The following is a 329,656-nucleotide window of genomic DNA, read 5'->3' on the forward strand; positions in this document are numbered from 1 at the left end:
TGTCGCGAGCCGGGGCCACCTCCTGGACGACTTCCCGGGGCTCGGCCTCAAGGCGTACCTGAGCCGGGAACGCGGGGAGGCGTCGCCGGTCAACCAGTACGCCCCGCTGTACCTGTGGACGGCCCCCGAGGGTATGAACACCTTCCTGCGGGGTCCCGGATTCCAGGGAATCGTCGACGACTTCGGGCGCCCGGAGGTCCAGCACTGGTCGGGGCTCTCCTACCGGGAGGGCCCGGCGGCGGGCGCGGTCCCCCGTACGGCGCTCCGCCGCCGTGTCCGGATCGCGGACACGGTACGGCCGGGCGAGGCGGTGGACGCGGCGCTGGCGGAGCACCGCGCGCAGGCCGCCATGCCGGGGGCGGTCGCCACGGCGCTGGCCCTCGACCCGCGGCACTGGGAGCTGCTCCACCTCGCGCTCTGGGAGCACGAGCCCCCCGAGTCGATGCCCGGCGACCGCTACGACGTCCTGCGTCTGTCGGCACCGGAGCGCGAGGGGCTGGGTCGGGTCGCGGCGGACGCCGGGGTCTGATCAGGCCAGAGCGGCCAGCGGGTCGTCGAGCACGGGCTGCCAGGCCAGTTCGGCGGCACCCACCAGGCTGTTGTGGGCCAGGGTGCAGGACAGGATCGGCACGCTGCCGCTGCGGCCCCACAGGCTCCGGTCGGCCACCACCGCCCGGAGGCGTTCGGGATCGGCCTCCAGGAGGTCGCGGTGCAGGCCGCCGAGGACGATGCGGTCCGGGTTGAGGATGTTGACCAGGCCCGCCAGGCCGAGGCCGAGGCGGTCGATCAGTTCCTCGGCGGCGGCCCGGACACAGGGGTCGCCGTACTCCGTGCGCAGGAGGTCGCCTGCCTGCTTGAGGAGCGACTCCTCGGGGCCGGGGGCCCTGCGCGCCGAGGTGAGGAAGGCGAGCGGGTCGGTCTCCACGTCCAGGCAGCCGCGTCCACCGCAGTGGCAGGGGCGCCCCTCCGGGTTCACCGTGAGGTGTCCCACTTCCAGGGCGAGCCCCGAACTCCCGGTGTGCAGGCGGCCGTCGAGGACGAGGGCGCCGCCCACACCCCGATGGCCGGTGGCCACGCAGAGCAGGTGCTGGGCGCCGCGGCCCGCACCGTGCCGGTGCTCGGCGAGGGCCGCGAGGTTGACGTCGTTGCCGGTGAACGCCGGGCCGGTGATACCGGCCGCGCGCACGCGGGCGGAGAAGATCTCCCGGACGGGGGCCCCCGCCGGCCAGGCGAGGTGCATCGGGTTGAGGGCGGTGCCCTCCGGTTCGGCGACCGCGGAGGGGACGGCCAGGCCCGCGCCCACGCAGCGCAGTCCGCTGTCACGCAGCAGCAGGGCGCCCGCCTCGACCACCTCGCCGAGCACCTGGGCGGGGTCGGCCATGACGGTCACGCAGCCGGGCGCGGTGGCGACGATCCTGCCCCCGAGTCCCACGAGCGCGGCACGGAAGCCGTCGGAGTGCACCTGGGCGGCAAGGACGACGGGGCCGCCGTCCCGGACGGACAGCCGGTGCGAGGGGCGGCCCTGCGAGCCGGCCGCGGAGCGGGGGCTGGAGTCGACCCTGATCAGACCGAGCGCTTCCAGCTCCGCGGCCACGGCACCCGCGGTGGCACGGGTGACCCCGAGTTCGGAGGTCAGGACGGCACGGGTGGGTGCCCGGCCGGTGTGCACCAGCTCCAGGGCGGGCCCGAGCGCACTGCGGCCCCTCTCCAGCTTCGTCCGCGTAGTGGTCGGCTTGCCGTTCATGGGGGCGAGTCTCCCATGATCCGGAGCCGCCGCCGACGCTCCGGCGCCCCGTACCGTTCACCGGCCGGTCACGGGCGCCGATGGGCTCGCGTACGTCGCGGGAGCCACCCTACGCCCATTTTGTGCCGCCGCTGAACAAAACGGAACCTCCCCTGGGCGGGTGGCGTACACGTGAGCGATTTGAGTAGCCGTACTCAGGCACGAGCGGCTCCCCCGGCGCACTCTGGAGGTCTCGATCCGACCTCCGGGAGCTGGACATGACCGACCTGACGAAGAACGCGCGACTGCGGACCCTGGCCCGGCTGACCTTCGGCAACGCGGCCTCCCGCGTCTATCTCGGCCTCGTCGTGGCAGTCGCGGTGTTCGTCGCCGTCGACGCCCTGTTCGTGGCGCACGACGATGCCTCGTTCGCCGGTGTCTGGCTGTTCTTCCTGGCCGCGCCCACCGTGTTCGTCTTCTTCGTGGGCAGCTCACTGGCGGGTGCGGAGACGGCCGGCCCCGCCTGGTTCGTCTACCTCGGCCTGATCGTGTCGGTGCTCGTGCAGGCCTGTGCGCTGGGCTGGTTCTCGCGGCTGCTGCGCGGCGCCGGACGCGGTCGCTCGACCCGCCCCCAGGGCGCTTGACGCGCCCGGCGGAATCCCGTCCGCGGAGATCCGGGGCACGCGCACGCCGCGGAGGGCCGCGCACTGCCGGGCCGTACCGCCCCCCTCGCAGGGCAGCCGCTCGCTCGGTCACCGGTGCGCCACCGATCCTTGCTGTCACCCAACACCCCTGCGACACTTCGGACATGGGGCGACGTACGCAGGCGGAACGGGACGCGATGACCGTCGAGATCGGTTATGCCGTCGTGAGCGGTGCCCTGGTGGCCGTGGCCACGTTCTCCGGCATCCTTCTTCCCGCACTGTTCCTCGATCTGCCCGATGCCGGCGAACGCCTCCTGGCCACGGCAGGGACGGTGCTCGGCGCGCTGGCATGCGTGGTGCGGGTGGTCCATGTGCTGTGGCGCTTCCCGCACGCCGGGGAAGGCCGGCGCCTGCCGGGCGGCCGGGTGGGCCGTACGGGCCGTGACGCGTAGGCCGTGGTGACGAGCCGAGCCGCAGCACCGCCCGGGCGTCACGTGGTCCGGGGGTGCGCCGAACACACCCTGCGCGAAAGCCAGGTCGCCTGACGAGGCCGGCGCGACCGGAAGCCCGGGCACCCGCCTCGGCCGGCCGACGAGGTCGGTCCGGCCACAGAAATTTCGTCTCGCACAATCGTCATGGTGATGGTTGCGATTGAGCAAGTCACCGGCGCCTCCAGCGGCATCGGCCTGGCGATCGCCCGCCGTTTCGCCGCCGAAGGCGCGACCGTCCACCTGACCCTCTACCTGGCCGGTGGCCACAGCACTTTCACCACCGGTGCGGAACTGCTCGCCGACGGGGCCGCCATACCACTCTGACCCGCCGGTTCGTACGGCGATGTCAGTTGTGTGGTTGAGGTGGGGCAGGACTGCCGGTGGAGGTTGTGTCGGCGGTTACTTCCCTGCGGGCTTTCCGGTGCGGGCCCAAGGGCTGTCCCGCACTTCCCCGTGGATCGGCGCGCGGCGTCGGATGCGTGCATCGCTAGGAGGAGCGTCCGCATATCGGATGTATGCGGACGTTCCGACAACGCGGCAAGGTGCCGCAGCTGTCGTCGCGCGCCCGCCGGAAGTCGCGGGACGACTCTTGGACAAGATCAGGCGCCGCCGGGGTCGCTCGGTGTCGCTTCGCCGAGCATGGCGAGGGTCAGCACGTTGCCGGAGATGCCCCAGCCGCCGTCCGCGACCTCTTCGACCAGAACCATGGTGGTGTTGCGGGCGCGCTCGCCGTAGATCTCGACATACAGCTCGGTGGTGCGGGTGACGATCTCCTCCTTCTGCTTCGGGGTGAGGGTCTTCTCGGGGACCTTGAAGTTCGCGAAAGGCATGGCTGGTTGTTCCTTCTCTCAGTGGGGAGTTGCAGGGGAAGAACTGTCTGCGGTGAGCGGCTGTCCGGTCCGAGGCGGCGGAAGAAGTCGGCGCGGAGGCGGTCGGCAACCGCGGAGACGACTTCGCGGCGAGGGCCGGAGCGCACGCACGGGCAGTACCCCGATGCCGCTGGAGTTCCGGGTGTCGAGGACGACACGCCCTGTTTCGTCGTTCCTCATGACGGGGCCTTCCGTTGATCGGCCGGGGGTTGCGGGCGGGTCAGATGATTCCGCCGTTGGCGCGGATGACCTGTCCGTTGATCCAGTGGCCGGCCGGGGAGGCCAGGAACGCGACGACCTCGGCGATGTCGGCCGGGGTACCGAGGCGCTCCAGCGGGGACTGGGCGGCCAGGCGGGCGATGGTCTCCTCGTCCTTGCCGTCCAGGAACAAGGCGGTGGCCGTGGGGCCGGGCGCGACGGTGTTGGCGGTGACGTCCCGGCCCCGCAGCTCCCGGGCCAGGATGAGCGTCAGCGCCTCGACCGCGCCCTTACTGGCGGCGTACGCGCCGTAGCCCGGGAAGGCCAGCCCCACCACGGAGGTGGAGAATGTCACGATCGCGCCGCCGGGGCGCACACGACGGGCGGCCTGCTGGACGACGACGAACGTGCCGCGGATATTGGTGCGGTGCAGGTCGTCCAGGACGGCCAGGTCCAGCTCGGCGATCGGAGCCAGGTGCATCCGCCCGGCCGCGTGCACGACGACGTCGACGCCGCCGAACTCGCCTTCGGCAGCGTCGAACAAGGCCGTGACTGCCTGTTCGTCGGCGACGTCCGCGCGCACTGCGATCGCCAGGCCACCGTCGGCGACGACTTCTCTCGCGGCGGCTTCGGCCTCGTCCCGGTTACCGGCATAGCCGACCACGACGGCGTACCCGTCGGCGGCCAGCCGACCGACGGTCCGGTGGCCGATGCCGCGGGAGCCGCCGGTGACGATCGCGACGCGGGGTGAGGCGGAGCGCCGGGCCGAGGCAGCGGTCCCGTCGCGGGAAGTGGGGTCGGGCATAGGTGGCTCCTGCTGTGGATGGGGTCGGGCCGCGGCCTCGCCGTTGCCCTGCTGTGTCCTCCACGATGGGCCGGTACCCCGTCCGCAGCCAGGGCTGCGTGCACCCGGGGGATGCCACCCCCTGGCTGCGCTGCGGCGTATGAGCGACCATGAAGGGGTGAACCTTCCAGAGCTCGGTGCCTTCCTCAGGACACGCCGCGACCGCATCCGACCCGCCGAGGTCGGTCTGCCCCACGGCCCGCGCCGGCGCGTTCCCGGGCTGCGCCGCGAGGAAGTCGCGCAGCTGGCAGGGCTGTCGGCCGACTACTACACCGAACTGGAACGCGGTAGCGCAAGGAACGGCGTGCAGCCCTCGACCCAGACCCTGGCCGCCCTCGCCCGCGCCCTGCGCCTGAACGGCGACGAGCGCGACCACCTGTTCCACCTGGCCGAACGGCCGGTCCCCCCGCCGGTACACGGACCATCGGCACACGTGCAGCCCGCGCTTCTCGGGCTCCTGGACCGGCTCTCCAACACCCCCGCGCGCGTCATCACCGACCTGCACGAAACCCTGGTGGAAAACGACCTGGCCCGGGCCCTGCTCGGCAGGTCCCCGGCACACCGCGGCCCGGGGGCGAGCTTCGTGTACCGCTGGTTCACCGACCCGCAGGCACGCGAGATCTACCCGCCCGAGGACCACCCGCACCACTCCCGGGTGTTCGTGTCCGACCTCCAGGCGGCGGCCGCCCGGCACGGCCGGGACGCGGAGGCCACGAAGATGGTCGCCGCGCTACGCCGCCGCAGCCAGGAGTTCGCAGCCCTCTGGGACACCCACGACGTCGCAGTGCGCCGCATGGACCACAAGAGGATCGTCCACCCCATGCTCGGTGTCATCGAACTCGACTGCTACAACCTCCTCAGCGAGGACGGACGCCAACGCCTGCTGTGGTTCACCGCCCCGCCCGGCAGCCCGGGAGCCGAGCAACTGGAACTACTGTCCGTCATAGGGACCCAGGAGCTGAGCGTCACGGAGGGCATGGCACCGGAGAAGCGCTGACCCCGCCGCAGAGGGGGAAGAAATCCGACGCGAGGGCGGCGGGCATGATCAGCGTGGTGAAACTGCCCTGGTCCGCGGAACGCACGATGACAGGGCGATCATCCACGGCGGAGATCTCCAGCAGGACGTCGGGCCCGGCACCGGCCTCCAGCGCGGGGCCCAGAACGGCGGGGTCGACACCGATCCGCCGGGGCAGGTCGTCGTGGCAGACCGCCGGCAGGGTGACGGCGCCGGAGTGATCGGCCCCGAGCACCACGGTGACGTCGGCCAGCGGCAGTCCCGCTTCTCGCAGACCCCGCAGGAGCGCGGCACGGGTTTCCTGAGCAGGACTGCAGAAGCGGTACCCCGTCGCCCCGTCCACCCAGGCCGGCCGCAGAACGCGGCAGTCGTCGTAGAAGGGCAGGGCGCTCGGGGCGAGCCCGACCCGCCGCCCGAAGGCGCTGATGCTCAGCAGATCAGTGGTGCCTTCCATGGCCCCGATTGCCGGCCTTCATCCCACATGAAGGTCAACCAGCTCTCGCCGGGTGCCGCGCCACCGACCGGTACGGAGCTCCCTCGGCGTCAACCGCCGAAGGGCTCGAGAGCCGACCACCGGGTCGCCGCCTCCTGTCCCCACGCCTCCGGTCGCGATCCGTTGCGCCGCCCTCCGCATCCGGCGCCCCGGTCCCGGACCGGGCGGGCTCGGACGGGTCCGCCCGGGGTCGGGACGCGGTATGGCCTCAGCGGTCCAGAGCGGACAAGGCCCGCTGCGCCAGCGGATGCGTCCGGACGAGTTCGGCCAGCGACGTGGTTCCCCGGGTGATCCCGGCGAACGCCTTCCACGCGGGGCGGAAGCCGGTCAGCACCGCGTGCAGCACTCCGGGGCGCCGCTCGAACAGCTTGAGCATGCGGCGGCCGACGCCCATCTCGACACCCAGCCCCGCCTTGATCGCGAAGGCGTAGTTGAGTGCCTGGCGCCGGGCGTCGACGGCATCGTGCGCTTCCGCGATCCGTACCGCCCACTCGCCCGCGAGCCGGCCGGACCGCAGGGCGAAGGAGATGCCTTCCCTGGTCCACGGTTCCAGGAGTCCGGCCGCGTCGCCGCAGACGACCACCCGGCCGCGGGAGAGCGGCGAGTCCTCGCTGCGGCAGCGTGTCAGATGTCCGGAGGAGATGGTCGGTTCGAAACCGGCGAGGCCCAGCCGGCCGATGAAGTCCTCCAGATAGCGCTTGGTACCTGCACCGTCGCCGCGGGCCGCGATCACTCCGACGGTCAGTGTGTCCCCCTTGGGGAAGACCCAGCCGTAACTCCCGGGAATGGGGCCCCAGTCGATCAGCACCCGCCCCGCCCAGTCCTCGGCGACCGTAGCGGGGACCGGGATCTCGGCCTCGAGGCCGAGATCCACCTGGTCGAGCTTCACCCCGACATGGGCTCCTATGCGGCCGGCGCTGCCGTCCGCACCCACGACCGCCCGGGCGAGGACCGTCTCACCGCCGGCCAGTACCACGGCTACCGTGCGCCGGTCCGGAACGGCGGGACCGTGCTGCTCCACCCGCGTCACCGACACGCCGGTGCGCAGTTCGGCACCCGCCTTCTGCGCCTGCTCCACCAGGCCGGCATCGAACTCCGGCCGGTTGATCAGCCCGAAGAGCATGCGCTTGGACCTGCGGGTCCGGGACAGCTTCCCGTTCAACGAGAACGTCACTGCGTGGATCCGGTCCTTCAGGGGAAGTTCGAACCCCGGGGGCAGGGAGTCCCGGGAGAATCCGATGATCCCGCCGCCGCACGTCTTGTACCGGGGCAGCTCCGCCTTCTCCAGCAGCAGCACCCGACGGCCTGCGACGGCTGCCGCGTACGCCGCGGAAGCTCCGGCCGGACCCGCGCCGACCACGACGACGTCCCACACCGACAACTCCTGCGGTACCGACGACGTCTCTTCCGGCTCACGTCCGGCGTCTGCGTTCTCGCTGCTCACGATGTGCTTCTGCTCCCGATCCCGACCAGTGGCCCCAACTGCTCACGGCATCCTACGGCGCGCGGCCCCCCGGCCTCGCTGTGGGAGTATCAGCCATGATTTCGTCGTACATGCGACGCCGCACCCCCGGTGTCGCCGCCGGACGCGCACACGGCGCGCCGCAGACCTGACGTCGCACCCACGAGGAGCGTGCCCATGACCGCCCGTCCGATGACCGAGACCGTTGCCTCGCTGATGCCCTGCGCGAAGACGGAACTGGCCGAACTGGTGGCCTTCCGGTCGGTGGCGGACCCCGCGCAGTTCCCGAAGAGCGAGTGCGAGGCGGCGGCCGACTGGGTCGCCGACGCACTGCGCGCCGAGGACTTCCAGGACGTCGCCCTGCTCGACACCCCCGACGGCACCCGGTCGGTGTACGGCCGGCTGCCCGGCCCGGCAGGCGCGCCGACGGTCCTGCTGTACGCGCACTACGACGTGCAGCCGCCGCTGGACGAGTCGGCCTGGATCTCCCCGCCCTTCAAGCTGACCGAGCGCGACGGCCGCTGGTTCGGCCGGGGGGCCGCGGACTGCAAGGGCGGCTTCATCATGCACCTGCTCGCGCTGCGCGCCCTCAAGGCGAACGGCGGCGTCCCCGTCACGGTCAAGGTGATCGTGGAAGGGTCCGAGGAGCAGGGGACCGGTGGTCTCGAACAGTACGCGCAGGCGCACCCGGAGCTGCTCGCCGCCGACACCGTCGTCATCGGTGACACCGGCAACTTCCGGGTCGGCCTGCCCACCGTCACGTCCACGCTGCGGGGCATGACCATGCTGCGCGTACGGCTGGACACCCTCGAAGGCAACCTGCACTCCGGGCAGTTCGGCGGAGCCGCCCCGGACGCGCTGGCCGCGATGATCCAGCTGCTGTCGACGCTGCGCGCGGCGGACGGCACAACGACGGTCGACGGGCTGCCCTCGGACGCGGTGTGGGACGGACTGCAGTACCCGGAGGGCGAGTTCCGCCAGGACGCCAAGGTGCTGGACGGGGTGGAGCTGATCGGCACGGGTACGGTCGCGGACCGCATCTGGGCACGCCCCGCGGTGACCGTCATCGGTATCGACTGTCCCCCGGTGGTCGGCGCCACGCCGTCGCTGCAGGCGAGCGCGCAGGCACAGGTCAGTCTGCGGGTGCCGCCGGGTCAGGACGCGGCCGAGGCGACCGGACTGCTGATCGCCCACCTCGAGTCCCACGCACCGTGGGGTGCCCGGGTCTCGATCGAACAGGTCGGTCAGGGACAGCCGTTCCGCGCCGACGTCGGCAGCCCCGCGTACACGGCGATGGCGGACGCCATGCGGGTCGCCTACCCGGGTGAGGAGATGCAGGTCTCCGGCATGGGCGGCTCGATCCCCCTGTGCAACACCCTCGCGGAGCTGTACCCGGACGCCGAGATCCTCCTGATAGGGCTCAGCGAGCCGGAGGCGCAGATCCACGCGGTGAACGAGAGCGTGTCGCCCGAGGAGCTGGAACGGCTGTCGGTCGCGGAGGCGCTGTTCCTCCGGAACTACGCGGAGTCCAAGAAGGCTTGAGGACGGCGAGCGGGACCGGCCGCGCCGACACCGCCCACCCACCGCACGCACCACGGCGACGCCGCCCGGAGCACGTGCTCCGGGCGGCGTCGGGCCTGTACCCCGTCCCACGGCATGACCTGACGCGCAGGCAGACCCGACGCGGAGGCACGACCCCACCCGGACGCACGTCCTGAGGAGCAGCCGCGACCGCCGCACGGTGACCGGAACCTGTCACCGTTGACCGCGGAGCGACCGGGACCTGCCACCGTCGACCGCGTGGCGACCGGAACCTGCCATCGCCGGCACGTTGACCGCGACCTGCCACCACCCGTCGGGTCATGGCCGGAAGCTGCCACCGGCGGGCCGGCCGCCCACCGGTACCCCCGCCTCCAGGTTCAGCACGGCGGACCGTTCCCGGGCCCGCAGGGCCCAGCGCAGCCGCTCGTAGTGGGTGGGCGGCAGCAGGGAGGCCGCCTCCTCCTCGGTCACGAACCGCCAGCCGCGCAGCTCCGCGCCGGGCAGCAGCAGCCGGGAGGCGACCTCGCCGTGCAGCAGCCCGCCGTCGAAAAGGAAGCGCAACCCGCCGTACCCGGGCGGTTTCGGGGCCTCCCAGTCGACCACCAGGAGCTTGGGTGCCGTCCCGAGGTGGAGGCCGAGTTCCTCGGCGACCTCCCTCATCCCGGCCTGGGCCGGCGCCTCCCCGGGCTCCACCACCCCACCGGGGAACTCCCAGCCGGGCTTGTAGGTCGGGTCGACCAGCAGGACACGGTCCTGTTCGTCGAAGAGCAGGACGCCGGAGGCGACGGTCTCCGCCCGCGGTTCGGGCGTCTGGACTATCCCGCACTCCCTGGCCTCACCCGTACGCAGCGCCTCCGCGATGCGTACGGCCGTCGCGCGCGGGGTGAGCGTGCTGGTGTCGATCAGGTGGGCGTCCTCCGTGATCCAGTCGAGCGCCGCCCGGTAGTACCCGATGTGTTCGTACGCCCCCTGCCGTGTCCGCTCGCTCTGCTCCGGATCGTCCGCGAACTCCTCGCGGTCGGCCATCCGTCCTCGCAGGATCGTTTCCTCGGGTGCAAGCAGCACGTGACGCACCGGAATGCGGCGGGAGGCGAGCCCTCCGAAGATCTCGTCGCGATACTCCTGTCTCAGCAGCGTCATGGGCACCACGAGAACCCCCGGCAGTTCGGCCAGCAGGGCGGCGGCCGTGTCCACCACCAGACGCCGCCAGATCGGGAGGTCCTGGAAGTCGGTCACCTCGGCAAGCTTCTTCCGAGGCAGTAGGTGGTGCAGTGACCCTCCGATCAGTTCGGGGTCGTAGAAGGTGCTGTTCGGGATCAGATCGATCAGTTCGTACGCGGCACTGGTCTTTCCCGCGCCGGCCGCACCGTTGATCCAGACGATCACGGGTCCCCCTCATCCGTAGCCCCCTGTGGCTTGCCCGCAACACCCCTCTGCGGAAACCCCACCGGAGCGATGCCGTTGTGCACCCGGACGCCGCGACGGCCGCCGGGGGCGTCCAACTGTACGAGTCCGGACAGCCGTCCGGCCGTGACGGGCACCGCCCGCAAGCCGTTCGAGCGGACAGGCGCGGGGCCCGGGGAGGAGGCCGGCCCGGCGTGGTGCGCGGTGCTGCGGCAGCCCCGCAGGCAGGACACCGGCCGGACCCGGCGCGACGCCGAGGCGCGGGCGCGAGGCTACTGCGCGGCCACAGGCCGCCCGGCGCCGACGGCCCCCAGGGGGACCGCCGCGGCGGCGGCCGCCGCGCCCACCAGGCCCGCGTCGGTCCCCATGACCGCGGGTGCCACCGTGAGGCCCTGGACGAAGGAAAGCGTGGCGTACTCACGCAGGAACCGCCGCAGCGGCGCGAACAGCACGTCCGCCGCCCCGGCCACTCCCCCGCCGATCACCGCGATGTCGATCTCGACCAGGGTGGCGGTCGCGGCGATGCCGGCCGCGAGCGCCCGGGCGGCCCGCTCGTACGAGGCGATGGCGACCGGGTCGCCGGCCCGGGCGGCGGCGGCCACGGCCGCTGCCGTCGCATCACCGTCCCGGCCGGGGAGCCAGCCGTTCTCCAGCGCCCGCCGGGCGATGTTCGGGCCGCTGGCGAGACGTTCGAGGCAGCCGCGTGCGCCGCACGGGCAGAGGTCACCGTCCAGGTCGACGCTGATGTGGCCGATGTGCCCGGCGTTACCCGTGGGGCCGGGGTGGAGCCTGCCGCCGAGGACGAGTCCGCCGCCGACCCCCGTGGAGACCACCATGCACAGCGCGTTGTCGTATCCGCGGGCGGCACCCAGCCAGTGCTCGGCAGCCGTCACCGCGACCCCGTCGCCGACCAGGACGACGGGCAGCCCGCCGGTCGCCCTGGCGACCCTCTCCACCAGCGGGAAGTCCCGCCAGCCCGGAACGTTCACCGGGCTGACCGTGCCCGCCGACGCGTCCACCGGCCCGGCGCTGCCGATGCCGACCCTGCCCGCCCTGTGCCACAGCGGGGACGCCATGAGTTCGGCCAGGACCTCGTCCACCGCCCCCATCACCGCCTCCGCATCCTCCTGGGCGGGCGTCGGCCGCCGCGCCCGTACGAGGAGTGCTCCGCCACCGTCCACCAACGCTCCGGCGATCTTGGTGCCGCCGATGTCGAGCGCGGCGACGAGGTCGGTATGCATCGGTGTCGTCTCTCCGGAGGGGTGAGGGCGCCGGGCCTGCGGCTTCCGTCAATGGGTCCGCTCAGTCTCCCCGGATATGACAACGTTGTCCAGGGCCTATGCTCGACGCCACAGCCTCCGGCCCCCCGCAGCCCCATCGAAACCGCCCGCACCGAAACCGCCCGCATCCGACGACAGGACAGCGCACCGTGGCCATGACCGCCCGCCATTCCGAGTCACGCTACGGCAACAGGCCGACCATGAAGGACGTGGCGGCCCGTGCCGGAGTCGGCCTCAAGACGGTCTCCCGGGTGGTGAACGGCGAACCCGGGGTCACCCCCGACACCGAACGCCGCGTGCAGGAGGCGATCGAGGCGCTCGGCTTCCGGCGCAACGACAGCGCCCGCGTGCTGCGCAAAGGCCGTACCGCTTCGATCGGGCTCGTGCTGGAGGATCTCGCGGACCCCTTCTACGGGCCCCTGAGCCGGGCGGTGGAGGAGGTGGCGCGGGCCCACGGCGCCCTGCTGATCAACGGGTCCAGCGCGGAGGACCCGGAGCGCGAGCAGGAGCTCGTACTCGCGCTCTGCGCCCGCCGCGTGGACGGTCTCATCGTGATCCCGGCGGGCGACGACCACCGCTATCTGGAGCCCGAGATGAAGGCGGGCATCGCCACGGTGTTCGTCGACCGCCCGGCAGGCCGGGTCGATGCCGACATGGTGCTCTCGGACAGCTTCGGCGGCGCGCGCCAGGGCGTGGCCCACCTGGTGGCCCACGGCCACCGCAGGATCGGTTTCATCGGCGACCAGCCGCGCATCCACACCGCCAAGGAGCGGCTGCGCGGCTACCACACGGCGATGACCGACGCCGGCATCACGGTCGAGGACTCCTGGGTCTCCCTCGGATCCACCGACCCCGCACGGGTCAGGGCGGCCACCGAGGCCATGCTGCGGGGCCCGGAGCCGGTCACGGCGCTCTTCGCCGGCAACAACCGTGTGACCGTCACCGTCGTGCGCGTCCTCGCCGAGTGCGACCGCAGGATCGCCCTGGTGGGCTTCGACGACATCGAACTGGCCGACCTGCTCGGCATCACGGTGATCTCGCAGGACGCCGCCGCGGTCGGCCGCACAGCGGCGGAGCACCTCTTCCGCCGTCTGGACGGGGCCGACCACGCCCCGGCGAGGGTGGAGCTCCCGACCCGGCTCGTCCCCCGGGGCTCGGGCGAGCTGCCGCCGGCCTCCTGAGGCCCTGCGCAGGGATCCGGAAGGCCCGGCACGGCCCGGTGGCCTACGGGGCCCCCGGTGGCCTACGGGGCCGTCACCGTCAGTCCGCCACGGCGGGGCGAGGCGAAGGCGTCCAGGTCCGAGCGGGTCAGGCCGGTCAGCTCCGCGACCTCGGCGGTGTCCAGGGCGCCGCAGTCGATGCCGCGCAGCAGGTAGCCGCTCAGCGCCTTCGCGGTCGCGGGCTCGTCCATCACGTCGCCGCCCGCCTTGGCGACGTAGGCGGCGAGACGGGACGCGGCCGCACCCAGGCCCTCGCGGTAGAAGGTGTAGACGGCCGCGTAACGGGTGGGCAGGTGGCCGGGGTGCATGTCCCAGCCCTGGTAGTAGGCGCGCGCCAGGGCCCGGCGGGTGAGCCCGTAGTGCAGGCGCCAGGCGTCGTGGACCTGCTCGGCGGGGCCGACGGGCAGCACGTTGGTGGACCCGTCGCAGACGCGCACGCCCGTGCCCGCCGCGGCGACCTGCATGACCGCCTTGGCATGGTCGGCGGCGGGGTGGTCGCTCGCCTGGTAGGCGGGGCTGACGCCGACACAGGCGCTGTAGTCGAATGTGCCGTAGTGCAGGCCGGTGGCGCGGCCCTCGGCGGCGTCGATCATGCGGGCGACGGCCGCGGTGCCGTCGGCGGCGAGGATGGACTGGCTCGTCTCGATCTGGATCTCGAACCCGAGCCGTCCGGCCGGCAGGCCGTGGGTCTCCTCGAAGGCCTCGAGCAGCCGGACGAAGGCGGCGACCTGTTCCGGGTAGGTCACCTTGGGCAGCGTCAGCACGAGCCCGTCGGGGAGGCCGCCGGCCCGCACGAGGCCGGTGAGGAAGACGTCCGTGGTGCGGATCCCGCGGTCGCGGACGGCGGCTTCCATGCACTTCGTCCGGATGCCCGTGTACGGCGCGGCGGTCCCGTCGGCGTACGCCTCGGCGACGAGCCGGGCCGTCCGGGCGGCCGCCTCGTCCTCCTCGGCGTCCGGCCGCGGCCCGTAGCCGTCCTCGAAGTCGATGCGCAGGTCCTCCACGGGCTCGCGCTCCAGCTTGGCGCGTACGCGGTCGTGGACGGGTTCCGCGAGCTCCTGGGGGATGCCGAGGATCCGGGCGAGCGCGGCGGCGTCCGGGGCGTGCTCGTCGAGCGCCTCCAGCGCCCGGTCGCCCCAGGAGCGGACGGTGGTGGCGGAGAAGGCGTCGGCGGGGACGTAGACGGTGTGCACGGGCTGGCGGGTGCCGGGGTCGCCCGGGTAGCGCCGGGCCAGTTCTGCGTCGACCGCCGTGAGGGAGGCGCTGATTCGCTCACCGACCGCACCGGCGAGGCTCGTCGCCACCTTCTCCTGCTGACCCATGACCGCACCCTCCACGCTCAGGACTTCCGCTTCCCGGAATTGTTCATCCGCATAGTGAAGTTATAAGCCCTCGGGCCCTGCGTCAATGGTGATCGGAAACGGCCCGGGGCCGCGCGGTGCGAACACCACGCGGCCCCGGGCCGCCCTGCCGGCACAGCTCCCGCGCGATCAGCCCTTGCGGGCCTTGACCTCGTCGGTCAGCTGCGGGACGACCTGGAACAGGTCGCCGACGACGCCGTAGTCGACGAGGTCGAAGATGGGTGCCTCGGCGTCCTTGTTGATCGCGACGATCGTCTTCGAGGTCTGCATGCCGGCCCGGTGCTGGATCGCGCCGGAGATGCCGGAGGCGATGTACAGCTGCGGCGAGACCGACTTACCGGTCTGGCCGACCTGGTTGGTGTGCGGGTACCAGCCGGCGTCGACCGCGGCACGGGAGGCGCCGACAGCCGCGCCGAGGGAGTCCGCCAGCGCCTCGATGATCGCGAAGTTCTCGGCGCCGTTGACGCCGCGGCCCCCGGAGACGACGATCGCGGCCTCGGTCAGCTCCGGACGGCCGGTCGACTCGCGCGGCGTGCGGGAGAGGACCTTCGTACCGGTGGCCTGCTCGGAGAACGAGACCGTGAGGGCCTCGACGGTGCCCGCGGCCGGGGCGGCCTCCACGGCGGCCGAGTTCGGCTTGACCGTGATGACCGGGGTGCCCTTGGAGACACGGGACTTGGTGGTGTAGGAGGCGGCGAACGCGGACTGCGTCGCGACCGGGCCCTCGGCGCCGGCCTCCAGGTCCACGGCGTCGGTGATGATGCCCGAGCCGATGCGCAGCGCGAGGCGGGCGGCGATCTCCTTGGCCTCCGCGGAGGAGGGCAGCAGCACGGCGGCGGGCGACACGGCGTCGTAGGCGGCCTGGAGCGCGTCCACCTTGGGTACGACGAGGTAGTCGGCGAACTCCGGGGCGTCGGCGGTGAGGACCTTGACGGCGCCGTGCTCGGCGAGCGCGGCGGCGGTGTCGCCGGCCCCGTTGCCGAGGGCGACGGCGACGGGCTCGCCGATACGGCGGGCGAGCGTCAGCAGTTCCAGGGTGGGCTTGCGGACGGCACCGTCCACGTGGTCGACATAGACGAGTACTTCAGCCATGGGACTTCAATCTCCTGCGTGCGAGGGAGTGCGGGGCGGCGGTGGGAACGGGCGGGGCTCAGATGAACTTCTGGCCCGCGAGGAACTCGGCCAGCTGCTTGCCGCCCTCGCCCTCGTCCTTGACGATCGTGCCCGCGGTGCGGGCCGGGCGCTCGGCCGCGGAGTCGACCGCGGTCCACGAGCCGCCGAGACCGACCTCGTCCGCCTCGATCTCCAGGTCCTCGAGGTCCAGCGACTCCACCGGCTTCTTCTTGGCCGCCATGATGCCCTTGAAGGACGGGTAGCGGGCCTCGCCCGACTGGTCGGTCACGGAGACCACGGCCGGGAGAGAGGCCTCGAGCTGCTCGCTCGCGGCGTCGCCGTCGCGGCGGCCCTTGACCGTGCCGTCCTGGACGGAGACCTCGGACAGGAGCGTGACCTGCGGGACGCCGAGGCGCTCCGCGAGCAGCGCCGGAAGGACACCCATGGTGCCGTCCGTCGATGCCATGCCGCAGATGACCAGGTCGTAACCGGTCTTCTCGACGGCCTTGGCCAGCACCAGGGAGGTGCCGATGACGTCGGTGCCGTGCAGGTCGTCGTCCTCGACGTGGACGGCCTTGTCGGCGCCCATCGACAGCGCCTTGCGCAGGGCGTCCTTGGCGTCCTCCGGACCCACCGTCAACACGGTGACCTCCGCGTCGTCCGCCTCGTCGGCGATCTGCAGCGCCTGCTCGACCGCGTACTCGTCGAGCTCCGACAGCAGACCGTCGACGTCGTCACGGTCCAGCGTCAGGTCATCGGCGAAGTGCCGGTCGCCGGTGGCGTCGGGTACGTACTTCACACAGACAACGATCCTCAAGCTCACGCCGGCTCTCCTACTGCATCGTCATTTCTGGGCTGCCTTGTTGCACGCAGCATAGGCGCCTTGTGGGGCGGTTTCCGGCCGGGTCGACCGGGCTCCGAAGGAAATATTACTCGCCAGTACATCCAGAGCGTTCCCCATGAGCAAGCGCGTGGAACTGTGACCTTGCCAACGCGGACCGCCCCCGCGCCACCTGCGTGCCCTCAGTCTCGCAGAGCCGTGAAACGGCCCTGGTGGTAGACCAGCGGCCGACCGCCGCCCGACGGGTCCCCGTGCACCACCTCGGCGATCACGATGCGGTGATCCCCGGCCGGGACACGGGCCACCACGCGGCAGACCAGCCACGCCACCACGCCACCCAGCAAGGGCACGCCCTCGGGCCCGCGGCGCCACTCGGTGGACGGCCCGAAGCGGTCGGCGCCGCTTCGCGCGAAGGTGGCGGCGAGCTCCGGCTGGTCCTCCCCGAGCAGGTGTACGCCGATGTGCTCGGCCTCCGCCACGACCGGCCAGCTGGAGGAGGAGGTACCCACGCCGAAGGAGACGAGGGGCGGCTCGGCGGCGACGGAGGTGAGCGAGGTGGCCGTGAAACCGACCGGGCGTTCCCCGGCCGCGGTGATCACGGCGACCCCGGCGGCGTGCTGCCGGAAGACGGAGCGCAGGAGCTCGGGCGAGGCCGTTCGAGGGGAGTCGAGATCGGGCGAGGCCGTCATCGGCGGGTCCTTCTGGGAGGGGGCGTGCGGGGCCGCGGGTTCGTCAGGCACCCGGACAGCGCGCACTGGCGTGGCGCACGAGATCGACATGCACCCGGCCGAAGAGAAGCAGTTCAGGCGGCATAGCGTCAGGCTGACGATGAGTGGTGTGTGCAGTCAAGTGCGTACGGTCATGTGGGAGATGTGTCACGGCCCCTCACATCGCCCCTCACATCGCCGCTCCCAGCGCCGCGACGACATCGGCCGTACGCGGCTGACCGGCGGCCCGTCGCACGATGCGCCCGGCCGCGTCGAGGACGAGGACGGTGGGAGTCCGGCTGATCCGGAGGCTGCGGACGAGCGCGAGGTGGGCCTCGGCGTCGATCTCGATGTGGGCGACCCCGTCGACCATCGCGGCCACCTCCGTGAGGACGCGCCGGGTGGCGCCGCAGGGCCTGCAGAAGGCACTCGAGAACTGCACGAGAGTGGCCCGCTCCCCCAGCGGCGCCCCGAGTTGCGCGGCGTCCAGGGTGCCGCCGATCGTCCGCCCGTCCATACCCGTCTCCTCCTCCGAGCTCCGCGCAAAGGGTCAGCACCGGACTTCCGCGTTACATTCCCGGAGGTTTCACGTGACGAGAATCTCTCGCTCCAGGGCCTTCGGGGCTGGCCACGGCGTCGCACATGGGGCACCATCGCCACAATGCCGAAAACCTACGGCTGCGTAACTTCCGCCGGGAGAACCCTCCCCAGGCATTGAAGAAGGGTCTTCATCCAGATGGCAGAACTCGTCTATCGGCCGGTCATCGGCGCCGCTCGCACGCTGTTCAAGGCGCTCGACCTGAAGATCGACACTCAGGGTTCGGAGCACATCCCGAAGACCGGCGGTGCGGTACTGGTCAGCAACCACATCAGCTATCTGGACTTCATCTTCACCGGGCTCGGCGCGCTGCCGCAGAAGCGGCTCGTCCGCTTCATGGCCAAGGAGTCGGTCTTCCGGCACAGGATCTCCGGCCCGCTGATGCGCGGTATGAAGCACATCCCCGTCGACCGCGACCAGGGCGAGGACGCCTACGCGCACGCCCTCGCCTCGCTGCGCTCCGGGGAGATCGTCGGGGTGTTCCCCGAGGCGACCATCTCCCAGTCGTTCACGCTGAAGAGCTTCAAGTCGGGGGCCGCCCGGCTGGCGCAGGAGGCCGGCGTGCCGCTGATCCCGATGGCGCTGTGGGGCACCCAGCGTCTGTGGACCAAGGGCCGGCCGCGTAACTTCCGGCGCAGCCACACGCCGATCACCATCCGCGTCGGCGAACCCCTGGAGGCACCCGCCGACCAGTACGCCGGCGCCATCACCCGCCGGCTGCGCGAGCGGGTGCAGGAACTGCTCGAGGCGGCCCAGCGGGCGTATCCGGTACGCCCGAAGGACGCGAGCGACACCTGGTGGGTGCCGGCGCACCTCGGTGGTACGGCTCCGACGCCCGCCGAGGCCCGCGAGCGCGGCTGACCGGCCGGCGGGGCCGTGGTGGACACACCGCGGCCCCGCACAAGGCACAGCACGGCGCAGCGGCCGGCCGGAGGATCCGGTCGGCCGCTGCCTCGTGAGGGTGCGGAAGGCCCCGTCAGCGGGCCATCTCCTCCTTGAGCGCCAGGACGAAGGCGTCGACGTCTTCCTCACGGGTGTCGAAGGCGCACATCCAGCGCACGTCACCGGCCTTCTCGTCCCAGAAGTAGAACCGGAAGCGCTTCTGCAGCCGCTCGGTCACCTCGTGCGGGAGCCGGGCGAAGACCGCGTTGGCCTGGACGGGGTGCAGGATCTCCACGCCGTCCACGGCGCGCACCCCCTCGGCGAGCCGCTGTGCCATGGCGTTGGCGTGCCGGGCGTTGCGCAGCCAGAGGTCGCGCGCGAGGAGTGCCTCGAGCTGGACGGAGACGAAGCGCATCTTCGAGGCCAGCTGCATCGACATCTTGCGCAGGTGCTTCATCGCCCGGACGGCCTCCGGCCGCAGGACCACGACGGCCTCGCCGAACAGCGCGCCGTTCTTCGTACCGCCGAAGCTGAGCACGTCCACGCCGACCGTGTTGGTGAACGTGCGCATCGGCACGTCCAGCGACGCGGCCGCGTTGGCTATCCGGGCACCGTCCAGGTGGACCTTCATGCCCCGTTCGTGGGCGTGGTCGCAGATCGCCCGGATCTCGCCGGGGGTGTAGACGGTGCCGAGCTCGGTGTTCTGTGTGAGGGACACGACCTGCGGCATAGCCCGGTGCTCGTCGTCCCAGCCGTACGCCTGGCGGTCGATGAGTTCCGGCGTCAGCTTGCCGTCGGGGGTCGGGACGGTGAGCAGCTTCAGCCCGCCCATCCGCTCCGGGGCGCCGCCCTCGTCCACGTTGATGTGGGCGGACTCCGCGCAGATCACCGCACCCCAGCGGTCGGTGAGCGCCTGGAGGGCGAGGACGTTGGCGCCCGTGCCGTTGAAGACGGGGAACGCTTCGGCGGTGGGGCCGAAGTGGCTGTGGATGACCCGTTGGAGGTGTCCTGTGTAGTCGTCCTCGCCGTAGGCGACCTGGTGGCCGCCGTTGGCGAGGGCGAGAGCCGCGAGGATCTCCGGGTGCGCGCCCGCGTAGTTGTCGCTCGCGAACCCGCGTACCTGCGGATCGTGGTGCCGACGCGCGTCGGTCCTCAGGGTTGCGGGGTCAGCCACAGGCGCTTTCCGTTCACTTCTCCGGCGGGCTTGTCCCAGACGCCGGCGATGGCCTCGGCCAGCTCCTCGACGTCGGTGAAGCCCGCGAACTTCGCATGCGGGCGCTCGGCGCGCATCGCGTCGTGCACCAGTGCCTTGACCACCAGGATCGCAGCAGCCGCCGCGGGGCCGTCGTCGCCCCCCGCCTTGCGGAAGGCGTCGCCCAGGGCGAGGGTCCAGGCCTCCGCCGCGGCCTTGGACGCCGCGTAGGCCGCGTTGCCGGCGGTGGGGCTGCTCGCCCCGGCGGCGCTGATGAGCACGTACCTGCCGCGGTCGCTGCGCTGGAGCGGTTCCTGGAAGGCGAGGGTGGTGGACTGGACGGTCCGGATCAGCAGCTTCTCCAGGAAGTCCCAGTCGGCGAGGCTGGTCTCCGCGAAGCTCTTGCTGCCGCGCCATCCGCCGACGAGGTGGACCAGGCCGTCGATCCGGCCGAACTCCTTCTCGGTCTTGACGGCCCACTCCCGGGCGGCGCCCGGATCGAGCAGGTCCACGGTGTCGCCGGTGACGGTCGCTCCGCCGTGGGCGTAGCGCGCGGCGTCCACCGCCTCGGCGAGCCGTTCGGGGTTGGCGTCGGAGGCGACCACGGTCGCCCCCGCCTCGGCCAGCCGCAGGAGGGTGGCCCGGCCCGCCGGCCCGGCCGCTCCGGCCACCGCGATCACCGCACCCTCGAGCCCGCCGTCCCTGTCGCCCATGCCTGTCGCGTTCATGGCCACCGCCTCCTCAGAACCTGCGTTCACGCGGCTGCCCGCCCGGCGTCCGTCGCGGTGATGCCCTTGGTGGAGGCGATCACGTGCTTGAGTTTCTTGGCGAGCGCCTCATAGAACATGCTCAGGGGAAACTCGTCGGGAAGCACGTCGTCGACGAGCCTGCGCGGCGGTTGTGTCACGTCCAGGGCGTCGGGGCCCTTGGCCCAGCGCGATCCGGGGTGCGGGGAGAGATACGTCGCGACCAGGTCGTAGGCGGCGAACCAGTGCACCAGCTTGGGGCGGTCGATGCCGTCGCGGTAGAGCTTCTCGATCTCACCGCAGAGCTGGTTGGTGACCTGCGGGGCGCGGGCCCAGTCGATCTTCAGCGTGTTGTCGGTCCAGCGGACCACGTCGTGCTTGTGGAGGTAGGCGAAGAGGAGCTGACCGCCGAGGCCGTCGTAGTTGCGTACGCGCTCGCCGGTGACGGGGAAACGGAACATCCGGTCGAACAGCACCGCGAACTGCACGTCACGACCCTGGCCGAACCCGTCGGCCTCCAGCTTCACGGCCTCCTTGAAGGCGGTGAGGTCGCAGCGCAGTTCTTCCAGGCCGTACATCCAGAACGGCTGGCGCTGCTTGATCATGAAGGGGTCGAACGGCAGGTCACCGTGGCTGTGGGTGCGGTCGTGGACCATGTCCCAGAGGACGAAGGCCTGCTCGCAGCGCTTCTGGTCGCCGATCATCTCCCGGATGTCGTCCGGGAGTTCAAGGCCCAGGAGGTCGACGGCGGCCTCGGTCACCCGGCGGAAGCGGGCAGCCTCGCGGTCGCAGAAGATGCCGCCCCAGCTGAAGCGCTCCGGGGCCTCGCGCACGGCGATGGTCTCGGGGAAGAGGACCGCGGAGTTGGTGTCGTAGCCCGAAGTGAAGTCCTCGAAGGTGATGCCGCAGAAGAGCGGGTTGTCGTAGCGCGTGGCCTCGAGGTCGGCGAGCCACTCGGGCCACACCATCCGCAGCACGACCGCTTCGAGGTTGCGGTCGGGGTTGCCGTTCTGCGTGTACATCGCGAACACGACCAGGTGCTGGAGGCCGTCGGCACGGTTCCTGGCCGGCTGGAAGGCGAGCAGGGAGTCGAGGAAGTCCGGTACGCCGAAGCCGTCCGCGGCCCAGCGGCGGAGGTCACCGACGAGCGCGCGGTGGTAGTCGGTGTCGTGCGGGAGCAGCGGGGAGAGCTCCTCGATCGCTCCGGTCACGCGCGCCAGAGTGGCCACGGCCGTGTCCCGGGAGGGGGCGCCGTCGGCGGAGAAGTCGATGGAGCCGTCCTTCGACTGCCAGGGGCGCAGCTCTTCCACGGCACTCTTGAGCGCGGACCAGGCCGGGTGCTCGACGACCCGCTGGGCAGCAGCTATCGCGCCGGATACTGGAGCTTGCTCAAGAATTTCCGTCATAACACTTCCTTCACGGGAGAACCTCGCGTCGGACAACCCTATCCACGGGCCGTCTCTTCGGACAAGTGGAGGGCTGAAAATTATCCTGCCACTCTTCTTTGTCACCGCGTTTTTTCCTGCCACACATGAGCTGGACAACTTCTTCCGTCGGGAGCGCGGGAGATCCGGCGTCCTGGACACGGGAACTGGTTCCCTGGGGGCAGGAGCTGCGGACGAAGCACGGACGATGACGGAAGCGGGAGTGCCTTGACTTTTCTCACCATCGGCCATCGCGGCGTGATGGGCGTCGCGCCGGAGAACACACTGCGCTCGTTCACGTACGCGGAGCAGGCCGGCATGGACGCCGTCGAGCTGGATCTGCACCTGAGCAAGGACGGCGCGCTCACCGTCATGCACGACGCCGCCGTGGACCGCACGACGGACGGCACGGGACCGATCGCCGGGAAGACCCTGGACGAGCTGCGCCGGCTCGACGCGGGCCAGGGCGAGCGGGTGCCCGTCTTCGAGGAGGTGCTGGACGCGATCGGCCTGCCCCTGCAGGCCGAGATCAAGGACGTGGCTGCGGCCCGCGCACTGGCCGAGGTGATGCTGCGGCGGAAGCTGGCCGGCCGGGTGGAGGTGTCCTCGTTCCACGACGAGGCGGTGGCCGAGATCGCCCAGCTGGTCCCGGGGGTGCGGACGGTCCTCATCGCGAGCCGCTGGGGCGGTGACGTGGTGGAACGGGCGGAGGCGGTGGGCGCGGCGACGCTCGCCCTGAACATCCGGCGCCTGACGCTGGAGGTCGTCGAGGAGGCGCACGCGCGGGGTCTGAAGGTGATCGGCTGGGTCGTGAACACGCCGGACCACCTGAGGCTGGCGAAGGCGCTCGGCCTGGACGGCGCGACGACGGACTACCCGGAGATCCGGCGCGCCGGCCGTTTCACCGCCTGAGGGCCGCTACAGCTCCTTGACCAGCAGCTCGAGGGCGAGATCTTCGCGCCGGGGGATGCCGAAGCGCTCGTCGCCGTACGGGAAGGGGGTCAGCTCTCCCGTACGGCGGTAGCCCCGGCGCTCGTACCAGGCGATCAGTTCCTCGCGGACGGTGATCACCGTCATGTGCATCTCGCGCACGCCCCAGCTCGCGCGGGCGGCGCGCTCCGCCTCGGCGATGATCACCTTGCCGAGGCCGGCGCCCTGCAGTTCCGGCTTGACGGCGAACATACCGAAGTAGGCGGCCGTGCCGCGGTGCTCCAGCTGGCAGCAGGCGACCGGCTCGCCGTCCAGCTCGGCCAGGAGCATCCGTCCGGCAGGGGCCGCGACCACCTCGCGCACCCCCTGCGCGTCGGTGCGCTGCCCGTCGAGGAGGTCCGCCTCCGTGGTCCAGCCGGCGCGGCTGGCGTCCCCCCGGTAGGCGGATTCGACGAGCCGCACCAGGGCGGGTACGTCGTCCTCGGTCGCGTCGCGGAAGGTCAGCTGCGCCTGGTCAGGGGCCTGTGCGGTGTCCATGGTGGCGTTCTCCGGTCGTGTGCTGCCGACAAGTGCCGTCCGAGCCTAACGGCCCTGCGGGCGGGCACCGGCCCGGCCGTGACCACCCCCCGCAGGCCGGGTCGCGCTCCCCCAGTACCCCAATGCGCCCCGGTAGGACGGCTCCCGGCGGGGCATCGATGGGGCGACACCGGCGTCATTCGCTCCAGGGGGGTGCACCGTGCACGGACCGGCGCTGTCCGGCGGGCTGCTGATGGTGTTGTGCGGGATCACGGGCACGTACTGCCTGCTGCGGACCCGCAGCGGCACGAAGGGGGAACGCAGGACGGCGCGCGCCGAGGCGCTGATGGGGTTCGGGATGGCCCTCATGGCGGTGCCGGCGGCGCTGCTCACTCTCCCGGAGTGGATGTGGGCGGTGTACGCGCTGGTGTTCGCCGGCGCGGCTGCGCGCGCGCTCGTGGCCGCCCGGCGCAGCGCCCACCACCTGCACCACCTGGTGGGTTCGCTGGCCATGGTCTACATGGCCCTCGCGATGGCCCCCGGGGCGGCCGGGGGCGGGCACGGCGGCCACCTCGCGCACGCCGCCACGACGGGTGCCGCCGGGGCGGCGGGAGGCGTGCCCCTGCTGACGGGCGCCCTGCTGGCCTACTACGCGCTGTACGTACTGCGCTCCGCGGGCCGGCTGATGCCGGCGGCCGCCACGGCGAGCGGCGCGGGCGGAAGCGGTGCGGTCGGTTTCGCCCCGGGCGCGCGGCCCGAGTTCACCTCGGCGTGCAGACTGACGATGGGCATAGCCATGTTCGCCATGCTGCTCACCATGTGAGACGACGGCCACGGCAAACCGTGGCGTACGTCACTTGCCACGCGAGGCCGTACCCCTGGTACCGCATCGCTCATAGGCTGACACCCATGTGGGTCTCCTGCACGTTGCTGCTGCTCGGCGCACTGGCTGCCGTCGTGGCCCCGAGCCTGATGGCGCGGGCCCGGTGGCCGGAGCGCGAGCCTGTGGTGGCCCTGTGGGTCTGGCAGTGCGTGGTGGCCGGGGTCCTGCTGTCGTTCGCGCTCGCGATGACGTTCAGCGCGGCCGCCGCCTGGCAGGCGGTGCGCGGGCACGTGTTCGCACCCGCCCCGCACGCCGTGGTCGAGGCCTACGCGCTCGGCGCGTACGGGCCGTGGTCGGCGGTCATCGCGGTCCTGCTGGCACTCGGCGGGCTGTGGACCGCCGCCATGCTCGTGCGGGAGGTCCACCGGGCCCGGCTGCGCCGCAGGCGGCGGCGCACGGAACTGCTGGTGCGTTCCCCGCTGATGCCCGGCGAGGAGCCGGACGGCGGCGGCCGTCTCGTGGTGCTGGAGGGACGGCGTCCCGATGCCTGGTGGCTGCCCGGTACGGCGCCCCGGCTGGTCGTCACCACCGCGGCACTCGGGCGGCTGAAGGGCCGTCAGCTCGACGCGGTGCTCGCGCACGAGCAGGGCCACGCGCAGGCCCGCCATGACTGGCTGCTGCACTGCTCGGCCGCGCTCGCGACCGGCTTCCCGCAGGTCCCGGTGTTCGCCGCGTTCCGCGACGAGATGCACCGCCTCGTCGAACTGGCTGCGGACGACGTGGCCTCACGGCGCTTCGGCCGGCTCACGACCGCGCTCGCCCTGGTCGGACTCAACGAGGACCGAGGGGTGTTCGGTCCCTGTCCTCCGCCGGACACGCAGGTACCGCTCCGGGTGAACCGGCTGCTCGCCCCGGTGGAACGGCTCACCGCGGGGCGCCGGCTGCGGCTGACGGCCGCCGCCGCGCTGGTACCGGTCGTGCCGCTGCTGGTGGCGGTCGTGCCGGGACTCCGCGCCCTCGGATAGCCGGATCCGGGGGTCGTCCGCGAGGATCGCTCCCATGCACTCCCCTACCCTCTCCCCGCCGCGCGCCTCACACCGCACCTCACTCCTGCTGGGCGCGGGCGTCGTCTGCGCCCTTCTCTCCGCAGCCCTGACCGCTCTCGTCGCGGTGCGATGGCCGCCGCTGATGTCCCTGGACGGCACCGTGGCCAGGTCGCTGCACCGCGGAGCCGTGACGGAGCCGGGGCTGGTCCACCTCAACCGGGTCCTGACGGACTGGGTATGGGATCCCTGGACGATGCGCGTCCTGACCGCCGTGGTGGTGATCGCCCTGTGGTGGCGCGGGGCGCCTCGGCTCGCCGGATGGGTGGCGGCGACCAGCCTTCTGGCGACCGTCCTGCAGCAGGCGCTGAAGTCCGCGGTGGGGCGGGAGCGTCCGCAGTGGCCGGATCCTGTGGACTCGGCGCATTACGCCGCCTTCCCGTCGGGCCACGCCATGACGGCGATGGTGACCTGCGGGCTGCTGCTGTGGCTGCTGCGTCTGTACGGCGCCGCACCGCTGCTGTGGCGGACGGCTGTCGTGGTGGCCGTCGTCTCCGTGCTGGGTGTGGCCTTCACCCGCCTCTACCTGGGGGTGCACTGGCTGTCCGATGTGGTGGGCGGGCTGCTGCTGGGCGGAGCCGTGACGGCCCTCTGCGCTGCCGCGTACGGAGCGCGCCGGGTGGCCGGTGACGAGGAGGGCGGCGTTGTGGAGCCGCCCGCTCGACGGCGGTGACGACCGCCGTGCGGACGGCGGGGCGGCGGCGCTGGGCTGTGACGTGCGCTACGTGGACCACCTGCCCGTGGCGGAACGCCCGGACGGGCTCCGGGCCCTCGGACTGGTGTAGCGCGCCGGAAACCACCCACGCCGTGCCGCGGCCAGCACCCGCCGTGAAAATTTCCGGGAGACGGTGTGAGGGATATCCCTGCGCTCACGGGGGTGAAGTGCCGGACCCGGGCCCTAACCTGGGTGACATGTCCCCGAATCCGAACACGTCCGTCTCCGTGCGTCCCGTCTCCGTGGTCAACGAGGAGATCCGCGCCCTGTGGCAGCGTTCGGGCGGACTGTTGTCCCGGGAGGACGAGAAGGAGTACCAGCGCCTGCTGGCGGAGTGGGCGGCTGCGGCGGGTACGAGCGTGCGGCCGGCCGCCTGACGCCGTGGGCGGGTCCGCCGCGCCGGGCGGGGACAGGGGTGGGCGCCCCCGCGCTGATTCCGGCGATCCCCCGCGTCGCCGGAATCAGGGGTACAGCATGTCGCCGCGCGGGTCGTCGGTCAATGAATTAACGGCTCCGCTCGCTACGACCGCGGCGGAGCCGCGACCCGCCGGGCGGAAGCCGCCCGGCGGGTCGCGTGCGTTCTCTCCGGCCGGATGGTGCGGCCGGGGTCAGCGGTCGAAGTAGTCCGGCTGCGTCTGCACGTTGAGCTCCGGAAGCCGCACCTTCTCGGCCGGGTCCGTCCGCCGGTCGTCGAGCTTCAGGACGTCGAAGCCCTTGGCGATGTCGTTGGAGTAGATGTAGCCGTTGTAGTAGTACGCCGACCAGGGGCCGGCCGTCGTGACCGCGTCCGTCGAGACCGGACCGCGCTCGAAGTACGCGATCTCCTTCGGCGTCGAGGAGTCGGTGAAGTCCCACACCGACACCCCGCCCTGGTACCAGGCCTGGACCATCAGGTCCTTGCCCTTCACCGGGATGATCGACCCGTTGTGCGCGACGCAGACCTCGGTGTCGGCCTGCGGGCGGTCGATCTTGAAGTAGCTCCGGAAGACCAGCTTGCGGTGGTCGCCCCGGCCGGTGATGTCGTAGATGCCGTCGGCCCCGCGGTGGGGACCGACCTCGTCGTTGCAGGTGGCCGCGCCGCCGCCGCCGAGCTCATCGGTGAAGACGACCTTGTCGGCCTTCTGGTTGAAGGTCGCGGAGTGCCAGAAGGCGAAGTTCACGTTGTCCTGCACCCGGTCGATGATCTTCGGGTTCTCCGGGTCCTCGATGGAGAACAGCAGACCGTCGCCCATGCACGCCCCGGCAGCCAGGTCCTTCGACGGCAGCACGGTGATGTCGTGGCACCCGGTGGTCTTGGAGACGCCGGGGTTGGTCGGCGCGCCCGGGTTGCCGCCGTCCGGGAAGAGCACCGGGAAGTTCACGATCCGGGACTTCTCGGGGGCGCTGCGCGGCACCTTGATGACGGAGATCCCGTCGTGCGGCGGCTGGCAGTCGGGGAACGCCTCGTTGGGCGAGTACGAGGAGACGTACACGTACACGTTCTTGCGCTCGGGCACGATCGTGTGGGTGTGCGACCCGCACGCGGTCTCGACGGCGGCGACGTACTTCGGGTTGCGCTTGTCGCTGATGTCGAAGACCTTCATGCCCTCCCAGGAGGACTTCTCCGTGGCGGGCTGTGTCGTGCTCGCACACGAGTTGTCGCTGCGCGAGGAGTCGGTCGACAGGAAGAGCAGGTTCCCGGAGACCGAGATGTCGTTCTGCGATCCGGGGCAGAGGACCTGTGCGACCGTCCTCGGGCTCCTGGGGTCGCTGATGTCGAAGATGCGGAAGCCGTCGTAGTTGCCGGCGTAGGCGTACTTCCCCTGGAAGGCCAGGTCAGTGTTGAGCCCCCGCAGCGCGTCCTTGGGGACGTTGGCGAGGTGCTCGATGTTGTCGCTGTGGACGATCTCGTCCACGCCGGGTATCTCGCCGCTCTCGATGGCGGCCCGGGCTTCGGCCTGCTGGCTCACGGAAACACCGCTGCGCGTGGTGGCGGTGTCGCCGGGGTCGGGCGTCGCGGCCGCGGGTCCGGCCGTCAGCAGAGTGGCGATGAGCCCGGCCGCGGCTGCCGCCACACCCAGACGTCTGCGCCGCACGCTGGTGGTGTGCAACGAGGTCACTGCGTCCTCCCTTGTATCCGTTCGTAGGCGAACGGTTCCTGGACTCCGGCAGTATCGTCCCTCTCATGTACACACCAACAGATGGCAACAGAGACGTAATGAAAGTTTTTGATCAACGGCCCGTGGAAGGTGTTAGGACGGTTTCCCACACACCCATGTGGCACTGGAGGTCGCCGTGTTGATGCCCCGTCGGACCACGCGCATGCGCGCAACCGCTCTGGCGACGACGCTCGTCGCCGCCGTACTGGCCTTGGGCGCCTGCGACGACGGAGGCTCCGAGGACGGGGCGAAGGCCGGGCCGGACAAGGGCCTCACGGTGGTGGCCCCCGGGAGGCCGGGCGAGCCGGCCCGGACACTGTCGGCCGCGGACGCGGCGAAGGCCGCGGGGGACGACACCCCCAACTCCGCCGACTTCCGCTACGCCCGGATGATGATCGCGCATCACGAGCAGGCACTCGTGCTCACCGCTCTCGTCCCCGGCCGGGCGGCCTCGCCCTCCGTCGAACGGCTCGCGGAGCGCATCTCGGCAGGCCAGAAGCCGGAGATCGGTGCCATGGAGGGGTGGCTGAAGAACAACGGCGGCGAGGGCCGTGCGGAGACCCACGACCACTCCGCGATGCCGGGTATGGCGACCGAGGCGCAGCTCGACCGTCTGCGTGCGGCGCGGGGCAAGGCGTTCGACCAGCTGTTCCTGGAACTGATGATCACCCACCACCAGGGGGCGGTCACCATGGCGGCCGAGGCGCTCGCGGACGGCAACAACGTCCTGGTCGAGGAGATGGCCAACGACGTGATGGCCCAGCAGACGGTGGAGATCGACCGGATGCGCGGACTGATGGCCTGACGGTCCGCGCGCCCCTGCCTCGTTGTGCCGGCCGGTGCCATGCTGGAGGCATCCTGCGGGAAGAGGTGCGCCGTGCTCCGTGTCGCCGTCGTCGGTTCGGGCCCCAGCGGGGTCTACACGGCCCAGGCCCTTGTGCAGCAGTCGCGGGTACCGGACGTGCGGGTGCACGTGCTGGACAGGCTGCCCGCCCCGTACGGTCTGGTCCGTTACGGGGTGGCGCCCGACCACGAGAAGATCAAGTCACTCCAGAGCAGCCTGCGGGCCGTTCTGGAGGACGAGCGGATCACCTTCGCCGGCCATGTCGAGGTGGGCGGCGAAACCGGTCCGTCACCCGCCCGGCTCAAGGAGCTCTACCACGCGGTGGTCTACTGCGTCGGCGCGTCGGCCGACCGGCCGCTCGGCGTGCCGGGCGAGGAGCTGCCCGGCAGCCTTTCGGCCACCGACTTCGTCTCCTGGTACAGCGCCCACCCGGACGCGGCGGTCGACGCCTTCGCGCTCCGGGCACGCGCGGCCGTGGTCCTGGGGGTCGGTAACGTCGCGGTCGACGTGGCCCGGATCCTGGCCCGGGGCGCTGCCGAGCTGCGCTCCACCGACGTACCGCGTGCCGTGCTGGAGGCCCTGGAGGCGAGCCAGCTTCGCGAGGTGCACATCGTGGGCAGGCGGGGCCCCTCGCAGGCCAGGTTCACCACCAAGGAGCTCCGCGAACTCGGCGCGCTGCCGGGCGCCCGGACGGTCGTGGACGGCGCCGAACTGGCCCTGGACCCGGTCTGGTCGGCCCTCGCGGGCGGCCCGGGAGCAGCGCCGCCGCCCGCGGTCGTCCGGCGCAATCTGGAGGTGCTGCACGGCTGGTCGGCGCGGGGGGCGCCGGAACGGGAGCGCACCGTCCGGCTGCGGTTCTTCCTGCGGCCGGTGGAGCTGCTGGAGAGGGGCGGGCGGGTCGCCGGCGTACGGTTCGCGCGTACCGCTCCCGACGGCGCGGGCGGCATCCGGGACACCGGCGACTTCGAGGACATCGAGGCGGGGCTCGTCCTGCGGGCGGTGGGGTACCGGGGGACGCCGCTGGCCGGGCTGCCCTTCGACCCGGTACGCGGGACGGTGCCGCACGTGGGTGGCCGGGTCCTCAGGGACGGGGTGGCCTCGCCCGGCGAGTACGTCGCGGGGTGGATCAAGCGGGGTCCTACGGGCGTCATCGGCTCGAACAGGCCCTGCGCCAAGGAGACCGTCGCCTCGCTGGTCGACGACGCGCCGCTGCTGGCCGCCAGGGAGGTGCCGGCCGATCCGCTGGGCGCGCTGCGCGCGCAGGGGTTGCGGCCGGTGGAGTGGGACGGCTGGCTGTCGATCGAACGCGCCGAGGCCGCGCTCGGGCACTCGCTCGGCCGCGGCCGGGTGAAGATCGCGGACTGGCCTGGGCTGCTGGGCGCGGCCCGGGGCGGGAACCGGCCGTGACGCAGCGGGAGGGCTCCAGGCGCCGGCTCCCCGCCGACGGGCGGGGCCTGACGCCTGCCGCTGACCGGTCGCAGGGCGTGTTCCGAAACGAGCGTCATCCGACCGGAGGGCGGGCCGGCCTGCGCCCGGTGCGGGCGATCGCACGGCGGAGTGCCGCCCCGGTACACCAGGTGCCGGGACGACCCCGGCAACGCGGCGAGGGCCCGGAGCCGTCGTCGCGCGCCGCGGGACGGATCTCAGCCCTGGAGGCCCGACGTTTCGGGGGCGTCTGCCCGCGCGCCCGCTTCCAGGCGCTTCGCCTGCAGGTCGGCCGCGCCGAGGACACTGTCCAGGAGGCCGGGGAAGAGGGCGTCCAGGTCGTCCGTGCGCAGGCCGCTCAGCTTGGCCGTGCCGCGGTAGAACTGCTGGATGACCCCGCTCTCGCGCAGCACCCGGAAGTGGTGCGTGCTGGTGGACTTGGACACCGGGAGGTCGAAGCGGGAGCAGGCCAGCTCGGCGGCGTCGTGGGCCAGCTGGCGCACGATGCGCAGCCGTATCGGATCGGAGAGCGCGTGGAGCACACCTTCGACGCGGATCTCCTCGCGCGAGGGGTGGGCGAGCGCACGGCCGGCGTTCGACGTCACAGTGGCTCCAGTTCGTCCAGGGACACCCATTGTACGAGAGCTGTCGTAGTTGTTTCACTGTTCTACTGCCGGGTGGCCACGACGAGGCGGGCGCGGGGGCTGCCGTCGGGCCTGCTTCCCAGCTCCTCCAGCGGGAGCAGCCGTACCGCGAACCCGGCGCGCTCGAGATCGTCCTTCACCTCGGTGAGCGGGAAGGTGCGGTAGTACATGACGAACCGGGGGCGCCACAGCGCGTTGCGCACCCGCATGGCCGCGTCGAAGCCGAGCAGCGACCAGTACGCCCACGAGCCCACCTCGGGCGGCGCTCCGACCGGGAAGGCGAACGTGCCGCCCGGCCGCAGCGAGGCACGCACCTGTGCGAAGAGGCCGGGGCGCTCCCCCGGCAGGAAGTGCCCGAAAGCCCCGAAGCTCAGGGCCAGATCGAAGACGGGGGCGAAGGGCAGCGCCCGCGCGTCGGCCCGCACCCAGTCGACCGCGGGGCCCCCGGCCCCGGTCCGCGCCGACCGCGCCACGGCGAGCATGCCCGCACTGAAGTCGACGCCGGTGACACGCTCCCTGCATAGCCCGCGCAGGACCCCCACCCCCGCTCCGGTGCCGCAGCACACGTCCAGGCCGCGGTCGAACGGCCCGAGCGGACGCACCGCCCGGCCGACCGCTTCGAGCACCCTGTCGGGGGTCCGGTAGGGCGACCCGTCGAACTTCGGGGCGAGCAGGTCGTACCCGCGCATCGTCGAGGACAGCGCCTGCACGGCCAGTTCGCGGAAGGTGGGGCCCTGTGGAGTGGACATCGGACCCCAGGCTACCCGCGCGGCCGCCTGTCAGACGGCGTAGCCGTACTGTTCGGGCGCCCGCACGTCGCCTCCGAGCGCACGCGCCGCGCTGCGGGCGAAGTAGGGGTCTCGCAGCAGTTCCCTGCCGAGCAGGACGGCGTCCGCGCTGCCGTCGGCGAGGATCTTCTCGGCCTGGACGGGGTCGGTGATGAGCCCGACCGCGGCCACCGGGAGGCCCGTCTCCGCGCGCACCCGGGCGGCGAACGGCACCTGGTAGCCCGGCTCCACGGGGATCCGCGCCCTGGGGGCGAGCCCTCCGGTCGAGACGTCCAGCAGGTCGATGCCGTGGGCGCGCAGTTCACGGGCGAGGCGGACCGTGTCGTCGGCGGTCCATCCCTCACGCTCGTCGTCCGCGTTCTCGGTCAGCCAGTCGGTGGCGGAGATGCGGAAGAACAGCGGGAGTTCCTCGGGCCACACGGCCCGTACGGCGTCCACGACCTCCAGGGCGAAGCGGACGCGGTTCTCGAACGAGCCGCCGTAGGCGTCCGTGCGGTGGTTGCTGTGCGGGGAGAGGAACTGGCCGATGAGGTAGCCGTGGGCGCCGTGGATCTCCGCGACCTTGAAACCGGCCGCGAGCGCCCGGCGGGCGGCGTCGGCGAAGTGGCCGACGATCTCCTGGATACCGTCGACGGTCAGCTCGGCGGGCACGAGGTGGCCCTCGTCGTACGGGAGGGGGCTCGGGGCGACCGGCTGCCAGCCCTCGCCTCCCTGGGTTCCGGCCTGGAGGGGGCCGCCACCGCGCCAGGGGCGGTCGGTCGAGGCCTTGCGGCCGGCGTGGGCGAGCTGGATGCCGGGGACGGTGCCCTGCCGGGCGAGGAAGTCGGTGATACGGCGGAAGGCTTCCGTCTGCCGGTCGTTCCAGATCCCCAGGTCGGCGGGGCTGATCCTGCCCTCGGGGCTCACCGCGGTCGCCTCGACGAGTACGAGGCCGGTTCCGCCCGCCCCGCGGGCGGCGTAGTGCGTGAAGTGCCAGTCGTTGGCCACGCCGGCCTCCGGCCCGGACGTCTCCGCGCTGTACTGGCACATGGGCGCCATCCAGACGCGGTTGGGCACGGACAGCGAGCGCAGGGCATAGGGCTCGAAGAGTGAACTCACGGGGGTCTCCGCTTCCTCGGGGTGCGACGGCGGGCAGGGTGGGTCGTCCGGACACGCCGGACCACCACGTCGTACGAGATTCACCGTACTACGAGATTCACCGTACTACGAGAATTACCGTACTACGGCGACTCTCGAATTACGAAGTCTCTCGTACGAACCCGACGCGTCGGCCGCCCCGCCTCAGCCTCCCCCGGGGCGCCCCCGCCGGCGCAGACGGATCCCTGTGTCCCCCGCGTACAGCTGACTCCAGCTGCGCCCGCCGCCGGAGCTCCAGGTCACCTGGACGTTCGCCCCGTCCGTCCGGACGGCTTCCACCCTCATGAAGCGGTCCGCGTCCCGCACGTCGCCGCGTTCCAGGTCACGCGCCTGGACCATGACGGGCTCCGCCGTCCCGGCGCTCTCCGCCTCGGCGGCCGCCCGGAGGAGCGCGGCGGCCAGTTCCCTGGCCGCCGCCGGCGAGCAGGACCAGGCGGCACGGACCGACGGGCCCTCGGCCCGGATGCCGACCCCGGGCGCCCCCTCCGCCGGCGCGGGGACCACCTCCAGCGTCCCGCCGCGCCCCTCGGTGTCCTGGAATCCGATGCCCATCCCGCGCCTCCTCATGCCCCACTGTCCCGCTCCGGCCCGGCCGAGCCGGAGGCCCTCCGGCGGGCCCAGATGGCTGGGCCTGACGCCGCCGGTGTCCGCCACGGGGGTACTGCGGGGCCCCCGTGAGGTCGGCCCTCCAGAATTTCAGCACAGGGATCCCCGGGCGGCCGACGCGGTGCACCGTGGCGGTCCGGCTCAGGTCGCAGGGGCACATCGCGGGAGCCCTCCGGCGTACGACAGGGCGGACGCGGCGGCCTTCGAAACTTTCGGCAACCTCCCCGCACTCACAACGGGGTCCGGAGCGGGGCGGGCAGGGGCCGATCCGCCTCCTGCCTGCCGTCCGCTACGCCGGCCGTTCCCCCTCGGCGGGCGCCGGCTCCAGGGAGACCGCGCAGACCATGTGGCGCCGGTGGTCCACGGCCCGCTCGGGTCCGGTGAGCCGAAGCCGCACCGTGTGCCGGACGTCTGCGGGGGCGCTGGAGGACGCGAAGCGCAGTTCCAGCTCCCCCGGCTCGACGATCCGGTGTCCGCCGACCCCGGTGAACGACACCAGGTCGGCGTGGAACCGGAAGCGCACCCGGCGGGCCTCCCCCGCGGCGAGCGGCACGCGTGCGTAGCCGATGAGCCGTGACTCCGGGCGCGTGGTCTGGGCGACGGGGTCGTGGACGTAGAGCTGGACCACCTCGGCGCCGTCCCGGTCGCCGGTGTTGCGGACCGTCAGTTCCAGGTCGGTGGCGCCGTCCGTGGGCAGCTCCGCAGGAACTTCCGGGCCCGGCTCCCAGGTGAAGGAGGTGTACGAGAGCCCGTGGCCGAAGGGGTGGAGCGGCGTGGGGTCGAGGCTGCTGACCCCGTTGACCAGGCCCAGCGGCGGCTGCAGGTAGGTCCACGGCTGCCCGCCCGGACCGTCGGGGACGCCGATGGGCAGCCGCCCCGAGGGGTTGACCCGCCCCGAGAGGACCCCCGCCAGCGCGGAGCCGCCCTCCTCCCCCGGGAAGAACGCCTGCACACAGCCGGCCAGCCGGTCCGCCCGGCCGCCGAGTGCGTACGTACGTCCCGTCAGCAGCACCAGGACGACGGGGGTGCCCGTCGCGAGCAGCGCGTCGAGCAGCCCGGCCTGGAGACCGGGCAGGGCCAGGTCCGCCGCGTCGCAGCCCTCGCCGGAGGTGCCGCGGCCGAACAGCCCGGCCCGGTCGCCGAGTACGGCGACACAGACGTCGGCTCCGGACGCGAGCGCGGCGGCGGCCTCGATTCCGGAGGCGTCCGGGCCGTCGACGTCGCAGCCCTGCGCGTAGTCGACGCGGGCGCCCGGGAACTCCTCGCGGAGCGCCTCCAGCAGGGTCGGCACGGCGATGCCCATCGGGGACCCGGGGTGCTGGACGCCGACGTGGCTCGGGAAGGAGTAGCAGCCGAGCATCGCCAGCGGGTCGTCGGCGCGCGGTCCGACGACCGCGATCCGGCCGGTGCCCCTCAGCGGCAGCGCCCCCTCCGGATTGGCCAGCAGGACGCAGGACCGCTCGGCGAGCAGCCGGGCCAGAGCACGGTTCCGGGGCGGGTCGAGGTCCACGGCTCCCCGCGCCTCCTCCGGATCCACGCCCTCCAGGACGGCCGGACGGACGGTGAGGTCCGGGTCGAGCAGGCCGAGTTCGCACTTCTGGAGCAGGACGCGGTACAGGGCGCGGTCCACCAGCTCCTCGGGGACGGTTCCCTCGCGTACGGCGGCGACCAGCGCGTCACCGTAGCTGCGCACGGTGGGCAGTTCCACGTCGACACCGGCCGTGAGGGCCAGCCGGGCCGCGTCCGGCCGGTCGGACGCGATCCTGTGCAGGGTCTCCAGGAAGCCGATGCCGAAGTAGTCGGCGACCACCGTTCCGGTGAATCCCCAGGTGTCCCTGAGGAGTCCGGTGAGCAGGGCCGGGTCGGCGGCCACCGGGACCCCGTCGATCTCGGCGTACGAGTGCATCACCGAACGGGCGCCGCCCTCGCGGACCGCCATCTCGAACGGCGGCAGGATGACGTCGGCCATCTCCCGGCCGCCGGCCCTGACCGGGGCGAGGTTGCGCGCGCCGGCCGAGGCGGAGTACCCGGCGAAGTGCTTGAGCGTGGCGACGATTCCGGAGGACTCCAGGCCCCGGACGTACGCCGTGGCGATGGTCGCGACCAGGTAGGGGTCCTCGCCGATGGTCTCCTCGACGCGGCCCCAGCGCAGGTCGCGTACGACGTCCAGGACGGGGGCGAGCCCCTGGTGGACGCCGACCGACCGCATGTCCTCGCCGATCCGCCGCGCCATCTCGGCGACCAGCTCCGGGTCCCAGGCCGCGCCCCAGGCGAGCGGGACGGGGTAGGCGGTGGCCCCCCAGGCGGTGAATCCGGCCAGGCACTCCTCGTGGGCGACCGCGGGGATGCCGAACCGCCCCGCCGCGACGATCCTGGCCTGGGCCCTGGCCAGCGCGACGGCGCCGACGCCCGGGTCCACCGGGGCGGTGCCGAACGGCCGGGTGAGCTGGCCGAGTCCGCGGGTGGTGAGCTCCTCGAAGTCGACCGGGTCGACCATGTCGTTCTGGTGCGGTGCGACTCCGTCACCGTCGGCGTCGGCGCCCACCCAGATGCCGTACAGCTGGGCGGCCTTCTCCTCGAGGGTCATCCGGGCGGCCAGGTCGGCCACGCGTGCCCCGGGACTCAGCGAAGGGTCGCGCCACGGACCGTCGACGGCGGGCACCGGTCCGGCTTCACGGGCGTGCGGGGCAGGGGGGATTGCCATGGCGGCAGGGGTTCCTCTCATGAGTGCGGTGGTCCGGGGCGGCAGGGGTGTCCTATTTGCCGCCCACCCCCATCAGTCCGTCGACGAGCGCCCGCCGGGCCACGAGGTACACGGCGAAGACGGGTACGACGGAGAGGACGATCGCCGCGAGGACCGCGGGGATGTTCACTCCGAACTGGGTCATGAAGGTGAACAGCCCCAGTGTCAGGACGCGGTTCTCCTCCGACTGCGTGAGGATCAGGGGGAACAGGAAGCCGTTCCAGGCCTGAAGGGCGGAGAAGATCGCCACGGTGCTGATGCCGCCTTTGGAGAGCGGGACCGCCAGCTGCCAGAGCATCCGCCCGGGCGAGGCGCCGTCCAGCGCCATCGCCTCGTACATCTCCTCGGAGACGTCGCGCATGGTGCCGCTGAGCACCAGGACGGCGACGGGCATCGCGAAGGCGGCGGTGGGCAGGATGACCGCCCACAGGCTGTCGTAGAGCCCCATCTTGCCGATGAGCAGGTACAGGGGAACGATCACCGCCTGCGCCGGGATGGCCACACCGAGCAGGAAGGTCCGGAAGGCGAGCGACGAGAGGCGGCTGCGGGTGCGGACGGCCACGTACGCCACCGGGACGGACAGGGCGAGGACGAGGACGACCGTGGCCACCGCGACGATCGCGGTGTTGCCGAGCAGCGGGAGGAATCCGCTGTCCAGCACGGTGGTGTAGTTGTCGAGCGTCGGGTCCGTCGGGAACGCCAGCGGATCGCCGTTCAGCGCTTCGTCCTGGTGCATCAGGGACGAGGAGAGCAGCGTGTAGAGCGGTACGAGGACGACGACGAGCCAGATCAGCGAGCCGATGCCGGCCACCGGGTTGCCCGTCCTGCGCCGGGGGCGGGGCACGCTCCTCATGCGCCGCGGAACGGACGAGGTACGCCGCGGTGCGGCGGGGCGGGTGTCGATGGACATCTCGTCACATACCTTCCCGGGTGGACCGCATGGATCCGAAGCCGCTGAAGCGGACCAGGAGCAGCGACAGACCGGTGGCCACGATGACGAGTGCGGTCGCGATGGCCGCCGCGTAGCCGAGGTCGTAGGTCTGGAAGCCGGTCCGGTACATCAGGTAGGGCAGGATCGTGGTGTCCGTGCCGGGACCGCCCTTGGTCATGATGAGCACGGTGTCGAAGTAGGTCAGCGAGCCGACGATCATCAGCACCGACGAGGTCGTCATGGTGTGGCGGAGCTGGGGCAGCGTGATGTGGAAGAACTGCCGGACCATGCCCGCGCCGTCGATGGACGCCGCCTGGTAGAGGACTTCGGGGATCTGCCGGGCGCCGCCCTGGTAGATCAGCGTGTGGAAGGGCATGAACTGCCAGCCGCCCACGAACGCCACGACGAGCAGGGCTCCGGTGGAGGAGCCCATGATGTTCGGGTCGACGCCGATCCAGGGGCCGATTTCCTCGATGACACCGAAGTTGGGGTCCAGCAGGGCGTGGAAGAGCATGGCGATCGCGGTGGTGGACAGCAGCAGCGGGACGAAGAAGACCGCCGACAGCACGGCCCGGCTCCGCTGACGGCCCGCCGCCCAGACGCCCAGCAGGAGGGCGACCGGGGTCTGGAAGGCCCAGCTGATCGTCGTGAGCAGGAGGGTCAGCCAGGCGGCCTGGCCGAATTCGGAGTCCTCGAACAGCCGGGTCCAGTTGTCGAGACCCGTCAGGGCCGGGGAGTCGAGCCCGTCCCAGGTGGTGAAGGAGAGGTAGACGGCGATCGCCAGGGGGACGATCGCGAAGAGGGCGAAGAACAGGATGCCGGGCACGGCCCAGCCGACCGGCGGGCGGCCGACGTTGCCGACGGCCGCCTTCCTGTCTCCGCGGCGCTCGGCATGCGGAGTCTGGACTGACATGGCTACTTGGCGGCCTTCATCGCTGCGACGAACTGCTCGGGCGTGCTCCTGCCCGCGAACAGCTTGCTGATCTCGGTGAGCAGGGGGGTGGCGTACCGGGACTCCAGCGCCTGGTCCCACGAGAGGGTGAAGTCCGGGGCCTTCTGGACCATCTCGTACTGGTCGTGCGCGAAGGCGGGGTTGGGCGAGGCACTCAGCATCGAGGCGGCGTCGGAGGTGGTGGGGATGTCACCGTTGTCGACGAGCGCCTTGGAGTAACTCTCGGACGCCATCGCCTTCAGGAACGCGACGGCGGCGTCCTTGTGCTTCGTGCGGGCGTTGACGGACCAGTAGTTGGTGGGGTTGCCCACCACGTTCGCCGGGTCGCCGACGCCGCCGGCCACAGTCGGGAAGGCGGTCCAGCCGAGGTCCTTCCTGGCGAACTCGGGGGCCTTGCCCAGTTGGGTGGAGTACTCCCACGAGCCCATGAGGTGCATCGCGGCCTTGCCCTTGTTCAGCAGGGTCGGGGCTCCGCCGTTGCCGTAGTCGACCGAGTGGAAGTTCTTGCCGAAGGCGCCGTCGTCGATCAGCTTCTTGACCGTCCGGGCCGTCGTGAGCACCGCGGGGTCGCCCCAGCCGTCGGTGTCACCATTCTGGATCTTCCGGAAGACCTCGGGTCCGCCGATGCGGTCCAGCAGGTACTCCATCCACATCAGCTCGGGCCACTTGTCGGCGCCGCCGAGCGCGAAGGGGGTGATACCCGCGTCCTTGAAGGTGGTGACGGCCTTCTGCAGGTCCTCCCAGGTCTTGGGGGGCTCGATCTTGTGCTCGGCGAAAAGGGCCTTGTTGTAGAAGAGCATCACGGGCTGCATGCCGCGCATCGGCACCCCGTAGATCTTTCCGTCGAGGCCGCCCGCGGTCATGACCGACGGCAGGAAGCCGTCCTTGAGGGTCGGGTCGTCCTTGACCGTCGAGGTCAGGTCCACGAGGTCGTCGGAGTCGACGTACGGCTTGATGGAGCCGCCGCCCCAGTTGAAGAAGATGTCCGGGGCACTGGGCGATCCCATGGCGCTGCGCAGCTTGTTCACGTAGTCGGTGCCGGGGACCGACACCAGCTTCACCTTGACGTCGGACGTCTTGTTGAACGTGTCCACCGCGGCCTGCTGCACCGTGACCGCGTCGTCGCCGTAGACGTAAGCGGTGAGGGTGCCGTCGTCCGATCCACCGGCCCCGGAGCCGCAGCCCGCCAGGAGCGCGGCCATGGCCATCGCGGCGCCCGCCGCGGCACCTCTCGTCGTACGTGTGCCCTGCCTGAAAATACCCGACCGCATGACCGCACCTCTATCGAATGTTTCGGTTTTCCCCTCGAATGTTGCCGGAACCGTACGGTCGTGTTGCGGGGCCGTCAAGAGGGCAGGAGCAAGGATTTACGATCCTTCGCACGCACCTGTGTGAGGCGGCGGGAAGCTACGATTCACGCATGAGCCCTGCAAAGGTCCAGCCCCAACCGGAGAAGGTGTCCGTCGGCGAGACGTCGGAGAGCACTGCCACGCTGGCAGAGATCGCTCGAGCGGCCGGAGTTTCGGCTCCGACAGTTTCGAAGGTGCTGAACGGGCGTGCCGACGTCGCCCCGGGCACGCGTGCGAAGGTGGAGGAGCTGCTGCTGCGGCACGGCTACCGCCGCAGGCGCGGTGCCTCCCAGCAGTCCCAGCTGATCGACCTGGTCTTCCACGAGTTGGACAGCGCCTGGGCGATGGAGGTCGTCCGGGGTGTCGAGAACGTCGCCCGGGAGGAGGGCCTCAGCCTGGTGCTCTCGGAGAGTGCCGGCCGGCTCACGCCGGGGCAGACCTGGGTGGACGGCGTCCTGGCGCGCCGCCCCGCCGGGGTCATCCTGGTGCTGTCGGACCTCGACGCGGCCCAGCGCGCCCAGTTGAACAGCCGTTCCATCCCGTTCGTCGTGGTCGATCCGGCGGGTGACCCGGGCGACGACATCCCCTCGGTCGGAGCGGCCAACTGGCAGGGCGGCCTGGCCGCCACCCGCCATCTGACAGGTCTGGGCCACCGGCGGATCGGCATCATCGGCGGACCCGCGCGGATGATGTGCAGCCGCGCCCGGCTCGACGGCTACCGCGCCGCCCTGGAGACCTCGGGCGTGCCGATGGACCCCGAGCTCGTCCGGGAGGGCGAGTTCCACCACGAGGACGGGTACACGGCGGGTCTGGAGCTGCTGCGCCTGCCTCAGCCGCCCACCGCGATCTTCGCGGGGAACGACCTCCAGGCGCTGGGCGTGTACGAGGCCGCGCGTGAGCTGGGGCTGCGGATCCCGGAGGACCTCAGCGTCGTCGGGTTCGACGACCTGCCACTGACCCGCTGGATCGGTCCGCCGCTCACGACGGTGCGCCAGCCGCTCATCGAGATGGCGGAGACGGCCGCGCGCCTGGTCCTCGACCTCGGCAGGGGGCGGCAGCCCGCGACGACCCGGGTCGACCTGGCGACGAGCCTCGTGGTCCGCAGCAGCACGGCACCCCCGGCGCGCTGAACGCTCCGTGCGGTCCGGCGTGCGCGGGGCCGCGCGGTGGACGGCACTCGGTGGAGCGCTCGCGGGCTCCGCGCGGGCGCGGGCTCCGCGCGGGCGCGGGCTCCGACGACGCGCCGGTGGAGGCGACGGCGGGAGGGTCCGGCAACGGCGCCTCGCCGGCTCCGACGAACGCTCCGCGTGGGCGCACGGACGCTGACGGCACGCCAGTAGGGGGGACAGCGCTGACGCCTGACCGGGTGTTCGGTGACCGGTGACCGGTGACGGTCGTACACCCGGCCGGCGGGCAGAGGGCGGCTCGCCGGCCGGCGGCCTGCCGGGTGCGGTCGGCCCCCGGAGCGGCGGCCCCCGCCGTCGCGCACGGCGCGAAGCCGCTGCGCGTTCACCGCCGACGCGCCATGACCTCAGCCTCCGCCGCCGTGACCTGGGCGTATGCCGTAGCTGCGGACCCTTGTCAGTGGTCGGGTGCAGACTGACCCGTATCCGGCACAACGGCGTTTCGGGAGGCTGTGTCATGACCGACGTACTGCTCACCGTAGGCACCCGCAAAGGGCTCTTCATCGGCCGTAGACGCGGCGGCACATGGGAGTTCGGTGAGCCGCACTTCAACGCGCAGGCGATCTACTCGATCGCGATCGACACCCGCGGACCGTCACCCCGGTTGCTGGCCGGCGGCGACAGCGCCCACTGGGGCCCGTCGGTCTTCCACTCCGACGACCTGGGCGCGACCTGGGTCGAGCCGGAACGACCGGCCGTGAAGTTCCCGCAGTTCACCGAGACTTCCCTGGAGCGTGTCTGGCAGCTGCAGCCCGCCGGGCCCGAAGCCCCGGGGGTCGTGTACGCGGGCACCGAACCCGCCGCGCTCTTCCGCTCCGAGGACGGCGGTGAGTCCTTCGAGCTGGTCCGGTCCCTGTGGGAGCACCCGACGAGGTCCCGGTGGGTGCCCGGCGGGGGCGGCGAGGGCCTGCACACCATTCTGACCGACCCACGCGACGCGGGGGCGGTGACGGTCGCGGTCTCCACGGCGGGGGTGTTCCGCACCAAGGACGGCGGCGAGCGGTGGACACCCGCCAACAAGGGGGTCTCGGCGGTGTTCCTGCCCGACCCGGATCCGGAGTTCGGCCAGTGTGTGCACAAGGTGACCCGGGACGCCGCCGACCCCGACCGGCTCTACCTGCAGAACCACTGGGGCGTCTTCCGCAGCGACGACTCCGGGGACAGCTGGACCGACATCGGCGCGGGCCTGCCCTCCGACTTCGGCTTCGCGGCCGCGGCCCACCCGCACCGCGCGGACACGTTCTACGTCTTCCCGATCAACGCCGACGCGGACAGGGTCCCGGCCGGCCGCCGCTGCAGGATCTTCCGCACACAGGACGCCGGAGAGACCTGGGAACCGCTCACCCGCGGCCTCCCGGAGGGCGACCACTACGGCACGGTGCTGCGGGACGCGCTGTGCACGGACGACGCCGACCCGGCCGGCGTCTACTTCGGCAATCGCAACGGCGAGGTGTACGCGAGCGCGGACGACGGCGACACCTGGCAGCAGCTCGCCTCGCATCTGCCCGACGTCCTGTGCGTGCGGGCGGTGGTGCTCCGCTGACCGGCAGGTGACCGGTGTGGTCGTCACACCGGTGGAGCACCAGTAGAGTGCGCCCCGTGGCAGCACGACCGTTGAAAGAAATCGTCGAGCCGGGGTGGGCGCAAGCCCTTGAGCCCGTGGCCGAACGCGTCGCCGGCATGGGCGAGTTCCTGCGCACGGAGATCGCCGCGGGGCGCACCTACCTGCCCGCGGGGCCGAACGTCCTCCGGGCGTTCCAGCAGCCGTTCGAGGAGGTGCGCGTCCTGATCGTCGGGCAGGACCCCTACCCGACTCCGGGGCACGCGATCGGCCTGAGCTTCGCGGTGGCACCCGAGGTCCGCCCACTGCCGGGAAGCCTGGAGAACATCTTCCGGGAGCTCCAGGCGGATCTGGGAGTCCCCAGGCCCTCCAACGGCGATCTGACACCCTGGACCCGGCAGGGGGTACTCCTGCTCAACAGGGCCCTGACCACGGCGCCCAGGCGACCGGCGGCGCACCGGGGCAAGGGCTGGGAGGAGGTCACCGAGCAGGCCATCAAGGCGCTGGTGGCCCGTGGCACTCCGCTGGTGTCGATCCTGTGGGGGCGCGACGCCCGCAATCTGCGCCCGGTCCTCGGCGACTACCCGGCGATCGAGTCCTCGCACCCCTCCCCCATGTCCGCGGACCGCGGCTTCTTCGGCTCGCGGCCGTTCAGCCGGACCAACGAACTTCTGGAGCGCCAGGGGGCGCAGCCGGTCGACTGGCAGTTGCCGTGACCCCGGCGGGTCCGTTCGTCCTCGGGGTCGACTCGGGCGGATCCGGACTACGGGTGGCACTCGGCACGGTGGAGACCGGGCATCCGGTGTCCACCGCCGCCTGTGCCGAGCCGGTACGGACGGGACCGGGCGGCATCGATGCGGATCACCTGCTGGGTCAACTCCTGCCCGTGACACGGAAACTGATGGATCGAGCCGGTCCGGGTGCGACGGTCGCCGCCGCGGTGGTGGGAGCCGCCGGAATGGCGACGCTCGGAGATCAGCTGCGCGCGCGGCTGCCCGGCGCGCTCGCCGAGGCTCTGGGTGTACGCCGGGTGGCCCTGGCGGCCGACGCGGTGACCGCGTACGCGGGTGCGCTGGGGCAGCGGCCGGGGGCGGTCGTCGCGGCCGGCACCGGCATGATCGCGCTCGGCACCGACCTCACCGTGTGGCGCAGGGCCGACGGCTGGGGTCATCTGCTGGGGGACAGCGGGGGCGGAGCCTGGATCGGCCGCGCCGGACTGGAGGCGGCGATGCGCGCCCACGACGGCCGGAGCGGCGGGTCCCCGGCGCTGCTGGCCCGCCTCGAAGCGGTGTTCGGATCGGCGTCCGGCCTTCCCGGCCTGCTCTACCCGCGTACCGACCGGCCCGCGCTGCTCGCCTCCTTCGCTCCCGAGGTCGCGGCGTGCGCCGCGGTCGACGACGTGGCCGCCGGGATCCTCCGCAAGGCCGCCGCGCATATCGCCGAAGCGGCCGCGGCGGCGTGCCCCGGAGCCGGGGACCTCGGTGCCACCGGAAGCGGGGTGTGCGAAGTCGCGCTGACCGGCGGGCTGTTCCGGATGGGCGAGCCGCTCCTGGGGCCGGTGCGCGACGAGTTGGCGCACCAGGTTCCGCAGGCACGGGTGGTGCCCGCGGCGGGCGATCCGCTGCACGGCTCACTGGACATCGCCCGGGCCCTCGCCGGCTCGGCGCTACGGCTGCCGGCCCATCCGACCCTGCTCCGTGTACCCGGGGTAGCATAAGGGTCTCGATCGGCTATGCGTCCGGACAGAGCAGGGCAGTTGCCCGGTATGCCGCCCAACAGGCATAAACGGACAGATAACGCCTGACCGCCCCCTCCCCGAAACGGGCTGCGGGCAAAGCCAGTAGCATGCGACGCCATGAGCACCCCCACTGGGCCCGCTTCCGGCCTGCCTGTACGAATGCCGCGACCTCGCCAGTCCGGACGGCACCGCCGCCCGGAGCCCGTGGTCGCACCCGAGGGCGCTGCCGCGCTCGTCCTCGCCGTTCCCGGTACCCCCTCCTCGGCCACGCGCGGCCTCGCCGAGGAAGTCATCAGCATCGCCCGCTCCGAGCTGCCCGGTCTGAACGCCCGCATCGGTTTCCTCGACGGTGACGACGCCGAGTATCCCGCGCTCGCCTCCGTACTCGCCGACGCCGCCGCCGAGCGCACCGCGCGCTACGAGCAGGCCGTCGCCGCGGGCCGTGAGGTCGCCGAGCCCGAAGGCCCGTCCGCCGTCGTCGTTCCTCTGCTGGCGGGGCCGGACAGCGCCCTGCTCCGGCGCATACGGCAGGCGGTCATGGACAGCGGCACGCAGGCCGAGCTGACCGATGTGCTCGGACCGCACCCGCTGCTCGCCGAGGCGCTGCACGTGCGCCTCTCGGAGGCCGGGCTGGCGCGCGCCGACCGCGCCAGGCTGTTCACCGTGGCGACCGCGGCCGACGGCATCGTGCTCGCCACGGTCGGCGGCGAGGAGGCCGTGCGGGCCGCCGGTATCACCGGCATGCTGCTGGCCGCCCGCCTCGCCGTCCCGGTGATGGCCGCCGCCCTGGACGTGGACGGCTCGGTGGCCTCGATCGCCGAGCAGCTGCGGGGCTCCGGTTCCGCGCAGCTCGCGCTCGCACCGTATCTGGTGGGCCCGGAGATCGACGCCGAGCTGCTGGAAGACGCGGCGAAGGAGGTCGGCTGCGCGACCGCCGAGCCGCTCGGCGCGTACCCGGCCATCGGCAAGCTCGTGCTCTCGTTGTACGCGACGACGCTCGGCATCACGCCGGCGACGCCGCAGGGAGCGGTCCACGCGCACTGATCGGCGTCCGCCCGCACCCGCGAGGCGGCACGGACCGGCACTCCGGTCCGTGCCGCCTCGCGCGTCTCCGGGGCGGGCCGGCTCGTACGGCGCGGCAATGCCCCGCGGGCCGCGGCCCGCCTGCGGGGAGGGTGCCCGGTGCAGGCGTCAGGGGTAGCAGGGACATCAGTGGTGTCAGGCGGCGGACGTCCTGGGCATCGGGTCCCTCGGGCGGAAGGCGCAGACTCTCGCGTCAGGCGCTCAGCGGGTCACGCGCCGGCCCTGAGGTCTCGGGCCTCAGGGCCTCAGGGCCTCAGGGCCTCAGGGCCTCAGGGCCTCAGGGCCTCAGGGCCTCAGGCGAAGACGACGCAGGAAGCCGCCGGGACGTCCAGAGATCCCGCATGCGCCGGAATCCCGGTCTCGGCGTCGAGGGCGAACCAGCTGACGTTGCCGGAGTGCTCGTTGGCGACGTACAGCCACTGCCCGCCGGGGTCGAGGGTGAGGTCCCGGGGCCAGTGCCCGCCGCAGCCCACGGCCGCGGCCAGGACCGGCTTCTCGGCCGTCTCGTCGAGCGTGAGGACGGAGATGCTGTCGTGGCCGCGGTTGGCGGTCCACAGGAACCGTCCGTCGTGCGACACGACCACTTCGGAGGGGTACGTGCGCGTTCCACCCACCCTGCCCGCGTCCGCCACGTCGTAGGGCAGCACCGACACCTCACCGACCGGGTCGAGCCGCCCTCCGGCACCGTCCCAGCGGCACACGGTCAGGGTCGGTTCGAGTTCGTTCAGGACGTAGACGTGTCCCCCGGACGGGTGAAATGCCAGGTGGCGTGGCCCCGTGCCGGGACGCAGAGCCGTCTCGGTGTGCAGCCGCAGCCGCCCTGTGCCGGGGTCGAGGGCGCAGACGCGGACGGAGTCCGTGCCGAGGTCGACACTGACCAGCCACCGGCCCGAGGGGTCGGCAAGCACCTGGTGTGCGTGCGGCCCGTCCTGGCGGTCCGCGTCCGGTCCGCCCCCCTCGTGCCGCAGTACGGAGGCGGCGGGCCCGAGGGAACCGTCGGCCCTCACGGGCAGGACGGTGACGCTGCCGGAGCCGTAGTTGGCGGTGACGAGGTGACCCGCGGCAAGACAGAGGTGCGTGGGGCTGCTGCCGTCCACGGGTCGCGCGGCGCCGAGAAGCCGGGGAGCGTCGTCGCCCCTCACGTCGAGCGCTGCCGCGCCGCCGTCGGGCTGCTCGCTGACCGCGTACAGCACCGCGCTACCCGTTCCGGGGGCGTGGCCCGCCACGAGGAAGGACGGGTCCGCGACGGCGTCCGTGCTCGCGAGCACGGTGAGCGCTCCGGTGTCCCGGTCGACGGCGACGGCGGTGACCCCGAGCCCGCCCGCCGAGGTGAACGACCCTATGTATGCCCGCCCGGCGTTACTGCCGTCCATCGCGCTACCCCTCTTCACGTCCGTCGCGATCTCCCCTTCCGACCGTAGCAGGCAGCGATTTCTGGTACGGACCAATGCCGCGAGTGGGCAGGAAGGCAGGAGGGGAAGCCGGGCGGTCAGGCACCGATCAGCGGGGCGCGCGGACAGCTGTGCAGGGGGGCGGCGAGTTCCGCGAGCGCCCTTTCGAGGCTGTGCAGGTGAGCGAGCGCGGGCTGTACGAGCCCGTGTTCCGGAACCGGAACGGGGGCGGACGGCAGCAAGCCGGCGGCGGAGGCCGGCGCACCGGCGCGGTGCGGTCCGCGCTCCGCCGCGGTCAGCGCTTCCACCGAAGCCTCGACACGCCAGCAGGCCGCGGCGAGACGGGCGTCGTGGGACGCCTCGGGGTCCGCCGCGACGGACGCCAGACCGCGGATCTCGTGGGCGCAGACGTCGAGCAGATCGAGCACCTGCCGGGCCCGTGCCTTACGGGCGCGCAGCGGGCTCAGGGGATGCACCAGCGGGCCGAGCGACAGCCGTACCCGGCCGAGGAGCGCCTCCAGTTCGGCGACACGGGGGGCGGGGTCGGCGGTCGCGGAACCCGCCAGCCGGGCGGCGGCCTCCTCGGTGCAGGCGTGTACACAGCGCAGGGCACGCTGGATCCACGCGTCCGTGGTGGCATGCGTGGTGACCGGCAGGACGAGGAGTACCGCCACCATCGCGCCGAGCGCTCCGACCCCGGTCTCCACCAGGCGCAGCGTGAGCAACGCCGGGTCCAGCACGCCGAGCAGCCCGTAGAGCGCACCCGCCATCACCGTCACCGAGAACATCATCCACGTGTACGAGACGGCCGCCGAGTAGAAGATCCCGAAGACGCCGACCGCCACCAGGACGGCGGTGGGTACGGCGGCCCCGTGCAGGGGTACGACGACGAGCAGGCCGACCGGGATGCCGATCAGTGTCCCGAGCACCCGGCGGAAGCCGCGCACGAGCGTCTCGCCGCGCGATGTCGTGTTCACGAACACCCACCAGGTGGCGCCCACGGCCCAGTACCAGCGTTCGTCGGAGAGGACCTGGCCCACCAGGAGCGCGAGGGCCCCGCCCACGGTCGCCTGGACCGCCTGGCGCGTGGTGGCCCGGGTCAGGCCCCGGCCCGCCACCGGATACGGCACGGCGGCCGTGGGCCGCCGCCGCTCGTAGCACCACAGGCCGAAGCGGACGGCCGACGAGGCGAGCAGGGAGAGCAGCACGGCCGCGTACAGCTCGGGGAGCTGGCCGGGAAGGGTGTGCAGGAACTGCGTGACGAAGAAGGCCATGAACGCGAACACGCCGAGCGCATGCCCGCGGGGCCCCCATCGCCGGGCGTAGACGCCGGCCCCCATGACCGCGAGAAAGGCCAGGTCGCGCGCCACCGGCAGGTCGTGCAGCACGGCCGCGAGGGCGAGCACGGGGAGTCCGGCGGCGGGGAGCAGAGCCGTGGTGACCGCCTGCCCGCGCACCGTGGTGTCGGTGACCGTGAAGAGGGCCAGCAGCGCCGCGATGCCCCCGGTCACGGCTCCGACGAGTGAGTGGCCGGCCAGACCGCACACGACGACGGCCAGCCCGATGCCGAGGACGGCTCGGACACCGCCGCGCAGGCGCAGTCGGCCCGGGTCCGGAGCCACGAACACCCTCTTCAGCACAGCTTCCCGCCCCTTCGCATGAAAAAGGGCGCCACGGAATCCGCAGCGCCATCGACGGGACCATCACACCACGGTTTCGACCGGTGGCTCAACACGCGACCGAAGCACTGTGCCATCGGCACACTGATGCCCGGTATTCCCGCACCACGGGTCGGCCAATGGCCGAGCGTGCGGCCGACGTCGGCCGCGGGCGTGCTGTCAGCCGCTACGGCCGGGAGGCCCGAACGCGGGTGAGCCGGCCACGGGGCCAGGGGACGGGTCAGCTCCGCCGGCGTCCACCGAGAGGGTCCTGGGCCGGATCAGCTCCCGTCACCGGCCCGGCCCGGACCGGGTCCGGGCCCCGACCACACGGCCGCGCCGGATCAGCTCCGCCACCAGTCGTCGAGCGGGCTGACCGGGACGGCCCGCTTGTGCCGGGTCGCGCGGTGGACCGACTCCACCCGCGCCGCCAGGTCCGGCGCGACGTCGGTGCCTTCCAGGTAGTCGTCGATCTCGGCGTACGTCAGGCCCAGCGCGACCTCGTCGGGCAGCGCGGGCCGGTCATCCTCGAGGTCGGCGGTCGGCACCTTCTCCCAGGTACTGGCCGGCGCACCCAGCTCCCGCAGCAGAGCCGCGCCCTGCCCCTTGGTCAGTCCGGTCAGCGGGGTCACGTCGGCACCGCCGTCGCCGTACTTCGTGAAGAAGCCGGTGACCGCCTCGGCCGCGTGGTCGGTGCCCACGACGAGCAGGCCGAGCTGCCCGGCGATCGAGTACTGGATCACCATGCGCTCGCGGGCCTTGATGTTGCCGCGTACGAAGTCCCGCAGTGTGGGTTCGCTGCCCAGCAGCTCCCGCAGGCCGAGGGCCGACTCCGCGGCGACGGCGTCCGAGCTCGGCTTGACGTTCACCTCGATCGACCGGTCCGGCCGGATGAAATCGAGCGCGATCTGCGCGTCGTGCTCGTCGGCCTGCACGCCGTACGGCAGCCGCACGGCGACGAAGGTGGCCTCGTGCCCCTCGGCCCGTAGTTCCTCACCCGCGAGCTGGCACAGTCGGCCGGCCAGCGTGCTGTCCTGGCCGCCGCTGATCCCGAGCACGAAGCCCGTGGCGGGGGTCGACCGCAGGTAGTCCTTGAGAAAGTCGACCCGTTCCCGGATCTCCACCTTGGGGACGATGGTCGCCTTGACGCCGAGTTCGGCGAGGATCTGCTCCCGTAGGTTCACCATCCGCCCACTGTACTGACGGGCAGCACCCGGGGGCGGACGCGGGTACCCGGCCGGGACCGGGGCCGGGGCCGCGTCGGCGGGACGGCGGCGGGCACGGCGGGCCGGACCGCTGGGTACAGTCGGGCGTCGGATCACCGAGCCAGGAGGAGAGCAGCCGGACATGGCGGTGGACGCCCTCGACACCCGCATCCTGCGCCTGCTCATCGAGCAGCCGCGCACCAGCGTGCGCGAGTACGCGCGCATCCTGGGCGTGGCCCGCGGCACCCTGCAGGCCCGTCTGGACCGACTCGAACGGGACCGGGTGATCACCGGCACCGGACCCTCCCTCTCCCCCGCCGCGCTCGGCCATCCGGTGCTCGCCTTCGTGCACCTGGAGGTGACCCAGGGGCACCTGGACGAGGTCGGCGAGGCCCTCGCGGGCGTCCCCGAGATCATCGAGGCGTTCTCCACCACCGGCGGGGGCGATCTGCTGACGCGGGTCGTGGCCCGGGACAACGGCCACCTGGAGGACGTGATCCAGCAGCTGATCCAGCTCCCTGGTGTGGTGCGGACGCGGACCGAGGTGGCCCTGCGCGAGCGGGTCGCGCACCGCGTCCTGCCGCTGGTCGAAGCGGTGGGGCGGACGGCGCGCGAACCGGGCTGACCGGCGTCCGGCATGCTGCTGACCATGAATGGTCCTCATGCTTCGGCCCCGTGCGTCCTCTTCGACCTCGACGCGACCCTCGTCGACAGCGAGCCGAACTACTACGAGGCGGGGCGCAGGCTCCTCGCCCGCTACGGCGTGGAGGACTTCAGCTGGGAGAACCACTCCCGTTTCATCGGGGTCGGCACGCGCGAGACGCTCACCGTCCTGCGCGCGGAGTACGGGATCGAGGCGTCGGTCGACGAGCTCCTGGCCGCCAAGAACGCCCTCTACCTGGAGCTCGCCGGAGCCTGCACCGAGGTCTTCCCCGAGATGCGCGTGCTCGTGGAGCGTCTTCACGGCGCCGGGGTCGCGATGGCGGTGGCGTCGGGTTCGTCGCGGGCCGCGATCGAGGCCACGCTCGCGGTCACCGGGCTGGACGCCTACGTCCCGGTGTACGTGTCCGCCGAGGAGGTGGCCCGCGGCAAGCCCGCGCCCGACGTGTTCCTGGAGGCCGCCCGGCGGCTCGGCGCGGAACCTTCCGCCTGTGTGGTGGTCGAGGACGCCGCACCGGGTGTGGAAGCGGCGCACGCGGCGGGCATGCGCTGTATCGCGGTCCCCTACCTCCGGTCCACCGCGGACGAGGCGGTGTTCAGGTCCGCGGAACTCCTCTTCCGGGGCGGGCAGGCCGAGTTCGAGGCGACCGCCGTACTCGACTGGCTCACGGCCGGCTGATTCCGGCCGCGGCACGGGCCTCCGGCCCGGAGAATGGCCGGAACCTGAAGGACGGCGGCCGACCGGGCGAGGAATGGTCCCCGGGCCGGATATCCTGATCATGCCGCGTGCCCCACGCACCGAACCGAGCCCACGAGGCCGACCGGGTGACCACCGCGGCAGTCGGAGCGGGCCACAGTTCGAGATTGGTGTGCACAGGTGCTGGTAGCTGGACGGTACCGGTTGATATCCCCCATCGGCCGTGGCGGTATGGGCGAGGTGTGGCGCGCCACGGACGAAGTGCTGGGCCGGGCCGTGGCCGTGAAGCTGCTGCTGGGCGATCACGCCGACGCCTCGTCGACCGCGCGGTTCCGCCTGGAGGCGCAGACCGCCGCGCGGCTCAGCCATCCTCACCTGGTCGCCGTGTTCGACTTCGGCTCCTGGGAGGACCGCTTCTTCCTGGTGATGGAGCTGGTCGAGGGCAGGAGCCTCGGGGACCTGCTGGAGGCCGAGGACCGGATCCGGCCGGAACAGGTGGCCCGGATCGCCGGGGAGGCCGCGGCCGGTCTGGCCGCAGCACACCGGCAGGGCATCGTCCACCGTGACATCAAGCCGGGCAACCTGATGCTGGACGCCGAAGGGTCCGTGAAGATCGGGGACTTCGGCATAGCCCAGTTCGTGGACGATCCCTCGACGGCGCTGACCACAGCCGGCCACATCGTCGGCACCAGTCTGTACCTGGCTCCGGAGCGGGCCCTCGGGCGTACCGCCGACTCGGCGTCGGACATGTACTCCCTGGGCTGTGTCATCTACCAACTGCTCGTGGGGGATCCGCCGTTCCGCTCGGACACGGCGACGGCGACGCTCTACCAGCACGTGGACACTCCCCCGGTGCCCGTCAGGCAGCGGGGGGTCGACATCTCCCCCGCCTTCGATTCGTATCTGCTGGGACTGCTGGCCAAGCAGCCCGAGGACCGGCCGAGTGCGCAGCAGGTCTCCGACTGGTTCCGTACGGACGCCTGGCGCGGTCGCCCCGAGCCGCTGCCGCACCACGTCCCCGCCGCTCCGCCCCTCGCGGCTCCCCCGGCGGCGGCTGTCGCACCGCCCGCTCAGGCCGCCCCGACGTACCGGCTGCCCCAGGCCACCGGCCGAAGACGGGCGGCTCCCGCCCCCCGGGCTGCCCGGTCGGCGACCACGACCCGGATGAGCACCGGCGAGGCCATCCGCCGCCGCCCCCGTGTGGCGAGCGCCGTCGCGGGGACGATCGCCTTCGTGGCAGCCGTCTATCTGGGGACTGTCCTGTTCTCACCGGACTCCGGTGCGGCGGACACCCCGGATCCCGCCGTCTCCCCGACCGCGGGATCCGAAGCGCCGGCGCCCGGCGCCCCGGCCGGCCCCACCGGGGAAAGCCCCCGGCAGGGCGGCGAGGGGAACAACTCCGGGGACGAGGACGGCGAGGACTGAGCCCGCCGGACTCACCAGCGGGAGTGGACCTCCGCGCGGATCCGGCGGTCGTACAGCTCACGCACCGCGTCCAGGGTGCTCTGCGGCAGGGGTGGGAGCGAGGCAGCCGCCGCGTTGGCGCGGGCCTGCTCCGGTGAACGCGCACCGGGGATGACGCTCGTGACGCCCGGCTGCTGGATGATCCAGCGCAAGGCGGTCTGTGCGGGTGTGGCGCCCTCGGGCGCGAACGCGGCGAACTCCCCCGCCGCCGCCAAGCCGGTCGCGTAGTCGATGCCGGAGAAGGTCTCGCCCTGGTCGAACGCCTCGCCGTGGCGGTTGTACGTGCGGTGGTCCTCGGGAGCGAAGACCGTGTCCGCCGTGTACTTCCCCGACAGCAGCCCGGAGGCGAGCGGCACCCGCGCGATGATGCCGACGCCGGCCTCCACGGCGGCCGGGAGCACCTCGTCGAGCGGCTTGAGGCGGAACGGGTTGAGGATGATCTGGACGCTGGCCACCCCGGGCCTCGCGATGGCCTTCAGCGCCTCCGCGCACGTCTCGACACTCACCGCGTAGGCGGCGGTCCGCTGCTCGGCGACGAGCGTGTCGAGGGCGTCGTAGACCGCGTCCGAGGAGTAGACGCTCGTGGGCGGGCAGTGCAGCTGTACGAGATCCAGCGTGTCGACGCCGAGGTTGGCACGGGAACGGTCGTTCCACTTACGGAAGTTGTCGAGTACGAAGTTCTCCGGGACCTGGTCGGCGCGCCGGCCCATCTTCGTGGCCACGAAGACGTCCGCGTCCGGGCGGTCCTTGAGGTAGCGGCCGATGAGCTGTTCGCTGCGCCCGTCGCCGTAGACGTCCGCGGTGTCGAAGAAGGTGACCCCCGACTCGACGGCGGCGTCCAGGACGGCGAAGGCGTCGGCCTCCGCCACCTCTCCCCAGTCCCCGCCGAGCTGCCAGGTGCCCTGTCCTACGACCGATACGTCACGGCCGGTCCTGCCGAGTGTGCGCTGCTCCATGCGGATCATGCTACGTCCGCGGGGGGACTTGCTGACGGTCGCCGGGGACCCCACGCACCGCGGACGGACCTTCGGCGCCGCCTCCTGCAGCGGTACACGGACTGACCGGCGGTCGTGCGCGCCCCGTGGCGTGCGGCGCGGCCGGGGCCGTGGGGTGCGGGCTGTGCCGGTGCGCCGTGCGGTACGGGGCCGGCGGCGGCACAGTGGAGGTAACGGACTGTGCGGGACCCGCGCGGCCCCGAGGAGCGGGCGCGGGGCACGCACCGTCCGACCGCTTCCCGTCGGAAGGACACGGTCGTGGACACCGAAGGCACACGGCGTTTCGTGGTGCAGATCCATGACGCCCGACGCATGCATTTCGACTTCCGGCTCGAGGTCGACGGCGTACTCAGGTCGTGGGCCGTTCCGCGCGGGCCGTCGGACAACCCCCGGGACAAACGGCTGGCCGTCCCGACGGAGGACCATCCGCTGGAGTACGGCACGTTCGAGGGCGTCATCCCGCAGGAGGAACAGGGCAGCGGCACCGTCATCGTCTGGGACCAGGGCACGTACGAGTCGCTCAGCCACGACCCCTCCGGTACGCCCGTCCCGCTCAGCGAGGCGCTGGAGCGCGGGCACGCCACCTTCCGGCTCGCCGGGACCAAGCTGCACGGCGAGTTCGCCCTCACCCGCTTCCACGTGGGCGAGGAGGGCGGCACCGAGGGCCCGGAGGCGTGGCTGCTGATCAAGGCGAACGACCGGCAGGCCGTCCACGACCGGCCGGGCACGCCCGATCCGTACCACGCCCGCTCGGCCCGCACCGGCCGGACCCTGCACCAGGTCGCCGCCGCGGAGCGGGCGAGCGCCCGCTGAGCGCTCAGGGCGCGGCCCCGCCCGCCGTCGCACGCGGTGAGCCGCTCCCGTAACCGGGCCCGAGGACCGGCCCGCGATGCCCGGCGGCGCGACGGCACTCCGCCGGGCGCGCCGCCGTTGCGGTGAAGGGGGCCCGGCGCCGCCCGTACGGATCCGAGGGGAGCGGACGCCGGGGGGTGTCAGGACTTCTTGGCGGAGTTCAGGTGGGCGAACACCACGACGTTGTCCTTGTAGTCCTTCGCCTTCTTGTCGTACTCACCGCCGCAGGTGATCAGTCGCAGCTGGGCGGTGCCGTTGTCGGCGTACACACGGTCGTTGGGGAAGTCGGTCTTGCTGAACGTCTCGACCGAGTCCACCGTGAAGGTGGCTACGACGCCGTCCTTCCGGGTGATGTCCACCGTGCTGCCCGCTTTCAAGGTCCTGAGCAGCAGGAACACGGCCGGACCCGTCTTCGTGTCGACGTGACCGGCCACCACCGAGGTGCCGCGCTCACCCGGGGTGGCCCCGTCCTCGAACCAGCCGACCAGATTGCTGTCGTCCGCGGGCGGCGCGTCCAGCTGTCCGGTCGGGCCGATGGCCAGCGGTGTGAAGGGCGCGTCGACCGCGATCTCCTGGATCGAGATGCGTGCGGGTTCCGACCTGGGCAGCCCGGAGACCGCAGCGGAGGCGGAGGCGGAGGCGGAGGCGGAGGCGGAGGCGGAGGGAACGGGCGCCGGGGTGGCAGGAGCTGTGACGGCCGGGGCGGGGGCGGCGGGCGGGACTCCCGCGGAGGCGTCGAAGGAGTTGTAGACGAGGAGGAAGCCCAGCCCCACCGCCACAACGGGCCACAGCAGGGAACGGCCGAGGGCAGGGGAGGCGGAATCCGGTTCGGACGGCTGCTGGGCGGCCATACGGGTGCTGCCTTTCGCATACGTGGTACGAGGGGAAGGGCGGGGTCAGCGTGGGTGCTGCCCGGCCGGAGGAGGAAATCGGCGCGGCCACCGCCCGGGAAAGGACGGCGGCCACGACAGCGTTCTCAGCGGTGCGGGGGTCTGTCAGACCGCCGCGGCACCCGAGGCGTTGCGACGGCGCAGCCGGTACGCGGCGGCACCGATGCCACCGAGCATCAGGACCGAACCGGCGGCCAGGCTGCTGCCGGACAGAGCCATGGCTCCACCGCCGGTGTGCATGCCGCCCTGGGGCTTCTCGTGCTTCCAGGTCTCCGACTTCTCGCGGCCGTCACTGCCGGCCTCGGAGCCCTCTTCCTTGTCCTTCTGCCAGTCGTCGGCCGAGACGCCGGCCAGCGCACCGCCACCGGCGTGCATGCCGCCCTCGGGCTTGTCGTGCTTCCAGGTCTCCGACTTCTCGCGGCCTTCGTCGCTACCGGCCTCGGAACCCTTCTCCTTCTCCTTCTCCTCCCCCTTGTCCATCTCCTTGTCCTTCTGCCAGTCGTCGGCCGAGACGCCGGCCAGCGCACCGCCACCGGTGTGCATACCGCCCTCGGGCTTGTCGTGCTTCCACGAGTCCGGCTTCTCACGGCCGTCGTCGCTGCTGGAGGAGGAGCCGCTGTCCTTGTCCCAGCCATCGGCCGCGGTCACGGCGTACGAGGCGGGGACGGAGACCGCGAGGACCGCCGTGACGGCGGCCGATGCGAACAGGGTGCGGGCAGAGCGCATGGATACACAGTCCTTTCGCCATCCCCGCTCAGGCCGGCCGGTTGCCGGCCCATCGGATCGCGGGGGTGACGTGATCCACCGTCAGCCGAAATCCGGAGGCGCACCACTCGGGAACCCCGCATTCGAGCGACGGAGTGGGCTCAACGTGTGACGGGGAGCCAGATGTCACCCGTTGGAGGGCACGCCACGCCGGTAGGGGGTTTGGGTCACAAATGATCACCGGTGTAGGGGACCGCGGCGGGCCGGGGCGGCAGTCCGGGGCGCCTCGGTCCTGGTCTCTTCCGGTGCACTGCCTACCGCCTGTCCTGGACGGCCGGCGTCTCGACGTCCGTCACGCCGGGAGGCCCGGGGGGACCGGCCGGGTGGGGTGGCGGGCCGTCGGTGACGGCCGGCCGGTGGCGTCGGCGTCCCTGGACTAGGGTGAAGCGGAGCGCTCCATGGGGGACTTCGGCCGCCCGGCAGCTCCCGTGGACACCTCGGCGTTCTTCACTGGGGGCCCCGACGGGTCCACCGGTGCCGCCCGGGCCACGGACAGCGTGCCGACCATGCCGGTGCGGGCGGGACGAGAACCGGCCTCCTCCCGCCGTACGGTCGGGCGCGCTCGCGTACGTCGGCCACGGGCGGACGTAAGCGGCCCGGCAAGGCGGGCCGCCACTTCGTGAACAGATTGCCGCGCAGTCCCGCACCGGTCACCGAGGAGTGTGAGCCGACAGGGCGGCTACCGACGTCGTGCCGTCAGTTCTTGTGGCCAACAGCCCTTGTTTCATCGGCCCGCACCTCATCTCTTGACGCGTCCCCAACAAGGGTGGAGTATCTCGCTCAGCCGGAGGAGAGAGCGCTCTCCAGGCTGTGCGCGTCGTGTACTCGCCCCACGACTCAGGAGACCCCCATGCACGCACCCCCCACACTCCGCACCCCCCTGGCGGCACCGAGCAGAAGGCGCGGCGGCGTGTTCGCCGCCGTCGCCGGCCTCGTCCTCTCGCTCCTCGCCTTCGTCCCGCAGGTCCCCGCGAACGCGGCGCCGGCACTGCTCTCCCAGGGCAGGACCGTCACCTCCTCCAGCCAGGAGAACGGCGGGACCCCGGCCGCCTCCGCGGTCGACGGTGACAACGGGACCCGCTGGTCGAGCGCCTTCGCCGACCCACAGTGGATCAAGGTCGACCTGGGCTCCGCCGCCTCGGTGAGCCAGATCGTGCTGCGCTGGGAGGCCGCCTACGCGACCGGTTACCGGATCGAGTTCTCGTCCGACAACAGCACGTGGAGCACGGCCTACTCCACCACGACGGGTCCGGGCGGCACGGAGACCCTCACCCTCTCGGGCACCGCCCGCTACGTCCGGCTGACCGGCACCACCCGTGCCACCGCGTACGGGTACTCCCTCTGGGAGTTCCAGGTGTTCGGCACGGCCGGCGGCGGGGTGGACCCGCAGATCCCCGGTGGCGGCGATCTCGGGCCCAACGTCCTGGTGTTCGACCCCTCGACACCCGACATCCAGGGCAAGGTCGACGAGATCTTCAAACGGCAGGAGTCGGCCCAGTTCGGCACCGGACGCTACGCCCTGATGTTCAAGCCGGGGACGTACGACAACATCAACGCCCAGATCGGCTTCTACACCTCGATCGCGGGTCTCGGGCTGAAGCCCGACGACACCACCTTCAACGGTGACGTGACCGTGGACGCCGGCTGGTTCAACGGCAACGCCACGCAGAACTTCTGGCGTTCGGCCGAGAACCTCGCCCTCAACCCGGTCAACGGCACCGATCGCTGGGCCGTCTCCCAGGCCGCCCCCTTCCGCCGGATGCACGTCAAAGGCGGGCTCAACCTCGCACCCGCCGGCTACGGCTGGGCCAGCGGCGGCTACATCGCCGACAGCAAGATCGACGGCCAGGTCGGCCCCTACTCCCAGCAGCAGTGGTACACCCGTGACAGCTCCATCGGCGGCTGGGGCAACGGAGTGTGGAACATGACCTTCTCCGGGGTCGAGGGCGCTCCTGCCCAGAGCTTCCCCGAGCCCCCGTACACCACGCTGGACAGCACCCCGGTCTCACGCGAGAAACCGTTCCTCTATCTGGACGGCAACGACTACAAGGTCTTCGTCCCGGCCAAGCGCACCAACGCACGCGGTGTCTCGTGGAACGGCACGCCGCAGGGCGAGTCCATCCCGCTGAACCAGTTCTACGTGGTCAAGCCGGGCGCCACCGCCCGGACCATCAACGCGGCGGTACGTCAAGGGCTGCACCTGCTCTTCACCCCGGGCATCTACCACGTGGACGAGCCCATCGAGATCAACCGCGCGAACACCGTCGCCCTCGGCCTCGGCCTGGCGACGATCATCCCGGACAATGGGGTGACCGCCGTGAGGGTCGGTGACGTCGACGGCGTGAGACTGGCCGGCCTGCTGATCGACGCGGGTACGCAGAACTCCCAGGTGCTCGTCGAGGTGGGACCCGAGGGCGCCTCGGCCGACCACGCGGCCAACCCGACCACCGTCCAGGACGTCTTCGTCCGGATCGGCGGCGCGGGCGCCGGCAAGGCCACCACCGGGATGGTGGTCAACAGCGACGACACCGTCGTCGACCACACCTGGCTCTGGCGCGCCGACCACGGCGACGGCGTCGGCTGGGAGACCAACCGTTCCGACTACGGTCTCCGGGTGAACGGTGACGACGTCCTGGCCACCGGCCTGTTCGTCGAGCACTTCAACAAGTACGACGTCCAGTGGTACGGCGAGCGGGGGAAGACCGTCTTCTTCCAGAACGAGAAGGCGTACGACGCACCCGACCAGGCCGCCATCCAGAACGGGGACATCAAGGGGTACGCCGCCTACAAGGTCGGCGACTCCGTCACCACCCACGAGGGCTGGGGCATGGGCAGCTACTGCTACTTCAACGTGAACCCGACGATCCGTCAGCACCACGGCTTCCAGGCGCCGGTGAGACCCGGCGTGAGATTCCACGACCTGCTGGTGGTGTCGCTGGGCGGGCAGGGCCAGTACGAACACGTCATCAACGACACCGGGGCCCCCACCTCCGGGACGTCGACCGTCCCGTCCCAGGTGGTGTCCTTTCCCTGAGGCGGGGTGAGAGGCGCCGCGTGCGGTGCGACGCGGGGCCCGGCAGCGGCTGCCGGGCCCCGCGTCACGTCCGGGGGGTCCGCCCCCGCAGCCGCCCCACGTCACCTCCGGGGGCCCGCCCCCCGGCGCCCCCGCGAGCAGGGGCGTGCTGTCGCTTCCGGTCAGGGGACGTGACGGTGCGGGGCGAGCGGAGCTCTCCCCCCGCACCGGTCCGCGCGTCAGGTGACCGTGCAGGTCCTGCCGCCGAGCGTGAACGCGTCCGGTTCGGCGTTCCGGCCCGTCCAGGTGCCTGAGAACCCGAAGCCGACCGAGGCACCGGCCGCCACCTTCCCGTTCCACCCGGTGTCGACCGCCGTCACGCGGGCGCCGTCCTGACGGTGGGTCGCGTTCCACATCTGCGTGACCTTCTGCCCGTCCGCGAAGGACCAGCCCACCTGCCAGCCGTCGTACGGCGCACCACCGGTGTTGGTGACCTTCACATCGGCCTGGAAGCCGCCCGGCCACTGGTGGGTGACCGTGTACGACACCGAGCAGACGGCGCCCGCGGGAGGCTCCTCGGTACCGGGGTCCGTGCCGCCGCCGTCGGTTCCGGAGGACTCCCCGACCTGGATGCCGCGCCCGTTGGTGGAGACGTACACCCGTCCGTACACCCGCGGGTCGCCGGTGATCGCAGCTCCGGTCCAACCCCACTGGTGCGCGTCGTCATTGATCCGCGTCCAGTGCGCGCCCGTGTCCGTCGACCGGTAGATGCCGCGCACCCCGCCGATCTTCGCGCTGACGAAGACCGTCGGGTAGGAGGCACCGGAGGCGGCCTTGCCGAAGCCCACGCTGTCGGCCTGCTCCACGCCCGGAAGCTCGGTGAAGCTCGTCCCGGAGTCGGTGGAGCGCCACAGCCCGTACGAGCCCGTAGCCGTTCCGCCCGCGAGCCAGAGGTCGCCCTCGGCTCCCGGCAGCGCCTTGAAACGGACGTTGCCCTCGGCGGGCAGTCCGCTCGCCCGGGGTGTGAAGGTGGCGCCGCCGTCGGACGACACGTAGAGGGTGCCGGCCTTGAACCCGTAGAACTTCTTCGGGTTCTTCCGGTCCGACTCGACGACCGCGCCGGCGGGAATCCCGGTGGACGGGGTCCAGGAGGTGCCGTACCCGGTGGTGCGGTGGACGCCCGCGCCCTCCGGACTCCACACGAACCCGCTGCCGTCCGCCGCGGCGGCGACCGTGCCTCCGCCGGTGACCCCGGAGGGCTCGGAGCCCTGGAACCAGGTGGCCCCGTTGTCGGTGGAGAAGCCGATGTGCGGGGCGGCGTCGGCGTTGCCGACGCGTACGACCGTGTCCGGGGACGACTCCGCGAAGTCGAGGCTGGTGGTCGTGTCGAGGGTGGGGGAGGTGAACATCATGCGGGGCACGGCGTCGAGGTCCGTGTGCCGGAAGCCCCCGATGTCACCGAGCGCGCTCAGCAGGGGCGCCCCGGAGGGCGGGCTCGCCAGGTCGTTGACCGCCGTCTCCTCCAGCCCCTTCACCATGGGAGTGAGGGAGAACCGGCCGCCGGAGTCCCACGAGGTGAGGTTCTCGGTGCCGTAGACCGTCGCGCCGGTGCCGTACATCATCCGGTCGGAGTCGAACGGGTCGATCTCCAGCGACTCCGTCATCCAGCCCAGCTTGGGCGCGGTCTCGGGCGGCGCCGGGCTGGCACCCCAGCTGAGCCAGGGCACGGACGAGATGTCCTGGGTGTAGCGGTTCGAGCGGTCGGGGTAGCTGGTGTAGTCCCAGGCCCGCGTCCAGGTCGCGCCGCTGTCCGTGGACCGGAATATCTGCGTGTCGGGCCACCATGCGCTGTACGCCGTGGCCATCAGGGTGCCGGGTTTCTGCCGGTCCACGGAGAGACCGCTGAAGCCGTAGTACGTGTCGGCCTCCGCGGCCGGGCTGACGTCCGTCCACCGGCCGGTCGCCGTGTCGTAGCGCCAGACGCGGCCCTTGGATCCGTCGTACGGGCCGCCCGTGTCACTCGTCGTCAGGTACAGGTAGCCCGTGCCCGGGTCGAGCACCCCCTTGTGCGCGAGGTATCCGGTCGGCTGGCCGGCGATCCGCGACCAGGTGCCGCCGCCGTCCGTGGAGCGGTAGACGGTGTTGTCCTTGTCGGCGACACCGACGTAGATGTCCTGGGTGGCGTTGCCGGCACTGCCCGAGCGCTCGTCGAAGGTCACCCAGACGATGCCCTGGTTGTCGCTGCCGTATCCGCTGGTGTCGGAGGGGTCCTGGACGTAGTTCCCCGGGTTCGGGAAGGCCTTCACCTGGGACCAGGTGACGCCCGCGTCGGTGGAGCGCCACAGCCCGTTGCCGCTGGGCGCGCCCAGGTAGAGCACGGAGTTCTTGTGGGGATCGACCGCCAGCCGCTCGCCCATGCCACGCCCCGGCATGTTGCCGCCGAGCTTGAAGGGGAGCGTGGTGGCCTTCCAGGAGGCCCCGCGGTCCACGGAGCGCAGGACGGCGCCGTTCTTCGGGTCCCAGCTGTTGGTGTACGTGCCGACGGCCGCGTACACGTTGTCGGGATCTGCGGTGTCGGAGGCGAGACTGACGACTCCTGACCAGCCCCACCGGTCCCAGTCCACCCAGTCCAGCAGCGGCTTCCACTGTCTGCCGGCCTGGTCCCAGCGGTAGGCGCCGCCGATGTCGGTGCGGGCGTAGGCGAGGTTCTTCTCGGACCGGCTGAAGACGATGCCCGGTACGAAGCCGCCGCCGTCGATCCGTGCGTTCTTCCAGGTGTAGGTGTCCGCCGCGATGGACACATCGGATGCTTCGGTCACGGCGGGGACCTCAGCGGGCCGAGCCGCCGCCGGGGTACCTGTGATCGACAACCCTGCGGTCAGGGCGAGGGCCGCCCCGAGGGCGGCGAAGGTTCTTGCGCTGGGGCGCACGGGAACGTCCTCTCCGGAATGGACCGCCGCACGGCGGCGGTACGGGCGTGACAGAGTGGGAGCGCTCCCAGAAGCACCCCGATCGTAGCGCCGCGCCCGCCCCGAGAGAAGGGCGAGGCAGACGTTTCATCGGATGTATGGGGCTCCGCGCCCCCGCTCCGCGACTCGTGCGCCCTGGAGGCGACGGGCCGCCCCACACGGAGCGGCCGGGTCACGATTCCCTCACATGCCGGGAGGCGGCGTGTCGGCCGTAAAACGGAGAAGAGGACGAACTCCACGCATTTCCCGGCACCCACAAAAGCCGCACACAATTGCCGCACACGAACGGTGCAGGCGTTGATTCCTTTCGACTACCGCACGCCGGAGAAGAACTCTGTTCACCTTTTCGCCCACCCGGTGACGCGGTCCACCGCCTTTCCGTCACCCCGGACCCGCCCGCACGCGCACCACCGTCCGGAGAGGGGAAACCTGCACACCGCGTGCGCACCCCGGTCACGCACCTGACACGAAACACCAGGTCCATGCCGGTCTCCAGCCGCTTGCCCGGGTGTGCCCCCGTGACGGCGAAGCCGGTCCGCGACGGATCCGAAGGTATCCGGTGAAACTCGTGAAGGAATGGGTGCCGGAAAATGAACATGTCTGCACGCGCGATTATTCGAGCACGCCGATCGCCTTCCATTCCCTCTCACCCGATTAGCCGTTCGACGCATCGGCATGCTTTGATCCTGGCCCATACGGAAGCCCGGCCACGGGTTCCCGTCGGTAAGCATTTTCCCTACGAAGGGCAGTTTCCTCATGAACCTCACCCCCCAGGTCGAGACCCGCGAGATCTCCGACAACGACCTGGACAACGTGTCCGGCGGCCTCGTCGGCACCGTGGTCGGCAACGTCACCGCCACGGCCGACTCCATCGCCCCGGTCTCGGGCCTCGTCGGCTCCGCCACCGGTCTGGTCGAGTCGACCACCGGCGTGAACACGGGCGCGGTCACCGGCCTGGCCACCGGCCTCGTCGCCGGTCTCTGAGACGGCCGTACCCGCCGAGCCCCGGAACCCGTCGGTTCCGGGGCTCGGTGCCGACCGCTGACAGGTGAGGAAAGAGCCGTGCAGTTCCGCCAACAGGCGCTGACCAAGCTGCAGTCGCCCGAACAGCTCGACCTTCCGGTGCGCTTCGCCCGCCCGCAGGGCCTGCTCGTGCTGGGGGTCACCATGGCCGTCATGGCCGCCGCCTGTTTCTGGGCGGTCACCGGGTCCCTCTCCACCACGGTCGGCGCCCCCGGCATCCTCACCCATGCCCGGGGCAGCTACCTCCTGCAGAGTCCGGTGTCCGGTCAGATCACCGAGGTGCTCGCCGAGGAGGGCGAGACGCTGCCGGCCGACGCCCCCCTCCTCAAGGTCCGTACGCAGCAGGGTGAGCGCACCGTCCGCACGATCGACCGGGGCCGGCTCACCACGGTGACGGCCACGATCGGCGCGGTGGTGACCACCGGTGCCGACGTGGCGAGCGTGGAACGGGTCGACGGCGCCGGCGACCCCCTGGTCGTCATGCTGTACGTACCGGGCGCCAGCGCCTCCGGGATCCGGGCCGGCGCTCCGGTGGACATCACCGTCCAGTCCGTACCGGCCCAGCAGTACGGCGTGCTGCGCGGGCACGTGGCCGCCGTCGGCAGGACGGCCCGGACGCAGCAGCAGATCACCCGCTTCCTCGGCGACGCCCAGCTCGGCGAGGAGTTCTCACGGCACGGCAGGCCGATGGCCGTCCAGGTACGGCTCGAACCCTCGGACACCACGGAGTCCGGCTACCGGTGGTCCTCGGCACAGGGCCCGCCGTTCGCGCTCGGCTCCATGACCCCCGCCACCGGCTCGGTCCACCTGGCCGACCAGCGCCCGATCGATTGGCTGCTTCCGTGACCGCCCCCCACCCCTCCCCCCGGGCTCAGCAGCTGCCCCCCGCCGTCCGCGGCAGACACCGGCCCGCGAGCGCGCCGCCGGGCGGACGGCGGCCGAGGTCCGCCCGGAAGCCCGCCCAGAGGAAGACCGTCCGCACACCCACCGTCCTGCAGATGGAGGCGCTGGAGTGCGGCGCGGCCTCGCTGGCCATGGTCCTGGCCCACTACGGCCGGCATGTGCCGCTGGAGGAGCTGCGCATCGCCTGCGGCGTCTCCCGCGACGGCTCACGGGCCAGCAACGTGCTGAAGGCAGCACGGAGTTACGGTCTGCGGGCCAAGGGCATGCAGATGGAGCCCACCGCACTCGCCGAGGTCCGGGCCCCGGCCATCCTCTTCTGGGAGTTCAACCACTACGTCGTGTACGAGGGGACGGGGCGCCGTCTCGGACGGCGGGGTGTGTACGTCAACGACCCCGACAAGGGCCGCCGTTTCGTGCCCGCCGAGGATTTCGACACGAGTTTCACCGGTGTCGTACTCGTCCTCGAACCCGGCGAGGGGTTCCGGCGCGGCGGCCGGAAGCCCGGTGTCATGAGCGCGCTGCCCGCCCGGTTGCGCGGCACCTCGGGCACGATGCTGGCCGCTCTGCTCGCCAGCCTGCTGCTCGTCGGGGTCGGCGCGGCGCTCCCGGCCCTGAGCCGTACGTACATCGACATGTTCCTGATCGGGGAGCAGACCTCCCTGCTGGGGGTGCTGTTCGCCGCGATGGGCACGATGGTCGCGCTCACCCTCGTCCTGACATGGCTGCAGCAGGCGAACCTGCTGCGCGGGCGCGTCATCTCGTCCACGCTGAGCAGCGCCCGGTTCTTCCGCCACCTGCTGCGGCTGCCGGTCACCTTCTTCGCCCAGCGCAGCCCCGCCGACCTCGTGCAGCGGCTGCAGTCGAACGACGCGGTGGCCGAGACACTGGCCCGGGACCTCACCGCGGCCGGTGTGGACGGGATCGTCGTCCTGCTCTACGCGTTCCTGCTGTGGACCTACGATCCGCAGCTGACCGTCATCGGCGTGGGGATCGCGCTGCTCAACGTGGTGGCGATGCGCGTCGTCGTACGCCTGCGGGCCACCGGCACGCAGAAGTTGCGGGCCGACAGCGCCCGGCTGACCAACACCGCGTACACCGGCCTGCAGCTGATCGAGACGATGAAGGCGACCGGCGGGGAGAACGGGTACTTCCGCCGCTGGGCCGGCCAGCACGCCACCACGCTGGAGGAGCAGCAGCGCCTCGGGGTGCCGAGCGCGTGGCTGGGCGTCGTCGCCCCGGCCCTGGCGACGCTCAACAGCGCGCTGATCCTGTGGATCGGCGGGCTGCGCGCGGTCGAGGGGCACCTCTCGATCGGTCTGCTCGTCGCCTTCCAGGCACTGGTGACCCGCTTCACCGCTCCGGTCACCCGGCTCAACGCGGTGGCGGGCCGGGTCCAGGACTTCGCGGCCGACGTGGCCCGTCTGAAGGACGTGGAGAACTTCCCGGTCGACGCCCTGTACTCACGCAGGGAGCCCGCCGCGAGCACCCGCCGTCTGACGGGTCATGTGACGCTGGAGGACATCACCTTCGGCTACAGCCCGCTCGACGAGCCGCTGCTGACCGGCTTCTCGCTGTCCGTCGGACCGGGGCAGCAGGTGGCGCTCGTCGGCGGCTCGGGCAGCGGCAAGTCGACGGTGTCCCGGCTGATATCGGGGCTCTACAGCCCGTGGGAGGGCACGATCCGCATCGACGGGCAGCGTCTGGAGGACATACCCCGGGGCGCCCTCGCCGCTTCCCTCTCCTTCGTGGACCAGGACGTCTTCCTGTTCGAGGGAACGGTTCGCGACAACGTCGCGCTGTGGGACCCCTCGGTCCCCGACGAGGCCGTCGTCACCGCGCTGGAGGACGCCGCCCTGTACGACGTCGTCGCCCGTCGCCCGGGCGGGATCCACGGCCGGGTTGAGCAGGACGGCCGCAACTTCTCCGGCGGGCAGCGCCAGCGCCTGGAGATAGCCCGGGCCCTGGTGCGCCGCCCGAGCGTCCTGGTCCTGGACGAGGTCACCAGCGCCCTGGACGCGGAGACCGAGCTGATCATCATCGACAACCTCCGGCGGCGCGGCTGCGCCTGTGTCGTGATCGCCCACCGGCTGAGCACAGTCCGTGACAGCGACGAGATCGTGGTCCTGGACCACGGATCGGTCGTGGAGCGCGGGCGGCACGAGGAGCTGGTGGCCGCGGGCGGCTCGTACGCCGAACTGGTCAGGGAGCACTAGGTGACTTCCGTACACCACCACCTCGACGGCACCGGCGCCCCGGCGCACGACCCGGTCGTCGCGGCGCTGGGAGCGCTGGGGGCACCGGTCGACTGCGCGGAGCTGCGCAGCCTGTCACTCGAGGGGCCCCAGGTGCTGTGGCTCGTAGTGGGCGGTGGACTCGACCTCTTCGCCGTCGATGCGGCGGCTCAGGGCCACTGGCACTTCCTCGGCCGTCTGGAGCCGGGCTCCCTGGTGCTGGGCCCGGTGGCGGGGCCGCGGCACACGCTGGTCGGGCGGCCGTTGCGGGAGTGCGGGCTGCGGCGCATCCCGTTGCGGGAGCTGTACCGCCCCGGCACACCGGATCACGTGTACGGCAGTGCTCACGACGGCGCTCAGGGCCTCGGCGAGGCCGCGCCGAGCCCGTTGGAGTACGCCTTCTCGCTCGGTGTCGGCCGGGGCCGGCAGGTGCTCTTCGAAGCCCCGCTGGACGGCCGGACCGCCCTGGACGGAACGGTCGGGGACGACGAGGACGCCCTCTGGCAGCCGGTACCGCCCGGCAGTGTGGGGTACGGCGCCGCGTTCGACGCCGAGGCCGCCGGTGACCTGCTGGTCGACGGCGCGATGTGGCAGGGGATGGTCGACCAGCAGTACCGCCTGCTGTCGGCGCTGGACCGCTGGATCGAGCAGGCCGAGCGTGCCCATGAGGACCGTACGGCGGCCGGCATGAAGGCGGGCGAGGCCGTCCGCAGGGAGGCCGATCAGGCCCTGCTGACGTCGATCGGCCGGTCCGGGAGGAACCCCTCGCGCACGGTGGGGGCGACGGACGACGCCGTGTACGCGGCCTGCCGGCTGGTGGCCCGGGAGTCGGGCATCACGCTCGCCGGGGGCGCGGCCGGCGGCGGGGTGGGCGAGCGTACGGACCCGGTCGAGCGGATCGCGGTCGCCGCACGGATCCGGAGCCGCCCGGTCCGCCTCGACGGGCGCTGGTGGCGGGAGAACTCCGGGCCGCTGGTCGGCCACCGGGCTGCCTCGGGTGCGCCGGTCGCCCTGCTGTGGCGGCGCGGCGGGTACGACGCGGTGAACCCGCTGACGGGCCGTCGCGCGCGGGTCGACGCCGCCGCGGCACGGGAGCTGGAGGAGCGTGCCGTCATGTTCTACCGGCCGCTTCCGGAGCGGCCCCTCGGTCGTTGGCAGTTGCTGCGCTTCGGTCTGCGCGGCACGCGGGGCGACCTGCGCAATCTGCTGCTGGCGGGCCTGGTGACGGTCGTGCTCGGTTCCCTGGTGCCGCTCGCGACGGGCCGGGTACTCGGCGTGTACGTACCCCGAGCGCAGAACTCCCTCATCGTGCAGGTCTCGCTGGCCGTGATCGTCACCGGGGTGGTCTCGGCGGCCTTCACGCTCCTGCAGAACCTGACCCTTCTGCGCCTGGAGGGCCGCATCGAGAGCACGCTCCAGCCCGCGGTGTGGGACCGGCTGCTGGGGCTGCCGGCGACGTTCTTCGCCGAGCGCTCCACCGGCGAACTGGCGAGCGCGGCCATGGGGGTCAGCGCGATCCGCCGGGTGCTGTCGGGCATCGGCCCGGTGGCGGTGCAGGCGGGCACGCTGGGGGCGGTGAACCTGGCCCTGCTGCTCTGGTTCAGCGTGCCGCTCGCGCTCACCGCCGTCGCGATGCTGGTCGTCATCGCGGGGGTGTTCCTCACCATGGGGATGTGGGAGCTGCGCTGGCAGCGCCGGCTGGTCGAGCTCGGCAACAAGCTGAACAACCAGGCGTTCCAGACGCTGCGCGGCCTGCCCAAGCTGCGGGTGGCCGCGGCGGAGAGCTTCGCGTACGGGGCGTGGGCGGAGCGGTTCGCCGAGAGCCGCGAGCTGCAGAAGCGGGCGGGCCGGATCAAGAATCTGACGGCGGTCCTGAACGCGGCCTATCTCCCGCTGTGTTCACTGGTCATGTTCGTCCTTCTCGCGGGTCCGGCGCGCGGGTCGATGTCCGCCGGTGAGTTCCTGACCTTCAACACGGCGGTGACCATGCTGCTGACGGCGGTCACGCAGCTCACGGGGGCGTTCGTGTCCGCCGCGTCCGTGCTGCCGATGTTCGAGCAGATCGAGCCGGTGCTGAACGAGCCGCCCGAGGTCCGGGACTCCGGTACGCGGCCCGGGGCGCTGTCGGGGGCGATCGAGGCGCGGGGCCTCTCCTTCCGTTACACCGACGACGGCCCCCTGGTGCTCGACGACGTGTCGCTGAGCGTGCGGCCGGGCGAGTTCGTCGCGGTCGTGGGCCCCAGCGGCTGCGGCAAGTCCACGCTGCTGAGGCTGCTCATCGGCTTCGGCGAACCGGTCACGGGCAGCGTGCTGTACGACGGCCAGGACCTGGCGGCGCTGGACCGGGCGGCGGTGCGCCGCCAGTGCGGGGTCGTCCTGCAGAACGCGCAGCCGCTGTCCGGTTCGATCCTGGACTGCATCTGCGGCGCCGAGGTCTTCAGCCAGGAAGAGGCCTGGGAGGCCGCCGCGATGGCGGGTCTGTCCGAGGACATCAAGCGGATGCCGATGGGGATGCACACGATGATCTCCGGGGGCGGCGCGATCTCCGGGGGGCAGCGCCAGCGTCTGATGATCGCCCAGGCTCTGGTCCGCCGCCCCCGGATCCTCTTCTTCGACGAGGCCACCAGCGCGCTCGACAACGAGACCCAGCGCACGGTGATGGAGAGCACCCGGTCCCTGCGGGCCACCCGGGTGGTGATCGCCCACCGGCTGTCCACGGTGCTGGACGCGGACCGTGTGGTCGTCATGTCGCAGGGGCGCGTGGTCCAGCAGGGGCCGCCCGCCGAACTGCTGGCGGACACGGGCGGGCGGCTCCACGAACTGGTGCGGCGGCAGATGCGCTGAGCCTCAGCCGGAGGTGCGGCGCCGGCCGCCGGGCACGGGGGCGGCGGCCGCGTCGCCGATGCTGCCGCGGGCGGCCGCGGCGACGGCGTCCGGGGTGAAGCCGAACTCCTCGTACAGCCGCTGGTAGTCGGCGGACTCGCCGTAGTGCTCGAGGCTCACGATCCGGCCGGCGTCGCCGACCACCTCGCGCCAGCCCTGGCCGACGGCGGCCTCGACACTCACGCGGGCGCGTACGGCCGGCGGCAGCACCTCGTCCTGGTAGGCGCTGGGCTGCGCGGAGAACCACTCGCGACTGGGCATCGAGACCACGCGGACGCGCAGGCCCTCCGTGGCGAGGAGGGCGCGCGCCTCGAGGGCGATGTGCACCTCGGAGCCCGTGGCCACCAGGATGACGTCGGGGGCTCCGTCCCCGGGTTCCTTCGCGAGGACGTAGGCGCCGCGTGCCGCTCCCTCCGCCGGGGCGAGGGTTCCGTCGCCGCGGTCGAGCACGGGCAGGTTCTGCCGGGTCAGCACCAGGCCGGCGGGCCGGTCCGGGTGTTCCAGGACCGTCCGCCAGCAGACCGTGGTCTCGTTGGCGTCGGCCGGGCGTACGACGTCGAGTCCCGGGATCGCGCGCAGGGCCGCGAGGTGCTCCACCGGCTGGTGCGTCGGGCCGTCCTCCCCCAGGCCGATCGAGTCGTGGGTCCACACGTAGGTGGCGGGGAGCTTCATCAGGGCGGCGAGGCGGACCGCCGGCCTCATGTAGTCGCTGAACGTCAGGAACGTACCGCCGTAGGGACGGGTCAGGCTCTGCAGGGCGATGCCGTTGAGTACGGCGCCCATCGCGTGTTCCCGGATGCCGAAGTGCAGGGTCCGCCCGTAGGGGCCGCCCGCGAACTCCTCGGTCTGCCGGTCGGCGGGGACGAAGGACGGCTCGCCCTCCATCGTGGTGTTGTTGCTGCCGGCCAGGTCCGCGGAGCCGCCCCAGAGCTCGGGCAGGACCGGCGCGAGCGCGGTGAGCACGAGACCCGACGCCTTGCGGGTGGCCATGCCCTTGGGGTCGGCCGGGAAGACCGGCAGCGCGTCGGTCCAGCCCGGGGGCAGCTTCTGCTCCCGCAGGCGGTCGAGCAGTGCGGCCCGGTCCGGGTTCGCGGTCCTCCACTCCTGGTAGCCGGAATCCCAGAGCGTGTGCGCCTGCCTGCCCCGATCCCCGACCGCCCGGGCGTGGGCGAGGACCTCGTCCTCGATCGCGAAGCGGACCTCGGGGTCGAAGCCCAGGAGGCGCTTGGTGGCGGCGACCTCGTCGTCGCCCAGCGCGGAGCCGTGGGCCTTGCCGCTGTTCCGCTTCGTGGGGGCGGGCCAGCCGATGATGGTACGGAGCATGATCAGCGACGGCCGGTCCCGCTCCTCCTGCGCCGCCTCGATCGCGGCCAGCAGCGCGTCCACGTCCTCGACGTAGTCACCCGTGCGCGTCCAGTCCACCGTCTGCACGTGCCAGCCGTAGGCGGCGTAACGGGCGGGGACGTCCTCGCTGAAGGAGATGTCGGTGTCGTCCTCGATCGAGATGTGGTTCGAGTCGTAGAAGGCGATGAGGTTGCCCAGCCGCTGGTGCCCGGCGAGCGAGGAGGCCTCGGAGGCGACTCCCTCCATCATGTCGCCGTCCGACGCGACCACGTACACGTGGTGGTCGAAGGGGCTGGCGCCGGGGGCGGCGTCCGGATCGAGCAGTCCTCGTTCCCTGCGGGCCGCCATCGCCATGCCGACGGCCGCGCCCATTCCCTGGCCCAGCGGACCGGTGGTGATCTCGACGCCCCGGGTGTGCCGGTACTCGGGGTGCCCGGGGGTCGCCGATCCCCAGGTGCGAAGTGCCTGGAGGTCCTTCATCTCCAGGCCGTAGCCGGCCAGGTACAGCTGGATGTACAGCGTGAGGCTGGTGTGGCCGCAGGAGAGGACGAAGCGGTCCCTGCCGAGCCACTGGTCGTCGGCCGGGTCGTGCCGCATGACCTGCTGGAACAGCAGGTAGGCGAGCGGTGCCAGGCTCATCGCCGTGCCGGGGTGCCCGTTGCCCGTCTTCTGGACGGCGTCCGCGGCCAGAACCCGGACGGTGTCCACCGCCCGCAGGTCCACCTCGCTCCACCCCGCCCGTGCGGCCACCGGCCGGGCGAGGCCGGGGTCGCGCGAGGCTGTGCTGCCGGAAGAGGATCGCTCGGGCGCCATGGTGTTCGTCTCCCTCGGGATGTCGCTTCTCGGTACGACGGTGCCGGCCGGTGCGGCTCGCCACCCTCGCATCCTCGGTTCCCGCCTCGCCCTCCGCACCCGGAACGGGCCCGGCGGGGCGGGGCCCGTCGCCCGCCGGGGGCGCCGGATGACGCCGCGGCGGGGCCCGCCAACCCGTCGCCTACCCCGCGTACGGCCCGCCAAGGCCCTGAGTCCGGCGCGGCGCCCCGGGGTGTCAGGCCGGCACCGGGGCGAAGGGCGCGTAGTCGCCGTTCCCCGAGGGCACGACCGTGTACGTGGCCTCCGGCAGTTCGTTCCACAGCCCCGGGAGGTCGCCCACGGGCTCGGAGACCACCATGCGGGTGTCGTCGGACAGCTCGCGCATGAGCGCCAGATTCGGGTGCAGCGTGCGCACGCTGTCCACCCGGCTGCTGTAGAAGAGCGAGCGCGACCTGCCCTGGCTCGAGTACCGGAAGGCCCACAGCCGCCGGCCGTCCGCCACGGCGATCGTCATCTGGAGCGGGTTCTCGATGCCGTGGTCCCGGCCCAGTCCTTCCACGAACCCGGCCATGCGCGCCACGGCACCGGGGACGTCCTGGTCCAGGCCGAACGTCAGGGCCAGGTAGAACATCACCTCGGAGTCGGTCGACCCCTCGATGGAGGAGAAGAGGGCCGGATCGACCGCCAGGCACATCTCCCGGCGGAGCCGGTCGAAGTCCTGCACCGCCCCGTTGTGCATCCACATCCACCGTCCGCGCCGGAACGGATGGCAGTTGGACTGCTGCACGGCGGTCCCCGTCGACGCCCGCACATGGGCGAAGAAGAGGGGGGACCGGACGTACCCGGCGATCTCCCGGAGATTGCGGTTGTTCCACGCGGGGCCGGTGTCGCGTACGACCGCCGGGGCGGCGCGACCCGATCCCGGTTCGTACCAGCCGATACCGAAGCCGTCGCCGTTCGTCGTCTCGACGCCCAGCTTCGCGTGCAGGCTCTGGTCGATCACCGAGTGCGCCGGCTTGTAGAGAACGTCGTCCAGCAGGACGGGCGAACCCGCGTAGGCGAGCCATCGGCACATGACGGTCTCCCTTCCTCCGCCCCACCCGGCCGGGCGGCCCTGCGTCCCTCCGCCCGGTTGCCCCCGCTACCAGCGAACCAGGGCTGTGCCCGGGCGGCAAACCAGCACGACCCGCGTGGAGCGCCGGATCGCCCCCCGCCGTACCGCCCGGTCATTTCTGGGTGCGCTGGACGCAGTCCGCGATCACCGCTGCCGGATCCCCGGTGCGCCGCAGCAGCTCCCGCTGCCGACGTGCTCCGTTACCGGTCCGCATGAGGCGGCTCACCCCCTCGCGGGCGAGCGGCAGATCGCCCATGTCCTCGAGTGCGTCGCGCACGTGGTCCAGCAGTGCCTCCAGCGAGCCTTCGGCGGGGCCGGGCCTCATGGTGCGGGGGTGGATCAGGGTGTCGTCCAGGCCGGAGCGGCCCGCTCTCCACGACGCCAGGCGCAGCAGCCCCGCGCCGACCGGCCGGGGCGGCACGCCCTCCCGCCACTCCCGCGCGGCCGTCTCCACGAGACCCCGCACCAGGAGGGCCAGCAGTACGGTGGTCGACGCGTCCAGGCACACGTCCGCGACCCGCACCTCGACCGTCGGGTGGTTGTGCGAGAGCCGGGCGTCGAAGTAGACCATGCCCCGGTCGCGTACGACACCTGTGTCGATCATGGCGGCCACGTGGTCGTGGTACCGCTGCGCCGACCCGAACACCTCCGTGGGGCCGGCCGACGGCCACCGCCCCCAGACCCGGCTCCGGTAGCTCCGGTAGCCCGTGTCGATCCCCTGCCAGAAAGGGGAGTTGGCGCTCATGGCGAGCAGGGGGGCCAGCCACGGCCTGATCCGGTCGACGACGGCCACTCCCTCCTCGTCGGACTCCACGGACACATGCACATGGCACCCGCATGTCAGCTGTTCCAGCGCCGTGAGCCCGAACTCCCGCTGCATCCAGTGGTACCGCTCGTCCGCGCTGATGGCCGGGCTGACCGGCAGCGGGGAGGTCGCGAGCGCGGCCACGGAGGCGCCCAGCCTGCCCGCGTGCTCCGCGGACTCCCTGCGTCTGCTCCTGATCTCCGCCTCGAGCGCGCCCATGTCGGACTGCGGGCGGGTGGCGAACTCCATTTGCTGGCTCTGCAGTTCCTTCTGGAAGATGTCGTCGTCCGCCCCCGCCCGGTCGGCCATGGCGAGCACCGCGGCCGACATCGCACACGGCTCGAAGGTGTCCGTGTCCACCAGCAGGAGTTCCTCCTCGACACCGACGTAACGCACCGGAGCACCGCCTCTCCCAGGCCGCCGACCCGAGGGACACCCGTCGCCCGGCCGGTGCGGCAGGGCAGGGGCCTCACGCGCGGCAGTCCCTCTCATTGTCCTCGTCGTCTTTCCGGACCGCCTCCTGCCCGCCCGCGGGCGGGACACCCCTGTCCTCTTCCACGGGGGTTCAACGGCCGCCGTGCCGCGACCCCGGGAAGAGCTCAGCGGTCGGCGGGGCGCGACACGGTGAAGAGTCCGCCTTCCGGGTCGCGGATGACGTATCCGCCGCCGGGTACACAGGCCCCGGGGGCGGCGGGTGCGGCCGTCCCGCCCGCGTCGACCGCGGCGGCCGCGGCCCGTTCGGTGTCGGCGACGTCGAAGTGGACCACCCACCGGGGCCGGGTCCTCGGGTCGGGGTCCTGCTCGACGGCGCCACCGTGCAGGAGGGCCACGGGCCGGCCCCACGCCCTGACGACGACCCGTTCCTCCTCGTAGAGGACCTCGACGCCGCCCCCGGTGTCCGCGTCGGACCAGGAGAAGACCTCGCCGTAGAAGATGGCCGCCTCGAACACGTCCCTGGTCCGGAGTTCGAGCCGGGGTGGAGCGCTGCCCTCACCCACCGCCCACGCCGGTGTGGGGCCCTCCCAGAAGCCGAACACGGCGCCGTCGCGGTCCGAGGCGAGCGCCGCGCGTCCGCCGCCCTTGCGCAGCGGCCCGACGGCGACCGTGGCCCCGCGCTCGCGCACCAGGGCGGCGGTCAGGTCCGCGTCCCTGACGGCGAAGTACGGGGTCCAGACGGTGACCGGGTCCCAGTCCTGGGCGTGGACGCCGAGCCCGGCAACCGGCCGGCCGTCGACGAGGGCCGTGGAGTAGCCCTCGCCCAGCGTGCTGTGCCGGAAGCTCCACCCGAGGACGGAGGCGTAGAAGGCTTCCGCGCCCGCGAGGTCGCGCACCATCAGGTGCATCCAGCACGGGGCGCCCTGGACCGGCAGGGCGTACTCCTCGACCGACATCGGCATCCGCTCCTCAGCGTGCGTGGCGTGCGCCGGGCGGCCGCCGGCCGGTGACACGTCAGCGAACGTACCTGCCGTGACGCTCCCGGCGGCGCGAGCGCGTGGTCGTGTCGGCGGGCCGCGTACGGCGGGGCGGGACCCCGCCGTACGCGCCGTAGGCCGCCGGGCGGGGCCGTTAGGCCGTGTCGATCGCGGGTACCCATCAGCGGTCGTGCGACCGGGCACGGCGTGGAGACGGACGGGGATGCGGCGTGAGCCGGTTCGGCCCCGTTTCGGCGGGTACCCCTAGCAGCAGGTTCCCGGCGTACGCGGGAACCCAGGCGTCGGAGAGTTGGGAACACAGCTCCTGACGCCGCCCCCGCTGCTCTCGGTGGCGCGTACGCGGGCGGTGCCCGTACCGGGCACCACCGCCCCTCTCGGAGAGCGGGCCGCCGGCGGTTCCGTTTAGGCGTCCGCACAGGGGAAACGCGTTCGTTCGGGCCGGTACCGGCCCCACGTCACGAAACCCGCGGAGCCCGGACATCCGGGACGCGGACCGGACGAGGCGAGGAGCACGACATGCCTGCGGGATCCAGTCCGAAGCGCGAGCGGCAGTACGAGCACATCAAGGAGAGCCAGGAGGAGCGGGGCGCCTCCGAGAGCCGGGCGAAGGAGATCGCGGCCAGGACCGTGAACAAGGAACGCGCGAGGTCCGGTGAGTCGAAGTCCGCGAGCAGCACCTCCACCCGGGACCGGAAGTCCGCCCCGCAGCGCGGTGGGGAGCGTTCCCACCAGGGCGCGCAGGGACCCACCCGGGATCAGCTCTACGCCGAGGCGAAGAAGAAGAACATCGACGGCCGGTCCTCCATGAACAAGGACGAACTGCGCCGGGCGCTCGGTCGCTGAGCGGCCGTGCCCGCGGCGCGCGGCAGGAACGGGAAGGGGAGCGAGCCATGTCCGAAGAGGCACGCGGCGACGACGTCTACCAGCCACCCAACGACGGTGTGCAGAACCGGCCGAGCGACGAGCTCGACATGGAGAACGCACTGGGCGAACGCGACCTGGACGACCAGATGGAGGAGGGCTACTCGCCTCCCGAGCGGCCGCTGGGGGTGGACAAGTACGGCACCACCGGCGCGGAGGAGCGCGAGGGCGAATCGCTCGATCAGCGCCTCGCCCAGGAGGTCGAGGAGCCGCGTCCGCCCGAGGGCGACGGCATCGGCGACCTCGCGCAGGGAGAGGGTGAGCCGCAGGAGGACATCGCCGGTGACGTGCGGGCGGGCAGGCTGACCGCCTCCGACGACACGGGGCGGCACACCGATGTGTTCGCCGAGGACGTGGGCGTCGACGGCGGGGCCGCGTCGGCCGAGGAAGCCGCCGTGCACATCGCCGACGAGGAGGACGAGAGCCTCTGAGGGGCACGGCACCGCGCCGCCCGGGGCAGCCGGCGGCACGCGGGGCGGGAGCCCGGGGAGGACGCTCCCCCCGGGGCCCGCGTCCCTGCACGGAGCCGTCGGCGCACGACCGCCGGCGCACAGAGAGGAAAGCGGGAGGACATGGCACGGGCTGCACTCTTCGACGTGGACGGCACTCTCGCCGACACCAACCATCTGCACGTGGTCACCTGGTGGGAGGCGTTCCGGCAGGCGGGTCACACCGTGCCGATGCCGGCGATCCACCGGGCGGTCGGCCTCGGCTCCGGGGACCTGATCGAGCGGCTGCTCGGTGAGGACCGCGACCGGGACCAGGACGCGGCCCTGAGCGCCGCCCACAAGACCCTCTACGGCACCTACTTCGACCGGCTCCCCGCCTTCACGGGCGCCGGCGACCTGCTGCGGGAGCTCGCCGGACGGGGCTGGCGCGTCGTACTCGTCACCTCCGCGAGCGGCGGCGAGCTCGACGCGCTGAGGTCGGCCGTCGACGCCGACAGCGCCATCCTGGACACCGCCAGCTCGGACGACGTGGCCGAGGGCAAACCGGCTCCGGAGCCGGTCCGGCACGCACTGGAGCTGGCGGAGGTGGACGCGGCGGACGCGGTGTTCGTGGGCGACACCGTGTGGGACATGCGTACGGCGGTCCGGGCGGGTGTCGGCGCCGTGGCGCTGCTCTCGGGCGGCATCCCACGGGCGGACCTGGAGGGCGCGGGCGCGCACACGGTGTACGAGGACGCGGCGGACCTGCTCGCGCACCTGGACGACAGCCCCTTCGGGGCGGCCTGACCAGGCATGGGACCCGTGAAGTCGCCCCCCACGTGTGGCCTGGTTTTGGTCCGGTATGGTGGTGTTTGTGCTTCGGACAGGAGGTACGCCCGTGGGAGTTCGACTCCGGGCGGGATCCGTCCGATTCGATGCGCTCCCACGGTGACCGGCATTCGCACCGCCGAGGGAGTGAGCACCATGGCCGAGTCGTCCCCCGCAGCACCGCGTCCGCACGCCGACAGTCCGTCGACCGACACCGCGTTCCGGCGGCTGCGCACGCTGCCGGACGGGGGGGAGCGGGACGAGCTGAGGCGCGAGACGATCTGTGCCTGGCTTCCGATGGCCCACCGCCTGGCGTCCCGCTTCCGCAACCGCGGTGAATCCATGGACGACCTGCGCCAGGTGGCGGCGATGGGCCTCGTCAAGGCCGTCGACCGCTACGACCCCTTCCGCGGCAAGGCCTTCGAGACGTACGCCGTCCCCACCGTGACCGGCGAGCTCAAGCGGCACTTCCGCGACCACACCTGGGACGTGCACGTGCCCCGGCGGGTCCAGGACCTGCGCAACCGCGTGCGTGTGGCCCGCCGCGACCTCTCCCAGTCCCTCGAGGGACGCGCGCCCACCTGCGCGGAGATCGCGGCCGAGACCGGTCTCCGTGAGGAGGACGTGCTGCTGGGCCTGGAGGCCCTGGAGAGCTACAGCACGCTGTCCCTCGACGCCGAAATGCCCGGAACGGACGACGGTTACTCGCTCGGTGACACGCTCGGCCACTGCGACCCGGCCCTCGACGTCGCCGTGGACCGCGAAGCCGTCAAGCCGGGTCTGCGCCGGCTGCCCGAGCGCGAACGGACCATCCTGTACCTGCGCTACTTCCGGGACATGACGCAGGTCAGCATCGCGGAGGCACTGGGCATCTCGCAGATGCACGTCTCCCGTCTGCTCAGCCAGTGCTGCGAACAGCTGCGCACCCAGACGCTCCAGGGGGTGCGGTGACGCCCTTCGCCGGACCGGCAGCCGTCCTGGCCGCAACCTGCTCTCCTGAGGAGCCCGCCGCCCCCTCCCCCCGCTGTTCGCCCACGACCCCGCACCCGCGGTGAGGCTGCGTACCGGCTCTCCGGTGCGGGGAGTCACCAGGCCCGACCGGTACCAGGTGGTGCAGGCGCTGAAGGCCGCCGGGGCGGCGGCCCTCGCCTGGGCGCTGACGGGCTGGTGGCTGAAGGCTCCCATGGCGCTCATGGCACCATGGGCGGCGGTGGCTCTGGTGCAGGGCACCGTCTACCGGTCGGTGCGGACGGCCGTCGAACTGGTCGTCATGATCGCTTCCGGGACTCTGCTCGCCGCCGGAGCGGCCGCGCTGACCGGGGACACGATGCTCGCGATGGTCATCGTGCTCCCGGTGACCGTCCTCCTCGGCACCTGCGCCCCGGTGGGCCAGCAAGGGCTGTACGCGCCCACCACCGCGCTGTTCGTGCTCGCCTACGGCTCGTACTCGCTGTTCGCCGTCGGGCACCGCCTGCTGGAGACGGCGGTGGGAGCCGTGGTGGGGATCGGCGTCAACGCGCTCGTCCTGCCGCCCGTCCACTCCGTACAGGTCCACCGGCTGGCGTGCGCGCTGCCCCGCGCGTGCGCGGATCTCCTGCGGGACATGGCCGAGGGAACCGACGACTACGACGAGGCCCGGGCCAACGACTGGTACGAGGGAGCGCTCACCCTCTACGGAGACCTGGCCGAACTGCGCACCGCCCGCGGATGGGCTTCGGAGAGTGTCCGGCTCAACCCGGGGCTCCGCTTCCGGCGCGGCGTCCGGCCGACGCCGCCGGAGACGTGGGACTCGGTCTGGACACGGGTCAGCGACCGGCTCCTGACCCTGACCCTCACCCTCCTGGAGACGGCGTCCGACCGGCGCCGCCTTCCCCGGCCGCCCGGACGCACCCTGAGCGAACTCGGCGTCCTGCTGACGGCCGCCGCCGAGGTCTGCGAGGTCGACCGGACGGTCATGGAGCGCGGTGCCGACGGGGAACTCGCGCGGCGGCGCGGCGAGCACCTGGCGCGGGCGCACGAGGCCCACACCGCCATGCACGCCACCCTGTCCGGCGCGGAGCCCGAGGTCACGGCGTCGGTCGGCAGCCTGCTGGCCGACACCCAGGCCCTGCTCGACGACCTGGCACCCGCCGACGAGCCGGGCGGTGCCGACGCCCCGGACCCCAAGAGAGTGAGCCGATGACGCAGCAGCGCCTCGCGGAGACCCTGGACGCCCTCCTCGTCCCCCGGAGTCCGGCCGGCCGGGTGCTGGTCACCGGCTGGTTCAGCTTCCGGGACGGGGAGGTCACCGCCGGGGACGCGCTCGCCCAGCGTGCCGTGTCGCAGGCGCTCGGCCGGCTCGGCATCGCGCACGACACCGCGTGGAGCCCCGTCTTCGAACCCGGCGGGCTCACCCTCGACGCGGCCCGCCCCGAGGACTACGGAGACCTGCTGTTCGTGTGCGGGCCCGTGCACGGCGAGCAGATCACCGCGCTGCACCGGCGGTACGCCGGGTGCAGGCGGCTGGCCGTCGGGGTGAGTGTGGTGGACCCGGACGGTCCGGCGGCGCGGGGCTTCCACCGGATCGTGGCACGTGACGGCGCCGGCACCGCGGGCCTGCCGGATCTGGCGGCCTCCGCCCCGGTCCGGCCCGCGCCGCCCGTGGCCGGGATCGCCCTGACGTACGGCCAGGGCGAGTACGGCGCCCGGCGCGGCCACGACGAGGTCGCCGGCGTCCTGCTGCCCTGGCTGTCCGGCAAGGACTGCGCACGGGTCGACGCGGACACCCGGCTGGCCCGCGACGACCCGCGTCTGTGCAGGACCGCGGACCAGTACATGGCACTGGTCGCCAGGCTCGACGTGGTGGTCACCGACCGGCTGCACGGCATGGTGCTGGCGCTGCGCGCGGGGGTTCCCGCGCTGGTCGTGGATCCGGTGTGGGGCGGGGCCAAGGTGTCGGCGCAGGCCGGCGTCCTCGACTGGCCGGCCCTGCTCCCCTGCGAGGACCTGTCGGTACCGGCACTCGACCGGTGGTGGTCCTGGTGTCTCTCGCCGGCCGGGGGGATGACCGCGGTCCGGCGCAGGGAACGGCTGCTCGGCGGCGGCTCCCGGTGAAGGCCGGCCCCGCAGCGCGGGACGGTGATGTTTGTCGTCCGGCCACGGTGGTACCCGGTCCCGGACCTGTGCGTGCCGCGCCGGACCGTCTCGCGGCGAAGGAGGAACCGATGAGCGAGGACAGCCGTCCCGTCGCCCCTGTCGCGCTGGTGACCGGGGCGGATTCCGGTATCGGACGGGCCGTGGCCGTGAGACTGGCGCAGCACGGCATGGACGTCGGCATCACCTGGCACACGGACCGGGAGGGGGCCGAGGCCACGGCCGCCGAGGTCCGGGAGGCGGGCGGCCGCGCAGCGACGGCGCCGATGGACCTCACCGCGCTGACGGAGGCCGCGGAGGCCGTGGAGACACTCGCCGACGAACTGGGCCGCGTCGACGTCCTGGTCAACTGCGCGGGCACGGGGACGTCGACACCCTTCCTCGACCTGGAGCTCGCGACCGTACGCGAGGTGCTCGACGTCGACCTGGTGGGGCCGTTCCTCTGCTCCCAGCGGGCGGCCCGCCGGATGATCGGGCAGGGCAGTGGCGGCCGCATCGTCAACATCACGTCCGTCCACGAGCACCAGCCCCGGGTCGGGGCCGCCCCGTACTGTGCCGCCAAGGGCGGTCTGGGGCTGCTGACCCAGGTCATGGCCCTGGAACTGGCCGAGTACGGCATCACGGTGAACTCGGTGGCTCCGGGCGAGATCGCCACGCCCATGACGGGGCAGGAGGACACCGACGTGATGAGCGCCGACCGGCCCGGCATCCCGCTGGGCCGCCCGGGGGACGCCCGCGAGGTCGCCGCGGTCGTCGCCTTCCTGGCGGGGCCCGACGCCTCGTACACGACAGGCGCGTCCTGGGTCGTGGACGGCGGCATGCTCCGCATGGGGCCGCAGGCCGGTTCCCATCTGCGCTCCGGCGACTGGCGCCGCCCCTGAGGCGGTGCCCGTCCCACACATTCACTGACCGCGCGTGTACCTGTCCGGGAGGATCCATGGCTGTCCGGCATCACCTCATCGACCGTCCGCCGTCAGCCCTGTGGGCGGTTCTGGAGGACGAGAACCAGTACGGAAGATGGGTCGTGGGGACCAGTGGCTCGCGCCCGGCGGAGGGCCGGTGGCCCGAACTCGGCTCGTCGATCTCCTACACCCTGCACCTGGGCCCCAAGGAGATCAACGGGCGCACCACCGTCCGGCGCATCGAGCGGCCGGGCGCGCTGGAACTGGAGGCGGAGAGCGGCAGCCTGGGGACGGCCCGCATCGCCTTCGACATCAGGCCCTGGGGGCAGGACAGGACGCTCGTGATCCTCGACGAGCATCCGCTGAGCGGCTTCGGGGGAATCCTGCACAACGCGGTCCTGGACGGTCTCCTCCAGATCCGGCACCGCTCCATGCTGGCGCGGCTCGCCCGGGTGGTCGAGAGGGCGGCGGACGAACGGGACGCCGCCGCGCACGGCACGTCCTGACCTCCCCGGACGACCCCGGCCGGGGTCGTCCGGCTCCTGATGTCTCCCCCGGCGAAGGGCAACACGATGGTCGACGCAGTGGTGATCGGAAGCGGCCCCAACGGCCTGGTCGCGGCCAACCTGCTCGCCGACGCCGGCTGGTCCGTGGAGGTCCTGGAGGCCGAGGACACCCCGGGCGGCGCGGTACGCAGCGACACGGGGGTCCATCCCGGTTACGTGAACGACCTGTTCAGCTCGTTCTATCCGCTGGCCGCCGCCTCACCGATCCTCTCCGGACTGGATCTGGGCAGCCACGGTCTGCGCTGGAGCCACGCCCCGCACGTACTGGCGCACCCGCTGCTCGACGGCAGCTGCGCCGTGCTGGACCGCGACCGGGCGGTGACGGCGGCGGGGCTCGAAGAGTTCGCCCCCGGGGACGGGGGAAGCTGGCTGGACCTGTGCCACATCTGGGACCGGCTCGGCGACGATGTCGTCCACGCCCTGTTCTCCCCGTTCCCGCCTGTCCGGGCGGGGGCGGTGCTGGCGGCGCGGCTACGGGCGGCGGGCGGCCTCAGGCTGGCCCGCAGCCTGATCCTGCCGGTGCGGCGGTTCGGCGAGGAGGAGTTCGCGGGCGAGGGCGGCCGGCTCCTGCTGGCGGGCAACGCGCTGCACGCGGACCTGGCCCCCGAGGCGGCCGGGAGCGGTGGGTTCGGCTGGCTGATGGCCATGCTGGGCCAGTCCTTCGGCTTCCCCGTTCCGGCGGGCGGCGCCGGTGCGCTCACCGCGGCCCTCGTCCAACGGCTCCGCTCACGCGGCGGCGCCGTGCGGTGCGGGCAGCGGGTGACCGAGGTCGTGGTGCGCCGGGGGCGTGCCGAAGGCGTCCGTACGGCGGCCCGGGAGGCGATCCCCGCGGCCAAGGCCGTCCTGGCCGACGTGTCGGCACCCAGCCTGTACGGCGACCTGGTCTCCCCGCAGCATCTGCCGCCCCGGCTGCTGGACGATCTGCGCCGGTTCCAGTGGGACTTCGCCACGTTCAAGGTCGACTGGGCGCTGGACGGGCCGGTGCCGTGGACGAGCCCGCGGGCCGCCTCGGCGGGCACCGTGCACATCGCCGAGGGGGTCGACGAGCTGACCCGGTTCGCGTCGCAGATCGCCCGCGGGCTCGTACCCGACCGGCCCTTCCTGCTGATGGGCCAGATGACGACCGCCGACGCGACCCGTTCGCCGGCCGGTACGGAATCGGCGTGGGCCTACACCCACGTGCCGCACCGGGTGAAGGCGGACGCCGGGCCGGACGGTCTGTCGGGGCGGTGGGACCCGGCGGAGGAGCGGGCGATGGCGGACCGGGTGGAGGAGCAGGTCGAGCGGTACGCCCCCGGGTTCCGCGCGCTCGTCCGCGCGCGGCGGATCCTGTCCCCGACGGCGCTCCAGGCCGCCGACGGCAATCTGCACAACGGGGCGATCAACGGGGGCACCGCGGGTATGCACCAGCAGTTGGTCTTCCGGCCGGTGCCGGGCACGGGCCGGCCCGAGACGCCGGTCAAGGGCCTGTATCTGGCCTCCGCCTCGGCGCATCCGGGCGGTGGTGTGCACGGTGCCCCGGGCGCCAACGCGGCGCGGGCCGCGCTCCGTGCCACGCGGACCACCACCGCCGTACTGAGCTCGGCCCAGCGGCTGCTCGCGCGCCGCGGCAGGACCGGCGAGACCGGGACAGGCTGAACCGGGCGGGCCCCCGGACGCCGCACACGGGCCCGCCCCCGAGGGACCCACGGATTCGACACATGGTCCGGTAGGTCCAGGACGCCGCCGTAGCCGCCGGCCGCCTCGGTCCCTCCTGTTCACCCGACCCAGGCCGATTGCTTCGCCGCCACGGGGGAACCCGTGACGGCACGTCTTCAGCCGCCCGCACCTGCCGGGCACCGGGGAAGGAAGTACGGACACATGAGCGACGCCGAACAGCCGCAGGACCCCACGCGCCGGCATCCCCGGCCTGATTTCCCTCAGCAGGACCAGGAGCATCCGGGGTGGACGGGCCCGATGGATCCGCCACCGGACCACGGTGAGGAGTCGTACACGGGTCATGGGATCCTGCTCGACCGGAAGGCCGTCATCACGGGAGGCGACTCGGGCATCGGCCGCGCGGTGGCCCTCGCCTTCGGGCGGGAGGGCGCGGACGTCCTGCTGACCTACCTGCCGTCCGAGGAGAAGGAGGCGCGGGAGACCGCACGGCTGGTCGAACAGTCGGGCCGCAAGGCGGTCACGGTGCCGTGCGACATCCGCGAGGAGGAGCAGTGCCGGGCGCTCGTCGAGCGGGCCGTGTCGGAGTTCGGCCGCATCGACGTCCTGGTGAACAACGCGGCGTACCAGATGTCGCAGCCCGACGGCATCGCCGCCATCTCGACCGCCCAGTTCGACCGTGTGGTGCGGACCAACCTCTACGGGATGTTCTGGCTGTGCAAGACGGCCCTGCCCCACATTCCGGCCGGTGGATCCATCATCAACACCACGTCGGTCCAGGCGTACAAGCCCAGTCCGCACCTGCTGGACTACGCCATGACGAAGGGGGCGATCGTCACCTTCACCCAGGGCCTCGCGCAGATGCTCGCCTCCGACGGTATCCGCGTCAACGCGGTGGCCCCGGGCCCCGTGTGGACCCCGCTCATCCCCGCGACCATGCCGGACACCACGGAGTTCGGGAAGCAGAGCCCCCTGGGGCGTCCGGCGCAGCCCGCCGAGATGGCACCGGCCTACGTCTTCCTCGCCTCGTCGAACGCGACCTTCATCACCGGCGAGATCATGAACGCGACCGGTGGTACGCCGCTGCCCTGACCGCGTGAGCTGTCCCGCAGCGCCCCCACCTTGCGGCCCGCGCCCACCGTCGACGTACCCGGCCCCGACGAGCTGCGCCCGGAGCAGGTGTGTCTGCCCCGGGACGCGTACTTCTCCGCGACCGAGGACGTACCGGCCGAGAAGGCCGTGGGCCGGGTGGCCGCCGAGATGATGACTCCGGGGATTCCCGCCGTCCTGCCCGGTGAACGGATCACCGAGCCGCTGCTGCGCTATCTGCGCTCGGGCCTCGAAGCCGGTACGAACGTCCCCGACCCGGCCGATCCCACGCTGGGCACCGTCCGCGTCTGCGCCGACGGGGAAGGCCCCTGAAGGGCCTGCGGCCGCCCTGGGACGTGCACGATCCCCCGGAACAGGGCCACTGAAGATGAAACAGACGAACGGAAGGATCCGACGTGCCCGTCGCCACCTATTCTCTCGTCGCCCTCGACTGCCCCGACCCCCAGGTGCTCGCGGAGTTCTACCGGGCCGTGCTCGGAGGCGAGATCGAGAAGTACAGCGACAACTGGTACACGCTCGACGTGCCGGGCGGTGCCCGCATCGCCTTCCAGAGGGCGGTCGGCCACACGCCGCCGGAGTGGCCCCGCGGTGACCGCAATTCCCAGCAGGCCCACCTGGACTTCGACGTGGTGGACCTCGACCGGTCCGAGGAGCGGGTACTAGCTCTCGGGGCGACACCGCTGGACCTCGACGACCGCGGCGGTGAACGCGGCTTCCGGGTGTACGCGGACCCGGCCGGGCACCCGTTCTGCCTCTGCCGGGAGCAGTGACGGACCGGGGCCGGCGGCGACGCCGGCCCCCGACCGGACATCCTGCCGGTCCGGGTCACTCGGGCGGCCGGGCGTTGCCGGGGTGGCAAAGGCAGGAGGCGACCACCACCAGGGGCCATACGGACTGAAAGGCCGTCAGGAGCCGTTCGACGACCCCGATGGCACCGTTCCGGCTCATCTCGACCAGGAACCAGGCCGCGCCGACGCCTATCAGCGCGGTCACCATCACCGACACCACCGGGCGCAGCCCCCAGGGCGCGGCTGCGCCACGGTCGGCGGCCAGGACCGGCCACACCGCGAGAAGGGTGAAGCCGACCACGACGACCGACCCGTGGTGGAGGGACCCCCCGCTGCTCGGCACCGGGAGCAGGGCCACCCCCAGGGCTGCCACTCCCCCGCCGCCGAGCGCCGCCCGGCCCGCGGACGCGGCCGCCCGAAGTCCCCAGGCGGTGAGCAGATGGCAGACGCCCAGGGCGATGAAGGCCCCGTTCATCACCCAGGAGCCGGCGGCGCCGTGGGCCGCGAGCACGCTGATCGTCTGCGTGACGGGATCGTAGGCGGGCCCCTCCAGGAGCGCCGCGATCGTCCAGCCCGCGACCAACAGGACGGGCGCGCATACCGACGAAAGCAGGGCCCACTTGGGAACGGGTCGCATCCGCCCACCGTAGAGCGCCCGCTCGTTCCTCCCCCGCGCACACGCCAGGCGGGGAAGCCCGATCGGGCGGGCGCCGGACGCGTCCCGATCCGATCGGCTGCCGAGCCGGCGGAGGTCGGGCAGGGCGGGCCCACCGGACCCCGTCCGGCTCAGTCCGTGGTCGCGGGCGCCCTCCCGGCCGGGTCGTCCAGCGGCTCGTAGTCGAACCAGTCGAAGTGGACGGTGCCGGTGGAGGCGTACATCCCGATGACCCGGCCGGTGAAGCCGCCGGCGACCTCGGTGGACAGGTACCGGCCGTCGAGCCGTGCGAGTTCGGCGAAGGTGCCGTCGGGTTCCTCGACACCGAGGACGAGGGTGTCAGGACCGCTCCGCGCGTCGGCCGGGACCGGGGTGGCGGTCACCTCCACCCGAAGGACCTGGGGACCCGCGGGGAGCGGCCGCGTCGCCACGACGGTACGCAGGGGGCCGATGCGGGCGATCACACGGACCTCGCCGGACGCCACCTCGATGTCGTAGTGGTGGCTCTCGTCGAGGCGTACGGCCAGACCGCCGGTGCCGTCCGCCGGGTCGATCAGGGTGCGGGCCCGGCACGCCAGGTGCTGCTGACGGCGCCCGACGAACGTCACGTCGGTGGCGTCGGGCGAGGCGCCCCGGGCCCGGAGGGTCAGCCGGCCGGGGCGCTCGCCGGTGGTGCAGGCGTCGGCCTGACGGTCCCTCGGGGAGATCCAGTGCGGGGCGAGTCCGGGCAGGTCGAAGTCGTCCCTGGCGGGGGCGGGGACCGCCGGGACGAGAGGCCACGGGGGCGCGGGCATGGCGGGTGCCACCTCGCCGACGACCGGCCAGTCGTCGACCCAGCTCACCGGGGCCAGGAAGGTCTCCCTGCCGAGTACGTGCCAGCCGGGGGTGCCGCCGAGCGGCCGTACCCCGAGCAGGACCATCCACCACGACCCGTCGGGGCCCTGCACCAGGTCTCCGTGGCCGGTGTTCTGGATCGGCAGGTCGGTGCCGCGGTGGGTGAGGACCGGGTTGTCCGGGCAGGGCTCGAACGGGCCGTCGGGGGTGCGGCCCCGGGCGATCGAGACGCCGTGGCACCGCTCGGTCCCGCCCTCGGCGATCAGCAGGTACCAGTAGGCGCCGATCCGGTACAGGTGCGGCGCCTCCGGCGCCTTGGCGCCCGGGGTGCCTGACCAGATGCGGCGCGGTGGCCCGAAGGTCTCCCCGGTGTACGGGTCGATGCGGATCTGCTGGACGCCCGCGGTGGTGCACCAGCAGGTGCCGTCCTCGTCCCAGGCGAGATCCGGGTCGATGCCCTTGACTCCGGGCAGCCGGACCGGTTCGGACCAGGGGCCGGCCGGGTCCTCGGTGTGGAAGAGCAGGTTGCCGCCGTCACTCACGTTCGTGGTGATCAGCCAGAACCGGCCTTCGTGGTGGCGCAGGGTGGGAGCGTAGATCCCCTTGGAGGAGGCCGTCTCCCGTGGCAGGCGCAGTTGCGACGGCCGGTCCAGGGCGTTGCCTATCTGGGTCCAGTGCACCAGGTCACGGCTGTGGAAGAGGGGAACGCCGGGAAAATACTCGAAGCTGGAGCAGGCGAGGTAGTAGTCCTCCCCCACGCGGCAGACACTGGGGTCGGGGTGGAACCCGGGGATCACGGGGTTGGTGACGGTGCTACCCGTCTCGGGCACGCTCGACACACTGAATCCTTTCATCGATCCGGCCACGCCGTGCCACGTCCATCACGGGTGGGGGTGCCTCGGACCGTCCTGGGAGAACTGCGACCTCTCGAGCCTCACAGAAGAACCCGCCCCGCGTCTACGGAGGTCTCACATCGCGGCTGGTCACACCCGCACGGAGGCCGCCCGCGCCGCCTGCCCCTTCCCGGGCCCGGCCCCCGCGAGCACCCGGCACCCTGGCGGTGACCGCCTGCCGGCCCGGACCTCCCTGCCCCAGCGGCGGAAACTGGTCGTGGACCTGATGCGGGACCGATCCCCCCGCACAACCGTCATGCTCGCGGTGGACATCACCGGGCCGGATGGGCCGGCGGGGGACGGATCACGGTGACCACCGTCGTCGAGGAGAAGGGCCAGGGGCTCGGAAGGACCGGCCCCGCTCTCCTGGACGCCCCGGACGCCCCGGAGTTCGTACCGCCGGCCCCTGCGGGCGGACCACGCCGTCGTGGACCGCGAAGGTCCGCGCCCGGCCACCCCGGTCGAGCTCGACCGGAGGTTACGGTCGGCGTCGTTCCTGTTTGTATCCACCGGACATAAGGAATCCAACGCCATGAGCCAAGCGACCATCACCCGTTTCTCGGTCTATCCCGTCGCCGGCCGCGACTGCATGGAACTGAACCTCTCCGGCGCGCACGGCCCCTTCTTCACCCGTAACATCCTCGTTCTCAACGACTCCGAGGGGCGTACGGGGCTCGGAGAGGTACCCGGCGGAGAAAAGATCACGCAGACACTGCGGGACGCCGAGTCCCTGGTCATCGGCGCGAAGGTGGGCGACTACAAGCGCGTCCTGCGCGAGATCGGCAACCGGTTCGCCGACCGCGACTCCGGCGGGCGAGGCACCCAGACGTTCGACCTGCGGACTACCGTGCACGCGGTCACGGCCGTCGAGTCGGCCCTGCTCGACCTGCTCGGCCAGCACCTCGGCGTACCGGTCGCGGCCCTGCTCGGGGACGGTCAGCAGCGGGACTCCGTACGGGTGCTGGGCTACCTCTTCTACGTCGGCGATCCCGACCGCACCGACCTGGAGTACGTCCGCGAGCCCGGTGCGGACGTCGACTGGTACCGCATCCGGCACGAGGAGGCCCTCACCCCGGAGGCGATCGTCCACCAGGCGGAGGCGGCCTACGACCTGTACGGCTTCCGGGACTTCAAGTTGAAGGGCGGAGTGCTGGCGGGCGCGGAGGAGGTCCAGGCCGTACGGGCGCTCAAGGACCGCTTCCCCGAGGCCCGGATCACCCTGGACCCGAACGGCGCCTGGTCCCTGCGCGAGGCCGTGGACCTGTGTGCGCCGCTGGTGGGCACGCTCGCCTACGCCGAGGACCCGTGCGGGGCGGAGGACGGGTACTCGGGGCGGGAGATCCTCGCCGAGTTCCGCCGCGCCACGGGGCTGCCGGTGGCGACCAACATGATCGCCACCGACTGGCGGCAGCTGACCCACGCCCTGGCCCTGCAGTCGGTCTCCGTTCCGCTGGCCGACCCGCACTTCTGGACCATGCAGGGCTCCGTCCGAGTGGCCCAGTTGTGCAACGCGATGGGGTTGACCTGGGGTTGCCACTCCAACAACCACTTCGACATCTCGCTCGCCATGGTCACGCACTGCGGTGCCGCAGCCCCAGGCGAGTACAACGCCCTGGACACGCACTGGATCTGGCAGGAGGGCCTGGAACGGCTCACCGTCACCCCGCCCCGGATCGTCGACGGCGAGATCGCCGTGCCCGACTCCCCCGGCCTGGGTGTCCAGATCGACATGGACCGTCTCCTGGCGGCGCACGAGCTCTACAGGAAGGAGGCTCTGGGTGCGCGGGACGACGCGGTCGGCATGAGGTACCTCGTGCCGGGGTGGACCTTCGACGCCAAGCGCCCCTGCCTGGTGCGCTGAGCCGCGGTCGCGGGGGACCCGGAAGGGCTGCGCGGCGTCCCGGCCGGTGCCGGCGGCGGCACCACCTCGATGAGGCCCTCGGATGACCACCGCGCCCGGGCAGTCGTGCGGGGGGCGGCACGTGTGCCGCCCCCCGATGCGCCGCGCGCTTCCTCAGCTCTGCGGACGGCTGCCGTGGTTCGCGCCGTTCTTACGACGGGCCCTCTTCTTGCGGCGTCGCTTCGAAGACATGGAAAACCCCTATCTGTGGCTCGTACGCGTCATCTGCCGGATGCATGGCCGGAGATCACCGAGCCCTTACCCCACGCGGCGCCACCACACACGCGATCTGCGTCCTCTTTTATGGCCACATACAGCCATACTCGACAGCGGACCAGTCCGCTCGTGCTCCCCGCACCCGAAGACGGCAGGACCCGCTGCGGAGCTCCGTACGGTCGGCTTCCCCGCCTCGCCGACGCCCTCCGGCCGCGGCGGTCGATGACCGGACGAAGCTGGGATGAGGACCGAGCCCGGGAGGAAGACGAGGCCTGGGGGTCCCCCGCCGGCGACCACGACGCGTCCGGTGACGGCAAGTGCCTCGGGATGCGTTCCGACGGGACCGTCTGCCTCCGGAGCCGGGGCGGACCCCGGCTGGAGCACCGGGACGAACGGCGGCGGAGCAATCCGGGGGCGAGCCGGCAGGAGCCGGGCCGGAACGAGGCACCGGCCGTGGCTGGAACGCTCCCGCACTCGGACAAACATCATGCGGCCGCGATCATCGTATCGAGTTAATGTCGACGGCTTTCCTTGGTCCACGGGGCGAAGCGGCCCTTACTGTCCCTAGTGATCCGGACGGGTTCCCGATCACTTACCCCTTTCGCTCCTGCTGCCCGGTGACGCCCGTGCGCGCCTCACCGCCCTGACCGAGGAGAGCCTGCCCGATGACTGTTGACTCGAGCCCGGAAGCGCGCCGGGAGCTGCCCCGGCAGTCCAGCCTGGGCACGGCGGCCGCCCGTAATCTCGCCACGACGTCCAAGTCCGCCCCTCAGATGCAGGAGATCACCTCTCGCTGGCTGCTGCGCATGCTCCCCTGGGTGGAGACCCAGGGCGGTGCCTACCGGGTGAACCGTCGCCTGTCCTACACCGTCGGCGACGGGACCGTCGAGTTCGTCCAGGACGGCGCCGAGGTGCGGGTGATCCCCCGTGAGCTGGGGGAACTGGCCCTGCTGCGGGGCTTCGACGACGTGGAGGTACTGAACGCCCTCGCCGATCGGTGCGTGCAGCGCGACTTCCGCGCCGGCGAGACACTGGTCGAGCGCGGGGCGCCCGCCGACAAGCTGCATCTGATCGCCCACGGCCGCATCAGCCGGACGGCCGTCGGCCGGTACGGCGAGGAGGTCGCTCTGGACGTGCTTGCCGACGGCGACCGGTTCGGGGAGAACGCCCTGCTGGACGAGGACGCCCGGTGGAAGCAGACCGCGACCGCCCAGACCCCGGGCACGCTGCTCACCCTGTCCCGGCCCGACTTCGCGGCACTGCTGTCCACAGCGCCGGGCCTCCGCGCCCATGTCGAAGAGTTCGTGTCGCTCTCCCGCCGACGGCGGAACCATCGCGGCGAGGCGGAGATCGCCATGTCGGCCGGTCACGTCGGCGAGCACGAACTGCCCGGCTCGTTCGTCGACTACGAGCGGGAACCACGTGAGTACGAACTCTCGGTCGCCCAGACCGTTCTGCGGATCCACACGAGGGTCGCCGACCTCTACAACGGGCCGATGAACCAGACCGAGGAGCAGCTCAGGCTCACTGTCGAGGCGTTGCGTGAGCGCCAGGAGCACGAGCTGATCAACAACCGGGAGTTCGGCCTGCTCCACAACGCCGACTTCAAGCAGCGCATCCAGACGCACTCCGGCCCTCCGACCCCGGACGACATGGACGAGCTGCTCTGCCGGCGCCGCGGCACCGCGTTCTTTCTCGCGCACCCCCGGACGATCGCGGCGATCGGGCGGGAGTGGAACTCCCGCGGGATCTACCCGGACCACGTCGATCTCGGCGGCCAGGGGGTTCCGGCCTGGCGAGGGGTGCCGATCCTCCCCTGCAACAAGATCCCCGTCACGCCGGAGAGGACCAGCTCGATCCTCGCCATGCGCACCGGCGAGGAGAACCAGGGAGTCGTCGGCCTTCACCGGACCGGGCTGCCGGACGAGTACGAACCCGGTCTGTCGGTCCGCTTCATGAGCGTCGACGAGAAGGCGGTCATCTCGTACCTCGTCAGCACCTACTACTCCGCCGCCATCCTCGTCCCGGACGCGGTCGGCGTACTGGAGAACGTGCAGATCGCCCGCCGGCCCCAGTAGCCGGTCAGCCCGCGAGGTGCGGTGCGACAACCCCGTACCACCCGGGGTGGTCGCGTATGCCCCCGGATGCTTCGCGACAGCCGCCCACCCAGCAAGGAGCCATGGATGCCCGTGTCTGAGCCGCCACCTCCGCGGCCGAGTCCTCCGGAGGCCACCGCCCACGTCGGGGAGCGTGTACCCGCCGTTGCGGCGGCCAGCGCCTTCGCTGCCGGTGCCGCCCCCGGCGGCCCGCCCTCCTCGCCCTTCCTCCCGGGACCGCCCGTGATGCCCGCACCCGCCTGGCGGTCCCTCGACGCCCCGGCGGTGGAGGCGCCGGCACCGAGCGCCGGCCTGGCACGGATCCTGCGTGGCCCCAACGGCCTGGGCACGACGGGCCTGCGTCCGGCCCTGCGGCAGGAGCCGCCGGCGCCTCCGGGTGCTCCGGCCGGCACGGCGGAAGGCACACCTGTCCCGGGGCTCTACCACCACCCGGTGCCCGAGCCTGACCCGGTGCGGGTCGAGGAGGTCGGCCGAAGGATCAAGGCCTGGGCGCTGGAGGAGGTCGACCTGTATCCCGAGGACTGGGAGGAGGAGTTCGACGGCTTCTCCGTGGGCCGCTACATGGTCGGCTGCCATCCGGACGCGCCCAGCATCGACCATCTGATGCTCGCCACCCGCCTGATGGTGGCCGAGAACGCGGTGGACGACTGCTACTGCGAGGACCACGGCGGGTCGCCCGTCGGCCTCGGCGAGCGCCTGCTGCTGGCCCACACCGCCCTCGATCCCCTGCACACGACGCGGGAGTACCAGCCGCAGTGGCAGAAGTCGCTCCACGCGGACGCGCCCCGACGGGCCTACCGCTCCGCGATGGAGTACTTCGTCCGGGTGGCCAGCCCCTCCCAGGCGGACCGGTTGCGGCACGACATGGCCCGGCTGCACATGGGGTACCTCGCCGAAGCGGCCTGGGCGCAGCAGGACCACGTCCCCGAGGTGTGGGAGTACCTGGCGATGCGCCAGTTCAACAACTTCCGCCCCTGCCCGACCATCACGGACACCGTCGGCGGCTACGAACTGCCGGCGGACCTGCACGCCCAGGCCGCCGTTCAGAGGGTCATCGCCCTCGCGGGAAACGCGACGACGATCGTGAACGACCTGTACTCCTACACCAAGGAACTCGACGCTCCGGGCCGGCATCTGAACCTGCCCGTCGTGATCGCCGAGCGTGAGGGCCTCTCCGCCCGGGACGCCTATCTGAAGTCGGTCGAGGTCCACAACGACCTCATGCGCGACTTCGAGACCGAGGCGTCGGCCCTGGCCGCGGCCTGCCCCGCCCCACCCGTGCAGCGCTTCCTGCGGGGTGTGGCCGCGTGGGTCGACGGCAACCACGCCTGGCACCGGTCCAACACCTATCGCTACAGCCTGCCCGACTTCTGGTAAGAGAATGGACTCTTCTGTGACCGACACCGAACTCACCGCCGCCCCCGCCTCCGTGCTCATCCCCCGCCCGGCGACGCCCTACCAGGCGGACATCGCCCGCTACTGGGACGGGGAGGCCAGGCCCGTGAACCTGCGTCTCGGCGATGTCGACGGCCTCTACCACCACCACTACGGCATCGGGGAGGTGGACCACGCCGCACTCGGCGGCACGGACGACCGTGTGAGCGAGCAGAAGCTGATCGCCGAGCTGCACCGACTGGAGTCGGCCCAGGCCGAGTTCCTCCTGGGGCATCTCGGTGACATCGGGCGCGACGACACCCTGGTGGACGCCGGCTGCGGCCGGGGTGGCTCGATGGTGATGGCGCACCAGCGCTTCGGATGCAAGGTGGAGGGAGTCACCCTGTCGGCCAAGCAGGCCGACTTCGCCAACGACCGTGCCCGCCGACTCGGCCTCCAGGACCACGTCCGGGCCCGGGTCTGCAACATGCTGGCCACGCCGCTCGGTACCGGGTCGGCCGCGGGCTCGTGGAACAACGAGTCGAGCATGTACGTCGACCTGCACGACCTCTTCGCCGAACACTCCCGCATCCTCGCGGTCGGGGGCCGCTACGTGACCATCACCGGCTGCTGGAACCCGCGGTACGGCCAGCCTTCGAAGTGGGTCTCGCAGATCAACGCGCACTTCGAGTGCAACATCCACTCGCGCCGGGAGTACCTGCGCGCCATGGCCGACAACCGCCTCGTACCGCAGGCCGTCGTCGACCTCACCCCCGACACGCTGCCCTACTGGGAGCTGCGGGCCACGTCCTCGCTGGTCACGGGGATCGAGGACGCGTTCATCAACGCGTACAAGGACGGGTCCTTCCAGTACGTCCTGATCGCGGCGGACCGCGTCTGACCTTCCGCCGTCCGTGCGCCGTGAGGTGGGGCGCGTGGCACACACGGTGCCGGCCGGTGGACCACGTACGCGTCCACCGGCCGGCACCAGGGCCGTCGGGCCGCGGCGACGCGTCGCGAACGATCAGTTCTCCCGCAGCCGTACCTCCGCACGTCCCGCGGTGATCCGGGTCTCGAAGGACGGCTGCGGTGCGGTGGCGGGACCCTGGACGTTCCAGCCGTCGGACAGGCGGAAGACGCTGCCGTGCCAGGGGCAGCGCACACACCCGTCGACGACCTCGCCCTCCGACAGCGGGCCGCCCTGGTGGCTGCAGGTGTCGGCGAGCACGTGTACCTGCTCGCCGCTCTCCCGTACCACGACCACGGGGAGGGAACCGACGTTCCGGCGCACGGCCGCGCCGACGGGGAGGTCCGCCACGGGGCCGATCTCGTGCCACCCGGGCTCCACCAGGTCGGGCACCGCTTCGGCGTGGTTGGCCCCCGACGCCTGCCGGTAGGCGAGGTGGCCACCGATCGCGCCGCCGACACCCACCGCCGACAGCCCCGCGAGTCCCAGGGCCTTGCCGAGTCCTGCTCGCCCGCGCACACGTGCGGCGAGTGAGGCGGCGTACAGGGCGACTCCCGTGATGTTCGCCGCCGCGTGCACGAGCCCCGGCCGCTGCTGCCGGGGCTTCAGCTCCGCCCAGTCGACCCAGCCCGCCACGGCTGCCGGGCCGGCCGTCGCGAGACCGACTCCGATCAGCGCGCCGGACGCCCGTCGCTGCCCGGGCAGGAGGTCCAGTACCGCGGAGGAGAGCCAGGCGCCCACCGGGAGCTGCACCATCAGCGGATGCACCGGGTGCCCCAGCCACCGGCCGTGCAACCCGTCCCGCAAGGGGCCGAGCGGCAGCGACTGGACTGTGCCCCGGACGGCGTCGATGACACCGTCGAGAGCGGTGGAGTGCTCCAGGCGGTCCATGGCCCGCAGCACTCTTCCGGGTCCCAGGCGCGACGGGAATCGGCGCCTCGCCGCTCGAAGCGGCGTGGCGTCCGGGGCGGGTCGGCCGAGTTCAGACATGTCACTCATGGGTGGCGGATATCCGATCGATAGAACGGGAAACGGCTTTGCGCGTGGCTTCTGTCCGCTGCCTGCGGGAACCGCATCTGTTCCACGCGTCTCCGGCACTCACCCCATGGTCCGGCGTCTTTCACGCCCGCGGCGCAACGACTCCCCGGGCACGACAGCCCGCGCCCGGCCGGCGCCACGCCCCTCCTCCGGACGAGATACGCGTCCCCATGTTTGAAAGTCCCGGCAGGGCGCAGACGGTCTTTGACACCGTTCTTATACGACCAGGTAGGAGAGGCATCATGGGCATCATTGCTTGGATCATCATCGGTTTGCTCGCGGGCCTCATCGCCAAGGCGCTGATGCCGGGCAAGGACCCGGGCGGCATCATCATCACGATGCTCATCGGCATCGCGGGCGGTCTGCTCGGCGGCTGGCTCGGCAAGGTCATTTTCGGCGTCGACTCGATCGACGGCTTCTTCGACCTCTCGACCTGGATCGCCGCCATCGTCGGCTCGCTCATCCTCCTTGTGCTGTACCGCGTCATCACGGGCAACCGCCGTCACGCCTGACCCGTACGCCCCAGCACGGAACGGCTCCGCCTCCCCTCGGCGGAGCCGTTCCGTGCTTCTCGCGTGCCGCGTCACCTCGGTGCGCGGCTGCGCCGTGCGGGCCGTCCCACTGTTCCGTTCCCGGGGACGTGCGGGCCGCCGGAACACGGGGGCCACCGCCGCGTTGTTCGCGCGAGACCGCCGTGGTGCTCGCGTGGGCCTCCTCCTCCCCTCGCGGGCGTTCCTCCGCAGCCCCCGCGCCCTGCGCCCTCCAGCGCCCGTCGCACGCGTCCCAGGGGCGGGGGACGTTCCCGCGGGCCGGAGCAGCGAGGAAGCGCCTTCCTCTGCACGCCCTCAGGGTTTCGGGCAGAGAGGGCGAGAAGCCGGGCCGGGCGGCACGTCGTCACGCCACCGCTCGGCGGTGAAGGCGCCCTTCGACCCTCTGCAGAGCGACCGCACCGGGTCAACCGTCGCTTCGACGTTCCACAGCCGGGCCGTGTCGTCCTTGTCCCAACTGATCACAGTTCTGCCGTCGGGCTCGAAGGCCAGGCCGGAGACCCCGGCGTCGTGCCCGTCGAGCGGATCGCCGATCTGACGCCGGGTGGCGACGTCCCAGAGCCTGACCGTGTGGTCCATGCTGCCGGACGCGAGCACGCGCCCGTCGGGGCTGAACACCACGGTGCTCACCCCGCTGCGATGGCCGGCCAGCGGATCCCCGATCTGCTGTCGTGTTGCCGTGTCCCACAGCCGGATGGTGGTGTCGCGGCTCGCGGTCGCGAGGGTCCTGCCGTCCCGGCTGAACGCCACGGACGTGATCTGCGCGGTGTGACCGGCCGGGGTTTCACCGATACGACGCTGTGTGGCAACGTCCCAGAGCACTACGGTGTCGTCCGCCGTACTGGTCGCAAGGGTACGGCCGTCGGGGCTGAACGCGACGTTCACAGACGCGACGTCGAGTGCTGTGCCGGTGCGGCGACGTGCCGTGAGATCCCATAGGTGTACCGAGCCCGGCTCGGCGACGGCGAGCGCCTTGCCGTCGGGGCTGAAAGCGAGCGCGAGGACGTCGCCGGTGTGGAGCAGTGGCTTGCCGAGGGGACGGCGGGCGGCGACGTCCCAGAGTCGTATCCGCCCGTTCGCGGCGATGGCGAGTACGGAACTGTCCGGACTGAAGGAAACGCTGTATATCAGCGCGTTCTCACCATGGGCCAGCGGGTCGCCGGTCCGGCGGTCTCCGGCGACGTCCCAGAAGCGCACGGTGTCATCGAAGTTCACGACAGCGAGGGTCCGGCCGTCCGGGCTGAGCGTCGTGCCCATGTGGTCACCGATGGCGATCGGTGACCCGACCTGCCGTTGGGTGCGGACGTCCCAGAGACGCACGGTGGTGTCGGCACTCGAACTGGCCAGGACCGAACCGTCCGGGCTGAAAGCGACGTCCCGTACCTCACCGGTGTGGCCGAGGAACGGCGCACCCACCGGGCTGCCTCGCAGCACGTCCCAGAGCTGCACGGTGCCGTCGGCGTGCCCGGCGGCGAGCACCGCGCCGTCAGGACTGAACGCCACCGACGCGACCCCGCTGGAGGCGGCCGCGAACGGCTTGCCGACCGGGGTGCGGTCGGCGACCTTCCAGAGCTGTACGCCGTCGCTGGACGTGGAGGCGAGAGTCCTCCCGTCAGGGCTGAAGACCACCGACGACGTGCCCCCGGTGGAAGCGGGAGCGAACGGTTTCCCGATCGGAGTGCGGTGGGCGGTGTCCCAGAGCTGTACACCGTCGCTGGACGCGGAGGCGAAAATCCTGCCGTCAGGGCTGAAACCCACTGCCGTGTCGTGGGCGCCGCCGCCGGCGAGTTCGCCGATCTGGCGGCGGGTCGCCACGTCCCATACCCGTAAGGACCCGGGGTCGCCGGTGGCTGCGACGAGCGTGGTGCCGTCAGGACTGTAGGCGAGCGAGCTGATCATCCCGGCCCGGGGGGTGAGCGGTGCACCGATCTGTGTGCGGCGGGCGACGTTCCAGAGCCGGACGGTGCCGTCGAAACTCGCGCTCGCCAGCGTCCTGCCACCCGGGCCGAAGGCCACCGCCGTCACGCCTCTGTTGTGCCCGAGGAGGGGCTGCCCCGCCGTCCGCTGTTCCGCCGTGTTCCAGATCCGCACGACACCGTCGCCACCGCCGGAAGCGACCGTCCTGCCGTCAGGACCGAAAGCCACCGAGCGCACGGGCCAGGTGTGGGGAAGCAGGCCGGATCCGGGATTGACCGCGGCGTTGAGCACCGCGAGGCGAGTGTCCGGAGAGGGGTCGATACGCCATGCCGCCAGCGCCTTCACCCGGGAGCCGAACGGGTCCCGGGTCCCGAGTTGGGAACTCTCGGTGATCAGTTGTTGCGCGACAGCGTGATCACGCTGGCGATCGGCTTCGGCACGCGCGAGCACCGCGATCACCGACACCGTGCTCGCGATCAGGAACAGCAGGCCCAGAACGGCCGCGATGATCTTGGCTGTCCGCAGGTTCCGTCTGGTGTCGCGGAGACCTTCCGACCTGAGCTCGTCCTCGGAAAGGCCGCGGACGACGGACGCGATGCCGATCGCGACGGCGTCGACGGCGGGCGAGGCACCCTTGCCGTCCGCGTCGAGGCAGCGAAGGTCCACGGTCTTCCAGACCGGTTGCTGATCGAATGTCCCTGACAACGCGGCGGGCAGCGCCGTGGACAGTTCCGGATCCCAGTCGCCCCGCCGCTCGTCCCACACGAGCTGTCCGGCGGTGACGACGAGCAGGATGGTCTGTGCCGCCTTGTGGTGCAGCCACCACGTGATCTCCCGGTCGACCCATGCGGAGGCCCTCGACTCCGGCGAGGCGAGGACCACGAGCCAGTCGGAGCGGGCAAGACCGGCTTCGATCTTGCCCCAGAGCTGCGGCCCGATCGACACGCCGCTGTCGTCGAGGAATACCTTGATGCGCGGCGGCTTGTACCAGGGGCGGGACTGCGTCTCGATCACACGCCGCAGATGCGGCAGCCATGACCGGTCGCGGTCACCGCTGTAGGAGAGGAAGACGCCGTACCCGAGTTCGGTTCTGACGCGTCTGCGGTTGACCAGGAGGAACCGCAGCCTTGCGAACGCCATGGGAAGCCTCCCCACCCGGCGCGGACGCGTCGTCCGCATCATTCGGCCTGCAGGTAGTCGCGTCCGTTCCACCGCAAGGTCATCTTCGCGATGACGCCTTCGACGCAACTCGGCACACACGTGTTCTCCGAACTGATGATGGTGTATCGGCCGTCTTCGCCGGGACCGGCGAGCCGTGCGTTGTAATAGGCGAATCTCCCGCCCACGTAGTGAGTTGTCGTGTCGCTCCAGCCGACGTCCTTGAATCCGTCCGTGTCGGGGACGAGGACCAGTACTCCGTCGTAGCGCCCGGGATTGTAGATCACGAAGGTGTTCTCGGTGGCATCGGTCGCGGGCTGGGCGAAGTGCAGGGAGTCCTCGTAGATGTCCACGTCGGTGGTCGCCAGCGTGCGACCGCTGCCGGTGAGGGCCGCGACGCACCCGGGGGCCTCAGCGGAGGACGACCGCCGGACCAGGTAGACGCGGACCGCCCCCAGATGGGGATGCCGGATGTCCCGGTGATCGAGCACCTTGCCGGTACACCGCGCGGCAGCCGGCGGGCTCGCCGGAAACGAAGCGGGCGAAGGCGCCGCCCGTTCTGTGCCGCCTCCTCCGTCGCACCCGCCGGCCACCACCATCGCCAGAGCGGAGACCAGCAGCGCCGTACGAGCCACCGCCGATCCGGCGAGGCGCCAGAAGGACTGTCGACGCGCGCACACGGTTTGTCGGGGAAACATGGCATTCCTCCTGTGGTGAGTGGGCCCGTGGATCGGGTCACCGAGCAGATGCGCGGCAGGAAGCTCTCGTGCAGGGCGCTCACGTACGCGCGCCCCCGCCCGGGGAGCGAGCGGAGCTCCGATGACGGGAGAAGGGCTGACGCACCGTCACGACGTGATGCGGGGGTCGCCGGGTGTCAGCTGGCGACCGACCTGGGTCCACACGGTGGTGGCGTCGCCGCCGGGACAGCAGTGCGCGTCCCCGGTGCGGTAGAACTTCTCCCGCACGGTGATCCGGCCCGGTGCGAACTCCACACCCACGAGGGCGGTGCCGTAGGACGAACTCTTCTGCTGCGGGGTGATCGTGCCGACGACGGCGAGATTCCCGCCCGCGTGACCGAACACCGCGTAACCGACGGCGATCCCCTGGTTCTGGGTGCGCCCACCGTCGTCGCATGCGAGGTAGATGGCAGCCTCGTCGCGTGTGTCGCCGACGGAGTCGCCGTAGTACGCGCTCCGCCCGCGCATGACGCGCACCGGCCCCCACGTCCGGGACGTGGCCGTGGCCTCGCCCGCGGCGTCGAGTCGGACGAGTCCGGGCACGTCGCAGAAGGCGCCCGGGACGGGGACGTGGGCCCAGTCCGTGTCGCGCAGGTCCGCCGGTGCGGGTCCGATGACCGCCGGGCCCGTCATCGACGTGATCGTGGGGGACGGGACGGGCGCCGGGTCGGCCGGCGCCCGGGACGCACGCTCGACGGGCGGCGCCGGACGGGGCGAGTCGCACGCACCGGTCATCAGGACCAGAGCCAGCAGCGCGGGGAGTGTGGCGATACGGTGCAGGCCGGTTGGCACGATGTCCTCCTGTCTCGTGCGCCTCAGGCGCAGGGGGGGTCGTAGGGCCGATCGGGGAGGTACTGGGACCACTGGTCGGGGGTGATCCGGGGAGACTCCGCACACAGCCGCTGGAGGATGGCCTTCCGGTCGACCGTCCACAGCCGCGTGCCCAGCTCACCGGCGGCCGCGAGGAGACGTCCGTCAGGGCTGAAGCCCAGAGTCGCGAAGGGGTAGAGGCCACCGCCGCTGAGGGAGGTCACCTCCAGCGGGTGGCCGGGGTCGGCGATGTCCCAGAGGCGGATGAGTCCCTCCACACCCGCGGTGGCGGCGAGCGTGCCACCGGGGTGAACGGCGAGGCCCCTGATGGCGTCGGAATGCCGGTCGGAGGTCCCCTTGAGCTTCGGTCGCCCGGGGCGCGAGACGTCCCACGTGGCCAGGGCTCCCGAGCCGTCGCCGACGAGCAAGGTGCGCCCGTGCGGGCTGAAGGCCAGGGCGGTGGCCTTTCCCCTCCCCGTTCCGATGGTCCCCGAGGGCTGGGGGCGGGTGCCCGGTGCGACCTGCCAGAGCTGAACAGTGCCCTTGCCGGTTCGTGCGGCGAGCAGGGCGCCGTCCGGGCTGAAGGCGAGTGCCTGGTCTTCGGTGACGACTCCGTCGAGTGTGCCGAGTACCTTGTGCCGCCTCCGCTCACTGACGTCCCACAGCCGCACCGGGCGTCCGAACTCACCTCCTGCGGCCAGCAAGGGAAGGGCGGGGTTGACGCTGATGCTCTGGGTGCCGCCCGGGCGACCCACCTCAGGGGTCAGGCGGCGCGGATGCGCCGCATCGGCCATGTCCCAGGCCGCCATCGGCAGGCCGGTGAACAAAGTACGGCCTTCCGGGCCGAAAGCCGCGGCCTGTCCCTGGGAGTCGTACGTCTCGACGGTGGACATGAGACGTGGTGCCTCCTCACCGCCCACCTTCCACACCGTGGTGGGCTCACCCCCGGTGGCCAGTAACACGCTGTCGGGGCTGAAGGAGGGCGGGAAGGTTCCATGGGTCGGGAGGGTGGTGAGTACGGAGGACCGTTCACTGCCCGCCACGGCCCACAGACGGACCGTGGTGTCTTCGGGCCCGCTGTCGTCAATCCCCCGTGGGGTTCCGGCGGCAGAGGCCAGGGTCTGCCCGTCCGGGCTGAAGGCGAGGCCGCCTACGGTCGATGTGTGGCCGGTCAGCCGGGCACCGGAACGTGGCCGGAGCGGATCGGCGACATCCCACAGTTCGACCGAACCGTCGCTGTGACCGGTGGCCAGTGTGTGCCCGTCCGGGGAGAAGCACACCGTGTCGACTCCGTCACGGCTCCGGGTGAAGAGTTCCGGCCGCGGGGAAGGCCGGGAGGGATCCGCGATGTCCCACACCCGCACCCGGTTGTCTCCGCCGCCGGCGGCCAGCATCCGGCCGTTCGGGCTGAACGCCACGTTGTTCGCCAGGCTGAAGTACACGTGGGCCGGTGCGTCGACTGTCGAGAGGTGGCTCAGCCGAGCGGTCCCGGAAAGGCGCCACACCTTCAGGCTCGCCTCTTCGGGCTCGTCCGTGACGATCAGATCGCCCTGAGGACTTACCGCCACCGCGGCATCCGGAAGCTCTCCGACAGGGCTCGGATGCGCCGGTTCCCGAAGGTCGAAGACGGCGCCACCCGTCTCCGCGATCACGATCAGCCTTCCGTCCGTGGTGAACACCAGGGCCTCCGTCGAACCGGACCCGGTGTCTGCCACCGACAGAAGCGCGGGGCGTCCACCGGCCCGCACATCCAGCAGCTGCACTGTTCCGCCGGGGCTCCGGGTGGCCAGCAATCGTCCGTCGGGGCTGAAGGCCACCGCGTCGGCAGGGCTGTCCAGGGCGAGAGTGGCAGAGAGGCGCAAGGGATCCGGCAGGAACAACCGGAGGCTTTCGTCGGTCACTGCCAGCAGCCCCTGGCTGCTGTACGCGGAGGCGCGCACGGACCCGCGTCCCCGGATGAGTCGGGGCAGGGAGGAGCTTTCGACGAGCGCCCCCACGGCTTCGGCTGTGGGGGCGAGCCGATAGGCCTGGACCAGCAGTTGGCTCGCGAGTCCGGGCTGGGCGTCCCGGATCGACGACGCTTCCGCGACGAGTTGCCGGGACTGGGCCAGGAGGGTCTGCGCGCGTGCGCTGTTGCGCTGGCTGTTGGCCGTGATCCCGCCGGCCACGGCGATGAGCAGCAGCAGGGCGAGTACGCCGACGGTCGCCTTGACCCAGCGGATGGTGCGGCGGTGCTGGCGCACGTGGTCACCGATGAGCTCGTCCTTGGACCTGCCGGTGAGTGGGGCGATGAACTCCGCCACGCATTCGAGCAGCCGGGGATCCGCCGAACTGGTCTGATCCGAGCTGCGTAACCAGCGCAGGTCCACCCAGCGGGGCTCCTCGGCGAACGCCCCGGCTGTCTCCTCCCGGGGGAGGGCGTCGGTCCGTGACCAGTCGAACGACGCCCGGGCGCCGTCCCAGGCGAGCGTGCCGTCCGTCAGGGCGATGAGCACGGTGTCCGCCGACCGGTGGGTGAGCCACCAGCGGATCTCCTTCCGCACCCAGGGGGACGCGGCGGCGGGCGGGCTGGCCATCACCACCAGCCACCGGGACCGGGAGAGCCCGCGTTCGATCTCGCTCCACAGATGGGGGCTGGCCGCCAGGTTGGTCTCGTCCCGGAACAGCTTCAGGTTGCGCGGCCGGTACCAGGGCCGGTCGAAGGACTGCAGCTGGTTGTGGAAGGCCTTCGCGATGTCCTTGTCCCAGGCGTGGCTGTACGAGATGAACGCGTCGTAGTCGGGCTGCCCACTCACCCCGGTCCCCATGACGCGGTGGTCAGCGCCGTGTCTGCGCGCTGCCTGCCGCGCGCCCGGCGCCGCCGTCGCGCCCGTCGTCGGGGGTGCGGGGGGCGGGGACGGCTCCGATCAGCGTCTCGGCCTCCCGCACCCCGGCCAGGCGGGCGAAGCCGACGGCGTAGTCGTGGATCTCGCGTTGCACCTCCCGCAGGGCGGCGCGGCAGGCGGCGTTCTCCGGCCAGTCGGATTCCTGGCTGTCGGGCCGGCCCCTCTCGAATTCCTGGAGGCGCGGGTGCCACTGGGACAGGAACGGCCTGAGCGCCTGGTTGAGCATGGTGATCGCCAGGTACTCCACCGTCTGTCCTCCCGGGATCGCGGCGGAGGGGCGGCTGGCCTTGAGCGTCTCGCGCGTCGTGGCGAAGAGCCCGTACATCGACGTGAGCGCCTCCCGGACCACACCCTGGTCACTGGCGAGCGGCTGGGTGGACACCCGCGTCACGGTCTCGACGAACATCTGCCAGGCCACCTGACGGGAGTCGTTGTTGACGGCGAAGGTCAGCTCGCTCAACTGCGGGACCGTGACCTTCACTTCGGTGAGGCGAGCGGTGCGCTGGTACCAGTGGACGACGAGCACCGCTGCCGCGCCCGCGACGCCACCCGTGATGGCGAACAGGCTGCGGCTCGTCACCTGGGTGAGACTGAAGACCGCCAGTCCCGTGAGCGTGCCGACGACCATCGCACCCAGCAGCCGCAGCGCCATGCCGTTCACGATCCTGCGGCCCTGGATCCGCCCGCCGCCGGGCCGCACCGCCTGTGCGCTCATCCGCTCCCCCACCAGTCTCCCGGTCCACCGTGTGACACGCCTCCCGGCCGGTCCGCCGGTCCCCACGAACATAGCGTCATCGGCCCGGACTCGGAGGCAGAACGGGCTTACCGGCCCGGGAGTTGATCTCCCCTGCGGCGGCGCCCTCGGGAGAGGGGGAGGCGCGGGGCAACGTGAGGCCCGGAGTACGAACCGGCCCTCGGTCCGGGAAGGTCTACGTGGGCTACCTCGGTCCGCACCGGCGCACACCACCGCCCCTCCGAGGTCTCCAGCACCTGTACCGGCCCGTCCAGGCACGCGTGCCCGGGACCGTTCTCCTCAGCGCGGGACGAGGTCCTCGGGCAGGAGCAGCCGCAGGTCGTCCAGGCTGGGCACCGCGACGTCGTTCAGCCGTCCCGCCTGCCGGGTCATCATCTGCTCCAGCGTCTGCCGGGCCAGGCGGGCGTTGCCGAACGTCTCCCCCCTGGGGAGGGACGCGAAGTGGGCCCGCAGTGCGTCGGCCGTGCCGGGTGCGCACTCGTAGCCGTTGTCGGCCGCGTGCAGGGAGACGATCGTGACCAGTTCGTCCGAGGAGTAGTCGGGGAACTCGATGCGCCGCGGGAAGCGTGATTCGAGACCCGGGTTGGAGCCCAGGAACCGGTTCATCTCCGCGGTGTAGCCCGCGGCGATCACCACCACCTCGTCGCGGTGGTCCTCCATCAGCTTCAGCAGCGTGTCGACGGCCTCCTGCCCGTAGTCCGCCGAGCCGGGGCCCGAGCGTGGCGTCAGGGTGTAGGCCTCGTCGATGAACAACACCCCGCCCAGGGCCCGCTGGAACGCCTCGCGGGTCAACTGCGCGGTGTGTCCGACGTAGCGGCCCACCAGGTCCGCGCGGGAGACCTCGACGAGTTGGCCGCGCGGCAGTACGCCGAGGGAGGCCAGCAGTTCGCCGTAGAGCCGGGCCACGGTGGTCTTGCCGGTGCCGGGCGGGCCGGCGAAGACCATGTGGTTGCTGATCCGGGGCGCGGGCAGGCCGGCCGCCTTCCTCCGGCGCGCGGCGGCGAGCAGGCTGACGAGGTCGCTCACCTCACGCTTGACCGACGCGAGGCCCACCAGGGACTCCAGTCTGAGCAGCGGGTCGTCGTCCTGGCCGTCCGCCGGCGCGCCGGCGGACGGCTCGCCCACGTCGTCCGCGGTGAGCACGGCCAGCTGCCGCTCGCCGGCCTCCGGCAGGGCGGCCAGCCGGGACGCCTGCCGGTCCACCATCTCCTCGAAGACCTTGCGGGCGGTACGCCCGTTGCCGAAGCCGGCGTCGCGGGGAATCTGCTCGAAGCGGGTGAGCAGCGCGGTCCGTGCGGCCGGGTCCAGCTCGTAGCGGTGGCCCGTGCACATCCGCTCCACGATCGTGACCAGTTCCTCCGAGGTGTAGTCGGCGAACTCGACACTGCGGGTGAAACGCGAGGCGAGACCCGGATTGGACGCCAGGAAGTCCGTCATCTCCTTGGGATAACCGGCCGCCACCACCACCACGTCCTCGCGGTGGTCCTCCATCAGCTTGACCAGGGTGTCGATCGCCTCGCGCCCGAAGTCGGCGCCGTTGCCGCCGCTGTCGGAGAGCAGGGTGTACGCCTCGTCGACGAACAGCACGCCGCCCAGCGCCCGGGTGAAGGCCTCGGTGGTCTTGATGGCCGTCCCGCCGATGATCTGGGCCACCAGGTCCGCGCGCGACACCTCCACCAGGTGCCCGGAGCGCAGCACGCCGAGCGAGGCGAGGATGGAGCCGTACAGCCGGGCGACGGTCGTCTTGCCGGTTCCGGGTGGGCCCGCGAAGACCAGGTGACGGCTCATCGGCGGAGCGGGCATTCCGATGCTCGCCCTGCGCTGGGCCATGCGGTTGAGGTTGATCAGCGTCAGTACCTGCTGTTTGACCTCGTCGAGGCCGATCAGTGACTCGAGTTCGGCCACCGGGCCCGTACCGGAGCGGGGGTCGGCCGCCGCCGGGGGCGCTCCGCCGGGCAGCCGCCCCTCGCCCGCCGCCTTCGCCTCCTCGGCGGTACCCCAGGCGTCCGGGGCGCCGTTGTCCGCGCTGACCAGCCCCTGGACGGCGAGCCGGTCGCCGGGCACCGTCTGGCGCACTCCACTGCCCCGGTTGGCGCGGACGGTGCAGTCGGCCAGCGACACGGCGTCGCCGCCCTCCACCCGTATGCCGTCGGCGCCGGAAGCCGTCACCTCGCAGCCGCTGAGGGAGGCGCGGGCGCCCGCGGCCACCAGTACGCCGCACTCGGTGGCGCCGGTCAGCACGGCGCGTACGGCCGCCAGGTCGCCCTCGGCCTCGATGTGGATCCCCGCCTTGCCGGACTCCTCCACCTCGGTGTCCCGCAGAGTGAGCGTGCCGAGCGCCCCGACGTGGATTCCGGATCCGGCGGAGGAGCGCAGGCGGCTCTTGCCCAGGAACACGTTGCCGTGGCCCGAGACATGGACCGCCGAGCCACCCGACCGCTCGACGACGCACTCCTCCAGCCGTCCCCTGCCGTCCTTGACGACCTCCACGCCGTGCGCTCCCGCCCCGGTGACCGCAGCGCGCAGCAGCAGGGGATTGGCGCCGCTGCGGATGAGGATTCCGGACCCGCCGCTGTCGCACACCTCGAGGCGGTCGAACTCGGCGGACGAGTCCTCGTCGAGCAGCACGCCTGTCTCCTTCGCGTCCTGGACGACGGTGTCCGTCAGCGTCGGCGAGGAGAAACCGGTGATGCGTACGGCGGCTTCCCCGGCGGTGGCGAACGCGCACCCCTCGAACGTGCCGCGGCTGCGCTCGGCCACCAACAGGCCGTGCCCGCCCGTCCGTTCCGTGGTGCACCGTGTCAGCGTCGGCGAACTGCCGCCGCCGAGGACGAACCCGTGACCGGTGGTGTCGCTCACGGCGACGTCCTCCAGGACGACCGGTCCGGTGCTGTTCACGAACACGCCGACGGCGGCCTTGCGGACGGTGCCGCGCACCATTCTCACCGAGCTCTCCTCCTCGACGGCGACGCCCGGCTTGCCGGTCGCCGATATGGCGCACTCCTCCAGGAGGACGTGCGCCTGCCCGTTGGTGAGGACGCCGTTGCCCTGGGTGTCCCTGAGCCGGCTGGAGCGTGCGGTGATCCTGCCGCGTTCGCCGGCCACCACGGCGGATGTGCCGAGGTGTTCGACGACGCACTTCTCGAGGAAGCTCTCGGCCGTCGAGGTGGACACCACACCGGCGCCCGCCGGGTTGCTGATCCGGCACTGCCGCAGCACCAGCGCTCCGCCCTCCCGCGCGAAGAGCGCCGCCCAGGACGCGCCGTGGATGTCGCAACGGTCCATCGCGAGCTCGCCGCGCGGCGCGTCGACCACGGGCAGTTCGTCGTCGTGCCCGCGCAGCACGAGGTCCCTGACCATCACCGCGTCCCCGGTGAGCGTCAGCGCCGTCCCGCGCCGGGGCGCCAGTTCGACCGTTCCCGTGCCCTCGGAGGCGATCAGGGTGATCGCCGCCGAGATCGTCAGACGCTCCTCGTACCGTCCCGGGGCGATACTGACGACCGCTCCGGCGCGGGCCCGCGCCACGGCCTCCCCGACGGTGCGATGGTCGCCCGTCCCGTCGGCGGCGACGATGAGCATCTGGCGTGACACGTTCTGACCTCCCGGACCCCCTGCGCCGTGGGTACGGGGCGGAGACGCGCGACATGTGGGCGAGGGGAAACTACTGGGCTCATCATGCCTGTTGCCGCAGGTCGCCCGCCATGGTGGTCGTGGTGTTCCGGCACCGTCGGCGTCCGGCCGTCAGGGGCCGGGGGCCGGTGCCGGCGGCCCGGTGGCGTCGATAGCATCGGCGCATGCGATCTTCGAGGTCCCCGGTGTCCTTCGCCCTCGGACCGGCGGTACTGGCCGCCCTGCTCCTGATACCCGGCGCCGCGGCCCCCGCGGGGGCCGCGGGCGGCACGGACAGCCCCTCGTTGCCGGGGATGCGTGCCACGGTCGCCGACGGCCGCCCGTGCACTGCGGCGTCCGCCAAGAAGTCGGCCCGGGTTCCCTGGGCGCAGAGCTTCCTGGGGATCGAGAGGGCCTGGGAGCTCACCCGGGGTGCGGGGGTGAAGGTCGCCGTCGTCAGCACCGGTGCGGATCTGCGCCGGGTGCCGGCGCTGGAGGGGCGGGTCGCCGGTGGTCCGGACACGGTGGCCGGCGGCACGGTGCGGGACGACTGCGTGGGATACGGCACGTTCCTCGCCGGGATCGTCGCGGGCAGGCAGCAGCAGGGGCTGCGCGCGGCCGGGGTCGCCCCGGAGGCCGAGGTCATCGCGGTCCGGGCCACCGACCGGCAGGGCGCGACCACACCCGAGGCGCTGGCCGAGGGTATCCGGGCGGCCACCGCGTCGGGGGCACGGATCATCCACGCGGCCCTGGCCGTCCCCTCCGCGCCGCAGCCCTTGAAGGACGCCGTACTCGCCGCGCAGAAGGCCGGTGCGCTCGTGGTGGCGCCCGCCTCGGCGCGCGAGTGGGAGGGCGGGACGGGCGCGGCGCAGGCGGAGAACGGGCCCGCCTACCCGGCGGCGCTGCCCGGAGTCCTCGCCGTCTCCTCGGTGGGGCCGGGCGGTGAGCCGGAAGTGCCGGGCACGGAGAAGGGGCGGCGCTCACAGCCGGCGCTCGGCGCTCCCGGGGTGTCGGTGACGGGGCCGGGGCCGGGCGGCGGCGGGCAGTTCACCGGCCGCGGCGACGCGGTGGCCGGCGCCTTCGTGGCCGGTACGGCGGCCCTGGTCCTCTCCTACCACCCGCGGCTGACGGCCGAGCAGGTCGCGCACCGGCTGGAGGCCACCGCCTACGGGGCCGTGGGCGACACGCCGGACCCCGGGGTGGGGCGGGGGATCGTCGATCCGGTGCGGGCACTCTCCGCCGTACTTCCCGAGGAACGCGCGCAGGCCCCGTCCGGGACGCGCGGGGCCTCGGCCCCGGCCGTGCCGCCGCTCGACCCGCCGAAGGCACGTGACCAGGCGCTGGCGGTGGCGGGCGGGGCGGTCGGGGTCACCCTGCTCGTCGCCTTCCTCGCGTTCGTGCTGCCCCGGGGGCGCCGCCGGGGATGGCGGGCCGGGCGGGCGGCCGCGGAGGTGGGGTGATCTCCCTGCCGTGACCGCGGGCCAGGGCGCATGCGCGTTGACCCGTCGCATGCGCGTCCGGTGCCCCTGGCCCGCTCCCCCGGTTGCCCCGACGACTCTCGCCGCGGACACCTGCGACGTGCGGCCGGTGGCCGGGAGCGGGCGTCGCGGTCCTTCCCACCGGGGCCGCGCGCGGCGCGCGGAGGCCGAGCCGGGGAAGCCGCCGGGCCGCGCGCGGACCGGTCATGACGCGGTCCGCGCTCAGCCGCCCCCGCCCGGCGGGTCCGGGCGGGGGCGGCTGAGCGGGGCGGCTGAGCGGGGCGGCTGAGCGGGGCGGCTGGGCGGCTGAGCGGGGCCGGGGGCAGGCGCCCCGGCCACCCGCGCCTACGCGTCGCCCGCCGGTTCGGACAGCAGCGGGGTCTGCACCTGCACCACACCCCGGCGCGTGATCAGCTGCGCCCGTCCGGGCGGGAGTTGCTTGGGCTTGGTGTCATTGAACAGGTACCCCTCCGAGGGCGGGCAGGAGAGCAGCGCGGCGGGCGTGTTGACCTCGATCAGCCAGCGCAGCAGCGAGTCGTTCATCGCGCGGGCCGCGCCGTTGGCGCTGCGGGCCACGATCAGGTGCAGACCGATCTCCGCGCCTTGGGCGAGGTAGTCGAGCAGCGGCCCGAAATGGTTGCTCATGGTGCCGCTGGACACCATGTCGTAGTCGTCCACGACGAGGAAGACCCGCGGGCCGCTCCACCAGTCCCGCCGCTTCAGCCGGGCGGGCGAGATGTCGGCGCCGGGCAGACGTTCCTTCATGGCCCGGGCGACGCCGTCCACCGCCTGCTTGAGCAGGTCGACGGAGACCGCGTACCCCAGCCGGTGCGACTCGGGGACGCTCTCCAGCAGTCCGCGGCGGTAGTCGATCAGCAGGATCCGCGCCTCGGCGGGGGTGTAGCGGTCGGTGATCGCCCGGCAGACCGTGCGCAGCAGGTTGGTCTTCCCGGTCTCCGCGTCGCCCACCACGACCAGGTGCGCGGTCTGGGCGAAGTCGTGCCACAGGACGTCGAGGTGGTTCCCCTCCAGGCCCAGCGGCAGGCGCAGATCGCCGTCCGGGCCGACCTCGGCGTCGGGGAGCTCGGCGGGCTCCAGGACCGAGGGCAGGGTACGGACCGCGGGCGCGGGCGGGCCCTGCCAGTGCGCGGTCACCCGCGCCACCGCGTCGGCGACACCCGCCGCGAGGTCCGCCGCGCTCTCCCCGCCGTCCAGCCGGGGCAGGGCGGTGAGGAAGTGGTGCTTGGTCTCGGTCATGCCGCGGCCCGGCGACTTGGGGATGGTCGCGGCGGACCGCATGTTGATCATGGAGTCCATGCTGTCGCCGAGCCGCAGCTCGAAGCGGGTGCCGAGCTGGTCCCGCAGCGCGGTGGGGATCTCCGACCAGCGGCTCGCCGCCAGGATGAGGTGCACCCCGTAGTTGAGGCCCCGCGCCGCCAGCGCCGTGAAGGTGTCCATGAGGTCCATGAAGTCCTGGCGGATCGTGCCCCAGCCGTCGACGACGAGGAACACGTCGCCGTACGGTTCGTCCGCCAGCTCACCGGCGGTCCGGCGGGCGCGCAGCGTCGCCATGGAGTCGATGCCCAGCTCGGCGAACTGCTTCTCGCGCCTGGCCACCAGCGACTGCACCTCGGCCAGGGTGCGTTGCACCCGCTCCAGGTCCAGCCGGCCCGTCACCCCGCCCACGTGCGGCAGGCCGCGGAGTGCGCCGAGCGAGCCGCCGCCGAAGTCCAGGCAGTAGAACTGGACTTCACGGGGGGTGTGGGTGAGCGCCAGCGACATGATGAGGTCGCGTACGAGGGTGGACTTGCCGCTCTGCGGGCCGCCGGCGATGCCGACGTGCCCGCCCGCGCCGGACAACTCGGCGATCAGGGGTTCGCGGGTCTGGTCGAAGGGCCGGTCGATGACGCCCACGGGAACCGTCAGCGTGCCGTGCAGACCGGGGTCGAGGGTGGTGAGGCCCCGCTCGGCGTGCGGCGCCACGCCCATCAGCAGGACGTCCAGCGGGAGCGGGCTGTCCAGCGGCGGCAGCCAGACCTGGTGCGCGGGCCTGCCGCCCTCCCGCATGCGGGTCACGGCCAGCGCGAGCAGGGTCTCCTCGCTCGCCTCCTCCGCCACCGGCTGCGGCTCCGGGTCGGGCGCGGGGAGCCGGGGCGCGGTCCACTCCGTGCGGTAGGGGACGACCTGGCCGGCGACGGCCGACGGGCCGACCCTGCGGACGCCCTGGTACGGACCGGAGACGTAGGCCGCCTTGAAGCGGACCAGGGTCCCGGTGTCCTTCTTCAGAATGGCGCTGCCGGGTACCGAGGGCAGTTGGTAGGCGTCCGGCACACCGAGAACGCCGCGGCTCTCCATCGAGGAGAACGTGCGCAGGGCGATCCGGTACGACAGGTGGGACTCCAGCTGGGTCATCCGGCCTTCGTCCAGCCGCTGCGAGGCGAGCAGCAGGTGTACGCCGAGGCTGCGGCCCAGCCGCCCCACCATCACGAACAGATCCATGAAGTCGCGGTGTGCGGAGAGCAGTTCGCTGAACTCGTCGACCACCACGAAGAGCGTCGGCAGCGGTTCCAGATCGGCCCCCGCCGCCCGCGCCGTCTCGTACTCGTACGCCGACGTGTAGTTCCCCGCACCGCGCAGCAGCTCCTGGCGGCGCATCAGTTCGCCGTGCAGGGCGTCCTGCATGCGGTCCACGAGGGAGGACTCGTCGGCGAGGTTGGTGATCACGGCGGAGGTGTGCGGCAGGTCCTCCAGGCCGAGGAACGTGGCGCCACCCTTGAAGTCGACCAGGACGAAGTTCAGCTTCTCCGAGGTGTGGGTGAGCGCGAGCGCCAGGACCAGGGTCCGCAGCAACTCGGACTTGCCGGAACCGGTCGCGCCGATCAGCACGCCGTGCGGGCCCATGCCGCCCTGGGCGGCCTCCTTGATGTCCAGTTCGACCGGGGTGCCGTCGCCGGTGAGACCCAGCGGCACCCGGAGCCTGGCGCGCTCGCTGCGTTCGGCGCGCACGGCGTCGAGATCGACGGTGTGCAGGTCGGGCAGGCCGAGCAGGGTGGTCAGCTGCACGTCCGTGGTGAGCGCCTCGCCGTTGTCCGTGGTGCCGCCCATCCGGTAGGGGGACATCAGGGTGGCCAGGGCCTTGGCCCGCCGGGGACCCAGCGCGTCGGGCCTGCCGAGCACGGACGTGGTCTCCTTGCCCGACCGGTCGGTGCCGACCAGTTCCAGGCGCCGCTCGGTGATCCGCAGGCGCAGGGTGTGGCGGGACGGGCGCCAGGGCAGGGAGCCGGACACGTCCAGCGTCACCGTGTTGCGGTAGCCGTCGGTGGCCAGCCGGGAGTCGGTGGGTGTCCGGGCGCTGTCCAGAACCACGAGACAGTAGGGCTCCTCGGCGCTGGGAACGGCGTCCGTCTCGAACGCGGGCCGCCCGGTCAGTTCGTCACCGAGCAGTGTCTCCAGGCCGAGGACCGAGTCGGTGACCAGCCGCACGGGCCCGCCACCGTCGACGTCCGTCGGATGCTGGTTGTGCGGCAGCCACTTCACCCACTCCCAGGCGTCCCGGCGGTCATGGTCCGCCAGCACGACGATCCACAGGTCCTGGGGCGCGTGGAACACGCTCAGCTGGGCCAGCACGGCGCGCACCATCGCCCGTGCGGCCTCCTCGTCGGCGGACCGGAGCAGGACGCGCGCGTAGGTCCGCAGATAGAGCGCGACCGGCTGGTCGGGCACGGTGCCGTACGCCTTGATGAAGCGCCGCAGGGCGTGCGCGGACAGCGGTTCCAGGTCCTCCACCGGCTTGGTGCTCAGCGGTGACAGCTTCGTCCCCAACTGCTGCTCCCCCACCGCGATCCGCACCTCGGCGTAGTCCGCGTGCGCCGCCCGCCGCTCCCACAGCCTGGCCGTGGGCACCAGGCTCCACAGCGACGCCGGGTCCGGGTGCGACCACGCCTGCGCCTCCCGCTGCTGGTTGATCACCTTGCGTATGCGCCGGCGGCTGATCGACAGGTACCGCATGTAGTCGCGCCGCTCTCCGAGCAGTGCCCGCTTGCGGTCCCCGGACGCCCGGACGATCTGCGAGACCAGCATGCCGACGGCCGACAGTGCCATCAGACCGATGGCGACGTACATCATGGGGCCGCCGCCACTGCCGGGCCGCAGGAAGATGAGCACCATGCCGAGCGAGCTGAGCGCCATCGGCATGTACGTGATCATGTTGCCCATGGCGCTCTGCGTCTCCGGCACCGTGGGCGGCTCCTGGAGGCTCAGTTCGCCATGAGGCATCTCGGGTCCAAGACGCCGGGGAGGCCTCTTGAAGAGCACCACGCTCAAAGGGGATCGCCTTCCTGAGGGTGCCGGCGGTTGCCGTGACGCGTCTTTCGGATGACAGGACGCGAAACGCCGGCGGTACGGCCGACGGTGCGGGAGTGCAGGCCGGGCGGTGGACGGAACGGGTCAGTCGATCTTGACCGAACCCCGCAACGTACAGACTGCACGCACAAGTTAATGTGATCAATCTGACCGCGTCGACCACTGTCCTGGAAGGCGATGAAACGCGCTTGACCGACATATCCGCGGCACCTCTGTGCCGCCTCACGGTGCTGACGCCCGACCGCTCCGTCGAACTCGCCGTGCCGTCCGACATCGTGCTCGCCGATCTGCTGCCGACCCTCGTCGACCACGGGGGCACCGACCTCTACGAGCGTGGGGCGCAGTCGGGCGGCTGGGTGCTCCAGCGCCTCGGGCAGGAACCCCTCGACGACGAGAACACCCTCGGCGAACTCGGCCTGCGCGACGGTGAGACGGTCCATCTGCGCCTGCGGGGGGACGCCCTCCCGGAGATCCACTACGACGACCTCGTCGACGGGCTCTCCAGCCGGCTGCGCGAACGCCCCGACTCCTGGAAGCCGGTGTGGTCGCACCACCTCATGACCGCGCTCGCCCTGAGCACCCTCGCCGTCGGCCTGCTGCTCCTGCTGCTGCCCGGCCCCGCCGGGATCAGGGCGGTCTGCGCGGCGGCGACCGCGGCACTCCTGCTGGCCGGCGCGGCGGCGGCCTCGCGCGCGGTCGGCGACGTCGGCGCGGGGGCCGCGCTCGGCGCGACGGCCGTCCCCTACCTGGCGCTGGCCGGCTCCCTGGTGCCCCAGGGAGCCGCACCCGACGTGGAGCTGGGTGCCCGGCTGCTCGCGGGCTGCTGTGCGGCGGCCGGCGCCGCCGTGCTCGCGCTGGCCGCCGTGGGTGCGTGCGCCCCGCTGTTCCTGGCCGCCGCCCTGGCGGCGGTCCTCGGAGCGATCGGCGGAGCCCTGGTACTCGGCGGCGTCCCGGCCACAGGTGCGGCCGCCCCGCTGATCCTGGCGGTGGTCCTGCTGGGGCACTTCCTGCCGTCCCTGGCGTTCCGGCTGTCCGGACTGAAGGTGCCGCTGCTGCCCACCAACGCGGGCCAGCTCCAGGAGGGCATCGATCCCACCCCGGACGAGCGGATCGCCACCCGGGGCGCCGTCGCCGACGGCTACCTCACGGGCCTCTACGGCGCCACCGGGCTGGTGGCGGCGGGCTGTCTCACGGTGCTGGCGTTCGAGGCGTCCTGGGCGCCGCTCACGCTGGCCGCGGTCCTGTGCGCGCTGCTGTTCACGCACGCACGGGCGATCGGCGGCGCCTGGCAGCGGCTGGCCGTCCTCCTGCCCGCCGCCTACGGTTCCGTGCTCCTGACGGTGCAGTGGGTCCTGCGGACCGACGACGGGTCCCGGCCGCTGGTGCTCGCCGCCCTGCTGGCCGCCGGGGCCGTGCTCGCCGTCACGGGCTGGACACTTCCCGGACGGCGCCTGGTGCCCTACTGGGGGCGCGCGGTCGACCTGCTCCATCTGCTCTTCGCCGTCGTCCTCGTACCGCTGGCCCTGATCGTCGCCGGTCTCTACCAGTACCTGCGGGGCCTCAACAGCTGACCCGCTCTCCGGCGGCCGCCGCCGGACTGCGGACGGATCCCGGCGTCCGGCGGCCCGAGGCCCTGGCACCCCGGGTCTCGCGCGCCGGGCCGACGCCCGGTCGGAAAGGCAAGGAATGCAGTCCAGGCGGGACCAGGTCCACGCGCACATGTTCGTCATGAGCCGGCTGTCACTGGGGATGCTCCGGGACGACCCGGACGCGCCCGAGTCCGCACACCGGCGGACCACGAAGGGGTTCGTGATCGGTCTCGTCGTCGCCGCCCTGGCGGCGCTCGTCGTCGCCGTGTACGGGCTGGTCGTGCCCGGCGGCTCGAACGCGTGGAAGGCCACCGGAACGCTGGTGCTCGACGAACGCTCGGGCGCCCGCTACCTCACGCTCGACGGAGTCCTCCACCCGGTCCTCAACGAGACCTCGGCCAGACTGCTGGCCGGTGACCGGATGAAGGTGGTGAGCGTCGAGCCCGCCTCCATCAAGGACGCCCCGCGCGGCGCGACCCTGGGCATCGTCGGTGCTCCGGACCCCCTGCCCCAGGCGAGCGCGCTGAGCCGCGACGCCTGGTCGGTGTGCGCCACCCGGCCCGACGCCGGCGCGGATCCACTCCTCACCCTGGCCGTCGGCCTGACCGCCGAGGGCAGGCCCGTCACCTCGGACGGCGCCACCCTGGTCCGTACCGTCCAGGGCGGCACCACCTACCTCCTGTGGCACGGCACCCGGATGCGGGTGGACACCGCGAACTACGCGGTGCAGTCGCTGGGGTACGACCAGGACGGGGCCCACCCGGTCCCGGACGCGTTCCTCAACGCGCTGCCGCCGGGCCCGGATCTGGCGGTTCCGGACGTGGCCGGACGCGGCAAGGCGGGCCCCTCGCTGGCTGGCCGGCCGTCACGGATCGGGCAGCTCTTCGAGGGCTCCGGCGGCCACTACGTGCTGACGGAGCGCGGGCTGACGGAGGTCACCGCGCTGGAGGAGGCGCTGCTGAAGGGCGATCCGCGCACCCAGCGGATCGCGTACGCCGGAGAAGCCGTCGCCCTGCGGAAGATCGGCCCCGACGACCTGGCGCGCCACCGGGACCCGAAGGCGGTCCGGTTCGTGGGGGCCGGAGGGGGGACGGTCCCGACCGGCCTCCCCCGGCCCGACGCGGTCGGTCCGGACGAGGGCGTGTGCGCGGTCATCGGCACCGCGGACGGCAGGCCGACGGTCTCGGTCGTCCTGCCCCGCGCGGACGGGGTGGGGGGCCGGGCGGTGTCCAACCAGCCCGGGATCACCGCGGGTCCGGGGACGGCCGACCTGTTCGCGGCACGACCGGAGGGCGGTGCGCTCGTCACGGCACTCTCCTCGGCGGGCACCGGCACGGCCTACTACCTGGTCACCGGGTCGGGTGCCAAGTACCCCGTGCCGGGCGGTGAGAAGGGCCTCCAGCGGCTCGGGTACCGGGCGGACCAGTCCGTGCCCGTACCGTCGGGCGTGCTCGGCATGCTCGCGTCGGGACCCGCCCTGGACGACACGCTCCTGCTGACGCGGGGACTCGTGGACGCGTCGGAGAACGACACGCCCTGATATCCGACTGACGCCGCTCTCCGCGCAATTGAGGTTTCCCTGAGGATCGGGCGGCCGGGACGCAGTGCGTTCTCCGACATTTCCGCAGCTCACGCCCGCAGCGCAGATGAACACTCAGATCAGCGGGGCACTTTGCTGCCAAGAACCCCTGCGCCGTATAACCTGATGATCCGTCGACTGCCGGAGGTCGGGATTCCCGGCGTGGTCGGCCCGCCGTGCACCCGTGGTGCCACCGTGTTCCCGCAGTGTCCAGGAGGACCCCCATGTCTGATGTCTCCGGTTTCAACGTCAACTCGGCCGACGGGCTGTCCAACGACGAAACAGCGATGCTCGAGACGCTGAAGACGCTGGACCAGCATCTGCGCGACATGGACGACGCGGGCCGCAAGGTCAGGACCATCCAGGGCCAGGTGCGGGGTGCCTACCAGGCCGTCTCCTCGGAGACGCACGCGGCGGGTATCGACGAGTGGCTCAGGGCACACGCCCGGGTGATGGAACGCACCCAGTTCTTCCGCGAGGGCACCGCGATGGCCAACCGGCTCCTCACGGACGCCGAGCACGAGGCGAACAGCTACGCCGCCGGTATCGCCGGAGTGATCAACCCCGGGTGACCTTCCCCGGCTCTCTCACCGCTTTCCTTCACCGGCTCTCCCATCGCCTTCCTTCTCCCGCTCTCTTAACCGCCTCACGAGGAGTTCCTTCATGTCCGTCAAGATCAGCCACCAAGGGGTCCTGGACGCCATCAAGAACATGGACGCGGCCCAGCAGGAGATGAAGGAGGCGCTCGCCTGGATGGAGAAGAACTTCGGCGCGCTGCGCGACACCCTCAGCGGTCAGACCCGTGCCTCCTGGGAGGACTTCCAGGCGGAGCTCGGCCGGATCAAGTTGCAGCTCGACGAGCAGTACGGGGTCGCCCGGACGACCCTCCAGCGGATGCACGCCCGGCAGATCGACGGTGACCTCGACGGTGGCCGCGGGCTGAGCAATCTCCAGGGCAGCTGACCCGACCGCCGGAATCGACGTGTGAGGTGTGAGCATGGCTGGTGAAGTGAACCCGGGCGACATCTTCCAGTCGACCGAGGGCGTCTATCTCAGGTACGCGAACCAGGAGATCCCCACGTTCCGTCGTGACCTCACGGTCAAGCCGGAGTATGTGAGCCTGGGATCGAAGCTTCCTCTCGGCCTCGGAAACCCCGAGAAGTGCCCGCAGGCGAAGGCGCTCGAGGGTCAGATGGAGACGTACCGCGCCGGCATGCGTACCCGGTACGAAACGGCGCTCACCTTCATGAACAACTTCTCGGCCAGTCTGCGGGACGTGGAGACCAAGCACAGGGATGCCGAGGACGACTCCACGGGCATGGGTGGTGCCCTCGCCGACGAGTTCTCCGAGATCCTGACCCCGAAGGGAAAGTGACACCATGGCCGAGGTGCCTCCCGGGATGCCGGCCAGGTGGGAGGACATCCTCGCCATGTTTCACGACGGCACCACCAAGCTTCCGGACCGGAACCTGGTGGCGGGCGAGGGGTCCAAGCGGTGGATCACCAAAGAGGTGAACGGCGCCTGGTTCGACGGTACTCCGAGCCTGAAGGCGGTGGAGTGGGGGCTGGACGGATACTACGCCTTCGCCTTTCCCACCCGGCCGAAGGAACAATGGCTGATGTTCGGGTTCGGCTACGACTGGACCAATTTCGGCAATGAAGCGGGTGCGCTGGTGGAGTTCACCGGAGCGACCGATCCGATTCTCGGATCGGTCACGTCCGGGACGAACAAGGACGCCAATCCCCTGTCGTCGAAGAAGGCGTCCGAGGTCCTCAACACCATGGACGTCTGGACGGGCGGATGGGCGGCCACGTTCAACGAATGGGCCGAGAAGGTGGGCGACGGCACGGAGGAACTGCAGGGAGAGTCCGCCGCCCTCTTCCAAGCCGCTCTTCAGGCGGTGAAGCGTTCACTCCAGGAGACCCAGTCCTTCTACCTGGGTGGTGCGATCAAGGACGATCTCCAAGCGGTGAGCGATCAACTCACGACCACCGTCGGAATACTGAAGAAGAACTTCTGGGAATGGTTCGAGAAGCGGGAAACCGTGGGCACGGGCATCGAGAAGCGAGAACCCGGTCCCATCTCCATGGCCTACACCCACCTGCGTGCGGAGTTCCTGAAGGCCATGGCCGCCCAGAACCCGATGTCGGACCACGATCCGACTGTCAGCGGGCCTGACTGGGCCGGCATCGAGCACCGCGCGAAGGCGAGCTGGCTCGCGGCCGTCCAGTCCGAACTCGACGAGAAGTCCTCCCAGACGATGCTCGACCTGGCGACGGTCTACGACAAGACGAGCATGAAGCTCTCCGACGCGAACTCGATCGTGAAGCCCACGTTCACCATCTCGCTGACGCCCGAGGAGCAGAACACCTTCTACGGCTCCGCGGGTGCGGGCGGTGACGGTGGCACGGGCGGCGCCGACGACATCCTCAACAAGTTCAAGGAGATGTTCGGCAACGGCGCCGGCGGAGACGGTGCGGGCGGTGACGGGGGCGGAATCGGCGGGGACGGTACCGGCGGCAAGGACGGCGGCGATCTCGGCCTCGGAGCCCCGCCTCCGGTCACCGGGCCGAGCGGCGGCACGTCCGGCACCGGTCTCCCGAACACCAAGAACCTCCGCCTCGGCCCGAATCCGGTCACCGGCCCCCAGGGCGGCACCTCGGGCACCACCAATCCCCTGGGCGGTGGCGGGCCCCTGACGCTACCGTCCGGATCGCGCATCGACCCCAAGACCGGCGCCGTGACCGACTCCAAGGGCAAACCGGTCCTCGGCGCGGACGGCAGGCCCCTGGTCGTGCCGCCCGGCTCCACCATCGGCTCCGGGGGGAAGATCATCCCGCCCGCGACCGGTGGCCCGAAGCCGCCGACTCTTCCGAGCGGCTCCACCTCGGGGGACCTGACGCGGGGCTTCAGGGTCGACGCCGAGGGCAACGTCATCGTCCCCAAGGGCACCAAGGTGGATGCCCAGGGAAACCTGATCGGCGCGGACGGCAAGCCACTGACCAACGCGTACGGCGGGAAGCTCACCGTTCCGCCCGGCTCCCGGATCAACGCCGACGGAACCATCAGCGATCCACAGGGCAAGCACATCACCGAGAGCAGCAACAACCTCAAGACCCGCGCTCCCAAGACGCTCGACGAGCTGCTGAACGGTCAGCGCCGCCCGCCGACGTCGGGCGGTGACCTCTTCGGCGGCTCGAAGGGGGAATCCGGGAATCTCCGCAAGATGATCGACAGCAACGGCAACCCGGTCCGCGAGCCGACCTCCGTGGTGTCCGGACTCAGCGACCGCGCCCGTGCCGCCCTGCGCCTGTCCGCGCTGCCCCCGGGCGCCCCTCCGACGCAGGGCACCGTGTCCACCCAGTCGCTCGGCGCCCTCGGGCGGGGCGGTGCGGGGGGCGGAGCGGGAACCGGCACGCCCTTCATGCCACCCATGGGTATGGGCGGCGGCGCCCCGGGGAGCCCGGGAGGCAACGGCGGCGACCGGCAGCGCACCGTATGGCTCTCGGAGGACGAAGAGGTGTGGGGCACCGAGGCCGGCGCCGGGACGGGTGTGATCGGGCGATGAGTGCCGCAGAGGCGGAAGCGGGCCGAACACCCGCCGGAGGCAAGAATTCCGCCATGCCCCCGGTGCCGGACGACATCCGCGCGGCCGCGCGCACCGCGCCCGGGCACTGGTTCGGCACGGTGGACCCCGCCTGGAGCGGAGAAGGCGAACCGCCGCTGTGGGCGGTGATCGGGCAGTGGCGCTCCGACGCCGACGGCGAGATCGCCGAATGGCAGCGGAACGAGAAGTACCGGCCCTCCCCCGGCATGCTCGGCTGGCCGGAACCGACCGACGACGTGGACGCAGCCATGCAGCTCGCGGCGACCGGCTACGGCCCGGTCGAGGGCGTCGCCCTGGCCGTGGTCACGGCCGAACTGGCCGTGCTCACGGCTCCGGACGGGGGCGCGGTCAGCGTCTGCACGCCGGACGGCGATCCGGTGGTGCCGGTGTTCACCGCGCCCGCCCACCTGAAGCGGGCGGGCGCGCTCGCCCATCGGGTCCTGCCCGTCTCCGAGGCGTTCGCGCTCGTCCCCGAAGGCCAGGACCTCTACCTCAACCCGACGGGGCCCGTCGCTCTGCGATTGTCCGCGGACGACCTGTCCCGCGCGGTCGACGTGCTGGAAGCGGCGGCCGAACGCAAGGAGGAGCAGGACTGATGGTGTCGTTCCAGGAACAGCTCGCGGAGGCCATGGCCGGCCTCGCGGAACAGACGAAGAAGATCCAGCAGGTCCAGGAGGAGCTGGCCAGGGCGTCCGCCTCGGCGACCTCCAAGGACCGGATGGTGACCGCCTCGGTCAACGCGCACGGTGAGGTCCTCTCGTTCAAATTCCACACCGAGGGCTACCGCACGATGCCGCCGGCCCAGTTGGCCGAGGTACTGAAGACCACGGTCAACGCGGCCCGCACGGACATGAGTTCCAAGGTCAGCGGCACGGTCCGGCCGTTGATGGGCAGCCAGGAGGAGCTTGCACGCGGCATGTTCGGCGGTGGCGAGCTGGACGACCTGCTCGCTCCACTGCGCGCGATGCAGCCCGAGGGGCTGACGGAGACGGTGCTGGGCGGCGGGCGCAAGCCGTCCGCGAACCGTGGCGAGGAGGACGAGTTCTATGGCTGACGGAACCCTGAGCGTTCCCGGGGACCTTCCGCGACGGTTCACCCAGTTCGGTGCCATCGCGAGGATCGTCGGTGAACTCGGCGTCCTCAACGACAACATCAATGCCGAGAACCTGACGGCGGGCGGCCGGGACGACGTGTACGCGAAGGAGTACCACAAGTTCGTCCTCGCGACGGGCAAGGGCCTCACCTACGGCCTCGAAGGTCTCTCCGATCTGCTCGAGATGGTCGGCATCAGCGGCAACAACGCCTCGATCATCCTGAACGACGCCGAGGACGACGCCAACCACATCGCCGCCGGCTGAGCCGGCCGAACTCCGAAGACGCGGCACCACACGATGGCGATTGAGGTTTCCGAGGGGTGGGCGACCCTCCTCAAGACTCTGACCGGCATGCCCTTCCCGCAGGCGAACGAGGACACCCTGCGGGTGGTCAGCGACGAGTATCGCCAGATGGCCGAGAAGTTCCGCGAGGTCGAGGAGCTTCTGCGGCAGGTCGTCGGCCGCGTCGACGAGGACTTCGAGGGCGAGACCGCGACGCGTTTCGTCGCGTACGCCCGGCAGTTCGTCGAGAGGACGAACGGCAACGAGAGCATCCTCGAGCGAGCCTACGAGGACGCCCTCAAGCTGTCGAAGAACGCCCACACGACCGCCGCCGACATCGAGTACACCAAGTGGATGATCTTCGGCCAGCTCGCCCTGCTGGTCGTGCAGATAGCCCTGGCCCAGGCCCTGATGCCGGTGACGGCCGGGCTGTCCGAGATCTGGGCCGCCGCCGCGATCGCCGCGTTCCGCTCCATGGCGTTGCTCATCCTCAAGTTCCTGCTGGCCCAGATCATCATGCAGACCGTCACCGGCCTCGTCGGCGGCCTGCTGCTCGACTCCATCCTCCAGCTCACCCAGATGGGCCGCGGCGACCGTACGGAATGGAACAAGGACTTCACCGCGGACGCCGCGAAGTTCGCCGCCATCGGCGGTGCGCTCGGCGGGCCGTTCGCCCTGCTGGGCGGAGGGCTCGGCAAGCTGCTCGGCAACCTGGGCGGCAAGGGACTGGGCAAGATCCTCGGCAATGACGCGGCGAACGTGCTGGGCAAGGGGCTGGCGGGCGGCGGCAAGGGCGCGGGCGGTGCCGCGGGCGGTGCGGGCAAGGCCGCGGGCGGTGCGGGCAAGGCCGCGGGCGGTCTCGGCAAGGGCGCGGGGGGCGCGGGGGCGGGTGCCGCAGGCAAGGGCGCGGGGGGCGCGGGGGCGGGTGCCGCAGGCAAGGGCGCGGCCGGTGCGGGCGCGGGTGGTCTCGGCAAGGGCGCCGGTGGTGCAGGCGCGGGCGGCCTCGGCAAGGGAGCCGGTGGCGCGGGCGCCGGTGCCGGAAAGGGCGCCGGGAGCGCCGGGGCCGGCGCCGGCAAGGGAGCCGGCGGCGCGGGCGCCGGTGCCGGCAAGGGAGCCGGCGGCGCCGGGGCGGGCGCGGGCAAGGGCGCGGGCGACGGCGCGGCGGGAGCCGGCGGAAGGGGCGGAGCGGGGGCCGCGGGCCAGACGATCTCGGAGGAGTCCGCCCGCAAGCTCGGCGAGCGGCTGGGCAACATCATGGGCCGGACCAACGAATCCCTGAACCACCTGGGGGCGGACGGCGCGAGGGGGGCGGCAGCGGGCGCGGTCGGCCGGGAGGTCGTCAAGGACTTCGCAAACGCCTTCGAGAAGAACCTCGGGGACTCCCTCGGCAACGAGACCGCCCGGAATCTGGGCCGCGAGTACGGCGAGGCGCTGGTCAAGGGCTGGGGCGGCAAGGCCGACTGGCAGGGGCTGACCCACTCGCTGGACGACGCGCTCAAGCCGTACGTGAAGGACCTGGGCGAAAGCGGGGTACGTGCGCTCTCCCACGACCTGCCCGGCTCGTTCGTCCAGACCATCAGCAAGAACATCGAAGGAAACATCGGCTTCCGGATCGGCAGCTTCGTCGGCGAGATCGCCGGTGAATCGAGCCACGCCGTGGTCACCGAGGGCATGTACAACCTCCTCTTCGGTCCCGAGCACAAGTTCACGGTCAGCGGCTGGACGGCGGCCGCGGGCGCGGCGGGCGGTGTGATGGGCCGGGGGGTGGCCCATGGCTTCCAGTCCCTGCACCATGCGGTACAGGGTCCGCCGGCCGCTCCGCCGCCGCGCCCTCCGGTCTTCTCGTCCGACTCGCCGACCCCACCGTCCACGACCTCACCGTCCGCGACGCCGCGGCCGAGCACCGAGTCGAGCGCGACGGTACGGGACGGCTCCGGGACGAGGAGCGACGCGGACAACCGCACGCTCACCGATTCGGCCTCGGAGTCCGGTTCGGACAGCGCGTCGCCCACGCGGAGCGGCGAGGACAGCGCCTCGGACGGCGACAGCCTGTCCTACCTGGACGTGGACGGCCTCTCGGACAGCCGGACGCTGTACTCGGGCGACGACGACGGGAGCGGCGCACCGTACGGCCTGTCCGAGGCGCCCGCTCACTCCTTCGCCACCAGTTCGAACGACGCGGACTTCAGGAACAGCGCGCCCGAAGGCACCTTCAGGGACCACACGAACGAGACCACCAGCTCGAACGACACCCACATCCCTCGCGCCACCGATCCCGCGAACGACTCCGGCGACTCGTCCGCCGACTCCCGCACGCCCGAGCCGCCCGTACCGCCGGACTCGGTGCCCGAGCTGGACCTCCTGCTGAACGGCCTCCCGGACGTACCCGGGACGCCGCCCTCCCAGGACCAGGCGCACGACGGAAACGTGACACCGGACCACACGGACGCGCACGCGCTTCTGGACAGCCTCCCGGACGCACCGGGCACCACGCTCGGCACGGTTCTGTCACCGGAGGCGGAGCGGCTCCTGGCGGACTTGCCCGACGCACCGCGGAACGACCTTCCGCAGCCGTCCGACGACGGCTCAGCTGCGACGTCGTCCAACCGGTCCGGCGACTCCGGGACGGGAAGCCGGACCGCTGACGAAGTCGACCGGCTCAAGGAGCGCCTGGACCGGCTCAAGGAGCGGCAGACCCCCGACCCCTCGGCCTCCGACCTGGCGGCACGACTGGAAAAGCTGCGCGAGGGCGGCTCCGACGAGCTCGGCCGCCCCGCACGGGTGGACGAACTCCGTGAGCAGTACCGCGCGGCCCTGGAGGAGGAGGGCGCCGACGGACCGGATCCCGACGGGACGACGACGGGCCCCGAAGGCGCCGGCACGCTCCCGTACAACGTTGCGGGCGGCATCGCGGCCCCGCCGCGCCCCGTACCGGCCCTTTCCACGGCGCCGGGGGCCGGCGCCTCCCCCGGCGGATCGCGTCATCAGACACCCCCAGGCCCGTCCCCGGACGGGTTCGACGCGCTGTTCCCCGAGGTCCCGCAGAACGGACCCGGTGCCCAGCCCTTCGCGGGGGACGAGCCGGACCTCGTGTTCCCGGACGTTCCCGAGGCCCCGCCCGGCACCGAGTCCCCGGCCGGGAGCCGGGCGGAGACGGAGCGGACCGGAGGCGACAGCGACGGGACGGAGCCGGCCACGGATGGCTCACCGCATCCTGTCCGTACGGAGTCGCAGGACGAACTGCCCTTCCGCGACGGCTTCGACGTCCACGACGACGGCGATGCGCTGATCACGCAGCTCGACGCACTGGGCGGTCTCAGCGACGACCCGGTGACCCGGCTGGAGCAACTGCCGGCCGCGCCCGAGGGCCTGACCCCCTCCGAGCAGCGCAGGCTGATGAGGGACGTGGAGCGGGAGACCGGCTCCCTGCTGGCGGATGCGCGGCGGGTGGGCGTCGACAGGGAGACCCGGCAGCGGCTGAGCGAGCGCATCCGGGAGGACGCCCGGGCGGGCAGGTACGCCGATGCCGCCGGCGGCCTGCGGGAACTCGGTGACCTCGTCGCCGAGCACGGTCTCGGTGAACGCCTCCAGCAGTTCCGCCGTCATATGGACGGCGGATACGAGGCGCGGGCCGCGCAGTTGGGCATGCGCCGTACGGAGTGGCTGCGCCACGCCCTCGACATCGAGCAGTCGGCCCTGAGAGGCGATCCGCGTCGCACGACCCAGTTGCTGGACGAGTTCGAGAACCGGCTCGGCACCCTCGGTTCCGAGCTGGGCGCCCGCGTCGGCAACACCCCGGAGGCGATCGAGAAGCGATTGGCCGACAGCCGGCGGGCCGACGCCGAAGAAGCGGGCATGGACCGCGAGCGGTTCCTCGCCTGGGAGGGCCGTCGGGAGCAGGCGGCGACCCCCGACGAACTTCGCAGGGTGCAGGCCGACTACGACGCCGAACTGGAGACCTCGCGGCGGCTCACGACCCTGCGGGATCTCGGCGCGTCCGAGAGGGAGCTGGCCGCCTGGAAGAGCCGGTTCGAAGGACCGGAGCGGGGCAGCGACCTCGACGCGCAGTACGAACGTCGTACGGTCGCCCTCGCTAGGGAAGCCGAGATGGCGTCCTTCCAGGCACGGCTGGACGCCCTGGGTGAGGGCGGCCACCAGCAGGAGTCCCCGCAACCGCCGCCCCCGCCGCAGGACGGTCCCGGCGGCGACGGCGGCGACGGCGCCCCCGCCCGGGACCTGGCCGGGGACTCCCGGGCGGAGAGCGACCGGATCCTGGAGGAGCGGCTCGACCGGCTGCGCGAGGGTACGGACGACCCCGGGATGTCGCGCGAGGAGCGGCAGCAGTGGGCGGAGCGGCATGCGAACGCCGAGGACGACACGGCGAGGCAGGCCGTCGAGCGGGAGCAGTTCGACCGGATGGCGCAGCTGGAGCGTGACCGGCGGCTGAGGGACATCGCGGACGGCGGTCCCGAAGGGGCGCGGCGCAGCCCCGAGCGCAGTGCCGCGTGGCGGGACAGGCTGGCCGAGGCGGCGGACGACCCGCAGGCCGTCGACCGGATCCTCGACGGCTACGACGCGGAGACGGCGGAGCTGAGGCGTGAGGGGCAGGAGCGCCTGGAGCAGGAACTGCGTGCTCCGGACCGCCTGCGGGACCTCGACCGGCGTATCGACCGCTCGCTCGACAAGCTGCCCGGAGAGATACGGGAACAGGCCGCCCACGACGCCCGCACGCTGGTGGAACGTCTGCGGAGCCTGGCCGCCCCCGGCGACGGGCCGGCTGCGCCCACGGTGGACGACGCCGTGCTGGAGAAGGGCACGGACGGCCAGGACACGGAGCTGGCAGACGCGCCGGGCCCCTCGGGGGCCGGACCGTCGGCGACCGTACGCAATCCGGCCCCCCGGGGAGACGTCGACGAGGGGCCCGGAAGCCCGGGGAAGTCCCCGCGGCCGGGCGGCTCCGAACAGGACCGGCGCGTTCCGGCCGTGCCGGGCGAGCAGCTGATGGAAGCTCAGCGGCAGCGGGGTGACGCGTCGGAGTCCGGGGAGTCGGACGGTGACAGCCTTCGCTCGCGGGAGCGGGACGACCTGCCGTCGCCGGACACCCGTCGGATACGTACGCAGACCGAGGACGACGCGCGGTCCCTCACCGACACGCGAACCGCTTCGGCCTCCGAAGCGGCCGACGACGTTTCCCTCACCTCCGATGACACCTCCGGGCTCCAGGCCGACGACATGCCGGGCCCGAAGGCTGACGACACCTCCGGGCTCACTGCCGACGACACGGCCGATCACGAGGGCGCTCGTGATGCCGACCGCGATGCCGATGCCGACCGTGAGGGAGGGGAGCCGTCCGGTAAGACCTCGGACAACGACGACGCCGGTTCCGTGGCCTCCGTCCCCAAGGACTCCGAAAAGCCGGTGAAGAAGAACGAGGAGCCGTCCGGCGGCCCCGGCGGTGACGGCTCCCCACCAGCCGGCTCGTCGGGCGCGCAGCAGCCCTCGGCCCGCGACAGGGCCCTGAACGCCCTCTCGGCGGACGAGTACGAGCAGCGCATGTACCGGGCACGCCGCGACCGTCCGGACCTGACGACCGAGGAGGTCCTCCGCGACGAGGTGTTCCGCCGGATCGAGAACCCGGGCGTGAAGGTGGAGACGGTGGCGTTCGCCGCTCCGCAGCTGAGCGACGGCGTGGGTCCGCTCCCACCGGAGCGGGCCGGTGAGTTCGTCACGTTCGACGACAACGCGATGCTGCCGAAGTCGATGAAGGGCCACGGACACGGGCGGATCACCATTCGGGGTGTCGACCTGCTGGCTGATTCCGTCGCCAGGGAATGGCAGCTGCGCCCGGACGGGCTCGACGAGCTGAAGCGCGTACTCGTCCAGAGTCCGCACACGCTGCTCAGCCCCCGGACCTTCGTCCTGCCGACCGTGGACGGTGGCCACCGGGAGATCTCCCTCTCCGTGGAGAGCTACGGGAACTGGCGGCGCCATGCCGAGCCGTCGGCGCTGGCCGCCGTGGACGACGTGGACGGGTCCGCACCGGCCAAGGACGGAAACGAGAACGAGGACGCTTCGCCTTCGACCGCGTCGAAGGCGAAGGATCCGCAGACGGAGGGCTCCAGGACCGACGCCTCCAAGACCGACACGGTCAAGACGGACGAGTCGAAGACCGCCGAGTCGAAGACCGCCGAGGCCAAGGCCGCCGACGCCCCCGTCAAGATCGAGACCGAACTCCGCACCCGTCCCGGAGCGACGGAGACCAAGTCCCTCGGCACCTCCCGCGCCTTCGGAGTGGCGATCCCGCTCGGCCCCTCCGCCGGGACCATCGGCGCGCTCGGATCGGTGTCCCTCGGCGTGCGGCGCATGGAGGCCGGCTACACGTACACCCAGGAGAGCCGCGCCCAGAGCAGTGTGACCGCGGTCGGCAAGGACGGCAGCCACCTGCATGTGAGCGACCTGCACATCGTCGTCGAGTCCTCGCGCGTCTGGGACAGGAAGGGCCACGAGCAGCCCGCGAACCAGCAGCACGCCGCCGGCCGGCCGCAGGCCGGCACCGCCGAGCAGAGGCGCTACCGCATCCGGGACGGAGTCACCTGGCGGGTCCCGGACAGCGTCACCGACCCGGCGATTCCGGACCGGCTGCCCACCGCCTTCGCGTTCGCGCCCGGCGCCCGTCCGCACCTGCTCGCGCCGTTGAGCGTCACCACGGAGACCAGGTTGCTGGACTGGGCCCTCAGGAACTTTCCCGAGGCGGCCCCCGGCAGCTTCCTCCGTCACCAACTGGGCGATCTGTTCGGCGAGGAGAGCCTGCGCACCATGATCGCGCAGAGCTCCGGGGAGACGGTGGTCAGCGCCCCGCTCTTCGCCGGTCTGGGCAACCGGTCACTGGGTTCTGTCGAGCTCCGGCTGACCCCGGTCGATGCCACGCTGCGCCAGGCGTCCGACACGACCGAGGTCAAGAAGGCCGACGCGCAGCGCTCCACGGCCACCACGGAGAAGAAGAACACCCAGGGCGCCGCGATCGGGATCGCCGCCGGCCCCCAGGTCGCGCTGCTCCAGCCCGCGGGCGCCCTGAACCTCCAGGTCGCGGCATCGGCCGGCCTGACGACCCAGCGTGCGGAGAGCAGCTACAGCGGTAACACGGCCGAGTCCATGCGGACGCTCAACAGCCGTGGTCACTCGGGGCTCTACGACGTCCGCTTCCGGCTGGAGCTGCGCAGGCAGGACGGCGTATGGGAATCGCCCGTGCCGACCGAGCGGGCCGGCCAGGCCGACCGGAACGACCCGCACGAGGACGGTGTCTTCCTCACCGCCGCTGTGCAGTTGCCGCGGGCCGACGCCCGCAGACTGGCCGGCTGGGACGACGGCACCGCGCCCGTACCGGACGCCGAGGCGCCCCCCGCGCCCGCGTACCTGTCACCGTCGAACCCGGCGACGTTCGGCCTGCACGCGGTCCTGGACCTCACGCCCACCCACGACCCGCAGACGGCCCCACCCCGGTCGTCCCTGACGGACCACCTGGCCGACCGCGTCCAGACCGGCCTGCACCGCGCCTACCCCGACCTGGTCCTTCCGCCCCGGCCGGACACCACCGCGGTCAACGGCGACCGCGACGGCGGCAGCGACCGGAAGTACAACACCGCGGTCCGCAACACCCATCTGCTGCGCCAGGCGCTCTCCCGTACGGTGCTGGAGGGCTCGCTCGACCGTCTGACGAGCACCGGACTGCGCGTCCAGCTGGAGCAGCTCGACTCCGTCACCAAGCGGTACGTCGTCATCACCGTGCGCGCCGAGGCGACGGACCGCCGGTTCATGGGCACCCACCACGACCTGGGTCTGGCCAACAACGTCCTGTCGACCCGCCGCGCGGACAGCGCGACCACCCGTACGCACGGCTGGTCGGTCGGCATCGACGTGGGACTGACCGGGATCGAGCGCTTGGGCGGCACCGGCAGCCTCGGCTACCGGTACGGCAGGCAGACCGCCTACGGCATGACGTACGGTCCGACGCTGACGCCGGACGGCGGCATCACCAGTTCCGGGTCGCAGCACCTGTGGTCGTACGACCTGGCCTTCACGGCGGAAGCCACCAGTTTCACCCGGCCGCGCCAGATCGCCCGGACCATGACCGGCGAGCTGCTCGGAACCCGGTGGTTCGTGAAGCAGGCCGCCGGGAGCGTCGATCTCCTGGCCCCCGGACAGATCGACGGCCGGGCCGCCCAGACCCCCGTCACCGGCCGCGTCATCCTCGCCGTACCCGCGTCGCTGTCCGTCCCGTCCGTCCTGCCGATCAACCGGCCGGAGACCGTCCGGGCACCCGCGCCCGTGGCGATGAGCCGGGCCATGGCCGAACTGCTCTCCTCCGGGAAACCCGTCTCCACGGGCGACTGGACGCCCCACGCGCTCTTCGACGGCCTGCACTCCGTGCAGAGCGTCACCTCGCCCGAGGTGGTGCTGCACCACCTCAAGGAGCTGCTCGCCTCCGTCTCCGGCAACTCCTGGATCTACGGAACCGACGGGACCCCCGCCTCCGGCGCTCTGGCAGAGGCGTTCGCAGTCGGCCGCAACGAAGCGGACTTCAGTGACGCGGCGCAGACGGGCAAGCACGTCAGCGACCTGTTCGGGCGGACGGCCGTCACCGACATCACCGCGTCGGTCAGCGCCTGGCCCCAGGTGCGCGGGACGCGCGTGCTCGCCGTGGTCGACTCCAGCGACCTGGCCCTCTCCCACATCGGCTCGGGAACGAGCGGGGCGGGACACTCGGTCGCCCACGTCCGCAGTCACACCGTCTCGTCCGTGCTCGCCTTCCGGGCCAAGCACACCGACGCGTTCCAGACCGCCGGCACCTACGGTCTCACCGCGTCGCCGTACCAGCGCACCAGCACCGCGACCACGGCCGAGACCTTCTCGGCGAACCCGGCCCACACGGTGCAGTACACCGGACCGATGGTCCTGGTCAGCGCCGACGTGGCCTGGCACCTCGCGGCCCGCTCCCAGCCGTCCGGTCTGCTCCAGGCGCCCATGGAACGGATGCGTGGACGACCGCCCCAGGGCCGGATCGTGGAGATCCCGGACGGCCTGCTCGTCTGGATGCCGCTCGCCGAGGCGAGGAAGGCCGGTCTCTTCGACGACGGTCTCACCGCTCCCCCGTCCACGCAGCTCTACACCGCGGTCGATGCGGCCACTCATGCCACGCTCACGGTCGGCCGCATCGATATGGCGCCGGCGATCAGCGAATTCACGGAACACCTGCTGGAAACCCTGCCCGAACACAAGAGCTGGCTCGGCCCCACGAGTCTGCTGGCCGACCAGCTCGGCGGCCTGGCACGGCAGATGACCACCTTGTCGCCGTCCGGCATACGCGCTCTCCAGACGGGCATGGAGAACGGCGGCACCTCCCTGCGTCTGGCCCGGAACAAGATCGGACCGGCCAAGGACGCCAGTCTCACGGTGACCCTGGAAAGGACCGGCTTCACCCCCGGTGCGCTGCGCCACGACGTGAAGCCCACGATCACCCGGCCCACGTCCACGGGCGAGACCGTCACGGAGAAGCTGGCGCGCGGGTACGAGGCCGGTTACCGGCTCGGCGAGACGCCCACCGTCCGGGACCAACCGGGTCTCCGGAACGGCGGCTTCACCCTCGACGACCGGGTCGGGTCCACCCGTTCGTCCTCCCTGGCACACGCGGTCACCGACGCGGTCAGCGCCCAAGTGGCCTTCGAGGGACCGGTGGTGACCGGGCGGACGACGTTCAACGTCACCTTCACCCTTGAGCTGCCCAAGGGGAGAGTGGTGCGTCAGACGTACGCCGTCGGCGACGCCGAGGTGGTACTGCCCCTGAGTCTCGCCCGACCCCGGACCACCGCGCCGCAGACGGCCGGACCCCGGACCAGCGAACTGCGGACCATCGAAACCCGGACGGCCGAAATCCGGACCACCGAGTCCCGGACCACCGAACCGTCGGCGACAGGCACCCCCGCGGAAGCCGCACGCCCGATGCTGCTTCCCCCGGACCAGCAGCAGGCCGTGGCGCTGCGGGAGCGCAACACGGCGGGCAGGAAGCTGTTCGCCACCGGTCCGGAGAGCGTCGTCGTCACCACGGTCGGCGGCATCACCGTCCTCCGGGACGCCGCGGCGTACGCCGTCGACGTCGCCGTCAAGGGGCGGGGCCCCGCGAGCGACGCCGCGACGGCCATGCCCACGGACGGCAGTGGCCGTTATGTGCGCAGGACGGTGCTGACGCGGCCCGGCACCGCAGCCGGTGAAGCCCTCAAGGGGGGCATCAGCACCGACGTGCTGAGCGCCTACCTGCCGCAGATGGTCCGCGACAGCCTGACCGTCACGCTGCACGACACCACGTCGACGATCGGCGGGTCGGACGCGATCCTGAGGATCTCCGCGGACGTCGATCTGTCCCGGGCCCGTCTGCTGGCGGTGGACCCGCAGGCAGGGCTCGGCGGCAGTCGGCGGACCATGGACAACGACACGTTCACGGGTGACACCACCGATGCGCACATGCCGGGGATCACCACGGGACCGGGCTTCCAGACGCAGCCCATGGTCCAGACCACGGCCGCCGTTCCGGGCTGGGCGGACTCCGACGCGGCGGGCGGTGCCGCCGACCGCCGGACCTCCGCGCTCACCACGCTCAAGCCCTTCGCCGGCGGCGCCGTACTCGTCCAGGCACCCCTGCACGTACTCCAGACGGCGAAGGCATCGGACCGCCTCGCGGACCTTCCGGTCGTCCCGTCGGCGCTCAGGCCGGGGTCCCGACCGCCGGTCACCGTCGAGCACACGGTGCAGGACGGGGTGACGATGTGGGTGTCGTTCGACGTCGCCCGGGAGCACGGGCTGCTGCCCCCCGAGGTCGAGGCCGCCGCGGGCACCGTCAAGGAACAGACCAAGAAGTTCGCCGAGGCCGCCAAGAAGGCGGAGACGGCCGAGCGGCGTCTGCGCGCACTCGACAGCGAGGCCGCCTCCCTCCGCACCGAGCTCCAGCGCCTCCTGGAGACACCGGTGCCCACCGGCTCGGACGTCGTCACGGACGTGGCCACGGCGCGGGAGCGGCTCGCCACGGCCCGCTCCCGGTACGCCGAAGCCCAGCAGGACCTCGTCAACCGTCGCCGCGACCTCGCGACCGTCGAACAGCACCTCGCCGGTGCGTCCGAGGCCGCCTGGAAGGCGGTCGAGCACTACACGATCACCGGCACCCGCTCCTCCGACGCGCCGCCGGTCGCGTGGAGCGAGCCGACCGCGCCCGCAGCCGCCGAACAGGCTCCCGTCACGGTCGCCGGCTACCCACCGCTCGCCGAGGCCCTCGAAGGCACGGTGCCCCACGCGGGCCCGTCGACCGCCGGCCCCGCCGGACCGCCGCACCTCGTCGCACGGGACGACGTCCTCGCCCGTACGGAGTTCTGGCTCGACGACGCCGGACCGCTGTCCGACACGGACGCCGTACGCCAGGAGCTGATCAAGGCGGCGGGCTGGGCGCAGCGTCTGCGGGCGGCGGACGCCGCATACCGGTCGTCGCTGGAGGCCGTGCAGGACGCCCGGGCCACCATGGAGGCCGCCCGACTGCAGGAGGCCAGGGCCCGGAAGACACCGGACCGGGAGGGGGCCGCGGGGCGGTTCGACGCGGTCGACGCCGAGCTGGGGAAGGCGCGGTCGGAGTACGACCGGGCGGTCGCACAGCTGACGGCCGACTACCGCGAACTCGCTCTGGTGCAGCCGAACTTCGCATCGGTGGACGCGTCCACGCGCCAGGTGCTGGCGCCGCGGACCGAACAAGACGCCCCCCGCGTCCTCACTCCCTGGCACCCCGCGCCGGAACCCGAGGGCTACGTCCGTCCGGGCGACGCGACGTCCGCCCCCGACCCGTACGTCGCCCAGGGCAAGGACGCCGCGGGCCGGCCGGTCGCCCTGAAGGCACCGGACGGCCGCGTCCTCCACCTCGTGGAGCCGCCCTCCACCGGACCCGCGCACCTCGACCTCGGTACGAGCTTCCACCGGTCGCTCCTCGACGCGGTCGAGCGCGCCCATCCGGGGCTCCTCGCCGAGCTGGGGCTCCACGCACAGGGCAGAGGCCTTTCCGCCGCCGACGTGCAGCACTTGAGGGGACGTCTCGCCGACCGTCTGACGGCCGACCGCGACGAACTCGCCGCGTTCCTGGCCATCGATCCGCAGGAGCGGTTCACCGCTCAGGAACTGGCCGAGGCGGGTATCGCGCTCGACGCGGCGCAAGCCGCCGAACACGTCGACTCGCGCGGTCGCCTCCCGGACACGGTGGCCGCCGGGCTGACCCCCGACCAGCGCGTCGAGTTGGCCCGTACGACACTGCTGCGGTCCGGCGACGGGCAGATAGGCGACCGCAAGGACGCCGGCTGGAACCACTCCGCGGGTGACCTGGCGGCGCTGCTGGCGGCCCGGGTGCTCGGGGTCCCGGTGACCGTGGTCCTGTCGGACCTGAATCACCTGACGTTCGGCGCTCCCGGAACGGACCCGGGAGGCGACACCCGGTCCGGCGTGGTCCTGCACGTGGCGGACGACCTGTACCGGCCCGCCGTGCCTCTCGCGGCCGACGACCTGCTGCTCAACGCCGACTCGGAGATCACTCAGCAACCGGCCGGCCCGGCTTCGTCCCGGAGCACCGCGACCGCGCCGGCCGGCGATGCCCCTGCCGGTCCGGTCCACTACGTGGGCGCCGGTCTCGGTCCGTCGGCCGTGGTCCCCAGGGAACTCAATTTCGTCTGGCTGGGCGGCGAACTGACCGACGGCGCCCGCGCCAACCTCCGGACGTGGGCGGCCAAGGCGGAAGAAGCACAGTGGAAGCTGACGATCTGGGCGGATGAGGGCGGCCGGCGCACCAACAAGGAGTTCCTCAAGGGCCTGGCCGATTCCGGCACCGTTCGTCAAGGCCGGGTCGAGGACCTGTTCAAGAAGGACAAGACCCCCGGCGGGGAGAAGCTGCCCTCCAAGGTGTCCAAGCTGTACGAGGCCGCGCGCAAGCAGAACAGCTTCGCGATGGCCTCCGACGTCGCCAGGTACGCCCTCCTCCACAAGCACGGCGGGGTGTATCTCGATGTGGACCTGGGCCCCGGAGAGGTCGTACTGCGCCCCGAGGGCGTCACGATGCCCAGGGGCGACGACACCCTGCCGATGTTCGGTCCCATGCTCCGCGATCCCCACAGCGTCCGGAGGCTGCTCGGACTCGCGGAGAACGCACCCGTGACCGCGGACCACATCCACCAGGCCGCCGACGTCGCCTACCGGGAAGGCCGCTTCGGGAACCAGTTCATCGTCACCCACGCCCGGAGCCGCTTCATGAGACAGGTTCTGGACAATCTGCCGGACGTCAACAACAAGGACGCCTACGCCAGGGGTGTCCTTGAGCTGGCCATGAAGTCGAAGAACGTGGGCGCCAGTACCGGGCCGATCTTCCTCCTGCGGCAGTTCAACGAGCACGTCAAGTCCCTTGACACCACACAGTCCCCCAGCGCCAGGTTCGGGCCGCCGGCCGAGTTCCGTGTCCGGGCAGCCGAGTGGACGGACTGGACCCGTCTGGACTGGCTGACCGACGAGAGCGAGAACCAGGAGGCCCCCCGGAGCGCGTCCGCGCCCACCCGGAACAAGACGCTGGCCAAGCGCCTCAGCGACACCGTCAGGTCGATCAAGGGCTCCGTACGCTGGGGCAGCGGCAGGTCCGGTTCGGACACCGCACCGCTGCCGAACGACGGAACCCTGCTGAGCGGCCTCGACCCCGCACCGGAGCGGCTCGAGCGGGGCAGCGGGACGTCGAGGGACGAGCTCGTCGGCAAGGACGGCCGGAAGGCCTCCTTCGAGCAGGCGCGCCAGAGCCTTCGGACGATCCGGGACGCCGCGGGCGAGGTCATCGGATACGCCTCGCACAGTGACCGGGACTGGGCTCCGCGCAAGGACTTCTACGCGCACTACCGCGCCGACGAGACGTCCTTCAAGGCCTACCGGACGACGGACGCCGGCACGTTCGTCCCCGTGGCCGAGGACCAGGCATCGCCTCGCACGGTTCCGTGGCACACCGGCACGGACACCCCGGCCGGGCAGCGGACACCCCGCCCGGTCTTCTTCGACGCGCACGGGTCGCAGGACGGCGTCAAGCTCCACATCGGCGAGGGTCTTCCGCTCGAGGTCGACGGCGCCCAGTTCGCGCGTTTCATGGAAACCCTGGCGGCCCCCGACCGGCCTCCGGCTCCGGTGGTGCTGGTGGCCTGTGACACCGCGAACGTCCGCTCCACCGACGGTGGAAGCGTCCTGCGGGACGCGGCACGGGCGGTACCCGGACGCCGCTGGTACGCCCCCGATGTCGCGGTCGGCCACGTGGGACCGCGGGCCGGAGCCGCCGCGGGCGGGGCAACCGGGGTGCTGGCCCTCCTCCAGGACCGCACGACCGGGCGCCAGGGCCGGTGGGTGACCGCCGGCGGGCCCACCGGACCGGAGACCCCGCTCACCCGGCCGGGAGGACGGACCGGCGAGATCGCCGACGGTGGGGCGGGCCTCCTGGGCGGTCCGCGCCTGCGCCACGACGCGCACGAGCTGTTGCCGAACTTCCCGCCTGCGGACACGTCGTCCGCCGCATCCGTCGGTCTGAGCCTGGGCGGCGGCACGGGCGAGCCGCGGGCGATCCCCAAGGAACTGAACTTCATCTGGCTGGGCGGAGAGATGACGTCCGCCGCCCGCGCGAATCTTCGGAGCTGGGCGGCCAAGGCCGAAGAGGCCGGCTGGAACATGCGGATCTGGACGGATGAGGGCAGCGGCACCGCCAACCGGCAGTTCCTGGACGGCCTCGCCGCGAGCGGCCCGGTGACGAATCGGCCGGTCACGTCCCTGTTCGAGAAGACGTGGACGAACCCGCTGTCCAACGACGTGCTGTCGAGGGCCCGGCGCCTGTACACGTCGGGCCAGGAGCACCGGAGCTTCGCGATGGCCTCGGACGCCGCACGGTACGCCCTCCTCTACAAGCAGGGTGGGGTGTACCTCGATGTGGACCTGGCACCTGGGGAGTTCGTCCTGCCGGCCGAAGGCGTTCAGATGCCGACGGGCGACAACCTCCCCATGTTCGGGCCCGGTCTGCGCGACGAGACCAGTGTGTTCGGACGGTCGGCCCGCGGTGAGGCACCGGATCCGGAGCAGGTACTCACCCCCGAGGTCATCCGCGCGGCGGCCGTGGACCGTTACCGGCGGGGCGAGTACGGCAATCAGCTGATCGCGGCCCATCAGCACAACCCGTTCCTGAAGCATCTGTTGCGGAACCTGGTCGACATGAAGGCCCTGACGCCCCTGGAGCGGGGGGCGAAGGAAGGGGAGATCAAGGCTCGGAACGTGGCAGGCATCTCGGGGCCCGGTTTCATCGACGCACAGATGAACGAGTACAACCGGCTGTGGGAGAGGGAGCATCCTGCCGAGAAGAAGGAGCAGCTGAGGGGAGCGGACCGGTTCAGGCCCTCGGACGCGGCCAGGGACGTCTGGATCGACCTCACCTGGGTGACGTCGGAGAGCGCCAACCAGGAGACCGCGTCGCTGACCGATGCGCGTGAACCGGCACCGGAGCCGGTCCCGCGTTCCGCCACGGTGCGGGAGAAGTTGAGGAGGTTCACCGGCACGTTCAGGAGCGGTCACGGGGACGGCGACGGCACCGGTTCGTTCTCCGGGTCCCAGGGGTTCCTCTCCAACAGCCGTACCGTGTCCTCGGCCGGCGACGGCTTCGAACTGGCGCCCTCGACCGGCCCCCTGTTCCCGCCCGCGCCCGGCAACCTGACGCCGGACGCCGTGCTCACGGGCACGGACGGACGTCAGGTCTCCTTCGGCCAGCTCTACGAAGGCCTCGAGGTGATCCGTGACATCGACGGCCGGTCGCTGGGCTACGCGTCGCACACCGCGCAGGACTGGGCCCCCCGGAAGGACTTCTACGCCGCGTACCGCTCGGACGAGGCCCTGTTCGCGCACTACCGGCCCACGGAGGAAGGGGGGGTCGTACTCGACACCGGCAGCGGCACGGAGTCACCGGCCGGCAAGGTGCCCTGGCAGGCCGGCGCATCCGCGCGGGATGCGAAGGAGCCGGTCAGGCCGCTGTTCTTCGACGCGCACGGCACCGAGAACGGCATCGAACTCCATGTGGTGGGCAAGGAGCCGCTGGTCGTCGACGGTGCCCGGTTCGCGCGTTTCATGGAGACGCTCAGGGACCCGGCGCAGCCCCCGGCTCCGGTCGTACTGGTCGCGTGCGAGACGGCGAAGATCCGGAGTGGCGACGGCGGGAGCGTGGCGACGGACGCGGCCCGTGCCCTACCCGGACGTCTCTGGTACGCGCCCGACACCGAGGTCGGCCACGCCGGACCGACGCACGACTCCGACGGCGTCACGGGGGTGCTGGGTCTGCTCGCGGATCCCGTCGCACAGCGCCGCGGTGCGTGGGTCGTGGCCGGAGAGTCACTCGAGACCGGTCCGGCTTTCGTCCCCGCCCCGCGGGAGGAGCCGGTGCCGCCCACCCCCACGTTCTCGGACCTGATCTTCCACACCCTCAACGCCGCCCCGCGGGAGACCGTCGACCTCGGCACCGTCCTCCACGACCACCCCCTCACCGCCCCAGGCGAGAACCCCGCAGTCCAGCGCGACCACCGCTCCACCGCCGGCCCGGCTCCTGACCGCTCGCTCACGTCACGTGCACCCGGTAACCCCGCCGACGCTCCGACGACGACAACGCCGGCCTCGCGAACGGCCGGTGGCCGCAGGGACAGCGAGATCATCGACAGTTGGCGGGCTCTGTCGACGGTGCCGCGGGCGCGGCGATCCAACGCTCTGCAGCGCATCGATACGGCTGTCCACGAGTGGGCGACCGGTGGCCGGGAGCTGCCTGGTGCCCATGACGCCAACCAGCGTCAGCTGGATGCCATCCTCGATGCCGTGGAAGCGTGGAGGGCAGGCAAGAAGGGCCCCAGCGACCGCGACGGGGCGGTCGACCGCCTGACCGCACACGTCCGGTCCGAGTTGGACGATCTGCACCAGCGCATTGCCGAGCGGGCGCACCAGGGACAACTTCTCGACCGGTACGCCCGTATCCATCCTGAGGTGAGCGACTTCGCGGGCCGACGGTTGCCGGATCGGGTCGATCCGGCGAACAACCCCGCGCACGACATCTTCACCGGCGAGCGCACCCACCACGGCGCTCTGTCGGACGATGCGCTCGATGCCGCCGATGAGCTCTCGCGCCAGCAGTTGGCGGCCAAGCGGGATCAGGCGGCGGCTGGTGGGGTGACCGTCGACGCGGGTGTGTCCGCGCAACGCGTACGGGAGTTGATGGACAGCACCCGCAACGACTTGACCGGCTCCACGCTCTACCCGGAACTCACCTCCTATCTCGACCGGGCCGACCAGGCCGAGGCACTCGACACCGGCTCCCACCTCGGGAAGCTGACGCCCGTGGTCGAGGATGTCCACGGCACGCAGGTCACCGTCCACGGGGACCCTACGGACAGCCTCCGCGACGCTCGGATCGACAACTTCCGCAAGGCCGTCATCACGGTGCAGGAGGCCGGCTTCCACGTTCCCGATGTCGAACTGCACCTGCCCAAGTACGGCCGGTTCCTGGAAGTCCACGACGACCTTGTCGCCGAGCGGAGCGGGGGCCGGCTACAGCGCGCCGAGTACCTCGCACCCAACGCGGTGATCGCCTCGCCCGATGTCGTCGGCAATCCGTTGACCAACAAGCTCGCCGGCGATCGGTACCGCTACCTCTCGACCGAGCTCGACCCCTCCGGCGTCGGCACGATGGTGCATGAACTGGGCCACTTCCTGCACTACGTCAACGCCCGTGCCCAGTACCACGATCTGGCCTTCACGCAGTTCGCCGGCCGCAGCGGGCGGGGCGCCGACGCCGTACCCCATCAGGCTCTCGCCCTCGGGGTGAGCGCCTACGCCGCCGGCAACCCCCGCGAGTTCGTGGCGGAGGTCTTCACCGGGCTGGTGTACGGGAAGCCGTTCCCGCCCGAGGTCATGCGGATGTACCACGGGCTCGGGGGTCCCGTACCCACTCCACGGACGGATGCCAGGTCTCCTTCGGCCGGCTCTGCGGAGGCCTCCAGGTGATGCGTGACACCGACGGCCGGACGCTGGGCCACGCGTCACCGGCGCGGATCCGCAGTGACGACGGCCGGAGCGTGCCGATGGACTGGCACATGCCCTACCCGGACGTCTCCGTTGCGCACCCGACACCGAGGTCGGCCACGCCGCACCCGTCGAACGGCTACGACGGTGCCACGGGTGTGCCGGGTCTGCTCGCGGCCCCCGTCGCACAGCACCGCGGTGCGTGGATCGTGGCCTGGGAGCCACCCAGAGGTCATCGACACCATCGACATGCTCGATACCCTGCGGGCCAGGAAGTTGTCGCGCCCGGCGTCCTCGGGGCCGAACCCCCCGCTCCAGGCGCTCAATGTCCACCTGCGTGATGCGTTCGTGTTGCTGAAGCACGTACGCGGCGGTTTCCCACGGTTCCGGCGCCAGGGAAGGCGCGTGCACGACGCCACGGACTGGCTGGCAGCCGAGCCCGAGAACCAGGGTCGTAGAAGGATGTGACAGTCTGTCACATTGCCTGGCAGGGGCGGGTACCGAGTGCTCTCATCAGCAAGCAAGAGAATGAAGGGAATCAATGACAGGGAAAGAGGGGCGACCTGTGAAGCGAGAGCGGTCCAGCGAGGAGAGTGAGTCCGGCAACGGCCGGAGCGGGGCCTCGGGCGGAACGGCTCCGGACAGTTCGCAGGGTGCGGTTCCGGGGAGCATCGGCGCCCCGTCGGCGCCTGGTCCCCGTACGGAGACCGAGGGCGGGGACGCCGCGGTCGGCGGTGGCACGGTCGGCGGCCTCGCGCGGACGCCGACCTCGTCGGCGTCCGGTCCGGAGGAGACCGGGGAGTCGGAGGCCCAGGCACCGGTGGTGGCGCACGTGGCCGGGATCTCCATCGGCAGGACCCCGTCTGGGCGGGAGGGGCATCCGGGCGGTGAGGAAGCGGCGGTCTCCCCCGAGGCGGCGGCGCCGGTGGCAGGTACGGCCTCGGCTGCCACCACCACAGTTGCCGTTGCCCCTGCCGGTGCGGCGGGCGTCGGTCCCACGGCCTCGGTGGGCGGCGGCGCGGAGGGCACCGCCGGGACGAGTACGTCCCCGTCGGCCGCGTCCGAGGAGACGGCTTCCGCGGAGGCGGGTCGCACAGCTACGGCTTCCGCGGGTACGGCTCCTGCGACTCCGGCTTCCGCAGAGGCCGTCGCGGAGGGGGCAGCCGACACCTCGACGTCCGGTGCCACCTCGGCCGCCACGACCACCGTGGCATCGTCCACCCCTCCCGGCAGTGCCTCGGCCACGGATGGCGGCGCTCCGGAGCGCCCCGGCCGGGTGTCGCGCCCGATGGTGGTGGCGGCGGCTTTCGCCGGTGCGCTGCTTCTCGGTGCGCCGTTCGTCGTGGCGGGCGCCCAGAAGGACGAGGCCGAGCCCCAGCGCAGGGAAGCGGCGGCGGCGTGGAAGGAGGCGGACCAGGACGGTGGTTACGTGCCGGGCACCGACCCCGATTCTCCCCAGGGCGTACCGGCCGCCGACGGCGACAAGCCGGGCGGCACGCCGGCCCGGGGTGAGAAGGGCCCCGTCAACCACGTACGCGCGGACGTCGGCGACGGGCCGGCGCCCGCGGACGCGAAGGACGGGCGGAAGCCCGCGAACGGGTCGGCGAAGGCGGGGACCAAGGACGGCAAGGGCGCCGAGGGGACCGGCAGCAGCACGGAGAAGGGCGATGCCGTCGCCAGGACCCCGGTGGGCACGGACCCGACCGCCCCCGCCGCGACCCCGTCGGCCGGCACGGTGCCCAAGTCGACGACCACCGTGGTGTACAGCGGGGTGTCCGGACCCGACTGCCCCACGCAGCGTTTCCAGAGGTCGGCCTACTACAGCGACGGCGACGAGGGCTGGGGCACCCACAGCGGCGGCTTCGGCGGCTACGGCTGTGCGGGGAAGTACCTGTCCATGCCCATGTCCGGCTCTTCCTCCAAGGACTCGGACGGATCGGCTACCTGGCTGTTCGACCTGCCCGACAGCGCGCGCAAATGCAGCATCTCCGTTCACGTGCCGGGGAGTTCCAACGTCGTACGGGTCGGCGGGCACCCCAGCTACTACACCGTGTACGACCGCTTTCTGCCCAGGACCAGCAACCTGGTCGGCTCCTACTACGTCGACCAGCAGAAGCGGCGCGGCACGTGGTACAACGTGCCGGGCACCTTCCCCGTCGACGCCAAGAAGCTCTCCGTGCGTCTGCACGACCGGGGCCAGGACGGTGACAACGAGCACCACGCGATCTCCGCGCTGAAGGTGACCTGCACCGGCTGAGCATCCGGCACGGACACCGCGGCGGGACCGGTGAGGAGGCGAAGCCTGCTCTCCTCCACCGGTCTCCCCCAGCGGCTCCCCCCGCCGCGCTGACGGGCGGCGGGGGGACCGGCGCCGGCTCGGCGGTGATCACACCACCCAGCACACCGGTGGCATCACCCGGCACTCCGGTGGCACCGGCCACCAGGACACGGGAGCCGCTCAGTTCCACGCTTCACCCCCGGGGCACGGACCGGGGCACGGACAGGGGTACGGACAACGAGTTCATACGGTCGTCACTGCTTCGCGACCAGGGCCGTTCGTAGAGGGGGGCCGGACACCACTCCCGCCCAGCCGTCATCTCTGCGACCCCAGGTCGGCCCTCACCTCGCGCGCGGCGCGCGCGCCCGAGGCCAGGGCGCCCTGCACGGAGCCGGTCGCCCGGTGGTCCCCGCACACGTATCTGCCCGGGCGGAAGCGGGTGGTGCGGCTCAGCGGCCAGGGAGGGAGCATCGCCGGCAGCGCACCCTCGACCGTGCGGGCGGCGACCTGCTGCCAGGCGCTCGTGTCGGTGCCGTACAGCTCGGCCAGACGCCGGAGCACCGCCTGCGCCCTGCCGGGGAGGTCGGTTCCCAGTACGGAGGTGGAGATCAGCGCGGTTCCGTCGGGCGCGTAGGTGGGTGCGACCTGGCTGAGTACGCAGGTGTTCAGGATCGCTCCGGTGCTGTCCACCATCAGGATCGGTTCCGCCCTCGGTGTGCGGTCCGTGGCGTGGTAGTAGGTGGTGACGGTGCGGGTGTCCGGCACCGTCAGGCCCGGCAGCAGGCGGGCGGCGTTCGCCGGGTCCGTCGCCACCACGACGGTCCGGGCCGGCACCTCGCTCCCGTCCCCCAGCAGCACACCGTCTTCGGTGACCTCGGCGACGGGCGCGCCGAGCCGCAGGACGCCCTCGGGCAGGCCGTCGGCGAGCTGGGCGGGTACGGCGCCGATGCCCTGGGCCGGCAGACACAGGGACCCTCTGGCCATGCTCCGCCAGACGAAGTGGAAGAAGCGTGCGGAGGTCTCCAGCCGGTCCTCCAGGAAGACGCCGGAGAGGAACGGCCGCAGGATGCCGGCGATCGCGGCGTCCGACACTCCCGCCCGCTTCAGGGCCGCTGCCGTGGAGCCGTCCCTGCGCCGTCTGACGGCGGAAGCGGGCAGCGCGGCGTCCCGCACGGTGAGTGCCGCCAGCGCGGCCAGGTCGCGCGCCGAGAGGACACGCCCCGGCAGCAGGGCCCCTGCCGCACCGGGCTCCCTCGTCGGGTCGGCGAGGCGGACCGGTCCGTGCGGCGTGTGGGCGACGACGCCCGCGATGAACGGTCGCAGTCGCAGGCGCCTCAGATCCATGCGCTGCTTCACCTGCGGATAGGAGGTGTTGAACACCTGGAACCCGCGGTCCAGCAGGAATCCGTCCCGCCGGTCCGTGCGCATGCGCCCGCCCACGCCGTCGGACGCCTCCAGCACGGTCACCCGCCATCCGGTACGGCACAGGTCCAGCGCGCACGCCAGGCCGGACAGGCCCGCGCCGACGACGATCGTGTCCAGTTGCCGGTGATGTTCCCTGCTCATGTTCCGCCCTCGATCGACGCGTACCCGTGGCACCCGGAGGCCGAGCCGTCCGACCGGCCCCTCAGCCTCCGCCAGTACCCTGCATCCGCCGGCACACCCCGAGCCGGGACGTGGCGCGAACGTGGCAATCGCCCCGCGACGAACGACGCGGCCGCGACCACCGGTCCAGCGGACCACGTCCCCCGGCCGATGCCCAGGCGCCACGACCGGTGCCGTCGGACGACAACACGTCGAGAGGACGCCGACGGCTCAGGAGCCGCGACAGCCCGGCGGGTTCCGCCGCACGCGCCGCCACCGCCTGCCCCGCCGAACGCGAGAAGCTCTCGGCGCTCCGCAAGAAGTACGCGGCGCGCAGCACACCGGCCGCGAAGAGCGCCAAGCAGGCAAAGGCGACACCAGCTGGGCGTGCTGGCGGGAAAGAGCCCACCCCGCGTAAGTCCACGGCCAAGAACGCCGTACAGAAGCCGAAACCCGCGCCCATTCGCGACTTCGGTGACCGTTTCATCGACCGTGTGGCCCTCGGTTACGCCCCTGCGGGCAAGATGAAAGGTCCCTGAGCACGGCGAAGGCGTGCCGCGTGCCGCTTCCGCAGACGGCACGCTCTCAAGCCGCTCAGCACTCCGCCGCGAACCGTACGAACTGTCCCCAGCCTTCGCGGTCCACCGCGAAAGGAGGACGGGTCACGTCGTTCGAGTCCCTTACGTGCACGGCCTGTTCGGCGACCGCGACCTCCACGCAGTGGCATCGCACCGTCCACTCTCCGTGCCCGTACGCTGACTCCGCGTACGGGGTGCAGCTCTCGCCCCCGGGCGCGTCCTGCCGCCACTCCGGCGCCATGAACCACGCACTGCCCCAAGTGGACCGCTCCCCCCGCACCTTCTCCCAGCTCCTGTCGTCCACACGACGCGGCGCCCGGCTGGCCAGACTGCTCGTCGCGTGACCGAGCTACGCACCTGGGGCGCCCCGCACAGATGGGAGGACGCGTGCAAGCTCACGTCACACAGGCACTCGACAGCTGGTACGGGGCGTGGAAGCTCCACGAACAGACCGCGCAGGGCGCCTTCCCGGGCCGTGGGCACGAGATTCGACAAGCGCGCCTACATCTTCCACGGCACCGTCACGCTCGCCTCGATCAGACTCTGGCTCCGCCCATGACCCGGACACAGCCTAATGTGCGGCGTTCAGTTTCGCCCGCTGGTCCTGTGTGAGGTCGAGGTCCGCCGCCGCCAGGCTCTCCTCCAGTTGAGCCACCGAGGACGCTCCCACCAGGGGGATGACCGGGATCTCGCCACCGATCAGCCAGGCGAGGACGACCTGGTTTTCCGTGGCTCCCGTCTCCGCCGCGATCTCGGCCAGGGCGGCGAGGCGCGTGGCCGTTCCCGCGTTCTGGTAGCCGGGGTCCAGAGGCTTGCCCGTACGGCCGTAACTGCCGTTCAGGAGCGGGGAGTAAGCGACCAGGGAGAGGGACGGGTCCTCGCGGAGATAGCTGAGGTGGTCGCCGGAGGTGACCCCCAGGTCGCCGTCGGGAGAGCGGAGTGTGGGCTCGTCGGTGCGATGGCGGAGGTAGCTGTGGTGGTACTGCAGAACCTCGTAGCCGGGCAGACCCGCGGCTGCCGAGAGGGACCGGGCGCGCTCCAGGCGCCAGACACGATAGTTGCTCGCACCCAGCAGGCCCACCGTGCCGTCGGCGACGACGGCGGCGAAACCGTCCACCGTCTCCTGGAGGGGGACGCGGGGATCCTCGATGTGCGCGTAGAGCAGGTCCAGCTTGTCCGTGCCGAGGTTCTCACGGCTGCGTTCGGCCGACTCGCGGATCGTCTTCGCAGTGAGGCTCTCGACGTCCTTCGTCAAGGTCGAGGTGGGGTGGTTGGGGCGGCCGCCGAGCTTGGTGGCGATCGTGATCTCGTCGCCGACGCCCCGACTGCGCCGCCAGCGTCCCAGGAGCTGCTCGCTCTCGCCGCCCTGAGTGCCGTTGACCCAGAACGCGTAGTTGTTGGCGGTGTCGATGAAGGTACCGCCGGCTTCGACGTACCGGTCGAGGATCGCGTACGAGGTCGCCTCGTCGGTGGTGGTGCCGAACCGCATGGCTCCGAGGCTCAGGACGCTTACCTTGCGGCGGTTGTCCGGATTCTGGCCGATGGTGCGATAGCGCATGCTGGGGCCTTCCGAAGGGGGTGCCTGGGGCTTCGGTGGCGATCCTGCCTGCTGGAGTGCTCTCGAAGTCAAGGGGCGCCAAGGTCAACCCCCCTCGGACCAGGGAGTGGGTCATCAGGTGCCAGACCGCCACGACCGCGCGTGATCCGCCGGACAGGAGCCTAGAGTCGCGGCACCACGGTGCCGGTCTCGACGAGCGGCTCCCAGAAGGCGCATCTGTGGCGGGCGGGGAAGTCCTTGTTCGTCCCGATGCCGGCGGGAGTGAGTTCCTGTACGTACGGGGCTCGCGCTGTGAAGGGCCGCCAGCGGGGTGTGTGAGGAGCGTTAGGGTTTCCGGTCATCGCGAAGTGCGTCCAGTAGCCGACCATCGTGTCCGACAGGGCCTGCTGAGCGGGGGTGAAACCTGGGCGCTTCCCGGGCTCCCCGATGACATGCTGGAAGACGTAGGCCAGCTCGGTGCCGTGCGTGGCGCCGAGGTCGGTCTCGTTGCCCGGGGGTGGGAAGCCGGCCGGTCTGGGGTCGTCGAACTCGTAGGGATACACGGTCCCGGCGGCGGCGAACATCCCGTAACTGGAGTAGGACGGACAGGAAAACACCGCGTCCCCCAGGGCGGTGCCGAGTGCCCACAGTGGTGAGCGGTAGGCGGACAGTGGGTACTGTGCCTTGATGCGTGCTGCTGCCTCGGGGCCGAAGTGCGCGGTGATGGCGCCGGGATAGTCCCGGGGTCGCAGTCCTTGTGGGTAATCGAGGGCGATGAAGTAGTTTCCTTCGTCGTGGTTCGTGCCCATCAGGACAGGCACATGGTTGTAGGCGTCGGCAACGAGGGCATCGCGGACGCGCCGCGGATAGATGGTCCCCTGGTAGGCCGGCAACCAGCTGCGGCCCTCTTGCTCTCGGACGATCTTCTGCACCGGTTTCGTGCGTAGGCAGCGTGCGGCCGTCGCGGCATCGGTGCAGTGGAGCTTGGTGGCGAACGACGTGCCTGCCTGGTCCGCCTGGGCCTGGGTCGGCGAGGCGAGCAGGCAGCCGCTTTCAGCGATGGCACGCTGGAACAGGCCCCGGGCGGTGGGTGATGCGATGTGCATGCAGACGCTGGAGCCTCCCGCTGATTCACCGAAGATCGTCACCTTGTGACGGTCGCCACCGAATGCGCTGATGTTGGCCTGGACCCACCGCAGGGCGGCTTGCTGATCCATCAGGCCGTACGCACCCGAGGTGTGGTCGGCTGCTTCTGTGGCCAACGACGGCAGGGCGAGGAAACCCAGAGCCCCCAGACGGTAGTTGATCGTCACAACGACGACGCCCTTGGCTGCCAGAACGCTCGGGTCGTAGTCGCCGCCGGAGCCGTACATGAACGAGCCACCGTGGATCCACACCATCACGGGCCGGGGTCCGGCGGGGCGGTCCGCGGGGGCGTAGACGTTGAGGAAGAGGCAGTCCTCTTTGGTGGTCGTTCCCTTGTCGAGGGTTTGCGGGCACTTCGGGCCGGACTGGGTCGCGGCCCGCGTCCCGCTCCACGCCTCAGCCGGCTGCGGCGGACGCCACCGCAGCCGCCCCACAGGCGGGGCCGCGTAGCGGATGCCCAGGAACTGCGACACCCCGCTCCGCTCCATGCCTCGCAGCCGGCCCTGAGCGACCGAGACCTCAGGGGCGGAGGAAGAGGCGGAGGAAGACGCGGGGGCGACCGGCACCGAGGTGAGGGCGACGAGAACGGACACCACGACCGTCGCGCCTGCGCGCAGCAGCGTCCAGCCGCCCGATCTCCGTCTGGTCAGGCGCCGAAGGCGCCACCCTTGCGCCCCGGTGTCCGCATGCTCCGTTGGACCTGTCATCTCTCATTCCTTCCGCTGATCGGCGCATATCGCGGTAAACATCCCGCACGGTTGCGCCTCTCGACGACCGCCATACGGGGCAACGACATCACCCGCCGACCGCACCTGCCGCGACTACCGCTGTGGACCGAACGGCCTTACAGGGAAAGCCTGTTCGCCCACGATCGCGGGGAAGCCGTGGTAGTTCGCATGCCGCAGAGTCGGCGGTCCGGGCTTCCGGGCGAAACGGCGGCAGCGGTTCGCCGATCACTTAGCCGGCCGAACTCCGTCACCTCGCCCCGGCTGCCGGGCTCCACGGCCGCCACGTCAATCGCATCGTCACGCCCTCACGACCACAAGGTTCAACTGCACGGACTGCCGTTGAACTACGCATCTCTCCCATATCGTGACGCGAAGGGGGGCGGGTTCGGACGTGAAGGGAAACACCTGTGGCATACCGCAGAACGTTCACCGCAGCGCTTCCGGCGTTGGCAGCAGCCCTCGCGCTCGGGGCAACGACAGTGAGCCCAACTGGGGCGGCAGCCGACCAGGGGCGTGACTCCCCGCCTGCCGTCGCTCTGCGGCTGATCGGTGTGAACGACTTCCACGGTCATCTACAACCACCCCGAGGCGATGACGCGATCGTCTCGCTGCACGGCGGCGGTTCGGTCACCGCCGGTGGCGGCGCCTACCTGGCCGCGCATGTCAAGCAACTGCGTCGCCAGGCCCCCGCGTCCCTGGTGGTCGGGACCGGAGATCTGATCGGCGTCTCTCCGCCGGAGTCGGCGCTCTTCCATGACGAACCCACCATCGATCTGATGAACGGCCTGGGGATGGCCGCCTCCACCACGGGCAATCACGAGTTCGAACACGGCTACGAGGAGCTGGAGCGCCTCCAGCACGGCGGCTGCCACCCACAGACGGGCTGCCAGTTCGACCACCCCTATCGAGGGGCACGCTTCCCCTACCTGGGAGCGAACGTCACCCTGGCGCACACCGGCCGCAACGCCCTCCCGCCGTACTGGATCCGCCGGGTGAACGGTGTCCCCGTAGGCTTCATCGGCACACCCCTGCAGGGCGTACCCGAAACACTCGAACCCGGCGTGACCGCGGGCTTGCGGTTCGGCAACGAGGTCGAGGCGGCAGACCGGTACGCCGACCTGCTGGACCGTATGGGCATCAAGACCATCGTCCTGCTGCTGCACCAAGGCGACGTCAACACCACACCCAACGGTCCTGACACCTGCGATGTCGCCGCCGGCGGCGCAGGCCGTGCAATCGCCGAAGGGGTCACCTCGAAGATCGACGTCATCTTCAGCGCCCATACCCACGCGCAGTACGTCTGCTGGCTGAACGACCCCGCCGGCCATCGGCGGCCGTTCGTCCAAGGACGCTCCTACGGACGTGAACTGTCCGTGGTGGACCTGCGGATCGATCCTGCCACCAGGGAGGTCATCCGTGGCCGGACCCAGGCGTTCAACCGGATCGTCACCCGCGACGTCCCACCCGACGCGGCCGCCCAAGCCTTGGTGGACCGGGCGGTGCGACTGGCTACCGCGATCACCGGCAGGCGGGCAGAACAGGTCCCCCGGAGCATCGACCACAACGGTCGTTCAGCGGCCGAGCCCACCCCCGAACGCTGAACCCCGAGTGCCAAGATGCGAGTGCCGAGATGCGGGTGCCGAGATTCGGGATTCGAGTGCCGGAAGGCGCCGACTCACTCGTTCGTGTGTACATCGAGAGGGCCGGGCCCGGCGCTCGAGCTTCGGGATCCGGGTGCCGGGATCCGGACTCCGGGATCCGAGCGCTCTCTGATAACCGGTAGGTAGAAGAAGGGGGTTGGGAAACCTCCCCACCCTCCCCACCCCGCCACGGCCAGCAAGTATGACTAAATGTGATCAGCTTGCAACGCGACGTCATGACTGCTTACGGTGCCCCCAACGAAACGACCCCGACATGGTGCGCGAACACCGGCCGGGGTCTCACCCCAAGATCGAAATGAGCGATCTCGTGGCTACCGAGAACCTTAGCCCTGCCCTGCGCGCCCCCGCACCCTCCCACCCGTACCCGAAGTCCCCCCGCGGCTACGGCAAACGCTCCGCACCGGACCAACGCCCAGCGCGTGCAGACGACTTCGCGCTGCTGCCCGAACGTGAGCGCCACATCGCGGGGTACGTCGACCACCTCCCCGACGGCGCGGCCATGGACATCAAAACACTGGCCAAGCACCTCCCGCTCTACGGTCAGATGGCCGTCGGCAGCGCCCTCAGGGCCCTGACCGTCGCCGGTCACCTGCGGCGCGCGCAGTGCCGGACCGGTGAGGGCGAGAGCCGCTGGGTCACTCTCACGTACTGGTCCCGCACCGCCCGGGACAACGAGTGGTGGGACGCCTTCGCAGCGGCCGAGAACACCCGGGTAGTCGCCCAGGAAGCAGCAGAGCTCCCGACCGGGCCGCCGCCTCCGTGGGCCCCGACCGGCACTCCCGCCGAACAGGAGGTCGCCGGGTCGCCGGCCCCGCAGCTCGCCGCTCCCGAAGTCACCGAGGCACCCCCCACGCAGGCCACCGAAGCACCCCCCGCCACGCCCCCCGGGCCCGCCCCACGCACGGCCCCGCAACCGGCCCCGCAGCCGACCCCCGCCCACGCCCCGTCCGTGCCGCGACAGCGCACCACCCCGGAGCCGGTCACAGGCAGCCACCTCTCCCCCGCCTACCTCGCCCTGGCCCGACTCGGCCTCACCGACCCCCGCCTGGCCCTCTCCGCCACCGGCTGCGCCGCCCTGGAGAACCTGGCCACCGCCTGGCTGGACCGGGGCGTCAGCACGGACTACCTCACCCACGCCCTCACCACCGGCCTCCCCACCCAGGTCGACTCCCCCGTCGGCTTCGTACGCCGCCGCCTCCGCGACAAGCTCCCCCCGCACCTCCCCGCCACCCCGAAACCGGCCACGCCGGACGCTCCCGCACGCCGCCTGCTCGTGGAATGCACCGACTGCGGCAGGCCCGGCCCCTCCGAAACACTCCCCGACGGCCTCTGCCGCCCCTGCCGCACCCCGGCACCCGAAAGCGCCCCCGCAGACCCTGTGGGCCCCGAGGACCCTCCCGCCGAACGCGACATCCACGCCCTGGTCGGCAACCTCCGCAACCTGATGCGGACTCCGTAAACCGGCCCCCACATTCCCATGTCGGCGGAATCCGTCACGCTCGTCCAAGGGCGCGCCCCTGCGAACTGCTCACGGCTCCGCACATCGCCCCGGCCGGACGGGGCGGCCCGAACGGAACGATCACCATGTCCCCCAAGGCCGCGAAACTACTCGGCCTGAAGCGCGCCTGCCGGGACCTCGAAGACGAGCGTGAGCCCGTCCTGCTCTTCCCCCTGCTCGCCGACGCGCGTGAATCCGAAGCCCGCGATGGTGGCCAAGGAAGCGCTGTTGTCGGATCCGATACGGGCCCGCACGGTCCTGACACCGGGTTCGGCGGCGGCCCTGGCGAGCAGCGCCGTCAGTATGGCGCGGGCATAGCCCTGGCGGCGGAACCCGGGCACGACGGTGTAGCCGACCTCGACCATGCCGGCCTCGTCCGGCGGCCCGTGGAACCCGGCGTCGCCGACGACGGCCCCGTCCGGCTCGGATACCACGGCCCGCGTGATCCAGGGCGCGGCAGAGGGGTCCTCGGCGAGCTGGTCAGCGCGATAGCCGAAGATCCAGCGGGCCCGGTCGCCGACGAAGTGTTCGTCAAGGTCGACCCCGGCCTCGGCACTGCCGCCGGCGAGGTCACCGTCGGCAAGGGCTCGCAGCGCCCGTGCGTTGAGCTCGACGAAGCGGACACGTTTGGGGAGGGAGGTGGGGACTGATTCGATGTTCATCGCGGCGATGGTCGCCCAGCGCCCGAGAGCTGTCCACCGTTTTGCGGCCTCGGCCCACATCGCGAGCGTCCCGGTCGGGCCGCGACATGAGACGGTCCGTACGGACGCCGCAATACTGGTCAGGAGCGCCGGTCACCTACCGGTTGGCCGCCCGGTTTCGACGGAGAGCGGGCGGTACCCCGTCGAACGGGCGATCCGGCTTCTTGGCCGAGGACCGGCGTCACAGGGCAAACGGCCGATATGCCCATGCCTGGTCAACCACTTCCTCGGCCGACAGCTCCCGCTCCGGCGGCCAGTCACGGCCCGCACGAACCCGCAGCGGTACCCAAAGTCCGGGGGTCCGCCCGACGTGGTGGATCGACGGCGCGGCGCCCCCCCTTACCAGTCTCCGTACCGCGCGCGCCCTGGTCACCCCCGGCGTCACCACGACGGGGGTGCGTGCAAGACGTCGTCAGGGGGACTCGAGCAGTCCGGACGGCGCCGGTCGTTGACCGGACGCGCCCGTTCCGGATTCCCGCTCGCTCCTCCGGCTGTCGGCGGCTCAGCTGCCGGCAGCCGCGTTGAGCAGATCGAGGGCGCTGTGCTGGCAGCCGTTGCCACTCACGGTGAACCGTCCGGCCCAATGGGGCCCGTACTGGTCGAGGGAGTTGCGGTCCTGGGCGTAGGCGGTGCCGGCCTGGCGATCGAGGTAGGCCGAGTACGGGTGGTCGCCGAGTGCCTTGTTCAGGATGCCGAGGCCCCTGGCGTAGGCACCCTTGAAGGAGTCGCCGTCGGAGGTGCAGCCGGTGCCGTCGGGTTCGTACGGCTCGCGCAGGGTGCCGCCGGGGTTGAGATAGGTGGAGGAGGTGGATGCGTCGGCGAGGGTGCGTGCGCTGTCCAGAAGGCGGTTGTCGCCCGTGGCACGGTGCAGTTCGGCAAGGCCGGCGAGGATCACTCCCTGGTTGTAGGTCCAGGTGACGTCGCCGTTGTTCGCACAGGCGCCGGTCAGTCCGTCGTTGATCAGGTTGCCCGAGTTGATCATCCCGCTGTTCTTGAACCAGGCCCACTCGTCGTTGGCTCGCCGCAGATAGGTGGTGTCACCAGAGATCCTGTTGTGCAAGGCCGCGTTCAGATGCAGGTAGAGCTCGTTGGTGATCGCGTTCTTGTACGGTTTGTCGGTCGCCCACTGCACTCCGCCGCCGCACGCCGAGGACCAGTAGGCGTGCATGTGGTCGGCGTCGACACGGGCGGTGTCCAAGTACCGCCGCTCGCCCGTGAGATCGTAGGCGGCCACCCACGCCAGGCCCCACCAGCCGGTGTCGTCCAAGTAGCTGTTGGTGAAGTCGCCGCCCTCGGCGCCGCGGAGTTTGTCGTAGGTGTTGGAGATGGCGTACGTGTAGCTCGGCATGCCGCTGACCCGGATGTTGTCGATCAGCGAGCTCAGCGCGGTGGCCGAGGTCCACCAACTGTCGGCGAACCGGCCGGTGGCCTTGTTGTAGCCCATCATCAGCGCGGTCGCCGCCGCGGTGCTCCTGCTCCAGGCGTTCCAGTTCACGCGCGCCCAGCCGGTGCAGGCGATCTCCGCCCGGTCGCCCGCCTTGCCGCAGGCCCGCAGGGCACCGATGCCCGCGTTCGCCCAGTCGTCGACGTTGTACATCTGACTGCGCCAGCCGGCGGCTCCCTGCGGGATCTTGGTGGAGCCGAGTTTGCTGCCCGAGGACCATGTCCTGCCGCCGTCGAAGGAGCGGTCGAGCCATACCTCGTCGCCGGGGCTTCCGTTGGCGATCGACGCCCACCCCATCACGTCGTTGTCGGAGAGGTGCAGACCGATCGTGCGGGAGTGGATCGACGCGGTCACGGGGCTGCGGTCTCCCGTGGCGTACTGCGGGTCCCGGGCGTCACAGTACTTGTTGCATATCGAGCCACCGGCTGCTTCCGCGGAGGTGGGTGCGAGCGGCGCCGCGAGGCAGGCGAGCAGGAGGGGCGCGATCACTGCCCGGCGTGGACGGGGGAGGCGGAGGCGCATGAGGGGCTTCCTTCTGTGAAAAACGCGAAAACGCGACAGTGCGCATTCAAGCAATAGACGCGCGCATGTCAAGCGTCGGGAAGATGTCACGGTCCGCTGTCGCCGAGGTCGGCCGGGCAATCAATCCGGTGTGCGCGCATCGGGCGGAGGCGGAGTCGACCGCCCGAGCGAGGCCAGGAAGTCGTCGAGCATCGCGGTCTGTACCTCGACGGGGAACCGGCCAGGGTCGAAGAGCGCCTGGACGACCAGCCCATGTGTGAACGCGACTGCCGCCGCAGCCAGTTGCTCGGCGTCGGCAGCCGCATCGCCCAACTGTCCCAGCCGGCCCGCCGCTTCGACATGCGGCCGGACCACCCCCCGCAACCGCTCGTAGCGCCCGGCCTGCTCGCGGGCCAGCCCCTCGTCGGCAAGCGCGAGGTCCCACGAGCTGACCCAGATGCGGTTGCGGGCGGTGTCGTCCGGCGTCAGCGGCAGGATGTCCTGCAGCACGGCGCGCACCGACGGCAGCCCCTCGGCAGGCCGCGCGCGGCGCGGGCGTTCCGCGGTCCGTACCTCCAGCAGGTCCAGCGCGTGCGCGATCAGAGCCCGCTTGGTCGGGAAGTAGTGCATGAGCATCCCCGTCGAGCCGTTCATCGCGGCGGCGACGGCTCGCAGGGTCAGCCCGCCGAACCCCTTGTCGGCGAGCACGGCCCACACCGCCTCGGAAACATCCTTGCGGCGGGCTTCACGGTCTCCGGGTGCGGGTGGCGGCATGCTGCTAGCTTACGTACCGAACGCTCGTTACGTACCCCGCATCATCGAACCGAGGTGACCGTGTTCATCCTCCCGCTCCGCGAGAACGCCCAGCTCCGCCCCCTGGAGCCCGCGCACGCACAAGAGTTCCTCGACCACATCGACCGGGCCCGCCCGAACGTCGACCCCTGGATCCCCTGGGCGACCTTCAGCACCGACCTCGTCTCCGCCACGGCCACCCTCCAGCGCTACGCCGACAGGCAGGCCACCGACACGGGCCGGATCTACGGGGTCTGGCGCGACGGCACCCTGGTCGGCGGCGTGATGTTCACACGCTTCGACACGGCGTCGGGGAACTGCGAGATCGGCTGCTGGTCGGAGGAAGCGGGCCAGGGCCTGGGCCTGATGAGCCAGGCGTGCCGGGAACTGATCGACTGGGCGTTCGGGGAGCGCGGGATGAGCCGCGTCGAATGGTGGGTCTCCTCGGCCAACACCCGGAGCATCGAAGCGGCCCGGCGCCTCGGGCTGACCCGGGAGGGGGTGCTGCGGCGGCACACCGAATACCGGGGCGAGCGACTCGACATAGAGATCTGGTCGGTGCTCTCCGACGAGTGGCCGCCCGCATCCGGCAGCACCGCGCCGGCCGACAAGGCCGAACTCGACCGCCTGATGTCGGCCTTCCTCGGCGCGTTCGACAACACGAACGGCTCCCGCCCCGAAGTCGATGTGATCCGCCAGGTGTTCATCCCTCAGGGAATGATCATCAACAACACCCGCACGGGCCCCGTGGTCCACGACCTCGACGCGTTCATCGAGCCCCGGGCGAAGATGCTCACCGATGGGACGCTGACGGAGTTCTCCGAGTGGGAGGTCTCCGAGCGGACGGAGATCTTCGAGTCGATCGCGCACCGCACCAGCGAATACCGCAAGTCCGGCTTCCACAACGGCGAGCGGTTCGAGGGCGCGGGCCGCAAGACGACCCAGTTCGTACGGACGCCCGCCGGATGGCGGATGGCTGCGCTGACCTGGGAGGACGATGAGCTTCGTCGGTGAGGCGGTTCAGACGGAGCCGGTCACGCCGGGCCTCGACGGGCCGGCCCGCCCACCACCGTGAGCAGGTCCACGACGAAGATCAGCGTCGAACCCGCCGGGATCGACGGAGAGGGCGACTGCTTGCCGTAAGCGAGACGTGGGGGAACGATGATCTCGCGTCGGCCGCCGGCCTTCATCCCCCTCACGCCCCGGTCCCACCCCTTGATGACCCTGCCGCCACCCACGGCGAACTTGAACGGCTCGCCCCGCTCCCAGGAGGAGTCGAACTCCCTACCGGACGCGAACGTGACCCCCACATAGTGAACCTGGACGACCCTGCCCGGCAACGCCTCGGGTCCGTCCCCGACCACGAGGTCCCGGATCGTCAGCTCGGTGGGCGCCTCACCCTCCGGAACAACAATTGCGGGCTTGGTCAGTTCGCTCATCACGGTCCCCTCGCTCGCCGCCGGAGTCCCTCGCACGGGCCGACCGGACACATGGACATTCCATGCGGCAGGCAATCACGCTACCTGCAGACATACGCGACTGCAGCAGGGTGGCGGGGCATCTGGCCTGCCTCGCCGTCAGGTGGGCCCCATATAGGGAGCACTGTCCACGCTGTGTCCCGGGGAGTTCCGGCGTGGCGCGGAAACAGGTGGCTGCCGACTTCGGGATCCATCCGGCCTCGGTGACGAAGCAACCGCGCTGCACGGACACTTCGTCGACGAAGGGGCCGCATCGCGCGGACACCGAGAACAACACCGGCGACAACGCCGGCCGAGTCGGTCGAGCTGCGCGAGGCCGGAACGGTGTCCGAGGTGACCGACGCCGTCGAGGAGGTGTCCCGGGAGGCGCAGGCGGCGCGTGCCTCCCTGCTGCTCGGGTTCCTCGGCCACGGCTTCCGCCCCGAGGGGGGGTCCTCTTTCCGATCAGCTCCACACCGCCGCGCCCGGTCCCCAGACGGCCTTCGACCTGCCCGGCGAGGTCGGCCGGATGACACAGCGGTACGGGGGCGTGCCGGACCTGGCTCTCGTGGTCCACGGCTCCGAGGTGAATCCCGACTCACGTCGGTCACCAACTCGCTGAGCTGGAGGAACAAGCAGCGCAAGATCTCGTAGTCGCCCGAGCCGCCGCCCTCGCTGCCGTCCGCGAACGGTGGGGCGACCTCGGTCAGGCGTCGGTGCCCGTTGGACGGTGGGCCGGATGCCGGGGTGGGCGAGCATACGAAGGGCCCCGGCGCTTGCGCGCCGAGGCCCTGAGGAGAGGGGTGCGCCGATCCGGAACGGCGCACCGCAGGCTGGGTTCCGGCGGTCCGCCGTCCCTCTCTACACGAGCGTCATCGCGTAGATTTCGACGCGGGAGTCGTCCGGCAGCGAGACCGAACGGACCGTCTTGCCCCCGTCGAGCTCGGCGGCCGTACCGAAGAGCCGAACGGACGGTCCGTCGACACCGCTGCCCCGCTTGATGCGGTGCGGCATGTCGAGGACGACCGTGCCGCCGTCCGGCACGGAGCCCGCCCAGTCGCCGAACGCCACCGGTACCTCCGTGCTGCTGCCGTCCGTGTAGTGCACGGTCAGTGTGGTGGTCACAGGACCGTTGTGCGCCGAGCCGACCAGCCGCAGCGCGCTGTGCTGTCCGGCGGGCAGCAGGAGGGCCTGCCCGTGTGCTTCGAGGAAGTTGTTCGCCGTGCCGGTGGGATCCGGCGCGTCGTACGTCACCCCGTCCCACGTGACCGGCCCCGCCTTGGGCAGCAGGTCGCCGTCATAGCTCCAGCCGTGCCCGTCGAAGTCGCCCTCGTCGGATTTCGCCACCGTGGCCGTGCCGTCGTGGCCGAGGTCCGCGCGCAGGTCCACCGCGCACTGCCCGTTCGCCTCACTCGCGCAAATCGTGGCGGCTCCCACCACGACGGTGGCCTTACGGGTGACCGAGTTCGCCCCTCGGCCCGCGACCTTCACCTCCACCGGGTAGGACCCGGCCGCGACGCCCGGCGGCACGGTGATGTCGAGCGACACCCTCTTCTGCACCGGGAGGTGACCGGAATCGATCACCAGCGGTGAACGCTGTGCCGTCGTGGCCTTCCAGCCGCTGGGCACCTTCGCCGTGACCGATACGTTCAGCTTTCCTGGTGCCTGCCCGAGGACGTCCAGCGTGAACGTCGCGATCTGTGCGGCGTCACCCGTGGGGACGACCGCCGAGGCGGGACGCAGCGACGCGTCGACGTGCTTGCGGCTGTCGGGGGACGCCTGGTTGACGGAGGGCGGCTGGGCGCCCTTGCCCGTACCCCAGGAGGAGGGGGAGGTCCCGAGCCGGTGGGCAAGGGTTCCGCCGTGCGCGAGCTTGTTCCAGCTCAGCCAGGTCTGGGGTACGTCCCGGCCGTTCAGGGCCACGCTCTGCACGTACCGCTTCGTGTCGCTCGCTCCGGGTGCCTCGATCGTCAGCGTGCCGCCCTGACCCTTGGTGCCGGACGCCTTGGGGTAGCTGCCGATCCGGACGGTCGCCGACTCGAACTGCGGGCTGGACACGGCCAGGAAGTCGCCGCCGCTCATCGTCGGGTAGAGGCCGAGGGAGGAGAAGACGTACCAGGCCGACATGGTGCCCAGGTCGTCGTTGCCCGTCATCCCGTCCGGCCCGTTGGTGAACAGCGTCATCGCCGCACGCACCACGGTCGCGGTCTTCGCCGGTGCGCCGACCCAGTTGTACATGTACGGGGCGTGCAGGTCCGGCTCGTTGTTCGGGTTGTACGTCGGCTTGCCGTAGTAGTCGTACGGCTGCGAGATCCAGTCGTTCCGAGCGGTGCCCGCCGGGTCGGTGAGCAGTTTGTCGTGGACGAAGAAGGAGTCAAGCCGCTTCTCGGTGGCGCTCCGGCCGCCCATCAGGCTGACGAGACCGGCCGGGTCCTGCGGTACCAGCCACTGGTACTGGTACGCGCCGCCCTCATGGAACTGGTGCGCCGCCTCGACCGGGTCGTACGGCGTGAGCCAGGTGCCGTCGGCCGTCCGCGGCCGGAACTGCTGGATCGAGGAGTCCCACAGGTTCCGGTACCACTGCCCGCGCGCGGCGAACATCCGGGCATCCGACGTGTGTCCGAGCCGGTCGGCCATCAACGCGAGCGACGCATCGGCGGCGGAGTACTCCATCGTCGCCGACGCCGGGTGCTTGCAGTCGTTGTCGCCGCCCTTGTCCGCGCAGTCCTTGCCGAGCTCAAGTCCTGACGGGATGTAGCCGCGCTCGGTGTAGTGGTCAGATCCCGAGCGTCCGTTGTACGGCGAGTCGGCGGGCGGGGTACTGGTCGCGTTCTTCTTCAGCAACGCGTAGGTCTCCGCCTCGTGCCCGGCGAGCAGACCCTTCGACCAGGCCTCCACGAGGAAGGGCGTGACCGGGTCACCGGTCATGATGTTGGTCTCGCTGTTGGCGAGCGCCCAGCGGGGCAGCCAGCCACCGTCCCGGCCGGCCGCGACGACCGACAGCGCGACGTCCCGGGCGACCTTCGGCTCCAGCATCTGCAGAAGCTGGTTCTGCGGCCGGTAGGTGTCCCAGAGCGAGAAGTTCTGGTACGGCGTGTAGTCCTTCGCCGTGTGCGTCTTGTTGTCGAACCCCTGGTACCTGCCGTCGACATCACCGGCGAGGTTCGGGTGCAACTGGCTGTGGTACAGCGCGGTGTAGAAGGCCTTCTGCCGGTCCGCCGCGCCTCCGCCGACCCGGATGGAATCCAGCTGCTTCTTCCAGGTGTCCTGCAACGCCTTGCGCGTGCCGTCGAAGTCGAAGGACTCCTCGGTCTCCGCGGCCAGGTTCTTACGGGCGCCCTCCACACCGGTGTAGGACAGCCCCACCTTGAGGACGGCGTCCCGGTCGGTGGTCGCGTCGAAGGTCACCCAGGCGCCCTTCCGGCCGCCTCCCTCCGCGTCGCGGGTGCCGGGCTCGGGGTCTGCGCCGTCCCACGTGCCGTAGGCCTTGAAGGGCCGGTCGAAGGTGGCGCTGAAGTACACCGTGTGCTCGTCGTGCCCGGCGCAGAAGCCCCCGGCGTGCACCCGGCCCTCGATGGTGCGGTCACCGACGACGTGCACCTCGGAGTCCAGCACGGACTGGTTGGCCTTGCCCGTGTTGAACAGGACGTTGGCCGACCCGGTGGAGGGGAAGGTGTAGCGCTGCCACCCGGTGCGCTCGGTGGCGGTGAGTTCCGCGTCGATGCCGTACTTCTTCAGCCCCACCCGGTAATAACCGGGACCGGCCTGCTCGTCGTCGTGGCTGTACGGGGAGCGATAGGCGTTCGGGTCCACGGAGTCGACCGCGCCGGTGGTCGGCATGATGGGCAGCTCGCCCATGACGCCGCAGCCGACGCCGGACAGGTGCGTCTGGCTGAAGCCGTAGATCGAGTCCTGCTTGTAGTCGTAGCCGCCCTGGCCGTCGGTGTCCGGACTGACCTGGACCATGCCGAACGGCGCGCTCGCCCCGGGGAACGTGTTGCCGAAGTTCTGGGTTCCCACGAAGGGATTGACCAGATCGATCGGTTCCGCCTCCGAGGCGGCGGCGGGCCGGGCGATGCCGACCACTCCACCGCTCACGAGTACGGCGGCCATCAGACCGGCTGTTATACCGGAAGCACGGGGACGGAACGGTCTGAAAGCAAACCGCATGGGGCATTTCCCTTCAAGTCCTGACACGACTGACAACGTTGTCACTCTGTTCGATGGCACCGTAACCCCCGACCGGCCCGGATGTCACCGGTCGCGCGGGGGCAACTTGCCCTGCCACCACCCGTCGACGCGTGCCGCCTGGAGCGCAGGACCGGGCCGGGTTTCTGCGCGCAGGAATGGCAGCGTGAAGTCGTGGACCTGAGCCGGCCTCTTCGAGTCGGCCGACAACCGCTGCTGCCTACGAGGCTGACGCCCGCTCGCTTCCCGGAGGGCAGTCCATACTCGCGGGGCGAGTTGAGAACCTGACCTTCATCGGCCGACAGCATCGGACGTGTCACTGGTGTTACGCGGCAATCCCTCATGACGCCTGCCTGTCACGCGCATCCGACTTCCGGACCGGGTCATCTCTCGCGGCTCAAGCACGATCCCTTCCCCGCACATGGACGCATCTTCGGTGTCCGCTCGCACGACGTCGAGTCGAGGTCGGTCCGATCAGCGCCGCTGATGGACCGATTGACGAATGGCCACCTGACGATCACCGGCTGGGACCGTTCACCGTCGGCCGTCATCGGTCCAACGCCGGGACGGCGCCCACACCTCTGCCCCGGCCTGCCCTCGTTGCACCCGAGATTGCCGCTACGGACTTCACAGATCTTCATGCTGTTGACGACGTAAACGTACTACACCTAACCTCCGCGAGAGCCGGAGGTGTACACTCCCTGCAAGACATATCCGTCCTTGCACATGACGGGTGGAACGGGGGAGGGCACGTGGGCCTGGGTACGGTTGACGGACGGTTCCGGATCACGGGGGTCGTGGGACGCGGGAACATGGGTGAGGTGCACCGGGCGGAGGACCTGCGTGCCGCCCCGGACTCCCCGCACCGCGAGGTCGCCGTCAAGACCGTGCTGCGCGGCCGGACCGGGGTCGCCGTCGACACCTCCGGGTCCGGCAAGGAGATCGACCGTTTCCGCCGCGAGGTGCGGATCATGCGCATGCTCTCCCAGGGACACCCGAACCTCACCCTGCTGATCGACGGCGGCGTGGACGGGACGCAGGGCGGCAGCGGTCTGCCCTACCTGGCCATGGAGTTGCTGGACGGTCATCCGCTCGCCGACCTCATCGACGAGGAGCCCCAGCTTCCGGTCTCCTGGGCCGCCGCCGTCGGAGCCCAGATCGCCGCGGCTCTCACCGCCGCGCACACGGCCGGGGTCGTCCACCGCGACCTGAAGCCGGCCAATGTGATGCTGACCGGTGACGGCACCCTCAAGGTCCTCGACTTCGGCATGGGCTCGATCGTCGACGATCCCGACCAGACGCGGCTGACCAGTACGGGCGTCAGCGTCGGCACGGCCCGCTACATGGCCCCGGAGCAGTTCCGGGCCGAACCCGTCTCCGCTCTCGCCGACCTCTACGCGCTCGGCTGCATCCTGTACGAACTGCTCATCGGGCGGCCGCCGTTCTCCGCCAGGACGCCCTTCGAGCTTTCCGAGCAGCATCAGCACGAAGCGCCGCCGCAGCTGACCCTGGTGCGCCCGGACCTCCCCGCCGAGCTGGTCAGGCTCGTCGGCCGCCTGCTGGAGAAGGACGCCGACCTGCGGCCCGAGAACGCCGCCCAGGTCCACGACGCCCTGGTCCCGCTCGCGCTCGCGCCGGACGACACCGCTGACCTGCTGGCCCCGCACTGGCGGGTGATGGACCCGGTGGCGCGGCTGCGTTCCCTGCTCCCCGAGCGCACCCCTGCCGCGCCCGCGCCCGTGCCGCGCAGGGAGCCGCGCCTGCCCGAGACGATGGACGTCTTCGGCATCCACGCCGATCTGATCAAGGAGTACGAGGACTTCACCAAGAGTGCGACGGTGATCCGGGACGCCCGGATCGAAGGCTTCGTCGAGGACGACCTGGCGGCGAAGTCGCAGTGGCCGGACCCGTGGCTGTCGCTGAATCCCTTCTTCGCCGACGGCGGCCAGGTCACCGACCTCGTGCGGGACGGCGTGCTGCACCCCAGGTGCGCGGAGATCTTCCAGGCGGGCAAGAAGGAGAACGCGCGGCGCCCCGACGGCCGTCCGCTGACCTTCCACCTCCATCAGCGGCAGGCGATCGAGGCCGCGCAGGCGGGCGACTCCTACGTCCTGACCACCGGCACCGGTTCCGGCAAGTCCCTGGCGTACATCGTCCCGATCGTGGACCGTGTCCTGAAGGAACGTCAGGCGGCCGGGCCCGGCGGGGGCGGGCGGGTCCGCGCCATTGTGGTCTACCCGATGAACGCCCTGGCCAACTCGCAGCTCGGCGAGCTGGAGAAGTACCTGCGCCACGGTTTCGGGGCGGGGGGCGAGCCGGTCACCTTCGCCCGTTATACCGGGCAGGAGTCCGACGAACAGCGTCGGGAGCTGCGCAGGAACCCTCCGGACATCCTGCTGACGAACTACGTGATGCTGGAGCTGATGCTGACCCGGCCGGACGACAGGTCCAGCCTGATCCGCATGGCCGAGGGGCTGCAGTTCCTCGTCTTCGACGAGTTGCACACCTACCGCGGCAGGCAGGGCGCGGACGTGGCGTTCCTGATCCGCCGGGTCCGCGAAGCCTGCCGGGCCTCGGCGACCCTGCAGTGCATCGGCACCTCGGCGACCATGTCCACCGAGGGGTCCTGGGAGGACCAGCGGCGCGAGGTGGCCAGGGTCGCCGGCCGGCTGTTCGGTACGACGGTCCTGCCGAAGCGGGTCATCGGCGAGACCCTCGTCCGGGCGACCGAGGAGGCCACGGCGGACGTGCCCGCCGAGCGGCTGCGGGTTCCGGCGGCACCCCGCTCGTACGACGCGCTGACGAAGGACTCGCTGGCCCGCTGGGTGGAGTCCCGGTTCGGTCTGGAGCGCGAGGAGGGCACGGGGAGGTACCGCCGGTGTGCCCCGGGCACCCTGGAGACGGCGGCCGGCGAGCTGGCCGACGCCTCGGGTGTGGCCGAGGAGAGCGTGCGCGAGGCGATCCGCACCACCCTGGAGGCCGGTGCGCAGGCGAAGCACCCGGTGACGGAAAGGCCGTTGTTCGCCTTCCGGCTGCACCAGTTCCTCTCCAAGGGCGACACCGTCTACACGACGCTGGAGGATCCGCTCACCCGCCCCCTCACCCGCACCTACCAGCTGGAGCAGCCCGGCAGCGCCGGCAAGCCGCTGTTCCCGCTGGCGTTCTGCCGCGAGTGCGGTCAGGAGTACCTGACCGTCTGGCGCTCCGAGGAGAGCGGCGCGTTCCGGTACGAGCCGCGCCGGGACACCTCCGCCTCCGGGGGCCGCGACGGCGAGGGTTATCTGTACCTGGGCGTGCCCGGGGAGGACTACGAGTGGCCCGCCGATGCGCAGAAGGCCGTGGACGACAGGCGGTTACCCGAGTCGTGGCTCGAACGGGACGCGCAGGGCGTGACCGTCCTCAAGAAGTCCTACCGCCCCCGGGTGCCCAAGCGCGTCGTCGTGGACGCCTTCGGGAACGAGTCGGACGAGGGTCTGGTGGCGGCGTTCGTCCCGGCGCCGTTCCTGTTCTGCGTGCACTGCCAGGTCTCCTACGAGCAGACCCGCGGCCGGGACTTCGCCAAGCTCGCCACCCTCGACCAGGAGGGGCGTTCCTCGGCGACCTCCCTGATCTCCGCGTCGATCGTGAAGTCCCTGCGGGCGGTGCCGGAGGAGAGCCTGGGCAAGGAGGCGCGCAAGCTCCTCACCTTCGTCGACAACCGGCAGGACGCGTCGCTCCAGGCCGGGCACTTCAACGACTTCGCGCAGGTGACCCAGTTGCGCGGTGCCCTGCACCAGGCCGCGGTCCGGGCCGGCGAGGAGGGGCTGCGCCATGACGACCTCGCCGAGGCCGTGACGAAGGTGATGGGTCTGTCGTCCCGCGAGTACGCGGCGAACACGAAGCACTCCAGGCTGGCGCCCTCGATGGAGAGCCGTGCGGCGAAGGCCTTCCGTGACGTCGTGGGGTACCGGCTCTACCGCGACCTGGAGCGCGGCTGGCGCATCACGATGCCGAATCTGGAGCAGACGGGGCTGCTGCGCATCGACTACGAGGACCTGGGCTGGATCGCCGCCGAGCCGGACCGCTGGGAGTCCGTCCACGCCGTGCTGCGCGACGCGGACCCCGCGCTGCGTGAGGAGATCGCCCGGACGCTGCTGGACTTCATGCGGCGCGCCCTCGCCATCGACGTGCGGTATTTCCGCGACGACTTCGACACGTTGCAGCGGGCGAGCGAGGAGCGCCTCGCTGGTCCGTGGGTGCTGAGCGAGAGCGACCGCCCCACCGTGGGTACCGCCTATCCGTACGGCTCGCGGCCGGGTATGGAGCGTTCCGCGCTGTTCCTGTCGGCCCGCGGCAAGTTCGGCAAGTACCTGCGGCGGAATCTGCCCGAGCTGCGCGACCTCCCCCCGGAGGACGTCCAGGGCATCATCGAGGACCTGTTGAGGGTGCTGCGCGAGGCGGAGTTGGTGCGCGAGGTGGAGGCGGCCCCGGAGCACGCCGGACCGGCCTACCGGCGCCGGGCGGCCGAGAAGCGCATGGGGTACCGGGTGTCGGCCGCCGCCCTGATCTGGCGGGCCGGGAGCGGCGAGCGGGGCGCGATCGACCCGCTGGCCCGCACGTACAACCGTGGTGAGGGGCCGCGGGTCAACCCGTTCTTCCGTGACCTGTACCGGACGGCGGCGGCCGAGCTGGCGGGCCTGTTCGCCCGGGAGCACACCGCGCAGGTGACGCCGGAGGACCGGCTGGAGCGCGAGCGGGAGTTCCGCTCCGCCGAACTGCCCCTGCTGTACTGTTCGCCGACGATGGAGCTGGGCGTGGACATCTCCTCGCTCAACGCGGTGATGATGCGCAACGTCCCGCCGACCCCGGCGAACTACGCGCAGCGCTCGGGCCGGGCGGGCCGTTCCGGCCAGCCCGCACTCGTGACCACGTACTGCGCCACGGGCAACAGCCACGACCAGTACTACTTCCGCCGCTCCCAGGACATGGTGTCCGGGCAGGTGGCCCCGCCGCGTCTGGACCTCGCCAACGAGGACCTGGTCCGCTCCCATCTGCAGGGCATCTGGCTGGCGGAGACCGGGATGAAGCTCGGCAGGGCGATCCCGGACGTCGTCGACGTCGCCTACGACCCGGACGGCGGCGACCGCCCCGATCCGCACATGCCGCTGGCGCTCCTCCCCCACATCCACGACCTGTCCCTCGACGAGGACGCCCGCCGGCGCGCGATCGCGACCGCCCGGACCGTACTGGCCCCGCTCATCGGGGACTTCGAGGCGACCACGTGGTGGTACGACGAGTGGATCGAGGACCGGATCGAGCGGGCCCCGCAGGAGTTCGACGCGTCCTTCGACCGGTGGCGGGAGCTGTTCCGGGCGGCGGTCATGGACCAGTACGAGCAGAACAAGCGGGTCGTCGACCACACCCTGACACCCGGTGAGCAGGGCCGGGCCCGGACCCGCCGGCGCGAGGCGGAGACCCAGACGAACCTGCTGCTGAACCGTTCGTCCGACAGCAAGTCGGTGATGAGCGACTTCAACCCGTACCGCTATCTGGCCTCCGAGGGATTCCTGCCGGGTTACAGCTTCCCGCGGCTCCCGCTGGCCGCGTACATCCCGCGGTCCGGCAACCGCCGCAACGCCGACGGCGACTACCTGCAGCGTCCCCGGTTCCTCGCGATCCGGGAGTTCGGCCCCGGGGCGCTCATCTACCACGAGGGGGCCCGCTACCAGGTCACCCGGGTGCAGCTGCCGCCGGACGCCTCGGGTGACCTGGCGACGGCGGAGGCGAGGCGCTGTGACGGCTGCGGCTACCACTACGCCGTCAAGGTCGGCGCGGACGTCTGCACGATGTGCCACGAGCAGCTGACGGGCAAGCGCACCGGCCTGCTCCACCTGCACACCGTGTACACGACGCCGCGTGAGCGGATCTCCTCCGACGAGGAGGAGCGCCGCCGGGCGGGTTTCCGCCTGGAGACGTCGTACGCGTTCCAGGACCACGGCGTCCGCAAGGGGCGTCTCACCTCCCATGTCTCCGACCGCGAAGGCGCTCCGGTCCTCGACCTGGACTACGGGGACTCCGCGACCGTCCGCATCACCAACCTGGGCCGGGTCCGCGACAAGGAGGGCGAGCCGGACGGCTACTGGCTCGACCTCGGCGACGGCCGCTGGCTCAACGACCGGGCCGCGGCGGACGCCATCGAGGGCACCGGCATGCCGGTGGTCGACGAGGACGGCAACGAGAAGCGCCGCAAGCGGCGTGTCCTGCCCTATGTGGAGGACCGCCGCAACATCCTCGTCGTCACCCTGGACGAGCCGCAGCCCGAGCCGGTGGCCCTGTCGTTCCTGTACGCGCTGGAGCGGGGCATCGAGGCGGCGTTCGAGCTGGAGGACTCCGAGCTGACCGCGGAGCTGCTGCCTCCGGACGACGGCCCGCGCCGCCACCTTCTGTTCACGGAGGCGGCCGAGGGTGGCGCCGGTGTGCTGCGCCGGATCCAGCACGACAAGGAGGCCCTCGCCAAGGCGGCCCGGACCGCCCTGGAGATCTGCCACTTCGACCCGGAGACCGGCGAGGACGAGGGCGGACCGTCGGACGACGAGAAGTGCGCCCGCGGCTGCTACGCCTGCCTGCTGTCCTACGCGAACCAGACGCATCACCGCAGGCTGAGCCGGCACAGCGCCCGGCCGCTGCTGGAGCGGCTGGCCGGCGCCCGCACCGAGCGGGAGGACCGGGGCGAGTCCCGCAGCGAACTCTTCCGCAGGCTGGCCCCGGCGGCGGACGGCGGAAGCACCGCCCAGGAAAGCACCCCCGCGGCGCACGACGTGAAGCCCTCTCATACGAGTGCCGAGGTGCCCTCGCCGACCGTGCTGGAGGCGGATCTGGCGACCCTGGTCGCGCGGGGCGACCTCCTCGGCTGGCTCAGGGCGAAGGGCTACCGGCTGCCGGACGAGGTCAAGGTCCTCGTCCCGGAGGCGGCGGCGTGCCCCGACCTCGTCTTCCGCCTGGACGGGGCCAGCCTCGCCGTGTTCGTCGACGTCCCCGGTCAACCGGCCGACGCGGCCCGCGATCTGGAGGCCGGCTACCGGCTCGAGGACCGTGGCTGGGACGTGGTGCGCTTCCCCACGGACGCGGACTGGGACGCCATAACCGACTACAACGCCGCCTACTTCCACCTCCGTTGACCGCCCCCACCCCGCCTCGATCACTAGGAACCGATACCTCTCATGAGCCTCACGTACACAGCCGGCTCGCTGGTCGCCGCCCGCGGCCGCGAATGGGTGGTGCTGCCCGAGAGCGCCGCCGACATGCTGGTGCTGCGCCCCCTGGGCGGGAGCGAGGACGACATCGCGGCCGTCTTCCCCTCCTTCGAGGAGGTGCGCCCGGCCGAGTTCGCGGCGCCGAGCCCGGCAGACCTGGGCGACCAGCGTGCCGCCGGTCTGCTGCGCACGGCGCTGCGCATCGGCTTCCGGTCGGGTGCGGGACCGTTCCGCTCCCTGGCGTCGATCGCCGTGGAACCCCGGGCCTACCAGCTCGTCCCCCTGCTGATGGCGTTACGCCAGCGCACCGTGCGGCTGCTGATCTCGGACGACGTCGGCATCGGCAAGACGATCGAGGCGGGGCTGATCGCCAAGGAACTGCTCGCGCAGGGCGAGGCCTCCGGGCTTGCGGTGCTGTGCGCCCCGGCGCTGGCCGAGCAGTGGCAGGGCGAGCTGCGGGGGAAGTTCGGCATCGACGCCGAACTGGTCCTGGCCTCCACGGTGTCGCGGCTGGAGCGCGGCCTCGAGCTGGGTCAGTCCCTCTTCGACAAACACGCGTTCACGATCATCTCGACGGACTTCATCAAGTCGACCCGGCACCGTGAGGACTTCGTACGCCACTGCCCCGACCTGGTGATCGTCGACGAGGCGCACTCGTGCGTGGCCGCCGACGACGCCGCGCAGGGCGGTGGGCCGTCCTCCGCCACGAACCAGCTCCGCTACGAGCTGCTGCGGAAGGTCTCCGCCGACGCCGGGCGTCATCTGCTCCTGCTCACGGCGACCCCGCACTCCGGCAAGGAGTCCGCCTTCCGCAACCTGCTGGGTCTCGTACGGCCCGAGCTGGCGACCCTGGACCTGGAGTCCCCGGCGGGGCGGGCGAAGCTCGCCGAGCACTTCGTGGCCCGTAAGCGCGCCGACGTCCGCGACTACCTCACCAAGGAGGACGGTCTCGCCGACGACTCGCTGGCCGAGCGGACCGCGTTCCCCTCGGACCGCTGGACGAAGGACGAGCCGTACAAGCTGGCACCGGCCTACCGGGCGCTGCTGGACGACGCCATCGCCTACGCGCGTGACCGTGTCGCGGAGGCCGGGGAGCAGGGCAGGCGTGAGGCCCGGATCGCCTGGTGGTCGGTGATCGCGCTGCTGCGCTCGATGGTGTCCTCGCCGGCCGCCGCCGCGCAGACGCTGAAGACCCGCTCCGAGTCCGCCGTCGCCCGCACCGCGCACGAGGCGGACCTGCTGGGTGCCTCGGTGGCCGCCGACTCCGCGGACAACGACCGGCTGGAGGGCATGGACGTCGCGCCGGGTGCCGCCGAGTCGGAGGACGCGGGCGCCCGGTTGCTCGAACTCGCCGAGAAGGCATCGAAGTTGGTGGGGCCCGCCGAGGACGCGAAGCTGAAGGCGCTCACCCGGCACCTGAAGGGCCTGATCGCGGACGGCTACCACCCGATCGTCTTCTGCCGCTACATCCCCACCGCCACCTACCTCGCCGATCAGCTCGACGGCAAGCTCGGCAAGAAGACGAAGATCGCCGCCGTCACCGGCACCCTCTCCCCGCAGCAGCGCCTGGAGCGCATCGAGCAGCTCGCCGCGGAGGCGGGCGAGGACGGCGACCCGGCCGCCCGCCGGGTGCTGATCGCGACGGACTGCCTGTCCGAGGGCGTCAACCTCCAGCACCACTTCGACGCCGTCGTCCACTACGACCTGGCGTGGAACCCGACCCGGCACGACCAGCGGGAGGGCCGCGTCGACCGGTACGGCCAGAAGCGCGACCAGGTCCGTGTCATCACCATGTACGGCGAGGACAACGGCATAGACGGCAAGGTCCTGGAGGTGCTGTTCAGGAAGCACCGGCAGATAAAGAAGGACCTGGGCATCTCCGTCTCCGTCCCCGACGAGACCGCGTCCGGAGTCACCGACGCGGTGGTGGAGTGGCTGCTGCTGCACGGCCGGCAGGGCAGCCAGGAGAGCCTCTTCGACCTGGCGGACGGCCACCAGGAGTCCTTCGACCGCATCGAGCGCGAGTGGACCTCGGCCGCCGAACGGGAGAAGACCTCCCAGTCCAAGTACGCCCAGCGCGCGATCCACCCGGAGGAGGTGGCCCGCGAGGTCGCCGCCGTCCGGGCCGCTCTCGGCGGGGCGGAGGAGGTCCGCGGTTTCGCCCTGGAGGCCCTGCGGGACCTGGACGCGCTGGTCCGCGACCCTCGGGACGGCAGTGGCGACTTCACCGCCCAGGCCGGCGGCACCCCGGCGGGCCTGCGGGACGCGCTCGCCGCGACCCTGGGCAACCGGCTCGTCGAGGAGAACCGCGAGATCCCGTTCCGCACCTCGCCGGCGATCGCCCGCGGTGAGGCCGCCCTGGTCCGCACCGACCCGGCGATCGGTGCCGTCGCCTCGTACGTCCTGGACTCGGCGCTCGACGTGAAGGCGACCGGACCCCGACCGGCGCGCCGCTGCGGTGTCGTCACCACGGACGCGGTCACCCTCCGCACCACGCTCCTCCTGGTCCGCTACCGCTTCCACCTCACCCTGCCGTCCCGCAGCGGGGATCGGCAGGTGGTCGCCGAGGACGCCCGGCTGCTGGCCTACGAGGGGATGCCGTCGCGCGCCCGCTGGCTGGACGACGACGCGGCCGCCGCCCTGCTCGCAGCCCGCGCCGTCGCGAACACCCACGAGCACGCGGCGCGCAACGCCATCACCCGTGCCCTGGACGGCCTGCCGGACCTCGCCGCGCACCTCACGGAGTACGGCACGCGTCTGGCCGCCGAGCTCGACGCCTCGCACCGCCGGGTCCGCAAGGCCGGCGACGAGATCGTCCGCGGCCTGAAGGTCGTCCCGCAGGAACCCGCCGACGTCCTCGGCGTGTACGTCTACGTGCCGCCCGCCGCCCCCGTCTCGCCCGCCTCTACCGTGTCCGGAGCCGAAGCCTGATGTCCGCCGCCACCCGCACCGCCCTGGCCTTCACCGCCGTCACCACGGTCGGCGGCCTGCTCCCCGCCGACATGCTGCTGCGCATCGCCGAGGCCCGGAACCTGCCGGGCACGAAGTCCGCCGACTACGGCCTGCCCGCCTCGGTCCCCGTGCGCGACGAGGCCGAGCGCGCCTGGGAGTACCTCAAGCCGCTCTGGCGCGACCTGCGCGCCGCCCTGCCCGCCGACCCGAAGACCGGTGCACCGGCAGCCGACCCGACCGGCCGGGCCGACACCGACTGGCTCGCCCAGCTCTTCCGCAAGCTGGACTTCGGCGCGCTCGCGGAGGTCGGCGCGCCGGGCATCCCGGCCGACTCCGACCCCGGCAAGCACTTCCCGGTCTCCCACCGCCACGGCCCGGCCCTCGTCCACCGAATACCCTGGAACCAGGAGCTCGACAAGCGCCTGACCTCCGGCCAGATACCCCCGCAGTCCATGCTCCAGGACTGCCTCAACCGCACCGAGGCCCACCTGTGGGCCGTCCTCACCAACGGCCGCCGACTGCGCCTGCTGCGCGACTCGTCGTCCTTCGCCACCGCCGCGTACGTCGAGTTCGACCTGGAAGCCATCTTCGACGGCGAGCTGTTCAGCGAGTTCGTGTTGCTGTACTGCGTGCTGCACGCGTCCCGGTTATCAGTGGCGGAGGGTACGGCCCCTTCGGGGGGCTGGCTGGAGAAGTGGCGCGCCGAGGCCGTCAGCTCCGGCGCCCGCGCCCTGGACCAGCTGCGCAAGGGCGTACAGAACGCCCTCACCGCCCTCGGTACCGGCTTCCTGCGCCACCCGGACAACACCCGGCTGCGCGAGGACACCGACCCCAAGGCACTGCGGGACGCCCTGCTGCGCCTGGTCTACCGCCTGCTGTTCGTCTTCGTCGCCGAGGACCGCGGGGCCCTCCTCGACCCGGAGGCCGACGAGCGCCAGCGGAAGGCGTACGACCGCTTCTTCTCCTCTGCCCGGCTGCGTGAGCGCGCCCGCCGCCGCCAGGGCACCGCCCACGGCGACCAGTACGAGGCGCTGCGCATCGTCCTCGACGCCCTCGGCAAGGAGGGCGGACGCCCCGAACTGGGCCTGCCCGGCCTCGGTGGCCTGTTCTCCCCGAAGGAGGCAGATGCCCCGCTGGACGGCCTGAAGCTGTCCAACGAGTCGCTGCTCACCGCGATCCGCCACCTCGCCCAGATGCGTGACCCGGGCGCCCGCCGCTGGCGCCCCATCGACTACCGCCACCTGGACGCCGAGGAACTGGGCTCGGTCTACGAATCGCTGCTGGAGCTGGAACCCAAGCACTCCGCCACGGACCGCACCTTCGAACTGATCGAGGTGGCCGGCAACAGCCGCAAGACGACGGGCAGTTACTACACCCCGTCCTCGCTCATCGAGTGCCTGCTCGACACGACGCTCGACCCGGTGATTGACGACGCGGTCAAGCGCGGCGAACAGCGCGCCACGGAGGCCGGCTACCCCGACCCGACCGACGACATCGTCGACGAGCTGCTGTCCCTGACCGTTTGCGACCCGGCTTGTGGGTCCGGGCACTTCCTGGTCGCGTCGGCACGCCGTATCGCCAAGCGCGTGGCATCGGTGCGCGAGCGCAACCCCGAGCCGACGGTCGACGCGGTGCGGCACGCGCTGCACCAGGTCGTCGCCCGCTGCGTCTACGGCGTGGACCTCAACCCGATGGCCGTGGAGCTGGCCAAGGTCTCGCTCTGGCTGGAGGCGATGGAACCGGGCAAGGCGCTGGGGTTTCTGGACGCGCATGTGAAACACGGCAACGGCCTGATCGGGGCAACGCCGAAACTGCTGGCTGACGGCATCCCGGACGACGCGTTCAAGCCGATCGAGGGCGACGACAAGAAGTACGCGGCTGGTCTGGTCAAGCGGAACAAGATCCAGCGGGGCGGCCAGGACGAGCTGCTCTTCGACACAGAGACGCTGCCGGGCAACGACCGTTACGCCGCAGAACTCGCCAGGATCACCACGGCCCCGTCCGACCTCCTGGAGCAGGTTCGGGCGCAGGAGTCCGCCTACCGCGCCCACACCCGGTCGGCCACCTACGTCCACGACCTCCACGCCGCCGACGCGTGGTGCGCCGCCTTCTTCTGGCCGAAGCGCGAGGGCGCTCCCGAGGCACCGACGGACCAGGTGTTCCGCACGTTGCGGAGCCGTGATCAGTCCGCAATTCCGGACACCACCCACGCCGAGATCCGGGAGCTGCGGGAGCAGTACCGCTTCTTCCACTGGCACCTGGAGTTCCCCGAGGTGTTCGCGGTCCCGGAGTCGGGCGCCGGTGTCCAGCCGGGGACGGGGTGGGCCGGCGGGTTCGACGCGGTGGTGGGGAACCCGCCGTGGGAGCGCGTCAAGCTCCAGGAGTTGGAGTTCTTTGCGCAACGCGACCCACGGATCGCGGAAGCCAAGACTGCTGCCGTCCGCAAACGCCTCATCGCTAGTCTGCGCAACGATCCCGACGGCACCCACCTCTACACCAGATTCGAAGCCGCCAAACGCCGCGCTGAAGGTGAGAGCCACTTCCTCCGCCTCAGCAATCGCTTCCCGCTAACAGGGCGCGGCGACATCAACACGTACGCGGTCTTCGCGGAGACGGATCGCGCTCTGACAGGACCGCGTGGGCGGACGGGTGTGATCGTCCCGACCGGGGTCGCGACCGACGCGACGACGCAGTTCTTCTTCAAAGACCTAGTCGAACACAATTCATTGGCTGCACTTTTCGACTTCGAGAACGCAGCACCTCTCTTCCCTGGCGTCCACCGATCATTCAAGTTCTGCGTGCTTTCCTTGACTGGCCCTGAAATCCCCGGACAAGATGCCAGGTTCGGCTTCTTTCTGCATGACCCGAAAGAGCTGACTGACCCCGAGAAGACTTTCCCCCTCAAGCCGGAAGAGATCATTCTCCTAAACCCCAACACCGGAACTTGCCCGGTCTTTCGCAGTAGCCGCGACGCCGAAATCGCGCTGGGAATCCACCGCCGCTTACCGGTCCTGATCGACGAGAGCAAGACCACGGGCGGTAACCCCTGGGGCATCACGTTCATGTCTATGTTCCACATGTCGAACGACTCCCATCTGTTTCGCCCTAACGCACAGAACGGTGAGAGCCTCGACGATCTCTTCAAGGACGGCTGGCGCCTCGAAGGCAACGTTCTGGTCCGTGGCAAGGAGCGCCTCCTTCCACTATACGAAGCGAAAATGCTGCATCACTACAACCACCGATGGGCCACCTACGTCGAAGACGGCTCCGTTCGAGACTTCAGCCTCGCAGAAAAAAAGGACGCCACCAGTGCTCCCCTGCCCCGCTATTGGGTGCCGGAAATCGACACCCCTACTGGAACATTTGATAAGAACGACCAGGAGATCAAGGAAGCGGGTGTCACCTCCCGCCTGGCGGGCAAAGGCTGGGACCGTAAGTGGCTATTGGGTTGGCGCGACATCTGCCGTGCAACCGACGAGCGGACTGCCATCTCCTTCATCTTCCCCCGGTCTGGGGTCGGCAACAAAATCCCCATCATGACGTCGTACCTAGATACGGCGGCTCTTGGATCACTCATCGCCTGCCAGTCCTCGTTCGCCCATGACTTCTCCAGTCGGCAAAAGGTCGGCGGAATCACGATGAACTTCTTCATCTGGCAGCAGTTGCCGGTGGTCGCGCCCAGCGCCATCGAACCGCACGGTCCGTTCATCACTCCCCGCATCCTCGAACTCGTCTACACTTCAAAGGACATGACTCCCTTCGCCCGCGACATCGGCGACACACGGGGCCCATTCCGCTGGGAAGATGACCGTCGCGTTGTAATCCGTGCCGAGCTCGACGCTCTTTTCTTCCATCTCTATGGCATCAACCGCGATGATGTGGCATATATCCTCGATACGTTCCCCATCGTGAAGCGCAAGGATGAGAAGAAGTACGGCGAGTATCACACCAAGAACCTGATCCTCGCCGAATACGACCGCATGGCCGCCGCCGGTCTGACCATGGATAACCCGCTCACCGAGGGCGAGTCCGGCACCTACCGCTCCACCCTCACCCCGCCCCCCGGCCAGGGCCCCCGCCACGACTGAACCGCTCCCGGGTGGCCGCACCTGCGGTCACCCAGGGGCGCCCCTCGCTCATCCAAGGAACCAACGCACGTGGTACGTCGAAGCCAAAGCAGCAACCCTCGTTCGGTCTTCGTCCTGACCTCGGGTGCGGACTGGGGCACCCGTGCCGCAGTGCAGCGGCGGAGCAGCGGTGCCGAGTCCCCCATACCCGGCCTCGGGGAACATCGGTACAGCCGTTGGCGCTGAGAACGATCATGGCTCCTTCGGTGCGAGGATGTTGACGCGGTTCTCGTACTCGCGGCGGGCCTTGCGCTGGGCCGGGACCGCGGGAATGCCGTGGCCCCCGTCGAGCGGCTGGCAGCGGGCGAGGAGCCCGAGGTGCACGGCGGGGACGGCGCTGACGCGCAGGGTGTAGCCCTGGCCGCGTCGTACGGTCGCCCCCTGGTCGAGCGCGGCGCGCTCGGCGGGCTCCAGCTCGGTGGTGCGGAGGTAGTCGGCGATCTTGCCCGGCATGTCGAGGGTGACCGGCAGCTCCGGGGCGAGCGCGTCTTCCTCGATGGCGGTGTGGTCGGGCATGAGGTCGGCGACGGCGGTGCGGATGGCGCCGCGGCTGACGCCGTGGTCGCGGGCGAGGGCGGCGATGGAGTGGCCTTTTAGGTACGCGGTGCGGACGTCGGCGGTCTGCGCGGCCGCCACGGCGGGGCGGCGTCCGCCCTTGCTGCCCTTGGTCTCGGCGGCGCGCAGCCCGTCGTAGGTCAGCTCGCGCTGGAGGTCGCGCTGGAGTTCGCCGGCGGCGGCGAGGGTCTGCACCATGAACTTCACGGTGGACAGGAGCTCGCCGGTGCGCGGGTGGCGGGCGGTGAGGTCCATGGCGGAGAACGCGCCGTCGTGGATGCGCAGGGCGAGACGGTCGCGGTGGAGGACGTCGAGCACGTCGAGGATGTGCCGGGTGCCGCGGACGAGGCGGAACATCTCGGAGATGTGCACGGTGTCGCCCGGCCGCGCGTAGGTGAGCAGTTCGCGGAACTTCGGCCGCTGGAGGGGATGGAGGCGGCTGGAGGTACCCGGCTCCTCCTCGAACGGGATCGGGTCCTCGATCCCGGCCTCGTCCAGCACGAGGTTCTGCCGGGCCGTCGAATGCCGGTCGGTCGAGACCCGCTTGTAGACCAGGTTCGCCACCGAGGGCCCCTTCCGTACGGAGGACCGGACCCTATCTGTCGTCAAACCCTGTCAGCAATCACCATCGGATCTGATTGGATTCGAGCCGTCGCGAACCCCCGGATTGCACGGGTTCATTGGGCGCCCGCCGCACCTGTCGTCAAACGTTCGTTTGACGACAGACAGAGATGGTCCGGTCTGGACACCCTGTCCCCGCCCAGGACTACGCGGGGACAGGGGGCAGGTGGACGGTCATGATCAGATGGCAGGTCTCGGTGCCCGCGCCGCGGTAGGTGTGGGGGGCATCAGCGTCGAACGTGGCGGTCTGCCCCGCCTCGACGATGTGGTCGGTTCCGTTGACGACGAGCACCATCTGCCCGGCGGTGACGTTGACGGTCTCCACGACGCCGGCCTGGTGGGGGTGGCTGGGGTATTCCTCGCCGGGTTCCAGCGTCCAGCGCCAGACCTCGGTGGCTGCCGGGCCGCTGGTGGTCAGCATGAGCCGGGCTTCGCTGCCGCGCTCGCCCTTCCACAGGGGCATGACGGTGGCGGCGCTCACCACCCGGACGCGTTCCTCGGACCGCCCCTCCATCAGGGCGGAAACGGAGGCGCCCAGGGTGTCGGCGAGGCGGACCAGGGTGGCGAAGTTGGGATTGCCCTGGGCCTTCTCCAGAGCGACCAGGGCGCCCTTGCTGACCTTGGCGCGGCGGCCGAGTTCGTCCAGGGACAGTCCGGCGCGGGTACGGGCCGCGCGGACGTTGTGCGCGAGCGTCCGCAGTGCCGCTTCGGTCTCGGCCATCGCTGTCATCCCTCCATGCAGGTGGATCACTGCACTGCACCACGCGGTCGTTCGGTTGACGACAATCGGTCGGTGCGTTGTACGGTGTAGTCGTTCCATTGATAGTAAGGGATGTACCCGTGATCGCTCTGCTGTTGGCCCTGGGCAGTTCCCTGGCCTACGGATGCGCCGACTTCCTTGGCGGCCTCGGTGCCCGCAAGGCCCACGTCCTGCGCACCGTGATGATCGCCGCGCCGGCCTCGCTCACCGTCGAGCTGCTGCTGTGGCCTTTCCTCGGCGCCTCCTTCGCCCCGGCCACCCTCGCGTGGGGCGCCGCCTCCGGTGTCGCGTCAGCCGCCGCCTTCGCCCTGCTCTACCGCACGCTCGCGATCGGCCCGATGAACGTGCTCTCACCCGTGACCGCGCTCATCTCGGCGATGCTGCCGGTCGGTGTCGGACTGCTGCAGGGCGAGCACCTGGGCCTGGCCGGGCTGATCGGCCTGCCGCTGGCGCTGGCAGCGGTGGTGCTGGTCAGCGCCGGACACGGCGCGGGCACCATGCGCCCCTCGCGCACCGCGCTACTACTGGCCTTCGGCGCCGGGGCCGCCATCGCCCTGCAGCTGATCTTCCTGCACCAGGCACCCTCCGACAGCGGGGTGGGCCCGCTGATTGTCGGCCGGGCTGTGTCTTCCGCGGTCACGCTGGCCGCGGCCGGGCTGATGATCCGGAGGCTGGGCTCGGAGAAGCCCGCCTACACGATGTCGGCGGCGGCAGGCGTGCTGGACTCGGTGGCCAACCTGCTGTTCCTGCTCGCGGCCCGCAGCGGCGACCTGGCCGTCGTCGCCGTGATCACCGCCCTGTACCCGGCCGGCACTGTCCTGCTCGCCCGCACCGTGCTCGCCGAGCGGATTCATCGCACCCAGCTCATCGGCCTGGGCACCGCCGCCGTCGCCGTCAGCCTTCTCGCTCTCACCTGACCCCCGCTCCCCGTCCGGAAGGACCCCCCGTATGTTCATCCAGCCCTGGGACGCCGCCCTGGACGACACCGAGTGGCAGAACTGGATCGCCGACGGCCACGACTTCGGCCTCCTGAGCGTCAACGGCCTGCCCGGGCAGGCGCCGATCGTCGTGCCCACCCACTTCACCGTCGGCGGCCAGACCCTGTTGGTCCACCTCGCCCGCCCCAACCCCGTCTGGGAGACGATCGAGGCCGACCCGAACGTCACCTTCACCGTCACCAGCGACTACGCCTTCATCCCCGGCCCCTGGCGCGCCAAGCCGGGTACCCCACCCACCGACGGCGTCCCCACCAGCTACTACGCCGCCGTCCAGTTCACCTGCCAGGCCACCATCGTCGACGACCCGGCGGCCAAGGCCGAACTGCTGCGCCAACAGATGGCGCACTTCCAGTTCGACGGCGACCACGCCCCCATCGACCCCGACCAGCCGCCCTACGGGCGAATGCTGCCCGGCATCCGCGGCCTGCGCCTGGACGTCACCGAGGTCCGTGCGAAGTTCAAGTACGACGACCACAAACCCGTCGAGCAGCGCGCCGACACCGCCCGGCGGCTCACCGAGCGCAGCCAGGGTCTGGACGTGCCCACCGCCCACCAGCAGACACGCCGCCTGGACCGCATCGGCCCCTGGAAAGCGTGACTCCGACTCACCCCGCACTCCCGAAACGGACCCCCTGTGACCACCTTCCGCATCAGTCCCGCCGTCGCCGACGCTTTCGCCGACACTCTCATCGCCGTCGTCACCGCCACCGGTCTACGTGGCCACGAACCGTGGCCGGCCACCGCGACCGCCCTGGAAGATCTGGAGCGGCAGCTCGCGGACGGTACCTGGGCCCCCGCCGGCGAGGCCGATCCGCGTATCGAGGCGTGGCATACCGCCTACCGCTCCTTCGGCACCAACCCCCGCCGCATCCGCCCCAGCGTCGACGCGCTGGGCCGCCGCATGGCCAAGAAGGGCACCCTGCCGCGGATCAACCCGGCCGTCGACTCCTACAACGCGGTCTCCGTCCGCCACGGCCTGCCCGCCGGCGCCTTCAATCTCGACCATGTCACCGGCGACATCGAGATCCGCTACGCCGACGGCACCGAGACCTTCACCCCGCTCGGCGAGCCCGACACCGTCGAGAACCCCAAGCCCGGCGAGATCATCTACGCCGACACCACCAACGTCCTCACCCGCCACTGGAACCACCGCGATGCCCACCGCACCCGTGTCACCGAAGACTCCACCCACGTCGCCTTCGTCCTGGAAACCCTCCATAACGCCCGCGACGGACACCTCCTCAAGACCGCCGCTGGCGAACTGCAGGAGCTGCTGACCGAGCACGCCGCTGGAAGCACCGTCCACTACCTCAGCCCCGCACACCCGCAGGTCAGCACCTGAATCACGCTCCTGCGTACCCGGCCGCAACACGGCGGTGGCACACGAACTGACTGCCCCGGCCGGGCTGCCGACGCTCACTCCTGGCCGACATCGTCTTCGTCCAGCTCGGGCGCGTCCGGGTCGCGCAGCGGGCGCAGAGCGCCGGCGGCGGGGGTGGAGGCGGTGAAGCTGTAGCGGCCCAGCAGGTTCAGGTTGCGGTGCTTGAGCGGGGACAGGCGGGCGATGTCCTCCTCGCGGATCTCGTGGCCCTCGGCCCGGAGCTGGGCGACGGCGGCGTCGATGTAGCGCGTCGTCCACAGCACAATGGCATTGAGGGCCAGGCCGAGGGCGCCGAGCTGATCCTCCATCCCGTCGCGGTACGCCTGGTGGATGGTGCCGCGCTTGCCGTGGCACACGTCCCTCGCCAGCTTGTGGCGGGACTCCTGCACGGTGAGCTGGCGGTTCATCTGACGGCGGTAGGTGTCGTCCACCGGGTCGACCACCCGCAGCAGGTGCTCGGTCTTCGCGATCCGCCCGTACTCCGCGAACGCCGTCCCCAGCGGAGTCGGGCGCCCCTCGCGCCCGAACATCCGCAGCAGGTCGTAGGCGCGGACCTGGTTGGTGACCAGGGACCCGGCGACCTTCAGCATGTCCGGCCAGTGCGTGATCACCTTGTTCAGGTTCACGTGGTTGCGGGCCAGGTCCTCCACCGCCCCGTAGGTGCCGGTCTCGACGCCGGGCATCGTGGCCCGCCAGAACCGCTGGTCGTCCAGGTCGCGGAACCGGGGTGAGAAGTTGTAGCCGAGGATCTTGAACAGGCCGAACACCATGTCGGAGTACGAGGCGTTATCGGTCGCCACCATCTCCGGCTTCACCCCGCCGTCCAGGTTCAGCAGCGCGTCCAGGATGTGCAGGGAGTCGCGGGGGGTGCCGGGGACGACCATCTGCCCGATACCCGCGACCTGGTCGTTGACGGCGTTGAGCCAGGTGATGCCGCGTTTGAACCCGAAGTACTTCGGCGACGGCGCCGCGCTGATCGTGCGTACGGGCACGACGAACCGCAGTCCGTCGACCGAGGCGAGCAAGCCGCTGCCCCAGAACTTCACGATGGTCACCTTGGCCTGGGCGGCGATGAGCCGCGCGTTCGCCGCGGCGATGGTCTCGGCGCGCAGGTAGTACTGGTCGACGTGCACGAGCCGGGCCCGGGTCAGGGCCTCGTAGCCGGGGTTCACCACCGGGGTCAGGCCGATGTTGCACGCCTCGGATACCAGCAGCGCGACCATCGAGGTGGGCATGTCCTTCATCCGGGTGGTGCCGTCCCCGAGGTGCACGAAGGCGTCGAGGTACCCGGTCCAGGAGTGGACTTCGAACAGGAGGTCCGGCAGGTCGATCTTCGGAAGCATCTTCTCGACCCGCTTGCGCAGCCAGGTCAGGGACTTCGGCTCGCCGAGCGCGCCGAGCTTGTCGACGTGCAGCTTCACCCGCCCGTCGTCCTGCACTTCGACGGAGACCTTCGCCGTCGGCCCCGCCTCCTCCAGGCGCTCGGCGAGCTGCTTCCACCCGGCATCCAGGCCCCGTACCAGCTCCGCCAGGTGCTCCTCGACGGGCATGTCCAGGCTCAGGGCCGCCAGGACGTCCTCGCACACCGCGTCCCACTCGGGGCCCTCCAGCAGGCGGGCCCGCGGGTTGGACCAGCGGTGCGAGGGCGAGGCGAACACGTCGCGGTTGTTCAGGGCCCGGTGCAGCTGTTCCAGCACGCACACCACGTACGCGTCCCGGTCCACCGCGCCCTGCGGCAGGTCGGGGCTGGCGTACACCGCCTTGCGCCACGCCGGAGGCACGAGCTTGTCGTCCACCTCGCGCGGCAGCAGCGGCTTGACGCCCGTCTTCCGCCGCGCCAGCACCGGCAGGCTACGAACCCCGGCCAGGACCCGCTTGCCGGCGCTCGCCGCGTCCAGCGCCTTCGACTCGCCCAGGAGCGACAGGAACGGGCGCACCGTGGCGTACCGGGTCGCGAGCGCGGCCCGCATCGCGACCTCGGCCGAGCCTTCGTCCTCGGGCACCAGCGAGACCACCGCGGCCGCCGCGGTCATCACGGCGGCGCGCGGGGCGACTTCCTCCAGCGCCGCCCACAGCGCGGCCACGTCCACGTCCGTGCCGTGTTCCTCGACCAGCTCCAGCTCCTCGAACAGCACCTTCGCCGCCCGCGCGAGGGTCCGCGACGCCTTCTCCAGATGAGGGAGCGTGGACAGGCGTTCCTTCTCCGTCTTCCGCTTCGCCGTGCTCAGCAGGCGGGTGGCCATGAGGACCTGGAACAGGTCCAGGGCCTCGTCGATGGCCTTCGCCTCCAGGTGCCGCATCACCGCGGTGAGCATCGCCGTACGCTTCGGCTCCGCTGCCCGCTCCAGCAGCGCCGCCTTCGATCCCAGCGCGTACCGGGCCAGCGCCGCCATCCGGTTCGGCGGGATCTGCGACAGCTTCAGCCGCCCGAGCTGGAAGGCGCCGATCTCGTCCACCCGCTCCAGTGCGCGGGCGAACGCCGTGCCCGTCGTCCGCGTCGGCGGCCGGCGCAGCCGCTCCAGCTCCGAGAACCGGGAGCCCGGCGGCGTCGTCAGCGTCGCCACCAGGTCCCCGGGCAACGCCGCATCCGCGCGGCGGGCGGCCCCCGCGACGGTGGCGTGCAGCCGCTTGTCCGCAACCTTGCGGACCTCCGACACCTGCCGGGCCAGCACGCTCACCCCGGGCAGCAGCACGCGGTTGCGGCGCAGCCAGCCCACCGCGTGGTCGAACAGCGCCTTCGGCCCCTCGGCGTGCGTCCACGCCCGCCCGTGCAGGAACGTACGGAACCGCCGCGACCACTCCGGGTCCTCGTACTCGTGGTACTCGTAAGCATCCCGAATCTCCCACGCGTGCTCGTACGCCGTCTTCGGCCGCTCGGTGTACCGCTTCACCACCGACGGGTCCTCAATGCCGAGCTGCGCGGCCAGGTGCTCGACCACGGGCCACGGGGCGTTGAGCGGATCGTCCGGGAGGAACCGGCCGATGTAGCGCACCGTGCACATCTGGAGCGCGAAGCCGAGCTGGTGGTGCGTCGAGCGCCGCAGCGCGATCAGATCCCGGTCGACGTCATCCAGGAAGAAGAACCGCTCCAGCTCAGGCCGGGTCGGCTCCTCGGCGAACTCCCCGTACGCCTCGGCCTGCTCATCAGTCAAAAACTCCACCGGCACGAAGCGGACCGTAGCCAGCACCGGCACCCGCCCGGCGATCTTTCCGCGAACCCCAGCGGAGCCCCCAGCCCGTGTGCTAACCGACATGATCATTCTCAGCGCCAACGACTGTACCGATGTTCCCCGAGGCCGATACCCAAGCGGCAGCCCGCGAAGATCAAGGCGTTGCAGCAGACCATCGGGGTGGCCGGCTCGGCCATCAAAAGGAAGCGCTGGCACGAGGCGCGCTACGCGCTCAGCCGGGCCCGGGCGCTCACGAACGCCCTCCCTACCAACGTGGCCGTCCAGGAACGCGAGAAGCTCTCGGCGCTCCGCAAAAAGTACGCAGCACGCAACACGCCGGCCGCGAAGAGCGCAAAGCAGGCAAAGGCGACACCAGCTGGGCGTGCAGGCGGCAAAAAGCCCACCCCGAAGAAGTCCACGGCGAAGAACGCCGTACAGAAGCCGAAACCCGCGCCCGTGCGCGACCTCGGTGACCGTTTCATCGACCGTGCGGCCCTCGGTTACGCCCCCGCGGGCAAGACAAAAGGTCCCTGAGCACGGCGAAGGCGTGCCGCCTGCCACTTCCGCAGAGGGCACGCCATCAAGTCGCTCAGCACTCCGACGCGAACCGCACGAACTGTCCCCAGCCTTCGCGGTCCACCACGAACGCAGGACGGGTCATATCCTTGGAGTCCCGCACGTGCACGGCCTGTTCGGCGACCGCGACCTCCACACAGCTGTCACCCTGGGTGCCGCTGTAGCTGGACTTGAACCAGGCGAGTTCCGTAGTACCGCTGCTCATCGCTCTCCTCGAAGTCGCTCCAGCAGGTCCCGGGATTCCTTGGGATTGAGGGCCTGCGAGCGCAGTGTGTCATAGCGTCGACAGAGCAGGCTCACCTCTTTCGGGTCGGAGATCAGCCGCCCGTTCTGCTGCCCTTCGGAGTATCCGAGTCGCCGCCCCTCCGAGGTTTCCACCAGTTGGACAGGTCCATCCAAGCACCCGTGGAACGGCAACTCCAGCGGCACCACCTGCAACGTCACGTTGCGCGGTGCGGTGAGCTCCAGCACGTGGTCCAGCATGTTCGCCTGCACCTGCGCTCCCCCGAGGCACCGCCGGAAGACCGACTCCTCCACGATGAAACTGAACGGCACGGTCGGCCGTTCCCGCAACATCGCCTGACGCTCCATCCGCGCGGTGAGCTGGGCCTGCGTCTGCTCCTCGATCAGCAACGGGATGCTGTTGTCGAACACCGCTCGCGCATACGCCTCCGACTGCAACAGCCCCGGCACCAGCCGGCACTCGTACGTGCACAGGCTCACCGCCTCCCGCTCCAGCCGTGCCCACCGCCGGAACCACGCCGCGAGCCCCACCTCGCCCCGTGTGAGATGCCGGGCGGCCTTGCGCAGTGCACCGGTGTTCCCGGTCGCCTCCTCCGCGTGCTCCACGAACACCTCGTCCGCCATCCGGCGCCCCAACTCCACCGACTCCACGGTGTGTTTGGAGTACCGGACCCGCTCGCCGAACTCGGTCCGGCTGAGCCCCGCGTGTTCGCGTAGCGCCTGGACCACCGCGCCGAACGTACGCATGCTGTCGGACGGATGCGGCTCCCGCTCCCAGTCCCCCGCCGGAACCGCCTGCGTGCCGACGCACCCGGCCGCCTCCCCCACACCGCTGTCCATCCGCGCCTGCCTCTCTCCGCACCGCACCGAGACGGCTCCTGACACCGCCCCGAGCTCACCACTCAGCGTGACGGACCCGGCATCGTACTGTCCACTCTTCGTGCCCGTACGCTGACTCCGCGTACGGGGTGCGACTCTCGCCCCCACGCGCATCCGACCGCCACTCTGACGCCATGAACCACGTACTGCCCCAGGTCGCCAGCCCCTCCCGCACCTTCAGCCAGCTCCTGTCGTCCACGCGACGCGGCGCCCGGCTCGCCCGCCTGCTCGCCGGGACCGAGCTACGCACCTGGGGCGCCCCGCAGGACCTCACGGAGCGTGCCGAGCTCGTGGTCGCGGAGCTCGCGGCCAACGCCGTCCTCCACGGCCTCGTACCGGGTCGCTGCTTCCGGTTGACCCTCGCCTACGACCCGGCGGCCGGCCGCCTCCGCGTCGAAGTGACCGACGCCCGCGGAGAGGTGTACCCGCAGCCCCCTCCGGCGGACACCGAACCCGAGGCGCTGCACTCCGGCGGCCGGGGCCTGCTGCTCGTCGCCGCCCTCACCGACCGCTGGGACTGCGTGCCCCACCCACCCGGCGGCAAGACCGTCCGCGCCGAACTGTCGACGCCTTGACCAACGCGTGGACCGTGCCTGGCGGGAAGGGGCCCGGAGTCGTCGGCCGTTCTCCTCGTGCATCCGCGCCCCCGTCATCGTTTTCGCGGTCCTGCAACAGGGCGGCCGGGCAGCCGGGGCCCAGAACACCTCCCTGAGGACGTCCACCCCGCATTCGTGGGCGTCGAAGGTGACGACGGTCGCTGGACGGACCCCACGTGAACGGCTTCGCTCGGCCCCCTCGTTCCGGGGGCCGGGCGAGGCAGCTCGTACGGCGGTTCTGGCCCCGGTCCCGTGTCCGCCGGTGTCCCGCGGCACCGGACCGTGGTCCTCCGCCGCGCGGGCCGGTATCTGTGCTGCTCCGTGGAAGTTCGTGGAGGGGTGTTCAGATGGCCACTGTCGGACGAAACCTCCTGGCCTACCGCCAACTCCTTCCCGGGGTGGACCTCGTCCTCCCCCTGGGGAGGGAGGCGGATGGTCCGCCCGGACGATGCCGGGCCCGTCCTGCTACGGGCATCGTGGTCCGCATGGCCACCACCACTCAGCACATCTCCTACCGGGACGCCAACTCCTGGTGGGGTATGGCAGGTTCCTACGGCGCCGCCGCCTGGGGTCTGGCGTTCGCCCTGGTCCACCTGTACTGGCTGCTCGGCGGCCGGACCGGCCTCCCGGCCGGGCTGTCGCTGGGCGACAACCTGCCGCTGCTGATCATCGACGTGGTCGCCATCCCGCTCTCCCTGGTCGCCACCGCCCTGGCGCTGGCCCTGATCCGGCCGTGGGGCGTCCTGATCCCGCGTCGGCTGCTGCGGACGACGGCCTGGGGCACCACCGCCCTGATGGTGGTGCACGCCCTGCCCTCGGTGGTGGACTGGACCGCCCTCGCGGTCGGCGCCCGGACGGCCGACGAACTGACCGACCTTGAGCGCTTCGCCACCTTCCTGTACGAGCCGTGGTTCTTGGCGGGCGGTGTGCTGTTCGGCCTGGCGGCCCTCGGCACTCGGGCGCGGCGCTGATGCTGCTCCGTGGACGTTCGTGGAGGGGTGTTGCTCAGGCAGCTTTGAGTGGGATGTCGTCGTAGGTCCAGCGGTAGGGCTTGGCGGTCTTGTTGTGCCCGATGACGTAGGTCTCGAGCTTGTCGATCAGGTCGTCGCGGCTGGCGAAGTCGCCGTGCCACTACCTCAGCGGACTGGCTCTGATCAACACCCCTCCACAAACTTCCGTGGAGCAGCGATCCACGATCACGCGATGTTCGGGCGGGGCCAGAGCCGAGAGCATCTCGCGGTAGTCAGGAAACGGGTCATCGACGGTCGCCAGAACCCGGGACGCCGGCGTACCGCGTGCTCGGGTCCCGTCCGATCCGGCCTGGACGGTGACTTGGTGAACTCGCGCTGCCCATGACCCGAAGTCGATCAGGTCGGTCGCGTGCACCATCAGGCGGCAGGGGCCTCCATCGAGCGCCGTCGGCCGCAGGACACGCGTCGACAGACGACAGCGATCGGTGGCCACCAGACTGACCTCGCCGTCATCGATCTCGATCGGGGAGGGCGGGCCAGCTTCGGCAGGAGCCCCGCCGCACCTCGGCACGCGGCACGGACGTCTTACGGGGCAGGCGGCCCGGAGGACGGCGTCTCGCCGGACGCACGGGGGAGCATGGGGCCCGCGTCTCCCCCGGCAATTCCCGACCTGGACCCGGCACCCGAACGCCGAGCGCCGGGTGCCGAGATTCGGGATTCGAGTGCCGGGATGCGCCGACTCACTCGTTCGTGTGTACATCCGGAGCGCCGGGCCCGGCGCTCGAGCGTCGAGATTCGGGTGCCGGGATCCGGACTCCGGGATCCGAGCGCTCTCTGATAACCGGTAGGTAGAAGAAGGGGGTTGGGAAAACCTCCCCACCCTCCCCACCCCGCCACGGCCAGCCAGTATGACTAAATGTGATCAGCTTGCAACGTGACGTCATGACTGCTTACGGTGCCCCCAACGAAACGACCCCGACACGGTGCGCTAACACCGGCCGGGGTCTCACCCCAAGATCGAAGGAACCGATCTCGTGGCTGCCAAGAACCTTAGCCCTGCCCTGCGCACCCCCGCACCCTCCCACCCGTACCCGAAGTCCCCCCGCGGCTACGGCAAACGCTCCGCACCGGACCAACGCCCACCGCGTGCAGACGACTTCGCGCTGCTGCCCGAGCGTGAGCGCCACATCGCGGGGTACGTCGACCACCTCCCCGACGGCGCGGCCATGGACATCAAAACACTGGCCAAACATCTTCCGCTCTACGGTCAGATGGCCGTCGGCAGCGCCCTCAGGGCCCTGACCGTCGCCGGTCACCTGCGGCGCGCACAGTGCCGGACCGGTGAAGGCGAAAGCCGTTGGGTCACCCTCACGTACTGGTCCCGCACCGCCCGGGACAACGAATGGTGGGACGCCTTCGCGGCAGCCGAAAACACCCGGGTAGTCGCCCAGGAAGCAGCAGCACTACCGGCCGGGCCGCCACCCCCGTGGGCCCCGCTCGACACTCCCGCCGAACAGCAGGTCGCCGCAGGGACACCAGCCCCGCAGATCGCCGCCCCCGAAACCCCCGAGGCACCCCCCGTCACACAGGCCACCGAAGCACCCCCCGCCACGCCCCCCAGGCTCGCCCCACGCACGGCCCCGCAACCGGACCCGCAGCCCACCCCCGCCCACGCCCCGTCCGTGCCGCGACAGCGCACCCCGGAGCCGGTCACAGGCAGCCACCCCTCCCCCGCCTACCTCACCCTGGCCCGACTCGGCCTCACCGACCCCCGCCTGGCCCTCTCCGCCACCGACTGCGCCGCCCTGGAGAACCTGGCCGCCGCCTGGCTGGACCGGGGCGTCAGCACGGACTACCTCACCCACGTCCTCACCACCGGCCTCCCCACCCAGGTCGACTCCCCCGTCGGCTTCGTACGCCGCCGCCTCCGCGACAAGCTCCCGCCGCACCTCCCCGCCACCCCGACACCGGCCTCGCCGGACGCTCCCGCACGCCGCCTGCTCGTGGAATGCACCGACTGCGGCAGGCCCGGCCCCTCCGAAACGCTCCCCGACGGCCTCTGCCGCCCCTGCCGCACCCCGGCACCCGAAAGCGCCCCCGCAGACCCTGTGGGCCCCGAGGACCCTCCCGCCGAACGCGACATCCACGCCCTGGTCGGCAACCTCCGCAACCTGATGCGGACTCCGTAAACCGGCCCCCACATTCCCATGTCGGCGGAATCCGTCACGCTCGTCCAAGGGCGCGCCCCTGCGAACTGCCCAAGGCTCTGCACATCGCCTCGACCGGACGGGTCTTCCGGCCCTGACAGAAGAACGGCCGTACGGACGCCGCGATACGGCCGCGCCTGGCGGAGAGGGGCACGGACTCGTCAGGCGTTCTCGTCGTGGATCCGCACCCCCAGGTCCTCCGCCCACTCCAGCGCCCACGCCTTGAGCTCTTCGATCTGCCGGGCGGTAAGCCCGTACGCGGCGTAGTCCTCGTCCTCGTACCAGTCCGCACCGGTGAGCCGGTCACGGAGGTCACCCAGGTCGAACTCGTCATGGGCGCGACGGCGACCGAGGGTCTCCAGGTCGGCGGTCGACCGGTGGCGGGAGGCGGCCTGGACGTCGATGAGGTCGCGGACGGTGCCCCGGTCGGCGAGAGCGCGGACCTTGGTGCCGATCACGTCGTCGAGGGAGAGGACGAGGCCATAGGGAGTCTGGGCAGGCGGGGCCCAGAAAGCCTCCTTGAGGACGTCCACCTCGCATTCCTCGCCGGTGGCCGGGTCGATGACGAGGAACCGGCCGCTGAGCGGGTCGGTCTGGACATGCGTGGCCCGCCAGCCGCGCGCGGTGAGGCCTGCCGTGAGGGCGGCGACGATCTCGTCCATCGGGGCGGGGTTCTCGGTGGCGACATCGAGATCACGGCTGAAGCGTTCGACCAGGCCGTGGGCCTGCACGGCGTATCCGCCGGTGAGGACCAGAGGGTAGGGAGAGCCGAGGTCGAGGATGTCGGCGAGAAGACGCTCGTGGAGCGGCGTGAGCTTCACGCGGCGGTCGCGTCGACCGGAGCGGTGCGGGGCAGCTCGGGGAAAGCGTCCTCCCAGACCTCACGGATATAAGGGCTGACCAGGCGACGCAGAACGGGCCACTGCTCGGCCAGCAGCCGGTGATGGAGGAGGGCCGCCACGTCCTCGCACAGACCCTCGGCGAGGACGGTCCGGTAAAGCGTCATGCGGGACTTCGGGCGGTCCAGGCTGTAGCTCGTCCGCCCGGACCAGGCAATATGGAGTGGCAGGTCGACGGTGCCCTCGACGGGGCCGGCGAGTTCCCGCAGGTGCTCGGGCAGCCGACTCCGGTAGCGGTCCCGCAGTACCTCGGCGCGGGAGGCGGTGTTCGTCGCATCCATGCATCCAGTATCGCCGACAGAAGGCGGCGGCGTGGCGCACGCGACCTCACAGTGCCGCGCCCCAGGTCCTCCGCCCACGCCGTGAGCTCTTCGGCCTGCCGGGAGGTGAGCCCGTACGCGGCGGCCGGCAGGAGCACGAACCCTGGTGCCCACCACGTCGTCGAGGGACAGGACGGGGCCGTAGGACGTCTGGGCGGGCGGGGCCCAGAACGCCTCCTCGAGAACGTCCACCCCGCATTCCTGGGCGTCGAAGGCGACGACGGTCGCTGAACAGACCCCCGCATGGACCGCCTCACTCGGCCCCCGCCCCGAGGGGCCGAGCGAGGCAGCTCGTACGGCGGTCCTGGGTGGACGGTGACGTTGAGCGCGGTGACGGTACCGCCGTGGGTACCGGTGGTCGAGCCGGTGCGCTTGACGGACTGAACGTCGGCGCGCTCCACCGCCCGGCAGACCTGGGAGTTCGGAGGCACTGTACGTCCCGGCGGGCGCCGCGGCGGCGGCCTGCGGTAGGGCGAGGGCGCACGAGCGGATGGCGACAGCCGTCACGGAGCAGCCGCCGCCCCGCCGGGTCCAGGTCCCGGACCTGGCGGGGCGGAGAGCGTCACACGCCGGGTATGTCCCGGGCAGCGAATGCCTGGCGGACCGCGTCGGCCTCATGGGCCCCGTACATGTCCTGGGCGGTAGCGATCGTCTTCAGCGCCGCGTCCTCGAAGCTGGTGTCCGGCGCGAAGCCGAACTGGGCGTTGACGATGATCCGGTCCGCGGTGCGCGCCCCCAGTGCCGTGCGGATGTCGAAGAGGGCGCGGGACCAGATCTCCCCGTCCGCGTGTACCTCACCCACCTTGTCCGCGTAGGTCTTGTCACCATCCACCCTGCGCAGACAGTGCGGCAGACCGGACGTGTAGCTGACGGAGTCCCAGTCGCCGACGCAGGCGAGATCGGTGTGGCGCGGCCAGCCGTACTTCGCGTCGGCGTGGTCGCCCACGGAGACCGCCAGGTAGTCACCGAACGCCTCCCCGATGGAGCCGGCCTCCTCGGACGTGCCGAAGCCGGGGACCTGGGCGTTGTGCACGGCGTGACCGTACTCGTGGACTATGACCTCGGCGTCCTCGGCGTCGTCAACACCGCCCTTGCCGAAGCGGATCTCGGCCTTCTTGTCGGTGAAGAAGGAGTTGTCCGCGCCCCACTGGTTGATGCGTACCGGCTGCTGCCGCGCGTTGGCGGCGGGCAGTTCGGTGCCGAAACCGAGGCTCTGCAGATACTCCTGCGACTCGTTGACCCAGAAGTAGGCCATGACCTGCTCGAACTGGTCGCTGTGGCGGTCGTAGACGTACGCACCGTCGACCGGGCGCGCCGCTGAGCCGGTCTCCGACCGGATGGTCACCCAGGTGCCGCTGAGGGAGCCGCTGCCGTCGAGGTTGCGCAGCGCCGCAGTGGTGTAGGCCGACGCCGGCACGGCGGTGGCCGCGTCCTTGTCGTCGGTCAGGCCCTGGTCACCGGTGGCCTGAACCGGGTTGACCATGAAGACCCGGGCCGAGGGGTCCTGTGCGGCCGAGGCGGGAATCTGCGGTCCGAGAACGGCGGCCGCCGCCAGGACGCCGATCGAGGCCTTGAACAGCCGGCGGTTGATGGGGTGGGGCATCGTTCCTCCAGAACCCGGGGGGGAGTGGCGTCGCGCCGCGGCAGTCTCCCCCATCCACATCCTGTTTGACCAGTGCGTGCCGGTGGGCCTTCGCCCGACGCTCGCGGGGCCGGTCCGTACGGGAAAGCGGTCACCACGCCGGCGCGCCGCCTCAGTTCACCGTCCTCTCCGGCGCTTTGTCGATGACCCTGACGGGGACCACCTCACTCGGACGTATCCGAAACCGGACAGTTGTCATCGAAGGTGGGTGACCGCTAGGTTTTCTCACCGAAGGTTGAGTGATCGTTTACGGCTGTCTGCCCGCGAAGATGGTGGGGGAACCGGTACGCGCGTACGGCGACCCCCTGCTCAGCGCCCGTGATGGGAGACTCTGATGGGCTCGTTCGATGTGCCGTTGGATGACGAACGCACCCAGCTCGATGCGTTCGTCACGGAGTATCGGAGCGCCCTCGAGGTAACCCTCGACGGCCTCACCGAGGAGCAGGCCCGCCGTCGGCTCGTCCCGTCGGCGACAACATTGCTCGGACTGCTCAAGCACGTCACGTGGATGCAGCGGGTGTGGTTCGAGGAGTGCGTCGGCGGCACGTCCCGTCGGGAGCTCGGCTTGGTTCTGAGCCCGGACGAGTCCTTCCGGCTCGCCGACGACGACACCGTCGCCTCCGTCACGGCGGCCCACCGGGAGGCCTGCGCTACGGCCCGGGCGGTGGTCGCCAACCTGCCGCTGGACACCGTCGTGACCGGCCACCGTGCCGGCCCACGCACGTTGCGCTGGGTGTACTTGCAAGTCCTGCGCGAGCTGGCCCACCACTGCGGGCACGCCGACATCCTGCGCGAGCAGCTGCTAGCCGGCGACTGAATCCGCTGACAGCCCAGCGGGCCCCGGCAGGACGAGGTCCGGCTTTGTTCACGCGTTCCAGGAACGTCTGTTGCTCAGCGCGGGGATCGCCCGGTTCCACGTGAGAGTGATGTCGTCGAGTTTCGGTTCTGGCCCAACTTCTGTGAAGCATCCGCGCTCCGTGACTATGGGCCGCGACCGGCTGGGCCCGGTCCTCCAGCGGCACACTCCACGGCCGGCCCTTGCGGACCGGCGTCCGCACCCTGGCCCGATTGCCCCCATCGAGTACGAAGCCATCATGACCCCACCCGCAGCCCTGGCTGCATAACCCCGACGACCTGCCCCACGTCCTGGCAGTCCCTTCTTCACACGTCCACCTGGGCAGGGTGGCTCCTCGCCCTTGTGTCTGCCTGCGCTCCCTGGCCGGCCCTGACGTGGGTCCTCAAGCGCGTCCAACTTAGTTAGAAGACGCCGCCGTACTGGGACTCGGCAAGGGCGGCGGCGCGCTGGTCGCGGAAGTTCGTCACATAGGCGTCGTGCATCTCGGGACCGGCGTACTTCAAGAGCGTCTCGTCGTTGGCGGTGAGCGCCAGGCCGGTGTAGGTGTGACTGCCCGTGAAGACCAGCTTCTGATCCTTCACGCCCTTGTACGAGCCCTCGATCAGCAGGTACTTGGTGTGGGTGGTCGTGCCGGAGACCTCGGGCGCGGCGGGGTTCGCCGTCCCGTCGTTCTCCAGGCGGTGGAGGGAGATCTTTCCCTTCTCGGTTGACCGCGTCAGCCAGTACGCCGTCTCCCGGTGCGTGCCGGTGGCCGAGTAGTCGGACAGCTTGCCGTAGACGATGTCGATGTAACAGCCCGCGTCGGCGAGCCTCCACAGCTTCTCTGCTACGGCCGGGCGCGAGATGTGTCCGTTGGCGATGCGGATGACGGTGCGGCCGTCTGAGGTGCCGTGGCCCGGGGTGTTCCCGTGACAGACCGGTGCGGCGGTTCCGTCGGCGTTCGGCACCGGGGTCTCGACCATGCTGAGGATGTTCTCGACGACGTCGGTCGAGGAGCGCGGGAAGAAGTAACCCTTGGCCTGCCCGGCCTCCACGTCGATCGCCAGGTCGCTCACCGCCTTCGACCCGTCCGGCTGAGCCTGCGCGGCCGCCATCAGGTCGAAGTAGCGAACGTAGCCGGTGTGCAGGGCGGCGTTGTCGGTCACGGTCATCGCGTCGTTCCAGCCGGACTCCCGGTCCCACGTGGTGAGGTTGCCGGAGGACTGCACCACTATGTTCTCGACCACCGCGCCTGTGGTGGGCGAACCGCTGCCGGTGGATCGGGAGAACAGGAAGAACTTGTTGTGGTTCACGCCGCCCGTCCCTGCGGCCAGGCACGGACGGCCCGCCGCGCACACCCGGAACCACGACGTCTGATCGGGCGCGGCCAGCACCGCGAAGGCGGCCTGGAGCTTGTCCCGGACCACCCTCCCCGACGTGCCCATCCACTCCGCAGCGACGCTGGTGTCATCAACGATGACCTGCACGTTGACGTTCCGCTGGTGCGCCTTCACGAGCTGGTCGGCGAGCCAGGACGACCCGAACGCGTACAGGGATATGCGAATGGTCGATCCGGCGGGGGCGCCGTTCACGAGGCGGCCGAGGTGGCTGAGGATCGCGCCCTGTTCGGCGGTCGTGCCGCTCGGCCTGTTGAAGATGACGCCGGTCTTGACGAGCGTCTCGTCCTGCGCGGTGGCGGCAGGCGCACCGATCACGAGAAGGCCCACGGCGAGGAGGGTGGCGAGGAGTCTGTTTCTGATCACGCACGTCACCGTACTGCGGGGTGCGCGGACATCGCCGCCAAGTTCGCGGGGTATCGCGGCGCGCAGGGACGGCGTGACCTCGTGGGGCCACGCCCTCGGTTCCGGTGTCGCCGGAGGGGAGGCCGACGGCGTCCGCGACGCCTGGGGCGTGAACGAAGTCGTCGGTTGCCCGCTCGGGCGGGTCCAGGTGGCGGGAGGCGGCCTGGACGTCGATGAGGACGCGGACGGTCCCCCGGACGGCGAGAGCACGGACCTTGGTGCCGATCACGTCGTCGAGGGAGAGGACGGGGCCATAGGGAGTCTGTGCAGGCGGGGCCCAGAAGGCCTCCTTGAGGACGTCCACCTCGCATTCCTCGCCCGTGGCCGGGTCGATGACGAGGAACCGGCCGCTGAGCGGGTCGGTCTGGACATCCGTGGCCCGCCAGCCGCGCGCGGCGAGGCCTGCCGTGAGGGCGGCGACGATCTCGCCCATCGGGGCGGGGTTCTCGGTGGCGACATCGAGATCACGGCTGAAGCGTTCGACCAGGCCGTGGGCCTGCACGGCGTATCCGCCGGTAAGGACCAGAGGATAGGGAGAGCCGAGGTCGAGGATGCCGGCGAGAAGACGCTCGTGGAGCGGCGTGAGCTTCACGCGGCGGTCGCGTCGACCGGAGCGGTGCGGGGCAGCTCGGGGAAAGCATCCTCCCAGACCTCACGGATATAAGGGCTGACCAGGCGACGCAGAACGGGCCACTGCTCGGCCAGCAGCCGATGATGGAGGAGGGCCGCCACGTCCTCGTACAGACCCTCGGCGAGGACGGTCCGGTAAAGCGTCATGCGGGACTTCGGGCGGTCCAGGCTGTAGCTCGTCTGCCCGGACCAGGCAATATGGAGTGGCAGGTCGACGGTGCCCTCGACGGGGCCTGCCAGCTCCCGCAGGTGCTCGGGCAGCCGGCCGGTAGCGGTCCCGCAGTACCTCGGCGCGGTGTTCGTCGCATCCACACATCCAGTGTCGCCGACAGTAGGCGGCGGCGTGGCGCACGCGACCTCACCGTGCTCCTGCCTTCGTGCGGTTCAGCCCACGGCGCAGGAGCTGCAGAGGGCCGATCCGAGCAGGCGACCGGTTCTGGCATCGGGACGAGCGGTGGGGGCCGAGCCGCTGCGGAGTCGGCGCGGCGGCGGTAGGGGTCGTCGAGCCCGCGAGCACATGACACATCGCGGGCAGTAGCGGCGAAACCGGTTCCGGCGGACGGCCTCGTACGTCCGCCTCCGCGTCGGAGGCTCGCGGCCGTCATCCCTGCTGCCGAACGGTGTGGTGGGCTCGCTGTTCGGTGTGTCACCGGGTGGCCTGAACCAATGAGTTCAGATCAACGGCAGGCTACGATCCACCTCAACGCAGTCGGCCGGTCTCAGGAACCCATCCCTTGCGGTGGGCCCTCCGGTCCGGGGCACCTCGGTGGTGATCACATCGGGTGCTGGGGATCGGGCCCTGTGCTTGCACAGGGTGGCGGAGGGATACAGCGGACCGCCCGTGGCGTTGCGGTGGAACGACTCAAGGTGAGGCCCGCCGACTGCGTCTCACAGGGAGGGACGAGGCGGTTCGGTGACGATGGCAGACAACTTCCTGCACCTTGACCCTGCGCAGTTCCTCAAGGCGGTGGTCAGCGGCTCGATCTTCCCGTACACCGAGCACCGGATCCCCAAACACAGCGGCGGGATACGGACGTTGCACGCTCCGGTCCCACGGTTGTCCGAGTTGCAGCAGGGAATCCTGGCCCGTCTGGGGACTCTTCCGGCCGGGTTCCAGCCTCACCCCGCAGCATTCGCCTACCGAGGTGGCCGCTCGGTCGTGGACTGTGCCGCCATCCATCTGCGTGCCCACACCGTGATCCGCCTGGACATCGCCGACTTCTTCGGGAGCATCCGGGAACGGCATGTCCACGCCGCACTGAAGGACGCCTGGGCTCGCCCGACGGAGCGGGAGTACCGCATCGATCTTGTGGAGGCCGGTGACGGCTGCCGGAAGGTCGGCCTGCGTCGTGTCGGCCGCACCCTGAGCACGTACACCACCGCCCGGCTGGTCACCGTGTCTCCGCCCGGGCCGAGCCGGACGTGGACGAACCGTGGCACCGGGCGTCGCAGTGTGTACCTGGAGGCCACGGGGCAGAATTTCACCGTCAGCCGGCCCGACTTGCTCTACAAGGACACCCGCGAGGGGTTCCTGCCGCAGGGCGCTCCTACCAGCGGATACCTGTCGAACATCGTCATGCGGGACGTCGACGCCGCGATCACGCACCTGGCAGAGTCCCTGGGGCTGCGCTACACGCGCTACAGCGACGACATGTACTTCTCCAGTCGGCGGCTCGTTCGCCACGAGAAGGCTGACCGCCTCGTGAGCGGCGTGAAGAAGGCACTGACTCCGCTGGGCATGAGACTCAACACGAAGAAGACCTACGTGGCCCGTCCCGGTGCACGCCGCAGCGTGCTGGGCATCCTCGTCGACGGCCCCACTCCTCGCCTGACGCGCGAGTACAAGCGCCGCATCACCAAACATGTGCGAGGGGCCGCGTCGTTCGGTATCGAGCAGCACAGCCGTCACCAGGAGTTCAAGGGCCTGGCCGAGCTGGACGCCCACGTGACCGGACTGCTGTCGTTCGCGCACATGGTCGAGCCCGGCTGGGCCGAGGAACAACTCGCGGACTGGAAGCGGCTGCGCGAGATCCCACTCGAGCACGAAGAACCGACGAGCGCGCAGCACGGGCTCGATTGGTACTGGGACGAAGAGGTCGAGGTCTCGCAGTCAGACCTGGCCAAGGCCTCGATCGACGACCTCGTCCGCGGCGCCCAGCGCTATCGCTCGTCCGCGGACTACCTGCAGATGCTCGAGTTCGTGGGCCGGTTCAAGCGGTACGCCCCGTTCAACGCGATGGTGGTCCACATCCAGAAGCCCGGGGCCCGCCATGTCCTGTCCTCCTCGGAATGGATGTCGAAGTACCGGCGCGTGCTCAAGCCCGGTGCCCAGCCGCTGCTGATCTTCCAGCCGCGCGGGCCCTACATGCTCGTGTACGACGTCGGGGACACCGAAGCCCTGCCCGGGGCTCAGCCTTTGCCCAGGACGATCACCGCCCCCGCGTCGGTGTCCTCTCGGGTCGGCGAGAAGAAGCTCGTCGAGGTCTGGCACCACACCGGGACGAACCTCGCACCCCTGGGAATCCGGCTCACCCTGGTCAATGACGGGGCCTCCTCCTGCGGGCGTGCGTATCGCAGCAGGTCCGGCGGGTTCGTCGAGCGTTCTGGCAGCAGGCCCGGGGATCGACCGGAGAGGTACCCGACGCTGTTCGAGATCGAGGTCAACCGGAACCTGCCTCTGCTGGACCGGTACGCCACCCTTGCCCACGAACTCGGCCACCTGTTGTGCGGGCACCTCGGTGCGGGCCCCGGGGGCTCCTGGCCCGACCGGAAGTCGCGGCCCTTCTCCGGTGAGGAACGCCTCACGGCCCATGCCCGCAATGAGGTCGAGGCCGAGTCCATCGCCTACATGGTCCTCAAGCGGCTGGACCCGGATGTCCAGATGGGCGACTACATCATCGGACACCTCGGCCTCGACCAGCAGGTTCCGGAGAGCGTTGCCCTCAACCTCACGTTCAAGGCCGCCGGCCTGATCATCGAGATGGGCGGAAGGCGCCTCTCTGCTACCAAGCTCCAGAAGCCCAAGAAATGATCTGGGCGCCCGCCCTGGACGGGTCAGTCCAATAGGCGCTCGGCGCGGTCCGGAACGCCACGGATGTGCCGGCCGTCGGCGACCATCCCGAGGAGGAGACGGTGCCCCTCCGCATGATGGATGAGCCCGGACACGGCGGCCTCGCGCATGAGGGTGACGGTGTTCTTGACGGGAATCCCGCGCGCCGCGGCGTACTCGCCCGCGTCGCGGTCGTCCGTGATCCAGACGGCCCCGGCGAACTCCTTCCTCGTCTGGATCAGGGCGAGGGTCTCGGCTTCGCCCAGATGACGCAGGGGCTCGCTCGGAATGCCACCGAAGACCGCTCGTCGCAGTCGGTCCGCGAGAATGATCTCAGCCTGGGTGCACAGTTCGATCGGCTCCCCCAGCCAGCCCTCGACGGGGAGTTGGCCGAGGTCGCGGACGTAGGCGGCGGAGCGGCGGGCCTCCTCCGCCACCGCTTCGGTCCAGCGGCCACACCCGCCGAGCACCTTGCGGAGGAGATCCAGACGGCTCACGGCACCGAAGTTGCAGAGAACCGTGTTGTCGGGGAACAGGCTGACGCGGCTGGAGTGGTCCGGGGGGTTGGTCATGGCTGGAATACCGGGTCGCCCTTCTCATCCTCCGGCAGCGCCCGCGGGGCGCGCGACGGCTCGAGTATGGCTCTCAGGTCATCGACAGTGCAGTCCAGATAGGCGGCCAGAGGGCGGAGGGTCGTCTCGCCGGCCTCGTACGCGGCGTGCAGTTCTGCCATCGGGACGAGTGGCGGGCGCGCCACGGCGGATTCGGCGCGGTGGCGGTAGTGGTCGTCGAGCCGCCCCGCGAGGACGTGGCAGATCTCGGTGGTGAAGCCACGGAACCTGTCCCGGCGGGCCGTGTCGAGGAGTCCGATGCGGTGGAGTCGCGCGGCCAGCGCGCTCGGCGAGACCTTGAAGGCGACGACCAGCTCGCTGAGTTCGGCGTCCGTGGGAGCGTTCCGGTCGGTGACCGTGCGTTCCCAGACAGCTCGCACTTCGGGTTCGGGCATCAGGAAGTGGGCGGCGAAGACATTGGCCCTCACTTCGGTGTAGTCCTTCTGCCTGCCGGGTTCCGGTACCGCGTCGGCTCGCAGGTCCTGGGCGTCCCGGGCGAGGAGGTGTCCCACCTCATGGGCCAGGGTGAAGCGCGCCCGGGTCCATTCCTGGGTGGTTGCGAGCAGAACGATGCGGAAGTCGTCGGACTGCCACGTCGCGCCGGAGAGGGCAGCCTGGGTGGGGAGGTCGACGAGCGCCACGTCGATTCCGCAGTGGTCCGCGAGGAGGCGGGTGAGGGCCGGGAGATCCATACCGGCGAGAGCCCCCGCGCCTCGCCGCGCGAGATGGTCCGTGAAGTCGGACGCGAGGCGTTCCCCTTGGTCGACGTACCGCTCAAGTTCAGGGCGGGGCTGAGGCAGGTCGGGGATCGTGCGGGGCCGGCCGAGCAGGTCCAGCACGTCGTAGGCGTTCTGGAACCGGCAGGCGATGGCCTCGACCTCGGCCCACCGGGACCCTTCGGCCACCGCACCGACGGAACGGGCGGCAGAGCGGGGGCGCACCGGCTCGCGTCCACCGAGCAGGTAGTCCACCGTCGTGCCGGTGGCCTCCGCGATGCGGGCGAGATCCAGGGAGCTGAAGCGACGCACGCCGCTGAGCGACTTGGAGAGCTTGTCCGGGGAGAGGCCGACCCGCTCGGCGAACGCGGTCTGGGAGAGGGAGGCTGCGTCCATGACTCCACGTACACGGTCGATCACAGTCTCGGTCATTTCCTCACCGTATCGACGTGTTGCGAAAATCGCAACATGTGCGCTGTCCTCTGCGCCCTCTCGTCCGACTTACGGCCCCGCCCCATAGGCACCTGACCGGTGCAGTACCCGTGGGCACGCCCTGCTCACCTGTTCAGGCACCGGGCCAATTAGACGGAGGCTCCCCGAAGATGGTGCGTGCGGACTTGATCGTCACTCGTCCTACGAGATGGTTGCCACCGGCGCCGAGCGCGGCGCCGATACCGAGTGGCACCTGTTTGCTGAGCACCAGGACCCCCTGTTTGGTCCCGTATTTGGTGATGAACCGCGGACCCAGCACCTTGTTGACCCGATTGATCGCGCTCATGGGGATCGCATCGACGATGCGCCGTGCCCAATGGAGGCCTGTGCGCCCGATCATTTTGTCTAGAGCCGTGATCGCTCTATCGCCGAGAAGGACCGTCAGGACCAGGAGCCTGCGTCGCTCGATGTCCTCGGGATGCGTGCCATGAACCTCGGCCAGCGACAGCGTGTAGAGCACGGACGCTTCGGTGAAGAGCAGGACATCGGCCAGAGCTGTCGGAATCCCGGTGCCGGGCACGATCCCTGCCGCGCCGGATGCCCCTCCTGACACTGTGACGCTGAAAAGGTAGTGGCGATCCAACCGCCGGATCAGATCGAGCGGGGTGTCGTCGGGGTGGGATCGCCGCAAACCAGCGACGTGCCTCTCCGCCAGCGGCTGCTGGACGACCAACGCCTTGTCGAAGGTCTGCTGGATAAGCCCCTTGGTGCCATCGGTCCTACTCATCGGGGTTGTGGTCCTCTCGCTTTGTGCGCGCGTAAGCCCTGGCGTCGAGATATCGTGCCGTCATCCCGTCCGCACCCACCCCTCCAGCCCCTCCAGGTGCCGCGGCAACCTGCTGCCCTGCCAGCCCAGCACCAGCCGCTGACGCGCGCGGGTCATCATGACGTAGTAGGCCATGCGCAGGGTCGCCGCCGTGGGGTCGGTGGCGGAGTCGGACTCCGCGTCGGCGATGACGACGGTGTCGAAGTCGAGGCCCTTGACGCTGGCGCGGTGGACGACGACCACGCCGGGGCGGGCGAGGTCGAGGTCGCGGTAGCGGCCGGCGGTGGCCGCCGAGCTGTAGAGCTGGGGTTCGTGGGCGAGGCCGGAGCGTTCCAGGCGTCGCATGAGGTCGGCCGCCGTGCGCGAGGAGTTGACAATGACGCCGATGCGGTCCGCCGGGTGCCGCGCCGCTGTGGTTGCGATGTCGTCCGCGAGGTCCTTGGCGCCGGAGTAATGGCGGAACACGGGCAGGACACCGCTGCGGAAGGGCATGGGGGAAGCGCTGCCGCCGGTGCGGAAGTGGTCGGCGAGGGACGCGATCTCGCGGGTGTTGCGGTGGTTGCCGGAGACCTCGGCGCGCCCCGTCGCGCGACCGAGGGCGTCGGTGATCTCGGTGAGGGTGGAGTTGGTGTCGGTGAGGCGCTGGCACTCGTCGGCGAAGACCGTCACCGATGCGGCTGAGAGGCGGACGAGCCGGTAGAAGCCCGGAGACAGGTCCTGGCCCTCGTCGACGACGAGGTGGGGCGTGGCCGCCTCGTTCTCGCCGAGGGAGGCGGCGGCCTGGTGGGTGAGGGCCGTCCAGTCGAACCAGCCGTCCTGGGTGCGCGGTGCGGCGTACCCGAAGTGCTTCAGGACCCAGGCATGAACGGTGGATGCCTTCACCGGGGCGCCCGGGATCGTGAGGCCCTGGAGGGTGTCGCGCAGGAGCTGGCGCAGCAGGTTGGAGCGCGACAGAAGCACGGTGGGGCGGCCGGTGAGGGCGAGGTGGACGGCGCGGTGCGCGGCGAGCAGGCTCTTGCCGCTGCCGGGCGGGCCGCTGACGACGTGGTTGCCCGTCAACGGCAAGGCGTCCAGGCAGTCGCGCTGGGCCTGCGTGAGGTCGGGATGGAGGACGGGGGTGTTCGTGGTGGTCATGGGTGTCATCCCTGAACGATGGCGGCGGCGTACTCGCGGCTCGCGGTGAGGACGTCGGTGAAGTAGCCGGGGACGCGGGCGGAGCCGACGACCAGGGCACGGTCGAGAAGAGTGTTGCCGGTCTGGCAGCTCGTCTCGGGCAGCAGGGTGCAGGCGTGGCAGGCGGCCCGGTTGAGGTTGCCGAAGCCCTGGCCGGTGTGCTCGGCGCACAGCGGGTCGGCGGAGCACCAGGCGGCGGCCTCCAGCATGCGGATGAGCGTCTCGGCGAAGTGCGGTGCCTCGCCCTGCCGGACGAGGCCGCCGAGTGTGCCCTCCGCGTCACCGGCGGCCGTGTAGATCAGCAGTCCGTGCTGACCGTGCTCGGGGCGGCCGTAGACGCGCTCGCGCAGGCTGGCCGTGGTATAGCCGGAGTCGAAGGAGAGCTGGCGGATGAGGAGGTGGGCGACCGTGTGCAGGAGGAGGAAGCGGGGGGAGAGTTCGCCACCGGCGGTCTCGGCGAGCTGGTCGCCGCGGAACGACGCGTCCAGGTCGGCACGGATGGCGTGGACGTGGGCCCGGACGCGGGGGTCGCTCTCCCACGTGGTCAGGCGCTTGTCGTCGAGGGTGAGGACGATGCCCTCGCCGTAGACCTCGGTGGCCGGCAGCCAGCGCAGGCGTCCGCTGGTGTCGGCGGGCACGAGCGTGCCTCCCGGGGAGTGGCGGCGGAACCCGGTCAGCGCCCGCACCTCACGGAGCCGGTCGGCGAGGACGACGCCGCCGATGTGCTCGTCGAGGGCGGCCCAGGGCTCCTCCGTCTCCCCGTCGAGGCCGAGGCCGCCGCGGCGGACCGCGAAATCGCCCGTGGGCTCGGGAAGCAGGGCGGCGTCGAAGGCGTTCCACTCGTCGCGGCTGAGGTCGGTCTTCCGTGCGTCCGGGCCGGCTGCGGGAGGGGTGGGCGCGGGAGCGCCCGTGGCCTCCGCGACGAGCTGGTCGATGAGGCTGTCGGGTGCCTCGGTGTCCTCCTTGATCAGCCTGCGGAACGTGTCGGCCCGGGACTGATCGGGGGCGTCGAGCAGGAGCGGCCAGCAGCCATGGCCGCGGACGGCCTCGGCCGCGTCCTGCTCCGCGCGCGGGGGTTCGGCGGACTGCGGGATGTCGAGGGCCGAGTACACGGCCGGGTAGTAGACGTTGCCGGCGGTGCGCTGCACGATGTGGACCTGCTGCCCGCAGGTGGCGTTCTCGTCCCGGCGCTGCCAGGGGTTGCGGCCCGGGCAGTGGCCTCCCTGGGGTCCGAGGACGTCGAGCAGGTCCCGCTCGGCGCCGCACGGCTTGCCGTCCTGCCGTGTCGCTCCGCAGCGCACCGAGAGCGCTTCGAGTCCGGAGGCGCGGTCGGCGACGCGGAAGCTGAGCCGGCGTGCCTTCCACGGGTGCTTCTTATCCGGGCAGGAGTCGCGCAGTTCGGGTGCGAGGCGGGAGTGGGCCCAGTACCACCAGTCGACGTCGTCGAGGTGCCCGTCGGCGCAGATGCGGACAAACCGCATCGGCGTGAGGCGGGGCGCGGCAGCGCAGGACGCGCACACGGGCGGCTCGCCGTGCTTCTCCATCTCGCGCAGGAAGCGGACCATGCTCCGGCAGGCGCCGCAGAAGAGCCAGCCGGGGAAGCGGACGTGGGGAACACCGGGGCGGTCGGCCTGGTCGTAACGGTCGTTGAGGGTGTGGGGCGCGGCGTAGAAGCCCTTGACGCCGAGACGGGCGGCGAGCCGGTCGGAGGGGACGGACGTCTTGAGGTCCGGCCACCTCTCGATGCCTGCGGCGACGAAGGACTCGCCCTGCACGTCGAGCACGGCGCCGACACCGAACGGCAGCACGGTCTGTGCCTGGCGGACCCGGAGTTTGCGCTTCACTTCCCTGCTCCCGTCACGGTGATCTGGCACTCGCGGTCCACGCTGCGCATGGAGTTGAGGGTCTCCCACAGGCCGTAGCGCTGCTCGAAGGTCTTGAGGAGGTTGTGCTGGCCCTTGCCCTGGCTGCGGTAGTAGAGGTCCTTACCCTCGGCGGCAGCCGTCCGGGCCTGCCGGTACCAGTCGTCGAGGAGGTAGCCGAGCTCCGCCCGGACGTCTGCGCGTACGGCGTTGGCGCGTACGGCGTCGGCGCGCGTGGCACCGCGCTCGGCGGCCGCCGCGCGCTCGGCGAGGGCGTCGGCGATCCGCTCGGCTTCGTCCCGGTGGCCGGTGATCCGGCCGGCCTGGTTCTCCGCGGCCAGGCCGAGCCGGTGGCGGACCAGGACGACGAGTGCGGCATGCAGGGCGCGGCGGCGGGCCGGCGGGGACCAGGGGGTGACGCTGGCGGGTTCGACATAGCGGTACAGGGCCCGGTGGTAGTCGATGAAGGTCTCGTAGTGGGACCGGTCCCGCGGGCGGGTGGCGTTGAAGTAGGTGACGACCAGACCCGGCACGCGGTGGCGGCCGACGCGGCTGGTGGCCTGGATGTACTCGGCGGTGGTCTTGGGCTGGCCCTGCATGAGCATGTAGGCGAGCCGCTTCACGTCGACACCGACGGAGAGCATGTTGGTGCACGGCAGGAAGGCGACCGACAGGGGGTCCTCCCAGGGCTTCTCCAGACGGTCGAGGAGGACGGGCTGCTCGGCACGCTTCAGGTTGCTCGTCAGTTCCTGTACGTCGCCCAGCACACGGACGCCGGTACCCTCGTCGAGGCCTCGGAGCTGGGCGGGGATGTCGTCACCGGCCGCGGTGACGGTACGGCCGAGTTCCCGCAGGCTGTGGTGGTAGGCGACGAGCGTCCAGTAGGAGTCGCGGTGCTCCTCGGGAAGCTGGTGGACGCCCTGGAGCATGGCAGCCGTGGTGGCGACGGCGCCTCGGCCCGCGGTGTGGCCCTGGGCCATGACACCGAGGTAGAGGCGTCCGGGGCGACCGCTGTCGGGGACGGCGAAGAAGCTGTCGCGGGCGTCGGGACCGGACGGCGGGAACAGCTGGACGTCCTGGTGGTGGAGCGCGCGTACCTGTTCGGCCGAGCGGCGGATGGTGGCCGTGGCGGCGACGATCTTCGGCGGACGGCCGTCCGGGCCGGTGCACAGCTCCAGGACGGCCGCCTCGTAGAGGCCGACCGTGGTGCCGAGGGGTCCGGTGAGCAGATGCAGCTCGTCCTGGATGATCAGGGACGGGGGCGGGTTGCCGGTGCCCGCGCCGAAGAGACGGCCGGAGTCGGGCTCCCAGGCCAGCCGGGCGAACTTGTCGACGGTGCCGAGGACGAAGGTGGGCGGGTTCTCGTAGAGGTGCTGGTCGACCACGGCGACCGGCAGGACGTCGTGGAAGCAGCACTCGTCCCGGGGACAGTAGAAGGCGAACTCGTCCTTCTCGGCGTGGACTCCGTAGTCGGACCGGACGCTGGACCGGTTCGCCGGCAAGATGCGCGTACCGCACCACGGGCAGCGGTCGAGGATGAAGACGTCCTCGGGGTGGGTGGCCTCGCGCTGCTGGTCGAAGGCGTCCTTGGCTGCCTGGAACTTGTTGGGGGTGGTCGTCTCGCCGACCCACAGGCCGATGGTGACCGGCTCGCTCCCGAGACCGAGTCCGGGTTCGCCGCGCCGCAGGTGTTCCAGTGCGCAGATCGTGGTGGCGGCGCGCTGGAACTGCTGGGTGGTGAGCAGACTCAGGGTGTAGCGACTGACGACGGCGGTGCCGCCGCCCTCGCCGCGAATCCGGCGCAGGGCGATCGTGAAGGCGGCCAGGAGCAGGTACGCCTCCGTCTTGCCGCCGCCGGTGGGGAACCAGATCAGGTCGGTGGTCCCGCGGTCGCGGTGGCCGGGGTCGGCGACACCGTCGAGGGCGAGGAGGAAGAAGGCGAGCTGGAAGGGGCGCCAGGTGGCGTCGGGGTCGACGGGCGGGTCGAGAGCCACGGCCTCGGAGCGCTGGCGCCGCCGGCCGGCCTGGTCGGAGGCGGAATGCCGCATCTGCAGCAGCATGACCCGCTGGGCGACGCGGAAGGCGGCGAGCAGTTCGGGGCGGTCGGGGTCGCACAGGGTGCGCACGCCCGCTTCGATGCGGGAGACCGCCTGGCGGACGCGGTCCAGGATGCGCTCGGCCGCCTCCCGTCCCCAGGGGGGTACCTCGACGGAGCGCTGACCGACGTACCAGGCATGGTAGGCGGCGGCGAACTCGGCTAGCTCCTCCCGGAGTTGATCTCGGTCGACGGTCGGGTCGACCAGGTGGGAGAGAATGAGCACGGGGGCGTCGAGCGGACCGCCGGCGCGGAAGGCGGGCACTTCGGCGCGCGGCAGGATCTCGCAGGCGAGTAGTTCGACCCGGTCTTCCTCGCCGCGTTCCTCACGTACGGCGCAGCCGTGGCCGACGGCATGGGTGACGACGTGGCGGTACTGCAGGCGCAGTTCGCGCTCCTCGGGGTCACGGCTGGCGAGCCGGACGCTGGGGTAGGGCAGCACGGGAGCTCCGGCGGGGCGGACGGTGAGCCCGCACTGGAACAGCATGTCGTCCCAGCTCGGCGCCTTGCCGCCGGAACCGTCGTGGTGCTTCTCGTTGATCAGGGCGACGGTGATCAGCATGCCGTCGCCGTAGGAGCGACGGGTCACCTGGATCTTCGCCCGGCTCTCGAGGACGGACACCTCGCTCCGGTCGGGGCCGATCGTGTGCGTCTCGGGCGGGAGCGGGACGCGCTGCCAACGGCGCCCGCGCCCGAACTCGTTGCGTCGCGTCTCGTAGCGGGCGGCGGTACAGCTCACCTCGATGTGGACCGCCTTGGTGTAGAAGCTGAGGCCGAGGGAGGCGGGCAGCCAGCTGTTGGTCTCCGGCACGGGATCGGCGGCCGGGTTCGCGTCGGGGGCGTCCTCCTCGGCGGCGGGCGCCTCGGGCTCGTCGGCCGCGAGGGCGAGCTGCCGCTGGAGGTCCGCCTGTTGCGGGTAGAGCGTGCCCATCAGGTACTGCCGGTCGGGCGGCGCGTCGAGCACCTCGTCGTCGTCGCCGACGGGGCCGACGAGTTGACGGGTGAGGTAGTCGACCAGCTCCTGGCGCGGGTCCATGTGCGGGTTCCTTCGGATCGGGTGGAATACAGCCGGTTCGTCGGACGCGGCCGGTTCAGAAGTGGGAGGGGGCCATTCCGTGACGAATCAGCTGGCCGAGGAGCTTGGCCTTGGCCTTCGGCTCGATCTGACGGATGCGCTCGCGGGTTACGCCGTAGATGGCCCCGATGTGTTCCAGCGTGTCCGGCTCGTCGCCGTCGAGCCCTGTGCGCCGGACGACGACGTGCCGGTCCCTGTCGGGCAGGTGTTCCAGGACGTGCCGCAGACGCCCCTGGAACTCCTTGCGGAGCAGCACCGTGGGAGGGCCGGGCAACCGGCTCGGCCCGATGATCAGGTCACCGAGCGAGATGTCGTCACCGATGACGCGGTCCAGGGAGTCGGTGGGCCGGCTGATCCTGCGCACGTCCTCCACTTCGGCGAAGGTGAGGCCGGTCGCGTAGGCGACGTTGTCGACGGTCCGGGGCCGGCCCTCGCTCAGCAGCTTGCGCTCGGCAACGGCCACCTTGCTGACGCGCTCGTGCATGTACACAGGCAGCCGGATCATGGTGCCCTCGTCGGCGATGCCGCGCGAAATGGCCTGCTTGATCCACGATGTCGCGTAGGTGGACATCTTGTAGCCCCTGGTGGCGTCGAACCTGCGGACCGCGCGCATTAGTCCGAGAGTTCCGTGCTGGACGAGGTCCTCTAGGTCCAGTCCACGCCCTTGACAGCCCTGTGCGATCTTCCACACGAGCCGCTGGTTGTGCAGGACGAAGCACTCGTACGCCCGCCACCGCTCGCTGTCGCGCGAGAGTCCCGCGATCTCCTCCTTCGGAACATCGCGGCCGAGGCGGTCGGTTCCGCCGCGGAGAAGCGCGGCGAGGCCGACCTCCTCGTCCGCCCTAAGAACCACCTTGCCCGCGTTCCGCCGCCACCGGTCCTCCTCCATTACGGCCCGTGCCGCACGGACGGCCCCCGAAAGCGACTCGTCCTTGGCGGAAACAGCGGAGCAGGTGGACTTCTTGGTGCTCGGCGCCGGAACGGACGCCAACTCCTTCGATCCGGCCCTTCCTGGTGTCACGGCCCTGGCCGGTGCGCCGAGCGGCCGAGGGCGAGTGACGGGCAAGCCGGCGGTCAGCTCACGCGCATCGGCAGGACCCAGCCCAAGGAGCCGCACCACACCGTCGTGGGCGAGCTTGCTGACCGTGCCGTCGGCCTCCGCGTAGCGGGCCAGCATCCGCCTGGCCTGAGCCAGGCGTTTCGCCGCCTCGGAGGGGACGAACTCGGTTGCAGGTGCGGCAGGATGCAGCACGTCATCCCCACCCTCGGCCTGTGCGGAACCTGCGACGGGTATGACGGCAGGTCGCGCGGGGGACGTCCGACGCGCGGAGCGGCGCGGGGTCTTCACATGAATGCCCAGCGCCTCGAGCCCCTTGCAGAGCCTCCGTTGCTGCTCATCGGTCGTGAGACCGAGTCGGTCTGCTTCCATGGCGAAGGCACGTCGGCTGACCATGCCCGCAGGCGAGGCACAGCTCCTCAGCCGCTCGATGACAGAGGGCAACTTCTCCTCGATTGTGCGACGTTCGGCCTCAGCCGTCGAATTTCCGTTCACAGCGCCCCCACTCGTGCGACTGAGCACCAGTTCCGTTCGGAAAGCCGATCGGATGCATCCACACCGTAGTCAGATACGTTTACATCGTCAACGGATAGATCACTTGTGATCACTTATGACTATCAATCAATTGACAACGTCAACAGGTAAGCTGTGCGAAGCCGCGCTCCTACGTCGAACCGGAAGGTCACCCATGCCGCAGCACGACCGCCTGCCCGGGACGCCCGAGTTCCGCATCAAGCTGCCCAAGGACGGCGGTGAGGCGCACGGACATCTGCTCACCGAGTTCGGCGGCAACGGCACGCACAAGTTCGTCCTGCAGAAGGGTTCGTCAGTGGCCGCCGAAGCGTGGCCCGGGCTGGGCGACCACGCACGCCGCTTCCGTGCGGAGCTGCGCGAGAGCGAGGCGCTGGCCGACGTCCCTGTGGATCCCGAGCGGCCGCAGCAGTCTCGGCCGTGGGTGGCGACCCGGGACATCACGTGCAACTCCTCCTCGGCCGCCGCCGCGCTGGTGTACGGCTACGACGCCTCCGGCCCCGAGTCCTGGCGGACCGTCGAGGGCCACCCGCTCGCCGACTACCTGTCCACCGGCTGGCGCGCCCCGCGCAAGGCATGGCTGGTGCGGGGCTCCAACGTCTCGGGGCACAACCTGGTCCGACAGCTGTGGCTGGAGGAGGGGGCCGTCTCACTCGCGGGCGCGCACCTGCCACCCTTGGAGGAGAGCGAACCGACGAAGAGCGCACTGCGCCGCTTCGTCGAGGAGGGGTACGAGGGCGCGGCCTCGTACAGCCAGAAGCGGGGCCTCGTCGACGAGTTGCACGCCTTTCTCACCCAGATGCGCGTCGGTGACACGGTGGCCACCATCGGCGACGGCCGGCTTCACATCGGACGGATCACCGGGGAGGCCGTACAGACCGCGTCCCCGGGTGGCCTCTCCGATCTGCGGCGTTCCGTCGCCTGGCAGACGGACAGCCACCCGTACGACGAACTGCCGGAGGCAGTGCAGCAGAAGCTGTCCGTCCAGCATGACGTGGTCGATCTCACCGGCGTCATGGAAGCGCTCGAGGTGCTCACCGGGAACACCGGCCCCTCCGGCCCCCCAGGAACCGACGATCCCGCCGGACAGTCCGCCGCGGGGCGGCCGGCGCAGCGGGAGCTGTCCCTGCCCGACGTCACCGAGTCCCTCGCGGCCGACCTCCTCGTCCATGACCGGGCCTGGCTGGAAGAGGTGCGCGAGCTCCTGACGGACGACAGGCAGTTGGTCTTCTACGGCCCGCCGGGCACGGGCAAGACCTACCTGGCGATGAAGCTGGCCGAGTACTTCGGCGGCGGCCCCGAGCAGGTCAAGATCGTGCAGTTCCATCCGTCGTACTCCTACGAGGACTTCTTCGAGGGGTTCCGGCCCGTGGAGGACGCCGAGACGCGCGAGGTGGCCTTCCGGCTGACCGCGGGCCCCCTCCGGGAGCTCGCCGATCTCGCCTCCCGCGAGGGCAATCGGCACGTCCCGCACTTCCTGATCATCGACGAGATCAACCGTGCCAATCTCGCGAAGGTCTTCGGGGAGCTCTACTTCCTCCTGGAGTACCGGACGAAGTCCGTCCGGCTCACCTACTCCGGGGACGACTTCGCGCTGCCTCCCAACCTCTTCGTGATCGGCACCATGAACACCGCCGACCGGTCGATCGCGTTGGTGGACGCGGCGATGCGGCGTCGTTTCGCGTTCGTGGAGCTTTCCCCCCGCGCCGAGCCGACCGCCGGGCTGCTCGCGCGCTGGCTGAAGCGTGAGGGCAGGGAGACGGAACCCGCTCACCTGCTCGACGCTCTCAACGCCCGTATCGACGACGCCGACTTCGCCATCGGCCCCTCGTACCTGATGAAGCCGGGCGTGTACCGCGACGGCGGCCTCGAACGCACCTGGCGCACGAAGATCCTCCCGCTGCTCGAGGAACACCACTACGGAGAGGGTCTCGATGTCGCCCTTCGCTACGGTCTTTCCTCGCTGCGCGAGCAGCGACCATGACCGTGGGCGATGTGACGCTCCACGAGTACGGGCCCGCGGTCTCCACCCCCATGAACGTCGAAGCCGGGCTGGCCCTGGCGCGCTCCGGCATCCTGCAGAGCGCGGCCCCGGACCCCGGCAGGGAGGGTCACTGGGTGCTGCGGGCGGGCAGCCGGGTCGGCGCCGTACGCATGCCCGGCGGCCAGGTCGTACGGATCGTGCCCAAGACCCCTGTGCGCCGGCTGTTCTTCCTCCTCGGCTTCAGTCTCGATCCGGTACGCGCCTGGCGCGACAGCCGGGAGGGAACCATAGACACCGGCGAACACGACGACATCGTCCCCGCCCTCGCGCACGCCGTGGAGCGGCAGATCGACGCGGCGCTGCGACGGGGGGTCCTCCAGGGCTACCGGGAAGTCGAGGAATCCGCACTGGTCGTACGCGGGCGACTGCGCGAGGCCGAGCAGATCCGGCGGCACTTCGGCCGTACCCCGCCCGTGGAGATCGCCTACGACGCGTATACCGCCGACACCGCCGAGAACCGCATCCTGCGCGCAGCCGCCGAGCGGTTGCTGCGGCTGCCGGGGGTACCTGGGCCGGTCCGACGACGCCTCGCCCATCAGCGCGTGCGCCTCGCCGACGCCCGGTCACTGATACGGGGACAGCAGCTGCCGCGTTGGCAGCCGTCGCGTCTGAACTCCCGCTACCAGCCCGCGCTTCGGCTCGCCGAGGCCGTCCTGCGCGGTACCTCCCCGGAACACCGGCCGGCCGGTGACGAACCGCTCAGCGTGGACGGCTTCCTGCTCGACATGAACAAACTGTTCGAGGATTTCGTCACGGTCGCTCTGCGCGAGGCCTTCCGGGAGCACGGTGTGACCGCGTACCTCCAGGATTCTCACCACCTGGATACCGCGGGTCTTGTGCGCATACGCCCCGACCTCGTCGTACGCACCGGTGACGGCCGCAGGCCGCTCGCCGTCATCGACGCCAAGTACAAGGTGGAAACGGCCAACGGGCTCCACAACGCCGACCTGTACCAGGCGCTCGCCTACGCCACGGTGCTCGGTCTGCGCGAGGCTCACCTCGTGTACGCGGCGGGACGGCAAGAGCGCTGCCACGAGGTACGTGGATCGGCTGCCGGGCAGGACGGGCACGGAGTGCGGCTGTACCAGCACACCCTCGACCTCTCCGGGGAACCAGGACAGATCCTCTCGACCCTGCGGGACATCGCCGGAAGGTCAGCCGGAACCACCCCGTATCCGTGATCATGAAAAACCGTCAGGCAGGAAGGAATCTCATGCCGCGTCTCGCCTTCGCCCAGAGCTTCTGGGACGGCTACGACAAGTTGGAGAAGCCGGTTCGAGCAGGTGTCCGCAAAGCCATGGAGAAGTTCCAGACCCTGAGTGCCGCCGAACTCACCGCGGACAAGGGCCTGCACCTGGAGTCCGTCGGGAGCGCCCGCGATCCGCGGATGCGCACCATCCGCATCACCGACTTCTGGCGGGGCGTCGTCCTCGCCCCCGACGACGGCAGTGACATGTTCCTGCTGGTCAACGTCCTGCCGCACGACGACGCCTACACCTGGGCGGCGAAGCGCCTGTACAGCGCCAATACCGCGACCAGAGCCCTGGAGGTACGCGACGCGGTCGCGCTGGACGAGCTGACCCCCTTGTACGAGACGGCCGCACGCAACGCTCCCGAACTGCTGCTCGCGGGTGTCTCCGACGGCACTCTGCGCAGACTTGGCATCGACGACCAGGTGCTGCGCGCCGCTCGTTCCCTCGTGGACAAGGCCCAGCTCGACGCTTTCGCCACGCTTTTGCCGGAGGATCAGCTGGAGGTGCTGCAATACCTCGCCGAGGGGTTCGGGCCGGAAGAGGTCTACCGGGACGTCGTCGCCGTCCGCCGGCCCGCCGACGCGCCCGCGGAGCCGGTCGAGGACCTGGCCACCGTGATCGCCAACACTCCTGCGCGCATCCGCCTGGTCACCAGCCCGGACGAGCTGGAGGAGATGCTGGAGAAGCCGTTCGACGCCTGGCGCGTCTTCCTCCACCCCTCCCAGCGCCGCGTGGCCTACCGCACCTCGTACGGGGGTCCCGTCCAGGTCACCGGAGGGCCGGGGACAGGCAAGACCGTCGCCGCCCTGCACCGGGTGAAGCACCTGCTCAGCCGCCGTGAGGACAGCCGTGTCCTGCTCACCACGTACACGAACGCGCTCGCCGCCGGATTGCGCCAGATGCTCGGACTTCTGCTCGACGAGGACGAAGAACTCCTGAGGCGGGTGGACGTGACGACGGTCGACGCCTACGCGAACGGTGTCGTGCGCGCGAAGTCCGGCACCGTACCCAGGCCGGTCGGGGACCGGGAACAACGTCAGCTGTGGGAGAAGGCCGTCAAGCAGCTCGATCTGCCCTTCACCGCCCAGTTCCTGGCGCAGGAGTACCGGCACGTCGTACTCGGCCAGGATCTCCGCGATCTCGACTCCTACCTCGGCGCGAGCCGTCGTGGCCGGGGCACCGGCCTCGGCCACGCGCGGCGCCGGGAGGTGTGGAGCGGTGTGGAACGGTTCGAACAGCTTCTGCGTGACCGCGGTGAGACCACACACCCGCGGGTCTGCGTCCGCGCGGCGGAACTCCTGTCCGGCGATCCTGCTCCGTACGCCCATGTCGTCGTGGACGAGGCCCAGGATCTGCACCCCAGTCAGTGGCGTGTGCTGCGTGCCGCCGTCTCTCCCGGCCCGGACGACCTGTTCGTCACCGGTGACCCTCACCAGCGGATCTACGACTCCCGGGTATCGCTCGGTTCCCTGGGCATAGTCACGGTCGGCCGCAGCTTCCGGCTGCGTGTCAACTACCGTTCCACGGAGGAGATTCTCTCCTGGTCGGCACGGCTCCTCACGCCCGTCACCATCGGAGCACTCGAGGGCGAGGGGACGGACTCGCTGGCCGGGTACCGGTCCCTGCTGCACGGGCGCCGCCCCCAGGTGCAGGGGTACACGACGCGGCAGGAGGAGACCGAGGGCTTGGTGGACCACGTCCGTGCACTACTCGACGAAGGCCTCGCACCGCACGAGATCGGAGTGTGTGCTCGCTTCAACCTCTCCCTGGACGCGGCCGAGAAGAAGCTGACCGGCGCCGGCATCCCGGTGCTACGGGTCAAGGGTCAGACCGCGCAGAAGGCCGAGGGAGTACGGCTGGCGACCATGCACGCGATGAAGGGGCTGGAATTCCGGGCGGTGTCCGTTCTCGCCGTCGACGAGGGCGCCGTCCCTTTCGCTCGTGAGATCACCCCACGCGAGGTGGATCCCTTGCAGCACGAGGCAGACGTGCTCCGCGAACGCTGTCTCCTCTTCGTCGCCTGTACGCGTGCCCGCGAAACCTTGAGCGTGACGTGGAACGGAGCTCCGAGCCCGTTCCTGGCCGGCACCGCCTGACCGGTCACCCCGGCCGCGGGTAACAGCGGGCCGCCCCGGCTGGGGCCGGCCTGCTGTTGTTCTCACTCCTCCGGCGCCAGGGCTCCCGTGGCGAGGCCGTCGCGGGCGACTTCGGCGAGCTGTCGACTCAGCTCGTCCACCCTGCGCATGCCTTCCTCGAACACGGACAGAGCCCGGAAGGCAGAACCGTACCGACGCTGGTCGTCGATGCCCATACGAGGGATGCGTGAACCCTTGCCATCGAGGCGGTAGGACCCGCTGGCACTCGTGGACCGGCGGGTATTGAAGGAACTGCGCAGGAATCCCTGCAGATAGTCCGTGTCCAGCTGTTCGCTGGCCGATACGGGCTCCGGACCGTCGTACGAGACGAGTCCGGCGCGGGCGAGCTCCGCGACGCTGGTCGAGGCGGCGTCCAGTGAGCCCGGTCCACCGCCCGGCGCCAGCTCGGGCAGGAGAGCGGCGAGTCGGCGGATCTGGTCCGTCAGCTCCTCGCGCAGCGTGGCGTACTCCTCGGGGTAGTCGCGGTGCCGGGCCCTCAGATGGCTGCCGGGGGTCAGGTCGACGGTGTCGTCGAGGAGCTCGATCAGAGGCACGTCGGCGATCTGGTCGGGACGTGGGTCCACATCCCCGTCCGGGCTGTTGTCGGTCAGGTCAACCATGCGCACGGCCCGGATCATCTCCGCGCTCCCCGTGCTCTCAGGACGCTGCAGGCACCACAGATGTACGGGCATGGCGTGGGAGGTCGCTGTCCCGGGCGGTAGAGCGACCACTTGGCGCAGGATCCCCCGGCGTACGAGCTCCGCCCGGATACGGCGGCCTGCCTTGCGGTAGGCGACCGAGGCGGGCATGACCATGAGGACCTGGCCGCCGGCATCGGTATGCGCATAGGCGTGTTGGAGCCACGCCAGTTCTCCTTCGGCCTTGGAGGGAGTACCGAGTTCCCATCGCGAGTCGAGCAGCAGTTCCTCTCGCCCCCACTCGGTCACACCGGTCGGCGGGTCGCAGACGACCAGGTCCGCCTTGAGGTCTGGCCATCCGTCCTCACGCAGGGAATCACCCGCCACGATGCGCACGTCCGGGCGGTCCAGGAGGTCGGCGCGAAGCTGCGCGAAGCGGGCGCTGTCAGCATCGATCTCCTGGCCGCGACAAGGCGCGCCCGCTTCCGCGGCGACGGACAGGAGCAGCACCCCGATTCCACAAGCGGGATCGAAGACCGTAGCGGCCGCCGGCAGTTCGGGAGCGAAGTGGCACACAGCCCGCACCACGCGCTCGGAGGTCACCTGGTCCGACCCGGCACGCCGAGCCGAGTCCATGAAGCGCTCGGTCAGTCCGTTGACGAGGTCGACGGGTGCTTCAGCTCGCGCAAGCGTCCGTACACGGGCCGAGACATCGTCCGGCAATCCCGCCGCCTGCTCTCCGGCAAGCATCCCTGCCACCTCGGCCAGACCCGCGACCATCTGCTCGCCGTACGCGGCTCTCATGGCCTGCCATAGCTCGACCTCGGGTGATACCTCCTGGCCTTTGCGCTGCTTGTCCAGCCACGCCTGGACTTCGGCGAGCGCGTAGAGCGGACTGTTCGCGGCGCCGCCCGCCTGCGCGGGGAAGTCGTCATAGCGCCGACGCCAATTGGACACGGCAGCCCGAGTGACACCGGCCAACCGAGCGATCTCGGAACCAGTGACCAGGGGGCCGACCAGTGAAGCGGCGTTGTCCTTCATAGACCTCACCGTACACGGGACGCAAGCCGCCTTCCAGGATAGAGCATGTTGACAGCATAAACACTGCACCTTGCGCTCGGCGGGTACCGCATACACCACACGTCGGCCGCCTGGGGCGGCAGCCGATCATGAGGGTGCCGGCCTCCGCTGACCAACACCGGCGCACACTCACGTCGAGCTGAACCGCCGGTACACACCGGCCTGTCGTGGCACGACGACATGCGTTGAGACATGCAGCAACGTAGTCGCCCCAGACAGAGCCATGTTGAGGCTCCACCGACCTCACCATCCGCTGCTGCATCAGGCCCACGCCCGGGCTAGGTCCGATCACGGCGCAGCGGTCGGAAGTCCCATTGCAGTCTCTGTTCCACGTCCACAACAGGCGCGTAGCCGTCCAGGGGCTGGTCGGTCTCAAGGGAGGTGGCGACTGCATCCATGAGCACCGGCAGGGAGGTCCACATCTCGTGTGCCCCAAACGTAACGCCTTCCGTGGCCTCGACTTCGTGGATGCGCCCGCGGTTGATCCCGGGACGGTTGTCCAGCACGAGGCCCCCTCCTCCGAGATCCCGCCCGACGGGGATCAACTGCGGATGTCCATACAGGACGGAGCTGCCAATCTTCATGAAGTCGTACTCCGTCTCGTCTCCTTCCTCATCCGCCGTACGTTTGTCGTAGTAGGGGGCACGGAATTGCCAGTCGACCGCCACCCCGCGTGTGCTCAGCAGGCTGTAGAACCCTGGCAGCAGCACGTGCCAGCGGTCGAGGAGACCATCGTGTCGCGACAGCGACATCACCAAGGGCTCCGGGAGTGGCTGGCCGATGACCCGTTCGGTTGCGGCGATGTCCGCCGGATCCGCGGGCGGCGCCAGCGCAGCGTAGGTCGACGGAGCATTCCGGGCCAGCCAGTTCTCGATGCGCGTCCACGACGCACTGATCGGTGCGGTCATGGCACGGCATCCTGTCACCTGATGCCGACAACCTCCCGGGAACAGCCGGACGGTTCGACACCACCCCCAACCGTCGGCCGGAGTCAACACATAGCCATCACCGATCCGGGCGGCGTCTCACTCGGTGCGGCCGGACATCGCTCCTGCAGTGACGGCAGATGCAGCCCTACCCGAGGAACGACAGCCGCACCTGCCGCTCCGCATTATCGACATTCGTGTCCACCAGGCATACCGACTGCCACGTCCCGAGTTCGAGTCGCCCGCCGATCACCGGCAGCGTGGCGTGCGGGGGTACGAGGGCGGGAAGCACGTGGTCGCGACCGTGGCCCGGGGTGCCGTGGCGGTGGCGCCAGCGGCCGTCGGCCGGAAGCAGGGTCTGCAGGGTGGACAGGAGGTCCTCGTCGCTGCCGGCTCCGGTCTCCAGGACGGCGATGCCGGCCGTGGCGTGGGGCACGAAGACGTTGAGCAGGCCGTCCCGGCCGTGGGCCGCGTCCGCGAGGAAGCGTGCGCAATCGGCGGTGAGGTCGGTGACGGTCTCGGTCCGTCCGGTGGTGATGTCCAGGATGTGGGTGGCGAAGGATTCAGGCATGGCCCCATTCTGACGCCGGTGGTGCGGATGGCACCGTCGGGAAGATCCAGGACCCACCCAGAGTTGGTAGAAGCGTGAACGATTCTGGGGTGCGCGAGCTGGATGTGGCCGTGATCGGCGCGGGGCAGGCGGGCCTGTCCGCCGCCTACCATCTGCGGCGCGCGGGTTTCGCGCCGGACCGGGACTTCGTCGTCTTCGACCACGCCCCCGGGCCCGGGGGTGCCTGGCAGTTCCGCTGGCCCTCGCTGACTTACGGCAAGGTGCACGGCATGCACTCTCTGCCCGGCATGGAGCTCACGGGCGCCGACGACGGCCGGCCGTCCTCCGAGGTGATCGGTGCCTACTTCGACGCGTACGAGAGCCGCTTCGGTCTGCGTGTGCACCGGCCGGTGGAGGTGAGCGCCGTGCGCGAGAGTGAGGGTGGCCGGTTGCTCGTCGAAACGTCCGAGGGTGGGTACGCGACGCGAGCGCTGATCAACGCGACGGGCACCTGGGACCGGCCGTTCTGGCCGCGTTACCCGGGCCAGGAGACGTTCCGCGGGCGGCAGTTGCACACCGCCGGCTACCCAGGCCCGGCGGAGTTCGCCGGGCTGCGGGTGATCGTCGTCGGCGGTGGCGCCTCCGGGACCCAGCACCTGATGGAGATCGCCGAGGTGGCAGCGGCCACGCACTGGGTGACGCGACGGCCGCCCGTGTTCCGCGAGGGGCCCTTCGGCGAGGTGGAGGGGCGGGCCGCCGTGGCCATGGTGGAGGAGCGCGTACGGCGCGGTCTCCCGCCGCAGAGCGTGGTGAGTGTGACCGGGCTGCCGCTGAACGACGCCATCCGGCGCGCACGCGCGGAGGGGGTGCTCGAGCGGCTTCCCATGTTCGACCGGATCACGCCCAGCGGCGTGGCCTGGGCCGACGGCCGCACCGTCGAGGCCGATGTGATCCTGTGGGCCACCGGCTTCCGTGCCGCCGTCGATCACCTGACTCCCCTGCGGCTTCGGGAGCCGGGCGGGGGCATACGGGTCGAGGACACCCAGGCCGTGCGGGACCCCCGCGTCCATCTGGTCGGCTACGGCCCGTCCGCCAGCACGATCGGCGCCAACCGGGCCGGGCGGGCGGCGGTCCGCTCGATCACGCGGCTGCTGGACCGTGTCCCGGCCTGATATCGGGGCGCATCCGTGCGGCCCCGGCCCTGGGCCGGAACAGACGGACGCGGGATCGTGTGTTCGCGCGAACGCGTGATCGTTCTGCGTTTCGTCGCCGCTGCGCATCACGGAGATGACATCTGCACCCTTGAGCAGTGCTCTCAGGAGCGGCGAACACGCCGTACGGCGAGGGTCGGCCACCTGCGGAGGCCCGCCGAGGCCAGGTCGGATCGGGTCACGTGGCCGTCGGGGTCAGACGGCTGTCGCGGCGGATGAGAGCGGCGTACCGACCGTCCTGCCGGAGCAGTTCCTCGTGCGTACCGCGCTCGGCCGCGCGGCCGCCGTCCAGGACGACGATCTGGTCCGCGTCCCGGACGGTCGAGAGGCGGTGGGCGATGGTGAGAGTGGTGCGGCCCTTCGACAGGGCGTCGATCGCCTGCTGCACGGCGTGCTCCGTACGGGTGTCGAGGGCGCTGGTCGCCTCGTCGAGGATGAGCACGGGCGGGTCCCTGAGAATCGTGCGGGCGATCGCGAGGCGCTGCTTCTCGCCGCCGGAGAAGCGGTAGCCCCGCTCGCCGACGAGGGTGTCGTAGCCGTCGGGCAGGGAGGCGATGTGGTCGTGGATCTGCGCCGTACGAGCTGCGGCCTCGATCTCCTCCTCCGTGGCGTCCGGCTTGGCGAAGCGGAGGTTCTCGGCGACCGAGGCGTGGAAGAGGTACGTCTCCTGGGAGACGACGCCGACAGCCCGGGCGAGGGTGTCGAAGTCGAGGTCCCGCACATCGACGCCGTCGATGGTGACCCTGCCGCCCGTCACGTCGTACAGGCGCGGCACCAGATAGCTGAGCGTGGATTTACCCGAACCGGTCGGTCCGACGACGGCCAGGCTCGTGCCGGCGGGCACCGTCACGTCGATGCCGCTCAGGGTCGGGCCGCTCTTCTCGTCGTAGCTGAAGGTGACGTCCTCGAAGGCTACCTCCCCGCGGATCTTCTCCAGCCGGACGGGCTTCGCGGGCTCGGTGATGTCCACTTCCAGATCGAGATACTCGAAGATCCGCTGGAACAGGGCCAGGGACGTCTGCATCTGTACGCCGGTGGAGAGCAGGCTCACCGCGGGCCGGAACAAGCCCTGCTGGAGCGAGACGAAGGCGACCAGGGTGCCGAGGGAGACCGCGGTGGCCCCCGCCTGGAGCGTGAGCCCGGCAGCCCAGTAGATGACGGCGGGCATGGCGGCCATCACGATGCCGATCGTCGACATCCGCCAGCGTCCGGCCATGTTGGAGCGCACTTCCAGGTCGACCAGGCGCTCCGACTCCTCGGCGAATCCCTGGGTGAGCGAGTCCGAGCGGCCCATGGTGCGGCCCAGCAGGATGCCGCTGACGGACAGCGACTCGGTGACCGTGGCCGCCATGGCGGCCATCTGCTTCTGGCGCTGCGTGGTGATCTTCTTACGCTCCCGCCCGACCCGGCGGCTGATCCAGACGAAGACCGGCAGCAGCAGCAGTGAGACCACTGTGAGACGCCAGTCGAGCGCCAGCATGGCGACGACGGTGGCGATGACCGCGGTGAGGTTGGAGACCAGGGAGGTCGCGGTGGAGGTGACCGTCGCCTGCATACCGCCGATGTCGTTGGCGATGCGTGACTGGACCTCGCCCGTGCGGGTCCGGGTGAAGAAGGCGAGCGGCATCCGCTGCAGCTGGGTGTAGACGGCGGTGCGCAGATCGTGCATGACGCGCTGGCCGACCGTCGTGGAGATCAGGGTCTGCAGGACGCCGAAGACGCTGTTCATCACGGCAGTGAGGATCATGCCGAGGGCGAGCAGGGTGAGCAGCCCCGTACGACCCTGGGGGATGGCGGTGTCCAGGATCTCGCGGAGCAGGAACGGGGAGGCGACCGACACCAGCGACGAGGCGCCGACCAGCAGCCCTACCACCGCGAGTCTGCCTCGATAGGGATGGAAGAGGCGGAAGATACGGCCGAGCTCGGCGGGCGGCTGCCGTACGCCTCCGTCGGGAGGTGTCCACAGAGGTTCGTCGGGTTTCATGGGCTCCTTCGACGGCGGGAGGCCGGCAGGCACGGGACCCCGGCGGCGGATGAAAGGTGACTTTGAGAGCTTAGCTCATTGTTACCTCTACTCACAATGAACCGGGTCCTGATATTGTTCCCGCATGGACTCCCCCGACTCCGACGGCCTCCTGGCCGAACAGCTGCTTCGGCTCACGCGCAGGCTCCAGCGCATCCAGAGCCGCCAGCTGGAGCCGATAGGCATCACGCCTGCGCAGTTTCGCCTGCTGCGCACGGTCGCGCACTACGACGGCCCGCCGCGGATGGCCGACCTGGCCGCGCGGCTGGACGTGGTGCCGAGGGCGGTGACGAGCCTGGTGGACGGCCTGGAGGCGAGCGGGCGGGTGCGGCGTGTTCCCGATCCGACCAACCGACGGGTGGTCCGTATCGAGATGACCGAGGAGGGGCGGGCCGTGCTCCGCTCGCTGCGCGACGCGCGCAAGGCGGCTGCGGAGGAGATCCTGGCGCCCCTGACAGCCGATCAGCGAGAAGTGCTGAGCGGCCTGATGACCGCTCTCGTCAACGGGATGCCCGAGCGCCGCCGCTGCTGAGGTTGCCGATCGGGCCGACGCACCGTCCAGCATCCGGGCCGAGGGCCACCCTGGCTGACTGGCGTGGCCGGCTGCTCACTGACTGGCGTGACCGGCTGCTGACTGCTGACTGCTGACTGCTGGCTCATACCCCCGCGCCGACCGCAGCCCATGCGCAGCCATGCCGCACGGTGCCGCCTCCGCAGCCCGGCTCGACGCGTCCCTGCCGCCTCACTGCCCCTTGCCTCTCGGCTCATCGCCTGTTGCGCGCTGACTCGATATCCGCTGTCCGTCTGCCCCTTGCCCGTTTGCCGGTTGCCCTTGGAGCACGGTCCGTCGGCCGGGCCTCCACCTCCGTCCTTCGAAAAGTCCATGGTTTGGGCGCGAGAGTCCAATCGCATCCCTTGCACACCAGCAGTCCCGCCGTCCAAGGTCCTTACCGAGGTTCGGGAACCCGCCACGCGCGCGCGGGTTCCGGACCGTACGCGCACCGTCGGATCCCCCTTTCTGGAGGCTCGATGAATGACGACGCTTCACAGGCCCAGGACCGCAGCCACGCCCCGGACGAGAACCACCGGACACCGGACACCGCCTCGCTGAGCCGTCGTTCGGTGCTTCGCACCACGGCTGGAGCGGCCGGAGCGGCCGGAATCGCCGGAACCGGTCTCGGTCTCGGCGGACTCGGAAGCGGTACGGCGTCGGCGGCGGACCGCCGCCCGGCCGACGCTGTACCGCCCACCCCTGACTCCGCCCACGCCCCGGCCCGCCAGGGCGCGACGATGGCCGGGGTGCCCTTCGACCGGCGCTCCACCGTTCGGGTCGGCATCGTCGGACTCGGCAATCGCGGCGGCAGCATGATCGATCTGTTCCTCGCCGTCCCCGGCGTCCGGGTCGTCGCCGTCTGTGACCCCGTGAAGGCCAAGGCGGAGCGGGCGGCCGCGAAGGTGACGGCGGCCGGGCAGCCGACGCCGGCCGTGTACACCAAGGGCGAGGACGACTACGAGAACCTCTGCGAGCGCGGGGACGTCGACTTCGTCTACGTGGCAACGCCCTGGGACTTCCACTTCGAGATGGCGAAGACCGCCCTGCTCAACGGCAAGCACGTGGGCGTCGAGTGTCCGATCGCTCTGCGGCTCGACCAGCTCTGGGAGCTGGTCGACCTTTCGGAACGGACGCGGCGGCACTGCATGCAGTTGGAGAACTGCTGCTACGGCCGGAACGAGATGCGGGTGCTGCGCATGGCCCACGCGGGTCTCTTCGGCGACCTGCTGCACGGCGCCGGCGCGTACAACCACGATCTGCGCGGCCTGATGTTCGATCCCGACTATTACGAAGGCCCCTGGCGGCGGTTGTGGCACACCCGGCTGCGCGGGGATCTGTACCCCAACCACGGGTTCGGGCCGGTAGCCAATTACATGGACGTCAACCGGGGTGACCGCGCGGTGAGCATCACCAGCGTCGGCTCCCCCTCCCTCGGCCTCGCCGAGTACCGCGAGAAGCACATGCCGGCCGGCGACCCGAGCTGGAAGGAGACCTATATCGAGAGCGACCGGACGATCAGCCTCGTCCAGACCGCCAAGGGCCGGGTGATCCGCCTCGAACACGACGTGTCGACGCCTCACCCGTACTCACGCATCAACAGTCTCGGCGGTACGAAGGGCGTGTTCGAGGACTACCCGGCGCGGATCTACCTCGAGCCCGATCACACGAACGACCAGTGGGCGGACTTCTCCGCGTACGCGGACTGGGACCACTGGCTGTGGAAGGAGCACGCCAACCCGCCGGGAGGTCACGGCGGAATGGACTACATGCTGGTCTTCCGGCTGATGCAGTGCCTACGCCTCGGGCTCGTGCCCGACTTCGACGTGTACGACGCGGCCACCTGGACCGCGCCGGTGCCGCTGAGCCACCTCTCCATCAAGGCCAAGGGCGCTCCGCAGCCGATCCCGGACTTCACCCGCGGCGAGTGGAAGAAGGCCCGCTCGGGCATGGACTCCGTCAAGCCCGCGGAGTAGGGCCGTACGGGCCCCACCCACGGCACCGCCGGTCGCCGTAGAACAATTCCGCGTCACCGCCTCCGTGGAGCCCTCCCCCGTCGGCTCCACGGAGGCGGCGGAGACACGACGACGGCCGTTCACAGGATCGGCGGGACCACGGAGGACGTCGTCGGCTGCATGAAGGACGTCGGCTGCGAGCGGAACGCCGGCCGCACGAAGGACATCGACTGCGAGCGGAACGCCGGCCACACGGGACCCTCGGCCTCCACGGATCGGCGGTGTCAGTCCCGTCCGCCACCGAGCCCCCCTCGCACCCAGGCGCGATTAATCGGTTGCCCCGGACGGGTGCGGGACGCGAACCTTGCACGGTTTGCTCCCCTGTTCCACGAGGCCCGCCACGGGCCTCCGCCCTTCCGATCCTTTGGACGTCATGCAGATTCGCGATCTTCCGTACTCGGATCCCGGCGACCCCGATGTCCGTTCAGGCCCACGCTTCCTCCTCTGGCTCGGGCGCGGTCAGCTCACCGGCCAGCTCAAGTCACTCTCCTGGGGACTGCTGCACCAGTGCTCGATCGCCGGCCTGCCGCTGGCCGTCGGCCTCGCGGTGCAGGCCGTCATCGAACGCTCCGGCCGGGGCCTCGCCCTCGCCGGGGCGCTCATCGTGCTCCTGGGCATCCTCATCGCGGTCGGCGACACGATGCTCCACCGCACGGCGGTCACCAACTGGATCACCGCCGCTGCGCGCGTCCAGCAGCTGCTGGCCCGCAAGACCGCCGAACTCGGGTCGGCACTGACCCGGCGGGTCGCGGCGGGCGAGGTCGTCGCCGTCTCCACGGGCGATGTCGAGAAGATCGGCTGGTTCGTCGAGGCACTGTCACGTTTCGTGGCCGCCGCCACCGCGCTCGTCCTGATCTGCGTCGGGCTCGTCCTCTACCTGCCTTCGCTCGGGGTGCTGGTGGCCATCGCCGTACCCCTCCTCGCCCTGGCCGTCCTGCCGCTGCTCCCCCGGGCCACCCACCGTGCCGACCTGCAGCGCGAGAAGGCGGGCCGGGCCACCGAACTCGCGTCCGACACGGTCGCCGGGCTGCGGGTGCTGCGCGGAATCGGCGGCGAGGAACTGTTCCTGGGCCGCTACCGGCGTGCCTCCCAGGAGGTACGCGAGGCAGCCGTGCGCAGCGCGCGGATGTGGGCGCTCATCTCGGCCGTCCAGGTCTTCCTTCCCGGCGTCCTGCTGATCTCACTGGTCTGGTACGGGGCGACCCTGGCCCGCGACGGCCGCATCGAGGTGGGCCAGCTGGTCACCGTGTACAGCGCGGCGACCCTGATGCTCTTCCCCCTGCGGCACTTCGAGGAGATCGCCATGGCGTACTCCTTCTCCCGGCCCTCCGCGCAGCGCGCGGTCCGGGTGCTGTCGCTGCGGCGCAGCGCCCGGCCCTCGACGATGGATGCCGCGGCGCCCGAGGGTGATCTTTACGACCCGGTGACCGGACTGATGGCTCCTCGGGGCCTGTTCACCGCAGTGGTCTGCGGTGACCCGGACGAGGCGGGCCGGCTGGCCGAACGTCTCGGCGGGCATGCCGACACAGGGGGCACGTCCTCCAGCAAGGCCGAGGACGCGGCACACACCGGCCCTGAGGAAACCTCCGGCGCCGAGGCCGGGGACGCGCCACGGCCGGTCCCGTCGGTCCTGCTCGGCGGCGTACCGCTGGACGAGTTGCCGCTCGCCTCCGCGCGGGCCGCGGTGCTGGTCCAGGACAAGGACCCGGTGCTGCTCTCCGGCACGCTGCAGGAGCTGCTCGACGTACCGTGCTCCGGGGCGGTCACCGCCGAGGACGCGCTGGCCGCCGCCCGGTGCGGGGACGTGCTCGGCGCGCTGGCCCAGGCGTCCGTCGACACGGACGGCGACCCCATGCGCACCCGGATCACCGAACGCGGCCGGTCCTTGTCCGGCGGCCAGCGCCAGCGGCTCGCGCTGGCCCGTTCCCTGGTCACCGACCCTGAGGTGCTGGTCCTGGACGAGCCGACGTCGGCCGTCGACTCGCACACGGAGGCCCAGGTCGCCGTGGGCATCAAGCAGCTGCGCACGGGCCGCACGACGGTGGCGTTCGCCTCGTCCCCGCTGCTGCTGGACTGCGCCGACCGGGTGGTGCTGGTCCACGACAGCACGGTCGTGGCGGTCGGAACCCACCGCGCACTGCTGCGGGAGGAGCCGCGCTACCGGGCGGTCGTGACCCGTGAGACGGATGACGAGAGGGCGGCTCCGGCCGCGTCCGAGGATCTCGCCGGGATCGACGCGCCGCGGTCGGCCGAGGCGATCGAGGAAATCGAGGAGAGGGCATGATCGGCGTCGCACGCCCCGAGTACGACCCTGCCGCGCCGCAGTCGGCGACGACCCTGCCGGTGGGCACACCGACGACCGTACGGACGTACGTCCGCTCTCTGCTGCGGCGTCACCGGAAGCCGTTCACGGTGCTCATCTCCGTCAACGCCATCGCGGTGATCGCCTCGATCACCGGTCCGTACCTGCTGGGCGGCCTGGTGGAGGACCTGTCGAACGGGGTCACCGACCTCCACCTGGAACGGACCGCGGCGGTGTTCGCGGTGGCGCTGGTCGTGCAGACCGTGTTCACGCGGACCATGCGGTTGCGGGGGGCGATGCTCGGCGAGGAGATGCTGGCCGATCTGCGCGAGGACTTCCTCGTGCGGTCGGTGGGGCTGCCGCCGGGTGTTCTGGAACGGGCGGGTACGGGAGACCTGCTGTCAAGGATCACGACGGACATCGACCGGCTGGCCAACGCGATGCGTGAGGCCGTGCCGCAACTGGCGATCGGCGTGGTGTGGGTCGGGCTGCTGCTCGGCGCGCTCACGGTCACGGCCCCGCCCCTCGCCCTGGCGGTGCTGATCGCCCTGCCCGTGCTGATCATCGGCTGCCGCTGGTACTTCCGGCGGGCTCCGTCCGCGTACCGCTCGGAGGCCGCCGGGTACGCGGCGGTGGCTGCGGTGCTGGCCGAGACCGTGGACGCCGGGCGGACGGTGGAGGCGCACCGGCTGGGTGCCCGCAGGATCGCGCTCTCGGACCGCAGGGTCAGGGAGTGGACGGCCTGGGAGCGGTACACCTTGTTCCTGCGCTCTGTGCTCTTCCCCGTCATCAACGCCACCTATGTGACGATTCTCGGCGCGGTGCTGCTGATCGGCGGCTGGTTCGTGATGGAGGGCTGGCTGACCGTCGGGCAGCTGACGACGGGCGCGCTGCTGGCGCAGATGATGGTCGACCCGATCGGCCTGATCCTGCGCTGGTACGACGAGCTGCAGGTGGCCCAGGTGTCGCTGGCCAGGCTCGTCGGCGTGCGGGAGATCGAGCCGGACGCGGGCGACGACCTGGTGGGCCCCGAGGGCAGGCGGGTACGGGCGGACGACGTGCGCTTCGGCTACCGCGCCGGCGTGGACGTCCTGCACGAGGTGTCGCTGGACGTCGCCCCCGGTACGCGCCTGGCGCTGGTCGGCCCGTCGGGCGCGGGCAAGTCCACCCTGGGACGGCTGCTGGCCGGGATCTACGCCCCCCGTACGGGTGAGGTCACGCTGGGCGGGGCCGAGCTGTCCCGGATGACGGCGGAGCGGGTACGGACCCACGTGGCCCTGGTCAACCAGGAGCACCACGTGTTCGTCGGTTCGCTCCGGGACAATCTGCTGCTGGCCCGTACGGGCGCCGGGGACGCCGAGCTGTGGGCGTCCCTCGCGGCGGTCGACGCCGAGGGCTGGGCCAGGGCCCTCCAGGACGGCCTGGACACGGAGGTCGGTTCGGGCGGCCAGGTGCTCACCCCGGCGCAGGCACAGCAGATCGCGCTGGCCCGGCTGGTCCTGGCGGATCCTCACACGCTGGTCCTCGACGAGGCCACCTCGCTGCTCGACCCGCGGGCGGCCCGGCATCTGGAGCGCTCGCTGGCCCGGGTGCTCGACGGTCGCACGGTGATCGCCATCGCGCACCGGCTGCACACGGCGCACGACGCGGACGTGATCGCGGTCGTCGAGGACGGCAGGATCAGTGAGCTGGGCAGCCACGACGCGCTGGTGTCGGCGGACGGCGCGTACGCGGCCCTCTGGCGGTCCTGGCACGGATGAGCGCCCCGCACCGGCCCGGTGGAGACCGCCCGGGCCGGTGCGGGGACCGGGCACCGCCGCCGTACAAGAGGCGAAGTCCCCGCCCTCCGGTGAGGATGAGGAGTGACTGGCCCCGGATCCGGGGCAGGCGAGCGATGACCGCGTAAGCCCGAGAAGGGACGCACACCGTGGCACGACCCAGGATTCTCGTTGTCGGCGCCGGCTTTGCCGGGATCGAGTGCGTGCGCCGGCTGGAACGCAGTCTCGCCCCCGGCGAGGCGGACATCACGCTCGTCACACCGTTCTCGTACCAGCTGTACCTGCCGCTGCTCCCGCAGGTGGCCTCCGGGGTCCTGACCCCGCAGTCGGTCGCCGTCTCCCTGCGCCGGAGCCGTCGTCACCGCACCCGGATCGTGCCGGGCGGGGCCATCGGGGTGGACACCAAGGCGAAGGTCTGCGTCATCCGCAAGATCACCGACGAGATCGTGAACGAGCCGTACGACTACCTCGTGCTGGCCGCCGGCAGCGTCACGCGGACGTTCGACATCCCCGGTCTCGTGGACAACGCCCGCGGCATGAAGACGCTGGCCGAGGCGGCCTACATCCGCGATCACGTCATCTCCCAGCTCGACCTGGCGGACGCCAGTCACGACGAGGCCGAACGGGCCTCGCGGCTCCAGTTCGTCGTGGTCGGCGGTGGTTACGCGGGCACCGAGACGGCCGCGTGTCTGCAGCGGCTCACCACGAGCGCCGTCCGGCACTACCCGCGGCTGGATCCGAAGCTGATCAAGTGGCACCTGATCGACATCGCGCCCAAGCTCATGCCCGAGCTCGGCGACAAGCTCGGGCTCAGCGCCCTGGAGATCCTGCGCAGGCGCGGCATCGAGGTGTCGCTGGGGGTCTCGGTCGCCGAGGCGGGGCCCGACAAGGTGACCTTCACGGACGGCCGGGTGCTGCCCTGCCGCACGCTGATCTGGACCGCGGGGGTGGCGGCCAGTCCGCTCGTCGCCACGCTCGACGCCGAGACGGTGCGCGGCCGGCTGGCGGTGACACCCGAGATGTCGCTGCCCGGCGCGGACGGCGTGTTCGCGCTCGGCGACGCGGCGGCGGTCCCGGACCTGGCCAAGGGTGACGGAGCGATCTGCCCGCCCACCGCGCAGCACGCCATGCGCCAGGGGCGCGCGCTGGCCGGCAACATCATCGCCTCCCTGCGCGGCACGACGCTGCAGCCCTACGTCCACAAGGATCTCGGTCTCGTGGTGGACCTCGGCGGCAAGGACGCCGTCTCCAAGCCGCTGGGCATCGAGCTGAAGGGTCTGCCCGCGCAGGCCGTGGCGCGCGGCTACCACTGGTCGGCGCTCCGGACCAACGTGGCCAAGACCCGGGTGCTGACCAACTGGATGCTCAACGCGATCGCCGGGGACGACTTCGTGCGGACGGGCTTCCAGGCCCGCCAGCCCGCGACCCTGCGGGACTTCGAGTACACGGACGCCTACCTCACCGCGGAACAGATCCACGCGCGTACGGCGTCGGCGGGCGGGCACGGCTGAGCCGGCCGTTCGGCCCACGGTCCCTGCCCCGGCTCCGGCCCCTGCCCCCGGGCGGGGGCCGCCGTCATGTCTGACGTGACAGCACGGTCTCGACCGTGTCCGCCTCCTGCGGCGGCTTGTCCTCGCGGTAGCCCAGCACCCGGGCGAAGCGCAGGGTGACTCCCGCCGGGTAGCGGGTGGAGCGCTGCAGCCCGTCGTAGGCGATCTCCACGACGAGTTCCGGACGCACGGTCACCACGTGCCCGTCGTCGCCGGTGGACAGTTCCTGGAGCCGTTCGGTCTGCCAGGCGAGCAGGGTGTCCGTCAGCCCCTTGAAGGTCTTGCCGAGCATCACGAACGTGCCGTCCTCCTGCCGTGCCCCCAGGTGCAGGTTGGACAGCTTCCCCGTGCGCCTGCCGTGGCCCCACTCGGCGGCGAGCACCACCAGGTCCAGGGTGTGTACGGGTTTCACCTTCAGCCAGGACGCGCCGCGCCGGCCGGCGCTGTACGGCGCGGCCTCTCCCTTGACCACCACGCCCTCGTGTCCCCGCGCCAGGGTCTCCTCGAAGAACGCCACGGCGGCCTCACGTGCCGCACCGTCCGAGGGGTCCGCCACGGTGACGCGCCGTACCCGCATCGGCGCGGGCACCAGCGCCGCCAGTTCGGCGTGCCGCTCGGAGGCGGGGAGGTCCAGGAGCTCGCGTCCGTCCACGGCGAGTACGTCGAAGAAGACGGGGCTGACGGGGACCGCCGCGGCGGCGGTGGCCACGTCCCGGCGGGAGCCCACCCGCGAGGCGGTCTCCTGGAACGGGCGGGGCCTGCCGTCGTCGTCGAGGGCGAGGGCCTCGCCGTCCAGGACGAAGCTTCCGGCGCGGAAACCGGCGGCCGCGGTGACCAGTTCGGGCAGCCGGTCGGTGATGTCGTCGAGGGTGCGGGTGTAGACGCGCACCGTGGGGCCGTCCCGGTGCACCTGCACCCGGATGCCGTCCAGTTTCTCCTCGACGGCGCAGGGTCCCAGCTTGTCGATGGCCTCGGTGACCGAGCGTGCCGTGTGCGCCAGCATCGGCAGGACCGGCCGGCCTACGGTGAGCCGGAAGGCGGCGAGCGCTTCCGGGCCGTCCGCGAGCAGCGCCCGGGCGACGGCCTGCAACGAGCCGCCCAGCATGACGGCACGCCGCACGTCGGCGGGGGGCGCCCCGGTGGCGGCGGCCAGGGCGTCGATCGCCACGGCGTCCAGCGCTCCCTGGCGTACCTCGCCGGTGAGCAGGCTCCGGAGGAAGTGCTGTTCCTCCGCGGTGGCGGCCGCGAGGAGCCGCTGCAGGCGGTCCTTGCGTGCGGCCTGGGAGCCCGGGCCGGTGAGCGCCCCGATCGCCGACAGTTCCGCGTCGGTCCCGGCCACGGTCAGCGAGGGTGTGTCCGCGGGTGCCACCGGATCGCCCAGGGCGCTCCACCCGATGCCGAGCCGCCCCTGCGGGAGGCGTCCGGCGAGGTAGGGGATGACGATCGGGACGTCGTCGGGCCCGGCCTCCCGGAAGAGTCCGGCCAGCAGGCCGGTCTTCCGGGTCCGTGCCGACGCCGCGGCGACCTCCAGGGACACGTGGGCGAGCCGGGCGAGCAGCATGGGTTCATGGTGCTACACCGCGGCCGGTCGTGGCTGGGGGCACACCGTCCGGCGGAGACCGTGCGGCGGTCAGATGAGGTTGAGGGCCGCGGCCCCGCCCACTCCCCCGAGCACCATGAAGGCGGGCGTCAGCACCTTGAGCTCCACCCAGCTCCCCGCCCGGAAGCGCATGGCCTTCGGGGGACCGACCGGGTACCAGCGCTTGCGGCCCAGCGGGATGGGCCACAGGATCGGGCAGCCTGAGACGGTCAGTGCGTCTCCGATGTCGTGGACGAGGGCGCCCAGGACGATCGGGAGCCCGAGCCAGAGGTACTCCTGGCCGGGCGCGTCGAACAGCCAGCCCGAACCGTTGCCCGGCTGGTCGAGCACTCCCGCGAGGATCCATGCGCTGGTGGCGCCCAGCAGCCACACGAGGACGTCGCTGGAGACCCTGGCCGCCCGCCACAGCAGTCCCTCGACGGCGAGCACCAGGTGGACGAAGAGGATGCCCAGGACCGCCCACCGGCCGCCGAGGACGGCGGCGGCGGAGGCTCCGCCGCCTATCAGCACGGCCCACAGCCAGGTGTGGGTGAGGGTGCGGTGGCCGCCGTTCCTGCGTGGGTCGCCGGGCCCCCGCGTCGCCTTGTAGACGGCGTACGAGAGCTTGTCGACGATCTCGCACATGGTCTTGGAGACCGGTCCGAAGGCCCGCGAGATGGTGGCGGACTTGTGGTCGAGGTCCGGGGCGAGTGCGGCGCCCGCGCAGATCAGCGCCCCCACGGCGAGGACGGGCCAGGGCATGGTGTGGCCCGCGGCGGCGGCCGCGGCGCCCACGCCCAGCCAGGCTGCCGCCCCTGACAGTGAGTGTGCCGGTCCCATCATGGCTGTTCCCGCCCCCATCGTGATCCGGCCCGTGCGCGGCCGGGCCGCCACTGCCTTGGCAGGGCGGCCGAGTTGAGTGGGCAGCGTATCGTCCGTGATCATCGCGTCGTCCTCCGGTTCTCCCATCCGGACACCGGGCAGGCAAGATGGGGGTGTGACCCTTATCGATCAGCTGCCCCCGACCGCCGACCCGGACGCCCTCTTCGAGGCCTTCTCGTCATGGACCGAATCGCAGGGCATCACCCTCTACCCGGCTCAGGAGGAGGCGCTGATCGAGGTGGTCTCCGGCGCGAACCTGATCCTCTCCACCCCCACCGGCTCCGGAAAGAGCCTGGTGGCCGCGGGTGCCCATTTCACGGCGCTGGCCCAGGACAAGGTGACGTTCTACACCGCTCCGATCAAGGCGCTGGTCTCGGAGAAGTTCTTCGACCTCTGCAAGCTCTTCGGCACGGAGAACGTCGGCATGCTGACCGGTGACGCCTCGGTCAACGCCGACGCGCCGGTCATCTGCTGTACGGCGGAGGTGCTCGCCTCCATCGCGCTGCGGGACGGCAGGTACGCCGACATCGGCCAGGTGGTGATGGACGAGTTCCACTTCTACGCGGAGCCGGACCGGGGCTGGGCCTGGCAGATCCCGCTGCTGGAGCTCCCGCAGGCGCAGTTCGTGCTCATGTCGGCGACGCTCGGCGACGTCTCGATGTTCGAGGAGGACCTGACCCGCCGCACCGGGCGGCCGACCTCCGTGGTGCGTTCGGCGACGCGGCCGGTGCCGCTGAGCTACGAGTACCGGCTGACCCCGATCACGGAGACGCTGACGGAGCTGCTGGACACCCGGCAGGCACCCGTCTACATCGTGCACTTCACCCAGGCCGCGGCCGTGGAGCGGGCGCAGTCGCTGATGAGCATCAACATGTGCACGAAGGAGGAGAAGGAGAAGATCGCCGACCTGATCGGCAGTTTCCGCTTCACCACCAAGTTCGGCCAGAACCTCTCCCGCTTCGTGCGCCACGGGATCGGCGTGCACCACGCCGGGATGCTCCCCAAGTACCGCCGGCTCGTCGAGAAGCTGGCGCAGGCGGGCCTGCTGAAGGTGATCTGCGGTACGGACACCCTGGGCGTCGGCGTCAACGTGCCGATCCGGACGGTGCTGTTCACCGCCCTCACCAAGTACGACGGCACCCGGGTGCGCACGCTGCGGGCGCGGGAGTTCCATCAGATCGCCGGCCGCGCGGGCCGGGCGGGGTTCGACACGGCAGGGTTCGTCGTCGCGCAGGCGCCGGAGCACGTCATCGAGAACGAGAAGGCCGTCAAGAAGGCGGGCGACGACCCCAAGAAGAAGCGCAAGGTGGTCCGCAAGAAGGCCCCCGAGGGCTTCGTCGCGTGGTCGGAGACCACTTTCGACAAGTTGATCCAGTCCGAGCCGGAGCCGCTGACCTCGCGCTTCCGGGTCACGCACACGATGCTGCTCTCGGTGATCGCCCGCCCGGGAAACGCCTTCGACGCGATGCGGCACCTGCTGGAGGACAACCACGAACCGCGCAAGGCGCAGCTGAGGCACATCCGGCGGGCCATCGCCATCTACCGGTCGCTGCTGGACGGCGGTGTGGTGGAGCAGCTCGCCACGCCGGACGCCGAGGGCCGGATCGTACGGCTCACCGTCGATCTCCAGCAGGACTTCGCGCTCAACCAGCCGCTGTCCACGTTCGCGCTGGCCGCGTTCGACCTGCTGGACGCCGAATCCCCCTCGTACGCCCTGGACATGGTCTCCGTGGTCGAGTCGACCCTCGACGACCCGCGGCAGATCCTCGCCGCCCAGCAGAACAAGGCGCGGGGTGAGGCCGTCGGGCAGATGAAGGCCGACGGCGTCGAGTACGAGGAGCGGATGGAACGGCTCCAGGAGGTCACGTACCCCAAGCCGCTGAGCGAGCTGCTGTGGCACGCGTACGACGTGTACCGCACCAGCCACCCGTGGGTGAACGACCACCCGGTGTCGCCGAAGTCGGTCATCCGGGACATGTACGAACGGGCCATGACCTTCACGGAGTTCACCTCGAACTACGAGCTGGCCCGTACCGAGGGGATCGTGCTGCGCTATCTGGCGAGCGCGTACAAGGCCCTCGAGCACACCATTCCGGACGACCTGAAGTCGGAGGACCTGGAGGACCTGATCGCCTGGCTCGGCGAGATGGTGCGCCAGGTGGACTCCAGTCTGCTCGACGAGTGGGAGCAGCTGGCCAACCCGGAGGTGGAGACCGCCGAGCAGGCGCAGGAGCGGGCGGACGAGGTCAAGCCCGTCACGGCCAACGCCCGTGCCTTCCGGGTCCTGGTGCGCAACGCGATGTTCCGCCGGGTGGAGCTGGCCGCGCTGGACCGGGTTCGCGACCTGGGCGAGCTGGACGCCGATTCCGGCTGGGACGAGGACGCCTGGGGCGAGGCGATGGACGGCTACTGGGACGCGCACGACGACCTCGGCACCGGGCCGGACGCGCGCGGCCCGAAACTGCTGAAGATCGACGAGGACCCGGAGCACGGTCTGTGGCGGGTGTGGCAGGCCTTCGCCGACCCGGCCGGGGACCACGACTGGGGTATCCGGGCGGAGGTCGATCTGGCGGCCTCCGACGAGGAGGGGCGGGCGGTCGTCCGGGTCACGGCCGTGGGTCAGCTGTGACCGCCCACCGACCCGGGGAAGAAGTGGAGACACACCGGATGACGAGCCCCGCCGAGCGCCTGGTCGACCTCCTCGACCTGGAACGGATCGAGGTCAACATCTTCCGCGGCCGGAGCCCGGAGGAGTCCCTGCAGCGGGTCTTCGGAGGGCAGGTCGCGGGACAGGCGCTGGTCGCGGCCGGTCGCACGACCGACGGCGACCGCCCCGTCCACTCGCTGCACGCCTACTTCCTGCGGCCCGGCCGCCCGGGCGTGCCGATCGTCTACGACGTCGAGCGGGTGCGGGACGGCCGGTCGTTCACCACCCGCCGGGTGACGGCCGTGCAGCAGGGCCGGACGATCTTCACTCTCACGGCGTCGTTCCACCGGCCGGAGGAGGCGGGTTTCGAGCACCAGTTGCCGCCCGCCCGTACGGTCCCCGGACCCGAGGAGCTGCCGAAGGTCGCCGACGAGGTGCGCGAGCACCTGGGCGCGCTGCCGGAGGCCCTGGAGCGGATGGCCCGGCGGCAGCCCTTCGACATCCGCTACGTCGACCGGCTGCGCTGGACGCGGGAGGAGACCAGGGACGCGGATCCGCGCAGCGCGGTGTGGATGCGCGCGGTCGGGCCGCTCGGGGACGACCCGCTGGTGCACACCTGTGCGCTGACGTACGCGAGCGACATGACGCTGCTGGACGCCGTCCGGATCCCGGTGGAGCCGCTGTGGGGGCCGCGCGGCTTCGACATGGCGTCGCTGGACCATGCGATGTGGTTCCACCGGCCGTTCCGGGCCGACGAGTGGTTCCTGTACGACCAGGAGTCGCCGATCGCCACGGGTGGCCGGGGGCTGGCCCGGGGCCGGATCTACGACCGCGAGGGGCGGTTGCTGGTGTCCGTGGTGCAGGAGGGGCTGTTCCGGCGGCTCGACGGCGCGTAGGGCCCCGGCCCGGGTCAGGTGCCCGGGAGCGGGTCCTGCTCCACCTCGTGCCGGCGGGTGCGGATGTCCGGTCCGGCGGGGTGCAGTTTGGCGTCGCAGGCGGGCCCGAGGCCGGTTCGCCGGGATTCCGCGCCGGTGAGGGGGCGCCCGCACAGGGCGCAGCGCACCGGCCGGCGAGGGGCGGCCGGGCGTAGCTCGGGCGGTGGCTCGGGGAAGAGCCCGGGCAGGGGCGGGGACGACTCCATCCGCGGATCCTCTCAGCCTCCCGGGTGCCCGCCGCACGCGGACCCGGCGCCCCTCCCCAGCGGGTACATCACAGACAGAACACCACATCGTGGTATCACCGTGGGGAGCCTGCGGAACGCCGTGTTCCGGCGGGGCCGGACACCGAGGAGACCATGAGCATGTCGGCCGATCCGGGAGCGCCGGGCACGCAGCCGCCGGATCCCCTCACGGTGGTACGCAGCCGGAGCTACGCGGCTCTCCTGGTCATGGTGGCGGTGCTCGGCGCCCCCATCTCGGCCGCCGCCTTCGGTTTCCTCGCCCTCGTCCACGAGCTCCAGACACTGACCTACGGCGATCTGCCCCGTGCGCTCGGATTCCACGGCACGCCGTCCTGGTGGCCGGTGCCACTGCTCGTCGCGGCCGGACTGCTGACGGGCCTGGCCGTCCGGCATCTCCCGGGCACCGGCGGGCACAGGCCGGCCGAGGGCATGGCGGTGAAGGCCGGGCCTCCCACCCCTGCGGAGCTCCCCGGCATCGCGCTCGCCGCGCTGGCCTCTCTGGGGCTGGGCGCGGTGCTGGGCCCGGAGGCGCCGCTCATCGCCCTGGGGGGTGGGCTCGCCGTGTACGCCGTACGTCTGGTCAGGCCCGGAATCGATCCCGGCGCGGGCGCCATCGTGGCGGCCTCCGGAAGCTTCGCCGCCGTCAGCGCCCTGCTGGGCTCGCCGCTCCTCGGCGCGTTCCTGCTGATGGAGGCCTCCGGCCTGGCCGGGATGACGCTCGGCCTGGTCCTCGTCCCCGGGCTGCTGGCCGCCGGCATCGGCTCGCTCATCTTCGTCGGCCTGGGTGCGTGGACGGGGCTGGGAACGTACTCCCTGACCCTGCCCCACGTACCGCACGCCGGTCCGCCCACCGTCGCCGAGTTCGGCTGGGCCGTCGCCCTCGGGCTCGCCGCGGCCTTCGTCGGCGCGGGGGTGCGGCGGTTGTCGCTGTCCCTGCAGAAGCGGGCCGGGCAGCGGGTGGTGACGGCGGGCATGGCGGCGGGTGCGGTCGTCGGTGTTCTCGCGCTCCTGTACGCCGAGAGCACGGGTGAGAGCCCGTCGCAGGTCCTGTACTCCGGCCAGGAGGCCTTGGGCGGTCTCGTCGCCCCGGGCGCCGGGTACTCGGCGGGCACACTCGTGCTTCTCCTCGTGTGCAAGGCTCTCGCGTTCTGCGCGTCGCTGAGCGCCCTGAGGGGCGGCCCCGTCTTTCCCGCGATGTTCGTCGGAGCGGCCGGCGGCCTGGCCCTCTCCCATCTGCCCGGCCTCGACGTGACCGCCGGTTTCGCGATGGGCATCGGTGCCATGTCCGTGGCGATGCTGAGACTTCCGATGACCTCGGTGCTGCTGGCCACGCTCCTCCTGGGAGGCGAGGGCATCACCGTCATGCCGCTGGTGATCGTCTCCGTCGTGGTGGCGTACGTCTCGACGCTCAGACTGGACCGGCCCCCGGCGGAGGCTCACGCCTCCTCCCCGGGGTGACCTGGACCGACCTCTCAGCCGAGACGTGCGCTGCCCCGGGCCCTGAGCCGGTCCGTCACCCTGATGATTGTCCTGCCATGACATCGCCCTGCCGCGCCCTCACCGGCCGTGCACACGAAAGGCCCGCTCCATGACCGAGATCGTCCCTGTCTCCGGCCCCGAACTGGTCACCTACGCAGATGAGTTGGCGGCCCTGCTGATCGAGACCGTCGAGGAAGGCTCCTCGGTGGGATTCCTCGCGCCGCTCGACCGGGCCACCGCCGCCACGTGGTGGCGGGCGCGTGCCGCCTCGGTGGAGGCGGGACGGCACCAGGTGTGGATCGCCCGGGACGGCGGACAGGTGGTCGGCACGATCGGGCTGGTCAAGCCCGCCCTGCCGAACGCCCGCCACCGGGCCGAGGTCGCCAAGCTGATGGTGCGCCCCGCGGCCCGCGGGCACGGCATCGGCCGGAGCCTGCTCACGGCCGCCGAGCGGTCGGCGGCCGAGGAGGGGCTGACCCTGCTGATCCTGGACACCGAGACGGGGAGCCCGGCCGAGAAGCTCTACCGCTCGGCGGGGTGGACGGAATGCGGTTCCGTCCCGGAGTACGCGGGCGACCCGGCGGGTGTCCTCAGGTCGACCACGTTCTACTACAAGGCCGTCGGTCCCGTGGCGCCCGAGCCGTCACAATGAACAGCGACGCCACGCCTACGAGGAGGACCTCCATGTCCCTGCACGACATCCCGCTCCGCACCCTCACCGGTGAGCCGACCACCCTGGGCGCCTACGAGGGTTCCGCGGTGCTGGTGGTCAACGTGGCCTCCCGGTGCGGCCTCACCCCGCAGTACGCGGGTCTGGAGCGGCTGCAGAAGGAGTACGGGGACCGCGGCTTCACCGTGCTCGGGGTGCCCTGCAACCAGTTCGCGGGCCAGGAGCCCGGCACCGCCGAGGACATCCGGACCTTCTGCTCGACGACGTACGGGGTCAGCTTCCCGCTCCTGGAGAAGACCGACGTCAACGGCGAGGACCGGCACCCGCTGTACGCGGAGCTGACGAAGATCGCCGACGCGGAGGGCGCGGCGGGCGACGTCCAGTGGAACTTCGAGAAGTTCCTGATCTCCCCGGCCGGCGAGCCGGTCGCCCGGATCCGCCCGCGGACCGAGCCGGAGGCTCCCGAGGTCCTCGCGGCCATCGAGGCACACCTCCCGCAGCAGTGACGGGCGCGAAGGGCCGGACCGGCATCCGGTCCGGCCCTTCGCGCGCCCGTGGGGCTGCCTCCGCCCTCAGCGGATCGGCATCCCCGACAGGGTGCGGGCGATCACCAGACGCTGGATCTCGCTCGTGCCTTCGAAGATGGTGTAGATCGCCGCGTCCCGGTGCATGCGCTCCACGGGGTACTCCCGGGTGTAGCCGTTGCCGCCGAGGATCTGCACGGCCTGGGCGGTGACGGACTTCGCCGTCTCGCTGGCGTAGAGCTTCGACATCGACCCCTCCGCCGCGGTGAACGGCTTGCCGGCGCTCGCCATCCAGGAGGCGCGCCACACCAGCAGCCGGGCTGCGTCGATCTGCGTGCGCATGTCGGCCAGCTGGAAGGCGATCCCCTGGTTGTCGATGATGGGGCGGCCGAACTGGGTCCTGGTCCTCGCGTAGTCGAGGGCGACCTCGTAGGCGGCGCGGGCGGTCCCTACGGCCATCGCGCCGACGGCCGGGCGGGAGGCCTCGAACGTCGCCATCGCCGCGTTCTTGACGCGCTCGCCGCCGGCCGCGGCGCGCTCGCGGGCACGGGCCAGGCGCTCGTCGAGCTTCTCCTTGCCGCCCAGCAGGCAGTGGCCGGGGACCCGGACGTCCTCGAGGACGACTTCGGCGGTGTGGGACGCGCGGATGCCGTGCTTCTTGAACTTCTGCCCCTGGGAGAGGCCCGGCGTGGCCGGCGGGACGATGAAGGAGGCGTGCCCCTTGGTCCCCAGCTCCGGGTCGACGACCGCGACGACGACGTGCACGTTGGCGATGCCGCCGTTGGTCGCCCAGGTCTTGGTGCCGTTCAGGACCCACTCGTCCTTGGCGGCGTCGTACACCGCACGGGTGCGCATGGAGCCGACGTCCGAGCCCGCGTCCGGTTCGGAGGAGCAGAAGGCGGCGACCTTCACGTCCTCGGCGTCGCCGTACATCTGCGGGATCCAGGTGCCGATCTGCTCCTCGGTCCCGTTGGCGAGGACGCCGACGGCGGCCAGACCCGTACCGACGATGGACAGGGCGATGCCGGCGTCGCCCCAGAAGAGCTCCTCCATGGCCATGGGGATGCCGAGCCCCGTAGGGTCGAAGAACTGCTGGGCGTAGAAGTCGAGGGAGTAGATGCCCACCTTGGCCGCCTCCTGGATGACGGGCCAGGGCGTTTCCTCACGCTCGTCCCACTCCGAGGCGGCCGGGCGGATCACGTCGGCGGCGAAGCCGTGAAGCCAGTCGCGGACCTGCTTCTGGTCATCGTTGAGCTCGAGCGTGAACTCGGCCATGTTCCCTCCATGCACTTCGGATCAACCGTGCGTTACTGACGGTAACACCAGTCTGTTACCAGCAAGTAGACACTGTCAACCGGCCAGCCGCCGATCCGCGCACCGGCGGGCGGGGTGTTAGGTTTCCCGGGCGTCAGGAGCGATCGCGGGACAGCCGGGGCGGGAGACACACCATGGAGACCACACGAGGGGCGGAACGGCAGCGGACGGCGGCCGAACGGCGGCGCCGGGAACTGCTCGAGGCCGCGGACCGCGTGGTGCTCAGGGACGGCCCGCAGGCGTCGATGAACGCGATCGCCGCAGAGGCCGGGATCACCAAACCCATCCTCTACCGCCACTTCGGCGACAAGGGCGGCCTCTACCGCGCGCTCGCCGAGCGCCACACCGACGCCCTGCTCAGCGCCCTGCGAGCCGCGCTCGACGCCCCCGCGGAGCGGCGCGAACGCGTCGAGGCCACGCTGGACACCTACCTCGCCGCGATCGAGGCCCGTCCCCAGGTCTACCGCTTCCTGATGCACCCCTCGGACGACGCGGCCCCCTCCACCGAGCAGGGCTTCGACGTCGGCCGGCACTCCGCTCCCCTGCTGCGCCGCCTCGGCGAGGAACTCGGCAAGGTGATCGCCGAACGGGTCGACCTCGGCCCGGACAGCGAGCGGATGGCCCGCATCTGGGGCCACGGCATCGTCGGCATGATGCACGCGGCCGGCGACTGGTGGCTGGGCGACCGCCCGTGCACGCGCGAGGAGTTGGTGCGCAGTCTCGCCGACCTCCTCTGGGGCAGGCTGGCCGGGGCGGGCGATCTGCCGGGCGGTCCGGGTTTCTGAGGCGGGGCGGGCCTCAGCCGGTACGCGCCCACGGCGCCCGCCGGGCCGCGCGCAGCGCCCTGGAGCGGCGCAGCCCGGTCAGCCGGTCCGTGTAGACCCGGCCGTCGAGGTGGTCGCACTCGTGCTGGAGGCAGCGGGCGAACCACCCCGTACCCGTGACCCGCACGGGCTCCCCCGTCACGGACCTGCCCTCGACCACGGCGCGGTCGAAGCGCGGGGTACCCGCTTCGAGGCCCGGGAGTGAGAGGCATCCCTCCGGGCCGCGTACGGTGATCCCGTCCGCCTCGACGAGGACCGGGTTGACCACGTGGCCCAGATGCCTCACCTCGTCGTCGTCCGGGCAGTCGTAGACGAACACCTTGAGCGGCACGCCGATCTGGTTGGCGGCGAGCCCCACGCCCTGGGCGGCGTACATGGTGGCGAACATGTCCTCCACCAGCTGGACGAGCGCGGGGCCGAAGTCGGTGACGTCCTCGCACGGACTGTGGAGCACCGGGTCCCCGAGCACGCTCACGGCGTGCACGAGTCCGGAACTGCCGGGGATCGGGCGGTTTCGCATGGGCAGAAGCGTACGTTCCACGTGACCTCCACGTTCCGCCCGGTGCCGCGGTGCGGCCGTCGGCCCGGACATCGATAGGCTGGGCGCGGACCGATGCAAGGAGGATCTAGGACGATGGCAGGCAACACGGAGCCGTTGTCGCCGCGGGCCAAGCTCGCCGTGACGGCGGGCAAGGCCGCGGCGGCGGTGTCGCGCGCTGCGGGGCGCGGCAGCGGATCGGTGATCGGCGGCCGGGTGGCGCTCAAGCTCGACCCCGACCTGCTGGGGCGGCTGGCGCAGCACTTGGACGTGATCCTCGTGTCCGCGACGAACGGGAAGACGACCACCACGCGGTTGATCGCCGAGGCGCTCCGCGCCGCCGGCCCCGTCGTGTCGAACGCCCTCGGCGCCAACATGCCGGCGGGGATCACCTCCGCGCTGGCGGGCGGCTCGGACGCGAAGTACGGCGTGATAGAGGTGGACGAGAAGTACCTCGCCGGGGTGGCCCGGGACACCACACCCAAGGTGATCGCGCTGCTCAACTTGTCCCGCGACCAGCTGGACCGGGCGGCCGAGACGCGGATGCTGGCCGAGCAGTGGCGTGAGGGCCTCTCCGGCTCGAAGGCCGTGATCGTGGCCAACGCGGACGACCCGCTGATCGTCTGGGCCGCTTCCTCCTCGCCCAACGTGGTGTGGGTCGCGGCGGGACAGGCGTGGAAGGACGACGCCTGGTCGTGCCCGTCGTGCGGCGGCGTGATGCAGCGCCCGGGTGACGACTGGTTCTGCGGCGAGTGCGGTTTCCGCCGCCCCGCGCCGAGTTGGGCGCTCAACGGCGACTACGTCCTGGACCCGCACGGTTCGGCGTGGCCGATCCACCTGCAGCTCCCGGGCCGGGCCAACAAGGCCAACGCGACCAGTTCGGCTGCCGTGGCCGCCGTCTTCGGCGTACCGCCGCAGGTCGCCCTGGAGCGCATGTACCAGGTGCAGGCGGTCGCGGGCCGCTACGACGTGGTCTCCTTCCTCGGCCGCGAGCTGAGGCTGCTGCTGGCGAAGAACCCGGCGGGCTGGCTGGAGACGTTCTCCCTCATCGATCCGCCGCCGACCCCGGTGATCCTGTCGGTGAACGCCCGCGGCGCGGACGGCACGGACACCTCGTGGCTGTGGGACGTCGACTACACCCAGCTGTACGGCCACCCGATCTTCGTACTGGGTGACCGCAAGCTGGACCTGGCGGTCCGGCTCGAGGTGGCCGGACTCGACTTCCGCGTCTGCGAGACCCTGGACGAGGCCGTCCAGATGGCCCCGCCCGGCCGCATCGAGGTCATCGCCAACTACACCGCCTTCCAGGATCTGCGCCGTCGTGTCGGCAACTGACCCCCGCGCGGGCCACCCCCGGAGAGGACGAAGCATGAGCAACAACGGCCTGCGGCTGGTGTGGGTCTATCCCGACCTCCTCAGCACCTACGGCGACCAGGGCAACGCCCTGGTGGTGGAGCGCCGGGCACGGCAGCGCGGTCTCGACGTGGCGCGCGTGGACGTGCGCAGCGACCAGCCGATCCCGACGTCGGGCGACATCTACCTGATCGGCGGCGGCGAGGACCGGCCGCAGCGGCTGGCCGCGGAGCGACTGCGCCGCGACGGCGGGCTGAGCAGGGCCGCGTCCAACGGCGCGATCATCTTCTCGGTCTGCGCGGGCTACCAGATCCTCGGCCACGAGTTCATCAACGACCTCGGCGAGCGGGAGGCCGGCCTCGGCCTGCTCGACGTGGTCTCCACGCGCGGCGAGGGCGCGCGCTGCGTCGGGGACGTGCTCGGCGACATCGACCCGAACCTCGGGCTCCCGCCGCTGACCGGATTCGAGAACCACCAGGGCGTCACCCACCTGGGTCCGACCGCCAGGCCCTTCGCCCGCACACGGATCGGCCGGGGCAACGGGACGGGCGACGGTACCGAGGGCGCGTACAACGACACGGTGTTCGGCACGTACATGCACGGTCCCGTGCTGGCGCGCAATCCGTTGATCGCGGACCACCTGCTGAAGCTGGCGCTCGACGTGAACGCGCTGCCGCCGACCGACGACCGGTGGTACGAGGCCCTGCGCGCCGAGCGGATCGCCTCGGCGACGCAGCCCGCCTGAGGTCGCCCGCACCGGCGCGGCCACCCACGGGGTGGCTCCGCCGGTGCCGGCCGTCCACGCCCGGGAGGTTTCGTGGACGGCCGCGGGGCGTCCAGCAGTCGGACGGTGGGTTCGGTCCCGCCACCTTGCGCCGGTAGGGTGGCGGGGATCCAACCGGACGACGTGGTCCGGTCGTCGGCCCACGTTGCAAAGGTTCCCCGGGCAATGCGAATTGGTGTGCTCACCTCCGGCGGCGACTGCCCCGGCCTCAACGCCGTCATCCGCTCCGTCGTGCACCGCGCGGTGGTCGACCACGGCGACGAGGTCATCGGCTTCCACGACGGCTGGAAGGGCCTCCTCGAGTGCGACTACCGCAAGCTCGACCTCGACGCGGTCGGCGGCATCCTCGCCCGGGGCGGCACGATTCTCGGCTCCTCCCGGGTCCAGCCCGCTCATCTGCGTGACGGGGTGGAGCGGGCCCGCGGCCACGTCGCCGACCTCGGCCTCGACGCGATCATCCCCATCGGCGGCGAGGGCACGCTGAAGGCGGCCAATCTGCTCTCCGAGGCGGGGCTGCCCATAGTCGGCGTGCCCAAGACCATCGACAACGACATCGCCTCCACCGATGTGACGTTCGGCTTCGACACGGCCGTCGGGGTGGCGACCGACGCGCTCGACCGGCTGAAGACGACCGCCGAGTCGCACCAGCGGGTGCTGATCGTCGAGGTCATGGGGCGTCACACGGGCTGGATCGCCCTGCACTCGGGCATGGCGGCGGGCGCGCACGCCATCGTCGTCCCCGAGCGGCCCTTCGACATCGACGAGCTGACCTCGCTCGTGGGTCGGCGGTTCTCGGACGGCAAGAAGTTCGCGATCGTCGTCGTCGCGGAGGGCGCCAAGCCGCGGGAGGGCTCCATGGAGTTCGACCAGGGCAAGACGGACATCTACGGCCACGAGCGCTTCGCCGGAGTGGCGACCCAGCTCTCCGGTGAGCTGGAGCACCGCCTCGGCAAGGAGGCCCGCCCGGTGATCCTCGGACACGTGCAGCGTGGCGGGACCCCGACCGCGTACGACCGGGTCCTCGCCACCCGGTTCGGCTGGCACGCGGTGGAGGCGGCGCACCGCGGCGAGTTCGGCATGATGACGGCGCTGCGCGGCACGGACATCACGATGGTCCCGCTCGCCGTGGCGGTGGAGACCCTGAAGACGGTTCCGGCCGAACGTTACGCCGAGGCGGAGTGCGTGCTCTGACGGACACGAGGTCCTACGAACCGCCCCCGGCCGCATCAGCGGCCGGGGGCGGTTCTACTCTGGACCGGACAACCGGCACGAAACGGGGACGTCCCCAGCGGGAGTGAACAGATGGATCACAGCGGGCACGGCATGAACATGGACCTGCCGCCGTTCACGCTGGGACGTGGGCTCGAATTCTCCGCGGACCCCTTCTTCCTGATCGGCTGCGTGGCCGCGCTGGCCCTGTACGGCTACGGAGTACTGCGTCTGCGCAGGCGGGGCGACGCGTGGCCGGTCAACCGGCTGGTGTTCTTCGTCATCGGCGTGCTGTCCATCGCCCTGGTGATGTGCACCGGCCTCAACGACTACGGCATGCTCATGTTCAGCGTCCACATGGTGCAGCACATGATCATCAGCATGGTGTCGCCGATCCTGCTGCTCCTGGGCGCCCCGGTGACGCTGGCGCTGCGGGCGCTTCCGGTGGCGGGGAGGGGCCGCACCGGTCCGCGCGAACTGCTGCTCAAGCTGCTCCACAGCCGCTACATGAAGATCATCACCCATCCGGTGTTCACGATCCCGCTCTTCATCGCGAGCCTGTACGGCCTCTACTTCACTCCGCTGTTCGACTTCCTGATGGGCTCGAAGACCGGTCACGTCGTGATGATGGTGCACTTCCTCGCGGTCGGCCTGGTGTTCTTCTGGCCGATCATGGGCGTCGACCCCGGACCGCACCGCCCCGGCTACGTGATGCGGATGCTGGAACTCTTCGCCGGTATGCCGTTCCACGCGTTCTTCGGAATCGCGCTGATGATGGCGAGCCAGCCGATGGTGAAGGCGTACGAGAATCCGCCGGCCTCCCTCGGGATCGACGCGCTGGGCGATCAGTCCGCGGCGGGGGGCATCGCCTGGGCCTTCAGCGAGATCCCGTCCGTGCTGGTGCTGATCGCCCTGGTCTTCCAGTGGTACCGCTCCGAGCAGCGGACGGCCAAGCGTTCCGACCGTGCCGCGGACCGGGACGGCGACCAGGAGCTGCACGCGTACAACGCGTATCTGGCCTCCCTGCAGGCCCGGCAGTAGCGGTGGAGGTGCCCGCCGGGTGACCATGGCTCCGACGGCCGTGCGGCCGGTGAGGAGCGTGCGCTCATGCCTGGATCCACGAAGACCATGGGAGTGCTCACCGTGGGAACGCTCGTCGCGGTGACGGCGTACACGGTGGCTCTGGGGAGCAACGGCTGGCTCTGGTTCGGCTGGGTGGTGCTGGGGCTGGCCACCGTGGGGATGCTCGCCACCCGCGACGTCTGACCCCGGTGGATGGGTGCCCACCCGCCGTGGCCGGCCGGGCCGGTGGACGGCCTGACGGCCCGGTCGAGGTCCGGAACAGCCCCGGGGCCCTCTGAGGGTGGCGGTCCGGTCGTTCCTGCGCTTCCGGAGTGGAAGGCGGCGCGTTCTCCGTGCATCGTGGAACGGGAGGCCGGGTACTTCGCCGACCTGGCCCGGCTCCGCGGCGCACCGGCGAGGTCCGGCACCGGGCGCGGGACGACACGTTTCGGCCGTGATCCGCGTGAGCCGTCCATCTGAGGGGGAGCTGCGCCCGGCATCACGGGGCGTTGCCGGTTCAGGGTCGCGTCCCTGAGCGTCTGCGCAGGATGACGACGAGGTCCACGGCGGCGATCACGGCGAACAGGCCGCAGAGCCCTGCGAGCACCGCGAGCGGTGTGGGGCCGGGCGAGTCGTTCGCTCCGGACGACGCGGCCCAGAAGGCGAGCAGCACCGTGAGGGCGATGAACAGCGCCACTCCCCCGAGGGACAGGACGAGGCGCAGGCCGAGGGCGCTGCGCGCGGTGAGCGGCTCCGTTCCCGACCTGCCTCGGGCGGGGCCGGGGGGCGGTGAGGGCTGGGGCACGGTTCCTCCTCGGGGTCATGGGTCGGCGAGGCGGTCGGTCCGGGCGTCGCGTCCGGCCACTGCGCCGTCGGGGCGTGGCTCCGGCCTGCGTGCGCCGCTCGGGGCCGCAGATCAGCTCCTCGCCTGCCGGGTCTTCGACCGGTTCGCCTTGCGCAGCGCTTCGAGCAGTTCGGGCTTGGACATCCGGGACCGCCCTTCGACTCCGAGCCGCTTGGCCACGTCGTACAGATGCTGCTTGGAAGCCGCCTCGTCGACGCCTTCGCCGCTCCGTCCGCCCTGCCGGCGCGGCCGGGCCGACCGGGGATCGGAGGGGCCTTTGCGCCGGTTCTCCTTGCGTTCCCAGTGGTCGCCGACCTTCTCGTACGTGTGCTTGAGCGCGCCGTAGGCCACGCGGTGCGAGCGCTCGCCCTCGCCGTACTGCTCGACGGCGGAATCGTGGGCTTTGATCCACGTGCGCCGGGCGTCCGGCGAGGACCGCTCCAGGGTCGACGGCAGTTCCTGCTTTCCTGGCACCGAAGCCGCCTCTTCCTCCTGCGTGCGTCACGATCGCGCCCGTACAGGCCCTCCTTGACGCGTGCCCAGAAAATCGGGTTCAAGTCGAAATCAACCCATAATTCGCTTTCGCTGGTCGCTCCGGTCCGTTTCTCCGGTCCGTCGCCGGGCACTCGCAACCTGCCGGGTCGTTGCCGCACAGGCGGGCCCGGTCAGGGAAGGGGGGAGGCTGCGCGTCGGAAGTTTCCCTCGGCGGTGTCCAGCCCGGGAAGGCTGGACAGAAGGGCGAGGCGCATCGCACCCCCGGGTGACCGCGAGACGAGGGTCGGCACCGGAGGAGGCGTCGAGGGGCGGCCTCGTGGCATCTGCCGCCGGTCGAGGGGGGCGCGCGCGGGGGTGTGCCTGCCGGGCCGTCTTCTTCCGAGATCACGACCGACCTGGTAGGAACGCAGTCCTGGAGCCGATCAGGCAGACCGAGGAGCCGCCCGTGTTCTACTACGTGCTCAAGTACGTCCTGCTGGGCCCCCTGCTGCGGCTGCTGTTCCGGCCACGCATCGAAGGGATCGAACACATCCCTGAGGACGGGGCGGCCATCGTCGCGGGTAATCACCTGTCGTTCTCCGACCACTTCCTGATGCCTGCGATCATCAGGCGCCGGATCACCTTTCTCGCCAAGGCCGAGTACTTCACCGGCCCGGGCATCAAGGGGCGGCTCACTGCGGCGTTCTTCCACAGCATCGGCCAGATCCCCGTGGACCGGTCGGGCAAGGAAGCCGGCAAGGCCGCGATCCGTGAAGGGCTGGGCGTGCTGAGCAGGGGTGAGCTGCTCGGCATCTACCCGGAGGGCACCCGTTCCCCCGACGGGCGGCTGTACAAGGGAAAGGTCGGGGTCGCGGTCATGGCGATCACGGCAGGGGTCCCGGTCATTCCCTGTGCGATGGTCGGAACGTTCGAGATCCAGCCGCCGGGCCAGACCGTGCCCCGGATCAAGCGGGTCACCATCCGTTTCGGGAAGCCGCTGGACTTCTCCCGCTTCGCCGGCCTCGAGGACCAGAAGGCAGCGATCCGGGCGGTCACGGACGAGATCATGTACGCCATCCTGGGCCTGTCCGAACAGGAGTACGTCGATGAGTACGCGGTCAAGGTGAAGGCGTCGCAGACCGCCGAGCAGCCCAGGAAGTTCCCGCGCCGGCCACGCTGAGCGGGGAATCTGCTCTCGGCCGATCACCCTGGCCCGCGAGGGCGCGGGCGCCGTAGCGTCCTCGTCATGAGCAGAGGACGAGCGTTCGTGCTGGGCGCCACCGGGCAGATCGGGCGGGCCGCAGTGCGTGCCCTGGTGCAGGACGGGTGGGAGGTGACGGCGGCCTCGCGTGGGGGCCGGCGCGACAGCGCCTGGGGCCCGGAGGTGCGCGACGCGGTGTTCGACCGTGAGGAGGACGGCGCGTTCTCCGCCGCCTTGGGTGAGGGCTGTGACGTGCTGGTCGACATGATCGCCTTCGGCGAGGAGCACGCCACCCAGCTGACGGATCTCTCGGACCGGATCGGTTCGGCGGTCGTCATATCCAGCGGCGCTGTGTACGCGGACGAGCATGGCCGCAGCTTCGACACGCAGGACGAGCCCGACGGGTTCCCGCGCTACCCGGAGCCGATCCCGGAGAGCTGTCCGACGGTCGCGCCCGGCCCGGCGACCTACGGCACCCGCAAGATCGCGTTGGAGCGGGCGCTCATGGCAGCCGCCGGCCGGCTGCCTGTGACCGTCCTTCGTGCCGGTGCGGTCCACGGCCCGCACTGCCGTACCCCTCGTGAGCTGTACTTCGTCAAGCGGGTGCTGGACGGCCGTCGTCGCCGGGTGCTCGCCCACGGCGGAAGGAGCCGGTTCGGCCCGGCGCATGTCTCCAACATCGCCGAGATGGTGCGGCTCGCGGCTCAGCGTCCGGGTCCACGGGTCCTGAACGCCGCGGATCCCTACGCCCCGACCGTCGCCGAGATAGGCGAGGCCGTCGACGCGGTCATGGGGTGGCGGACCGAGACGGTGCTGATGGAGGCGGCTGCCCCGCAGCCGGCACTGGGCCGCACCCCCTGGAGCGCGGAGCATCCGGTCGTCTACGACATGACGGCCGCCGGGCGGGAGCTGGGATACGTACCGGTGACGGGCTACGCCGAGTCGCTGCCGGCTACCGTCGAGTGGCTCACCGAACGGCTGCGGCGGAACGCCGGTGACTGGCGCGCCGCGTTTCCCTCGATGGCCGCGGCGTACGACCCGCACGGAGACCTCTTCGACTACGCGGCGGAGGACGCCTGGCTGGCGAGCGGTGAGGCCGGACGGAGCCGAGGAGGGCGGGGAAACGGGGCCGGGGAGATGGGGGCCAGAGAGATGAAGGGTACGGGGAGCGACAGCCGGTCGGGGAACCGGACATGAGCGACCGGCAGGGGACCGCGCCGGGCCGCCGGCGGGTCGGCCCGTGTCGAGCACCGGGAAGGGCGGCCGGACCGAAGTCCGGCCGCCCCCTGGATACCGGTGCCCGTTACGGCTTCGGCGTGGCGTGCGGGGTGCACGTCACGTCGTGCGGGTCGGTCTTCCCGGTGAGCAGGTAGGTGTCCACCCGCTCGTTGATGCAGGGGTTGACCAGGCCGGTGACGCCGTGGGAGCCGGCGCCCTCCTCGGTGATGAGGCGGGAGCCCGCGAAGCGCTTGTGCAGCTCGACGGCGCCCTCGTACGGAGTGGCGGCGTCACGGGTGGACTGCACGATCAGCACCGGCGGCAGGCCCTTGCCGGTGCGGACGTCCAGCGGGGTCTGCTGCTTGGCCGACCAGGTCGCACAAGGGAGGTTCATCCAGGCGTTGGCCCAGGTCATGAACGGGTTGTCCTGGTGCAGCCGGGTGTTGTCGCGGTCCCACTTCTGCCAGCTGGTGGGCCACTTGGCGTCCGCGCACTCCACCGCCGTGTACACGGCGTTGCCGTTCTCCGAGGACGCGTTGCCCGCGGTGTCCGACAGGTCGGGTGCCGCCGCGTCGACCAGCGCCTGGGTGTCGCCACCCAGATAGGCGCTCCACGTCCGGGCGGTGCGTGCCCAGGCGGAGTCGTAGTACGGCGCGCTCTGGAAGAAGCCGATGAGTTCGGCGGGTCCGACGACGCCACCGATCGGGTTCTTCTTGGCGGCCGCGCGCAGCGTCAGCCACGCCTGCTCGACCTTCTCCGGGGTGTCGCCGATGTGGTACGTGGCGTCGTTCTTGGCGACCCACGCCTTCCAGTCGTCCCAGCGGGTCTGGAAGGCGATGTCCTGGTTGAGGTTGGCCTGGTACCAGATGTTGTCCTTCGCGGGGTTGACCACGCTGTCGACGACCATGCGACGTACGTGGCCCGGGAAGAGCGTTCCGTAGACCGCGCCCAGGTAGGTGCCGTAGGAGACGCCCAGGAAGTTGAGCTTCTCCTCACCGAGTGCGGCGCGGATGACGTCCAGGTCGCGGGCGGTGTTGGGGGTCGTCATGTGCGGCAGCATCTCGCCGCTGCGCTCGGCGCAGCCGTCCGCGTACTCGGCCGCGAGCTTGCGCTGCGCGCGCTTGTCGGCCTCGCTGTCGGGGACCGGGTCCGCCTTCGGCGCCTTCACGAACTCCTGCGGGTCCATGCAGGAGATCGGTGCCGAGTGGCCCACACCGCGGGGGTCGAAGCCGACGAAGTCGTATGCCTGGGCGGCGTTCACCCACAGCGGGCTCTTGTTGAGGATGCGCTTCGGGAACGCCATGCCCGAACCGCCGGGGCCTCCGGGGTTGTAGAGGAGCGCGCCCTGGTGTTCGGCCTTCGTGCCCGTACTGACGTGACGGTCGACGGCGAGCTTGATCTGCTTGCCGTTCGGCTTCGCGTAGTCGAGCGGCACGGTGACCCAACCGCACTGGATGGGCGCCGAGATCGCCCAGTCCGCCGGGCAGGCCGCCCAGTCGATGCCGGCCTTCTCCGCCCGGTCCGCGGCGAGCTGGACGCCACGCGCCTCCGGGTTGCCGTGGTGACGGCCGTCGGCGTTGGCCGCCGGTGCGGCTATCGCGCCCGCTATGAGCGTGCCCGCGATCAGAGTGCCGGCCGAGCCGAGCACTGCTGTGCGTCTCAAGTGGAACCTCCCCCTACGTGATGCGCCGCTCGTAGCGGCACAGTCGTTCGTGTGTCCAGCGGATCCTTTCGCCTGTGGGGTTGCTGAGAACAGGGCGTACACGTGTTTCTTTACCGAACCAATAACCGGTGCTCCGGGTCCCGCTGAGCGGACCGGGGCATGGCCGGTGGATCGAAATCGGGCGATTCACGGCATCCCGCGTCCTCGCGTCCCGAATGCCGCGTCCCGGATACCGCGTCCCGGATACCGCGCGCCGGCCCGTACCGCACGACGGCCCCGGCCCCGAGGCGGCTCCGCCTCTGCGGGACGTGGCCGCAGTACGGTGCCGCCCCCGTTCCGTCGTACGCGGCCTGCGCCGGCCGCAGATCGGCACACTGCCGGACGACGACGCGACGCTGCGCTCCGCCGAGCGCAACGGCCTCGTACGCGAAGGCGCGCCGCACTCGCCGGCCTGGGTGGTGGGCGCATTCCTGGATGGGTTGCCGCTCGGACTCCTCGCCCAGGACCGGAAGCCGGCTCCGGGGGTCGGGCTGCCGCCGGGGCGGACCGGCTCCGTGCGGCCGAGGGTCCGGTCAGGCTCCGTGCGACAGCCCGTTCAGTGCCTCGTCCAGGATGCCTCGCAGGAGCCGGGCGTCTGCGGCAAGTGCCGTCACGAGCACGGCCGGCCCTGCCAGCGGGGTGAGCACGGCGGCGGGACCGAGGAGTCTCGGCGCCGCCGGAGCACCCTCGAACAAGGGGTCGACAACGAGCAGTTGGCCGACGGCCCGGTGACCGCCGAGCACTGCCGCACCGTCCCAGCCACCGGGCGCGGCCGGTCCGTACGCCACCTGCTGGTCCAGCAGCGGCCGGCCGGCGAGACGGACAGTCAGCCGGGTGGAGAGACTGCCCGTCCGTTCACCGTGCCGGCCGAGAATCTGCTCTTCCCGCAGCACCAGGCGTGCACCGGCGGCGAGTTCGACCTGCGTAACCATGTCCAGTTCGCTGCCGCGGGCGGAGACGAGCTGTTCGGGAAGCCAGCGCAGCACCGCCCCCTCCCCCACGCTCAGCCTGATGGCGTACGACGCGGGGCCCGCGTCCGGCCCCGCGCCCGGCAGTGCCACGGTCGCCGCGGCGGAGTCCACCGACAGCCGCGCCCCGGCTTCGGCCCGCGTCTCGATGGCGAGCCGGTCGCCGCCGAGGGGTGCGCTCATGGCGCCGACCACCGTGACGCGTGCGTAGCCGGCCTCCGGGGATCTGGTGCGGCGCACGGCGAGTGGCCCGTCGCTCTCCAGTACGGGCAGCAGGGTGGAGCCGCGGCCGTCGGTGACCGCCGTGATCCGTGCGGTGGCGCTGACGCTCATGCGGCCCAGGCGGCCAGTTGCGCCCGCACCCAGCCGGCCACGGGCGCGACGCCGTCCTCGCCGGTGAGGGAGGTGAACAGGACCGGGAGGTCGCCGCGCTGGGCGGCGGCGTCGAGGGCCATCCGCTCCAGGTCGGAGCCGACGTAGGGGGCGAGGTCGGTCTTGTTGATGACGAGGAGGTCGGCGGTGGTGACGCCGGGTCCGCCCTTGCGCGGGATGTCGTCGCCGCCCGCCACGTCGATCACGAAGATCTGGGCGTCGACGAGCCCTTTGGAGAAGGTGGCCGTCAGGTTGTCGCCCCCGGATTCGACGAGGATCAGATCGAGCGGCCCCACGGAGTCCTCGAGGTCCTCGACGGCTTCGAGGTTCGCGGAGATGTCGTCCCGGATGGCGGTGTGAGGGCAGGCGCCGGTCTCCACGGCCTGGATGCGCTCGGGGGGCAGCACCGCGTTGCGGAGCAGGAAGGCGGCGTCCTCCTGGGTGTAGATGTCGTTGGTGACCACGGCGATGGACAGCCGGTCGCGCAGGACACGGCAAAGGGCGGCGACGGTCGCGGTCTTCCCGGAACCCACGGGCCCCCCGAGGCCGATGCGCAGGGCGCGACGGGTTCCGTCGGGGCGCACGGCGTCGGCGCTGAGAGCCGCGGGTCCGTCATGGGCGTGGTCGAGGTGCATGGGTGCGGCTCCTGTGAGGATCGGGAATCGGGAATCGGTGGCGTCAGGACGCGAACAGCCGGAGGGGCCAGGCCGCGTGCGCCTCCGCGGTGATGTCGAGGAGCGGTGCGGAGGCGGCGGGCAGGGCGTCGATGCCTTCCCTCGCGGCCGCGGCGGCCTGTTCGGCGACCCGATCGAGCGCGGGCGCGAGGCGGGCGAGGACTGCGGTGGCCTCGAAGGGGTCCAGGGAGAGCAGCCGGACCACCGCGGTGGCGGGTCCGCTGACGGTCTCGTACGCGACGCAGTGTGCGGCGTCCTCCGGACCGAGGCCCGCCGTGCGTGCGGTGAGGCCGAGGACGACGGGCTGGTGCGCGCCGCGCGGGCGGGCCGCGGCGAGTGCGTCCAGCTCGGGGCCGGGCCAGGTCGCCCGCGCCGCCCGCATGAGCTGGCGGCCGAGCTTGCGTCCCACGGACCGCAGCGCGGGCGAGGGGGTCCGGGCGTCGGCTGCCTCGTCGAGGGCGAGCGGGTCGAGCCCGTGGGCCGCCGCGGCGGCGAGCGCCGCGGCGGTGAGGCCGGTGGTGTGCAGCCGGCCCAGGCAGAAGTCCGCCAGGCTCCGGGCGTCACGGATGTGGCCCGCCTTGACGGCAGGCTCGGCCCCTCCGGAGTGGGCGTGGCCTCCGGCCGGGAAGCGGCCGTCGGCAAGGACGAGGAGTGCGGCGCGTGTCGTCATGAGGTGCCGTCCGCCGCTCAGAAGAGGAAGTAACGCTGGGCCATCGGGAGTTCGGCGGCCGGTGCGGGCTCGACCCGTTCCCCGTCGATGGTGACGGCGAAACTGTCGGGTTCCACGTGGACCTGGGGCAGAGCGTCGTTCTCCCGCATGTCCGCCTTGGTGATTCCGCGCGTACTGGTGATCGGGACGAACCGCTTGCCGAGGCCCAGCCGTTCCGGCAGCCCGTCCGCCAGCGCCGCTTCGGCGACGAAGTTGACGGAGTTGGCGGCGGGCGCCCGGCCGACGGCGCCGAACATCGGGCGCGGCAGGACCGGCTGGGGGGTGGGAATGGAGGCGTTGGCGTCTCCCATCTGCGCGTAGGCGATCTGGCCGCCCTTGATCACAGTCCGGGGCTTGACGCCGAAGAACGCCGGGTCCCACAGGACGAGGTCGGCGAGCTTGCCTGTCTCGACCGAGCCGATCTCCCGGTCGAGTCCCTGGGCGACGGCCGGGTTGATCGTGTATTTGGCGACATAGCGACGTGCGCGGTGGTTGTCGGCGGGACCGTCACCGGGCAGGGAGCCGCGTCGCCGTTTCATCACGTGGGCCGTCTGCCAGGTCCGCAGGACCACTTCACCGATGCGTCCCATCGCCTGGGAGTCCGAGGAGATGATCGAGATGGCGCCGAGGTCGTGGAGGATGTCCTCGGCCGCGATGGTCGAGGGCCGGATCCGGGACTCGGCGAAGGCGAGGTCCTCCGGTACCGCCGGGTTGAGGTGGTGGCAGACCATCAGCATGTCGAGGTGTTCCTCGATGGTGTTGACGGTGTGCGGACGCGTGGGGTTGGTGGAGCTGGGCAGGACGTACGGCTCCGACACCACGGTGATGATGTCGGGGGCGTGCCCGCCTCCCGCACCTTCGGTGTGGTACGAGTGGATGGTGCGCCCGGCGATGGCGGCCAGCGTGTCGGCGACGAAGCCGGCCTCGTTGAGCGTGTCCGTGTGGATGGCGAGCTGGGCTCCGGTCTCCTCGCACACGCGCAGACAGGCGTCGATGACGGCGGGGGTCGCGCCCCAGTCCTCGTGGATCTTGAATCCCAGTGCTCCGGCCCGTAGTTGGGAGTGCATGGCCTCGCGGGACATGGTGTTGCCCTTGCCGAGCAGGCCGATGTTGACGGGGTACTCCTCCAGTGCCTCGAACATCCGGGCGAGGTGCCAGGGTCCTGGGGTGACGGTGGTCGCCTTGCTGCCCTCCGCGGGCCCGGTTCCACCCCCGACGAGTGTCGTGATGCCGGCGGAGAGCGCCTGGTCGATCAGGGTCGGCGAGATGAAGTGGACGTGCGCGTCGATGGCCCCCGCCGTGACGAACATGCCGTTGCCCGCGATGATCTCCGTCTCGGGGCCGATGACGAGGTCGGGGTGGACGCCGTCCATCGTGTCCGGGTTGCCGGCCTTGCCGATGCCGGTGATCCGACCGCCTCGGATGCCGATGTCGGCCTTGACGACACCCCAGTGGTCGATGATGACGGCGCCGGTGACCACGGTGTCGGGCGCGCCCTCGGCGCGGGTGGTGCGCGCCTGGCCCATCGACTCCCGGATCACCTTCCCGCCGCCGAACACGGCTTCGTCACCGGCCAGTCCGGGCCCCCCGGAGCGGTCCTCCTCGATCTCGACGACGAGATCGGTGTCGGCGAGCCGGATGCGGTCGCCGGTGGTGGGGCCGAACAGGTCGGCGTATACGGCACGGCTGAGTTCAGGCATCGAGAGGACCTCCGGTGTCGCCGCGCAGCCCGGGAACGACGCGCAGACCTGCGAGCGGGACGAGCTCGACGTCGACCGGGATGCCGGGCTCGAAGCGCACGGCGGTCCCCGCCGCGATATGGAGACGCAGCCCGCGGGCAGCGGGACGGTCGAACTCCAGACCCGGGTTGGTCTCGGCGAAGTGGTAGTGCGAGCCGACCTGGACGGGGCGGTCCGCGACGTTGAGGACGGTGAGGCGGGTGACGGGGCGCCCCTCGTTGAGCGGCACGGTGCCGTCCGCGTAGAGGATCTCTCCGGGAATCATCGGTGTGCTCCCGTCAGACGATCGGTTCATGGACGGTGACGAGCTTGGTGCCGTCCGGGAAGGTGGCCTCCACCTGGACGTCGTGGATCATCTCCGGGATGCCGTCCATGACGTCCTCCCGGGTGAGCACCTTCCTTCCCGAGGCCATCAGTTCGGCGACGGTCCGGCCGTCACGCGCACCCTCCAGGAGGTGTGAGGTGATCAGGGCGACCGCCTCGGGATGGTTCAGCCGCAGCCCGCGCGCCCTGCGCTTTCCGGCGACATCGGCCGCCACGTGGATGAGCAGGCGTTCCTGTTCGTGCGGAGTCAGTTGCACGCTTCCACCTCTTCGTCTTCCGCCCGGTACCGGCTCCGGGCGCAGCGGGACCCTATCCACCTTCAACACTTTGTTGAAGGTGGAAGAGGGCCTCGCGGCCAGGTATTGCACGTTAGGGCGGAAGTTTTTCCGGCGCGTTAACTGATCTTTTGCCGACCCATGTACATCAGGGGCGCCGAGCGCGGCCCGGGCGCGGCAGGCCCGGCCCGCCGCGCCCCACCTCCCGCGCCCGGCGAATCCGGCTCGGCGAGGACCCCCCGGGCGACGCCCCACCGGGGACGCTCCCGTACCGGCCCGCGCCGAAGGTGAATGCGATGGCTGCGTCTCTGGGTGTGGTCGGCCGGATCGGCCGGACCGATCCGGCGCGCTGCGGCGATACCTGCGGAGCGCCCCGGTCGCCGCGGGCGCCGGCCCCGCGCCGTTCCCCTGCGGGACGCGCCGGCGATCACGCACGAGAGGAGCGAGACGCAGATCCACGCGGAGACACCGGTCCGCCCCTGCGCAGGCTGGTCGGGGACCGGCGCGCCAGGTGGGTCACCATGCCGCCGACCGCTACGAGTTGAGCTCCCGGTCGCCCGACTGCCGCATCCTCTCCGCTTCTCGGCGCACGCGCCGCGACACGCCCGGCGGGCCGAGGAATCTTCCTCCCTCGTTCGGCTCAGACAGCCCCCCTCAGGAGGGACAGTTCAACTTGCGCATCGCGTGGGGACGCTGAGCGGAACACCCTGTTCCGCCGCTGGTACGCGGCTGGTGCGGCAGGACCTCCGGGGAGCGGCGTCAGCCCCGCCCACCCGAACGGGCCAGCCGTGACGACTCTCACATAACGCCTTTTCAGTTCGGAAAACAGACACCGCGTGAGTAAAGATCCGTGGGACGACAAGCCCCCGCCACCGCGGCGGGGCGGTCCGGGCGGACGCCGAGTCCTGCCGCCGTCCGGACGCCTGGTCGACAGGAGTGGATCGGCAGGAGTGGAGGACCCGAGCACAACGGGCCGCCCGGACACCCGTTCCGGACAGCCCTCGGGGTGAAGCCGCCGAGCGCGGCCGGGCAACTTCGCCAGCCCGAACCCGACAGGTCATCCTTCACAGGCGGCTGACGAAGGGTTGCGCATGACTGCGCAGGTTCATGTCCCGTCTCTGTTCGCCCGGGTCGGTACGGCCTCGGTTCTCACACTCGCGGTCGGCACCACGATGCTGGCGCCCGGCATCGTCGACGACGCCGAAGCCGCGACCAACTCGACGAAGGCGCTGAAGGTCGCCGCCTCGAAGAAGGGGGCGCCCTACCGGTGGGGCGCCACGGGCCCCCACCGGTTCGACTGCTCGGGCCTCACGCTCTACGCCTTCAAGAAGGCGGGCAAGAAACTCCCCCGCACGGCCCAGCAGCAGTACAACACCACGCGCCACATCACCAGGTCGCAGCGGCAACGCGGCGACCTGGTCTTCTTCCATGCGGGCCGCAGCGTGTACCACGTGGGCATCTACGCCGGCGGAGGCAGGATCTGGCACTCCCCGAAGACCGGGGCGGTGGTCAGACTGGAGAAGATCTGGTCGAAGAGCGTCTGGTACGGAAGGGTCCGCTGACGTCCGTACACCTGTACGCACGTCCTCTGTTCGCCCGTGTGCTGATACGCGCCTCCGGGGTGCACGCGTACACCGCACCCGTGTACGCGTGCACACTCCAACGGCCGTCGCGGACCGTCGCGCACCCGGCCGCGCCGTGGCCGGGTCAGTGCAGCAGGGGCGCGGCGACCAGTACGAGCCCCAGCGCGGTGAGCGCCGCACCGACGCTGGTCAGCGCGGGGCTCGGCGTGGCGGTGGTGCCGGAGATGGTCGCGGCGATGTCTTCGGCACCTCTGGCCGTACGGCGACTGGAACACGCGGAGTTCCGCCGGACGATCTCCGTGGCGCACCGGGGAGAGCGGAACACCGCCGCGGCGGCCACGCTGAGGGCTCTGCTGCGCAGCGGTTTCGGACGGGCCGCCGCTCACTGAGGCCCTGCCGGGTCCGCCCCGCCCGCCCGGACGCCGCGGTCTGGTTTCCGGTCAGGTAAAGGTCAGGGCAGGGCAGGGCCTGCGCGGGTACGGCCCAGGGAGGGGTGATCGAGACCGTCTTGCCGCCGTCCCGGATCGGGCTGACGCCGATCCGCGCCCTCCCGGCCGCTCACAGGCACGACAACGGCCCTCTACGCTTCGGAGCGCTCCGCCCGAGGGGGCCGCTGCTCCACGCACCGTGGGCGGAGGCCGTGGAGCGCGGGGCCGACGGCTCCAGGGGCATGAGGGCCGGCTGCGCCACGTGACCCAGGTCGCTCAACTCCCGTACCCGGGTGCGTCATTACCGCCCTACGCGGTCGGCAGCCGCCTCCAGCCCCTCATCGGGCCTCAGCCGTTCGGCATCTCCTCTTCTCCGCCTTCACCGGTGACCGGAGAGGGCGCCGTGCCCACCACCGTCGCCACGGCGCTCTCGATCTGCTCGGGTGTCAGGTCCGCCCGCGCCGTCAGCCGCAGGCGGGAGACTCCGTCCGGGACCGACGGAGGGCGGAAACACCCCACCGCGAGGCCGGCCGCCCGGCAGTCGGCCGCCCAGCGCACCGCCGCGTGGGCGGACGGTGCGCGGACGGACACGACGGCGGCGTCGGGGCGGACGGCGGTCAGCCCGGCCGCGGTCAGCCGTCCGTGCAGTTCGGCGGCGACGGCGCGCGCCCTGCCCGCGCGCTCAGGCTCGCGGCGAAGGAGCGCCAGGCCGCCCAGCGCCGCGCCGACGGCCGCGGGGGCGAGGCCGGTGTCGAAGATGAACGTACGGGCGGTGTTGACCAGGTGGTCGATGACCCGGGCCGGTCCCAGGACGGCTCCGCCCTGACTGCCGAGGGACTTGGAGAGGGTGAGCGTGACGACGATGCCCTCACCCCCGGCGAGACCGGCGGCTGCGAGCGCTCCCCGGCCGCCTTCGCCCAGCACGCCCAGGCCGTGCGCGTCGTCCACGAGCAGGGCCGCACCCTCTTCCCGGCACACCTCGGCGAGCCTGCCCAGCGGGGCGGCGTCGCCGTCCACCGAGAACACCGAGTCGGTCACGGCCAGTGCCCGCCCGCGATGCGCCCGGAGTGCCTTGCCCACCGCCTCCGGATCCGCGTGGGGCACGACTTCGGTGTCGGCGCGGGAGAGCCGGCAGCCATCGACGATCGAGGCGTGGTTCCGCGCGTCCGACACGATCAGCGAGCCGTGCCGCCCGAGCGCCGTGAGGGCGGCGAGATTGGCCGCGTACCCGGAGGACAGCACCAGGGCGGCCTCGAAACCGCAGAACTCCGCCAGCGCGCGTTCGAGTTCGGCGTGCAGGGCGGTGGACCCCGTGACGAGCCGCGAGCCGGTGGCGCCCCCACCCCACGTCCGGGCCGCCTCCGCGGCTCCCTCGGTGACCGAGGGATGGCGGGACAGTCCGAGGTAGTCGTTGCTCGCAAGATCCAGCAGAGCGGGTACGGCGGGCCGGGGACGCAGGGTCCGGAGGAGTCCGGCGTCCGCGCGGCGGCGCGCCTCGTCGTCGATCCAGGCGAACGGGGCGTAGGACATGGGGCGGTCCCTTTTGTAGGCAGCTCACAGACCCTAGCGGGGTGCGCAGCGGGTCAGGGTGTGGCAATACACACACCCTCCGCCACCTCTCCTGTCCGGTTCCTCCTTGGCCGATGCCGGTGCCGTGCGTCAGGATCAGGGCCATGGACCTCCTGAACACGCTGGTGGACAAGGGACTGCGGCGCGAACTGCCGACCCGTGACGAAGCGCTCGCCGTGCTGGCGACCTCTGACGACGACCTGCTCGATGTGGTGGCCGCGGCCGGAAAGGTGCGCCGCCAGTGGTTCGGCCGGCGCGTGAAGCTGAACTACCTGGTAAACCTCAAGTCCGGGCTCTGCCCGGAGGACTGTTCGTACTGCTCGCAGCGGCTGGGCTCCAAGGCCGACATCCTCAAGTACACCTGGCTGAAGCCGGAGGAGGCGACGAAGGCCGCCACCGCGGGTGTGGCCGGCGGAGCCAAGCGGGTGTGCCTGGTGGCGAGCGGGCGCGGGCCGACCGACCGGGACGTCGACAGGGTGTCCCGGACCATCGAGGCCATCAAGGAGCAGCACGAGGACGTCGAGGTGTGCGCCTGCCTCGGCCTGCTCTCCCAGGGCCAGGCCGACCGCCTGAAGTCCGCGGGCGCCGACGCGTACAACCACAACCTCAACACCTCGGAGGGGACGTACGGGGAGATCACGACCACCCACACGTACGCCGACCGGGTGGACACGGTGCATCAGGCCCAGGCCGCCGGACTGTCCGCGTGCTCCGGCCTGATCGCGGGGATGGGTGAGAGCGACGCCGACCTGGTGGACGTCGTCCTCTCGCTGCGTGCACTCGACCCCGACTCGGTTCCGGTGAACTTCCTGATTCCGATGGAGGGGACCCCGCTCGCCGAGGAGTGGCACCTCACACCGCAGCGGTGCCTGCGCATCCTGGCCATGGTGCGGTTCGTCTGCCCGGACGTCGAGGTGCGGCTCGCGGGCGGGCGCGAGGTGCACCTGCGCTCGATGCAGCCGCTCGCCCTGAACCTGGTGAACTCGATCTTCCTGGGCGACTACCTGACCAGCGAGGGCCAGTCGGGGCAGACCGACCTCGACATGATCACCGACGCGGGGTTCGAGGTCGAGGGAGCGGACACGACGACGCTGCCCGGGCACCGCGCGCAGGCAGGCGGGGCCTGCGGTTCCCGCGAGGGCGGTTGCGCCCCGTGCGGGGACGCGCCGGTCTCCGCCACAAAGGACGGCGCCCGGGCACCGGAGGCGGCCGGGGCCCCGTCGGCGGCTCGCACGGACCTCGTATCGGTACGCCGGCGCGGTGCGGGGACGGACCTCGCGCCCAATGCCTGATTCCCTCGCGCCGGCGGAACTGCGTGCGCTGGACCGGGCCCACGTCTGGCACCCCTACGGCCCGATGCCCGGCCGGCAGGAGCCGCTGGTCGTGGAGTCCGCCTCGGGGGTACGGCTGCGCCTCGCCGAACCCGCCCACGGACAGCACGAGTTGGTGGACGGCATGTCGTCCTGGTGGTCGGCGGTGCACGGCTACAACCACCCGGTGCTCAACGAGGCGGCGCGGAGCCAGCTGGACCGGATGAGCCATGTGATGTTCGGCGGGCTCACGCACGAGCCCGCCGTCCGGCTGGCGGCCCGGCTGGTGGAGATCACTCCCGAGCCGCTCCGGCACGTCTTCCTCGCCGACTCGGGATCGGTCTCGGTCGAGGTCGCGGTGAAGATGTGCCTGCAGTACTGGCGCTCGGCCGGGCGTCCGGGCAAGCACCGGCTGCTGACCTGGCGGGGCGGATACCACGGGGACACCTGGCAGCCCATGTCGGTGTGTGATCCCGAGGGCGGGATGCACGAGTTGTGGGCGGGTGCGCTCCCCCGCCAGGTCTTCGCGGACGCCCCGCCGGACGGCTTCGACGCGGAGCCCGACGAGGCGTACGCGCGCCACCTGAGAGAACTCGTCGCGGACCACGCCGACGAACTGGCCGCGGTGATCGTGGAACCGGTGGTGCAGGGTGCCGGCGGAATGCGGTTCCATTCGCCCGCCTATCTGCGGGTGCTGAGGGAGGCGTGCGACGCGAACGACGTCCTGCTGGTGTTCGACGAGATCGCGACGGGATTCGGCCGTACGGGGCAGCTGTTCGCGGCCGGTCACGCAGGGGTGTCCCCCGATGTCATGTGTGTGGGCAAGGCGCTGACCGGCGGCTACCTGACACTGGCGGCAACCCTGTGCACGTCCCGTGTGGCGGAGGGCATTTCCAGCGGGGAGGTGCCGGTGCTGGCGCACGGGCCCACGTTCATGGGCAATCCGCTGGCCACGGCGGTGGCCTGCGCGTCCGTGGACCTGCTGCTCGGCCAGGACTGGGAGCAGGAGGTGAAGCGGATCGGCACCGGGCTCCGGAAGGGGCTCGCCGAAGCCACCGCCGTGCCCGGTGTGCGGGACGTGCGGGTGCTGGGCGCCATCGGCGTCGTACAGCTCGGGCACGAGGTGGACGTGGAGGCCGCGACGCGAGCCGCGGTACGCGAAGGGGTGTGGCTGCGGCCGTTCCGCGACCTCGTGTACACGATGCCGCCGTACGTGACGGGTGACGACGACGTGGCACGGATCTGCCGGGCCGTGTGCGCGGCGGCGAGGGAAGGGTGAGATGACGATTCTGGTGGTGTCCGGCACGGGCACCGAGATCGGCAAGACGATCGTGACGGCGGCGGTGGCCGCGGCCTTCCGGGACCGGCGGGTGGCGGTGCTCAAGCCCGCCCAGACCGGCCTGGCACCCGGGGAGCCGGGTGACGCGGCCGAGGTGGCCAGGCTGGCCGGCGGTCACGTGACGGCCGTCGAACTGGCCCGGTTCCCCGACCCGTTGGCCCCCGGGACGGCCGCCCGCCGGGCCGGGCTCGCCCCCGTCCGCCCGTACGAGGTCGCCGAAGCGGCGCAGAAGCTCGCTGCGGACCACGAGCTGGTCCTGGTCGAAGGCGCGGGCGGGCTGCTCGTACGCTTCGACGGCGAGGGCTCCACGCTCGCCGACGCCGCCCGGCTGATGGCCTCCCCCGTTCTCGTCGTCGCGCCCGCCGGTCTGGGGACGCTCAACGCCACGGCGCTGACGACGGAGGCCCTTCGCACGCGCGGCCTCGTATGCACCGGCGTGGTGGTGGGCAGCATGCCCGCCGAACCGGACCTGGCCGCCCGGTGCAACATCGACGACCTGCCGGTGGCGGCGGGCGCCCCGCTGCTGGGCGTGGTTCCGGCCGGGGCCGGTGCACTGGCCCCCGCCGACTTCCGCACTCGGGCGGCGCGGTGGCTGGCACCGGAGCTCGGTGGGAACCGGCGGGAACCGGCACGTCCGGCGAGCGGCTGAGCGGCTCCGCGCGGGGGAGAATCAAGGGAGCCGTACCTTGCCCTCCCAAGGAGGTTCGTCATGCGTCCGCGCAGCACGGGAGTCCCGCAGGACGCGGTGCACCACCCGGTCTTCTCGCGGTTCTACGCCCGGATGAGCGTGACCGCCGACCTCAGGGGCGGGATCGCCGCCTATCGCGAGGAACTCCTGTCCGGGCTTTCCGGCTGGGTCATCGAGATCGGCGCGGGCAACGGCCTCAACTTCGCGCACTATCCGGGATCCGTCTCCGAGGTCGTCGCGATCGAGCCCGAGCGCCGTCTGCGGCGGCTGGCGGTCGTCGCGGGGCTGCGTGCCGAGGTGCCCGTCGACGTGGTGCCGGGGACGGCCGAGGCCCTACCGGTCAAGAGCGAAGCGTTCGACGCGGCCGTCGCCTCGCTGGTCCTGTGCACCGTGCGAGACCTGCCACGGGCACTCGCGGAGATCAGGCGCGTGCTGAGACCGGGCGGCGAGCTGCGCTTCTTCGAGCACACACTCGCTCCCGGACGGGCGCTGGCCGCGGCTCAGCGGGTGGCCGACCGTACTGTGTGGCCGCTGCTCTTCGGGGGCTGCCACACGGCTCGGGACTCGGTCGGGGCGATCGGGGCGGCCGGTTTCGAGCCGGTGGCCTACCGCCGGCTGCGGATTCCGGAGAAGGGCGTGCGACTGCCGACCACGCCGTGCGTGCTCGGCGTGGCGCACCGGCCGTTCACGGACTGAGCCTTTCGTGAGCCGGGTACCCGGTGGCGTGGTGGACGTCGACTCCGTGGCGTCGTGTGCGGCGCCGCCCGGGCCTCACGCACGGCGGCGCGGTGGCTTCACGCCGACAGGCGGCGGGGCGTGCCCTTCCCGCTCCCTGCTCCCCCGCTGGAGGGGGCGGAGAGCACGGCCGGTCCCTCCCCGGCGCCCCCGGCACGGCGCGGCGCGTCGGCGACGGCCCGCACGTCGGCCTCGCCCTCCCGGCGCGCTCCACAGCGGGCGATTCACCGCTCGCGTACCGGCGGCTCGGTGCGGCCCTCCCGTTGCTGAGAGCATGGGTGCGGGGTGCCGCGGGGGAACCGTCCGGCACGTCACCCATTTTGCCGATCCTTTACTATGGGTCGCCAACCGTCCATTCCGTTGAAAGGTGTGAGCGTCCGCCCATGGGCGAGCCTCCCAGTAGTCGATACAGCCGACGTCGAGCAAACCTCCGCACCCTGTCCGATCATGGGACGGAGGTGAACCGATGACCGAAGTGCTCCTGCTCCTGGTGGCGGTGCTGCTCTCCCTCGCCTGCGGTGCCTTCGTAGCGGCGGAATTCTCTCTGACCACGGTGGAGCGCGGCGATCTCGAACGGGCCGTCGAGAGGGGAGAGCGGGGTGCGGCGGGCGCGCTCAAGGCCGTACGCAGCCTCACCTTCCAGCTCTCCGGCGCGCAGCTCGGCATCACCGTCACCAACCTGGTGGTCGGCATGCTCTCCGAACCGTCCATCGCCAAGCTGATCCGGGGACCGGTGGAAGCGACCGGACTGTCGCCCGGGGCGTCCTCGTCGCTGGCACTCGTGATCGGCACCGCGCTGTCCACCGTGGTCCTGATGGTGGTCGGCGAGCTGGTCCCGAAGAACTGGGCCATTTCGTCGCCGCTGGCCGTGGCCAAGACGGTCGCCACCCCGCAGCGCGTCTTCACGGCGGTCTTCCGGCCGTTCATCAGCCACCTCAACAACACCGCCAACCGGATCGTGCGCCGCTTCGGCCTCGAACCGGCCGAGGAGCTCGCCTCCGCGCGCAGTCCGCAGGAGCTGGTGGCCCTGGCACGCCACTCCGCGAAGGAGGGAGCGCTGGAGGCCGACACGGCCGAGCTGTTCGTGCGCACCCTCAACCTCTCCGAGCTGACGGCGGAGAACGTCATGACGCCGCGGGTCCAGGTCACCGCCCTCGACGTCCAGGCCACCGCCGAGGACGTGGCGAACGCCACACGCGCCACGGGTCTCTCACGCTTCCCCGTGTACCGGGGCAATCTGGACTCGGTCGTCGGGGTGGCCCACATCAAGGACGTCCTGGCCGTTCCTGCCGAGCAGCGGCCCCGCAAGCGGATCGCCGACATGCTGCGCGAGCCCCTGCTCGTACCGGAGACCCTCACCGTGGACCGGTTGCTGGACCGGTTGTCCGGCAAGACGGCCATGGCCGTCGTCATCGACGAGTACGGCGGCACGGCAGGCGTCGTGACCTTGGAGGACATCGTGGAGGAGGTCGTCGGCGAGGTGCGCGACGAGCACGATCCGCACGAGACGCCCGACCTGGCACCCGCCGGCGAGGACGCGGACGGGCGCACCCTCTGGTCCGCAGACGGCGCGGCCCGCACCGACCAGCTCCGGACCATCGGACTGCGGGTGCCGGACGGGCCCTACGAGACACTGGCGGGCCTCCTGGCCACGCGAGTCGGCCGCATCCCGGTGGTCGGCGACACCGTCGAGCTGACCGGCTGGCGGATCGACGTGGTGGACGCTTCCGGCCACCGCGCCGCCCGGGCCCTGCTGCATGCGCCGCTGCCCGGTACCGACGAGCCGACGGAGGACGAACGATGACTGCCGTCCAGCTCTTCATCGGCCTGCTGACACTGGTCGTCAACGCCTTCTTCGTCGGCGCCGAGTTCGCCCTGATCTCCGTACGGCGCAGCCAGATCGAACCGGAGGCCGAGGCCGGGAACCGGCGGGCGCGGAGCGTGATCTGGGGGCTCGAGCACGTCTCGGCCCTCCTCGCCGCCGCGCAGCTGGGTATCACGCTCTGCACCCTGGTCCTGGGTATCGTCGCCGAACCCGCCATCGCCCATCTGCTGGAACCCGTCTTCGACGTGGTGGGCGTCCCGGACGGGCTGGTGCACCCGATCTCGTTCGTCATCGCGCTGTCCGTGGCGACGTACCTGCACATGCTGCTGGGCGAGATGGTGCCGAAGAACGTCGCACTGGCCGAGCCGGCCCGTACCGCCCTGCTCCTCGGGCCGCCCCTGGTGACCCTGGCGCGGGCGCTGCGGCCGGTGATCTTCACGATCAACGCCTTCGCCAACGCCCTGCTCAAACTCCTGAGGGTCGAGACCAAGGACGAGGTGTCCGCGACCTTCTCGGACGACGAGCTGGCGCGGCTCGTCCAGGACGCGGGGGACGCCGGACTGGTCGACGACCGCTCGGCGGAGCGGCTGCGTCACGCGCTCGAACTGGGCCGCCGCCCGGTTCAGGACGTGTCGCTGCCCGTCGACCGGGTGCTGTACACGAGGGTCGGGACGACACCGGAGGAACTGGAACGGCTCTCCTCCGAGTCGGGATTCTCGCGCTTCCCCGTCATGGACAGCGAACAGCGGATCATCGGGTATCTGCACGTGAAGGACGCTCTGGACGCCGCGCCGCGCGATGTCCCGTTCCCCGTGTCGGCGCTGCGGCCGATCGCCCGGGTACGGGCGACGACCCCGCTCGACGACGTCCTCACCGCGCTCCGCCGGAGCCGTACGCATCTGGCGGCGGTGCTGGACGAGGACGGCCGGCTGGCCGGCATGGTGACGATGGAGGACGTACTGCGTGAGCTGGTGGGCAGGGCCCAGGCGCGCTGACGCCGGCGTCCGGTGACAAGCAGGAAGGGGGCGCGGCTGCGGCCGCGCCCCCTTCCTGCTGCGCGGCGCTACGGCTACGGGCTACGGCCGGTTCCACGGCCGGGCCGGCGTCTCTCCTTTTGCCCTCGCGTCCGTATCACCGGTCCCCCGCCGGCCTCCGCACAGGCCGTTCCCCGGGAGCCGGCCGCGCGCTTCCGACCGCGCCTCCGGCTGTGGGCCCCCGCTCACGACGCCCGGGTGACGGCACGGTCCCGCGGTACGATCGCATCGCCATGGAACTGAATGCCCATTACACCAGTCTCGTCGCCGTCGGCGACTCCTTCACCGAGGGCATGTCGGACCTGCTGCCCGACGGCTCGTACCGCGGATGGGCCGACGTCCTCGCCGCCCGGCTCGCGGCCCGCGCTCCGGGGTTCAGGTACGCCAACCTCGCCGTACGCGGCAAGCTCATCGGCCAGATCGTCGAGGAGCAGGTACCGGTCGCTGCGGCACTGCGGCCGGATGTGATCACCCTCGTCGGAGGGCTCAACGACACCCTGCGGCCGAAGTGCGACATGGGTATGGTCCGTGGCCGGCTGGAGGAGGCGGTGGAGCGCCTCGCACCGGCGTGCAAGGTGCTGGTGCTCATGCGCAGTCCCGGGCGCAACGGTCCGGTGATGGAACGCTTCCGCCCGCGCATGGAAGAGCTGTTCGCCCTGGTCGACGACCTGGCAGCGCGCCACGGCGCGCTCGTCACCGACCTGTACGGTGCTCCGTCGCTCGGTGATCCCCGGATGTGGGACGTCGACCGGTTGCACCTCACGGCCGAGGGGCACCGCAGGGTCGCCGAAGCGGTCTGGCAGACCCTCGGTCTCCCGGCGGAGAGCGACTGGAAGACCCCGATGCCGGTGTCACCGCCGGCCCGCTGGACCCGCCGGCGGGTCGACGACGTGCGGTTCGCCCGGCAGCATCTGATGCCGTGGATCGGCCGCCGGCTCACCGGACGGTCGTCCGGGGACGGGCGGGCCGGCGCCCATTTCGACGCGGGGCTCGGACAGGGCTTCTGGGTCACCCCCGGGGACGGCGCGGCCCCCGGCCCGGTCACGGGCTGGCGGCGGCTGGACGGCTGACCGGCTTCTCCGGCCCGTTCCAGTGCGGGGGTACGGTTGCGCGGGACACGGCGGCGGCCCCTGCGGTCGGCACCCCTTCGTAGGAAAGCACAGACCGGCCCGCGGCTCCGGCCTGCAGAAACCGCCAGTAGAATCCGGACACGTGACTGCTGTGTCTGCGAAGCCTCGCATCCCCAATGTCCTGGCCGGCCGCTATGCCTCCACGGAGCTGGCCGTCCTCTGGTCCCCCGAGCAGAAGGTGAAGCTGGAACGTCAGCTCTGGCTGGCGGTGCTGCGCGCTCAGAAGGACCTCGGGATCGAGGTCCCTGACGCGGCGCCGGCCGACTACGAGCGAGTGATCGACCAGGTCGACCTGGCCTCGATCGCCGAGCGCGAGAAGATCACCCGCCACGACGTGAAGGCGCGGATCGAGGAGTTCAACGCCCTCGCCGGCCATGAGCAGGTCCACAAGGGCATGACGTCCCGGGACCTCACCGAGAACGTCGAGCAGCTGCAGATCCGGCTCTCGCTGGAGCTGATGCGCGACCGCACGGTCGCCGTCCTGGCCCGTCTCGGCAAGCTGGCGGCCGAACACCGGGAGCTGGTCATCGCGGGGCGCTCCCACAACGTCGCCGCTCAGGCGACGACGCTGGGCAAGCGCTTCGCGACCGCCGCCGACGAACTTCTCGTGGCGTACGGACGGCTGGAAGACCTGCTGGGCAGGTACCCGCTGCGCGGCATCAAGGGGCCCGTGGGCACTGCCCAGGACATGCTGGACCTGCTGGGTGGCGACGCCGACAAGCTCGCGGACCTGGAACAGCGGATCGCGGGACACCTCGGCTTCGCGCACGCCTTCACCTCCGTCGGCCAGGTCTACCCGCGGTCACTCGACTACGACGTGGTGACCGCGTTGGTGCAGCTGGCCGCGGCCCCCTCCTCGGTGGCCAAGACCATTCGGCTGATGGCCGGACACGAGCTGGTGACCGAGGGCTTCAAGCCGGGTCAGGTCGGTTCGTCCGCCATGCCGCACAAGATGAACACCCGCTCCTGTGAGCGCGTCAACGGGCTCATGGTGATCCTCCGCGGTTACGCCTCGATGACCGGTGAGCTCGCGGGCGATCAGTGGAACGAGGGCGATGTGTCCTGTTCCGTGGTGCGCCGGGTGGCCCTGCCGGACGCCTTCTTCGCGTTCGACGGTCTCCTGGAGACCTTCCTCACCGTGCTGGACGAGTTCGGAGCGTTCCCCGCCGTCGTGACGCGGGAACTGGACCGCTACCTGCCGTTCCTGGCCACGACCAAGGTGCTGATGGGTGCGGTACGGGCGGGAGTCGGCCGCGAGGTCGCCCACGAGGCCATCAAGGAGAACGCGGTGGCTTCGGCCCTGGCCATGCGCGAGCAGGGGGCCGAGCGCAACGAACTGCTGGACAAGCTGGCCGCCGACGACCGCATTCCGCTGGACCGCGGGCAGCTCGACGCCCTGATGGCCGACAAGCTCTCCTTCACGGGTGCGGCAGGGGACCAGGTCACCGCCCTGGTCTCCCGGATCGAGGAGATCATCGAGCAGCACCCGCAGGCCGCGGGCTACGCTCCCGGTTCCATCCTCTGACGGCCGTCCGCGCCTACCGCCGGATGACTCCTGAGGAGCTTCTCGCCGCCCGCGACCACGTCGTACCCGACGTGGTCGCGGGCGGTCTGCACGTGCTGTTCTGCGGAATCAACCCGAGCCTCATGTCGGCCGCCACGGGTCACCACTTCGCTCACCCGGGCAATCGGTTCTGGCCGGTGCTGCATCAGTCGGGCTTCACTCCCAGGCTGCTGAAGCCGTCGGAACAGGGGGAACTGCCGCACTACGGGCTGGGCATCACCAACGTGGTAGCCCGGGCCACCGCCCGGGCGGACGAGCTGAGCGTCGAGGAGTTCCTCGAGGGCGGGAAGCTGCTCTCGGCCACAGTGAGAGAGTTGACTCCGCGGTGGCTGGCCGTCGTCGGCGTCACCGCCTACCGCACCGCCTTCGGGGAGCGCACAGCGCGTATCGGCCCGCAGGAGCGGCTCATCGGTGGAGCGCGCGTCTGGGCACTGCCCAACCCCAGTGGCCTCAACGCCCGCTGGACCGTGAGGACGATGGCGGAGGAGTACGCCCGCCTGCGGGCATCCGCCATGCCCGGACCCGACGGTACGCCGCTCCCCGAAGCCGGACGCCCCGACTCCTGATCCACAGGCCCCTCCCCGGGGGCACCTGGAGAGCCGGCCGGCTCGGTGCCGCGCTCGGAGCAGCCCGGGACAGTACCGCTCGGGCGTTTTATCATGTGATTGGGCCACATGAGTGGTGCGGACAGTGAGTCACCTCCGACAACGGAGGAGGGAACATGGCCGCAGGCGAAGAGGACGCGACCGACCGGCCCCGGCGTCCGGGTGGCAAGACCACCGCGAAAAAGACGAGCGGCGGGCGGGCCAGCGGCAGTGGTAGCGGCAGCGCGGAAACGAAGCGCTCGGCACGCAGTGGTTCGGCCGCTCAAGCCATGCGGCACGCGGCCGAGCAGCTGAGAGAACTCCTGGGCCGTGCGCCCGAGGGCGTGTCGGCGGTCAGGCCCACCGAGGACGGCTGGCAGGCGGATCTGGAGGTCGTCGAGCTGGAGCGCGTCCCCAGCACCACGAGCGTCATGGCGAGCTACCGGGTGACGCTGGACAAGGTGGGCGACATCGTGTCGTACGAACGCACCCGCCGGTACACCCGGGGACAGACCGACCGACGCGGCTGAGCCCGGCCATACCGGGACCGGGATCGGTCACTGAAGGGAGGCACCATGACTGTGGTGCCGCAAGGCGGAGGAGCAGTCTCGACCGGCGGAGGAGGGTCCGGAAACCTTTACGACGTCCTCGATCTGATTCTTGACCGCGGCTTGGTGATCGACGTCTTCGTGCGTGTGTCCTTGGTGGGCATCGAGATCCTCAAGATCGACGCCCGTGTCGTCGTGGCGAGTGTGGACACCTACCTGCGTTTCGCCGAGGCGTGCAACCGCCTCGACCTGGAGGAGGGCCGCAAGGCACCCTCACAGCTCACCGACCTGGTCGGGGAGGTGACCGAGAGCGGGTCCCAGGGCAAGGCCAAGGGGGCGCTCAGCGGGGCGGCCGAGGCACTGACCGATGCGGTCACCGGAGGCCGGGACGGCGACGAGGAAGCCGAGGAGAGGCGGGAACGGCCGAAGCGCCGGCCTGCCACGCGGCGCCGGAAGGAGTGAGCCATGGCCGTATACGTCTACAGCATCGTCGCCAGGGCGCATCCCCAGAAACTGGACGGTATGACCGGAGTCGGGGACCCGCCCACCACGCTCCGCGCGGTGCACTCGGAAGAACTGTCCGCTGTCGTCAGTGACGCCCCGGAGGGACTACGGCCCAAACGCCGGGATCTCGGGGCCCACCAGGCGGTGCAGGAAAGCCTGATGGCCGACGGCACGATTCTCCCGTTGCAGTTCGGCTTCACCACCACGGACGACGACGCCGTCAGAGCGGTGCTGGACGAGCGTACCGAGGAGTTCCTCGAACGCCTGCGGGCGCTCGACGGATGCGTCGAGTACAACGTGAAGGCCGCTCACGAGGAGAACGCCCTCCTGCGTCAGATCCTCCAGGATTCCGAGGAGGCGAGAAGGCTCAACGAGGAGATCAGGAACGGCCGGGGCGGCCCGGAAGCACCGCTTGCGCTCGGAGAACTCGTCTCTCGCGAAGTGCGGGTGCGGCAGGAGCGGATGGCCGACGCGGTCGCGGAGCCCCTCACGGAGTTCGCGCAGGAACAGCACGCGTCGCAGCCTTCGGGGGACGACTTCCTGAACATCTCCTTCCTGGTGGACCGGGAGGAGCAGGAGGCCTTCCTCGCGGCTGAACGCGGTCTGGCCAAGCGATTGGGACCGGACTTCGACCTTCGGCTGTACGGACCGCTTGCCCCGTACAGCTTCGTCTAGGAGACCCCATGGGACTGCTGACCCAGCTCGCCACCCTTCCGTTGGCCCCCGTGCGCGGAGCGGCTTGGGTCGTCGAGCACGTCGTCGAGGCGGCGGAGAACGAGTACTACGACCCCGGTCCCGTCCAGCGGGAGCTCGCCGAGCTCGAACGGCGGCTGCTGGCCGGAGAGATCGACGAGGACACCTTCGACCGGCGGGAAGACGAACTGCTGGACCGGCTGGACGAGATAAGGGCCCACGCCCAGGGCGTCGACATGTGACCGCGTTCCCGCCGGTGCGGCGGGCACGGGGTCAAGCCCTCCCGCAGTACGGCGGGAGACCAGGGAATCGAGGTGCAGTGGCCGTGACCGAACCCGTCGCCAGGAGGATGGGAGACCTTCCGTCCCGGGGCACCCCGTACGGACAGGGCTCCTCGGCCAATCTCGCGGACATATTGGAGCGGGTCCTGGACAAGGGCATCGTCATCGCGGGCGACATCCAGATCAATCTCCTGGACATCGAACTTCTGACCATCAAACTGCGCCTGCTGGTCGCGTCCGTGGACAAGGCGAAGGAGATGGGCATCGACTGGTGGGAACATGACCCCTCGCTGTCCTCCCGCGCCAACGACGGTTACCGCTCACTCGCCGACGAGAACAAGCGGCTGCGGGCCGAGGTCGAGGCGCTACGGGAAGGCGACGAAGCGCTGACGGCCGGGGACGAGGAGAGCGACGTCGCGGCTCCCCCCAGGACCTCACCTGCCCGTCGGAGCGCCCCCCGCGGTAAGAAGCGGGACAAGTCATGACCGGCTCCCTCACCTATACGTATGCCGTCGCGCGTGACGACGGATCGCTGGGGAAGGCCGTGTCCGAACTCGTCGGGGTGGCGGGGGCCACAGTCGATCTGGTGCGGGCGGAGGCCTGTGACGACCTGGTGGCCGCAGTGAGCCAGGTTCCCGAGCAGGACTTCGACGAGGCCGTGCTGCGAGTGCGCCTGGAGGACCTCGACTGGCTCGAGTCCACTGCCCGCGCCCACCACCGGGTGGTTGATGCCCTCGCCGCCCGCACCACCGTCCTGCCACTGCGTCTGGTGACCATGTACCGCGACGACGAGCGGGTGCGAGCCATGCTCCGGACCCGCTGCGGCGCGTTCACCGCCCGGCTCGAAGACCTGGCCGCGCAGGTCGAGTGGGGGGTCAAGATCTACGTCGAGGAGCCCGCGGCCGATGCCCCGGCCGACCCGGACCCAGGTGCGGGTCTGAGCCCGGGGCGTGCCTATCTCAGTCACCGCAGAGCGCAGCGACACGCTCGCGAAGACGCCTACCGGCACGCCGATGAGGCAGCCGGGCGCGTCGAGTCCGCCGCCAGCGCCTACGCGGTCGACCGCGTCCGGCACCGGGCACAGCAGGGCGGGCTGGCCTCCGAGCAGGGGGAGAACCTCGTCAACGACGCATACCTCGTCCCGCTGAGGCACGCCGAGGACTTCCGCGCCGACGTCGCACAGGCGGCGAACGGACTTCCTGGAGTGCGCGTCGAGGTCACCGGGCCGTGGGCCCCCTACTCCTTCGCCGCCCCCGCCGCCCCCGAACCGCCAGGGAGGTCAGTGTCGTGATACCGCCGGACAGGACGCCGACCGAGACGGAGGGCCCGCTCCCGGAACGGCAGGTGGCGCTGATCGACCTACTGGACCGGCTGCTCACCGGAGGCGTCGTGCTGACCGGCGACATCGTGCTGTCGATCGCCGATGTCGACCTCGTCCGTATCTCCCTCCGTGCGTTGATCGTCTCCATCAGCGAACGGAATCCCTCCCCGTGGCAGGCAACTTCAGTGTCGGCAGGAGACGACCATGACAGATGAGGAACACCCGCCCGCCAACCGTCTGGACGAAGTCGCCGAAGCCGCCGCCCGCGCCTTCCGGCTCTTGCCGGCCCCGCCCCAGGGCAGCAACGGGCCCCAGCCACCGGCCCATCGGATCAACACCGACCCCGACACGGTGGAACGGGATCTGATCAAGCTCGTCCTCACCCTCGTGGAACTGCTGCGACAGCTCATGGAACGCCAGGCCCTGCAGAGGGTCGACGCCGGGGACCTCACAGAGGAACAGGAGGAGCGTCTGGGAGCCGCACTGATGATCCTTCATGACCGCATGATCGAGCTCTGCACTCGCTACGACCTTTCCATGCGGGACCTGAACCTGGATCTCGGTCCGCTCGGAACTCTACTGCCGCCTTCGGACTGACCTGGGGGCCGGTGAGCGAAAGCGGCCCGTAGCGAAAGCGGCCACCCTCCCGACGCGTTTCACAACGGCATCGCCGCTCGGCCGGAGGGGTGGGCTCATGGCGGATCGATCTCTGTCACCAGGACGCTCAGCTCACAGCCCGGCCCTTCAACCTGCTCGTAGAGGACTACAGCCACCCACCGGTCCTCCACCCGCCATAGCTGGAGATACTCACCGCTCGCCACAGGACCGACCCAGGGCTCAGTTATCACCTCGCCCGCCATCATCCGTTCCTGCGCGCTCCACAGGCTGACAACCTGGGGTGGTCCCCAGCGCAGAGAGAGCAGGGTGAGAAGGGCGTCATGTGTGGCCAGGCACTGCGCCCGACGCACGACCTGTTCCGCTTCGTCGACGTCTCCTTGGTCGACGCCCTCGCGTTCTTCGCCCCATGGCTTGTCCTCCCCGTACAAGTAGGCTGTGTGGAAGCCCGGCCCACTGACTCCCGAACCCGATGCGACCCGCCCCGCGGGGAATTCCCTGGCGCGCATTCCGTCGATAAGACGCAGGTGGTGTGCGGTCGTCATACCGTCAGTAAACCTGCCTGCACTGACACATGACCTCGCAGGCCTCGCTCAGGCCTGCGGACACGTCGGAACAGTCGTCACCGCCTGCCGGGGCTCCGCCCTGCCCGCTCCGGTGTCGGCCCGGTCCGAGGGCAGTACTCCGGTGGCGGACACCGACTGCCGCCGGCCCCATGCCCCTCGCGTCAGGCGTCCCTGCGCCTCACCGAACACCCGCCCGCGAGCAGGGCGAGGCCGGCCCAAACAGCGGTGACCGCGAGACCCGTCCACGGCCCCAGGCTGCCCTCCGGGTGCTGGTGAAGGACCAACTGCCCGGCTTGGTCAGGCAGATAGCGAACGGCTCCGCCCAGGACGTCACCCACCACGAAGGAAGCAATGAGAACGAGTGGGATGAGCAGGCTCAGGACCGCGACCGCGCTACGCAGCAGTGCCGCCAGCCCTGCCGCGAGCAGGGCCATCAGGGCCAGATAGATGCCCCCGCCGAACGCGGCACGCAGTGCGCCTGCCTCGCCGAGGCCGATCGCACGAGGGCCCATGAACGCCTGCCCGACCAGAAACGTGGCGAAGCTGGTGACCAGTCCCACGGCAAGGGCCAGTCCGCCGATCACGGATATCTTTGCGATGTAGAAGAGGCTGCGGCGTGGAACCGCCGCGAGCGATATGCGCAGGGCGCCGTTCAGGAAATCGGACGACACGGCGGTCGCTCCGAAGCTGATGGCGGCGATCTGGCCGAAGTTCAGCGCGTAGAACGCGGAGAAGAGCAATTCGGCATCCGGGCTGTCCCTCTCTCCCTTTCCGATCGTCGCGGACGTCAGCACGGTGATGACCAGTGTGGCGGCGAAGACCGCTATCAGGGATCCGGCGACGGACCGCACCGTTGTGACCTTGATCCATTCGGACCGCAGGACCGCAGTGAACGACATGGTCATGTGGTCAGGCCCCCTGAATGCCGCTCGAGGGACAGGCAGCGGTGAATTCTGCTTCATTCGCCGTGAGGGCGAAGTACGCATCTTCCAAGGTGGCCTGCTGATCAACGAGTTCGAAGAGTGCGATGCCTTCCAGCGCGGCCGCTGCCCCGATCTCCTCGGCCCTGGCTCCCTCGACCGTCCAGCGCCCGTCCTCCTCCCGCACCGGCACGTACCCCAAAGAGGTCAGCATGTCGCGCAGCCGGCCGGACTCGGTCGTACGGAGCCGAACGCTGGGCCGCGTCCGGGACGCGAGGAAATCCGGCATCGGAAGATCGGCGAGAAGCCTCCCTTTCCCCACCACGACCAGATGGTCCGCGAACGACGAGGTCTCGTTCATCAGATGACTGGAGACCAGTACAGTCCGGCCCTCCCGGGCCAGCATGCGCATCAGCTCGCGGATCCAGACAATGCCTTCCGGGTCCAGGCCGTTCGACGGCTCGTCGAGCATGAGCACATCCGGGTCGCCGAGCAGCGCCGCCGCGATACCGAGCCTTTGCCGCATCCCCAGCGAGAACGTCCTGATCCGCCGATCACCCGCCGACGCGAGGCCTGCCTGCTCGAGCACCTCGCGCACCCTGCTGCCGGGTATGCCGTTGCTGGTGGCCAGAGCCAGCAGGTGGTCGCGTGCGGTACGCGAACCGTTCGCCGCCTGGGCGTCCAGCAGCGCACCGACGCGACGCAGCGGAGTGTCGAGCGAGGCGTAGGCATGTCCGCCGACTGTGGCTCTGCCGCTTGTGGGGCGGTCAAGGCCGAGGATCAGTCGCATGGTGGTGGATTTGCCCGCGCCGTTGGGGCCCAGAAAGCCGGTCACACGGCCGGGGCGCACACTGAACGTGAGGTGATCGACGGCGCGGGTCGATCCGAAGTTCTTCGTGAGCTCGTGCACTTCGATGCTGGTCATGACCTCAGACTGGCCGCCGGCTACCGGTCTGCGGCTCCCCCCGCCGGGTGATCCGTCTCCCTCGCTCGGGGGAGCCGTGCTTCGACCCCCGCTGGCACGATGGCGACATGCGCCGCTTACTCAGACCGCTGGCCACTCCCGCCACCTTCAGTCGCTGGCTTCATCTGCTCATCCCGACCGCGGTCGTCAGCGTGTGGCTGTTCATCTCCCCGGACACTCCGTGGATGCCCTTCCTCATCGCCGTTCCGGTAGGGCTGGTTCCCACCATGCGTCTCGCCGAAGGCGTTCAGGCTCAACTTCTTCTCACCCCCGACGAACGCGGTCGCCAGGACGCTGCCATCTCCACCGCGCCCGCGAGCACATGGGCGGAACGCTGGCGCACGGTGGCCTGGCTTCAGGTACGACTCCTCCTCGCCCTGGTGGTCGGGTTCGGAACGGTCTGGCTGCCTGCGGTGACGATGGATCTCGTCAACGCATCGTTCGGATCCGGCGCGGGCGCGTACTGGATGACGCGTGGGGTCGAGGCACGCTGGCTGTGGGCGCTGCTCGCTCCCCTGCCGATCGTGGCGCTGCTTGCCCTGGTCGTCGGGTGCGGCGCGTGGATGACGGCAGCTGCTCGTCAGCTGCTCGGCCCGTCAACAGCGGAACGGATGACCGCCCTCGAGGCCCGCACCGAGCAGCTGCTCGAACGCAATCGGATAGCACGCGAACTGCACGACTCGATCGGACACGCCTTGACGGTCGCGGTGATCCAGGCGGGCGCCGCCCGGGCTGCGGGGGACCCTGAGTTCACGGAGAGGGCGTTGGCCGTGATCGAGGAAACGGGCCGCAATGCCCTGGAGGACCTCGAACGGGTCCTGCGGGTACTGCGCGAAGCGGACACACCCGTCAGCGGGCACCCGACCCTGGTCGAGGCGGACCGCCTGCTGGAATCGGCGCGCGCCTCCGGGGCGGAGATCGACGCGGAGATGTCCGGACCCCTTGACCTGATTCCCGGCCCGGTCTCCCGCGAAGGCTTCCGGATCCTCCAGGAGTCGCTCACCAACGTTCTTCGTCACGCCGGCAGCGTTCCCGTTCGGGTGAGGATTACCGTCGTGGACGGGTGGCTGGAGCTCAAGGTGGTCAACCCGCTGACGGGTACGCCTCGCAGAGCCGGCGTCGGTGACGGGCTGCGGGGTGTCCGGGAGCGGGCGGCGTTGCTGGGCGGGAAGGCCAGGACCGGACCGTACGAGGGTGAGTGGCTGGTGCAGGTGAGTCTTCCGCTCCAGCGCATACGCTGGAGCAATGCCGGTAACCGTTCTTCTGGTCGACGACGAGCCTCTGGTGCGCGCGGGGCTGCGCGCGGTCCTGGAAGCCCAATCCGATATCGAGGTGGTGGGTGAGGCTTCCGACGGCGCGGCGGTGATTCCCCTGGTGCGGCGGACACGGCCGGACGTCGTGGCGATGGACGTACGGATGCCGTTGATGGACGGGATCGAGGCGACCCGTGTGGTGCTGCGCACCGTCCCTGACCCGCCGAAGATCCTGGTGGTGACGACGTTCGAGAACGACGAGTACGTGTACGAGGCGCTGCGCGCCGGGGCTGACGGGTTTCTGCTCAAGCGCGCCCGGCCTGCCGAGATCGTGCACGCGGTCCGGCTGGTAGCGGAGGGCGAGTCGTTGCTTTTTCCCGCCGCCGTCCGTCGGCTCGCCGCCGAGTACGGCACGAGCAAGGCGCGGGCCACGATGGAACGGGCCGCACTCACCGACCGCGAGGCCGCCGTGCTCCGGCTGATGGCACGAGGCCTGTCCAACGCGGAGATCGCGGCCACGCTCACGGTCGGCGTGGAGACCGTGAAGACGCACGTCAGTTCCGTGCTGGCGAAACTGGGGGCCAGGGACCGGACCCAGGCGGTGATCGCCGCGTACGAGTCCGGATTCGTGGCCCCGAGCTGACCCAGGTCACCTCTCGGTACCGACTCCGGGGACAGGTCGTCGCAGCCTGGACCAACGAGTACGATCCGGCAGACACGTGCACGACCTGGGAGGACACACCGTGGGCCGGCTGACTGGTGGAGACCCGTCTCTCCTGCGGCGGATCAATTCCGCGGTGGTACTGCACGCCCTGCGAGGGGCTCAATCACCGACTCTCACGGATCTGACCCGCATCACGGGACTGTCCCGCCCCACGGTCGAAGGCGTCGTCGAGGGGCTCTTCGCGGCGGGGCTGGTCGTCGAAGCAGCGCCCGACGAGAGCGCGGCACGGCGACAAGGCCGTCCTGCCAGGCGGTTCAGGTTCCGGGCCGAGGCCGGCTACCTGCTGGGGATAGAGATCGGCTCGCACCGGGTGTCCGCCCTGCTGTCCGGCCTCGACGGACGTATCGTCGGCGCCGGTTCGCGTGAGGTCTCCGAGACAGCCTGCGCGGACGACAGGCTCGAACAGGTCCGCCTTGTGATAGCCGAGGTCCTGCGGCGCACGGGCGTGGCCCGGAGCAGTCTGCGTGCGGTCGGTGTGGGCAGTCCCGGCATCGTCGAGGCCGATGGCACCGTGCGGCTGGGTACGGCGCTGCCGGACTGGACGGGCCTTGCGCTCGGTGAGCGGTTGCGACGCTCCTTCCGCTGTCCCGTGCTCGTGGAGAACGACGCCAATGCCGCTGCGGTGGCCGAACACTGGAAGGGAGCGGCAACCGAGTCCGATGACATCGTCTTCGTGCTGGCAGGCCTGAGCCCGGGCGCCGGTTCACTGATCGGCGGAAGGCTGCACCGTGGGTTCGGCGGCGCGGCGGGCGAGATCGGCGCGCTGCACCTTCTGGGGCGCGATGTCACTCCGGAACACCTGCTGTCCACGACCGACACCCCGCTGGATCCGTTGGACGAGCGCGCTGTCGCCGCCGTGTTCGCCAAGGCCCGGCAAGGGGACGCCGGGGCGCAGGCCGCTGTCCAACGCTTCATCCAGCGGCTGGTCCACGACGTGGCGGCGCTGGTCCTGGCCCTTGATCCCGAACTCGTGGTGATCGGCGGCTGGGCAGCCGGCCTCGACGGCGTCTTGGGCCCGCTCCGTGACGAACTGGCCCGATACTGCCTCCGTCCCCCCCGGGTGAGCCTCTCCCTCCTGGGCGAGGCAGCCGTCGCCACCGGTGCTCTCCGACTCGCGCTGGACCACGTCGAGGAGCAGCTCTTCGCGGTGGACGAGAGAGTGACGGCCCACCGGTAGCCCGCGACGGGCGCCCACGCCCGCAGGTCAACGAGACGGGCCGCACATGCGGGGCCCATTTACGGCTCAGCCTCCGATGCAGCGCATGGCTCCCCGGCGCAGGCCGGCAGGCAAACAGGCAGGCGGGTAGGCAGGCGGGTAGGCAGGCAGAGGCCGCACTGCCGGAGCCCGTCCGCGGACGAGTCACGGCGGGCTCAGGGCGAGGAGGCCGGAACAGGGGAACGCGTCAGCGCACGCGTAGGACAAGGCCGGAACAGGGGAACGCGGCACCACGCGAACTCCACCGCCCCCCGGCGAAAGGCCGCAAGACGCACGTGACGGGAAGTCAGGAGGCCTGGCGCTCCTGACGCTCGTGGCTGATCTCCACGGCTCCTGAGTCCCCGAAGGTCAGCCGGCACGTGTCGGCTCGGTACGTGGCCACGGAAACGGCCGCTGTCCCGGAGGCGGCGAAGTACCGAGTGGTGACCACCAGCACCGGCGCACCCGGGAGACGGTCGAGCTCCTTCGCGTCGTCCGCGCGGGCCGACCCGAGCTCGACGGAGCGGTCCTGGCCGTCCAGGCCGAGGCGGTGCAGCTCCCGCAGGACACCACGGGCCCGGGCCGGGCCGGACGAGGCGTCGATCGCCGAGAGGTCGGGCACGGACGATTCGGGGACGTAGAGCAGCTCGGCCGCTACGGCCTGACCGTGACTCACCCGGATACGGCGCACCACGTACACGGCTTCTTCGACATCGATGTCGAGTACGGCGGCGACCGAAGCCGGGGCGGGCGCGGTGGTGCATTCGACGGGCTGCCACGCCTCGTCCGTTCCGCCGTCCGCCCAGCCGTGCTGTGCCGCGGCGACAGCCACGCCGACACGGGGCGGAGCGACCGTGGTACCCACCCCGCGGCGTCGCTGCAGCCTGCCCTCGAGCTCGAGCTGCTCCAGTGCCTGGCGGAGCGTCGCCCTGGCGACACCGAAACGCGCCGCGAGATCCCGCTCGTTGGGCAGAACCTCTCCCACCGCGAAGTCCGAGTCGAGCGCCTCACTGAGCACGGTCTTGAGGTGCCAGTACTTCGGCTCCTGCACCGATTCCAGCTGCGTGGTCCCCACCCTGTCCTCCGCAATCGCCGAGCGGCTTTTCCGCGACGTTATTTATTAAAGGTTCTTGTCTTAACGCTCACGACCTTAGGACGGCGCACCACCTTGGTCAAGACCAATCGTCTCCCGGTAACGGAGCGGAACGACACTCTGGCGCAGAGCGTTCACAGGACGTTCGCGCAGAAGCGGCTATCGGGCAGCCAAAAGCCCACATCCGCATAGGCTCAGAGTGGTGTTGCACAGCGGATCACACTCCGGGCCGCTTGGACCATCACATCGGAGCACCCGCCTCAAGCACCCCGCCGCGACCATCCGGTCAGCCTCAGCCGAGGAGCAATCCAGCCATTTTGTCGGGATTGCGAATAATATAGGCCTGCTGAATGCGCCCCTCGCTCACTTCCACCTGGAAGACGGTGTCCGGCTTCCCGTCGACGAGGGTCAGGAGAGCGGGGGCGCCGTTGAGCTCCACGATCGAGAATTCCATCCCCGGGGGCCGGCCCCCGGCCACAGCGTGGAGGAAGCGGCCGACCTTGTCGGCGGTCTCGATGATCCGGCGCGGCGCCTTCGCCTTGCCTCCACTGTCGCTGACCAACCGCACATCGGGAGCCAGCAGGGAGAGAAGCGCGCCGAGGTCCCCACCGGATGAGGCGGCCAGGAACCGTTCGGTGAGGTCGCGGCGCACGGCAGGATCGACGTCGAACCGCGGTCTGCGCTCCTCCACGTGACGCTTGGCCCGGCCCGCGAGCTGCCGTACCGCCGCCTCGGACCGGTCGAGGGTGGCGGCGATCTCCGCGTACGGGAAGCCGAAGGCCTCGCGCAGCACGAAAACCGCCCGTTCCAGGGGGGAGAGCGATTCGAGGACGACCAGTACGGCGAGTGAGACGGAATCGGCGAGGAGCGCCTGTTCCGACGTGTCGGCGACGGCGGGCCCGAACTCGGTGATCACCGGTTCGGGCAGCCAGGGACCCACGTAGGTCTCACGCCTGGACTGCAGATGGCGGAGCCGGTCGATGGCCAGCCGGGTCGTGATCCGCACCAGGAACGCCCGGGGCTCACGCACGGCGTCGCGGTCCGCCGAGGACCACCGCAGCCACGCCTCCTGCACGACGTCCTCGGCATCGACGACGCGCCCGAGCATGCGGTAGGCGACCCCGGTGAGGACAGGCCGATGCTCCTCGAAGAGATCCGTCACGGTGTCGGCAGTCACCTCCCCATCCCAACCGAGACACCGGGCGGTGTCCAGCGGAAATCGCCTCCATCCCCTTGAACCGCGAGCTACCCGACGGTAATCATTGCTGACGGCTCGTCTACCGTGCATACATACCGCATCCCGGTCCCGTATTCCGGCCGGATCGCCCTGAGGAGCAGCATGGCCAACACGGTCTCGTTCACGGTCGATTCGGCCGTCGGCCGGCGCACGGTCTCCCTGGCGTACGAACGCAGCGGTGACGGCGCACCGTTGCTGCTGCTCCACGGCATAGGCCATCACCACCAGGCGTGGGCACCCGTGGCCGGGATCCTGGCGGCCGAGCGGGACGTCATAGCCGTCGACCTGCCCGGGTTCGGCGCTTCGCCGGGGCTGCCGGACGGGCTCCCGTACGACGTGCGGACCGTTGCCCCGTTGCTCGGCTCCTTCTGCGATGCGATCGGCGTGGTACGTCCGCACGTCGCGGGGAACTCGCTCGGAGGCCTGCTGGCCCTGATGATGGGCAGTGACGGACTCGTTCGTTCGGTGACGGCCCTGTCCCCTGCCGGGTTCTGGTCCGGATACGAGCGCCGCTACGCGTTCGGAGTACTGCGCGCCATGCGCGGGGCGGCGCTCACGATGCCGATGCCCCTGATCGTGCGGCTGTCCCGGAGCGCACCGGGCCGGGCCGCGCTCACCAGCACCATCTACGCCCGGCCCGGTCGGCGTTCACCCGACGCCGTCGTGGCGGAGGCCGTCGCTCTGCGCGGTGCCACAGGCTTCCACCAGACCCTCTCGGTCGGCCGGGGAGCCGCCTTCACCGACGATGTACCGGACATCCCCGTCACCATCGCCTGGGGCACGCGGGACCGGTTGCTCCCGCGTCGGCAGGGCGTGCGCGCCCGGCAGGTCGTCCGGCAGGCCCGTCTCGTGCGCCTGCCCGGCTGCGGCCATGTACCGATGAACGACGACCCCGCCGCCGTGGCACGCGTCATTCTCGACACCAGTCGCTGAGGCCCCGCACCCCGCTCCGTGCGTCCCGGCCTCCGCACCTCCCCCGCCCGGCCCTCCGGCGTGCCCGGTGGCGTCGGCGGCACGCCGCCCGAGGACGCCCGATCCGAGCGCCACCCCCACGCCCACCAGGAGGCTCCCCGCCCCCTGGCCCAGCCCGTAGAGCCCTGTCCCGGCCAGCGGCGCGGTGAGCGCGGCCGAGACGGGGATCAGGCCGGAGAAGAGCGTGGCGCGCTCGGCACCGATGCGGCGCATCCCGCTGTACCAGCAGACGAAGCCGACCACCGTGACCACCGCTGCCTGCCACAGCAGGGCCGCCGTCTCCCCTGCCGTGGGGATCCGCAGGAACTCCGGGCCGTCGAGCATGAGGCCGAGCACCGCCGACTCCGCGGCCGCGAGGACGCAGACGGTCGCCGACAGCAGCCTCGGGCCGAGCGGACGCAGCACCGGCACGGCCAGCACCGCGAAACCGACCTCCCCGGCGAGCGCGCCGGCGGAGAAGAGGATGCCGGACAGGTCGGTCCGTCCCCAGCCCTGCACGGTGAACGCCCCGGCAGCGACGAGACAGGCCGCGTAGAGAAGCGTCCGGGAGGGGCGGCGTCCCTCCAGGGCGGGAACGAGGACGCTCACCACGAGGGGCGCGCAGCCGACGAACACCCCGGGCACGGCCGGTTCGGCCGATCGTTCCGCAGCCAGTACGGCGAGGTTGAAGCCCACCATGCCGATGGCGGCGAGGGTGGCGAGCCGAGCCCATTGCCGTGCCGTGAGGGTCCGCAGCGCAGTGGGGCCAGGGCCGCCGCCCCGGCGCAGAACCGGTAGGAGCAGCAGTGCGGCGAGCCCGTATCTCAGTGCCTGGCCGCCCGCGTACGGGTAGTCGCCGAGAACACTGTTCGCGGTGAAGGACGCGCCCACCAGGACGCAGGCGAAGGCCGCGAGAACTGCTCCGCGGAGCGACGTGACGTTCATGGAACCGACGCTAGAGAGAGGCGTGGCCCCGATTAAGGTCCACTTCCATGACCTCTTCGGGGACCAATCCGCCGGCCGCGGCGAACGAGGCGGCGGACCGGCCGCCCGTCTCGGCCGCCTGGGAGCTTCTCCTGCCCGCCGTCTCGGCTCCGGCACGCCGGCGTGGCCGGGCGCTGCAGTCCGCCCTGCGCGAGGCGGTGCGTTCGGGCCGGCTGCCGGCGGGGACCCGCCTTCCGGCCAGCCGTGAACTCGCCGCCGATCTCGGGGTGTCGCGCGGCCTGGTGACCGAGGCGTACGAGCAGCTGACGGCGGAGGGCTACCTGCGTTCCGGCCGGGGGGCGGGCACCTGGGTCAGCGGTGCGGTGCGCCCCGCCGCGGCCCGGGGTGTGCGCGACCTGGCACCCCGTGCGCCGGTCGTGCGGGTGGACTTCCGGCCCGGCATCCCGGACCTCTCCCTCTTCCCACGGAGCGCCTGGTCGGCGACCCAGCGGGCGGTGCTGGACCGGATGCCGCACAGCTCGCTCGGCTACCCGGACCCGCGCGGCCTGCCGGAACTCCGCGAGGCGCTCGCCTCCCTGCTGACCAGGCGGCGAGGGGTGGTCGCCGACCCGGAGCGCCTGGTGGTGTGCTCGGGCGTGGCCCAGGCCACGACTCTGCTCGGCTTCGTCCTGCGGGGAAGGGGCGCCTCGGTGGTCGGTGTGGAGGACCCCGGCAGTCCCGAACACGCCTCACTCTTCGCCTCCACGGGACTGGCCACGACACCCCTCCCGCTCGACGACGAGGGCCTGTCCGTCGCGCCGTTGCTGCGCTCCGGCGTGCGCGCCGTGGTCACGACACCGGCACATCAGTTCCCCACCGGGATCGCCTACTCCGCGGAGCGGCGCGAAGCACTCCTCGACTGGGCCCGCCGTACGTCGGGCGTGATCCTGGAGGACGACTACGACGGGGACTTCCGCTACGACCGGGCTCCGGTCGGCGCGCTGCAGGGGCTGGACCCGGAACACGTCGTGCACACCGGCTCGGTCAGCAAGTCCCTCGCCCCCGGGCTGCGGCTGGGCTGGCTGATCGCACCTGCGTCGATGACGGACGACATCGTCGCCCGCAAGCGCACGATGGACCTGGGCAACCCCTCCCTCGACCAGGCCGTACTCGCGGACTTCGTCGTCCGGGGCGGGTACGACCGCCAGTTGCGCCGTTGCCAGCGCGCATACCGGGAGCGGCGGGACACCATGACAGCGGCGCTGGAGGAGCACTTCCCCGGGACCGAGGTCAGCGGGATCGCGGCGGGCCTGCACCTCATCGCCCGCCTGCCCGGACGGTTCGGCCCCGGGCCGGATTTCCTACGGAAGGCGGCGGCCGCCGGCATCGCGCTGCGCCCGCTGAGCGACTACGGGGCGGCCGACCCCGAGGACGGCACGGTGGGGCTGGTACTCGGCTACGCGCACCTGGCTCCCGCCGTCATCGGGCGTGGTCTCGGCCTGCTGTCCGAGGCCGTCACGGCGGGTTGAGGCCGCGGAGCCGATGTTCGTCCCGGGTCGGCGCGCCGGCCGCCGGCGGGGGCTGACGTAGGTGCTGCCGCCTGGGGCACGGGACAGTGAGCACGGGCGGCGGACGGTCGGCCCGGACCGCTCGTCCGGAGCCGCCCTCCTCGCACGGTCCCCACCTGCGGCGTTCCGGCGGCACGGCCCCGGCCGGGTGCGTACGGAAGGCGCCGACAGGCAACCGGATCCACCCGTAACCCATCGGTCACAGTGCGTTCGTGGTCAGGCAACACCGTTCGGCCACAGTGGTGGCATGACTGACGTGACATCCGCGAAGAGTGCCCGCCGCCCGCACCACTGGCGGCGGGACCTGATCGAACTCGCCGCTCTCTTCACGGCGGTCGCCGTGGCCGACGCGATCGCCAACCTGATCGGGCACCAGCCGGACGGCCCGTATCTGCTCATCGCCTCGGCGGTGGCCCTGGCCGCCACGGCCGCGTTCCACACGTGGTGGGCACGGCGGCACAGCCACGCCCCGCCCCCGGCCACCGACAGGGGGGCCGGCCGGCACCCGGAGCCGCCTTACGCCGGCACCGACGCCGAGGCGGCGGGCGAGACGGTGCTGTGGCGGATGCGGACCACGGTGCGGGACGCTCCCGGGACCCTGGCCGCGCTCTGCACCGCGCTCGCCCGGCACCGGATCGACATCCTCACCCTGCAGACCCACCCCCTCGCCCGGGGCACGGTGGACGAATTCCTGCTGCGCGCCCCGGCGGCGCTGCCGGCCCGGCAACTCACCCGGGAGGTCTCCGCGGCAGGCGGCTCGTCCACCTGGATCGAGCGGGCGGACGCGCACGATCTGGTCGACACGCCCACCCGGGTCCTGGGTCTGGCCACCCGCACGGCCCTGGACGCGGCCGAACTGCCGCTCGCGCTGCGCCAACTCCTCGGCCGGTGCACCATCCACTCGCTGCCCGCCCTGTCGATCACCGGGCGCCCCACGGGGGAGAGCGCGCCCGTGGAAGGCGTGCTGGAGGAGACCGTGATGCGGCTGCGCGACCCCTCGGGCGGGGTGATCACGGTGGAACGCCCGTACCTGCCCTTCACGCCGACCGAGTTCGCCCGCGCGCGTGCCCTGGTCGAGCTGGACGCCCGGCTGGGCCCGCGGGTACCGCACAGTGAGGACGTCCTCACCCTTCCCGAGGGCAACGAGATCACCGTGCGCCGCGCGGACCGGAGCGATCTCGCCGCGGCCCGCGCGATGCACGACCGCTGCTCGGAACCCACTCTCGCGCTGCGCTACCACGGCCCGGTCGGCGACGCCGACCGCTACCTCGACCACCTGCTGAGCCCCCGCTTCGGCCGCACGCTGGCCGTGCAGACGGCGTCCGGCCGGCTGGTGGGGCTCGGCCATCTGCTCTGGGACGGTGACGAGACGGAGGTCGCCCTCCTCGTCGAGGACGACTGGCAGCGCCGCGGGATCGGTTCCGAGCTCCTCGCCCGGCTGGTGGCCCTGGCCGTCGAGGCCGGTTGCGAGAGTGTCTACGCCGTCACCCAGGCCCACAACACGGGCATGGTCGCGGCCATGCGCGCGCTCGCGCTGCCCCTCGACTACCAGATCGAGGAGGGCACCCTCGTCATCACCGCCCGGCTGGCCGCGCCGACCGCTCCGGCTCCCTCTCCGGCACGGCCGCCCGCCCCGCACGAGCAGACGGAGCCTCGGAGCCGTCGCTGAGCGCCTGACAGAGATCGGCCCAGAGGTCTTCCACGTCCTCGAGCCCGACCGACATGCGCAGCAGCCGGTCGCCGACGCCCGCGGACTGCCGGTCCCCCTCGTCCACGATGCGGTGGCTGATGGAGGCCGGGTGCTGGATCAGCGTGTCCACGCTGCCGAGGCTCACGGCCGGAGTGATGAGCCGTACCCCCGCGATCACCCGGTGCGGATCGCCGTACACCTCGAACGACACCATCGCCCCGCCCAGCTTCGGGTAGTGCACCCGGGCGACGCGGGGGTCGGCGGACAGCCTGCGGGCGAGTTCGGCGGCCCCCGCGGAGGCGGCGCGGACACGCACCGGCAGCGTGGACAGACCGCGCAGCAGCAGATATCCGGCCAGTGGGTGCAGCACACCGCCCGTGGCGAACCGGATCTGCCGCAGGGTCGCCGCGAACTCCTCGTCACAGGCGACGACGCCGCCCATGACGTCCCCGTGGCCACCGAGGTACTTGGTGGCGCTGTGCAGCACGATCCGGGCGCCGTGCTCGACCGGCCGCTGCAGTACCGGAGTGGCGAAGGTGTTGTCGACGAGCAGCGGCACGGAACCGCAGGAGTGGGCGACGGCCCGGATGTCGATCTCGGCGAGCGTCGGGTTGGCGGGGGTCTCGATCATCACCAGGCCCGTGTCCGGGCGGATCGCGTCGGTGATCCCCGCCGGATCGGTCCAGGTGACCTCGGTACCGAGCAGGCCCGCGCCCAGCAGGTGGTCGCTGCAGCCGTAGAGCGGGCGCACCGCGACGACGTGCCGCAGGCCCACGCTCGCGCGGGCCAGCAGCACGGCGGTCAGCGCCGCCATTCCGCTGGCGAACGCCACAGCGCTTTCCGCCCCCTCCAGCCGGGCCAGCGCGGTCTCGAACCGGGCCGTCGTCGGGTTGTCCAGACGGGCGTAGACCGGCGGCCCGTCGGGCTGCGCCCCGGTGGCGGCGAAGGTGTCGATGCGCTCGGCTTCGCCCCGGGAGTCGTAGGAGGGGTAGGTGGTGGACAGATCGATGGGCGCGGCGTGCAGGCCGAGAGAGGCGAGATCGTCGCGTCCGGCGTGCACGGCTTCGGTGGCGAGCGCCCTGGACCGGAAGGGGGCCGGGGATGTCAGCGAGGAAGCTTCGGTGTCCATGCCGCCACTCTGAACAGAGACCGGCCACAGGGGGAGAAGTCCCGTGCTACGTTCGCCCGATGTCCGATTCTGTCGCTCTCGACCCGGTGGATCTGCACATTCTGCGACTCCTGCAGAACGATGCCCGGACGACGTACCGGGAGCTGGCCGCCGAGGTCGGGGTGGCCCCGTCGACCTGCCTGGACCGGGTGGCCAGGCTGCGCCGCGCCGGTGTGATCCTCGGCCATCAGCTGCGGCTGGACCCGGCGCGGCTCGGCCGGGGTCTGGAGGCGCTGCTCCTGGTGCAGGTCCGCCCGCACCGGCGTGAGCTCATCGGTCCGTTCGTCGAACGGATCCGGGCGCTCCCGGAGTCCCGTGCCCTGTTCCACCTCACGGGTCCCGACGACTACCTGGTCCATGTGGCCGTCGCCGGCACAGCCGATCTCCAGCGGCTGGTGCTGGACGAGTTCACCTCGCGCCGGGAGGTGGCGCGGGTGGAGACCAGGCTGATCTTCCAGCAGTGGGAGTGCGGCCCTCTGCTGCCGCCCGCACGGGACACAGGGACTCCGGCCGGTCCACCGCCCCGGCCCGAGGCCTCGGGACCGTAGGCCGTTCCCCGGCCGCATCGGGAGCTCTTCGCCACCACCGGAAGAATGTCCGGTACGGGTCCTTCGTGCGGGAGCTTCGTGCGCGAGTCCCGGTGCGGCGCAAGAATCCTCCCGGGCCGAGGTCTTATCCACGTGACGCGGAGCCCTCCGCCGTACGAGGATGGCGCCATGTCAGATACACCGAGCAGCGCGCTGCCCCGCCAGGTCGCCGACGCCTACGTCAACGCGTTCATCGAACTCGACCCGATCACCGGTACCTATCTCGGGGTCGGGGAAAGCTCCAGCCGGCTGCCCGATTTCTCACCGGCGGGCCAGGAGGCCATGGCCGGCCTCATGCGCAGCACGCTGGCGGAGCTCGACGCGGCGGAGCGGGTGCCCGGCGCGGACACCGAGGCCGAGCAGCGCTGCGCCCGGCTGCTGCGGGAGCGGCTGACGGCCGAGCTCGCCGTCCACGACGCGGAGGAGGGCCTGCGAGCCGTCTCCAACATCCATTCGCCCGCGCACAGCATCCGCGAGGTGTTCACCGCGACACCGACCGCCACCGAGGAGGACTGGGCGGCCGTCGTGGAACGCCTGCGGGCGGTCCCCGGCGCCCTCGAGGGGTACCGCGCCTCTCTGGCGCTCGGTCTGGAGCGCAAGCTGTACGCGGGCCCGCGCCCCACCGCCACCTTCATCGGGCAGTTGGGCGCCTGGGCCGGGGAGGACGGCCCCGGATTCTTCCAGGACTTCGTGTCCGGGGGCCCGGACTCGCTGCGCACCGAGCTGGACGAGGCCGCCGGGCAGGCCGCCGAGGGGCTCGTCGCACTGCGCGACTGGATGCGCGAGGTGTACGCCCCCGCGATCGAAGGTGCCCCCGACACCGTGGGCCGTGAGCGCTACGCCCTCTGGTCGCGTCAGTTCAACGGCACCGATCTGGATCTGGACGAGGCGTACGCGTACGGCTGGTCCGAGTACCACCGCCTGCTTGCGGAGATGAAGACCGAGGCCGCCAAGATCCTGCCGGGCGCGGGCCCGTGGGAGGCGCTGGCGCACCTCGATGTGCACGGCAAGCACATCGAGGGTGTGGAGGAGGTCAGGGTCTGGCTGCAGAACCTCATGGACGAGGCGATCGAGGCCCTGGACGGAACCCACTTCGAACTTGCCGAGCGCGTACGCACGGTGGAGTCCCGGATCGCTCCGGCGGGAGGGGCGGCCGCGCCCTACTACACCGGCCCGTCCGAGGACTTCTCCCGTCCGGGGCGCACCTGGCTGCCCACGATGGGGGAGACGCGTTTCCCGGTGTACGACCTGGTGTCCACCTGGTACCACGAGGGTGTGCCGGGCCACCATCTGCAGATCGCGCAGTGGACGCACGTCGCCGACAGCCTCTCGCGCTACCAGGCCTCCATCGGTCAGGTCAGTGCGAACGCCGAGGGCTGGGCGCTGTACGCGGAGCGCCTGATGGACGAACTGGGCTTCCTGCCGGACGCGGAGCGCCGGCTCGGCTACCTGGACGCGCAGATGATGCGGGCTTGCCGGGTGATCGTGGACATCGGCATGCACCTGGAGCTGGAGATCCCCGCGGACTCGCCGTTCCACCCGGGTGAGCGGTGGACACCGGACCTGGCCCAGGAGTTCTTCGGCAACCACAGCGGCCGTCCGGCCGACTTCGTGGAGAGCGAGCTGACCCGCTATCTGTCGATGCCGGGGCAGGCCATCGGTTACAAGCTGGGTGAGCGTGCCTGGCTGCTGGGACGCGAGAACGCCCGCAAGGCGCACGGCGACGCGTTCGACCTCAAGGCCTGGCACATGGCTGCCCTTTCGCAAGGTTCGCTGGGGCTGGACGACCTGGTGGACGAGCTGTCGCGGCTCTGACCGCGGGGGCGACGTGCCGGACCGGGGTGCGAGCCCCGGTCCGGCACGCCCGCGCCTCCCTCCCGTCGCTCGCCCCCCGCTTCACCGCCCGCGTCTCCGCCCGCTCCTCCCTGGCCGCGGGGCGGTTCGAGGAATGAGTCACCGATGGTGCCGCCCGCTTTCCTGTTCTGCCGCGACCCCTTGCGCCCGGGCCGCCCGGACCCGGCGTTCGCCCGGGAGGCGGCCGCGGCGCGCGGGGCCGGTGCGCGGATCGCCCTGATCGATCACGACGCGCTGCTCTCCGGAGACCCGGAGGAGGCGCTGGGCCGGGCCGTACGGCGGGACTCGGGGGCGTACTGGTACCGGGGCTGGATGGTCCCGGCCGGCCGTTACGAGGAACTGGAGCAGGCGCTCGCCGCGCGTGGCTGCACCCTCCTCACGAGCGCCTCCTCCTACCGCACCGCTCACGAACTCCCTGGCTGGTACGCGACGTTCGCGAACCTGACTCCGCGTAGCGTCTGGGGCGCGCCGTCCGAGGCCGCCGCGCTGCCGGAAGCCGCGGCCTGGTCGCGGCTCGCGGGAGGGCTGGGTTCCGGGCCCGGCATCGTGAAGGACTTCGTGAAGTCCCGCAAGCACGAGTGGGAGGAGGCGTGCTTCGTGCCTGAACTGTCGGACACCGACCGGCTCACCTCCGTCGTCGCCCGCTTCGTCGAACTGCAGGGCGAGTACCTGACCGGCGGTGTGGTGCTGCGGGCCTATGAACCGTTCGTGGCCGGCGGTGAGGCGCGCGTGTGGTGGGTGGACGGGTCGGCGGTCCTGGTCACCGCCCACCCGGACACGCCCGGCCAGGTGCCCGCCCCGGCGCTCGACGCGGTCGGCGAGGCCGTGCGCCTTCTCGGCTGCCGGTGGGTGACGACCGATCTGGCGTTGCGGACGGACGGGGTGTGGCGGGTGGTGGAGGTCGGGGACGGCCAGGTCAGCGGGCTGCCCGCTGGGGAGGACGGCGAGGACCTGTTCGCCGCCCTCCTCGCCGTCCGAGCCGGACACCGCGCTGGGTGACGGCGGCCGATGCCGCGGGGCGGTAGACATCGGGGCTCCCGTGATGAGGGTGGGGCTCTCGGCCATCCGCGTATGCCGCGGGGCGGCATACGCGGTCGCTCAGAGGGCGAAGCCGGCCGGATAGGGGTCCGATGGGTCGAGCAGGTACTGGGCGGTTCCGGTGATCCAGGCACGGCCGGTGACGGAGGGCAGAATGGCCGGCCGGTCCCCCACCGACGTGCCTCCCAGGATCCGTCCGACGAACCGGGAACCGATGAAGGACTCGTTGACGAACTCCTGGCCCACCGACAGCTGCCCGCGCGCATACAGCTGCGCCATACGGGCGCTGGTGCCGGTGCCGCAGGGCGACCGATCGAACCATCCGGGATGGATGGCCATGGCGTGCCGGGAGTGCTCCGCGGTCGATCCGGGAGCCTCGAGATAGACGTGGTGGCACACGTCGATGGCGGGGTTCTCCGGGTGGGCCACGGGGCTCTGCTCGTTGATCGCGTCCATGATGGACAGTCCCGCCTCGAGCAGCCGCTGCTTGTGCGTCCGCGCGAAGGGGATGCCGAGGTCGTCGGTGCGGACGAAGGCGTAGAAGTTGCCGCCGTAGGCGATGTCGTAGGGCACCGCACCGTAGCCGGGGACGTCGACGACCTGGTCGAGTGCGTGGCAGTAGGAGGCCACGTTCTCCAGAGTCACCGACTCGGCGTGGCCGTCGCGGACCCGCACCCGGGCGGTGACCAGGCCCGCCGGTGTGTCGAGCCGTACCAGGGTCTCCGGCTCGACGACCTCGACCATGGCGGTCTCGACGAGGACGGTCGCGACGCCGATGGTCCCGTGCCCGCACATCGGCAGGCAGCCGGAGACCTCGACGAAGAGCACGCCGAAGTCGGCGTCCGGCCGGGTCGAGGGCTGAAGAATGGCCCCCGACATCGATGCGTGCCCGCGCGGCTCGCACATGAGCAGCGTGCGCAGGTGGTCGCGTTCGGCGACGAACCGCTGCCGTCTCTCGAACATCGTCGCCCCCGGAAGGACACCCACACCTCCCGTGATCACACGGGTCGGCATCCCTTCCGTGTGCGAGTCGACCGCGTGGTAACAGACGGTCGAGCGCATCGTCAGTTCACCCCGGCGTCGATGAGGCCCTGGGTGACGGCGCGTACGACGGCCTCGGTCTCAGGGCTCAGCGGCTGCCGCGGCGGGCGGCAGAGGCCGCCCCGGCGGCCGATCATCTCCTGGCCGAGCTTGATGACCTGGACGAACTCCATCTTGCTGTCCCACCTCAGAGCCGGGTGCAGCTGGCGGTAGAGCGGCAGCGCCGTCTCCAGGTCGCCGGCGACCGACGCGTGGTACAGCGCGAGGCAGGCCTTGGGGAACACCTGGGGGTAGCCGGCGACCCAGCCCTTGGCGCCGGCCAGGCCGACCTCCAGGAGGGTGTCGTCGGTGCCGATCATCAGGTCGAGGCCGGGCGCGAGCTCGGAGATCTCGTAGCAGCGCCGTACGTCGCCGGAGAACTCCTTGACGCCGACGATGAGACCTTCGGCGTACAGCTTGGCCAGCAGTTCCGGGCGCAGGTCGACCTTGGTGTCGATGGGGTTGTTGTACGCGGTGACGGGCAGGCCGACCGAGGCGACCAGTTCGAAGTGCTCCAGGACCGCGCGGTCGTCGGCACGGTAGGCGTTGGGGGGCAGGCACATGACCGCCTGACAGCCTGCGTCCTGGGCGAACTGCGCGTGCCGCCTGGCTTCGGTGCCGCCGTAGGCGCCGACGCCCGGCATGACGGTGAATCCCGCGGGAGCGTTCGCGACGGCCGTCTCCACGACGCGGTCGCGCTCCTCGTACGTCAGCGTCTGGTACTCGCCCAGCGAGCCGTTCGGCGCGACACCGTGCAGTCCCTGCTCGGCGAGCCAGGCGACGTTGTCGCCGTAGGCGGCGAAGTCGACGGTGAGGTCGTCGCCGAAGGGCAGACCGGTCGCGACGATGACGCCGTGCCAGGGCTTGCGGGTCTCGTTCATGAACACTCCTTGTCGGTGGTCAGAGCCGTCCGTGCGGTGTCGACGGTTGTTCGTCGAGCCCGGCGAGGGCCCCGAGGGTGACGGGCGTCGCCACGAGCCGTTCCGCGGGCACGTATGCCTGCTGGTGCGCTGTGAGGCAGTGCACGGCGGGCCCGCACATCCGCCCCTGGCACCAGCCCATACCGGCCCGGGTCAGCTGCTTGACCTGCCGGTGGTCATGAGCGCCTCCGTCGGCGCAGGCGGCCCGGACCGTTCCCGCGGTCACCTCCTCGCAGCGGCAGACGACGGTCCGGTCGGTCAGCCACGAAGGCCATGCCGGGGGAATCGGGTGGGCAAGACCCATCGCCCGGGCGAAGGCGCGTTGCCTGGCCACTGCGGCGCGCACCGCGCCCAGGCGCCTTCTGCTCAGCACGGGGGCCGCACCCGCGTCGGCGAGAACGGATGCGGCGGCAAGGCGTCCCTCGCCCACCGCGAGTGCCGCCCCGCCCACTCCGCATGCCTCACCTGCGGCGTAGAGACCGGGAACGGTGGTGCGCTGCCCGTCGTCGACGGCGACGACCGAGTTGCCGTCCGCCGACGCCGCCAGCGCACAGCCCAGGGGGAGGAACAGGTCGAGTTGCGGTGTGAATCCCCAGCCGACGCCGACGGTGTCGACGTCGACCCGCCGTTGCGTGCCCGGGCGCGGCCTGCCGTCGGATGTCAGCGAGGCGATCCGGACCGACGTCACCCGGGCGCCGCCCTCGGCTCCGACGATCGCCGTGCGCGGGAGGATCCGGATACGGTGGCGTGCGAACGCGGCACCGTACCCGGCGCCCTCGGCCCATCGGCCCGGGTTGCGCAGCAGCGGGCCCGGGTGCCGCAGCCACGCTCGTGGATCGGCTGCCTCGCACACCATGACCACGTCGACTCCGCGCGCCGCGAGGCCGGCCGCCACCGGCAGCAGGAACGGGCCGGTTCCCCCCAGCGCCACGCGGCTGCCGGCCGCGACTCCGCCGCCCTTGAGCAGTGCCTGGAGGCCTCCGACAGTGAGCACACCCGGCAGGTCCCATCCCGGGAAGGGCAGTTGCCGGTCGTAGGCCCCGGTTGCCACGAGGAGCCTGGGTGCGCGCAGGACCACGGCCCTCTCCCGGGGCGCGTCACGCCGGTCGACCGTGTGGACCGCGAATCCGCCGTGTTCGCGGACGACGGACCACACGTGGTGCGCCAGACGCAGTTCGAGCAGCCCCGCCGCTCGACCCGCCGCCAGCGCGTCGCACAGGACGCGGTACCGGCGCAGCCCATGGTGCAGGTCCTTGGTCGCGATCGCGGCTCGCGCGTGCTCCGGCGGATGCCGCCAGAACTGACCGCCGACGGCGGTGCCGGAATCCACCAGCACGACGCGCAGCCCACCGGCTACAGCGGCGGCGGCCGCGGCCATGCCGGCCGGCCCGGCGCCCACGACGACGAGGTCCTGCGGCTCACCCATCGTCACCCTCCTCGGTCGTGACGGTCATCTCCGGGCGTGCCGGCACCAGACAGGCACGCTGCCCGCCGACGCCGTCGATCGTCACGAGGCAGTCGAAGCAGACGCCGATACCGCAGAAGATGCCGCGCGGGCGGTGGCCGACGCGGGTGGTACGCCAAGCGACCCGGCCCGAAGCCACGAGGGCTGCGGCAACGGTCTGTCCCTCGACGAACGGCAGGGGCTCGCCGTCGATGATGATCGTGCTCACGTCGGCGCACCTCCGCAGGTGAAGAAGCGGTCGGGTAGAAGAGCGGTGTATGCCGCCGGGTCGGCGCCGCGCCAGGGGCGGCCGAGCAGGTGGGCGGTGACCAGCGCGCCTGTCGCGGGGGCGAGTCCGATACCCGCCCCTTCGTGCCCGCACGCGTGTATGACGTGCGGGACGCGCGGATCGGGGCCGACGACCGGCAGATGGTCGGGGCAGTACGGGCGGAACCCGCGGTAGGCGCGGATCAGGTGGACCTTCCTCAGAAAAGGGAAGAGCCGGCACGCCTGCGCGGCGAGCGTGGTGAGCACGGCGGGATTCAACGTCATGTCGAAGCCGACGCGTTCGCGGCTGGCGCCGATGAGGATGGTGCCGCCGCGCGTGCCTTCGACCACGCAGGACGTCTCCAGGCCCGCACCGGAGGAGGCGACGTTGGCGACGTAGTCGGCCGAGTAGACCTTGTGGCGGACCATCGGCGGCAGCGGTTCGGTCACCAGGACGAAACCCCTGCGTGGCAACACCTCGATGGGTGCGCCGAGCCGGCGGCCGACCTCGCCTCCCCAGGTCCCGGCGGCGTTGACGACGGCATCCGCGAACAGTAGGTCGCCCGTCGCCGTCCGCACTCCCGTGACCCGGTCGTCCCGGCCGGCTGTGGCCGCGGTGACCTCGCCTGTCAGCAGGCGCGCACCGCGTGCCACGGCGGCGTTCAGGAGCGCGGCGGCCGCGAGGACGGGCTGCACCTGCGCGTCATCGGGGTAGTGGACGCCGCCCGGGATACCTGGTGCGAGATGGGGCTCCAGATCACGGACGTGTTCGACCGGCTCGACGCGGACACCGGCCGCCGCCTGTCGCGCGGCGAACGCGTTGAGCGCCGTGAGACCTTTGGAGGTTCCGGCGACGACCAGCCCGCCCTTGTGTTCCAGTTCGAAGGATTCCGGTCCGATCTCCTCACCGGCCTCTTCCCAGAGCGTGCGGCTCAGGCGGGCCAGGGAGAGCTCCGGGCCCGGTTCCTTGTCGGAGACAAGGATGTTCCCCTCACCGCGGCTCGTCGTTCCGGCGCCGACAGGCCCGCGGGCGATGACGGTGACGTCCATGCCCGCCGCAGTGGCGTGAAAGGCGCACGCGGCACCGACGACGCCCGCGCCCACCACGACGACCTTGAGGGTCACCGACTCCTCCTCCGCAACGGCCAGTGCAATGTCACATGCCATTTCTCAGGCTATACATCCGGATGACCCGAAGACAATGGCCAGGGCCTGGGCAACGTGACATTGTATGGTGGGGAGGTCATCGGGCTGGATACACGGAGGAACGACGATGCCGCATCTCGAACCGCAGGCGATCTCCGTCCAGACTCATCTACGCGATCAGGTCGCCACCGCGCTCCGGTCAGCTCTCATCGCGGGCGAACTTCGTCCGGGTGTCGTCTACTCCGCTCCCACCCTGGCGGCGCAGTTCGGCGTGTCCGCCACTCCGGTGCGCGAGGCCATGCTCGATCTGACCAGGGAGGGCCTGGTCGAAGCGGTGCGCAACAAGGGGTTCCGCATCACGGAGATGACCGACCAGGACCTCGACGAGTTCACCGAGATCCGGACGTTGATCGAGGTTCCCACCGTGGGCCGCGTCACCGCAGTGGCGAGCGTCGATCAGCTGGAGGCCCTGCGACCGCTGGCCCAGCAGATCGTGACGGCGGCTCAGGAGCACGACCTTCTGAAGTACGTCGAGACGGACCACCGGTTTCATCTGGAGTTGCTGGCCCTGGCCGGCAACCACCACCTCGTGGAGGTGGTCGGCGACCTGCGCAAGCGCTCACGCCTGTTCGGGCTGGGCAGTCTGAACGAGACGGGCCGGCTGGTGGCCTCCGCTCAGGAGCACGTCGAACTCCTCGACCTGATCGCAGGCGGCCGGGCGCAAGAGGCGGAGGACTGCATGCGCCGCCATCTCTCACACGTGCGCACCCTGTGGGCCGACGGACGAGCGGAAGCCGAGGAGCGCAGGCTGGCTCTTCGACTCGGCAACCGCTGACGTTCTCGCCGGCCCTGCGGGGGCGGCACGGCGTGCGCCGGAGACGAGACCTTCGCGCCGCGCATACACACCGGCCATGGACACCCCCTGCGACCGCCGCCACCCCGGTCACGCAGAGCGGCAGCGTGTCCCCGCCACCGGGCCCGGAGTACGAGTCGCACACGGTGACACCCCTCCCCACGCTCTCCAGGGGGCCAGGCCTGTGCCTCGACATCGCCCGCACACCGGCCACCGGTCCCCGGACCGTTGTGACCGACACCCCCGTCTCCGCGCTCGACACCTGCTGGAGCACCTGCAGCGTGACTCGGGTCCCGGTCTCCTCCCCCTCGCCCACGACCGGGTGGCATTGACGCACTCGGCCGCATCGCCGGGATCGGCGACAAGCGGGATGCGTACGGAGCTCCGGCCCACCCGGACACCCAGGCGCCACTTTCCGCCGTTCCGCTCCCCGATCCGGTCGCGGAGCACCACCGTGAACACCTCGCGCTCCTCGGTGACCCGCCGAGCCCGGCTCCGCCGCCCAGCGGCTGCACCTTCCCGCGCCACCCCAGGGCGCAGGAGAGCTGCCGCGCCCGGCGGCCCGCGCCGGCGGCCGTCGGTCCGGGAGCCCGCCCAGCCGCCGAAACCCCTTCCCCGACGGCTGACAGCTGACGGCTGACGGCTGACGGAGCAGCCGGTACCTGAACCGGAGAGCAGGCGGGGTGGATCCGGACCGTGCGCCGCGGCCCCCTTCCGCGTGCCCGCTCTTGACCGACGCACGGCTTCCGTACGCCACGCGGCGCCCCTCAGTTCCCCACGATGACTTCCCCAAGATATGTGACGTGTGCAATGGTACATGGCACAGGTCGTGGCCATGTCAACCATGGACGCCGGTCGTGCTCCCGTCAGGTCGGCCGCATGGCGCTTCCCGGAACGCGGCCACCCCGCCTATCCCCCACAGGCCACACACCGCGTGGCCCACCCCCCTCTCGGAGGCATAGTGAGAATGTCACTCGTCCGGCGAAGTCTGAGCGCGGCGCTGCCGCTGGCCCTGACCGCCGCCATGGGTGCCGGTCTGCTGGCGCAGCCGGCCAGCGCCCGCACCGGAGCCCCGGTGGCTGCCGCACACGCTGCGGCAGGGAGTGAGAAGCACTCCGGTCCCCCGCCCGCGGCGCAGTCCGCCCCAGCGGAGACCGGGCACGTCAGCGAGGGACGTCTGAAAGCGTCCGAACTCCCGCCGCTCGCGGCGAGCAAGGACGCCCTCAAGGAGTCCTACGACCGGCCCGAGAAGCCGCCGGTCCGGGCCTCCGTGTCCGAGGAGACGACGCCCAAGGGCACAGCCGGCAAGAAGTCTGCCGCCGCAGCCGCCGCGTGCAACGTCTCCGACTTCACCAGCCGCACCGGCAGCGCGCTGGTACAGCAGATCAAGGCGTCCACGACCGACTGCGTCAACACGCTGTTCGACCTCACCGGAGGGGACGCCTACTCCGCCTTCCGCGAAGCCCAGATGAGCACAGTCGCCTACGCCCTGCGCGACGGCTCCGCGTCCTACCCCGGCAACTCCAGCACCGGTATGCCGCAGCTCGTGCTCTACCTGCGCGCCGGCTACTACGTCCACTACTACAACGCCGGCGCGGTGGGTGCATACGGCAGCACCCTGCAGACCGCCATCCGCTCGGGTCTGGACGCCTTCTTCGCCAACGCCCACTCCCGCGACGTCACGGACGCCAACGGCGAGACGCTCGCCGAGGCCGTCACCCTCATCGACAGCGCCGAGGAGAACGCCCGCTACATATACGTCGTCAGGCGGATGCTGGCGGACTACAACTCCTCCTGGCACGCCTCCCGCTGGATGCTCATCGCCGCCAACAACGTCTACACCGTCACCTTCCGCGGCCACCAGGTGCCCGAGTTCGTCACCGCCGTCCAGTCCGACCCCAGCCTGATCGACGCACTGTACGACTTCGCCTCCAGCCACCTCGCACTGCTGGGGACGGACCAGTCCTACCTCACGTCCAACGCCGGACGTGAACTCGGCCGGTTCCTGCAGCACTCCGCAGTGCGGAGCAAGGTCCGGCCCCTGGCCGTCGGCCTGCTGAACTCCAGCTCGATCACGGGCACCACCGCCCCGCTCTGGGTCGGCGTGGCCGAGATGACGGACTACTACGACAAGGCCGACTGCTCCTCCTACGGCACCTGCAACCTGCAGGCGCAGCTGGAGAGATCGGTGCTGGCGGTGACCTACCCGTGCAGTTCCACCATCACCGTCAAGGCCCAGCAGATGACCTCCGGTGAGCTGGCCTCCAGCTGCTCCAGCCTGCGCAGCCAGGACGCGTACTTCCACGACGTCGTGCGCGACAACGGGCCCGTCGGCAACGACAACAACAGCACCATCGAGGTCGTGGTCTTCGATTCCAGCACCGACTACCAGACCTACGCCGGTGCCATGTACGGGATCGACACCAACAACGGCGGCATGTACCTCGAGGGGGACCCGGCGGCAGCCGGCAACCAGCCCCGCTTCATCGCCTACGAAGCCGAGTGGCTGCGTCCGGACTTCCAGATCTGGAACCTCAACCACGAGTACACGCACTACCTCGACGGCCGCTTCGACATGTACGGGGACTTCGGCGCCGGCACCACCACACCGACCGTCTGGTGGATCGAGGGCTTCGCGGAGTACGTCTCCTACTCCTACCGCGGCGTCCCCTACGACGCGGCCATGACCGAGGCGGGTCTGCGCACCTACGCCCTGAGCACCCTGTTCGACACCACATACGCCAACGACACCACGCGCATCTACCGCTGGGGCTACCTCGCGGTCCGGTACATGCTCGAGAACCACCGCGCCGACATGGCCACCGTCCTCGGCCACTACCGGTCCGGCAACTGGAACGCGGCCCGCACCTACCTGACCAGCACCATCGGCACCCGCTACAACAACGACTGGTACACCTGGCTGGCGGGCTGCGCGGCCGGCAACTGCGGTGGCGGGGGCACCAACCCGCCCGGCAACCAGGCGCCCACCGCCGCGTTCACCACCGCCGTCCAGGACCTGAAGGTGACCTTCACCGACCAGTCGACGGACGCCGACGGCACCATCGCCTCCCGGTCCTGGAACTTCGGGGACGGCACCTCCTCCACCGCCACCGGCCCCAGCAAGACCTACAGCTCCGCCGGAACCTACACGGTGAAGCTGACCGTCACCGACGACAAGGGAGCCACCTCCACCGCCACAAGGACCGTCACCGTCAGCAGCGGCGGAGGCACCGGCACGGAATGCACCGGGACCGACCCCAGGGAGCTGGGCCAGAACTGCCGGCGCGGCAACCAGTCCGCCACCACCGGTGACTACGCCTACCTCTACCTCTACGTGCCGGCCGGCACCACCCAGCTGAAGATCACCACCGTCGGCGGCACGGGCGACGCGGACCTGTACTACAGCCCCAGCGGCTGGCCCAGCACCACCAGCTACACCCGGCGCACCACAGGGGCCGGCAACAGCCACACCCTCACCATCGACCACCCGTCGGCCGGTGCTCACTACATCAGCCTGTACGCCGTGAGCAGCTTCAGCGGCGTCACCGTCAGCACCGGCTACTGACCGACGGGCGCTGCGCCGAAACACAACTCCACCACGACCCGGGGTGGCTCCCCCGCCCCGGGTCGTGGTGGATCCGCCACGACCCGCAACACCGGCTGGGACCACGCCTACGCCGGGCAGTAAGAGGACGACGTCGCCGGCCTCACGGAGCGTGACGTCGTTCCTCACGCCCAGGTGTAGGGATCACCGGCATCGTGTACGCGTCGCCCCTCCCCCGCCGGGCGATCAGCCGCCGGTCGTGCCGGACGCCCGGTGGCGCACCGTCGACCCGTGCCGCTCCTTCACCACTTCGAGCTGGGCGGGGATCCGGCGGCGCAGGTCGGCCACGTGGCTGACGATGCCGACACTGCGGTCCCGTTCGCGCAGTGAGTCCAGGACGTCGAGCACCTCGTCCAGCGTCTGGTCGTCGAGGCTGCCGAAGCCCTCGTCGATGAAGAGCGTGTCCAGCCGTACGCCGCCCGCCTCGTCGGTCACGACATCGGCGAGGCCGAGTGCCAGGGCGAGTGAGGCGAAGAAGGTCTCGCCGCCGGACAGGGTGGCGGTGTCGCGCTCCCGGCCCGTCCACGAGTCCACGACGTGCAGGCCCAGACCGGCCCTGCGGCCACCGCTGCGCGCGTCGGAGTGGACCAGGGTGTAGCGGCCCGACGACATCCGGCGGAGCCGGGCCGTCGCCGCGGCGGCGACCTGTTCGAGGCGGGCCGCGAGTACGTAGGACTCCAGGCGCATCCTGCGTTCGTTGTCGGCGGAGGTGCCTGCGGTGAGCCCGGAAAGGCGGGCCACCCGTTCGTACTCCTGGCGCAGCGGCCCCAGAGCGCGCACCTCGTGCGCCACGCGCGCCGAAAGCCGGTCGAGCTCGGCGCAGCGCTCCTGAGCGGCGGCGAGCCCGGTCGCGCCGTCGCGCAGCAGCCGCGCCGACAGGTCGTACTCCTTCTGGGCGGTGGCCGGGTCGGCGGGCGGCCGCCCGGCGGCCGCCCGCGCGTCCTGCTCGGCGAGCCGGTCGGCGACGCCTGCGGACTCCGCCTGCCAGGCGTCGACGCGGTGCTGCAGTTCTCGCTGGGCGGTGTCGCTCAGGATTTTCGCCGCGGCGGCCTGCGGAGTGTCGAACCCGGCCCGGAAGGCGGCGTCGGCGAGGCGCCCGTCCGCTTCCTTGCGCTGCTCGGCGGCCCGCTGTTCGGCGCGGAGTGCTTCGGAGGCCCCGGCAATCAGCGCGACCTGCCGTTCGAGTGCGGCCGCGTGCGCGGCGACGGAGTCCGAAGCGCCGCGGGCGTGCAGGAGTTCGGCCTCCAGGACCGAACGTTCCCGGTCGAGTACCTCGCGCCGCGAGGTACGGGCCGCGGCACGCCGCTCGGCCTGCTGCCGGTCGTCCAGCCGTCCGAGGTGCTCCCGCTCGGCCGCGGCCAGGGCCTCCCTGGCCGCGTGCGTCCCTGCGGCCAGGCGGTGCGCGGCCTCGTGTTCCCGGGTCAGTCCGGCGACGGCCGCCTCGAGGACGGTCACGGAGACGTCCGCACCCGGGCGGGAGGAGCCGGGTCCGTCCGCGCCCGCCGGGTGCGGTGCGGCCGCCCCTTCGCCGGGCCGTGCCCCCTCGCCGGGGTGCGTTCCGTCGTCCGCGGCGTCCCCCCGGTCCGCGAAACCCGCGTCCGCCCGTGCCGCGGCCACGCGTTCACGGAGCAGTTCCAGGTCGCGTTCCGCCTCCGCGCGGGCCCGGTCGGCGCGCCGGTGATCCGCGAGAGCGGCTTCCTCCGTCGCCCGGTCCACGTGGCCGTCGCCGGGGCGGGCCGGCTCCGGGTGGTCGGCCGAGCCGCACACCCCGCAGGGCGCGCCGTCGACCAGTTGGGCGGCCAGCTCGGCCGCGATACCCCGCAGTCGCTGCTCGCGGAGCCCCAGCCAGGTCTCGTGCGCCGTCACCGCGCGTTCCCGGGCCGCCGTCAGGTCTTCCACAGCCGGCGCCTCCCGTTCCGCGAGGGCATCGCGCCGGCGGGCCGCTTCCAGTCGCCGGCGTGCCGGTGCGAGCCGGCCCGCCAGCTGTTCGGCCCGGGTGGCGGCCTCCTGGGCGACCTGGACGTGTGCGGTCAGCTCCTGGCGGGTGGCTTCCCACCCGGCCATCCAGTCCGCCGCCTCCTGGATCAGCTCTTCGTCGGCTCGGGACTGCCGTTCCAGGTCCGCCAGTTCGGCGTCGATCTCGCTTCTGCGCCGCTCGGCACGGCGGGCGGCGTCGAGGGCGCCCAGCTCCGCCCTGAGGCGGCGCTCCGTGCCGGCCAGTTGCTCGACTCCCGCGTCGGCCAGTTCCGGGGGCAGCTCGGCGCGTGACCGCTCCCGGGCCTCCCCGGCGATCCGGTGGGCCCGCTCGGCCTCGTCGCGGAGTTCGAGCGCCGGGGCGACACGGTCCGCCCTGCGGGCGTCTGCCAGCTGTTCGGCACAGCGGTCGTGCTCCGGCCGGCGCTCCTCCAGTGCCGCGGAGCGACGACGCGTCTCCTCGTACCGCTGCTGGAGACGGGCGAGTTCGCGCTCCGCCTCGAGCGCGAGGCGGGCAGTGGTGTTCCGGCTCTCCGCGCGGGACAGGGCGGACCGGGCGATGTCGAGCCGTTCGCGCGCGCCGGTGCGTGCGACCGCGGCCCATTCCAGTACGCCTTCGGCGAGTCCGGGCTCGCCCGGCCCGGCCCCGGGCAGTGCCGTGTCGTCCGCCGCGGGCCCGGCCGCCTGGGCGATGCGCTGGGCGAGGGCGAGGATCTGCTCGTCGCCGGCCCTGACCCTGGCCTCGGCGGCGCGGCGCAGTTCGGCCAGCCGCTCCTCCACGGCTGCGAACCTGCGGGTATCGAAGAGCCTGCCGAGCAGCTTGCCGCGGGCCTCCGCGTCCGCCCGCAGGAAGCGGGCGAAATCGCCCTGCGGCAGCAGCACGACCTGGCAGAACTGGTCGCGGCTCATTCCGATGAGGCCGCCGATCTCCTCGCCGATCTCCTGGTGGGAACGGCTCAGGGCCTGCCAGCCCTTCTCGGGGTCGTACTCGCGCAGTCCGCTCTGCGCCTTCTCGGTCGTGAAGCCGCCGCCCCTCCTCTTGGGGCGGAGCTGGGCGGGTGACCTGGTGACTTCCAGTCGGCGCCCGCCGACGGTCAGCTCGAGGCGTACCTCGGTCGGGAGGCCCACCGGGGCGTGGTCACTGCGCAGGGAGGTGCCGGGGCTCTGCCGGGCACCGGGCACGGCTCCGTAGAGCGCGTAGCAGACGCCGTCGAGCACCGACGTCTTCCCCGCACCCGTCGGGCCGTGCAGCAGGAAGAGGCCGGCCGACGACAGGGCGTCGAAGTCGACCTCCTGGGTGGCGCCGAAGGGGCCGAAGGCGGTGAGGGTGAGCTTGTGGAGTCTCAACGAGCCACCTCCTGCACGCCGTCCTGCACCCGTACGTCGTCGAGGACCCCCCGCAGCACAGCGCGTTCCGGCTCGGTGGGTCCGTTGCCGCCGCGTACGTGTGCCACGAAGTCCTCCGCGATCTGCTGGTCGTCGCGCCCCTTCAGCCGTTGCCCGTACGAGTCCGGCGGGTCCCCGGCGGGCCGCTCCGGCTCGAGGACGAGGCTGAGCGTGTGCGGGAAGCGCTCCAGAAGGCGGGCCATCGGCTCCTCCGGCCGTGCGGGGTCGGTGAGGGTGGCCTCCACCCACGACTCCTGATGCCGTGCGAGGGCGGGATCGTCGAGCAGCGTGGACAGACGCCCACGAAGGCGCGCGAGCGGGCGCGGGACGGGGCAGTCGACGCGTTCGGCGGTGATCTCCCCGCCGGCGCCGATGTCGGTCAGCCACATCGTCTTGCGGTGGGTGTGTTCGGAGAAGGAGTACGGGAGCGGGGAGCCCGAGTAGCGGACCCGCTCCGTCACGGTCTGGCAGCCGTGCAGGTGCCCGAGCGCGACGTAGTCGACCCCGTCGAAGACGCCCGCGGGGACGGCGGCGACTCCACCGACGGTGATGTCGCGTTCGCTGTCGCTCGGTTCGCCGCCCGCGACGAACGCGTGAGCGAGGACCACGGAGCGGGTGGTGTCCGAACGGGTCGCGAGATCGGCGCGCACCTGGTCCATGGCGGCGGCGAGGACCGCCTCGTGCCCCGTCCTCGTCGCGCCCAGCGTGTCGCGGACCAGGGCGGGTTCCAGGTAGGGGAGCCCGTAGAACGCCACCTCGCCGTGCGCGTCGGCCAGCACGACGGGGGTGGCGCACCCGCGGGGGTCGGTGCGCAGGTGGATGCCCGCCCGGGCGATCAGCCCGGCACCCACGCCGAGCCTGCGGGCCGAGTCGTGGTTGCCGGAGATCATGATCGTCGGCACGCCGGCGGCGGCCAGCCGGTGGAGCACGTCGTCGAACAGCTGGACGGCCGAGAGAGGTGGCACGGCCCGGTCGTAGACGTCGCCCGCCACCACGACCACGTCGGCCTCACGGTCCCGTACCGTCCGCACGAGGTGGTCGAGAAAGAGGGCCTGGGCGTCGAGCATCGGCACGCGGTGGAACGACCGCCCCAGGTGCCAGTCCGAGGTGTGCAGGATCCTCATGCCCTCACTCCGACCGCTCCGACCGCTCCGACCGCTCCGACCGGCATGTTCCGTCTCCTCCGCCCCCTGGGCCGCACCGGCCCCTCCCCCCGCCCCGCACCGATTCCCGCACCGGCCCCGGCCACGCTAACGCCGTGCGGTCCGTGACCCGTCATCCGGGTCGGACGTCCCCGTACGCCTCGCCGCCCAGTTCGAGCGTGGCGGAGCCGGCCGTGACGTCGGCGAGCCAGGCCCTGAACTCCTCCACCTCGGCGTCCGGCAGGCCGACGCCGATGGTCACCGACTCCGCGTAGCGCACGTCGTGCACACTCCGGCCGGTGGCGCGAAGGTCGTTCTCCAGCTTGCCCGCCCGCTGGTGGTCGACGGTGACGGTGGCGAGCCGGTAGCGCCGCCGGGTGACCGTGCCCAGCGCGTCCAGCGCCTCCCCCACCGCTCCCCCGTAGGCCCGGATCAGCCCGCCGGCGCCGAGCTTCACACCGCCGTAGTAGCGGGTGACCACGGCGACGACGTAGCGCGTCTCGCGGCGCATGAGCATCTGGAGCATGGGGACGCCCGCGGTTCCACCCGGCTCCCCGTCGTCACCGGCCTTCTGCACGGAGGCGTCGGCGCCGACCACGTACGCGAAGCAGTTGTGCGTGGCGGTGGGGTGCTCCTTGCGGATGTGTGCGACGAACGCCTGCGCCTCCTCCTCCGTGGCGGCGGGGGCGAGCGCACAGAGGAAGCGCGACCGGTTCACCTCGGTCTCGTGGACGCCCGCGCGGGCGACGGTCCGGTACTGCTCCTGCATCAGCCCACCCTATGCGCCCCTCCGCCGGCGCCGTTAACCCTCCCTGCGGGGGACGATCCGCCAGGCCGTTCACCCGTTCGTGGGGAATGGTCGGGCCGGATCGTCCGTTGTCGGGGCATGTACGCAGACGATGAGACGGTCCGCAGGATTCTTCAGGACTCGGGCGACACCTGGGCGGTGGTCGGCCTGTCCTCCAACCGCTCCCGGGCGGCTTACGGGGTGGCCCAGGTCCTCCAGCGCTTCGGGAAGAGGGTGGTCCCGGTACATCCCAAGGCCGAGCCGGTCCACGGCGAGCAGGGGTACGCCTCGCTGGCGGACGTCCCCTTCCCCGTCGATGTGGTGGACGTCTTCGTCAACAGCGACCAGGCCGGCGCGGTAGCCGACGAGGCGGTCGCCGCGGGCGCGAAGGCGGTCTGGTTCCAGCTCGGCGTGATCGACGAGGCGGCGTACGCGCGCACGCGCGCCGCGGGCCTGGACATGGTGATGGACCGCTGTCCCGCCATCGAGATACCCCGCATGGGCCGCCGGTCCTGACCTGCGTGGTGCCGGGCCCGGCTTCCGGCGGGAAGAATGCGTGCCGTGACACGGCATCCCGTCCCCGCTGACCGGGTCGCGGCCCAGCTCCAGGCGCTCGGCGTGGAGCGGGGAGGCGTCCTGCTGGTGCACGCGTCCATGCGTGCCGCCGGAGGGGACTCCGGAGCGATGGCCGGGGCCCTTCGCCGGGCGCTGGGTCCGCAGGGCACCCTGGTGGTCCCCACCTTCACCCCGGAGAACTCCGACACGTCCTCCGTCCACCTGGACCGCGTCCGCGGCCTGGGTAAGGAGGAGCGCGCGGCTGTGCGGGCCCAGATGCCGCCCTTCGACCGGGCCACCTCACCCGCGCCCTCCATGGGGCGGCTGGCCGAATCGGTCCGGCTGACTCCGGGGGCGGTCCGCAGTGCGCACCCGCAGACGTCGTTCGCCGCGGTCGGTCCGGCTGCGGCGAGGCTGCTCGGGCATCACCGACCGGACTGTCATCTGGGCGAGGACTCCCCTCTCGCCCGGCTCTACGAGGCCGATGCCCATGTCCTGCTGCTGGGGACGGGCTTCGGCAGCTGCACCGCCTTCCACCTCGCCGAGTACCGGCTCCCGGCACCGCCCCGCCGCTTGTACCGCTGTGTGGTCGCGTCGGACGGCGGACGCCGGTGGTGGGAGTACGAGGACATCCGGCTGGACGACAGCGACTTCCCGTCCCTGGGTGCCGCCTTCGAGCGGTCGGACGCCGCCGGGGAGGTGCGCGGTGGGACGGTGGGTGCGGCACCCAGCCGTCTCTTCCGCCTCCGGGCAGCCGTGGACTTCGCCACCCGCTGGCTGCGGGAGCACCGCCCCCAGGGCGGATAGTGCCCAGGGCCGGGCCGGCACGCCGGACGCCCGGGCCCGCACGCCCCTCGACCGGGCCACCGCGTCACACCGCCGAGGGGTGCACGCGTACCGGTCACGCCACCGGTGGCCGTCCGGCGGTCATGTGCTGTGCGAGCGGACCGGCGGGATGGAGACGGCCATGGTCATCTCGGCGGGCTCGGAGCTGTCGTTGCGGTAGCTGTGGGGCACGTGCGCCTCGAAGGTCGCCGAGGTGCCGGCCGGTACCGCGTGTGCGTCGCCGCCGACGACCAGGGTCAGTTCGCCCGCCGTGACGTGGAGGAGCTCCACCGTGCCCTCGGGGTGCGGGTCCGAGGCGCTGCTGTCGCCGGGCATCAGGCGCCAGGACCAGAGCTCGAGGGGCCCTCGGGCCTCCGTACCGACCAGCAGCACGGTGGAGCTGCCCGCCTCTGTGGACCACATGCGCACGGCCTGCCTCTCGGGCACCAGCCGTACCTGGGGGCATTGTTCGTGGTCGAGGAGGGTGGTGATACTGACGCCCAGCGCGTCGGCGAGCTTCACGGTGGTGGCGACACTCGGGTTCGTGCGTGCCTGCTCGATCTGGATGATCATTCCCCGGCTGACCCCGGCGCGGGCTGCGAGGGCGTCCAGGGTGAAGCCGCGCTCACCCCGCCGGCGCTTGAGGTTGCGCGCGAGCGACTGCGTGAGCTGATCGAGGTCAGACACTTTCCGTCCAATGCCATGGATGACAGGGTCACAAACAGAGCACTACGGCGTGGTGCACCGAACCGGCCACCGCACTGTACTGCGAGGCACGACGTGACAGCGCTGTTCGCCCTGGCGGCCCACCATGGCCCGATCTCCGTCGCCGCCGTACCGGCTTCGCTGTATCCGGTGGTGACGGCGCCGGCAGCCGCGCGTCGTCCTGGGCGAGCGGCCGCGGGATGTCCAGGCGGCCCGAGCGGGCCCGGCCCTGCTCGGAACGGTCCTCCTGGCGACGGGTCAGGGGTTGCCCCCACGCACCGGCACCCCGTCGGCGTCCGGGGCCGGCGCCCGAGCCGGGGTGTCCGGTGCCGTGTCCTCCAGCAATTCCGCCACGGCCTGCAGCTGCTCGGAGGTGACCCCCTCGGGGATCGGAACCGGTGCGGGCGTACGCAACGGCGGCTGCCAGCCCCTGTCGGGGTCCCAGCTGCGGACGACGCGGGCGGGGGCGCCCGCCACCACGGCGCGGTCGGGGACCTCTCCGCGTACGACGGCGCCCGCCGCGACCACGACGTTGCGGCCGAGTCTCGCCCCCGGAAGGATCACCGCCCCGGTGCCGATCCAGCAGCCCGGACCGATCACGACCGGTTCCATGCGCGGCCACTGCCTGCCCACCGGCTCGTCGGGGTCGTCGTAACTGTGGTTGGTCGACGTGATGTAGACGTACGGACCGCAGTACGTGTCCGCTCCGATCGACACGGTGGTGTCGGCGACGACATGACTGCCGCGGCCCAGCACGACCCCGTTGCCCAGCGTCAGCACGGTCTCCGGACCCAGGTCCAGATCGGGCATCAGCCCGGCCGTGAGCGTGACCTGTTCCGCGATGATGCAGTGGTCGCCGAGCTCGATCCACCGCTCGCCGAACACGGTGCCCTGCGGGAAGGCGAGCCGCGTCCCGGGGCCGATGCGACCGAACCGCAGCTTCCCCGGGCGCTCCGCGGTGACGGCGCCGGTCTTCTGCAGCCAGGCCCAGCCCCGGTGGACCGCACCGGTCAGGACGCGACGACGCCAGCGCGCCAGGGACGCGGCCGTGTCTCTGCTCTTCGGCTCCCGCTCGCGGTTGTTGGGCACCCGCTCACGGTAGTCCGCCGGGACGGCACCGATCCGGCCCCCGCCTGTGATGTTCACCCCACCCCGCGGGGGCGGCAGGGATGTCCATTACGGTTCCCCTGGCGCGACGGGCGCGCGAGCACGACCCGCACCACACCCGCGGCGGAGGAGCAGGCGATGGCAGAGCAGGCGTTGGTCACCGGCATCGGCGGCAAGGAGCCGGACATCGACCCGGACGCCTTCGTGGCGCCGACGTCCGTCGTGGTCGGCGAGGTCTCGCTGGCCCCGGGCTCCAGCGTCTGGTACCAGGCGGTCCTGCGGGCCGACTGCGGGCCGATCTCGCTCGGCCCGGACAGCAACATCCAGGACAACTGCAGCGTCCACACCGACCCGGGCTTCCCGCTGACCGTGGGCGCCAGGGTCTCCGTCGGCCACAACGCCGTCCTGCACGGCTGCGTCATCGAGGACGACGTACTGGTCGGCATGGGCGCCACCGTGCTCAACGGGGCGCACATCGGAGCGGGTTCACTGGTGGCCGCGCAGGCCCTCGTACCACAGGGGATGCGGGTGCCTCCGGGCTCCCTCGTCGCCGGTGTCCCCGCCAAGGTCAAGCGGCAGTTGACCGACGAGGAGCGCGAGGGCATCGCCTTCAACGCGGCCGGTTACGTGGAGCTGGCGAAGGCCCACCGCCGGGCGCACGCAGGCTGACGCCGCACGGCACCGCGCGCCGCACGGCACCGCGCGCCGCACGGCACCGCGCGCCGCGGGCGCCGCGCTCCGGGAGGGCGGCGGGCTCCGGAGGGCGGCGGGCCCGGGCCCGTCGTGCCCCGTCGGCCGCCCCGGCACCGGTTCGCGCCGGTCAGTCGGCGGCGGGCGCGGAGCCGGGCTCGGTAGTGGCCACCGGCAGCACGGCCGGCTGCTCCGCGGCCTTCCTGGCCCGGTTCTTCAGCACCAGCATCGAGGTCAGGCCCATCAGGACGGCGACGAGCAGGCCCAGCCAGGAGAAGCGCTTGAGCCACGCCTCGGCGACGACTCCCACCGAGTAGACGACGGCCGTGGTGCCGCCTGCCCAGACGATGCCGCCGAGCACGTTGGCGATGAGGAACTTCCAGTACGGCATGCGCAGGACACCGGCCAGCGGCCCCGCGAAGATCCGCAGCAACGCGACGAAGCGGCCGAAGAAGACCGCCCACATGCCCCACTTCTCGAAGGAACGCTCGGCCATGGCGATCTGCGCCTCCCCGAAGTGCTTGGGGAATCTGCCGCCGAGCCAGGCCAGCAGGGGCCGTCCGCCCTTGCGGCCGATGGCGTAGCCGATCGAGTCACCGATGATCGCTCCGGCCGTCGCGCACGCGCCGAGCACCACGGGATCGACCTCGCCGTGCTGGGAGGCGAGGAGCGCCGAGCTCACGAGGATGATCTCGCCGGGCAGCGGGATGCCCAGGCTCTCCAGCCCGATGACGACCCCGACCAGCAGGTAGATACTGACCGCGGGGACGGTCTCGAGCCATTCCTGGACGTGCAAAGCCGGTTCCTCCCGTAGAGAATCTGCCGCCGCGCACCACGCGTGGCGCACGGCGGGCAGCCTACCGGGCCGACGCGGTCAGCGGTTCGGGCGCAGCGTCCAGACCACGCTCATCTCGCTCGTCACGGCGCCGTCGGCCCGCCGGATCTCGACCTGCACGGGGAACTCGGGCCGCTTGCCCTCGTCGAGTTCGGCGACGACCTCGGCAGCCGGGCGGCCGAGCGTGGCGGTCGCGGTGAGCGGGCCCATGGCCACCTTCTTGAAGGCCATCTCCGTGGTCACGGGCAGCGGGACGGCGCGCGCCAGCTGGTCTCCGAACGCGGCGACGACGATGGCCCCGCTCGCCGACTCGGCCAGTGTGAACATCGCTCCGGCGTGCGGTCCGCCGAGGTGGTTGTGGTATTCGGCCTGGTCCGGGAGCGAGAGGACAGCGCGCTCGGCGGTGGTCTCCAGGTACTCGAGGTTGAGGGTGCGGACCATCGGAACGCTCGCGGACAGCATGGCGCCGACCGTCATCTCTTCAGTGCTCATGACCGTGACGTTACTAGTGAGTAGCATGCCTTGACCATCCCCTCACAGGGGCGGCCGTGGCAGCGGGCGTCCGGTCCCTCTATGGTTACTGGCCATGTGGCCAGGACAGCAGCCGCCCGGGGGCGAGCAGAACCCGCAGGACCAGAACCAGAACCCGTACCAGCAGCCGGGGTACCACCAGCCGAATCCGTACCAGCAGCCGGGGTACCAGCAGACCGGGGCTCAGCAGCCGGGTTACCCGCAGGGGCAGCAGCCGGGTTACCCGCAGCCCAACCCGTACCAGCAGCCGACCGTGCCGCAGTACAGCGTGCCGGGCCCGCCCGGCGGACCGCAGCCCGGTGACAGGAAGAAGACGACGGTCGTCGCGGTCGTCGCGGCCACCGCGGTCGTCGTGGCGGCGGTCGTCACCGGAGTCGTCGTCATGAACAAGGACGACGACAAGAGCGGCCCCGACGTCGCGGACGGCAAGAAGACCTCACCCTCCGCGAAGGCCTCCGACGCCCCCTCCTCCCCCGCGGCGAACCCGCGCGGCGGGGAGGACGCCGCACCGTCCGTTCCCGGCTGGAAGGTGGTGACCAACCCGAAGTGGGGGACGCAGTTCGACGTGCCCGGTGACTGGGAGGTCGCCGGAACGGGTGTGTTCTCCGGCTTCGAGGACGTGAAGGACCCGACCGGACCGCCGGCCGCCGGCTTCACCGCCCCCGCCTATTACAAGAGCAAGTGGTGCGTCGACGATGTCGACAAGGACGGCTCCAAGGAGGACACCGGCCTCGCGGGCGTCGGCACCAAGGGCGCCCAGGGTGCCAAGAACACGGACGAGGCCGCCACCAACGAGGCAGCCAACTGGGTGTGGGCCGCCTACGCCCAGGAGGACCCCAAGGAGAAGGTCAAGATCGGCAAGGCCGCTCCGTACACCACGAAGTCGGGTCTCTCCGGCAGTGTCGTGTCGGCCACCGCCACGGGGCTGGCCAAGAAGAACAAGTGCGACACCGACGGCAAGTCGACGGCGTTCAGCTTCAAGAACGCCAAGGGCGAGTACGCGACCTGGGTCCTCTACGCCAACGCCGGTGTGGACGACGAACTCCCCGACGCCACCGTCCAGAAGATCCTCAGCACGGTGCGGCTCGCGGAGAGCGCGTCCTGATCCCCTGACGGTCGCGTATCGGTCATGTCCATTCGGCGGAGTCGGTCATATCCATTTGGCGGAGTGGGGTGCGGGCGGGGATAGTCCCCGGGTGACTTCCGCCGGCACCACCCCACCCGCCGCTTCCCGCGCCCCGCGGACCGGCCGCAACTACGGTCTGCTGACCGCCGCCGCGATCATCACGAGCCTGGGTACCCACGGCGCGCTGATCGCGGCGGCCTTCGCGGTTCTGGAGGCGGGCGGCGACGCGGGGGACGTGGGTCTGGTCGCCGCCGCACGTACCGCGCCGCTGGTGCTCTTCCTGCTGGTCGGCGGGGCGATCGCGGACCGGCTGCCGCGTCACCGGGTGATGGTGGCGGCGAACGCCCTCAACGGGGTTTCCCAGGCGGTCCTCGCCTGGCTGGTCCTGACGGGCGACGCCAGGCTCTGGCACATGATGCTGCTCACCGCCCTGTGCGGCACCGGCCAGGCCTTCTTCAACCCGGCGGCCGAGGGCATGCTCCTGTCCAGCGTCAGCGGCGAACAGGCCGCCCGCGCCTTCGCCTTCTTCCGGATGGCCATGCACGGTGCCGCGATCGGCGGCGCGGCGCTGGGTGGGGCCATGATCGCGGCCATGGATCCGGGCTGGGTGCTCGCGGTCGACGCGGCGGCGTTCGCCGTCGCCGGTACGCTGCGCGCGTTCCTCGACGTCCGCCACATTCCCGACCGTGCGCCGGGCGGCGGACTGCTCGCCGACATGCGCGACGGCTGGCGGGAGGTCGTGGGCCGCCCCTGGCTGTGGGCCGTCGTCCTGCAGTTCTCGGTGGTCGTGGCCGTCGTCGGGGCCGCGGAGGCGGTGTACGGGCCGCTGGTGGCCAGGGAAGAACTGGGCGGGGCCCGTCCCTGGGGGTTCGCGCTCGCCGCGTTCGGTGTCGGCACCCTGGGCGGGGCGCTCCTGATGATGCGCTGGAAGCCGCGCCGGCTGCTGCTGGCGGGCACGCTCTGTGTGTTCCCCCTGGCCCTGCCGTCGGCGGGGCTGGCGATCCCCCTGCCCGTCGGCGCGCTCTGCGGCGTGATGTTCGTGACCGGGGTCGCCATCGAGGTGTTCGGTGTCTCCTGGATGACGGCGCTGCACCAGGAGATACCGGAGGAGAAGCTGTCCCGGGTGTCGGCGTACGACTGGTTCGGCTCCGTGGCGATGGTGCCGCTCGCCACGGCCGCGGCCGGTCCCGTGGAGACGCTGGTCGGCCGCAGCCAGGCGCTGTGGGGCTGCGCCGCGCTGATCGTGCTGGTGACGGCGGGGGTGCTGTTCGTCCCGGACGTACGGAACCTGACCCGCCGTGGCACGGTCGTGAAGGGCGGGGGCGCCCCCGCCGCCCTGCCCGGCCGGCCCGCCGGGGCCTCAGCCGATACCGAAAGCCCCGTCGGGGGGCTCGGGTGAGGCGACCGCCTCGGTGTCCGGTACGGGCCGCGCGGCACCGATGAACCGGCTCAGCGCCGCACCGTGCTCCACCCGGGCGGGGAACGCGTCGGCGGCGCACCGTCTGGTCAGTGCGGCGATGTCCAGGGGCGCCCGGGAGGCCACGAGCACCGCGTTGCCGAACCGCCGGCCCCGCAGGACCGCAGGTTCGGCGATCAGCGCCACCTCGTCGAAGACCGCGGCGAAATTGGCCAGTTGCGGGCGCAGGAAGTCGAAGGGCGCACTGTCGGCCAGGTTGGCGGCGTAGGTCCCCCCGGCGCGCAGGACCCGCCCGGCGGCGTGCGCGTACTCGACGGACGTGAGGTGGGCGGGCACCCGGGCCCCGCCGAAGACATCGGCGATCACGAGGTCCGCGGAGTCCGCCGGTGCCCGCTCCAGCCAGGTACGGGCGTCGGCGCCGTGCACCGTGATCCCGGCCCCTTCGGGCAGCGGGAGGTGCTCACCGACCAGGGCGGACAGCCCTCGGTCCGCCTCCGCGACGTGCTGCCGCGAACCGGGACGGGTCGCGGCGAGGTAGCGGGGCAGGGTGAGCGCCCCGCCGCCGAGGTGCACGGCCTCCAGGGGCGTGCCGGGGTCCGCCGCCGCGTCCACGACGTGGGCGAGCCGGCGTACGTACTCGAACTCCAGGTGCTCCGGCTCGTCGAGGTCCACGTACGACTGCGGGGCCCCGTCGACCGTGAGCAGCCAGGCGCGTGCGCGGTCCACGTCGGGCATCAGGCGGGCGGTCCCGAAGTCGGTGGCGCGGAGGACGGGTATGGGCTCGTTCACTCCCCCATTGTTCCTTGGGACGGGCCTGTTCCGGGCACCGGGAGCCCACCCCCTCGGTAAGGAGGGGGCGAGCTCCCGGCCCCGGCGCCGGTCTCAGAGCAGACCGGTGACCGTCCCGGCGGCGACGGTCCTGCCGCCCTCGCGGACGGCGAAGCCGAGACCGGCCTCCAGGGGGACGTCACGGCCCAGTTCGATCGTCATGGTGACGGTGTCACCGGGCCGCGCCACCGCCGCCTCCCCCAGGTCGACGTCCCCGACGACGTCCGCCGTACGGATGTAGAACTGCGGCCGGTATCCGGTGGTGACCGGCGTGGTCCGGCCCCCTTCCCGCGCGGACAGGACGTACACCTGCGCGGTGAAGCGCCGGCGGGGTGTGACGCTGCCCGGCGCCGCCACCACATGGCCGCGGCGGACCCGGTCGCGCTCCACTCCGCGCAGCAGCAGCGCGACGTTGTCGCCGGCCTGCGCGGACTCCATCGGCTTCCCGAAGGTCTCCAGGCCGGTGACGACCGTCTCGATGTCCGCGCCGAGCACCGACACACGGTCCCCGACGCGCACCGTGCCGCGCTCGACGGCGCCGGTGACGACGGTGCCGCGCCCCGTGATGGTGAGGACGTTCTCCACCGGCAGGAGGAACGGCGCGTCGGTGTAGCGCACGGGCATCGGTACGTACGTGTCGACGGCGTCCAGCAGCCCCTCGATGGAGGCAGTCCACTGCGGGTCGCCCTGGAGGGCCTTCAGCCCCGACACCCGGACGACGGGCACGGTGTCCCCGCCGTAGCCGTGCGCGGAGAGCAGTTCGCGCACCTCCAGCTCGACCAGGTCGGTCAGCATCGAGTCCTCACCGTCGGCGACGGCGTCGGCCTTGTTCAGGGCGACGACGATGTGGTCGACACCGACCTGCCGGGCCAGCAGGACGTGCTCCGCGGTCTGCGGCATGATGCCGTCGAGCGCGGAGACGACCAGGATCGCACCGTCGAGCTGCGCCGCTCCCGTCACCATGTTCTTGATGTAGTCGGCGTGCCCGGGCATGTCGACGTGCGCGTAGTGCCGGGTGTCCGTCTCGTACTCGACGTGCGAGATGTTGATGGTGATGCCGCGCTGCGCCTCCTCGGGCGCCCGGTCGATGCGGTCGAACGGCACGAAGGTGCCGCTGCCGCGGTCGCTGAGAACCTTGGTGATGGCCGCGGTCAGGGTGGTCTTGCCGTGGTCGACGTGGCCCATGGTGCCGATGTTCAGGTGCGGCTTGGTGCGCACGTATGCCGTCTTGGGCATGGCTCGATCCTTGGTGTGCGAGCTGAGTGGAGAAGACCCCAGGGCCCTGCCGACCCTCCCCTTGCGGGGTCCGCCGGACTGTCGGGGGAGGGTCAGCTTCGGGCGCCGCCGAGGAGCGCTGCGGCAGCGGTGAACGCTGCTGCGACTGCTGCTGCTGCGACTGTGGTCGCAGGGCTCACGGCAGCCTTCGGCGTGTCCGCGACTGCGGACTGCGCTGCGGGGAAGGCGTACCGGAACATGCCCTGATCATGGCGGAGCGGCGGGGGCCGCGTCGAACGGTTTTCGGGCGGGCCTCAGCCGGTGTTCCTGAGCGCCTCGCGCACGGAGAGCGGCGAGAGGCGGTGCCGGGCACCGTCGACGAAGTCACGGACGGCCTCCGGGTCGGTCCTGGCGTACTCGCGCAGGCACCAGCCGATCGCCTTGCGGACGAAGAAGTCGGGGTGGTCGGCGCGGAGCAGGCAGTATCCGAACAACCGGCCGGTGTCGGTCCGTTCCCGGTACCGGAGTTGGTGGAGCAGCGCGGTGCGGACGATCCAGCGGTCGTCGTCCCCGGCCCACCGGTCCATCGCGCGCTTCAGCCCCGGATCGGCCGCGACGAGCGGTCCGGCCACATGGGCGGCGAGCACGTCGACGGTGTCCCACCACGGGTCCGTGCTCACGAGATGGCGCAGGACGGGAAGGAAGCCCGGGGAGCAGCGGCCGACGTGACGGCGCAGGTAGTCGGCGGCGAAGTACCGGTACTCGCGCTCGGGCAACTCCCAGCAGCGCAGGGCGATCGCGGTGCAGTCCGCCTCGTCCGGCGGTGCGGTGCCCGCCAGTACGGTCCTGGACAGAGCGCGGCGCCGCGGGGTGGCGATCCCGAGGAAGGGGGTGACGTTCCTCATGTACGCGGCCGCTCCCACCGCCCGTTCGGCGTCGGCCGCCTCGGGAAACACGCGGGTGAGACGGTGCAGGACGGTGTCGGCGAGCCCACTGTCCGGCACGGCGGGGCCACCCTGCGCCGATGCGTTCATGGGGTGCACAGTACGGCGGGCGCCCACGCCTTTCGGTTACGCTCCCCAGATGTTCGACCCCGTCCCCGCCGCCCGGCCCTCCGGCGGTCCCGCAGCGCGTTGCGCGAAGGCGCTGCTCTCCCCCTGGTCCCGGTTCTCCCTGCTGGTGGCGATGCTGGTGGCTGCCGCCACCACCATGCTGCTGTTCGAGCCGCAGCGGCTGCTGGAGTCCGGCTGGCCACCCCACCTCACGGGCTCGTCGGCGGCCATGGTGTTCGGTCTGGCGTACGGGGTGTGCACGGTGGCCTTCGTGCCGCGTCCGCTGCTCAACCTCGCCGCCGGTGCGCTCTTCGGCGCCCAGGCCGGTCTGGCGGCGGCGCTGGCCGGGACCGTGCTCGGCGCGGGTGTCTCCTTCCTGCTCGGCCGCGTGCTCGGGCAGGACGCGCTCCGTACGCTGCTGCGCGGGAAGTGGCTCAAGGCGGCGGACGGGCTGCTGAGCCGGCACGGCTTCCGCTCCATGCTGGCGATACGGCTGTTCCCCGGCGTGCCGTTCGCCGCTGCCAACTACTGTGCGGCGACCTCCCGGATGGGGTATCCGCCGTTCCTGCTGGCCACGGGCATCGGCTCGATCCCCAACACGGCGGCGTACGTCGTCGCGGGCAGCGAGGCGTCGTCACCCACCTCCCCGGTCTTCCTCGCGGCGATGGGCTTCATCGTGCTCTCGGGTGCGGGGGCCGCGCTGGTCGCGTGGCGCAAGCGCCACCGGCTGGGGACCGCGCGGCCACCGGCCTGAGCCGCGAGCCGTTCCCGCGGCGCAGGACACCTCAGGTGGTCAGGACGCCGAGTGACGAGCCGGGCCCTTCCCTGTCCGGGGCTCGCCGAGGGCGCGGCGGAAGGCTGCGGCGTGGTCCCCTTCGTCGTCGGCGATCTCGGTGAACAACGCGGCTGCGCGCGTGTCACCCGCCTTCTCGGCCCGCCGGGCGAACGTGGGGTACATGACCTCGGCCTCGTAGGTCTCGCCCGCGATGGAGGTGCGGAGGTTGGTGTCGGTGTCCGACACCAGACCGTCGAGGCGGGCTTCGGCGGCGAAGTGCTCGTGCAGTTCCACATCGGCCAGTCCACGGAACAGCTCCGCGAGCCTCCCCTGGCCGGCCCGTTCCGCGTGGCGTGCGAAGAGGGTGTAGGCGGCGTTGGCCTCTCCCTCTCCGTGCATGGCGTCCTCGAGGTTGGCGCGGGTGCGGGCGGAGGAGACCTGGGGCGGACCGGCCGGCACCTCGACCCGGTCGACCGCAGGGGGTGCGGGGACAGTGCCCTTCCCGAGGGTGAGCGCGCGCAGGGCCTGCGACAGCAGGCGACGGTGTTCGTCCTCGTCCGCGGCGATCTCCGTGAACCGTTCCGCGGCCTGGAAGTCCCCGTCCTGCCGGGCCTCCTCGGCGTACGTGGGGTACATCGACGACGCCTCGTACCGCTCCCCCTCGATGGCGTGCCGGAGGTTGGCCTCGTCGCTGCCCACGAAGTTGATGAGAGCGGCTTCCTGGGTGAAGTGGTCGTTGAGCTCCACACCGGCCGCCCGGCGGAACAACTCGGCGGTGGAGTGGCGCCCTTCGCGGTCGGCCTGGTCGGCGTAGAAGAGGTAGGCGGCGTGGGCGAAACCCTCGCCCCGCATCGCGGCCCGCGTGTCCTGCACCGTGCTCAGCGCGAGGGCCTGTGCCACCGCGGCCTGCGATACGGACATGGACATGCCGGTGAGGGCCAGAGTGGCACCCGCACACCGGATCAGACGCGTGAAGGTAGACATCGTGGGAGATCTTTCTTGCCGAGGTCGGTGGAGCCTCCCGGCGGGAGGCCCCACCAGACTGAGGGCGCCGTTGCCGTGTCCGGGCCGCGACGCCGACTCCCGCGCCGAGCTCACCCGCGCGGTGGACAGCGGGTGCCCCGTACGGTCCAGCCGCGGCGGGATTCTTGACCGTCGGGCGAGCGGTGGTCCTGATTCCCTGGTAGTGGCCCGTTAGCCGGGGGCAGCCGGGGGGCTGTTCACCTCCAGGCGATACGCTGCGCGCGACCGACACAGGAGGTCCGGGGCAGTGACGTGCCGTCCCCTTCGACTCCTGACCACACCCGCACGCGGCCGACGGCTCTCCAGGCCGTCGGCCGTCGCATGAACACCTCCGGGATGGCCTAAGCCCCATGAGCTGGTTCGAATCATTCGTCCTGGGACTCGTTCAGGGACTGACCGAGTTCCTGCCGATCTCCTCCAGCGCCCACCTGCGGCTGACCGCGGCCTTCGCGGGCTGGCACGACCCTGGCGCGGCGTTCACCGCGATCACCCAGATCGGCACGGAGGCGGCGGTCCTCATCTACTTCCGCAAGGACATCGCCCGGATCGTCTCGGCGTGGTTCCGGTCGCTGACCAACCGGGCCATGCGCAGCGATCACGATGCGAAGATGGGCTGGCTGGTGATCGTCGGCTCGATCCCCATCGGCGTGCTGGGGCTGGTGTTCAAGGACCAGATCGAGGGGCCGTTCCGCGATCTGCGCCTGATCGCCACCACGCTGATCGGTATGGGCATCATTCTCGGGATCGCGGACCGTCTCGCGGCGCGTGACGAGGCCGGCGGCAAGCACCGTGCGGTCAGGGAGCGCAAGTCGCTGAAGGAGCTGGGTGTCAGGGACGGCCTGATCTTCGGCTTCTGTCAGGCGATGGCGCTGATCCCCGGCGTCTCGCGCTCGGGCGCCACGATCAGTGGTGGTCTGCTGATGGGCTACAGCCGTGAGGCGGCGGCACGCTATTCGTTCCTGCTGGCGGTTCCCGCGGTTCTGGCCTCCGGCGTCTTCGAGCTGAAGGACGCGGGCGAGGGGCATGTCGCCTGGGGGCCCACGGTCTTCGCGACGATCATCGCTTTCGCGGTGGGGTACGCGGTCATCGCCTGGTTCATGAAGTTCATCACGACCAAGAGCTTCATGCCGTTCGTCATCTACCGCGTGCTCCTGGGCATCGCCTTGTTCGCGCTGGTGGCAGCAGGGGTGCTCAGCCCGCACGCGGGCGAGTCCGCAGGCTGAGCCGGCGCACCTGACCCGCCTGGCGGCGGACGCCTCACCGGGCCGGTGAGGCGTCCGCCGTGCCCCGTCTCCCCGGGCCTTACGGGCGCTCCGCAGCCGGCCGGTGCGTTCCGGTCGGCCGGCCTCGGGCGATAATCGGGTGGGAAGCGCCAGGCCCCCCGGTAGCCGTACGGAGGGCCCGGTCGCCACCCCGAAGATCTTCCACCGCTCCCGGAGGCACTCATGACCGCCGACGACCGTCCCCTGATCGCCGCAGTCGACGGCTCCTCGCACAGCTGGGAGGCGCTCCGATGGGCCACTCAGGAGGCCCTGCGCCGGGGGTGGCCGCTGCTGATCGTGCACGTCCGGCCGCACATCCGGCGCGGCAGCGAGGAGGTGCAGCTGCGGGAGGCGGAGGAACTCCTCGAACAGGCGCTGCGCCGGACCTCCCAGCTCGCGCCCGAGCTGCCGACCTCGACGCTGACCCCTCTGGACTTCCCCTCGGCCGCGCTGACGTCGCTGAGCGGTGACGCGTCGATGGTGGTCGTCGGCTCGCGCGGCCTCGGCGGGTTCCGCTCGCTCATGATCGGCTCGAACAGCCTGGCCACCGCGTCGATGTCCCGGTGCCCGGTGGTCGTCGTCAACAGCGGGCACGCCGAGGAGGACGAGCAGGAGGCCGCCGCCCCCTTCCCGGACGTCGTCGCGGGAGTGGCCGCCGACGAGAGCAGCGAGGCGGTCCTGGAGTTCGCTTTCGAGGCCGCGGCATCGAGGCCGGGGGCCCGGCTGCGGCTGGTGCACGGCTGGACGATGTTCTCGTCGATGCTGTCCGGCGGCCCCGTCTTCGACCGCGAGGCCGCCGCGGACGCGGCGGAGCGCACCCTGGCCGAGCTCACTTCCGGCTGGATCGAGAAGTACCCGCAGGTGGACGTCGTGCGGGAGCCGGTGAGCGGCTCGGCGTCCCGGACGCTGGTCACGGCCTCGGCCACGGCGGCCCTGATCGTGGTCGGGCGGCGCAAGGGCGGGGAGTCCCTCGGCCTCGGGCTCTCTCCGGTGGCGCAGACGACGGTGACGCACGCACTCGGTCCGGTGGCCGTCGTCCCCTGCTGACACCGTGGCCGCCGACGGGCGCGAAGCGGCGCCCTCGCCTCTACTCCGGTGGGCGGTGCACCTTCGGCACGGCGCGTCCTGAACAGGTCGGCGGATCCGTACCCTCGCGGCGTACGAGGAGGGGCGGTGCGTGCCACGGTCCGGCGCCGCCGACTGTTCGCGGACGGCACGGCGCACAGGGGGCGCCGGCCACGGCACGCCCCCTGTGCGCTGCCGATCTTCTGCCCCACACTGGAAGGAAGCGGAGGACCGGCGAGAGGACACCGCATGCCGATGCGGGGAGCAGGTGTTCCGGCCGACCGGTCCGAGTGCGGACCGGACGCCGACCGGGGCGGGCCGCGCGGGCGCGTGCTCCGTTCGCGTACGGGACGTGGGGCAGCCGCCGTGCTCGCCGGCGCTCTGCCGGCCCTGTCGTTCCCCGCCCCTTCGCTCTGGTGGTTCGCGTATGTCGCCCTGGTTCCGTGGCTGCTGCTGATCAGGTCGGCGCGGACCGGGCGCCGGGCGGCCGTCGACGGCTGGCTCGGCGGGGTGGGCTTCATGCTCGCCGTGCACCACTGGCTGATGCCGAGTCTGCACGTCTTCATCGTGGTCCTGGCCGCCCTGCTGGGTCTGCTGTGGGCGCCCTGGGGTCTGCTGGTGGCCCGGCTGCTCGGCGGGTCGCCGTCCCCGGGCCGGTCCGTGGCCGCCGTCGTCCTGGTGCCGTCCGGCTGGCTGATGATCGAGCTGGTCCGTTCCTGGGAGGGGCTGGGAGGCCCCTGGGGCCTGTTGGGAGCCAGCCAGTGGGAGGTCGCGCCCGCGCTGCGCGTGGCGTCGGTCGGCGGCGTATGGCTGGTGAGCCTGCTCGTGCTCGCCGTGAACACGGTGGTCGCGCTGCTGCTCGCCGTGCCGTCGGCGCGCACGGCCGCGGTCTCGTGCCTGGCGGCGTGCGCGTTGTTCGTGGGCGCCGCGGTGGCTTGGGCGCCGCAGCCCCGAAGCGCGGGTACGGCCCGGATCGCCGTGGTTCAGCCGGGCGTCGTCGAGGGCCCTGGCAGTGTCCAGCGCCGGTTCGCGCGCGGCGAGGAACTGACCCGCGGCCTGGCGGGCCGCAACGTGGACCTGGTGGTGTGGGGCGAGAGCAGTGTCGGGGTGGACCTGGCGCGCAGCCCGGGCACGGCCTCGCGGCTCGCGGCGCTCTCGCGTCTGGTCGGGGCCGACGTGCTGGTCAACATGGACGCCAGGCGTACGGGCGGCGCGGACCGCCCCGGGATCTACAAGTCCGCCGTGCTGGTGGGCCCGGACGGGCCGACCGGGGACCGGTACGACAAGATGCGGCTCGTGCCCTTCGGTGAGTACGTACCGGCGCGCGCGGTGCTCGGCTGGGCCACCTCGGTGGGCAAGGCGGCCGGGGAGGACCGGTTGCGCGGCCGGGGCCCCGTGATCATGGACCTGCCGAACGCGGACGGGCTGCGGCTGGGGCCGCTGGTGTGCTTCGAGTCCGCGTTCCCCGACATGAGCCGGAAGCTGGCGCAGGACGGTGCGCAGGTCCTCGTCGCCCAGTCCTCCACCTCGACGTTCCAGCACAGCTGGGCCCCCGAGCAGCACGCCTCGCTGGGGGCCCTGCGGGCTGCCGAGACGGGCCGGCCGATGGTGCACGCGACCCTGACGGGCGTGAGCGCGGTGTACGGCCCGCGGGGCGAGCGGGTGGGCTCCCCCCTCGGTACGGACGCGAGCGAGGCCGCCGTGTTCGACGTCCCGCTCGCCCGGGGTACCACGCTCTTCGTCCGGCTGGGCGCCTGGCCCGTGTACGGCGCGCTGGCCGCGCTGGCCGTGTACCTGGGCGCGGCGGGGATCCGCAGGCTCAGGACGCCTGTTCCAGCGCGTCCTTCACCACCCGCTCGCACAGCCGGTGGGTCTCCAACGCGTCCCGGGCACTGAGCACCTGTCCGTCCCGCACCGCGTCCAGGAACGAGAGCACGCTCTGCTCGATGCCCCGCTGGCGGGCGACCGGCACCCAGTCGCCCCGTCGCCGCAGGGTGGGCTGGCCCTTGTGGTCGATGACGTCCGAGAGGTTGAGGACCTGCCGTTTGCTGTCCTGGCCGGACACTTCGAGGATCTCCTCGGTGGATCCGTTGAGCCGGTTCATCATGCCGATGGCCGTGAATCCGTCGCCGGACAGCTGCAGGACCACGTGGTGCATGAGGCCGTCGGCGATCCGGGCCCGCACGACGACGTTGCCGACCGGGCCGGGGGCGAGGAAGCGCAGGGTGTCCACGACGTGGATGAAGTCGTCGAGCACCATGGTGCGGGGGTCCTCGGGGAGCCCCACCCGGTTCTTCTGCATGAGGATCAGCTCGCGCGGGTGCTCCGCACACTGCGCGTAGGAGGGGGCGAGTCTGCGGTTGAACCCGACGGCGAGTGCGGTGCCGCGCTCCTCGGCGAGGACCACCAGCCGCTCGGAGTCCGCGAGTTCGTAGGCGAGCGGCTTGTCGACGTACGTCGGGACGCCCGCCTGGATCAGCCGCCCGACGATCTCCGGGTGGGCCGGGGTCGGGGCGTGTACGAACGCGGCGTCCAGGCCCTCGGCCAGGAGCGAGTCGAGATCCGTGTGGCACTGCCGGGCGGGGACGCGGTGGGTGGCCGCCACAGCCGCCAAGGTTGCGGGGGTGCGGGTCTGCAGATGCGGTTCTACGCCGGGAATCGTCGTCAGTACCGGCAGATACGCCTTCTGCGCGATGTCGCCGAGCCCGATGCAGCCGACCTTCACGGAGTTCTCCCTGTCGCCACGACCACGGCCTCGCGGTCGCGTCCTGTGCCCGTCCCTGGTTCCGGCAGCATACGTGCGCTGCGGGGCCTCCCGGTCGGCGATGCCGCCGGAGGTGCCCAGGGCGAACTCCGGAGATGGACGGCCCCCGGGCGGACAAGCGGTCCACCCGTCGCACCCCGGGCCTCATTCGCCCGCCCCGCTCCCCCGCAGCCGCTGCTCCAGGCGTCCGAGGGCCGAGCGGACCCCCGCGCCGTACCCGTCGTCCCCGAGCGAGCCGACGGCCTTCCACGCCCGGTCCAGGTGGAACCGGGCAGCCTCGAAGCGCTGCAGTCGCAGGTAGTCGGCCGCGAGATTGAGGTGGAGGGAGGGGAAGAAGGCCCGCACCGCGGACGCGTCCCGGCGGTGCGCGCCCTCCTCGCCGGTCAGTCCCTCGGCTGCGGCCAGCGCCCTCAGGTCCCAGGCGAGCTCGTCCCGGGGATCGTCCTGCGTGTCGGCCATGTAGTGCGCGAGGGTGCAGCGGTGCAGGGCCTGGCCACGCTCCCCGATCTCCGACCAGAGGCTCCCGAACCGGTTCCGGGCCTCGTCCCGGTCCCCACCGTGCAGCAGCATGACCGCTTGGCCGATCCTGGTCATGACGGCGTCCTCGGACGCTTCACGCTGCTCCACGACAGAGGTCTCCCTGATAACGGTCCGGCCTGTTCCCGTGGGTCCGACGCTAAGGGCTGTCCCGCACTTCCCGGTGGATCAGCGCGCGGCGTCGGATGCGGCACGTCGCGAGGCGGAGGGGTCTACCGCACACCGGACGTCCGTGGACGCCCCGATGACGCGGTGCGGTGCCGTGGCTGTCGCCGCGCACCCGCCGGGAAGCACCCGGACGGCCCTCAACCGCAGCCGCCGGCCGTCCCGCTCAGGCGCGGGGCGGTCCGCCGCCGGGCCGCCCCGTCACCCCAGGTTCGGGATACGCCAGTCGATGGGCTGGTGGCCCTGGGCGGCGACAGCCTCGTTGATCCGGGTGAAGGGACGGGAGCCGAACCACTTCTTCGCGGAGAGCGGCGAGGGGTGGGCGCCCTTCACCACGACGTGACGCTCCTGGTCGATCAGCGGTATCTTCTTCTGCGCGTAATTGCCCCAGAGCACGAAGACCGCGGGATCCGGCCGGTCCGCCACCGCGCGGATCACCGCGTCGGTGACCTTCTCCCAGCCCTTGGCCTTGTGGGAGTTGGCCTCGCCGCCCCGGACGGTCAGCACCGCGTTGAGCAGCAGGACGCCCTGCTCGGCCCACGGCATCAGATATCCGTTGTCGGGGATCGGAAGGCCGAGCTCGTCGTTCATCTCCTTGTAGATGTTGCGGAGCGACGGGGGTGTTCTGACCCCTGGCCGGACCGAGAAGCAGAGCCCGTGGCCCTGGCCCTCGCCGTGGTACGGATCCTGGCCCAGGATGAGCACTTTCACCTGGTGGTAGGGCGTGGCCTCGAGGGCGGCGAAGACCTGCTCGCGCGGCGGATACACCGGCCCGCGGGACCGCTCCTCCTCGACGAATTCGGCGAGCTCCTTGAAGTACGGCTTCTGAAGCTCTTCGCCGAGGACGCCGCGCCAGGACTCGGGCAGCAGGTCGGTGTCGGTCACGTCCACAACCTCCGGTAAGCAATCGGTTCTTGCTCCCCAGAACCTACCGGGCGCCACTGACAGCGCCCCGCCGCCCGCCTCCTACCAGCTGGTCTTGCGGTACAGCTCCCACAACTGCATGACCGTCTGCGGGTCCAGGGCGCGCTCGCCGCCGCCGATGTCCTCGCCCGCCGCCACATAGAGCTTGCCCTGCCACAGCGGCAGCAGCCGGACGTCCTCGGCCAGGATCTCCTGGGCCCGTCTGAACTTCTTGGAGACGGCTCCGCGGTCGCTCTCCTTGCGGGAGGACGGAAGCAGGTCCCGGGTGATCTCGGTGTTCAGGTACGGCGTCCCGGTGACGCTCTCCTTGCCGACGAACGGGGCGACGAAGTTGTCCGGGTCCGGGAAGTCAGGAAACCAGCCGCGGCCGAAGACCGGGTAGCCGCCCTGGGTGAAGCCCTCCTGGAAGGTCTTCCAGGGCGCGCTCTTCAGCGTGATCCTGAACAGGCCGGACGCCTCGAGCTGGCGCTTGATCTCCGCGAACTCGGGAGCGGTCGACGAGCCGTAGCGGTCCGTGGTGTACCAGAAGGTCATCTCGACCGGCTCGTCGATCCCCGCCTGGGTGAGGATGCGCTTCGCCTTGGCCGCGTCCGGGTCGCCGAAGGCGTCGAAGAAGCTCGTCGTATGGCCGGCGATGCCCTTGGGCACCATGGAGTACAGCGGCTCCGCGGTGCCCTGGTACACCTTGGCGACGAGGGCGTCACGGTCGACCAGCTGGGCGATGGCGCGCCGGACGGCGAGCTTCCCGGCGGCCGGGTCCCCGGGGTTGAAGACCAGGAAGCGGATGTCGGCACCGACCGTCTCGACGAGCTGCAGACCGTTGTGGTCCTGTTGGTCGTCCTCGAGGCTGACGACCTCCTCGGCGGTCAGACCGCGGTAGGTCGCGTCGATCTGCTTCTTCTTCAGGGCCGCCACCATGGACGCGGAGTCGTCGAAGTAGCGGATGGTGACGGCGCTGTTCTTCCGGTCGGCGAACCCCTTGTAGTCGGGGTTCCTGGTGAGTTCGGCCCTCTTACCGGGCTGGTACGAGCCCAGGACGTACGGCCCCGATCCGGTGACCTTGCCGTCGTCCCGGACCCTGTCCGCGGGGTACTCGCCCGGGGGTACGAGCGACATCGCGGGCGTCGCCAGGATGAAGGGGAAGGTCGCGTCCGGCTTGCCCAGGTGGAAGACGACCGTGTCCTCGCCCTCGGTGTCCACCCGGTCGAGGGAGCCGAGAAGCCCGACGGGGCCGCCCTTCACCTTGATCTTCTTGATCCGGTCGAAGGAGTACTTCACGGCCCGGGCGTCGACCTTCTCCCCGTCGGAGAACTTCAGGCCCCTCCGCAGGGTGCAGCGGTAGACCATGCTCATGTCATCGGTGAACCGGCAGGACTGTGCCGCGTCGGGCTCGGGGCTCGAGGTGCCGGTCGGGAAGCTGAGCAGGGTCTGGAAGACGTTCCGCATCAGCTCCCAGGAACCGTCCCAGGCCGCCGCCGGATCGAGGGTCGAGGGCGAACTCGTCGTTCCCACCGTTATCCGCTGATTCGTTTCCGCACCGCTGTCGGACAGGAGTCCGCAGCCGGCCAGCAGGGAAAGGGAAGCAAGAGCTGCAGCAGTCTGCAGACCGGCCCGGTAGAACACGCGCCCACGCTCCTCGATCAGCCTCGGGGTCGGCAGACCGTAGCGCAGCACCCCGCCGGGTCAACCTCCTGGCCCGGCGGGGCACGTGAGCCGATCAGGACGCAACTCGCCCCCAGCTCCCGCTCAGGCCACGCCGGCATTCAGGAAGATACCGCCGTCGACCACGAGTGTCTGCCCTGTGATCCAGTCCGATTGCGCGGAAGTGAGGAACGCGGCCGCGCCGCCGATGTCCTGCGGAACACCGAGCCGCCCGAGCGGGTACGCCGCGGCGGCCTCGGCCTCCCGGCCCTCGTACAGAGCCTCGGCGAACTTGGTCTTCACCACGGCCGGAGCGATCGCGTTGACCCGGACGACCGGCGCGAACTCGTGCGCCAGCTGAAGGGTCAGGTTGACCATGGCCGCCTTGCTCATGCCGTAGGCGCCGATGAAGGGCGACGCCGAGATCCCGGCGACGGAGGCGATGTTGACGATCGCCCCGCCGTTCTCCTTCTGCCAGGCCTTCCAGGTCTGCTGGGCGAAGCCGAGCGCCGAGATGACGTTGGTCTCGTAGACCTTGCGCGCCACCCCCAGGTCGAGCTCCGCCATGGGCCCGAAGACGGGGTTCGTGCCGGCGTTGTTGATCAGGAAGTCGACCCGTCCGAAGGTCTCCATGGCGCGCTCCACGGCGACAGCCTGGTGCGCCTCGTCGTGCGCCTTGCCGACGACCCCGATCGCCCGGTCGACGCCGAGCTTCTCGACGGCTTCCTTGAGCGCCTCCTCGCCTCGGCCGGTGATGCACACCCGGTCGCCCCGGGCGACGAGCGCCTCCGCGATGCCGTAGCCGATGCCGCGGCTCGCACCGGTGATGAGCGCGACTTTGCCGCTGTCCTGCGCAGTCATGATGTCCGTTGCCCTTCCGGGGTCAGTTGAGCGGTCCGCCGGCGACGTACATGACCTGTCCGGACACGAAGCCCGCGTCGTCCCCCGTGAAGAAGGCGATGGCGTTGGCGACGTCCTCGGGGCGGCCCACCCGCTGCACGGGGATCTGGGTGGCGGCCGCGGCCTGGAACTCCTCGAAGCCCATGCCGACCCGCGCCGCGGTCTGCGCGGTCATCTCGGTGACGATGAAGCCGGGTGCGACGGCGTTGGCGGTGACCCCGAACTTGCCCAGTTCCTTGGCCAGCGTCTTGGTGAAGCCCTGGAGTCCGGCCTTGACGGCGGAGTAGTTGGCCTGCCCGCGGTTGCCGAGCGCCGAGGAGGAGGACAGCGAGACGATACGGCCGAACGTGGCCTCGACCATGTGCGCCTGGACGGCCTTCGCCATCAGGAACGCGCCCTTGAGGTGGACGTTCATGACGAGGTCCCAGTCCGCCTCGTCCATCTTGAAGAGCAGGTTGTCGCGGAGCACGCCCGCGTTGTTGACGAGGATCGTCGGGGCACCCAGCTCGGCGGCCACGCGTGCGACGGCGGCCTCCACCTGGGCACTGTCCGACACGTCACACCCGACGGCGAGGGCGGAGCCCCCTGCGGCGGTGATCTTCTCGACCGTGTCCTTGCACGCCGCCTCGTCGAGGTCGAGTACGGCGACGGCGCGGCCCTCGGCCGCCAGGCGTACCGCGGTGGCGGCGCCGATGCCCCGCGCCGCTCCCGTCACGATGGCGACACGCTGCTCGGTGGTGGACATGCTTGGCTCTCCTCGCCCTTGGATCGCGGCTCAGCGGACGTCAGGAAGTTCCCGATAACTGAGCAACCGCTTAGTACCTTCAGCAGACGAGACGCTAGAAGCCCTGGCACCCGGTGTCAACGGCCCACGGGGGCACGGGCGCATGTCACACCGGACGGCGCCGCGGCCCGTACGTCACGGACGGCCGCGCCGACCGTGCGATCAGCGCACCAGCAGGTCGAGCAGTCGCTCCACCTCGGCGGCCGGGTCCGCGGTGAGCCCGCTGTGCACCGCGCCGGGCTGGACGACCGTGGAGCGCGGGGCGATCAGCCAGCGGAAGCGCCGCCCCGCGTCGTCGCCGGCCGCCTGGCCCGCCCCGTCCCCGCCGCCGCACACACCTTCGACCGCACGCAACGCGGCCCGAACACCCGTCACATCGGCGTTCGGGTCGAGCGCCATGAGCTTGCGCTCGTCCAGATACGTCCGCGCGGCGACGAAGGACCTGGCCCGGCAGTACACCAGCACTCCCGCGTTGAAGCACTCGCCGCGCTCGACCCGAGGGACGACGCGCACCACCGCGTACTCGAAGACATCGCGCTGCGTCATCGGCCGTCGTCCTCGCTGTCGCGTGCGGTGCCGGCCTGGGCGGCACGGTCCTTCTCTGCGGCGTGCCGCCGCGGGGCCAGGCGGTCCGTGAGCCAGCCCGGCGCCTGCGAGGGCGTCGCCTTCGTGGGCTCCCCCAGGAGGATCCGCTCCTGGATCGTCCCGGCACGGGCGAGGAGCGGTTCCACATAGGCCCGTCGCAGCTGATCCGTGGTGTCGAAGCCGGGCTCGCCGGCCAGCCATGCGTCCGGCACGGCGGCTGCGACCTCGGTGAGCAGCTCGTCGGTGACGAGCGGGGCGAGGTCGGCGGCCGCGGCCGCGATATCCGGCGCGAAGGGGGCCAGCACATGGTCGGAGGCGTTGTACGGCTTGGCGGCCGAGGCCTGCGCGCCGGGCCAGTTGTGGTGCCAGATCATCGTGGCGCCATGGTCGATCAGCCAGGCGTCACCGTGCCACACGAGCATGTTGGGGTTGCGCCAGGAGCGGTCGACGTTGTTGATCAGCGCGTCGAACCACACGATCCGTCCGGCCTCCGCCGGGTCCACCTGGTAGGCGAGCGGGTCGAAGCCGAGTGAGCCGGGCAGGTAGTCCATCCCGAGGTTGAGCCCCCCGCTCGCCTTGAGAAGCTCCTGCACCTCCTGATCCGGCTCCGCGAGACCGATCACCGGGTCGAGCTGGATGGTCACCAGCTCGGGCACCCGCAGCCCGAGCCTCCGGCCGAGCTCCCCGCAGATGACCTCCGCGACAAGGGTCTTCCTCCCCTGCCCAGCCCCGGTGAACTTCATGACATACGTGCCCAGGTCGTCGGCCTCGACGATCCCTGGCAGCGATCCACCCTCCCGCAGGGGCATGACATAGCGGGTCGCGACAACCTCTTTTAGCACTTTCCTAGGCCACCCATCTCTTTAGCCTTGCATTCAACGGAGGGCTCCTTCGGGGCGTAGAGGCGGGAATCGCCAGTCGACGGCGCTGGGGAGAATCTGGGGAGTTTCGGCTATTAAGCCGATCCCCCGCGCTCCCCCCGTCGATGGTGGCGCGCCCCTTGCTGCCGGCCTCCGGCATGAAGTGAGCATAGTAACCGAGAGTGATCGCGGGCGAGGAGTGTCCGAGCCACCGCGCCAAGGTCACGACGGACTCTCCGGCTTCCGACATGATCGAGGCGTAGGTGTGCCGAAGCACATGGAAGCCGTCCTTCGGGGCCGCCGCCCACTGCCAGGCTTTCGCCCCCTCGGCACGTGGCGGGATGACGCCGGGCTTGGCCAAGGCGGGCTTCCAGGTGTAGGTGTTCCATGCAGTAGGAGGAGCGGGCCACGTGCAGCACCCGGCACAACAGCACGATCGGGTAGTTCGCCTTCTCCGCATGGATCAACCGGTACAACATGGTCACCGGTCGCTCTCCTTCACGAAGAAGGCCGTCGCTTTTTTCAGGATCTCGATGGTCTGCTGCTGTTCGCGGTTCTCTCTGCGTAGCCGGCGCAGTTCCTCGCGCTCCGCGCTGGTCAGCTCGCCCGGGGTGCCCTCGCTCTGGTCGGCCTTGGCCCGGCGGTACCGACCGCGCAGGGACTCGGAGCTGATGCCGAGCTCCCGGACGACGGCAGTGACCGTCTTGCCCGAGGAGTCGACGAGCGCGATCCCGTCCCACCTGAACTCCTCCGTGTACCGCTTCGTGTACCGCTTCGTGTACTTGCTTCCCACCTGGTGCTACTTCCTCTGGAACCTCAAGATCCCAAGGCCGGTCTCCAAGAGCCGTACGGGAAGACGGGGCGCCGCAAGCCCGCCATCGCGGGGTGTCCACCCAGGGATGGGTCTTGCAGACCGTGCTGGGCGTGCTGCGCGAGGACTGCGAGGTCTAGCTGATCGTGGATGCCGCAGCGCGCCTGACAGCCGAGACCCACTCTGTCGCCGTCGAGCGCATGGTGCGGGCCAGCGCCTCCCGGTCACCTGGCTCTGCCTGTCCGGGGAGTTCTCCGTGGACCACCGTTCCGCCACCGCACCCCACTTCCAGCGGCTGATGCGCGAGCACGTGCCGACCATGGCCATGGGTGTCCGCCCTCCAGCAGACGGGGACCGAGTTCGGCATGAGTCATGCCGCCCGGGGGCGGATGAGGGCCGTCCGGCTGTGCCTGTGCAGCGCTTCCGGCCCAGCCACGGACAACTCGTCCCCTGATGAAGTGGCCCTTCATCCGCTCTGCCGTCCACGCCAGGATGGGCTTGTCGAACAAAGGAGATCGGACGATGGACCGGGTGTTGCTGGCGGATTTTCTCCGCGCACGCCGTGAGGCGTTGCAGCCGCAGGATGACGGGCTTCCTCGCGGGCAGCGGGGCCGCACCGGTGGGCTGCGGCGCGAGGAGGTGGCGGCATTGGCCGGTATGCCGGCCGATTACTACAGCCGGATCGAGCAGCAGCGTGGTCCGGCCCCCTCGGAGCGGATGCTCGTGGCGCTCGCGCGGGCGTTGCGGCTCAGCCTGGACGAGCGCGACCACCTCTTCACCCTCGGCGGCGTCCCCGCGTCCCAGCGGATCATGAGAGATGATCTCGTCGGTCCCACCATGATGCGGATCGTCGGCGGTCTCCTGTGTCGGCGATGTTGATGTCGCGCTTCGGTGAGACGCTCCTGCAGACACCTCCGGCGGTCGCGCTGCTCGGTGATTTCACCCGCTACTCGGGTCTGTCCCGGTATCTGGTCCACCGCTGGTTCACCGGCGATCAGCCGGTCCGCGGCCTCCATCCGGCGGAGGACCATCCGCGGCGGGGCAAGGTTCTCGCCGCGGGGATCCGGGATGCCTACACGGCCGATCCCACGGGCAGGGCCGGTGAGATCGTCCCAGCCCTGCTCGAGGCCAGTCCCGAGTTCGCTGAGGTCTGGCGGCTGCACGAGGTGGCGGTGACCCATCACCACGACCTCAAGCGTTACCTGCACCCCGAGCTGGGGGAACTGGAGCTCTACTCCGAGATGCTGGTGGATCCCGAGCAGTGCCAGCAGCTGCTGGTCTTCACCGCCGTACCCGGTTCTCCCAGCCGGGGCAAGCCCCAGATGCTGTTGGCCGTCGGTCCCTAACGGCGATGGCGGCCCTCTCACCCGGTGATGCCGCTTCGAAACCGGAGTGTCCTCACCGATCGCTTCAAATCTGAACCACATTGCGTGTCGCGTCTCCCGGTTGGCGGCCGAGCCGGCGCGGGATTCCAGAGGATCAGGTATGCCGAGCCGCCCAACGGCAAACCCTCGCCTGCCGAACCCGGGACTTCTGGGCCCGCTGATGCCACGAATGACGATCAGACCCAACTGGTGCGGCCCATACCGTCCCTGCTCCGCCCATGTCCCCCTGTGTCCCTCCCTCACCGGAGGTGCACGCCCGCTTCACAGGGTGTGCGGTCTCCCCCACAAGCTCACAGCACCAGCAGTCAGCTCAGACCTGCGAGTCAGAGCACCGGCATGCGCTCTGGGGGCGGATCCTGCCCCCTTGCCCCGCTCCGCAGGAGTCCGATTCCGTCCCGGCCCCGAAGGCCGGAGTTTCCTTGGAGGTCCCCGATGACCATGGCCTATCTGGCG

General features: G+C 71.4%; 256 protein-coding genes, 8 pseudogenes and 1 riboswitch (1 of these 265 running past the window's edge). Of the genes and pseudogenes, 138 read left to right on the forward strand and 126 right to left on the reverse strand.

Going from position 1 to position 329,656, the window contains the following annotated elements; all coding sequences use genetic code 11:
* On the forward strand, positions 1–529 hold the 3' portion of the coding sequence (locus ACH4VO_RS07715) for a DUF4865 family protein (RefSeq protein WP_360984852.1). It extends 65 nt beyond the left edge of the window; only the last 529 of its 594 coding nucleotides appear in the window; the start codon falls outside the window, past its left edge; its stop codon occupies positions 527–529.
* Here ACH4VO_RS07715 and ACH4VO_RS07720 read toward each other — a convergent pair whose 3' ends face one another.
* Positions 530–1,744 (reverse strand): ROK family protein, encoded by a 1,215-nt coding sequence (locus tag ACH4VO_RS07720; protein WP_360984849.1) that lies wholly within the window; start codon positions 1,742–1,744, stop codon positions 530–532.
* 257 nt (positions 1,745–2,001) lie between these two features.
* Between ACH4VO_RS07720 and ACH4VO_RS07725 the strand changes: the two genes are divergently transcribed.
* From ACH4VO_RS07725 to ACH4VO_RS07735, 3 genes and pseudogenes are all read left to right on the forward strand, one after another.
* Complete coding sequence (locus ACH4VO_RS07725) at positions 2,002–2,367, forward strand: SCO4225 family membrane protein (RefSeq protein WP_360984846.1); 366 nt, start codon at positions 2,002–2,004, stop codon at positions 2,365–2,367.
* A 164-nt stretch (positions 2,368–2,531) separates the two neighbouring features.
* On the forward strand, positions 2,532–2,819 hold the full coding sequence (locus ACH4VO_RS07730; RefSeq protein ID WP_360984843.1) for a DUF6332 family protein: 288 nt from the start codon (positions 2,532–2,534) through the stop codon (positions 2,817–2,819).
* 183 nt (positions 2,820–3,002) lie between these two features.
* Positions 3,003–3,104: pseudogene (locus tag ACH4VO_RS07735) on the forward strand (SDR family NAD(P)-dependent oxidoreductase); the annotation flags it as partial.
* Between the two features lie 353 nt (positions 3,105–3,457).
* Here ACH4VO_RS07735 and ACH4VO_RS07740 read toward each other — a convergent pair.
* Both ACH4VO_RS07740 and ACH4VO_RS07745 read right to left on the reverse strand, forming a co-directional pair.
* On the reverse strand, positions 3,458–3,688 hold the full coding sequence (locus ACH4VO_RS07740; protein ID WP_360984840.1) for a 4-oxalocrotonate tautomerase family protein: 231 nt from the start codon (positions 3,686–3,688) through the stop codon (positions 3,458–3,460).
* 259 nt (positions 3,689–3,947) lie between these two features.
* Positions 3,948–4,730 (reverse strand): SDR family oxidoreductase, encoded by a 783-nt coding sequence (locus tag ACH4VO_RS07745; protein ID WP_360984837.1) that lies wholly within the window; start codon positions 4,728–4,730, stop codon positions 3,948–3,950.
* 157 nt (positions 4,731–4,887) lie between these two features.
* Here ACH4VO_RS07745 and ACH4VO_RS07750 point away from each other — a divergent pair, with 157 nt between their 5' ends.
* Positions 4,888–5,766, forward strand: coding sequence for a helix-turn-helix transcriptional regulator (locus ACH4VO_RS07750; RefSeq protein ID WP_360985078.1), 879 nt, complete (start codon positions 4,888–4,890; stop codon positions 5,764–5,766).
* Here ACH4VO_RS07750 and ACH4VO_RS07755 read toward each other — a convergent pair.
* Entirely contained in the window at positions 5,735–6,238 is a 504-nt protein-coding gene (locus ACH4VO_RS07755; RefSeq protein WP_360984834.1) for a MerR family transcriptional regulator, read from the reverse strand. The genes ACH4VO_RS07750 and ACH4VO_RS07755 overlap by 32 nt on opposite strands.
* Positions 6,239–6,485: 247 nt before the next feature.
* Positions 6,486–7,721: a geranylgeranyl reductase family protein gene (locus ACH4VO_RS07760; protein WP_360984831.1), complete on the reverse strand. Its 1,236-nt coding sequence runs from the start codon at positions 7,719–7,721 to the stop codon at positions 6,486–6,488.
* 195 nt (positions 7,722–7,916) lie between these two features.
* Here ACH4VO_RS07760 and ACH4VO_RS07765 point away from each other — a divergent pair, with 195 nt between their 5' ends.
* Positions 7,917–9,281 carry a dipeptidase gene (locus ACH4VO_RS07765; RefSeq protein ID WP_360984828.1) on the forward strand — a complete coding sequence of 455 codons (1,365 nt, stop codon included), beginning with the start codon at positions 7,917–7,919 and terminating at the stop codon, positions 9,279–9,281.
* A 318-nt stretch (positions 9,282–9,599) separates the two neighbouring features.
* Here ACH4VO_RS07765 and ACH4VO_RS07770 read toward each other — a convergent pair whose 3' ends face one another.
* Complete coding sequence (locus tag ACH4VO_RS07770; RefSeq protein ID WP_360984825.1) at positions 9,600–10,667, reverse strand: NUDIX domain-containing protein; 1,068 nt, start codon at positions 10,665–10,667, stop codon at positions 9,600–9,602.
* A gap of 290 nt (positions 10,668–10,957) precedes the next feature.
* Complete coding sequence (locus ACH4VO_RS07775; protein WP_360984822.1) at positions 10,958–11,926, reverse strand: ROK family protein; 969 nt, start codon at positions 11,924–11,926, stop codon at positions 10,958–10,960.
* Positions 11,927–12,114: 188 nt separating this feature from the next.
* On the opposite strand from ACH4VO_RS07775, the gene ACH4VO_RS07780 reads away from it, so the two are divergent.
* On the forward strand, positions 12,115–13,146 hold the full coding sequence (locus tag ACH4VO_RS07780) for a LacI family DNA-binding transcriptional regulator (RefSeq protein WP_360984819.1): 1,032 nt from the start codon (positions 12,115–12,117) through the stop codon (positions 13,144–13,146).
* A gap of 62 nt (positions 13,147–13,208) precedes the next feature.
* Here ACH4VO_RS07780 and ACH4VO_RS07785 read toward each other — a convergent pair whose 3' ends face one another.
* From ACH4VO_RS07785 to ACH4VO_RS07805, 5 genes are all read right to left on the reverse strand, one after another.
* Positions 13,209–14,507: a DUF6986 family protein gene (locus ACH4VO_RS07785; RefSeq protein WP_360984816.1), complete on the reverse strand. Its 1,299-nt coding sequence runs from the start codon at positions 14,505–14,507 to the stop codon at positions 13,209–13,211.
* Between the two features lie 168 nt (positions 14,508–14,675).
* Positions 14,676–15,638: an electron transfer flavoprotein subunit alpha/FixB family protein gene (locus ACH4VO_RS07790; protein WP_360984813.1), complete on the reverse strand. Its 963-nt coding sequence runs from the start codon at positions 15,636–15,638 to the stop codon at positions 14,676–14,678.
* 58 nt (positions 15,639–15,696) lie between these two features.
* The gene (locus tag ACH4VO_RS07795; RefSeq protein WP_360984810.1) at positions 15,697–16,482 is read right to left on the reverse strand and encodes an electron transfer flavoprotein subunit beta/FixA family protein; all 786 of its coding nucleotides are present in this window, start codon (positions 16,480–16,482) and stop codon (positions 15,697–15,699) included.
* Positions 16,483–16,682: 200 nt separating this feature from the next.
* A complete protein-coding gene (locus ACH4VO_RS07800) occupies positions 16,683–17,189 on the reverse strand; it encodes a flavin reductase family protein (protein WP_360984807.1) in 507 nt (168 codons plus the stop codon).
* Positions 17,190–17,397: 208 nt separating this feature from the next.
* On the reverse strand, positions 17,398–17,724 hold the full coding sequence (locus ACH4VO_RS07805) for a thioredoxin family protein (protein WP_360984804.1): 327 nt from the start codon (positions 17,722–17,724) through the stop codon (positions 17,398–17,400).
* Positions 17,725–17,943: 219 nt separating this feature from the next.
* Here ACH4VO_RS07805 and ACH4VO_RS07810 point away from each other — a divergent pair, with 219 nt between their 5' ends.
* A complete protein-coding gene (locus ACH4VO_RS07810) occupies positions 17,944–18,666 on the forward strand; it encodes a lysophospholipid acyltransferase family protein (protein WP_360984801.1) in 723 nt (240 codons plus the stop codon).
* 115 nt (positions 18,667–18,781) lie between these two features.
* Here ACH4VO_RS07810 and ACH4VO_RS07815 read toward each other — a convergent pair whose 3' ends face one another.
* Genes ACH4VO_RS07815 through ACH4VO_RS07825 form a run of 3 tightly spaced genes read right to left on the reverse strand, consistent with a single transcriptional unit; the run spans position 18,782 to position 22,031 of the window.
* Complete coding sequence (locus ACH4VO_RS07815) at positions 18,782–19,843, reverse strand: low specificity L-threonine aldolase (RefSeq protein ID WP_360985075.1); 1,062 nt, start codon at positions 19,841–19,843, stop codon at positions 18,782–18,784.
* On the reverse strand, positions 19,840–20,607 hold the full coding sequence (locus ACH4VO_RS07820) for an SDR family NAD(P)-dependent oxidoreductase (protein ID WP_360984797.1): 768 nt from the start codon (positions 20,605–20,607) through the stop codon (positions 19,840–19,842). Before ACH4VO_RS07820 ends, ACH4VO_RS07815 begins: the two co-directional genes overlap by 4 nt.
* Before the next feature lie 26 nt (positions 20,608–20,633).
* Positions 20,634–22,031 (reverse strand): DUF6421 family protein, encoded by a 1,398-nt coding sequence (locus ACH4VO_RS07825; protein ID WP_360984794.1) that lies wholly within the window; start codon positions 22,029–22,031, stop codon positions 20,634–20,636.
* Between the two features lie 246 nt (positions 22,032–22,277).
* On the opposite strand from ACH4VO_RS07825, the gene ACH4VO_RS07830 reads away from it, so the two are divergent.
* Positions 22,278–22,961: a glycerophosphodiester phosphodiesterase family protein gene (locus ACH4VO_RS07830; protein ID WP_360984791.1), complete on the forward strand. Its 684-nt coding sequence runs from the start codon at positions 22,278–22,280 to the stop codon at positions 22,959–22,961.
* Between the two features lie 6 nt (positions 22,962–22,967).
* On the opposite strand, the gene ACH4VO_RS07835 is transcribed toward ACH4VO_RS07830, so the two are convergent.
* Positions 22,968–23,516, reverse strand: a complete 549-nt coding sequence (locus tag ACH4VO_RS07835) for a GNAT family N-acetyltransferase (protein WP_360984788.1) — start codon at positions 23,514–23,516, stop codon at positions 22,968–22,970.
* Positions 23,517–23,715: 199 nt separating this feature from the next.
* On the opposite strand from ACH4VO_RS07835, the gene ACH4VO_RS07840 reads away from it, so the two are divergent.
* The 5 genes and pseudogenes from ACH4VO_RS07840 (at position 23,716) to ACH4VO_RS07860 (ending at position 26,513) form a co-directional block, all read left to right on the forward strand.
* On the forward strand, positions 23,716–24,318 hold the full coding sequence (locus ACH4VO_RS07840) for a DUF5134 domain-containing protein (protein WP_360984785.1): 603 nt from the start codon (positions 23,716–23,718) through the stop codon (positions 24,316–24,318).
* A gap of 86 nt (positions 24,319–24,404) precedes the next feature.
* Entirely contained in the window at positions 24,405–25,343 is a 939-nt protein-coding gene (locus ACH4VO_RS07845; protein WP_360984782.1) for a M56 family metallopeptidase, read from the forward strand.
* 34 nt (positions 25,344–25,377) lie between these two features.
* Positions 25,378–26,094 (forward strand): phosphatase PAP2 family protein, encoded by a 717-nt coding sequence (locus ACH4VO_RS07850; protein WP_360984779.1) that lies wholly within the window; start codon positions 25,378–25,380, stop codon positions 26,092–26,094.
* Positions 26,090–26,206 (forward strand): annotated as a pseudogene (locus ACH4VO_RS07855) (hydrolase); the annotation flags it as partial. The gene ACH4VO_RS07850 and the pseudogene ACH4VO_RS07855, both read left to right, overlap by 5 nt.
* Positions 26,207–26,333: 127 nt before the next feature.
* Positions 26,334–26,513: a hypothetical protein gene (locus ACH4VO_RS07860; protein ID WP_360984776.1), complete on the forward strand. Its 180-nt coding sequence runs from the start codon at positions 26,334–26,336 to the stop codon at positions 26,511–26,513.
* A 231-nt stretch (positions 26,514–26,744) separates the two neighbouring features.
* On the opposite strand, the gene ACH4VO_RS07865 is transcribed toward ACH4VO_RS07860, so the two are convergent.
* Positions 26,745–28,235 (reverse strand): hypothetical protein, encoded by a 1,491-nt coding sequence (locus ACH4VO_RS07865; RefSeq protein ID WP_360984773.1) that lies wholly within the window; start codon positions 28,233–28,235, stop codon positions 26,745–26,747.
* Between the two features lie 181 nt (positions 28,236–28,416).
* On the opposite strand from ACH4VO_RS07865, the gene ACH4VO_RS07870 reads away from it, so the two are divergent.
* Complete coding sequence (locus ACH4VO_RS07870) at positions 28,417–29,079, forward strand: DUF305 domain-containing protein (protein WP_360985072.1); 663 nt, start codon at positions 28,417–28,419, stop codon at positions 29,077–29,079.
* A gap of 72 nt (positions 29,080–29,151) precedes the next feature.
* Positions 29,152–30,525: an FAD-dependent oxidoreductase gene (locus ACH4VO_RS07875; RefSeq protein ID WP_360984770.1), complete on the forward strand. Its 1,374-nt coding sequence runs from the start codon at positions 29,152–29,154 to the stop codon at positions 30,523–30,525.
* A gap of 236 nt (positions 30,526–30,761) precedes the next feature.
* On the opposite strand, the gene ACH4VO_RS07880 is transcribed toward ACH4VO_RS07875, so the two are convergent.
* The 8 genes from ACH4VO_RS07880 to ACH4VO_RS07915 all read right to left on the reverse strand — a co-directional run bounded on the left by ACH4VO_RS07880 (position 30,762) and on the right by ACH4VO_RS07915 (position 39,552).
* On the reverse strand, positions 30,762–31,178 hold the full coding sequence (locus tag ACH4VO_RS07880) for a helix-turn-helix domain-containing protein (RefSeq protein ID WP_398440897.1): 417 nt from the start codon (positions 31,176–31,178) through the stop codon (positions 30,762–30,764).
* A gap of 32 nt (positions 31,179–31,210) precedes the next feature.
* The gene (locus tag ACH4VO_RS07885; protein ID WP_360984764.1) at positions 31,211–31,936 is read right to left on the reverse strand and encodes a class I SAM-dependent methyltransferase; all 726 of its coding nucleotides are present in this window, start codon (positions 31,934–31,936) and stop codon (positions 31,211–31,213) included.
* A gap of 30 nt (positions 31,937–31,966) precedes the next feature.
* Complete coding sequence (locus ACH4VO_RS07890; RefSeq protein WP_360984761.1) at positions 31,967–33,073, reverse strand: NADH:flavin oxidoreductase/NADH oxidase; 1,107 nt, start codon at positions 33,071–33,073, stop codon at positions 31,967–31,969.
* 183 nt (positions 33,074–33,256) lie between these two features.
* Positions 33,257–33,664, reverse strand: a complete 408-nt coding sequence (locus ACH4VO_RS07895) for a hypothetical protein (protein ID WP_360984758.1) — start codon at positions 33,662–33,664, stop codon at positions 33,257–33,259.
* A gap of 343 nt (positions 33,665–34,007) precedes the next feature.
* A complete protein-coding gene (locus ACH4VO_RS07900) occupies positions 34,008–36,422 on the reverse strand; it encodes a glycoside hydrolase family 3 N-terminal domain-containing protein (protein WP_360984755.1) in 2,415 nt (804 codons plus the stop codon).
* A 52-nt stretch (positions 36,423–36,474) separates the two neighbouring features.
* Positions 36,475–37,371, reverse strand: a complete 897-nt coding sequence (locus ACH4VO_RS07905; protein ID WP_360984752.1) for a carbohydrate ABC transporter permease — start codon at positions 37,369–37,371, stop codon at positions 36,475–36,477.
* Positions 37,372–37,375: 4 nt separating this feature from the next.
* Positions 37,376–38,305: a sugar ABC transporter permease gene (locus ACH4VO_RS07910; RefSeq protein WP_360984749.1), complete on the reverse strand. Its 930-nt coding sequence runs from the start codon at positions 38,303–38,305 to the stop codon at positions 37,376–37,378.
* A gap of 2 nt (positions 38,306–38,307) precedes the next feature.
* Positions 38,308–39,552 (reverse strand): extracellular solute-binding protein, encoded by a 1,245-nt coding sequence (locus tag ACH4VO_RS07915; protein WP_360985069.1) that lies wholly within the window; start codon positions 39,550–39,552, stop codon positions 38,308–38,310.
* 212 nt (positions 39,553–39,764) lie between these two features.
* Here ACH4VO_RS07915 and ACH4VO_RS07920 point away from each other — a divergent pair, with 212 nt between their 5' ends.
* The 5 genes from ACH4VO_RS07920 (at position 39,765) to ACH4VO_RS07940 (ending at position 45,220) form a co-directional block, all read left to right on the forward strand.
* Positions 39,765–40,823, forward strand: a complete 1,059-nt coding sequence (locus ACH4VO_RS07920) for a LacI family DNA-binding transcriptional regulator (protein WP_360984746.1) — start codon at positions 39,765–39,767, stop codon at positions 40,821–40,823.
* 511 nt (positions 40,824–41,334) lie between these two features.
* Positions 41,335–42,420 carry an exo-alpha-sialidase gene (locus ACH4VO_RS07925; RefSeq protein ID WP_360984743.1) on the forward strand — a complete coding sequence of 362 codons (1,086 nt, stop codon included), beginning with the start codon at positions 41,335–41,337 and terminating at the stop codon, positions 42,418–42,420.
* A gap of 56 nt (positions 42,421–42,476) precedes the next feature.
* Positions 42,477–43,154: a uracil-DNA glycosylase gene (locus tag ACH4VO_RS07930; protein WP_360984740.1), complete on the forward strand. Its 678-nt coding sequence runs from the start codon at positions 42,477–42,479 to the stop codon at positions 43,152–43,154.
* Positions 43,139–44,155: an N-acetylglucosamine kinase gene (locus ACH4VO_RS07935; protein WP_398440904.1), complete on the forward strand. Its 1,017-nt coding sequence runs from the start codon at positions 43,139–43,141 to the stop codon at positions 44,153–44,155. The genes ACH4VO_RS07930 and ACH4VO_RS07935 overlap by 16 nt, the downstream gene beginning before the upstream one ends.
* Before the next feature lie 138 nt (positions 44,156–44,293).
* On the forward strand, positions 44,294–45,220 hold the full coding sequence (locus ACH4VO_RS07940) for a hypothetical protein (protein WP_360984734.1): 927 nt from the start codon (positions 44,294–44,296) through the stop codon (positions 45,218–45,220).
* A 332-nt stretch (positions 45,221–45,552) separates the two neighbouring features.
* On the opposite strand, the gene ACH4VO_RS07945 is transcribed toward ACH4VO_RS07940, so the two are convergent.
* The 3 genes from ACH4VO_RS07945 to nadE all read right to left on the reverse strand — a co-directional run bounded on the left by ACH4VO_RS07945 (position 45,553) and on the right by nadE (position 49,495).
* Complete coding sequence (locus ACH4VO_RS07945) at positions 45,553–46,632, reverse strand: lactonase family protein (protein WP_360984731.1); 1,080 nt, start codon at positions 46,630–46,632, stop codon at positions 45,553–45,555.
* 116 nt (positions 46,633–46,748) lie between these two features.
* Positions 46,749–48,290: an FUSC family protein gene (locus ACH4VO_RS07950; protein WP_360984728.1), complete on the reverse strand. Its 1,542-nt coding sequence runs from the start codon at positions 48,288–48,290 to the stop codon at positions 46,749–46,751.
* 362 nt (positions 48,291–48,652) lie between these two features.
* Positions 48,653–49,495, reverse strand: a complete 843-nt coding sequence (nadE, locus tag ACH4VO_RS07955) for an ammonia-dependent NAD(+) synthetase (protein WP_360984725.1) — start codon at positions 49,493–49,495, stop codon at positions 48,653–48,655.
* Between the two features lie 160 nt (positions 49,496–49,655).
* On the opposite strand from nadE, the gene ACH4VO_RS07960 reads away from it, so the two are divergent.
* The 3 genes from ACH4VO_RS07960 to ACH4VO_RS07970 all read left to right on the forward strand — a co-directional run bounded on the left by ACH4VO_RS07960 (position 49,656) and on the right by ACH4VO_RS07970 (position 52,295).
* On the forward strand, positions 49,656–50,138 hold the full coding sequence (locus ACH4VO_RS07960; protein WP_360984721.1) for an Lrp/AsnC family transcriptional regulator: 483 nt from the start codon (positions 49,656–49,658) through the stop codon (positions 50,136–50,138).
* A gap of 24 nt (positions 50,139–50,162) precedes the next feature.
* A complete protein-coding gene (locus tag ACH4VO_RS07965) occupies positions 50,163–50,852 on the forward strand; it encodes an HAD family phosphatase (RefSeq protein WP_360984718.1) in 690 nt (229 codons plus the stop codon).
* A 249-nt stretch (positions 50,853–51,101) separates the two neighbouring features.
* Positions 51,102–52,295 carry a serine/threonine-protein kinase gene (locus tag ACH4VO_RS07970; protein WP_360985066.1) on the forward strand — a complete coding sequence of 398 codons (1,194 nt, stop codon included), beginning with the start codon at positions 51,102–51,104 and terminating at the stop codon, positions 52,293–52,295.
* Positions 52,296–52,306: 11 nt separating this feature from the next.
* Here ACH4VO_RS07970 and ACH4VO_RS07975 read toward each other — a convergent pair whose 3' ends face one another.
* The gene (locus ACH4VO_RS07975) at positions 52,307–53,299 is read right to left on the reverse strand and encodes an aldo/keto reductase (protein WP_360984715.1); all 993 of its coding nucleotides are present in this window, start codon (positions 53,297–53,299) and stop codon (positions 52,307–52,309) included.
* Positions 53,300–53,587: 288 nt separating this feature from the next.
* On the opposite strand from ACH4VO_RS07975, the gene ACH4VO_RS07980 reads away from it, so the two are divergent.
* Complete coding sequence (locus ACH4VO_RS07980) at positions 53,588–54,142, forward strand: DNA polymerase ligase N-terminal domain-containing protein (RefSeq protein WP_360984711.1); 555 nt, start codon at positions 53,588–53,590, stop codon at positions 54,140–54,142.
* Between the two features lie 179 nt (positions 54,143–54,321).
* Here the strand turns inward: ACH4VO_RS07980 and ACH4VO_RS07985 are convergent, their stop codons facing one another.
* Both ACH4VO_RS07985 and ACH4VO_RS07990 read right to left on the reverse strand, forming a co-directional pair.
* On the reverse strand, positions 54,322–55,032 hold the full coding sequence (locus tag ACH4VO_RS07985) for a class F sortase (RefSeq protein WP_360984708.1): 711 nt from the start codon (positions 55,030–55,032) through the stop codon (positions 54,322–54,324).
* A 144-nt stretch (positions 55,033–55,176) separates the two neighbouring features.
* Positions 55,177–55,797 (reverse strand): hypothetical protein, encoded by a 621-nt coding sequence (locus ACH4VO_RS07990; RefSeq protein WP_398440898.1) that lies wholly within the window; start codon positions 55,795–55,797, stop codon positions 55,177–55,179.
* Positions 55,798–56,686: 889 nt separating this feature from the next.
* Between ACH4VO_RS07990 and ACH4VO_RS07995 the strand changes: the two genes are divergently transcribed.
* A complete protein-coding gene (locus tag ACH4VO_RS07995; RefSeq protein WP_360984702.1) occupies positions 56,687–58,870 on the forward strand; it encodes a discoidin domain-containing protein in 2,184 nt (727 codons plus the stop codon).
* Positions 58,871–59,088: 218 nt separating this feature from the next.
* Here ACH4VO_RS07995 and ACH4VO_RS08000 read toward each other — a convergent pair whose 3' ends face one another.
* Positions 59,089–61,779, reverse strand: coding sequence for a cellulose binding domain-containing protein (locus ACH4VO_RS08000; protein WP_360984699.1), 2,691 nt, complete (start codon positions 61,777–61,779; stop codon positions 59,089–59,091).
* Between the two features lie 795 nt (positions 61,780–62,574).
* Here ACH4VO_RS08000 and ACH4VO_RS08005 point away from each other — a divergent pair.
* From ACH4VO_RS08005 to ACH4VO_RS08020, 4 genes are all read left to right on the forward strand, one after another.
* Positions 62,575–62,802: a type A2 lantipeptide gene (locus tag ACH4VO_RS08005; RefSeq protein ID WP_360984696.1), complete on the forward strand. Its 228-nt coding sequence runs from the start codon at positions 62,575–62,577 to the stop codon at positions 62,800–62,802.
* A gap of 78 nt (positions 62,803–62,880) precedes the next feature.
* On the forward strand, positions 62,881–63,687 hold the full coding sequence (locus ACH4VO_RS08010) for an HlyD family efflux transporter periplasmic adaptor subunit (protein WP_360984693.1): 807 nt from the start codon (positions 62,881–62,883) through the stop codon (positions 63,685–63,687).
* A complete protein-coding gene (locus ACH4VO_RS08015; RefSeq protein ID WP_360984690.1) occupies positions 63,684–65,957 on the forward strand; it encodes an NHLP family bacteriocin export ABC transporter peptidase/permease/ATPase subunit in 2,274 nt (757 codons plus the stop codon). Before ACH4VO_RS08010 ends, ACH4VO_RS08015 begins: the two co-directional genes overlap by 4 nt.
* The gene (locus ACH4VO_RS08020; RefSeq protein ID WP_360984687.1) at positions 65,958–68,819 is read left to right on the forward strand and encodes an NHLP bacteriocin export ABC transporter permease/ATPase subunit; all 2,862 of its coding nucleotides are present in this window, start codon (positions 65,958–65,960) and stop codon (positions 68,817–68,819) included.
* Between the two features lie 3 nt (positions 68,820–68,822).
* Here ACH4VO_RS08020 and tkt read toward each other — a convergent pair whose 3' ends face one another.
* The 4 genes from tkt to ACH4VO_RS08040 all read right to left on the reverse strand — a co-directional run bounded on the left by tkt (position 68,823) and on the right by ACH4VO_RS08040 (position 74,325).
* Positions 68,823–71,015 (reverse strand): transketolase, encoded by a 2,193-nt coding sequence (gene tkt, locus ACH4VO_RS08025; protein ID WP_360984684.1) that lies wholly within the window; start codon positions 71,013–71,015, stop codon positions 68,823–68,825.
* Between the two features lie 235 nt (positions 71,016–71,250).
* The gene (locus ACH4VO_RS08030) at positions 71,251–72,090 is read right to left on the reverse strand and encodes a class II glutamine amidotransferase (protein WP_360984681.1); all 840 of its coding nucleotides are present in this window, start codon (positions 72,088–72,090) and stop codon (positions 71,251–71,253) included.
* A gap of 151 nt (positions 72,091–72,241) precedes the next feature.
* A complete protein-coding gene (locus ACH4VO_RS08035; RefSeq protein WP_360984679.1) occupies positions 72,242–73,330 on the reverse strand; it encodes a glutamate--cysteine ligase in 1,089 nt (362 codons plus the stop codon).
* Between the two features lie 203 nt (positions 73,331–73,533).
* Complete coding sequence (locus ACH4VO_RS08040; protein WP_360984676.1) at positions 73,534–74,325, reverse strand: VOC family protein; 792 nt, start codon at positions 74,323–74,325, stop codon at positions 73,534–73,536.
* A gap of 558 nt (positions 74,326–74,883) precedes the next feature.
* Here ACH4VO_RS08040 and ACH4VO_RS08045 point away from each other — a divergent pair.
* From ACH4VO_RS08045 to ACH4VO_RS08100, 12 genes and pseudogenes are all read left to right on the forward strand, one after another.
* Positions 74,884–75,210: a plasmid stabilization protein gene (locus ACH4VO_RS08045; RefSeq protein ID WP_360984673.1), complete on the forward strand. Its 327-nt coding sequence runs from the start codon at positions 74,884–74,886 to the stop codon at positions 75,208–75,210.
* Positions 75,211–75,257: 47 nt separating this feature from the next.
* A complete protein-coding gene (locus ACH4VO_RS08050; protein ID WP_360984670.1) occupies positions 75,258–75,719 on the forward strand; it encodes a DUF5709 domain-containing protein in 462 nt (153 codons plus the stop codon).
* A 141-nt stretch (positions 75,720–75,860) separates the two neighbouring features.
* The gene (locus ACH4VO_RS08055) at positions 75,861–76,523 is read left to right on the forward strand and encodes an HAD family hydrolase (RefSeq protein ID WP_360984667.1); all 663 of its coding nucleotides are present in this window, start codon (positions 75,861–75,863) and stop codon (positions 76,521–76,523) included.
* A gap of 177 nt (positions 76,524–76,700) precedes the next feature.
* The gene (locus ACH4VO_RS08060; RefSeq protein WP_360985063.1) at positions 76,701–77,495 is read left to right on the forward strand and encodes a SigB/SigF/SigG family RNA polymerase sigma factor; all 795 of its coding nucleotides are present in this window, start codon (positions 76,701–76,703) and stop codon (positions 77,493–77,495) included.
* Positions 77,496–77,619: 124 nt separating this feature from the next.
* Positions 77,620–78,726 carry an FUSC family protein gene (locus ACH4VO_RS08065; protein WP_360984664.1) on the forward strand — a complete coding sequence of 369 codons (1,107 nt, stop codon included), beginning with the start codon at positions 77,620–77,622 and terminating at the stop codon, positions 78,724–78,726.
* A complete protein-coding gene (locus tag ACH4VO_RS08070) occupies positions 78,723–79,637 on the forward strand; it encodes a polysaccharide pyruvyl transferase family protein (RefSeq protein ID WP_360984661.1) in 915 nt (304 codons plus the stop codon). Before ACH4VO_RS08065 ends, ACH4VO_RS08070 begins: the two co-directional genes overlap by 4 nt.
* A 110-nt stretch (positions 79,638–79,747) precedes the next feature.
* Entirely contained in the window at positions 79,748–80,557 is an 810-nt protein-coding gene (locus tag ACH4VO_RS08075; RefSeq protein WP_360984658.1) for an SDR family oxidoreductase, read from the forward strand.
* A 56-nt stretch (positions 80,558–80,613) separates the two neighbouring features.
* Complete coding sequence (locus ACH4VO_RS08080; RefSeq protein ID WP_360984655.1) at positions 80,614–81,084, forward strand: SRPBCC family protein; 471 nt, start codon at positions 80,614–80,616, stop codon at positions 81,082–81,084.
* A gap of 66 nt (positions 81,085–81,150) precedes the next feature.
* The gene (locus ACH4VO_RS08085) at positions 81,151–82,782 is read left to right on the forward strand and encodes an NAD(P)/FAD-dependent oxidoreductase (protein ID WP_360984652.1); all 1,632 of its coding nucleotides are present in this window, start codon (positions 81,151–81,153) and stop codon (positions 82,780–82,782) included.
* Positions 82,783–83,004: 222 nt separating this feature from the next.
* Positions 83,005–83,892: an SDR family oxidoreductase gene (locus ACH4VO_RS08090; RefSeq protein ID WP_360984649.1), complete on the forward strand. Its 888-nt coding sequence runs from the start codon at positions 83,005–83,007 to the stop codon at positions 83,890–83,892.
* 3 nt (positions 83,893–83,895) lie between these two features.
* A pseudogene (locus tag ACH4VO_RS08095) lies at positions 83,896–84,222 on the forward strand (ornithine decarboxylase); the annotation flags it as partial.
* An 83-nt stretch (positions 84,223–84,305) separates the two neighbouring features.
* A complete protein-coding gene (locus ACH4VO_RS08100) occupies positions 84,306–84,680 on the forward strand; it encodes a VOC family protein (protein WP_360984646.1) in 375 nt (124 codons plus the stop codon).
* 55 nt (positions 84,681–84,735) lie between these two features.
* Here ACH4VO_RS08100 and ACH4VO_RS08105 read toward each other — a convergent pair whose 3' ends face one another.
* Positions 84,736–85,335, reverse strand: a complete 600-nt coding sequence (locus ACH4VO_RS08105) for a DUF998 domain-containing protein (protein ID WP_360984643.1) — start codon at positions 85,333–85,335, stop codon at positions 84,736–84,738.
* Positions 85,336–85,484: 149 nt separating this feature from the next.
* Positions 85,485–87,026, reverse strand: coding sequence for a glycoside hydrolase family 43 protein (locus tag ACH4VO_RS08110; protein WP_360984640.1), 1,542 nt, complete (start codon positions 87,024–87,026; stop codon positions 85,485–85,487).
* 586 nt (positions 87,027–87,612) lie between these two features.
* Here ACH4VO_RS08110 and ACH4VO_RS08115 point away from each other — a divergent pair.
* Positions 87,613–88,941, forward strand: a complete 1,329-nt coding sequence (locus ACH4VO_RS08115) for an enolase C-terminal domain-like protein (protein WP_360984637.1) — start codon at positions 87,613–87,615, stop codon at positions 88,939–88,941.
* A gap of 153 nt (positions 88,942–89,094) precedes the next feature.
* Here the strand turns inward: ACH4VO_RS08115 and ACH4VO_RS08120 are convergent, their stop codons facing one another.
* Positions 89,095–89,172 (reverse strand): 50S ribosomal protein bL37, encoded by a 78-nt coding sequence (locus ACH4VO_RS08120; protein ID WP_374104540.1) that lies wholly within the window; start codon positions 89,170–89,172, stop codon positions 89,095–89,097.
* Positions 89,173–89,861: 689 nt separating this feature from the next.
* Between ACH4VO_RS08120 and ACH4VO_RS08125 the strand changes: the two genes are divergently transcribed.
* The 3 genes from ACH4VO_RS08125 (at position 89,862) to ACH4VO_RS08135 (ending at position 93,588) form a co-directional block, all read left to right on the forward strand.
* Positions 89,862–91,274, forward strand: a complete 1,413-nt coding sequence (locus ACH4VO_RS08125) for a family 2B encapsulin nanocompartment shell protein (RefSeq protein WP_360984634.1) — start codon at positions 89,862–89,864, stop codon at positions 91,272–91,274.
* A gap of 105 nt (positions 91,275–91,379) precedes the next feature.
* Positions 91,380–92,690, forward strand: coding sequence for a family 2 encapsulin nanocompartment cargo protein terpene cyclase (locus ACH4VO_RS08130; RefSeq protein ID WP_360984631.1), 1,311 nt, complete (start codon positions 91,380–91,382; stop codon positions 92,688–92,690).
* Positions 92,691–92,706: 16 nt separating this feature from the next.
* The gene (locus tag ACH4VO_RS08135) at positions 92,707–93,588 is read left to right on the forward strand and encodes a geranyl diphosphate 2-C-methyltransferase (RefSeq protein WP_398440905.1); all 882 of its coding nucleotides are present in this window, start codon (positions 92,707–92,709) and stop codon (positions 93,586–93,588) included.
* A 123-nt stretch (positions 93,589–93,711) separates the two neighbouring features.
* Here the strand turns inward: ACH4VO_RS08135 and ACH4VO_RS08140 are convergent, their stop codons facing one another.
* Positions 93,712–94,545 (reverse strand): Rieske (2Fe-2S) protein, encoded by an 834-nt coding sequence (locus tag ACH4VO_RS08140; RefSeq protein WP_360984625.1) that lies wholly within the window; start codon positions 94,543–94,545, stop codon positions 93,712–93,714.
* A gap of 389 nt (positions 94,546–94,934) precedes the next feature.
* On the opposite strand from ACH4VO_RS08140, the gene ACH4VO_RS08145 reads away from it, so the two are divergent.
* The gene (locus ACH4VO_RS08145; protein WP_329226415.1) at positions 94,935–95,204 is read left to right on the forward strand and encodes a GlsB/YeaQ/YmgE family stress response membrane protein; all 270 of its coding nucleotides are present in this window, start codon (positions 94,935–94,937) and stop codon (positions 95,202–95,204) included.
* A gap of 333 nt (positions 95,205–95,537) precedes the next feature.
* Here ACH4VO_RS08145 and ACH4VO_RS08150 read toward each other — a convergent pair whose 3' ends face one another.
* The 6 genes from ACH4VO_RS08150 to ACH4VO_RS08175 form a co-directional block, all read right to left on the reverse strand.
* Positions 95,538–98,297: a TIR domain-containing protein gene (locus ACH4VO_RS08150; RefSeq protein WP_360984621.1), complete on the reverse strand. Its 2,760-nt coding sequence runs from the start codon at positions 98,295–98,297 to the stop codon at positions 95,538–95,540.
* A 38-nt stretch (positions 98,298–98,335) separates the two neighbouring features.
* Positions 98,336–98,806 carry a hypothetical protein gene (locus ACH4VO_RS08155; protein WP_360984618.1) on the reverse strand — a complete coding sequence of 157 codons (471 nt, stop codon included), beginning with the start codon at positions 98,804–98,806 and terminating at the stop codon, positions 98,336–98,338.
* Positions 98,807–99,160: 354 nt separating this feature from the next.
* Positions 99,161–99,844, reverse strand: coding sequence for a hypothetical protein (locus ACH4VO_RS08160; protein ID WP_360984615.1), 684 nt, complete (start codon positions 99,842–99,844; stop codon positions 99,161–99,163).
* A gap of 23 nt (positions 99,845–99,867) precedes the next feature.
* Positions 99,868–102,657, reverse strand: a complete 2,790-nt coding sequence (locus tag ACH4VO_RS08165; RefSeq protein ID WP_360984612.1) for a TIR domain-containing protein — start codon at positions 102,655–102,657, stop codon at positions 99,868–99,870.
* Between the two features lie 22 nt (positions 102,658–102,679).
* A complete protein-coding gene (locus ACH4VO_RS08170) occupies positions 102,680–103,462 on the reverse strand; it encodes a hypothetical protein (RefSeq protein ID WP_360984609.1) in 783 nt (260 codons plus the stop codon).
* Between the two features lie 318 nt (positions 103,463–103,780).
* Positions 103,781–107,080 (reverse strand): right-handed parallel beta-helix repeat-containing protein, encoded by a 3,300-nt coding sequence (locus ACH4VO_RS08175; RefSeq protein WP_360985060.1) that lies wholly within the window; start codon positions 107,078–107,080, stop codon positions 103,781–103,783.
* 215 nt (positions 107,081–107,295) lie between these two features.
* Between ACH4VO_RS08175 and ACH4VO_RS08180 the strand changes: the two genes are divergently transcribed.
* Positions 107,296–108,570, forward strand: coding sequence for a S8 family serine peptidase (locus ACH4VO_RS08180; protein WP_360984607.1), 1,275 nt, complete (start codon positions 107,296–107,298; stop codon positions 108,568–108,570).
* Positions 108,571–108,933: 363 nt separating this feature from the next.
* On the opposite strand, the gene eccCa is transcribed toward ACH4VO_RS08180, so the two are convergent.
* Complete coding sequence (eccCa, locus tag ACH4VO_RS08185) at positions 108,934–112,863, reverse strand: type VII secretion protein EccCa (protein WP_360984604.1); 3,930 nt, start codon at positions 112,861–112,863, stop codon at positions 108,934–108,936.
* Between the two features lie 275 nt (positions 112,864–113,138).
* On the opposite strand from eccCa, the gene eccD reads away from it, so the two are divergent.
* From eccD to ACH4VO_RS08240, 11 genes are all read left to right on the forward strand, one after another.
* Positions 113,139–114,521, forward strand: a complete 1,383-nt coding sequence (eccD, locus tag ACH4VO_RS08190) for a type VII secretion integral membrane protein EccD (protein WP_360984601.1) — start codon at positions 113,139–113,141, stop codon at positions 114,519–114,521.
* A 115-nt stretch (positions 114,522–114,636) separates the two neighbouring features.
* On the forward strand, positions 114,637–116,079 hold the full coding sequence (eccB, locus tag ACH4VO_RS08195) for a type VII secretion protein EccB (protein ID WP_360984598.1): 1,443 nt from the start codon (positions 114,637–114,639) through the stop codon (positions 116,077–116,079).
* Between the two features lie 263 nt (positions 116,080–116,342).
* The gene (locus ACH4VO_RS08200; RefSeq protein ID WP_360984595.1) at positions 116,343–116,690 is read left to right on the forward strand and encodes a hypothetical protein; all 348 of its coding nucleotides are present in this window, start codon (positions 116,343–116,345) and stop codon (positions 116,688–116,690) included.
* Between the two features lie 91 nt (positions 116,691–116,781).
* A complete protein-coding gene (locus ACH4VO_RS08205) occupies positions 116,782–117,081 on the forward strand; it encodes a hypothetical protein (protein ID WP_069174088.1) in 300 nt (99 codons plus the stop codon).
* A gap of 34 nt (positions 117,082–117,115) precedes the next feature.
* Positions 117,116–117,493, forward strand: a complete 378-nt coding sequence (locus ACH4VO_RS08210) for a hypothetical protein (protein ID WP_139131415.1) — start codon at positions 117,116–117,118, stop codon at positions 117,491–117,493.
* Positions 117,494–117,497: 4 nt separating this feature from the next.
* Positions 117,498–119,687 (forward strand): hypothetical protein, encoded by a 2,190-nt coding sequence (locus ACH4VO_RS08215; protein ID WP_360984591.1) that lies wholly within the window; start codon positions 117,498–117,500, stop codon positions 119,685–119,687.
* A gap of 53 nt (positions 119,688–119,740) precedes the next feature.
* Complete coding sequence (locus tag ACH4VO_RS08220; RefSeq protein WP_360984588.1) at positions 119,741–120,322, forward strand: type VII secretion system-associated protein; 582 nt, start codon at positions 119,741–119,743, stop codon at positions 120,320–120,322.
* Positions 120,322–120,780 carry a YbaB/EbfC family nucleoid-associated protein gene (locus ACH4VO_RS08225; RefSeq protein WP_360984585.1) on the forward strand — a complete coding sequence of 153 codons (459 nt, stop codon included), beginning with the start codon at positions 120,322–120,324 and terminating at the stop codon, positions 120,778–120,780. The genes ACH4VO_RS08220 and ACH4VO_RS08225 overlap by 1 nt, the downstream gene beginning before the upstream one ends.
* The gene (locus tag ACH4VO_RS08230) at positions 120,773–121,084 is read left to right on the forward strand and encodes a hypothetical protein (RefSeq protein WP_069174093.1); all 312 of its coding nucleotides are present in this window, start codon (positions 120,773–120,775) and stop codon (positions 121,082–121,084) included. Before ACH4VO_RS08225 ends, ACH4VO_RS08230 begins: the two co-directional genes overlap by 8 nt.
* 33 nt (positions 121,085–121,117) lie before the next feature.
* Positions 121,118–139,216 (forward strand): glycosyltransferase, encoded by an 18,099-nt coding sequence (locus ACH4VO_RS08235; RefSeq protein ID WP_360984582.1) that lies wholly within the window; start codon positions 121,118–121,120, stop codon positions 139,214–139,216.
* Positions 139,217–139,799: 583 nt separating this feature from the next.
* Complete coding sequence (locus ACH4VO_RS08240) at positions 139,800–141,491, forward strand: hypothetical protein (protein WP_360984579.1); 1,692 nt, start codon at positions 139,800–139,802, stop codon at positions 141,489–141,491.
* A 336-nt stretch (positions 141,492–141,827) separates the two neighbouring features.
* On the opposite strand, the gene ACH4VO_RS08245 is transcribed toward ACH4VO_RS08240, so the two are convergent.
* The gene (locus ACH4VO_RS08245) at positions 141,828–143,078 is read right to left on the reverse strand and encodes an NAD(P)/FAD-dependent oxidoreductase (RefSeq protein ID WP_360984576.1); all 1,251 of its coding nucleotides are present in this window, start codon (positions 143,076–143,078) and stop codon (positions 141,828–141,830) included.
* 209 nt (positions 143,079–143,287) lie between these two features.
* Between ACH4VO_RS08245 and ACH4VO_RS08250 the strand changes: the two genes are divergently transcribed.
* The gene (locus tag ACH4VO_RS08250) at positions 143,288–143,635 is read left to right on the forward strand and encodes a hypothetical protein (protein WP_360984573.1); all 348 of its coding nucleotides are present in this window, start codon (positions 143,288–143,290) and stop codon (positions 143,633–143,635) included.
* A 55-nt stretch (positions 143,636–143,690) separates the two neighbouring features.
* Here ACH4VO_RS08250 and ACH4VO_RS08255 read toward each other — a convergent pair.
* The 3 genes and pseudogenes from ACH4VO_RS08255 to ACH4VO_RS08265 form a co-directional block, all read right to left on the reverse strand.
* Positions 143,691–143,816 (reverse strand): annotated as a pseudogene (locus ACH4VO_RS08255) (DUF397 domain-containing protein); the annotation flags it as partial.
* A 429-nt stretch (positions 143,817–144,245) separates the two neighbouring features.
* On the reverse strand, positions 144,246–145,232 hold the full coding sequence (locus ACH4VO_RS08260; RefSeq protein ID WP_360984570.1) for an aldo/keto reductase: 987 nt from the start codon (positions 145,230–145,232) through the stop codon (positions 144,246–144,248).
* A gap of 161 nt (positions 145,233–145,393) precedes the next feature.
* Positions 145,394–147,064, reverse strand: a complete 1,671-nt coding sequence (locus ACH4VO_RS08265; RefSeq protein WP_360984567.1) for a carboxylesterase/lipase family protein — start codon at positions 147,062–147,064, stop codon at positions 145,394–145,396.
* Between the two features lie 428 nt (positions 147,065–147,492).
* On the opposite strand from ACH4VO_RS08265, the gene ACH4VO_RS08270 reads away from it, so the two are divergent.
* Positions 147,493–148,686: a metallophosphoesterase gene (locus ACH4VO_RS08270; RefSeq protein ID WP_360984564.1), complete on the forward strand. Its 1,194-nt coding sequence runs from the start codon at positions 147,493–147,495 to the stop codon at positions 148,684–148,686.
* Between the two features lie 367 nt (positions 148,687–149,053).
* The gene (locus ACH4VO_RS08275) at positions 149,054–150,205 is read left to right on the forward strand and encodes a MarR family transcriptional regulator (RefSeq protein ID WP_360984561.1); all 1,152 of its coding nucleotides are present in this window, start codon (positions 149,054–149,056) and stop codon (positions 150,203–150,205) included.
* 146 nt (positions 150,206–150,351) lie between these two features.
* Here ACH4VO_RS08275 and ACH4VO_RS08280 read toward each other — a convergent pair whose 3' ends face one another.
* From ACH4VO_RS08280 to ACH4VO_RS08290, 3 genes are all read right to left on the reverse strand, one after another.
* Positions 150,352–150,906, reverse strand: a complete 555-nt coding sequence (locus tag ACH4VO_RS08280; RefSeq protein WP_360984558.1) for a GNAT family N-acetyltransferase — start codon at positions 150,904–150,906, stop codon at positions 150,352–150,354.
* A gap of 541 nt (positions 150,907–151,447) precedes the next feature.
* Positions 151,448–152,911 (reverse strand): glycoside hydrolase family 76 protein, encoded by a 1,464-nt coding sequence (locus ACH4VO_RS08285; protein WP_360984555.1) that lies wholly within the window; start codon positions 152,909–152,911, stop codon positions 151,448–151,450.
* A gap of 120 nt (positions 152,912–153,031) precedes the next feature.
* Positions 153,032–153,664 carry a TetR/AcrR family transcriptional regulator gene (locus ACH4VO_RS08290; RefSeq protein ID WP_360984552.1) on the reverse strand — a complete coding sequence of 211 codons (633 nt, stop codon included), beginning with the start codon at positions 153,662–153,664 and terminating at the stop codon, positions 153,032–153,034.
* Positions 153,665–153,724: 60 nt separating this feature from the next.
* Here ACH4VO_RS08290 and ACH4VO_RS08295 point away from each other — a divergent pair, with 60 nt between their 5' ends.
* Complete coding sequence (locus tag ACH4VO_RS08295) at positions 153,725–154,696, forward strand: GNAT family protein (protein ID WP_360985057.1); 972 nt, start codon at positions 153,725–153,727, stop codon at positions 154,694–154,696.
* Positions 154,697–154,716: 20 nt separating this feature from the next.
* Here ACH4VO_RS08295 and ACH4VO_RS08300 read toward each other — a convergent pair whose 3' ends face one another.
* A complete protein-coding gene (locus tag ACH4VO_RS08300) occupies positions 154,717–155,121 on the reverse strand; it encodes an FKBP-type peptidyl-prolyl cis-trans isomerase (RefSeq protein ID WP_360984549.1) in 405 nt (134 codons plus the stop codon).
* An 879-nt stretch (positions 155,122–156,000) separates the two neighbouring features.
* Entirely contained in the window at positions 156,001–159,252 is a 3,252-nt protein-coding gene (locus ACH4VO_RS08305; RefSeq protein ID WP_360984546.1) for a GH92 family glycosyl hydrolase, read from the reverse strand.
* Positions 159,253–160,139: 887 nt separating this feature from the next.
* Here ACH4VO_RS08305 and ACH4VO_RS08310 point away from each other — a divergent pair.
* Genes ACH4VO_RS08310 through ACH4VO_RS08320 form a run of 3 tightly spaced genes read left to right on the forward strand, consistent with a single transcriptional unit; the run spans position 160,140 to position 173,599 of the window.
* Positions 160,140–166,484 carry a DEAD/DEAH box helicase gene (locus ACH4VO_RS08310; protein WP_398440899.1) on the forward strand — a complete coding sequence of 2,115 codons (6,345 nt, stop codon included), beginning with the start codon at positions 160,140–160,142 and terminating at the stop codon, positions 166,482–166,484.
* A gap of 42 nt (positions 166,485–166,526) precedes the next feature.
* The gene (locus tag ACH4VO_RS08315; protein WP_360984540.1) at positions 166,527–169,490 is read left to right on the forward strand and encodes a DEAD/DEAH box helicase; all 2,964 of its coding nucleotides are present in this window, start codon (positions 166,527–166,529) and stop codon (positions 169,488–169,490) included.
* Positions 169,490–173,599: an Eco57I restriction-modification methylase domain-containing protein gene (locus ACH4VO_RS08320; protein WP_360984537.1), complete on the forward strand. Its 4,110-nt coding sequence runs from the start codon at positions 169,490–169,492 to the stop codon at positions 173,597–173,599. Before ACH4VO_RS08315 ends, ACH4VO_RS08320 begins: the two co-directional genes overlap by 1 nt.
* Positions 173,600–173,830: 231 nt before the next feature.
* Here ACH4VO_RS08320 and ACH4VO_RS08325 read toward each other — a convergent pair whose 3' ends face one another.
* A complete protein-coding gene (locus ACH4VO_RS08325) occupies positions 173,831–174,757 on the reverse strand; it encodes a recombinase family protein (protein WP_360984534.1) in 927 nt (308 codons plus the stop codon).
* Between the two features lie 202 nt (positions 174,758–174,959).
* Entirely contained in the window at positions 174,960–175,535 is a 576-nt protein-coding gene (locus tag ACH4VO_RS08330) for an XRE family transcriptional regulator (protein ID WP_360984531.1), read from the reverse strand.
* Between the two features lie 119 nt (positions 175,536–175,654).
* Here ACH4VO_RS08330 and ACH4VO_RS08335 point away from each other — a divergent pair, with 119 nt between their 5' ends.
* From ACH4VO_RS08335 to ACH4VO_RS08345, 3 genes are read left to right on the forward strand one after another with little or no spacing between them, the layout of a single operon-like run.
* Positions 175,655–176,491, forward strand: a complete 837-nt coding sequence (locus ACH4VO_RS08335) for a DMT family transporter (RefSeq protein WP_360984529.1) — start codon at positions 175,655–175,657, stop codon at positions 176,489–176,491.
* 31 nt (positions 176,492–176,522) lie between these two features.
* Positions 176,523–177,170 (forward strand): FMN-binding negative transcriptional regulator, encoded by a 648-nt coding sequence (locus tag ACH4VO_RS08340; protein ID WP_360984526.1) that lies wholly within the window; start codon positions 176,523–176,525, stop codon positions 177,168–177,170.
* Between the two features lie 36 nt (positions 177,171–177,206).
* The gene (locus tag ACH4VO_RS08345) at positions 177,207–177,914 is read left to right on the forward strand and encodes a phenylalanine--tRNA ligase beta subunit-related protein (protein WP_360984523.1); all 708 of its coding nucleotides are present in this window, start codon (positions 177,207–177,209) and stop codon (positions 177,912–177,914) included.
* A gap of 74 nt (positions 177,915–177,988) precedes the next feature.
* On the opposite strand, the gene ACH4VO_RS08350 is transcribed toward ACH4VO_RS08345, so the two are convergent.
* The gene (locus ACH4VO_RS08350) at positions 177,989–181,120 is read right to left on the reverse strand and encodes a Tn3 family transposase (RefSeq protein ID WP_360984520.1); all 3,132 of its coding nucleotides are present in this window, start codon (positions 181,118–181,120) and stop codon (positions 177,989–177,991) included.
* Positions 181,121–181,285: 165 nt separating this feature from the next.
* On the opposite strand from ACH4VO_RS08350, the gene ACH4VO_RS08355 reads away from it, so the two are divergent.
* Entirely contained in the window at positions 181,286–181,657 is a 372-nt protein-coding gene (locus tag ACH4VO_RS08355; protein ID WP_360984517.1) for a hypothetical protein, read from the forward strand.
* Positions 181,658–181,712: 55 nt separating this feature from the next.
* Here the strand turns inward: ACH4VO_RS08355 and ACH4VO_RS08360 are convergent, their stop codons facing one another.
* Both ACH4VO_RS08360 and ACH4VO_RS08365 read right to left on the reverse strand, forming a co-directional pair.
* Positions 181,713–181,904, reverse strand: coding sequence for a DUF397 domain-containing protein (locus tag ACH4VO_RS08360; RefSeq protein ID WP_360984514.1), 192 nt, complete (start codon positions 181,902–181,904; stop codon positions 181,713–181,715).
* The gene (locus ACH4VO_RS08365) at positions 181,901–182,782 is read right to left on the reverse strand and encodes a helix-turn-helix transcriptional regulator (RefSeq protein WP_360984511.1); all 882 of its coding nucleotides are present in this window, start codon (positions 182,780–182,782) and stop codon (positions 181,901–181,903) included. Before ACH4VO_RS08365 ends, ACH4VO_RS08360 begins: the two co-directional genes overlap by 4 nt.
* A gap of 173 nt (positions 182,783–182,955) precedes the next feature.
* Between ACH4VO_RS08365 and ACH4VO_RS08370 the strand changes: the two genes are divergently transcribed.
* From ACH4VO_RS08370 to ACH4VO_RS08380, 3 genes are all read left to right on the forward strand, one after another.
* Entirely contained in the window at positions 182,956–183,396 is a 441-nt protein-coding gene (locus tag ACH4VO_RS08370; protein ID WP_360984509.1) for an ATP-binding protein, read from the forward strand.
* A gap of 506 nt (positions 183,397–183,902) precedes the next feature.
* Positions 183,903–184,388 (forward strand): DUF3995 domain-containing protein, encoded by a 486-nt coding sequence (locus ACH4VO_RS08375; RefSeq protein ID WP_360984506.1) that lies wholly within the window; start codon positions 183,903–183,905, stop codon positions 184,386–184,388.
* Between the two features lie 1,034 nt (positions 184,389–185,422).
* Positions 185,423–186,577 (forward strand): MarR family transcriptional regulator, encoded by a 1,155-nt coding sequence (locus ACH4VO_RS08380; protein ID WP_360984503.1) that lies wholly within the window; start codon positions 185,423–185,425, stop codon positions 186,575–186,577.
* Between the two features lie 179 nt (positions 186,578–186,756).
* On the opposite strand, the gene ACH4VO_RS08385 is transcribed toward ACH4VO_RS08380, so the two are convergent.
* The 3 genes from ACH4VO_RS08385 to ACH4VO_RS08395 all read right to left on the reverse strand — a co-directional run bounded on the left by ACH4VO_RS08385 (position 186,757) and on the right by ACH4VO_RS08395 (position 189,417).
* Entirely contained in the window at positions 186,757–187,416 is a 660-nt protein-coding gene (locus ACH4VO_RS08385; protein WP_360984500.1) for a nucleotidyl transferase AbiEii/AbiGii toxin family protein, read from the reverse strand.
* The gene (locus ACH4VO_RS08390; RefSeq protein ID WP_398440906.1) at positions 187,413–187,775 is read right to left on the reverse strand and encodes a hypothetical protein; all 363 of its coding nucleotides are present in this window, start codon (positions 187,773–187,775) and stop codon (positions 187,413–187,415) included. Before ACH4VO_RS08390 ends, ACH4VO_RS08385 begins: the two co-directional genes overlap by 4 nt.
* A gap of 601 nt (positions 187,776–188,376) precedes the next feature.
* Positions 188,377–189,417, reverse strand: coding sequence for a M4 family metallopeptidase (locus tag ACH4VO_RS08395; protein ID WP_360984497.1), 1,041 nt, complete (start codon positions 189,415–189,417; stop codon positions 188,377–188,379).
* 373 nt (positions 189,418–189,790) lie between these two features.
* Here ACH4VO_RS08395 and ACH4VO_RS08400 point away from each other — a divergent pair, with 373 nt between their 5' ends.
* Positions 189,791–190,273, forward strand: a complete 483-nt coding sequence (locus ACH4VO_RS08400; protein WP_360984494.1) for a DinB family protein — start codon at positions 189,791–189,793, stop codon at positions 190,271–190,273.
* A gap of 440 nt (positions 190,274–190,713) precedes the next feature.
* On the opposite strand, the gene ACH4VO_RS08405 is transcribed toward ACH4VO_RS08400, so the two are convergent.
* From ACH4VO_RS08405 to ACH4VO_RS08415, 3 genes and pseudogenes are all read right to left on the reverse strand, one after another.
* Positions 190,714–192,054 (reverse strand): phospholipase D-like domain-containing protein, encoded by a 1,341-nt coding sequence (locus tag ACH4VO_RS08405; protein ID WP_360984491.1) that lies wholly within the window; start codon positions 192,052–192,054, stop codon positions 190,714–190,716.
* A gap of 187 nt (positions 192,055–192,241) precedes the next feature.
* Positions 192,242–192,685: pseudogene (locus ACH4VO_RS08410) on the reverse strand (nucleotidyl transferase AbiEii/AbiGii toxin family protein); the annotation flags it as partial.
* Positions 192,682–193,035: a hypothetical protein gene (locus ACH4VO_RS08415; RefSeq protein WP_360984488.1), complete on the reverse strand. Its 354-nt coding sequence runs from the start codon at positions 193,033–193,035 to the stop codon at positions 192,682–192,684. The pseudogene ACH4VO_RS08410 and the gene ACH4VO_RS08415, both read right to left, overlap by 4 nt.
* A 607-nt stretch (positions 193,036–193,642) precedes the next feature.
* Between ACH4VO_RS08415 and ACH4VO_RS08420 the strand changes: the two genes are divergently transcribed.
* A complete protein-coding gene (locus ACH4VO_RS08420; RefSeq protein WP_360984484.1) occupies positions 193,643–195,754 on the forward strand; it encodes an RNA-directed DNA polymerase in 2,112 nt (703 codons plus the stop codon).
* A 23-nt stretch (positions 195,755–195,777) separates the two neighbouring features.
* Here ACH4VO_RS08420 and ACH4VO_RS08425 read toward each other — a convergent pair whose 3' ends face one another.
* The 7 genes from ACH4VO_RS08425 to ACH4VO_RS08455 form a co-directional block, all read right to left on the reverse strand.
* Positions 195,778–196,344 carry a hypothetical protein gene (locus tag ACH4VO_RS08425; protein WP_360984481.1) on the reverse strand — a complete coding sequence of 189 codons (567 nt, stop codon included), beginning with the start codon at positions 196,342–196,344 and terminating at the stop codon, positions 195,778–195,780.
* Positions 196,341–197,531 carry an XRE family transcriptional regulator gene (locus tag ACH4VO_RS08430; RefSeq protein WP_360984478.1) on the reverse strand — a complete coding sequence of 397 codons (1,191 nt, stop codon included), beginning with the start codon at positions 197,529–197,531 and terminating at the stop codon, positions 196,341–196,343. The genes ACH4VO_RS08425 and ACH4VO_RS08430 overlap by 4 nt, the downstream gene beginning before the upstream one ends.
* A 133-nt stretch (positions 197,532–197,664) precedes the next feature.
* Positions 197,665–198,318 carry a hypothetical protein gene (locus tag ACH4VO_RS08435; RefSeq protein ID WP_360984475.1) on the reverse strand — a complete coding sequence of 218 codons (654 nt, stop codon included), beginning with the start codon at positions 198,316–198,318 and terminating at the stop codon, positions 197,665–197,667.
* Positions 198,319–198,378: 60 nt separating this feature from the next.
* On the reverse strand, positions 198,379–199,491 hold the full coding sequence (locus ACH4VO_RS08440) for an AAA family ATPase (protein ID WP_360984472.1): 1,113 nt from the start codon (positions 199,489–199,491) through the stop codon (positions 198,379–198,381).
* Between the two features lie 5 nt (positions 199,492–199,496).
* Positions 199,497–201,374: a DUF1998 domain-containing protein gene (locus tag ACH4VO_RS08445; RefSeq protein ID WP_360984469.1), complete on the reverse strand. Its 1,878-nt coding sequence runs from the start codon at positions 201,372–201,374 to the stop codon at positions 199,497–199,499.
* On the reverse strand, positions 201,371–204,523 hold the full coding sequence (locus ACH4VO_RS08450; protein ID WP_360984466.1) for a helicase-related protein: 3,153 nt from the start codon (positions 204,521–204,523) through the stop codon (positions 201,371–201,373). Before ACH4VO_RS08450 ends, ACH4VO_RS08445 begins: the two co-directional genes overlap by 4 nt.
* A 55-nt stretch (positions 204,524–204,578) precedes the next feature.
* Entirely contained in the window at positions 204,579–205,814 is a 1,236-nt protein-coding gene (locus tag ACH4VO_RS08455; RefSeq protein WP_360984463.1) for a sigma-70 family RNA polymerase sigma factor, read from the reverse strand.
* A gap of 493 nt (positions 205,815–206,307) precedes the next feature.
* On the opposite strand from ACH4VO_RS08455, the gene ACH4VO_RS08460 reads away from it, so the two are divergent.
* The 3 genes from ACH4VO_RS08460 to ACH4VO_RS08470 are packed head-to-tail and all read left to right on the forward strand — an operon-like array spanning position 206,308 to position 211,543.
* Positions 206,308–208,134, forward strand: a complete 1,827-nt coding sequence (locus tag ACH4VO_RS08460) for an AAA family ATPase (protein WP_360984460.1) — start codon at positions 206,308–206,310, stop codon at positions 208,132–208,134.
* The gene (locus ACH4VO_RS08465) at positions 208,131–209,375 is read left to right on the forward strand and encodes a restriction endonuclease (protein WP_360984457.1); all 1,245 of its coding nucleotides are present in this window, start codon (positions 208,131–208,133) and stop codon (positions 209,373–209,375) included. Before ACH4VO_RS08460 ends, ACH4VO_RS08465 begins: the two co-directional genes overlap by 4 nt.
* A 32-nt stretch (positions 209,376–209,407) precedes the next feature.
* On the forward strand, positions 209,408–211,543 hold the full coding sequence (locus ACH4VO_RS08470) for a UvrD-helicase domain-containing protein (protein ID WP_360984454.1): 2,136 nt from the start codon (positions 209,408–209,410) through the stop codon (positions 211,541–211,543).
* Positions 211,544–211,605: 62 nt separating this feature from the next.
* Here the strand turns inward: ACH4VO_RS08470 and ACH4VO_RS08475 are convergent, their stop codons facing one another.
* From ACH4VO_RS08475 to ACH4VO_RS08485, 3 genes are all read right to left on the reverse strand, one after another.
* Positions 211,606–213,261: an N-6 DNA methylase gene (locus tag ACH4VO_RS08475; RefSeq protein WP_360984451.1), complete on the reverse strand. Its 1,656-nt coding sequence runs from the start codon at positions 213,259–213,261 to the stop codon at positions 211,606–211,608.
* 317 nt (positions 213,262–213,578) lie between these two features.
* The gene (locus ACH4VO_RS08480) at positions 213,579–214,208 is read right to left on the reverse strand and encodes an SMI1/KNR4 family protein (RefSeq protein WP_360984448.1); all 630 of its coding nucleotides are present in this window, start codon (positions 214,206–214,208) and stop codon (positions 213,579–213,581) included.
* Between the two features lie 166 nt (positions 214,209–214,374).
* A complete protein-coding gene (locus tag ACH4VO_RS08485) occupies positions 214,375–214,797 on the reverse strand; it encodes a secondary thiamine-phosphate synthase enzyme YjbQ (RefSeq protein ID WP_360984445.1) in 423 nt (140 codons plus the stop codon).
* 89 nt (positions 214,798–214,886) lie between these two features.
* Between ACH4VO_RS08485 and ACH4VO_RS08490 the strand changes: the two genes are divergently transcribed.
* Complete coding sequence (locus ACH4VO_RS08490) at positions 214,887–215,948, forward strand: NAD(P)-binding domain-containing protein (RefSeq protein ID WP_360984442.1); 1,062 nt, start codon at positions 214,887–214,889, stop codon at positions 215,946–215,948.
* A gap of 217 nt (positions 215,949–216,165) precedes the next feature.
* On the opposite strand, the gene ACH4VO_RS08495 is transcribed toward ACH4VO_RS08490, so the two are convergent.
* Entirely contained in the window at positions 216,166–217,971 is a 1,806-nt protein-coding gene (locus ACH4VO_RS08495) for an ABC transporter ATP-binding protein (RefSeq protein ID WP_360984439.1), read from the reverse strand.
* A 124-nt stretch (positions 217,972–218,095) separates the two neighbouring features.
* On the opposite strand from ACH4VO_RS08495, the gene ACH4VO_RS08500 reads away from it, so the two are divergent.
* The 5 genes from ACH4VO_RS08500 (at position 218,096) to ACH4VO_RS08520 (ending at position 226,166) form a co-directional block, all read left to right on the forward strand.
* Positions 218,096–218,542: a MarR family transcriptional regulator gene (locus ACH4VO_RS08500; RefSeq protein WP_360984436.1), complete on the forward strand. Its 447-nt coding sequence runs from the start codon at positions 218,096–218,098 to the stop codon at positions 218,540–218,542.
* Between the two features lie 497 nt (positions 218,543–219,039).
* Complete coding sequence (locus ACH4VO_RS08505) at positions 219,040–220,536, forward strand: Gfo/Idh/MocA family oxidoreductase (protein ID WP_360984433.1); 1,497 nt, start codon at positions 219,040–219,042, stop codon at positions 220,534–220,536.
* Between the two features lie 412 nt (positions 220,537–220,948).
* Positions 220,949–222,859 (forward strand): ABC transporter ATP-binding protein, encoded by a 1,911-nt coding sequence (locus ACH4VO_RS08510; RefSeq protein WP_360984430.1) that lies wholly within the window; start codon positions 220,949–220,951, stop codon positions 222,857–222,859.
* Complete coding sequence (locus tag ACH4VO_RS08515) at positions 222,856–224,637, forward strand: ABC transporter ATP-binding protein (protein WP_360984427.1); 1,782 nt, start codon at positions 222,856–222,858, stop codon at positions 224,635–224,637. Before ACH4VO_RS08510 ends, ACH4VO_RS08515 begins: the two co-directional genes overlap by 4 nt.
* Before the next feature lie 167 nt (positions 224,638–224,804).
* Positions 224,805–226,166, forward strand: coding sequence for an NAD(P)/FAD-dependent oxidoreductase (locus ACH4VO_RS08520; protein ID WP_360984424.1), 1,362 nt, complete (start codon positions 224,805–224,807; stop codon positions 226,164–226,166).
* Between the two features lie 64 nt (positions 226,167–226,230).
* Here ACH4VO_RS08520 and ACH4VO_RS08525 read toward each other — a convergent pair whose 3' ends face one another.
* Together ACH4VO_RS08525 and ACH4VO_RS08530 are read right to left on the reverse strand one after the other, a co-directional pair.
* Entirely contained in the window at positions 226,231–227,766 is a 1,536-nt protein-coding gene (locus ACH4VO_RS08525) for an ATP-dependent DNA ligase (RefSeq protein WP_360984422.1), read from the reverse strand.
* A 69-nt stretch (positions 227,767–227,835) separates the two neighbouring features.
* Positions 227,836–228,627 carry a metal-dependent hydrolase gene (locus tag ACH4VO_RS08530; protein ID WP_360985051.1) on the reverse strand — a complete coding sequence of 264 codons (792 nt, stop codon included), beginning with the start codon at positions 228,625–228,627 and terminating at the stop codon, positions 227,836–227,838.
* A gap of 154 nt (positions 228,628–228,781) precedes the next feature.
* Here ACH4VO_RS08530 and ACH4VO_RS08535 point away from each other — a divergent pair, with 154 nt between their 5' ends.
* Both ACH4VO_RS08535 and ACH4VO_RS08540 read left to right on the forward strand, forming a co-directional pair.
* Positions 228,782–231,295, forward strand: coding sequence for a DUF3516 domain-containing protein (locus ACH4VO_RS08535; RefSeq protein ID WP_360984419.1), 2,514 nt, complete (start codon positions 228,782–228,784; stop codon positions 231,293–231,295).
* 38 nt (positions 231,296–231,333) lie between these two features.
* The gene (locus ACH4VO_RS08540; RefSeq protein ID WP_360984416.1) at positions 231,334–232,209 is read left to right on the forward strand and encodes an acyl-CoA thioesterase II; all 876 of its coding nucleotides are present in this window, start codon (positions 231,334–231,336) and stop codon (positions 232,207–232,209) included.
* A 14-nt stretch (positions 232,210–232,223) separates the two neighbouring features.
* Here ACH4VO_RS08540 and ACH4VO_RS08545 read toward each other — a convergent pair whose 3' ends face one another.
* Positions 232,224–232,454, reverse strand: coding sequence for a DUF6011 domain-containing protein (locus ACH4VO_RS08545; protein WP_360984413.1), 231 nt, complete (start codon positions 232,452–232,454; stop codon positions 232,224–232,226).
* A gap of 159 nt (positions 232,455–232,613) precedes the next feature.
* Here ACH4VO_RS08545 and ACH4VO_RS08550 point away from each other — a divergent pair, with 159 nt between their 5' ends.
* From ACH4VO_RS08550 to ACH4VO_RS08560, 3 genes are all read left to right on the forward strand, one after another.
* Entirely contained in the window at positions 232,614–233,951 is a 1,338-nt protein-coding gene (locus ACH4VO_RS08550; protein WP_360985048.1) for a chloride channel protein, read from the forward strand.
* Positions 233,952–234,081: 130 nt separating this feature from the next.
* Positions 234,082–234,624: a GNAT family N-acetyltransferase gene (locus ACH4VO_RS08555; RefSeq protein WP_360984410.1), complete on the forward strand. Its 543-nt coding sequence runs from the start codon at positions 234,082–234,084 to the stop codon at positions 234,622–234,624.
* Positions 234,625–234,656: 32 nt separating this feature from the next.
* A complete protein-coding gene (locus tag ACH4VO_RS08560; protein ID WP_360984407.1) occupies positions 234,657–235,148 on the forward strand; it encodes a glutathione peroxidase in 492 nt (163 codons plus the stop codon).
* A 66-nt stretch (positions 235,149–235,214) separates the two neighbouring features.
* Here ACH4VO_RS08560 and ACH4VO_RS08565 read toward each other — a convergent pair whose 3' ends face one another.
* On the reverse strand, positions 235,215–236,441 hold the full coding sequence (locus ACH4VO_RS08565) for an acyl-CoA dehydrogenase family protein (RefSeq protein ID WP_360984404.1): 1,227 nt from the start codon (positions 236,439–236,441) through the stop codon (positions 235,215–235,217).
* Positions 236,442–236,614: 173 nt separating this feature from the next.
* Between ACH4VO_RS08565 and ACH4VO_RS08570 the strand changes: the two genes are divergently transcribed.
* Positions 236,615–237,265 carry a TetR family transcriptional regulator gene (locus tag ACH4VO_RS08570; RefSeq protein ID WP_360984401.1) on the forward strand — a complete coding sequence of 217 codons (651 nt, stop codon included), beginning with the start codon at positions 236,615–236,617 and terminating at the stop codon, positions 237,263–237,265.
* Between the two features lie 13 nt (positions 237,266–237,278).
* Here the strand turns inward: ACH4VO_RS08570 and def are convergent, their stop codons facing one another.
* Positions 237,279–237,824: a peptide deformylase gene (def, locus tag ACH4VO_RS08575; protein ID WP_360984398.1), complete on the reverse strand. Its 546-nt coding sequence runs from the start codon at positions 237,822–237,824 to the stop codon at positions 237,279–237,281.
* A 114-nt stretch (positions 237,825–237,938) separates the two neighbouring features.
* Between def and ACH4VO_RS08580 the strand changes: the two genes are divergently transcribed.
* The 5 genes from ACH4VO_RS08580 (at position 237,939) to ACH4VO_RS08600 (ending at position 242,454) form a co-directional block, all read left to right on the forward strand.
* Complete coding sequence (locus ACH4VO_RS08580) at positions 237,939–239,177, forward strand: MurT ligase domain-containing protein (protein WP_360984396.1); 1,239 nt, start codon at positions 237,939–237,941, stop codon at positions 239,175–239,177.
* A 34-nt stretch (positions 239,178–239,211) separates the two neighbouring features.
* Positions 239,212–239,940, forward strand: coding sequence for a glutamine amidotransferase (locus ACH4VO_RS08585; protein ID WP_360984394.1), 729 nt, complete (start codon positions 239,212–239,214; stop codon positions 239,938–239,940).
* 204 nt (positions 239,941–240,144) lie between these two features.
* Positions 240,145–241,170 (forward strand): 6-phosphofructokinase, encoded by a 1,026-nt coding sequence (locus ACH4VO_RS08590; RefSeq protein WP_360984391.1) that lies wholly within the window; start codon positions 240,145–240,147, stop codon positions 241,168–241,170.
* 111 nt (positions 241,171–241,281) lie between these two features.
* On the forward strand, positions 241,282–242,229 hold the full coding sequence (locus ACH4VO_RS08595) for a cytochrome c oxidase assembly protein (protein WP_360984388.1): 948 nt from the start codon (positions 241,282–241,284) through the stop codon (positions 242,227–242,229).
* Between the two features lie 66 nt (positions 242,230–242,295).
* Positions 242,296–242,454 (forward strand): hypothetical protein, encoded by a 159-nt coding sequence (locus ACH4VO_RS08600; protein WP_360984385.1) that lies wholly within the window; start codon positions 242,296–242,298, stop codon positions 242,452–242,454.
* Between the two features lie 313 nt (positions 242,455–242,767).
* Here ACH4VO_RS08600 and ACH4VO_RS08605 read toward each other — a convergent pair whose 3' ends face one another.
* Both ACH4VO_RS08605 and ACH4VO_RS08610 read right to left on the reverse strand, forming a co-directional pair.
* Positions 242,768–243,055, reverse strand: coding sequence for a DUF6343 family protein (locus ACH4VO_RS08605; protein WP_360984382.1), 288 nt, complete (start codon positions 243,053–243,055; stop codon positions 242,768–242,770).
* Positions 243,056–243,166: 111 nt separating this feature from the next.
* Complete coding sequence (locus tag ACH4VO_RS08610; protein WP_360984379.1) at positions 243,167–243,568, reverse strand: ChaB family protein; 402 nt, start codon at positions 243,566–243,568, stop codon at positions 243,167–243,169.
* Positions 243,569–244,034: 466 nt separating this feature from the next.
* On the opposite strand from ACH4VO_RS08610, the gene ACH4VO_RS08615 reads away from it, so the two are divergent.
* Entirely contained in the window at positions 244,035–244,748 is a 714-nt protein-coding gene (locus ACH4VO_RS08615; RefSeq protein WP_360984376.1) for a lysophospholipid acyltransferase family protein, read from the forward strand.
* A 66-nt stretch (positions 244,749–244,814) separates the two neighbouring features.
* Positions 244,815–245,966 (forward strand): NAD-dependent epimerase/dehydratase family protein, encoded by a 1,152-nt coding sequence (locus ACH4VO_RS08620; protein WP_360984373.1) that lies wholly within the window; start codon positions 244,815–244,817, stop codon positions 245,964–245,966.
* A gap of 106 nt (positions 245,967–246,072) precedes the next feature.
* On the opposite strand, the gene ACH4VO_RS08625 is transcribed toward ACH4VO_RS08620, so the two are convergent.
* The 7 genes from ACH4VO_RS08625 to ACH4VO_RS08655 all read right to left on the reverse strand — a co-directional run bounded on the left by ACH4VO_RS08625 (position 246,073) and on the right by ACH4VO_RS08655 (position 252,732).
* Positions 246,073–247,650, reverse strand: a complete 1,578-nt coding sequence (locus ACH4VO_RS08625) for an alpha/beta hydrolase (RefSeq protein WP_360996844.1) — start codon at positions 247,648–247,650, stop codon at positions 246,073–246,075.
* Positions 247,651–248,222: 572 nt separating this feature from the next.
* On the reverse strand, positions 248,223–248,990 hold the full coding sequence (locus ACH4VO_RS08630) for an urease accessory protein UreD (RefSeq protein WP_360996842.1): 768 nt from the start codon (positions 248,988–248,990) through the stop codon (positions 248,223–248,225).
* Positions 248,987–249,664: an urease accessory protein UreG gene (gene ureG / locus ACH4VO_RS08635; RefSeq protein ID WP_360996840.1), complete on the reverse strand. Its 678-nt coding sequence runs from the start codon at positions 249,662–249,664 to the stop codon at positions 248,987–248,989. The genes ACH4VO_RS08630 and ureG overlap by 4 nt, the downstream gene beginning before the upstream one ends.
* Positions 249,665–249,707: 43 nt before the next feature.
* Entirely contained in the window at positions 249,708–250,373 is a 666-nt protein-coding gene (locus tag ACH4VO_RS08640; RefSeq protein WP_360996838.1) for an urease accessory UreF family protein, read from the reverse strand.
* A gap of 17 nt (positions 250,374–250,390) precedes the next feature.
* A complete protein-coding gene (locus tag ACH4VO_RS08645) occupies positions 250,391–252,112 on the reverse strand; it encodes an urease subunit alpha (RefSeq protein ID WP_360996836.1) in 1,722 nt (573 codons plus the stop codon).
* Positions 252,105–252,416: an urease subunit beta gene (locus ACH4VO_RS08650; RefSeq protein WP_360996834.1), complete on the reverse strand. Its 312-nt coding sequence runs from the start codon at positions 252,414–252,416 to the stop codon at positions 252,105–252,107. Before ACH4VO_RS08650 ends, ACH4VO_RS08645 begins: the two co-directional genes overlap by 8 nt.
* Positions 252,417–252,429: 13 nt before the next feature.
* On the reverse strand, positions 252,430–252,732 hold the full coding sequence (locus ACH4VO_RS08655; RefSeq protein WP_360996833.1) for an urease subunit gamma: 303 nt from the start codon (positions 252,730–252,732) through the stop codon (positions 252,430–252,432).
* A gap of 904 nt (positions 252,733–253,636) precedes the next feature.
* Positions 253,637–253,838, forward strand: a riboswitch (cyclic di-AMP (ydaO/yuaA leader).
* A 3-nt stretch (positions 253,839–253,841) separates the two neighbouring features.
* Here ACH4VO_RS08655 and ACH4VO_RS08660 point away from each other — a divergent pair.
* Together ACH4VO_RS08660 and ACH4VO_RS08665 are read left to right on the forward strand one after the other, a co-directional pair.
* Positions 253,842–254,312: a C40 family peptidase gene (locus ACH4VO_RS08660; protein WP_360996831.1), complete on the forward strand. Its 471-nt coding sequence runs from the start codon at positions 253,842–253,844 to the stop codon at positions 254,310–254,312.
* Between the two features lie 188 nt (positions 254,313–254,500).
* On the forward strand, positions 254,501–254,722 hold the full coding sequence (locus tag ACH4VO_RS08665; RefSeq protein WP_398440900.1) for a LysR substrate-binding domain-containing protein: 222 nt from the start codon (positions 254,501–254,503) through the stop codon (positions 254,720–254,722).
* Between the two features lie 387 nt (positions 254,723–255,109).
* Here ACH4VO_RS08665 and ACH4VO_RS08670 read toward each other — a convergent pair whose 3' ends face one another.
* Positions 255,110–256,291, reverse strand: coding sequence for an 8-amino-7-oxononanoate synthase (locus ACH4VO_RS08670; RefSeq protein WP_360996827.1), 1,182 nt, complete (start codon positions 256,289–256,291; stop codon positions 255,110–255,112).
* 143 nt (positions 256,292–256,434) lie between these two features.
* On the opposite strand from ACH4VO_RS08670, the gene bioB reads away from it, so the two are divergent.
* The 17 genes from bioB to ACH4VO_RS08755 all read left to right on the forward strand — a co-directional run bounded on the left by bioB (position 256,435) and on the right by ACH4VO_RS08755 (position 270,483).
* Positions 256,435–257,622: a biotin synthase BioB gene (gene bioB / locus ACH4VO_RS08675; RefSeq protein WP_360996826.1), complete on the forward strand. Its 1,188-nt coding sequence runs from the start codon at positions 256,435–256,437 to the stop codon at positions 257,620–257,622.
* On the forward strand, positions 257,615–258,919 hold the full coding sequence (locus ACH4VO_RS08680; RefSeq protein WP_360996824.1) for an adenosylmethionine--8-amino-7-oxononanoate transaminase: 1,305 nt from the start codon (positions 257,615–257,617) through the stop codon (positions 258,917–258,919). Before bioB ends, ACH4VO_RS08680 begins: the two co-directional genes overlap by 8 nt.
* A 1-nt stretch (position 258,920) precedes the next feature.
* Entirely contained in the window at positions 258,921–259,628 is a 708-nt protein-coding gene (gene bioD / locus ACH4VO_RS08685) for a dethiobiotin synthase (RefSeq protein ID WP_360996822.1), read from the forward strand.
* 60 nt (positions 259,629–259,688) lie between these two features.
* Positions 259,689–260,363: a class I SAM-dependent methyltransferase gene (locus ACH4VO_RS08690; protein WP_360996820.1), complete on the forward strand. Its 675-nt coding sequence runs from the start codon at positions 259,689–259,691 to the stop codon at positions 260,361–260,363.
* Between the two features lie 505 nt (positions 260,364–260,868).
* Positions 260,869–262,206 (forward strand): hemolysin family protein, encoded by a 1,338-nt coding sequence (locus ACH4VO_RS08695; protein WP_360996818.1) that lies wholly within the window; start codon positions 260,869–260,871, stop codon positions 262,204–262,206.
* Positions 262,203–263,222 (forward strand): hemolysin family protein, encoded by a 1,020-nt coding sequence (locus tag ACH4VO_RS08700; protein WP_360996816.1) that lies wholly within the window; start codon positions 262,203–262,205, stop codon positions 263,220–263,222. The genes ACH4VO_RS08695 and ACH4VO_RS08700 overlap by 4 nt, the downstream gene beginning before the upstream one ends.
* A gap of 272 nt (positions 263,223–263,494) precedes the next feature.
* Entirely contained in the window at positions 263,495–264,331 is an 837-nt protein-coding gene (locus tag ACH4VO_RS08705) for an SGNH/GDSL hydrolase family protein (RefSeq protein ID WP_360996815.1), read from the forward strand.
* Positions 264,332–264,473: 142 nt separating this feature from the next.
* On the forward strand, positions 264,474–265,916 hold the full coding sequence (gene purB, locus ACH4VO_RS08710; protein WP_360996814.1) for an adenylosuccinate lyase: 1,443 nt from the start codon (positions 264,474–264,476) through the stop codon (positions 265,914–265,916).
* A 23-nt stretch (positions 265,917–265,939) separates the two neighbouring features.
* Positions 265,940–266,521 (forward strand): G/U mismatch-specific DNA glycosylase, encoded by a 582-nt coding sequence (gene mug, locus ACH4VO_RS08715; RefSeq protein WP_360996813.1) that lies wholly within the window; start codon positions 265,940–265,942, stop codon positions 266,519–266,521.
* 155 nt (positions 266,522–266,676) lie between these two features.
* Positions 266,677–267,069: a gas vesicle protein gene (locus tag ACH4VO_RS08720; protein ID WP_360996812.1), complete on the forward strand. Its 393-nt coding sequence runs from the start codon at positions 266,677–266,679 to the stop codon at positions 267,067–267,069.
* A gap of 45 nt (positions 267,070–267,114) precedes the next feature.
* Positions 267,115–267,549 (forward strand): gas vesicle structural protein GvpA, encoded by a 435-nt coding sequence (locus tag ACH4VO_RS08725; RefSeq protein WP_360996810.1) that lies wholly within the window; start codon positions 267,115–267,117, stop codon positions 267,547–267,549.
* A 3-nt stretch (positions 267,550–267,552) separates the two neighbouring features.
* The gene (locus ACH4VO_RS08730; RefSeq protein ID WP_360996808.1) at positions 267,553–268,266 is read left to right on the forward strand and encodes a GvpL/GvpF family gas vesicle protein; all 714 of its coding nucleotides are present in this window, start codon (positions 267,553–267,555) and stop codon (positions 268,264–268,266) included.
* Between the two features lie 8 nt (positions 268,267–268,274).
* Positions 268,275–268,526, forward strand: coding sequence for a gas vesicle protein GvpG (locus ACH4VO_RS08735; RefSeq protein ID WP_360996807.1), 252 nt, complete (start codon positions 268,275–268,277; stop codon positions 268,524–268,526).
* Between the two features lie 107 nt (positions 268,527–268,633).
* Positions 268,634–269,050 carry a gas vesicle protein gene (locus ACH4VO_RS08740; RefSeq protein ID WP_360996855.1) on the forward strand — a complete coding sequence of 139 codons (417 nt, stop codon included), beginning with the start codon at positions 268,634–268,636 and terminating at the stop codon, positions 269,048–269,050.
* Positions 269,047–269,856, forward strand: a complete 810-nt coding sequence (locus tag ACH4VO_RS08745; protein ID WP_360996805.1) for a GvpL/GvpF family gas vesicle protein — start codon at positions 269,047–269,049, stop codon at positions 269,854–269,856. The genes ACH4VO_RS08740 and ACH4VO_RS08745 overlap by 4 nt, the downstream gene beginning before the upstream one ends.
* Positions 269,853–270,101 carry a gas vesicle protein gene (locus ACH4VO_RS08750; RefSeq protein ID WP_360996803.1) on the forward strand — a complete coding sequence of 83 codons (249 nt, stop codon included), beginning with the start codon at positions 269,853–269,855 and terminating at the stop codon, positions 270,099–270,101. Before ACH4VO_RS08745 ends, ACH4VO_RS08750 begins: the two co-directional genes overlap by 4 nt.
* Complete coding sequence (locus ACH4VO_RS08755) at positions 270,091–270,483, forward strand: gas vesicle protein K (RefSeq protein ID WP_360996802.1); 393 nt, start codon at positions 270,091–270,093, stop codon at positions 270,481–270,483. The genes ACH4VO_RS08750 and ACH4VO_RS08755 overlap by 11 nt, the downstream gene beginning before the upstream one ends.
* Before the next feature lie 95 nt (positions 270,484–270,578).
* On the opposite strand, the gene ACH4VO_RS08760 is transcribed toward ACH4VO_RS08755, so the two are convergent.
* The 3 genes from ACH4VO_RS08760 to ACH4VO_RS08770 all read right to left on the reverse strand — a co-directional run bounded on the left by ACH4VO_RS08760 (position 270,579) and on the right by ACH4VO_RS08770 (position 272,912).
* Positions 270,579–271,046 carry a hypothetical protein gene (locus ACH4VO_RS08760; protein WP_360996800.1) on the reverse strand — a complete coding sequence of 156 codons (468 nt, stop codon included), beginning with the start codon at positions 271,044–271,046 and terminating at the stop codon, positions 270,579–270,581.
* A gap of 182 nt (positions 271,047–271,228) precedes the next feature.
* Complete coding sequence (locus tag ACH4VO_RS08765; protein WP_360996798.1) at positions 271,229–271,972, reverse strand: ABC transporter permease; 744 nt, start codon at positions 271,970–271,972, stop codon at positions 271,229–271,231.
* Between the two features lie 4 nt (positions 271,973–271,976).
* Entirely contained in the window at positions 271,977–272,912 is a 936-nt protein-coding gene (locus ACH4VO_RS08770) for an ABC transporter ATP-binding protein (RefSeq protein WP_360996797.1), read from the reverse strand.
* A gap of 107 nt (positions 272,913–273,019) precedes the next feature.
* Between ACH4VO_RS08770 and ACH4VO_RS08775 the strand changes: the two genes are divergently transcribed.
* From ACH4VO_RS08775 to ACH4VO_RS08785, 3 genes are all read left to right on the forward strand, one after another.
* The gene (locus ACH4VO_RS08775) at positions 273,020–274,294 is read left to right on the forward strand and encodes a histidine kinase (protein ID WP_360996795.1); all 1,275 of its coding nucleotides are present in this window, start codon (positions 273,020–273,022) and stop codon (positions 274,292–274,294) included.
* Complete coding sequence (locus ACH4VO_RS08780) at positions 274,197–274,847, forward strand: response regulator transcription factor (protein WP_360996794.1); 651 nt, start codon at positions 274,197–274,199, stop codon at positions 274,845–274,847. Before ACH4VO_RS08775 ends, ACH4VO_RS08780 begins: the two co-directional genes overlap by 98 nt.
* Before the next feature lie 100 nt (positions 274,848–274,947).
* The gene (locus ACH4VO_RS08785) at positions 274,948–276,105 is read left to right on the forward strand and encodes an ROK family protein (protein WP_360996792.1); all 1,158 of its coding nucleotides are present in this window, start codon (positions 274,948–274,950) and stop codon (positions 276,103–276,105) included.
* Positions 276,106–276,430: 325 nt separating this feature from the next.
* On the opposite strand, the gene ACH4VO_RS08790 is transcribed toward ACH4VO_RS08785, so the two are convergent.
* Positions 276,431–277,198, reverse strand: a complete 768-nt coding sequence (locus ACH4VO_RS08790) for a GntR family transcriptional regulator (RefSeq protein ID WP_360996790.1) — start codon at positions 277,196–277,198, stop codon at positions 276,431–276,433.
* 310 nt (positions 277,199–277,508) lie between these two features.
* Entirely contained in the window at positions 277,509–278,393 is an 885-nt protein-coding gene (locus ACH4VO_RS08795) for an RNA polymerase sigma-70 factor (protein ID WP_360996788.1), read from the reverse strand.
* A gap of 162 nt (positions 278,394–278,555) precedes the next feature.
* Here ACH4VO_RS08795 and ACH4VO_RS08800 point away from each other — a divergent pair, with 162 nt between their 5' ends.
* A complete protein-coding gene (locus ACH4VO_RS08800; protein ID WP_398440901.1) occupies positions 278,556–279,386 on the forward strand; it encodes an alpha/beta fold hydrolase in 831 nt (276 codons plus the stop codon).
* Positions 279,387–279,503: 117 nt separating this feature from the next.
* On the opposite strand, the pseudogene ACH4VO_RS08805 reads toward ACH4VO_RS08800, so the two are convergent.
* Positions 279,504–280,349 (reverse strand): annotated as a pseudogene (locus ACH4VO_RS08805) (DMT family transporter); the annotation flags it as partial.
* A gap of 47 nt (positions 280,350–280,396) precedes the next feature.
* Here ACH4VO_RS08805 and ACH4VO_RS08810 point away from each other — a divergent pair.
* Positions 280,397–281,857: a PLP-dependent aminotransferase family protein gene (locus ACH4VO_RS08810; RefSeq protein ID WP_360996785.1), complete on the forward strand. Its 1,461-nt coding sequence runs from the start codon at positions 280,397–280,399 to the stop codon at positions 281,855–281,857.
* 295 nt (positions 281,858–282,152) lie between these two features.
* Positions 282,153–283,565 carry a GNAT family N-acetyltransferase gene (locus ACH4VO_RS08815; RefSeq protein WP_360996853.1) on the forward strand — a complete coding sequence of 471 codons (1,413 nt, stop codon included), beginning with the start codon at positions 282,153–282,155 and terminating at the stop codon, positions 283,563–283,565.
* On the opposite strand, the gene ACH4VO_RS08820 is transcribed toward ACH4VO_RS08815, so the two are convergent.
* Positions 283,471–284,715 carry a PLP-dependent transferase gene (locus ACH4VO_RS08820; RefSeq protein WP_360996783.1) on the reverse strand — a complete coding sequence of 415 codons (1,245 nt, stop codon included), beginning with the start codon at positions 284,713–284,715 and terminating at the stop codon, positions 283,471–283,473. The two genes, ACH4VO_RS08815 and ACH4VO_RS08820, sit on opposite strands and share 95 nt — an antisense overlap.
* Before the next feature lie 59 nt (positions 284,716–284,774).
* Here ACH4VO_RS08820 and ACH4VO_RS08825 point away from each other — a divergent pair, with 59 nt between their 5' ends.
* From ACH4VO_RS08825 to ACH4VO_RS08835, 3 genes are all read left to right on the forward strand, one after another.
* Complete coding sequence (locus tag ACH4VO_RS08825; protein WP_360996781.1) at positions 284,775–285,302, forward strand: Lrp/AsnC family transcriptional regulator; 528 nt, start codon at positions 284,775–284,777, stop codon at positions 285,300–285,302.
* Between the two features lie 168 nt (positions 285,303–285,470).
* A complete protein-coding gene (locus tag ACH4VO_RS08830; protein WP_360996779.1) occupies positions 285,471–287,156 on the forward strand; it encodes a DUF885 domain-containing protein in 1,686 nt (561 codons plus the stop codon).
* A gap of 144 nt (positions 287,157–287,300) precedes the next feature.
* The gene (locus tag ACH4VO_RS08835; RefSeq protein WP_360996776.1) at positions 287,301–288,194 is read left to right on the forward strand and encodes an ATP-grasp domain-containing protein; all 894 of its coding nucleotides are present in this window, start codon (positions 287,301–287,303) and stop codon (positions 288,192–288,194) included.
* 99 nt (positions 288,195–288,293) lie between these two features.
* On the opposite strand, the gene ACH4VO_RS08840 is transcribed toward ACH4VO_RS08835, so the two are convergent.
* From ACH4VO_RS08840 to ACH4VO_RS08860, 5 genes are read right to left on the reverse strand one after another with little or no spacing between them, the layout of a single operon-like run.
* Positions 288,294–289,295, reverse strand: a complete 1,002-nt coding sequence (locus ACH4VO_RS08840) for a proline racemase family protein (RefSeq protein ID WP_360996774.1) — start codon at positions 289,293–289,295, stop codon at positions 288,294–288,296.
* A gap of 2 nt (positions 289,296–289,297) precedes the next feature.
* Positions 289,298–290,194 (reverse strand): dihydrodipicolinate synthase family protein, encoded by an 897-nt coding sequence (locus ACH4VO_RS08845; protein ID WP_360996771.1) that lies wholly within the window; start codon positions 290,192–290,194, stop codon positions 289,298–289,300.
* A gap of 19 nt (positions 290,195–290,213) precedes the next feature.
* Positions 290,214–291,659: an NAD(P)/FAD-dependent oxidoreductase gene (locus tag ACH4VO_RS08850; RefSeq protein WP_360996768.1), complete on the reverse strand. Its 1,446-nt coding sequence runs from the start codon at positions 291,657–291,659 to the stop codon at positions 290,214–290,216.
* Complete coding sequence (locus ACH4VO_RS08855) at positions 291,652–291,906, reverse strand: (2Fe-2S)-binding protein (RefSeq protein ID WP_360996765.1); 255 nt, start codon at positions 291,904–291,906, stop codon at positions 291,652–291,654. The genes ACH4VO_RS08850 and ACH4VO_RS08855 overlap by 8 nt, the downstream gene beginning before the upstream one ends.
* Positions 291,903–293,111, reverse strand: coding sequence for an FAD-dependent oxidoreductase (locus tag ACH4VO_RS08860; protein WP_360996763.1), 1,209 nt, complete (start codon positions 293,109–293,111; stop codon positions 291,903–291,905). Before ACH4VO_RS08860 ends, ACH4VO_RS08855 begins: the two co-directional genes overlap by 4 nt.
* Positions 293,112–293,217: 106 nt before the next feature.
* On the opposite strand from ACH4VO_RS08860, the gene ACH4VO_RS08865 reads away from it, so the two are divergent.
* The 3 genes from ACH4VO_RS08865 to ACH4VO_RS08875 all read left to right on the forward strand — a co-directional run bounded on the left by ACH4VO_RS08865 (position 293,218) and on the right by ACH4VO_RS08875 (position 297,508).
* Positions 293,218–293,925 (forward strand): GntR family transcriptional regulator, encoded by a 708-nt coding sequence (locus ACH4VO_RS08865; RefSeq protein WP_360996760.1) that lies wholly within the window; start codon positions 293,218–293,220, stop codon positions 293,923–293,925.
* Positions 293,926–294,297: 372 nt separating this feature from the next.
* A complete protein-coding gene (locus ACH4VO_RS08870) occupies positions 294,298–294,576 on the forward strand; it encodes an oligopeptide/dipeptide ABC transporter ATP-binding protein (protein ID WP_398440907.1) in 279 nt (92 codons plus the stop codon).
* A gap of 334 nt (positions 294,577–294,910) precedes the next feature.
* Positions 294,911–297,508, forward strand: a complete 2,598-nt coding sequence (locus tag ACH4VO_RS08875) for a collagenase (protein WP_360996758.1) — start codon at positions 294,911–294,913, stop codon at positions 297,506–297,508.
* 225 nt (positions 297,509–297,733) lie between these two features.
* On the opposite strand, the gene ACH4VO_RS08880 is transcribed toward ACH4VO_RS08875, so the two are convergent.
* From ACH4VO_RS08880 to ACH4VO_RS08890, 3 genes are all read right to left on the reverse strand, one after another.
* Positions 297,734–300,868: an SMC family ATPase gene (locus tag ACH4VO_RS08880; protein ID WP_360996755.1), complete on the reverse strand. Its 3,135-nt coding sequence runs from the start codon at positions 300,866–300,868 to the stop codon at positions 297,734–297,736.
* Complete coding sequence (locus ACH4VO_RS08885) at positions 300,865–302,031, reverse strand: exonuclease SbcCD subunit D (RefSeq protein WP_360996753.1); 1,167 nt, start codon at positions 302,029–302,031, stop codon at positions 300,865–300,867. The genes ACH4VO_RS08880 and ACH4VO_RS08885 overlap by 4 nt, the downstream gene beginning before the upstream one ends.
* A gap of 151 nt (positions 302,032–302,182) precedes the next feature.
* On the reverse strand, positions 302,183–302,818 hold the full coding sequence (locus tag ACH4VO_RS08890) for a YigZ family protein (RefSeq protein ID WP_360996750.1): 636 nt from the start codon (positions 302,816–302,818) through the stop codon (positions 302,183–302,185).
* A gap of 117 nt (positions 302,819–302,935) precedes the next feature.
* Between ACH4VO_RS08890 and ACH4VO_RS08895 the strand changes: the two genes are divergently transcribed.
* Positions 302,936–303,352 (forward strand): CoA-binding protein, encoded by a 417-nt coding sequence (locus ACH4VO_RS08895; RefSeq protein ID WP_360996748.1) that lies wholly within the window; start codon positions 302,936–302,938, stop codon positions 303,350–303,352.
* Positions 303,353–303,388: 36 nt separating this feature from the next.
* Positions 303,389–304,198 carry an AAC(3) family N-acetyltransferase gene (locus ACH4VO_RS08900; protein ID WP_360996745.1) on the forward strand — a complete coding sequence of 270 codons (810 nt, stop codon included), beginning with the start codon at positions 303,389–303,391 and terminating at the stop codon, positions 304,196–304,198.
* Between the two features lie 120 nt (positions 304,199–304,318).
* Here the strand turns inward: ACH4VO_RS08900 and ACH4VO_RS08905 are convergent, their stop codons facing one another.
* A complete protein-coding gene (locus tag ACH4VO_RS08905) occupies positions 304,319–304,903 on the reverse strand; it encodes an XRE family transcriptional regulator (RefSeq protein WP_360996743.1) in 585 nt (194 codons plus the stop codon).
* A 276-nt stretch (positions 304,904–305,179) separates the two neighbouring features.
* Positions 305,180–306,010: an acyltransferase gene (locus ACH4VO_RS08910; protein WP_360996850.1), complete on the reverse strand. Its 831-nt coding sequence runs from the start codon at positions 306,008–306,010 to the stop codon at positions 305,180–305,182.
* A gap of 156 nt (positions 306,011–306,166) precedes the next feature.
* On the opposite strand from ACH4VO_RS08910, the gene ACH4VO_RS08915 reads away from it, so the two are divergent.
* Positions 306,167–306,697 (forward strand): gamma carbonic anhydrase family protein, encoded by a 531-nt coding sequence (locus ACH4VO_RS08915; RefSeq protein WP_360996741.1) that lies wholly within the window; start codon positions 306,167–306,169, stop codon positions 306,695–306,697.
* A 151-nt stretch (positions 306,698–306,848) separates the two neighbouring features.
* On the opposite strand, the gene ACH4VO_RS08920 is transcribed toward ACH4VO_RS08915, so the two are convergent.
* Positions 306,849–307,514 carry a DedA family protein gene (locus ACH4VO_RS08920; RefSeq protein WP_360996738.1) on the reverse strand — a complete coding sequence of 222 codons (666 nt, stop codon included), beginning with the start codon at positions 307,512–307,514 and terminating at the stop codon, positions 306,849–306,851.
* Positions 307,515–307,592: 78 nt separating this feature from the next.
* Positions 307,593–308,030, reverse strand: coding sequence for a DUF4442 domain-containing protein (locus ACH4VO_RS08925; RefSeq protein WP_360996848.1), 438 nt, complete (start codon positions 308,028–308,030; stop codon positions 307,593–307,595).
* Between the two features lie 109 nt (positions 308,031–308,139).
* Between ACH4VO_RS08925 and ACH4VO_RS08930 the strand changes: the two genes are divergently transcribed.
* Together ACH4VO_RS08930 and ACH4VO_RS08935 are read left to right on the forward strand one after the other, a co-directional pair.
* Positions 308,140–309,189 carry a hypothetical protein gene (locus tag ACH4VO_RS08930; RefSeq protein ID WP_360996736.1) on the forward strand — a complete coding sequence of 350 codons (1,050 nt, stop codon included), beginning with the start codon at positions 308,140–308,142 and terminating at the stop codon, positions 309,187–309,189.
* Positions 309,190–309,280: 91 nt separating this feature from the next.
* The gene (locus tag ACH4VO_RS08935; protein ID WP_360996733.1) at positions 309,281–310,609 is read left to right on the forward strand and encodes an MFS transporter; all 1,329 of its coding nucleotides are present in this window, start codon (positions 309,281–309,283) and stop codon (positions 310,607–310,609) included.
* On the opposite strand, the gene ACH4VO_RS08940 is transcribed toward ACH4VO_RS08935, so the two are convergent.
* The 3 genes from ACH4VO_RS08940 to ACH4VO_RS08950 form a co-directional block, all read right to left on the reverse strand.
* On the reverse strand, positions 310,571–311,416 hold the full coding sequence (locus tag ACH4VO_RS08940; RefSeq protein WP_360996731.1) for a fused MFS/spermidine synthase: 846 nt from the start codon (positions 311,414–311,416) through the stop codon (positions 310,571–310,573). The genes ACH4VO_RS08935 and ACH4VO_RS08940 overlap by 39 nt on opposite strands.
* 93 nt (positions 311,417–311,509) lie before the next feature.
* Positions 311,510–312,691 (reverse strand): elongation factor Tu, encoded by a 1,182-nt coding sequence (gene tuf / locus ACH4VO_RS08945; RefSeq protein ID WP_360996728.1) that lies wholly within the window; start codon positions 312,689–312,691, stop codon positions 311,510–311,512.
* 293 nt (positions 312,692–312,984) lie between these two features.
* Positions 312,985–313,704 (reverse strand): DNA alkylation repair protein, encoded by a 720-nt coding sequence (locus ACH4VO_RS08950; RefSeq protein WP_360996725.1) that lies wholly within the window; start codon positions 313,702–313,704, stop codon positions 312,985–312,987.
* Positions 313,705–313,753: 49 nt separating this feature from the next.
* Here ACH4VO_RS08950 and ACH4VO_RS08955 point away from each other — a divergent pair, with 49 nt between their 5' ends.
* Positions 313,754–314,476, forward strand: a complete 723-nt coding sequence (locus tag ACH4VO_RS08955; RefSeq protein ID WP_360996723.1) for a VTT domain-containing protein — start codon at positions 313,754–313,756, stop codon at positions 314,474–314,476.
* A 39-nt stretch (positions 314,477–314,515) separates the two neighbouring features.
* Here the strand turns inward: ACH4VO_RS08955 and ACH4VO_RS08960 are convergent, their stop codons facing one another.
* Positions 314,516–315,481 carry a ferritin family protein gene (locus ACH4VO_RS08960; protein ID WP_360996721.1) on the reverse strand — a complete coding sequence of 322 codons (966 nt, stop codon included), beginning with the start codon at positions 315,479–315,481 and terminating at the stop codon, positions 314,516–314,518.
* A gap of 389 nt (positions 315,482–315,870) precedes the next feature.
* On the opposite strand from ACH4VO_RS08960, the gene ACH4VO_RS08965 reads away from it, so the two are divergent.
* The 3 genes from ACH4VO_RS08965 to lnt all read left to right on the forward strand — a co-directional run bounded on the left by ACH4VO_RS08965 (position 315,871) and on the right by lnt (position 319,743).
* Entirely contained in the window at positions 315,871–316,743 is an 873-nt protein-coding gene (locus ACH4VO_RS08965) for an undecaprenyl-diphosphate phosphatase (protein ID WP_360996718.1), read from the forward strand.
* A 222-nt stretch (positions 316,744–316,965) separates the two neighbouring features.
* Positions 316,966–317,829, forward strand: coding sequence for a universal stress protein (locus tag ACH4VO_RS08970; protein WP_360996715.1), 864 nt, complete (start codon positions 316,966–316,968; stop codon positions 317,827–317,829).
* Between the two features lie 267 nt (positions 317,830–318,096).
* The gene (lnt, locus tag ACH4VO_RS08975; RefSeq protein WP_360996712.1) at positions 318,097–319,743 is read left to right on the forward strand and encodes an apolipoprotein N-acyltransferase; all 1,647 of its coding nucleotides are present in this window, start codon (positions 318,097–318,099) and stop codon (positions 319,741–319,743) included.
* On the opposite strand, the gene ACH4VO_RS08980 is transcribed toward lnt, so the two are convergent.
* The 10 genes and pseudogenes from ACH4VO_RS08980 to ACH4VO_RS09025 all read right to left on the reverse strand — a co-directional run bounded on the left by ACH4VO_RS08980 (position 319,667) and on the right by ACH4VO_RS09025 (position 327,800).
* The gene (locus ACH4VO_RS08980; RefSeq protein ID WP_360996709.1) at positions 319,667–320,572 is read right to left on the reverse strand and encodes a Gfo/Idh/MocA family oxidoreductase; all 906 of its coding nucleotides are present in this window, start codon (positions 320,570–320,572) and stop codon (positions 319,667–319,669) included. The two genes, lnt and ACH4VO_RS08980, sit on opposite strands and share 77 nt — an antisense overlap.
* Positions 320,573–320,755: 183 nt before the next feature.
* Entirely contained in the window at positions 320,756–321,238 is a 483-nt protein-coding gene (locus ACH4VO_RS08985; RefSeq protein WP_360996707.1) for a hypothetical protein, read from the reverse strand.
* Between the two features lie 276 nt (positions 321,239–321,514).
* Positions 321,515–322,198 (reverse strand): uracil-DNA glycosylase, encoded by a 684-nt coding sequence (locus ACH4VO_RS08990; protein ID WP_360996704.1) that lies wholly within the window; start codon positions 322,196–322,198, stop codon positions 321,515–321,517.
* A gap of 81 nt (positions 322,199–322,279) precedes the next feature.
* Complete coding sequence (locus ACH4VO_RS08995; protein WP_360996846.1) at positions 322,280–323,860, reverse strand: ABC transporter substrate-binding protein; 1,581 nt, start codon at positions 323,858–323,860, stop codon at positions 322,280–322,282.
* A gap of 123 nt (positions 323,861–323,983) precedes the next feature.
* Entirely contained in the window at positions 323,984–324,739 is a 756-nt protein-coding gene (locus ACH4VO_RS09000; protein ID WP_360996701.1) for an SDR family oxidoreductase, read from the reverse strand.
* Between the two features lie 22 nt (positions 324,740–324,761).
* The gene (fabG, locus tag ACH4VO_RS09005) at positions 324,762–325,523 is read right to left on the reverse strand and encodes a 3-oxoacyl-ACP reductase FabG (protein ID WP_360996698.1); all 762 of its coding nucleotides are present in this window, start codon (positions 325,521–325,523) and stop codon (positions 324,762–324,764) included.
* Positions 325,524–325,724: 201 nt separating this feature from the next.
* A complete protein-coding gene (locus tag ACH4VO_RS09010) occupies positions 325,725–326,108 on the reverse strand; it encodes a DUF3037 domain-containing protein (RefSeq protein WP_360996695.1) in 384 nt (127 codons plus the stop codon).
* Complete coding sequence (locus ACH4VO_RS09015; protein ID WP_360996692.1) at positions 326,105–326,989, reverse strand: HipA family kinase; 885 nt, start codon at positions 326,987–326,989, stop codon at positions 326,105–326,107. The genes ACH4VO_RS09010 and ACH4VO_RS09015 overlap by 4 nt, the downstream gene beginning before the upstream one ends.
* Before the next feature lie 4 nt (positions 326,990–326,993).
* Positions 326,994–327,395 (reverse strand): annotated as a pseudogene (locus ACH4VO_RS09020) (tyrosine-type recombinase/integrase); the annotation flags it as partial.
* 93 nt (positions 327,396–327,488) lie between these two features.
* On the reverse strand, positions 327,489–327,800 hold the full coding sequence (locus ACH4VO_RS09025; RefSeq protein WP_360996690.1) for a transposase: 312 nt from the start codon (positions 327,798–327,800) through the stop codon (positions 327,489–327,491).
* 540 nt (positions 327,801–328,340) lie between these two features.
* Between ACH4VO_RS09025 and ACH4VO_RS09030 the strand changes: the two are divergent.
* Positions 328,341–329,164 (forward strand): annotated as a pseudogene (locus ACH4VO_RS09030) (helix-turn-helix transcriptional regulator).
* Positions 329,165–329,656 lie beyond the last annotated feature (492 nt).

It is taken from the genome of Streptomyces sp. NPDC020780, from assembly GCF_044334475.1.
Taxonomy (GTDB): domain Bacteria; phylum Actinomycetota; class Actinomycetes; order Streptomycetales; family Streptomycetaceae; genus Streptomyces.

Excerpts from the sequence above, each read along its gene's own strand:
- ACH4VO_RS07720 (WP_360984849.1), bottom strand. The coding sequence starts at position 1,744 with ATGAACGGCAAGCCGACCACTACGCGGACGAAGCTGGAGAGGGGCCGC.
- ACH4VO_RS07725 (WP_360984846.1), top strand. The coding sequence starts at position 2,002 with ATGACCGACCTGACGAAGAACGCGCGACTGCGGACCCTGGCCCGGCTG.
- ACH4VO_RS07730 (WP_360984843.1), top strand. The coding sequence starts at position 2,532 with ATGGGGCGACGTACGCAGGCGGAACGGGACGCGATGACCGTCGAGATC.
- ACH4VO_RS07740 (WP_360984840.1), bottom strand. The coding sequence starts at position 3,688 with ATGCCTTTCGCGAACTTCAAGGTCCCCGAGAAGACCCTCACCCCGAAG.
- ACH4VO_RS07745 (WP_360984837.1), bottom strand. The coding sequence starts at position 4,730 with ATGCCCGACCCCACTTCCCGCGACGGGACCGCTGCCTCGGCCCGGCGC.
- ACH4VO_RS07755 (WP_360984834.1), bottom strand. The coding sequence starts at position 6,238 with ATGGAAGGCACCACTGATCTGCTGAGCATCAGCGCCTTCGGGCGGCGG.
- ACH4VO_RS07765 (WP_360984828.1), top strand. The coding sequence starts at position 7,917 with ATGACCGCCCGTCCGATGACCGAGACCGTTGCCTCGCTGATGCCCTGC.
- ACH4VO_RS07775 (WP_360984822.1), bottom strand. The coding sequence starts at position 11,926 with ATGCATACCGACCTCGTCGCCGCGCTCGACATCGGCGGCACCAAGATC.
- ACH4VO_RS07785 (WP_360984816.1), bottom strand. The coding sequence starts at position 14,507 with ATGGGTCAGCAGGAGAAGGTGGCGACGAGCCTCGCCGGTGCGGTCGGT.
- ACH4VO_RS07790 (WP_360984813.1), bottom strand. The coding sequence starts at position 15,638 with ATGGCTGAAGTACTCGTCTATGTCGACCACGTGGACGGTGCCGTCCGC.
- ACH4VO_RS07800 (WP_360984807.1), bottom strand. The coding sequence starts at position 17,189 with ATGACGGCCTCGCCCGATCTCGACTCCCCTCGAACGGCCTCGCCCGAG.
- ACH4VO_RS07805 (WP_360984804.1), bottom strand. The coding sequence starts at position 17,724 with ATGGACGGGCGGACGATCGGCGGCACCCTGGACGCCGCGCAACTCGGG.
- ACH4VO_RS07810 (WP_360984801.1), top strand. The coding sequence starts at position 17,944 with ATGGCAGAACTCGTCTATCGGCCGGTCATCGGCGCCGCTCGCACGCTG.
- ACH4VO_RS07820 (WP_360984797.1), bottom strand. The coding sequence starts at position 20,607 with ATGAACGCGACAGGCATGGGCGACAGGGACGGCGGGCTCGAGGGTGCG.
- ACH4VO_RS07825 (WP_360984794.1), bottom strand. The coding sequence starts at position 22,031 with ATGACGGAAATTCTTGAGCAAGCTCCAGTATCCGGCGCGATAGCTGCT.
- ACH4VO_RS07835 (WP_360984788.1), bottom strand. The coding sequence starts at position 23,516 with ATGGACACCGCACAGGCCCCTGACCAGGCGCAGCTGACCTTCCGCGAC.
- ACH4VO_RS07845 (WP_360984782.1), top strand. The coding sequence starts at position 24,405 with ATGTGGGTCTCCTGCACGTTGCTGCTGCTCGGCGCACTGGCTGCCGTC.
- ACH4VO_RS07850 (WP_360984779.1), top strand. The coding sequence starts at position 25,378 with ATGCACTCCCCTACCCTCTCCCCGCCGCGCGCCTCACACCGCACCTCA.
- ACH4VO_RS07860 (WP_360984776.1), top strand. The coding sequence starts at position 26,334 with ATGTCCCCGAATCCGAACACGTCCGTCTCCGTGCGTCCCGTCTCCGTG.
- ACH4VO_RS07870 (WP_360985072.1), top strand. The coding sequence starts at position 28,417 with ATGCCCCGTCGGACCACGCGCATGCGCGCAACCGCTCTGGCGACGACG.
- ACH4VO_RS07880 (WP_398440897.1), bottom strand. The coding sequence starts at position 31,178 with ATGGGTGTCCCTGGACGAACTGGAGCCACTGTGACGTCGAACGCCGGC.
- ACH4VO_RS07885 (WP_360984764.1), bottom strand. The coding sequence starts at position 31,936 with ATGTCCACTCCACAGGGCCCCACCTTCCGCGAACTGGCCGTGCAGGCG.
- ACH4VO_RS07895 (WP_360984758.1), bottom strand. The coding sequence starts at position 33,664 with ATGGGCATCGGATTCCAGGACACCGAGGGGCGCGGCGGGACGCTGGAG.
- ACH4VO_RS07900 (WP_360984755.1), bottom strand. The coding sequence starts at position 36,422 with ATGGCAATCCCCCCTGCCCCGCACGCCCGTGAAGCCGGACCGGTGCCC.
- ACH4VO_RS07905 (WP_360984752.1), bottom strand. The coding sequence starts at position 37,371 with ATGTCCATCGACACCCGCCCCGCCGCACCGCGGCGTACCTCGTCCGTT.
- ACH4VO_RS07910 (WP_360984749.1), bottom strand. The coding sequence starts at position 38,305 with ATGTCAGTCCAGACTCCGCATGCCGAGCGCCGCGGAGACAGGAAGGCG.
- ACH4VO_RS07915 (WP_360985069.1), bottom strand. The coding sequence starts at position 39,552 with ATGGCCATGGCCGCGCTCCTGGCGGGCTGCGGCTCCGGGGCCGGTGGA.
- ACH4VO_RS07920 (WP_360984746.1), top strand. The coding sequence starts at position 39,765 with ATGAGCCCTGCAAAGGTCCAGCCCCAACCGGAGAAGGTGTCCGTCGGC.
- ACH4VO_RS07925 (WP_360984743.1), top strand. The coding sequence starts at position 41,335 with ATGACCGACGTACTGCTCACCGTAGGCACCCGCAAAGGGCTCTTCATC.
- ACH4VO_RS07940 (WP_360984734.1), top strand. The coding sequence starts at position 44,294 with ATGAGCACCCCCACTGGGCCCGCTTCCGGCCTGCCTGTACGAATGCCG.
- ACH4VO_RS07945 (WP_360984731.1), bottom strand. The coding sequence starts at position 46,632 with ATGGACGGCAGTAACGCCGGGCGGGCATACATAGGGTCGTTCACCTCG.
- nadE (WP_360984725.1), bottom strand. The coding sequence starts at position 49,495 with ATGGTGAACCTACGGGAGCAGATCCTCGCCGAACTCGGCGTCAAGGCG.
- ACH4VO_RS07960 (WP_360984721.1), top strand. The coding sequence starts at position 49,656 with ATGGCGGTGGACGCCCTCGACACCCGCATCCTGCGCCTGCTCATCGAG.
- ACH4VO_RS07965 (WP_360984718.1), top strand. The coding sequence starts at position 50,163 with ATGAATGGTCCTCATGCTTCGGCCCCGTGCGTCCTCTTCGACCTCGAC.
- ACH4VO_RS07970 (WP_360985066.1), top strand. The coding sequence starts at position 51,102 with ATGGGCGAGGTGTGGCGCGCCACGGACGAAGTGCTGGGCCGGGCCGTG.
- ACH4VO_RS07975 (WP_360984715.1), bottom strand. The coding sequence starts at position 53,299 with ATGATCCGCATGGAGCAGCGCACACTCGGCAGGACCGGCCGTGACGTA.
- ACH4VO_RS07985 (WP_360984708.1), bottom strand. The coding sequence starts at position 55,032 with ATGGCCGCCCAGCAGCCGTCCGAACCGGATTCCGCCTCCCCTGCCCTC.
- ACH4VO_RS07990 (WP_398440898.1), bottom strand. The coding sequence starts at position 55,797 with ATGCGCTCTGCCCGCACCCTGTTCGCATCGGCCGCCGTCACGGCGGTC.
- ACH4VO_RS07995 (WP_360984702.1), top strand. The coding sequence starts at position 56,687 with ATGCACGCACCCCCCACACTCCGCACCCCCCTGGCGGCACCGAGCAGA.
- ACH4VO_RS08005 (WP_360984696.1), top strand. The coding sequence starts at position 62,575 with ATGAACCTCACCCCCCAGGTCGAGACCCGCGAGATCTCCGACAACGAC.
- tkt (WP_360984684.1), bottom strand. The coding sequence starts at position 71,015 with ATGGCGCCCGAGCGATCCTCTTCCGGCAGCACAGCCTCGCGCGACCCC.
- ACH4VO_RS08030 (WP_360984681.1), bottom strand. The coding sequence starts at position 72,090 with ATGTGCCGATGGCTCGCCTACGCGGGTTCGCCCGTCCTGCTGGACGAC.
- ACH4VO_RS08040 (WP_360984676.1), bottom strand. The coding sequence starts at position 74,325 with ATGTCGGTCGAGGAGTACGCCCTGCCGGTCCAGGGCGCCCCGTGCTGG.
- ACH4VO_RS08045 (WP_360984673.1), top strand. The coding sequence starts at position 74,884 with ATGCCTGCGGGATCCAGTCCGAAGCGCGAGCGGCAGTACGAGCACATC.
- ACH4VO_RS08050 (WP_360984670.1), top strand. The coding sequence starts at position 75,258 with ATGTCCGAAGAGGCACGCGGCGACGACGTCTACCAGCCACCCAACGAC.
- ACH4VO_RS08055 (WP_360984667.1), top strand. The coding sequence starts at position 75,861 with ATGGCACGGGCTGCACTCTTCGACGTGGACGGCACTCTCGCCGACACC.
- ACH4VO_RS08060 (WP_360985063.1), top strand. The coding sequence starts at position 76,701 with ATGGCCGAGTCGTCCCCCGCAGCACCGCGTCCGCACGCCGACAGTCCG.
- ACH4VO_RS08070 (WP_360984661.1), top strand. The coding sequence starts at position 78,723 with ATGACGCAGCAGCGCCTCGCGGAGACCCTGGACGCCCTCCTCGTCCCC.
- ACH4VO_RS08075 (WP_360984658.1), top strand. The coding sequence starts at position 79,748 with ATGAGCGAGGACAGCCGTCCCGTCGCCCCTGTCGCGCTGGTGACCGGG.
- ACH4VO_RS08080 (WP_360984655.1), top strand. The coding sequence starts at position 80,614 with ATGGCTGTCCGGCATCACCTCATCGACCGTCCGCCGTCAGCCCTGTGG.
- ACH4VO_RS08085 (WP_360984652.1), top strand. The coding sequence starts at position 81,151 with ATGGTCGACGCAGTGGTGATCGGAAGCGGCCCCAACGGCCTGGTCGCG.
- ACH4VO_RS08090 (WP_360984649.1), top strand. The coding sequence starts at position 83,005 with ATGAGCGACGCCGAACAGCCGCAGGACCCCACGCGCCGGCATCCCCGG.
- ACH4VO_RS08105 (WP_360984643.1), bottom strand. The coding sequence starts at position 85,335 with ATGCGACCCGTTCCCAAGTGGGCCCTGCTTTCGTCGGTATGCGCGCCC.
- ACH4VO_RS08115 (WP_360984637.1), top strand. The coding sequence starts at position 87,613 with ATGAGCCAAGCGACCATCACCCGTTTCTCGGTCTATCCCGTCGCCGGC.
- ACH4VO_RS08120 (WP_374104540.1), bottom strand. The coding sequence starts at position 89,172 with ATGTCTTCGAAGCGACGCCGCAAGAAGAGGGCCCGTCGTAAGAACGGC.
- ACH4VO_RS08125 (WP_360984634.1), top strand. The coding sequence starts at position 89,862 with ATGACTGTTGACTCGAGCCCGGAAGCGCGCCGGGAGCTGCCCCGGCAG.
- ACH4VO_RS08130 (WP_360984631.1), top strand. The coding sequence starts at position 91,380 with ATGCCCGTGTCTGAGCCGCCACCTCCGCGGCCGAGTCCTCCGGAGGCC.
- ACH4VO_RS08140 (WP_360984625.1), bottom strand. The coding sequence starts at position 94,545 with ATGGACCGCCTGGAGCACTCCACCGCTCTCGACGGTGTCATCGACGCC.
- ACH4VO_RS08145 (WP_329226415.1), top strand. The coding sequence starts at position 94,935 with ATGGGCATCATTGCTTGGATCATCATCGGTTTGCTCGCGGGCCTCATC.
- ACH4VO_RS08150 (WP_360984621.1), bottom strand. The coding sequence starts at position 98,297 with ATGGCGTTCGCAAGGCTGCGGTTCCTCCTGGTCAACCGCAGACGCGTC.
- ACH4VO_RS08170 (WP_360984609.1), bottom strand. The coding sequence starts at position 103,462 with ATGAGCGCACAGGCGGTGCGGCCCGGCGGCGGGCGGATCCAGGGCCGC.
- ACH4VO_RS08175 (WP_360985060.1), bottom strand. The coding sequence starts at position 107,080 with ATGCTCATCGTCGCCGCCGACGGGACGGGCGACCATCGCACCGTCGGG.
- ACH4VO_RS08180 (WP_360984607.1), top strand. The coding sequence starts at position 107,296 with ATGCGATCTTCGAGGTCCCCGGTGTCCTTCGCCCTCGGACCGGCGGTA.
- eccCa (WP_360984604.1), bottom strand. The coding sequence starts at position 112,863 with ATGCCTCATGGCGAACTGAGCCTCCAGGAGCCGCCCACGGTGCCGGAG.
- eccB (WP_360984598.1), top strand. The coding sequence starts at position 114,637 with ATGCAGTCCAGGCGGGACCAGGTCCACGCGCACATGTTCGTCATGAGC.
- ACH4VO_RS08200 (WP_360984595.1), top strand. The coding sequence starts at position 116,343 with ATGTCTGATGTCTCCGGTTTCAACGTCAACTCGGCCGACGGGCTGTCC.
- ACH4VO_RS08205 (WP_069174088.1), top strand. The coding sequence starts at position 116,782 with ATGTCCGTCAAGATCAGCCACCAAGGGGTCCTGGACGCCATCAAGAAC.
- ACH4VO_RS08210 (WP_139131415.1), top strand. The coding sequence starts at position 117,116 with ATGGCTGGTGAAGTGAACCCGGGCGACATCTTCCAGTCGACCGAGGGC.
- ACH4VO_RS08215 (WP_360984591.1), top strand. The coding sequence starts at position 117,498 with ATGGCCGAGGTGCCTCCCGGGATGCCGGCCAGGTGGGAGGACATCCTC.
- ACH4VO_RS08220 (WP_360984588.1), top strand. The coding sequence starts at position 119,741 with ATGCCCCCGGTGCCGGACGACATCCGCGCGGCCGCGCGCACCGCGCCC.
- ACH4VO_RS08225 (WP_360984585.1), top strand. The coding sequence starts at position 120,322 with ATGGTGTCGTTCCAGGAACAGCTCGCGGAGGCCATGGCCGGCCTCGCG.
- ACH4VO_RS08230 (WP_069174093.1), top strand. The coding sequence starts at position 120,773 with ATGGCTGACGGAACCCTGAGCGTTCCCGGGGACCTTCCGCGACGGTTC.
- ACH4VO_RS08235 (WP_360984582.1), top strand. The coding sequence starts at position 121,118 with ATGGCGATTGAGGTTTCCGAGGGGTGGGCGACCCTCCTCAAGACTCTG.
- ACH4VO_RS08245 (WP_360984576.1), bottom strand. The coding sequence starts at position 143,078 with ATGAGCAGGGAACATCACCGGCAACTGGACACGATCGTCGTCGGCGCG.
- ACH4VO_RS08260 (WP_360984570.1), bottom strand. The coding sequence starts at position 145,232 with ATGCGCTATCGCACCATCGGCCAGAATCCGGACAACCGCCGCAAGGTA.
- ACH4VO_RS08265 (WP_360984567.1), bottom strand. The coding sequence starts at position 147,064 with ATGACAGGTCCAACGGAGCATGCGGACACCGGGGCGCAAGGGTGGCGC.
- ACH4VO_RS08280 (WP_360984558.1), bottom strand. The coding sequence starts at position 150,906 with ATGAACATCGAATCAGTCCCCACCTCCCTCCCCAAACGTGTCCGCTTC.
- ACH4VO_RS08285 (WP_360984555.1), bottom strand. The coding sequence starts at position 152,911 with ATGCGCCTCCGCCTCCCCCGTCCACGCCGGGCAGTGATCGCGCCCCTC.
- ACH4VO_RS08290 (WP_360984552.1), bottom strand. The coding sequence starts at position 153,664 with ATGCCGCCACCCGCACCCGGAGACCGTGAAGCCCGCCGCAAGGATGTT.
- ACH4VO_RS08300 (WP_360984549.1), bottom strand. The coding sequence starts at position 155,121 with ATGAGCGAACTGACCAAGCCCGCAATTGTTGTTCCGGAGGGTGAGGCG.
- ACH4VO_RS08305 (WP_360984546.1), bottom strand. The coding sequence starts at position 159,252 with ATGGCCGCCGTACTCGTGAGCGGTGGAGTGGTCGGCATCGCCCGGCCC.
- ACH4VO_RS08310 (WP_398440899.1), top strand. The coding sequence starts at position 160,140 with ATGGGTGAGGTGCACCGGGCGGAGGACCTGCGTGCCGCCCCGGACTCC.
- ACH4VO_RS08315 (WP_360984540.1), top strand. The coding sequence starts at position 166,527 with ATGAGCCTCACGTACACAGCCGGCTCGCTGGTCGCCGCCCGCGGCCGC.
- ACH4VO_RS08320 (WP_360984537.1), top strand. The coding sequence starts at position 169,490 with ATGTCCGCCGCCACCCGCACCGCCCTGGCCTTCACCGCCGTCACCACG.
- ACH4VO_RS08330 (WP_360984531.1), bottom strand. The coding sequence starts at position 175,535 with ATGGCCGAGACCGAAGCGGCACTGCGGACGCTCGCGCACAACGTCCGC.
- ACH4VO_RS08340 (WP_360984526.1), top strand. The coding sequence starts at position 176,523 with ATGTTCATCCAGCCCTGGGACGCCGCCCTGGACGACACCGAGTGGCAG.
- ACH4VO_RS08360 (WP_360984514.1), bottom strand. The coding sequence starts at position 181,904 with ATGAGCAGCGGTACTACGGAACTCGCCTGGTTCAAGTCCAGCTACAGC.
- ACH4VO_RS08365 (WP_360984511.1), bottom strand. The coding sequence starts at position 182,782 with ATGGACAGCGGTGTGGGGGAGGCGGCCGGGTGCGTCGGCACGCAGGCG.
- ACH4VO_RS08370 (WP_360984509.1), top strand. The coding sequence starts at position 182,956 with ATGAACCACGTACTGCCCCAGGTCGCCAGCCCCTCCCGCACCTTCAGC.
- ACH4VO_RS08375 (WP_360984506.1), top strand. The coding sequence starts at position 183,903 with ATGGCCACCACCACTCAGCACATCTCCTACCGGGACGCCAACTCCTGG.
- ACH4VO_RS08390 (WP_398440906.1), bottom strand. The coding sequence starts at position 187,775 with ATGGATGCGACGAACACCGCCTCCCGCGCCGAGGTACTGCGGGACCGC.
- ACH4VO_RS08395 (WP_360984497.1), bottom strand. The coding sequence starts at position 189,417 with ATGCCCCACCCCATCAACCGCCGGCTGTTCAAGGCCTCGATCGGCGTC.
- ACH4VO_RS08400 (WP_360984494.1), top strand. The coding sequence starts at position 189,791 with ATGGGCTCGTTCGATGTGCCGTTGGATGACGAACGCACCCAGCTCGAT.
- ACH4VO_RS08420 (WP_360984484.1), top strand. The coding sequence starts at position 193,643 with ATGGCAGACAACTTCCTGCACCTTGACCCTGCGCAGTTCCTCAAGGCG.
- ACH4VO_RS08425 (WP_360984481.1), bottom strand. The coding sequence starts at position 196,344 with ATGACCAACCCCCCGGACCACTCCAGCCGCGTCAGCCTGTTCCCCGAC.
- ACH4VO_RS08430 (WP_360984478.1), bottom strand. The coding sequence starts at position 197,531 with ATGACCGAGACTGTGATCGACCGTGTACGTGGAGTCATGGACGCAGCC.
- ACH4VO_RS08435 (WP_360984475.1), bottom strand. The coding sequence starts at position 198,318 with ATGAGTAGGACCGATGGCACCAAGGGGCTTATCCAGCAGACCTTCGAC.
- ACH4VO_RS08440 (WP_360984472.1), bottom strand. The coding sequence starts at position 199,491 with ATGACCACCACGAACACCCCCGTCCTCCATCCCGACCTCACGCAGGCC.
- ACH4VO_RS08450 (WP_360984466.1), bottom strand. The coding sequence starts at position 204,523 with ATGGACCCGCGCCAGGAGCTGGTCGACTACCTCACCCGTCAACTCGTC.
- ACH4VO_RS08460 (WP_360984460.1), top strand. The coding sequence starts at position 206,308 with ATGCCGCAGCACGACCGCCTGCCCGGGACGCCCGAGTTCCGCATCAAG.
- ACH4VO_RS08465 (WP_360984457.1), top strand. The coding sequence starts at position 208,131 with ATGACCGTGGGCGATGTGACGCTCCACGAGTACGGGCCCGCGGTCTCC.
- ACH4VO_RS08470 (WP_360984454.1), top strand. The coding sequence starts at position 209,408 with ATGCCGCGTCTCGCCTTCGCCCAGAGCTTCTGGGACGGCTACGACAAG.
- ACH4VO_RS08475 (WP_360984451.1), bottom strand. The coding sequence starts at position 213,261 with ATGAAGGACAACGCCGCTTCACTGGTCGGCCCCCTGGTCACTGGTTCC.
- ACH4VO_RS08480 (WP_360984448.1), bottom strand. The coding sequence starts at position 214,208 with ATGACCGCACCGATCAGTGCGTCGTGGACGCGCATCGAGAACTGGCTG.
- ACH4VO_RS08485 (WP_360984445.1), bottom strand. The coding sequence starts at position 214,797 with ATGCCTGAATCCTTCGCCACCCACATCCTGGACATCACCACCGGACGG.
- ACH4VO_RS08495 (WP_360984439.1), bottom strand. The coding sequence starts at position 217,971 with ATGAAACCCGACGAACCTCTGTGGACACCTCCCGACGGAGGCGTACGG.
- ACH4VO_RS08500 (WP_360984436.1), top strand. The coding sequence starts at position 218,096 with ATGGACTCCCCCGACTCCGACGGCCTCCTGGCCGAACAGCTGCTTCGG.
- ACH4VO_RS08505 (WP_360984433.1), top strand. The coding sequence starts at position 219,040 with ATGAATGACGACGCTTCACAGGCCCAGGACCGCAGCCACGCCCCGGAC.
- ACH4VO_RS08510 (WP_360984430.1), top strand. The coding sequence starts at position 220,949 with ATGCAGATTCGCGATCTTCCGTACTCGGATCCCGGCGACCCCGATGTC.
- ACH4VO_RS08515 (WP_360984427.1), top strand. The coding sequence starts at position 222,856 with ATGATCGGCGTCGCACGCCCCGAGTACGACCCTGCCGCGCCGCAGTCG.
- ACH4VO_RS08525 (WP_360984422.1), bottom strand. The coding sequence starts at position 227,766 with ATGCTGCTCGCCCGGCTCGCCCACGTGTCCCTGGAGGTCGCCGCGGCG.
- ACH4VO_RS08530 (WP_360985051.1), bottom strand. The coding sequence starts at position 228,627 with ATGATGGGACCGGCACACTCACTGTCAGGGGCGGCAGCCTGGCTGGGC.
- ACH4VO_RS08540 (WP_360984416.1), top strand. The coding sequence starts at position 231,334 with ATGACGAGCCCCGCCGAGCGCCTGGTCGACCTCCTCGACCTGGAACGG.
- ACH4VO_RS08545 (WP_360984413.1), bottom strand. The coding sequence starts at position 232,454 with ATGGAGTCGTCCCCGCCCCTGCCCGGGCTCTTCCCCGAGCCACCGCCC.
- ACH4VO_RS08550 (WP_360985048.1), top strand. The coding sequence starts at position 232,614 with ATGTCGGCCGATCCGGGAGCGCCGGGCACGCAGCCGCCGGATCCCCTC.
- ACH4VO_RS08555 (WP_360984410.1), top strand. The coding sequence starts at position 234,082 with ATGACCGAGATCGTCCCTGTCTCCGGCCCCGAACTGGTCACCTACGCA.
- ACH4VO_RS08560 (WP_360984407.1), top strand. The coding sequence starts at position 234,657 with ATGTCCCTGCACGACATCCCGCTCCGCACCCTCACCGGTGAGCCGACC.
- ACH4VO_RS08565 (WP_360984404.1), bottom strand. The coding sequence starts at position 236,441 with ATGGCCGAGTTCACGCTCGAGCTCAACGATGACCAGAAGCAGGTCCGC.
- ACH4VO_RS08570 (WP_360984401.1), top strand. The coding sequence starts at position 236,615 with ATGGAGACCACACGAGGGGCGGAACGGCAGCGGACGGCGGCCGAACGG.
- def (WP_360984398.1), bottom strand. The coding sequence starts at position 237,824 with ATGCGAAACCGCCCGATCCCCGGCAGTTCCGGACTCGTGCACGCCGTG.
- ACH4VO_RS08580 (WP_360984396.1), top strand. The coding sequence starts at position 237,939 with ATGGCAGGCAACACGGAGCCGTTGTCGCCGCGGGCCAAGCTCGCCGTG.
- ACH4VO_RS08585 (WP_360984394.1), top strand. The coding sequence starts at position 239,212 with ATGAGCAACAACGGCCTGCGGCTGGTGTGGGTCTATCCCGACCTCCTC.
- ACH4VO_RS08590 (WP_360984391.1), top strand. The coding sequence starts at position 240,145 with ATGCGAATTGGTGTGCTCACCTCCGGCGGCGACTGCCCCGGCCTCAAC.
- ACH4VO_RS08595 (WP_360984388.1), top strand. The coding sequence starts at position 241,282 with ATGGATCACAGCGGGCACGGCATGAACATGGACCTGCCGCCGTTCACG.
- ACH4VO_RS08600 (WP_360984385.1), top strand. The coding sequence starts at position 242,296 with ATGCCTGGATCCACGAAGACCATGGGAGTGCTCACCGTGGGAACGCTC.
- ACH4VO_RS08620 (WP_360984373.1), top strand. The coding sequence starts at position 244,815 with ATGAGCAGAGGACGAGCGTTCGTGCTGGGCGCCACCGGGCAGATCGGG.
- ACH4VO_RS08630 (WP_360996842.1), bottom strand. The coding sequence starts at position 248,990 with ATGAGCGTCAGCGCCACCGCACGGATCACGGCGGTCACCGACGGCCGC.
- ureG (WP_360996840.1), bottom strand. The coding sequence starts at position 249,664 with ATGCACCTCGACCACGCCCATGACGGACCCGCGGCTCTCAGCGCCGAC.
- ACH4VO_RS08640 (WP_360996838.1), bottom strand. The coding sequence starts at position 250,373 with ATGACGACACGCGCCGCACTCCTCGTCCTTGCCGACGGCCGCTTCCCG.
- ACH4VO_RS08645 (WP_360996836.1), bottom strand. The coding sequence starts at position 252,112 with ATGCCTGAACTCAGCCGTGCCGTATACGCCGACCTGTTCGGCCCCACC.
- ACH4VO_RS08650 (WP_360996834.1), bottom strand. The coding sequence starts at position 252,416 with ATGATTCCCGGAGAGATCCTCTACGCGGACGGCACCGTGCCGCTCAAC.
- ACH4VO_RS08660 (WP_360996831.1), top strand. The coding sequence starts at position 253,842 with ATGACTGCGCAGGTTCATGTCCCGTCTCTGTTCGCCCGGGTCGGTACG.
- ACH4VO_RS08670 (WP_360996827.1), bottom strand. The coding sequence starts at position 256,291 with ATGTCCTACGCCCCGTTCGCCTGGATCGACGACGAGGCGCGCCGCCGC.
- bioB (WP_360996826.1), top strand. The coding sequence starts at position 256,435 with ATGGACCTCCTGAACACGCTGGTGGACAAGGGACTGCGGCGCGAACTG.
- ACH4VO_RS08680 (WP_360996824.1), top strand. The coding sequence starts at position 257,615 with ATGCCTGATTCCCTCGCGCCGGCGGAACTGCGTGCGCTGGACCGGGCC.
- bioD (WP_360996822.1), top strand. The coding sequence starts at position 258,921 with ATGACGATTCTGGTGGTGTCCGGCACGGGCACCGAGATCGGCAAGACG.
- ACH4VO_RS08690 (WP_360996820.1), top strand. The coding sequence starts at position 259,689 with ATGCGTCCGCGCAGCACGGGAGTCCCGCAGGACGCGGTGCACCACCCG.
- ACH4VO_RS08695 (WP_360996818.1), top strand. The coding sequence starts at position 260,869 with ATGACCGAAGTGCTCCTGCTCCTGGTGGCGGTGCTGCTCTCCCTCGCC.
- ACH4VO_RS08700 (WP_360996816.1), top strand. The coding sequence starts at position 262,203 with ATGACTGCCGTCCAGCTCTTCATCGGCCTGCTGACACTGGTCGTCAAC.
- ACH4VO_RS08705 (WP_360996815.1), top strand. The coding sequence starts at position 263,495 with ATGGAACTGAATGCCCATTACACCAGTCTCGTCGCCGTCGGCGACTCC.
- mug (WP_360996813.1), top strand. The coding sequence starts at position 265,940 with ATGACTCCTGAGGAGCTTCTCGCCGCCCGCGACCACGTCGTACCCGAC.
- ACH4VO_RS08720 (WP_360996812.1), top strand. The coding sequence starts at position 266,677 with ATGGCCGCAGGCGAAGAGGACGCGACCGACCGGCCCCGGCGTCCGGGT.
- ACH4VO_RS08725 (WP_360996810.1), top strand. The coding sequence starts at position 267,115 with ATGACTGTGGTGCCGCAAGGCGGAGGAGCAGTCTCGACCGGCGGAGGA.
- ACH4VO_RS08730 (WP_360996808.1), top strand. The coding sequence starts at position 267,553 with ATGGCCGTATACGTCTACAGCATCGTCGCCAGGGCGCATCCCCAGAAA.
- ACH4VO_RS08735 (WP_360996807.1), top strand. The coding sequence starts at position 268,275 with ATGGGACTGCTGACCCAGCTCGCCACCCTTCCGTTGGCCCCCGTGCGC.
- ACH4VO_RS08740 (WP_360996855.1), top strand. The coding sequence starts at position 268,634 with ATGGGAGACCTTCCGTCCCGGGGCACCCCGTACGGACAGGGCTCCTCG.
- ACH4VO_RS08745 (WP_360996805.1), top strand. The coding sequence starts at position 269,047 with ATGACCGGCTCCCTCACCTATACGTATGCCGTCGCGCGTGACGACGGA.
- ACH4VO_RS08755 (WP_360996802.1), top strand. The coding sequence starts at position 270,091 with ATGACAGATGAGGAACACCCGCCCGCCAACCGTCTGGACGAAGTCGCC.
- ACH4VO_RS08760 (WP_360996800.1), bottom strand. The coding sequence starts at position 271,046 with ATGACGACCGCACACCACCTGCGTCTTATCGACGGAATGCGCGCCAGG.
- ACH4VO_RS08765 (WP_360996798.1), bottom strand. The coding sequence starts at position 271,972 with ATGACCATGTCGTTCACTGCGGTCCTGCGGTCCGAATGGATCAAGGTC.
- ACH4VO_RS08770 (WP_360996797.1), bottom strand. The coding sequence starts at position 272,912 with ATGACCAGCATCGAAGTGCACGAGCTCACGAAGAACTTCGGATCGACC.
- ACH4VO_RS08775 (WP_360996795.1), top strand. The coding sequence starts at position 273,020 with ATGCGCCGCTTACTCAGACCGCTGGCCACTCCCGCCACCTTCAGTCGC.
- ACH4VO_RS08780 (WP_360996794.1), top strand. The coding sequence starts at position 274,197 with ATGCCGGTAACCGTTCTTCTGGTCGACGACGAGCCTCTGGTGCGCGCG.
- ACH4VO_RS08800 (WP_398440901.1), top strand. The coding sequence starts at position 278,556 with ATGGCCAACACGGTCTCGTTCACGGTCGATTCGGCCGTCGGCCGGCGC.
- ACH4VO_RS08810 (WP_360996785.1), top strand. The coding sequence starts at position 280,397 with ATGACCTCTTCGGGGACCAATCCGCCGGCCGCGGCGAACGAGGCGGCG.
- ACH4VO_RS08820 (WP_360996783.1), bottom strand. The coding sequence starts at position 284,715 with ATGGACACCGAAGCTTCCTCGCTGACATCCCCGGCCCCCTTCCGGTCC.
- ACH4VO_RS08825 (WP_360996781.1), top strand. The coding sequence starts at position 284,775 with ATGTCCGATTCTGTCGCTCTCGACCCGGTGGATCTGCACATTCTGCGA.
- ACH4VO_RS08830 (WP_360996779.1), top strand. The coding sequence starts at position 285,471 with ATGTCAGATACACCGAGCAGCGCGCTGCCCCGCCAGGTCGCCGACGCC.
- ACH4VO_RS08835 (WP_360996776.1), top strand. The coding sequence starts at position 287,301 with ATGGTGCCGCCCGCTTTCCTGTTCTGCCGCGACCCCTTGCGCCCGGGC.
- ACH4VO_RS08840 (WP_360996774.1), bottom strand. The coding sequence starts at position 289,295 with ATGCGCTCGACCGTCTGTTACCACGCGGTCGACTCGCACACGGAAGGG.
- ACH4VO_RS08845 (WP_360996771.1), bottom strand. The coding sequence starts at position 290,194 with ATGAACGAGACCCGCAAGCCCTGGCACGGCGTCATCGTCGCGACCGGT.
- ACH4VO_RS08850 (WP_360996768.1), bottom strand. The coding sequence starts at position 291,659 with ATGGGTGAGCCGCAGGACCTCGTCGTCGTGGGCGCCGGGCCGGCCGGC.
- ACH4VO_RS08860 (WP_360996763.1), bottom strand. The coding sequence starts at position 293,111 with ATGGCATGTGACATTGCACTGGCCGTTGCGGAGGAGGAGTCGGTGACC.
- ACH4VO_RS08865 (WP_360996760.1), top strand. The coding sequence starts at position 293,218 with ATGCCGCATCTCGAACCGCAGGCGATCTCCGTCCAGACTCATCTACGC.
- ACH4VO_RS08875 (WP_360996758.1), top strand. The coding sequence starts at position 294,911 with ATGTCACTCGTCCGGCGAAGTCTGAGCGCGGCGCTGCCGCTGGCCCTG.
- ACH4VO_RS08885 (WP_360996753.1), bottom strand. The coding sequence starts at position 302,031 with ATGAGGATCCTGCACACCTCGGACTGGCACCTGGGGCGGTCGTTCCAC.
- ACH4VO_RS08890 (WP_360996750.1), bottom strand. The coding sequence starts at position 302,818 with ATGCAGGAGCAGTACCGGACCGTCGCCCGCGCGGGCGTCCACGAGACC.
- ACH4VO_RS08895 (WP_360996748.1), top strand. The coding sequence starts at position 302,936 with ATGTACGCAGACGATGAGACGGTCCGCAGGATTCTTCAGGACTCGGGC.
- ACH4VO_RS08900 (WP_360996745.1), top strand. The coding sequence starts at position 303,389 with ATGCGTGCCGTGACACGGCATCCCGTCCCCGCTGACCGGGTCGCGGCC.
- ACH4VO_RS08915 (WP_360996741.1), top strand. The coding sequence starts at position 306,167 with ATGGCAGAGCAGGCGTTGGTCACCGGCATCGGCGGCAAGGAGCCGGAC.
- ACH4VO_RS08925 (WP_360996848.1), bottom strand. The coding sequence starts at position 308,030 with ATGACGGTCGGCGCCATGCTGTCCGCGAGCGTTCCGATGGTCCGCACC.
- ACH4VO_RS08930 (WP_360996736.1), top strand. The coding sequence starts at position 308,140 with ATGTGGCCAGGACAGCAGCCGCCCGGGGGCGAGCAGAACCCGCAGGAC.
- tuf (WP_360996728.1), bottom strand. The coding sequence starts at position 312,691 with ATGCCCAAGACGGCATACGTGCGCACCAAGCCGCACCTGAACATCGGC.
- ACH4VO_RS08950 (WP_360996725.1), bottom strand. The coding sequence starts at position 313,704 with ATGAACGCATCGGCGCAGGGTGGCCCCGCCGTGCCGGACAGTGGGCTC.
- ACH4VO_RS08955 (WP_360996723.1), top strand. The coding sequence starts at position 313,754 with ATGTTCGACCCCGTCCCCGCCGCCCGGCCCTCCGGCGGTCCCGCAGCG.
- ACH4VO_RS08960 (WP_360996721.1), bottom strand. The coding sequence starts at position 315,481 with ATGTCTACCTTCACGCGTCTGATCCGGTGTGCGGGTGCCACTCTGGCC.
- ACH4VO_RS08965 (WP_360996718.1), top strand. The coding sequence starts at position 315,871 with ATGAGCTGGTTCGAATCATTCGTCCTGGGACTCGTTCAGGGACTGACC.
- ACH4VO_RS08970 (WP_360996715.1), top strand. The coding sequence starts at position 316,966 with ATGACCGCCGACGACCGTCCCCTGATCGCCGCAGTCGACGGCTCCTCG.
- lnt (WP_360996712.1), top strand. The coding sequence starts at position 318,097 with ATGCCGATGCGGGGAGCAGGTGTTCCGGCCGACCGGTCCGAGTGCGGA.
- ACH4VO_RS09000 (WP_360996701.1), bottom strand. The coding sequence starts at position 324,739 with ATGACTGCGCAGGACAGCGGCAAAGTCGCGCTCATCACCGGTGCGAGC.
- fabG (WP_360996698.1), bottom strand. The coding sequence starts at position 325,523 with ATGTCCACCACCGAGCAGCGTGTCGCCATCGTGACGGGAGCGGCGCGG.
- ACH4VO_RS09010 (WP_360996695.1), bottom strand. The coding sequence starts at position 326,108 with ATGACGCAGCGCGATGTCTTCGAGTACGCGGTGGTGCGCGTCGTCCCT.